This window comes from Marinobacter sp. PE14 (assembly GCF_053566155.1).
Map to the genome: position 1 here is coordinate 56,695 of NZ_JBQXNY010000004.1, position 452,172 is coordinate 508,866.

The 452,172-nt window shown below is 56.2% G+C and carries 421 protein-coding genes, 11 tRNA genes and 1 riboswitch (2 of these 433 cut by a window edge); of the genes, 269 read left to right on the forward strand and 163 right to left on the reverse strand.

Annotated features, from left to right (window positions below):
- The 5 genes in view from ACWJ62_RS13785 to ACWJ62_RS13805 are tightly spaced (at most 60 nt apart) and all read left to right on the forward strand, a layout consistent with a single transcriptional unit that may run on beyond the window.
- A protein-coding gene (locus tag ACWJ62_RS13785) for a DUF2066 domain-containing protein (RefSeq protein WP_449286708.1) crosses the window boundary here: on the forward strand, nucleotides 1-904 show its 3' portion. Its footprint begins 434 nt before the window's first position; 904 of the gene's 1,338 nt are visible here — the last part of the coding sequence; its start codon lies off the left edge, out of view; the stop codon is at nucleotides 902-904.
- A gap of 21 nt (nucleotides 905-925) precedes the next feature.
- Nucleotides 926-1,486, forward strand: a complete 561-nt coding sequence (locus tag ACWJ62_RS13790) for a CDP-alcohol phosphatidyltransferase family protein (protein WP_449286709.1) — start codon at nucleotides 926-928, stop codon at nucleotides 1,484-1,486.
- The gene (hda, locus tag ACWJ62_RS13795; RefSeq protein ID WP_449286710.1) at nucleotides 1,483-2,181 is read left to right on the forward strand and encodes a DnaA regulatory inactivator Hda; all 699 of its coding nucleotides are present in this window, start codon (nucleotides 1,483-1,485) and stop codon (nucleotides 2,179-2,181) included. The genes ACWJ62_RS13790 and hda overlap by 4 nt, the downstream gene beginning before the upstream one ends.
- A 60-nt stretch (nucleotides 2,182-2,241) precedes the next feature.
- Entirely contained in the window at nucleotides 2,242-3,039 is a 798-nt protein-coding gene (locus ACWJ62_RS13800) for a ParA family protein (RefSeq protein WP_008172831.1), read from the forward strand.
- A 12-nt stretch (nucleotides 3,040-3,051) separates the two neighbouring features.
- On the forward strand, nucleotides 3,052-3,387 hold the full coding sequence (locus tag ACWJ62_RS13805) for a YqcC family protein (RefSeq protein WP_449286711.1): 336 nt from the start codon (nucleotides 3,052-3,054) through the stop codon (nucleotides 3,385-3,387).
- On the opposite strand, the gene nadC is transcribed toward ACWJ62_RS13805, so the two are convergent.
- Entirely contained in the window at nucleotides 3,388-4,227 is an 840-nt protein-coding gene (nadC, locus tag ACWJ62_RS13810) for a carboxylating nicotinate-nucleotide diphosphorylase (protein ID WP_449286712.1), read from the reverse strand.
- Between the two features lie 223 nt (nucleotides 4,228-4,450).
- On the opposite strand from nadC, the gene ACWJ62_RS13815 reads away from it, so the two are divergent.
- The 4 genes from ACWJ62_RS13815 (at nucleotide 4,451) to ACWJ62_RS13830 (ending at nucleotide 10,489) form a co-directional block, all read left to right on the forward strand.
- Entirely contained in the window at nucleotides 4,451-6,754 is a 2,304-nt protein-coding gene (locus ACWJ62_RS13815) for a DUF1631 domain-containing protein (protein ID WP_449286713.1), read from the forward strand.
- 69 nt (nucleotides 6,755-6,823) lie between these two features.
- The gene (ampD, locus tag ACWJ62_RS13820) at nucleotides 6,824-7,450 is read left to right on the forward strand and encodes a 1,6-anhydro-N-acetylmuramyl-L-alanine amidase AmpD (protein WP_449286714.1); all 627 of its coding nucleotides are present in this window, start codon (nucleotides 6,824-6,826) and stop codon (nucleotides 7,448-7,450) included.
- Complete coding sequence (locus ACWJ62_RS13825) at nucleotides 7,451-8,338, forward strand: histidine kinase (protein WP_449286715.1); 888 nt, start codon at nucleotides 7,451-7,453, stop codon at nucleotides 8,336-8,338.
- Nucleotides 8,339-8,458: 120 nt separating this feature from the next.
- Entirely contained in the window at nucleotides 8,459-10,489 is a 2,031-nt protein-coding gene (locus ACWJ62_RS13830) for a methyl-accepting chemotaxis protein (RefSeq protein WP_449286716.1), read from the forward strand.
- A 47-nt stretch (nucleotides 10,490-10,536) separates the two neighbouring features.
- On the opposite strand, the gene ACWJ62_RS13835 is transcribed toward ACWJ62_RS13830, so the two are convergent.
- The 5 genes from ACWJ62_RS13835 to ACWJ62_RS13855 all read right to left on the reverse strand — a co-directional run bounded on the left by ACWJ62_RS13835 (nucleotide 10,537) and on the right by ACWJ62_RS13855 (nucleotide 17,162).
- Nucleotides 10,537-11,094, reverse strand: a complete 558-nt coding sequence (locus ACWJ62_RS13835) for a cob(I)yrinic acid a,c-diamide adenosyltransferase (protein ID WP_014576743.1) — start codon at nucleotides 11,092-11,094, stop codon at nucleotides 10,537-10,539.
- A gap of 13 nt (nucleotides 11,095-11,107) precedes the next feature.
- On the reverse strand, nucleotides 11,108-12,001 hold the full coding sequence (locus ACWJ62_RS13840; protein WP_449286717.1) for a ketopantoate reductase family protein: 894 nt from the start codon (nucleotides 11,999-12,001) through the stop codon (nucleotides 11,108-11,110).
- Nucleotides 12,002-12,006: 5 nt separating this feature from the next.
- Nucleotides 12,007-14,859 (reverse strand): valine--tRNA ligase, encoded by a 2,853-nt coding sequence (locus ACWJ62_RS13845; RefSeq protein WP_449286718.1) that lies wholly within the window; start codon nucleotides 14,857-14,859, stop codon nucleotides 12,007-12,009.
- A 307-nt stretch (nucleotides 14,860-15,166) separates the two neighbouring features.
- Nucleotides 15,167-15,682 carry a DNA polymerase III subunit chi gene (locus tag ACWJ62_RS13850; RefSeq protein ID WP_449286719.1) on the reverse strand — a complete coding sequence of 172 codons (516 nt, stop codon included), beginning with the start codon at nucleotides 15,680-15,682 and terminating at the stop codon, nucleotides 15,167-15,169.
- Nucleotides 15,669-17,162, reverse strand: a complete 1,494-nt coding sequence (locus ACWJ62_RS13855) for a leucyl aminopeptidase (RefSeq protein WP_449286720.1) — start codon at nucleotides 17,160-17,162, stop codon at nucleotides 15,669-15,671. Before ACWJ62_RS13855 ends, ACWJ62_RS13850 begins: the two co-directional genes overlap by 14 nt.
- 242 nt (nucleotides 17,163-17,404) lie before the next feature.
- Between ACWJ62_RS13855 and lptF the strand changes: the two genes are divergently transcribed.
- Nucleotides 17,405-18,508, forward strand: coding sequence for an LPS export ABC transporter permease LptF (lptF, locus tag ACWJ62_RS13860; RefSeq protein ID WP_449286721.1), 1,104 nt, complete (start codon nucleotides 17,405-17,407; stop codon nucleotides 18,506-18,508).
- A complete protein-coding gene (gene lptG / locus ACWJ62_RS13865; protein ID WP_449286722.1) occupies nucleotides 18,501-19,562 on the forward strand; it encodes an LPS export ABC transporter permease LptG in 1,062 nt (353 codons plus the stop codon). The genes lptF and lptG overlap by 8 nt, the downstream gene beginning before the upstream one ends.
- Nucleotides 19,563-19,590: 28 nt before the next feature.
- Here the strand turns inward: lptG and ACWJ62_RS13870 are convergent, their stop codons facing one another.
- Complete coding sequence (locus tag ACWJ62_RS13870; RefSeq protein ID WP_449286723.1) at nucleotides 19,591-20,130, reverse strand: RDD family protein; 540 nt, start codon at nucleotides 20,128-20,130, stop codon at nucleotides 19,591-19,593.
- A 141-nt stretch (nucleotides 20,131-20,271) separates the two neighbouring features.
- Here ACWJ62_RS13870 and alaS point away from each other — a divergent pair, with 141 nt between their 5' ends.
- The 7 genes from alaS (at nucleotide 20,272) to ACWJ62_RS13905 (ending at nucleotide 25,617) form a co-directional block, all read left to right on the forward strand.
- On the forward strand, nucleotides 20,272-22,902 hold the full coding sequence (gene alaS, locus ACWJ62_RS13875; protein WP_449286724.1) for an alanine--tRNA ligase: 2,631 nt from the start codon (nucleotides 20,272-20,274) through the stop codon (nucleotides 22,900-22,902).
- 105 nt (nucleotides 22,903-23,007) lie between these two features.
- Nucleotides 23,008-24,246, forward strand: a complete 1,239-nt coding sequence (locus ACWJ62_RS13880) for an aspartate kinase (RefSeq protein ID WP_449286725.1) — start codon at nucleotides 23,008-23,010, stop codon at nucleotides 24,244-24,246.
- Between the two features lie 189 nt (nucleotides 24,247-24,435).
- A complete protein-coding gene (csrA, locus tag ACWJ62_RS13885) occupies nucleotides 24,436-24,633 on the forward strand; it encodes a carbon storage regulator CsrA (RefSeq protein WP_008172808.1) in 198 nt (65 codons plus the stop codon).
- Nucleotides 24,634-24,759: 126 nt separating this feature from the next.
- Nucleotides 24,760-24,849 (forward strand) — tRNA-Ser (locus ACWJ62_RS13890).
- Between the two features lie 62 nt (nucleotides 24,850-24,911).
- Nucleotides 24,912-24,988: transfer RNA gene (locus tag ACWJ62_RS13895), tRNA-Arg, on the forward strand.
- Between the two features lie 25 nt (nucleotides 24,989-25,013).
- A tRNA-Arg gene (locus ACWJ62_RS13900) sits at nucleotides 25,014-25,090 on the forward strand.
- A gap of 335 nt (nucleotides 25,091-25,425) precedes the next feature.
- A complete protein-coding gene (locus ACWJ62_RS13905; RefSeq protein ID WP_449286726.1) occupies nucleotides 25,426-25,617 on the forward strand; it encodes a hypothetical protein in 192 nt (63 codons plus the stop codon).
- A 73-nt stretch (nucleotides 25,618-25,690) separates the two neighbouring features.
- Here the strand turns inward: ACWJ62_RS13905 and ACWJ62_RS13910 are convergent, their stop codons facing one another.
- On the reverse strand, nucleotides 25,691-27,547 hold the full coding sequence (locus tag ACWJ62_RS13910; RefSeq protein ID WP_449286727.1) for a methyl-accepting chemotaxis protein: 1,857 nt from the start codon (nucleotides 27,545-27,547) through the stop codon (nucleotides 25,691-25,693).
- Nucleotides 27,548-27,800: 253 nt separating this feature from the next.
- Nucleotides 27,801-28,337, reverse strand: a complete 537-nt coding sequence (locus tag ACWJ62_RS13915) for a DUF2058 domain-containing protein (protein ID WP_349519153.1) — start codon at nucleotides 28,335-28,337, stop codon at nucleotides 27,801-27,803.
- A 106-nt stretch (nucleotides 28,338-28,443) separates the two neighbouring features.
- Here ACWJ62_RS13915 and dbpA point away from each other — a divergent pair, with 106 nt between their 5' ends.
- The 4 genes from dbpA to ACWJ62_RS13935 all read left to right on the forward strand — a co-directional run bounded on the left by dbpA (nucleotide 28,444) and on the right by ACWJ62_RS13935 (nucleotide 33,470).
- On the forward strand, nucleotides 28,444-29,817 hold the full coding sequence (dbpA, locus tag ACWJ62_RS13920; protein WP_449286728.1) for an ATP-dependent RNA helicase DbpA: 1,374 nt from the start codon (nucleotides 28,444-28,446) through the stop codon (nucleotides 29,815-29,817).
- A gap of 223 nt (nucleotides 29,818-30,040) precedes the next feature.
- Nucleotides 30,041-30,292 (forward strand): OadG family protein, encoded by a 252-nt coding sequence (locus ACWJ62_RS13925; protein WP_008172126.1) that lies wholly within the window; start codon nucleotides 30,041-30,043, stop codon nucleotides 30,290-30,292.
- A gap of 41 nt (nucleotides 30,293-30,333) precedes the next feature.
- Nucleotides 30,334-32,121, forward strand: coding sequence for a sodium-extruding oxaloacetate decarboxylase subunit alpha (gene oadA, locus ACWJ62_RS13930; protein ID WP_449286729.1), 1,788 nt, complete (start codon nucleotides 30,334-30,336; stop codon nucleotides 32,119-32,121).
- Nucleotides 32,122-32,135: 14 nt separating this feature from the next.
- Entirely contained in the window at nucleotides 32,136-33,470 is a 1,335-nt protein-coding gene (locus tag ACWJ62_RS13935; protein WP_148610221.1) for a sodium ion-translocating decarboxylase subunit beta, read from the forward strand.
- Between the two features lie 52 nt (nucleotides 33,471-33,522).
- Here ACWJ62_RS13935 and ACWJ62_RS13940 read toward each other — a convergent pair whose 3' ends face one another.
- The 3 genes from ACWJ62_RS13940 to imuA are packed head-to-tail and all read right to left on the reverse strand — an operon-like array spanning nucleotide 33,523 to nucleotide 38,759.
- Entirely contained in the window at nucleotides 33,523-36,642 is a 3,120-nt protein-coding gene (locus tag ACWJ62_RS13940; protein WP_449286730.1) for an error-prone DNA polymerase, read from the reverse strand.
- Nucleotides 36,642-38,060 carry a Y-family DNA polymerase gene (locus ACWJ62_RS13945; RefSeq protein ID WP_449286731.1) on the reverse strand — a complete coding sequence of 473 codons (1,419 nt, stop codon included), beginning with the start codon at nucleotides 38,058-38,060 and terminating at the stop codon, nucleotides 36,642-36,644. Before ACWJ62_RS13945 ends, ACWJ62_RS13940 begins: the two co-directional genes overlap by 1 nt.
- 9 nt (nucleotides 38,061-38,069) lie before the next feature.
- Nucleotides 38,070-38,759, reverse strand: a complete 690-nt coding sequence (imuA, locus tag ACWJ62_RS13950) for a translesion DNA synthesis-associated protein ImuA (protein ID WP_449286732.1) — start codon at nucleotides 38,757-38,759, stop codon at nucleotides 38,070-38,072.
- 128 nt (nucleotides 38,760-38,887) lie between these two features.
- On the opposite strand from imuA, the gene ACWJ62_RS13955 reads away from it, so the two are divergent.
- Entirely contained in the window at nucleotides 38,888-39,235 is a 348-nt protein-coding gene (locus tag ACWJ62_RS13955; protein ID WP_449286733.1) for a 4a-hydroxytetrahydrobiopterin dehydratase, read from the forward strand.
- 47 nt (nucleotides 39,236-39,282) lie between these two features.
- Here ACWJ62_RS13955 and ACWJ62_RS13960 read toward each other — a convergent pair whose 3' ends face one another.
- The gene (locus ACWJ62_RS13960) at nucleotides 39,283-40,275 is read right to left on the reverse strand and encodes an integron integrase (protein ID WP_449286734.1); all 993 of its coding nucleotides are present in this window, start codon (nucleotides 40,273-40,275) and stop codon (nucleotides 39,283-39,285) included.
- Between the two features lie 370 nt (nucleotides 40,276-40,645).
- Here ACWJ62_RS13960 and ACWJ62_RS13965 point away from each other — a divergent pair, with 370 nt between their 5' ends.
- The 5 genes from ACWJ62_RS13965 (at nucleotide 40,646) to ACWJ62_RS13985 (ending at nucleotide 44,236) form a co-directional block, all read left to right on the forward strand.
- Nucleotides 40,646-40,867 (forward strand): hypothetical protein, encoded by a 222-nt coding sequence (locus ACWJ62_RS13965; protein ID WP_449286735.1) that lies wholly within the window; start codon nucleotides 40,646-40,648, stop codon nucleotides 40,865-40,867.
- Nucleotides 40,868-40,938: 71 nt separating this feature from the next.
- Nucleotides 40,939-41,385: an SMI1/KNR4 family protein gene (locus tag ACWJ62_RS13970; protein WP_449286736.1), complete on the forward strand. Its 447-nt coding sequence runs from the start codon at nucleotides 40,939-40,941 to the stop codon at nucleotides 41,383-41,385.
- Between the two features lie 80 nt (nucleotides 41,386-41,465).
- Nucleotides 41,466-41,864, forward strand: coding sequence for a WapI family immunity protein (locus ACWJ62_RS13975; RefSeq protein WP_449286737.1), 399 nt, complete (start codon nucleotides 41,466-41,468; stop codon nucleotides 41,862-41,864).
- A 927-nt stretch (nucleotides 41,865-42,791) separates the two neighbouring features.
- Nucleotides 42,792-43,343 carry a hypothetical protein gene (locus ACWJ62_RS13980; RefSeq protein WP_449286738.1) on the forward strand — a complete coding sequence of 184 codons (552 nt, stop codon included), beginning with the start codon at nucleotides 42,792-42,794 and terminating at the stop codon, nucleotides 43,341-43,343.
- 131 nt (nucleotides 43,344-43,474) lie between these two features.
- Nucleotides 43,475-44,236, forward strand: a complete 762-nt coding sequence (locus tag ACWJ62_RS13985; RefSeq protein WP_449286739.1) for a hypothetical protein — start codon at nucleotides 43,475-43,477, stop codon at nucleotides 44,234-44,236.
- 745 nt (nucleotides 44,237-44,981) lie between these two features.
- Here the strand turns inward: ACWJ62_RS13985 and ACWJ62_RS13990 are convergent.
- The gene (locus ACWJ62_RS13990) at nucleotides 44,982-46,007 is read right to left on the reverse strand and encodes an IS110 family transposase (protein WP_449286740.1); all 1,026 of its coding nucleotides are present in this window, start codon (nucleotides 46,005-46,007) and stop codon (nucleotides 44,982-44,984) included.
- Between the two features lie 98 nt (nucleotides 46,008-46,105).
- Between ACWJ62_RS13990 and ACWJ62_RS13995 the strand changes: the two genes are divergently transcribed.
- The 15 genes from ACWJ62_RS13995 to ACWJ62_RS14065 all read left to right on the forward strand — a co-directional run bounded on the left by ACWJ62_RS13995 (nucleotide 46,106) and on the right by ACWJ62_RS14065 (nucleotide 54,053).
- Nucleotides 46,106-46,459, forward strand: a complete 354-nt coding sequence (locus ACWJ62_RS13995) for a hypothetical protein (RefSeq protein WP_449286741.1) — start codon at nucleotides 46,106-46,108, stop codon at nucleotides 46,457-46,459.
- Nucleotides 46,460-46,557: 98 nt separating this feature from the next.
- Nucleotides 46,558-47,169, forward strand: a complete 612-nt coding sequence (locus ACWJ62_RS14000) for a BRCT domain-containing protein (RefSeq protein ID WP_449286742.1) — start codon at nucleotides 46,558-46,560, stop codon at nucleotides 47,167-47,169.
- 101 nt (nucleotides 47,170-47,270) lie between these two features.
- Nucleotides 47,271-47,672: a hypothetical protein gene (locus ACWJ62_RS14005; RefSeq protein WP_449286743.1), complete on the forward strand. Its 402-nt coding sequence runs from the start codon at nucleotides 47,271-47,273 to the stop codon at nucleotides 47,670-47,672.
- Nucleotides 47,673-47,781: 109 nt separating this feature from the next.
- Complete coding sequence (locus tag ACWJ62_RS14010) at nucleotides 47,782-48,147, forward strand: hypothetical protein (RefSeq protein WP_449286744.1); 366 nt, start codon at nucleotides 47,782-47,784, stop codon at nucleotides 48,145-48,147.
- A 94-nt stretch (nucleotides 48,148-48,241) separates the two neighbouring features.
- The gene (locus ACWJ62_RS14015; protein WP_449286745.1) at nucleotides 48,242-48,706 is read left to right on the forward strand and encodes a GNAT family N-acetyltransferase; all 465 of its coding nucleotides are present in this window, start codon (nucleotides 48,242-48,244) and stop codon (nucleotides 48,704-48,706) included.
- Nucleotides 48,707-48,742: 36 nt separating this feature from the next.
- Entirely contained in the window at nucleotides 48,743-49,147 is a 405-nt protein-coding gene (locus tag ACWJ62_RS14020) for a VOC family protein (protein WP_449286746.1), read from the forward strand.
- 155 nt (nucleotides 49,148-49,302) lie between these two features.
- Nucleotides 49,303-49,566, forward strand: coding sequence for a hypothetical protein (locus ACWJ62_RS14025; protein WP_449286747.1), 264 nt, complete (start codon nucleotides 49,303-49,305; stop codon nucleotides 49,564-49,566).
- A 133-nt stretch (nucleotides 49,567-49,699) separates the two neighbouring features.
- Nucleotides 49,700-49,978: a type II toxin-antitoxin system RelE/ParE family toxin gene (locus ACWJ62_RS14030; protein WP_449286748.1), complete on the forward strand. Its 279-nt coding sequence runs from the start codon at nucleotides 49,700-49,702 to the stop codon at nucleotides 49,976-49,978.
- Entirely contained in the window at nucleotides 49,978-50,271 is a 294-nt protein-coding gene (locus tag ACWJ62_RS14035; protein WP_023012140.1) for a HigA family addiction module antitoxin, read from the forward strand. Before ACWJ62_RS14030 ends, ACWJ62_RS14035 begins: the two co-directional genes overlap by 1 nt.
- Before the next feature lie 72 nt (nucleotides 50,272-50,343).
- The gene (locus ACWJ62_RS14040) at nucleotides 50,344-50,670 is read left to right on the forward strand and encodes a hypothetical protein (RefSeq protein WP_449286749.1); all 327 of its coding nucleotides are present in this window, start codon (nucleotides 50,344-50,346) and stop codon (nucleotides 50,668-50,670) included.
- 72 nt (nucleotides 50,671-50,742) lie between these two features.
- Nucleotides 50,743-51,075, forward strand: coding sequence for a hypothetical protein (locus tag ACWJ62_RS14045; protein WP_449286750.1), 333 nt, complete (start codon nucleotides 50,743-50,745; stop codon nucleotides 51,073-51,075).
- 36 nt (nucleotides 51,076-51,111) lie between these two features.
- Nucleotides 51,112-51,738, forward strand: coding sequence for a DUF922 domain-containing Zn-dependent protease (locus ACWJ62_RS14050; protein WP_449286751.1), 627 nt, complete (start codon nucleotides 51,112-51,114; stop codon nucleotides 51,736-51,738).
- Nucleotides 51,739-51,889: 151 nt separating this feature from the next.
- Nucleotides 51,890-52,261, forward strand: coding sequence for a hypothetical protein (locus ACWJ62_RS14055; protein WP_248183094.1), 372 nt, complete (start codon nucleotides 51,890-51,892; stop codon nucleotides 52,259-52,261).
- A gap of 105 nt (nucleotides 52,262-52,366) precedes the next feature.
- A complete protein-coding gene (locus ACWJ62_RS14060; RefSeq protein WP_449286752.1) occupies nucleotides 52,367-53,068 on the forward strand; it encodes a VIT1/CCC1 transporter family protein in 702 nt (233 codons plus the stop codon).
- Between the two features lie 181 nt (nucleotides 53,069-53,249).
- Nucleotides 53,250-54,053, forward strand: coding sequence for a bestrophin-like domain (locus tag ACWJ62_RS14065; RefSeq protein WP_449286753.1), 804 nt, complete (start codon nucleotides 53,250-53,252; stop codon nucleotides 54,051-54,053).
- Between the two features lie 65 nt (nucleotides 54,054-54,118).
- Here the strand turns inward: ACWJ62_RS14065 and ACWJ62_RS14070 are convergent, their stop codons facing one another.
- From ACWJ62_RS14070 to ACWJ62_RS14085, 4 genes are all read right to left on the reverse strand, one after another.
- Nucleotides 54,119-55,159, reverse strand: coding sequence for a succinylglutamate desuccinylase (locus ACWJ62_RS14070; protein ID WP_449286754.1), 1,041 nt, complete (start codon nucleotides 55,157-55,159; stop codon nucleotides 54,119-54,121).
- Nucleotides 55,156-56,640 carry a hypothetical protein gene (locus ACWJ62_RS14075; RefSeq protein WP_449286755.1) on the reverse strand — a complete coding sequence of 495 codons (1,485 nt, stop codon included), beginning with the start codon at nucleotides 56,638-56,640 and terminating at the stop codon, nucleotides 55,156-55,158. Before ACWJ62_RS14075 ends, ACWJ62_RS14070 begins: the two co-directional genes overlap by 4 nt.
- Before the next feature lie 69 nt (nucleotides 56,641-56,709).
- Entirely contained in the window at nucleotides 56,710-57,621 is a 912-nt protein-coding gene (locus ACWJ62_RS14080) for an NAD(P)-dependent oxidoreductase (protein WP_449287092.1), read from the reverse strand.
- Nucleotides 57,622-57,660: 39 nt separating this feature from the next.
- Complete coding sequence (locus tag ACWJ62_RS14085) at nucleotides 57,661-59,379, reverse strand: diguanylate cyclase (RefSeq protein ID WP_449286756.1); 1,719 nt, start codon at nucleotides 59,377-59,379, stop codon at nucleotides 57,661-57,663.
- A 350-nt stretch (nucleotides 59,380-59,729) separates the two neighbouring features.
- Between ACWJ62_RS14085 and cysP the strand changes: the two genes are divergently transcribed.
- The 7 genes from cysP (at nucleotide 59,730) to ACWJ62_RS14120 (ending at nucleotide 67,738) form a co-directional block, all read left to right on the forward strand.
- A complete protein-coding gene (cysP, locus tag ACWJ62_RS14090) occupies nucleotides 59,730-60,764 on the forward strand; it encodes a thiosulfate ABC transporter substrate-binding protein CysP (protein WP_449286757.1) in 1,035 nt (344 codons plus the stop codon).
- A gap of 18 nt (nucleotides 60,765-60,782) precedes the next feature.
- On the forward strand, nucleotides 60,783-61,655 hold the full coding sequence (gene cysT / locus ACWJ62_RS14095) for a sulfate/thiosulfate ABC transporter permease CysT (protein ID WP_449286758.1): 873 nt from the start codon (nucleotides 60,783-60,785) through the stop codon (nucleotides 61,653-61,655).
- Nucleotides 61,656-61,658: 3 nt separating this feature from the next.
- The gene (gene cysW, locus ACWJ62_RS14100) at nucleotides 61,659-62,489 is read left to right on the forward strand and encodes a sulfate ABC transporter permease subunit CysW (protein WP_449286759.1); all 831 of its coding nucleotides are present in this window, start codon (nucleotides 61,659-61,661) and stop codon (nucleotides 62,487-62,489) included.
- 9 nt (nucleotides 62,490-62,498) lie between these two features.
- Nucleotides 62,499-63,590 (forward strand): sulfate/molybdate ABC transporter ATP-binding protein, encoded by a 1,092-nt coding sequence (locus tag ACWJ62_RS14105; protein ID WP_449286760.1) that lies wholly within the window; start codon nucleotides 62,499-62,501, stop codon nucleotides 63,588-63,590.
- 130 nt (nucleotides 63,591-63,720) lie between these two features.
- On the forward strand, nucleotides 63,721-66,120 hold the full coding sequence (locus tag ACWJ62_RS14110) for a Lon protease family protein (RefSeq protein ID WP_449286761.1): 2,400 nt from the start codon (nucleotides 63,721-63,723) through the stop codon (nucleotides 66,118-66,120).
- Entirely contained in the window at nucleotides 66,113-66,979 is an 867-nt protein-coding gene (locus ACWJ62_RS14115; RefSeq protein ID WP_449286762.1) for a universal stress protein, read from the forward strand. Before ACWJ62_RS14110 ends, ACWJ62_RS14115 begins: the two co-directional genes overlap by 8 nt.
- Nucleotides 66,980-67,012: 33 nt before the next feature.
- A complete protein-coding gene (locus ACWJ62_RS14120) occupies nucleotides 67,013-67,738 on the forward strand; it encodes a ZIP family metal transporter (RefSeq protein WP_449286763.1) in 726 nt (241 codons plus the stop codon).
- Nucleotides 67,739-67,747: 9 nt separating this feature from the next.
- Here the strand turns inward: ACWJ62_RS14120 and ftsH are convergent, their stop codons facing one another.
- The 3 genes from ftsH to ggt are packed head-to-tail and all read right to left on the reverse strand — an operon-like array spanning nucleotide 67,748 to nucleotide 71,718.
- Nucleotides 67,748-69,667: an ATP-dependent zinc metalloprotease FtsH gene (ftsH, locus tag ACWJ62_RS14125; RefSeq protein ID WP_449286764.1), complete on the reverse strand. Its 1,920-nt coding sequence runs from the start codon at nucleotides 69,665-69,667 to the stop codon at nucleotides 67,748-67,750.
- On the reverse strand, nucleotides 69,664-69,912 hold the full coding sequence (locus tag ACWJ62_RS14130) for a thiamine-binding protein (RefSeq protein WP_014576785.1): 249 nt from the start codon (nucleotides 69,910-69,912) through the stop codon (nucleotides 69,664-69,666). The genes ftsH and ACWJ62_RS14130 overlap by 4 nt, the downstream gene beginning before the upstream one ends.
- A gap of 42 nt (nucleotides 69,913-69,954) precedes the next feature.
- On the reverse strand, nucleotides 69,955-71,718 hold the full coding sequence (gene ggt, locus ACWJ62_RS14135; RefSeq protein ID WP_449286765.1) for a gamma-glutamyltransferase: 1,764 nt from the start codon (nucleotides 71,716-71,718) through the stop codon (nucleotides 69,955-69,957).
- A gap of 143 nt (nucleotides 71,719-71,861) precedes the next feature.
- On the opposite strand from ggt, the gene purU reads away from it, so the two are divergent.
- From purU to pyrF, 12 genes are all read left to right on the forward strand, one after another.
- Nucleotides 71,862-72,716, forward strand: a complete 855-nt coding sequence (gene purU / locus ACWJ62_RS14140; RefSeq protein ID WP_088557519.1) for a formyltetrahydrofolate deformylase — start codon at nucleotides 71,862-71,864, stop codon at nucleotides 72,714-72,716.
- A 125-nt stretch (nucleotides 72,717-72,841) separates the two neighbouring features.
- Entirely contained in the window at nucleotides 72,842-75,457 is a 2,616-nt protein-coding gene (gene gyrA / locus ACWJ62_RS14145) for a DNA gyrase subunit A (protein WP_449286766.1), read from the forward strand.
- A gap of 50 nt (nucleotides 75,458-75,507) precedes the next feature.
- On the forward strand, nucleotides 75,508-76,590 hold the full coding sequence (gene serC / locus ACWJ62_RS14150) for a 3-phosphoserine/phosphohydroxythreonine transaminase (RefSeq protein ID WP_449286767.1): 1,083 nt from the start codon (nucleotides 75,508-75,510) through the stop codon (nucleotides 76,588-76,590).
- A 2-nt stretch (nucleotides 76,591-76,592) separates the two neighbouring features.
- Nucleotides 76,593-77,690: a prephenate dehydratase gene (pheA, locus tag ACWJ62_RS14155; RefSeq protein WP_449286768.1), complete on the forward strand. Its 1,098-nt coding sequence runs from the start codon at nucleotides 76,593-76,595 to the stop codon at nucleotides 77,688-77,690.
- 45 nt (nucleotides 77,691-77,735) lie between these two features.
- Entirely contained in the window at nucleotides 77,736-78,860 is a 1,125-nt protein-coding gene (hisC, locus tag ACWJ62_RS14160) for a histidinol-phosphate transaminase (RefSeq protein WP_449286769.1), read from the forward strand.
- 1 nt (nucleotide 78,861) lies between these two features.
- Nucleotides 78,862-81,090 (forward strand): bifunctional prephenate dehydrogenase/3-phosphoshikimate 1-carboxyvinyltransferase, encoded by a 2,229-nt coding sequence (locus ACWJ62_RS14165; protein ID WP_449286770.1) that lies wholly within the window; start codon nucleotides 78,862-78,864, stop codon nucleotides 81,088-81,090.
- Entirely contained in the window at nucleotides 81,090-81,770 is a 681-nt protein-coding gene (cmk, locus tag ACWJ62_RS14170) for a (d)CMP kinase (RefSeq protein WP_449286771.1), read from the forward strand. Before ACWJ62_RS14165 ends, cmk begins: the two co-directional genes overlap by 1 nt.
- Nucleotides 81,771-81,900: 130 nt before the next feature.
- On the forward strand, nucleotides 81,901-83,595 hold the full coding sequence (gene rpsA / locus ACWJ62_RS14175) for a 30S ribosomal protein S1 (RefSeq protein ID WP_008172063.1): 1,695 nt from the start codon (nucleotides 81,901-81,903) through the stop codon (nucleotides 83,593-83,595).
- A 134-nt stretch (nucleotides 83,596-83,729) separates the two neighbouring features.
- Nucleotides 83,730-84,026, forward strand: a complete 297-nt coding sequence (locus ACWJ62_RS14180) for an integration host factor subunit beta (protein WP_008172061.1) — start codon at nucleotides 83,730-83,732, stop codon at nucleotides 84,024-84,026.
- Between the two features lie 59 nt (nucleotides 84,027-84,085).
- On the forward strand, nucleotides 84,086-84,388 hold the full coding sequence (locus ACWJ62_RS14185; protein ID WP_064230620.1) for a LapA family protein: 303 nt from the start codon (nucleotides 84,086-84,088) through the stop codon (nucleotides 84,386-84,388).
- Complete coding sequence (gene lapB / locus ACWJ62_RS14190) at nucleotides 84,388-85,557, forward strand: lipopolysaccharide assembly protein LapB (RefSeq protein ID WP_449286772.1); 1,170 nt, start codon at nucleotides 84,388-84,390, stop codon at nucleotides 85,555-85,557. The genes ACWJ62_RS14185 and lapB overlap by 1 nt, the downstream gene beginning before the upstream one ends.
- Nucleotides 85,558-85,589: 32 nt before the next feature.
- Nucleotides 85,590-86,300 carry an orotidine-5'-phosphate decarboxylase gene (gene pyrF, locus ACWJ62_RS14195; protein WP_449286773.1) on the forward strand — a complete coding sequence of 237 codons (711 nt, stop codon included), beginning with the start codon at nucleotides 85,590-85,592 and terminating at the stop codon, nucleotides 86,298-86,300.
- 471 nt (nucleotides 86,301-86,771) lie between these two features.
- Here pyrF and ACWJ62_RS14200 read toward each other — a convergent pair.
- Both ACWJ62_RS14200 and ACWJ62_RS14205 read right to left on the reverse strand, forming a co-directional pair.
- Nucleotides 86,772-86,847 (reverse strand) — tRNA-Asn (locus ACWJ62_RS14200).
- A gap of 70 nt (nucleotides 86,848-86,917) precedes the next feature.
- Nucleotides 86,918-88,102 (reverse strand): pyridoxal phosphate-dependent aminotransferase, encoded by a 1,185-nt coding sequence (locus ACWJ62_RS14205; protein WP_449286774.1) that lies wholly within the window; start codon nucleotides 88,100-88,102, stop codon nucleotides 86,918-86,920.
- Between the two features lie 183 nt (nucleotides 88,103-88,285).
- Here ACWJ62_RS14205 and uvrB point away from each other — a divergent pair, with 183 nt between their 5' ends.
- Nucleotides 88,286-90,346 carry an excinuclease ABC subunit UvrB gene (uvrB, locus tag ACWJ62_RS14210; protein WP_449286775.1) on the forward strand — a complete coding sequence of 687 codons (2,061 nt, stop codon included), beginning with the start codon at nucleotides 88,286-88,288 and terminating at the stop codon, nucleotides 90,344-90,346.
- Here the strand turns inward: uvrB and rimI are convergent, their stop codons facing one another.
- Complete coding sequence (gene rimI, locus ACWJ62_RS14215) at nucleotides 90,347-91,465, reverse strand: ribosomal protein S18-alanine N-acetyltransferase (RefSeq protein WP_449286776.1); 1,119 nt, start codon at nucleotides 91,463-91,465, stop codon at nucleotides 90,347-90,349. It abuts the gene before it with no gap.
- Nucleotides 91,466-91,666: 201 nt separating this feature from the next.
- Between rimI and ACWJ62_RS14220 the strand changes: the two genes are divergently transcribed.
- Nucleotides 91,667-93,166, forward strand: a complete 1,500-nt coding sequence (locus ACWJ62_RS14220; RefSeq protein WP_449286777.1) for a RimK family protein — start codon at nucleotides 91,667-91,669, stop codon at nucleotides 93,164-93,166.
- 19 nt (nucleotides 93,167-93,185) lie between these two features.
- Here ACWJ62_RS14220 and ACWJ62_RS14225 read toward each other — a convergent pair whose 3' ends face one another.
- Nucleotides 93,186-94,346 carry a cation diffusion facilitator family transporter gene (locus ACWJ62_RS14225; RefSeq protein ID WP_449286778.1) on the reverse strand — a complete coding sequence of 387 codons (1,161 nt, stop codon included), beginning with the start codon at nucleotides 94,344-94,346 and terminating at the stop codon, nucleotides 93,186-93,188.
- Nucleotides 94,347-94,755: 409 nt separating this feature from the next.
- Here ACWJ62_RS14225 and ACWJ62_RS14230 point away from each other — a divergent pair, with 409 nt between their 5' ends.
- Nucleotides 94,756-95,775 (forward strand): quinone-dependent dihydroorotate dehydrogenase, encoded by a 1,020-nt coding sequence (locus ACWJ62_RS14230; RefSeq protein ID WP_449286779.1) that lies wholly within the window; start codon nucleotides 94,756-94,758, stop codon nucleotides 95,773-95,775.
- Between the two features lie 172 nt (nucleotides 95,776-95,947).
- Here ACWJ62_RS14230 and rmf read toward each other — a convergent pair whose 3' ends face one another.
- On the reverse strand, nucleotides 95,948-96,160 hold the full coding sequence (gene rmf, locus ACWJ62_RS14235; RefSeq protein ID WP_008172042.1) for a ribosome modulation factor: 213 nt from the start codon (nucleotides 96,158-96,160) through the stop codon (nucleotides 95,948-95,950).
- Between the two features lie 319 nt (nucleotides 96,161-96,479).
- On the opposite strand from rmf, the gene rlmKL reads away from it, so the two are divergent.
- Entirely contained in the window at nucleotides 96,480-98,654 is a 2,175-nt protein-coding gene (gene rlmKL, locus ACWJ62_RS14240; protein WP_449286780.1) for a bifunctional 23S rRNA (guanine(2069)-N(7))-methyltransferase RlmK/23S rRNA (guanine(2445)-N(2))-methyltransferase RlmL, read from the forward strand.
- 50 nt (nucleotides 98,655-98,704) lie between these two features.
- Here rlmKL and ACWJ62_RS14245 read toward each other — a convergent pair whose 3' ends face one another.
- Nucleotides 98,705-99,313, reverse strand: a complete 609-nt coding sequence (locus ACWJ62_RS14245) for an outer membrane beta-barrel protein (protein WP_449286781.1) — start codon at nucleotides 99,311-99,313, stop codon at nucleotides 98,705-98,707.
- A 107-nt stretch (nucleotides 99,314-99,420) separates the two neighbouring features.
- Nucleotides 99,421-99,906 carry a hypothetical protein gene (locus ACWJ62_RS14250; protein ID WP_449286782.1) on the reverse strand — a complete coding sequence of 162 codons (486 nt, stop codon included), beginning with the start codon at nucleotides 99,904-99,906 and terminating at the stop codon, nucleotides 99,421-99,423.
- A gap of 121 nt (nucleotides 99,907-100,027) precedes the next feature.
- On the opposite strand from ACWJ62_RS14250, the gene ACWJ62_RS14255 reads away from it, so the two are divergent.
- Entirely contained in the window at nucleotides 100,028-101,317 is a 1,290-nt protein-coding gene (locus ACWJ62_RS14255; RefSeq protein WP_449286783.1) for a M18 family aminopeptidase, read from the forward strand.
- A gap of 56 nt (nucleotides 101,318-101,373) precedes the next feature.
- On the opposite strand, the gene ACWJ62_RS14260 is transcribed toward ACWJ62_RS14255, so the two are convergent.
- Nucleotides 101,374-101,449, reverse strand: a tRNA-Asn gene (locus tag ACWJ62_RS14260).
- A 72-nt stretch (nucleotides 101,450-101,521) separates the two neighbouring features.
- Here ACWJ62_RS14260 and ACWJ62_RS14265 point away from each other — a divergent pair.
- Nucleotides 101,522-102,487 (forward strand): YheT family hydrolase, encoded by a 966-nt coding sequence (locus tag ACWJ62_RS14265; RefSeq protein ID WP_449286784.1) that lies wholly within the window; start codon nucleotides 101,522-101,524, stop codon nucleotides 102,485-102,487.
- 7 nt (nucleotides 102,488-102,494) lie between these two features.
- Here the strand turns inward: ACWJ62_RS14265 and ACWJ62_RS14270 are convergent, their stop codons facing one another.
- Entirely contained in the window at nucleotides 102,495-103,124 is a 630-nt protein-coding gene (locus ACWJ62_RS14270; RefSeq protein ID WP_449286785.1) for an arylesterase, read from the reverse strand.
- Nucleotides 103,125-103,186: 62 nt separating this feature from the next.
- On the opposite strand from ACWJ62_RS14270, the gene ACWJ62_RS14275 reads away from it, so the two are divergent.
- Both ACWJ62_RS14275 and ACWJ62_RS14280 read left to right on the forward strand, forming a co-directional pair.
- Entirely contained in the window at nucleotides 103,187-103,906 is a 720-nt protein-coding gene (locus ACWJ62_RS14275; RefSeq protein WP_449287093.1) for an ABC transporter ATP-binding protein, read from the forward strand.
- Nucleotides 103,906-106,392 carry an ABC transporter permease gene (locus ACWJ62_RS14280; protein ID WP_449286786.1) on the forward strand — a complete coding sequence of 829 codons (2,487 nt, stop codon included), beginning with the start codon at nucleotides 103,906-103,908 and terminating at the stop codon, nucleotides 106,390-106,392. The genes ACWJ62_RS14275 and ACWJ62_RS14280 overlap by 1 nt, the downstream gene beginning before the upstream one ends.
- 12 nt (nucleotides 106,393-106,404) lie before the next feature.
- Here the strand turns inward: ACWJ62_RS14280 and ACWJ62_RS14285 are convergent, their stop codons facing one another.
- From ACWJ62_RS14285 to ACWJ62_RS14300, 4 genes are all read right to left on the reverse strand, one after another.
- Nucleotides 106,405-107,187 (reverse strand): substrate-binding periplasmic protein, encoded by a 783-nt coding sequence (locus tag ACWJ62_RS14285; RefSeq protein WP_449286787.1) that lies wholly within the window; start codon nucleotides 107,185-107,187, stop codon nucleotides 106,405-106,407.
- 168 nt (nucleotides 107,188-107,355) lie between these two features.
- A complete protein-coding gene (locus ACWJ62_RS14290; RefSeq protein WP_014576813.1) occupies nucleotides 107,356-108,543 on the reverse strand; it encodes an iron-containing alcohol dehydrogenase in 1,188 nt (395 codons plus the stop codon).
- Nucleotides 108,543-109,088: a hypothetical protein gene (locus ACWJ62_RS14295; RefSeq protein ID WP_008172020.1), complete on the reverse strand. Its 546-nt coding sequence runs from the start codon at nucleotides 109,086-109,088 to the stop codon at nucleotides 108,543-108,545. Before ACWJ62_RS14295 ends, ACWJ62_RS14290 begins: the two co-directional genes overlap by 1 nt.
- Nucleotides 109,089-109,262: 174 nt before the next feature.
- Nucleotides 109,263-110,540 carry a M48 family metalloprotease gene (locus ACWJ62_RS14300; protein ID WP_449286788.1) on the reverse strand — a complete coding sequence of 426 codons (1,278 nt, stop codon included), beginning with the start codon at nucleotides 110,538-110,540 and terminating at the stop codon, nucleotides 109,263-109,265.
- A 25-nt stretch (nucleotides 110,541-110,565) separates the two neighbouring features.
- Here ACWJ62_RS14300 and ACWJ62_RS14305 point away from each other — a divergent pair, with 25 nt between their 5' ends.
- The 9 genes from ACWJ62_RS14305 (at nucleotide 110,566) to ACWJ62_RS14345 (ending at nucleotide 119,431) form a co-directional block, all read left to right on the forward strand.
- Nucleotides 110,566-110,691: a hypothetical protein gene (locus ACWJ62_RS14305; RefSeq protein ID WP_449286789.1), complete on the forward strand. Its 126-nt coding sequence runs from the start codon at nucleotides 110,566-110,568 to the stop codon at nucleotides 110,689-110,691.
- A gap of 47 nt (nucleotides 110,692-110,738) precedes the next feature.
- Nucleotides 110,739-111,479, forward strand: coding sequence for a DUF599 domain-containing protein (locus ACWJ62_RS14310; protein ID WP_449286790.1), 741 nt, complete (start codon nucleotides 110,739-110,741; stop codon nucleotides 111,477-111,479).
- 18 nt (nucleotides 111,480-111,497) lie between these two features.
- Complete coding sequence (locus tag ACWJ62_RS14315) at nucleotides 111,498-111,968, forward strand: PaaI family thioesterase (RefSeq protein WP_088557496.1); 471 nt, start codon at nucleotides 111,498-111,500, stop codon at nucleotides 111,966-111,968.
- Nucleotides 111,965-112,399, forward strand: coding sequence for a PaaI family thioesterase (locus ACWJ62_RS14320; protein ID WP_008172009.1), 435 nt, complete (start codon nucleotides 111,965-111,967; stop codon nucleotides 112,397-112,399). Before ACWJ62_RS14315 ends, ACWJ62_RS14320 begins: the two co-directional genes overlap by 4 nt.
- Nucleotides 112,400-112,548: 149 nt before the next feature.
- Entirely contained in the window at nucleotides 112,549-114,441 is a 1,893-nt protein-coding gene (gene htpG, locus ACWJ62_RS14325) for a molecular chaperone HtpG (RefSeq protein ID WP_449286791.1), read from the forward strand.
- A 6-nt stretch (nucleotides 114,442-114,447) separates the two neighbouring features.
- A complete protein-coding gene (locus tag ACWJ62_RS14330; protein ID WP_449286792.1) occupies nucleotides 114,448-114,666 on the forward strand; it encodes a DUF2835 domain-containing protein in 219 nt (72 codons plus the stop codon).
- 365 nt (nucleotides 114,667-115,031) lie between these two features.
- Nucleotides 115,032-117,203 carry a catalase/peroxidase HPI gene (katG, locus tag ACWJ62_RS14335; RefSeq protein ID WP_449286793.1) on the forward strand — a complete coding sequence of 724 codons (2,172 nt, stop codon included), beginning with the start codon at nucleotides 115,032-115,034 and terminating at the stop codon, nucleotides 117,201-117,203.
- 137 nt (nucleotides 117,204-117,340) lie between these two features.
- Nucleotides 117,341-118,312: a tRNA dihydrouridine synthase gene (locus ACWJ62_RS14340; protein ID WP_449286794.1), complete on the forward strand. Its 972-nt coding sequence runs from the start codon at nucleotides 117,341-117,343 to the stop codon at nucleotides 118,310-118,312.
- A 126-nt stretch (nucleotides 118,313-118,438) separates the two neighbouring features.
- Nucleotides 118,439-119,431: an MBL fold metallo-hydrolase gene (locus ACWJ62_RS14345; RefSeq protein WP_228743655.1), complete on the forward strand. Its 993-nt coding sequence runs from the start codon at nucleotides 118,439-118,441 to the stop codon at nucleotides 119,429-119,431.
- A 30-nt stretch (nucleotides 119,432-119,461) separates the two neighbouring features.
- On the opposite strand, the gene ACWJ62_RS14350 is transcribed toward ACWJ62_RS14345, so the two are convergent.
- Entirely contained in the window at nucleotides 119,462-120,475 is a 1,014-nt protein-coding gene (locus tag ACWJ62_RS14350; RefSeq protein ID WP_449286795.1) for a class I fructose-bisphosphate aldolase, read from the reverse strand.
- A gap of 162 nt (nucleotides 120,476-120,637) precedes the next feature.
- Between ACWJ62_RS14350 and ACWJ62_RS14355 the strand changes: the two genes are divergently transcribed.
- Nucleotides 120,638-122,716, forward strand: a complete 2,079-nt coding sequence (locus ACWJ62_RS14355) for a dehydrogenase (RefSeq protein WP_449286796.1) — start codon at nucleotides 120,638-120,640, stop codon at nucleotides 122,714-122,716.
- On the opposite strand, the gene ACWJ62_RS14360 is transcribed toward ACWJ62_RS14355, so the two are convergent.
- The 4 genes from ACWJ62_RS14360 to ACWJ62_RS14375 all read right to left on the reverse strand — a co-directional run bounded on the left by ACWJ62_RS14360 (nucleotide 122,686) and on the right by ACWJ62_RS14375 (nucleotide 128,424).
- Nucleotides 122,686-124,245 (reverse strand): glutamate synthase-related protein, encoded by a 1,560-nt coding sequence (locus tag ACWJ62_RS14360; RefSeq protein WP_449286797.1) that lies wholly within the window; start codon nucleotides 124,243-124,245, stop codon nucleotides 122,686-122,688. The genes ACWJ62_RS14355 and ACWJ62_RS14360 overlap by 31 nt on opposite strands.
- A gap of 163 nt (nucleotides 124,246-124,408) precedes the next feature.
- On the reverse strand, nucleotides 124,409-126,601 hold the full coding sequence (locus ACWJ62_RS14365) for an OsmC domain/YcaO domain-containing protein (protein WP_449286798.1): 2,193 nt from the start codon (nucleotides 126,599-126,601) through the stop codon (nucleotides 124,409-124,411).
- A 93-nt stretch (nucleotides 126,602-126,694) separates the two neighbouring features.
- Complete coding sequence (locus ACWJ62_RS14370) at nucleotides 126,695-127,390, reverse strand: aspartate/glutamate racemase family protein (protein WP_449286799.1); 696 nt, start codon at nucleotides 127,388-127,390, stop codon at nucleotides 126,695-126,697.
- Nucleotides 127,391-127,404: 14 nt separating this feature from the next.
- Entirely contained in the window at nucleotides 127,405-128,424 is a 1,020-nt protein-coding gene (locus ACWJ62_RS14375) for a sodium:calcium antiporter (RefSeq protein ID WP_449286800.1), read from the reverse strand.
- 155 nt (nucleotides 128,425-128,579) lie between these two features.
- Between ACWJ62_RS14375 and ACWJ62_RS14380 the strand changes: the two genes are divergently transcribed.
- The 3 genes from ACWJ62_RS14380 to ACWJ62_RS14390 all read left to right on the forward strand — a co-directional run bounded on the left by ACWJ62_RS14380 (nucleotide 128,580) and on the right by ACWJ62_RS14390 (nucleotide 130,744).
- Nucleotides 128,580-129,491 (forward strand): pirin family protein, encoded by a 912-nt coding sequence (locus tag ACWJ62_RS14380; RefSeq protein WP_449286801.1) that lies wholly within the window; start codon nucleotides 128,580-128,582, stop codon nucleotides 129,489-129,491.
- Nucleotides 129,492-129,780: 289 nt separating this feature from the next.
- Nucleotides 129,781-130,332: an outer membrane beta-barrel protein gene (locus tag ACWJ62_RS14385; protein ID WP_449286802.1), complete on the forward strand. Its 552-nt coding sequence runs from the start codon at nucleotides 129,781-129,783 to the stop codon at nucleotides 130,330-130,332.
- Between the two features lie 172 nt (nucleotides 130,333-130,504).
- On the forward strand, nucleotides 130,505-130,744 hold the full coding sequence (locus ACWJ62_RS14390) for a DUF1289 domain-containing protein (protein WP_449286803.1): 240 nt from the start codon (nucleotides 130,505-130,507) through the stop codon (nucleotides 130,742-130,744).
- A gap of 90 nt (nucleotides 130,745-130,834) precedes the next feature.
- On the opposite strand, the gene ACWJ62_RS14395 is transcribed toward ACWJ62_RS14390, so the two are convergent.
- Entirely contained in the window at nucleotides 130,835-131,323 is a 489-nt protein-coding gene (locus ACWJ62_RS14395) for a CBS domain-containing protein (RefSeq protein ID WP_449286804.1), read from the reverse strand.
- A gap of 283 nt (nucleotides 131,324-131,606) precedes the next feature.
- Between ACWJ62_RS14395 and ACWJ62_RS14400 the strand changes: the two genes are divergently transcribed.
- Nucleotides 131,607-132,200, forward strand: coding sequence for a LysE family translocator (locus ACWJ62_RS14400; protein WP_449286805.1), 594 nt, complete (start codon nucleotides 131,607-131,609; stop codon nucleotides 132,198-132,200).
- On the opposite strand, the gene ACWJ62_RS14405 is transcribed toward ACWJ62_RS14400, so the two are convergent.
- The 4 genes from ACWJ62_RS14405 to ACWJ62_RS14420 form a co-directional block, all read right to left on the reverse strand.
- Nucleotides 132,162-133,034: an AraC family transcriptional regulator gene (locus ACWJ62_RS14405; RefSeq protein WP_449286806.1), complete on the reverse strand. Its 873-nt coding sequence runs from the start codon at nucleotides 133,032-133,034 to the stop codon at nucleotides 132,162-132,164. The two genes, ACWJ62_RS14400 and ACWJ62_RS14405, sit on opposite strands and share 39 nt — an antisense overlap.
- Before the next feature lie 93 nt (nucleotides 133,035-133,127).
- Nucleotides 133,128-135,227, reverse strand: coding sequence for a TonB-dependent siderophore receptor (locus ACWJ62_RS14410; RefSeq protein WP_449286807.1), 2,100 nt, complete (start codon nucleotides 135,225-135,227; stop codon nucleotides 133,128-133,130).
- Between the two features lie 88 nt (nucleotides 135,228-135,315).
- Nucleotides 135,316-135,981, reverse strand: coding sequence for a DNA-3-methyladenine glycosylase I (locus ACWJ62_RS14415; protein ID WP_449286808.1), 666 nt, complete (start codon nucleotides 135,979-135,981; stop codon nucleotides 135,316-135,318).
- A 13-nt stretch (nucleotides 135,982-135,994) separates the two neighbouring features.
- On the reverse strand, nucleotides 135,995-137,119 hold the full coding sequence (locus ACWJ62_RS14420; protein ID WP_449286809.1) for a hypothetical protein: 1,125 nt from the start codon (nucleotides 137,117-137,119) through the stop codon (nucleotides 135,995-135,997).
- A gap of 268 nt (nucleotides 137,120-137,387) precedes the next feature.
- Here ACWJ62_RS14420 and ACWJ62_RS14425 point away from each other — a divergent pair, with 268 nt between their 5' ends.
- Entirely contained in the window at nucleotides 137,388-137,930 is a 543-nt protein-coding gene (locus ACWJ62_RS14425; protein WP_449286810.1) for an N-acetyltransferase family protein, read from the forward strand.
- Nucleotides 137,931-137,946: 16 nt separating this feature from the next.
- Nucleotides 137,947-139,053 carry a histone deacetylase family protein gene (locus ACWJ62_RS14430; RefSeq protein WP_449286811.1) on the forward strand — a complete coding sequence of 369 codons (1,107 nt, stop codon included), beginning with the start codon at nucleotides 137,947-137,949 and terminating at the stop codon, nucleotides 139,051-139,053.
- A 12-nt stretch (nucleotides 139,054-139,065) separates the two neighbouring features.
- On the opposite strand, the gene ACWJ62_RS14435 is transcribed toward ACWJ62_RS14430, so the two are convergent.
- The 3 genes from ACWJ62_RS14435 to ACWJ62_RS14445 all read right to left on the reverse strand — a co-directional run bounded on the left by ACWJ62_RS14435 (nucleotide 139,066) and on the right by ACWJ62_RS14445 (nucleotide 144,449).
- Nucleotides 139,066-142,101 carry an EAL domain-containing protein gene (locus ACWJ62_RS14435; protein WP_449286812.1) on the reverse strand — a complete coding sequence of 1,012 codons (3,036 nt, stop codon included), beginning with the start codon at nucleotides 142,099-142,101 and terminating at the stop codon, nucleotides 139,066-139,068.
- A gap of 200 nt (nucleotides 142,102-142,301) precedes the next feature.
- Nucleotides 142,302-143,213: a histone deacetylase family protein gene (locus ACWJ62_RS14440; protein WP_449286813.1), complete on the reverse strand. Its 912-nt coding sequence runs from the start codon at nucleotides 143,211-143,213 to the stop codon at nucleotides 142,302-142,304.
- Between the two features lie 39 nt (nucleotides 143,214-143,252).
- The gene (locus ACWJ62_RS14445; protein ID WP_449286814.1) at nucleotides 143,253-144,449 is read right to left on the reverse strand and encodes a CaiB/BaiF CoA transferase family protein; all 1,197 of its coding nucleotides are present in this window, start codon (nucleotides 144,447-144,449) and stop codon (nucleotides 143,253-143,255) included.
- Nucleotides 144,450-144,614: 165 nt separating this feature from the next.
- On the opposite strand from ACWJ62_RS14445, the gene ACWJ62_RS14450 reads away from it, so the two are divergent.
- From ACWJ62_RS14450 to ACWJ62_RS14475, 6 genes are all read left to right on the forward strand, one after another.
- The gene (locus tag ACWJ62_RS14450; RefSeq protein WP_449287094.1) at nucleotides 144,615-145,268 is read left to right on the forward strand and encodes an ABC transporter ATP-binding protein; all 654 of its coding nucleotides are present in this window, start codon (nucleotides 144,615-144,617) and stop codon (nucleotides 145,266-145,268) included.
- Nucleotides 145,258-147,825: an ABC transporter permease gene (locus tag ACWJ62_RS14455; RefSeq protein ID WP_449286815.1), complete on the forward strand. Its 2,568-nt coding sequence runs from the start codon at nucleotides 145,258-145,260 to the stop codon at nucleotides 147,823-147,825. Before ACWJ62_RS14450 ends, ACWJ62_RS14455 begins: the two co-directional genes overlap by 11 nt.
- 309 nt (nucleotides 147,826-148,134) lie before the next feature.
- Nucleotides 148,135-148,953, forward strand: coding sequence for a transporter substrate-binding domain-containing protein (locus ACWJ62_RS14460; RefSeq protein WP_148610123.1), 819 nt, complete (start codon nucleotides 148,135-148,137; stop codon nucleotides 148,951-148,953).
- A 153-nt stretch (nucleotides 148,954-149,106) separates the two neighbouring features.
- Nucleotides 149,107-149,772: an amino acid ABC transporter permease gene (locus ACWJ62_RS14465; protein ID WP_449286816.1), complete on the forward strand. Its 666-nt coding sequence runs from the start codon at nucleotides 149,107-149,109 to the stop codon at nucleotides 149,770-149,772.
- Nucleotides 149,772-150,425, forward strand: a complete 654-nt coding sequence (locus tag ACWJ62_RS14470; protein ID WP_449286817.1) for an amino acid ABC transporter permease — start codon at nucleotides 149,772-149,774, stop codon at nucleotides 150,423-150,425. Before ACWJ62_RS14465 ends, ACWJ62_RS14470 begins: the two co-directional genes overlap by 1 nt.
- Entirely contained in the window at nucleotides 150,422-151,144 is a 723-nt protein-coding gene (locus ACWJ62_RS14475; RefSeq protein ID WP_449286818.1) for an amino acid ABC transporter ATP-binding protein, read from the forward strand. Before ACWJ62_RS14470 ends, ACWJ62_RS14475 begins: the two co-directional genes overlap by 4 nt.
- 88 nt (nucleotides 151,145-151,232) lie before the next feature.
- Here the strand turns inward: ACWJ62_RS14475 and ACWJ62_RS14480 are convergent, their stop codons facing one another.
- From ACWJ62_RS14480 to ACWJ62_RS14515, 8 genes are all read right to left on the reverse strand, one after another.
- The gene (locus ACWJ62_RS14480; protein ID WP_449286819.1) at nucleotides 151,233-151,625 is read right to left on the reverse strand and encodes a hypothetical protein; all 393 of its coding nucleotides are present in this window, start codon (nucleotides 151,623-151,625) and stop codon (nucleotides 151,233-151,235) included.
- A 19-nt stretch (nucleotides 151,626-151,644) separates the two neighbouring features.
- On the reverse strand, nucleotides 151,645-152,391 hold the full coding sequence (locus ACWJ62_RS14485) for an SDR family oxidoreductase (protein ID WP_449286820.1): 747 nt from the start codon (nucleotides 152,389-152,391) through the stop codon (nucleotides 151,645-151,647).
- 113 nt (nucleotides 152,392-152,504) lie between these two features.
- On the reverse strand, nucleotides 152,505-152,933 hold the full coding sequence (locus ACWJ62_RS14490) for a DUF4399 domain-containing protein (protein ID WP_449286821.1): 429 nt from the start codon (nucleotides 152,931-152,933) through the stop codon (nucleotides 152,505-152,507).
- A 66-nt stretch (nucleotides 152,934-152,999) separates the two neighbouring features.
- A complete protein-coding gene (locus ACWJ62_RS14495; RefSeq protein WP_449286822.1) occupies nucleotides 153,000-153,911 on the reverse strand; it encodes a serine hydrolase domain-containing protein in 912 nt (303 codons plus the stop codon).
- Nucleotides 153,912-154,130: 219 nt separating this feature from the next.
- Nucleotides 154,131-154,463, reverse strand: a complete 333-nt coding sequence (locus ACWJ62_RS14500; protein WP_449286823.1) for a YnfA family protein — start codon at nucleotides 154,461-154,463, stop codon at nucleotides 154,131-154,133.
- Nucleotides 154,456-154,899, reverse strand: a complete 444-nt coding sequence (locus ACWJ62_RS14505; RefSeq protein WP_449286824.1) for a GFA family protein — start codon at nucleotides 154,897-154,899, stop codon at nucleotides 154,456-154,458. The genes ACWJ62_RS14500 and ACWJ62_RS14505 overlap by 8 nt, the downstream gene beginning before the upstream one ends.
- A gap of 3 nt (nucleotides 154,900-154,902) precedes the next feature.
- Nucleotides 154,903-155,445 carry a DinB family protein gene (locus ACWJ62_RS14510; RefSeq protein ID WP_449286825.1) on the reverse strand — a complete coding sequence of 181 codons (543 nt, stop codon included), beginning with the start codon at nucleotides 155,443-155,445 and terminating at the stop codon, nucleotides 154,903-154,905.
- A 95-nt stretch (nucleotides 155,446-155,540) separates the two neighbouring features.
- Complete coding sequence (locus tag ACWJ62_RS14515) at nucleotides 155,541-156,290, reverse strand: NAD(P)H-dependent oxidoreductase (RefSeq protein ID WP_449286826.1); 750 nt, start codon at nucleotides 156,288-156,290, stop codon at nucleotides 155,541-155,543.
- An 89-nt stretch (nucleotides 156,291-156,379) separates the two neighbouring features.
- Between ACWJ62_RS14515 and ACWJ62_RS14520 the strand changes: the two genes are divergently transcribed.
- Nucleotides 156,380-157,264, forward strand: coding sequence for a LysR family transcriptional regulator (locus ACWJ62_RS14520; protein ID WP_449286827.1), 885 nt, complete (start codon nucleotides 156,380-156,382; stop codon nucleotides 157,262-157,264).
- Here the strand turns inward: ACWJ62_RS14520 and ACWJ62_RS14525 are convergent.
- The 8 genes from ACWJ62_RS14525 to ACWJ62_RS14560 all read right to left on the reverse strand — a co-directional run bounded on the left by ACWJ62_RS14525 (nucleotide 157,261) and on the right by ACWJ62_RS14560 (nucleotide 161,438).
- Nucleotides 157,261-157,857 carry a glutathione S-transferase family protein gene (locus ACWJ62_RS14525; protein WP_449286828.1) on the reverse strand — a complete coding sequence of 199 codons (597 nt, stop codon included), beginning with the start codon at nucleotides 157,855-157,857 and terminating at the stop codon, nucleotides 157,261-157,263. The genes ACWJ62_RS14520 and ACWJ62_RS14525 overlap by 4 nt on opposite strands.
- 45 nt (nucleotides 157,858-157,902) lie before the next feature.
- On the reverse strand, nucleotides 157,903-158,355 hold the full coding sequence (locus tag ACWJ62_RS14530; RefSeq protein ID WP_449286829.1) for a GNAT family N-acetyltransferase: 453 nt from the start codon (nucleotides 158,353-158,355) through the stop codon (nucleotides 157,903-157,905).
- A gap of 126 nt (nucleotides 158,356-158,481) precedes the next feature.
- The gene (locus ACWJ62_RS14535) at nucleotides 158,482-158,748 is read right to left on the reverse strand and encodes a DksA/TraR family C4-type zinc finger protein (RefSeq protein WP_449286830.1); all 267 of its coding nucleotides are present in this window, start codon (nucleotides 158,746-158,748) and stop codon (nucleotides 158,482-158,484) included.
- Between the two features lie 104 nt (nucleotides 158,749-158,852).
- Nucleotides 158,853-159,167: a DUF2834 domain-containing protein gene (locus ACWJ62_RS14540; protein ID WP_449286831.1), complete on the reverse strand. Its 315-nt coding sequence runs from the start codon at nucleotides 159,165-159,167 to the stop codon at nucleotides 158,853-158,855.
- A 43-nt stretch (nucleotides 159,168-159,210) separates the two neighbouring features.
- On the reverse strand, nucleotides 159,211-159,609 hold the full coding sequence (locus tag ACWJ62_RS14545; protein ID WP_449286832.1) for a GFA family protein: 399 nt from the start codon (nucleotides 159,607-159,609) through the stop codon (nucleotides 159,211-159,213).
- 90 nt (nucleotides 159,610-159,699) lie between these two features.
- The gene (locus tag ACWJ62_RS14550) at nucleotides 159,700-160,179 is read right to left on the reverse strand and encodes an acyl-CoA thioesterase (RefSeq protein ID WP_449286833.1); all 480 of its coding nucleotides are present in this window, start codon (nucleotides 160,177-160,179) and stop codon (nucleotides 159,700-159,702) included.
- 64 nt (nucleotides 160,180-160,243) lie between these two features.
- Nucleotides 160,244-160,531 carry a DUF1330 domain-containing protein gene (locus ACWJ62_RS14555; protein ID WP_449286834.1) on the reverse strand — a complete coding sequence of 96 codons (288 nt, stop codon included), beginning with the start codon at nucleotides 160,529-160,531 and terminating at the stop codon, nucleotides 160,244-160,246.
- 61 nt (nucleotides 160,532-160,592) lie between these two features.
- Nucleotides 160,593-161,438 carry a LysR family transcriptional regulator gene (locus ACWJ62_RS14560; protein ID WP_449287095.1) on the reverse strand — a complete coding sequence of 282 codons (846 nt, stop codon included), beginning with the start codon at nucleotides 161,436-161,438 and terminating at the stop codon, nucleotides 160,593-160,595.
- A 144-nt stretch (nucleotides 161,439-161,582) separates the two neighbouring features.
- Between ACWJ62_RS14560 and ACWJ62_RS14565 the strand changes: the two genes are divergently transcribed.
- Together ACWJ62_RS14565 and ACWJ62_RS14570 are read left to right on the forward strand one after the other, a co-directional pair.
- The gene (locus ACWJ62_RS14565; RefSeq protein ID WP_449286835.1) at nucleotides 161,583-162,287 is read left to right on the forward strand and encodes an FMN-dependent NADH-azoreductase; all 705 of its coding nucleotides are present in this window, start codon (nucleotides 161,583-161,585) and stop codon (nucleotides 162,285-162,287) included.
- Nucleotides 162,280-162,759, forward strand: a complete 480-nt coding sequence (locus tag ACWJ62_RS14570; protein ID WP_449286836.1) for a nucleoside deaminase — start codon at nucleotides 162,280-162,282, stop codon at nucleotides 162,757-162,759. Before ACWJ62_RS14565 ends, ACWJ62_RS14570 begins: the two co-directional genes overlap by 8 nt.
- 117 nt (nucleotides 162,760-162,876) lie before the next feature.
- On the opposite strand, the gene ACWJ62_RS14575 is transcribed toward ACWJ62_RS14570, so the two are convergent.
- The 4 genes from ACWJ62_RS14575 to ACWJ62_RS14590 form a co-directional block, all read right to left on the reverse strand.
- Complete coding sequence (locus tag ACWJ62_RS14575) at nucleotides 162,877-163,377, reverse strand: AAA family ATPase (protein WP_449286837.1); 501 nt, start codon at nucleotides 163,375-163,377, stop codon at nucleotides 162,877-162,879.
- Between the two features lie 191 nt (nucleotides 163,378-163,568).
- Nucleotides 163,569-164,153 (reverse strand): hypothetical protein, encoded by a 585-nt coding sequence (locus ACWJ62_RS14580; RefSeq protein WP_449286838.1) that lies wholly within the window; start codon nucleotides 164,151-164,153, stop codon nucleotides 163,569-163,571.
- 413 nt (nucleotides 164,154-164,566) lie between these two features.
- The gene (locus ACWJ62_RS14585) at nucleotides 164,567-165,265 is read right to left on the reverse strand and encodes a TSCPD domain-containing protein (RefSeq protein WP_014576864.1); all 699 of its coding nucleotides are present in this window, start codon (nucleotides 165,263-165,265) and stop codon (nucleotides 164,567-164,569) included.
- Nucleotides 165,266-165,292: 27 nt separating this feature from the next.
- Nucleotides 165,293-167,431, reverse strand: a complete 2,139-nt coding sequence (locus ACWJ62_RS14590; protein ID WP_449286839.1) for an adenosylcobalamin-dependent ribonucleoside-diphosphate reductase — start codon at nucleotides 167,429-167,431, stop codon at nucleotides 165,293-165,295.
- A gap of 449 nt (nucleotides 167,432-167,880) precedes the next feature.
- Here ACWJ62_RS14590 and ACWJ62_RS14595 point away from each other — a divergent pair, with 449 nt between their 5' ends.
- Nucleotides 167,881-168,702, forward strand: coding sequence for a DUF6160 family protein (locus ACWJ62_RS14595; RefSeq protein ID WP_449286840.1), 822 nt, complete (start codon nucleotides 167,881-167,883; stop codon nucleotides 168,700-168,702).
- A gap of 45 nt (nucleotides 168,703-168,747) precedes the next feature.
- Here the strand turns inward: ACWJ62_RS14595 and ACWJ62_RS14600 are convergent, their stop codons facing one another.
- The 3 genes from ACWJ62_RS14600 to ACWJ62_RS14610 all read right to left on the reverse strand — a co-directional run bounded on the left by ACWJ62_RS14600 (nucleotide 168,748) and on the right by ACWJ62_RS14610 (nucleotide 171,507).
- Complete coding sequence (locus tag ACWJ62_RS14600) at nucleotides 168,748-169,542, reverse strand: ABC transporter ATP-binding protein (RefSeq protein WP_449286841.1); 795 nt, start codon at nucleotides 169,540-169,542, stop codon at nucleotides 168,748-168,750.
- A gap of 9 nt (nucleotides 169,543-169,551) precedes the next feature.
- Nucleotides 169,552-170,466 carry an ABC transporter permease gene (locus ACWJ62_RS14605; protein ID WP_449286842.1) on the reverse strand — a complete coding sequence of 305 codons (915 nt, stop codon included), beginning with the start codon at nucleotides 170,464-170,466 and terminating at the stop codon, nucleotides 169,552-169,554.
- A gap of 66 nt (nucleotides 170,467-170,532) precedes the next feature.
- Nucleotides 170,533-171,507: an ABC transporter substrate-binding protein gene (locus ACWJ62_RS14610; protein ID WP_449286843.1), complete on the reverse strand. Its 975-nt coding sequence runs from the start codon at nucleotides 171,505-171,507 to the stop codon at nucleotides 170,533-170,535.
- A gap of 241 nt (nucleotides 171,508-171,748) precedes the next feature.
- Here ACWJ62_RS14610 and ACWJ62_RS14615 point away from each other — a divergent pair, with 241 nt between their 5' ends.
- Both ACWJ62_RS14615 and ACWJ62_RS14620 read left to right on the forward strand, forming a co-directional pair.
- Nucleotides 171,749-173,416: an AMP-binding protein gene (locus ACWJ62_RS14615; protein ID WP_449286844.1), complete on the forward strand. Its 1,668-nt coding sequence runs from the start codon at nucleotides 171,749-171,751 to the stop codon at nucleotides 173,414-173,416.
- A 132-nt stretch (nucleotides 173,417-173,548) separates the two neighbouring features.
- Nucleotides 173,549-174,034: a thioesterase domain-containing protein gene (locus ACWJ62_RS14620; RefSeq protein WP_449286845.1), complete on the forward strand. Its 486-nt coding sequence runs from the start codon at nucleotides 173,549-173,551 to the stop codon at nucleotides 174,032-174,034.
- A gap of 5 nt (nucleotides 174,035-174,039) precedes the next feature.
- Here ACWJ62_RS14620 and ACWJ62_RS14625 read toward each other — a convergent pair whose 3' ends face one another.
- Nucleotides 174,040-175,728: an ABC transporter permease gene (locus ACWJ62_RS14625; RefSeq protein ID WP_449286846.1), complete on the reverse strand. Its 1,689-nt coding sequence runs from the start codon at nucleotides 175,726-175,728 to the stop codon at nucleotides 174,040-174,042.
- Between the two features lie 155 nt (nucleotides 175,729-175,883).
- Nucleotides 175,884-176,900: a Fe(3+) ABC transporter substrate-binding protein gene (locus ACWJ62_RS14630; protein WP_449286847.1), complete on the reverse strand. Its 1,017-nt coding sequence runs from the start codon at nucleotides 176,898-176,900 to the stop codon at nucleotides 175,884-175,886.
- A gap of 188 nt (nucleotides 176,901-177,088) precedes the next feature.
- Between ACWJ62_RS14630 and ACWJ62_RS14635 the strand changes: the two genes are divergently transcribed.
- The 3 genes from ACWJ62_RS14635 (at nucleotide 177,089) to ACWJ62_RS14645 (ending at nucleotide 179,517) form a co-directional block, all read left to right on the forward strand.
- Nucleotides 177,089-177,367, forward strand: a complete 279-nt coding sequence (locus ACWJ62_RS14635; protein ID WP_449286848.1) for a PilZ domain-containing protein — start codon at nucleotides 177,089-177,091, stop codon at nucleotides 177,365-177,367.
- Between the two features lie 72 nt (nucleotides 177,368-177,439).
- On the forward strand, nucleotides 177,440-178,033 hold the full coding sequence (locus tag ACWJ62_RS14640) for a hypothetical protein (RefSeq protein WP_449286849.1): 594 nt from the start codon (nucleotides 177,440-177,442) through the stop codon (nucleotides 178,031-178,033).
- A 176-nt stretch (nucleotides 178,034-178,209) separates the two neighbouring features.
- The gene (locus ACWJ62_RS14645; RefSeq protein WP_449286850.1) at nucleotides 178,210-179,517 is read left to right on the forward strand and encodes an HD-GYP domain-containing protein; all 1,308 of its coding nucleotides are present in this window, start codon (nucleotides 178,210-178,212) and stop codon (nucleotides 179,515-179,517) included.
- Here the strand turns inward: ACWJ62_RS14645 and ACWJ62_RS14650 are convergent.
- Nucleotides 179,507-180,622, reverse strand: coding sequence for an organic solvent ABC transporter permease (locus ACWJ62_RS14650; RefSeq protein WP_449286851.1), 1,116 nt, complete (start codon nucleotides 180,620-180,622; stop codon nucleotides 179,507-179,509). The genes ACWJ62_RS14645 and ACWJ62_RS14650 overlap by 11 nt on opposite strands.
- 261 nt (nucleotides 180,623-180,883) lie before the next feature.
- On the opposite strand from ACWJ62_RS14650, the gene ACWJ62_RS14655 reads away from it, so the two are divergent.
- From ACWJ62_RS14655 to queF, 3 genes are read left to right on the forward strand one after another with little or no spacing between them, the layout of a single operon-like run.
- Nucleotides 180,884-181,834 (forward strand): ABC transporter ATP-binding protein, encoded by a 951-nt coding sequence (locus tag ACWJ62_RS14655; RefSeq protein ID WP_449286852.1) that lies wholly within the window; start codon nucleotides 180,884-180,886, stop codon nucleotides 181,832-181,834.
- Nucleotides 181,831-182,604, forward strand: coding sequence for an ABC transporter permease (locus ACWJ62_RS14660; protein WP_449286853.1), 774 nt, complete (start codon nucleotides 181,831-181,833; stop codon nucleotides 182,602-182,604). The genes ACWJ62_RS14655 and ACWJ62_RS14660 overlap by 4 nt, the downstream gene beginning before the upstream one ends.
- Nucleotides 182,605-182,618: 14 nt before the next feature.
- Complete coding sequence (queF, locus tag ACWJ62_RS14665) at nucleotides 182,619-183,437, forward strand: NADPH-dependent 7-cyano-7-deazaguanine reductase QueF (RefSeq protein ID WP_449286854.1); 819 nt, start codon at nucleotides 182,619-182,621, stop codon at nucleotides 183,435-183,437.
- 30 nt (nucleotides 183,438-183,467) lie between these two features.
- Here the strand turns inward: queF and ACWJ62_RS14670 are convergent, their stop codons facing one another.
- Both ACWJ62_RS14670 and ACWJ62_RS14675 read right to left on the reverse strand, forming a co-directional pair.
- On the reverse strand, nucleotides 183,468-184,907 hold the full coding sequence (locus tag ACWJ62_RS14670) for an adenylate/guanylate cyclase domain-containing protein (RefSeq protein ID WP_449286855.1): 1,440 nt from the start codon (nucleotides 184,905-184,907) through the stop codon (nucleotides 183,468-183,470).
- 1 nt (nucleotide 184,908) lies between these two features.
- A complete protein-coding gene (locus ACWJ62_RS14675; protein WP_449286856.1) occupies nucleotides 184,909-185,220 on the reverse strand; it encodes an Mpo1-like protein in 312 nt (103 codons plus the stop codon).
- Between the two features lie 155 nt (nucleotides 185,221-185,375).
- Here ACWJ62_RS14675 and ACWJ62_RS14680 point away from each other — a divergent pair, with 155 nt between their 5' ends.
- The 18 genes from ACWJ62_RS14680 to secF all read left to right on the forward strand — a co-directional run bounded on the left by ACWJ62_RS14680 (nucleotide 185,376) and on the right by secF (nucleotide 203,209).
- The gene (locus ACWJ62_RS14680; RefSeq protein ID WP_449286857.1) at nucleotides 185,376-185,927 is read left to right on the forward strand and encodes a nitroreductase family protein; all 552 of its coding nucleotides are present in this window, start codon (nucleotides 185,376-185,378) and stop codon (nucleotides 185,925-185,927) included.
- A 240-nt stretch (nucleotides 185,928-186,167) separates the two neighbouring features.
- Nucleotides 186,168-186,566: a flagellar basal body rod protein FlgB gene (flgB, locus tag ACWJ62_RS14685; RefSeq protein WP_041645182.1), complete on the forward strand. Its 399-nt coding sequence runs from the start codon at nucleotides 186,168-186,170 to the stop codon at nucleotides 186,564-186,566.
- Between the two features lie 34 nt (nucleotides 186,567-186,600).
- Nucleotides 186,601-187,050 (forward strand): flagellar basal body rod protein FlgC, encoded by a 450-nt coding sequence (flgC, locus tag ACWJ62_RS14690; protein WP_449286858.1) that lies wholly within the window; start codon nucleotides 186,601-186,603, stop codon nucleotides 187,048-187,050.
- A gap of 18 nt (nucleotides 187,051-187,068) precedes the next feature.
- Nucleotides 187,069-187,746, forward strand: coding sequence for a flagellar hook assembly protein FlgD (locus ACWJ62_RS14695; RefSeq protein WP_064226898.1), 678 nt, complete (start codon nucleotides 187,069-187,071; stop codon nucleotides 187,744-187,746).
- 27 nt (nucleotides 187,747-187,773) lie between these two features.
- Nucleotides 187,774-189,669 carry a flagellar hook-basal body complex protein gene (locus ACWJ62_RS14700; protein WP_449286859.1) on the forward strand — a complete coding sequence of 632 codons (1,896 nt, stop codon included), beginning with the start codon at nucleotides 187,774-187,776 and terminating at the stop codon, nucleotides 189,667-189,669.
- A 76-nt stretch (nucleotides 189,670-189,745) separates the two neighbouring features.
- Nucleotides 189,746-190,498, forward strand: a complete 753-nt coding sequence (locus tag ACWJ62_RS14705; protein WP_014576887.1) for a flagellar basal body rod protein FlgF — start codon at nucleotides 189,746-189,748, stop codon at nucleotides 190,496-190,498.
- Between the two features lie 82 nt (nucleotides 190,499-190,580).
- Nucleotides 190,581-191,369, forward strand: a complete 789-nt coding sequence (gene flgG, locus ACWJ62_RS14710) for a flagellar basal-body rod protein FlgG (RefSeq protein ID WP_449286860.1) — start codon at nucleotides 190,581-190,583, stop codon at nucleotides 191,367-191,369.
- Between the two features lie 19 nt (nucleotides 191,370-191,388).
- Nucleotides 191,389-192,090 carry a flagellar basal body L-ring protein FlgH gene (gene flgH, locus ACWJ62_RS14715; protein WP_449286861.1) on the forward strand — a complete coding sequence of 234 codons (702 nt, stop codon included), beginning with the start codon at nucleotides 191,389-191,391 and terminating at the stop codon, nucleotides 192,088-192,090.
- Nucleotides 192,087-193,184: a flagellar basal body P-ring protein FlgI gene (locus tag ACWJ62_RS14720; RefSeq protein WP_449286862.1), complete on the forward strand. Its 1,098-nt coding sequence runs from the start codon at nucleotides 192,087-192,089 to the stop codon at nucleotides 193,182-193,184. The genes flgH and ACWJ62_RS14720 overlap by 4 nt, the downstream gene beginning before the upstream one ends.
- 8 nt (nucleotides 193,185-193,192) lie before the next feature.
- Entirely contained in the window at nucleotides 193,193-194,179 is a 987-nt protein-coding gene (gene flgJ, locus ACWJ62_RS14725) for a flagellar assembly peptidoglycan hydrolase FlgJ (protein WP_449286863.1), read from the forward strand.
- A gap of 5 nt (nucleotides 194,180-194,184) precedes the next feature.
- Nucleotides 194,185-196,215: a flagellar hook-associated protein FlgK gene (gene flgK / locus ACWJ62_RS14730; protein WP_449286864.1), complete on the forward strand. Its 2,031-nt coding sequence runs from the start codon at nucleotides 194,185-194,187 to the stop codon at nucleotides 196,213-196,215.
- A gap of 18 nt (nucleotides 196,216-196,233) precedes the next feature.
- Nucleotides 196,234-197,457: a flagellar hook-associated protein FlgL gene (gene flgL, locus ACWJ62_RS14735; RefSeq protein WP_449286865.1), complete on the forward strand. Its 1,224-nt coding sequence runs from the start codon at nucleotides 196,234-196,236 to the stop codon at nucleotides 197,455-197,457.
- Between the two features lie 82 nt (nucleotides 197,458-197,539).
- Nucleotides 197,540-197,626, forward strand: a tRNA-Leu gene (locus ACWJ62_RS14740).
- Nucleotides 197,627-197,661: 35 nt separating this feature from the next.
- Entirely contained in the window at nucleotides 197,662-198,765 is a 1,104-nt protein-coding gene (gene queA, locus ACWJ62_RS14745; protein WP_449286866.1) for a tRNA preQ1(34) S-adenosylmethionine ribosyltransferase-isomerase QueA, read from the forward strand.
- Nucleotides 198,766-198,779: 14 nt separating this feature from the next.
- Complete coding sequence (tgt, locus tag ACWJ62_RS14750; protein WP_449287096.1) at nucleotides 198,780-199,901, forward strand: tRNA guanosine(34) transglycosylase Tgt; 1,122 nt, start codon at nucleotides 198,780-198,782, stop codon at nucleotides 199,899-199,901.
- 29 nt (nucleotides 199,902-199,930) lie between these two features.
- Nucleotides 199,931-200,293, forward strand: a complete 363-nt coding sequence (yajC, locus tag ACWJ62_RS14755) for a preprotein translocase subunit YajC (RefSeq protein ID WP_449286867.1) — start codon at nucleotides 199,931-199,933, stop codon at nucleotides 200,291-200,293.
- A gap of 95 nt (nucleotides 200,294-200,388) precedes the next feature.
- Complete coding sequence (gene secD / locus ACWJ62_RS14760; RefSeq protein WP_449286868.1) at nucleotides 200,389-202,263, forward strand: protein translocase subunit SecD; 1,875 nt, start codon at nucleotides 200,389-200,391, stop codon at nucleotides 202,261-202,263.
- Nucleotides 202,256-203,209: a protein translocase subunit SecF gene (secF, locus tag ACWJ62_RS14765; RefSeq protein ID WP_449286869.1), complete on the forward strand. Its 954-nt coding sequence runs from the start codon at nucleotides 202,256-202,258 to the stop codon at nucleotides 203,207-203,209. Before secD ends, secF begins: the two co-directional genes overlap by 8 nt.
- An 84-nt stretch (nucleotides 203,210-203,293) precedes the next feature.
- Here the strand turns inward: secF and ACWJ62_RS14770 are convergent, their stop codons facing one another.
- The gene (locus ACWJ62_RS14770; protein ID WP_053115017.1) at nucleotides 203,294-204,094 is read right to left on the reverse strand and encodes an inositol monophosphatase family protein; all 801 of its coding nucleotides are present in this window, start codon (nucleotides 204,092-204,094) and stop codon (nucleotides 203,294-203,296) included.
- A gap of 183 nt (nucleotides 204,095-204,277) precedes the next feature.
- Between ACWJ62_RS14770 and trmJ the strand changes: the two genes are divergently transcribed.
- From trmJ to der, 13 genes are all read left to right on the forward strand, one after another.
- Entirely contained in the window at nucleotides 204,278-205,141 is an 864-nt protein-coding gene (gene trmJ / locus ACWJ62_RS14775; RefSeq protein WP_014576900.1) for a tRNA (cytosine(32)/uridine(32)-2'-O)-methyltransferase TrmJ, read from the forward strand.
- Nucleotides 205,134-205,907 carry a serine O-acetyltransferase gene (gene cysE / locus ACWJ62_RS14780; protein WP_449286870.1) on the forward strand — a complete coding sequence of 258 codons (774 nt, stop codon included), beginning with the start codon at nucleotides 205,134-205,136 and terminating at the stop codon, nucleotides 205,905-205,907. Before trmJ ends, cysE begins: the two co-directional genes overlap by 8 nt.
- A 78-nt stretch (nucleotides 205,908-205,985) precedes the next feature.
- The gene (iscR, locus tag ACWJ62_RS14785) at nucleotides 205,986-206,483 is read left to right on the forward strand and encodes a Fe-S cluster assembly transcriptional regulator IscR (protein WP_449286871.1); all 498 of its coding nucleotides are present in this window, start codon (nucleotides 205,986-205,988) and stop codon (nucleotides 206,481-206,483) included.
- Between the two features lie 22 nt (nucleotides 206,484-206,505).
- Complete coding sequence (locus ACWJ62_RS14790; RefSeq protein WP_449286872.1) at nucleotides 206,506-207,654, forward strand: IscS subfamily cysteine desulfurase; 1,149 nt, start codon at nucleotides 206,506-206,508, stop codon at nucleotides 207,652-207,654.
- A gap of 68 nt (nucleotides 207,655-207,722) precedes the next feature.
- Nucleotides 207,723-208,151: a nucleoside-diphosphate kinase gene (gene ndk, locus ACWJ62_RS14795; RefSeq protein ID WP_069184985.1), complete on the forward strand. Its 429-nt coding sequence runs from the start codon at nucleotides 207,723-207,725 to the stop codon at nucleotides 208,149-208,151.
- 63 nt (nucleotides 208,152-208,214) lie between these two features.
- A complete protein-coding gene (rlmN, locus tag ACWJ62_RS14800; RefSeq protein ID WP_449286873.1) occupies nucleotides 208,215-209,327 on the forward strand; it encodes a 23S rRNA (adenine(2503)-C(2))-methyltransferase RlmN in 1,113 nt (370 codons plus the stop codon).
- Between the two features lie 74 nt (nucleotides 209,328-209,401).
- Entirely contained in the window at nucleotides 209,402-210,175 is a 774-nt protein-coding gene (pilW, locus tag ACWJ62_RS14805) for a type IV pilus biogenesis/stability protein PilW (RefSeq protein ID WP_449286874.1), read from the forward strand.
- Entirely contained in the window at nucleotides 210,165-211,184 is a 1,020-nt protein-coding gene (locus ACWJ62_RS14810) for a RodZ domain-containing protein (RefSeq protein WP_449286875.1), read from the forward strand. Before pilW ends, ACWJ62_RS14810 begins: the two co-directional genes overlap by 11 nt.
- Before the next feature lie 35 nt (nucleotides 211,185-211,219).
- The gene (gene ispG, locus ACWJ62_RS14815; RefSeq protein ID WP_449286876.1) at nucleotides 211,220-212,338 is read left to right on the forward strand and encodes a flavodoxin-dependent (E)-4-hydroxy-3-methylbut-2-enyl-diphosphate synthase; all 1,119 of its coding nucleotides are present in this window, start codon (nucleotides 211,220-211,222) and stop codon (nucleotides 212,336-212,338) included.
- Nucleotides 212,339-212,387: 49 nt separating this feature from the next.
- On the forward strand, nucleotides 212,388-213,668 hold the full coding sequence (gene hisS / locus ACWJ62_RS14820) for a histidine--tRNA ligase (protein ID WP_449286877.1): 1,281 nt from the start codon (nucleotides 212,388-212,390) through the stop codon (nucleotides 213,666-213,668).
- A 52-nt stretch (nucleotides 213,669-213,720) separates the two neighbouring features.
- The gene (locus tag ACWJ62_RS14825; protein ID WP_449286878.1) at nucleotides 213,721-214,377 is read left to right on the forward strand and encodes a YfgM family protein; all 657 of its coding nucleotides are present in this window, start codon (nucleotides 213,721-213,723) and stop codon (nucleotides 214,375-214,377) included.
- Nucleotides 214,377-215,549: an outer membrane protein assembly factor BamB gene (bamB, locus tag ACWJ62_RS14830; protein ID WP_449286879.1), complete on the forward strand. Its 1,173-nt coding sequence runs from the start codon at nucleotides 214,377-214,379 to the stop codon at nucleotides 215,547-215,549. The genes ACWJ62_RS14825 and bamB overlap by 1 nt, the downstream gene beginning before the upstream one ends.
- 9 nt (nucleotides 215,550-215,558) lie before the next feature.
- Complete coding sequence (der, locus tag ACWJ62_RS14835) at nucleotides 215,559-216,980, forward strand: ribosome biogenesis GTPase Der (protein ID WP_449286880.1); 1,422 nt, start codon at nucleotides 215,559-215,561, stop codon at nucleotides 216,978-216,980.
- 21 nt (nucleotides 216,981-217,001) lie between these two features.
- On the opposite strand, the gene pta is transcribed toward der, so the two are convergent.
- Genes pta through ACWJ62_RS14850 form a run of 3 tightly spaced genes read right to left on the reverse strand, consistent with a single transcriptional unit; the run spans nucleotide 217,002 to nucleotide 222,826 of the window.
- A complete protein-coding gene (gene pta, locus ACWJ62_RS14840) occupies nucleotides 217,002-219,164 on the reverse strand; it encodes a phosphate acetyltransferase (protein WP_449286881.1) in 2,163 nt (720 codons plus the stop codon).
- A 27-nt stretch (nucleotides 219,165-219,191) separates the two neighbouring features.
- Complete coding sequence (locus ACWJ62_RS14845; protein ID WP_449286882.1) at nucleotides 219,192-220,388, reverse strand: acetate/propionate family kinase; 1,197 nt, start codon at nucleotides 220,386-220,388, stop codon at nucleotides 219,192-219,194.
- A gap of 26 nt (nucleotides 220,389-220,414) precedes the next feature.
- Nucleotides 220,415-222,826, reverse strand: coding sequence for an EAL domain-containing protein (locus ACWJ62_RS14850; RefSeq protein WP_449286883.1), 2,412 nt, complete (start codon nucleotides 222,824-222,826; stop codon nucleotides 220,415-220,417).
- A gap of 239 nt (nucleotides 222,827-223,065) precedes the next feature.
- On the opposite strand from ACWJ62_RS14850, the gene ccoM reads away from it, so the two are divergent.
- Nucleotides 223,066-223,218: a cytochrome c oxidase subunit CcoM gene (ccoM, locus tag ACWJ62_RS14855; RefSeq protein ID WP_449286884.1), complete on the forward strand. Its 153-nt coding sequence runs from the start codon at nucleotides 223,066-223,068 to the stop codon at nucleotides 223,216-223,218.
- Nucleotides 223,219-223,269: 51 nt separating this feature from the next.
- On the opposite strand, the gene ACWJ62_RS14860 is transcribed toward ccoM, so the two are convergent.
- From ACWJ62_RS14860 to ACWJ62_RS14870, 3 genes are all read right to left on the reverse strand, one after another.
- Nucleotides 223,270-223,345, reverse strand: a tRNA-Glu gene (locus ACWJ62_RS14860).
- Nucleotides 223,346-223,462: 117 nt separating this feature from the next.
- Nucleotides 223,463-224,389, reverse strand: coding sequence for a TIGR01777 family oxidoreductase (locus ACWJ62_RS14865; protein ID WP_449286885.1), 927 nt, complete (start codon nucleotides 224,387-224,389; stop codon nucleotides 223,463-223,465).
- A 53-nt stretch (nucleotides 224,390-224,442) separates the two neighbouring features.
- Nucleotides 224,443-224,817 (reverse strand): sirohydrochlorin chelatase, encoded by a 375-nt coding sequence (locus ACWJ62_RS14870; RefSeq protein WP_449286886.1) that lies wholly within the window; start codon nucleotides 224,815-224,817, stop codon nucleotides 224,443-224,445.
- Between the two features lie 101 nt (nucleotides 224,818-224,918).
- On the opposite strand from ACWJ62_RS14870, the gene ACWJ62_RS14875 reads away from it, so the two are divergent.
- The 6 genes from ACWJ62_RS14875 to ACWJ62_RS14900 all read left to right on the forward strand — a co-directional run bounded on the left by ACWJ62_RS14875 (nucleotide 224,919) and on the right by ACWJ62_RS14900 (nucleotide 230,073).
- Nucleotides 224,919-225,521: a DUF924 family protein gene (locus ACWJ62_RS14875; RefSeq protein ID WP_449286887.1), complete on the forward strand. Its 603-nt coding sequence runs from the start codon at nucleotides 224,919-224,921 to the stop codon at nucleotides 225,519-225,521.
- A gap of 145 nt (nucleotides 225,522-225,666) precedes the next feature.
- Nucleotides 225,667-226,383, forward strand: a complete 717-nt coding sequence (locus ACWJ62_RS14880) for a murein L,D-transpeptidase catalytic domain family protein (protein ID WP_449286888.1) — start codon at nucleotides 225,667-225,669, stop codon at nucleotides 226,381-226,383.
- Nucleotides 226,384-226,441: 58 nt separating this feature from the next.
- Nucleotides 226,442-226,517 (forward strand) — tRNA-Gly (locus ACWJ62_RS14885).
- 135 nt (nucleotides 226,518-226,652) lie between these two features.
- On the forward strand, nucleotides 226,653-227,447 hold the full coding sequence (locus tag ACWJ62_RS14890; RefSeq protein ID WP_449286889.1) for an MOSC domain-containing protein: 795 nt from the start codon (nucleotides 226,653-226,655) through the stop codon (nucleotides 227,445-227,447).
- Between the two features lie 8 nt (nucleotides 227,448-227,455).
- Complete coding sequence (locus ACWJ62_RS14895) at nucleotides 227,456-229,408, forward strand: ATP-binding cassette domain-containing protein (RefSeq protein WP_449286890.1); 1,953 nt, start codon at nucleotides 227,456-227,458, stop codon at nucleotides 229,406-229,408.
- Nucleotides 229,405-230,073, forward strand: a complete 669-nt coding sequence (locus ACWJ62_RS14900) for a DUF6901 family protein (RefSeq protein WP_449286891.1) — start codon at nucleotides 229,405-229,407, stop codon at nucleotides 230,071-230,073. The genes ACWJ62_RS14895 and ACWJ62_RS14900 overlap by 4 nt, the downstream gene beginning before the upstream one ends.
- A 61-nt stretch (nucleotides 230,074-230,134) precedes the next feature.
- Here ACWJ62_RS14900 and ACWJ62_RS14905 read toward each other — a convergent pair whose 3' ends face one another.
- Complete coding sequence (locus ACWJ62_RS14905) at nucleotides 230,135-230,566, reverse strand: universal stress protein (protein WP_449286892.1); 432 nt, start codon at nucleotides 230,564-230,566, stop codon at nucleotides 230,135-230,137.
- 152 nt (nucleotides 230,567-230,718) lie between these two features.
- Entirely contained in the window at nucleotides 230,719-231,537 is an 819-nt protein-coding gene (locus tag ACWJ62_RS14910) for a hypothetical protein (RefSeq protein ID WP_449286893.1), read from the reverse strand.
- A gap of 436 nt (nucleotides 231,538-231,973) precedes the next feature.
- Between ACWJ62_RS14910 and fadB the strand changes: the two genes are divergently transcribed.
- The 3 genes from fadB (at nucleotide 231,974) to topA (ending at nucleotide 238,245) form a co-directional block, all read left to right on the forward strand.
- The gene (gene fadB / locus ACWJ62_RS14915; protein WP_449286894.1) at nucleotides 231,974-234,121 is read left to right on the forward strand and encodes a fatty acid oxidation complex subunit alpha FadB; all 2,148 of its coding nucleotides are present in this window, start codon (nucleotides 231,974-231,976) and stop codon (nucleotides 234,119-234,121) included.
- 33 nt (nucleotides 234,122-234,154) lie between these two features.
- Nucleotides 234,155-235,330 (forward strand): acetyl-CoA C-acyltransferase FadA, encoded by a 1,176-nt coding sequence (gene fadA, locus ACWJ62_RS14920; RefSeq protein ID WP_088828561.1) that lies wholly within the window; start codon nucleotides 234,155-234,157, stop codon nucleotides 235,328-235,330.
- 272 nt (nucleotides 235,331-235,602) lie between these two features.
- Entirely contained in the window at nucleotides 235,603-238,245 is a 2,643-nt protein-coding gene (gene topA, locus ACWJ62_RS14925; protein WP_449286895.1) for a type I DNA topoisomerase, read from the forward strand.
- A 57-nt stretch (nucleotides 238,246-238,302) separates the two neighbouring features.
- On the opposite strand, the gene ACWJ62_RS14930 is transcribed toward topA, so the two are convergent.
- Nucleotides 238,303-239,175, reverse strand: a complete 873-nt coding sequence (locus tag ACWJ62_RS14930; protein WP_449286896.1) for an NAD(P)-dependent oxidoreductase — start codon at nucleotides 239,173-239,175, stop codon at nucleotides 238,303-238,305.
- Nucleotides 239,176-239,291: 116 nt separating this feature from the next.
- Nucleotides 239,292-240,566 carry a citrate synthase gene (gltA, locus tag ACWJ62_RS14935; RefSeq protein WP_449286897.1) on the reverse strand — a complete coding sequence of 425 codons (1,275 nt, stop codon included), beginning with the start codon at nucleotides 240,564-240,566 and terminating at the stop codon, nucleotides 239,292-239,294.
- 642 nt (nucleotides 240,567-241,208) lie between these two features.
- Here gltA and sdhC point away from each other — a divergent pair.
- The 13 genes from sdhC (at nucleotide 241,209) to rluB (ending at nucleotide 256,311) form a co-directional block, all read left to right on the forward strand.
- A complete protein-coding gene (sdhC, locus tag ACWJ62_RS14940; RefSeq protein WP_014576924.1) occupies nucleotides 241,209-241,586 on the forward strand; it encodes a succinate dehydrogenase, cytochrome b556 subunit in 378 nt (125 codons plus the stop codon).
- Nucleotides 241,577-241,924: a succinate dehydrogenase, hydrophobic membrane anchor protein gene (gene sdhD / locus ACWJ62_RS14945; RefSeq protein WP_172408494.1), complete on the forward strand. Its 348-nt coding sequence runs from the start codon at nucleotides 241,577-241,579 to the stop codon at nucleotides 241,922-241,924. The genes sdhC and sdhD overlap by 10 nt, the downstream gene beginning before the upstream one ends.
- A 3-nt stretch (nucleotides 241,925-241,927) precedes the next feature.
- Nucleotides 241,928-243,700, forward strand: coding sequence for a succinate dehydrogenase flavoprotein subunit (gene sdhA / locus ACWJ62_RS14950; RefSeq protein ID WP_349518988.1), 1,773 nt, complete (start codon nucleotides 241,928-241,930; stop codon nucleotides 243,698-243,700).
- 14 nt (nucleotides 243,701-243,714) lie between these two features.
- Nucleotides 243,715-244,419 carry a succinate dehydrogenase iron-sulfur subunit gene (locus ACWJ62_RS14955; protein ID WP_449286898.1) on the forward strand — a complete coding sequence of 235 codons (705 nt, stop codon included), beginning with the start codon at nucleotides 243,715-243,717 and terminating at the stop codon, nucleotides 244,417-244,419.
- Between the two features lie 312 nt (nucleotides 244,420-244,731).
- The gene (locus ACWJ62_RS14960; RefSeq protein ID WP_449286899.1) at nucleotides 244,732-247,569 is read left to right on the forward strand and encodes a 2-oxoglutarate dehydrogenase E1 component; all 2,838 of its coding nucleotides are present in this window, start codon (nucleotides 244,732-244,734) and stop codon (nucleotides 247,567-247,569) included.
- A gap of 25 nt (nucleotides 247,570-247,594) precedes the next feature.
- A complete protein-coding gene (gene odhB / locus ACWJ62_RS14965) occupies nucleotides 247,595-248,824 on the forward strand; it encodes a 2-oxoglutarate dehydrogenase complex dihydrolipoyllysine-residue succinyltransferase (protein WP_449286900.1) in 1,230 nt (409 codons plus the stop codon).
- Between the two features lie 35 nt (nucleotides 248,825-248,859).
- Nucleotides 248,860-250,302, forward strand: a complete 1,443-nt coding sequence (gene lpdA, locus ACWJ62_RS14970) for a dihydrolipoyl dehydrogenase (protein WP_449286901.1) — start codon at nucleotides 248,860-248,862, stop codon at nucleotides 250,300-250,302.
- Between the two features lie 36 nt (nucleotides 250,303-250,338).
- The gene (gene sucC, locus ACWJ62_RS14975; RefSeq protein WP_088828553.1) at nucleotides 250,339-251,505 is read left to right on the forward strand and encodes an ADP-forming succinate--CoA ligase subunit beta; all 1,167 of its coding nucleotides are present in this window, start codon (nucleotides 250,339-250,341) and stop codon (nucleotides 251,503-251,505) included.
- Entirely contained in the window at nucleotides 251,505-252,377 is an 873-nt protein-coding gene (sucD, locus tag ACWJ62_RS14980) for a succinate--CoA ligase subunit alpha (RefSeq protein WP_008174394.1), read from the forward strand. The genes sucC and sucD overlap by 1 nt, the downstream gene beginning before the upstream one ends.
- A 120-nt stretch (nucleotides 252,378-252,497) precedes the next feature.
- Entirely contained in the window at nucleotides 252,498-253,712 is a 1,215-nt protein-coding gene (locus tag ACWJ62_RS14985; protein WP_081449827.1) for a tryptophan--tRNA ligase, read from the forward strand.
- Nucleotides 253,713-253,773: 61 nt separating this feature from the next.
- On the forward strand, nucleotides 253,774-254,607 hold the full coding sequence (locus tag ACWJ62_RS14990; protein ID WP_449286902.1) for a segregation and condensation protein A: 834 nt from the start codon (nucleotides 253,774-253,776) through the stop codon (nucleotides 254,605-254,607).
- 42 nt (nucleotides 254,608-254,649) lie between these two features.
- Nucleotides 254,650-255,288, forward strand: coding sequence for an SMC-Scp complex subunit ScpB (scpB, locus tag ACWJ62_RS14995; RefSeq protein ID WP_449286903.1), 639 nt, complete (start codon nucleotides 254,650-254,652; stop codon nucleotides 255,286-255,288).
- Nucleotides 255,289-255,327: 39 nt separating this feature from the next.
- Nucleotides 255,328-256,311: a 23S rRNA pseudouridine(2605) synthase RluB gene (gene rluB, locus ACWJ62_RS15000; protein WP_449286904.1), complete on the forward strand. Its 984-nt coding sequence runs from the start codon at nucleotides 255,328-255,330 to the stop codon at nucleotides 256,309-256,311.
- Between the two features lie 3 nt (nucleotides 256,312-256,314).
- Here rluB and ACWJ62_RS15005 read toward each other — a convergent pair whose 3' ends face one another.
- On the reverse strand, nucleotides 256,315-257,241 hold the full coding sequence (locus ACWJ62_RS15005; RefSeq protein WP_449286905.1) for a GGDEF domain-containing protein: 927 nt from the start codon (nucleotides 257,239-257,241) through the stop codon (nucleotides 256,315-256,317).
- 284 nt (nucleotides 257,242-257,525) lie between these two features.
- Here ACWJ62_RS15005 and ACWJ62_RS15010 point away from each other — a divergent pair, with 284 nt between their 5' ends.
- From ACWJ62_RS15010 to ACWJ62_RS15030, 5 genes are all read left to right on the forward strand, one after another.
- On the forward strand, nucleotides 257,526-258,209 hold the full coding sequence (locus tag ACWJ62_RS15010; protein ID WP_449286906.1) for a GntR family transcriptional regulator: 684 nt from the start codon (nucleotides 257,526-257,528) through the stop codon (nucleotides 258,207-258,209).
- Between the two features lies 1 nt (nucleotide 258,210).
- The gene (gene smc, locus ACWJ62_RS15015; RefSeq protein ID WP_449286907.1) at nucleotides 258,211-261,705 is read left to right on the forward strand and encodes a chromosome segregation protein SMC; all 3,495 of its coding nucleotides are present in this window, start codon (nucleotides 258,211-258,213) and stop codon (nucleotides 261,703-261,705) included.
- 122 nt (nucleotides 261,706-261,827) lie between these two features.
- Nucleotides 261,828-262,841 (forward strand): cell division protein ZipA, encoded by a 1,014-nt coding sequence (gene zipA, locus ACWJ62_RS15020; protein WP_449286908.1) that lies wholly within the window; start codon nucleotides 261,828-261,830, stop codon nucleotides 262,839-262,841.
- A gap of 73 nt (nucleotides 262,842-262,914) precedes the next feature.
- A complete protein-coding gene (gene ligA, locus ACWJ62_RS15025; RefSeq protein WP_449286909.1) occupies nucleotides 262,915-264,951 on the forward strand; it encodes an NAD-dependent DNA ligase LigA in 2,037 nt (678 codons plus the stop codon).
- A gap of 144 nt (nucleotides 264,952-265,095) precedes the next feature.
- Nucleotides 265,096-267,846 (forward strand): hypothetical protein, encoded by a 2,751-nt coding sequence (locus tag ACWJ62_RS15030; RefSeq protein WP_449286910.1) that lies wholly within the window; start codon nucleotides 265,096-265,098, stop codon nucleotides 267,844-267,846.
- Nucleotides 267,847-267,858: 12 nt separating this feature from the next.
- On the opposite strand, the gene ACWJ62_RS15035 is transcribed toward ACWJ62_RS15030, so the two are convergent.
- From ACWJ62_RS15035 to ACWJ62_RS15045, 3 genes are all read right to left on the reverse strand, one after another.
- Entirely contained in the window at nucleotides 267,859-268,491 is a 633-nt protein-coding gene (locus ACWJ62_RS15035) for a CBS domain-containing protein (protein ID WP_449286911.1), read from the reverse strand.
- A gap of 73 nt (nucleotides 268,492-268,564) precedes the next feature.
- Nucleotides 268,565-270,463: a bifunctional tRNA (5-methylaminomethyl-2-thiouridine)(34)-methyltransferase MnmD/FAD-dependent 5-carboxymethylaminomethyl-2-thiouridine(34) oxidoreductase MnmC gene (mnmC, locus tag ACWJ62_RS15040; protein WP_449286912.1), complete on the reverse strand. Its 1,899-nt coding sequence runs from the start codon at nucleotides 270,461-270,463 to the stop codon at nucleotides 268,565-268,567.
- A gap of 4 nt (nucleotides 270,464-270,467) precedes the next feature.
- Nucleotides 270,468-271,079, reverse strand: a complete 612-nt coding sequence (locus ACWJ62_RS15045) for a peptidylprolyl isomerase (RefSeq protein ID WP_449287097.1) — start codon at nucleotides 271,077-271,079, stop codon at nucleotides 270,468-270,470.
- Between the two features lie 227 nt (nucleotides 271,080-271,306).
- Here ACWJ62_RS15045 and ACWJ62_RS15050 point away from each other — a divergent pair, with 227 nt between their 5' ends.
- Complete coding sequence (locus ACWJ62_RS15050; RefSeq protein ID WP_449286913.1) at nucleotides 271,307-272,056, forward strand: pilus assembly protein PilB; 750 nt, start codon at nucleotides 271,307-271,309, stop codon at nucleotides 272,054-272,056.
- Nucleotides 272,057-272,094: 38 nt separating this feature from the next.
- On the opposite strand, the gene ACWJ62_RS15055 is transcribed toward ACWJ62_RS15050, so the two are convergent.
- The 3 genes from ACWJ62_RS15055 to flgA all read right to left on the reverse strand — a co-directional run bounded on the left by ACWJ62_RS15055 (nucleotide 272,095) and on the right by flgA (nucleotide 273,776).
- On the reverse strand, nucleotides 272,095-272,565 hold the full coding sequence (locus ACWJ62_RS15055; RefSeq protein ID WP_449286914.1) for a flagella synthesis protein FlgN: 471 nt from the start codon (nucleotides 272,563-272,565) through the stop codon (nucleotides 272,095-272,097).
- 7 nt (nucleotides 272,566-272,572) lie between these two features.
- Entirely contained in the window at nucleotides 272,573-272,899 is a 327-nt protein-coding gene (gene flgM, locus ACWJ62_RS15060) for a flagellar biosynthesis anti-sigma factor FlgM (protein ID WP_449286915.1), read from the reverse strand.
- 175 nt (nucleotides 272,900-273,074) lie between these two features.
- Nucleotides 273,075-273,776, reverse strand: coding sequence for a flagellar basal body P-ring formation chaperone FlgA (gene flgA, locus ACWJ62_RS15065; protein ID WP_449286916.1), 702 nt, complete (start codon nucleotides 273,774-273,776; stop codon nucleotides 273,075-273,077).
- Between the two features lie 188 nt (nucleotides 273,777-273,964).
- On the opposite strand from flgA, the gene ACWJ62_RS15070 reads away from it, so the two are divergent.
- From ACWJ62_RS15070 to ACWJ62_RS15095, 6 genes are all read left to right on the forward strand, one after another.
- A complete protein-coding gene (locus ACWJ62_RS15070; RefSeq protein ID WP_449286917.1) occupies nucleotides 273,965-274,894 on the forward strand; it encodes a chemotaxis protein CheV in 930 nt (309 codons plus the stop codon).
- 37 nt (nucleotides 274,895-274,931) lie between these two features.
- Complete coding sequence (locus ACWJ62_RS15075) at nucleotides 274,932-275,759, forward strand: CheR family methyltransferase (protein ID WP_449286918.1); 828 nt, start codon at nucleotides 274,932-274,934, stop codon at nucleotides 275,757-275,759.
- A gap of 3 nt (nucleotides 275,760-275,762) precedes the next feature.
- Nucleotides 275,763-276,959, forward strand: a complete 1,197-nt coding sequence (locus ACWJ62_RS15080) for an MFS transporter (protein WP_449286919.1) — start codon at nucleotides 275,763-275,765, stop codon at nucleotides 276,957-276,959.
- Entirely contained in the window at nucleotides 276,956-277,576 is a 621-nt protein-coding gene (locus tag ACWJ62_RS15085) for a flavin reductase family protein (RefSeq protein WP_449286920.1), read from the forward strand. Before ACWJ62_RS15080 ends, ACWJ62_RS15085 begins: the two co-directional genes overlap by 4 nt.
- A 20-nt stretch (nucleotides 277,577-277,596) precedes the next feature.
- Nucleotides 277,597-278,496: a LysR family transcriptional regulator gene (locus ACWJ62_RS15090; RefSeq protein ID WP_449286921.1), complete on the forward strand. Its 900-nt coding sequence runs from the start codon at nucleotides 277,597-277,599 to the stop codon at nucleotides 278,494-278,496.
- 110 nt (nucleotides 278,497-278,606) lie between these two features.
- Complete coding sequence (locus ACWJ62_RS15095) at nucleotides 278,607-278,972, forward strand: DUF7352 domain-containing protein (protein ID WP_014576948.1); 366 nt, start codon at nucleotides 278,607-278,609, stop codon at nucleotides 278,970-278,972.
- A gap of 28 nt (nucleotides 278,973-279,000) precedes the next feature.
- Here ACWJ62_RS15095 and ACWJ62_RS15100 read toward each other — a convergent pair whose 3' ends face one another.
- Nucleotides 279,001-279,660 carry a cupin domain-containing protein gene (locus tag ACWJ62_RS15100; protein WP_449286922.1) on the reverse strand — a complete coding sequence of 220 codons (660 nt, stop codon included), beginning with the start codon at nucleotides 279,658-279,660 and terminating at the stop codon, nucleotides 279,001-279,003.
- Between the two features lie 66 nt (nucleotides 279,661-279,726).
- Nucleotides 279,727-280,257 (reverse strand): isochorismatase family protein, encoded by a 531-nt coding sequence (locus tag ACWJ62_RS15105; protein WP_008174446.1) that lies wholly within the window; start codon nucleotides 280,255-280,257, stop codon nucleotides 279,727-279,729.
- A gap of 205 nt (nucleotides 280,258-280,462) precedes the next feature.
- On the opposite strand from ACWJ62_RS15105, the gene ACWJ62_RS15110 reads away from it, so the two are divergent.
- A tRNA-Ser gene (locus ACWJ62_RS15110) sits at nucleotides 280,463-280,553 on the forward strand.
- Between the two features lie 176 nt (nucleotides 280,554-280,729).
- Here the strand turns inward: ACWJ62_RS15110 and ACWJ62_RS15115 are convergent.
- Nucleotides 280,730-281,332 carry a DUF938 domain-containing protein gene (locus tag ACWJ62_RS15115; protein WP_449286923.1) on the reverse strand — a complete coding sequence of 201 codons (603 nt, stop codon included), beginning with the start codon at nucleotides 281,330-281,332 and terminating at the stop codon, nucleotides 280,730-280,732.
- Nucleotides 281,333-281,360: 28 nt separating this feature from the next.
- Between ACWJ62_RS15115 and ACWJ62_RS15120 the strand changes: the two genes are divergently transcribed.
- The gene (locus ACWJ62_RS15120) at nucleotides 281,361-281,954 is read left to right on the forward strand and encodes a GNAT family N-acetyltransferase (protein ID WP_449286924.1); all 594 of its coding nucleotides are present in this window, start codon (nucleotides 281,361-281,363) and stop codon (nucleotides 281,952-281,954) included.
- On the opposite strand, the gene ACWJ62_RS15125 is transcribed toward ACWJ62_RS15120, so the two are convergent.
- Nucleotides 281,951-282,226 carry an acylphosphatase gene (locus ACWJ62_RS15125; protein ID WP_449286925.1) on the reverse strand — a complete coding sequence of 92 codons (276 nt, stop codon included), beginning with the start codon at nucleotides 282,224-282,226 and terminating at the stop codon, nucleotides 281,951-281,953. The genes ACWJ62_RS15120 and ACWJ62_RS15125 overlap by 4 nt on opposite strands.
- Nucleotides 282,227-282,311: 85 nt before the next feature.
- Between ACWJ62_RS15125 and ACWJ62_RS15130 the strand changes: the two genes are divergently transcribed.
- The gene (locus ACWJ62_RS15130; protein ID WP_449286926.1) at nucleotides 282,312-283,085 is read left to right on the forward strand and encodes a fructosamine kinase family protein; all 774 of its coding nucleotides are present in this window, start codon (nucleotides 282,312-282,314) and stop codon (nucleotides 283,083-283,085) included.
- Here ACWJ62_RS15130 and ACWJ62_RS15135 read toward each other — a convergent pair.
- From ACWJ62_RS15135 to ACWJ62_RS15145, 3 genes are all read right to left on the reverse strand, one after another.
- Nucleotides 283,082-284,023, reverse strand: coding sequence for an AEC family transporter (locus tag ACWJ62_RS15135; protein WP_449287098.1), 942 nt, complete (start codon nucleotides 284,021-284,023; stop codon nucleotides 283,082-283,084). The two genes, ACWJ62_RS15130 and ACWJ62_RS15135, sit on opposite strands and share 4 nt — an antisense overlap.
- A gap of 154 nt (nucleotides 284,024-284,177) precedes the next feature.
- Complete coding sequence (locus tag ACWJ62_RS15140) at nucleotides 284,178-286,511, reverse strand: molybdopterin cofactor-binding domain-containing protein (protein WP_449286927.1); 2,334 nt, start codon at nucleotides 286,509-286,511, stop codon at nucleotides 284,178-284,180.
- Complete coding sequence (locus ACWJ62_RS15145; RefSeq protein ID WP_449286928.1) at nucleotides 286,508-286,969, reverse strand: (2Fe-2S)-binding protein; 462 nt, start codon at nucleotides 286,967-286,969, stop codon at nucleotides 286,508-286,510. Before ACWJ62_RS15145 ends, ACWJ62_RS15140 begins: the two co-directional genes overlap by 4 nt.
- Nucleotides 286,970-287,130: 161 nt before the next feature.
- On the opposite strand from ACWJ62_RS15145, the gene ACWJ62_RS15150 reads away from it, so the two are divergent.
- Entirely contained in the window at nucleotides 287,131-287,535 is a 405-nt protein-coding gene (locus ACWJ62_RS15150) for a DUF1330 domain-containing protein (RefSeq protein WP_449286929.1), read from the forward strand.
- Nucleotides 287,536-287,546: 11 nt separating this feature from the next.
- Here the strand turns inward: ACWJ62_RS15150 and ACWJ62_RS15155 are convergent, their stop codons facing one another.
- Together ACWJ62_RS15155 and ACWJ62_RS15160 are read right to left on the reverse strand one after the other, a co-directional pair.
- Nucleotides 287,547-287,876 (reverse strand): branched-chain amino acid transporter permease, encoded by a 330-nt coding sequence (locus ACWJ62_RS15155; RefSeq protein WP_449286930.1) that lies wholly within the window; start codon nucleotides 287,874-287,876, stop codon nucleotides 287,547-287,549.
- Nucleotides 287,869-288,573, reverse strand: coding sequence for an AzlC family ABC transporter permease (locus tag ACWJ62_RS15160; RefSeq protein ID WP_449286931.1), 705 nt, complete (start codon nucleotides 288,571-288,573; stop codon nucleotides 287,869-287,871). The genes ACWJ62_RS15155 and ACWJ62_RS15160 overlap by 8 nt, the downstream gene beginning before the upstream one ends.
- Nucleotides 288,574-288,741: 168 nt before the next feature.
- Here ACWJ62_RS15160 and ACWJ62_RS15165 point away from each other — a divergent pair, with 168 nt between their 5' ends.
- The 5 genes from ACWJ62_RS15165 (at nucleotide 288,742) to pgsA (ending at nucleotide 293,891) form a co-directional block, all read left to right on the forward strand.
- Nucleotides 288,742-290,361 carry a methyl-accepting chemotaxis protein gene (locus ACWJ62_RS15165; protein ID WP_449286932.1) on the forward strand — a complete coding sequence of 540 codons (1,620 nt, stop codon included), beginning with the start codon at nucleotides 288,742-288,744 and terminating at the stop codon, nucleotides 290,359-290,361.
- 84 nt (nucleotides 290,362-290,445) lie between these two features.
- Nucleotides 290,446-290,697 carry a hypothetical protein gene (locus tag ACWJ62_RS15170; RefSeq protein ID WP_088557382.1) on the forward strand — a complete coding sequence of 84 codons (252 nt, stop codon included), beginning with the start codon at nucleotides 290,446-290,448 and terminating at the stop codon, nucleotides 290,695-290,697.
- 99 nt (nucleotides 290,698-290,796) lie between these two features.
- Complete coding sequence (uvrY, locus tag ACWJ62_RS15175) at nucleotides 290,797-291,459, forward strand: UvrY/SirA/GacA family response regulator transcription factor (RefSeq protein ID WP_449286933.1); 663 nt, start codon at nucleotides 290,797-290,799, stop codon at nucleotides 291,457-291,459.
- Nucleotides 291,443-293,305, forward strand: a complete 1,863-nt coding sequence (gene uvrC / locus ACWJ62_RS15180; RefSeq protein ID WP_449286934.1) for an excinuclease ABC subunit UvrC — start codon at nucleotides 291,443-291,445, stop codon at nucleotides 293,303-293,305. Before uvrY ends, uvrC begins: the two co-directional genes overlap by 17 nt.
- A 7-nt stretch (nucleotides 293,306-293,312) precedes the next feature.
- Entirely contained in the window at nucleotides 293,313-293,891 is a 579-nt protein-coding gene (gene pgsA, locus ACWJ62_RS15185; protein ID WP_449286935.1) for a CDP-diacylglycerol--glycerol-3-phosphate 3-phosphatidyltransferase, read from the forward strand.
- On the opposite strand, the gene ACWJ62_RS15190 is transcribed toward pgsA, so the two are convergent.
- The 4 genes from ACWJ62_RS15190 to ACWJ62_RS15205 are packed head-to-tail and all read right to left on the reverse strand — an operon-like array spanning nucleotide 293,824 to nucleotide 297,417.
- Nucleotides 293,824-294,477, reverse strand: a complete 654-nt coding sequence (locus tag ACWJ62_RS15190) for an ABC-type transport auxiliary lipoprotein family protein (protein WP_449286936.1) — start codon at nucleotides 294,475-294,477, stop codon at nucleotides 293,824-293,826. The genes pgsA and ACWJ62_RS15190 overlap by 68 nt on opposite strands.
- Entirely contained in the window at nucleotides 294,474-295,412 is a 939-nt protein-coding gene (locus ACWJ62_RS15195; RefSeq protein ID WP_449286937.1) for an MlaD family protein, read from the reverse strand. Before ACWJ62_RS15195 ends, ACWJ62_RS15190 begins: the two co-directional genes overlap by 4 nt.
- Before the next feature lie 2 nt (nucleotides 295,413-295,414).
- On the reverse strand, nucleotides 295,415-296,248 hold the full coding sequence (locus ACWJ62_RS15200; RefSeq protein ID WP_449287099.1) for an ABC transporter ATP-binding protein: 834 nt from the start codon (nucleotides 296,246-296,248) through the stop codon (nucleotides 295,415-295,417).
- 2 nt (nucleotides 296,249-296,250) lie between these two features.
- The gene (locus ACWJ62_RS15205) at nucleotides 296,251-297,417 is read right to left on the reverse strand and encodes an MlaE family ABC transporter permease (protein WP_449286938.1); all 1,167 of its coding nucleotides are present in this window, start codon (nucleotides 297,415-297,417) and stop codon (nucleotides 296,251-296,253) included.
- A 224-nt stretch (nucleotides 297,418-297,641) separates the two neighbouring features.
- On the opposite strand from ACWJ62_RS15205, the gene ACWJ62_RS15210 reads away from it, so the two are divergent.
- Nucleotides 297,642-297,717: transfer RNA gene (locus ACWJ62_RS15210), tRNA-Gly, on the forward strand.
- A 60-nt stretch (nucleotides 297,718-297,777) separates the two neighbouring features.
- Nucleotides 297,778-297,851 (forward strand) — tRNA-Cys (locus ACWJ62_RS15215).
- Nucleotides 297,852-298,047: 196 nt separating this feature from the next.
- Here the strand turns inward: ACWJ62_RS15215 and ACWJ62_RS15220 are convergent.
- Nucleotides 298,048-299,031, reverse strand: a complete 984-nt coding sequence (locus ACWJ62_RS15220; protein WP_449286939.1) for a ribose-phosphate diphosphokinase — start codon at nucleotides 299,029-299,031, stop codon at nucleotides 298,048-298,050.
- A gap of 212 nt (nucleotides 299,032-299,243) precedes the next feature.
- Here ACWJ62_RS15220 and ACWJ62_RS15225 point away from each other — a divergent pair, with 212 nt between their 5' ends.
- The 9 genes from ACWJ62_RS15225 to ACWJ62_RS15265 all read left to right on the forward strand — a co-directional run bounded on the left by ACWJ62_RS15225 (nucleotide 299,244) and on the right by ACWJ62_RS15265 (nucleotide 316,466).
- Nucleotides 299,244-300,959: an NADH-ubiquinone oxidoreductase-F iron-sulfur binding region domain-containing protein gene (locus ACWJ62_RS15225; protein ID WP_449286940.1), complete on the forward strand. Its 1,716-nt coding sequence runs from the start codon at nucleotides 299,244-299,246 to the stop codon at nucleotides 300,957-300,959.
- 11 nt (nucleotides 300,960-300,970) lie between these two features.
- On the forward strand, nucleotides 300,971-303,841 hold the full coding sequence (fdhF, locus tag ACWJ62_RS15230; protein ID WP_449286941.1) for a formate dehydrogenase subunit alpha: 2,871 nt from the start codon (nucleotides 300,971-300,973) through the stop codon (nucleotides 303,839-303,841).
- 115 nt (nucleotides 303,842-303,956) lie between these two features.
- The gene (locus ACWJ62_RS15235; RefSeq protein ID WP_449286942.1) at nucleotides 303,957-305,078 is read left to right on the forward strand and encodes a metallophosphoesterase family protein; all 1,122 of its coding nucleotides are present in this window, start codon (nucleotides 303,957-303,959) and stop codon (nucleotides 305,076-305,078) included.
- Nucleotides 305,075-307,714: an AAA family ATPase gene (locus ACWJ62_RS15240; protein ID WP_449286943.1), complete on the forward strand. Its 2,640-nt coding sequence runs from the start codon at nucleotides 305,075-305,077 to the stop codon at nucleotides 307,712-307,714. Before ACWJ62_RS15235 ends, ACWJ62_RS15240 begins: the two co-directional genes overlap by 4 nt.
- A 108-nt stretch (nucleotides 307,715-307,822) precedes the next feature.
- The gene (locus ACWJ62_RS15245; protein ID WP_449286944.1) at nucleotides 307,823-308,170 is read left to right on the forward strand and encodes a nucleotide pyrophosphohydrolase; all 348 of its coding nucleotides are present in this window, start codon (nucleotides 307,823-307,825) and stop codon (nucleotides 308,168-308,170) included.
- Between the two features lie 9 nt (nucleotides 308,171-308,179).
- Nucleotides 308,180-310,564: a DNA/RNA helicase domain-containing protein gene (locus tag ACWJ62_RS15250; protein WP_449286945.1), complete on the forward strand. Its 2,385-nt coding sequence runs from the start codon at nucleotides 308,180-308,182 to the stop codon at nucleotides 310,562-310,564.
- A 141-nt stretch (nucleotides 310,565-310,705) separates the two neighbouring features.
- Nucleotides 310,706-314,551, forward strand: a complete 3,846-nt coding sequence (locus tag ACWJ62_RS15255) for a DUF3427 domain-containing protein (RefSeq protein ID WP_449286946.1) — start codon at nucleotides 310,706-310,708, stop codon at nucleotides 314,549-314,551.
- A gap of 201 nt (nucleotides 314,552-314,752) precedes the next feature.
- Nucleotides 314,753-315,316: an SOUL family heme-binding protein gene (locus ACWJ62_RS15260; RefSeq protein ID WP_449286947.1), complete on the forward strand. Its 564-nt coding sequence runs from the start codon at nucleotides 314,753-314,755 to the stop codon at nucleotides 315,314-315,316.
- Nucleotides 315,317-315,371: 55 nt separating this feature from the next.
- Nucleotides 315,372-316,466: a flavin monoamine oxidase family protein gene (locus tag ACWJ62_RS15265; RefSeq protein WP_449286948.1), complete on the forward strand. Its 1,095-nt coding sequence runs from the start codon at nucleotides 315,372-315,374 to the stop codon at nucleotides 316,464-316,466.
- Between the two features lie 81 nt (nucleotides 316,467-316,547).
- On the opposite strand, the gene ACWJ62_RS15270 is transcribed toward ACWJ62_RS15265, so the two are convergent.
- Nucleotides 316,548-316,805, reverse strand: a complete 258-nt coding sequence (locus ACWJ62_RS15270; protein ID WP_449286949.1) for a YdcH family protein — start codon at nucleotides 316,803-316,805, stop codon at nucleotides 316,548-316,550.
- A 173-nt stretch (nucleotides 316,806-316,978) separates the two neighbouring features.
- Between ACWJ62_RS15270 and ACWJ62_RS15275 the strand changes: the two genes are divergently transcribed.
- The gene (locus tag ACWJ62_RS15275; protein ID WP_449286950.1) at nucleotides 316,979-318,313 is read left to right on the forward strand and encodes an NADH:flavin oxidoreductase/NADH oxidase family protein; all 1,335 of its coding nucleotides are present in this window, start codon (nucleotides 316,979-316,981) and stop codon (nucleotides 318,311-318,313) included.
- A gap of 6 nt (nucleotides 318,314-318,319) precedes the next feature.
- On the opposite strand, the gene ACWJ62_RS15280 is transcribed toward ACWJ62_RS15275, so the two are convergent.
- Genes ACWJ62_RS15280 through ACWJ62_RS15295 form a run of 4 tightly spaced genes read right to left on the reverse strand, consistent with a single transcriptional unit; the run spans nucleotide 318,320 to nucleotide 321,620 of the window.
- Nucleotides 318,320-319,366 (reverse strand): Gfo/Idh/MocA family protein, encoded by a 1,047-nt coding sequence (locus tag ACWJ62_RS15280; RefSeq protein ID WP_449286951.1) that lies wholly within the window; start codon nucleotides 319,364-319,366, stop codon nucleotides 318,320-318,322.
- Between the two features lie 44 nt (nucleotides 319,367-319,410).
- The gene (locus ACWJ62_RS15285) at nucleotides 319,411-320,229 is read right to left on the reverse strand and encodes an SDR family NAD(P)-dependent oxidoreductase (RefSeq protein WP_449286952.1); all 819 of its coding nucleotides are present in this window, start codon (nucleotides 320,227-320,229) and stop codon (nucleotides 319,411-319,413) included.
- Between the two features lie 4 nt (nucleotides 320,230-320,233).
- On the reverse strand, nucleotides 320,234-321,076 hold the full coding sequence (locus ACWJ62_RS15290) for a hypothetical protein (protein WP_449286953.1): 843 nt from the start codon (nucleotides 321,074-321,076) through the stop codon (nucleotides 320,234-320,236).
- Between the two features lie 16 nt (nucleotides 321,077-321,092).
- Nucleotides 321,093-321,620 carry a CIA30 family protein gene (locus tag ACWJ62_RS15295; protein WP_449286954.1) on the reverse strand — a complete coding sequence of 176 codons (528 nt, stop codon included), beginning with the start codon at nucleotides 321,618-321,620 and terminating at the stop codon, nucleotides 321,093-321,095.
- A 141-nt stretch (nucleotides 321,621-321,761) separates the two neighbouring features.
- Here ACWJ62_RS15295 and ACWJ62_RS15300 point away from each other — a divergent pair, with 141 nt between their 5' ends.
- Genes ACWJ62_RS15300 through ACWJ62_RS15315 form a run of 4 tightly spaced genes read left to right on the forward strand, consistent with a single transcriptional unit; the run spans nucleotide 321,762 to nucleotide 327,515 of the window.
- Nucleotides 321,762-322,544: a hypothetical protein gene (locus ACWJ62_RS15300; protein WP_449286955.1), complete on the forward strand. Its 783-nt coding sequence runs from the start codon at nucleotides 321,762-321,764 to the stop codon at nucleotides 322,542-322,544.
- Entirely contained in the window at nucleotides 322,537-325,476 is a 2,940-nt protein-coding gene (locus tag ACWJ62_RS15305) for a hypothetical protein (RefSeq protein WP_449286956.1), read from the forward strand. Before ACWJ62_RS15300 ends, ACWJ62_RS15305 begins: the two co-directional genes overlap by 8 nt.
- Nucleotides 325,469-326,896, forward strand: coding sequence for a hypothetical protein (locus ACWJ62_RS15310; RefSeq protein ID WP_449286957.1), 1,428 nt, complete (start codon nucleotides 325,469-325,471; stop codon nucleotides 326,894-326,896). Before ACWJ62_RS15305 ends, ACWJ62_RS15310 begins: the two co-directional genes overlap by 8 nt.
- A complete protein-coding gene (locus tag ACWJ62_RS15315) occupies nucleotides 326,889-327,515 on the forward strand; it encodes a condensin complex protein MksE (RefSeq protein ID WP_449286958.1) in 627 nt (208 codons plus the stop codon). The genes ACWJ62_RS15310 and ACWJ62_RS15315 overlap by 8 nt, the downstream gene beginning before the upstream one ends.
- 11 nt (nucleotides 327,516-327,526) lie before the next feature.
- On the opposite strand, the gene ACWJ62_RS15320 is transcribed toward ACWJ62_RS15315, so the two are convergent.
- The 3 genes from ACWJ62_RS15320 to ACWJ62_RS15330 all read right to left on the reverse strand — a co-directional run bounded on the left by ACWJ62_RS15320 (nucleotide 327,527) and on the right by ACWJ62_RS15330 (nucleotide 332,745).
- Nucleotides 327,527-329,233, reverse strand: a complete 1,707-nt coding sequence (locus tag ACWJ62_RS15320; protein ID WP_449286959.1) for a putative bifunctional diguanylate cyclase/phosphodiesterase — start codon at nucleotides 329,231-329,233, stop codon at nucleotides 327,527-327,529.
- Nucleotides 329,234-329,378: 145 nt separating this feature from the next.
- A complete protein-coding gene (locus ACWJ62_RS15325) occupies nucleotides 329,379-330,836 on the reverse strand; it encodes a DUF3336 domain-containing protein (protein WP_449286960.1) in 1,458 nt (485 codons plus the stop codon).
- A gap of 91 nt (nucleotides 330,837-330,927) precedes the next feature.
- Complete coding sequence (locus ACWJ62_RS15330) at nucleotides 330,928-332,745, reverse strand: hypothetical protein (protein WP_449286961.1); 1,818 nt, start codon at nucleotides 332,743-332,745, stop codon at nucleotides 330,928-330,930.
- 574 nt (nucleotides 332,746-333,319) lie between these two features.
- A riboswitch (glycine riboswitch) is annotated at nucleotides 333,320-333,412 on the forward strand.
- 163 nt (nucleotides 333,413-333,575) lie between these two features.
- Here ACWJ62_RS15330 and ACWJ62_RS15335 point away from each other — a divergent pair.
- Nucleotides 333,576-334,796: a D-amino acid dehydrogenase gene (locus ACWJ62_RS15335; RefSeq protein WP_449286962.1), complete on the forward strand. Its 1,221-nt coding sequence runs from the start codon at nucleotides 333,576-333,578 to the stop codon at nucleotides 334,794-334,796.
- Here the strand turns inward: ACWJ62_RS15335 and ACWJ62_RS15340 are convergent.
- From ACWJ62_RS15340 to ACWJ62_RS15360, 5 genes are all read right to left on the reverse strand, one after another.
- Nucleotides 334,777-336,336 carry an FGGY-family carbohydrate kinase gene (locus ACWJ62_RS15340; protein WP_449286963.1) on the reverse strand — a complete coding sequence of 520 codons (1,560 nt, stop codon included), beginning with the start codon at nucleotides 336,334-336,336 and terminating at the stop codon, nucleotides 334,777-334,779. The genes ACWJ62_RS15335 and ACWJ62_RS15340 overlap by 20 nt on opposite strands.
- A complete protein-coding gene (locus tag ACWJ62_RS15345) occupies nucleotides 336,326-337,924 on the reverse strand; it encodes a glycerol-3-phosphate dehydrogenase/oxidase (RefSeq protein ID WP_449286964.1) in 1,599 nt (532 codons plus the stop codon). The genes ACWJ62_RS15340 and ACWJ62_RS15345 overlap by 11 nt, the downstream gene beginning before the upstream one ends.
- A gap of 48 nt (nucleotides 337,925-337,972) precedes the next feature.
- Nucleotides 337,973-339,577 (reverse strand): FAD-binding oxidoreductase, encoded by a 1,605-nt coding sequence (locus tag ACWJ62_RS15350; protein ID WP_449286965.1) that lies wholly within the window; start codon nucleotides 339,575-339,577, stop codon nucleotides 337,973-337,975.
- Nucleotides 339,578-339,700: 123 nt separating this feature from the next.
- A complete protein-coding gene (locus ACWJ62_RS15355; RefSeq protein ID WP_449286966.1) occupies nucleotides 339,701-340,363 on the reverse strand; it encodes a transglutaminase-like cysteine peptidase in 663 nt (220 codons plus the stop codon).
- A gap of 8 nt (nucleotides 340,364-340,371) precedes the next feature.
- Complete coding sequence (locus tag ACWJ62_RS15360; RefSeq protein ID WP_449286967.1) at nucleotides 340,372-341,022, reverse strand: type II secretion system protein N; 651 nt, start codon at nucleotides 341,020-341,022, stop codon at nucleotides 340,372-340,374.
- A gap of 166 nt (nucleotides 341,023-341,188) precedes the next feature.
- On the opposite strand from ACWJ62_RS15360, the gene gspE reads away from it, so the two are divergent.
- The 11 genes from gspE (at nucleotide 341,189) to gorA (ending at nucleotide 351,087) form a co-directional block, all read left to right on the forward strand.
- On the forward strand, nucleotides 341,189-342,697 hold the full coding sequence (gene gspE, locus ACWJ62_RS15365; protein ID WP_449286968.1) for a type II secretion system ATPase GspE: 1,509 nt from the start codon (nucleotides 341,189-341,191) through the stop codon (nucleotides 342,695-342,697).
- Nucleotides 342,698-342,700: 3 nt separating this feature from the next.
- Nucleotides 342,701-343,912, forward strand: coding sequence for a type II secretion system inner membrane protein GspF (gspF, locus tag ACWJ62_RS15370; protein ID WP_092032685.1), 1,212 nt, complete (start codon nucleotides 342,701-342,703; stop codon nucleotides 343,910-343,912).
- Between the two features lie 68 nt (nucleotides 343,913-343,980).
- Entirely contained in the window at nucleotides 343,981-344,433 is a 453-nt protein-coding gene (gene gspG / locus ACWJ62_RS15375) for a type II secretion system major pseudopilin GspG (protein WP_449286969.1), read from the forward strand.
- Between the two features lie 6 nt (nucleotides 344,434-344,439).
- Nucleotides 344,440-344,970, forward strand: a complete 531-nt coding sequence (gene gspH, locus ACWJ62_RS15380; RefSeq protein ID WP_449286970.1) for a type II secretion system minor pseudopilin GspH — start codon at nucleotides 344,440-344,442, stop codon at nucleotides 344,968-344,970.
- Nucleotides 344,967-345,341, forward strand: a complete 375-nt coding sequence (gspI, locus tag ACWJ62_RS15385; RefSeq protein WP_449286971.1) for a type II secretion system minor pseudopilin GspI — start codon at nucleotides 344,967-344,969, stop codon at nucleotides 345,339-345,341. Before gspH ends, gspI begins: the two co-directional genes overlap by 4 nt.
- Nucleotides 345,338-346,117, forward strand: coding sequence for a type II secretion system minor pseudopilin GspJ (gspJ, locus tag ACWJ62_RS15390; RefSeq protein WP_449286972.1), 780 nt, complete (start codon nucleotides 345,338-345,340; stop codon nucleotides 346,115-346,117). The genes gspI and gspJ overlap by 4 nt, the downstream gene beginning before the upstream one ends.
- Nucleotides 346,118-346,123: 6 nt before the next feature.
- The gene (gspK, locus tag ACWJ62_RS15395) at nucleotides 346,124-347,128 is read left to right on the forward strand and encodes a type II secretion system minor pseudopilin GspK (protein WP_449287100.1); all 1,005 of its coding nucleotides are present in this window, start codon (nucleotides 346,124-346,126) and stop codon (nucleotides 347,126-347,128) included.
- A 2-nt stretch (nucleotides 347,129-347,130) separates the two neighbouring features.
- On the forward strand, nucleotides 347,131-348,435 hold the full coding sequence (gspL, locus tag ACWJ62_RS15400; protein WP_449286973.1) for a type II secretion system protein GspL: 1,305 nt from the start codon (nucleotides 347,131-347,133) through the stop codon (nucleotides 348,433-348,435).
- Nucleotides 348,436-348,438: 3 nt separating this feature from the next.
- Nucleotides 348,439-348,969, forward strand: a complete 531-nt coding sequence (gspM, locus tag ACWJ62_RS15405; protein WP_449286974.1) for a type II secretion system protein GspM — start codon at nucleotides 348,439-348,441, stop codon at nucleotides 348,967-348,969.
- A 56-nt stretch (nucleotides 348,970-349,025) separates the two neighbouring features.
- The gene (locus ACWJ62_RS15410) at nucleotides 349,026-349,697 is read left to right on the forward strand and encodes a GNAT family N-acetyltransferase (protein ID WP_449286975.1); all 672 of its coding nucleotides are present in this window, start codon (nucleotides 349,026-349,028) and stop codon (nucleotides 349,695-349,697) included.
- A 28-nt stretch (nucleotides 349,698-349,725) separates the two neighbouring features.
- Entirely contained in the window at nucleotides 349,726-351,087 is a 1,362-nt protein-coding gene (gene gorA, locus ACWJ62_RS15415; protein ID WP_449286976.1) for a glutathione-disulfide reductase, read from the forward strand.
- Nucleotides 351,088-351,124: 37 nt separating this feature from the next.
- Here the strand turns inward: gorA and ACWJ62_RS15420 are convergent, their stop codons facing one another.
- Genes ACWJ62_RS15420 through ACWJ62_RS15430 form a run of 3 tightly spaced genes read right to left on the reverse strand, consistent with a single transcriptional unit; the run spans nucleotide 351,125 to nucleotide 356,221 of the window.
- A complete protein-coding gene (locus ACWJ62_RS15420; RefSeq protein ID WP_449286977.1) occupies nucleotides 351,125-353,068 on the reverse strand; it encodes an ATP-binding protein in 1,944 nt (647 codons plus the stop codon).
- Complete coding sequence (locus ACWJ62_RS15425) at nucleotides 353,061-354,038, reverse strand: ABC transporter substrate-binding protein (RefSeq protein WP_449286978.1); 978 nt, start codon at nucleotides 354,036-354,038, stop codon at nucleotides 353,061-353,063. Before ACWJ62_RS15425 ends, ACWJ62_RS15420 begins: the two co-directional genes overlap by 8 nt.
- Before the next feature lie 32 nt (nucleotides 354,039-354,070).
- On the reverse strand, nucleotides 354,071-356,221 hold the full coding sequence (locus tag ACWJ62_RS15430; protein ID WP_449286979.1) for a TonB-dependent receptor plug domain-containing protein: 2,151 nt from the start codon (nucleotides 356,219-356,221) through the stop codon (nucleotides 354,071-354,073).
- 130 nt (nucleotides 356,222-356,351) lie between these two features.
- On the opposite strand from ACWJ62_RS15430, the gene ACWJ62_RS15435 reads away from it, so the two are divergent.
- Nucleotides 356,352-356,996: a J domain-containing protein gene (locus tag ACWJ62_RS15435; RefSeq protein ID WP_449286980.1), complete on the forward strand. Its 645-nt coding sequence runs from the start codon at nucleotides 356,352-356,354 to the stop codon at nucleotides 356,994-356,996.
- A gap of 14 nt (nucleotides 356,997-357,010) precedes the next feature.
- Here ACWJ62_RS15435 and ACWJ62_RS15440 read toward each other — a convergent pair whose 3' ends face one another.
- The 4 genes from ACWJ62_RS15440 to ACWJ62_RS15455 form a co-directional block, all read right to left on the reverse strand.
- Complete coding sequence (locus ACWJ62_RS15440; protein WP_449286981.1) at nucleotides 357,011-358,006, reverse strand: bile acid:sodium symporter family protein; 996 nt, start codon at nucleotides 358,004-358,006, stop codon at nucleotides 357,011-357,013.
- Nucleotides 358,007-358,009: 3 nt separating this feature from the next.
- On the reverse strand, nucleotides 358,010-358,687 hold the full coding sequence (locus ACWJ62_RS15445; protein WP_449286982.1) for a FadR/GntR family transcriptional regulator: 678 nt from the start codon (nucleotides 358,685-358,687) through the stop codon (nucleotides 358,010-358,012).
- A gap of 81 nt (nucleotides 358,688-358,768) precedes the next feature.
- Entirely contained in the window at nucleotides 358,769-360,265 is a 1,497-nt protein-coding gene (locus ACWJ62_RS15450) for a flavin-containing monooxygenase (protein WP_449286983.1), read from the reverse strand.
- An 84-nt stretch (nucleotides 360,266-360,349) separates the two neighbouring features.
- Nucleotides 360,350-361,261, reverse strand: a complete 912-nt coding sequence (locus ACWJ62_RS15455) for a LysR family transcriptional regulator (RefSeq protein ID WP_449286984.1) — start codon at nucleotides 361,259-361,261, stop codon at nucleotides 360,350-360,352.
- A gap of 100 nt (nucleotides 361,262-361,361) precedes the next feature.
- Between ACWJ62_RS15455 and ACWJ62_RS15460 the strand changes: the two genes are divergently transcribed.
- Nucleotides 361,362-362,981, forward strand: coding sequence for an NADH-quinone oxidoreductase subunit L (locus ACWJ62_RS15460; protein ID WP_449286985.1), 1,620 nt, complete (start codon nucleotides 361,362-361,364; stop codon nucleotides 362,979-362,981).
- Nucleotides 362,978-365,428 (forward strand): YbcC family protein, encoded by a 2,451-nt coding sequence (locus tag ACWJ62_RS15465; protein WP_449286986.1) that lies wholly within the window; start codon nucleotides 362,978-362,980, stop codon nucleotides 365,426-365,428. The genes ACWJ62_RS15460 and ACWJ62_RS15465 overlap by 4 nt, the downstream gene beginning before the upstream one ends.
- 30 nt (nucleotides 365,429-365,458) lie before the next feature.
- On the opposite strand, the gene ACWJ62_RS15470 is transcribed toward ACWJ62_RS15465, so the two are convergent.
- Complete coding sequence (locus ACWJ62_RS15470) at nucleotides 365,459-365,731, reverse strand: YebG family protein (protein ID WP_008171158.1); 273 nt, start codon at nucleotides 365,729-365,731, stop codon at nucleotides 365,459-365,461.
- A 211-nt stretch (nucleotides 365,732-365,942) separates the two neighbouring features.
- On the opposite strand from ACWJ62_RS15470, the gene ACWJ62_RS15475 reads away from it, so the two are divergent.
- A complete protein-coding gene (locus ACWJ62_RS15475) occupies nucleotides 365,943-367,493 on the forward strand; it encodes a CHASE domain-containing protein (RefSeq protein ID WP_449286987.1) in 1,551 nt (516 codons plus the stop codon).
- A gap of 1 nt (nucleotide 367,494) precedes the next feature.
- Here the strand turns inward: ACWJ62_RS15475 and ACWJ62_RS15480 are convergent, their stop codons facing one another.
- The gene (locus ACWJ62_RS15480) at nucleotides 367,495-368,463 is read right to left on the reverse strand and encodes a beta-ketoacyl-ACP synthase III (protein ID WP_449286988.1); all 969 of its coding nucleotides are present in this window, start codon (nucleotides 368,461-368,463) and stop codon (nucleotides 367,495-367,497) included.
- Nucleotides 368,464-368,630: 167 nt separating this feature from the next.
- Between ACWJ62_RS15480 and ACWJ62_RS15485 the strand changes: the two genes are divergently transcribed.
- From ACWJ62_RS15485 to ACWJ62_RS15495, 3 genes are all read left to right on the forward strand, one after another.
- Nucleotides 368,631-368,882: a YdcH family protein gene (locus ACWJ62_RS15485; protein ID WP_449286989.1), complete on the forward strand. Its 252-nt coding sequence runs from the start codon at nucleotides 368,631-368,633 to the stop codon at nucleotides 368,880-368,882.
- A 169-nt stretch (nucleotides 368,883-369,051) separates the two neighbouring features.
- Nucleotides 369,052-369,204, forward strand: coding sequence for a hypothetical protein (locus ACWJ62_RS15490; protein ID WP_008171150.1), 153 nt, complete (start codon nucleotides 369,052-369,054; stop codon nucleotides 369,202-369,204).
- A 234-nt stretch (nucleotides 369,205-369,438) separates the two neighbouring features.
- The gene (locus tag ACWJ62_RS15495; protein ID WP_449286990.1) at nucleotides 369,439-369,690 is read left to right on the forward strand and encodes a hypothetical protein; all 252 of its coding nucleotides are present in this window, start codon (nucleotides 369,439-369,441) and stop codon (nucleotides 369,688-369,690) included.
- A gap of 3 nt (nucleotides 369,691-369,693) precedes the next feature.
- Here ACWJ62_RS15495 and ACWJ62_RS15500 read toward each other — a convergent pair whose 3' ends face one another.
- The 7 genes from ACWJ62_RS15500 to ACWJ62_RS15530 form a co-directional block, all read right to left on the reverse strand.
- On the reverse strand, nucleotides 369,694-370,530 hold the full coding sequence (locus ACWJ62_RS15500) for a peptidoglycan-binding protein (RefSeq protein ID WP_449286991.1): 837 nt from the start codon (nucleotides 370,528-370,530) through the stop codon (nucleotides 369,694-369,696).
- Nucleotides 370,531-370,700: 170 nt separating this feature from the next.
- Nucleotides 370,701-372,650, reverse strand: coding sequence for a methyl-accepting chemotaxis protein (locus tag ACWJ62_RS15505; protein ID WP_449286992.1), 1,950 nt, complete (start codon nucleotides 372,648-372,650; stop codon nucleotides 370,701-370,703).
- A gap of 174 nt (nucleotides 372,651-372,824) precedes the next feature.
- Nucleotides 372,825-373,790 carry an ABC transporter substrate-binding protein gene (locus ACWJ62_RS15510; protein WP_449286993.1) on the reverse strand — a complete coding sequence of 322 codons (966 nt, stop codon included), beginning with the start codon at nucleotides 373,788-373,790 and terminating at the stop codon, nucleotides 372,825-372,827.
- Nucleotides 373,791-374,073: 283 nt separating this feature from the next.
- A complete protein-coding gene (locus ACWJ62_RS15515; RefSeq protein WP_449286994.1) occupies nucleotides 374,074-375,918 on the reverse strand; it encodes a protein kinase domain-containing protein in 1,845 nt (614 codons plus the stop codon).
- Nucleotides 375,919-375,927: 9 nt separating this feature from the next.
- Nucleotides 375,928-377,526 (reverse strand): dihydrolipoyllysine-residue acetyltransferase, encoded by a 1,599-nt coding sequence (locus tag ACWJ62_RS15520; RefSeq protein WP_449286995.1) that lies wholly within the window; start codon nucleotides 377,524-377,526, stop codon nucleotides 375,928-375,930.
- Between the two features lie 26 nt (nucleotides 377,527-377,552).
- Nucleotides 377,553-378,530 (reverse strand): alpha-ketoacid dehydrogenase subunit beta, encoded by a 978-nt coding sequence (locus tag ACWJ62_RS15525; RefSeq protein ID WP_148606931.1) that lies wholly within the window; start codon nucleotides 378,528-378,530, stop codon nucleotides 377,553-377,555.
- 1 nt (nucleotide 378,531) lies between these two features.
- Nucleotides 378,532-379,716 carry a thiamine pyrophosphate-dependent dehydrogenase E1 component subunit alpha gene (locus ACWJ62_RS15530; protein ID WP_449286996.1) on the reverse strand — a complete coding sequence of 395 codons (1,185 nt, stop codon included), beginning with the start codon at nucleotides 379,714-379,716 and terminating at the stop codon, nucleotides 378,532-378,534.
- Between the two features lie 277 nt (nucleotides 379,717-379,993).
- Between ACWJ62_RS15530 and ACWJ62_RS15535 the strand changes: the two genes are divergently transcribed.
- On the forward strand, nucleotides 379,994-381,463 hold the full coding sequence (locus ACWJ62_RS15535; RefSeq protein WP_449286997.1) for a malate:quinone oxidoreductase: 1,470 nt from the start codon (nucleotides 379,994-379,996) through the stop codon (nucleotides 381,461-381,463).
- Nucleotides 381,464-381,492: 29 nt separating this feature from the next.
- Nucleotides 381,493-383,226 carry an isocitrate/isopropylmalate family dehydrogenase gene (locus tag ACWJ62_RS15540; RefSeq protein WP_449286998.1) on the forward strand — a complete coding sequence of 578 codons (1,734 nt, stop codon included), beginning with the start codon at nucleotides 381,493-381,495 and terminating at the stop codon, nucleotides 383,224-383,226.
- Nucleotides 383,227-383,240: 14 nt separating this feature from the next.
- On the opposite strand, the gene ACWJ62_RS15545 is transcribed toward ACWJ62_RS15540, so the two are convergent.
- Together ACWJ62_RS15545 and ACWJ62_RS15550 are read right to left on the reverse strand one after the other, a co-directional pair.
- Nucleotides 383,241-384,572, reverse strand: coding sequence for an ATP-binding protein (locus ACWJ62_RS15545; RefSeq protein ID WP_449286999.1), 1,332 nt, complete (start codon nucleotides 384,570-384,572; stop codon nucleotides 383,241-383,243).
- Complete coding sequence (locus ACWJ62_RS15550; protein WP_449287000.1) at nucleotides 384,562-385,227, reverse strand: response regulator; 666 nt, start codon at nucleotides 385,225-385,227, stop codon at nucleotides 384,562-384,564. Before ACWJ62_RS15550 ends, ACWJ62_RS15545 begins: the two co-directional genes overlap by 11 nt.
- A gap of 200 nt (nucleotides 385,228-385,427) precedes the next feature.
- On the opposite strand from ACWJ62_RS15550, the gene ACWJ62_RS15555 reads away from it, so the two are divergent.
- From ACWJ62_RS15555 to ACWJ62_RS15565, 3 genes are read left to right on the forward strand one after another with little or no spacing between them, the layout of a single operon-like run.
- A complete protein-coding gene (locus tag ACWJ62_RS15555; RefSeq protein ID WP_449287001.1) occupies nucleotides 385,428-385,838 on the forward strand; it encodes a PepSY domain-containing protein in 411 nt (136 codons plus the stop codon).
- A gap of 57 nt (nucleotides 385,839-385,895) precedes the next feature.
- The gene (locus ACWJ62_RS15560; protein WP_449287002.1) at nucleotides 385,896-386,366 is read left to right on the forward strand and encodes a DUF2271 domain-containing protein; all 471 of its coding nucleotides are present in this window, start codon (nucleotides 385,896-385,898) and stop codon (nucleotides 386,364-386,366) included.
- 22 nt (nucleotides 386,367-386,388) lie between these two features.
- Nucleotides 386,389-388,614: a PepSY domain-containing protein gene (locus ACWJ62_RS15565; protein WP_449287003.1), complete on the forward strand. Its 2,226-nt coding sequence runs from the start codon at nucleotides 386,389-386,391 to the stop codon at nucleotides 388,612-388,614.
- 91 nt (nucleotides 388,615-388,705) lie between these two features.
- On the opposite strand, the gene ACWJ62_RS15570 is transcribed toward ACWJ62_RS15565, so the two are convergent.
- The gene (locus ACWJ62_RS15570; protein WP_449287004.1) at nucleotides 388,706-389,080 is read right to left on the reverse strand and encodes a hypothetical protein; all 375 of its coding nucleotides are present in this window, start codon (nucleotides 389,078-389,080) and stop codon (nucleotides 388,706-388,708) included.
- 203 nt (nucleotides 389,081-389,283) lie between these two features.
- Here ACWJ62_RS15570 and ACWJ62_RS15575 point away from each other — a divergent pair, with 203 nt between their 5' ends.
- From ACWJ62_RS15575 to ACWJ62_RS15585, 3 genes are all read left to right on the forward strand, one after another.
- Nucleotides 389,284-389,706, forward strand: a complete 423-nt coding sequence (locus ACWJ62_RS15575; RefSeq protein WP_449287005.1) for a PAS domain S-box protein — start codon at nucleotides 389,284-389,286, stop codon at nucleotides 389,704-389,706.
- Nucleotides 389,707-389,788: 82 nt separating this feature from the next.
- The gene (locus ACWJ62_RS15580) at nucleotides 389,789-390,676 is read left to right on the forward strand and encodes a LysR substrate-binding domain-containing protein (protein ID WP_449287006.1); all 888 of its coding nucleotides are present in this window, start codon (nucleotides 389,789-389,791) and stop codon (nucleotides 390,674-390,676) included.
- Between the two features lie 119 nt (nucleotides 390,677-390,795).
- Nucleotides 390,796-391,206, forward strand: coding sequence for an ACT domain-containing protein (locus ACWJ62_RS15585; protein WP_449287007.1), 411 nt, complete (start codon nucleotides 390,796-390,798; stop codon nucleotides 391,204-391,206).
- An 11-nt stretch (nucleotides 391,207-391,217) separates the two neighbouring features.
- On the opposite strand, the gene ACWJ62_RS15590 is transcribed toward ACWJ62_RS15585, so the two are convergent.
- Both ACWJ62_RS15590 and ACWJ62_RS15595 read right to left on the reverse strand, forming a co-directional pair.
- A complete protein-coding gene (locus ACWJ62_RS15590) occupies nucleotides 391,218-391,352 on the reverse strand; it encodes a hypothetical protein (protein ID WP_449287008.1) in 135 nt (44 codons plus the stop codon).
- A gap of 268 nt (nucleotides 391,353-391,620) precedes the next feature.
- The gene (locus ACWJ62_RS15595; RefSeq protein WP_449287009.1) at nucleotides 391,621-392,214 is read right to left on the reverse strand and encodes a Spy/CpxP family protein refolding chaperone; all 594 of its coding nucleotides are present in this window, start codon (nucleotides 392,212-392,214) and stop codon (nucleotides 391,621-391,623) included.
- Nucleotides 392,215-392,508: 294 nt separating this feature from the next.
- Here ACWJ62_RS15595 and ACWJ62_RS15600 point away from each other — a divergent pair, with 294 nt between their 5' ends.
- The 6 genes from ACWJ62_RS15600 to ACWJ62_RS15625 all read left to right on the forward strand — a co-directional run bounded on the left by ACWJ62_RS15600 (nucleotide 392,509) and on the right by ACWJ62_RS15625 (nucleotide 398,217).
- Nucleotides 392,509-393,708: an MFS transporter gene (locus ACWJ62_RS15600; protein ID WP_449287101.1), complete on the forward strand. Its 1,200-nt coding sequence runs from the start codon at nucleotides 392,509-392,511 to the stop codon at nucleotides 393,706-393,708.
- 61 nt (nucleotides 393,709-393,769) lie between these two features.
- Nucleotides 393,770-394,819, forward strand: coding sequence for a ribosome small subunit-dependent GTPase A (rsgA, locus tag ACWJ62_RS15605; protein WP_449287010.1), 1,050 nt, complete (start codon nucleotides 393,770-393,772; stop codon nucleotides 394,817-394,819).
- 52 nt (nucleotides 394,820-394,871) lie between these two features.
- Nucleotides 394,872-395,456 carry a protein tyrosine phosphatase-like domain-containing protein gene (locus ACWJ62_RS15610; RefSeq protein WP_449287011.1) on the forward strand — a complete coding sequence of 195 codons (585 nt, stop codon included), beginning with the start codon at nucleotides 394,872-394,874 and terminating at the stop codon, nucleotides 395,454-395,456.
- A 111-nt stretch (nucleotides 395,457-395,567) separates the two neighbouring features.
- Nucleotides 395,568-396,569: an AraC family transcriptional regulator ligand-binding domain-containing protein gene (locus tag ACWJ62_RS15615; protein ID WP_449287012.1), complete on the forward strand. Its 1,002-nt coding sequence runs from the start codon at nucleotides 395,568-395,570 to the stop codon at nucleotides 396,567-396,569.
- A gap of 111 nt (nucleotides 396,570-396,680) precedes the next feature.
- Nucleotides 396,681-397,523 carry an NAD(P)H-binding protein gene (locus ACWJ62_RS15620; RefSeq protein ID WP_449287013.1) on the forward strand — a complete coding sequence of 281 codons (843 nt, stop codon included), beginning with the start codon at nucleotides 396,681-396,683 and terminating at the stop codon, nucleotides 397,521-397,523.
- A 124-nt stretch (nucleotides 397,524-397,647) separates the two neighbouring features.
- The gene (locus ACWJ62_RS15625) at nucleotides 397,648-398,217 is read left to right on the forward strand and encodes a pyridoxamine 5'-phosphate oxidase family protein (RefSeq protein WP_449287014.1); all 570 of its coding nucleotides are present in this window, start codon (nucleotides 397,648-397,650) and stop codon (nucleotides 398,215-398,217) included.
- Between the two features lie 7 nt (nucleotides 398,218-398,224).
- Here the strand turns inward: ACWJ62_RS15625 and ACWJ62_RS15630 are convergent, their stop codons facing one another.
- Nucleotides 398,225-398,689 (reverse strand): MarR family winged helix-turn-helix transcriptional regulator, encoded by a 465-nt coding sequence (locus tag ACWJ62_RS15630; RefSeq protein ID WP_449287015.1) that lies wholly within the window; start codon nucleotides 398,687-398,689, stop codon nucleotides 398,225-398,227.
- A 184-nt stretch (nucleotides 398,690-398,873) separates the two neighbouring features.
- On the opposite strand from ACWJ62_RS15630, the gene ACWJ62_RS15635 reads away from it, so the two are divergent.
- Together ACWJ62_RS15635 and ACWJ62_RS15640 are read left to right on the forward strand one after the other, a co-directional pair.
- Entirely contained in the window at nucleotides 398,874-399,854 is a 981-nt protein-coding gene (locus ACWJ62_RS15635) for a LysR family transcriptional regulator (protein WP_449287016.1), read from the forward strand.
- A 76-nt stretch (nucleotides 399,855-399,930) separates the two neighbouring features.
- Nucleotides 399,931-400,101 (forward strand): hypothetical protein, encoded by a 171-nt coding sequence (locus ACWJ62_RS15640; RefSeq protein ID WP_162851844.1) that lies wholly within the window; start codon nucleotides 399,931-399,933, stop codon nucleotides 400,099-400,101.
- Nucleotides 400,102-400,168: 67 nt separating this feature from the next.
- On the opposite strand, the gene ACWJ62_RS15645 is transcribed toward ACWJ62_RS15640, so the two are convergent.
- Nucleotides 400,169-401,038 (reverse strand): AraC family transcriptional regulator, encoded by an 870-nt coding sequence (locus ACWJ62_RS15645; protein WP_148606956.1) that lies wholly within the window; start codon nucleotides 401,036-401,038, stop codon nucleotides 400,169-400,171.
- Nucleotides 401,039-401,147: 109 nt separating this feature from the next.
- On the opposite strand from ACWJ62_RS15645, the gene ACWJ62_RS15650 reads away from it, so the two are divergent.
- The 8 genes from ACWJ62_RS15650 to ccoG all read left to right on the forward strand — a co-directional run bounded on the left by ACWJ62_RS15650 (nucleotide 401,148) and on the right by ccoG (nucleotide 407,600).
- Nucleotides 401,148-401,618: a YHS domain-containing (seleno)protein gene (locus tag ACWJ62_RS15650; protein WP_449287017.1), complete on the forward strand. Its 471-nt coding sequence runs from the start codon at nucleotides 401,148-401,150 to the stop codon at nucleotides 401,616-401,618.
- A gap of 83 nt (nucleotides 401,619-401,701) precedes the next feature.
- Nucleotides 401,702-401,986 (forward strand): BufA1 family periplasmic bufferin-type metallophore, encoded by a 285-nt coding sequence (locus tag ACWJ62_RS15655; RefSeq protein ID WP_148606958.1) that lies wholly within the window; start codon nucleotides 401,702-401,704, stop codon nucleotides 401,984-401,986.
- A 5-nt stretch (nucleotides 401,987-401,991) separates the two neighbouring features.
- Nucleotides 401,992-402,903, forward strand: a complete 912-nt coding sequence (bufB, locus tag ACWJ62_RS15660; RefSeq protein WP_449287018.1) for an MNIO family bufferin maturase — start codon at nucleotides 401,992-401,994, stop codon at nucleotides 402,901-402,903.
- Nucleotides 402,890-403,639, forward strand: a complete 750-nt coding sequence (locus tag ACWJ62_RS15665; RefSeq protein WP_449287019.1) for an HvfC/BufC family peptide modification chaperone — start codon at nucleotides 402,890-402,892, stop codon at nucleotides 403,637-403,639. Before bufB ends, ACWJ62_RS15665 begins: the two co-directional genes overlap by 14 nt.
- 12 nt (nucleotides 403,640-403,651) lie before the next feature.
- On the forward strand, nucleotides 403,652-404,107 hold the full coding sequence (locus ACWJ62_RS15670) for a DoxX family protein (protein ID WP_449287020.1): 456 nt from the start codon (nucleotides 403,652-403,654) through the stop codon (nucleotides 404,105-404,107).
- A 108-nt stretch (nucleotides 404,108-404,215) separates the two neighbouring features.
- Nucleotides 404,216-404,554, forward strand: a complete 339-nt coding sequence (locus tag ACWJ62_RS15675) for a thioredoxin family protein (RefSeq protein ID WP_148606962.1) — start codon at nucleotides 404,216-404,218, stop codon at nucleotides 404,552-404,554.
- Between the two features lie 136 nt (nucleotides 404,555-404,690).
- On the forward strand, nucleotides 404,691-406,091 hold the full coding sequence (locus tag ACWJ62_RS15680; protein WP_449287021.1) for an aminotransferase-like domain-containing protein: 1,401 nt from the start codon (nucleotides 404,691-404,693) through the stop codon (nucleotides 406,089-406,091).
- A 114-nt stretch (nucleotides 406,092-406,205) separates the two neighbouring features.
- A complete protein-coding gene (gene ccoG / locus ACWJ62_RS15685) occupies nucleotides 406,206-407,600 on the forward strand; it encodes a cytochrome c oxidase accessory protein CcoG (protein WP_449287022.1) in 1,395 nt (464 codons plus the stop codon).
- 67 nt (nucleotides 407,601-407,667) lie between these two features.
- On the opposite strand, the gene dsbG is transcribed toward ccoG, so the two are convergent.
- The 4 genes from dsbG to ACWJ62_RS15705 form a co-directional block, all read right to left on the reverse strand.
- Nucleotides 407,668-408,405 carry a thiol:disulfide interchange protein DsbG gene (gene dsbG, locus ACWJ62_RS15690; protein WP_449287023.1) on the reverse strand — a complete coding sequence of 246 codons (738 nt, stop codon included), beginning with the start codon at nucleotides 408,403-408,405 and terminating at the stop codon, nucleotides 407,668-407,670.
- 228 nt (nucleotides 408,406-408,633) lie between these two features.
- Nucleotides 408,634-409,038, reverse strand: a complete 405-nt coding sequence (locus ACWJ62_RS15695; RefSeq protein ID WP_449287024.1) for a VOC family protein — start codon at nucleotides 409,036-409,038, stop codon at nucleotides 408,634-408,636.
- A gap of 26 nt (nucleotides 409,039-409,064) precedes the next feature.
- Nucleotides 409,065-409,535 (reverse strand): nuclear transport factor 2 family protein, encoded by a 471-nt coding sequence (locus ACWJ62_RS15700; RefSeq protein WP_449287025.1) that lies wholly within the window; start codon nucleotides 409,533-409,535, stop codon nucleotides 409,065-409,067.
- A 46-nt stretch (nucleotides 409,536-409,581) separates the two neighbouring features.
- On the reverse strand, nucleotides 409,582-410,178 hold the full coding sequence (locus ACWJ62_RS15705; RefSeq protein WP_449287026.1) for an RNA polymerase sigma factor: 597 nt from the start codon (nucleotides 410,176-410,178) through the stop codon (nucleotides 409,582-409,584).
- Nucleotides 410,179-410,369: 191 nt separating this feature from the next.
- Here ACWJ62_RS15705 and ACWJ62_RS15710 point away from each other — a divergent pair, with 191 nt between their 5' ends.
- A complete protein-coding gene (locus tag ACWJ62_RS15710; protein WP_449287027.1) occupies nucleotides 410,370-410,939 on the forward strand; it encodes a TetR/AcrR family transcriptional regulator in 570 nt (189 codons plus the stop codon).
- Between the two features lie 26 nt (nucleotides 410,940-410,965).
- Here ACWJ62_RS15710 and nrtS read toward each other — a convergent pair whose 3' ends face one another.
- The 3 genes from nrtS to ACWJ62_RS15725 are packed head-to-tail and all read right to left on the reverse strand — an operon-like array spanning nucleotide 410,966 to nucleotide 412,942.
- Nucleotides 410,966-411,211 carry a nitrate/nitrite transporter NrtS gene (gene nrtS, locus ACWJ62_RS15715; RefSeq protein WP_449287028.1) on the reverse strand — a complete coding sequence of 82 codons (246 nt, stop codon included), beginning with the start codon at nucleotides 411,209-411,211 and terminating at the stop codon, nucleotides 410,966-410,968.
- Nucleotides 411,198-412,619 carry a dihydrolipoyl dehydrogenase gene (locus ACWJ62_RS15720; RefSeq protein ID WP_449287029.1) on the reverse strand — a complete coding sequence of 474 codons (1,422 nt, stop codon included), beginning with the start codon at nucleotides 412,617-412,619 and terminating at the stop codon, nucleotides 411,198-411,200. Before ACWJ62_RS15720 ends, nrtS begins: the two co-directional genes overlap by 14 nt.
- Nucleotides 412,620-412,648: 29 nt before the next feature.
- Nucleotides 412,649-412,942, reverse strand: a complete 294-nt coding sequence (locus tag ACWJ62_RS15725; protein ID WP_449287030.1) for a glutaredoxin family protein — start codon at nucleotides 412,940-412,942, stop codon at nucleotides 412,649-412,651.
- Nucleotides 412,943-413,204: 262 nt separating this feature from the next.
- Here ACWJ62_RS15725 and ACWJ62_RS15730 point away from each other — a divergent pair, with 262 nt between their 5' ends.
- The 5 genes from ACWJ62_RS15730 (at nucleotide 413,205) to ACWJ62_RS15750 (ending at nucleotide 419,869) form a co-directional block, all read left to right on the forward strand.
- Nucleotides 413,205-414,035 carry an alpha/beta fold hydrolase gene (locus ACWJ62_RS15730; protein ID WP_449287031.1) on the forward strand — a complete coding sequence of 277 codons (831 nt, stop codon included), beginning with the start codon at nucleotides 413,205-413,207 and terminating at the stop codon, nucleotides 414,033-414,035.
- A 92-nt stretch (nucleotides 414,036-414,127) separates the two neighbouring features.
- A complete protein-coding gene (locus ACWJ62_RS15735; RefSeq protein ID WP_449287032.1) occupies nucleotides 414,128-417,277 on the forward strand; it encodes an outer membrane lipoprotein-sorting protein in 3,150 nt (1,049 codons plus the stop codon).
- A gap of 1 nt (nucleotide 417,278) precedes the next feature.
- Complete coding sequence (locus ACWJ62_RS15740) at nucleotides 417,279-418,541, forward strand: DUF1302 family protein (protein ID WP_449287033.1); 1,263 nt, start codon at nucleotides 417,279-417,281, stop codon at nucleotides 418,539-418,541.
- Between the two features lie 30 nt (nucleotides 418,542-418,571).
- The gene (locus ACWJ62_RS15745; protein ID WP_449287034.1) at nucleotides 418,572-419,021 is read left to right on the forward strand and encodes a hypothetical protein; all 450 of its coding nucleotides are present in this window, start codon (nucleotides 418,572-418,574) and stop codon (nucleotides 419,019-419,021) included.
- On the forward strand, nucleotides 419,018-419,869 hold the full coding sequence (locus ACWJ62_RS15750; RefSeq protein ID WP_449287035.1) for a PhzF family phenazine biosynthesis protein: 852 nt from the start codon (nucleotides 419,018-419,020) through the stop codon (nucleotides 419,867-419,869). Before ACWJ62_RS15745 ends, ACWJ62_RS15750 begins: the two co-directional genes overlap by 4 nt.
- Before the next feature lie 62 nt (nucleotides 419,870-419,931).
- Here ACWJ62_RS15750 and ACWJ62_RS15755 read toward each other — a convergent pair whose 3' ends face one another.
- Nucleotides 419,932-420,183, reverse strand: coding sequence for a hypothetical protein (locus tag ACWJ62_RS15755; protein ID WP_449287036.1), 252 nt, complete (start codon nucleotides 420,181-420,183; stop codon nucleotides 419,932-419,934).
- Between the two features lie 292 nt (nucleotides 420,184-420,475).
- Between ACWJ62_RS15755 and ACWJ62_RS15760 the strand changes: the two genes are divergently transcribed.
- The 4 genes from ACWJ62_RS15760 to ACWJ62_RS15775 all read left to right on the forward strand — a co-directional run bounded on the left by ACWJ62_RS15760 (nucleotide 420,476) and on the right by ACWJ62_RS15775 (nucleotide 423,949).
- Entirely contained in the window at nucleotides 420,476-421,501 is a 1,026-nt protein-coding gene (locus tag ACWJ62_RS15760; RefSeq protein WP_449287037.1) for a lipid A deacylase LpxR family protein, read from the forward strand.
- A 117-nt stretch (nucleotides 421,502-421,618) separates the two neighbouring features.
- Nucleotides 421,619-421,942 (forward strand): thioredoxin, encoded by a 324-nt coding sequence (gene trxA, locus ACWJ62_RS15765; RefSeq protein WP_104270995.1) that lies wholly within the window; start codon nucleotides 421,619-421,621, stop codon nucleotides 421,940-421,942.
- A gap of 103 nt (nucleotides 421,943-422,045) precedes the next feature.
- The gene (locus ACWJ62_RS15770; RefSeq protein WP_148606979.1) at nucleotides 422,046-422,999 is read left to right on the forward strand and encodes a LysR family transcriptional regulator; all 954 of its coding nucleotides are present in this window, start codon (nucleotides 422,046-422,048) and stop codon (nucleotides 422,997-422,999) included.
- A 191-nt stretch (nucleotides 423,000-423,190) separates the two neighbouring features.
- Nucleotides 423,191-423,949, forward strand: a complete 759-nt coding sequence (locus ACWJ62_RS15775; RefSeq protein ID WP_449287038.1) for a hypothetical protein — start codon at nucleotides 423,191-423,193, stop codon at nucleotides 423,947-423,949.
- 113 nt (nucleotides 423,950-424,062) lie between these two features.
- Here the strand turns inward: ACWJ62_RS15775 and ACWJ62_RS15780 are convergent, their stop codons facing one another.
- Entirely contained in the window at nucleotides 424,063-424,206 is a 144-nt protein-coding gene (locus ACWJ62_RS15780; RefSeq protein ID WP_449287039.1) for a hypothetical protein, read from the reverse strand.
- A gap of 108 nt (nucleotides 424,207-424,314) precedes the next feature.
- Nucleotides 424,315-425,211 (reverse strand): PhzF family phenazine biosynthesis protein, encoded by an 897-nt coding sequence (locus ACWJ62_RS15785; protein WP_449287040.1) that lies wholly within the window; start codon nucleotides 425,209-425,211, stop codon nucleotides 424,315-424,317.
- Between the two features lie 296 nt (nucleotides 425,212-425,507).
- Between ACWJ62_RS15785 and ACWJ62_RS15790 the strand changes: the two genes are divergently transcribed.
- Nucleotides 425,508-425,810, forward strand: coding sequence for a hypothetical protein (locus ACWJ62_RS15790; RefSeq protein WP_449287041.1), 303 nt, complete (start codon nucleotides 425,508-425,510; stop codon nucleotides 425,808-425,810).
- A gap of 89 nt (nucleotides 425,811-425,899) precedes the next feature.
- Here the strand turns inward: ACWJ62_RS15790 and ACWJ62_RS15795 are convergent, their stop codons facing one another.
- Entirely contained in the window at nucleotides 425,900-426,448 is a 549-nt protein-coding gene (locus tag ACWJ62_RS15795; RefSeq protein WP_449287042.1) for a carboxymuconolactone decarboxylase family protein, read from the reverse strand.
- Between the two features lie 128 nt (nucleotides 426,449-426,576).
- On the opposite strand from ACWJ62_RS15795, the gene ACWJ62_RS15800 reads away from it, so the two are divergent.
- The gene (locus tag ACWJ62_RS15800; RefSeq protein WP_449287043.1) at nucleotides 426,577-427,485 is read left to right on the forward strand and encodes a LysR family transcriptional regulator; all 909 of its coding nucleotides are present in this window, start codon (nucleotides 426,577-426,579) and stop codon (nucleotides 427,483-427,485) included.
- 41 nt (nucleotides 427,486-427,526) lie between these two features.
- Here the strand turns inward: ACWJ62_RS15800 and ACWJ62_RS15805 are convergent, their stop codons facing one another.
- Nucleotides 427,527-428,543, reverse strand: coding sequence for an AraC family transcriptional regulator ligand-binding domain-containing protein (locus tag ACWJ62_RS15805; protein WP_449287044.1), 1,017 nt, complete (start codon nucleotides 428,541-428,543; stop codon nucleotides 427,527-427,529).
- Between the two features lie 98 nt (nucleotides 428,544-428,641).
- On the opposite strand from ACWJ62_RS15805, the gene ACWJ62_RS15810 reads away from it, so the two are divergent.
- The 4 genes from ACWJ62_RS15810 (at nucleotide 428,642) to ACWJ62_RS15825 (ending at nucleotide 431,474) form a co-directional block, all read left to right on the forward strand.
- Nucleotides 428,642-429,571: an alpha/beta fold hydrolase gene (locus ACWJ62_RS15810; RefSeq protein ID WP_449287045.1), complete on the forward strand. Its 930-nt coding sequence runs from the start codon at nucleotides 428,642-428,644 to the stop codon at nucleotides 429,569-429,571.
- Between the two features lie 36 nt (nucleotides 429,572-429,607).
- Nucleotides 429,608-430,183 carry a YdeI/OmpD-associated family protein gene (locus ACWJ62_RS15815; protein ID WP_449287046.1) on the forward strand — a complete coding sequence of 192 codons (576 nt, stop codon included), beginning with the start codon at nucleotides 429,608-429,610 and terminating at the stop codon, nucleotides 430,181-430,183.
- 323 nt (nucleotides 430,184-430,506) lie between these two features.
- Complete coding sequence (locus ACWJ62_RS15820) at nucleotides 430,507-431,001, forward strand: anthrone oxygenase family protein (protein ID WP_449287047.1); 495 nt, start codon at nucleotides 430,507-430,509, stop codon at nucleotides 430,999-431,001.
- 59 nt (nucleotides 431,002-431,060) lie between these two features.
- Nucleotides 431,061-431,474 carry an ester cyclase gene (locus ACWJ62_RS15825; RefSeq protein WP_449287048.1) on the forward strand — a complete coding sequence of 138 codons (414 nt, stop codon included), beginning with the start codon at nucleotides 431,061-431,063 and terminating at the stop codon, nucleotides 431,472-431,474.
- Between the two features lie 232 nt (nucleotides 431,475-431,706).
- Here the strand turns inward: ACWJ62_RS15825 and ACWJ62_RS15830 are convergent, their stop codons facing one another.
- Nucleotides 431,707-432,597: a LysR family transcriptional regulator gene (locus tag ACWJ62_RS15830; protein ID WP_449287049.1), complete on the reverse strand. Its 891-nt coding sequence runs from the start codon at nucleotides 432,595-432,597 to the stop codon at nucleotides 431,707-431,709.
- A 146-nt stretch (nucleotides 432,598-432,743) separates the two neighbouring features.
- Between ACWJ62_RS15830 and ACWJ62_RS15835 the strand changes: the two genes are divergently transcribed.
- From ACWJ62_RS15835 to ACWJ62_RS15845, 3 genes are all read left to right on the forward strand, one after another.
- The gene (locus tag ACWJ62_RS15835; protein ID WP_449287102.1) at nucleotides 432,744-433,052 is read left to right on the forward strand and encodes a Bor family protein; all 309 of its coding nucleotides are present in this window, start codon (nucleotides 432,744-432,746) and stop codon (nucleotides 433,050-433,052) included.
- Entirely contained in the window at nucleotides 433,049-433,384 is a 336-nt protein-coding gene (locus ACWJ62_RS15840) for a hypothetical protein (protein ID WP_449287050.1), read from the forward strand. The genes ACWJ62_RS15835 and ACWJ62_RS15840 overlap by 4 nt, the downstream gene beginning before the upstream one ends.
- Nucleotides 433,385-433,485: 101 nt before the next feature.
- Complete coding sequence (locus ACWJ62_RS15845; protein ID WP_449287051.1) at nucleotides 433,486-434,139, forward strand: DUF2306 domain-containing protein; 654 nt, start codon at nucleotides 433,486-433,488, stop codon at nucleotides 434,137-434,139.
- Nucleotides 434,140-434,288: 149 nt separating this feature from the next.
- Here ACWJ62_RS15845 and ACWJ62_RS15850 read toward each other — a convergent pair whose 3' ends face one another.
- The 3 genes from ACWJ62_RS15850 to ACWJ62_RS15860 form a co-directional block, all read right to left on the reverse strand.
- Complete coding sequence (locus ACWJ62_RS15850) at nucleotides 434,289-434,525, reverse strand: DUF2798 domain-containing protein (protein WP_449287052.1); 237 nt, start codon at nucleotides 434,523-434,525, stop codon at nucleotides 434,289-434,291.
- A 45-nt stretch (nucleotides 434,526-434,570) separates the two neighbouring features.
- A complete protein-coding gene (locus ACWJ62_RS15855; protein WP_449287053.1) occupies nucleotides 434,571-435,113 on the reverse strand; it encodes an NADPH-dependent FMN reductase in 543 nt (180 codons plus the stop codon).
- 67 nt (nucleotides 435,114-435,180) lie between these two features.
- Nucleotides 435,181-436,053, reverse strand: coding sequence for a pirin family protein (locus tag ACWJ62_RS15860; protein ID WP_449287054.1), 873 nt, complete (start codon nucleotides 436,051-436,053; stop codon nucleotides 435,181-435,183).
- Between the two features lie 105 nt (nucleotides 436,054-436,158).
- Between ACWJ62_RS15860 and ACWJ62_RS15865 the strand changes: the two genes are divergently transcribed.
- Nucleotides 436,159-437,079 carry a LysR substrate-binding domain-containing protein gene (locus tag ACWJ62_RS15865; protein ID WP_449287055.1) on the forward strand — a complete coding sequence of 307 codons (921 nt, stop codon included), beginning with the start codon at nucleotides 436,159-436,161 and terminating at the stop codon, nucleotides 437,077-437,079.
- 96 nt (nucleotides 437,080-437,175) lie between these two features.
- Here the strand turns inward: ACWJ62_RS15865 and ACWJ62_RS15870 are convergent, their stop codons facing one another.
- From ACWJ62_RS15870 to ACWJ62_RS15885, 4 genes are all read right to left on the reverse strand, one after another.
- Nucleotides 437,176-438,105 (reverse strand): META domain-containing protein, encoded by a 930-nt coding sequence (locus ACWJ62_RS15870; RefSeq protein ID WP_449287056.1) that lies wholly within the window; start codon nucleotides 438,103-438,105, stop codon nucleotides 437,176-437,178.
- A 116-nt stretch (nucleotides 438,106-438,221) separates the two neighbouring features.
- Complete coding sequence (locus ACWJ62_RS15875; protein WP_449287057.1) at nucleotides 438,222-439,736, reverse strand: DUF1254 domain-containing protein; 1,515 nt, start codon at nucleotides 439,734-439,736, stop codon at nucleotides 438,222-438,224.
- A 62-nt stretch (nucleotides 439,737-439,798) separates the two neighbouring features.
- Entirely contained in the window at nucleotides 439,799-441,298 is a 1,500-nt protein-coding gene (locus ACWJ62_RS15880; protein ID WP_449287058.1) for a DUF1254 domain-containing protein, read from the reverse strand.
- A 91-nt stretch (nucleotides 441,299-441,389) separates the two neighbouring features.
- Nucleotides 441,390-442,943: a DUF1254 domain-containing protein gene (locus tag ACWJ62_RS15885; RefSeq protein WP_449287059.1), complete on the reverse strand. Its 1,554-nt coding sequence runs from the start codon at nucleotides 442,941-442,943 to the stop codon at nucleotides 441,390-441,392.
- Nucleotides 442,944-443,212: 269 nt separating this feature from the next.
- Here ACWJ62_RS15885 and ACWJ62_RS15890 point away from each other — a divergent pair, with 269 nt between their 5' ends.
- The 11 genes from ACWJ62_RS15890 to ACWJ62_RS15940 all read left to right on the forward strand — a co-directional run.
- Nucleotides 443,213-444,175 carry a helix-turn-helix domain-containing protein gene (locus ACWJ62_RS15890; RefSeq protein WP_449287060.1) on the forward strand — a complete coding sequence of 321 codons (963 nt, stop codon included), beginning with the start codon at nucleotides 443,213-443,215 and terminating at the stop codon, nucleotides 444,173-444,175.
- A 142-nt stretch (nucleotides 444,176-444,317) separates the two neighbouring features.
- Entirely contained in the window at nucleotides 444,318-444,695 is a 378-nt protein-coding gene (locus ACWJ62_RS15895) for a helix-turn-helix domain-containing protein (RefSeq protein ID WP_449287061.1), read from the forward strand.
- 103 nt (nucleotides 444,696-444,798) lie between these two features.
- Entirely contained in the window at nucleotides 444,799-445,575 is a 777-nt protein-coding gene (locus tag ACWJ62_RS15900) for a hypothetical protein (RefSeq protein ID WP_449287062.1), read from the forward strand.
- Nucleotides 445,576-445,722: 147 nt separating this feature from the next.
- Complete coding sequence (locus ACWJ62_RS15905) at nucleotides 445,723-446,265, forward strand: hypothetical protein (RefSeq protein WP_449287063.1); 543 nt, start codon at nucleotides 445,723-445,725, stop codon at nucleotides 446,263-446,265.
- 65 nt (nucleotides 446,266-446,330) lie between these two features.
- Entirely contained in the window at nucleotides 446,331-447,140 is an 810-nt protein-coding gene (locus ACWJ62_RS15910) for a transporter (RefSeq protein ID WP_449287064.1), read from the forward strand.
- Nucleotides 447,141-447,284: 144 nt separating this feature from the next.
- Nucleotides 447,285-449,522 carry a patatin-like phospholipase family protein gene (locus tag ACWJ62_RS15915; RefSeq protein ID WP_449287065.1) on the forward strand — a complete coding sequence of 746 codons (2,238 nt, stop codon included), beginning with the start codon at nucleotides 447,285-447,287 and terminating at the stop codon, nucleotides 449,520-449,522.
- Between the two features lie 100 nt (nucleotides 449,523-449,622).
- Complete coding sequence (locus ACWJ62_RS15920; RefSeq protein ID WP_449287066.1) at nucleotides 449,623-450,096, forward strand: hypothetical protein; 474 nt, start codon at nucleotides 449,623-449,625, stop codon at nucleotides 450,094-450,096.
- Between the two features lie 101 nt (nucleotides 450,097-450,197).
- Entirely contained in the window at nucleotides 450,198-450,674 is a 477-nt protein-coding gene (locus ACWJ62_RS15925; RefSeq protein ID WP_449287067.1) for a hypothetical protein, read from the forward strand.
- A gap of 1 nt (nucleotide 450,675) precedes the next feature.
- Nucleotides 450,676-451,062 (forward strand): hypothetical protein, encoded by a 387-nt coding sequence (locus ACWJ62_RS15930; RefSeq protein ID WP_449287068.1) that lies wholly within the window; start codon nucleotides 450,676-450,678, stop codon nucleotides 451,060-451,062.
- 88 nt (nucleotides 451,063-451,150) lie between these two features.
- The gene (locus ACWJ62_RS15935; protein WP_449287069.1) at nucleotides 451,151-451,753 is read left to right on the forward strand and encodes a hypothetical protein; all 603 of its coding nucleotides are present in this window, start codon (nucleotides 451,151-451,153) and stop codon (nucleotides 451,751-451,753) included.
- 40 nt (nucleotides 451,754-451,793) lie between these two features.
- Nucleotides 451,794-452,172, forward strand: the 5' portion of a protein-coding gene (locus tag ACWJ62_RS15940; protein ID WP_449287070.1) for a hypothetical protein. The gene runs 254 nt beyond the window's last position; the window shows 379 of its 633 coding nt (coding positions 1-379); the start codon lies at nucleotides 451,794-451,796; its stop codon lies beyond the right edge, outside the window.

The following is a 452,172-nucleotide window of genomic DNA, read 5'->3' on the forward strand; positions in this document are numbered from 1 at the left end:
TCGTGGGTCGAGAACACTTGTAACACGGCCCGGTGCCGGTTCTGGTCAGGAAGACGCAGGAACCTGGAGGGCTGCGTTCGATGAGGCTGCCAGAAAGCGCGGCTTGCCCGTGGCGCTGCCCCCGTCAGATTTCCGCTCGGACCGTGAATTGCTCTCGGATATCTGGGGTCAGTTTATTGGTCGGGTGAAGTCTGCGTCCGGGAATCTGGACCATGATGTGCTCGCTTTGGTGCGGGTCAGCCGTGCTGGCGGGCAGTGGCGTGCCGGCTGGGTCTTCGATGGTATGGCGATGAATGCCGGGGAGGAGTCGGTAACCGCCGAGACCCCGGAAGCGCTGGCGGCGGCGACGATAAACCGCTGGGCGGAGCTATACGCCAGCCGATACGCGGTTGCTGCATCGGAAGTGGGCGATTCGCCCCAGGTGGACATTGTGCTGCGCGGCGTTACGTCGCTTGAAGACTATGCCGGAGCCAATAAGGTGCTGGAGGGACTGACCCCCGTGGTTAGCGTTGGCGCCCATCGGGTACGGGACGAACAACTGACCCTGCGAGTGGCTTTTTCCGGTGAGCTGGACCAGCTCCGGGAGTACATCGCCCTGGATCCTCGCTTTGTTCCGATGGAGGCCGACGTTCCGGCAGAACCCCCGGTAACCGCCCGCATATCAGAGAATCAGGTGGCGTCGTCTGGGACGAACGCGCAGGAGGCGCCCGAGAGCGAGGAATTGCAGCCGGCTGGCCCGGATCAGCAAGCCTCTGCGGAGGCGTCTGACGAGACTGCCCTGTTTACCTATCAGCCGGTGCCCGTCGATGAAGAGGATGCCAGGGAGGCGTTCGAATCCCTGTACCAGGTTCTGTATTATCGTTGGCAACCGTCTTCTGTCATCGGGAGCGATGGCGGCGAATAAGGTGTAACCGGAGGGAGTCTTTTGAATTTGCACCGCTGGCGCTGGATTCCCAATGCCCTGACGTTCCTGCGCATTCTTCTGATCGCTCCCTTCGCGGGAGCGTTATTGACCGGAGATTATCGCCGTGCCTTGCTGATATTCTTTTTGGCGGCCGGTACAGACGCGGTTGACGGCTTCCTGGCCCGGCATTTCAATTGGCGCTCCAGGCTTGGCGCAATTGCAGATCCTCTCGCCGACAAGGCCTTGCTGATCACCGCGTACCTGATGCTTACCCTCACCGCTGTTCTGCCAGTATGGCTGTTTCTGCTGGTGTTGGGGCGTGACCTGCTGATTGTGGTCGGCGCTCTGGCCTACCACTACAAGGTTGGCCGATACGATATGGAGCCAAGCATTCCTGGCAAGATCAATACTTTTATCCAGATTCTTGTGGCCCTGGCCATTATTGTGCTTCTCGCGGACCTGCCAATGCAGCCCTGGGTGGTGGATGCCGGCATTCTCCTGGTGGCTGTCTCCACCGTGTTCAGCGGCGGGCATTACCTGTCTGTGTGGGGCTTGCGGGCCTGGAGGGCTACCCGGCCATGACTGCATCCCAGTTGGTGCTCGGGGTCAAGCTGCGTGACGACGCCCGATTCGACAATTTCCACGGCGACCGGAACACGAGCGCAGCCCAGCGTCTTGAAAGCGTTTGTCAGCAACCTGATGATATGCCAGTGGTTGTTCTGTGCGGTGATGCAGATACCGGCAAGAGCCATCTTCTGCAGGCGGTGTGCCACCTGGGCGAAAAGCAGGGCAGGGCAGCCGTGTGTATCAGCATCGCAGAGCTCGAGCCTTTTGGTCCCGATGCCCTGTCGGGGCTTGAGACCCATGAGATCGTCTGTCTGGACGATGTCGACCGCATCGCTGGCCAGCGGGTGTGGGAAGAGGCCATTTTTCATCTCTATAACCGGATTCTCGATCGAGGCGGGCTTCTGCTGGTGAGTCTGGCCGATTTGCCGGCCAGTCTGCCCTTTGAATTGCCGGATCTGGTCTCCAGATTCAGTCACGGGCTGATCATCCAGCTGGGTATCTATCGGGATGAGGATCGCCTGAAGATTCTCAGGGCCCGTGCCGAAAAGCGGGGACTGGTGATGGCGGATGATGTGGCCAGCTATATAATGCGCCGGGCACCTCGCAGGCTCGGTGATTTGCTGGGAATTCTGGATATACTGGATGAAAATTCACTTCAGGCGCAGCGACGGCTTACTATCCCGTTTGTAAAGACAGTCATGGGTTGGTGAGTTGGAATGAGTTCATCGCAGGGCAGAAATCGATAACGGATTCATCAAGGGAGAGGCAAAATGAGACGGGTGGTATTCAACCAGAAAGGCGGTGTCGGCAAGTCCAGTATCACATGCAATCTCGCAGCTATCAGCGCCGCTCGTGGAAAGCGAACCCTGGTCGTGGATCTTGATCCGCAGGGAAACTCCACCCACTACCTGCTGGGCAAGCCTGCCAGCGAGCTCAAGGATACCGTTGCGGATATGCTGGAGCAGACGGTGGCCTTTACGGTGTTCAACCGCCGTCCGGACGAATTTGTCCATGCCTCACCGTTCAAGAACCTGTTTGTGATGCCCTCCAGCCCGGAGCTGGACTTCCTTGAGCGCAAGCTGGAAGCCAAGCACAAGATCTACAAGCTCAGAGAAGCCCTGAAAAAACTGGGTGAATCCTTCGATGCGATCTACATCGATACCGCGCCGGCGCTCAATTTCTATACCCGGTCTGCCCTGATTGCAGCCCAGCGCTGCCTGATACCCTTCGATTGTGACGACTTTTCCCGTCAGGCGCTCTACAACATCCTCAACGAAATTCGTGATCTGCAGGAAGACCACAACGAGGATCTTGTTGTCGAAGGGATTGTTGCCAACCAGTTCCAGCCGCGGGCCAGCCTGCCCAAGCAACTGGTCAGGGAGCTTACCGAGGAGGGCTTGCCGGTTCTGCCTGTGCGCCTCTCGAGTTCGGTGAAGATGAAAGAGTCCCACCAGAGCCGGCAGCCCCTGATTCACATGGCACCCAAGCACCCGCTGACGCGCCAGTACGAGGATCTGTTCCGGGTTCTGCATGGCGAAACCGTGGAGCTTGAGCCGCTCAACGATTGAAGCGAGACTGATATGACCGAATCCGGTAACCCGATCGGGCAGGTTGCGGACTGCCTTCTGAGCATTGAGATGGAGTTGCGGCAGTTGGGGCTCTGGGAGTCAGAGTCACCACCGGACGAGGCGTTCCAGAGTGCCCAGCCATTTTGCATCGATACGCTGGAGTTTACCCAGTGGCTGCAATTTGTCTTCGTGGAAAGAATGAAGATCATCATCGAAAATGACCACCCGTTGCCCTCGGCCTCCGGTATAGCGCCGATGGCCGAGGAGCATTTCCGAGGGCGACCGGAATCCGGCAGCAGGCTGGTTCGGGAGCTGGAGGTGATCGACCGCCTGCTTAGTGGGGAGTGATCAGTCCAGTCTCATTGACAGGTCGACAGCCTTTAAATCCTTGGTCAGCGCACCAATCGAGATGAAGTCCACGCCGGTTTCGGCAATCGGCACCAGGGTGTCGGCATTGATTCCCCCGGATGCCTCGAGCTTTGCCTTGTTGCCTGTGGTTGCGACCGCGGTTCGCATATCTTCGAGCGAGAACTCATCCAGCATGATGATGTCTGCACCTGCTTCAAGGGCTTGTTCCAGCTCCTCAAGGTTTTCGGTTTCCACCTCCACCGGCTTGCCCGGTGCAATCCTGTGGGCGGCTTCAATGGCCTGGGCAATGGAGCCGCAGGCGGCAATGTGATTTTCCTTGATCAGGAAAGCATCCCACAGCCCGATCCGGTGATTGAAGCAGCCGCCACAGGTTACAGCGTATTTCTGGGCCAGGCGCAGACCCGGCAGGGTTTTACGGGTATCCAGCAGTCGAACACCGGTGTGGGCAACCCGGGCGGCATAGCCTGCGCAGGCAGTCGCAACGCCAGACAGGGACTGGAGCCAGTTCAGAGCCGCGCGTTCGGAGCTCAGCAGGCTTCGTGCAGAACCCTGCATGGTAAACAATACTTGGTCCGATGAGACGGTTTCGCCATCGGCGACCTGCCAACTGAGCTCAACGGACGGATCTACCTGTCGGAAAACCTCGTCCACCCACTCTCTGCCCGCGATGGTGGCGGTTTCCCGCGTAATCACCCGCCCTGTTGCCTGTTTGTCGGCGGGTATCAGTCTGGCCGTGATGTCGCCATCGCCGATGTCCTCTCGCAGACTCTGGGCAACATTTTCAATTCTGGCCTGGCGGAGGAGTTCAGGGGGGATCATAGGGCAAAAAGTCCGGTGCAGTGAGTTGTCGGCGTTTCACGCTGCCAATTCTAAAGCGCCGCCGGTAAATCGCCAAACTCTTGAGGCCGGACTGCTAAACTGTGATGCAGGTCAGGTCTACACAAAAGGTGACAAATTCTGACACAACCTGACGTGGGCAGCTCGTATCATGTGAAGTGGAGAAATAGACAGGCAATGGTGTAATACAAGGCGGAGCAGCGAGATGGTGCACGATAACAAGGTTGTCAACTTTTCAGGCCAGAAACCGCCCGCCCGGTTTTCTCTCCCTGCGTCCCTCGTGCGCCTACGTGACGCATCGGGTCAGTCCCTCAAGTCCGTTCTTGCCAGTTTTTTCGACCGTGCCGATGATGCCCTCTTTGAACTCGCGGACAGAGCCGGCTCCAACCTCGATCAGACCGCCTACTTTGACGCCATGCGGGAGCTCAGGCTTCGTCGGAAGGCCATGGTCGTCTCGATCCTCCAGTACGTCAGCCAGGCTTTCAATGAAATCGGCAGGTTCCAGCCACAACAGGGCGCCAGGTCCCTGGACGAAGTTGACGAGGACTCTCTCAGCCTCGTTGACCATTCCCAGCTTGAGCAGCAGGTGGCTGTCGACAACCTCATAAATAAACTCCGAAACCGTTATACCGAACAGATCCGTCTGCTTACTGTCAGGGTTGGGCATCTGGTGCCTGGCATCGAGTTGAAAGACGCGCAAATGCCGCTGAGTCCAGAGATCATCTGTGGCGGCGTTGCCGAAGCCTGTGCAGACCTCGACATTGATATCCGGGCCAAGCTGGTGGTTCTGAAGCTTTTTGATCGTCTGCTGGCGGATACCCTCGGTGATTTTTATAAAGAAGCCAATCGCACCTTGATCAGTGAAGGCGTGATGCCTGATATGAAACGACCGCCCACCGGCAAGGTGCCCTCCCGCTCTGGTCAGCGTGGGCCAGGGGAAAGTTCGGCGCCGACCAGTGCCAGCGGGCAAGCCGGATTCGGCAGCGAGAGCCAGGGTATGCCTCAATCACAGGCGACTTTTTCTGAGCTCAGCGCGCTGCTGCACCGTGGCGAATCTGCCTCTACCAGTGGCGGAGCCCCTGCGGGCGAGAGTTACATTGATACCGATCGGCTCATGGCCCGTTTGACTGAAGCGCAATCCATCAGCCGGCAATGGGGTGACGGTGCCGTTGTACCACTGAACGAGCAGCTTCAACCCATCTTGCGTTCCGGCGATGGGAATAGTCTGAGCGTTGGGCAGGTCGACAGTGACGTGATCAATCTGGTTTCCATGCTGTTTGACTTTATTCTGGAAGATCGCCAGCTGCATCCGGTGATGAAAGCATTGATCGGGCGCTTGCAGATTCCGGTGCTGAAAGTGGCGCTTAGTGACAAGAACTTTTTCAATCGGGGCGGTCATCCGGTCCGAAAGCTGCTCAACGAACTGGCACTCTCGGCTATTGGCTGGACCGAGAAGAAAGCCGGTCAAAGGGATCCGCTTCGGGACAAAATCGAATCGGTGGTAGATCGGGTTCTGAGCGAGTTCACTACCAACGTCTCTCTGTTCGAGGAATTGCTGAAAGATTTCAGTCACTTCATGGATCTTGATCGCCGACGTCGTGAGCTCGTCGAGCAACGTCTTCGGGATGCTGAAGAAGGGCGTGCTCGTCAAGAGCGGGCGTCCCAGGCGGCGGAAGGTCTGGTTCAGGAGCTGACAGAGCAGCGCAACGTACCTGAGCCGGTTGCCGGCCTCCTGAGCGAAGCCTGGACCCGATACCTGCAATGGGTTGTCCTTCGGGAGGGCGAGGACAGCGATCGGTGGCAGCACGCCCGGAACCTGACCGAGCAGCTGGTCTGGAGTGTGGATCCGCGCCCGGTCACTGATACCACCAGAGCAAATCTGCTGAGGGCAATACCCGCCATTGTAGACGACCTTCGCAAGGCGCTGCAGGAGATTTCCTGGGATCCGTTTGCCACCGACGCGGCCATTCGCGACCTTGAGCTCGCCCATGTGGACGTGTTCCAGCGGTTGGTGACGGCGCCGTCCCGACCGGAATCACCTCCGGAGCCAGAAGACCTGCCCGATGCAGAACCTGCTGCTAAACAGCCCATAGAGCCGCCTGTGGCTGTGCCGGCGGCCGAAGACGCTGTTAGAGCAACGCCTGCGCCGGCCGAGCCTGAAGAGCCTGCTGTTGTGGTCAGCGAGACTTCCGCGCAGGGGATCGCCGACACAGAGGCGGCGTCCGTGTCGCCGGAGTGGCTGCAAAAGGCAGAAAGCCTGCGTGTCGGTTCCTGGATTGAACTTGCCCGTGACGAAACCAGGGTGCGCTGCAAGCTCGCCGCCTTTATCAAGGCCACCGGTAAATACATCTTTGTGAATCGAAGTGGTGCGAAGGTCGCCGAGTACCTGCGTCAGGAGCTGGCCGCCGACATGGAAGCCGGTAAAATCAGCATGCTGGATGACGGCCTGATCTTTGATCGTGCACTGGAGTCGATCATCGATAACCTGCGCAACAGCCGCAAGGACTGATTCGTGGCAACCGTGGCAACTTTGTGATTCAATCAGAGGCTGTAATCCTCTGAAACTTTTGGAATTACTTTGCCCGATTCAGACGTTTTTTCCGAGCGCCTTACCGCTTCCGGTACCGATGGAAATTCGCTTCGTGATACCGGGCGGATTCCCTTCGCCCGCTGGACCCCTTCGCCGAATTTCGGGCCTCGTCCGGACGGAGCAGGCATCTCTCTTCTGGTCGTCCACAATATCAGCCTGCCTCCGGGCCGGTTTGGTGGGCCCGAAATAGAAGACTTCTTCTGTAATCAACTCGACCATTCTGCGCACCCCTACTTCCAGACCATCGAGGGCGTTCAGGTGTCTGCACACCTGCTGATCCGCCGTAATGGCGCTCTGGTCCAGTTTGTGAGCCTGCTTGATCGGGCCTGGCATGCGGGCCGATCGTGTTTTGAAGGGCAGGAGGAGTGCAATGATTTTTCCATCGGGATTGAACTGGAAGGAACCGATGACACCCCTTACACCACCGAACAATACCGCATGCTGGCGGAAGTGGCAGACCTGATTATGACGGCCTGGCCGGATATCACGGCTGGCCGGATTACCGGGCACTGCGATATTGCGCCCGGCAGGAAAAGCGATCCGGGGCCGGCCTTTGACTGGCAGTATTTCCGGTCAGCCTTGGAAATAGCCCGTGGATCGGGGAGGGCAGTCTGAATGGTATTTGTTGTGTTTCTTCTGGCCTACATGGTTCGCAGGCGTCTGGATTCCCTGGATATGCTGTCCGGTGACGAGGTCTGGCGCCGATGGTTCCGCAATGGCAGCCGGGTCAGGGCCGGCCATGAATCGGGGATTGCAACCGGGCTGGCTCTGGTTCTATTGCCGGCTCTGTTGCTGGGGCTTGCGGAATATTTGCTGGTGTCTTCTGGCTGGAGAATGGCGGCCTACCCTCTGGAGTTCCTGGTTCTGGTCGTCCTTATGGGCACGCCGGGTTGGCGACAGGTACTACGGGCCTATGCGGAGGCGTGGCATCGGGGAGACATGCAGTCAGCCTGGCATCACGTGAAAGATCTTCTTCCGGCCGAAGAACGGGGAGCCGCCCTGTCTCCCGAGGCCATGCATCTCTCCCTGTCCAAGGCACTGATGGTTTCGGTGTTCCAGCGTTTCTTTCTGGTGGCTTTCTGGTACGTGGTTGGCGGTATCGGTCTTGCGGTTCTGGCGCGTGGGCTGGTTGCGCTCGCCGAGCAATGGCCGCAGGCGCCGGCCAGGCCCAGGTTTGCAAAAATGGCCGACCTTGCCGGCTGGATTCCCGCCAGGCTTTTGTCATTAACGTTCGGAATTGCCGGAGATCTGGCCGGCTGGCTGCGTGAAACCCGCCAGACTCTGACCGGGGTCACCAAAAAAGCGGGAGACGTGCTCATGATTTCGGCCAACGGGTCGTTAACCGGGTATGCACTAGATCCAGCGAGGTTTTCCCGGATTCACCCGGATGAGTGGACAGCGTTTGGGGGGAGGAGTCTGCGAGCGGTAAGGGATCTGCTGAACAGAAGCATGCTGGTATGGATATGTATACTCGCCCTGCTGGTTATTTCCGGGGTCGTCTAGCCCAGATTTTATAAAACATTACAGTTTAACAACAAATAAAGCTTAAGTTTTTAAGACTTTAGGCGACAATATAAGAAAAGAATTAACGTTCAGTTGTTATTTGCCAGCACGAGGGTCCCTGTGAAGCAACTCATTAATCCTGCCATTGCCCTGATGAACCGGCTGCCGATGGTCTACAAGTTCAGTCTCATCAGCATTCTGTTCCTTTTGCCGATCGGTGGACTGTCATGGCTTGCCATTTCGGAGCTGAATCGCTCGGTTCAGACCATGACCCGGGGCGTCGAGGGTCTGGAGCAACTCCAGCAAGTGGACCGGCTGGTGGATGCTGCGATGGATTACCGAGACTATCGCTCACCGGCGATCATCAAGGATGAGAGTGCCATTACCGCAGTTTCCGAGGAAGCGGCCAGTGAGATTGATAGCCTGCTGGCGGCTCTGACCGCAGAAGAGCGCTCGTTCGATACGACGGGCTCCTGGGTTGATCAGGTCGAGAGCCTTCGCAAGGAGTGGGAGGCACTGCGGGCGGATGACAACTATCTGGGCAGCTTCGATCCGCAGTTCAAGTATTATCAGGAGTTCGTCCAAAAGGCACAGGCGCTGCTTTCGGCCACCATTGAAATCTCGGGTTTGGGGCAGGGGGCCTCCAGGGAAAACCAGTTGATTCTGGGCCTGGTCCACGACTCGCTTCCAGCTGCACGCACCGTGATTGGTCGGGCAAAATCCTACGGAATCTTCGCACTGGTTGAGGGGCAGGTAGGCTACGCCCTGAGCGAAACCCTGAACGAAATCTATGACCAGTTGACCAATCGCACCTCCTTGCTTTCACCGGCTTTGGCACTTGCTTCTGAAGCATCGCCGTCCTTGGCCGAGCAGGCAGGCAATGCCATTCAACGGGTTGATGAGAGTTTGATGGTGGTCCGGGACCAGCTGGACCTGAACGTGATAACGCCCATGCGTCTGGAAATGCCCTGGACCGAATACGACGATCTGATGTCCGCGCAGTTGGCCCATTACGATGAGGTCAAGACGGCTGCGTTCAGCGTGGTCGAGTCGAACCTGCGCGCACGGCTCGAGAGTGAAATCAACCAGCGTCGCCTGATCGTGGTTGCCCTGGTTGCCGTGCTGCTTGTGGTTGTCTATCTCTATATAGGCTTCTTCATGTCCGTGCGCACCGCCATCAACCGCTTCAGCGAGGCCGCGCGGAACGTTGCCGCCGGAGACATGACCACGCACATCAGTTTGCGTAACCGCGATGAGCTGGGCGAGTTGACGACGGAATTCAATAACATGACCGACCGGATTGCCGAGCTGATTCGCTCCGTCAGCCGGACCACGTCGGACGTCGACCAGCAGGCAACCCGGGTCAATGACACCGCAGCGGCCAACAGCGAAGCCGTGGCGCGTCAGATGGAAGAAAGCGGCCAGATCAATGAAGCCATGAATCAGATGGTTGAGGCGGTTCACGAAGTTACAGAAAGCGCGCACCGGGTTGCGGACAGCGCGAGCAATGCCGAGCAGGATACTGAAACCGGCCGGGGCGTGGTGGCCGGAACGGTTGAAACCATCAACAAGCTGGCGGGCGAAATCTCCGGTGCGGTGGAAGTGATCAACCGGGTCAGCAAGGACAGTGACAACATCAGTCAGGTGCTGGTCGAAATCAAGGCCATCGCCGAGCAGACCAACCTGTTGGCGCTGAACGCCGCGATCGAGGCGGCCCGAGCCGGGGAGCAGGGGCGTGGATTCGCGGTGGTTGCCGATGAGGTTCGCTCGCTGTCACAGCGCACGCACAAATCGACGGAAGAAATCGAAGGCATGATTTCCCGGCTCCAGAGCGGCGTCAAAGACGCGGTGTCGGCCATGACCAACAGCAGGGACGTGACTGAGGCAACGGTGCAGAAGTCTGGAGAGGTGACTGAGGCTCTGGACAGAATCGCCAAGGGCATCTCGGTGATCGTGGATATGAGCCACCAGATCGCCCAGGCCGCCGAAGAACAGTCTGCCGTCGCGAAAAACGTGAACTCTAACGTTGAACAGATCGGCGAGCTTGGCCAGAAAACCGCCGCCAATGCCGAACAAACGCTGGGTTCGTCCAGAGAAATGTCGCAACTGACAGCGTCGCTTCAGCGTCTGGTGGAGGCCTTCAAGGTCTGATCGGCGCGACCTTCACGCGCGATCAAACGCAATGAAAAATCCGGCCCTCAGAGGCCGGATTTTTTTTGTTCCCAGAGAATTTCTTCGCCACCCTCGCGCCGTGCCAGTACGCGGGCGATGACAAATAACAGATCGGAGAGACGGTTCAGATAGTGCCGGGAAGCGGTGTTGATGGAGTCTTCGTGGCCGAGGGCGACGACAACCCGCTCAGCACGACGGCATACTGCCCGGGCAAGGTGACATTGGGCGGCACCTGGGCTGCCGCCGGGCAGGACAAAATTCTTAAGCGGTGGCAGACCTTCGTTGTGCCGGTCCAGGGTGCCTTCCAGCCATTCGATGTGTTCGTCACCGATGACACGGCTGCCGGGGATGGCAAATTCGCCCCCAAGGTCAAACAGGTGGTGCTGAATACGGCGCAGGCTCTCCACCAGTTCGTCGTCGCTGTCCAGGGTTTCGATTAGCAACCCGATATGGCAATTGAGTTCATCGGCGGTGCCCATGGCTTCAACTCGCTGGGCATTCTTGGCAATACGGTTGCCATCGGCCAGACCCGTGGAGCCATCATCTCCGGTGCGGGTGTAAATCTTGGAAAGGCGGTTGCCCATCAGTCTGCTCCTGTTAATGTGACGACAGTTGTTGTACCCGTTCGGTCAGCATTTGGTTCACCGGCGTGTCGATACCGAGTTCTTTTCCGAGTTTTGCCAGATATCCGTTGATAAAGTCTATCTCGGTTTGGCGTTTCCGGAGAACATCGGCACGCATGGACGATGTGTTGCCGGCGGTGTTTTGGGCGACCTGTTCAATGCGTTGGCGCAGGGAATCCGGTGTTTCCCTGATCTGGACGGCGGCGCTCATCAGCTCCGACAGTTCCTGGCAAAGCTCGTCGATGGTGTTCTGATATAGCCCTGCAGACAGAATTTCGCCATTGGGGCAGTTCAGGATGGCGGTGTAGGGATTGATGCCCGCATTGATTATCAGTTTTTGCCAGAGTCGCTGGAGGATGGCCGGCTCCGGATGAATGGCCAGGCCGGAGTTTTCCAGCATGGCGACCGCGCTGTCGACGGAGACCCTGGCAGGCTCCGTCAGCGGACCCACCCAGGTATCGCCGGTACCGGCATGGACGAGAAGCCCTGGTTCCGGTCGATTGGCGCCCTCGGTGGTACTTGCGGCCAGGATTGGGCGCGCCGGCCACCGCTCGGCGACGGCTTGCTGGCTGCCCAGTCCGTTCTGGAAAAGCAGGATGGGGGTGTCAACGGGTAAATGGTCGATCACGCCTGCCACGGCGCTCAGGGTATCACCGGCCTTGGTTGTCACCAGCATCAGATCCGGCGTGTCGCCTGTCCTGAGGAAGGGAATCTGTATGGGGGATTCCGGCCCCTCAAAGGGCCGGAAACGGTAATCGACGCTTGAGTCGGTGGGCTCGCCCGGTCTGGCCACGAAGGCAACGCAACCGTTGGGTAGCATTGCGCCCCAGAGCCTGCCCAGAGAGCCTGCACCGAGAATACCGATCATGCCGGTTACATGGCCTCGATATCTGCCCTTTGCTGGCTCAGGCGGGCCTGGCTGCTTTGGGCGTCCCGGAGTTTTTCCTGTTCCTTCTCGACCACCTCGGCCGGAGCCTTGGCCGTGAACTTCTCGTTACCCAGTTTACCCTCCAGGCGACCGATCTCTTTCTGTAGGCGTTCCAGCTCCTTGTCCAGACGCTTGAGTTCGGCATCCTTGTCAATCAGGCCGGCCATGGGAACCAGTACTTCCATGTCTCCCACCAGTTGGGTGGCAGACATGGGGGCTTTGTCACCCTCAAACCAGTCCAGGCTCTCCAGCTTGGCCAGGGAACTCAGGAACTGGCGATTGTCATTCATGCGACGCGGATCCTCTGCGTCTTTGCCGCGCAGCAATACCGGAATCTTCTTTGCCGGCGATATGTTCATTTCGCCCCGGATGTTCCGCACGGCAACGATCACGCCCTTGAGCCATTCAATATCAGCGGTAACCGCTGAATCCTGCTTGGTGGCATCCGGTTGCGGGTAGGCCTGCAGCATGATGCTGTCGCCAGTCTTGCCGGCCAGGGGCGCGATCCGCTGCCAGATTTCCTCGGTGATAAACGGCATCATCGGGTGCGCCAGGCGCAGAACGGATTCCAGTACGCGCACCAGGGTGCGACGGGTGCCACGTTTGGCTTCGGCACTGGCGTCTTCATCACTGAGTACCGGCTTGGACAGCTCCAGATACCAGTCGCAGTATTCGTTCCAGATGAACTCATAGAGCGCGTAGGCCGCCAGATCGAAGCGGTACTGGTCCAGGTGGCGGATCACGTCCTGCTCGCAGCTCTGCAGCTCGCTGATGATCCAGCGGTCTGCCAGAGACAGTTCCACGGGCTCGTCATTCACACCACAGTCTTCGCCTTCGGTGTTCATTAACACATAGCGGGCGGCGTTCCAGAGCTTGTTACAGAAGTTGCGGTAGCCTTCCAGGCGCTTCATATCCCAGTTGATGTCGCGGCCGGTCGTTGCCATGGCGGCAAGGGTGAAGCGCAGGGCATCGGTGCCGTGGGCGGTGATGCCCTCCGGGAATTCCTTTTTGGTGCGCTTGCCGATTTTCTCGGCCAGCTTGGGCTGCATCAGGTTGCCGGTTCGTTTCTCCAGCAGGTCATCCAGGCTGATGCCGTCGATCATGTCCAGCGGGTCGATCACGTTACCCTTGGACTTGGACATCTTGTCGCCGTGCTCGTCCCGGATAAGGCCGGTGACATACACAGTATGGAAGGGCACTTGGGGTGTGCCGTCTTCGTTCTTCATGAAGTGCATGGTCATCATAATCATCCGGGCAACCCAGAAGAAGATGATGTCGAAACCGGTCACCAGCACATCGGTTGGATGGAAGTTTTTCAGCCGTTCGGTGATCTCCGGCCAGCCCAGGGTGCCGAAGGTCCACAGGGCAGAGCTGAACCAGGTATCGAGAACGTCCTCGTCCTGTTCCAGGGCGACGTTGGCGTCCAGGCTGTGCTTCTGGCGAACTTCGTCTTCGCTGCGGCCAACGTAGATGTTGCCGTCGGCGTCGTACCAGGCCGGAATGCGGTGGCCCCACCAGAGCTGGCGCGAGATACACCAGTCCTGGATGTCGCGCATCCAGGCAAAGTACATGTTTTCGTACTGTTTCGGCACGAACTGAATGCGACCGTCTTCGACCGCTTCGATAGCTGGCTTGGCCAGGGTCTTGGCATCGGCAAACCACTGGTCGGTGAGCATCGGCTCGATAATCAGGCCGGAGCGGTCACCACGGGGGACGCTGAGGACGTGATCCTCGATATTCTCGACCAGTCCCTCGGTTTCCATGTCGGCGACGATCTGTTTGCGGGCCGCTTCGCGGGTCAACCCGGAGTAGGCGCCCGGCATGGTGCCGTCGAGTTCGGTGTTTTCGGTGCCGTCGGCATTGAATACTTCGGCCACGTCCCGGATGTTGGCATCCTGAGTCATGACATTGATCATCGGCAGGTCGTTACGCTTGCCCACGGCATAGTCGTTGAAGTCATGGGCCGGGGTGATCTTCACGCAGCCGGAGCCTTTTTCCGGATCGGCATGATGATCGGCCACGATGGGGATCCGCCGGTTCACCAGCGGCAGCATCACGTGCTTGCCAATCAGGTGCTGATAGCGCTCGTCTTCGGGATGCACGGCCACGGCCGTGTCGCCGAGCATGGTTTCAGGCCGGGTAGTGGCAACTACCAGATAATCCTTGCCATCCAGGGTTTGCGCACCGTCAGCCAGCGGGTAACGCAGGTGCCAGAAAAAGCCTTTTTCTTCTTTGTTTTCCACTTCCAGATCGGAAATGGCGGTGTGCAGTTTCGGGTCCCAGTTCACCAGCCGCTTGCCGCGGTATACCAGGCCTTCGTCGTACAGGCGGACAAACACTTCCTGCACGGCCTTGTAGAACCCGTCGTCCATGGTGAAGCGTTCGTTGTCCCAGTCGACGGAGTTGCCGAGGCGCCGGATCTGACGGGTAATGGTACCGCCCGAATGCTCTTTCCAGTCCCAGATGCGCTTGATGAACTCTTCCCGGCCCAGGTCATGGCGGGTTTTGTCTTCTTCAGCGGCCAGTTTGCGTTCAACCACCATCTGAGTGGCGATGCCGGCGTGGTCGGTGCCGACGGTCCACAGTGCGTTACGGCCCTGCATGCGCTTGAAGCGGGTGAGGGTGTCCATGATGGTGTGCTGGAAGGCGTGGCCCATGTGCAGGCTGCCGGTAACGTTGGGCGGCGGGATGGCAATGCTGTAGGAATCGCCTTCACCGCTGGGGCGGAAGTACCCTTTGGATTCCCAGTTTTCGTACCACTGGCGCTCGATGTTTTCTGGCTGGTAGGTTTTTTCCATGGGGTTCTGCAGTGACCGTTGGTTGATTCACAAGGGAAAATTGAGACGCACGATTATACATGGTCGCCCTGTTTGCGGCGAACCTTGGTGGTGGGTTCTTGATTCAGGACTGAGGCGTTGGCGCAGGTGGGTTTGGGAGAGGCTTTCCAAAACACGCTACGAGCACATCCATGTGCGCTTGTTTCGGGCCGTCCCTGGCCCTCAACAGTTTTGGAAAGCCTCTCCCAAACCCACTTTTCGAGTTATGTGCAATTCGCTTGCAAGTCAGAACCGTAGGTCGGGTTAGCAAAGCGTAGCCCGACAAAAACTACCCCCGTTTCCTGAGGTCATGCACCCGAGGCTCAATCCCCAACGTCCGCAATTGCTTGAAATGCGACCGAGCCTGATTGAGAACATTCGGGTCGTTATGGGCCACCAGCGCCAGCCGCTTAAAACGGTTCGCATCCGCCGGCAAGGTTGCCGAAAGAATGATCACGGTATCCCAATTCTCCGGAGTGGGCGGGCAGAGCAGGATGCCGACGGGATCGGAACAGCTGGTCGCCGAGTCGGGAACGATGCTGTGAGGGATGAACGCGTCGGGGCTGAAGTTCCAGAGCAGGTCGTCCAGTTCTTCTGCCTGTTGCATGGTATCGCAAACGATGCACACGCGGTCTCCCTGCTGCCAGGCTTTGTCCACGAGTTTGGCAGCGTGGAGATTGCGGGCGGCGGAGGTGTTCTGGGCGAGGATATGGAACCAGTAACGCTGGTTCCGATCCTCCTGCCCGGAAGATCCGGCAGCAGCGCTGCCGGGTTCCGGAGAAGGCACCGGGTTATTTCCCGGCATGGGACATCAGGTAGTCGACCAGCATGGGGACCGGCCGGCCAGAGGAGCCTTTGGCTTTGCCGGAGTGCCAGGCTGTGCCGGCGATGTCGAGGTGGGCCCAGCGGTAGTCCTTGGCGAACCGGGACAGAAAGCAGGCCGCGGTAATGGTGCCGGCCGGGCGGCCGCCAATGTTGGCCATATCGGCGAAGTTGCTGTCCAGCTGGCTCTGGTATTCGTCCCAGAGCGGCAGGCGCCAGGCACGGTCACCGGCACGTTCGCCGGCAGCCAGCAGTTCGTTGGCCAGGTCATCGTTATTGGCCAGCAGGCCGGTGGCGTGGTTGCCAAGGGCAATGATGCAGGCACCGGTCAGCGTCGCCAGATCAATGACGGCGGCCGGGTCAAATTTCTTCACGTAGGTGAGGGCGTCGCACAGTACCAGACGGCCTTCGGCGTCCGTGTTGAGGATTTCAACAGTCATGCCTGAGAGGGTGGTCACGATATCGCCAGGGCGGGAAGCGCCGCCATCCGGCATATTTTCTGCCGCGGCAATGACCGCAACAACGTTGATCTTGGGTTGGGTTTCGGCCAGGACTTTCATAGCGCCGAAGACACTGGCGGAGCCGCCCATGTCGTACTTCATCTCATCCATTCCCTCGCCAGGCTTCAGGCTGATGCCGCCGGTGTCGAAGGTGATGCCTTTACCGACAAGTACATGGGGCTTGTCCTTGGCCTTGCCGCCACGGTATTCCATCACGATCAGGCGCGGGGGTTGGGTGCTGCCTTTGCCCACGGCCAGAATGGTGTTCATGCCCATCTTTTCCATCTGCTTTTCGTCAAGCACTTCGGTCTTGATGCAGTCGTAATCCTTGGCCAGCTTCTTGGCTTGCTGAGCCAACCATTCCGGGTGACAGATGTTGGGCGGGGTGTTGCCCAGATCCCGGGTGAGATTCATGCCGCGGCCGGTGGCCAGGCCGAGGTTGAAGGCATCCTTGAGCGCTTTGCCCGCGCTTGAGGCGACCACAGCGACTTTGTTGAGCTTGCGGTCAGCAGGCTTTTCGCTCTTGAAGTCGTTGAAGGTGTAAAGCTGGTCTTCAAGGGTGCGGCCGATCAGGCTCAGCCGTGCGGCTTCGGAACTTACGGCCTCTTCGCCGGTGACCTCTGTGTCCGCCAGGGCGATGGCAACAGTTTTGGATGGGCCATCCTTGAGCGAGGTCATCATCGCGATCAGCGCCTTACGGTAGTTGGCGGGGCTGCGATCGGCATCCTTACCGGTGCCAATCACGAGCAGGCGGGTCCAGGGCTGATCGGTCAGGGGAATGGTCAGCGTCGTGGCATTCTTGCCGGACAGGTCGCCGGCCTTATGGAGTGTCTTGATCAGCCCGCCCAGCGCCTCATCGGCCTGATTTGTCGAATCGGGCCAAGTACCTTTCTCAGGCAAGCCAACTACGAGACAGTCTGCTTTGGTGCTGGCGATGGCTTTACTGCTCAGGCTGAAATTCATGGCAACTCCTGTTGATTGTTCACGAGGCTCCCGCCGGCGGCGGGAATCGTTCTTGATTGTGATCTATTCTAGCATTGGGGCTTGCCGGGGAATTATCAAGCGATTGGCGTGGCTTCCGCGCCTGTCTGTGCCTTCATACCGGTGTAATACCGCTACTCTGTCATTCGGCACCAAGGTTACATAGAATACGCGCAGTTCCCAGCGACCTCCACGTTTCAGCGGATACGGCCAGAGAGACCGATTTGAGCATTATTTTCCGTTACCTCATACGCCAGATCATGATCAGCATGGTTGCCGTTTCGGGCATCCTGCTGCTGGTGTTCATGAGCGGCCGTTTCCTGAAGTATCTCGACAGTGCGGCCCAGGGCAGCATTTCGGCCGGTGTACTGCTGGAGATCATGGCCTTCCGGTTTCCGGGTTTTCTTGAACTGATACTGCCCCTCGGACTGTTCATCGGCATCCTGCTCGCCTATGGGCGCATGTACCTCGAAAGCGAAATGACTGTCCTGTCCGCCTGTGGGGTGAGTGACAAGGCGCTATTGGGAAAAACCCTTCTGGGCAGTCTGCCAGTGATGGTCATTGTCGGTGCCATGAGTCTTTACGTGTCGCCCTGGGGAATGAACCAGGTTCAGGAAATCCTGAATGAACAACGGAAGGCAACCGAGTTTGAAATGCTTGCGCCCGGGCGCTTCCAGGATTTTTCCTCTGGTGGGCGGGTGACCTATACCGAGGCTTTGAGTGAAGACAAACGCCAGTTGCAGGGGGTTTTTATTGCGGAGTATGCGCCGGACGGGCGTGGTCTGACGATCATAACCGCAGACTCCGGCTCCCAGTTGATAGATCCGGAGACCGGCAGCCGTTTTCTCATACTGGAAAACGGCGGTCGCTTTGAGGGCGCTGCGGGCCAACTGAATTACAATGTGATCGATTTCGAAGCCTATGGTTTGAAAATTGAGGGCGGTGAGGCTGGCACCAAGCAGAGGGAAGAGGGCGCCAGCACCTGGAGCCTGATCCAGTCAGACCGCCTGGAAGATCGTGCGTTGCTGCACTGGCGGTTTTCGCTGCCACTCATTGTGCCAATCGTAACGTTGCTGGCAGTGAGCCTGAGCCGCGTGAATCCACGCCAGGGCCGGTTCTTTCATCTGTTGCCGGCAATGCTTGTCTACATTACTTATCTTGGCCTGCTCATCGTAGCCCGGGACTGGCTGGCGGCCGGTAAGGTCCCGGAATGGCTGGGCATGCTGTGGGTCCATGCGCTGTTCCTCGGCTTTGGGTTATGGCTTCAGTTCGGCCCAGCCTGGTTACACCGGCGGCGCCTGATTCGGGATGGGGGTGCTCGTGCGTAAGATTGACGGGTATGTAATGCGCACGGTCGGCGGTGCGATGTTCCTCGTGATGATGGTGGTGTTGTCCCTTGACCTCATTTTTGCGTTCATCGCCGAACTGGATGACATCCGCAACAACTACCAGATCCTGGACGCACTCTGGTATGTCTTTCTGACCCTGCCAAGACGAATCTACGACTACTTGCCGCTGGGCGCCTTCATGGGTTGCCTGGTGGGCCTGGGTTCTATGGCCAGTTCCTCGGAGTTGACGGTTGTGCGCGCTGCGGGCGTATCGCTCAAGCGTATCGTCTGGTCTGCGATGAAGCCGGCGCTGGTTATCGTGGTTCTGGGTGTATTGATTGGCGAGTATCTGGCCCCGCCTGCTGAGCGGGTGGCTCAGAGTTACAAGGCCGTGGCATTGGGCGCCGGTAGCAACGTGGCGTCGGCCTCAGGGGTCTGGCACAAGGAAGGGGATTCATACATCCATCTGAATGCCGTTCAACCGAATGGCGTCCTGCATGGCGTGTCGCGTTTCCAGTTTGATGATGATCGGCAGTTGCTGGCCGCAAGTTTTGCGGAGCGAGCGATTTATCAGGGCGACAACTGGTTGCTGGAGAATGTTCGCACCACTCGTTTCGAGAATGATCGAACCGTCCGGGTTGACGACCGGACCCTGCGCTGGGAAACCGGCCTCTCGCCCGGCGTTCTCAGCGTGTTGATTGTAAAGCCGGAAAATCTTTCGATGACCGGGCTTTACACATATGCCACCTATCTTGGCGAGCAAAGCCTGAATGCCTCCAGCTATTGGCTGGCGTTCTGGAAGAAGGCGCTGATGCCTCTGGGAACGGCGGTCATGGTGCTGGTAGCAATATCCTTCATCTTTGGGCCATTGCGCTCGGTCACCATGGGTTTCCGGGTTTTCACCGGGCTGTTGGTGGGGCTTCTCTTCAAATATATGCAGGATTTTCTTGGGCCAATGAGCCTCGTATACGGGTTCAATCCGATGCTCGCGGTGCTGGTACCCATTGCGGTTAGCGCCATTGCTGGCGCCATCCTCATGCGACGGGCTGGTTGACCAGCCTCGGACTCCCGCCGGTTGGCCCTTACTTTTTAGACGCTTCTTTAGGTACCGATACGACCACGCTGCCAGAGAGGCGGTCGGTAATTGACAGACCATTGATCGGATAGAACAGCGCAACAATAGCCGGAATGCCCAGAAACAGCGTCGCAGCTCCGAGGTAGTAGCTGCCCAGAAGTGTCAGGAAGATCACAGCAGCCGCCGTCACGTAACGCCTGAGCGCCTTGCTCCAGCTCACCGAAGTGCCATCAATGTTTTCAATGCGAATCCGCCAAACCTGCATTCCCAGGGTCTGGCCAATGCGCGTCCAGAAATAGGCGAAGAACAGGTAGAGGATCAGGAATAGCGTGAATGTCAGCCCCGGGTCCCCGGAAAGCTGGCCTGCTTCGGCCATCTGCTCGTACCTGTCCCAGCCGGTGGTCCAGCCGGCCACCATGGTGTATCCCCAGGTAGCGACAAGCAGCACGGCAATGCTGATCAAACCGTCGTAAATAATGGCAAGGGCACGTTTTAGGGCGGTGGCTGGTGGGAATAGTTCCTCGGCGTCATGGAAGCGTCGGGGCATGGAATCTCCTGTGATGTTTCACGTTTTTCCTGTTCTCGGCGTGTGCTAGAGTAGCGGATTTGCACAAGCATGTAAGTATTCGTATTCAATCGCGGACCGGGCGGCATTTCCGCCGGGTTTCTGGAAAGGTATCAAAGGGCTATGAAAACCGCAGAGTTGCGACAGGCATTCCTCGATTATTTCAAGCAGCAAGGTCACACCATTGTTTCAAGTAGTTCGCTGGTACCTGCGGACGACCCCACATTGTTGTTTACGAATGCGGGAATGAACCAGTTCAAGGACCTGTTCCTGGGTCGTGAAGAGCGCGACTACACACGGGCAACCTCCTCCCAGAAATGTGTCCGTGCTGGCGGCAAGCATAACGACCTCGAAAACGTCGGCTACACCGCCCGTCACCACACCTTTTTCGAGATGCTGGGCAACTTCAGTTTCGGTGATTACTTCAAGCGGGAAGCGATCAACTACGCGTGGACATTCCTGACCGGCGAAAACTGGCTGAACCTGCCCCAGGAAAAACTCTGGGTGACTGTTTACGCGGAAGACGACGAAGCCTTCGATATCTGGAACAAGGAAATCGGCGTGCCGGCAGACCGTATCGTCCGTATCGGCGATAACAAAGGTGGCCGTTACGCATCTGACAACTTCTGGCAGATGGGGGACACCGGTCCTTGCGGCCCATGCACCGAAATTTTCTATGATCACGGCCCGGATGTCGCTGGTGGTCCCCCCGGATCACCGGAGGAGGACGGCGACCGTTATATCGAAATCTGGAATGTGGTGTTCATGCAGTACAACCGCACCGCCGACGGTGAGATGCTGAAGCTGCCCAAGCCGTCTGTTGATACCGGCATGGGGCTGGAGCGAATCACGGCGGTTCTGCAGGGTGTGCATAGCAACTATGAGATTGATCTGTTCCAGGATTTGCTGGCAGCCGCCTCGCAGATTCTGGGCGGTGCCGCAACGACGGAAGCGTCTTTGCGCGTGGTCGCGGACCACATCCGCTCCTGCGCGTTCCTGATCTCGGACGGTGTCATGCCCTCCAACGAGGGGCGCGGTTTTGTGCTGCGCCGCATCATTCGTCGTGCCGCGCGCCACGGTAACAAGCTGGGTGCCACTGGGCCTTTCTTCTACAAGCTTACCGGCGCCCTGTGCGAGCTGATGGGCGATGCATTCCCGCAACTGGTCAGCAGCCGCAAACAGATTGAAAAGGTGTTGCTCCAGGAAGAGGAGCAGTTTGCCAAGACCCTGGACAAGGGCCTGCGCCTGCTTGAGCAGGACATTGCCGAGCTCAAGGGTACCGAGATTCCGGGAGAGACAATCTTCACCCTCTACGACACCTATGGATTTCCGGTCGACCTGACCAACGACATCGCCCGCGAGCGAGGCCTGACGCTGGATTACGAAGGTTATGAGAAGTCGATGGAAGCTCAGCGCGAGCGGGCCCGGGCAGCGAGCAAATTCGGAATCGACTACAACGCCGCGGGCCTGCAGCTTGAGGGCAAGACTGAGTTCACCGGTTACGAGCATATTGACGGTCACGAGAAAATCCGTGCAGTCATCGTCAACGGCGAGGAAAAGACCGCCGAAGCCGGTGATGAGGCCGTTGTGGTGCTTGAGCGCACGCCGTTTTATGGCGAGTCTGGGGGCCAGGTGGGCGATACCGGTCTGCTGACCTGGAGCGGTGGCCGATTCAAAGTAACGGATACTCGCAAGGAAGGGGATAACCACCTGCATCTTGGTACTCTGATCGAAGGCGAGCTGTTTCCGGGCCTGGAAGTTGATGCCCGGATTGATCACGTCCGCCGCGAGCGCACCAAACGTAACCACTCCGCCACTCACTTGCTGCACGCCGCCCTGCGCAAGGTATTGGGTGAGCATGTGAGCCAGAAGGGTTCACTGGTGGATCCGGATAAACTGCGTTTCGATTTCTCCCATTTCGAGGCCGTTACCCCGGAGCAGCTTCGCGAGATCGAGCACCAGGTGAACGAGCAGATTCTGGAGAACAGCCCGGTCCAGACCGAAATTACCGACATGGAGAAGGCCCAGGAAAAGGGTGCCATGGCGCTGTTCGGGGAAAAGTACGGAGATGTGGTGCGCGTACTCAGCATGGGTACCGATAACTACTCCGTTGAACTCTGCGGTGGTACACACGTTGCCCGCACCGGTGACATTGGTCTTTTCCGTATTACCTCTGAGAGTGGTATCTCGTCCGGCGTGCGTCGTATCGAAGCCGTTACCGGCATGGGCGCGCTGGACTGGATCGACGGCACCGAGCGTACCCTTCGCGAGGCAGCCCGCCTGGTGAAAGGCTCCCGCGAGTCCGTGATTGAAAAGGTCCAGCAGACCATCGACCGCAACCGTCAGCTCGAGAAGGAAGTGGATGCCCTGAAGGCAAAACTTGCCTCTTCTGCCGGCACCGATCTGGCCAGCACCGCTGTCGACGTCGGTGGGCTCAAGGTAGTGGCATCCGAAATGGAGGGCGCTGACCGCAAGGCCCTGATGGAAACGGCCGATCAGTTGAAAAACAAGCTAGGCGAGGGTGTTGTGGTGCTCGCCAGTGTGGAAGACGGCAAGGTGACCCTGGTTGCCGGTGTCACAAAATCGGCCACTGGCCGGATCAAGGCCGGGGACTTGATGAAGCATCTGGCCGCTCAAGTTGACGGCAAGGGCGGAGGGCGACCCGATATGGCTCAGGGCGGTGGTAACGATCCGTCCAAGCTGGAGGATGCCCTGGCGGGTGTTGCCGGCTGGGTCGAGAAAAATATCGCTTAAGCAACTGTTTTTGTAGGCGGGCTGGGGTTTATAATCCTGCCCGTTTCTTCTAAGTGGCGGAGCATCACTCCGCTGTGAGTCCCCGTTTCGGATATTGGGAAAACAATGGCTCTGTTGGTTCAGAAATTTGGTGGCACATCGGTTGGAACAACCGAGCGTATTGAAGCGGTAGCCGACAAGGTGTGCCGTTTCCGTAAGGAAGGTCATGATGTTGTTGTCGTGGTTTCCGCCATGAGCGGTGAAACCAACCGGTTGATCGGCCTGGCGAACAACATCATGGAGGAGCCGACACCGCGTGAGATGGATGTGCTGGTATCCACCGGTGAGCAGGTAACTATTGCGCTGCTGTCCATGGCCCTGCAGAAGCGTGGCTGTGAAGCACGATCCTATACCGGCTCGCAGGTGCGCATACTGACCGACAGCAGCCATACCAAGGCGCGGATCAAACAGATCGATGAGCAGCGCATGCGCGAAGATCTGGATGCTGGTCGAGTGGTTGTGGTTGCCGGATTCCAGGGCATAGACGAGAGTGGAAACATCACCACGCTCGGACGCGGCGGCTCCGATACCACAGCGGTGGCTCTGGCGGCAGCGCTCAGAGCAGACGAATGCCAGATCTACACTGACGTTGACGGTGTATACACAACCGATCCAAGGGTTGTCGACACCGCGCGCAGGCTTGAACGGATTACGTTCGAGGAAATGCTTGAAATGGCGAGCCTGGGTTCGAAAGTGCTCCAGATCCGCTCGGTAGAATTTGCAGGTAAATACAACGTTCCATTAAGGGTTCTTTCCAGCTTCCAGGAAGGCGAAGGCACCCTGATTACTCTTGAGGATGAAAACGCCATGGAACAACCGGTTGTTTCCGGCATCGCTTTTAACCGTGATGAAGCCAAACTGACCATTGCCGGCGTACCGGACACCCCGGGCAGCGCGCTGCGCATTCTGAAGCCGGTGAGTGACGCCAATATCGAAGTGGATATGATCGTGCAGAACGTGGGTGAGGATAACCGCACTGCCTTCACGTTTACCGTCCATCGCAATGATTTCAAGCGTGCGAAAGAGGTGCTTCAGCGTGTTGCTGACGAACTGGGCGCTCGTGAAGTAGCCGGCGACAGCAAGATTGCCAAGGTCAGCATCGTGGGTGTCGGTATGCGTTCCCACGCAGGTGTGGCAACCCAGATGTTCGAGGCGCTGTCCAACGAGGGTATAAACATCCAGATGATCTCCACATCAGAAATCAAGATTTCCGTGGTGATCGACGAGAAATACCTTGAGCTTGCGGTTCGCGCGCTTCACAGTGCATTTGAACTGGACAAGCCCGCGGTATCGGAAGAGGCCTGAAAAGCGCAGATAAAAGGTCGGTCTGCGGGGCCTCCGAAAAAAGGGCATCATATACTGAGCCTATGACAAACGTGCACCGTATAAGGGAATGTGCGTCTACAGATCAGTAAGTGATCCCACTATAAAAGCAATAAATAGATCAAAAAACCATTTATCGGAACAGGTAGCTCTGGATAGGGAGTAAGGGATATGTTGATTTTGACTCGCCGCGTGGGCGAAACTCTGATGGTCGGCGACGATATCACCGTCACCGTCCTGGGAGTGAAAGGCAATCAGGTGCGCATTGGCGTGAATGCCCCGAAAGAAGTTGCGGTACACCGTGAAGAAATCTACCAGCGGATTCAGTCGGAAAAAGGCTCTGAAGAGCCCGAGCCCGGCAACAGCTGAGAGACAGAAAGCCGTTCAAGGGAAACCTGAACGGCTTTTTTGATGGTGTGGGGAAACGGGCCCGAAAAATCTCGTGTCAACCCTATGAAAACAGAAAAATTATGGTAGTATACGCCCCGTTCTCAAGGAGAGGTGGGTGAGTGGCTGAAACCAGTTCCCTGCTAAGGAACCGTACGAGCAATCGTACCGAGGGTTCGAATCCCTCCCTCTCCGCCATTTCCCTTTCGGGAAGGCGAGACAGGTTGAAGTAGCATTCAACCACAGCAATTGATCAATGTGCGGCTGTAGCTCAGCTGGATAGAGTACCTGGCTACGAACCAGGCGGTCGGAGGTTCGAATCCTCCCAGCCGCGCCATCGATCAACCTGCCACAAGTTTTAAGCGGCTGTAGCTCAGCTGGATAGAGTACCTGGCTACGAACCAGGCGGTCGGAGGTTCGAATCCTCCCAGCCGCGCCATATAAAGACCAAAGCGCCTCAGTTTGTGCACGCCACAGGCTGGGGCGTTTTGCTTTGTATAGCTGGGAGGATTTGAACCGATAAGAGGTTCGACCGAAACCCGCACAGTGGGTTGAGGAACGCCGGAGCAAAGCGACGGCGACCCCGGAGGGGTGAGGGCCAAAGGCCCGAATAATCCTCCCAGCCGCGCCATATCAAATAAAGAGCCCCGCCTTGTGCGGGGTTTTTTATTTGTCCCCGATCAATTTCGGATTGATCATTATTTGCCCAAATGCCTTCCTTGAACCTAACCTTAAGGGTGTAGGGAAATCCGTTTTCAGGAAGGAGATCTAATCATGAACAAAACAGTGAACGGTAGCTATAGAGACCACGATCAGGCGAAGAACGCCTGGGATGACCTTATTGCAACCGGTATCCCTCGCGACAACATTTTCATCGACGAGGAGGCCATGGTGGTGAAGGTCAGCGTGCCTGCTGAGACCGAAAGGGAAATCCTGGAGATATTCGAGCGGCACCAGCTCCACTGAGCTAGACCGACGCCAGGAAAAAGAGCGAGCAGGCAACCAGGAAGAGTTGCCTGCCTCTTTTGCTTTGGAAGGCCTAAAGCCGGAATCGCGCTACCAGGTTCTGCAAATCGCTGCCCAGTCTGGCCAGTTCGCTGCTGGAGCTGGCGGTCTGGTTCGATGAGGCGGCGGACTGATCGGTAACATCCCGAATGCTGGTAATGTTCTGGTTGATTTCCTCGGCCACCGAGGTCTGTTGTTCGGAGGCTGTGGCAATCTGACTGTTGTACTGTTTGATCTCCTCTACAGCACGGGCAATGCGCTCAATGGTCGTTCCGGTTGCCGTGGCACGTTCAAGGGTGTTCGAGGCCATGGTGGTGCTGGACTCCATGGCGGACACCGAGTCACCGGCGCTGTTCTGAAGTGATGTTACCAGCGTCTCGATTTCCCGGGCCGATGATTGTGTTCGCTGTGCGAGCGAGCGCACCTCGTCGGCCACCACGGCAAAACCGCGACCCTGCTCGCCAGCCCGTGCTGCTTCAATGGCGGCGTTCAGTGCCAGGAGGTTGGTCTGTTCGGCGACAGATTTGATCACATCCAGAACGGTGCCGATGTTGGCGGTTTCTTTCTGCAATCCCTGGATGGTTTCCATGCTCTGGCTGACTTCCCGTGCCAGGTTGTTGACCTGATCCACTGTCGCGCGGACTTCCCGCTCACCATCGCTTGCCTGGCTGGCCGCATCGGTGGCCACCGAAAAGGCCTGTTCGGCGCTGCGGGCGATCTCGCCAACGGTTGCGGTCATTTCGTTCATGGCCGTGGCAACCTGATCGGTTTCCTGCTTCTGGCGATTGATGCCATCGCTGGTCTGGCTGGTAACGGTTGAGAGTTCCTCTGCCGAGGCGGCAATATTGGACGCCCCTGACTCGATACTTCTTACCAATTCCCGGAGGCTGGTCACCATGGTCGCCAGGGCAGCCATCAGCCGGCCGATCTCGTTGGTGCCGCTCGCCTTGATATCCACGGTCAGGTTACCAGAGGCTACCTCGGAGGCGATGTTCACTGCCTGGTTAACGGGGGAGACAATGGCGCGGGTAATGAGGAAGGCCATCAGGATGCCGAGCACCAGAGCGATGCCGGTGGCGCCGAAAATCAGCCAGGATGCCTGCTGGCGGTCGGCTTCCATCTTCTTCGCCTGAAGTGCCCGGAGGTTGTTCGCCGATTCAATGGCACTCCTCGCCGTGCTGACCATATCATCCGACAGCTGCTCTCCCGCGTTTGTCAGATCCACAACCGCTCGGAATTCGCTGACATAGGTGTCGAGCGCCGCATTGATCTGTTCTTTTTCCTCGGCAGTGATCGCTGCTGATTTGAGTGGGCCCTGAACCCTTTTTGCATCATCCAGATATGCCTTAACGCTTGCATCGTCCTGTTCGATGAGGAACTTGCGTTCAGACCGGCGCATATCCTCGAAAATCGCCGAGGCAAAGAACAGTGAGCTGTGGGCCTTCAACGAGGATCCGAAGATGCGTGCGCTGGTCTCAAGGCGTTCAAGCGCTTCTTCGCGCTCACCGATGTTTGTCTCAACCTGCCCCATCAGCTGCTGGTAGTTTTTTACATCAGCCTGAATCTGGCTCAGCGTTTTGATGTCTTCCGGGGCTGCAAGCAATGGTCCGATATCATTGGTCAGCTCGAGGACCCGGTCGCCCTGGGCCTGGGTTCTGGTAACAGCCTGCGCTTCACCGGTCAGCAGGAAGTTTTTCTCTTCAACCCGGGCTTCGGTCAGGTTGGTGTTTACCTGCCCGAGCATGGCAACGATATTCGATCGTTGGCCGTAGCTTTCCAGGGCGCGGTCGCCCACCAGACCAACCAGGATGGTCAGAAGCAGCAGGATGGCAAACCCTCCGGCCAGCCGGGTCCGGATAGTCATGTTGCTGAAGAGGTCTGAAAAACGCATTGTTGCTTTGTCCCTGAACGATGTGAGATTGGCCGGCCCAACTTCGATAGCGCCTCTCTCCGGCCACGAGCCGGGGGAAGGGATTCTGATACGCAAGGAAGGATAAAGGTGCCTTTCATTTGACTTATATTAAGGCGGTTTACGGCAGGGTATTCCAGAACTTTACAGTAACAGATGATTACCGGCTGTTTTTTAACGTGATACGCAATGGCGGCGCGCCAGTTCCGATTGCTATCAGAACCAGCGCGGATGGCTACCACATAAGATCGTCAGGAATCTCGTAGCCTGCGTAAGGATCATCCTCACCCGCATCGTCCTGTTTGCGATCATGAAGTACTACCACGGCGCTCTCATCCCGCTCCATGATTTTCCGGGCAACGCCTTCAGCCACAATCTCGTAATTGTCGTTCACGAAAACAATCGCGAGGCGGCCGCGAGATAGCTGATCGACCATGGTGTCGTCCACGAAGAGCTTCTTGATCTTCTTGTCATGAACAAACTGGTAGGAGGTTTCGCCCCGGCTGCGATCCAGTCGATTGGTCTCCACCAACTGACGGATCTGGGCGTGGATGGCTTTTTTCTCGGCAGCGCGCTGGCGCTCCAGGTTGAGCTGCCGATCCCGTTCGGCTTTTTCTTCCCGAGCCTCGCGCGCCCGGATCTCGGCCTCGTTAACCTCGACAGCGCCCTTGGGTTGCTGCTTTCTTTTCTTCCGTTTTTCGCTGCGAATGGCTTTGGCCTTCTTCTCGTCGGCAAGGCCGGCCTTCAGCAATTGATCCTGCAGGGATGCCATCAGTAACTCCGTTCTTTCGTTGCAGATTCTGGTATCATTTCGGCCTAGTATACGCCCTCATTATTGCCTTCATAACCAGCTTCCGCTGATTCCGGGATTTTCTTCTATGTCTTCTTTTACTGACTTTGGCCTGTCCACTGCCATGTGCGCGAACCTCGACCAGCTGGGGTTTGCCGAACCCACAGAGATTCAGGCGAAGGCCCTTGCCCCGGGGCTGGCGGGAAAAGACATCATTGCCATGGCCAAAACCGGTAGCGGCAAAACGGCGGCGTTTGGCATCAGCCTGGTTGAACGGCTCAATCCCCGGCTGTTTGCGGTTCAGGCGCTCGTGCTTTGCCCGACCCGTGAGCTGGCAGACCAGGTGGCCAAGGCCATCCGGGAGCTGGCGCGGGCTCGGGACAATATCAAGGTGCTGACTCTGTGTGGTGGTGTTGCCATCGGTCCCCAGATCGGGTCCCTGAGCCATGGCGCCCATATTGTTGTGGGTACCCCGGGCAGGATTCAGGACCACCTGCGCAAGCAGACCCTCTCGCTGGCGCGGCTTAAAACCGTGGTGCTTGATGAGGCGGACCGAATGCTGGATATGGGTTTTCAGGAGGCGATGGAAGACATCCTGTCCCAGACGCCGCCATCACGCCAGACCATGATGTTTTCGGCGACCTGGCCGGCGCCCATCCGTGAATTGAGCAAGCAGTACCAGAAAACCCCGGTGGACGTTCGGGCCGAGGACACCGGCGACAACCCCGATATTGAAGAGTTGTTCTACGAAGTGTCGCCACAGTCCAAATCGGACGCCATCGTGGCGCTGCTTTCCGAGCGTCAGCCCGAGTCCTGTATCGTTTTCTGCACCACAAAACAGCAGTGCGACGACATGGCGGCGGAGCTCGGTGAGCGGGGTTTCTCCGCGCTGCCTTTGCATGGAGATCTGGAGCAAAGGGATCGAGACAGCGTGCTGGTGCGCTTTGGTAATCAGAGCTGCTCTATCCTGGTTGCCACCGATGTGGCTGCCCGTGGCCTGGACATAAAGTCTCTGCCTCTGGTTATCAACGCCGAACCTGCGCGGGACCCTGAAGTTCATACCCATCGCATCGGGCGCACCGGCCGGGCGGGGGAGCAGGGTCATGCCGTTACCTTCTGCACGCCGTCCCAAGGCCACAAGATTACCCGTATCGAGTCCGAAAGAGGCCGCAGCGTGACATGGGGAGACACGGAGAAACTTCTGGCGACGCCGCTGAAACCGGTCGTGCCCGCCATGAAGACCCTTTGCATTGCCGGTGGTCGCAAAGACAAGGTTCGTCCGGGCGATGTCCTGGGTGCCCTGACCGGGGAAGCAGGCCTGCCCGGCAAGGCTGTCGGCAAGATCGATCTTTTTGACCATCAGTGTTTCGTGGCAGTTGAGAAGTCGCTTGCAGGTAAGGCATTGGCCAGGCTCGAAAGTGGCAAGGTCAAGGGTCGGAAAATACGCGTTCGATATGCCTGAATGAGAATTGCTTCGTCTGTATAAATGCGTGTCTTTTCGGGCCGCGACGCTCGGAAACCCCGTATAGATTTTTGCATTCAGGTTGCCCGGGCACCCTGAAAACGGTAAATTACGCAGGATTTTGCCCCCCGAATTGTCGCGGAAGCGTGTTAGACCTTAGTCTAACTGGTCAGTCCGGGCAAAGATCGGGAGAAATATAAATCAATACAGGTAGCTGTTCGATATGAATGACCTGATGTCACAAGCCGTCGATCTGATGATTGCCGGAATGGGGTTTGTATTCGTGTTCCTCATTATTCTGGTGTTCGCGACACTCCTCATGTCCAAGCTCATAGGACGGTTTGCGCCGCCAGAGCCGGCAACCCCGGCCAAAACGCCACGTGCCAAGCCGAAGGCGCCCGCGTCGGTTGACCCTGACACCGCCGAGGCCATCAAGAAGGCGATTGCACAATTCCGGTCGCGCCACAAGAAGTGAACCGGTGAAAGACTAGAACCTTTAAACAGAAGGCTGACACGATGACTGACACAAAGAAACCGCTGGGGATTACGGACGTTATTCTGCGTGACGCCCACCAGTCCCTGCTTGCCACCCGTATGCGGCTGGATGACATGCTGCCTATTGCCGAGAAACTCGACAAGGTCGGTTTCTGGTCCCTCGAATCCTGGGGCGGCGCTACCTTTGATTCCTGCATCCGCTACCTGGGCGAAGACCCCTGGGAGCGCATCCGCGAGCTGAAAAAAGTCATGCCCAACACCCAGCAGCAGATGCTTCTGCGTGGCCAGAACCTGTTGGGTTATCGTCATTATGCGGATGATGTGGTTGACCGTTTCTGTGAGCGTGCCGCCGAGAATGGTGTCGACGTATTCCGTATTTTCGATGCGATGAACGATCCCCGTAACCTGGATCGCGCCATCAAGGCCGTTCGCAAGACCGGTAAGCACGCCCAGGGCACCATTGCTTACACAACCAGCCCGGTTCACACCATTGAGATGTGGGTTGAGCTGGCGAAAGAAGTCGCCGACATGGGCGCAGATTCTATCGCGATCAAGGACATGGCGGGTATTCTCAAGCCGTACGTGGCCTATGACCTGGTCAGCCGTCTGAAGAAAGAGCTGGACATCCCGATTCACATGCAGTGCCACGCCACCACCGGCATGTCGACCGCCACCGCTATCAAGGCTGCGGAAGCCGGTATCGATAACGTGGATACGGCCATCTCCTCCATGAGCATGACCTACGGTCACTCGCCCACGGAAGCCGTGGTTGCGATTCTGGAGGGCACTGACCGTGACACCGGCCTGGACCTCAACCTGCTTGAAGAAATCGCCAGCTACTTCCGCCAGGTGCGCAAGAAGTATGCGAAATTCGAAGGCAGCCTGCGTGGAACCGATTCCCGCATCCTGATTGCCCAGGTACCGGGTGGCATGCTCACCAACATGGAAAACCAGCTGCGTGAGCAGAACGCCAGCGACAAGTTCGACCAGGTTCTGGACGAGATTCCCAAGGTTCGCGAAGACCTGGGCTTCATCCCGCTGGTAACCCCGACTTCCCAGATCGTCGGTACCCAGGCGGTACTGAATGTTCTGACCGGCGAGCGTTACAAGTCTATCTCCAAAGAAACCTCCGCAATCCTGAAAGGCGAGTACGGTGCTGCACCGGCGCCGATGAATAAGGAGCTGCAGGAGCGTGTTCTGGATGGCAAAGAACCTGTGACCTGTCGTCCGGCCGATCTGCTTGAGCCGGAAATGGACAAGCTGACTGACGAGCTCAAGAAGCTTGCCGACGAGAAGGGCATCAAGCTGTCCGACAACGTCGAAGACGACGTTCTGACCTACGCGCTGTTCCCGCAGATTGGTCTGAAGTTCCTGGAAAACCGTGACAACCCGGATGCGTTCGAGCCGGTTCCGACCGCCGAAAGCGCGGCTCCGGCCAAGAAGTCTGAAGGCCCCGAGACCTACACCGTTGAAGTGAACGGCAAGAAGTTTGTGGTTGCCGTTTCCGAAGGTGGCGAGATCAGCCAGATCCAGGGCGAGGGCGGTGCTGCCTCCGCACCGGCTGCGTCCTCGGCTCCGGCACCTGCTGCAGGTGAAGGCGAGCCTGTGGTTGCTCCGCTGGGCGGCAACATCTTCAAAGTCCTGGTTTCACCGGGTGACACCGTGGAAGAGGGCGATGTGATGATTATCCTCGAGGCCATGAAAATGGAAACCGAGGTTCGCGCGCCGAAAGCCGGCACAATCGGTGAAGTCTTCATCAAGGTCGGTGATGCCGTATCCCCTGATGACGAAATGCTGACAATCGCATAAAGGGCCAGCATTCCATGGAAAAATTAATGACTCTCTGGACAGGTAGTGGCCTGTTCAACATCGAGATCGGCCAGGTGATCATGATCGCCATCGGCCTCTTGCTCCTCTATCTTGCGATCAACAAGAAATTTGAGCCGTTGCTTCTGGTACCCATCGGGTTTGGCGGCATTCTGGCGAATATTCCGGAGGCAGGCCTGGCCCTGACTGCGGCGGAAAATGCTATCCATTTCGCTCTGAAGAATGAGGCAACTCAGATTCTGGCCGCATTGGCTGCGCCCCTGGATGTGGCCTACCAGGCCGGTCAGGCGGTAACGCCCGAACTGAAGGAAGCCTTCAAGCAAGCCGTGAAAGAGGCCAGCTACTCCGAGATGGCGATGGCCAACTCCCTTGCCCAGGACTTCGGGTATGGCAATGGCATGCTGTATAACTTCTATTCCGTCATTATCGGCAGTACGGTTGGTCCGCTGTTGATCTTTATGGGTGTAGGGGCGATGACAGACTTCGGGCCGCTGCTTGCCAACCCGAAGACCCTGTTGCTGGGTGCTGCCGCACAGTTCGGTATCTTCGGTACGGTCATTGGTGCTGCGCTGCTGGATTGGACCGGGGTTCTGGATTTCACGATCCTGGAAGCGGCGGCTATCGGTATCATTGGTGGTGCAGATGGCCCGACGTCCATCTACGTGTCCAGTGTTCTGGCTCCCCATCTGTTGGGTGCGATTGCGGTCTCTGCTTACGCCTACATGGCGCTGGTACCGATGATTCAGCCGCCCATTATGAAGGCGTTGACCTCGGCCGAAGAGCGCAAGATCAAGATGAGCCAGCTGCGTCCGGTCAGCAAGCAGGAAAAAATCATTTTCCCGCTGGTTGTGTTGATTGCAGTCGTTTTGTTCCTGCCGGATGCGGCGCCGCTGCTGGGTATGTTCACTTTCGGCAACCTGATGCGTGAGTGTGGCGTGGTCGAGCGTCTGAGCGACACGGCCCAGAATGCTCTGATCAACATTGTGACTATCTTCCTGGGGCTGTCTGTGGGCTCCAAGCTGATGGCAGACAAGTTCCTGGATGGCCAGACTCTTGGCATCCTGGGCCTGGGCATTGTGGCATTTGGTGTTGGCACAGCGACCGGTGTTCTGATGGCGAAGCTGATGAACAAGGTGAGCAAGGAACAGATCAACCCGTTGATCGGTTCTGCCGGTGTATCTGCGGTGCCGATGGCGGCGCGGGTATCCAACAAGGTTGGTCTGGAAGCCAACCCGCAGAACTTCCTGCTGATGCACGCCATGGGCCCGAACGTGGCCGGTGTTATCGGCTCTGCGGTTGCTGCCGGTGTGATGATCAAGCTCCTGAGCTGATCCTCTTGCCGCAGTACCGAAAACCCCGCCTTCGTGCGGGGTTTTTTTGTGCCTAATGGAAATTCCTGGCGTGAACCGGCAGCGATTGAATCAGATGGCTAAGGTCCGAAAGCCGACCGGCCATCACATGCACAATGTCCCCCTGTCGCTCCAGCACTCCCTTCACATGCAGCAATCGGGCAGTCAGTAACGGCTTGCGCTGTCGCCGTGCCGTTTCCAGCCACACCACCACGTTTACGTTGCCGGTTTCGTCTTCCAGGGTGACGAAGGTAACGCCGGAGGCGGAGCCGGGGCGTTGGCGGCCGGTGACGAGGCCGGCAACCTGCACCGGGATGCCGGCTTTGGTGGTTTTCAGTTGTTCGGCACTGAGGCAGAAGTTCAGGTGTCCCTGTTCCCGGAGTAGCGCCAGAGGGTGGCGCTGCAGGGTGAGGCCCTGGCTGGCGTAGTCGGCAAGGACGTTCTGGCCTTCCGAGGGTTCTGGTAATTGCTGGCAGTATTCCGGCAGGTAGTCGATAGCCGTTTCCTGAGCGAACAGTTCGGTGGGTTGCTCGTGGTCGAGCAGTTGCCAGTAGGCCTGGTGGCGGTTGGCGGTGAATGCCGGCATGGCGTTGGCGCCGGCCAGCAGTTCCATATCCCGCTGATTCAGCGCGGCCAGGCGGCGGAGTTCGCTGGCGGAACGGTAGCCGGTGGCGGGCCGGTTCTGGTGGATGCGTTCGGCGCCACTAACGGACAGGCCCTGGATAATCCTCAGGCCCAGGCGCAGGAGGCGTTCTTCGCCTTCCAGAGTATGGTCCCACTGGCTGGCATTCACATCGGGCGGGAGCACGATAACGTTGTGGCGCCGGGCATCCTGCACCAGTTGTGACGGGGAATAGAACCCCATGGGCTGGCTGTTCAGCAGGGCGCAGTAAAAAGCCGCTGGATAATGCCGCTTGATCCAGGCGGAGACGTAGACCAGCAAGGCAAAGCTGGCGGCGTGGGATTCGGGGAAGCCATAACCGCCAAAGCCGCAAATCTGCTGGTATAACCGCTCGGCGAAATCGGCATCGTGGCCGCGCTCCAGCATGCCGGTGACCAGCTTTTCCCGGAACGGAGTCAGGTCGCCATGGGATTTCCAGGCCGCCATGGCCCGGCGCAACTGATCGGCTTCGCCAGCTGAAAAGCCGGCGGCCACCATAGCCAGTTTGATCACCTGTTCCTGAAAGATAGGCACACCGAGCGTGCGTTCCAGCACCTTGCGTACGGCATCGTTCGGATAGTCCACTGGCTCCAGTCCGTGCTTGCGGCGCAGGTACGGATGCACCATGTCACCCTGGATGGGGCCGGGCCGCACGATGGCCACTTCGATCACCAGATCGTAGTAAGTTTCCGGTTTCAGGCGGGGCAGCATGTTGATCTGGGCCCGGGATTCCACCTGAAAAACGCCGATGCTGTCGCCTGTCTGAAGCATGGCGTAGGTGTCACGATCTTCCTGGGGAATATCCTGTATCCGGAAAGGCTCACCTTTTTCATCGCTGATCAGTTCCAGGGCTTTTCGAATGGCGGAGAGCATGCCAAGGGCCAGCACATCCACCTTCATCAACCCCAGGCTCTCAAGGTCATCCTTGTCCCACTGGATTACGGTGCGGTCGGCCATGGCGGCGTTTTCCACCGGCACCAGTTCTGCCAGTGGCCCGGCGCTGATCACAAAACCGCCCACGTGTTGGGACAGATGCCGGGGGAAGCCCAGCAGGGTATTAACCAGGGTGAAGAACTGGTCCGCCACCTGTGGGTTGCGGGTAATTTTCTTGTCGAGAATCTGCTGGCGCCAGTTGGTGGCCTTGTCCCGCCAGTCGATGCCTTCCAGCAGCTGTTCCACCAGGGCCGGATCAAACCCCAGGGCCTTGCCGACATCGCGAATTGCGCTCTTGGGCCGGTAACGGATCACGGTGGCCGCCAGGGCGGCTCGCTCACGGGAGTAACGCTGGTAGATATACTGGATAACCTCTTCGCGCCGTTCGTGCTCGAAATCCACGTCAATGTCGGGCGGCTCGTTCCGGTCCTTGGAAATAAATCGCTCGAACAGCAGTTCCACCCGGGCAGGGTTCACCTCGGTAATGCCCAGGCAATAACAGACCGCAGAGTTAGCGGCGGAACCCCGGCCCTGGCAGAGAATACCCCGGCTGCGGGCAAAGGCCACGATGTCGTGGATCGTGAGGAAGTAATGCTCGTACTTCATCTCCGAAATCAGGCCAAGCTCTTTGCGGATCAGGCTCTGAACCTGCAGCGGCGTGCCTTCCGGATAACGCCGGCGCTCGCCTTCGCGGGTCAGCCGTTTCAGATAGCCGGCTGGAGTTTCGCCCTCCGGCACCAGATCTGGCGGGTACTCATAGCGCAGGCTGCCGGGCTCGAAGGTGCACTGGCTGGCAATGGCCAGGGTTTCATGCAGCCAGGCTTCCGGAAACAGCCGTTGCAGAACGGGCAGGGGGCGCAGATATCGCTCGCCATTCTGGAACAGGCAGTGGCCGGCATTCTCCAGATTGGTGTGATTGCGCAGGGCTGTGAGTACATCCTGCAGGGGTTGGCGTTCCCGGCCGTGCATGTGTACCTCGCCCACGGCAGCCACGGGAATGCGCAGTTGGTCAGCCAACCAGTGTATCCGCGCCAGCCGTTGCTCCTCGCCGGATTCCAGGGTGCGGGCCGCGGCAATCCAGATCCGGGGGTCAAACAGGCGGGCCAGCCACTCGCCGCAGGCCAGAGCCTGATCGGAATCCGCATCGGTAGGCGATGGGGGCAGCCACAGGCACAGGCAGTCATCCAGGGTGTGGGTTTCAATGTCCCGGTAAAACAGCCGGTACTGGCCTTTCTCTGCCCGGCGACGGCCGGTAGTGATCAGCTGGCAGAGCTGGCCATAGCCTTTGCGCGTGCGAGCCAGGAGAATAAAGCGGGGTGGGGTTGCCCCGACCGGTGCGTCTGAAAGCTCAAACCAGCTGCCGGTAATGAGTTTGACCGAGCTGTCTGCCAGCGCCGCCCAGGCCCGGGGGATGCCGGCAACGGAGCAGGCATCAGTGATGGCCAGGGCGGTGTAACCCAGCTCATGCGCCCGCTCAGCCAGTTCGTGGGGATGAGAGGCCCCGGTGAGGAAGGTGAAATTGCTGAAGCAGAACAGCTCCGCATACTGCTGCCCGGACATCAGCCAAACCACCCGTGCACAAACCAGCCTTCCCGGGCATCCCGGAAGACCCAGGCCAACTGGCCGCTGTTCAACTGGGCAATGTAATAATCCCGGTGCACGCGCTGGCCATCCCACCAGCCACCGCTGATGCGCTCAGGCCCGGAAAACCAGGTAACGGGCGCCTCGGTCAGCGGTTGCGGGCCTTTCAACAACCAGAGCGGCCGCCTGGGCAGTTCTGCCGCCGGTACTAGCGGCCTTCCGGTTTTACGCAGAACTTCCGAGGCCGACCAGGCTCGTTCGGGACGATGATCCGCCTGGGGGGAGAGCTGTCTGAGTGCCTGATCGCCAAGACGCGCCTGCAGCCGGCTGATCAGGGTATGCCAGGCTTCATTCAGATCCTGGGTTTCACCCAGAAGATCCTGCCCGGAGGGTGCTTCCCGTGACAGGAAACGCTTTACCAATAGGACCATGGAGATAACCGGCGCGCTCAGGGAATGCTGCTCCAGCCTCAGGCGAATCAGATTGAGGAAATGATCAGCCCGGTGCTCCGGCCCGGACGTGCGGATCTGCAGCCGGGTTGGCTCTGAATGCCGGTGCCTCAGAACCAGCCGCAGGCTGTCGGTATCCTGCTGGCGCCAACAAAGATCTTCTTCCAGTTCAGCGAGCATGCGTTGGAGCGGAAACAGCAGGCCCTGGGTATGCTCGATCTCCTGCACAAAATCCGCCTGTTGCCGGAACGAGTGAGGCGGCTGCCAGGGGGTGCGAGGGTCCGGTCGGGTGCCCTGGATTTTCTGTATATAAGCCAGAAGTTCTGGAGACAGACGCCGTGCCAGTTCGCCGGGCGGTAAATCAAACACCTCTCCCAGGGTGTTCAGCCCCAGGCGCTGTAGCCGGGTACAGGCTTTCTCGTTGAATTCCGCTGCCAGCAAAGGCATCTGGCTCAAATTTCGCTGAATGTGGCCCTTATCTGCCGTACATTCCCCCTTGCCGGCGCGGGCAATCAGCCGGGCAGCGAGAGGGGTATAGCCAATACCAATCCAGGCATTCAGCTGGCGTTCATTCAGCCCCTGTTCCACGGTTTGCCAGACAGCGGGCAGCCCGCCATAGAGCTTCTGCAGGCTGCCAACTTCGGCCAGCAGGCCATCCGGCGGCACCAGTACAATATGGGCGGCATAGCGGTACAGCCAGCGGGCCTGATCTTCCAGAATCCTGGCTTCCTGGGTTTCATCGGCCCGCACCATGCCCAGATCCGGCGCCAGGCTGATGGCGGTTTTCAGACGCATGCCGCTACGAATACCCTGGCTCCTGGCGTCGGGGCAGGCCTGGATTACCTTCTGGCCAGAGCCTTCAACCACCACCAGGGCGCCCTGATCTTCACGGGTGCGCCGAATATGATCCAGCATCAGGTGCGGGAAATGCAGATACAGCCAGAGCATGGAGCGTTATTACCCGGTTGAACCCGACCATGGGCCCCGGACAACCCGGGTGGTTTCACGGAATGAGAGATCGGCCCTCTGGGCCATGGCCAATGAACAGCGCTGCCCGGGCCAGCTACCCCGGCGCTTGAGCACATTCACCTTGAGATCCTGCTGCTCCCCCGGTTCCAGCTCCAGCCGCAGGGCAGCCGGAGAATTCTGCTCGGCGTAACGGCGTTCCCGGAACAACACGCACACATTGCTCCCGGCTTCAGCCGCCAGTTGCAGGCGCCGAACCTCCCGGGAGGCCAGTTTGCCTGGCCAGGCCATCACCAGGCCTGTTACTGGTGAACGCAGACAGTTCTCCAGTGTCCACAGAAAGTCGCCCTCATCTTCGGTATGGATCAGTACTACCTGGTCCAGATCGACGCCTTCCCGGGCCAGGGCAGGGGCATAGGGCGTATGCGGCGGGTTCAGCCAGAACACGCTTTTGCCCTCTTCGCACACCCGTTGCATAAGCGGCAGAAGCAAATGCAGCTCACCAATACCCGGTGCTTCCAGCAGGCACTCGCTCAGGGCACCCCGGGGCCAGCCCAGGCCACCGAGCTGGTTATCCAGCACCTGGTAACCGGTTGATTGCGCAGGCTGTGTGGTCTGGGTGTGGCGGTGCCCCTGCCAGACACGGGCATCCTGCATCAGCGTGTTCAGAAGCTCGCTCATGATGAAAACTCTCGAAATACTGTTTAAATATACAGTATTCGGAAAGCCGCCGGATTTCAAGAGAAGGGTTGATAAAGCGAAGGGCACGACCCACGCTTGTAATACAGCCATCAACCATGGAGGTTGAAATGAGTGATCTGAAAACACACAGCTGTGAAGCCTGCAGCCCGAACGCAGCCAAAGCGACCGAGGAAGAAAAGCAGCAGTTGCATAAAGAGGTTCCAGACTGGGAAATTCTGGACATCGACGGGGAAGAACAGCTTCACAAGGTCTACAAACTTAAAAACTTTGTGAAGGCCCTGGAGCTCACCAACAAGATTGGCGAACTTGCCGAAGAAGAGGACCATCACCCCGTGGTTGTTCTGGAGTACGGCAAAGTTGCAGTAAGCTGGTGGAGCCACGAAATCGGCGGCCTGCACAAGAACGACTTTATCCTGGCAGCGAGAACCGACGCTGCTTTCAACGACATGCAATAATCCCAATCGCGGCGGAACCCGGTTTCCGCCGCTGTCCTTCCCTGAGGCTAGAAGCCTTCATCAACCGGACTGCGCACACCAAAACCGCCCTTACGAACAACGTGGGTGTAGATTTCTGTAGTGCGAACGTCGGCATGGCCCAACAACTTCTGAATGGTGCGAATATCGTATCCCGCTTCAAGTAGACGAGTCGCAAAGCTATGGCGCAGGGCGTGGCTATTTGCCTGTTTATAAATTCCCGCTTTTCGAATGGCGAAACCTATGGCCCGCTGGACGCTGCGATCCATGAGATGGTGTCGGCGCAGAACGCCGCTACGAGGGTCTACTGATAATTTTGAGGCCGGAAACAAGTATTGCCATGTCGGTTCCCGGCCTGCGCTGGGATATTTCCGGTTCAGAGCAGCGGGCATGTAGACCTCCCCATGGCCTTGAGCAAGATCTTGCATGTGCTGCGCCAGGCAGATTTTCATTTGCAGAGTGAGTGGTTCGATAAGGGAGTCCGGGAGCAGTGTTGTTCTGTCTTTGTTGCCTTTGCCGCCGCGTACGATGATTTGTTGCATCCCGAAATCTATATCCTTTACCCGAAGCCTCAAAGCTTCGTTGATTCGAAGGCCCGAACCGTACATTAAACGCGCCACCAATTGAGATTCGCCCTGCAAGTGGTCAATTACAGCCCGGGCTTCGTCATGGGTGAAAACCGTGGGTAAGCGCTGGGGCTTTCTTGCAAGTTCAAATGATAGTTCTTCCAGTGGCTGCTCCAGAAACTCTCGAAACAGAAAAACAATGGCATTCAGAGCTGTTCGCTGGGTGCTGACACTGCTATTACGTTGAACCGCCAGATGTGACAGGAACTGCTCCACTTCCTTTGCCGAGCAGGCAGAAGGGTGTTGCATGCCATGAAAACGAATGAAGCGTTTGATCCAGTGACAGTAAGTTTGTTCAGTTTTGTAGGCCATGTTCCGGCTACGGATCAACGCACGAAGCCGATCCATGAAGCGGGTAGGGTTATCCGGCAGTTTGGGTGGGATGTCCAGGATCATTCGCTCAGCCTCCATGCTGTTTATTTATACAGTACTGTAGGGCTGGCTTTGCGTAAATTCACGCAGAAAACCGGAGATATACGACAACTGTCGCAAAATTCCATCATTTTCTCTTTAAGTGGCTTACAACCCCATGAAAATTATGGAATAGTCAATAAGGATTGGCGGAAAATAGGCGGCCGGATGCTTTTGGAGAAATTCAATAATTGACGCCTATCTTGCGGGCAACTACTTTTTAGAGCTCAGTAGTTTACTGATAAAAAAAGAAAATTTGATGGTGGCATGAAAAGCGTTGGGAGATAGACGCATTTTGGATAGATGTCATTTGTCGTTGAATTAGCTGTTAAAAACTAAAAAAGGAGACTCACAAATGGAATTGAACACCATGATTGGATTTTTTGCAGTCGCATTTGGCCTATATACCTTGGTTGCTCGGCAGCTAGCTCCTCACCAGTTCGCAAAGTTGGGACCGATGAAAGAGAAGTTTGGTGACAAGGGCGGGTTTGTCATCCATTTTTTAGGCTATACCCTCATTCCGCTCATCGTCGGCGGCGTTCTGCTTTATCAGGCGTTTGCCCTGGGGAATTTTTAACAAGCTGCGTCACTCGGACGGCCTTGTCAGGCCGCCGGTGCGCTCAGCGTTAAGCCTCAAGGGGTCAACCAATGGAATTCGTAGATTTTTACAGCCCCTTAAGTCCGGATGACCTGGCAGAGGTTGAAGCAAAAATCGGTCGTCCACTCCCGGAAGAATATAAATCATTTCTCCTAAAACATAACGGTGGCCGGCCTGTCTTAGATGGTGTTCGCCACAACGGCGAACATTTTGATTTTATAGGCCATTTCTATGCAATTCGTGGGGAAATGTACTACAACGATTTGGTTCGCCAGATTGGTGAACATGAAGGAATGATTCCGAAAGGATATTTGCCAATCGGTGAAAGTCCGGGTGGTGATGTTTTCTGTCTTTCCCTGAAGGAACCTACAGAGGGCGCGGTGTTTCATTGGGATCACGAGGAAGCAAACTACGATGGTGAACCTTGGGAATTCAATATGACAAACCTATCGCCATCGCTTGCGGCGTTCCTGGAAGGACTCTGCGTTGGCGAGTGACGGGCTTAACAAGGTGGTCAACGGGACGCCAACTACGCTGCGCTCCGTTGGCGCCCATTACCACTGGCGTTAGTGAGGAAATGATGCAGTTTTCTGGCCACGGCCTTGAGTGTGAAATTGGCTTTTCCATGCCCGATGTTGAAGGCTGGATGCACACTACAGTTTCCCTAAAAGCGCCTTCGTTTGAGGGAGCCTTTTCCTGCACGATCGAGGTTGAGGAGTGGAAAAGTTTGGTCCGGGTTTTGAGGAAGCTCGATAGCGCTGGTGGAGAGAGGGCAGACGCTGTGTGGGCAAACATGGAAGAGAACATCGAGTTTTCGTTCTTGGCTCACCCTCGCGGAGCAATGGAAATAAGCTATCGATTTAGCCCTGATTGTTTCAGCCTTGGCCCAACCCTTTCTGGGACCTTTGAGGCGGATCAAACATTTTTAACACGTTGGATTACGGAGGCGGAGGCAGTCCTCAGCCATGATCACTAACAATACGCGTCACTCGGATGCCCTTGGCTCCGCCAAGGTCACCGGTGCGCTCTGCGTTAAGGCACTATGAAAGTAGTACATTATGAGTCTGATGCTCCTTGGGTAGGAAAGATGAGATGCCCTAATCCCAAGTGCGGAAAGGAAACGCCTGCGTGGCAATCTAGTGGCATGAGCGACAGCTGCCCGCATTTCTTTTGCGATACTTGCTCAAACGTCATCCATAGAGAGCAAGACCACGCGTTGCTATACGAAAATGAACCCAGTGATGAGCTATTGCAGAAAATCGCGGTGACACTTCCAAGTTGCCCTTGTGGTGGAAAGTTTGTTCCTGGTGCTAACCCCAAGTGCCCAAGCTGCAAAACAGAATACGCTCACCAGTGGGATGCGGTAAAACGGCTCACTGTTCCATTTATGCCAATCCTGGATGGCTCCTGCTTAATCAGGGATCGTCTGTATTCGTATGAAGTATGCATTGGGTCAAAATCAAAATACTGGTGGCGTTTATTCGTAAATGCCTTAACAAGTGCAGGCAAGGGACGCTCCTAGCGTCGCGCCCCTGCTGCAAGCGTTAAAGGGCAAATAAGGGAGAAGCTGATTGTTCGAGTCAGAGGAATTGAAGGCCATCCTTGATGCAGAGCTCAGCTTTGGAAATGAGATCGCTGAGCAATCTGCATGGCCTCCCAAATGCCAATCACTGGTTATTTTGAAGAAGCGCTTTCACCAACCGTATGAGAGGGCTGCTTTGAACTATCGGTTGATCGATGACAGGCACTACTGGTACGCGGAATATGCCACTGAAACCTACAAAGAAGTCCTGGCATGTGGGTTTTAGCCTTTAACAAGGCCATTAAGTCTGTTCCGGGCCGATGGCCCTCCACCGGACGGCTTTCAGCCGCCGCTTATGGCAAGCGTTAGAAGGATTCGTGCATGGATCAAAAACACTGTCGGCATTGCTACGAATCAATTCCCGTGCAGGCGAATAAATGTAGCCATTGCCTTGAGTTTCAGGCGTCAAAAAATGAAGTTTCGGACAAAAACATCGAAATTATAAAAGAAGTAATTGCCTTATTAGGTAAAGCATTTTTTCCTATCGTAATTCTTGTTTTGGTCTTTAGTTTTAAGCCAAACCTAGAATCGTTGCTGTCAAGAGCAAACGAAGCAGAATTCTGGGGAGGTAAATTTAAGTTTTCCTCAAGCTCTAGCTTTTCGGGCGACCTATCTGCTTACGAGCTCTTCTATTTAATAGATTCAGCTGATCATGGTCCGGGTTATGGAGGTGGTCTTAACTATGACTATTATAAAGAACACGAACCCGAAAAAATTGAGGCAATTGAATCGTTAGCAGAAAAAGGATTGATAACGAGGACGGTTGCAAAGTACGAGGGTGATAACACTGAATATTTTGGAGAGAGTACTCTTAAAACCTTCGCTACGGAAAAGGGCAAAGCATTATTGAAGGAAATGGGAATAACCTTCTAACAAATAGTTGCAGTACGTTCCGGCCCTGACGGGCCTCCACCGGACCGGTTTTTCGGCGCGGTGCGCCTCCAAACCGGCCGCTGAACATTGGCGTTAAGCGGATAAAAGTAAACGACATCGTAGGATGCTGAATGTCTGAAAGAATGGAACGAATGATGAGAAAGCTCGAAGGAGATGGCCCTGTTGAAAAACAGATCATCCTTTTGAAGTTGACCGAATCGCTAGAACAGGCGCCCGAGTTTGGTGAAAGGGCGATAATGAATCCCTCTTCACCACAGAGGCAGTGGCTTTCTAAGGTAGGGGCCCTACTTTCGAGGCTAGGCCTCGATAAGCAAGTGCAGTACAGGGCGACCTACCAAACACTTACCCAATATTGGAAGCCCGCAATCATTCAGATTCAGGGACAGGTTCTCGATGCTATCGAAGAGCTAAAACTGGAGCTGGAATTAGACGGACGCAGTGAAATAGGAAACGCTTACGAGCCAGGAGATGTCTACAGGTTCTTTGCCGACTTAAAATCGATTATCGGCGGCTCTGAAAGCGAACTATTAATAATTGATCCATATTTTAATGGCGAAGCATTCGATGCCTATCTGTCAGAGGCTGATCCGTCTATTGAAGTTCGCATTCTGGCGGACCGATACTCCAAAGATCTGAAAGCTTATATCGAAAAGCACATGGCTCAGTATGGAAGCTCAATTGAGGTAAGAAGAAGCAAAGAGCTACATGACCGAATTATTTTCATAGATGGCACGGTATCTTGGATTATGGGCGGCTCAATCAAAGATGCGGGAAAGAAAGCCACATACTTAATTCCGTTAGCTACTCCCATCACGGAGGCTAAGTATTCTATTTATAGCGATATTTGGGAGAGAGCTGCGGTTGTCGAGTGAGCGCTTAACAAGGCCAGTCACGGCGACGCCTACTACATTGCGGCTTCGTCTCCATTCCGTAGCCGCGCATGCTGGCTGGCGTTATGAGTATTGAGGGATTATGGCTAGGGACGTGCACGAAACATTTCTCAGTGCCCAAAGTGTAGCAGTCACGTGGATTGGAGCTGCGATTGGACCATTGTTCTTTCGCATAGGACTGGACCCTGAATATCGAGTCCACCTGATAATTGGGATAGTCAGTCTGCTCTTGGTGGCTGCATCAATTTTTGATGGCATTAAAGCTTCGAGAGCGAACTCAATTTCTGGGTTTATAGCATTTACAGTCGTTCCTGTGGTGTTGCTGGTGTTAGGCGGCGCACTTGCAATGGTACCGGAGGAGTAGCGGTAAACTGTCCGGCCCCTCATAACAAGTCGCTTAAGTTTGTTCCCGGCCTATCGGCCGTCCACCGGACGCCACTGTCGTGGCGCCGCTTAGCTCAGCTACATGGACTCCCCCTGCGGTCAAGCAACGCCATTTGAATCCGAAGCGGTTTGAGACTGCAGCTCTACATTCGGCCTCTTTGTGGGCGCATTTGCCCGGGCCAAGATGATGATGCGTGTGAGTGAGGGCCTCATTCGTTAGCCGGCTTCTCTGAGCCGCGAAGCTAAACAGGCTCTATCACTCTCGGTCTGACCGTTCCGTCATCGCTTGCCGTTGCAAGACTCGGCTGGCAGGCGTGTTCTGCCTGTCGTTGTTGCTCGGTTATCAGCCCTCCACAGGCTGCGTTTTAAATTCTGTCTGATTCATAAGTAGTGCCCATATAATCCGGGCATTCTTGGCTGCCATTGCCACGGCGGCCCGTTTGTATCCCCGGCGCTCTTTGAGTTCTTTGGCCCAGGCGCTCAGTCGATCTTCTTTCACATCGATCTTTGCAATCACCGCCCGGGTGCCATGGATTAACAGCGTTCGCAGGTATTTGTCTCCGCGCTTGGTGATTCTGCCCAGTCGGGGCTTACCTCCGGTCGAGTATTGTCGGGGCACCAACCCGAGCCAGGCGGCAAAGTGGCGGCCGCTTTTGAATTGCCTGGGATCGGGTGCGCTGGCAATAATGGCCGTGGCAGTTTGCGGCCCGATACCTGGTATGGCCATGAGGCGCTGAGCCTGTTCGTCACGACGGGCCATGGCTTCGATCTCCCGATCGTAAGCCAGTATCTCCTCATCAAGCTGAAGTATGCGCTGGTTGATGTTGTTGAGTAGGCGACGAGCCAGCATGGGCAAGCCGTTCTCAGCGCCCTCCAGGATTTCCGGAACTCGCCGCCGTGCGGCGTAACGCCCCTGAGGAATGATCAGTCCGAACTCGGCCAGCAGACCACGAATCTGGTTAATCTGCGCGGTGCGTTCTTTGGTCAGGCCCCGGCGAATGCGATGCAGACACAATGTTGCTTGTTGGTCTTCGGTTTTGATCGGAACGAAGCGCATGCTGGGTCGGCCGACCGCCTCACAAATGGCCTCGGCATCGTTGTCGTCGTTCTTGCTGCTCTTGCGATAAGGAGCCACGAACCGGGGAGCGATGATTCGGGCATCGTGGCCGAGCTTACTTAGCTCCCGTGCCCAGTAGTGCGCACCAGAGCAGGCTTCCATGCCAATCAGGCAAGGAGGCAGTTGTGCGAAGAACGCCAACAGCTTGGGGCGATTCAGCCGTTTGCGAACTACGACCTTGCCGTGTTGATCGGTGCCATGAATACTGAACACAGTTTTCGCCAGATCAATGCCAATGGTTGTAACATTCATGATGACTCCTCCTGCTTTCGATTGAAGATGTCGACACCTTCAATGTGGCACATCGATGCCTTGGGAGCAGGGGGAGTCCATATCATTCGTTAACTCCCATGAGCATCCTGCAAAAAACTGTTAGGTATCTGTTATACATCGTACTTTTTCTTGCTCTGCTGTGGGGTAGCTTTTTCCTATACGCAGGTTTTCTTTTCTACGGGGTTTATAGCACCTGCGAAGATGTCGCTATTGGCATGCCAGTGAATGACGCCAAGGCGGTAGCAACTGAAGCTGGCTTTGAGGTCCAGGAATCTGAGGTGGACTATCGCTATGATGTGTCCAAGCCGTTTCCGGAATCTGAAAGGACCTTTGAGTTCGCGCTGCGTTTTGATTCAGATGCTTCCGATTTTGTCTGTCGTATCCAGCACAATGGGGACGAGATAGTCTGGTCCAAAATGTATACCTTTTGAGTTAACAATCGGCTGCACGGCGACCGATTTTCCGCCGCTTCGCGGCTCCAAACCGGCGCGTGAGCCGGGCGTTAAGCATCAAGGAGGAAACTTATACCATGGACGTTTTTGCGAAATTCAACAGAAAGAACATCCAAGACCGTCAAATCGACACGCTCATAGGTTTGAGCAAAGGGGTTTTGGCTGACGGAACTGTAAATCAAGCCGAAGCCGAGTTTCTGATGAGCTGGCTGATTCAAAATCGTCAATCCAGTGATAATCCGGTAATTATCAATCTACTCGAGAAAGTCTCCGCTATGCTCGAGGACGGTGTGCTCGATAAAGAAGAGTCAGAGGAGCTATTGGGAATACTTCGCAAAATTTCTGGTGATTCGGCTGAGATCGGTGAATTAGCAAAAACCTCTTCACTTCCGATTAATGAGCCCCTTCCCGAAATAGGATTTGAGGGAGCATCTTTTTTGTTTACCGGAACCTGCGCATTCGGGACTCGTAAGCAATGTCATGAAGCAACTGAGGCTCTCGGAGGAGCTATCTCGAAAAGCGTTAACAAGAATCTCAACTATCTTGTTCTCGGAACTTATGTGACGGACAGTTGGGCCCACGAGACATTCGGTCGAAAAATTGAGAAGGCGGTTGAGTACAGAGATAGCGGTGTGCCTATCGTTATATTGACTGAGGAGCATTGGGCCCAATCAGGCAAGCTGACCTAAGTGCGGCTTAACCAGTCAATCAAGTTCGTGGCCGACCTGACGGCCGTCCACCGGACGGCTTTCAGCCGCCGCTTATTTCAGCGTTAACAGTCAGGTAGAGAATGCTGACTCCCAAGTTTGAATTCAGGTTGTCGAAGGAACGCGTGGAGGCGCGCGATTGTAAAAGTGGCGCCAAAGTCTCGTTTTCCCTGGATATTACCTTGGATGCTAAAAATATGGTGACAGACGTCGGTGGGGCTCAGCCTGAAGGCAGGGTGCGGGGAACAACGTACATGCCCTTCACCACAGTGCCTACGTCAGAAAAGCAGATAAGAATGGCCAATTTAGTGTTGGCACACACAATTAGGGAGCTTGATACAGTCCGGAACGGTCGTTTCTTAGGTATGTCATTTTCACCAGAGATCGAGTTCAAGCTGAGTCGCGACATGGCTCATTTGGTGGACTATCTCAAGCAAAACAAGGCTGGTTATGGTGCGCGTAAAATTTCGATTACTACCGAGTGACTGATAACCAGTCATTCAAGTTCGTTCCCGGCCTGACGGCCGTCCACCGGACGCCCTAGTCGGGCGCCGCTTAATATTGGCGTTAGAGAGCAAGGAGGCTATTCAGTTTATGCTCCAAAAAATTGGCATTGCAGTCGCAATAGTTATTGCAATCGGTCTGTTTGTTGGGACTGGCAGCGCCGTTCCACCAGACAATACAGTGGTGTATGTTGACCCGAAGCTTGAGTATTTCTATCCACCGACGCGCACGCCGGAAGGGCAAGGATACAAAGCTACAGCATACGCATTGGCTAAGGCCATGGGCGCGAAACCTGATAATCCCAGTGGCTTTAATGTAGAAGGGCCGCCACTCCTCATTGATCTCATGTTGTCTGCGGGTTTCATGAAATCGTGGCCCCGCTACTGGTATGGGACGGACGAAGCGCTCGAATTTTATAGTGAGGAAGCTGTTGAGCAGGCGCGGAATGCTCTCTAACCAATCATTCAAGTTCGCTCCCGGCCTGGCGGCCGTCCACCGGACGTCCCTGACGGGCTGCCGCTTAATTCAGCGTTAGGGCTCTTGGGTGAATATGGAAGTTTCGATTCAGACTGCAAATAGTGAACACCTTAACGGGATACACGGATTAGTCCTGGAATGGGGCTATCCAACAAGCGAGTCCGAAACTCTTGAGTGGCTCAAAGCATTGGTGAATTCCTCAAATCATCAAGTATTCGTGGCCGTTTCTGATGATTCGGTTCTTGGGTGGACCGCTGTAGAAAAACGCATATTGCTCGGCGAGGGAGTTATATCCGAAATTACTGGCCTGGTCGTGCGCTCAAACTGTAGACGGTCAGGGATAGGGCAGTTGTTGGTAAATGCTGTTGAAAAGTGGTCTCGAAATCTGGGTATCTCACGAGTTCTTGTTCGCTCAAATGTCTGTCGTTTGGAGTCTCATGAGTTTTACCCTTCTATGGGTTTTGAGCTCATGAAAACGACAAAGGTTTACGCGAAAGAGCTAAACAGCCCTGACAAGTCACGGAAGGCGGACACGTGAGACGCTCCGCTTCGTTTTCGCGTTAGGAAGGGAATCATGAAACCAAAAATCAGCATTATTACGCTTGGTGTGGAGGATCTGAAGAGGGCCACTCGCTTCTATGGCGAAGGTCTCGGTCTTCCAAAGCACGACTTTGAAGGCGGCAACATATCCTTTTTCAGCCTGGAAGGAACTTGGTTAGCGCTCTACCCGCGGGAGGAGTTGGCTAAGGACATCGGGTTAGCCGCTCCCACTCAGGTTGGTTTCTCCGGTATTACATTGGCCCACAATGTTGCAAGCAAGTCAGAGGTTGATGCTGTTCTTAGTCAGGCAGTATCCGCAGGCGCGCAACTGATTAAACCGGCGCAAGAGGTTTTCTGGGGCGGGTACTCCGGTTACTTTCAAGATCCGGAAGGTCATTACTGGGAAGTAGCCTACAACCCTTATCAGGACCTGACGTAATGGCGGAGCTGTCGGCAGTTCCTAACAATCACAGGCACGGCGACGTCTACTACATTGCCGCTTCGCTTTCATTCCGTGGGCGCGCGTGCTGTTGGCGTTAGGTGGATGGCTAAGGTGCTGGGGTGTTTCAGTCCGTTAGATGAAATGAGATATCAATGATTCAAGTAGGTTCTTTAGGAAAGCTCTCTTACGCGTGCTCATTCACGCTAGCAGTCTTGTTTCAAGGTTGCTCTACGCAGTCCCACGACATGACTGCCCACCAAGTCAAAGTTAATCAGGATTTGGCTAATTCTTGGCGTCGTCACGGCGACGAAAAAGTTGCCAGCTCCTTTGAAGATCGAAATAGAAAGATAGTTGAAGATGACGTAGACAATTATGGTTTGGCAGACTTTCTGATTGATGTTGTCTTGGGTGACTAGTATTGAGCCGAAACTCACCGAACCAGCGGCATCACGGCGACCGCTTTTCCGCCGCTTCGCGGCTCCAAACCGGCGCATGTGCCGGGCGTTAAGCTCTATTGTTGCGTGATGCGCAACATGCTATTGTTCCCCCATGATTAAATCATTCCGCCACAAAGGACTGAAGCGGTTCTACTCGACCGGCCACACGTCTGGCATACAGCCCGACCATGCCAAAAAGCTGCGTATGCAGCTGGCTGCTCTGGATACGGCGATTTCAGTGGAAGACATGGATATCCCTGGTTTTCGACTTCATCCATTGAAGGGCAAAGACAAAGGCCGGTGGTCGATTAGGGTTAACGGAAATTGGCGCATGACGTTCGAATTCCAGGACGGCAACGCCTACATTCTTGATTATGAGGATTATCACTAATGACTATGCATAATCCGCCGCATCCTGGTGAATTCATTCGCGAGGTGTACCTGGAGCCTTTCGGTATCAGCTCTCGTCAGCTTGCTTCCAGTCTCGGCGTTTCACCTTCTACTTTGTCTCGGCTGCTCAAAGGGGATAGTGGCATTAGCCCTGAAATGTCTTTGCGGCTGTCCAAGGTTCTCGGGCGTACTCCTGAGAGCTGGTTGGCGATGCAAGATATGTATGACCTATGGGTGGCTCGCGGCACAGTCAATCTGGATGGTATTCATCGCCTGGACTTCGAAGCAGCTTAACCAGTGGCTGTTGTCGGACGCGCCCGCGCTGGCGCACCGTCACGCCGCAAAGCCAAGGCGTTAAACACCACTATGGAATCGAGTAAGCTAATAGATCTGGAGTACAGCAAGCAGGGTCTTGTTACCTTGCTGGCATACAGCTCGAAGCCTGACGAGTCACCGTACACTCACCAGCAAATAGCTGAGTGGGTGGAGAGATTTTGGAATAGGTACAGTGACGTGGAGGCTCCCGAAGAAATCGAGAGCATCATGCCGATACTGGCCGATATCGAAACCCAGTGGGACTTGCACTTAGCCAACACATATTCAATCGAAGAGATTCGCCAAGGCGACTTCGAGGCGGTACGGTTGCCTATACAGTGGTTTGAAGCTTGGGCTAATGAGGTCGAGAGTGTTTAACAATACACAGCACCGGACGCCCCTGTCGGGGCGCCGCTAAACAAAAGCGTTATAAGCATTAAGGAAATCTGAATGGTGACCAAGGCAGGTTTAATTCTTCTATTTTTGCTATCAGGATCTGCCTACGCGGCGGAAAATCCCCCAGAGCTTTGGTCCTGGTTTAAAGATCTGAACAAATCCAAAGAGGCGTGTGAAATACAAAGCTCATATGCCCTGCAAGTCATAGGATTAGAAAACCAGATTGAGAACGAATACGGAATATACGGCAATATAAAGTCAAATCGTGTTGTCGTTAAATGCATAGAAATATCGCCTACGCAAAGCAAGCTCATGGTTGCAGTGGCTGGCCACAACAGAGATTCGGTAGAGCTTGTGAGAAATAAGATTGTTGAATCAATTCAGTAAGATAAAGCTTATAAAAAGCGCATCAGTACGCGGCCGATGGCCGCCGGACGCCACTGTCGTGGCGCCGCTGTGCTTCAGCGTTATGCTTTGGAGAATTTAGTGCGTATATTGATTTTAGTGTTAGCTATCTTGCCCTTACAGGCATATTCGTATCCCAAAGTCGATACAATTGAAAATAGCTATACTGTTGAAGCCAATGACAAAGGCTCATTGTTTTCTGCAATCAACAATGCATCGCCAATTCGAGAGGGCGGTGAAGTTTTTCATGCTCACACTGATACGTATGTAAATTGGAACTATTGGTGGGATAAACGAAATAACTACTGTAAGTTAAATCGTGTAGAAACTACTGTGACAATAACATACACTCTTCCACGCTTATCCTCAAAAACACAGGACGCTGAAGTAAAAAGAATATGGAATAAATATTACCCAGCACTTATTGAACATGAAGAGGGTCATGGCCAAATAGCAATTGACGCAGCACAGGTAATAGAAAGAGGCCTTAGAAATATGTCATCGTACCCTAGCTGCGATCTTCTAAGCAAAAAGGCGAATGCTAAGGTTCAACGAATACTTGATAAATCCTCACAAAAGCATCTTGATTATGACAATAAAACTAATCACGGAAAAACACAGGGCGCATATCTTAATCTCTATTAATAAAATGCATAGCAAGGTCGAGTAATATCATTCGCTGCGCTCTCTGGACAGCCTTTTCGTCGCATTGTTTGCGCGAGCTGCGCCTTTATCGAAAAAATGCAACAAAAGTCTGCCGTGGTTGGCCGCGTTAGCATCAATGGAGGAGTCAAGTTTGAGATCGGGAATCTTCATCGTATTTATTGCTTTGCTGGTTGGATGTGCAAGCTATGAACAACACATTCCTACAGCAACAAGTACAGGCGAAATCGTCGAGCCTACCTTTGAGCAGAAGGCCGTTGGAGAGGCCTCGATCATGACGAATCAGGCCTTGAAGTCGTACCGGGAGGAATATGTCCATGCAACCGCACACAAGGCTTTTGCTCAATCTGATGTAGGTGCCTGGTCTTGGAAGTCTAATAGAACCTCAATAAAGCACGCGATAGAGAACTCTTTGATAGATTGTCAAAGAAATAACAAAAGACACGAAGCTGAACATCCGTGCAAGATTATTAATGTTGACGGGAAATGGGCCGGGGAGCGCTAGATGCTAACAAGGCCAGTCATGGCGACGCCTACTGCATTGCGTCTTCGCCTCCATTCCATAGCCGCGCATGCTGGCTGGCGTTAGTAACTTCCTCTTCCTTTTTAATTGGAATTCCGTATGAGGCATGCTGAAAGGCACAGGACAGAACGGATTGGCTGGCTCCGTGCTGCGGTTCTGGGCGCCAATGACGGCATTGTATCTACCGCTAGTCTGGTTCTGGGGGTGGCGGCGGCAGGGGCGGACTCCAAGGCTGTCTTGGTTGCTGGTGTTGCCGGTCTTGTTGCAGGCGCTATGTCGATGGCAGCGGGTGAGTATGTGTCAGTCAGCTCTCAATCTGATACGGAGCGGGCGGATCTTGCCAGAGAGAGTGGAGAGCTCGTTAGCGAGCCCGAACAAGAACAAGCGGAATTGGCTGAGATCTACGTAAGGCGAGGGTTGGATCCAGAACTTGCAAGCACAGTAGCAATTCAACTCATGAAGCACGATGCGCTTGGGGCGCATGCACGCGATGAACTTGGTATTTCAGAGGTATCGACGGCTCGCCCGATTCAGGCCGCGTTTGCGTCGGCAGGTACATTCTCGGTTGGCGCGGCACTCCCTCTGCTCATCGTCTTGTTGTTGCCGAGTCACTTACTTATGTGGGCTGTTCCAAGCAGCTCTCTCTTGTTCCTTGCCTTGCTGGGCTCACTAGCAGCGAGAACGGGGGGCGCTCCCGTTCTTGTGGCTGCCTCTCGGGTAACTTTTTGGGGCGCCCTGGCAATGGCCCTGACTGCGGGGATCGGTGCCCTTTTTGGGGTGGCCATTTGATTTGCCGACCCTGCATTGTCTCGCTTAACAAGGCGCTGCTGCCGGACATATTTTCCGCTGTGCTCCAAATTTGCCGCAGAGCGCGGCGTTGGGCGGCATGACACAAGGACTATTCTATGCCCAATATAACGGCTATTCGCGACATCTCGAGAACCTGGCCACTACCGAAGCGTGAGGGACTATGAGTTTCCAGCAGATACTTGATTCACTGCCGATCGGTGGCGTCTTCGTAGTGTTCGCCATCTTCGCGCTGACCGTTATCGAGGTTGGTTACCGCTACGGATATTGGTGGCAGGAGCGCACGCAAGACGAGAAGGAGGGCCCCACGGGCATGATCGTGGGCTCGCTCCTGGCCCTTATGGCGTTCCTGCTCGCGGTCGCGATGGGGATGGCATCCGATCGTTTCGACACGCGCCGCGGGCTCGTGCTGGCCGAGGCGAATTCCATAGGTACCACTTACCTCAGGGCCGGCTACCTGCCAGAGCCGGCCTCGAGCGAGATCCGGGATCTGCTCCGCGAGTACGTTCCCTTGCGCATCGCGACCGACGATCTGGCAGAAGTCCGAGTGAAAATAGCTCGATCGGTCGAGCTCCAAGAGAAGCTCTGGTCAGTCGCCGAGGAGTTGGCCCGCGCCACACCCGAATCTGACGTCCTGGCCCTGTTCATTGACTCACTGAACGAGACGATCGACCTTAACGAGACGCGGGTAACGGCGGGCATCTACGCACGCGTACCGGAAACGATCCTCCTCCTCCTCTTCTGCGGCTCAATGCTGACGCTGGGGATGGTGGGCTACAACGCAGGCTTGATCCAGCGGCGCAGCCCCCTCACTACCATCGTGCTGATCGTCCTCCTTGGTGCGGTTATCACCCTCGTGGTCGATCTCGATCGACCGCGCGACGGATCCCTCGAGGTGAGCCAGCAGCCGCTCATCGATCTACAGGAGCAGGTCGGAGCACTTCCGCCAGCGAATCCACCTAAGTAGCTGGCGTGCCACCCAACAAAGCGCTCCAGCCGACGGACAACCCGCTTCGCGGCTGGGCTAAAACGTTAAAAAATAGGCTCCCCCGTCGCCTTGACCGCATAAAACAGGCAGTCACTCTTCGCAATAACCGGGTTGGTGGTAATCATAAAGGTCCTGAGGGCCTGGGCGGGGTAGATCTGCCCATCCCTGACCTGAAGCACCTGTTCCATGTTCTCTTTTCGGTTGTGGCCGATCGCGGTGAGTATGCCAAGGCCTTTTTTGCCAACCCACCCCAGGGGCTCATCCGGGGACACGATTCCGAAATTACGATGTTCGATGTCGGGGGGGAAGGTCAGGTCGGCGTGGCCGGTGGGCTCGAGGCGGTATTCTATGGTTGCTTCAGGCGCCAGTTCCACCCGGATCGGATTGCGCAGCACGGTGACGTCCCAGTCCGCTTTTTCCAGTGACAACACATCTGGCTTTGAGCAATACCGGACGAGTCCCTCATAGGCCAGTTCATGTGCCTGCTCGTCCTGGGAACCACCACACTCGATGGTTACTGTGGGCACCTCCTGCTCGGAATATTCCATCAGCGCCCCCAGGCGTAGATCCGTCATGATGAGGCGGTCGGTAAAGAGCGATGTCAGTGCCTGATGCGCCGCGTCATTGGTGATCGATACGGCGAACGCAGGGCCTGAACCTGAGGTGTTGTGAACATCCAGCAAGCATTCGGGCTTCGCGTTATGGAGTTCTGCCAGCATGGCCCTGGCAATCGCCCCTTCTTCTCCCTCGAACGGTTCCTTGAAACATCGGTTGAGGTCACGTCCGTCTGGAAGCTGTCGCATTGAGAGTGTGGGAGGAATCTTCGCAGGGTAGATGCCGCCCAGAAGAAACAGCATGTTAACTGCCGGGGTGTGCTGTTCGAGCAGCCATCGATGAAGCGCAAGCAGGCCAGAAGGCTCATTGCCGTGAAGCAGCGTTGCCATGGCTCGGGTCCGGGAGCGATCACGACCGGCAACACGAATAATCGTGGGCTTTTGTAGCTGGGCTAACCACTCAAGGGCGGAGCGGCCCAGGGTCCGGGGCGAGGGATCATTCAAACAATCGAGAACGTTCGAGTTACTCACGGTGACAATGTCCATTCATGCAGCGGCGTATTTTTCTTCTGGTTGGCCATGTACAGAGAAAGCATGGTCTGGAAGGCCTCATCGGGGCTCAGGGATTTGAACAGGGATTCGGTGATGTGGCGTTGCCACCGGGCGCCCGACATGGCGGTTTCAATGCGGCCTTCGATAATTCCCAGCAAGCGGTGAATTTCTGACTCGTCCACGGCTGTTTGTGCCAGTGCGTCCCGGGCGCGGGGTAGCAGATCCCGGGCCACGGTTAACAGGGGCGTATCCTGCAACTGAACCTGATTCTTGTGTGGCCATATGATTTCTGCGCCAACGCCATATTTCGCGGCGCGGTAGAAGTTGTGTTCCGTGTAATGGAAGGGAAGTATCGACGTCAGATGATGAATATCATCAAGTACTGCCAGCGCAGCGCCAATTAAGAACAGCCCGTTCGCACACATATCAACAGCCGTAGGACCTGCAGGCATTGAGCGAATCTCAATGCGCAGGTGGCCGCCTTCGGTATGGTCATAGATGGCCCGGTTCCAGGGCCAGGTGGTTCCCTGGTGCAGTCGCAGTTCGGCCAGTTTTGGCACTTCACCGCGATCAATCACTGCCATCGGGTCCTCCTCTGACATCAGTGGAATGATGGGCGGATAGAGCGATGCCGAGGCGGCAAAGAGTTCCCAGGCGCTGCGTATCCAGCCGTTGCCGTAGTACACCCTTGGCGGATGGCGCCAGGTTTTATGGTTGGGCGATCGGCTGTCAATGGATTGCTTGAACAGGGCAATGCGGGTTTCGTCCCACAGGTGGTGGCCAAACAGGCTGGGTGAATTGCTGGCCAGAGCGAGGACAATCGGCGTGACCAGTTGGACTGCATTAAAGTAATCGGCAAAACGGTGTGCGGGCACCCGCCAGTGGAGCTGGAAGGAGGTATTGGCTCCTTCCATGTAGACGTCGTCAGCTTCCAGATTGATAACGTCGTTGCCACCAATATGAATGCTGAATGGCTCGCCCCGTTGCTTGATCAGCGCCTTGGATAACGCATGATAGCGGGGCTCGTCTGTCATGGCTTTCGCGCCCATATCGGACTGGCGAAGTGTGGGCAGAATGCCGATCGGCACAAGCTCCCCGTCCAGTGGCGCGGCGTGCTGGTTGATCCGTTGGATCGCAGAGAGCAATTCCTGCTCTGTTCTGTCGAAGGGAGAGCCTTTAAAAGCCTGGGGGCTGAGGTTGTATTCGAGATTGAAGCGGTTAAGTTCAACCGTCAGTTGAGGGTCCTGAACGCGGGCGGCGATTTCGGTGTTGATGGGTTGAACGCGCAGGTCCGAGTTTACGATGTAGAACTCTACCTCGGCTCCGATGGAGCTTGCGCCTTCGCCAAAGCCGGGCCGGTTCAGAAGACGAGTGAGTGCTTTGAGATCCGTCCTGACCTTGGCGGCAAAACGTTCAAAGTCTTCCGGCGCAAACTCTGTTGTCTTGATCGACAGTCCCACGTCAACGTCATCCTCGCACCCACTTATCTTGATAGTAGTGGAAGATGTGCACCAACGTTAATTGCCGGCTCAGTCCCGGTTGAGAAACTCAAATACCGACGCAAAATCCTTTCGCCCCCAGCCACTGCTGCTGGCACTGCCATAGACTTCTTTGGCCAGGTTGGCCAGATACAGCGGCTGGCCCACTTCGTAGGCCGTTTGCTCCAACAGATGCAGGTCTTTGTGCATCAGCTCCAGAGGGAATTGGGCGTCAAAGTCCCCATTACGGATCAGCTCGGCCTTACCCCCGATAAAGGGCGGAGTCACAGGTAGGTTTGGCAGGGTGTCCATCAGGAAATCTCTCGAGAACCCCAGTTTCTCTCCCAGCAGAGTGGTCTCGGCAAAGGCGAGCATGGACTGCGCCAGCATGGCGTTCACCAGCATTTTGAAGGCGGTGCCGCGACCAACTTGGCCCACGTGCACAATTTTCTTGCCCATGGTCTGAAGGAGCGGCTCAATCGATTGATAGTCCCCGTCGCTGCCGCCAACGAGGAAGGTCAGTTCGCCGCTTGCAGCCGGCTCACGGGTACCGGCAACCGGGGCATCCATGAACCGAATGCCCTGAGCTTTGGCGGATTCTGCGGCGTGCTCGGTGAACGATGGGTTCACGGTGGAACAATCCACCCAGAGGGCATTTTCCGCCATGGCGCTGACAAATCCATCCTCGCCGAGGGCCAGATCCTCGACAACGGGAGGAGAGGCGAGCATTGAGAAGACCACATCCGCCTGCCGGACGGCGTTGGCCGGCGAATCGGCGACTTTCGCGCCTTTGTCTTTCAGCAATTTTGCGGCTTCAGTCGAGCGGTTGTAGACGATCAGGTTGACGTCGCCCTTGTCCAGAAGGTTTGCTGCCATGCGCGAACCCATGATGCCAAGTCCGATAAAAGCTACTGTTTGCGTCATCTGTGTCTGCTCCGGTCGATGCGTCTTAACAGGATCTATCCAATGATCTGTGGACGTGACTCTTCAGTTCAAGGTCGGTCACGCTCCGGTTTCCGGCGGCACATCTTCAACGTTAACCTCCGAATAGCGAACCACCCGGTTTCGGCCGCCGGCCTTCGCGGCGTAGAGGGCTTTGTCTGCGAACACCAGCAGCGTGTCCAGCTCGTCGCCGCCTTCCGGAGTGATGCAAGCCACACCGGCGCTGACGCTCAGCGTGATACTGCCTCTTTCAAGCGCCAGGGCCTTGCCGTTGATGCTTCGGCGCAGTCGCTCGGCGACTTCCGCGGCCGCTTCCTCATCAGTGCCTTCCAGCAATACGGCAAATTCCTCGCCGCCAAGGCGGGCGAGGATGTCAATGTCGCGCAGAGCATCCTGTGCCATCAGGCTCAGATGAATCAGTGCCTTATCGCCTACAGCATGGCCATAGGTATCGTTTACTTTCTTGAACAGGTCGGCGTCGAACATGATGGCAGACAGCGGTTTGCCGGCACGTATGGCTTTTTTCAGGGCGGTTCTACCCAGTTCAAAGAAGTAGCGGCGGTTGTTCAAGCCGGTCAGGGCATCCGTGCGAACGGTTTCCTCCAGGAGCTTGTTGGCTTCTTCCAGCTCCCGGGTCCGTTCGGTCACGCGGTGCTCAAGGCTGGCATTCAACTCGTTCATCTGGCGAGTCTTCTTCGTCAATCGTTGAACAAGGTCCTGCAATACAGAGGAAAGAACCCGGACTTCCTCGTAGTCATCACGTAGCTTTATCGGAGATGATGGATTGCCCGGATCCAGCCGGTTCGCTTCCCGCGCCATTTGCAGCAGTGGGCGGGTGATACGCCGGGCGGCGTAAACAGCAAACACAATGAGCAGCACGGCCAGCAGCGCACCGCAGAAAATCAACGTGTTGCGAAGCGATTGCGCAGGCTGGAAAGCTTCACTTGCGGGCTTGCGAACCAGCACCAGCCAGTTGAAGGTGGTGTATTCAGCCCGGTCCTGAAGGCGGCTGTAGCCCACCAGGTAATCCCGGGCCCCGGCACCTGCTTCCTGCGCCATGGGCAACGTCATGTATCCCGGGTGATCAGATTGGGCCGCTTGAACGAGCGGTTCATTCAGCATGCTACCTACGCTACCTTCCGGGCCGATGATTACCTCTCCGGTTTTGTCTGCCAATATCAATTCCACCTGGAGTCGTTCCTGTAGAGGAGCGAGCAGGGATTCGCCCAGGCTGGCTACCCAGTCAAGGTAGAGGTGGGCACCGAGGACGCCATTGAAGTTTCCTTCAGGGTCCTGGAGTGGTACGGCCACATCGACAAACCGCAGGGGAGCGTTGGTGTTGTTGTTAAGCTTTTCTGCCAGCAGAAGGGCTTCGTGGGCGTCGCCGAGGTAGGGCTTGTCTTTGGCTTCCTGGAACCAGGGACGGTGCGACACGTTCATGCCTTTGAGCATGTCGCCGGTGCTGGCCACAACAGTGCCATCTGCGGAGGTAAGCCCTATCCAGGCATAGCTTGAAAAATTTCGGGCCAGGGCGTCCAGCAGGGCAGACACATCGCCGGTCTGTTGCTTCGAAAGTTGCTGGCTGGACAACGCCGCTGCCACGGCCAGATCGCTATAGCGCTCGTGAAGATCCAGCTCGATTTTGTCCCGCAGCTGGACGGCCACTTCTTCGAGGTTTTGCCCGGTGGATTTGCGCAGTGCGCTGACAGCGAGGTCGCTTGCCAGCCAGGTTCCGATGGTGGTGGCCGCCAGAATGAGGAGGCCAAAGGACAGGACCAATCGGATTTTAAGGGTATTGAGCGGTCTGATATTCGATATCCAATGTCGAATGAATGCAGCGGTCCCTCGGCGCCAGATGTTGTTCAGCCTGTCCCTGGCCTGTGGTTGCAAGTATAGATGCCAAAGGCGGGTTATTCCCGTGACGCGTTTGTCATTGTGCCTTTGTACGCCCTGGTGCTTGGCCATCGCTCGCTCGCGTTATAACCAAACGCTTCTAAACCAGTCGGAAATTATCTAGTCAGGGCATTGTTGTTCACAATCTCCTACCTTATCTTTGCGTTCTAAGAAAGCGCCGTCCTATTCCTCTGGCGTATATTAAGATTCCGAGTTAACTGGGAGCTCTGCCTACTATGCCGAATTCGATTTTTTCTGGTTCCAAAGCCCGTAAGGGCCTGTGGTTCAGTGCGCTGGCGCTGGCGTTCTCGCTGACTGGCCCAGCTTCCGCTCAGGAGCGGGAGATTTTGAACTCCTCCTACGATATTGCCCGCGAGCTGTTTGCCGAATACAACGTTCTGTTCCAGGACTACTGGAAAGAAAAAACTGGCGAAACCGTTGATATCCAGCAATCACACGCTGGCTCTTCCAAGCAGGCGCGCGCCATCCTGCAGGGGCTGGGTGCGGATGTGGTCACCTACAACCAGGTGACCGACGTTAATATTCTGGCCGAGCGCGGCAACCTGATTCCCGAGGACTGGGCATCGCGCCTGCCCAACAACAGCTCTCCGTACTATTCCACCATGGCGTTCCTGGTGCGTGACGGTAACCCCAAGAACATCCAGAACTGGGATGATCTGATCCGCGAAGACGTTGAACTGATCATGCCGAACCCGAAAACCTCCGGTAACGGCCGCTACACCTACCTGGCGGCGCTGGGTTTTGCCCAGGACAAGTTCGGTGACGACCAGGAGAAGATTGATGCCTTCCTCAGCGACCTGCTGGGCCAGGTGAAGGTATTCGACTCCGGCGGTCGTGGCGCCACCACCACGTTTGTGGAGCGGGGCCTGGGTGATGTGCTGCTGACCTTCGAATCTGAAGTGAACAACATCCCGGCCCTGAACCCGGACAAGAACTTCCAGGTTGTGGTCCCGAAAGTGAGTTTCCTGGCCGAGTTCCCGGTGACCTGGATCGACAAGAACATCGAGAAGAAGGGCACCGAAGAACTGGCCCAGGCGTACTTGAAGCATCTGTACTCCGAAGAAGCCCAGCGCATGCTGGCCGGCTTCAACTACCGGGTGCACAACGAAACCGTGAAAGCGGAAGTGGCTGACAAGTTCCCGGAACTGAAGCTGATGCCGATTCAGGACATCGCCGGCAGCTGGGAAAATGCCATGGAGACCCACTTTGCCAGCGGCGGCAAACTGGACCAGTTGCAGCGTCGCCGCTAAGGGATGCGCATTTGATCCATGGCCACCACTGACCTTTCGGAGCGCCCGGCAAAACGGCTGAGCGCTCCCGCCACCAAACGCGTCTTGCCGGGGTTCGGACTGAGCCTCGGCATTTCGCTTTTCTTTATCAGCCTGGTGCTGCTTCTGCCCATCAGCGGCCTGTTTATCCGTGCCGCCGGCATGGGGTGGGAGCAGTTCTGGTTTGTGATCACCGATCCGCGGGTGGTTGCGTCCTATAAAGTTACCGCGCTGGCGGCCCTGGCTGCTTCCCTGTTCAATTGCGTGTTTGGCCTGCTGATGGCCTGGGTGCTGGTGCGTTATGAATTCCCCGGCAAGCGGCTGCTGGATGCGATCATGGATCTGCCGTTTGCGCTGCCGACCGCCGTGGCCGGCATCACTCTCGCGACCCTGTTTGCCGAGAACGGCTGGTATGGGCAGTATCTCGCCGATCTGGGTATTGAAGTGGCATTCACACCGCTGGGTATTGTGGTGGCGATGGCCTTTACCAGTGTGCCGTTTGTGGTGCGCACGGTTCAGCCGGTATTGGAGGAAATGGCGCCGGAGGATGAAGAAGCGGCCATGAGCCTCGGTGCCTCGGACATAACGGTCTTTCGGAAGATCCTGTTCCCGACGCTCTGGCCGGCTGTAGTGACCGGTGGCGCACTTTCGTTTGCCCGCAGCCTCGGGGAATACGGCGCGGTTATCTTCATTGCCGGCAACTCGCCTTACATCAGCGAAGTGATCAGTCTGATGATCTTTGTGCGTTTGGAGGAATACGATTTTCCGGCTGCCAGTGCCATTGCCGCAGTGGTGATGTCGGTATCGCTGTTGCTGCTCCTGGCGATCAACGTCTGGCAGGGGCGCTATCTCAAGCGCCTGCACGGAGGTTAGGGTATGGCTGCGCGTAAACATCGCCGCGTTGGCGACAGCCCGCTGGTTCGTCGCACTCTGATAGGAATTGCCGTCGGCCTGACGGTGCTTCTGCTGTTCATGCCGCTGGTGCTGATCTTCGTGCAAGCGTTCGCCGAAGGCTGGGCCGGTTACGTCAGCAATATTCTCAATGAGTACACGCTTCATGCCATCGGCCTGACGCTCGTGGTGGCTCTGCTCACGGTCCCGCTAAACATGGTGTTCGGCGTGTTCCTGGCCTGGCTGGTGACCCGCTTCCGGTTCCCCGGGCGCAAGCTTTTGACCACATTGATTGATATCCCGTTCGCCGTATCTCCTGTGGTTGCCGGCCTGCTTTTCCTGCTGCTCTACGGGAGCAATGGCTGGGTCGGGCAGTGGCTCGGAGAATACGACATTCAGCTGATGTTCTCCTGGCCTGGCATCGTGATGGTTACTGTGTTTGTGACCTGTCCGTTTGTGGCCAGAGAACTGATCCCGCTGATGCAGCAACAGGGGCGGGAAGAAGAGGAAGCCGGTGTGGTACTGGGCGCGTCTGGCTGGCAGCTGTTCCGACGCGTAACCCTGCCGAATATCCGCTGGGCACTTCTCTATGGCGTTATCCTCACAAACGCCCGGGCGGTGGGCGAGTTCGGTGCCGTATCGGTTGTCTCCGGCAACATCCGGGGCCAGACCAATACTCTGCCGTTGCAGGTTGAGCTGCTTTACCAGGATTACAACACCGTGGGCGCGTTTGCAGCTTCTTCGCTACTTGCAGGTATTGCGCTGATCACGCTTATCGTAAAGGCCATCGTTGAATGGCGTCAGAGTCGTAACTAAGGGTTTCCAATGAGCATCGAGATACAGGGTATCAACAAGTTTTTCGACAAGTTTCAGGCCCTGCATGACATCAATCTGACCATTCCGGACGGCCAGCTTACGGCGTTGCTGGGACCTTCCGGTTCGGGCAAGACCACGCTGCTGCGGATTATCGCCGGCCTGGAAACCCCGGAAGAGGGCAAAATCCGGTTCAGCGGCAGGGATGTGACCGATCTGCACGTTCGGGACCGGCGCGTTGGCTTTGTTTTCCAACACTATGCCTTGTTCCGCCATATGACGGTGGCCGAGAACGTGGCCTTTGGTCTCAATGTGCTGCCGCGCAAGGAGCGTCCCGGCAAGTCTGAAATCCGCAAGCGGGTAAAAGACCTGCTGGAAATGGTGCAGCTTGAACACCTGGCCGACCGTTACCCGGCGCAGCTTTCCGGTGGCCAGAAGCAACGCATCGCCCTGGCACGGGCAATGGCCATGCGGCCGGAGATTCTTCTGCTGGATGAGCCCTTCGGCGCGCTTGATGCCAAGGTGCGAAAAGACCTGCGCCGCTGGCTGCGCAGCCTCCATGACGAGCTGCATTTCACCAGTGTGTTCGTGACCCACGATCAGGAGGAGGCCCTGGAGCTTTCGGATCAGGTGGTTGTGATGAGCAATGGCCGGATCGAGCAGGTTGATACGCCGCTCGAACTCTATGGTCGCCCGGACAGCCGGTTTGTATTCGAATTTCTGGGGCAGGTGAATGTGTTGTCCGGCAAGATCCGCGATGGCGTCATGCGCCAGGGTGACGCCTGGATTCGCCTGCCTGAAGGTTGTGAGAACGATGACGCGCAGCTCTATCTGAGACCCCACGAGGTGCGCCTGACCCAGTCCGCCAGCGATGAGGCCCATCTGCCGTTCCGGATTGAGGCCATCAACCTGATCGGTGCGGAAGTACGCATCGAACTCAAGCCCGATGGCTGGGAGAGCGAGGAGCTGTGGGAAGTTGGTATCAGCCACACCGAGTTCAACGCCCGCCAACCCCAGCGCGGTGACCGCTGCTTTGCGGTGCCGGATGTCGGGCATCTGTTCTGTGAACACGCGGTTGAGCCAAAGACCCTCGAGTGGCGCTAGCCTACCTAATGTTAGAGCGGGTCGCCCGCCATCATCTATAGTTTCCTGATGAGGGGGCTTTGTCCCCGGATTACTCGTTCGATGTAATCGGCGTACTCCACCTTCGGGTGGAAACCATCAGGAGGATGTAATGCCACTGCCCGCCCCATTAACCGAAAACCAGGTCTATCACGGTTGCCCAGAAGACAAACTGGATTTCATCACTACCGAAGACCTGCAAGACCTCGAGCGTCCTTATGGTCAGGATAGGGTGTTGAGGGCGCTGGAATTTGGCGCCGGTATTCAGGCAGGGGGTTTCAATCTCTTTGTCCTCGGGCCCTCCGGGGCGGGTAAGCACGAGCTGGTCGAGCGCTTTCTTTCCCTGCACGCGGCAAGCCAGCCGGTCCCGCCGGATTGGTGCCATGTCTATAACTTCCAGTTTTCGGAGCGGCCGCGCGCCATTCGACTGCCCGCCGGTGAAGGGCGGCAGTTCAAGAAAGACTTGAATGAACTGGCGGAAGAGCTTCGAACGGCCATACCTGCTGCCTTCGAAAGCGAGGAATACCAGGCCAGGTTGCAGGAGCTTCAGGAGGAAATGGCCAAGCGTCAGCATCAGGGCCTGTTTGATGTCCAGGAAGAGGCGAACCGCAACAATATCGCCATGATCACGACGCCGGCTGGTTTTACCTTTGCCCCGATGCGTAAGGGCGAGGTGATCGACCCAGAGGAATACAAGAACTTCTCGGATGAGGAGAAAGAACTGGTCGAATCCAAGGTTGAGGAGCTTCAGAAAAAGCTCCAGCAAACCATCCAGCAGATACCCAGGATGCGGAAGGAGGTCCGGGAAAGAGTCCATGCCCTTAATGAAGAAATGGTGCAGCTGACCCTGGGTGGCCCGATTGGGGAGTTGAGGGAAAAATGGTCCCACCTGGAGGATATCGTTGAGTACCTGGATGCCGTTCGCGAGGATGTGGTTGAGCACGCCGAGGCTTTTCAGGATACCGATAATGGGCCTCCCGCGGGCCTGCTGGCCAGGTACAAGGTCAATTTGCTGGTCGATAATGCCGAGACGGCCGGCGCGCCCGTTATCTACGAGGACCTGCCCAACCATCAGCATCTGGCGGGGCAGATTGAGCATCGTGCCCGCCAGGGTAATTTATATACCGATTTCAGCCTGATTCGCGGTGGCTCCATGCATCGTGCCAACGGCGGCTATCTGATCATTGATGCCCGTCGGGTGCTGACCCAGCCGATGGCCTGGGAGAGCCTCAAGCGGATCCTGTCCTCCGGCGAAATCCGGATAGAGTCACTGGAGCGGCTTTATGGGTTGGTGAGTACCGTCAGCCTGCAGCCGGAGCCTATTCCGGTGTCGGTCAAGGTGGTCCTGCTCGGGGACCGGATGCTCTACTACCTGTTGTCCCATTACGATCCGGATTTTCTGGACCTGTTCAAGGTAGAGGCGGATTTCGAGGACGACCTGGACCGCAACGACGATTGCTATGAACTCTACGCCCGAATGATCGCCACAATGGCCCGGGGCCTGAAAATGCGACCGCTGGAGCGGTGCGCCGTTGCCAGATTGATCGAGCATGCGAGCCGTTTGGCAGCAGACCAGCGCAAACTGACCGCCCACGACCGGGTGCTCCGGGATATTCTGAGCGAGGCAGATCACTGGGCGGGGCAGGCCGGGGCCGATACGGTTGAAGCCAGCCATCTCCAGCAGGCTATTGATGAACGGGGATACCGGGCCAGCCGGGTCCGGGAACGAAGTCGTGAGCAAATCAGCCGGGGTGTGGTGATGATAGCCACTAATGGCGAGGAAGTGGCTCAGGTAAATGGCCTTTCGGTACTCAGGCTTGGCGCGTCGATGTTTGGCCAGCCTACCCGGATTACCGCCACGGCCCGTCCAGGCAAGGGGCAGGTGGTGGATATCGAGCGGGAGGCGAAACTGGGCGGCCCCATTCACAGCAAGGCCGTGATGATTCTTTCCCGGTTTCTGGCGAGCCGGTACGCCGGCGACGGCGAACTTTCCCTGTCCGCGAGCCTGGCCTTTGAGCAATCCTACGGTGGTGTTGAAGGAGATTCGGCTTCGGTGGCAGAAACCTGTGTACTGCTTTCAGCCATTTCCCGGGTACCACTGAAGCAGTCCTTCGCCGTGACAGGATCCATGAACCAGCATGGTGAAGTTCAGGCCGTGGGTGGCGTGAACGAGAAGATCGAGGGCTTTTTCGACGTTTGCAAAGAAGCCGGCGACGTTCGCGGGCAGGGCGTTCTGCTGCCGGCAAGCAATGTTGAGCACCTCATGCTGAGAGCCGATGTGAGGCAGGCGATCGCTGAGGACCGGTTCCGAATTTATCCGATCTCCAACATCAATGAGGCAATTGAGCTGTTAACCGGTCTTGAGGCCGGAGAACCGGACAGTAATGGCGAGTTTCCGGAGAGCAGCTTCAACAGGCGGGTTGCCGAGCGCCTGGCGAAATTCGCGGAGGCCAGCAAGAAGCGGGATAGCAATGGAGACGCAAACAACGGCGGAGGCAGGGACAGTGACTGACGCACCTGAAAATCGGGCTGGGTACAGTAACGAGGCCGGCCGTGTGCTGGTACTGCTGGATGGTTCGAGAACGAGCTATGCCGCTTTGGAGGCGGCGGCGGAAATTGCTGCGTTCACCGGTGCCGATGTGCTGGGCGTTTTTGTTGAAGAGCTGAATCTGCTGCGAAGTGCCGGCTATGGTTTTGCCCGCGAAGTGGGAGCGTCATCGGGCATCAGCCGACCCTTTGATTCTGTCGATCTTGAGCAACGTATGCACAGCTTGGCTAACCAGGCTCGTCGAGCCCTTGCCGGCGCTGTGGCGCCATATGGCGGAAGGCACGCACTGAGCATTGCCCGGGGCCATGTGATTGATGAGGTGCTGGCTCTAGCCGGACCCCGGGATCTTCTCGTGCTTGGCCGCGTTGGTTGGTCCTCTGCGCCGGGGGCGCGGTTGGGCTCCACGGCAAAAGGTCTTGTTCGCCGGTCGCCGGGCAGGATTTTGCTCTGGTGCGAAAATCGGACTCTGCCGCACGGCAGGGTTGTGGTATTTCTGAATGATCACACAGAGGCTAACAGCCGTGCTGTCCAGGCAGCCGCTGAGGTGGTTCATCACTCCCATCGGCCCGTAACGCTGTTGCTGGGAGCAGATACGGATCTGGCGCCTGAGGAACGAAAAGGCATGCTTCAGGATCTGGGTATTCAGGAGTCAGGCCTTCGTATAAGGTCTCTGCCCTCGACGGATCCGGTTACCGTAGCCGGGATTTTACGCCAGGAGAAGGCGGTCCAATTGGTGCTTAGCCGGGGCTGCACCTTGCTTCAGGAGCCTGGTGCAGAGCATTTGCTGGAAGCACTGAATCTTCCCGTTACGGTCACGCCTTAAATGCCATCGGTTGTTCCATAGGTCTGATTTCTGATGTTCACGGATGTTCTCTACATTGTTGGCCTGACCGTCCTTGCCGGCGCCTGCATTCCTCTGGGCGGCCTGGTCGCCAGCTTCGAACGGATCCGCCCCAATTGGCTGGACCAGGAGTTCCGGCATTTTCTGATCGCGTTAGGTGGGGGGATTCTGCTTGGTGCGGTTTCAGTGGTCCTGATTCCGGAAGGGCAGTCAAGCATGGGCGACTCTCTCTGGGCGATTCCTGCCATTATTGCCGGTGGGCTTCTTTTCTTTGGTATTGAGCGCATTCTTGGCTTGAAGCGGCGCGAGTCTCCGCAGCTGATGGGCGTGATGCTCGACTTTATTCCTGAAGCAACGGCTTTGGGCGGACTGGCAGTCGTGAGCCCGGAAACGGCTATGCTCATGGCTGTGTTAATCGCGATGCAGAACTTGCCTGAAGGCTTCAATGCCTATCGGGAGTTGGCCAGATTGCCCGGTTACACCTCCGGGAAAACCCTGGTGTTCATGGCCTGCCTTGTGATTACCGGGCCGCTGGCCGGCTTGCTCGGATATTTTTTCCTGTCCGAGCGCCCTGTAGTATTGGGCGCAATCATGCTGGTCGCTTCAGGCGGTATTCTCTACCTGATTTTTCAGGATATTGCGCCACAATCCAGGCTTGAGAATCACTGGGCGCCGCCGCTGGGTGCAGTGGTGGGGTTCTGCCTGGCGTTGTTCAGCCATGACTTATTGGGCCAGGTCTGATCTGGCCGTTCAGGCAATCTCGCGGGCGTCTTCCTTGCTCAGGATTTTCTCGACATCTTCGGCAGATAGGGTTTCGTTCTTCAATACGGCTTTTGCCAGTGCTTCCAGCTGGTTACGGTGCCCCGTCAGGAAGTCCAGGGTCGCTTTTTCCAGGGCCAGCAGCTGGGACTGGATTTCCCCATCGATCATCTCCGCCATCTTTTCGCTGAATTCTCTTGGCATGCCCATTTCCCGGCCCAGGAAGACATGTTCCTCGCCGATGTTCAGGCCCAGCGGGCCAATCTTTTCGCTCATGCCCCATTGGCCGATCATCTTGCGTATCAGCGCGGTGGCTTCCTTGAGGTCGTTCTGGGCGCCGGTGCTGACCTCGCCATAGATAAGCTTTTCCGAACAGCGACCGCCAAGCATCACCTTGATGCGATCCTTAAGATAGCTCTCGGTGTAGGTGTAGTGATCTTCCTTGGGTGTCTGTTCAGTCACTCCCATAGCCATGCCATGAGGGATGATGGTCAATTTAGTGAGAGGGTCTGCGTTGGGCATGTAGTAGGCCATGATGGCATGACCGCATTCGTGGTACGCAACCGCCTCGCGCTCCTGCGGGTTGAGCTTGGTGTCCCGCTCCTCGCCGAGAATAATTCTGTCCCGGGCCAGCTCAAAGCAATGGGCACTCACTTCGTGCAGGCTTTCGCGGGCTGCGGTTAGGGCTGCCTCATTCACAAGGTTCTTGAGATCCGCCCCGGAAAAGCCGATGGTGCGAGCGGCCAGCTGATCCAGGTCGACATCATTCGCCAGTGGTACTTTTCGCACATGAACCGCCAGGATCGCCGCGCGGGCCTCCTTATGTGGGCGATCCAGAGTGATCTTGCGGTCGAAGCGACCTGGGCGGAGTAGGGCGCTGTCCAGAACGTCTGGCCGGTTGGTGGCAGCCAGTACCAGAACATTCTCGTGGGCCTCGAAACCGTCCATTTCAGTGAGAATCTGGTTCAGGGTCTGCTCCCGCTCATCGTGGCCGCCACCCAGGCCTGCGCCCCGTGACCGACCGATTGCGTCCAGTTCGTCGATGAAAATCAACGCTGGCGCTTCTTTCCGGGCTTCCTTGAACATATCTCGAACGCGGGAGGCCCCGACGCCAACGAACATTTCGATAAATTCCGAGGCGCTGATGCTGAAGAAGGGCACTTCGGCCTCTCCAGCGATGGCCCGGGCCAGCAGGGTCTTGCCGGTCCCCGGCGGGCCGACCAGAAGCACGCCCTTGGGCATGACGGCACCCAGTGCCCGGTACTTCTCCGGGGATTTCAGGAAGTCGATGATCTCGGCAATTTCCCGCTTTGCGGATTCAATGCCGGCCACATCGTCCAGGGTAGCTGTGGATGTTTCCCTGCGGGACCTCCGGGCCTTGGATCGGCCGAAATCAAACGGCCCGCCACCCTGGGTCATGCGTTTCTGGGCGGCACCCCAGAACCAGAACATCAGCGCCAGCAGCAGGATCCAGGGCAGGAAGCCGCGGATCATCTCCTGCCACCAGGGCAATCCCGATGGTGTGGCCCGGATGGTGACACTGTGCTCTTCCAGCAGGTTGAGCAGCGACGGATCTTCCATGGGCGGGCGGATGGTCTGGAATCCCGGGGTGCTGGTTCGTGCTGGACTGTCCGAGCTGAAGTCTGCCGCACCACTGTCGGTAAACAGACCAGTAATGGCTTCTTCTTTCAAAGTAACTTCCGCCACCTGCTGATTCATGACGGCGGTTTTAAATTCGGAGTAGGCCAGATCCTGAAGCCGGGGTTGTCCGCCGTCCTGAAGCCAAAGCACCATCAGAAAGATGGCCGCGCTGAGCCAAAGGAACGCGAACTGGTTCGGGATTGCCGGCTGTTGGTTCTGCTCCGGCTTCTGTTTTTGGTTCTGGTTGTCTGGCCCGCTCGGTGCTGTCATTTCGGTCTCCGGTCGCCCTCCATGATCTTCGCCACGAAGACGGATTTGCCGTAGGTCTCGAATGACCATTTCATGGTATCCGAGAGCACGCCCATAACCTCATCATAGTCGCCGAAAATCTCGGTGCTCATTCGCCCCGGGTAGACTTCCAGCCCGGTTTGCTCCAGACGCGCGATAAGGTCTTTGATTGGCTGCTTATATTCCTCTTTCAGGGGATAGCAGCTCAGTTGTACAGAAAGATACATAAAGTCTCCTTTCAGGTCAGTGACCCTGGTCAATTGCCTGTGTTAATGGCCCATGGCTGACGAGGTGCTCCGCCTCGGATCTGCGCCACCATGGAGCATGCCGTCTTCATCAACCAGGATGCTCTGGATGGCGCCCATGGCTGATCCACCAACCACGGTGTGCCCCCGTTCCTGCAGAAGCCGGATCGTGTCGGGGCTGATGCCCTGTTCGATCCGGATTTCATCCGGCAGCCACTGGTGGTGCATACGGGGTGCGCTCACGGCGGTCTGGATGTTTATTCCATGATCAATCACATTGAGGATCACCTGCAAGGTGGTGGTAATGATCCGGGAGCCCCCTGGGCTGCCGGTAACCAGAACGTTCTTGCCATCCTTTTTCACGATGGTGGGCGACATGGAGCTCAGCATGCGTTTGCCTGGCCCGACCTTGTTGGCTTCACCGCCGATCAGGCCATAGGCGTTGGGCACACCGGGCTTGGCGCTGAAATCGTCCATTTCGTTGTTAAGCAGGAAACCGGCGCCTTCCACTGTGATGCCGGACCCGTAACTGAAATTGATGGTGTAGGTGTTAGACACCGCATTGCCCCATTTGTCCACCACGGAGAAATGGGTGGTCTCGGGGCTTTCCCAGGCAGCCGGCTGACCAGGATTGATGTCGGTGGCCGGTCGTGCCTTGTCTGGATCAATGCCTTTGCGGAGCTCTTCTGCGTAATCTTTGCTTGTCAGCCCTGCCAGTGGCACATCCACATAATCCGTGTCGCCAAGGTATTTTGAACGGTCGGCGTAGGCCAGTTTCATGGCCTCTGCCATATGATGGATAGCATCAGCCGAGTTGTGGCCGAAGTCGGCCATTGGAAAGCCTTCCAGAATATTCAGGATCTGGACAATGTGGGTGCCACCGGAAGAGGGCGGTGACATGGAGAAAATGTCGTAACCCCGGTAGGTGCCGTGCACCGGTATGCGCACCTCGGGGCGATAGTTCTTCAGATCGTCCAGTGTGATCAGCCCATCGTGTCGGTCCATCTCGCTGGCGATCAGTTCGGCAGTTCTGCCCTCGTAAAAGCCCTTCACGCCGTCATCGGCTATGCGCTGGAGCGTTGCCGCCAGTTCCGGCTGGCGAAAGCGCTCGCCGGCCTGCCAGGCACTGCCATCTTCCTTATAAAAGGTGTCGCGCGTGGCGGGCCAGCGCTCAAGCCTGTCCCGGGCCTGTTCCAGGCCCTCGGTAAAACGCTGAGGCACGATGAATCCTTCCCGGGCGAGTTTGATAGCCGGCGCCAGCGCCTGTTTCAGAGTAATCGTGCCGTGTCGCTCCAGCGCCATAGCGAGGCCTGCAACGGTTCCCGGTACACCAGCGGCCAGGTGGGTGAAGCGGCTGCGGTTTTTAACCACATTGCCGGATTCGTCCTGGAACATGGTTTCCGTCGCGGCGGCGGGCGCTTTTTCACGATAATCAATTGCTTCCGGAGCAGCGCCATCCCCTTTGGAGATCAGCATGAAGCCGCCGCCGCCAATGTTGCCGGAGCGAGGTTGGGTGACTGCCAGAGCAAAACCGGCTGTTACCGCCGCATCTATTGCATTGCCGCCGTTCTTCAGTACGTCGAGGGCAACCTCGGTGGCAAGCGTATGGCTGGTGGCAACCATGCCCTGGGTCGAGGTAACCGGGTGAAACCGCTCACCTTCGAGAATGGCCTGTCCGAAGGCTGGCGCGGTGGTGATGAAAAAGGCCAGGGCGGCCGCAATCGAAAGGCGGCCTGAGCGCCCCGTGGCGAGGTTTTTGATTGTGCGTTGGTAGAGGCCTCTGTCCATATCTCCATTCCTCGTTTCTGGCGTTCAGATAGGCTATGATAGCCGGTCATTTTCATAGGTGCGTACCGTTAACCTGCCGTTAATGTCGGCGGTGATTCCCCGACGCACCTGCTTTCCCGGATTTCAGTTAAGGAAAGGCTTTCATGGAGCATACCTATCGTCTTGTGATTTCCTGCCCCGACCGGGTGGGAATTGTCGCCAAGGTGAGTAATTTTCTGTCCACATACAATGGCTGGATTACCGAAGCGAGTCACCATTCGGATACCCATACCGGCTGGTTTTTCATGCGGCACGAAATCAAGGCCAACTCGATTCCGTTTGGCCTGGACCAGTTCCGGGCTGCGTTCGAGCCCATTGCCCGTGAATTCAACATGAACTGGCACATTGCCGATTCGGCCCAGCCGAAGAAGGTGATCCTGATGTGCAGCAAGGAATCCCACTGTGTGGCAGATCTGCTGTACCGCTGGCACAGCAAGGAGATCAATGCCGAGATAGTGGCGGTCATCTCCAACCACGACGACCTGCGCCGGATGGTGGAGTGGCACGAGATTCCTTATCACCATGTGCCGGTCAGCAAGGAAAACAAGGCGGAAGCCTTCGCCCACATCGATGAGCTGTTCCAGAAATACGAAGCCGATGTGGTGGTGCTGGCGCGCTACATGCAGATCCTTCCCGGCGAGCTCTGCGAGAAATACTCCGGTAAGGTAATCAATATCCATCACAGCTTCCTGCCGTCCTTTGCCGGTGCGCGCCCCTATCACCAGGCCTACAGTCGCGGCGTGAAGCTGATTGGTGCCACCTGCCACTACGTGACCCAGGACCTCGACGAGGGCCCGATCATCGAGCAGGACGTTATCCGGATCACCCATAGCGACTCCATCGAGGATATGGTTCGCCTGGGTAAGGATGTGGAAAAGAACGTGTTGGCCCGGGGCCTGCGTTCGCACATCGAAGATCGGGTGATTACCTACGAAAACAAGACAGTGGTGTTTGATTAAGGCTGCCTCACAGTTGCCCCGGAAAGGGCGCGACTGTGGTAGACTTGGCGGCTTGTTGAAGAATAACTATGGGGCCCGGAAACGGCCCTGATACGACTTCCAGTAACGCAAAGGAACCTTTCTCGATGGGTGAGTTAGCCAAAGAGATCCTGCCGGTCAATATTGAAGACGAGTTAAAACAGTCCTACCTCGACTACGCCATGAGTGTAATCGTCGGGCGGGCGCTTCCGGATGTGAGGGATGGCCTCAAACCGGTTCACCGCCGTGTTCTGTTCGCCATGTCCGAACTGAACAACGACTGGAACAAAGCCTACAAGAAGTCCGCCCGTGTGGTGGGTGACGTCATCGGTAAATACCACCCACACGGTGACTCTGCGGTCTACGACACCATCGTACGTATGGCTCAGCCGTTCTCCCTTCGCTATCCGCTGGTCGACGGTCAGGGTAACTTCGGTTCCATTGACGGCGATAACGCGGCTGCCATGCGTTACACCGAGATCCGCATGGAGAAGATCGCCCACTCCCTGTTGGCGGATCTGGACAAGGAAACCGTCGATTTTGTCGATAACTACGACGGCACCGAGCGTATTCCCGAGGTGCTTCCTACCCGGGTTCCGAACCTGCTGGTGAACGGTTCCTCCGGTATCGCCGTGGGCATGGCCACCAATATTCCGCCCCACAACCTGACGGAAGTGGTCAATGGCTGTCTGGCGCTGATTGATAATCCGGATCTCACTGTTGATGAGCTGATGGAATTCATCCCGGGCCCGGATTTCCCGACCGAGGGCATCATCAATGGCCGTGCCGGCATTGTCGAAGCTTACCGTACCGGCCGGGGCCGTATTTATGTCCGTGCCCGCCACGAGATTGAACACGACAAAAAAACCAATCGTGACGCTGTCATCATCACTGAGCTGCCGTATCAGCTCAACAAGGCCCGCCTGATCGAAAAGATCGCCGAGCTGGTGAAAGAAAAGCGCCTCGAAGGCATCACCGAACTGCGGGACGAATCCAACAAGGAAGGTATCCGGGTGGTGATCGAGCTGCGTCGGGGTGAAAACCCGGATGTTGTGGTCAATAACCTGTTTGCCCATACCCAGTTGCAGACGGTGTTTGGCATCAACATGGTTGCGCTGATCAATGGCGAGCCGAAGACGCTGAACCTCAAGCAGATGTTGGATGCCTTTGTTCGTCACCGTCGTGAGGTGGTTACCCGCCGCACCATCTATGAGCTGCGCAAAGCGCGTGAGCGGGGCCACATTCTGGAAGGCCTCACGGTTGCTCTGGCCAATATTGATGAGATGATCGAGCTGATCAAAGCTTCTCCGAGTTCGGTAGAAGCAAAAGAAAAGCTGATGGCCAAGGGCTGGGCTCCGGGTGATGTTCTGGCAATGCTGGAGCGTGCCGGTGAGGACGCCTGTCGTCCAGACGATCTGCCGGAAATCTATGGCCTGCGTGATGGCCTTTATTATCTGTCTCCCGAGCAGACCCAGGCAATTCTGGATATGCGTCTGCACCGCCTGACCGGTCTTGAAACCGAGAAGCTGCAGAATGAGTACAAGGACATCCTTGAAAAGATCGCCGGCCTCCTCGAGATCCTGGCCGATCCTGACCGCCTGATGCAGGTTATCCGTGAAGAACTGGAAGCCGTTGTTTCCGAGTTCGGCGATGAGCGTCGCACCGAGATCACCAGCTCCCAGCGCGATCTGACCATTGCGGATCTGATAGATGAGGAGGACCTCGTAGTCACCATCTCTCACGGTGGTTACGCCAAGACCCAGGCAGTTGAAGACTACCAGGCCCAGCGCCGGGGCGGTCGCGGCAAGGCGGCAACCTCCATGAAGGATGAAGACTTCGTTGAGAAGCTGCTGGTTGCCAACTCCCACGACACGATTCTGTGTTTCTCCAACCGTGGCAAGGTCTACTGGCTGCGGGTATTTGAGATTCCGCGTGCCAGCCGGGCGTCCCGCGGTCGGCCCATGGTGAATATACTGCCGCTGGACGAGGGCGAGCGTATTACCACCTTCCTGCCGGTTCGTGACTATCCGGAGGACCAGTTCGTGCTGATGGCCACCTCCGCCGGTGTGGTCAAGAAGACACCGCTGCCGAACTTCTCGCGTCCGCGCAGCAGCGGCCTGATTGCGCTGTCCCTGGATGAAGGCGATACCCTGATCGGTGCAGCAATTACCAAAGGCGATGCCGAGGTAATGCTTTTCTCAACCGCTGGCAAGGCGGTGCGCTTCAACGAGGAAGCCGTTCGTCCGATGAGCCGGACAGCCCGTGGTGTTCGCGGTATCAAGATGCCGGAAGGTCACCATGTGGTGTCCCTGATCATCCCGCAGGAGGATGGGGTTCTTCTGACCGCCTCCGAGAATGGTTACGGCAAGCGGACGGCCATCGATGAGTTCCCGACCTACAGCCGGGGCAGTCAGGGCGTTATTGCCATGCAGTGCTCTGAGCGGAACGGCAACCTGGTCACAGCCCTGCAGCTGTTCGACGGCGATGAAATGATGCTGATCTCTGACAAGGGCACGCTGGTGCGTACCCGTACAGACGAAGTATCCGTTCTGAGCCGGAATACCCAGGGTGTGCGCCTGATCAAGCTGAGTCAGGAAGACGAGCGGCTGGTCGGTGTTGAGCGGATTGCGGAAACCGACGCTGAAGAAATCGACGGTGAAGTCGATGCCGCAGACAGCAGTGCGGAAGAAGGCGAAAAAGGTGAAGGTGCCGGCGACGAGTAAGCCGGCACTGCGACAGATAGATTCAGTAAGACTTGAGAGAAAGCAGCAACATGAGCAGGGCGTATAACTTTTGTGCAGGTCCGGCCACTTTGCCGGAGAGCGTGCTTCGTCAGGCGCGGGATGAAATGCTCGACTGGCGCGGTACCGGCATGTCGGTGATGGAAATGAGCCATCGCAGCGACGAGTTTGTCCAGATTGCCGAAACTGCAGAAAAGGATCTGCGTGAACTGGCCGGCGTGTCAGACGACTACGCGGTTCTTTTCATGCAGGGTGGAGCGTCCAGCCAGTTTGCCACCATTCCTCTGAATCTGCTGGGCGAAAAAGGCTCTGCGGACTACGTGAACACCGGCATCTGGTCCAAGAAGGCCATTGCCGAGGCCAGTCGTTATGGCAAGGTGAACGTGGTGGCGAGTTCGGAAGATAGTGGCTTTACTACGATTCCGGACCAATCTTCCTGGCAGACCAGTGCCGATGCGGCGTACCTGCACTACACGCCCAACGAGACCATTGGTGGTCTGGAATTCGATTTTATTCCGGATAGCCCGGGCGCACCGCTGATTGCCGACATGTCCTCGTCAATGCTGTCGAGGCCGGTGGACGTCTCCAGGTTCGGCGTGATCTACGCCGGTGCCCAGAAAAACATTGGTCCCTCAGGATTGGTGGTGGTCATTATTCGCAAGGATCTCCTCGGCAAGGCTCGAAAGGAGACCCCGACCATGATGAACTATCAGGTGATTGCGGATAATGGCTCCATGTACAACACCCCGGCCACCTACTCCTGGTATCTGGCCGGCCTGGTGTTCAAGTGGCTGAAAGAGCAGGGCGGCGTGAAGGCAATGGGGGAGACCAACCTGCGCAAAGCCCGCAAGCTTTACGACTTCATCGATACCAACGAGTTTTACGCCAACCCGATTGACCCACGATTCCGTTCCTGGATGAACGTGCCTTTCACGCTGGCGGATGACGCCGTGAACGGTGAATTCCTGAAGGGTGCCAATGCCCGTGGCCTGCTGAATCTGGCCGGCCACCGTTCGGTGGGCGGGATGCGTGCGAGCATCTACAACGCGATGCCCGAAGCCGGCGTCGATGCGCTGATTGACTACATGACCGAATTTGCGAAGGAGCGTGGCTGATCATGAGTGACGAGCAGGTTCGGCTCGGAGAGCTGCGGGACGAGATCGATCAGCTTGATCAGAAGATCATGGAGCTGATCAGTGCCAGGGCCGCCTGTGCCCAGGAAGTGGCCCACGTCAAGATGGCCGCCAATCCGGGGCAGGACGTCTTCTTCTACCGCCCGGAGCGGGAAGCGCAGGTGCTTCGGCGCATCAAGGAACAGAATCCCGGCCCCCTGTCCGGTGAGGAAATGGCCCGTCTGTTCCGGGAGATCATGTCCGCCTGCCTGGCACTGGAAAAGCCCATGCACATTGCCTTCCTGGGGCCAATTGGCACCTTCACCCAGGCAGCAGCGCTCAAGCATTTCGGTCACTCCGTCGTCAGTGTTCCACTGCCGGCTATCGACGCGGTGTTCCGGGAGGTGGAGTCCGGCGCAGCCCATTACGGCGTGGTGCCGGTCGAAAACTCTACTGAGGGTATGATCAACCACACCCTGGATATGTTCATGTCCTCGCCGCTGAAGATCTGCGGGGAGGTTCAGCTGCGGATTCACCATCACCTGCTGGTGTCTCCGAAGCATGGCGACCAGGAGATCACCCGGATTTATTCCCACCAGCAGTCCTTTGCCCAGTGCCGCCAGTGGCTGGATACCCATCGCTACGGCATTGAGCGGGTCACCGTCTCCAGTAATGCGGAAGCCGCCCGGCGCGCCGCCGAAGAGCCGGGTACTGCAGCCATTGCCGGTGATATGGCGGCCGAGCTCTACGGCCTGGAGAAGCTGGCGAACAGCATTGAGGATCGCCCGGACAATACCACCCGGTTCCTGATCATCGGCCGGGAGGAAGTGCCGGCCAGCGGTCACGACAAGTCATCTATCCTGGTGTCCATGCGCAACAAACCGGGGGCACTGTATCAGCTCCTCGAGCCGTTCCATCGTCATGGTCTCAGTCTGACCAGAATTGAAACGCGGCCCTCGCCGAGCGGTACCTGGGCTTATGTGTTCTACATCGATTTCGAGGGGCACATGGAAGACGAACAGGTTCGTAAAGTGCTGGCAGAAGTGGACGACGAAGCGGTTGAACTCAAGCGTCTGGGATCCTACCCGATTGGCGTTCTGTAAGTATCTGCACCTGCGTTTTTGAGCAACGAGTGTCTAGGACGATTTATGGCTATTGATTACCAGAGCCTGGCGGTTCGCGGCGTACAGGCGCTCTCACCCTACCAGCCGGGCAAGCCGATTGAAGAGCTGGCCCGTGAGCTTGGCCTCAATCCGGCAGACATTATCAAGCTGGCGAGCAACGAAAACCCGCTGGGGCCCAGCGAAAAAGCGCTGTCGGCTGCGCGGCAGGCGCTCTCTGAGCTTTGCCTGTACCCCGATGGTAACGGATTCAACCTGAAACAGGCGCTGTCGAAGCGTCTGAACGTTGGAATGGATCAGATTACCCTTGGTAACGGCTCCAACGATGTACTGGAAGTGATTACCCGTTGTTTCGCCGATGCAGATTCCGAAGTGGTTTTCTCCCAGTACGCGTTTGCCGTTTATCCCCTGGTGACCCAGGCCATCGGCGCCAGGGGTGTATCTGTGCCTGCCCGGGAGTGGGGGCACGATCTTGACGCCATGGCCGCGGCGGTTACCGATCGCACTCGTCTGGTGTTTGTCGCCAATCCGAACAATCCCACGGGTACGGTTCACACGGCGGACGCCATTGAGGCGTTCCTGAAAAAAATCCCCGAGAACGTGCTTGTGGTTCTGGATGAAGCTTACTGTGAATACCTGACCGGTAATCAATACCCGGATGGTGTCGAGCTGCTGGCCCGCTTCCCGAATCTCATCGTTTGCCGCACTTTTTCCAAAGCCTGGGGGTTGGCGGCTCTACGGGTGGGTTACAGCATCTCCTCGCCGGCCATTGCAGACATTCTTAACCGGGTGCGTCAGCCGTTCAACGTGGATACCGTTGCCCTGTCTGCGGCCACTGCCGTTCTGGACGATGAGGATTACCTTCAGCGTTCACGGGATGTGAACAAGTCGGGCCTGCGTCAGTTGCAGGAGGCATTCGACCGGATGGGGCTCAGCTATATTCCGTCGGCCGGGAACTTCGTCGCCGTGGAAGTGGGGGAGCAGGCTATGGGCGTGTACCAGTCCCTCCTGGCTCACGGTGTGATTGTCCGGCCCATCGCGGGCTATGGCATGCCCCGACATCTTCGGGTGACTGTCGGCCTTCCGGAAGAAAACGAGCGCTTTATCGAGGCTCTGGCCCAGGCCCTGACCGCATCGGGGCTCAGCGACTGATATGGTGTCTTCCGAGCCTCTGTTCAAACGGGTAGCGGTGATTGGCCTGGGGCTGATTGGCGGCTCCCTGGCCTGTGCCATCCGTCGCAACGGACTGGCGGGCACGGTTGTCGGCGCCGATCAGCGCGACGAGGAGTTGCAGCTCGGCAAAGAGCTGGGTGTGATCGATCAGTCGGCATCAACAGTGTCTGATGCTGTTCGGGGTGCGGATCTGGTTGTGCTGGCTGTGCCGGTAAGGGCAACCCGAGCGGTTCTTGAGCAGATTCGTCCGACATTGGAGGCGGACGCGATCCTCACCGACGTCGGTAGCACCAAGTCCAGTTTCGTGAAGGATGTGGAGGCAGTGTTCGGTAGCCTGTCGCCCCGGATCATTCCCGGCCATCCTATTGCCGGGTCCGAGAAGAGCGGCATTCGGGCGGCGAATCCCGAGCTGTTCGCAAACCACAAGGTCATTCTTACGCCGCCTGATGACGTTAGCCAGTCCCACCTTGCCCGGCTTAAGGCGTTGTGGGAGGGATGTGGTGCCACGGTGCTGACCATGTCCGTGGCGTACCACGATGAGGTGCTGGCAGCTACCAGCCACTTGCCGCACCTCATTGCATTCTCCCTGGTGGATACCCTCGCGGGTGAAGATGAGAACATGGATATCTTCCGTTATGCCGCTGGCGGTTTCCGGGATTTTACCCGGATTGCCGCCAGCGATCCGGTGATGTGGCACGATATCTTTCTTTCGAACCGCGATGCGGTTCTGCGTGTGATTGACCACTTTACCCATGATCTGGAACAACTGCGCACTGCCATCGCCAATCAGGACAGTGCCACATTGTTGCGGGTTTTCAGTCGCGCCAAAGCGGCGCGTGAACATTTTTCGAAGATGCTTTCAGGACAGGCTTACGTGACAAACAACAGTGAAAAGCAGGTGACGTTCCGTCTTCAGCCCGGTGGCGCGATTACCGGTGATATCCGGGTGCCCGGCGACAAGTCGATGTCGCACCGTTCCATTATGCTGGGTGCGCTGGCTGACGGCGTGACTGAGGTTAAAGGGTTTCTGGAGGGTGAGGACAGTCTGGCCACGCTACAGGCGTTCCGGGATATGGGTGTCACCATCGAAGGGCCGGACGACGGCTTTGTGCGCATCCACGGCGTTGGGATGAACGGGCTGCAGGCGCCAAGAGGTCCTTTGTATCTGGGTAACTCCGGAACGGCCATGCGGTTGTTTGCGGGATTGCTGGCGGCCCAGCCCTTTGATTCCGAGCTGACCGGCGATGCGAGCCTGTCCGGTCGCCCGATGGGGCGGGTTGCCGACCCATTGAGAGCTATGGGTGCTGTGATTGACACCGCAGAAGGTGGTCGTCCGCCACTGAAAATCCGGGGCGGCCAGAAGTTGTCGGGTATTCATTACGAAATGCCGGTTGCCAGTGCCCAGGTGAAGTCTTGCCTCCTGCTGGCTGGCCTTTACGCCGAGGGCAGTACATCGGTGACCGAGCCGGCTCCCACCCGCGATCATACCGAGCGGATGCTGGCGGGCTTTGGCTACCACGTTCACCGGGACGGCGCGACCGCCAGTGTCAGCGGTGGCGGCAAATTGACGGCGACCAACATTGATGTGCCCGCTGATATCTCGTCATCCGCCTTTTTTCTGGTAGCCGCGAGTATTGCTCCCGGATCTGATCTGGTCCTGCGGCATGTGGGGATGAACCCGACACGGGTCGGTGTTATCAATATCCTGAACCAGATGGGTGCCAGCATCGAGATTCTGGACGAGCGCGAAATCGGTGGCGAGCCGGTTGCTGACCTGCGGGTCCGCTCGGCGGAGCTGCAGGGTATCGATATACCTGAAGATCAGGTGCCCTTAGCCATTGATGAATTTCCGGTGCTGTTCATTGCCGCGGTCTGCGCCAAGGGTCGCACGGTTTTGCGGGGCGCAGAGGAGCTTCGGGTCAAGGAAAGCGACCGGATCCAGGTGATGGCAGATGGCCTTGCCGCACTGGGCGTGGAAACTACCGTAACCCCGGACGGCATTATTATTGATGGCGGCCAGACCATCGGTGGCGGTACCGTGAACAGTCACGGCGACCATCGCATCGCGATGTCCTTTGCGGTCGCTTCCCTGCGCGCTGCGGGCGAAATTACCGTGACCGACTGCGCCAACGTGGCAACGTCTTTCCCTGGGTTTGTGGAACTTGCGCAAGGAACGGGGATCAATATAACAGCCGAGGGGGCTGAATAATGGTTGATGGCAGTGCACCGGTGATCACCGTGGATGGTCCCGGGGGTTCCGGCAAAGGCACGATTACCCAGATGCTGGCCCGAAAACTGGGTTGGCATCTTCTGGACAGTGGTGCCCTTTATCGGCTGACGGCGCTGGCCGCGGTTCGCCAGGGCGTGTCTCTGGATGACGAGAGCGGTCTGGTGAAAGTCGCCGCCGGATTGGATGTGGCGTTTGAGCCCACGCCGGCGGGCGAGCCTGTAAAAGTTATTCTGGCCGGGCAGGACGTGACCGCAGATATACGTACAGAATCGGCGGGCGACAATGCTTCAAAGGTGGCTGTGATGCAGCCGGTCCGTGACGCCCTTTTGCAGCGCCAGCGCGATTTCCGACAGGCGCCCGGCCTGGTGGCCGATGGGCGCGATATGGGGACCGTGGTGTTTCCGGACGCGCCGGTAAAAATCTTCCTGACGGCAAGCGCCGAGGAGAGGGCTCAGCGGCGCTATAGCCAGTTGAAGGACGCGGGTGTCGATGTTAATATTGACGCCCTTTTAGAGGAGATACGGGTTCGTGATGAACGGGATATGAACCGTTCCGCAGCCCCTCTCAAACCCGCAGATGATGCGCAAGTCATTGATTCTACGGGATTGAGTATAGAAGAGGTGTTGGGCAGGTGTATGGCCGCAGCAGGTCAGGCCTGACTACACCTTTTTGTCGTTGAAATGCCGGATGTAGCGCTATCTGCCAGCCACAGGCTTAATCCGGAACTTGTTAACAGACCGTGTTGCTGGTGGCACGGAGTACACTTGCGTTGATCATATAGGACTCATAATGAGCGAGAGCTTTGCGGATCTTTTTGAAGAAAGCCTAAAAGAAATTGACATGCAACCGGGTTCCATCGTCCAGGGAACCGTTGTAGACGTCGATAACGACTGGGTCACCGTTAACGCCGGACTGAAGTCCGAAGGCGTTATCCCCGCCTCCCAGTTCCTTAACGAAAAAGGCGAGTTGGAAATTGCTATCGGCGACGTTGTCGATGTTGCTCTCGACGCTGTTGAAGACGGCTTCGGTGAGACCCGTCTGTCCCGTGAAAAGGCTAAGCGTGCAGAAGCCTGGAAGGTTCTCGAGAAGTCCTTCGAAGCTGAGGAAGTGGTTAAAGGTATCATCAACGGTAAGGTCAAGGGTGGTTTCACCGTCGATCTGGCCGGTATCCGTGCCTTCCTGCCTGGCTCGCTGGTAGACGTTCGTCCGGTTCGCGACACCGCGCACCTGGAGAACAAAGAACTCGAATTCAAGGTTATCAAGCTCGACCAGAAGCGTAACAACGTGGTTGTTTCCCGCCGCGCCGTTCTGGAAGCTGAGAACAGCGCCGAGCGTGAAGCTCTGCTGGAAACCCTGACCGAGGGTATGGAAATCAAGGGTATCGTCAAGAACCTGACCGACTACGGCGCATTCGTAGATCTGGGCGGTGTTGACGGCCTGTTGCACATTACCGATATGGCCTGGAAGCGCATCAAGCATCCGAGCGAAATCGTTAATGTTGGTGACGAAATCAGCGTTAAGGTCCTGAAGTTCGACCGTGAGCGCAACCGTGTTTCTCTCGGCCTGAAGCAGCTGGGCGAAGATCCCTGGGTTGATATCAAGGGTCGTTACCCGGAAGGCAGCAAGGTGACTGCACGTGTCACTAACCTGACTGACTACGGCTGCTTTGCTGAGCTGGAAGAAGGTGTTGAAGGCCTGGTTCACGTTTCCGAAATGGATTGGACCAACAAGAACATCCACCCGTCTAAAGTTGTTCAGGTGGGCGACGAAGTTGGCGTGATGATTCTGGATATCGACGAAGAGCGTCGTCGTATTTCCCTGGGTATCAAGCAGTGTGTATCCAACCCCTGGGAAGATTTCTCCAGCAACTTCAACAAGGGCGACCGCATCTCCGGTAAGATCAAGTCAATCACTGACTTCGGTATCTTCATCGGTCTGGATGGCGGCATCGACGGTCTGGTTCACCTGTCTGACATCAGCTGGAACGAGACTGGCGAAGAGGCGGTTCGTGAATACAAGAAGGGTGACGAAGTTGAAACCGTTATCCTGTCTGTTGATCCGGAGCGCGAGCGCATCTCCCTGGGTATTAAGCAGCTCGAAAGCGATCCGTTCGCCGAGTTTGTACAGCTGAACGACAAGGGCTCCATCGTTAAGGGTACCGTGTCTGCAGTTGATGCCAAGGCGGCTACCATCGCCCTGAACGACGAAGTTGAAGCGGTACTGAAAGCCTCTGAAATCAGCCGTGACCGTGTTGAAGATGCACGTAACGCGCTGAAAGAAGGCGAAGAAGTTGAAGCGAAGATCATCAGCATCGACCGCAAGAACCGCATTATCAACCTGTCTGTGAAGTCCAAAGATGTTGAGGACGACAAGCAGGCACTGGAAAATGTGCGGACCAAGACTGCAGAAACCTCTTCTGGTGCGACCACCATCGGTGATCTCATCAAGGAGCAGATGCAGCAGCAAAACGCCAACAAGGACTAAAATTCCGGTTGGTACGAAAAAAACGGGCTCTAAGAGCCCGTTTTTTTTGTGTTTTTTTCTGGTTTGGCTAAACTAGGTAGTCATGAGAATCCGGTAACCGACGGCCGAATAAAAATGAAAGAGGGAAACGCCTCATGACGAAGTCCGAACTGGTCGAGCTGATTGCTTCCAAGCAAACTCAGCTCTCCGTTAAAGATGTCGAACTGGCTGTAAAAACCATCATTGAGCACATGTCCCAGTCGCTCGCCGATGGTCAGAGAATAGAAATCCGGGGATTTGGCAGTTTTTCCCTTCATCACCGTGCCGCGCGTACCGGGCGCAATCCGAAAACCGGTGAGGCTGTCCAGCTGCCAGCCAAGTATGTGCCGCACTTCAAGCCCGGCAAAGAATTGAGAGAGCAGGTTAACGACAGCTTGAAGAAAGGCTTTTAACAGCTGCTCAGGGAACGCGTATAATTCGGGAATCAAAGCCCTTTGGGAGCGCTATTGCTATGGCAGGATTGCAGAAGATCCTTATTATTCTGTTGGTTTTGGTCCTGGTTCTGCTGGCACTGGTATTCTCGCTCAACAATCAAATGGCAGTTTCCCTCAACTTCCTGCTGTTTGAAACCCAACCCCATGGTGTTGCCGTCTGGATTATCATGGCATTCGTTGTCGGCGCCCTCGTTGGCGTGCTGATGACCATGCTGGCCACCGTCCGCACCTCGGTGTCCCGGCGAACCCTTCAGAAACGACTTGATCGCGCCGAGCAGGCATTGGAGAAATCCAGGGCCCAGAACGACCGGACTCTTTAATGGATATGGTACTTCAGTGGCTGCTGCTGACAGTTGCAGTCGCCGTTGGCTGGCTTGTAGGCCGGCTGGGAAGCGGTGACAGTCGATCCGGAAAAACGATTTCCGACGAGGAATCGGTGAAGGATCGTCTCCAGTTCCTGTTCACCAACTACTCCGACCAGGCAGTTGAGAATTTCGTCCAGTCCCTTGCGGTCAATAAGGACACCGTTAGCCTGCACCTTTCCATTGGCAGCCATTTCCGCAACAAGGGCGAAACAGACCGTGCCATATTGATTCACCAGAATCTGCTGGCCAGGCCAGAGTTGCCTCCACGTTTCTCGCCACAGGTCACCCTTGAGCTTGCCAGGGATTACCTCAATGCCGGTCTGCTCGACCGCGCCGAGGCGCTTTTGCACCAGCTCATGGGCGACAAGGAATACGGGCGGCATTCCTCCCAGCAGCTGATTGACCTTTACCAGCAAGAGAAGGAGTGGGCGAAAGCTGCAGAGGTCGCACGGACCCTGACCCGAGGCGATGCCGACCCTGCGATGTTCAAGGTTCTGGCCTATCTGACCTGCGAGTTGTCAGAGGTGTCCCTGAAACAGGATGACCGCTGGGCCGCCCAGAAACTGGCCAAGGAAGCACTCGAATATGATCGCTCCTGCGTGCGGGCCAACCTGATTTTGATGAAGCTACTGGTTCGTCAGGGCAGTTTTCGCGAGGCCGGCAACCAATGCCTGAAAGTGTTTGACCAGAACGCCGAGTTCGGGCCGGAAGCGATTGATCGCTTGATGAAGCTAGAGCACGAACATGGCGATATTGGCCGGCTGGCGAAGAAGCTGCGCAAGCTTTACGAAAGCTATCCGAGTACCAGCCTGCTGCTGGCCCTCGTGGAATCCGTAGAGCGCGCCTCAGGGCGACCGGCAGCCATCGACTTGCTCAGAAAGGAGCTGGAAACACGCCCGAGCGTCCGTGGTTTGCTGAGGTTGGTGGAAATGGCCGGCTACGAAAAAGGCATGACCACCGATGAGGGCAGGCTGGTGAGCCGCATTGGCCATCTGATACTGGCCAACCGTCCGGTCTATCGCTGTGTTAGTTGTGGCTTCTCTGGTCGTCAGCTGCACTGGCTGTGCCCGAGCTGCAAACAATGGGAAACCGTTCGCCCGATCCAGGGTGTTGAAGCCGAATAAACCTTTACCGAATTTCCGCAGGACAAGTGAACGTGCAAACCGCTAACGATCCCAAGATTATCGTCGCCCTCGATTTTCCCTCCCAGAATCCGGCCCTTGAGCTGGTAGAAAAGCTGGATCCGGCCAAATGCCGCTTGAAAGTTGGCAAAGAACTGTTCACCCGTTCCGGCCCGCAACTGGTCGAGGGGTTGCAGAAGCGTGGATTCGATGTATTCCTGGATCTGAAATTCCATGACATCCCGAACACCACATCGGCGGCGGTTGCAGCCGCCGCCGACCTCGGTGTCTGGATGGTCAATGTGCATGCCTCTGGCGGCGAGAAAATGATGACCGCCTGCCGGGAACGCCTAGAAACCTTTGGCGCGGATCGCCCGCTGTTGATTGCCGTCACGGTCCTTACCAGCATGAACGCCGGCGATCTGGCCGGTATCGGCATCACCGATTCCCCGGAAGCCCAGGTATCCCGACTGGCAACCCTCACCAAAAACTGCGGCCTGGACGGCGTCGTCTGTTCCGCGCAGGAAGCACCGAAGCTCAAAGCCGAGCAGGGTGCCGACTTCAAGCTGATCACACCGGGTATCCGTCCGTTGACTGCCGATAAAGGCGATCAGCAGCGCATCATGACGCCCACAGATGCCCTCAAAGCCGGTTCCGACTACCTCGTGATCGGCCGCCCGATTACTCAGGCGTCTGACCCGCTGGCTGCCTTGGAGGCTATTCACTCTGAGGTTATTGGCGCCTAGTTTCTAGGTTCTTGTCTGATTTGGGCTCCTAGCCTGCATGGTTTGGAGTCTGGTGGTGTGGGGCCTCCCTCCCAAAAACCGCTACGAGCACCCCTCCGGGGTCCAGCCTGCAATCACAGATTGCAGTCGTTCGGCTGTCGCATGAAGCTTCGCTTCATAAACGCTCGACCTCACCCATGTGCGCTTGGCTGTGGCCATCCTTGGCCACAGACATTTTTGGGAGGGAGGCCCCACACCACCTCTTCGAACTTCTCAGATATATCTTGCATCAGAGTTCGGTGGGCTACTGCAACCTACTGACTATCTGCTTTCTGTGAGAGTTTTGTCTGTTTTGCGGATACGTACACAGCCGCACCAGTCCCGCCAACGAGCAGGCTAGGGCAGGAGTAAACCTGAAAAACAAAAGATAGAATCAAAAGCGGGTCAATAAAAAACCCGCTAACTCAAAGAGTTAGCGGGCTTTCAGAATAGTGGCTCCCCGAGCTGGGCTCGAACCAGCGACAAACGGATTAACAGTCCGTTGCTCTACCAACTGAGCTATCGGGGAACGTCGTCGTGTGACGAGGCGCGTATATTAAGTTGGCAATACCGCCCCGTCAACCCCTGGCCAGAACTTTTTAGCCAAGCGCTTTCTGCAGACGTTCGATAGCCTTTTCCAGGTTTTCCATGCTGGTCGCAAAGCTCAGGCGCATGTGGCCGGGGCACCCGAAGGCGGAGCCTGGGACCAGTGCCACGCCGGCGTCGGTCAGCAGTTTCTCGGCGAATTCAACGTCGGTGCTGACGCTGGAATCCGCATCGATGGCGCCCTGGAAGCTGGGGAACACATAGAAGGTACCGTCGCCGTTCAGGCATTCAACGCCTGGCAGCTTGTTCAGTGCTTCTACCAGCCAGTCGTGGCGTTCCTTGAAGGCCTTGACCATCTCGCCCACGCAGCCCTGATCGCCATCCAGCGCAGCCTGTGCCGCTGCCTGGGAGATTGAGGCCGGGTTGGAGGTGCTCTGGGACTGGATCTTCTTCATGGCACCGATGATTTTCGCCGGGCCAGCAGCGTAACCGATACGCCAGCCAGTCATGGAGTACGCTTTGGACACGCCGTTCAGTACGAAGGTGCGGTCATACAGCTCAGGCGTCGCGTTCAGGATGTTGCAGAACGGCTTGCCGGTCCAGAGGATGGGCTCGTACATGTCATCAGTGGCGATCATGATGTTCGGGTGCTTCTTCAACACCTCGCCGATGGCCTGCAGCTCTTCCAGGGTATAGGCCATGCCGCTCGGGTTCGAGGGGCTGTTGATCACGAACAGGCGGGTGCGCTCGGTAATCGAATTTTCCAGCTGTTCCGGAGTGATCTTGAAGCGGGTTTCAGCACCGGTTTCGATAATGACCGGTTTGCCCTCGGCCACCAGCACCATATCCGGGTAGGACACCCAGTAGGGGGCCGGGATGATGGCTTCGTCACCCGGGTTCAGTGTGGCAAGTGCGAGGTTGAAAAAGCTCTGTTTGCCACCACTGCTTACCAGTATCTGGTTGGCTTCGTAATCCAGGCCGTTGTCCCGTTTGAACTTCGCAATAATCGCTTTTTTCAGGGCTGGCGTACCATCCACGGCAGTGTATTTTGTCTGGCCGTTATTGATGGCTTCAATGGCTGCCTGTTTGATGTGATCAGGTGTGTCGAAGTCCGGCTCGCCGGCACCCAGGCCGATAATGTCCTGGCCTGCTGCGCGGAGTTCCGCGGCCTTGTTGGTGACTGCGAGGGTGGGAGAGGGCTTGATAGCCTGTACTCGGCTGGAAAGTTGAAGGTCCAAACTTGCGCTCCTTAAAGCTGCGTCTGATAGGGCTGCGACCGCCGGGTGCCAGAGCTGCTGGCTGATTTACGCCCAGCCGTCGATCGCACTGATGGTATCATGAAGCCAGTGTATCGCTAAATTTCTCGAATGGTAGGGGCCGTTTTGCCCTTGCGTCGGTTTTACCGGAGGTTTCCGCCAGTTATGGCCAGTAATCAGGCAAACGTTTCCGCCAGAGAGGGTGTGTTCCAGGTTGATTCACCGTTCCAGCCAGCAGGCGATCAGCCCAGGGCGATCGAGGGGCTGGTGGATGGTATCCACTCCGGTCTGGCACACCAGACGTTGCTGGGGGTAACCGGATCCGGCAAAACCTTCACCATCGCGAATGTTATCCAGCAGATCCAGCGGCCTACCATCATCATGGCCCACAACAAAACCCTGGCCGCCCAGCTCTATGGTGAGTTCAAGGAGTTCTTTCCCGACAATGCGGTGGAGTATTTCGTTTCCTACTACGACTACTACCAGCCAGAAGCTTACGTGCCCTCGTCGGACACGTTTATCGAGAAAGACGCCTCTATCAACGAGCACATTGAGCAGATGCGTCTGTCTGCTACCAAGGCATTGTTGGAAAGACCGGATGCCATCATTGTGGCGACGGTGTCGTCTATCTACGGCCTCGGTGACCCCCAGTCCTACCTGAAGATGATGCTGCATCTGGACCGGGGCGATCAGATCGATCAGCGATACATCCTTCGGCGCCTGGCCGAACTTCAGTACACCAGGAACGATATCGAGTTCCACCGGGCCAATTATCGGGTTCGGGGCGATGTGATCGATGTATTCCCGGCGGAATCCGAGAAGGAAGCTATCCGCATCGAGCTCTTCGATGACGAGGTTGAGAATCTCAGCTATTTCGACCCGTTGACCGGTGAGGTCCTGCGCCGAGTGCCACGGGTAACCATCTACCCGAAATCGCATTATGTGACGCCCCGGCAGACGGTGCTGGATGCGGTTGAGCATATCAAGGTTGAGCTGGATGAGCGGCTACAGCAGCTGAGAGACAACAACCGCCTGGTTGAGGCCCAGCGCCTGGAAGAGCGAACCCGATACGACATCGAGATGATGCTGGAGCTGGGCTATTGCAACGGCATCGAGAACTACTCGCGTTATCTCTCCGGTCGCCGACCCGGCGAAGCACCGCCGACGCTGTTTGACTACCTGCCGCCCAATGCCTTGTTGGTGGTTGATGAATCCCATGTGACCATTCCCCAGATCGGCGCCATGTACAAGGGCGACCGGTCCCGGAAGGAAACCCTTGTTGAGTACGGTTTCCGCCTACCATCGGCGCTGGATAACCGACCCATGAAGTTTGAAGAATGGGAGCGAATTGCGCCGCAGATGATCTTCGTGTCCGCAACCCCGTCCACTTACGAGGCCGAGCATGCGGGTCAGGTGGTGGAACAAGTGGTTCGCCCCACCGGCCTGCTGGACCCGGAAATCGAAGTGCGTCCCGCGTCTACCCAGGTGGACGATCTGCTCTCGGAAATCCATACGCGGGTGAAGGTGAAGGAACGGGTTCTGGTGACCACGCTGACCAAGCGTATGGCCGAGGATCTCACCGACTTCCTGATGGAACACGACATCAAGGTTCGCTATCTGCACTCGGACATCGACACTGTGGAGCGGGTCGAGATCATCCGGGACCTCCGGCGAGGGGAATTCGATGTGCTGGTGGGCATCAACCTGCTGCGGGAAGGTCTGGACATGCCAGAGGTCTCGCTGGTGGCCATCCTGGATGCCGACAAGGAAGGCTTCCTCCGCTCCGAGCGGTCATTGATCCAGACCATGGGTCGTGCGGCGCGAAACGTTCACGGGAAGGCCATTCTCTACGGTGACCGGATTACAGGTTCCATGCAGCGGGCGATTGATGAGACAGAGCGCCGCCGGGCCAAGCAGGACGCTCACAACCTGGAGCAGGGCATTACCCCGCAGGGCCTGAACAAGAAGATTGCCGACATCATGGAAGGTGCCGGAGGTGGCGGTCGTGGCCGTCGCAAGGCCGAGCGCCCGGGGCAGAAAGCAGCCGAAGAGGCGGAACAGTATCGGGCCAAGGCTGGCAATCGGTCGCCCGAGGAAGTCCTTAAGGAAGTGTCCCGGCTCGAGGATGAAATGTACAAGGCCGCTTCCGAGCTGGATTTCGAGACGGCCGCGCGTCTGCGTGACGATATCGCGGAGCTGAAAGAGGCGGCACTGCGGACCGGCTGATCAGGCCGGCCGCTTGGGTCCTACGATGATCGCAGCCTGCAATGGCTGGTTTCTGCCGTACCGGGAGATCTGGCTGAATACCCGGCGGTCGACTGGCAGGTATTGCTTGTCGGCCACGGTTTCGCCGACTTCAGCATCGATTTCCGGGTCGTGCAGGTACACGAACTGGTCGTCAATCGCGCAGACGGTGACCCAATGGGGAACGCGGCTGCGATTCAGCTGCCAGGTGCTGATCAGGATGACCGGAATTCGTCCCTCATGAAGAGCTTCTTCCATCGCTTCGAGGGTCAGCGGGTCATGATGCAACTGGATTCCGGTCTTGCCGATGTCGTGTAAAAAACCCTCGTGTACCAGTTCCAGTACCCGCTTCTTGTCCTCGCTTCTGACGGTGTCCTTGAAAAGTGCTCCTTCCATGCTGATCCATGCGCTGGCTTCAAAGCCCCGATTCCACGCTGCGAGCGCCAGTCCATGTGGGCCGCAGCCGCCGTGGCCGGCGAGCATGAATATGGTGGTCGCTTCTCGCCAAAGTCTGAGTTCTTCCAGGGTTGTGAGTGGTTGCTGCTCATCCAGAGCCGCCATAGCCATGATCAGCGCCGCCGGTCCGCAGGAAAAGTCCGTGGTCTGCGGGTAGTAGGGAACGGCCGGGAATTCTCTTGAAGGCTCATAGAACAGGATCCGTCGCTCGAAGCGAAGCGCGTCTCCGTGGTCTTCGTAATAGTCCCGATAGGTGCCGAACTGGCGATAGCCGAGGCGCTTGTAGAGGTTGATGGCGCCTTTATTATCTTCGCGGACTTCCAGGCGCATGATGATACGGCCGGCGTCCACCGCCTCGGATTCTGCTTCCCGTACCAGTTTCTCGCCCACACCCTGGCCACGCACAGCCGGTGACACCGCAATAGAGTAGATCCGGGCGAGCCGGGTGGCAGCGCTCATCAGAACCAGACAGTAGCCCACCAGTTCGCCATCGGCCTCGGCCACAATCAACCGGTCCCTGGGCATTTCCAGAAAACGGCGAAAGCTTCGCCGGGAAAGGCGATCCTCGGTGAAACACCGGTTTTCAAGCAAAACCAGAGCGTCGAGATCCTTGCTGGTGGCTTGTCGGAGCTGAAAGTCAGGCATTCAGTTGCGGCCTTGAGAAGTACTTGGAGGGCATGCTGGTGGGCTTCCCGTATTCCGCTATTATGTGTGAGAGTCAGGGTAACGCAAAGACCGCAAGGATGCGTAAAAGCACGCATTATTCGCCGATTGTGCAGCGATTGTGACCGGCGTATTGTGGCCTCAATTACAACAGGCAAGACCTTTCAGGGAGGAATGCCTTTCATGTCCCGATTGCTTATCGTAGTGGACCGCGCCAAAGACTGGGCGCCTTATTATCCCAGTGAGGATGTGCTGACGTTTGATCAGTACCTCCAGTTCTCAGCTCCGCCCGCCAGCCGGGTAAGGGTTATCAACCTGTGCCAGAGCGCGCGTTACCTGAGCAAGGGCTATTACTGCTCACTCCTGGCAGAAGCCCGTGGCCACCACGTGGTGCCCTCGGTAATGACCCTTAACGACCTTGGCCGAAAAGGGCTGTTTTCCCTTGAGCTGGAAGAGCTTGATGAGAGCGTAATCAACTGGCTGGAAGCAGCGGGCTCGGCGATTGATCCCGCCAGTGACGAGCGTGAGGCCACCCATGAAGTCCGGATCCGAACCTACTTTGGTCAGGCTGAACATCCGGATCTCAAACCGGTCGCCCGGGCACTGTTCGAGCGTTTTCCGTGCCCGATTCTTGAGATTGTCTTCAAGCGCCGCAAGCAGTGGCAGATCGAGTCCATGAAACCGGCCGCTCCGGCAGATCTCGGCGAGCATGAGCAGGACGTGTTTGCAGCTGCCCTGGATCGTTTCAGCAGTATGGTGTGGCGTAAGCCCAGAACCCGTCGCCGTTACCGCTTTGATCTGGCGGTGTTGGTCAATCCGGATGAGGAAATGCCGCCGAGTGACAAAGTTGCTTTGAAGCGGTTCGAGAAGGCGGGTCGCAAGCTGGGTATAAATGTCGAGCAGATTACCCGGCGGGACTATATGCGCCTGCCGGAATACGATGGCCTGTTCATCCGGGAAACCACCGCCATTGACCACCATACCTACCGCTTTGCCCGTAAGGCGGCCGCTGAGGGCATGGTCGTTATTGATGATCCGGTATCGATCCTGAAATGCACTAACAAGGTCTTCCTTGCTGATCTTTTGAAGAACAACAAGGTTCCCACTCCCAAAACCCTGATCCTGTCAAAAGATCAGAAAAATGCTGTCGAGCAGGTCATCAGTGAGCTGGGCTTCCCGGTGGTCATCAAGATTCCGGATGGTGCGTTTTCCCGCGGCGTAACCAAGGCCGAAGACGAGAAGACCCTTCGTGCCGGCCTGAGAGACCTGTTCAAGCAGTCCGCCCTGGTGCTGGCTCAGGAATACCTGTATACCGATTACGACTGGCGCATCGGTGTGCTTGGTGGACGGGCCATCTACGCCTGCAAGTACATGATGGTTAAAGGCCATTGGCAGATCTATCAGCACAGCGAATCGGAGAGTGAGAGCGGTGGCTTTGAGACCATGCCCACGTATGAGGTGCCAAGGAATGTCATTCAGGCGGCCCTCAATGCCACCAGACTGATCGGCAACGGGCTGTACGGTGTGGATATCAAACAGTCGGGCAACCGGGTTGCCGTCATCGAAGTCAACGACAACCCGAGTATTGATGCCGGCGTGGAAGACCGCTTCCTCGGGGGCGAGCTCTATACCCTGATCATGCAGGAATTTCTTTCAAGGATGGAAGAGAACAGGCGTCGCTAGGTCCTATGGCCGGCTGTTTTCAGGGGCCGGCCACCCAAACCCGGACACTCCCAAACCACGGGTAATCACCGAGCTCTTCCCTGATGTTTGAGGATGAGAAGACGGTCTCACCTTCGGGGCCGTCCAGGAACAGCTCCAGGTGCACCTTGTTTTTCAGATAGTGCAGTCGAAGCCGACTGTGTTGCGGCAACTCTCCCAGGTGTCGGGCCAGGATGGCCCGGATGTCTTCACGGGAGGGCAGGCGCTCGGAGGTGAGCGGCTGATCTTCGTCGTTTTCGGCGTCGATATGGAAGTTGATGTCCCGGATGTTGTCCAGGGCATCCCGCATTCCCGAGACAACCTGCATGCCGATCTGATGTCCTTCCGATACGCTGATTTCCGGGCGAACCACCAGGTGTATATCCAGCAGAATGTCGTGACCCATACGACGGCTGCGAAGTTCGTGCACGTTGCGCACTCCGTCTGTGTCCCGGGCGATACTCTTGAGCATCTCCGTGTCTTCCTGGGAGAGGCCGGTATCCACAAGCTCCTTGACGCTGTCCCAGGTAAACTTCCAGCCAATGTGGATAATGATGCCTGCGATCACCACCGCCGCGAACACATCAAGCCAGACCATGCCGAGCATGGCGCCGGCCGTGGACACCAGCACCACGACTGAGGAGAACGCATCAGTTCGGCTGTGCCAGGCGTTGGCGATAATCAGGTCCGAGCGGATCTTCAGACCGACATGGCGTGTGTATCGGAAAATCCATTCTTTGCCCGCAACAGACGCAGCAGCTGCCACCAGAACCGGCCAGCCAGGCACGGTATCCACGCCGCCCTCTATTAGACGAAGGGTGTTTTCCCAAGCCAGGGCGGCGCCAACGGCAATCAGGATGCTGCCCAGAACCAGAGTGCCGAAGGTTTCTATTCGCTGGTGGCCGTAGGGATGGTCGTCATCCGGCTCCTGGCGCGATACCCTCATTACGCCAAGAACAACCAGATCAGAGGCGACATCCGTAAAGGAGTGAATGCCATCCACCAGCAGGGCCTGGGAATGAAAAAGAGCACCACCAATGACTTTTATGATCCCGAGTACGGCATCGAGAATCATTCCGATAATGGTCACGCGCGAGGCGGCCTTCATTTCGCCCGCGAGGTTTTCCCGGTGCTGTTGGGCGGGGGAAATCGGCTCTTGCATTGAAGCACTCCAGATCAGAAGACAGGTGTCAGTATAACGTTATTCTCACGGGCTTTGGCAGGGGCGGCCCAAAGGGAGGATTTCAAGTGATTTATGCACATCATTGCAGAACGGTGACCGGGTAACATTTTGTTTAGTATTTGTCGACAGCCAAGGGAAAAATATATAAACCATTGAAAATAAACATAAAAATAACTGGTTAAAAAATGATCAATTTGTAGATTGGCGCAGTTATCAAGGGATGACAACCGTTGCCCCGCGATTTTCAACAGGTTTATCCACAGATTCCGTGGAAAAGGTCATGAGAGTGCCATGATACAGTCATTTACAGCTGATTTGGTTCTATCCCGGGATGCTGTGGAAAACTTCCGGTATACTCCGCCCACTTGGATCAGGGGAGTTTTTTCAGATGTACGGCGTTATCCGCAATCTGCTTTTCCGCCTTCCAGCGGAGCAGGCTCACAATGTTGCGTTGAATGGTCTCGATCTTGCGCACCGATTGGGCGTTTTGAACGCTTTTGCACCAAAGATAGATTCATTGCCAGTGAATGTTATGGGACTGGATTTTCCGAATCCCGTCGGGCTTGCTGCGGGTCTGGATAAGAACGCCGATCACCTCGATGCGCTTGGCGCCCTGGGCTTCGGGTTTATTGAAGTCGGTACCGTGACGCCTCTGGCTCAGCCGGGCAACCCCAAGCCACGGATGTTCCGGCTGCCGGAGCATCAGGCCATCATTAACCGGATGGGTTTCAACAACGAGGGGCTGAACCACTTGCTGGCCCGTGTGGATCAGCGCCGATACAAGGGCGTGCTTGGAATCAATGTTGGCAAAAACAAGGACACGCCCAACGACCAGTCCGAGTCCGATTACCGGAAGGGGATATCGGCAGTATACAGTCGGGCCGATTACATAACGGTGAATGTGTCCTCGCCCAACACGCCCGGCCTTCGGGATTTGCAGTTTGGTGACTCCCTGAAGGGCCTCCTGGAGGCCATCAAGGACGAACAGCTCCAGTGCGAGAAGGAGTATGGCCGGTACGTGCCTGTGGCGGTGAAGATCGCCCCGGACATGGATGATGATGGTATCCGCTTCGTGGCATCCGCCCTGCGTGAGACGGGGCTTGATGGCGTGATTGCCACAAATACAACGATCAGTCGGGATGCCGTGGCAGGCCATACCCATGCCAATGAAGCTGGTGGCCTCAGCGGTGCACCGGTGAGGGAGGCTTCGCTCAGGGTCATCCGAGGGCTTTATGCGGAGCTGGGGGACTCACTACCGATTATTGGTGTCGGCGGCATTATGGACGGTGAAAGTGCGGCCGAGAAAGTCCGCGCCGGTGCCAGGCTGGTCCAGATCTACACCGGCTTCATTTATCGGGGGCCTGAACTGATTAAAGAGGCTGTTGAGGCAATCCGGCAGGTCAAGTAATTTATGGCGCCCCATAACGAAGGTGGGCCCGCTTAGCGGGCCCGAGCGGGGAATGAACCCCGTGGCGCTTCATCGCATGGTACGGGGCGGGAGGCCCCGTTTGGGTTGCTCTGAGTACTGCGTCAAATTGTGTGTAAAAAGATCAGATTAAGAATCGGGGTTAGTTAAGGCGTCACGCTGTCGTAACGTTAGCCAGTTTATGGATGCCGGATACGCCGGTCATGCCCTCCCATTGATCTGTGCGGCCTTCTCGCCACCCGTTCAGCCATTCCTGGCGAACTTCCGCCTGTTCAATCGGGCAGCTGTCTTTGGATTTTCCGGACACGCCAGCGAGATAACCCCGCTTGAATGCACGAGCGTACATGTCTCTTTTCTGTCTTTTCATGCCGTTCCTCACTGATGGATTAACAGAACAAGCGTGTACACATCTGCAGTGGCTGCGACCAGTGTTATCCGCTCCGGGATAACCCACTATTGTCAGCTCAAGCCAGAGCAGTCAGGATCCTGTTAACGGAAGGTTTACACCCTTCCGGAACGACGCGTCACCTACAAGGTAAGTCGAACCTTTAGCGGATGTACACTAATTATTTAATCTATGTGACGCTTTTTTTATAGTTATGTGAACTAAGAATTTTGCTGCGATTTTCGGAATAGCCCTTATTTCGGAAACTTACCTCAAGCTGTCCAGGAACCAGGAGTTGAACTTGTCCAAATCTGTATTTTTCGTAACCTGCCCGAAGGGGGTGGAATACCTACTGGCGGACGAGCTCAGCACCTTTGGTCTGGATACCGTGCGCAATGCCCCAGCCGGGGTCTGGGTTGAAGGTTCCCTGGAGGGCGGTTATCGCGCCTGTCTATGGTCGCGTCTGGCCAACCGGGTGATCCTTCACATTGACGAAGTGGATGCCAACAGCGGCGATCAGCTCTATGACGGCGTTGTCCACATGGACTGGCAACAGCACATTCCTGTGCACGGCAGTTTCCGCGTTACGTTCCTTGGTCAGAACGAGGCCATCCGCAACACGCAATATGGCGCTCAAAGGGTCAAGGACGGCATTGTGGACCGGTTTCAGGCCAATGGCGGACCGCGGCCTTCAGTGGATGCCAAAAACCCGGATGTCATTGTCTCCGCCCGACTCAATCGTGGCCGTTTGTCCCTGGGCATTGATCTGAGCGGGCACAGCCTGCACATGCGCGGCTATCGCACGGATCAAGGCATGGCACCCCTGAAGGAAAACCTGGCTGCGGCATTGCTGATGCGCGCGGGCTGGCCGGAGATTGTCGCGGCCGGCGGCGACTTCGTGGACCCGATGTGTGGTTCAGGCACCCTGGTGGTTGAAGCTGCCATGATGGCCCTGGACATGGCGCCCGGGCGCAAGCAGGAACGGTTCGGCTTCGAGAAATGGCCGGGCCATCAGCCGGAGCTCTGGTTATCGCTGCGCCAGGAGGCGGAGCGTCGAGCCCACGAGGGCAAACAGGGGCGGATCCCGAGAATGGCTGGCTTTGACCAGGACAGCCGGGTCATCGGGACCGCCTGGAAAAACATTCAGAGGGCAGGCCTGGAGAATGTTTTGCACGTTGAGGTCCGCGCGGTCGATGCCCTGGAACTGGAGGGCGAGTGGTCTGATCAGGGACTGGTGCTGACCAATCCCCCGTATGGCGAGCGGTTGAGTGAGCGCAGGGAGCTGGGTGCCCTGTATCAGGCCCTGGGCGATGCGGTGAAACGCACGGTCCCGGGCTGGCGCCTCGGCGTGTTTACCGGGGCTCCGGAATTCGGTAAGTCCATCGGTTTGAGAAGCTACAAGCAATACCGGCTTTTCAACGGCAAGCTGCCCGCTCAGTTGTTGCTGTTCGAGATCAATGAAGTGAGCGCCATGACACCGAGGGCCCCGGATATTCCCGGTGAGGTCACCCCTCGGATTGCCAATGAGGAGCGTGCGGCCATGTTGCGCAATCGCCTCAAGAAGAACGTGAAGAGCATTGGACAGTGGGCAAGAAAGCAGGGCATTGGTTGCTACCGCCTTTACGATGCCGACATGCCGGAGTTTGCGCTGGCGATCGATATCTATGAAGGGCGGGTACACGTGCAGGAGTATGCGGCCCCGAAATCGGTGGATGAGCGCTCTGCTCGAGAACGTCTGGCGGAGGCCCTTGCAGTCATTCCCGAGGCACTGGGAGTCGAGCGTGAGGACATGGTGTGCAAGCAACGCCAGCGGCAGACCGGCACCAATCAGTATGAGAAGCAGGCAGCCAGTGGCGAGTTTTTCAGGGTTCACGAACACGGCTGCGTGTTGAAGGTGAACCTCAAGGATTATCTGGACACTGGTCTGTTTCTGGATCATCGACCGGTGCGGCACTGGATTCAGCAGCACTCGGCAAACCAGCGATTCCTGAACCTGTTCTGCTATACCGGCGCGGCCACTGTGCACGCCGTGGTTGGAGGCGCCAGCCGTTCACTCAGTCTGGATATGTCAAAGACCTACGTCGGTTGGGCCGAGGAAAACCTTGCGCTGAACGGAGCCGATCCCAAGAAGCATCGGGTGGAGCAGGCAGACTGCCTGACCTGGCTGGCAGACCGGAAAACGGCGGACCAACGGTTTGACCTGATCTTCATGGATCCGCCGACCTTCTCGAATTCCGCTCGCATGGCCGGTGTTCTGGATATTCAGAAGGATCATCCGACGATGGTCAGGCAGGCCATGGCGCGGTTGAGCTCCGACGGACTGTTGATCTTTTCCAACAACTTCCGCCGGTTCAAGCTGGACGAGACGCTGGAAAGTGAATTTGAAGTTGCCGAGGTCACCCGGGATACCCTAGACAAGGATTTTCAGCGCAACGCAAGGATCCACCGGTGCTGGCACATTCGCCACAAGGCGTAACGGGTATCGAATAGTAGGTTGGATTAGCGAAGCGTAATCCGACCTACATCCTAGAACTCGTAGCGCACGCCGCCGGAAAACTGGAAGGTGTTCACATCCGTTCCCGTGTCTTCGAAAAGCTTTCCGCCTTCGAAGACCAGAAACGTATCGTCCATCACTTCGAAATCAATCCCTGCAATCCAGCTGATGGAGAAGCCGCTGTCCGGAAACTCGCCTTCTAGATCCAGGTAGGGGGTGTTGCGATCATTTGCGGGATCGCTGATCTCGCCCTCGCCGTGGATATAAGAAAAGCCGAACTGGCCGTAGAGGTTTGCATAGTCGGTGATCGGGTAGTGCAGGCCCATGTACCAGCTGGCGTAGTAGTCAACGCTCAGCGTCAGGTCACTGTCTGGTACCTCGGCGTCTTTGAAGCCACCACCGGCCCGCAGCTCGGCGTGAAACAGATCGGTTATGTGGCCACCCACCACCAGTGTTCCGCCTGTGCCCCAGGCGGTTTCGTTGGTGTTTTCACCGATGGTGCGGTGGTTATAGGTGGTTGCCAGCAGCCCGATATAGTGTTTGTCGGCCCTTGGCGTTTCCTGCGCCAGGGCGGCCTGGGATGCGAGGAGCAGGGCAGGGACAAGCGGACAGAGGAGGGGCGTTCGCACAACCTTGTTCATTGTTATAGGGCTTCCTGACGTGGGCGAATACGGGCTGATTCTGCCTCGTGTAACCGTTTGTTACGTCGACCCGTGTCACACTTCCCCCTGTCAATTCCTGCGGTTTCTCAATCCTCGTCGAACAGGCCTTCTTCCCGCGCCATCAGCAGCAGTGCGTAGACGCCATTTTCAGGCAACTGGGGTTCCAGGCTTTCCTCGAACAGGAGCCGGCGGCGGCGGTCTTCCAGGGTCTCGCTGTCCAGGCCGGTTATCAGCTCACTGATGGGTGCGATTTCGAATGGGGCCTCCTGTGCCACGGCCGTGAAGATGAGGTCTACCAGAATCTCGTCCGGATCGAGGCCGTCCACGAAAACGGTCTGGTCTGGCAGGTCCTGGTGCAGTTCGCGGGCCAGCTCGATCAGGGGCACGCCCTGTTCTTCAAGGTAGAGGAGGTCGACATCACCCAGATCGCCGTCTTCCGGGAGCCAGTCGTCGGAAGGGGCGATCACCACAGTTTTCATTCGGCCGTCTTCCAGCGACCAGGCCATGGCGGTGGGAAAAAGCGCATCGTCTGTCTGGCAGTATTCAATGTCGAGAAATCTCGGTGCAGGCACGTTGGGCTCCCGGTGATGGTTGATTTGTGACCCGGTTATAGGGAATGTCCGTTGACCCAGTATGAGGCTTTACGGCTTCATGCCATACTGTTGGCGCAATTATCTTTTAATCAGGGACATCATGGAACACGCTGAATTTAACAAAGATTTATTGAAGTTTCTGAACACTTCCCCTACACCCTGGCATGCGGTCGACACCATGAAACAACGGCTGAGTGCGGCCGGGTTTCAGGAGCTGGATGAGCGGGAAGACTGGTCGCTGGTAAGCAACCAGGGCTATTACGTTGTCCGCAACGGCTCCTCAATCGTCGCCTTCCGAACCGGCAGCAAAGATGTCACCACCTCGGGAATCCGAATGGTGGGTGCTCATACCGACAGCCCCTGCCTGAAGGTCAAGCCGAACCCGGAGCTTCGCCGCAAGGGCTTTTTCCAATTGGGTGTCGAGGTGTACGGCGGTGTGCTGCTGAATCCCTGGTTTGACCGGGATCTTTCCCTCGCGGGTCGGGTGACGGTGCTGGACGAAGACGGCAAGGTACGGGACACCCTGGTGGATTTCCGTAAGCCTGTCGCATTCATTCCGAGCCTGGCAATCCATCTTGATCGAGAAGCCAACAGCAATCGCACGGTTAACCCACAGACCGATCTGCCACCGGTTCTGATGCAGGTTCCTGAGAGCGATACCACCAGCTTCGTGGATCTTCTGTCCCAGCAAGTCAAGGCAGAGACCGGGCTCACTGTCCGCAAGGTCCTGGCTTACGAGCTCAGTTTCTACGATGCCCGTGAAGCCTCCTTTGTCGGATTGCGTGATGATTTCATCGCCTCGGCTCGCCTGGACAACCTGCTGAGTTGTTACATTGGCCTCCAGTCGCTGTTGAAAACCTCCGGCGACGAAGCCGCGTTGCTGGTCTGCAACGATCACGAGGAAGTTGGCAGTATGTCTGCCGAAGGTGCACAAGGGCCGTTCCTGACAGCGGTTCTGGACCGCTGGGTCGGCGCTGGCAAGGCTCGTGCTATTGCCAACTCGATGATGGTTTCGGCGGACAATGCCCATGGCATTCACCCGAATTACATGGATAAACATGATGAGAATCATGGCCCGATCCTCAATCAGGGGCCGGTAATCAAGGTCAACCACAACCAGCGGTACGCCACCAACAGTCGCTCGGCAGCAGTTTATCGGCACATCAGTGATGAGCTGGGGTTGCCCCACCAGACCTTTGTGGTTCGCAGCGATATGGGCTGTGGCAGCACCATCGGGCCCCTGACGGCGGGGAACCTGGGTGTAACCACGCTGGATATTGGCGTGCCCCAGTTCGGGATGCACTCCATTCGAGAGCTGATTGGCACCGAGGATGGTTTCACGTTGTTCCGTGTGCTGACCGAATTCATGCAGCGCGAACAAATTTTCTGAGGTCGGAAACGAAAAATGCCGCTGTTTCATAAGAAACAGCGGCATTTCGGAATAAGTGGCTCCCCGAGCTGGGCTCGAACCAGCGACAAACGGATTAACAGTCCGTTGCTCTACCAACTGAGCTATCGGGGAACAGCATCAAGTGGCGCGCATATTAAGCGCTTTGGTTTACGGGGTCAACCCCCTGATATGAAAGGCTAAAAATTGTACGAAAGCAGGACTCTTCACTACCGGCCGCCGCCGTGGTTGCGCAACGGCCACGTTCAGTCTGTCTGGCCCACGCTGTTTCGCAAAGTCCCGATGGTAGAACCCGAGCCGGAAGTGATCGCCACACCGGATGATGACGAACTGCACCTGGACTGGTACCGGCAGGGCAGTGGCCGCCTGGCCATCGTGTCTCACGGTCTGGAAGGTCATAGCAGGCGTCCCTACGTGCTCGGTTTAACTCGCGCCCTGCTTCGGGAAGGCTGGGATGTTCTGGCCTGGAACTTCCGCTCTTGCGGCGGGGTTATGAATCGGCAACCCAGGTTCTATCACAGCGGCGCCACCGAGGATCTCGGCCTGGTCGTCAATCACGGTTTGTCAGGTGCCTATGACACCCTGTTTCTTTCCGGGTTCAGCATGGGGGGCAATCTGACGCTGCTCTATCTGGGCGAGCAGGGCGAGCGGGTCGATAGCCGGATCTGCGGAGCCGTTGCCTATTCGGTTCCCTGCGACCTGGCTGGCAGCGCCGATATGCTGGCGTTGCCCAGCAGGAAGATCTACATGCAGCGCTTTCTCCGGGATCTGAAGGTGAAAATGGAGGAAAAGGCGGAAAAGTTTCCGGATCTGATTGATATTTCAGGGTTTGATGCCATTCGCAGCTTTCACGAGTTTGATGACCGCTACACCGCGCCTCTGCACGGTTTCCGCAGTGCCCAGGATTACTGGGCCCAGTGTTCAGCATTGGGGCGGATGCGAGATATCCGCGTGCCGGCGCTGATGGTGAATGCCGCCGACGATCCGTTTCTTTCGGCTCGCTGTTTCCCGGAATCCCGGCGGGAGCTGGGCGCTCATGTGCGCCTCGAAGCTCCTCGTTGGGGCGGCCACGTCGGGTTTGTCGAGCATTCGAAAGATGGCTTTTACTGGTCAGAGCGCCGTGCGCTGGCATTCCTCCAGGGATTGACCTGAACTCTCTTTATTGCAGGATCGGTTTGAGCACTGGCCAGACGTTTTCCAGCAGTTTGCCCTGGGCTTCCTCGGTAGGGTGAATTCCGTCGTCCTGCATCAGCCCGGCCTGGTTGTAGATGCCATTCAGGAAAAAGGGAACCAACGCGGTGTCGTATCGGTCAGACAGCTTCGGATAGATTTCGGCAAACATCTCCGTGTAGCGCTGTCCGTAGTTTGGAGGTATCTGCATGCCCACCAGTACGGCGCGAGCACCCGAGGTCTGGACCTTTTCGATCATGGAGGCGAGATTGGATTCGATAACGTTGGGGGGAAAGCCGCGAAGGCCATCGTTGCCACCCAATTCAATGACCACCACGTCGGGCTCGTTCTCCTCAAGGAGATCCGGCAGCCGGCGGGCACCGCCATCCGTGGTTTCTCCGCTGATGCTGGCATTGACCACTTTCCAGTCGTTTAACCCTTTGCTCTCAAGCCGGTTTCTCAGCAGCTGCACCCAGGCAGTTTCGGAGGGCACTCCATAGGCCGCGCTGAGGCTGTCTCCGACGATGAGCAACGTATTCTGACTGGCCACTGCCGGCAGGGCCAGCACGGCAACCACAAGAAAAAGAATTGATCTGACGTACACCAATGCCGTATGCATAGACAACCAATACACCTTTAAGCCGTTTTCGAGACCCAGGATCGGGAGATTCCGTGAATCAGATGACCAATGTTAACCCGGATAGCCAGAGCCCAATGTTACGGGTAAATAACCTGACCCACCGCGTCAGTGTTGAAACCGATACGCTCACGATCTTGCAAGGGGTCACTCTCGAAATCAATCGGGGAGAATCCGTAGCCATTGTCGGGCGGTCCGGTTCTGGTAAAACCACCCTGTTGGGTTTGCTGGCGGGTCTTGATACGCCCAGTGAGGGTACGGTGGAGCTGGACGGCTCGGTGATCAGCAAGCTCAGCGAGGACGAGCGGGCAAAACTTCGCGCACATCGGGTTGGCTTTGTATTCCAGTCTTTTCAGCTTTTGCCGGCGCTGACCGCGCTCGAGAACGTTATGTTGCCCCTGGAACTTGCCGGCATGGCTTCGCCGGAAAAGCGGGCCCGTGAGCTACTGGAACGGGTAGGGCTTGGTGAACGGCTGACCCACACACCCAGACAGCTCTCCGGTGGCGAGCAGCAGCGGGTTGCCATCGCGCGGGCATTTGCGTCTGAGCCGCTGATCCTGTTCGCCGACGAGCCAACGGGTAACCTGGATAACCGCACCGGTCAGGCAGTGTCCGATCTTTTAATGGCGCTGAACCGGGAGCAGGGCACAACGCTGGTGATGGTTACCCACGACGAACACCTGGCGGCTCGCTGCAATCGGCAGTTCCATATTGAAGCCGGCGTTCTGACCGAACCGGAAGCAGCGCAGGAGATGGCGCACTGATGGCTGCTGCAAAAAAGCTCATGTCGGTTCGCCGGGACTGGCGGGAACGGGATGTTCGCGTCGTTCTGGCCGCTCTCATCATCGCCGTTGCCACGGTCGCCACTATTGCCCTGTTTGCCAGTCAGCTTCAACGCACCCTGGTTTCTTCAGCCAGCTCGTTCCTGGCAGCAGATCGCCAGCTTGAGGCAGAAAATGGCCGACCGATTCCGGACGCCTGGCTTCAGGAAGCCTCCGATCAGGGCCTGAAAACCGGTCGGATGGTGGAATTCTCCACCATGGTGTTCGGGGACGATAATTTCCAGTTGGTGTCAGTCAAGGCCGTGAGCAATGAATATCCCCTGCGCGGCGATATCGAAATCCAGCGGGACCCGACAGGTACGCGGGAGCTGGTAAATCAGGGGCCCGGTCCGGGAGAGGTCTGGATCAACCCGCGTTTGCTCAGGCTGCTGGACCTCGAAGTCGGCGAATCGCTGGAAGTCGGTAATCTGAATCTCACCGTGTCCGGCCTGCTCATCCGCGAGCCGGACGGCGGCTTCCGGCTTTCGGCACTGGCCCCCCGCGTGATGATGCATGTGGATGATGTGGCCGCCACCGGGGTCATCCAGGAGGGCAGCCGGGTTGAATACGTCTACTTGTTTGCCGGTGATGAAGCTGCGCTGGAATCTTACTACCAATGGCTGGAACCCAGACTCGAACCCAGTCATGAATGGGCGGGTGTCCGAGATGGCGAGACCTTCTCGCGCTCACTCGAGCGAGCCGAGCGATTCCTGCTGCTGGGCGGCAGTCTCGCGGTCCTGCTTGCAGCCGTGGCCGTGGCTGTGGCGAGTCGGCAGTATGCCCTTTCCCAGCGCGATACCGTGGCGCTTTTGAAAACGCTGGGGCTCAGCGGTGCAGGTATTGGCGGTTTGTACCTCAAGCGCCTCGCGCTCTGGGGTGTAACCGGGATCGTGGGCGGACTGCTGGTCGCCATGCCGCTTTACTGGTTGCTTATTCACATGCTGAGCCAGGTGCTTGAGCGCCCGGTGGAATTTCAGCTCGATCCGTCCGCATTGGTGCCCGCCCTGCTGACGGCACTGGTCTCTTTGTTTGCCTTTGCCTATCCTCCCGTTCGCAGGCTTCGCAATGTTCCGGCGATGCGCGTCCTGCGCAGCCAGCCCGGTGAAACCGGGCGAGAGGCCCTACCGGATATGATCATTGCCATTGTGGCAGTGTTCGGGCTGGTGTGGATGTATGCGGGCGAACTTGCCCTGGTGGTTTCCCTTCTGGGCGGTCTTGCGTTTCTGCTCGGGGCACTCGGCCTGGTGGGTTGGTTGCTGGTGGCAACACTGCGCAAGGTCCGTGGCGGTGGTAACGCCTGGCGTTTGGCCCTGGTGGGGCTGTACCGGCATCGCCGGGCCAGTCTTTCCCAGATCGCCGTATTTGCGATGACGTTGATGCTGGCGGCCACGCTGATATTGGTACGGACTTCTTTGATGGCAGACTGGCAGGCCCAGTTGCCGGATGACGCACCCAATCATTTCCTGATCAATATTGCACCGGAAGCGGTCGAGGACGTGGATGCGTTCTGGCAGGAGCGTGGCCAGCCATTGGACAAGCTTTATCCGATGGTTCGAGGACGTTTGACCGAACTCAATGGTCAGCCGGTCAAGGAGACGGTCAGCAAGGATGAGAATGTTAACGCCCTCAACCGTGAACTGAACCTGACCTGGATGTCGACTTTGCCGGACGACAACGAGATAGTTGAAGGCGCCTGGTTTGGCGAAAACCAGACGGAAGGCGTCTCGGTGGAAGCGGAACTGGCCGGGAAGCTCGGGCTGTCACTGGGTGATGAACTGACATTCACCATTGGCTCGGAAAAGGTGACAGAAGCCGTCACCAGTATTCGGACGGTTCAGTGGGACAGCATGAAGCCCAATTTCTACATGGCGTTCCCGCCGGAGGGCGGTCTCACCGAGATGCCCGCGACCTGGATTACCAGTTTTTACCTGCCTAAGGACAAGAAAGATGCCCTGAACGAATTCTCCCGGCAGTTCCCGACGGTTTCCGTTCTGGAAATTGATCATGTGATCGAGCGAATCCAGGAGATCGTCCGGCAGGTAACCCAGGCGATTGAAGCCATTCTGGCGCTGATCCTTGCCGCCGGGCTTGTGGTGATGGCTGCAGTCGTCAGTGCGACGCTTCAGGATCGACAGCGGGAAGGCGCGCTGCTGCGAACACTTGGCGGGCGACAGAGGCTGTTGGTCCGCAGCACCATGCTCGAATTTGCGTTGCTGGGCGGTTTCGCGGGTGTCCTTGGCGTGGTCGCCGCCGAGGCGGCAGTCTGGGCGCTTCAGTTCAGGATGTTCGAGGGCACGTTCCAGTGGCACTGGCACGTGGTGCTGCCGATTCCAATCGTCAGCGCCGTTATTCTCGCCCTGTTCGGTCGCTGGCAGCTACGGCCGGTGTTGAGTGTATCGCCGATGCTTTTGTTGCGACGCCTCGAGTAGCGCCGGGCGGCTTCAGCGGTAGTTGGCGAGAATGGCATCCAGCTCGCCATTCGCCCTCATCTTCTCCAGTTCTTCGTTGAACTGGTTGGCAAAGGACTGCCAGTCTTTTCGCAGCATCAGCCGGAACCCGTAATTGCTGATGCTTTCGTTGCTGATTTCGAAATGCTGCCGCAGCCCTTCGTTTCTTAGAATCCACTTTCCGACGAGCCGGTCGGCGACCGCGGCGTCGAAACGGTCACCGTGCAGTACGAAGGTGAACATGTCCTTGTCTCTGGAAACATCAAAGCGGCGAATCTGACCTTCCTCGAAGTAGGGCTCAAGCATCGGATATCGGTAGCCGAGGTGGGTGACAATGGTTTTGGCGATCAGATCGTCCGGGCTCTCGTAGTAAAAGCTGGATCGTGCTGGTACAAAAAACACTTCCTCGATGTCGACTACCGCATCGGTAAACAGGAATTTCTCCGGGTCGTCCGCCCACTCCCGGGCCCTTGGCGTGGCATCGATGTACCCATCAAGCAGCATCTGATCTACACGTTTACGGGGGATTTGCTCAGCGATGACCCGGTATCCCAGCCTCTGGGCTACCTCGGATACCACATCCCACATGATTCCTGATGGTTGGCTCTGGTCACCGATGAGATAGGGTGGGTAACCATTGGGCGAAATATTGAAACGGAAAACCTTTTGTTCGCCAGAGACATTCTGTGAGGCAAAAACTGGCGAGGAAAGTGCAGTCAGTACAAGAAGAAGGACGCCGAGAGTGGCATTAACAGGGCGGGGATATCGGTTTTGCATGTGGTGGGGCTCTCTACGGAACAGTACTGTAGGTGGATAATGAACCCGGCTATCATCCCTGCCAGAACTGCTTGATTCTCCTCTCTTGCTTCATCAATTTCAATGATGTGAATTCTATCTTCAAACAGCGAAAACGCCGGGGGCCAGGCAAGGCCCCCGGCGAAACAGTCACGCCCAGGCGCGGCGCAGAACCGAGCGGGCATCCTCCAGCGTTACCTCCTTCGGATTAAACATGATGGAACCATCATCCAACGCCATTTCAGCGATATGGTCCAGCTGTGCCTCGGTCACCTTACCGGTTTCCTTGAGTGTCCGGGGCAGCTGGCAGCGCTTGTACAGAGCATCCCGCAACTTGCGGATCGCGGAAATACTGGCCTCTGCCCGGCGGCTTGCCGGTGTTGCTGCAAAGACTTCGGGGCCCTCGAGATACAGCAACAGTTCACCCAGGGGTTCCCGGATGGTTTCAAGGTTGTACTCAAGCGCATACGGCAGGTAAAGGCTCATGCAAAGGCCGTGGGGCAGGTGACAGACGGCGCCAGTGGCGTGCCCCAGGGCGTGCACCAGACCCACCATGGAGTTTGAGAACGCGATGCCCGCCATAGTCGACGCCTGCGCCAGTTCCAATCGTCCGTCGCTGTCTTTCGGGTTGTCCATGACTTGCAGGAGCGACTGGCTGATTTTTTTGATGGCCGCTGTCGCGTACGCATCACTCAATGGGTTTTTGGCCATGCAGGTGAACGCTTCAGTCGCATGGGTCATGGCGTCCATCGCCGTCGCGGCGGTTATGTGCGGCGGCAGGGTTAGGGTCATGCGAGGGTCAATAATAGCCGCGTTCGGCAGCAGAAACGAAGACGTGAAGGGCAGCTTGACGCCCTTGGCTTCGTCGGTAATGACCGCAACCGACGTAACTTCCGAACCGGTGCCGGCTGTTGTTGGCACTACGAAGAACGGCTTGAGCGGGTGCTTGAGCACGCCGGCACCGCTGTACTTGGCGATATCGTCACCACCCTCGGAAACCAGAATGTTGACGGCCTTGCCGGTATCGATCGCCGAACCGCCGCCTACTGCGATGATGGAGTCGCACTTTTCCTGGCGATAGATGCCGGCAATATCGCGTACCACCGTGGTGGAGGAGTCGGGCGGAACGTCGTCGTAGATGGTGGTTATTTCCAGGCCGCTTTCCTCGCAAGCCGCGATCACGGGCTCCAGAAGGCCTGCGGCCCGCACGCCCTTGTCGGTGACGATCATTGGCCGCTTGGCAGCCATTCCGGTCAGCTCGTATGGAATGTGTTCAAGGGCGGCCTTGCCGGCAATGACTTTTACCGGGCAGAAGAACTCATAGTATTTATTGGTCATCACGCTCTCACTGTCTCGACGAAATTGGTGGCAACTTTCAGGTAAATTCGCGCGGCGCTGATCAGCTTTTCCGGCAGGTGGAGGTCGGCCGGGTATTCCTTCACGGCCCGCTCGGCAACCATTTTCGGCAGGATGAAGGACTCAAGCCGGTTCAGTACCCGCGTCATCCGCACGGCATAGCTGATGTCGCCATCCACCAGCATGCGGTCATTGGCGAAAGCCACTGATGTTTTTTCCTGGAAAGACAGCACCAGGAAAGCGTGGGCGATGTGCTTGAACTGAATCGACAGGTCGATGGGCCGTGGGGCTTTGTCACCGTGGTAACGGAAACGCCCCTGGCCGGTATGCTCGACGATCAGCTTTGAGCCATCCGGCATCACCATCATCTCAAACAGGAAACCGTCAGGCAGTGCCCGGGCTTCGTTCTGAACCTTCTCGTCCACCTCGCTCACAGCCTGCAGGGCTCGCCCCATCACCTGGAACATCAGTTCCACGTAAAGTCGGCGCGCCTGGAAGACCATGGGCTGGATACGTTTCGCTAGCATGTCCGTCATCCAATCGTTGTTGATGTCATCTGATTTTTAGAGTTATTGCTCTAAAAGTCAATGGAGGCGATGACAGAAGATGCGCGTCAGCCCGGCAACTTGCGATCCGGACTACGAAAAAGGCCGGAATCCTGCAAGACTCCGGCCTTCGCAACGCTATGATCCGGTTGGGCTTTACTGAGAAAGGGCCGCCAGTTTCCGTCTGGCTTCCTCGGCAACATCACCACCAGCCTCGGCGGCCTTGCTGTAATAGGTTATGGCCTCATTCCGGTTATTCTGTTTTACCGCAACATCGCCCAGTCGCAGGAAGGCAATGGAAGTGGGGACAGTTTCATTGGCTTTGGTCAGATTCTCCCTGGCCTTGTCCAGATTGTTGAGCCTCAGAGCATTCAGGCCATTGTACAGGCGATATTTGAACATCTCGGGGTAGAGCTCCACCGCCTTTTCAAAGTCGGCCGCGGCCTTCTCTGTTTCCTTCTGGTCCTGATAAATGCGGCCGCGAAGGGCATAGAACATGGCTTCCCGTGGCAGCAGACGGATGGCTTCGTTGATCTTGTCCAGCGCAGGCTTCATCTCGCCTTTGGAGGCCAGCTCCATGGCCTTGTCATGGGCATCGTAAGCCGGTTGCAGCGAACGGAGTTTGGCCATCTTGCGTTCATAGACGTCCTCACCGCGGTAGCCGCCCGCGCCAACCTTCTGCACCAGTTCGCGGTTTTCCTGCACGCGTTTCGCTGAGGGAGGATGGGTCGCGAACAGGCCATCAATGAAACTGGACTGACGCCCTTCGGATAGTTTCAGGAACAGCTCCTGAAGCTCCACCGCTGCCTGTGGGTCATAGCCAGCTTCTTTCATGTAGAGAATGCCGTAGTGGTCGGATTCGAGTTCATCGCCCTGGCTGTATTGCGCCAGCGCAAGTTGCGCTCCAAGGGCAGCACCACCCATGATCAGACCGGCCCACTCGTTGTCCGACAGGGCAAAACCAAGTCCGGCAACGCCGGCGCTGATCAGCATTCCCTGCTGCATGCGCTGAACACTATGCCGGGCCGCCGCATGAACAATCTCGTGACCCAGAACCGAGGCAAGCTGAGCCTCGTCGTCAAGCTCTGTCAGCAGGCCACGGTTAATGGCGATCTTGCCTCCGGGAAGGGCCCAGGCATTGGGTACACTGCTGTTCAGAACCACGAATTCGTATGGCAGGTCCGGTCTGTCGCTGACCCTGGCCATTTTTTGGCCAACCTCGCTCACGTAGAGAGTCAGCTCCGGGTCCACATAAAACCGACCGCCCTGGGTTTGCTGGGTGGGCACGTACTGCTCGGCGCCCATGGCGAGCTCCTGGCTTTCACCGATCAGCGAAAGCTGATTTTCCCCGGTAACCGGATTGACCGAACAGCCGCTGAGCGTCAGAGCCAGCGCAACGGCTACCAGGCTTGTTTTGATGGCGGACAGGTTCACAGTGAGCTCCCTTTTGGATGATGCGATGTCGGGTACGTTTAAAACGTTTGCCCGCTTCCTGAATGGGCAGTTTATAGCACATGATCGGCCATCAGTGGATTACCGCACCGTGCCCGGCGGTGGTGACGAGCAGGCCCTTGGCGTATCATAAGCGCCTGTTCCCGCTCTGTTTCGCCAATTTCGAACCCAAGGCAACCCATGAGTAATTTACTCGAACTGATCGCTTTGCTCTGGTTCCTCGTTTGCTGGCTCGGTTATACCGAATACTCCAAACGCCGTGCCGCGGATCGTCCCTGCCTGTCTAATACTCTCGACCTGTACCGGGAGGACTGGATGCGCGTCATGTTACGGCGGGAAAACCGGATTGCCGATGCTTCTGTGGTCGGAAATCTGGAGCGGAACGGCGCGTTTTTCGCCTCCAGCTGCCTGCTGATTCTCGCGGGTATTATTACCGCCCTGGGCTACACCCAGGAAGTGATGGAAGTATTCAGTACCATGCCCTTCGGCACATTGCCCACCCGGGAAATCTGGGAGCTGCGCATGGTGGTGCTGTTGGTGGTCTTTATCTACGCCTTCTTCAAGTTCACCTGGTCCATGCGGATGTATAACTTTGTGTCGGTGATGGTGGGCAGTGCCCCGCCGCCAGACGACACCAAAACCAGCCCCGCTGGTAGGGAAGCGTTTGCACGAAGTGCCGGCAACATCTGCAATCTTGCCGGCGATGCCTTTAACCTGGGGCTGCGGTCCTACTATTACGCACTTGCCGTGGTAGGCTGGTTTATTCACCCGGTTGTCTTCATGGCGGCGTCCACGCTGGTTGTTGTCGTTCTCTATCGACGCGAGTTCTGTTCTACGGCCCTGGAGGCATTGAGGGCAGGGAAGGTGTTCGAGGAGCCGCTGCCCGGCAAGGCGGAAAACAGCCCAAAACCCAAAAGCTGATCCACAGGTTGAATCCGAATGAACGATGATATCCGACGGAAACGGGTTAGCCGTTTTATAGCCACCCTCAACCAGGCCAAAGAGCTTGGCCTGTCGGTTACCGAGGCCACAAAAGGCAGCCTGACACTTTGCCTGCCCTACAGTGATCGCATTATCGGTAACCCGGATACCGGTGTGATTCATGGCGGGGCCATCACCACCCTGATGGATACCACGTCAGGGTGCGTGATCCTCTGTGCCCTGGAAGATTTTGAACTCTGCCCGACGCTGGACCTGCGCGTGGATTACATGCGCCCGGCCCAGCCCCGCAAGCCGGTTTATGCCCGGGCGGAAACCTACCGGGTAACCCGCAATATAATTTTTACCCGCTGCGAGGCCTATCAGGAGGGCGGTGAAACCATCGCCAACTGCGTCGCCACCTTCATGCGGATCGGGAAGGATGCCAGCCCGAAACATTACCGGGACCTGATTACCGGAGGTGAAGAATGACCGATCCTGAAATCCTGCGCTACACCCAGGAGACCGGTGACTTCAGCCGCATGCTGAGCAGCATTCCCTACGCTACCTGGATTGGTCTGCAGTGTGAGCAGTTCGGAGACGACCTGATTTTCCGTCTGCCCTGCAAGGACTCCAACCTGGGTAATCCAATACTGCCGGCCATCCACGGTGGCGTGATCGGTGGCTTCATGGAGATGTCCGCCAATATCTACCTGATCATGTCCCAGGAAAGTCTGCGCATGCCCCGTATCGTCGACTTTTCCCTGGATTACCTCAGGGCCGGCCTCAATCGCGAAACCTACGCCGAATGCCGCCTGACACGCCAGGGCAACCGCGTTGCCAACGTGATGGTCAGCGCCTGGCAGAAATCCCGCTCCCAGCCCATAGCGACTGCCCGGGCTCATTTCCTGTTAGAGGACTGAGGTTCAGGCTTTTCGGGGCTTGAAATGCCCTCCCTAGTCCCCATTTCCTGTTCAACACAAACTCGATAACCGGGTGGTGTGGTTGGGCAGGTTCGCTTTGCCCAACCACGCCGCTACTCCGAATTTAAAAAGCAGGAGACATAAACGCCATGACGGTTGAAGCCAATAAAGAAACGCTTGGATTCCAGACCGAAGTGAAGCAGCTGCTTCACCTGATGATTCACTCGTTGTATTCCAACAAGGAAATCTTCCTTCGTGAGCTGATTTCCAACGCTTCAGATGCCGAAGACAAGCTGCGTTTCGCGGCCCTGAAAGATGACAGCCTTTATGAAAGCGATCCTGAGCTCAAGATTCGCCTGGATTTTGATGAAGAAGCGAATACCGTCACGCTGACCGATAATGGTATTGGCATGACACGTGACGATGTCATCCAGAACCTTGGCACCATTGCCCGTTCCGGTACGGCCGAATTCCTCCAGCAGTTGTCTGGCGACGAGAAAAAGGACAGCAAGCTGATTGGTCAGTTTGGCGTGGGCTTTTACTCGGCGTTTATTATTGCCGACAAGGTTGATGTGTTCACCCGTCGCGCCGGTGCGCCTGCGGAAGAGGGCGTGCATTGGGAATCCCAGGGCGATGGAGAATTCTCCATCGAGCAGGTGAGCCTGGAACATCGTGGCACCCAGATCGTGTTGCACCTGAAATCCGACGCCAAGGAATTTGCCAACGGCTGGAAGCTGCGCAGCCTGGTGAAAAAGTATTCGGATCATATTTCGTTCCCGGTCGTCATGAAGGCGGAGTCCGACGAAGGCGAGAAGAAGGACGAGTACGAGACCGTCAACGATGCGACCGCGCTCTGGACACTTCCGCGTACCGAGATCAAGGACGAGGAGTACAAGGAGTTCTACAAGCACATCGCCCACGATTTTGAAGACCCACTCACCTGGTCCCACAATAAGGTGGAAGGCAAGCTGGACTACACCAGCCTGCTGTATATCCCGGCCCGTGCACCGTTTGATCTGTACAACCGGGAAGCGCCTCGAGGCCTGAAACTGTACGTGCAGCGCGTGTTCATTATGGACGACGCCGAGCAGTTCCTGCCGCTGTACCTTCGCTTTGCCAAGGGCGTGATCGATTCAAACGATCTGTCCCTGAACGTATCCCGTGAGATCCTGCAAAACGACAGCACCGTGGAAAGCATCCGTACCGCGCTTACCAAGCGGGTCCTGGATATGCTGTCCAAGCTGGCCAAGAAGGATTCCGAGCAGTACCAGAAGTTCTGGGGCGAGTTCGGCACGGTATTGAAAGAAGGCCCGGCCGAAGATTTCAGCAACCGCGAGAAAATTGCCGGTCTGCTGCGCTTCGCCTCTACCCATACCGGCGAGAGCGCACAGAATGTGTCGCTGGATGACTACATCAGCCGGATGAAGGAAGGGCAGAAGAAGCTTTACTACATCACCGCCGACAACTTCACGGCGGCCAAGAGCAGCCCCCACCTGGAAGTGTTCCGCAAGAAGGGCATCGAGGTGCTGATCCTCACAGATCGTATCGATGAGTGGATGATGGGTTACCTCAGCGAGTACGACGGCAAGCAGTTTGAGGACGTTGCTCGTGGCGACCTGGACCTTGGCGAAATCGAGACCGAGGAAGACAAGAAACACAAGGAAGAAGCCGCCGAAGAGCACAAGGATCTGCTGGAGCGCATCAAGAATGCACTGAGCGACCGTGTGCAGGAAGTGCGGGTGACCAATCGCCTGACCGATTCCCCGGCCTGTCTGGTGGTTGGCGATTTCGACATGGGCGCCCAGATGAAGAAGATCATGGAAGCCGCCGGCCAGAAAGTTCCGGACAGCAAGCCGATCTTCGAGATCAACGTTGATCATCCGCTGGTCCAGCGGCTGGAAAGCGAGAAGGGTGAAGAGCGGTTCAATGAGCTCTCGGCAGTGATTCTCGACCAGGCCACCCTGGCCAGCGGTGAGCAGCTCCCGGACCCCGGTGCCTACGTTACCCGCCTGAACCGTCTGCTGCTTGAACTGGCGAACTGATCGCCAATGCAGCAGATTATTGTGGATATCAGCATCAGCCCTGATGAGTGGATCAAGCTCTATCAGGGCGTTGCCACGGATGTTCACACCACGGCCCGGGACGGACGCTCTGTCCGATTCCCGGCCCGTATCCTCTCCCGTTTTTACCTTCGCGATGGCATTCGCGGCAGTTTCCGCATCGTCTTTGACGACGCCGGCAAGTTTTCATCCATCGATCGGCTCTGACCGACCAGAGCTCCATCCATAAATAAAAACTCTCACAAATTTATTTTTAATTAATTGTATTGTGTGATCGGTCCCGCGCTACGGTGGAGCTGTTCTCGTTAGGCAGGAGCAGATCCATGTCCGATTTAATGTCACTCAGTCGTTCAATCGCCTGGCCGGATTTTTTAGACATCCTGGCGAGATATTCAAGTGATTACGCTTGTGCCCAGTAAAGAAAAGAACCCGCAAACATTGCGGGAAACTCTATAGGCGCACGCTATCCGGGACATAAGAAATACTCAGAGCAGATTATTGGGTGTGTCCTATAGTTAGAGGTGCCTGAATCAAAGCAGTGTCGTTTTGCCAACCCCAATGAGGAGAGAAAAATGACAGACAACAACAGTGCGGGCGGAAAGTGTCCCGTAATGCACGGCTCAAACACTCAGGAAAAAGCCGATGTAGCCGGCTGGTGGCCTGAGAACCTCAATCTTGACATCCTTCATCAGCACGACCGCAAAACCAATCCTCTCGGTGAAGACTTCGACTACCGGGAAGAAGTCAAAAAGCTCGATCACGAAGCCCTCGAAAAAGACATGCACGAGCTGATGACCAACAGTCAGGAATGGTGGCCTGCTGACTGGGGGCATTACGGCGGTCTTATGATTCGTCTCGCGTGGCACGCCGCGGGTACCTATCGACTGGCCGACGGCCGTGGTGGTGCCGGCACCGGCAACCAGCGATTCGCTCCGCTGAACTCCTGGCCGGACAACGGCAACCTGGATAAGGCCCGCCGTCTGTTGTGGCCGCTCAAGAAAAAATACGGCAACAAGGTGAGCTGGGCTGATCTGTATATCCTGGCCGGTAATGTTGCCTACGAGTCGTTTGGCCTGAAGACTTTCGGTTTCTCCTACGGCCGGGAGGATATCTGGCACCCGGAAAAAGATATTTACTGGGGTGCAGAAAAAGAGTGGCTGGCACCGTCTGACAGCCGGTATGAAGACGTGGAGAAGCCGGACACCATGGAAAATCCGCTTGCTGCGGTCCAGATGGGTCTGATCTATGTGAACCCGGAAGGCGTGAACGGCCAGCCGGATCCGCAGAAGACCGCGGAGCAGGTGCGCACCACCTTTGCCCGTATGGCGATGAACGACGAAGAGACTGCAGCGCTTACCGCGGGTGGCCACACTGTGGGTAAAGCCCATGGTAATGGTGATGCTGATGCCCTTGGGGCAGAGCCGGAAGGTGCCGATGTGGAAACCCAGGGTCTCGGTTGGATGAACCCCAACTTGCAGGGCAAGGCGACCAACGCCGTGACTTCTGGCATCGAGGGCGCCTGGACGACCAACCCGACCAAGTTCGATATGGGTTACTTCGATCTTCTGTTTGGCTATGAGTGGCAGTTGACCAAGAGCCCGGCTGGTGCAAACCAGTGGGAGCCGGTGGATATCAAAGAAGAGCACATGCCGGTTGATACCAGCGATCCATCTGTTCGCCGCATGCCGATGATGACCGATGCGGACATGGCCATGAAGGTGGACCCGAAGTACCGCGCGATCTGTGAGAAATTCATGGCAGATCCAGACTACTTCAAGGACTGCTTCGCCCGCGCCTGGTTCAAGCTTACGCACCGGGATATGGGGCCGAAAGCCCGTTATATCGGTCCGGGCGTTCCGGCTGAAGACCTGATCTGGCAGGATCCGTGTCCTCAGGGCGAGACCAACTACACGGAAGAAGTGGTCAAAGAGAAAATTGCGGCAGCCGGTCTGAGCCTGAACGAGCTGATTACGACCGCCTGGGACAGCGCCCGTACGTTCCGCGGCTCTGACATGCGCGGTGGCGCCAACGGTGCCCGCATTCGCCTGGCTCCCCAGAAAGACTGGCAGGGTAACGAGCCAGATCGGCTGGATAAGGTGCTTAAGGTGTATGAGCAGATTTCTGCCGACACCGGTGCCAGCGTTGCTGACGTGATCGTGCTGGGTGGTAACCTGGGTATCGAGATGGCGGCGAAAGCTGCGGGCCATGAGGTTCACGTTCCCTTCCTGAAGGGCCGTGGCGATGCCACCGACGAGATGACGGATGCCGAATCTTTCGATCCGATGGAGCCGCTGGCTGATGGCTTCCGCAACTGGCAGAAGAAGGACTACGTGGTCAAGCCGGAAGAAATGCTTCTGGATCGTGCCCAACTGATGGGACTGACTGCGCCTGAAATGACCGTCCTGCTGGGTGGCATGCGGGTGCTCGGTACCAACTACGGCGGTACCAAGCACGGCGTATTCACAGATCGCGTTGGCCAGTTGACCAATGATTTCTTCGTGAATCTGACCGATATGTCGAACCGTTGGGAGCCTACTGGCAAGAACTCGTACAACATCGTGGATCGCACCAGTGGAAATACCAAGTTCACCGCGACCCGTGTTGATCTCGTGTTCGGTTCCAACTCAATCCTGCGTGCCTACGCAGAAGTGTATGCCCAGGACGACAACGAAGAGAAGTTCGTGAAAGACTTCGTTGCAGCCTGGACCAAGGTCATGAACGCCGACCGGTTCGACGTCGAATAAGACCTGTAAGCAAGCGATTGGACACCCCGGTTTCGGGGTGTCCGTCTATCAACTTCCCGCCAAATTCCTTACAATCCGCTCCGTCTGATTTTTGATCAGTCTCACCCCGAACAGACCCTGTAATTGCTGGAGCACTCATGCGCATCATTCTCGCCCCGATGGAAGGGCTGGTTGACGCACCCATCCGTGAAACCCTGACCGGGGTAGGCGGCATCGACCGTTGCGTAACGGAATTCGTTCGTGTCACCCACGGCATGCTTCCACCGAGAGTGTTCTACAAATACGCCCCCGAATTATACAACCGGTCGCTCACTCAAGTGGGCACCCCCGTTGCCGTTCAGTTGCTGGGTTCAGACCCTCACCAGATGGCGCGCCACGGCGTGCGTGCGGCAGAACTCGGTGCCACCCAGGTGGATATCAACTTTGGTTGCCCGGCCAAAACGGTAAACAAGCACAAGGGTGGCTGTGTGTTGATGCGCGAGCCGGAGCTCATGCATGAGATCGTGGCCGCTGTGCGTCAGGCTGTGCCAGCGCATGTGCCGGTCACAGCCAAGATGCGACTGGGGTATGACGACCGATCCATGGGTGTGGCTTGTGCCCAGGCGCTGGAAGCGGCAGGCGCGGCGGAGATTGTCATTCATGCCCGCAGCAAAGTGGACGGGTATAAGCCGCCGGCCTATTGGGAGGAAATCGCCCGGGCCCGGGAAGCGGTCAAAACCCACATTATTGCCAATGGCGAAATCTGGAGTGTCGCGGACTACTGGCGTTGCCGTGAGGTGTCCGGCTGCGATGACGTGATGATTGGCCGTGGGCTGATCGCCCGGCCAGACCTCGCCCGGCAGATCAAGGCCAGCCAGCAGGGCGAAACGGTGCCGGATATGACCTGGCCGGAAGCTGTTGCCCTGGTTCGTGAGTACGCTACGGTTCTGCAGGGCTGGCTTGAGGACCGCTATGTGACCGGTCGTATCAAACAATGGCTTAACTTTCTCCGCCAGGGTTTCGCCGAGGCAGAGGCGCTCTGGCCCGAGGCCCGGAAAATCCGTCAGGTGGCGCCCATGATGGCATGCCTGGAACAGCGGGTTACCCTGACGGACTCCCGCGCTGCCTGATCCTCATTCAAGCGCACTGGCTCAATCTCCACGCGTTGACCTTCCCGTCGCCTAAACTGGTATCAACGGGATTGTCGTTCGTATCAATACCGGTACCAACAAAAAACGAGTGGGAGGACGAACAACATGTTCAGAGCAGGTTTGCGCAACACGATGGCCTTTGCCGGAGTGTCTGTCTGTATGCTATTCGGCGCCGCTATGCCGGCTGCCGCCGACGACCACGTGGTAAAAGTCACACCCCTGGGTAGCCACGATGGTGAGTTCTGTGGCCGGGACCGGGCGCTGGTCTTTGAAGATCCCAATGGCACCCGAATTCTCTATGACGCCGGCAGAACGGTCGCCGGTCCGGATGATCCCCGACTGGGCAAAATTGATGTTGTTCTGGTTTCCCACATGCATGGGGACCATGTGGGTGATCAGCGTATCAGCAAGACCAATCAGGGCACTTGCGGGTCTCCGGACACCGGCGTTTCAACATTGCCACAATCCAATACCGTCGATATTGCGGTGAAACACGGTGCAAAAATTGTTACGGGTAGCGAAATGCCCGCCTTCTTTGCTGCCAAGCTGAAAGATGCCGGCGGTGATCCTGCAAACTCGCTGTTGGTTCGGTTCGGTGGCGAGCGTGAGGTTGGCGGAGTGGCAATTACGACCGTGCCGGCTGTGCACAGCAATGGCGTATCGCCTTCGTTCCTCACCGGGCCACTGGCAGAGTATCTGGCTGCCGCGGGTGTTGGCGCCAGTGTCGGACCACCCACGGGCTATGTGCTCAGGTTCTCCAACGGCCTGGTGGTCTACCTGTCCGGTGACACTGGCATTACTGCCGAGCAAAGACTGGTCGTGAAGGATCACTACGGTGCGGGGCTTGTGGTGATGAACATCGGTGATACGTTCACCACCGGACCGAAACAGGCCGCCTACGTAATCAATGACCTCGTGCAACCGAAGGCGGTTATCGCCTCCCACGCCAACGAACCTGCGACCTCCGGTGGCATGGTGCAGGAAGGAACGCGCACGGCTCTGTTCCGCGATTCAGTGACCGTGCCGGTTCATGTGCCCCTCAGTGGCCGCACCATGGCGTTCAATGGCATGGCGAGCTGCGTCTCCGGCTGCAACTGAGAGAACACAGGCACGCAGGGCTGTTGCCGATCAGGCTTCCATCTCCGGTCGGTAATGGCCCGAGCGCGCGGCGCCATTCAGGCGGGCGCGCTTGAGCATTGCAGCCTGCGCCTCCGGACCATTATCCAGATTGCCGGCCCAGGCCTTCTGTGCCGGTTCCTGCAAAGCCCGTCCGTAAGAGAAGCTCAACTCCCAGGGCTGCGCGCCCATGCTGTTCATGGCGTTCAGGTTGAGAGTGGCTTCTTCCGGCGTCTGGCCGCCCGAGAGGAAGAAAATGCCGGGTACCGCAGCCGGTACCGCCCTGCGAAAAACATCGAGAGTCGCTGTCGCCACGTCTTCCGGGGATGCCTTCGGGCTTTCCTTGCCCGGCGTCACCATGCTGGGTTTGAGGATCATGTATTCCAGTGCCACCTTGTGTCGGTACAAGGCGTGGAACACCTCCCGAATCACCGCCTCGCTGACCGCCGCGCAGCGCTCGATGGAATGGTTGCCATCAATCAGCACTTCCGGTTCAACGATCGGCACGATACCCAGGGACTGGCAGATCGCCGCGTAGCGGGCGAGAATTTCGGCATTCGCTTCAACGGCCTGCCGTGAGGGCAGGGTGTCCGAGATATGGAACACATCCCGCCATTTGGCAAACCGCGCCCCCTGGTTTTTGTAGATTTCCAGGCGGTCTTCCAGACCATCCAGGCCAAAGGTGATCTCATCACCGGGCGCATTCACAAGAGGGCCTTTGCCCTTGTCGACCTTGATGCCCGGCACAATGCCCTTGCTGGCCAGAAGCTTCGGCATGGATACATTATCCAGGCTCTGCTGGCCGAGTGTCTCTTCAAACAGAATGACCCCGCTGATGAATTCTCCGAGCCCGGAAGCCGAGAAAATAAGACTCCGGTACTCCCGGCGCATGTCCTCGCTCGACTCCACCCCAACGGCCTTGAAGCGCTTGGCAATGGTCGGGTGGCTTTCATCCGCCGCGAGAATTCCCTTGCCGGGCTGAACCAGTTCCCGGACGGTAGAGTTGAGTTCTTCCTGAATGGTCATGGTGAGCTCCTGGTTGATCCTTGAAGGTCTGTTGGTCGTTCGGCCCGCCACTCTATTGTAGACGTTGAATAGCGGTCTGGAATTTGATCTGCGCTAAGGCAGAAACCGATCTCCTGAATTAGGCTGTAAATGATAACAACAGGAAAACGGGAAGACCTGAATATGAAAACCGTTGTCAGCGTCAGCCAGGGATCTGGTGAATACGATTACGATATAGAGACGTCGTTTCTTGGGCAGCCTTTCCGGATTATCCGGATCGGCACGGACGGCGATCTTTCCCGGGCCGAGGCGGTTCTGGAGTCCGTGCATCCGCAGGCGGACGCCATCGGTCTGAGCATGGTACACGATCATTACGAGGTGGGCCGGGAGCAGCTTGAACATCCGGATACTGCCCGCCTTGAGGCCTGTGTGCCGGATAAGCCCGTCACCACCGGTGCAGGGTTGCGGGCTATCCTGCAGGAATGGGCTGTGCGTCATACCCAGTCTGAGCTCGGGCATTTCTTCGACAATGCCCGTGTGCTCTTTTTGAATGGGCAGGCCGGTTACCGGATTGCCAGGGCCCTTTCCGAACATACCGAGAACCTCTTCTTTGCCGATCCCTACACGGATTTCGGAGTGCCCAGGCTGCTGACTTCCCTGAAACAGCTGGAAACCTATACCTCGCTTACTTCACCCATCATGTTCAGGCCTGCGGCGGTGAAAGCGGTCGAAACCATTCTCCGAACACCGCTGTATCGGTTGGGTGAAAATCTGGTTAAAGGTTCGCTTCATCACGCGGTGTCCGAGGCCCATGTCATCGTGGCCTCAATTGGCGACCTGGAGAACTTCACGGCGAAAGAGCTGGATGGAAAAACCGTGATTACCTCACGGGTAACGGATGCCGCCATGGACTGGATGCGCTCGCGCAAGGTCGCCATGGTAGTGGATTACAGTCCCTGGCTGGAGGGCCGGCCCGTTGGCGTGAATGTGATGGAGGCGATGATCAGTGCGGCGCTTTCCAGGACACCGGACCAGTTGGGCCCCGATGACTATCTGGATGTTATTCAGAGCCTGGAGATTGAACCGCGAATCCTTTACCCGAACGGTTATCGCCGGGTTAACCGGTTTGCGTTTGTCATTCATCCCCTGTCGCAGCAATACCTCACCAAGACACCGCCCCTGGACTGGGTTGCCAACGTGTCGCCGCCTGTGGTGATGAATCTGGTGGAAAAGGCCATCGCGTATTCACCGCCGTTCATCTACTCCAAGGTATCCGGAATCCGGTCACCCAATGGCGATGAGGTCGAGGGCTGGCTCATTACCGTTGGTGGCACCCCTCGGGAAATCATGGCCCATGGGCCGGAATTTACCTACGCCCGTTTGCTGCAGGCGGCAAAACTGGCGAAGAAGCTCGGGGCCCAGATCATGGGTCTGGGTGCGTTTACCAAGGTCGTGGGTGATGCGGGTATAACGGTGGCCAAGCGAGCACCGTTGCCGATCACAACCGGCAACAGCTACAGCGCATCCGGTGCCCTGTGGGCGGCCCACGACGCCATGAAGAAAATAGGGCGGGTGAGCATTGGCCCCAGTGGCAAGGCGGCCGGAAAGGCCATGGTGGTGGGCGCTACGGGTGCTATCGGGTCTGTCTGCGCCAGATTGCTGGCCAAGGCAGTGGACGAGATTTATCTGGCGGCACCGGAGCCGGCCAAACTGCTGGCGCTCAAAGAAAGCATCGAACAGGAAACGCCGGGGGCCATCGTACATGTTGCCGGCTCTGCCGAACGCGATCTGGCCGACATGGACATGATCGTGACCGCCACCTCCGGGGCCGGCAAACGTATCCTGGATATCATGAAAGTGAAGCCGGGCTGCGTCATAACCGACGTCGCCCGCCCACTGGATATTCCGGCGGAGGATGTCGCCAAGCGGCCGGATGTGCTGGTGATCGAATCCGGTGAGATCCAGCTACCGGGTGAAGTGCATATGAAAGACATCGGGCTTCCGAAAGGCATTGCCTATGCCTGCCTGGCGGAAACCATTGTGCTTGCTCTGGAAGCGCGTTTTGAGAACTTTACTCTCGGGCGGAATATCGAGTGGGAGAAAGTGAGGGAGATCTACAAGCTGGGACTGAAGCATGGCATGAAGCTGGCCGCCATTTCCGGGGTGAACGGTGTGTTCACCGAGGAGGACTTCGAACGGGTTCGAGTCCTGGCGGCCAGCGAAGAAGAACCTCAGGCAGAAGGATCAAGCACACCGGCGTAGCGAACGCCGCTGAGCAGGGCCATCTCCCGATGCCAGGTGGACAGGTCATCTATGTTCAGTTTGCTCAGGCTGTCGTGGCCACAGGCCCGTGCCATCACCTGCATCAGTGAGACAGAGGCCTCAAGGAAGTTCTGCAGCTGTTTGGCAGACTGGTCGACGTTCAACCGCTGGCGCAGGTCCTTGTTCTGGGTCGCGATGCCTGCCGGGCAGTTGTTGGTGTTGCAGATACGCGCCGCAACACAGCCGATGGACTGCATGGCACTGTTGGCAACGGCAATACCGTCAGCGCCCAGCGCCATGGCCTTCACAAAATCGATAGGCACCCGCAGGCCACCGGTAACGATCAATGTGACCCGTCCGCTTGCACCGCGGTTATCCAGATAGCGCCGCGCACGCGCCAGGGCAGGAATGGTGGGCACACTGATGTGATCACGGAAGATCTCGGGTGCAGCACCGGTGCCGCCGCCACGTCCGTCGAGGATGATGTAGTCGGCGCCCGCATCCAATGCAAATTGTACGTCCCGCTCGATGTGATTGGCGCTCAGCTTGAAGCCAACAGGAATTCCGCCGGTGATTTCCCGAACATGGCTGGCGAAGCGCTGGAAATCCTCAACTGAGCGCAGATCCTCGAATGTGGGCGGGGAAATGGCCGATTCGCCCTCGGGAATGTTGCGAACCTGGGAGATCTTGCCGGTGTTCTTGTTGCCGGGCAGGTGCCCGCCGGTTCCGGTCTTGGCGCCCTGGCCACCCTTGAAGTGGAATGCCTGGACTTTCTTCAATAGCTCTTCTTTGTAGCCAAACTTGGCGCTGGCCAGTTCATAGAAGTAACGGGAGTTTTCCTGTTGCTCCTCCGGCAGCATGCCGCCCTCGCCGGAGCAGATGCCAGTGCCCGCAAGCTCGGCGCCACGAGCGAGGGCAATCTTCGCCTCCTCCGACAGGGCCCCGAAGCTCATGTCGGAAACGAATAGCGGCATGCTCAGTGTCAATGGCTTGCGGGCTTCAGGCCCGATCACCAGTTCGGTCGAGACGTCGGCGTCATCTGCCAGCGGTTTACTGGCCATCTGCGCCACCATCAGTTGGAGGTCGTCCCAGTGGGGCAGGGTGTGGCGGGGCACGCCCATGGCAGTTGTCGGGCCATGGTGGCCCATACTGCTTAGCCCCTCACGGGCCAACTGATGAATGAATTCAACCGTGGGTTCTTCTTTGGTAGATTTGGCTTTTGGCGCTTTACCGGACTTGTCGTCGCCATCATCGTCGGACTCCGGCGCCTCCTTGCCAACTTGGTCATCGCTGAACTGCTGGTGAGTGCCGTCACAATACGGCGCGCTGCCGGTCTGTTTACACTGGCAAAGAACGGCCTCCTCGTCTTTCTCGGCCTTGAAGACCTTGGGTTTGAACCCCGTATCCCCGTGGGAACCGTCGCAGAAGGGCTGGTTGTTGGAACGGCCACAGACGCAGAAGGCGTATTCCTCGCCTTTTTTCAGGCTGACTTTCTTGGGCTTGTTATCAGCGATCACCGGATTGCTCATTGCAAGGCTCCTCGATTGGCGTATGCCGGAAATGTACAAGGGTGTACGGGCATTAAACGCAAATAGGCTACTTGTAATGATCCAGTGTGGATCAGGACTGTCCGCGCCGCCAATGCGGCGCGGTTGGCTCAACTCCCGTTAACGGGGGCTTCATGACCCATGGTCAGATAGTCATGCCGGCCTTGGATGCGCGCGCCGCGTGCAGCTTTTGGTAGCTCTCGATCAACCGCTGGTGCTTTTCCAGCCCTTCCAGCTGCATGTTGGTAGGTTCAAGACCATGGAAACGAACGGAACCATTTACCGAGCCGACCACCGCTTCCATGGTGTTCTCTCCGAACATGCGCGTGAAGTTGGTGATGTAGTCGGACAGCTCCATCTCGTCATCGAGGGTGACTTCCAGTACTGCGTACATGGCGCGGTAGAACAGGCCACGCTCAACGGTGTTGTCGTTGAACTGCAGGAACATGTCGACGAACTCGAGGGCTTCTTCGTGCCACTGCAGGGCAAGACAGATCAGGATCTTGAGCTCCAGGATCGTTAGCTGTCCCCAGATGGTGTTCTCATCGAATTCCACACCGATCAGGGTGATGATCGTCATGTAGTTGTCCAGCTGGCTGGCTTCCAGACGTTCCACGAGATCGGCCAGTTGCTCATCGTCCAGACGGTGCAGGTTGAGGATGTCTTCGCGGTAGTCCAGAGCCATATTGGTGTTATCCATGATCAGGTCTTCAACCGGATACACCTCAGAATAGCCTGGAACGAGGATCCGGCAGACCGGTGCGCCCAGTTCCTCATAAACTGCCACATACACTTCCTTGCCCAACTCCTCGAGGATGCCAAACAGGCGCTCGGCTTCCTCCGCGTTGGTGCCGGAGAAATCCCATTCGACAAAATCGAAATCGGATTTAGCGCTAAAGAAGCGCCAGGACACCACACCAGTGGAGTCGATGAAGTGCTCCACGAAGTTGTTCGGCTCTGTGACTGCCAGACTGTTGAATGTGGGCGCTGGCACATCATTGAGGCCTTCGAAGCTGCGGCCCTGCAACAACTCGGTCAGGCTCCGCTCAAGCGCCACCTCGAAGCTTGGGTGAGCGCCGAAGGAAGCAAACACGCCGCCGGTTCGCGGGTTCATCAGGGTAACGCACATCACCGGGAACTGGCCGCCAAGGGAGGCATCTTTCACCAGGGTCGGGAAGCCCTGGGCCTCCAGGGCATCAATGCCTTCCAGTATGTGCGGGTATTTTTCCAGAACCTTCCGAGGCACGTCCGGTAGGGCAATTTCCTCTTCGATAATTTGTTTCTTCACCGCCCGCTCGAAAATCTCCGACAGGCACTGAACCTGTGCTTCGTTCAGCGTATTGCCGGCACTCATGCCGTTGCTGAGAAACAGGTTCTCAATCAGATTGGAGGGGAAATACACCACCTCGCCATCAGATTTTCGCACGTAGGGCAGGGAGACAATGCCCCGGTCGGCTCTGCCGGAGTTGGTGTCAATCAGATTGGAGCCGCCCAGCTCGCCGTCCGGGTTGTAGATGGCCAGGCAGTGGTCATCCAGTATGCCCTCCGGCAGCTCGTCGTTGGGGCCCGGCTTGAACCACTTTTCGTTCGGGTAGTGGACGAAGTCGCTGTTGGCGATATCCTCACCGAAAAACTGATCGTTGTAGAAAAAGTTGCAGCTGAGCCGCTCGATGAATTCGCCCAGGGCAGAGCACAGGGCGCTTTCCTTGGTGGCACCCTTGCCATTGGTGAAGCACATGGGTGAGGCGGCATCGCGAATATGCAGGGACCACACGTGAGGCACGATGTTACGCCAGGACGCAATCTCGATCTTCATGCCCAGCGCTTCAAGGATGCCGGTCATGTTGGCGATGGTCTGCTCCAGGGGCAGGTCCTTGCCTTCGATAAAGGTCTGGGTGCCGCCTTCCGGCTGGGTCATCAGCAGTGCCTGGGCGTCTGCATCCAGATTCTCGACGGTTTCAATCTCGAAGGTGGGGCCGGTTTGGACCACTTTTTTCACGGTGCAGCGGTCGATGGAGCGCAGGATGCCCTGGCGGTCTTTCTCGGAGATATCCTCGGGCAGTTCCACGGAAATCTTGAAGATCTGGTTGTAGCGGTTTTCCGGGTCCACGATGTTGTTCTGGGACAGGCGGATATTTTCGGTGGGAATGTCCCGCGCCAGGCAGTAGACCCGGACAAAGTAGGCTGCACACAGTGCAGAGGACGCCAGGAAGTAATCGAACGGGCTGGGCGCCGAGCCGTCGCCCTTGTAGCGAATCGGCTGGTCCGTTACGACGGTGAAATCGTCAAACTTGGCTTCAAGTCTGAGGTTCTCGAGGAAGTTGACGTTGATTTCCATTGCAAAGAGTCCTGGATCGGAGAATTTGGCGCGCCATGGCTTTTACTGGCGGCCATTATCCAGTTTTTGCAGGTGTTCGTCTTGGTCGGTCTTCTACGGATAATGTAACGCCAGCTCGACGGCTCGGGCGGCGTGAATCTCCGTGGTGTCGTAAAGTGGAACCTCGGTGTCGGCCTGGCTGATCAGCAAACCGATCTCGGTGCAGCCGAGAATGACCGCCTGCGCGCCGCGCCCGGAAAGCGACGAAACGGTATCCAGGTAGGCATGGCGCGAATCAGACTTGATCTCGCCCTGGCACAGCTCTTCGTAGATAACACGGTGCACCTCATCCCGCTGGCTTTCATCCGGGGTGAGAACGTCGATACCGGCGGCCTCCAGTCGGTCCCGGTAGAACGCCTGCTCCATCGTAAACCGTGTGCCCAGAAGGCCTACTCGGGTCACACCATCTTCCTTCAGCACCTGCGCGGTTGCATCCGCAATGTGCAGCAAAGGAATCCCGATCGCCTGCTCGATCTCCGGAGCAACCTTGTGCATGGTGTTGGTGCCGATCATCAGGAAATCCGCGCCTGCCTTCTGCACTGACAGAGCGGCCGCGGCAAGGATGTCGGCAGTGGCCGGCCAGTCGCCTTTGTGTTGCAGCGCTTCAATCTCCGCGAAATCCACGCTGAAGAGCACCATTTTGGCTGAATGCAGCCCGCCCAGCCGGCCTTTGACGCCCTCGTTGATCAATCGGTAATAGGTCTGCGTGGATTCCCAGCTCATGCCGCCGAGAAGGCCAATGGTTTTCATGGTTAAACTCCGTATTATCCGCTTGCCATCACGATTGATAGCGCCACCGCGTAGACCGTGAGCATCAACGCGCTTTCAAATCCTATCTTGCCGATTCCGTAGCGTTGGCGTCGGACCATGCCCATCAGGAGAGTGGCCGTCATCAGAATACTCACCAGGCCCCAGGTCATCTGTATCGGGGTAATGTCGTGATAGATGGAGCCGCCAGGGTAGCCGACATCGGCCGACGCAATCACCAGCATGTTAAAACAGTTGGTACCGAAAATATTGCTTACCGCCAGTGTAAGCGCGTTTCTGCGGATGGCCGCAATGGTTGTAACCAGCTCGGGCGAGGAGGTGGCGAGCGCGGTAAACAGCCCCCCGATCAGTGTATCCGACAGGCCTGTTTCGTCGCTGATCACCTTGGCGCCTTCCATCAGTACCCAGCCAGCGACACCCGTAATGGCAGCCATTACAGCGAAGTTGATCCATGCCTGGGCAAGGCCTCCATGAAGATAATGGCCGGGTTTGTCGGGGACGGTCTGGCGGGTCAGGCGGGGAAACCACATGGGCTTGCTGTCGGTGGTGCGAACCAGATGTAGTCCAAACAAATAGGCTGCGGTAATAACCGGCGTGATTGGGTGAATGCCCCAGAACGAAACTGGCGGACTGGCAATTGCCAGAAGTGGCAGAGCCAGCAAGACGATCAACAAAGCGGCCAGCATCAGGTTGGTCGAGGATGCCGCGGCGTGTTCCAGGTTGGCCTTCCGGTACATGATGTCCGCAATGCCCAGAAACACCAGGTTTGCGGCCATGCTGCCCATGACATTGCTCATGGCCAGATCCGGCCTTGAATCCAGCGCCGCGCTGAGGGTGGCGGCGAAGTCGGGCAGTGACGTTACTCCGGCCAGCAGGAAGATGCCGAACAAGGCTTCGCCCAGGCCGGTTCGATCGGCCAGTTCATCGGCTACCCGTGCCAACCGGCTGCCGGCAGTCACGATGACGAAAGTGGCGATGACGAAAGCGATGATGCCTGTAGTCAGTGATGAAAACATCAGGGCTCCGGGCCAATGGTATTGCTTAAATTTCTTGACGCTCACTATAGCGGGCCAGATTCGGTTAAGCCTAATATCGGTGACCAAGTAGGGGGCGCCTCTATAATGGCTCTACAATTACTCGGTAGGGGTATTATGCCCCTCGGGAGAGAAGCGTGAGTAATCTGATGAGATTGGCGGAGCAGGGCTGTGATGCCACTGACGCACCGTGCAGTGCTATTGAAACCATACTGAGCTCCCGGGTTGCGGATCTGGGCGGCTTTTCTGTCCGCCGCCTGTTGCCAACGGCAAAACGGAAAATGGTCGGCCCGTGGATTTTCTTTGATGAAATGGGACCGGCGGATTTTACGGCGGGCGAGGGCATCAACGTATTGCCGCACCCCCATATAGGCATTGCTACCGTAACCTACCTGTTTGAGGGCGAGATACTGCACCGGGATTCCGTTGGCAGCTACCAGCCAATCCGGCCCGGAGATATCAATCTTATGGTGGCCGGCAGCGGTATCGCCCATTCCGAGCGGGAGCGCCCTGAGATCACCGCAACGGATCACCGCTTGCATGGGCTCCAGCTCTGGCTGGCTCTGCCGCAAGAGCACGAAGAAACGGCGCCAGCGTTCCACCACTATCCAGAGGATGACATCCCCGCAGTTGAGATCGACGGCGTGCCGGTTCGAGTCATGATCGGCAGTGCCTACGGAGTAACCTCGCCCGTGCGCCAGTTCAGCGAAACCCTGTACCTTGAGGCCACCCTTAAAACCGGTCAGACCCTGGCGTTACCCCAGGCGCCTGAGCGCGCCGTCTACGTTGCCAGTGGAGCCCTGCGAGCCCATGGCTCTAAGCTGCCTACCCACAGCATGACGATCTTTTCCCTTGAGTCCGGTGTTGCCATTACCGCCACAGAAGATACCCGTATTGTCGTGATTGGCGGTGAGCCGCTTGGCAAGCGTTTTATCGAGTGGAACTTCGTGTCTTCTAGCAAGGCCCGTATAGATACAGCCAGAGAAGACTGGCGGGCAGGGCGGTTCGAGAAAGTCGTGGGTGATGAGGAAGCGTATATACCGTACTAGCCTGTCGTCTCGGTTGTCCACGAGCCCCGCGCCTTGTGTCCGGGGGCTAACCAGGCTCTGCTGGAGCCCTGGACTGACTGTGAGCCCGAAGCCGACTGTGAAAGGGTCGCAGCCATCTTAGAAGACCGGCGAACATCGAAAACGAATTAACCGTAGTGAAAAGCTGCATAAAAGACTGAAAAAACGGCCTTTACGAGGAATCAGAGGGTTTTGGCGCAATTAATTCGACAAATGTCAGAAGGTCGCCTAATTTTTAACCGATGCTCTCTTAGCAGAGGACTCTAAGATCATGAAACCTGTAATTCCTCTCACTCTTGCAGTCTCCCTTTTTGCAGTATCGGGTACTTCCCTCGCAGGCAGCGACAGCGGTCTGTATCTCGGCGCCTCGGTAGGCCAGGCTCAGCTTGATTTCGACGATGAGCTCCCGGACATCGGTGATGTCGATTTTGACGACGACGATACCGGCTACAAGATCTTTGGTGGCTACAACCTGGGCCTGATTCCCCTGGTGGATCTGGCGGTTGAAGGCGCCTATGTCGATTTTGGCAAGTTTAGCGGCAGCCTTGGCTCGCTCAGTAACGCGGATTTTGAAGTCGATGGCTGGACCGGTGCCGGGCTGGCCGGCTTCAAACTGGGCCCAGTTGGCCTGTTTGCCAAAGCCGGCTTCATCAGCTGGGACGGTGATTTCGATGGCGGTAGCGACGATGGTACCGACCCGTTTTACGGGGTGGGCGCCCGGTTCACTCTGTTCTCATTCCAGCTGCGAGCCGAATACGAGCGCTACGATCTCGATAACGTCGATATCGACTACTTCTCCGTAGGCGCCGCCTACACCTTCTGACCCCACAACACCGGGCAGGGCGGTTCGAGAAAGTCGTGGATGATGACGAAGCGTATATACCGTACTCGCCTGTCGTCTCGGTTTTCCACGGGCCCTGCGCCTTGTATCCGGGGGCTGCAGCCCTCAGCCTTGGACTAAGCCACTTCTTTAGCAAGAGGGTAAGCCAGAGTCCATGGAGCCCATCACCAAGAAACCCTGCATTGACGTCTGCGAGTTCGACAAGAAAACCATCTGCAAAGCCTGTGGCCGAACCAGGCAAGAAAAAAAGGAGTGGAAGCAGCTCTCTCCTGACCATAAGCAGGCGATCTGGACACGTATCCTGGAGTCTCACGGCTCGGGTAAAGGGAAGAATCCTAAAGCATTGCGCGAGTTGTACGAGAAGGCGAAAAAGAAGCAGCGGAAGAAGAGCTGACAACGCTCTGACGAGTGAGTGTGATTAGATAGCTCGCAAATCTGCAGCCGCCGCTTCCGCAAGCGGACGACTGCATTGAGCTAAGTGCTCTTACAAGGCGGCTGGAGCCTTATGGCTGAGGTGGTGAGCACTTACGTGCCGTAGGAAATCCATGGTTTCCGTTGAGGAAATCTTCTTGTCGCTGGCTTTCTTCGGGGTTTCAGTGCCGGTGAACGAAACGATATCTCCCATGCTCACCATGCCGCAAAGCTGGTTGTATTGATCGACCACCGGAAGACGCCGCACCTGATGTTTTTCCATGAGCTGTAGAACTTTTTTAATGCTGTCGCCCGGTGAACAGCAATACAGTTCACGATTACTGTAGATGTCCTCGGCACGAATATCCCACAACGGCCTGTGTTGCAGAGCCGCGCCCATGGCGATATCCCGGTCAGTGATTATGCCCAGTGGGTGTTCCATATCATCCACCAACGGAATGGCGCCGCAGTCGTTGTTCCACATCATCATGGCAACGTCCTGTAAAGACATCCGTGGGGAGCAGCTCGCCACGTCGGTAACCATCACTTCATTGACTTTCATTAGGATGTCCTCCTTCCTGAGGTTTGGCTGTCCAATGAATGCCGTCAGCAATTCGCCCCTGCGACATCGGATCCTGCATACTTCCTTGGGCCGTTCATCCTGAAGGCAGCGCTCTGGATTTTTATCCGGCGCCATCATCAATGTATTCTCGCCCAGGTCTGATGTCCATGATCCAGATTTCGACAACCTCGAATCCCTCTATCTCCACTAACCTCAATTTTATTCAATAAACTCTCCGGACTTCAGGCCAGACTCATCCCAGACACGAACGGAGAATAAAACAATGAGTCTTTCCCTGATCCTGCCAATGTCCGCGTTTGCTCTGGCCGCCTCTATATCTCCGGGGCCGGTCAACCTTGTCTGCCTCAGTAGTGGTACCCGCTATCCGGTTTCTCGCGGTCTTGTTTTCGTGACCGGAGCTACGCTGGGTTTCATTGCCCTGTTCATTGCTGTGGGTCTCGGCCTGTATTCGCTATTAACCATGCTGCCCATTTTCGAGGAGGTGCTCCGCTGGGCGGGCGTCGTTTTCCTGCTGTACCTGAGCGTGAAGTTGGCCACGGACAATGGCCGCTTGCCAGAGGGAGAGACCCGGAAGGCCCCCGGTTTCGCGACGGGGGCACTGATGCAGTGGCTCAACCCCAAGGCGTGGCTGGCCTCGGCTTCCGGTATTGGTGCCTATACCAGCGCCAACGATCTGGATCAGATTCTGATGTTTGCATCCGTCTACTTGCCGATTTGCTGGCTGTCGCTGGGCTGTTGGGTATACGCCGGTGCTTTCTTGCGCAGGTACGTTCAGCGGCCGGAGGTGCTGGTAACGGTGAACCGCATTCTGGCTCTATTACTCGCGGCCAGTTGTCTGTATCTGGTGATTGGGTGAGAGTCGACGGTACTGATTTGGCGTTGCGGCCATCAGCCGTTTGAAAGCACGCTGGAAATGCGGCTGATCGGCAAACCCTGCGTTCAGGGCTGCTTCGGCGATAGGAATGCCATTTTTCAAATCCACCCGTCCGAGTTGGACGCGGCGGTTTACCAGATAGGCGTGAGGTGTCAGGCCAAAATACTGCTTGAACGCCCGAATAAGATGCCCTGGACTGAAGCCGGAAAGCTCGCAGAGTGTGTCCAGCGAGACATCTTCTGCGGCATGGTGGTCCAGGTAACGTGCGAGGGCTGAGAGGGTGTCTGGTGCCCGGGATTCTGCAGTAACGGGTTGCTCGGCCAGTTTTTGCATCAGGTCCGACAGGAACTCAACCACTTCTGTTTGTTTTTCCAGCAAATCGCGCTGAGGATCGAGAAGACACTTCGCCATGCGACAATAGCGGTCATACCAGATGGCTTCAGATATGGTTGCGGTGGAAATGTCCTGCCAGCGAGGTTCTGGGAGAAGACCGGCGCGGAACCGAAGATCTGTCAGCCAGTCGGTGTCCACGTACAGCATCAGGTAGGCCCAGGGTTGATTGTCGATGGGATTGCAGGCATGAACCCACTCAGGATTCATGAGTACCAGATCGCCAGCGCGTACCCTGTAATAATCACTTCGGTACTGAAACGTGCTCTCGCCGTCGGTGATGGCACCAATCGACCATTGGGTGTGGGTGTGAGGGGAATAGCAAACTTTGCGCCCATCGCCCACTTTTCGCAATTCCACATTAGGAATTCGGGGATCTCGCCAGAACAGGGGCCTGCTTTCCGTGGGGCTGGCAATGGTTGGCATGGTTTCCTCGATCTTAGTCCCTGCAGATACTGTAATGCTAGCACGCCATCCGCAGCCTATGGTGGCTGGGGATGGCGTGAGAGGAAAGCGTGTTTAGAAACGATACTTCGCGTTGGCATTCACAGTGCGGCGCTCGCCGTAACCGCAGTCTGCGCCTTCGGAGCGGCACCAAGTGATGTACTCTTCATCGGCCAGGTTCTTGGCATCGACGGTGAAGTCCCAGTTCTGCCAAGTGTAGCCAATCATCGCGTCGTAGAGGGTAACGGAAGGAACGACGGGCCCGCCGCCTGAGCCAACGTTGTCACCCACGTAGCGCACCCCGGCACCGAACCGCCAGTTGTTGGCGATGTAGAGCTGGTTCCACCAGGAGGCCTGACGCTCGGCCACATAGGGCAGGCGATTGCCAGAGGCATCGTCTGTGGCGTTGAGGTCGGTATAGGCCAGCTGGGTTTCGAAACGCTGCCACCGCTTGTTCACCTGCAGCTCCCAGCCATCGATCACCGCGCCGGTCTGCTCGACACCACCGGGGGTGCTGCCGTCGCTGATCCGGTTCTCCTGGTTAATGTCAAAGTAAGCGGCGGTAATGCCCAGGGACTGGTCTGGGGAAACGTACTTAACGCCCGCCTCCTGCTGGTCGCCGGTGGTGGGTTCCAACGTGTTGGCCGCTGCGGTGCCATCGGTACCGAGGTTCATGCTGAAAGCTTCAGCGTAGCTGATGTACGGGGAGATCCCGTTTTCAAACCGGTACATTAAACCGGCTCGGCCGGTGGTGGCCTCTTCGTCGCTGACGGTGTCTGATCCCGAGACGGCCAGCTTGCGGTTCTCGGCCCAGTCGTGGCGAAGGCCCGCGGAAACGACAACAGGACCGATCTCAATGTGGTCGGCAATGTAGAGGCCAACCTGCTCAATCTTGTTGTCTGGCCGGTCGGATGGGTTGATGATGCTGTCATTCAGGTTGCCGTACTGTGGGTCGTAAACATCGAACGTTCCGCCCAGGCCATAGCCATAGAAGTAGTTGTCCTGTTTCCAGAGGGCATCCTGGCGGTCGGCTCCGATAATGAGGCGGTGGCGAGTCATGCCCAGATCAACATCGCCCTCGAGACGAGCGTCCATGTTGAAGAGACGGGTTTCAGCGTCTGCCGTGTAAATGGTTCGTGATACCTCACCGTTGGCGTCAGGAACGCTTGGAATAGTGATCCAATGCTCACGAGTTTCAGCGCTGGAATCGGTATAACGGGCCGTCGCGGAAAGCGCCCAATTCGGGCTTAGCTGATGATCGACAAACAGCGTTGCCTCCGTTTTTTCCCGGTCATAGCGATCCCAATCGGGTTCGCCGACGAACCGCTCGGAACCAATGATGCCCCGGGAGCCCGGCTCAAGCGTGCCGGCTTGGGGCAGGAACTGGGCGGATACCTGGCCTTTGTTCTCCTGGCGGTTCAGGAGCAGGGTAACGCTTGTTTGATCTGTGGCGCGCCAGGTCAGGGAAGGAGCAAGCACGTAGCCATCGTCTTCCACATAATCCACCTGGGTGTCACTGTCGCGTCCCAGTGCGATTAGCCGGTACAGCAAATCACCGCTCTCGTTGACGGGGCCGGTTACATCCACGGCCAGTTGCTTACGATTAAAGGTGCCGTACTGGGCCCAGATCTCGCCGCCCTGTTCCTCTTCCGGGAGCTTGGATACCCCATTGATGATTCCGCCCAGATCGCTCTGGCCATAAAGCATGGAGGAGGGGCCCTTGAGCACTTCGATGCTCTCGAGGGCGTACACATTGGTGCGAACAGTGTTGTAGGAACCGTAGATCTGACGCAAGCCATCCAGGTAGCGGCCGGCGTCTACTCCACGCACTTTTGCGGAATCGATTCGGGTGTCAAAACCGAAGTTGCCCGCGTTAACCCCGGGGGTGTAGAGCAGGGCGTCCTGGATGTTCTTGGCGCCGGAATCTTCGATGAAGCTGCGATCGACGATTGAGACCGAATAGGGTTGCTCTTCAACCGGAACGTTCAGTTTTCCAACGGCCGGCGTTTTTTCCAGAGGCATATAGTCCGGAGCGGTGATCGCATCAGAAACCACATCGAGAGCTTCGAGTGTGGTCGCGTCGTCGGTTTGCGATTGCGCCATGGCCAGAGAGCTTGCGCCGAGGAGTGAAACCAGTGCTGCAGAGCTGCAGCGTCGGGAGCGGATGACTTTCATACAAAAATGCGCCTTCGTTGTTAATGCGGAGGCGAATGATAACAATTATCATTAAATAAACAAGAGGCAATGAAATCGCGTGACAAGATCAGTCGATAGTAAACGAGAGGATTCTCGAGAGGTGGCTGTAGGGCAAGCCACTCTCCTCATGCCAGAGGTTAAACGCTTCCTGCGCCTGCATCAGCCCTTTCTTGCTGGTGGGAGAGGCATCCAAAACCTCTTCCCTATGCAGCGCGGCAATAACATCCCGTGAAAGGATAAAGCCGTCCCAACCCACTCGCCGCAAAAAGTACTGGGCGCTGTTGCCACCGAGTCTCGCTCCGTTGCGTTTAAGCCACATCAGCAGGCCGGCCTGGTCATTGCTGGGCCAATCGGCGAGGAACTTGCCAAAGCTGCCGTGTTCACGGGAGGCATCGACAATCATCCGCGCATTTTCGGGAACGGTCTGAATTTTCTGCGCGTTCCTGACGATGCGTTCGTCGCCCGCCAAACGCTCAAGCACTTCGGGAGGAACCTGCTGCCAGTAGAGCGGTACAAAACCTTCGAAGGCCTCTTCAAACTTCGGCCATTTGTTTTCGATCACCCGCCAGACGAAACCGGCCTTGAAGATGCACCGGGTGATTTCCGAAAGGTATCGATCGTCACCAAGAGCCCCAAGCTCGCCGGGTGCCGCCACTCTCGGCAGCCGTGCGCGAACCTCACTTTCGCCGCCTTTCTGGAGGACGGCCTGTTCGTAGATGCGGGAAAAGGACATAGCGGTCTCTGAATCAGTCCAGTCTGTTAAGTGATTTTCTGCTGCCAAGGTGTGCCAGGCCATTGATCAGGGTTCCGAGCAAGACGAGTGCCGGACGTAAAATGAATCGGAATACCCAGCTGCCGATGTACAACACGGGCAGCAATATCAGCATCCATCCGAGAAACTGCACCAGCTTTACCGGGTAGCCCAGGATTTCGGACACCTCGGCCAGAAAGTCGTTGATGATACCCGGGTGCGTGACCACCAGGTACCCTACGCCGATCACGGCGGGCCATTTTGCGTATCGGGCGGTAGTCAGCAGCATGCGCCCGCTGTTGGCCAGGCGAGCGCCAAGCGCCGCAGACCGGGTACCCGCCGCGGCGCTTCGCGATGAAACCGCAACCGCGCGTCCGGCCCGAAGCACTTTCAGTGCGCTGGCAAAAACCAGAACATCCACTGATGCCCAGCCAACGTCAGCGGCGGACACATCCTCCCCCGTGCGGTGCTGAATCTCAAGGTTGCGGATGCCACTGGCGAAAAACTGGTTAATGTTCTCCAGAACCCGTTCCGTTCGAACCCAGATAATGTCGCCCTGGTCGTTTATAACAAACTGGCCCAGGAAATCATGCCCTTCTTCCTGAATAAAGCGCACGGCGTACCACCCACGCTCTTCCCGAGTCAGCTTCTCCTTTCTGGGCGTGCTTTGCTGGGGGGCTGCATCGGTGTCTGTCTTTCCGCTCCCGGTGAAGAACTCCACAGCCGCCTGGTATTGAGTGGCAAGATCGTTCATCAGCTCGATCGAGCCAATGGGGTTGCTCAGGAAATAGTGGATCGGCGGAAGAATGATTTCGCCATAGAGCCGAAGAATTTCCCGGAATTCCGGTTCAGGTCCGTAAACCGGAAAGATCTCACGGGTAATCGTTGGGTATCGCAAATAGGCCGCGCGGGCCTTCAGGAGAAGAAGCTCGTCGTCCGACATATCGAGCAATGCGGCCTGAAGTTCCAGGGGCTCCGATTCGATGCGAGGGAACTCCCGGAGAGTATCCTCTGCCTGAATCCGGATCAGCCGCTCTTCAATCAGCATAGGCCGCGAGCCGACAGAGGCTACCAGCGCGATCATCGTCGCGAGGCCAAGAATCAGGAAAAGTTTCCTCATCGTCTCTCGCCCTGGATGCTCACTTGACCGATGTGGTTCCGGTACGCATGCCTCATAGAAATCCCGGTGCAATTCAAATCAGGTTTGTTGTTGAAACTAACCTGCAGCCGAAATTATTCCAAGAACAGTTTCAAGGACTTTGCTTTTGTAGCGGGATCAACCAGCGACTAAGCTTTGAAGGTTAGCTCATATGTATACGACCCGAAAATGCAGATCACTCCTGGTTTTACCCGGTTTGCTCTACACGGCGGTCTAGCGGGAGTTGCACGTGGCTGGAAAGCAAGCTAAGCGTGGATTTGTGATCAGAGAGGCCTGCGAAGAGGATCTGCCCGAGATGGTGGGTTTCCTCGCCAAACTGGCCCTGCATGTCTCGAGTGCGCCTCCCCATGACTTGAAGGAAAGTGAGTACAAACGGCTTTTGCGAACTCTGCACTCCTCCCTGGACGATCCCAACAGACGACTCGTTGTGGCCGATAGCAAAAGCACGGGGCTTGTTGGCATGGGTTATGTGTACATCCTGCGAAGCCAGGGGATCTGGGAGCAGTCGGAAGCAACAGAATTCAAGTCTGGCGTTATTGATGATATCTGGGTAGAGCCGGAATTCCGGGGGCTTGGCATTCTGAAAGCATTGTTGCGGGACCTCGTGACCTTCGCGGAGGAGCATCACGCCTCGGAGCTGATCCTGGAATATTCTGCTTCAAACAAGGAGGCCAAGGCCGCCTGGACCAAGCTGGGTTTCAAACCGACCGGGGTTCGAGCGGCAGCATTTACCTCAGTAGTGAAGCAGGCGCTGTCGGGACCACAAACATGAGAAAAGGAAACTGGTAATGATCGGCGATCGCAGTGTGAATGTGTTTTACGATGAGATCATGCTCGGGCACAACCCCGAGGTGGATCTCCCTTTCATGCCCAGTCGGGTGGAAAAACGCGTTCGTTCCATTCTTCAGGGCCTGGATTTCAAATGGAGCTATCCAGAGCACCCTGGGCGTATCAGCGCCATCAAGGAGTATCTGGATGAAAACCCGGTGGCGGGTATTCAGTTCAAATCCGGCGCTGCTGCAGCAACCTACGATCAGCTGGCCCGGGTCCATACCACCTCCTACCTTGATCACGTTTTTTCACTGGATGGCAAGCGGGCCTGGCTTGATAAAGACACGACAGCGGTTTCCCCGGACAGCATCAAAGCCGCTACTGCTGCGGCCGGCAACGCCATCGCCGCTGTTGAAAGCGTTGTTAAAGGGGAATGCGAAAGCGCATTCGCCCTGATTCGACCACCCGGCCATCACGCCGAACCGGTTCGCGCGCGGGGGTTCTGCCTGCTGAATAACGTGGCGGTCGCTGCGGCCCACGCCCAGGCCAAACTGGGTTGCGAAAAAATCCTGATCATTGACTGGGATGCCCATCATGGCAATGGTACCCAGGACATCTTCTGGGCAGATCCCGATGTCCTGTTCTTCGATACCCACTGCGCGGCGCCATTCTATCCCGGGTCCGGTCACCTGGAGGAGGTCGGTGATGGGCTCGGGGAGGGCTACACCATCAACGTGCCACTGCCGGAAACGGCAGGCGACGTTGCCTTTGAGAAAGTGTTCCGGGAGATCCTGATGCCGGCGGCGGATTACTTCAAGCCGGATCTGGTGCTTGTCTCTGCCGGCTTTGATCCGCACAGAAACGATATGGCCATGAACCTCAGCTATGATGGCTTCAAAGTGATTACAGGTATTGTTCAGGCTATTGCCGACAAACACTGTGAGGGGCGCTTGGCGCTGGTTCTGGAGGGCGGGTACAGCCTGACTTCGTTGTCCAAGGGGGTGCACGCCGTGCTTGAAGTGCTGGCAGGAGGGGAGGTGCCAGAGGTTCATGAAGTAGGTGTCCAGGACGCCGAGGAGGCGGCGGAGTTCCATCGGTCTGCTTTCAGTGATGATCAAGAGTAATCTAAACTCGGTCTAGCGCCGCACCTTTCCAATTGCTTCCTCGAATGGCAGCGGCCGGGAAAATAGATAGCCCTGAGCCTGATCACATTTGCGCTCGCGCAACATAGCGAGCTGCTCCTCAGTCTCCACGCCTTCGGCAATAACTTTGAGCTTCAGACTGTGAGCCATGGCAATAATGGTGTTGACGATCACCTCGCTTCCGGGGTCAGTGGTCAATTCAGTAATGAATGATTTGTCGATCTTTAGCGTGTCGATAGGGAAGCGCTTCAGGTAGCTCAGACTGGAGTAGCCGGTACCGAAGTCGTCGAGGGAAATGTCTACGCCCAGCTTCATCAATTGCGACATAGTGGCAATGGCTGATTCAACCTCGTAAATCAGAGCACTTTCCGTTATCTCAAGTTCCAGGTTGGCCGGCGGCATGCCGGTTTTCTTGAGGACTTCCTGAATGACAGCAACCAGGTTTTCCTGATGGAACTGGCGAGCCGACAGATTTACCGCCAGTTTAAGACCTGGCACCTCCACGGCCTGACGGCAGGCTTCCTCCAGGACCCATTTGCCAATCGGAATGATCAGACCAGTCTTCTCGGCGAGAGGAATGAAGTGGTCCGGTGCGATCATGCCTTCCGTGGGGTGATTCCAGCGCAACAATGCTTCGAGGCCGACAACTTGCCGGGAAGCGATGTCGATCTGGGGCTGATAGTACAACTGGAACTGGTCCCGCTCCATTGCATGCCGCAATGAGGTTTCCAGTGCAAGCCGGTCATCAACGGCACCGTTGGACTGCGGGACAAAAAGCCGATAGTCGTTGCCGCCATGTTCTTTGATAGCGGTCATCGCACTCCTGGCGCTGCTGATCATGACGTCCAGATTGACTCCGTTGCGCGGGTATTCTGCTATGCCCATGCTGCAAGACACGAATAGTTCCCGCCCGTCCTCCAGCACAATTACCGAGTGCAGTTCTCCATTTATGCAGTTGGCGATCTCTGAAACTTTGGCGGCGCTCTGGCCCGGAAGGAGCACAACGAATTCGTCGCCTCCCCAACGCGCCACCGTATCAGCCTCTCCCACGCATGATCGGATGCAATGGGCAACTTTCCGGAGCACATCGTCGCCGCCTGTATGACCGAGGCTATCATTGACCTGCTTGAAGCGGTCGATGTCTACGTAAAGTATGCTGAATATACCGTGATGCCTGTCGGCCTGGAGTATGGCCTGTTCGAGGCGGTCGGTCAGCAAGAGTCGATTTGGCAGGCCTGTAACACTGTCGAAGTGAGTCAGATACTCAAGTTGCTGGCTCTTTGACAGATTAGCGATTGCAAAGGATATATCGCCAGCGACCTCATGCAAAAGCTTCATTTCCGCCGGGTCGAAGGAAAACGCCTCGCGACGATAGAGCACCAGAGCTGCCTCAAATGAATGACCCTGGGGTGTCAGCGGGAACACTACTAATGCCTGGACACCAAGATCTATCAGATCCCGAAAGTCACTAACGTTGTGGCGTTCAGCCAGCTCGTTTCGAATCACCACATGATGTCCCTGCAGACACTCCTGGACAATGCTCTTCTCGGCGACGGATAAAGGTCTTTGTCGTAGCTGATGATCGGAAGCGTTGTGTTTCAACAAAGAGCATTGGCCCGACGCCCGGTTGTATTGCACGACCATCGCTGCTGGTATTTCCCCCGCTTCAACCGCAATGCGCGTTGCCTCTTCGAACAAGGCCTCCTGCGTTTGGACTCGCACTATCAGGGTATTAATACCACTCAAAACCCTGTGAATGCGGTTGAGTCTGAGGATCTTCTTTTCGGCTTCGACTCGTTCTGTAATGTCCACAATCGAGGCCATGACATGACGCCCTTCGACAGTCCTAACAGGATTGAGAGCAATTTCGGCCGGGAACTCGGAACCGTCCTGGCGGAGAGCAAATAGCTCCCGCCCCTTGCCCATCATGCGTTGTTCGGGCGAGTTCATGTAACCATTGACGAATCCACTGTGCCCTTTGCGGAACCGATTGGGCATCAGGTACTCGACCGACTTTCCGACCAGCTGTCCCCTGGGGTAAAGAAAGAGCGAGTGTGCGAGCCGGTTAGCCATCTGGATTGTGCCGCTCGTATCGATCATCACCGTGGCGACGGGAGAGGAGTCGATTGTCGAGCGGAAGCGGTCTTCTTCTCGGTTAAGAGCATCGGCGCCCAGCCAGCCAACGAAAGTCAGCACCAGAATGCTCGCAACGGCGCTCATGGCAAACCCGAAAGCGTCTCCATAGTAGCCGGCTTCAATGCCCTTGAGGCTTAACCAGCACACCAGGATAGGTGTAACCACGATGAACGGTAATAAACTCCGCAAGGATCGCCCACCGATAAAGGTACTCGTGGCAGAGCTCATTACGCCTTCACGGGGCCTGATCAGAAGCATGGCAGCACCGCAGAGCACGAACAGCAGGGATGTGTGCAGTGCCATCGTGGAAAAAATGGTGAGTTCGAACTGCTGAACACCGAACAGGTAACCAATCAGCGCTGATCCGCTGATCGTGAATAGAGCCAGAGCAAGGATTTGTAATGCGACTGTGGCCTGGCGCATAGGTGTTAACGTGGCAACCCATGCAATACCGATAATGCTGAAACACAGTGCGGTGCTGATGGACATTCGCCCCGGGTATGAATCGGGCGGCGTTCCGCTATCCATGACCACGAGATTATCGATGCCAAGCTGCCAACCAGTACCGTACTCGAGAAGTGTCAGTGCAGAAACGACGATAAGGAACACCGCCGCCACCGCGGTAACGGGGTCGTGTCCGTGAGGGATCGGTCGCAGCGATTTGTGTTTGAGGATAAAGCCAGAGATGAGAAAGCACAGGGCTGTATTGAATTTCATTGATTGGAAGCCCGGTAAAACACGTTTACCAGCTTCAATATCAAGAAACCAGGACAGCAAAACCAGGCTGGCTACGGCGATAATCACCCAGCCGATCCGGTTAACGATGCTCTGATAGATTCCCGGTGAACCTATCGCAACGTCACGATGCAGCTGAATGGCCTCCTGGCTCGGCATTCCTGGCGTCCCTCCTTAAGCGGAAACTGCTTATTGGTGTGAAGTTTGCCGCTTCTTACTCAAATCCACTCATTTCTCGGATGGCGTTGTTTTACCTGGACCAATGCGGTCACCGTAACACTCAGCCCAACGAGATGTAATCTTGCTCACTAGTGCGTTTTATTCTCAAATTGTAGTTCAAACGGGCGGCAGTACTTGGGTCAGAAAGAGACAAACAGCCGGCACGCTTCCTCGACGACAATCCCGTGGCGCCTTGCCAATTGAGCCCGGTCATCATCGTATCCTCCACCAATAACCGTCGCTACCGGAATACCCCGTCGTTTCAGTTCGCTGAGCACCTGAAAGTCTCGTTGATGAATTCCTGCCTCGGAGATGTTCAGCCGGCCGAGTGGGTCATCCCTGAAAACGTCTACCCCAGCGTCGTAGAGCACGATATCCGGGCGCGATAGCGCAAGTGCTTTCTGCAGCGTCTCGCTGACAACCTCCAGATAGGCTTCGTCTTCGAGGCTATCCGGTAAGGCCACATCGAGATCGCTTGCCTTTTTCTCGAACGGGTAGTTGCGTTCACAGTGAATGGAGCAGGTAAAGGCATTCGGCTCATTCGTCAACAAGGCAGCGGTACCGTCACCCTGATGCACATCCACATCGAAGATAAGCACACGTTCAATGCCCTCCTGTTGCAACAGCACGTTAGCGGCGATCGCCAGGTCGTTGAGGATGCAGAAGCCGGCAGCGTAATCGTAATGGGCATGATGAGTGCCACCGGCCAGATGACAGGCAATGCCATGCTGAAGGGCCAACTGCGCCGTCAGAACCGTGCCGGAAGGGGCCAGGAAAGTGCGTCGGACGAGGCCCTTGCTCCAGGGCAGATTCATCTGACGTTTCTCCCGCGCCGAGAGTTGATCGCCGGCGAAACGGGCAAGGTAATCCGTGCAGTGGGTACGGGTCAGCCACGCCTGCCGGCATGGGGCAGGGCGAAAGCTATTGGCTTGAGTGAGAAGCCCTTTTGAGCGGGCGTAATCGGCAAGGAGCCCGAATTTTTCCATGGGAAATCGGTGCTTTGCCGGGAATGGGAAGCTGTAGTCTGGATGGTGAACCACGGGTACGGGCATTGGATCGTCCGGGAGCGGTGTATTTGCTGCGTCAGAACGTTATTCGGCGGGTACCGCTGCGATGCCTGAATCGCACATTGCCTGGATCTCCTCGCCGGAATACCCGCATTCTGCCAGCAGTTCGGTGGTTTGCTCGCCCAGCCGTGGTGCCCCTCGCCACTGCTGCTCGGGTGTCGCCGAGAAGCGTGAAGGCGCCCGGGCCTGACGGAGCCGCCCAGCCTGTGGGTGATCATAGTTTGAGAGCAGGCCGTTCGCCTCGACCTGAGGATGGTCCAGCACTTGGGTTCGGGTTAACACCGGGGCGCAGGGCACTTGCTCGGCTTCCAGTTTTGCCAGCCAGTGTTCGGCCGTGTCGGTTTTGATAACCGACTGGATAAGTTCCAGCCTGGCGTCGATGTTCTCCTGTCGCAACTTCGCGGTCAGGAAGCGCGGATCCTCAGCCCACCCCGGACGATTCAAGGCACGAATAAGGGCCTGCCACTCACGATCGCTCTGAACCGCAATGGTGATGTAACCGGTTGTGGTCTCATAGATGAGATCCTGAAGGCTTGCAGCCTCCTGCTGTGGCACTTCACTGTGAACAAAGGTCTGGCTGCCCATGTCGGAGCTCCAGAGAAACGCGATGATTGCGTCCAGCATGGACAGCCGGACATGCTGGCTTTCCCCGGTGCGTTCCCGGGCAAACAGAGCTGCGGTAATCGCCTGGGCTGCGGTTACACCGGTGAGTTTGTCGGGCAGGATGGTCCTCACCAGTTGCGGACGCAGTTCATCGGCGCCGGCCTGCACGGTGGCCAATCCGGAGAGGCCCTGAATCAGCGGGTCGTATACCGGTCGCTGGGAATAGGGGCCGGTGTCACCGAAACCACTGATTGATACCATCACGAGATTCGGGGCCACCTTGCGCAGCTGTTCTTCGCCGAGCCCCATCCTCTCAATGACGCCCGGCCGGAAGTTCTGCACAAAGACATCGGCCGACGCTACCAGTCGAAGCAGCGCGTCGCGTCCTGCCTTTTCTTTCAGGTTCAGTGCCACTGATTTCTTGTTGCGGTTGTTGTTGAGGTACAGCGCCGACATATCGCCCTGCCGATTGGCCGCGGAGCGAGTAAAGTCGCCACCCGCCGGATTCTCGATCTTGATAACTTCGGCACCCTGATCCGCCAGTATCATGGTCGCGAGAGGCCCGGAAATCACGGCTGTCAGATCGATAATGCGAATGCCATCGAGCGGTCCGGTCATGGTCAGGACTCCTGTTTTTCCGTGAAGGCGCCAAAAAACGTGAGTGCGCCACTCTTAAAAAGGGTTCGTACTCTAAACTTTATGCGGATGCCGATCATTTACTAATACGCAACAGAGCAGGAAATTCATCAAACCAGAGGAGCGCCAGTGTCCACCAGTGTTGAAATGACCGACATTTTTCTCGAGTACCCCACCGAGTCCGGCAAGGTCGCCGTACTCAAAAATGCCTCCCTCATGGTGCCCCCGGGAGAAACACTGGCAATCACCGGCCCCTCTGGCAGCGGGAAAACGTCCCTGCTCTTGTTGCTGTCTGGCCTGCAGCGACCGACCAGTGGTGAAATTCTGGTCGGCGATCAACGCCTGGGCAGCATGGACCCGAATGCTCTGGCGGACTGGCGAAGTGAGCACCTTGGCATTATTTTCCAGTCCTTTCACCTGCTGCCTGGCCTCACGGCCCTGGGAAACGTCAGTCTGCCGCTTGAGATTGCCGGCGAGGCCAGGCCGCGGGAACGAGCTCTCGCCATGTTGGAGGCAGTAGGTCTCAGCCATCGGCTGCAGCACTACCCGGGGCAGCTCTCTGGCGGCGAGCAGCAACGGGTAGCGATCGCTCGGGCTCTGGTTCACCAGCCAAGCCTGTTGTTGGGGGATGAGCCCACAGGCAATCTGGACCACGAAACCGGTGAGAAAGTGCTCTCCCTGCTGTTCGACTTGCACAAGGACAGCAAATCGACGCTGGTACTGGTGACCCACGACGAGCGCGTTGCCGAGCGTTGTCAGCACAGAGTCCGGATGGACGGTGGGCGTCTCTATGCCTCCTGAACGCTCCGCAAACCCGCTCTGGATGCTCCGATTCGCGATCACCGATCTGCGTTCACGTATTTCTGCATTGAAGATTTTCCTGGCCTGCCTGATCCTCGGCGTTACCCTTGTGGCTGCGACAGCCAGCCTCTACCGGGTGATCGAGCAAAGCTTGCTGGCGGATACCCGCGCGCTGCTCGGTGGCGATGTGGAGCTGGATACCAGCGAGCCGCTGCCCGATGATGCGCTCGAATGGATTCGTGCTACCGGCAAAATTTCACTGGTTCGGGAATTCGATACCATCGTCAGCGGAAGCGGCGGCGACGGCTTCTTCCGGGCCGAGATACTGGTTCCGGATGCCCTCTACCCCCTCTACGGCGAGCTGGAGCTGACACCGGATGAACCCCTGGGTGTTCTTACAGCCCAGAAAGAAGGGCATTGGGGCGCCATTATTGATCCGTTGCTGGCAGAACGCCTGGGCCAGTCGGTTGGCGACCAGATTGAGATTGGCGCAGCCACCTTTCGAATCAGCGGCCTTATTCAGAAGCAGCCGGATCGGAGCTTGAACGCCAATTGGCGCGGCCTGCCGATCATGATTTCTGAACAGGCGGTCGAGGCAACCGGATTGATTCGCCCGGGTAGCCGCGTGGATTACGAATACCGGGTACAAACCGAACAGAATCTCGACACCTGGCTTGAGGAATTTGAGCAGGCATTCCCGGATGCGCGATGGGAAATCACTACTTTTGCCGAGCGCAGCGAACGGATTTCCGAGCGGCTGGACCAGATTGCCACAGCACTCATCCTTATCGCTTTCACTACATTGTTCATCGGGGGTCTTGGCGTTGCCAACAGCATCCACGCCTACCTCGATGAAAAGCTGGGCACGATTGCCACCCTGCAAACACTGGGCCTGCGCGGCAAACCGCTTGTCGGCATATACCTGCTGCAGATTGGCATACTGGGTAGCCTTGCGGGGCTGATTGGTGGCGGTATCGGGCTAGCTCTTTCCGCCCTGGCGATCAGCCTGGCGGGCGATGCCTTTGCATTGGCAGGCCCCGAGGGGGCCGGGGGCTGGCTGTCCTTGTGGCTGGTTCCCTTGCTGCTGAGCTGGCTGTTTGCTGTTCTTACTGCTTACGTGTTTGCACTGCCGGCACTGGCTCGAGCCCTGGCTGCTGCGCCGGCCGGACTCTTCCGGGGACAGGTCGAGGCGGCTCCAAACGAGCCTCGCAGCTGGCGGATTGCCAGCTATTTACTGCTGGCCGTCTACATCGGCGCTACTCTGTTCTGGCTTCCATCGCCTCATCTGGGCTTTCTGTTCCTGCTGGCGGTTGCGTTGCTCTGGGGCCTCCTGGAAGGGCTGATCAACGGTTTGCGCCGTGGTGCCAAGGCTCTGGAAAACGGCGGTTTTGCCGACCGCAGGTTCGCCCGGCGGTTGGCCCTGGCCAATCTGCACCGGCCAGATTCGCCGCTCCGGGCAACCCTGCTGTCACTGGGCACCGCACTGACGCTTGTGGTGGCCTGCACGTTGATGGTTACCACGCTCCTGAGGGCGCTGGAAACCACCATCCCGGAACAATCGCCGGCCCTGATTCTCTATGAAGTGTTCCCGGACCAGATGGAACCGCTGCAAAACGGCCTGGAAGCGTTGGATGCTTCCAGTCGCGTTGAGCTGCTTCCGATGGTCCGTTCCCGCCTGGATACCATCAATCAGCAGCCAATTGCCAGGGTTCTCGCCGATGATGCCGAAGCTCGGCGCGAAGCCATGGGGGATGAATACAAACTGAGTTATCTCTCGGGAAATCCCGAAGCACTGGAACTGGTAGAAGGCAACTGGTGGGAATCGCCGGCCCCCGAGGGAGAGCCCGCGTACATGGCCATGGAAGACCGGGAGGCCTACCAGCTTGGACTGGGTGTGGGCGACCAGCTGACCTTCACTGCACAGGATAAGAGCATCGATGTCGAAATCCGTGCAATTTACCGGCAAAAAGGGCTGCAGACCCGATTCTGGTTCGAGGGCATATTGCAGCAAGGCGCACTGGACGACTTGATCAGCCTTTACGTCGGTGCGGTCTACCAAAGCGATGAGGCGGCCAGGAAATCCCAGCAATGGCTGGTACAGAACATTCCCAATGTAATCACGCTGCGCACCGCTGACTGGCTGGAAACCGCCGGCGATCTGCTGAACAAGGCAGCCGCGGGCCTGGCTGCTGTAGCATCGGTCAGTCTTCTCGCCAGCCTGCTCGTGCTCTCCAGCGTGGTCAGTGTCAGCCGCAGGCGCCAGCTTTACGAGGCCAACCTGTTGCACTGCCTTGGCGCCCGTCACGGAGCTATCCGCCAATCCATGCTGCTGGAAACCGGTTTGCTGACCTTCCTGGCAACGGTTTTCGCGACGGCGCTTGGTGCGCTAATTGCTTTACCTGTTGCTGACCTCGCCTTGAAGCTGCCGGCAGCCGATTTATGGTGGGTTGGGGCGCTGGTTGCCGGAAGTGTCAGCTCGCTGGCGCTGCTGGGTGGACTCCTGCCCACACTCAGGGCAATGCGGTTAAATCCCGCGGTGTTGCTCAGAGACAGTTAAAAAGGCCTGCTATAGTAATAAATTCGTCTTTTTCATTAAGGAGGTGTAAAAATCATTTAAATCATAGACCTAAGAACATGAAAAATGACCGTTTGTTCGTTTTTTGGCCGTCATCACGAGTTGCAGGCTCACAAAATCCGGTTATATTGAGGAAATTAAGGAAAATTGCCTACCAAATGGCGAATTTCAAAAATTTTCACTAAATAATCTACGGTAGTATTTTTACGTATGCTTTTTGCACATAACTCGTGTTGTGTAGGCATAACGGACACACACTTTTCGCCCACGAAAGAAAAAGAGAGAATAACTATGATTCGCAAACTAGCACCGCTTGTATTCGCTTGTGCTGCGGTAACCTCCGTAAGCGCGACAGCCGATCAGCTGGACACCGTGATTCAACGTGGCACTCTGAACTGTGGCGTGGTTCTGGATTTCCCACCAATGGGATATTTTGACGAGAATAACGAGGCGGCCGGCTTCGACGTCGATTACTGTAACGACCTGGGCGAAGCGCTCGGCGTAGACGTCAACGTTCTCAACCTGACCTGGGGCGAGCGGATCCCCTCCCTGGTCTCTGGCAAGACCGACGTGGTTATCGGTTCTACCTCCGATACACTTGAGCGAGCCAAGACCGTTGGCTTCACCTATCCGTACTTTGTGTTCAAATTCCAGGTAATCGCCAACGAGGACAAGAACATTGAATCCTTCGATGACCTGAAGGATCTGAAAGTCGGTGCGGCACTCGGCACCACTTACGAAACCGAATACCTCGCCTATGCCGAGCAGCAGGGCTGGGGCAAGGACAACTACACCTCCTTCAAATCCGAGAACGATGCGTACCTGGGTCTTTACCAGGGCAAGGTTGACGCAATCATCTCAACCAACACGAACATCGCGACCAAACTGCGTAGCGAAGAGTTCGAAGATTTTGAGGCCGGTCCCTACGTTCCCAACTACGACGACGTTGTGGGCATCATCGCCAAGCGTGATGAGGTTGCCTGGATCAACTATTTGAACCTGTTCCTCGTACGCCAGATTCGCGACGGCAACATGAACGAAGCCTACAACAAGCACTTCGGCACCGATGCGCCGGCCGATCTGATTCAGTCCCTCCGGGACAACAAGTAAGCGCCGAACCGACGGCCGCCAAACAGGCGGCCGTCATTGCATTGGTTCCCGGGTCGGGCACCCACCATCGGGTGTCCTGACCTAAAATTCTGATCAAGGCCCTTCTTACCGGGCTCTGGTCGAGCTTCCTACCATTCATAAAATGGCCAAGGTATGGACTACGAATTTCACTGGAACGTTGTGTTCCAGAATATGCCCCAGCTGCTGAACGGTGCCTTCGTTACCCTGCACGTATCCGTTCTGGCGATGCTTCTGGGCGTTGTGATCGCAATACTGTTGGCGATCGCCAAAATGAATAACACGAGGTTCTTCAGCCAGGTGGCTACGGTCTGGGTCGAGATCGCCCGGAATACGCCGGCCCTGTTCCAGATCTACATGGCCTATTTCGGCCTTGGAGCATTTGGTATCCACCTGAGCCCCTATGTGGCGGTACTGAGCGCACTGGTCTTCATCAACGCGGGCTACCTGACGGAGACGTTCCGGGGAGGGTTTCAGTCGATTCCGAGCACCCAGTACAGCGCCTCCAAATCCCTCGGCATGACCAGCATCCAGACGTATCGACACATCATCCTTCCGCAGATGCTGAGACGCATCTACCACCCGATGACCAACCAGTTTGTCTGGTCCATCCTGATGAGCTCTTTGGGCATTCTTGTGGGCATGAGTGAGCTTTCCGGCACCACTCAGAGGTTGCAATCACTGTCGTTCAGAACGCTGGAGTTCTTCATCGTGGCGGCTGTTATGTACTTTATCATCACCAAACTGGTGCTGTTCTGTTCATCACTCCTTGCCCGCAGACTCTTCAAGGGGGAAATCTGATGAATTCTCTATTCACACCCCTGTCCTGGAGCGATAGCGGTCTGATCCTGACTGGCGTCTGGAATACCGTCATCATCTCCGTTGTCGCCATCGTGGTGGGCACTGTTCTGGGATTGATCGTCGGTTTTCTGCGTGCCGAGAGCAACCGGGCCGTCAACGTCCTTTTTGGTAGCGTGCTGGACGTCCTGAGAAGTGTTCCACTGATCATTCAGCTTATCCTGTTTTCCACCTTTGTCGGTGCGATGGGGAATCCATTGGCACCGTTTGTTGCGGGCTCCATTGTGCTTTCCCTGTACACCATGGCCTTCATGAGCGAGGTATTCCGCAGCGGCTTTGAGAGCGTCAGCCCCTCAATGCAGACAGCAGCGCGCTCACTGGGTATGACCAAATGGCAAACCATCTATCACATTCGGTTACCGATTGGTTTGCGTGCTGTGTTCCCCTCGTGGCTGGGTGTTGCACTCAGTGTCATCAAGGACTCGGCCCTGGTCTCGGTCATCGGTTATATGGAATTGCTACGCACGTCGGAGCAACTGATTTCAAGAACCCAGCAACCGCTCGAGATCCTGATCGGTGTTGGTATCTTTTACTTCATTATTTCGTACCCGCTGTCTCACTACGGCCGGTATGTTGAGAGGAAAATGGCAATATGATCAGCGTACAGAATGTCCATAAATCCTTTGGCGATCTTGAAGTACTGAAAGGCGTCAGCCTGGATGTAAAGAAAGGCGAGGTCGTGAGCGTTATCGGGGGCTCTGGCAGCGGGAAGTCGACGCTCCTGTATTGCATCAATGCCATTGAGAGTATCAATAAGGGCAAAATTCTCGTGGATGATGTGGATGTCCATGCCAAGGAAACCAATAAGGACAAGTTGCGTCAGAAACTGGGCATGGTCTTCCAGCAGTGGAATTCCTTTCCCCACATGACGGTGCTGGAGAACGCGGCGCTTGCCCCCAGAATCGTCAAGAAAATGAGCAAGGAAGAGGCAATTGAAATTGCCAAGAAAGAGTTGGAGCACGTCGGCCTGGGTGACAAGTTCGACGTCTATCCCACGAAAATGTCCGGCGGCCAGCAGCAGCGCCTGGCAATTGCCCGTGCTCTGGCCATGAAGCCTGACTACATGCTGCTTGACGAGGTGACCTCCGCGCTCGACCCGGAGCTGGTCGGTGAGGTTCTGGACACCCTGCGCCTGTTGGCAGAAGAGGGGATGACCATGATCTGTGTGACCCATGAAATGGGATTCGCACGGGATGTCTCTGATCGGGTGGCTTACTTCCACGAGGGTGTGATTGCAGAGATCGGTGAAGCACGCCAGGTGATTACCGATCCGCAGAACCCACTCACCCAGAAGTTCCTTTCAAAAGTGCGCTAGGAAGTCGCCACGAGCGTGGCGCTGGCTGGGGGAGTTCTTGGACCCGCTTCCCCAGCCATTTTTCCAGCCCGCCCAGAATCCGGCGGCTTCAGTTCCGGTTCTTGAGCACCTCATAAATCTGCGTGACCGCCTCATTCTGCATTGGTTTCTCAACCATGTCTTCCAGCAGCTCCAGTACCCGTTTCTCGTCGTTGCTCCGAAGACCCGGCCAGTACACGTAGGGCACCAGATCCGGATTGCTGATGAAGAACAAAGCGGTTTGTTCCGGATCGTTGGCGATGTCCCCGCGCAGGCCCACGGTGAACTGACGGCCTTCGCCACCCCTTAGCGTTACCAGAAGCGATTGGTCCTGCTCGATGAATCGGGTTTCCTCCACGGCAATGGGCTCTGCCAGATCCGGCACGGAGGTGATGTAGTATTGAAAACCAAGGAACCCCAGCAGCACAGCAATCAACGCTGCCAGGGCAAAGGATTTGATCATGCTGAAGATTCCAAGCTGCTTACATTGCTCTGGCAAATAACCCAAAGGGGAGGGATTTGATCACATAACTCAGTGGCGTCCATGGCCACCAGGGCACATAGGCCCGGCGTTTCTCGGATTCAATGGCTTTAACCAGGGCTTTCACGCCGGTTTCCAGATCTACCCGAAAGGGCGCGTTCTTGGTGTCCCGATTGATATCCGTGAGGATGTAGCCGGGCATGATATTGCTGACGTTAATCGGCTTGCCCTTGGTATCCAGTTGCAGCCCTTCCGCCAAGGAGGCCACGGCAGCCTTGGTGGCGGCATATACGTTCAGAGGACCACGGAAACCGCGAACGCCACTGACTGATGACATCAACACCAGGTGGCCGCTGTTCTGTTCGCGGAAAATCTCCATGGCCGCCTCGCTCTGGGCAATGGCGGCGATGAAGTTGGTTTCGGCGGTGTGTCGGTTGGAGGCGAAATGGCCACGGCCGATGGGCTGCGAGCTGCCAATACCCGCGTTAACCACCACCCGATCAAGACTGCCGAGCTCATCCCGGAAACCGCGAAATACTTCGAACACCTGCTCGTAATCGCAGACATCAAGGCCTCGGACCAGTACCCGGATATCCGGATGGGCCTGCTGCAATTCCCGCTGAAGAGCTTCCAGCTTGTCTGCCCGGCGCGCGCAGAGCGCCAGATTACAGCCTTTGGCCGCCCATTCGCGAGCCATGCCTTCCCCGAGACCGGTGCTGGCACCGGTAATCAGAATGTTCTTTCGCATCAGTTATCCCCTGGGTCCGCTTGAGTTATTTGCGCTCACAGTACCATGATCGGACGTCCATGGGATTGACTGAGATGAAGCTCTGCACTGGCCATTCCTTTCAGGTTAGAACGTTATTCCACCATCACTGTGATCTTCTTGGAAACCACGGGCGGGTTATGCGGCACATGCATGTGATCACCTACCAAAAGCTGCAGCGTGTGTTTACCCGGTGATAGCGTGATCTCGGTTTCGGTTTGCCCGCCACCAAAGTGCTTGATCTGATCCGTTGCCGGAAGAGATTGGCTTAAATCAGAAGGCACATCGGTATCGATCAGCAGGTGGTGATGCCCGGTGCCTGATTTCTCAACGCCAGCGGGCGCCACGCCCATATTTCGGAGGCCAAAGACGACTTTAAAGGTTTGCTCGACGGTTGCACCATCGGTTGGCTGGACGAAATACACGCCGGCGTTGGCCGGAGCTTCGGAACTCATGCTCTCTGCGAACGCAGCAACTGGCGCAGTCAACAGAGCTAAAGATAGGGTAATAGCGATCCTGTTCATTTCATTTCCTCCCTGGTGTTTGCCAAAGATGAGTATAGTTGAGGAACTGAAGTTTTGGCGGCAATGTCAGCTCTCAAGGGCGGGAATTATGTGGTCCTCAATTAACTGGAACTGGCGGCGCAAAAAGGCTGAACCCGGCGAGGGTGGGGTAGGGTCGGAGGTCATCACCACGGTCAGTTTACGGGCGGGCATCACATAAAGTACCTGGCCTCCGTACCCCCGCCCGTAATATCCCATTTCGCCGGCGAGCGGCTGCTGGAACCAGCCGTAGCCATAGGGATCATCTGTGTAGGCGGACCTTCCGCGTTCAGTCCAGGATGCGCGCACCCAGTTTTCCGGAAACAAGCGCCGATCACCAAGGCGGCCTTCATTGCGATAAAGCTCGCCGATTTTTGCCAGGTCCCTTGGCGAAAGAGCCATATTATTGCCACCGAAATATATCCCCTGGGGGTCCCGGCCCCAGGCGGGAATGGTTATATTCAGCGGCTCGCCCAACCATTCCCGCGCCAGGGCGAGGGTGCTGCGTCCGGCGCTTTCGGTGAGCGCGGCGGAGAGCAGGTGGCTGCTGCCGGTGGAGTAGAGCATGCGACCGCCCGGCTCATCCACGAACGGCCGGGTAAGCACATGGTGCACCCAGTTATCGCTGTTCACCCAGGGGCCATAGTAACGGCCAGATGTTCGCTGCAGCCCGGCCTGCAACGACAGCAGGTGACCCAGAGTTATCCGGTCCACGCCCTCGGTAGCGGAGGCCGGTACGCGGTCACCGAGCGTTTCAATAACCGGTTGACTGGTTCCCTCAAACACGCCTTTTTCGATGCCGATACCCACCAGCGCAGCGAGCACTGTCTTGGAGAGAGATTTGATATTGGTTGGCGTGTCCAGCCCGGCACTCTTCAAATCCAGTGCCAGCACTTCCTCACCCTCATGAATAACAATCAGGGTGTGAAGGCGCTCAAGATTCGCAGCCTCTCTGGACACCTCTGTTTGCCAGTCGGCCGTCTCTGAGTGGCTTGGCGGGGTCACCAGGAGCAGCAGTGCGAAAAGCCAATATGAAAAGCGTTGCATAGTGTAAGGAGGCGCTAGCGTCTTCGTTTTGGTAAGTGGAACGTCGATCATATGACTACTGTACGTCAGCGCGCCCAGAGGAGGTCACGGCTTAATCAGATCTGTGGTGATTATCGGGTACGCGATGCAAATTTATGCGCTTCGTGGCGCAAACATGATGATCGCCATGCCGAGCAATGCTACGCCGGAACCCACCAGATCCCAGACGGTTGGCCGGATACCATCAATAGCCCAGAGCCAGAGAATGGCCATGAAGATATACACACCGCCGTAGGCCGCATAAACCCGCCCGGCGGCGGTGGGATGCAGGGAAAGTAACCAGGCAAATGCCGCAAGGCTCAGGGCTCCGGGCACCAGAAGCCAGATGCTCTTTCCTTCGCGAAGCCAGAGATAGGGTAGGTAGCAGCCAACGATTTCAGCCAGCGCGGTGATGAGAAACAGACCGATGGTTTTCAGTTCAGGCACAGGGGTTTTCCTGTAAAGCTTCTTGCAAAGATTCAAGGCTCTCGGGCCCTGCCTCCAGGCGGACGCACTCCCCGGAGTCACGCTCCCAGGAGGCAGCTGAGCCCATGTGAAGATGCACGTTTACGGTCATGGCCCCTTCAAATGACTCCTCCAGGAGTCCTGCAGGAACCCAAACCAACTCCATGCCCCTCAGTTGGTTTGGTACTGGACTACCGCATACCGAGCAGAAATCACTGCGATAGCCTGTTGGCTTCTGGAAAGAAGAGATTTTGTCCTGACCAGACAGCCAGCGAAAATCCTTCTGCTTCACAAAAGTTGCCGCATTCGCCGACGATCCCGTTACCTTCCGGCAGAGGGAACAGTGGCATTGGTAGAGGTTGGGAAGATAGCCCTTGATTTCAAACTTCACCTCGCCACACAGGCATTCGCCGTTCATTTTTCATTCCTTAGATTGGTCTGGAATCAGCGCCAGAAGATCTGTCACCCCAATATCCACCCCGGCTTGTGAGAGCAGCGTAGAAACCTGCCCGCGATGATGGGTCTGGTGATTGAAAAAGTGTTGAAGAAGACTGGAGAACCGACGGTTCGCTGGAACCCCCTTCGTGTTTTGATAACGGAGAACCACGTTCAGGTCGTCATCCGACAACGTGCCAACCCAACCGATAATATGGTTGTCGAGCCAGGCCCTCCGCTCCGACAGTGCGGCGAAGTCCTCGAACAGGATATCGTTCAGTTTGTTGGGTGAGGGCAGATCTGCGACTTCCTTCAGTGCAATGCTAAACGTTGGGTGCATGGCGAACCGCTTTAGCCAAATGGTGTCGCCAACAACAATGTGGTTCAGTGTTCCGAGAATGGAGCCGAAGAACGCACCACGTTCCCTGGACAGCTCTGTTTCATCAAGAATACCAGCAGCTTCGTAGATCTTGGTGTTCATCCACTGATTGTAGGCGGCCATTAACTCGAAGTGTTCTTTCAGGCTCATTTTCTTCGTCCTATCCGAACTCTTTATGCGGGGGTTGCGGGTCTTAAGAAACAACAGAATGTATTAACAATATAGAGCGACAACCGCTCTACTTTCTATAGACGCCAGCGCATTGGGTGCGTTTGTTTCAGGACGCCGCTCTCGTCCCAGTCTTCCCAACCAGTAAAAGGAATAGGGGGCTCGTCAAAAAGTCCCGGCAGCCGCTCCGCCAACATTGTTTTCTTCTGTTCCAGCTGTTCCCTGAACGTGGACTCATCCTCGTAACGAATTCCCCCTCCCTGAATGCCATAGCTAACCTGGGGCGGCAGAACATCAAACCCCACGTAGTAAAGCGAGGAATGCATCGGCCATAGCCATTCCACCATATTGCCAGCGCGGCCGAAGGGCATGAAAGCCTGCTCCGGAGACCCGGTGGTAACAGACAACATGGCTTTTTTGCCCCGGAAGTGCCCCCGGTTGTAACGTCGGCTCCCGGAGTAGAGCCCTCCGTATACCAGAACCCGATCGAACCAACCCTTGAGGATTGCCGGTTGCGAGTGCCACCAGAGGGGAAACTGGAAGATCACGAGGTCGGCCCACTCCAGGTGGCTGATTTCCCTCTGAACCTCAGGAGCCAGCGCGCCTCGTTCATAATGAGCCCGCTGCTCGGTCAACGGGGCGAAATAGGTGTCATCAACACGCTCGCGGTAGTGGTCGGCACGTTCGATCGGATCAAATTCTTGCCGGTAAAGGTCATTGAGTTCCACCGTGTGTCCAACAGCCTGAAGGGACTCTATCGCTACATCAACCAGCCCGCCATTGAACGATTTGCGCTCGGGGTGAGCGAAGACAATCAACACGTTCATAGCCCATCACTCCTTTTGCATTCATCTGGCGATAGCCTAAGCTGTTCCTCAATACACATAAATTCTCAATATGCGCGAATCTAATTTGCATGAATGAACAGCAAATTCGGTGGGATGATCTGCAGATTGTGTCGGCTATTGCCGACACGGGAACGCTATCAGGAGCTGGCAGGCAGCTGGGAATCAGCCATGCGACAGTCTTCCGCCGGCTCACCAATCTGGAAGATCAGCTGGGTGTGGTTCTGTTTGAACGGTCGCGTACGGGATACACGCCAAGCGCCGCCGGAGAGGACATCTTCACCGTCGCGAAAAGGGTGCAAGAGGATATCACTGGCGTTGAGCGCCGGCTTGCAGGAAAAGACCTGAAGCTTTCAGGAACCATCCGGGTCACCACAACCGACACTCTATTTGCGGGTTTGCTGGCCAAATCGTTCGAAAAGTTTCGTGAGGACTTCTCCGATATCAAGCTGGAAGTTGTCATCTCGAACCAGGTGCACAGTTTGAGCAAACGCGAAGCAGACGTCGCGATTCGCCCCACCGGGAATCCGCCAGAAACCCTGGTTGGGCGGAAGGTTGGAGTAATCCGGCAGAGCGTCTATGGGCAACGGCATCATTGGCAAAACCGGCGGGCCCCTCTGGACACCTTAACCGGGCACCAGTGGATTGGCCCGGATACGCACATGGGCAACCGGGCCCTGGAAACCTGGATGGCCCGAAACGGGTTGAGTGAATGCTGCAGTTACCGCGTTGACTCAATGCTGGGCATGCAAATCGCCACTCGATCAGGCAGGGCAGTGGCCGTGCTACCAGACTACCTGGGGGATGCCGATCCAGAGCTTTGCCGCCTGACGGATCCCATTGCAGAGCTGGATATCCCTCTCTGGATTCTCACGCATCCTGACCTGAAACGGGTCAAAAGAATCCGGGAGTTTACCCGAGTCATCGGTGAGGGATTGAGGCAAGCGCTGGATTAAACCATAGGCCTGAAATTCGGCAATGCCGCAACGCGATCCAGCCATGTCCGAATCGCAGGGTAGGCTTCCAGCTCAAAACCACCTTCATCTGCGACGTGGGTGTATGCATAGAGTGAGATATCTGCGGTAGTGACATTCTCGCCCGTCAGAAATCGCGTTTGTGCCAGCTGCTGCTCCATCACCTGTAAGGCCTTGTGCCCGCCGGTTTGTTTGGCGGCGTACTCATCGGCTTTCTCCGCCGGGAGTCCCAGGTACTTGTTGATAAAGCGCGCGACGGCGATAAACGGCTCATGGCTGTATTGCTCGAAGAATTGCCATTGCAGAACGCGGGCCTGGGCGAGGCCGCCATTCGGGTACAGATCAGAGCCGGATGCGAGGTAGTTGATGATGGCGTTGGACTCTGACAGCGCCTCGCCACTATCCAGCTCCAGCAGAGGAATTTTACCATTCGGGTTCTTTTTCAAAAAATCATCGGATTTTGTGTCGCCGGCCAGAATGTCGACATCAATCCACTGATGGTCGATGTTCAGCAGTTGGCAAACGAGCTGAACCTTGTAGCAGTTGCCGGATTTGGTATCGCCGTAGATTTTCATGCAGTTTCCTTTGCTGGGAGTGCGACGTATTTCAGGCCGGGGCGTTCAGGGTTTCGATCCGGGTTGCTTGAGGTCTTTGGTATAGACATGCGTCGTTTTGGATTGCGTATAGCCGACCGCTGGATAAAAGCCATGAGACTCCAGGCGCGTTACATTAGAGCGCACCACCACCCGCGGGAGCCCCATAGAACTGGACCAGTCTTCAGCAGACTGGACCAATAACTGGCCGATGCCAGCTCTCCGTGCGCGGGAGCCTACAACCAGGCCTGTAATTTCCGCGACATACAGCTCGCTGAGGAACAGGCGCTTTTCCACTGCTATCCATCCAACGACCGAAGCCCCGGAAATGGCGACGAAAATCTGATGGTCCGGAGAGTCAGCGATTGCCTCGAGCCATTCTTTCGTCCGGAGCCTGCTGGCTGTATAACCCCATTCGAGGACCAGAGCGTGAATGCCATCAAGATGATCAACCCGCCCCGGTTCGATTGAAACGTCCATGTTCAAATGCTACTCCGGGAGGGAACACCATGGCGATTCATTCTCGGGATTTGCCTTTGACCCACCTGTCGCCCTCATTGTGATATTCCTCTTTAACCCCCGCCCGGGCTACTTTGTGGGCCGCCTCTATCGCAGCTGGCTGTCCTTGCTACCCCTGCGATTGATGCCGCCAGACTGGTTGTGCTCCTTTTCATGGGCCGACTGGCAGTCAATGCAAAAACGAACACCGGGAATGGCCTTGCGCCGGGCCTCTGGAATTGTTGCTCCGCACTCATCGCATTCCTCGGCACTCTCGCCTTTGGCCAACTGGCTGCGTGCGCGCTGGATTTCATCCTCAACGCTTGCGTCGATCTGTTCCTGAACCGCACCATCACGAGACCATCCGCCTGCCATGGGGCCCTCCGAAGTCTGACTGACTGAAACTACTCAACGTTAGCATTGTAGCTCGGGTGCTCAAAGATGGCCGACGCTGATTTGGCCCACCTGAATGGTCAAAGCTAACCGGCTTCAGTCTCGCGCCCACCTCGAAGTGCCAGATACAGCAAGGGCCCGGCCGAGACAAACACTGCTGTCAGCACGAAAAACGGAATGAGGTAACCCAATCCTTTGCCTCGACATTTGGCGTCGTGGTACATCCAGATGCAAGCCAGCGCAGCGAGAATGTAGAGATCGATAACAACCTGTGCGGTATCGGGGCTCGACATCAACTGGGCGCCGAATGCCAGGAGCGATTGCTCAGCTCCGGCCATTACCCAGAAAGTGAAGCCCATGAACAGGCAGAGAACGATGAGGGGGAGGGGGGATACTTTCATAATCTTCCTTGATTTAAAGAATTGAAGGTTGTTGGTTCTCGACTCAGGGATTTTCTGTGTATTGGGGCAGGTCGTCCGTAATCTCAAACCAGGGCGCCTTGTTACCGACGTAAACGTGCCGCTCCGGCTTCACGCCCGGATCAGTATCCAGAGTGCCCATCGGGAACCCAAGCACATCCGGCTGGGCATCAAATCTCGTGTAGAGGCTGGAGCCGCAGTTGGAACAGAAGGCCTTGTGCTCACCGGGGGACGACTCGTAGAACTTGATGAGCTCCTCGCCTTGCACCGTGCGCCAGTCAGCTGACTTTACCTTGGCGCGGGTCCGAAATGCTGCCGCGTGCAGCTTTCGGCACATGGTGCAGTGGCAGTTCAGAACATCTGTGAGGGGGCCATGGATTTCGTACTTGATGCCGCCGCACAGGCAGCTTCCGGTTTGGTGCATAGGGTCATCTCCTGTTGATCCCTTCGTCTTCAATACTGGCATCGATCCGTTCCAGAACCATACCATCGCGTGACGTTTAGAGCACCGGACTCATTTTTTATGCAGTTCCCTGTAGCGTTCCTCCAGTTCGGTACGAATGGCCCTGCGCTCCTTACCGTTGGCAAATCGCCGTATCTGATCATCGGTGCTCGGGACCAGCTGCGGCACGGCGACGGCTTTGCCGTTGTCATCAACCGCCACCATGGTAAAGAAGCAGCTGTTGCTGTGGCGAACCAACTTGTCGCGGATGTTCTCGGTAACCACCTTGATGCCGATCTCCATGGAGGTACGGCCGGTATAGTTCACGCTGGCCAGAAAGGTGACCAGCTCGCCAATCTGGATGGGCTGTAGGAACATCACCTGGTCGACGGACAGGGTAACAACATAGGTCCCCGCGTAGCGGCTGGCGCAGGCATAGGCAACCTCATCCAGGTACTTCAGCAGGGTGCCGCCGTGCACGTTGCCTGAGAAATTGGCTTTGTCCGGCGTCATCAGAACGGTCATGCTCAGGCTTGTTGAATTGTTTTCCATGGCGCTTCTCTGTTGGTTTTGCTGTCCAGTATAGGCGCCAGGGTGCTGGCGGTGGCAGTAGTTATTAATCGGCCTCGAACGTCACCAGATCCACATCTGCTGCCTGGGTGCGTAACGGCACCAATGCCTGATAGGCAGGAGAGTCGTGCCAATCGGCGACGGAATCCGCATTGGGAAAGCGGATAACCACCGTATCGGTGTGCAGGTATTGCCCGCTCAGCACCTTTGCCTGTGTACCCCGAAGTACCAGTTCCGCACCCCAGGGAACCAGCGTTTCCGGAACAAGGCTGCGGTATTCTGCCCATTTGTCGGGGTCTTTTACGGTGATGTTGCCGATCACGTAGGCGGTCATCTGCGTTCTCCGGTCTTCAATTGGGCTGGATGGTCACGAAAAATGCCAGTGACCGCAGGAATTACTGGTTCAAAACACCTTCGATCCAATTCAGGAATCTGGCCGCACTTCTCGTTTCGAAGCTATCCCTACTTGGAACGTAATAGCACAAATCCGATGTTACCGATTGAGTGTCGAAGTGCTGCAGAACGTTGGCCTTCACCAGCCTGTCGACGAGCGTTGAAGAGCAGAACACCAGCCCGTTGCCTGCCATAGCCTGTTGGATCCCGAAAAGCTCCTGATCAAACGTTTTGAGTTGAAACTTGGCTCCCTCCAGTCCATTTTTTTCCAACCAGGCGGCCAGGGGAGGGGGCGGTAACGCTTTGTTTTTCCACTCCGTGCTGAAAAGCGTAATGGGTTCATTCTCCCAGGAAGGAGGCGTCATTCCATAAGCACCAAATACATTGAATGACTCAAATCGAATGACATCAGAATGCTCAGCAACTGAGACATCCCCGAACCGAATGGGAATGATATAGGATTGGCTGTCGACCGACTCGCCGGTCGATATTTCCACAGAAATCTCGGGGTTGGCTTGTTCGAAATCGTGCTGAGAAGGGATCAGCACCATCGCTGCCAACGATGATGTCGTCGTCACCCTGACCGTATTGCCTGCCTTCACCACCTCTTCCAAAGCGCTGTCGATTTTGCGAAACCCTTCGGAGGTCGCTTTGGCTAATCGGATACCCGTTCCCGTCAATGATATCCGTCTTCCCTGCCGATGAAACAGGCTCACATTTAATCGGCTTTCCAGGTTGCCAATGTGGTGTGAGATGGCTGTCGGCGTTAGCGAAAGTTCTTCTGCCGCCAACTTGAAACTACCCCGGCGGGCAGCCGACTCAAAGGCTTTCAGCGCCTGTAATGACACCTGCAATGTGAATCTCCAGGTCAATCACGAGTTCATGAACGTTTGGATGAGTTTAATTCATCTGCAAGTGTAATTTTTCCGTTTGTGCAAGTCCATCCAGCGCCACAAACTAGCTCCTGTAATCAATCAGCCAAGGAAATGAACATGAGCACACTATTACACATTGATTCAAGCGTCAGAGCGGCGACAAACCCGAACCCGGATCACGATTCCATATCGAAAAATGTCGCCCGTCGATTCATTGATACCTGGAAACAGAACCGTCCTGAAGATGAATATATCTATCGTGACGTTGGGGTGAATCCACCTGCTTTCATTACCCAGGATTGGATTGGCGCGGTGTTTACCCCGGAGCAAGATAGGACCCCGGCGCAGCAGGAGACACTGGCACTCTCCGATACACTTATCGCGGAGGTCTCAGCAGCCGACGTTATTGTGATCTCCTCACCCATGTACAACTACGGTATGCCGGCTCAGCTAAAAGCCTGGTTCGATCAGATCGCTCGCATTGGCAAGACGTTTGATTTCGATCTCGAACGAGGAGACTTCCCGCTGCAGCCTCTGCTCTCAGGTAAGACATTGATCATCGTGACCTCCAGCGGAGAGTTTGGCTTTGAAAAAGGCGGAATAAGAGAAGAGTCTGGCCACCTGGTGCCGCACCTCAGAACGTTGAGCAAATACCTCGGGGTGGACACCATTTATGAGGTCGCCGCTGAATATCAGGAATTTGGCGACGAGCGGCACCGAGTGTCAGTAGCTAACGCCAAAGCTCGAGCCGAAAGCCTTGCTTCAGAGCTGAGCCTTTCAGCCCCGGCGCTATCGCCAAGAAATGAGGTCACCGATGCGTGACCGAATTGATGAAGAGCGTCTGGCAACCTGTGGCGAAAGCGCCATCGATCTGGCTATTAGCAATGTAAAAGCCGGTGGTTTGCCGTTTTCCGCTGTGATCGTCAATCAAAATGGAGACGTTGTCGGCAAGGGGGTAAATCAGGTTGCCAAGCATCTGGATTGTACCGCACACGCAGAAATACAGGCGATAAGGGACGCTTCACGGAATGAAAATAGCGTCTCTTTAAAAGGGGCGACGTTGATTGCTTCAGGAGAGCCTTGCGCTCTCTGTTACATGGCGATCCGTATGGCTGGCATTGCGAATGTCCGTATATTGTTGGATCGATATGAGGCGGCAGAAAACGGGTTCGATTATCGGTGGACTTACAGGTATTTGACCCCCAGCCTCATTAATGAGCTCGATGTTGTGACTTTGGTTAACGACAGGAAGTTACTCCCATTCCAGATGGCCAGGATGGGTCTGAGTGGTTGAGAGTAGTGGTGTGCTAATGGCGTGGCGGCTTAAACCTGAGCCGCCACGCTGGCATTTCCAAGTTTGTCTGGCTAGAAACTGAGTGCCAACGTAGATGCGCCCGGCAGCAGTAGCGCGTTATCCGGACTTTCCTTCAACAATCTGGAGGTTGAACGCCTCCGACTCTTCGGGCGGCTCAAAGTAACCCGTAACCACTCTAAAGACCTCCTCGGTGTCGAACTGAGCTCGTTCAGGCTGTTCTTTCTGTCGCTGTTTCAGCTGTTTTAAACAAACTTCATCATCTACCGACAAAAAGTACAGCTCATGAGGAATGCCATGTTTTGAGTATATATCCTTGAACCAGGCTCTCTGCTTACGGGTGTTGCCGGGAAAATCCAGGACCACAGACGTACCAGCCAAGAGCACTTGCTCAACGTGTGATCTCAGCACTGGCTTAAGGCGGGATGAGTAAGCAATGTAATCATTGAAATTTTGGATCTCGCCCGGGAATAGGGCGGCCAGCCATTCATCCTCAGAAATAAGCACGGCTCCCCGCTCGCGAGCGATCTTGCCAGACAAAGTGCTTTTGCCAGCTCCCATCTTCCCACAGAAGAATATCAACGTTCCGTACGAACTCATTGCTTAATCCTCAGGCATAACGCATGGCTCACGCGCCGATTTGTAGCCGTGAAGCGGCGGAATATTGGTCGCAGTGCAGTCGATTGTTATGCCTGCCTCCATACATATAACTTTTAACAATAAATATTTTTATTTCTATAGTGGATTTCTGTGGATATCTCAATTTTCGCTCTTGTTTTCGTTAGAAATCACTAATCTAATCCAAATCTTTTCCGTAAACGCTTGGCCCATGATGGTATTTGTTTTTTGTAGCTATATATACTTTCAGGAACAATGATATTCGGGTTAACTAATACAAGTGCGTCAAAAAAAGCTCGCCGATCAAAACCACGATAATTTCCATACATTATTTTTTTCTGCTCACCGTTTTTAAGCACGATTAAGTTAGAAAAAAATTCCTGTCTTGTATCTGTTACTTGCTTAAGCTCTGTAATGTCGGAAATGTTTACTTGCCAGCTTACATCACCGAATGTTGGGTCAAAATAGGACAAAGTGGTTGGTGTGACACAAACCCTAATTTGCTTATTTTCAAACCAAAACCACATTGCTAATCCAATCAAAATAGCTTCAATAAACCAAATTGCGATATCGAGAATGTCGAAAATTTGTGTTATCGCATTTTTATCGCTCGTTAAATCAGGAAGATATTTATTTGCCGCCAAGTACATGAGTAGTGCCACGCCAGCATTAAAAATTAGTAACAATGCTGAAGAACGTTGTTTCCTGATAAAAATGAAGTGAGCTATCATATTTTTCCCATCATGTGATTCTATCACTTGCGCACCAACACGCTTTTACCTCCAAATACCTAGCCTTGATTATGTACCACGTTATCTTTTAGATCTTGATACATTTCTATTATACATTAATGACTTTCAGTGGCGGATTTCTAGGACGTTTCCTGGATGTCTTTTCGTCTTTATACATAACATTTGTATAGTGGTCGTGATGATCATAATCCCCGACAAAATATCCTCTTTGACCGCTCCTAAATCTAACCAAAAGTGCTTTAGATTCAATGTCCTGAATTCCAAGCCTTTCCCAGAGCTTCGATAAAAACGATCATCACGACCGCTTTTCCTAATATCACCGACTTTTTGATCAAGCCGATCACTTTTTCTGCCCACCAAACAAAAAGGCCCGAAGTTTTCACTTCAGGCCTTCTCGTCACTCAGTGCAATCAATCACCTCAACCGCACTTGCTATCGCCGCAGGAGAGGCAAGTCGCACATCCGTCCATTACGATCACCGCCTTGGTGCTGCACTTGCCACACATGGTGGCGTTCGGCGGGAAGTCGCTGGCCTTTTCATCGTTCGTGGCCGTGCTGTGGCTGGCTTCGAACTCGGCGCGCTTTTCGGCGAGGATGCGCTTGGTGGTTTCGCTCATTTCCTCGCTTTCCAGCAGGCCGATGGCCTTCAGGTGCTTCTCGATCACGGCGCCGATTTCAGCCACCAGGGAAGGCATGAACACGCCGCCTTTCTTGAAGTAGCCGCCGTTGGGGTCATACACGCTGCGCAGCTCTTCCACCAGGAAGGTTACGTCGCCACCCTTGCGGAATACCGCAGAGATAACGCGGGTGAGGGCGATGACCCACTGGAAGTGTTCCATCGACTTGGAGTTGATGAACACTTCATACGGCTGCCGGCTTTCGTGGTCGGTGCCTTCGTTGAGCAGGATGTCGTTGATGGTGATGTACATCGCGTGCTCGGCCACCGGCGGCTTGATCTTGTAGGTGGTGCCCAGCAGAAAGTCCGGCCGTTCGATGTATTCGTTCATCTGAACGGGTTTGGTTTCCGCATGCACCGGTGCCTGGTGTTCGGCGGCTGCTTCAGGGTCGGCCTTCTTTACGCGGTAGCCGACGATTTTGTTGCTGATTTTAACTGTCATGTTCGTTGTCCTGTGTCGGTTCCCGGATCAGTACTTGCCGTAGGTGCCTTCTTTAAGCGCGTCAAACAGGTTGGCGGCGTTGTGGATTTCGCCGTCGTACTCTACCTGCTCGTTGCCCTTGAGGGTGACCTTGCTGCCATCGTCCAGGGTGAACTCGTACATTGTGTTCTCGAGGTCTTTTTCCTTAACCAGTACGCCCTGGAAGGCTTCCGGGTTGAAGCGGAAGGTGGTGCAACCCTTCAGGCCCATATCGTAGGCGTACAGGTAAATGTCCTTGAAGTCCTGATAGGCGAAGTCTGTTGGAACGTTCGCGGTTTTGGAAATCGAGGAATCTACCCACTTCTGGGCGGCGGCCTGGATGTCCACGTGCTGCGACGGCGTTACGTCGTCTGAGGTGGTGAAGTAGGCCGGCAGCTTTTTGTCTTCCTCTTCAGAGAAAGGCATGGCGCCCGGGTTCACCATGTGACGGTATGCCAGCAGCTCGAAGGAGAATACGTCGACTTTCTCTTTCGTCTTCCGGCCTTCGCGGATGATGTTACGCGCGTAGTGGTGCGAGAAGCTCGGCTCGATGCCGTTACTGGCGTTGTTGGCCAGTGACAGGCTGATGGTGCCGGTCGGCGCGATGGACGTGTGGTGGGTAAAGCGACCACCTTTCTCGGCCAGTTCTTCCACCAGCTTCGGCTCTACCTTGGCAATCTCCTGCATGTACTTGCTGTACTTGGCGTGCAGGATGCGGCCTTTCACCTTGTCGCCCAGTTTGTAGCCGTCTTCAGACAGCTGCGGACACTTGGTGAGCATTTTCGGGGTAATCTCGAACTCGTCGTCCATGATCGGCGCAACGCCTTTTTCCTCGGCCAGGGCGAGGGACTGGCGCCAGCCTTCCACGGCCATTTCACGTACGACTTCTTCGGTGAACTGTACGGATTCTGCAGAACCGTAAGGCATGCGCAGCATGGCCAGGGTGGAACCCAGGCCCAGGATGCCCATACCGTGGCGGCGCTTGTAGGTGATTTCGTGGCGCTGCTCAGCCAGCGGCAGGCCGTTAATCTCAACCACGTTGTCCAGCATACGGGTGAAGATGGCCACAACCTTGCGGTACTTCTCGTAGTTAAAGCTGGCCTTGTCGGTGAACGGGTAGTCCACGAACATGGTCAGGTTTACAGAGCCCAGCAGGCAGCTGCCGTAAGGGGGCAGGGGCTGCTCACCGCAGGGGTTGGTTGCACGGATGTCTTCGCAGAACCAGTTGTTGTTCATCTGGTTGACCTTGTCGATCAGGATAAATCCTGGCTCGGCATAGTCGTAGGTGCTGGTCATGATGGTGTCCCAGATGAACTGGGCTTTCAGGGTGCGGTAGATGCGGCAGGCGACTTTGCCCTCACCGTTTACCACGTAGCCTTTCTGTTCCGGGAAATCACGGTAGACAAACTGGCTTTCGTCGCTCAGGTCCAGCTCCTCATCTTCCACTTCCTTCTGGGTAACAGGGAAGGAGAGGTGCCAGTCGTCGTCGTTACGCACGGCTTCGATGAAATCTTCGGTGATCAGCAATGAGAGGTTGAACTGGCGCAGGCGGCCATCTTCACGCTTGGCCTGAATGAAGTCGATCACATCCGGGTGGTGCACATCGAACGTGGCCATCTGGGCGCCGCGGCGGCCACCGGCAGAGGACACGGTGAAGCACATGCGATCAAAGATATCCATGAACGACAGCGGGCCGGAGGTGGTGGCGCCGGCGCCGGCTACGTACGCGCCTTTCGGGCGCAGGGTGGAGAATTCATAACCGATACCACAACCTGCCTTGAGGGTAAGCCCGGCTTCGTGGTTCTTTTCCAGAATGTCGTTCATGGAATCCTGAACGGTGCCTGAAACGGTGCAGTTGATGGTGGAGGTTGCCGGCTTGTGCGCTTCGGCACCGGCGTTAGAGGTAATCCGGCCGGCGGGAATAGCGCCGTTCTGCAGGGCCCATATGAAATTCTTCATGTGCTGGGTGCGTACGGATTTGTTTTCCACCTCGGCAAGGGCTTTGGCAACGCGTTCGTAGGTTGCGTTGATGTCCTTGTCTACGGGATCGCCGGTCTTGGTCTTCAGCTGGTATTTGCTGTGCCAGATGTCGATCGAGGCTTCCTGCATCGGAATTGTTGTTACCACTGCCTGTGCCTTAGCGTTCATTTCCACCCTCTGTCTTCCGGTATGTCTTCTTTTCGTGGCACCAGTCCTTATACCGGCGGCGCCACTCCCCTTGAGAATCGTGTCTTTGGCCTTGGGCCTGTTTTCTTTTTAACCACTATATATGGGCTGAATCTGAAAGGAGTATAACAGGATATAGTGTTCTGTGAATAAGAACGCAACTATTGATAGACGCTTCGGGGCAAAGAAAATCAATCAAAACCGGCTTGAATCCGGGAAATTTTTTCTAAAACAGCGGTTTGGGGCTAAAGGTTCAAAACCACTACATGTTGTGGTCTAAAAATTGATCAGGCCCTAGGCCGATCCGTGAGTCACATGAATTGTGACCCCTGCACGTACCCGGTTTGAACGTGTCGCTAAAGTATGGACGTGGTGTCGAAAACTGCAGTGGCCCACAGGATGTGAAAGAGACTAAAAACAAGGAAATAATAATGAAAGGCCTGAAACCTACCTTGCTAGCGCTCTGCGTTGCGGGTGTTCCACCTGCAGCCGTAGCCGAGATCCAGATGCTGGATGACTCGGCGATGGGCATGATCACCGGCCAGGCCGGTGTGACCATCGAGCTGGAAACCAAACTGAACATTGATCGTTTCATCTATACCGATGAGGGGTCCATGGAGATCAACGATATCTTCGTGGGTGGTACCAACCGGAGTGATTTGTTCCCGGAGTTGGGGGTAAATCTTATGGGTGGCGCCGCTCAGGAAACGGACCTTCTGGATAATGTCCGGATTGAGATTGATATCCTCAGCGATGGCGATGCCATCATCAACGTTTTGCCTCAGACGTTCGGCGCGGTAGACCTGCGAGTCTCCACCGGCGCATGGAACCTTACAGGGACTGGCGGCACCACCACCATTCTGGATAACTTTAATGCCGATATCCTGATGGGCGGTGCCAACATCGAGATTGATGCCGATACCGATGTCATGAATTTGAGAACAGACATCGCCATCGATGACATGGATTTCGACATGCCTTTCCTGGCGTTGGGGGTCCGCGACTTCAGGCTGACAGGCAACACTTATGATCCGGTTCGCAACAAAAACATTCCGGACCTGTTTGCCAAGGTTGATCTGGATATCTACAAGCGGGCCAATAGCCTTGGTGTAGACAGTCTTGCGATTGATCTGAACTCGTTCAATGCTGACATCACCATGGGGGGAGTTCTCGTTGGGGGAACATCCATCGGCAGCGTGTTTGTGGATGACCTGGCGATCACCAATACCCAGCTGCTGGTCTACGGCCACTGATATTGGGTGTAAAACCAAAACGGGGGCCAGATCGGCCCCCGTTTTTTATCCCAGCAACAGACTATCGTCGTCCACTTCCAACCCGCGCTGTTTTTCAAACAAGCCAAGCAGATCCTTAACTTCCAGACCTTCGCGGTCTTTGCCTGCGATATCGAACACCACCTGGCCCTGGTGCAGCATTACTGTGCGGCTGCCGACTTCAAGCGCCTGTTTCATGCTGTGGGTCACCATCAGTGCGGTGAGCTTCTGCTCCTCAATGATTTTGGTGGTGAGTTCCAGCACGAATGCAGCGGTTTTGGGATCCAGCGCGGCCGTGTGTTCGTCCAGCAGCAGGATGCTGGAGGGCGTGAGGCTTGCCATGAGCAGGCTCACGGCCTGGCGTTGGCCGCCGGATAGAAGACCCATCTTGTCGCCGAGGCGCTTTTCGAGGCCCAGATTCAGGGACGCAAGGCTGTCCTTGAACTTCTCCATGTACTGCTTCTTCACGGCGCTTGTGAGGCCCCGGCGTTGGCCACGTTTGATGGCCAGGGCGAGGTTTTCCTCGATGCTGAGGCCCTCGCAGGTCCCGGCCAGTGGGTCCTGGAATACCCGGGCAACACGGCCGGCCCGTTTGTGGGTCGGCAGTTTGGTGACGTCCAGGTTGTCGACGATGATCTGGCCGCTGTCTACCAGTACTTCGCCGGCCAGGGCATTCAGGAAGGTGGATTTGCCGGCGCCGTTACTGCCAATAACCGTAACGAATTCGCCCTGGTTAACAGTCAGGCTCATACCCCGGAGGGCGGGGTTTTCCAGCGGTGTGCCTTTGCCGAAGGTAAGCCGGAGATCGGTTGCACTGATCATGTCGCCTCCTCAGGCCTTGTTGCGTGGAGAGTTGCGGGAAAGTTTGGCGGCAATCGATGAGCGCACGCCGGGCAGCACGATGGCCAGGGTGACCAGAACCGCGGTAATCAGGTTCAGATCCTGGGCCTGCAGTCCCAGGAAATCCGCATTCAGAGCGAAGGCAATGGCCAGCCGGTACATGATTGCGCCCACCACGCACGCGATGAGCGCGCGTACCACGTTGGAGGGCGTCACCACGGCTTCACCGCCGATCAGGGAGGCAAGGCCAATGACGATCACGCCTACGCCCATGGTGACATCAGCAGCACCCTGGCTCTGGGCAAAGAGCGCGCCGGCAAGCCCAACCAGGCCGTTGGAGACGGCAACGCCAAGAACGATCATGGCGCCGGTGGCGATGCCCTGTGCTCGGGCCATTCTGGCGTTGGCACCAGTGGCTCGCATGGCCAGGCCGGTTTCGGATTTCATAAACCGCCACAGAAGTATCAGGGCGACAAAGACCACAATGACGAAGAGCAGCACCGGCACCTGGTGGTAGGCCAGATCCAGGTCGTACCAGGGGGTCAGCACGGTTTCTTCAGTCAGCAGGGCGACGTTCGGACGGCCCATAATGCGCAAGTTGACAGAGTAGAGCGCGATCATGGTCAGAATCGAAGCCAGCAGGTTCAGAATGTTGAGTTTCACATTCAGCAGGGCAGTCACTGCGCCTGCGGCCATGCCGGCCAATACTGCACAGCCGGTAGCCAGCCAGGGGTTCCAGCCTTCAATGATCAGTACAGCGGCGACAGCAGCACCGAGCGGAAAGCTGCCATCGACAGTGAGATCCGGGAAATCGAGCACTCGGAAGGAGAGGTAGATGCCGAAGGCGACCAGGCCATATATCAGTCCGGTCTCAATGGCACCATAAAGAGCGATGTTACTCAGCATGGTCGGGTATCACCAATGATAAAACGGGCAGCCCCTCGTGAGGGCCGCCCGTTGGGTTCAGGGGGATTACTTGGCGCTGTCGATAACTTTCTTTGCGTCTGAAATTACATCATCTGACAGGGTGATTCCCATGCGCTCTGCAGCGGCCGGGTTCACGAAAAGGTCCAGCTTATCCATGGTTTCAACCGCCATCTCGCCAGGTTTTTCGCCATTCAGTACCCGGGCAACCATCACGCCGGTCTGGCGGCCATGGTCGTAGTAATCAAACCCGAGTGCTGCAACGGCGCCGCGCTCAACGGTAGCGGTGTCTGCCGCGAATACCGGAATGCCGGCGCGCTCTCCAACAGAGATAACCGCTTCGGCAGCACTGATCACGGTATTGTCTGTGGTCAGATAGATGGCGTCTGCTTTACCAACCAGGGAGCGGGCGGCACCAAGAACCTCGGAAGTTTTGGTGGCAGCACCTTTTACCAGTTCAAGACCACGGGCGGCGAGGCGCTCTTCGAGCAGTTCCACCAGGGAGACCGCATTGGCTTCGCCCGGGTTGTATACCGTGCCAATGCGTTTTGCATCGGGCATTACGCGCTGCAGCATGTCGAGGTGTTTGTCGATCGGTAGCATATCGCTCACGCCGGTAATGTTGGCGCCAGGCGCCTCCAGATTACTTACCAGCTTGGCACCAAGCGGGTCGGTAACAGCGGAGAAAATCACCGGTGTATTGCGGGCCGCAGCGGCAACGGTTTGCGCGGAAGGCGTTGCAATCGCCACGATTACGTCGGGGCTTTCACCAACGAATTTGCGGGCAATCTGGGAGGCGATGGCCGAATTGCCCTGGGCACTTTCGTGCATCACTTTGAGGTTTTCGCCCTCTTTGAAACCGCGCTCGGCGAGTTCATCTTTTATGCCCTGGTAGACGGCGTCCAGTGCCGGGTGCTCCACAATCTGTGTGATGGCTACCACGCGGGGTTCCTGTGCCTGAACAAGTGTTGCCAACGCCAGCAGGGTGGCACCGAACAGGGTGCGCAGGGTTGTCTTGGCCATATGCCCATCTCCGGGTAGGTTAACTTATATGTTGCGAATCTGAAGGGGCGAAAGTTTACCACAGGCAAGGGGTTCGAGGGGTAGGGGGTGTTGACGATGGCGGTGTTTTGGTTGCAATAGATGCAGTTGGAAATTATTTTGCTTGTGTCACGTTTTGACCGCTCATACTATGTTGAAATACCCTACGAAAGTCTAATAATAAGTCATCTATAACTCGAATAACGAACTGCAAGGAAGGTCCATGGACACAACAAACAAACTTCCCCTGGATATGGTTTATCACTGGGAGAAGACCAAGGCGAACTCCGTTTACATGACCCAGCCGATCGGGGACGGCAAGACGGTCGAATATACCTGGGGTCGGGCGGTGGATGAGGCGCGACGCATGGCGTCTTACCTCAAATCCCTGAACCTCCCTGAAAAGAGCCGCATCGGCCTGATCTCCAAGAACTGCGCCCACTGGATCATGACCGACTGGGCCATCTGGATGGCCGGTCACATTTCCGTTCCGCTATATCCCACCCTGAACGCCGATACCGTCACTTACATCCTTAACCACGCCGAGTGCGAGGTGGTGTTTGTGGGCAAGCTGGATGACTGGGACATGATGAAACCGGGCGTGCCGGAATCCGTGCGTTGCATCTCCTTTCCGCTGAGCCCTCCCAATGATTTCGAAACCTGGGACGATATTGTCGCCAAGTATCCGCCTCTGGAAGAAAACGTTCAGCGTGATGCCGACGAGCTGGCCACCATCGTTTACACCTCCGGTAGCACCGGTAAACCCAAGGGCGTCATGCTCAGCTTTTACAACATGGCCTATGCGGCAGAGGGGGGCATGGAGGTGCTCGGTGTGGGCTCCGAGGAGCGCATGCTGTCGTACCTGCCCCTGGCTCACGTATTCGAGCGTACCTTTGTTGAGCTGGCGTCGCTCTATGCCGGCTTCCACCTGTTCTTTGCGGAGTCTCTGGATACTTTCGTGGAAGATTTGCGGCGTGCCCAGCCAACGCTGTTCCTCTCGGTACCGCGCCTTTGGGTGAAATTCCAGCACGGTGTGCTCCAGAAGCTGCCGAAGAAGAAGCTGGATCGGCTGCTGAAGATTCCGGTGGTCAACAAGCTGATCAAAAAGAAGATCCTCAAGGGCCTTGGGCTCGACAAGGTCAAACTGGCCGGCAGTGGCTCGGCACCCCTGGCGAGCGACGTTCTGGACTGGTACCGCAACCTTGGCCTCGAGTTGCTGGAAGGTTACGGCATGTCCGAGAACTTTGCCTATTCCCACATGAGCAAGCCGGGTCGTTCAAGAACAGGTTACGTCGGTGAGTCCGCGCCGGGGGTTGAAACCCGTATCAGCCCGGAGGGTGAGATTCAGATCAAGAGCCCGGCCACTATGATGGGCTACTACAAGGACGAAGAGAAAACCCGGGAAACCTTTACCGAAGACGGCTTTTTGAAAACTGGTGACAAGGGTGAGATTGATGAGATGGGCCGACTCAAGATCACTGGCCGCATCAAGGAAATCTTTAAGACCAGCAAGGGCAAGTACATTGCCCCTGCACCCATCGAGAACCGCCTGATGTCCCATGACGCCATCGAAATGGTGTGTGTCTCCGGTGCCAATCAGACTCAGCCCTTTGCCCTCATAATGCTGGGCGAAGAGGCCCGGCCGAAAATGGCGGATGAGGCGTTTCGGAAGGAGATTGAAGAGAGCTTCAAAAAGCTGATAGCTGATGTTAACAAGACTGTGGATCCACACGAGCAGTTGGCGTTCATCACGGTGGTGAGCGACGAGTGGTCGATCGAGAACAGCTTCCTTACGCCGACGATGAAGCTCAAGCGTAATGTGGTTGAAGACGCCTACCAGGAGAAAGTCGACAAGTGGTACGCGCAGCGTCAGCCGGTTATCTGGCAGTAGAGCTTTCGATTACAGGTGAAGATGTTTTGGCCCGGCTCTGCCGGGCCTTTTTTGTAGTGGAAAAAACCGACATAAGTCGCATAGGGAAAAGGGGGAAGCGGGCCTAAACTGGAAGGATATCAGGAGGATGTTATGAGCCAGTTGTCCCTTTTCCAGAAGCGTATCCAGGACGAAATTCCCCTTTCCCGGGCGTTGGGGATTCAATTGCATTCCTGGGATGGCCATTCTCTGCTGCTCAGCGCACCGCTGGAGCCCAACAGCAACCACCAGGGTACGGGGTTCGGAGGCAGCGTGTACTCTGCGGCGGTTACTGCAGCCTGGGGCCTGACTGAATTGGCGCTATGGGATCTTGGGTTAAAGGGCAATGTGGTGGTGCAGAGCGGGAATATCGACTACCTCGAGCCCGTGTCCTCGGATTTCTATGTGGTCTGCCGCCTGCCCGGTGACGAGATACCGGAACGTTTTCGAAAAAGTCTGGCCCGGCATGGCAAGGGACGGCTCGATCTGACGGCTGAGGTTTTTTGCGGCGAACCAACCGCAATGCCGGAGGGCGATCCTGTGGCGGTTTTTCAGGGGCGGTTCGTGGTTCAGGATGTGAAATCCCGGGTAACCTTCTGAGCTTGTCAGGCGATTGACCGGCTGTTGGAGATTGAGCGGCTCATCAGAATAATCGGAATGATGCCGGCCAGAACAATAATCAGGGCGGGCAGGGCGCTGTGGTACAGGCGCTCGTCAGAGGCGAACTGGTACACGTAGGTCGCCAGTGTCTCGAAGTTGAATGGCCTCAGTATCAGCGTAGCCGGCAATTCCTTCATGCAATCCACGAACACCACCAGGGCTGCTGTCACCAGTGTGCCTCTCAGCATGGGCAGGTGGACACGCACCAGGGTGTTGCCCGGGCTGTGTCCGAGTGACCGCGATGCCATGTCCATGCTTGGCGTAATTTTCTGCAACGCACTTTCCACACTACCGGCCGAAACGGCAAGGAATCGCACGGTGTAGGCAAAGACCAGGGCGAAGGCCGACCCACTGAGTAACAGGCCCGTGCTGATTCCGAATACATCCCGCATCAGGCTATCCAGCCAGTTGTCAAAACCCGCCAGGGGTACAATCACGCCAACGGCGAGCACTGCCCCGGGCATGGCATATCCCAGGCTGGAAAGACGCATCAGTACCTGCATTTTGCGAGTGTTGTGCAGGCGGCGGCTGTAGGCGAGCGTGACACCGATCAGCAGAGTGGTGAGGGCTGCCGTGCCAGAGAGGAACAGGCTGTTGAAGGTGTTGCGGACAAAATCCGGGTTCCAGCTTTCACCGAAGTATTCCCACGCGTAGAGCCCAAGGGTCGCCCCGGGAATCACAAAACCGAACAGCACCGGCAAAGCGCAAACAGCTACGCAAATCATCTGGCGCGGGAAAGACATGGTGAAGCGCTGGATCGGCTCACGGTTGTCCCGCGCTGCGAACTGTTGCTGGCGTCTTCGGGAATAGCGTTCCAGGGTAACCAGGATCACCACGAAGATCAGCATTGTGGTGGCTATTTGAGCCGCCCCGCCGAGGTTGCCCAGGTTCATCCAGGTATCAAACAGGCCGGCGGTGAGGGTCTGAACGGCAAAGAAGTCCACGGTGCCAAAATCGTTCAGGGTTTCCATCAGCACCAGAGAAAGGCCTACGGCTACCGCCGGCCGGGCGATGGGCAGAACCACCCTGAAGAACGTGCTTAGCGCGGAGTGGCCGAGACTGCGGCTGACCGCAAACAGAGACGGGGACTGTTCCAGGAAGGCGGCACGGGCCAGCAGATAAACGTAGGGATACAAGACCAGCCCGATCATCAGCGTGGCGCCTTCGAGGCTGCGAATTTCCGGAAACCAGTAGTCTGCAGCACTGCTCCAGCCAAACAGGTCTCTTAAGGCACCCTGAACAGGGCCTGCGTAGTCCAACAGGCTGGTGTAAACATAAGCAATAACGTAGGCGGGCACCGCAAACGGTAGCAGCATCGCCCACTCAAAGAATTTGCGGCCCGGAAACTCGCACATGGTGACCGCCCAGGCCGAAGCCAGGCCTATAACCAGGGTAAGCGCGCCCACCCCAATCATCAGTTTGAGTGTGGTTGTCAGGTACCGGGGAAGTGTGGTTTCGATCAGGTGTGGCCAGATGTTTTCTTCGGGAAAAAAGGCCAGGAAAATAACCGAGAGAACCGGAAGGGCAACGATGGCGGTGGTCAGCACTGCGCTGATCATCCATTTCGGAGAGGTGCGCTTAGCCAGCAGGGGCTGGGATAGCCCTGGATTAACGCTGGTTGCGGCCTCGCTCATAGTGTCCCTGTGTCTGGATGTGGGGTCTGTCCGTTTGAAGGTTGCAGATTGTAGTCACCTGACCTGATGCCTGCAACGACTGGCGTCATACCGGAACGGGGAAGCGCCTGCCGAGGGGCAGGTGAGGGTGGCGAAACCACCCCCACCGCTGACCATTACTCGCCGTCGTAATCGACGCGGTCAACCAGTTTGACTGCGGCATTGCGGTTATCTGCGATCTCCTGCAGTGACAGGTTGTCGGGATTGATCTCACCCCACTCGGCAACCAGTCCTGAAGGCTGAACTTCCGGGTTTGCCGGGTATTCCGTGTTTGCCTCGGCGTAGATGCGCTGGGCTTCCGGCGAGGACAGGAATTCCATCAGTTTGATGGCGTTCTCGCGGTTCGGTGCGCTCTTGGTCAGGGAAATACCACTGATATTTACGTGAGTGCCCCGGCCTTCGGCGTTCGGAAATACAAGACGAACCTGCTCGGCGATCGGACGCTGGTTTTCGTCCTGCAGCATGTTTCCGTAGTAGTAGCTGTTACCGATGGAGATGTCGCATACGCCCTCGGCAATGGCCTTGATCTGGTCACGGTCGCCACCCTGGGGTTTGCGGGCCAGGTTATCTTTCAGGCCTTCCAGCCACTTCTCGGTTTCGGCTTCACCATGGTGGGCGATCATGGAGGAGAACAGGGCGATGTTGTAGGGGTGCTTGCCGCTGCGAGTGCAGATACGATTGTTCCACTTGTCGTCTGCCAGTTGTTCGTAGGTGGTGATCTCACCTTCCTCAACGCGGTCCTTGGAAACGAAAATCAGGCGCCCGCGGGTGGTCAGGGCAAACCACTTGCCGTCGGGATGGCGCAGGTTTTCCGGAATGTTCTCTTCCAGAGTGTCGTTGTCCACGTTCTGAACCAGATCACGTTCTACCAGCTCGTTGAGGCGGGAGATATCCACTGTCATCACCACATCTGCCGGGCTGTTGCGGCCTTCGCGCTCCAATCGCTCTGCCAGACCCTGTTTGGCAAAGACCACGTTGCTCTTGATGCCGGTTTCCTGTTCAAAAGCGTTCAGCAGGGGTTCGAGTAAATATGCCTGACGGTAGGAGTAGATGTTGACTTCGCCATCTGCGGAGGCGGCCATGGGCATGGCAGAGAGGGCGATTGCTGCAGTGGCAGCCAGTTTCATTCGCATAATCCCTTCCTTTTCTGATGATTCCGACAATAATTTGCCCGCACTGAGATCTACAGGCGTTTAAAAACGCCAACCATTCTCATTTCTATTACTTGTATAGTCAATATCTCCTTTGGCATATTTTTCTGAAAATGGTGTTATGCTTCGGAAGACTATAAAAACTATGCAAAAAGTAGTGGAACCCTCAGATGGTTGGGAACGATCGAAGAGAGCACATACGCACTGCCATGAGTGCGAAAGTAAAGGTGGTTCACGAGGAGCTGGGAGAATTCATATTCTCGACCCGCGATATCTCCGATGGCGGTGTTTTTATCGTTGTCGACACTGAGCCATTTGCGCCAAACCTTGGCGATCAAGTTACCGTGCAGGTGCAGGGGCTGCCTGTTCCCGCACCGATACTTGAAATGGTGGTAGTGCGCAAAACCAATGACGGGTACGGCCTCCAGTTTGATCAAAATGGTGACTGATAGGCGGATTGATGGCGCCTGCCGTGGATAATGGCAGGGTTAAACCAACGCTGTCAGGGATGCACCAGCAAGATGATCTTTTCAGTCTTTTCCAGAGCTTACAAGCCAATTATTGCAAGCCTCGTACTGGTGTCCGTGTCGGGCTGTGCCAGTTATTACTCACATTTTGCGATGTTTCCGGCTGAGAATTCATCCGGCGAGCCAAGACAGGTGCGGCTGTCCTGGCAGAGCGCGGATTATCCGGGCTGGTGGTTTGCCGACGACAAAGCCACGTCCGTGAAACTGGGAACCCAGTGCAGCGACCGTGTCTGGCGCCTCCGCGATGACGAAGAGGCGAGTGGCTGCGGCGAGGGTATTCGTGCCTGTGGCGAAGCGGGTCGGGATCTGTTGGCGCAGACGGGGCAGCCGGCAAGCGGCTCAACCCGCTGCATGTCCATCAATCCGGCGGACCCGGAGGCCCGTATTGCAGACATAGAAGGCAAGCTGGAGTTGTTGGTGTCCTGTACTCCTGCCGTTCTGGCCGAGGGTGAGGGTGATGATTCCCTGAACCTTGACTATCTGCGAGCCTCGTCAGTTCCCTATACCGTTCATGTCCGCAAGGCGCCGCGGGGTTCCATGCGTTCTCGATTGCCTGAATTTGATGAATCGGTATGTGACGCAGAGTGACACTTTCTGACGTTGATATGTGACTCCCATCACGTTGCTACATTTTGTTTCCTGTTGAACATTAGCGTTACGTTTTGTCGCGTTTGGGTTACCTGACGATACGATATTGTAATTGTGTCTTCCGGCGGTTCGGTCAGAATGGTCACTATCGATAAGTTTGGTGTGTGAGGTGGCCCGTGGGTGTCCAACAGAAAAAAGTCGCAGTTCATGATCTGGAAGTGGGCATGTTCGTGTCTGATCTGGACAGGCCATGGCACCAGACCCCCTTTCCGATTCAGGGTTTCCATATCCGGTCCCAGGATGACATTCGTGCACTGGTATCCCACTGCAAATGGGTCCTCGTTGATGTGGCGGAGGCAAGGGAATCCAAAGAAGTAAAAGGCGGAAGCAAGCCCGCTTTCGGAACACTGCAAGGCAAGCGCAGAGGCGGCCGGGAGCAGCTCCAGTTGCCGCCTTTGAGTATTCGCGAGCCGGTGACGTATGAAACCGTCACCAGTCTCAAAAAGGAAATGAAAACCTCAAAGCGCCTGCTTGACGATATGGAAGGCGCGCTGGACCAGCTTTTCGAGACACTTCGTGCCGATGGAGTGCCGGATCTCCGGCCGATTGCTGCGATTACCAGCAAAATGGTGAGTAGCGTTGTTCGCCAGCCTGACGCTTTATTGTGGCTCAGTCGCACTCGGGCTCACGACAGTTACCTGTACCGGCACGCACTGAATACGTCGGTCTGGGCCCTGGTGTGTGGCCGCCATCTCGGGTTGAACGAAGGGCTTCTGAACCATCTTGGCCTGGGTTGTCTGCTGTCTCAGGTGGGCAAAACCACGCTGCCGGCCGAGTTGCTGGCTCGGGAAGGCCAGTTGAACTCAGAGGAATATCTGACCTACCGGGGTTACGTTAGCCGCGGAGTCAGGATGCTTGAAAACAGTGGGCTCTCCCGTGCCGTGCTCAGTGTGGTTCAGGGGCACCGGGAACGTCATAACGGTTCGGGCTTCCCGGAAGGCGTCCGCGGCGATCGAATCCCATTGCTGGCCAAGGTTGCTGGCATAGCGGAATTTTTCGAATCGTTGATTGCGCCCCGGTCTCATGCCGAGCCGATGACGCCGGCGAAAGCGGTCACACTGCTCTATGAAATGCGCAACATCGAGTTCCAGGAGGACCTGGTCGAGAACTTCATCCAGGCAATCGGTATCTATCCCACCGGGAGTCTTGTCGAGCTGACCGATGGTCAGCGCGGTATTGTGGTTTCCCATTCCCCTGAGCGCCGTTTGTGGCCGCGGGTAATGGTAATGACCGATGCTGCTTCAAGGCCGTTGAAAACAGCCAAAATTATTGATCTGGCCAGATACAACGAAGGCAAGGAAGCGGCAGAAACCGTGAGGGTTCGCGATTGTCTGCCGCACGGTACGGAAGGCCTGGATCCTTCGTATTACGACGTGACCGGTGTGGAGTCACGCTGGAGCCTTTCCCGCCTGATCAGCGGATAATCACACGCAGCTGTTTGCGAACCCACCGATAGGTATCCTCCGGACGGAAGCTGAGCAGTAGCTCGGACTCACCGCCGGAGGGGCCGGCGACAAAATACTCCACCTCTCCGCTCTGCCAGTCGGCTGAATTTATCTGGATGTCCTGCGGGCGTGTGCTGATGGCTTCCAGTTCAGCCAGGGAGAGCCCGCCCCCGATTTTTCGAACCGCAACCTGCTTCAGGGTTGTATCTGTGGCCGGATGGCTGGCGACGTCCTCATCCAGGAAATATCGGTTCGCGACGGTGGTACTGATCGCCTTGAGCTCCCGCGTGAGATAGGTCTGGGCATCTTCCGAATCGATGTCTTCCATGGTTCGCACGGCATTTTCGATCCGGTCCTTTTTGGCCTGCAGGTCTTCACTGTATTCAATGTCAGGATCGCGGTCCTCATCATTTTCCGGTCGTGGAGGCGCGTTGTCTATTTGCTCCTGAGTCGGCGGCTCCTCACACAGTTCGTCGTCCTCCGGGTAAAAGCAGATGGCGGCCAGGAGTTGGTTGGCCGGGGATATGGGATTCGTCGAAGTGAACTCCGATTCGCTAGCACTGAAATCAATTGGTGCTGTCAGGTCAGGGAGGGCCGCGTTCAACTGCGTAATAACCCGGTCGCGGATATCGATACCATCTCCCTCGGCGACATTCTGGCTCCAGTTCAGGAGCATCAGGAACCGGGACAGGTTCATCAGCGTTGTGTTTTCCAGAACCTTTTGCTCAGTCAGCGTGTGGGTGCTCAGACCCTCATCATCCACCATCGGCGTTTGCAGCTCTGTGCGGGGGGGCTCGAAAAATTCGAGCAGGGTTACGTATTGCCTGGTCGGCACACCGCTAACCAGCGGCAGGTCTCCAACCCTGAACGTGATTGTTTCGCCGGGGTAGTAGCGGAATTCTCCCGCTGAGTTGGTGGTGCCCGCCTGACTGGCGGTCTGATAGGAAAGACCGTTAAAACCATTGAAATTAATTCGGCCGGTGCTGGTGTCGTCGCCCGAGCCTCCGCCGTCATCCAGGCAGCCAGAGAGGGCGAAGGCGCCCAGCAGTGTAAACGTGAGTTGGATGCGGTGAACGGATCTCATGGTTAGTCGTACATTCCCTTCAATTCAGCGCGCCCGCACCCAGGGTGCGGCAGCCCCTTTTGTAAATTGTTGTAACCGCATTATAGGGGCCGGGTTTGCCTCATATCGGGATTCCTGTCGCAGTTTCCGTTATTGGCTCGGAGGCACCTCCGGCCGATAAGGGCCTTGAAATCAGCGGCTTTGTCACAATAAATAGCATTCTAAATTCTGGCTGGCGGCTGGGGCCGTTCATTGCCATTTTTCACCGAATCGGGATGATTTATGACCAATGCACTGGAAATTGAGAGCCTCACCAAAACCTACGGTGACGGGTTTCGGGCTCTCAAGGGGATTGATCTTCACGTCGCCGAGGGGGATTTCTTTGCCTTGCTGGGACCCAACGGGGCCGGTAAATCGACCACCCTGGGTATCGTTTGCTCGCTGGTGAACAAGACAGCAGGGAAAGTGCGGGTGTTTGGATACGATATCGATACCCATCTCTCAGATGCGAAGCTTAACCTCGGCGTGGTGCCCCAGGAGTTCAACTTCAACCAGTTCGAGAAAGTCTTTGATATCGTAACCACCCAGGCCGGTTATTATGGCATTCCGTTGAAGCAGGCCTCGGCGTCGGCCGAAAAATATCTTAAAAAGCTCGGTCTCTGGGAAAAGCGCGACACTCCGGCCCGGATGTTGTCCGGCGGCATGAAGCGGCGTTTGATGATCGCCCGCGCCCTGGTCCACGAGCCAAAACTGCTGATTCTGGACGAGCCGACCGCGGGTGTGGATATCGAGCTTCGTCGCTCCATGTGGACCTTCCTGGAGGAGATGAATCGCCAGGGCACCACCATCATCCTGACGACTCATTACCTTGAGGAAGCGGAAGCCCTTTGCCGCAACATTGCCATTATCGACCATGGCAAGATCCTGAAGCACACCAGCAAGAAAGCCTTGCTGCAGCAGCTGAGCCTGGAGACTTTTGTGCTGGATACCGAGAAAGCCCTCGATACTGCGCCCGAGTTGAATGGGTTCCCGACCCGCCTGGATGGGGAAGGCGCCCTGGAGGTGGAAGTCCAGAAAGGCCAGGCACTTAACCAGGTGTTTGTGGAGCTTGAGCGGCTGGGCATCAAGGTGGTCAGCATGAGAACCAAGGCCAACCGGCTGGAAGAGCTGTTCATTCGCATGGTTGAAGAGAACGCCTCGGAATCCGCCAAGGCCGTGGAGGGTGCAGCATGACACCACAGGCCCTGTTTACAGCCTTCAGTACCATCGTTGTTCGGGAGATACGCCGATTTACCCGTATCTGGGCGCAGACCCTGCTCCCGCCGGCGGTCACCATGACCCTGTATTTCATTATTTTCGGCAACCTCATCGGCTCCCGCATCGGGGAAATGGGCGGCTTCGACTATATGTCGTTTATTGTGCCCGGGCTAATCATGATGGCGGTAATCACCAGTTCCTACGCCAACGTGGTGTCTTCGTTTTTCTCCATGAAGTTCCAGCGCAGCATCGAGGAGCTTCTGGTGTCGCCGGTGCCGAACTGGGTGATCCTGGCCGGTTACGTGACCGGTGGAATGGCGCGTGGCCTCGGCATCGGCCTGATTGTAACGCTCTTGTCACTGGCGTTTACCCGCCTGTCGATCCACAACCTGCCGATGATGGTTCTGACGGTATTTCTGACCTCTGCACTGTTTGCCCTGGGTGGCTTTATCAACGCCATGTTGGCGACCAAGTTTGATGACATCTCCATTGTGCCCACGTTCGTATTGACGCCTCTGACGTATCTGGGTGGCGTGTTCTACAGCATCGATTTACTGCCGGGGTTCTGGCAGGGCGTATCCATGGTCAACCCCATCCTCTACATGGTCAATGGCTTCCGGTACGGCATTCTGGGCGTGTCAGACGTTAATCCGTTTGTTTCTCTTGGTATGATTCTGGTTTTCATCTCCGTACTGGCATTCATTGCTCTCAGAATGCTGGAGCGTGGTAAAGGCATTCGCCACTGATTTCAGGAACCACTATGGCACTTAACGACGCCCCGCTTGGCAAGACAAGCGACTACCCGGACAGCTACGATCCAGGGCTGCTGTTCCCGGTGGCGAGAGAGGAAAACCGCCGCCGCCTTGGTCTGGAGGATGGCCGGTGGCCCTGGTTTGGCGAAGATCTTTGGCAGGCCTGGGAAATCTCCTGGTTGCGGCCAAATGGTGTGCCGGAGGTGGCCTGGGCGGAGATTGTCTTTCCGGCGGCTTCGCCTTCGATCATCGAGTCCAAATCGCTAAAGCTGTACCTCAACTCGCTGAACCAGGCGGTTTACTCCTCCCGGGAGCAGGTTGTGGAGGTGATTACCCAGGATCTGTCGAGTGCTTGCGGCGGTGCGGTACAGGTCAACCTGTTAAGCGTGGACGAATCCGGGGAGGCGATAGGCCGTCCTGAGGGGTTCGAATTGATTGATGATGAACCGGTAAGCGATGTGGTGTATGAGTACTCCCCCGACTTTCTCAATGTCGGCGGTGAGGTGGTGACTGAGCAGTTATGTTCCCATTTGCTCAAGAGCAACTGCCCGGTGACGGGCCAACCGGACTGGGCCACCCTGTTGGTAAGCTACACTGGCCCGAAAATCGACCGGGCTGGCTTGCTGCGTTACGTGGTCAGTTTCCGGCAGAAACAGGACTTCCACGAGCATTGTGTGGAAACGGTGTTTACCGATCTGATGGGCCGATGCAGCCCTGAGTCGCTAACGGTGGTTGCCCGATACACACGGCGGGGCGGGCTGGATATCAACCCCTGGCGAAGCACAGAAACCGGTAAGGATGCCGGGCCGCGACTGATACGTCAGTAATAGGGATCGACGTCAGCGCAGGGACGCGCCTCAGGAAACATCCTCTTCCCGCCGCAGGCGGTCTGCGGCGTCTTCCAGAGCGGTCAGGATGGCCTGCCGCTCTTTCTCAGTGATCTTGTCTGAATCGAGATACATGGCGAAGCCGCTATGTTCGTGTTCCAGGAAGCTTCGGTTGGGCCCCATATCGCGCCGGAAGTCGACCACTTCGTAAATGGGCACCGGCTTGCCAAAGCCCTTCACGGTAATCTCGCCCTTGTCTCTGCACATAATCTTGTCCTTGATCAGCGCGAAGGTCTCATAGGAAACGAGGATTTCGCCCGGCTCCGCCAGGGACTCAAGCCGGCTGGCCAGATTCACTTCCTTACCGATAATCGTGTAATCCATCCGGTTCTCGGCGCCAAAGTTGCCGACCGTGGTATAGCCGGTGCTTATTCCCATTCGGATTTCCAGCGGGGTCTTGATGCCCTGGCTGCGCCATTTCTGCCGCATGATTTTCATATGCTTGCGCATCTCGATGGCCATGGAGACACAGGCAAATGCGTCCTCCCGCTGGCCACGGCTGGTTGGGTCGCCAAAGAACACCATGATGGAATCACCAACGAACTTGTCGATGGTGCCGCCATACTTGAGAGCGACTTCCGACATCTCATTGAAGTAGTGATTCAGCAGCTCGGTCAGTGCTTCGGGTTCCATTTCCTCAGACAACTCGGTGAAGCCCTTGATGTCAGAGAAAAACACCGCCAGTTTCTTGCGCTGGGTTTCCAGTCTCACGTCCCGCTCACCGGTAAAGATTGACTGCCAGACCTGAGGCGAGAGGTATTTGGACAGTTTGTGTGAAAGCGCGATGGACTGCTCCCGCTGGTTCTGGATCTGGGTCTTTGCCAGCATCAACGCCCGTGCCTGCTGGTGGGAGTAGTAAGCCGTGACGCAAATATAAAGCCCGGTAGATAAAATCGACACAATACTGGTCAGCAGCGGCGAGTGTGGTCCGTCTGCCGGGCCGACGATTGCAACCGCACCCGCAATGGAAGCCGCCATAAAGCCGGTGCCCAGGACCCACTGACGGGTACCACCAACAATCAGGCAGCTGAACATGAGCATCAGGGCAACCGCCAGGGAGGGGATGACGATCAGCCCGATGCAGCCAATGAAAGCGCCACCAACAACGCAATCGAATATCAGCATCTTCTGTCGGATGCGTGGCGAATTCCTCAGGAAGGTACGGCGGGTCAGGGCGTGGGCGATATGAGGCCAGGTGAGAGCCCCGGCAACCAGCCAGAGAAGCCATTGCGGAAAGGCGCCCTGGAGAGCGCCGGTTACGATAATGGCTGCCGTTGAGGTGTATGCCAGTACCCGGCCATTGTAATCGGGCATTGGAGGAATGGCGATCGGGTTGCCCGCCGCCTCGGACGAGAGGGCTCTGCCAGCTGAGCTGCTGGCATTACGCAGGTCTGCCGGGGCACTCATCATTTCAGAAACGGATCCTGCCAATGAGGATGTCGCGGAACATGACCCAGTCACCCATAAGGCTGTACAGTGGGTGTTTGAAGGTGGCGGGGCGATTTTTTTCAAACTTGAAATGACCAACCCACGCAAAGCCATAGCCTATGACCGGCAAGGCCAGAAGCCATAACAGCTTGCCTGAAGTCAGAGCCCATACGGCGACTATCAGCACCAGAAGACTTCCAGCGAAATGCAAACGGCGACAGGTGACGTCGCTGTGCTCTTCGAGGTAGTACGGATAGAATTCTGAAAAGTTATTGAAGGTTTGCTGGTTGCTCATTGTGCTGCCACTCACCGTTGTACGACCGCGTCATTTATAATTGTTGGTAGACCCGACTACGACTAAAGGTTAACAGCATTACGTAGAACCCACAATTCACAGCCATGAATTGTGTTCGTACCCACATTTCAACAGTCTTCAAACAGCGAGCAGATATGACCGCAGTTACCGATTTCCTCCTGAACCGCTCCTCTGAACCGAGGCTGGAGTCGCCCGCGCCGGATTCGAAAACCCTCGAAAGGGCCTTTTCCTGCGCGGCGCGTGCACCGGACCATGCGCTGCTCAGGCCCTGGCGCTATCTGGTGATCGAGGGTAAGGGTCTGGAGGCCCTGGGAGAGCTGTTTGCGTCCACCTGCGCCAATAACAGCGACGAGAAAGAAATTGAGAAGCTCCGGCGTGCCCCCCTTCGCGCGCCCATGGTCATTGTTGGTATCGCGTCGCCCAGGACGCATCCCAAAGTACCGGAACTCGAGCAGGTTATGTCGGCCGCCGCCGGCATGAGTTTTGTTGAGCTTGCCCTTCAGGACGCCGGTTTCGGCGCAATGTGGAGAACGGGCGGTGTTGCCTACCATTCCTCGGTTCACCAGGGGCTGGGGCTGGAAGAGCATGAGCAGATCGTTGGCTTTCTCTATACCGGAACGGTTTCGGCATCCAAGCCGTCTGTGCCCAGACCGGCGGTGGACGAGTTTGTGCGTCATTGGCCCTGAGATCTCGTACGTATCCCCCCCGGCTTCTGCCGGGGGAAGCAGCTTGCCGCTTTTTCTTGTCTCGTTCCTTACTCCTTTCCCGTGACCACACCTTGGTATCTTTGCAGAGGCTGCCAACACTGGGTTTTCTGACAAATTTACACCTGGCCAGAATTCTGGCATCCAGCTTGCTTTAGTCCTGTCAAAGAGCACAGCCGGCAAAAACAGCTCGGCATATCAGTGCAGTTTTCGGGAGGCAACATGGCAATTACGTTTGATTCGGCTCTGGGCATTCACCAACACGCGGTTGAAGCGCGGGTTAAACGCGCCGAAGTTCTGGCAAACAACCTGGCGAACGCTGACACCCCGGGTTTCAAGGCGCGAGACCTGGACTTCCAGGCAATGATGCAGAAGGCCCAGGAGCAGGTCAGCGGATTCCAGATGGCCAAAACCCATGACGCGCACATGGATACCTCGCCATCGGCCTCGGAGAGCGATTTGATGTATCGGGTGCCCCACCAGCCGTCGGTTGACGGCAATACGGTAGACGCCCAGCAGGAGCAGACCCGTTTCATGCGTAACGCCATGGATTTCCAGGCCAGCTTCCAGTTTTTGAACAGCAAGTTCAGCGGTTTGACCAAAGCCCTCAAGGGCGAATAAGCCGCAGTCACAGGATTAGCGAAGGAGAATTTTCATGTCACTGGGCAGCATTTTTGACATCGCCGGTTCCGGCATGACCGCGCAATCACTGCGGCTGAATACAACCGCGTCCAATATTGCCAATGCGGAGACGGCGAGTTCTAGCACGGGGGAAACCTATCGCGCCAGGAAGCCGGTTTTCTCGGCGATTCAGCAATCTCTGATGAATCCGGGGCAGGGTGGCTTGCCCATGGCCGCTGATGAGGGCCCGGGTGCCGGCGTGAAGGTTGAAGGTATCGTCGAGAGTGATGCGGAGCTGCAGATGCGTTACGAGCCCCACCACCCGGCGGCCAACGAAGACGGTTACGTCTTCTATCCCAATGTGAATGTGGTCGAAGAGATGGCGGACATGATGTCGTCGTCCAGAAGTTTCCAGATGAATGTGGATGTCATGAACACAGCCAAGTCCATGATGCAGCGCATTCTGACTCTTGGTCAGCAGTAACAGGGTGAGGAGCACAACATGACTGCAGTAAATGCAACAGACGCGTCGGATGTTCTGAGCCAGTACCAGCTGAAGCAACAGAATGGCGGCCAGGGCACCAGTGAACTGGGCCGGAATGAATTCATGGAACTGATGCTGGCGCAGTTAAAAAATCAGAATCCGCTGGAGCCGCAGGACAACGGCGAGTTTATCTCCCAGCTGGCGCAGTTCAGCTCGCTGGAGGAGATGCAGAATCTCTCCGGAACGGTTGAGGATGTGGTCGGGCAGTTCCGATCCACCCAGGCACTCCAGGCCTCGGCCATGGTGGGTAAAACTGTACTTGCCCCCTCACAGATCGGGATCCTGGGTGCCGAAGGTGAAATTACCGGAACCATTGAAGTGCCTGCCTCTACAGGAGGCCTGCGCCTGTCTATCGAAGGACAGAATGGTGAGCGGGTGCGGCAGATTGATATGGGCAGCAGCCAGGCAGGTGTTGTGTCCTTCCGCTGGGACGGCCAGGACGGTAACGGCAATCCTTTGCCGCCGGGACCCTACCGCATTGTGGCCGAGGCTTCCTATCCGGATGGGCCCCAGCAGCTGGGCACGATGGTGAGCGCCAATGTGGACAGCGTATCCCTGGGCCAGGGCGGCTCAATAACCCTGAATCTTGCGGGCATGGGCTCCATTGCCCTGTCTGACGTGAAACAAATTAACTGAGACCGGTGAAACACCAAGGGGTGAACCATGGCATTTAATACAGGTTTGAGCGGCCTTCGTGCGGCATCGGTGGATCTGGACGTCACCGGTAACAACATTGCGAACGCCAGTACTGTTGGCTTCAAGGGCAGCAAGGCCCAGTTTGGCGACCTCTACGCCAGCGGCTTCCTGAGCGCAGGCACCAACCCGATCGGTGACGGTGTCCGGGTTCAGGATGTGAAGCAGTCCTTTGGCCAGGGCAACATCAGTTTTACGGACAATGGCCTGGATATGGCCATTGCAGGTGATGGTTTCTTTATACTCAATAATGGTGGAGAGATCCGCTATTCCCGTGCAGGGCAGTTTGGTATCGACAAGGAAGGCTACGTTACCAACAACCAGAACATGCGTGTTCAGGGCTATACCGCCGACGAGGATGGAAATCTTTCCGGGATCCGTGGAGATTTGCAGATTGCAACGGATAACCTTTCTCCCCGGAGGACGACTAATCTCGATACCGACCTCAATCTGGATTCCAGGGAGTCGGTGCTCGAAACCAGGGTGAGAGACATCGGTCCCCTGGCTGTCACCAGTCTGCAGGGTGATAGTTTCTCTGTTCAGTATTCTGATGGTTCACCAGACGCCAATGTTGCTATTGATCCTGCGGCTACCGCACGTCAGGCCGCAGCTACCATCAACGATGTTCCCGGGCTGAGCGCGTCAGCCACCACAACGGCTACCGCGAGCGGAATCACGGACACCTCTATCGCCAATGCCAACACCACTGGCAGTTTCACGTTCAGCCTGGACATTAACGGCGCGCCATTAGCGCTGGACACCAACAACATCAATTCATTGCAGGATCTTGTTGATTCGATCAACAATTCCAGCGAAGCGGCAATATCAGCCTCTGTGGTTGACGATGGGACAGGTACAAATGTTCTCCGTGTGATCCATAATCAGGGTGAAACTCTTGATTACTCGTTCGGCGATGGCACAACGACAACAGATCCCGCGCCGGTGCTTGGCGACGTCAATGTCACTGCGGACAGGATCGTCGCGTCTGTCAGCGACCCCTCGGATGGAACCTTTGAGACAGCGTTTAACGCCTCGCCGATTCGAATTACCAACGAGTTCAATCCGCTGGATCAACGTACCTATAACCATGCTACATCCACTACCATCTATGACAGTCTGGGTAACTCTCACGAGCTGACGCAGTTCTTTGTCAAGAATCCCTCTCCGGGCAATGGCGTCGGGGTTAGCGAGTGGTCAGTATACGCCCAGATTGATGGTGAGTTCGTGGGCGGCTCGGATGTGACACCTTACACTGCCCGGTTTGATCAGGACGGTGCCCTTCAGTCCATAAACGGCGACCCCAGTGGCGAAATCGTCATTGATGACTGGATACCGAAAGACAGCGCCGGGCAACCTAACGGGGCTGATGGCCCTCCAGCTGCCGGCGAGACGGTGGTGACGCCGATTCCCGAGCCGCCAACAACCTCGGCTTTTGTAATAAATCTGAATGGTACAACCCAGTATGGCGCGGCATTCGGGGTTAATGACCAGCAGCAAAATGGTTATACCACCGGTCGCCTTTCTGGACTCGACGTATCGGATCAGGGGGTATTATTCGCCCGTTACACCAATGGCCAATCCCAGGCATTGGGTCAGGTGGCGCTGGCATCGTTCAACAATACCAACGGATTGTCCCCTGTTGGTGACACCTCCTGGGTGGAAACCTTCGAATCCGGCCAACCAATCATCGGTGCTCCTGATACTGGAACCCTTGGATCGATCAAGGCCAGCTCGGTAGAGGAATCCAACGTCGACCTATCGGCGGAACTGGTCAACCTGATCATCGCCCAGCGGAACTATCAGGCCAACGCCAAGACCATTGAAACCTCCGATGCGGTCACCCAGACCATCATCAACCTCCGTTAATACCGCAATTTAGCGAAAATGGCATGACTCCTGCAGGAAGACTGGTAACAGTCAAAATTCCGGCAGGAGTTTTCCCATGGACAAAGCCCTCTACATCGGTATGTCTGGAGCCAAGCAGAACATGCTGGCCCAGCAGGCCCATGCCAACAACCTGGCGAACGTCAGTACCACTGGCTTCAAGAAAGATTTCGCCCAGGCCCGCAGTATGCCTGTTTACGGGGAGCACCACCCGACTCGTGCCTATGCCATGACCGAGAGGCCCGGCACGGACCTTTCCGCCGGTGCATTGATGGAAACCGGGCGCAAACTCGACGTGGCTGTGGAAGGTGAGGGATGGCTTGCCATCCAGAACGATCAGGGCGAAGAGGTCTTCACCCGGAGTGGCAGTCTCCAGGTGGATGTCAACGGCCTGGTACGCCTGGCCAACGGCGAACTGGTGCTTGGCAACGGTGGTCCGGTCGCGCTTCCTCCTTTTGACAACGTCGAGATTGGCGCCGATGGCACCGTCTCAATTGTTCCTGTTGGTGGGCCACCGGACCAGCTGGTTGAAGTAGATCGGCTGAAACTGGTCAGCCCGCCGCCCGAAGCCCTGGAGAAAGGTCTTGACGGACACATGCGTCGAAAGCCGGATCAGGCTCTGGATGGGCCCGAGCCGCCGGATGCAAACCAGCGGGTTGCCTCAGGATTCCTTGAAAGCTCCAACGTGAACGCGGTGGAAGAGATGATCTCCAACCTCCAGCTGTCCCGGCAATACGAGATGCAGGTGAAGGTTATGACCACCGCGAACGAGAATTCCGAAGCAACGGCACGGCTGTTGCAGAACCTTTAAGTAACGACTGAACACATTGGCCTGGCGGGCCTGAAGCGGCAAAGAATGGCCGCCTGACAGCCCCCGGCAAGGAGTAAGCAGCATGCATCCAGCACTATGGGTCAGCAAGACAGGGTTGAGCGCTCAGGACACCAACATGTCCACCATTTCCAACAACCTGGCGAACGTCAACACCACTGGCTTCAAGCGGGACAGAGCCGTGTTTCAGGACCTTCTGTACCAGATCAACCGGCAGCCTGGTGGTCTGACAACCCAGAACTCGGAATTGCCTTCCGGCCTGCAGCTGGGTACCGGTGTGCGGGTTGTGGGTACGGCCAAGCAATTTTCCCAGGGCAACCTGCAGATTACCGAGCAGCCCCTGGATATGGCTATCAATGGCCGTGGCTTCCTGCAGGTGCAGTTGCCGGATGGCCAGGTCGCCTATACGCGGGACGGTCAGTTTCAGCTCAATGCTGATGGCGATGTGGTCAACCCGGATGGCTACCCACTCGAGCCTGCTATCAACGTGCCGGAGAACGCCACCAATATCACCATTGGTAAAGATGGCACCGTAACGGCAGTAACGGACGATCAGGCAGCACCGGTAAACCTGGGCCAGATTACGCTGGTGGATTTCATCAACCCTCAGGGCCTGCAGGCTATCGGTAACAACCTGTTCAAGGCGACCAACGCCAGTGGCGATCCGGCGGAAGGTGAGCCCGGGCTGGCCGGACTTGGCAGTATTGAGCAGGGCAGTGTGGAGGCTTCCAACGTTGAGGTGGTGGAAGAGCTGGTGAACATGATCACCACCCAACGGGCCTACGAGATGAACTCGAAAGTGGTCTCCACCACTGACCAGATGCTCCAGTTCATCACTCAAAACATTGGCTAATGCGGCCAGAGGTGAGGTCATGAAACTGATGACATCCAACCGGACAACTCAAGGTGCCAGCACGCTGGTGACCGTTGTGGTTCTGATCCTGTTGCAGGGTTGTACGGCCATGAGCCGGCCCCGGGCAATTCCGGATGATCCCGAGTTTGCACCGGTGCGCCCTCAGGCCATGATGCAGCGTGACAGTGCCTCGGGGTCGATTTATCAGGTCTCCCGTAACTACAACTTCTACGGCGATACCGTGGCGTTGAACGTGGGTGATGTTCTGACCGTAAACCTTGAGGAATCGACGCGGGCCAGCAAGAACGCAGAAACCAGCATCACCAAAGACAACGAGATTTCGTTGCCGGAACCAACTGTCCTTGGCAAGAACAACTTCGGCATTGCCACGTCCCTGAACCAGGAGCGAGACTTCGAAGGCTCGGCGGAAGCGGATCAGAGCAATAGCCTGGCCGGCAGTATCACCGTAACGGTTACTGAAGTTTTGCCGAACGGCGTCCTGAAGATCCGTGGCGAGAAGTGGCTGTCGCTCACCAATGGAGATGAGTATATCCGCCTGACCGGGCTGGTACGCCCTCAGGATATTCAGCCGGATAACACCGTGGCATCCAACCGCATTGCCAATGCACGCTTCGCTTACGGTGGCACGGGTGATTTTGATCAGGCAAACCAGATGGGCTGGTTGGCACGCTTCTTTAACAGCGAGTGGTGGCCACTATGAGTATGCGTCGGTCTCTTGTCTGGGTTCTGGCCCTGGCCATTATTGCGGCGCCGGTAATGGCGGACCGCCTGAAAGACCTGTCACGGATCAAAGGTGTCCGTAACAACCAGCTGGTCGGTTATGGCCTTGTTGTTGGCCTCGATGGCACGGGCGATAGCGCTCCCTTCACCAATCAGACTTTCCGGAACATGATGAACCAGTTCGGTGTAACCCTGCCGGAAGGGGTCAACCCGAGTCTTGCGAATGTTGCGGCCGTTACGGTGAGTGCGACATTGCCGCCCTTTGCGAAAGCGGGGCAGGAAATCGACATCACTGTGTCGTCCATCGGCAACGCCGACAGCCTGCGCGGCGGCACCTTGCTGATGGCACCGCTGAAAGGTGCTGATGGGCAGGTTTATGCAATGGCCCAAGGCAGTCTGGTGGTGGGTGGTTTTGGTGCCCAGGGACAGGATGGGTCCCGAATCACCGTGAACGTTCCCAGCGTTGGCCGGATTCCCAATGGCGCCACTATCGAGCGGGAGGTGGCTTCGCCGTTCAGTCAAGGCGACACCATTACCTTCCATCTGCTGCGCCCGGATTTCACAACGGCTCGCCGTGTCGTCGAGGCTGTTAATGATCGTCTCGGGCCGGATATGGCTTATGCCCACGATGCCACCTCGGTTTCCGTTCGCGCGCCGCGTGACCCGTCCCAACGGGTCAGCTTTCTGTCGATTCTTGAAAATATTGAGGTGGATCCGGCCGAGGATGCCGCGAAAGTGGTCATCAACAGCCGCACCGGAACCATTGTGGTTGGCCAGAATGTCCAGGTCAGCGCCGCTGCAGTCACTCATGGCAATCTGACGGTCACCATTCAGGAAAATCCGAATGTGGAGCAACCGAATCCGTTTGCTGGCGGTGACACTGCCATTGAGCAGGATTCCCAGATTGCCATTACCGAGGAGCCGGCGCGGATGTTCAAGTTCGGCCCCGCCGTCACCCTGAACGAGATCGTTCAGGCCGTGAACCAGGTGGGCGCGGCGCCGGGTGATGTCATGGCGGTGCTTGAAGCCCTGAAACAGGCCGGCGCATTGCGTGCCGAGCTGATTGTTATCTAGGTGGAGTGATGCAGGACTACAAGGTTCAACAGGCCCAGGTTTATACCGACTTCAACGGTCTCAATGCGTTGAAGGCTCAGGCTCGCACTGATAAAGAGTCCGCTCTTCGAGAGGTGGCGCGCCAGTTCGAGAGTCTATTCCTGTCTGAAATGTTGAAGTCCATGCGCAAGGCCGGTGATGTTTTCGCCGAGGGCAACTACCTGAAGAGCAATCAGTCTGAGCTGTACCGGGATATGTTCGACAGCCAGATGAGTCTGACCATGGCCGGAGGCAAGGGTAGTGGCCTTGCGGAGGCACTGGTTCGACAGTTGAGCAAACAGATCCCTGGCATGAACGATGAAGGTGGCATGCTTGCGGGCCACAAGGCGAGTCTTGCGGATTACGACCGAAGCCTGCCCGCCCTCAATGCCGAGTTGCCCGAGCGGGTTCGGGAGGTAACGTCTGTTGCACAGAAAGCGCCCTCGGCAGTGACTTCGACTCCGTCGGACTTGCCGCATCAATTTGAATCTCCGGAGCATTTTGTTACAGAGCTGCTGCCGGTGGCCGAGCGGATTGCCCGGGACTCCGGAATAGACCCGAAACTGATGGTAGCCCAGGCGGCACTGGAAACTGGCTGGGGCCGGCACATGATCCGTGGGGAGCAGGGCGAGCCCAGTTTTAACCTCTTCGGCATCAAGGCGGACAGCCGCTGGCAGGGTGATGCGGTCTCCATTACCACCACGGAATACCGGGAAGGGCTGCCCATGAAAGAGCAGGCCAACTTCCGGGCCTACAGGGATTACGAATCCAGCTTCCGGGATTATGTCTCTTTCCTGGAATCCAATCCCCGTTACCGGGACGTCTTGTCGGTAGCAGACCAGCCTGAGGTTTTCGCAGAGAAGCTGCAGGAAGCCGGCTATGCAACCGACCCCAACTACGGCAACAAGATCCGCCAGATCATGAACCGTGACTCATTGATGACGCTGTCCATGGGCAGTGACGGGATGAAGGAGTAAAGCTTATGGCAGGGCTCATAGGTATTGGTCTGACCGGCATCCTCAGTCATCAGGCCGCCCTGAACACCACTGGCAACAATATAACCAACGCCAACACGCCGGGTTACAGTCGCCAGGAAGTGCTGTTTGAAACCCAGGAAGGCCAGCGCACTGGTGCCGGCACCATAGGCAGCGGCGTGAACGTGGCGGACATTCGCCGCCTGGCCAATGAATACCTGGTTCAACAGGTGCGGGAAGACAGCACCCTTTATGGAGAGCAGGAGGCCCTGAATTCGGAGCTGACCAGGCTTGATAACCTGCTCGGGGGTCAATCTACCGGCCTCAGCAATGCACTGAACAATTTTTTTGCAAGCCTTCAGAATGCCGCCGAAGATCCGACTTCCTTGCCGCAGCGCCAGTTGGTCCTCAGTGAGGCACAACAGGTTGTAAACCGTTTCCAGGCCCTGAACCAGGAATTCATCCAGCAGCGGGAGTCCATCAAGACCCAGATGCAGCAGGGTGTGAAAGATGCGAATACGCTGTTGAAGAGCATTGCGGAGCTGAACCTGGCGATTTCTGAATCACCTGGCATTGCCCAGGGGCAAATGCCCAACGAATTGTTGGATAAGCGAGATGAGAAACTGCGTCAGCTTTCCGAACTGATCAGCATCAGGGTGACACCGACCGACGGCAGCCAGGTCAACGTGTCTCTGTCGAACGGTCTTTCCCTGGTGGTTGGTAGCAATGCATCCACCCTCGGCACCCGGGAAAACGCCGAGGATCCGACCCGCCTGGAATTCACGCTGAACAATGGTGGGCGCACCCTTAATATTGATGAGCAGATTACCGGCGGCAAGCTCGGCGGACTTCTGCGTTTCGATACCGAAGGTCTGAAACCGGCATTCGATGAACTTGGCAGGATTGCCATTGCCCTCTCCGACACCATGAACCACCAGCATGAAATCGGGATGGATCTGGAGGGCGAACTCGGTGGTCTGTTCTTCACCAATATTAATTCGCTGGAGGCGCAACGCAGCCGGGTGGTCCCCAATGGCAACAACGCTCCGTCCACGACAGGGCAGTTGGCCGTCGAAATCACCGACAGCTCGCGGCTTCCCGCAGGGCGCTGGACTCTGCAGTTCAGTGGTGACGGGCGGAGCTACGAGTTGATTGACCAGGACACGGGCAAAACCGTGAACCAGGGACGTCTCCCGGACCCGGTCCAGTCGGAAATCAGCATGCCGGGCTTCAACATCAGGGTTGAAGGCGGCACGTTCAACGCTGGCGACAAATTCCTCATTCAGCCGAGCCGAAATGCCGCTGAAAGCATCGGCCTGGTAGTAAACCGGGAGGAAGATCTGGCCTTCGCCAGCCCGGTCCGCGCGACGACCGGAGATGACAATATCGGAACCGGCAAGATCGATCAGGGCACCATGCTGAACGTGCGGAATCCGTTCACCAATTCCCTGTTGCCCGCTTTTCAGTCGTCCGGTCAGTTGGCGAACGGGCCGATAACCGTAGAATTTGACGATCCTGGCACCGGCCTGGTGTTCACCGTTACGGACGGCAGTGGTAACCCGATAGGTCCGGCAAATCGGCCTTACAATCCCGGCGTTGCTAATGAATTGTTCAGCGGCAATCCGGCTGATGGTGCCGAGTATCAGGGTTTTCAGTTCAAGATAACGGGCCAGCCGGCTGACGGTGACACCTTCGAGATCAATTACAACTCAAACGGTGTTTCCGACAACAGGAATGCGGAATTGCTGGCGGCTCTTGGTACGGCGAACACGCTGAATGGTGGTAGCCAGAACTTTTCCGAAGGCTATGCCGGGCTTGTTGAAGATATCGGTGTCAAAACACGCCAGAGTCAATTGGATGTGGATGCCGGCAAAACTCTTCTGGAACAGTCGACCAATCAGCGGGAATCTATATCCGGCGTCAACCTGGATGAGGAAGCCGGCCGCCTGATCCAGTATCAGGCCGCCTACAATGCCTCCGCCCAGGTAATGTCGGTGGCTCAGGACCTGTTCAATACACTGTTGCAGAGTTTCCGGTAACGGTTGAGGTGATGTGACATGATCAGAATTTCATCACAGCAGATTTTTTCAGGCGGCATTAATCGGCTCCAGGAGCTGAATACCAGCTTGAATAACACCCAGCAACAGATCTCGACTGGCCAGAGGGTAAACAAACCTTCCGACGATCCGGTCGCTGCGGCGCGGATTCTGAAGCTGGATCAGGAGCTTTCGCGGGTTGAAACCTATCAGCGCAACGTCGACCTGGCGGACAACCGTCTGAAACAGGAAGAGAGTGCGCTGGAAAGCTCAATCGATGTGATTCAGCGAATCCGGGAATTGACGGTTCAGGCCGGTAACGGATCGTTGTCGGCCAACGATCGGCGCTCAATTTCCTCCGAGCTGGAGGAGCGCATTGGGCAGTTGGCGAATATTGCCAATACCCGGGATGCCTCAGGAGAGTATATTTTTAGTGGATTCCAGGGCTCGGTAAAGGCCTTTGAGCAGGACCCTTCAGGTAGCTGGACTTATCAGGGCGACGAAGGCCAACGAGTCCTGGAGATTGATGATGGCGTTACCGTTCCCATCAGCGATAACGGCAAGGACATTTTTGTCCGGGTTCCCGCTGCAATAACCGGCGAACACAGCACTGTGAATACGCCGGGTGCCTCCATTTCCGGGGTCAGTCTGGTTAACGAAGCAGATCTTGCTGCCGCCTATCCCAACTCATTTCCGGATGACATCACGGTTGAAGTTGATGCCGGGGGCAATATTATCGCTACGGACAGCCAGGGTGATGTATTGACGGTGGATCCAGCAACCTATCAGAGCGGTGAACCCTTTGAGGTTGCCGGCGTTGAAGTGACTCTGACAGACGCGGTTGCCGGTGCGGGTGATGTGTTTACGCTGAAGATCAACGAAAAACAGTCGGTTTTCGGCACCATTGAAAACCTGATTTCCGGTTTGAACAACATCGACAAGAGTAGTCCGGGTGGGCAGGCCCAATACGACGACCTCATTGCCAATTCGCTGATCAACCTCGATAACGCCCAGGAAAGCATTATCCTGAAGCAAACGGAGTTGGGAGGCCGGATGAACGCAGTGGAATCGACCAAGTCCTTCCTGGAGGATTCGTCCGTTTACAGCAATGAAATACGTTCCCAGCTGCAGGATGTGGACTACGCAGAGGCCATCAGCACCCTGAGTTTCCAGAGCTTCGTACTGCAGGCGGCCCAGCAGTCTTTTGCCCAGGTTTCGCAACTGTCGCTGTTCGATCGATTGTAAAACTCTGAGCCGGCGGGCAGTTGTGTCCGCTGGCTTATTGCTTTCGCGATTTAGCTCAGTATAATCCCCAACACTCTCCGATGGCGGCGTGGTGAAATTGGTAGACACGACGGATTCAAAATCCGTTGGGGTAAAACCCGTGGCGGTTCGAGTCCGCCCGCCGCTACCATCTTCTTTCCTTCGGCGTCGTTAACAGTCCATTCCATGAATGTCTCCGATTTTCACTTTGACCTGCCGGACGAATTGATCGCCCGCTATCCACTCAAGGATCGCAGCGCGTCCAGGCTGCTTTGTCTCGACGGCCTCTCTGGCAAGCTTGACCACCTAATATTCAGTGAACTTCCTGACCTGCTTCAGCCCGGCGACTTGCTGGTGTTTAACAACACTCGGGTGATTCCTGCGCGCCTTTTTGGCAAGAAGGAGACCGGTGGGCAGGTTGAAGTTCTGGTTGAGCGGGTAACCGGGGAACATGAAATCATCGCCCATGTCCGTGCCTCGAAGGCATTGAAACAGGGTCAGAAGGTTATCCTCGAGGATGGTACTTCTTTGAGAATGTCGGGCCGGGACGAAGCGCTGTTTCATCTCGTCTGTGAGTCTGACGAACCAGTACTCGAGGTGCTTGAGCGGATTGGCCACATGCCACTTCCGCCTTATGTGGACCGGCCGGACGAATCCAGCGATCGGGAACGTTACCAGACCGTTTACGCCCGGGAAGCAGGTGCCGTCGCAGCGCCCACGGCGGGTCTGCATTTCGATGAGAGCCTGCTGGAGAAACTGGCTGCCTGCGGCATTGAAAGTGCCTTTGTGACCCTGCATGTCGGTGCCGGCACATTCCAGCCGGTACGGGTCGATAAAATCGAGGATCACACCATGCACAGTGAGGTGGTGAACGTTCCCCAGGATGCCGTCGACGCAATCGAACGAACCCGAGCAAGGGGAGGGCGTGTGGTTGCCGTGGGTACCACGTCAGTTCGCTCCCTTGAGTCTGCCAGCCGTGGTGGTCGCCTGAGGGCGTTCACGGGTGAGACTGACATCTTTATTTACCCGGGTTACCGGTTCCAGACCGTGGATGCCCTGATCACCAACTTCCATTTGCCGGAATCGACCCTGATCATGCTGGTCAGCGCGTTTGCCGGCTATGACAACGTAATGTCGGCTTACCGGGAAGCGGTAAAGGAACGCTACCGCTTTTTCAGTTACGGTGACGCCATGTTTATAAGCGGTCAGGAACCCAGCCGGGGCATGTTGCTTGGGGCGGCCGTGGAACCCAATGAAGCCGGTAACGATAATGCCGGGGAGGCTTTGTGACACAAACCTGTTTCATGTCGTTCGAAAAACTGAGCGAAGATGGGCGCGCTCGCCGTGGCCGTCTGACCTTTCCCCGGGGAACCGTTGAGACTCCCGCATTCATGCCTGTCGGCACCTACGGCACCGTCAAGGGTATGCTGCCTCGGGATATCCATGAAATCGGCGCAGAAATCATTCTGGGTAACACCTTTCATCTGATGCTTCGGCCTGGTACCGAGGTGATCAAGGCCCATGGTGACCTCCACGATTTCACTCAGTGGCATGGGCCTATCCTGACCGATTCTGGCGGTTTTCAGGTGTTCAGCCTTGGCGAGATGCGCAAGATCACCGAGGAGGGGGTTACCTTCCGTTCACCGGTAGACGGTTCGCCGGTGGAGCTGTCCCCGGAGATTGCCATCCAGGTGCAGCGGGATCTCGGATCGGATATCGTCATGATCTTTGACGAGTGCACGCCTTACCCGGCCACCGAGCGCCAGGCAAAAGACTCCATGGAGTTGTCGTTGCGCTGGGCGCAACGGAGCAAGGATGCCCACGAGGGGAATCCTGCGGCGTTGTTCGGCATCGTTCAGGGTGGTATGTACGAGAGCCTGCGGGACCGCTCCCTGGAAGGGCTCACAGATATCGGCTTCGATGGCTACGCCATTGGTGGTCTGTCGGTCGGCGAGCCGAAAGAAGACATGATCCGGATTCTGGATCACTTGCCGCCGAAAATGCCGGAAGACAAGCCCCGGTACCTGATGGGCGTGGGGCGGCCGGAAGATCTCGTCGAGGCGGTACGTCGCGGTGTCGACATGTTCGACTGTGTAATGCCGACCCGCAACGCCAGGAATGGCTATCTGTTTACGTCAACCGGGATTGTAAAAATCCGCAATGCGCGGCACCGTCACGACACCGCGCCGCTGGACGAGCGCTGCGACTGTTACACCTGTGAGAACTTTTCGAGAAGTTATCTCCATCATCTGGATAAATGTGGAGAAATGCTGGGCTCGCAACTGAATACCATCCATAACCTTCGGTTCTATCAGAACCTGATGGCTGGATTGCGTGGGGCCATTGAAGCAGGTACATTGTCGGACTTTGTAACCGACTTCTATGCTCTGCGCGGAGAGACCGTTCCGCCCTTGGGCAATGTTTGATCTATTCGCTAAACCAACGGAGATACTCAATGAAATCTATTAAAATGCTCGTTGCCGGCCTTTTGGCTCTGATGCCCGCTCTTGCCATGGCACAGGACCCGGCTGCTCAGGGAATGGGTGTTATGGGCCAGGTAATCTTTTTCGCAGGCTTCATCCTGATTTTCTACTTCCTGATCTGGCGTCCGCAGTCCAAGCGCGCGAAAGAGCACAAAGCACTGATGTCCGGCCTGAATAAAGGTGATGAAATTGTGACCTCCGGTGGTGTTGCCGGCAAGATCACCAAGGTAACCGACGATTTTATCGTTGTGGAAATTGCCGACAATGTTGAGATCAAAGTCCAGAAAGTAGCCGTTGCTGCGGCGCTGCCAAAAGGCACGCTCAAGGACATCTGAGCGGGGGCCATTTAGCCGGCCATCCCTGGTGGCCGGTCTGAATCTTCCTGGCTGAAACACCAAGTCTGGCCGCTAGGCCGGCTACAAGGGATCCCATGCTGAACAAGTATCCGCTTTGGAAAAACCTGGTTATCCTGGTCGCGCTCGTGATCGGGTTTATCTACGCTTTGCCCAACCTCTTCCCCGACGACTACGCCATCCAGATTACTGGCGCCCGCAGTAGCACCGAGGTAAATGCCGGTGTGCTCGACAGGGCCGTTGATGTGCTGGAAAGCCGTGGCATCGAGGTGAAAAGCAGTACTCTTCAGGATCGGGATGCTCTGATCCGTCTCACCACCTCAGAGGATCAATTGCAGGCTCGTCCGCTGGTACAGGCGGCTCTTGGTAATGAATACCTGGTTGCACTGAACATGGCTGCTTCAACACCGGGCTGGCTCAAGAGTCTTGGCGCCGGCCCGATGAAGTTGGGTCTGGATCTTCGCGGTGGTGTCCATTTCCTGTTGGAAGTCGACATGGAAACTGCGGTTAGCCAGCGCCTGGAAGCCATGTCTGGCCAGATCAAGCGTGAGCTCCGTGAAGAGCGAATCCGTTATCGTGGCGGAGATGTGCAGGACAACCGCGAGATCGTTCTCAGCTTCCGTGATGAGGCCTCCCGCACCGAAGCCTTCAACATGGTGCGAGACCAGTACAACGAATTCCTTCTTGATGAGCAGACGGAGGGCGATGAATTCCTCCTCGTGCTGACGCTCTCCGAGGCCGAGGTCACTGCGATTCAGGACTATGCCCTGGAGCAGAACCTTACAACGATCCGCAACCGGGTGAACGAGCTTGGCGTCGCTGAACCTCTGGTTCAACAGCAGGGTTCTGACCGGATTATTGTTGAGTTGCCTGGCGTGCAGGACACTGCACAGGCCAAACGCGTACTTGGTGCCACCGCGAACCTTGAGTTCCGCATGGAGGCTCGTCAGGACGCCCCCAGCAGCGAGACCGAGGAGTTCGGTTTCCGGGATCAGCCCCAGCGTACCGCACGCCTCGAGCAGGAAGTGATCGCTACCGGTAACAACGTGGCCAATGCACAGCAGGCTTTTGACGAAAACGGCCAACCCCAGGTCAATATCACCATGGATTCCGTCGGTGGCGATCTGATGAACCGGGCCACCCGCAATGCCATTGGTCGCAGGATGGCAGTGCTGTTCATCGAGTATCGCACGGAAACCGAAACCAGAATGGTTGACGGCGAGCCTCAGGAAGTGGAGAACCGCGTCGTTGAAAAAGGCATTATCAGCCTGGCCACAGTGCAATCCGCCCTGGGTAGCAGTTTCCGGATCACCGGGCTTGATTCCATTCCGGAAGCCGCAGAACTTGCGCTGCTCTTGCGCGCCGGTGCACTTGCCGCCCCGATGTACTTCGTTCAGGAAAGGACGATTGGTCCTAGCCTTGGTCAGAAAAATATAGACGCCGGCATGATGTCCGTTGCGCTTGGTTTCGGGCTGGTGCTGCTCTACATGCTTGTCTACTACCGCGGATTTGGCGTGGTAGCGAACATTGCGCTGACACTTAACCTGATGCTGCTCGTTGCATGCATGTCGATCCTCTCGGCGACACTGACCTTGCCGGGCATCGCCGGTATCGTTCTGACCGTTGGTATGGCGGTGGATGCCAACGTGCTTATCTTTGAGCGAATAAAGGAAGAGCTGAAATCCGGTGTGCCGCCCCAGACGGCGATCAACTCCGGCTATTCCCGGGCTTTCGTGTCCATTTTTGACGCAAACATCACCACTTTGCTGGTTGCCGTGATTCTCTTTGCCATGGGCTCCGGTCCGGTGAAAGGCTTTGCGGTAACGCTGTGCATCGGGATCCTGACGTCGATGTTCTCTGGCCTGATGGTCAGCCGCAGCATCGTTAACATTGTTTACGGCGGCCGCAGGGTCGAGAAGCTGTCGATCGGAGGAAAGCTCGCCAATGTCTGAAGATCAAAAGCAACCGTTTGATTTCATGGGGTTGCGGAAGATTGCTTCCGTAATCTCCATTTCACTGATCGTTGTGTCCATTGCCCTGTTGGCTACCCGTGGCTTGAACCTGGGTATGGACTTCACCGGCGGGACCTCTGTTGAATTTGAATACGCCGAGGCTCCGCAACTTGATGAACTCCGCTCCAGGCTGACGGCTGCCGGGTACGAGCAGTTTTCCGTCCAGAACTTTGGGGCAGACACTACCGTGTTGGTACGGATGGCCGAGGCTGACAATGATCAACTGGCGCCGGAAGTGACCCGAACTCTCGAGGAAGGTGGCGCGGAGCTTGAACTGGTAAGTTCCGAGTTTGTGGGTTCCCAGGTTGGTGAAGAGCTCAAGGAAGATAGCGGCCTTGGCTTGCTGATCGCCCTTGCCGTAGTTCTGATCTACGTGGGCATGCGCTTCCAGTTCAAGTTCGGTATTGCCTCGGTGGTACCGCTTGCTCACGATGTAATAATTGTTCTGGGTGTCTTTGCGTTGTTCCAGTGGACCTTCGATCTTACCGTTCTGGCAGCTCTGCTTGCGGTTATCGGCTACTCGCTGAACGATACTATCGTTGTTGCTGACCGCATCCGGGAAAACTTCCGCAAGATGCGCGTGGGCGAGTCCTGGGACATTATCAACGAATCGATTCACCAGACTATCGCGCGGACAATCAATACCTCCGGTACAACTCTTGTGGTGCTGTTCGCCCTGTATTTTCTGGGTGGTGAGGCGATCAACAATTTCGCCCTGGCTTTGATTATTGGTGTGATTGTTGGTACCTACTCATCTATCTACGTGTCCGCAAACCTTCTGATGGTTATGGGCGTGTCCCGTGACGATCTGATCGTGCCGGCGAAAGAAGGCGCGGAAAACGCCGATGAGCAAGAAGAGCCGCCGGAGTGGCTGAACAGGATGTAACCGCATCTGTTTCGCCAGTTTCGGACATAAAAAAACCGCCACAGAATGTTGGCGGTTTTTTTATGTCCGTCAAAGCCGGAAGCCTCAGCGAGGCAGGCGGCCCCGGAACGGATGCAGGACCTTAAGGACTTCGCGGAACAGCTTCGGGTTTGCAACCACCAGCTGGCGGGCGTTCCCCGTAGACGGATTGCCCGAGAAATCACCGGTCAGGGCGCCGGACTCCATGGCCAGTGTGACGCCAAGGTCCAGCTCCGCGGCTTCCGGACGGAAGATGATGGCTGCGTCCATCAGTCCGGCGGACACACGGGCGATATCCAGCACCACGCAGCCGGAGGTGCGGAACATTCCGGAATCCCTGGCCAGTACAGCGGCCATTTCGCCCCAGAGCATCGGATCCTCGCTCTTTCGAGCCTGGTCCAGCAGATTGGTTGCGATGGCGGCTTTCTCCGGCAGCTTGATTTCCGAAGCGCGAACGCGGCGGCTGTTCAGCGCCGCGCCATGGCCGCGGCTGGCGGAGTATTCTTCGCCGGTAACGGGGTTAACCAGCAGCAGGTTTTCAGTTCGGTTATTTTTTTTCTGGGACAGGGCCAGAGCGAACTCCGGAATACCCCGAAGGAAATTTTCACGGCCCAGGACAGGGAAAATATGCCAGCTCTTTTCGCTGGTTCCGGCATCCGCTTCGTTCAAGGGCGCGATGCTGTGGTCCTTATAGGCTTTTTCGAGCTGTTCGGCAAAATTGTCATAGATAGATTGCTCAACCCGTTCCAGCTGACGACGGCGTTCTGAGTCGTCCTTGCCGGTAGGTTCCTGGCGCTCGAAATGGGCTTTCAGATAATCAGACCCCTGACGCGCGACGCGCAGGGCCATTTTAATAGCTGGTTGCATCTGAGTGTTCATTATCCGGGTGTGTGAAGGCCGGGTATCATAGCAAAAGATCACCCCGCTTGTATGTTTTTTGACTCAGCAATAGCACGGATAACCAGAGGTTACGGGTACTCCGGAGGGGCAGGGTGCCGGTGCTTTCTGCTATCATTGCCGCCCTGATCAATAACCTTGGGCCTGCTAACAATGCATAAAAGCGCACTTCCACAGGAAGGGACGGAAACATTCCAGGATCAGATCCGGATCGTTCTGGTTGAGACATCCCATTCAGGCAATATCGGCGCCGTCGCTCGTGCCATGAAAAATATGGGGCTCGGCAATCTGTGGCTGGTAAACCCGTCTTCGTTTCCGGATGAGGCTTCTTACGCCCGCGCGGCGGGCGCTTCGGATGTGCTTGATAGCGCCCACGTGGTGTCTTCGCTCGATGAGGCGCTCGCCGACTGTGTTCTGGTCATGGGTACCAGTGCCCGGGGCAGAAAAGTCCCCTGGCCGGTGTGCGCGCCGCCGGAGGCTGCGGCCGCGGCCGCAGAACACGCAGGAAGTGGCCCGGTGGCCATGGTATTCGGCAGGGAGAATCATGGTCTCAGCAACGATGAGCTGCAGCGTTGTCATTATCATATCCATATTCCCTCCAATCCGGATTACAGCTCTCTCAACCTGGCCATGGCGGTGCAGGTCATGTGCTATGAATTGCGGATGTATTACCTTCGAAGCCTTGAAGGCGGTGAGGGAAGCCCATACTTAAAGTCGATGACCAGGCCCGGGGACGAAGGATGGGATGTGCCACCCGCGAAAGTCCACGATGTCGAGGGCTTCTTTGGACATCTCGAGCAGGTCCTGATTGATGTTGATTTCCATCGGCGGGAAAACCCCAGGCAGCTTATGACGCGCTTGCGGCGGCTGTTCCAGCGAGCCAGACTTGATCAGATGGAGATCAATATCCTCCGTGGCATTCTCACCGCTGTGCAGAAAGCGGCAGGCACACGGAACAACAGCAAATCAACCGAGGCCGATACTGCGGCGACGGAACAGGATAATGGCCATGTTTGAGCGTTTGCGGGAAGACATTAACAGCGTGTTCCATCGGGATCCCGCCGCCAGGAATACCTTTGAAGTGCTCACCAACTACCCGGGTTTGCACGCACTGCTTTTTCATCGGTTTTCCCATTGGTTGTGGAGTTTGGGGCTGAAATGGCTTGCGCGGACCATTTCGACGATCGCCCGTTGGCTTACCGGCATTGAGATTCACCCGGGTGCGACCATCGGTCGCCGCTTTTTCATCGATCATGGCATGGGTGTCGTTATTGGTGAGACTACGGTGATTGGCGACGACGTAACCCTGTATCAGGGCGTCACGCTGGGCGGTACCAGCTGGAACAAAGGTAAGCGCCATCCCACGATCGGTAACAGTGTAGTGGTTGGTGCCGGAGCAAAGATTCTGGGGCCCTTTGAAGTAGGCGAGGGTGCCAAGATCGGTTCAAACTCGGTGGTTACCAAGGAAGTGCCTGCGGGTGCAACGGTGGTTGGTATTCCGGGACGTGTCATCATCAAGCGCAAAGGCGAAGATGATGCGCGTCGCAAGGAGATGGAAGAACGCATGGGCTTCGATGCCTATGGTGTCACAGAGGAAATGCCAGACCCGGTTGCCCGGGCCATGCGCTCGTTGCTGGATCACATGCACGCGGTGGATGACCGCATCGAGAACATGTGCAAGGCGTTGCGCAAGGTAAATAGTGAATACCAGAATGGCGAGTTGCCACCGCTACAGGAAGAAGACTTCGATTGCGTGCGCGACGACGATGAGGTTCGCCGGTGAATACTTGACTGAAATGGTTGGTCAATTCATACTCTGTTCTGCATTTTTGAGATTCAATCCCGCCATGGGGCTGACGCTATGAAGTTGACCACCAAAGGCCGCTATGCCGTTACGGCAATGCTGGATCTGGCTCTGCATGGAGACCAGGGGCCGGTGAGTCTGGCCGATATATCGGCACGTCAGGAAATCTCACTGTCCTACCTGGAACAGCTTTTCTCCCGTCTTCGCCGCCAGAAACTGGTTGTCAGTATCCGCGGTCCCGGTGGTGGATACAGGCTCAGTCGTCCTGCGGCTGAGCTTTACATTGCCGAAGTTGTTGATGCCGTCAGCGAATCGCTTGATACGACGCGGTGCGGTAACAAAGGCGATTGCCAGAATGGCGAAAAATGTCTGACCCACCATCTCTGGTCTGATCTCAGTGATCAGATTCATCAGTTTCTCAGTGAGATCAGTCTCGGAGATCTGATGAGGAAACATGAAATTCGCCAGGTTGCGGACCGGCAGAATCGCCGTCAGTCCGACAGTGGCTCTGAAACCATCAATACCGAACGCCTGTCCGATCAGGCGCCGGCCTGACACCAACAAGTTTCCGGAATCCATGAAAAAGCCCGTTTATATGGACTACGCGGCCACCACGCCCGTTGATCCAGCCGTTGCCGATGAAATGATGAAATACCTTACGCTGGATGGTGTATTCGGCAATCCCGCATCCCGCACCCACGCCTATGGTTGGCAGGCAGAAGCTGCAGTGGAATCTGCTCGCAAAAAGGTTGCCAGCCTCGTTCACGCTGATCCACGGGAAATTGTCTGGACCTCGGGGGCAACGGAGTCAGACAACCTTGCCATCAAAGGCGCGGTTGCCGGCCGACAGGGCGTTCATATCGTTACTTCCAGGATCGAGCACAAGGCGGTCGTTGATACCTGCAAGTGGCTGGAGCATCAGGGTACGGAAGTCACCTGGCTGGAGCCGGCAGCCGATGGAGTCATCGGTTTTGATCAGGTGCTGGATGCGTTGAAGGAAAATACCGTACTTGTCAGCCTGATGTTGGTGAACAACGAGCTGGGAACCATCAATGATATTGCCGCCATTGGCACCGAATTGCGCCAAAGAGGCATTCTCTTCCATGTGGACGCCGCCCAGGCTGCCGGCAAAATGACAATCGATGTCAGCTCCATGCCGGTGGATCTGTTGGCGCTTTCCGGGCACAAGGTTTATGGCCCGAAGGGCGTAGGTGCCCTGTACGTCAGGCGGTCGCCGGATGTTCGTATCGAGGCACAGATTCATGGTGGTGGCCATGAGCGAGGAATGCGTTCCGGAACGCTCCCCACCCACCAGATTGTCGGAATGGGGAAGGCGTTCGAAATCGCCCAGTCCGCACTTGAGCAGGAAATGGAGAAGCTGGAAGCCCTGCGCGAGGCGTTTCTTTCGGGGCTCCGGCCTCTCGAGGGTGTCACTCTTAATGGCAGTGAATCCCGGCGCGTTCCAGGCATCCTGAACCTTTCCTTTGGGGGCGTAGATGCGGAGTCCCTGATGCTGGGCCTGCGGGATCTGGCGGTATCCTCCGGTTCGGCCTGCGCTTCAGCCACGGTAGAGCCCTCATACGTCCTCCGTGGCATAGGGTTGAGTGATGAACAGGCCCATCGGGCGCTGCGTTTCTCCATCGGACGGTATACCACGGAAGAGGAAGTGGTCTTTGCCAGCTCGCAAATAGTTGATGTTGTTAGCCGGCTCCGCGCAGTGCGGTAGGAAGTTTGCCCCGGACTGCGTATAATCGCAGGCCAGAATTTTAACCATCCACAAACTGGAGAAATACCATGGCAACTGAGCGCACGCTCTCGATTATCAAGCCCGACGCGGTCGCAAAGAACGTGATCGGTGAAATCTACAGCCGCTTCGAGAAAGCCGGGCTGAACATCGTTGCTGCCAAAATGATGCACCTCACCCAGGAGCAGGCAGAAGGCTTTTACGCAGAGCATAAAGAGCGTCCGTTCTTTAACGACCTGGTTGCATTCATGACCTCCGGTCCGGTGGTTGTGCAGGTTCTGGAAGGTGAAGGCGCGATCCTGAAAAACCGTGATCTGATGGGCGCGACCAACCCGAAGGAAGCCGATGCCGGCACCATCCGTGCGGATTTCGCATCGTCCATCGACGCGAACGCCGTTCACGGCTCTGATTCCGCGGCTTCTGCCGAGCGCGAAATCGCTTACTTCTTCAATGACAACGAGATCTGCCCGAGGGGTTGATTGCGTTGATCGGAGGCGATCATCCGGTCGCCTCCGAATTGATTATCTGATCGAGGTTATGAAATGACAGCGGCCGCTGAAAAAACCAATCTCCTGGGAATGCCAAAAGCAAAGCTCGAGGCCTTCTTTGAGTCCCTGGGAGAGAAGCGTTTTCGTGCCACTCAGGTTTTGCAGTGGATCCATCAGCGTGGCGCTGATGACTTCGATCAAATGACCAATATGAGCAAGGCACTGCGGGAAAAGCTCAAGAAGGTGGCCGAGATCCGTGGCCCCGAGGTGGTTTACGACGAAACGTCCAAGGACGGCACCCGCAAATGGGTGATGCGCATGGACAACGGAAACAGCGTCGAAACCGTGCTGATTCCCGATGGCGAGCGCGGCACGCTCTGCGTGTCCTCCCAGATCGGTTGCAGTCTGGACTGCACCTTCTGCTCGACCGGTAAGCGTGGTTTCAACCGCAACCTCACCGCGGCCGAAGTCATTGGCCAGGTATGGGTTGCCCGCAAGGCTTTCATGCCTTTTGAGCCGGGTCCGGATCGGCCGATTACCAATGTGGTGATGATGGGGATGGGCGAGCCCCTGCTCAATTTCGACAATGTCGTAGATGCCATGAACCTCATGATGGAGGATCTGGCCTATGGGATCTCCAAGCGCCGGGTCACCCTGAGCACGTCTGGTGTTGTACCGGCTTTGGACCGTCTGTCGGAAGTTACCGATGTTTCACTGGCCATTTCTCTGCATGCCCCGAATGATGAACTCCGTAACAAGCTGGTTCCGTTGAATAAAAAGTACCCGATCGCGGAATTGCTGGCTGCCACCAAGCGCTACTTTGCCCGGTTGCCGGACAAGCGCAAGGCGACGATCGAGTACACCGTCATTGAGGGGATGAACGATCAGCCGGAGCATGCCCGTGAGCTCGCGGTGCTTTTGCGGGATCTGCCGTGCAAGATCAATCTGATCCCATTCAATCCGTTCCCGGAGAGCGATTTCCGGAGGCCGAGTATGAATGCGACACGACGGTTTCAGACGGTTCTGAACGAGGCTGGCTACATTGCGACCATCAGAACCACCCGGGGCGACGATATCGATGCCGCTTGTGGTCAGCTGGTAGGTCGGGTTGAAGACAGAACCCGTCGTAGCCAGAGGTACATTCAGGTTCAGCAGGTGAACCCCTGAACCAGGAACGTCTTGCAGCCCAATCTAGGAAGGGGACACCCGTGATAACAGCACCAGCAAACCGCCGTTTTTTTATGTTAGCCGCTATGCTGCTGACTGTGCTGGTTACAGGTTGCGTTACCACTACTGACAGTCGTTTTTCACGGGAAGCGGATCGCCAGGAGGCCCTCGATAACTATGTGAAACTGGCCACCGCTTATATCGGCCAGGGCAATCTTGAGCGGGCCCGTCATCATCTGGACAGAGCGCTCAAGCTCGATTCAGATGATCCTGGCGCCAGGGCAGCCATGGGCCTGGTTTATAACGCCGAGGGTGAGCCGGAGCTGGCCGAGCGTAACTTCAAAAAGGCGATTTCCGAGGATCCGGGCTATACCAGGGCGCGGGTTTATTACGGTGCTTTTCTGTTTGGGCAGGATCGCATGGGTGATGCTCGCGACCAGTTCCGCGCTGCCGCCCGGGACACCGGTTATCAGGATCGCGGTTCCGTATTCTTTAACCTGGGCATGACTCAGGAACGGCTCGGCGAGCTGGAGGCTGCAGCCACATCCTATCGCCGGGCAGTAGAGCTGACACGAGGCGATGCACGTTCCCTGCTGGCGCTTTCCCGGGTGTCCGTAGAGACTGGCGACTACGACGAAGCGGCCCGCTACTACTCGCGCCTGATTTCACTGATGCAACGAAATCAGCGTCTGGTCCACTCGCCGGAGAGCCTCCTTACCGGAATCCGCATTGCCCGCTTCTACAGTGATGAAAACCAGGAGGCGAGTCTTGCGCTTCAACTCAGAAATAAATTTCCGGAGTCAGTCGAATACCAACAATATAAGGTGCTGATTTCTAATGGCAACTGAAGAGAACTCACAGCCAGCTATGAAGGAGCCCGTAGGGCGGCAGCTTCAAAAGGCAAGGGAGAAAGCCGGTCTGAGTGCCGGTGATGTCGCAGCAGCGCAGCATTTGCGCCCTTCGGTGATCCAGGCGATAGAGTCGGGAGATTACAGCCAGATTGACAGTGAACTCTTTCTGAAAGGGTACGTCAGGGCTTATGCAAAACAGGTTGGGCTGGATGCAGACGCAGTGATTGCCGACCTCGACCAGGAACTGGAACCCATTCGGCAACAGCAGGAACAGGAGCAGGAAGCCAATCCGCTGGTTGATATCGAACGTCGCAGACGTCGTAAACGTCAGTTGGCCAAGGCTCTGTTTTTCCTGGTGGTGCTGGGCATTGCCGGATACCTTGCTTTCACCTTTCTCGCTCCTGAACAGGGTCCGGCGCCTTCCGAGCCGGAATCAGTGCCGGAAGGGCCTGCTCCTGCTGAAGCCGAGGAATCGGCTGCGTTGACCGAGCCAGAACGCTCCGAACCAGTGCTTGTTGCCAGTGCTGAGGAGTCGGAATCGGCAGTCATGGAGGTTGAGGCGCCGGCCGTGCAACAGCCGGAAACTGAGGCTGAAGCGCCTGAAACCGACATTGTTGAAAATCAGGTGCCTGAAAACACAATAGCTACTGACGATAGCGCGTCTGATGCAGCTGAGCCTGTTACCGACCAGATTCCCGCGGTCGTCCAGACCCCCGAGCCGGTTCTGGAAGACCCGAATGGGCTGTCGGACGTGTCGGACACCGGTCGGCTCCTGATTCGCTTCAGTGACGATTGTTGGGTGCAGATCAGTGACGCAGCCGGTAACCGCCTGGTGAATTCGCTCCAGCGTAACGGGGATCTGATTGATATCGAGGGGCCAACGCCCTTAAGGGTTGTGATTGGCGCAGTCGATGCGGTTGAATCCATACGTTTCCAAGGCGAGCCAGTGGATATCGGTGGCTACCGGGTTGTCAACAACCGGTCAGAATTCACCCTGACAATCTGAAATTTGATCAAATTTTCCATATCGGTCAGTAAGACATGAAACAGGATTCCCCGATTACCAGACGCAAATCCCGCCAGATCATGGTGGGCAATGTTCCTGTGGGTGGTGACGCTCCGATTGCGGTGCAGAGCATGACCAACACCGAAACCTGCGATGTAGAGGCCACGGTTGGCCAGATTACGGCATTGCAGGAAGCGGGTGCGGACATCGTGCGTGTTTCCGTTCCGTCGATGGACGCCGCTGAGGCGTTCGGGAAGATTCGGGAGCAGGTTTCCCTGCCGTTGGTTGCCGACATCCACTTCGATTACAAGATCGCTCTTCGGGTAGCAGAACTGGGTGTGGACTGTCTCCGGATCAATCCGGGCAATATCGGCCGTGATGATCGCGTCAGTGCCGTCATCAGTGCAGCCCGCGACGGCAACATTCCCATTCGCATCGGTGTGAACGCCGGTTCGCTGGAGAAGTCTCTCCAGCGCAAATATGGCGAACCCACGGCAGACGCGTTGGTGGAGTCCGCCATGCGCCACATCGATATCCTGGATCGTCACGACTTTCAGGATTTCAAAGTGAGCCTGAAAGCGTCGGAAGTGTTTATGACGGTAGAGGCCTACCGTAAGATTGCCCAGCAGATTGAGCAGCCCCTGCACCTTGGCATCACCGAGGCCGGTGGGCTGCGATCCGGAACCGTGAAGTCTTCCATTGGCCTAGGCATGTTGTTGATGGATGGCATCGGTGACACCATCCGGGTATCGCTTGCAGCGGACCCCGTGCAGGAAATCAAGGTGGGCTTCGATATCCTCAAGAGCCTGCGGCTGCGCAGTCGCGGTATCAATTTTATCGCCTGTCCCAGCTGTTCCCGTCAGAATTTCGATGTCATCCAGACCATGAATGATCTGGAAGCTCGTCTGGAGGATGTCAACGATTCTCTGGATGTGGCGATCATCGGGTGCATCGTAAACGGCCCGGGTGAGGCGAAAGTGGCGGACCTGGGACTTACCGGCGGGAGCCCCAAGAACCTCTTTTACATGGCGGGCAAGCCGAACCAGAAGCTGGACAACGCGACATTGACGGATGATCTGGAGCGCCTGATTCGCGAGGAAGTGGCACGGCGCAAGGAACAGGAAGATTCGATTATTGCCCGGTCAGACAACTGATTGTTTCCAGTTCCCGGCACAACTATCCAGACAGAGTTAAGGGTTAACATTGGCAAAGATTCAGGCAATTCGCGGGATGAACGATATCCTGCCGGAGCAGACGCCGGTTTGGCAGTTTGTGGAATCCACGGTTCGCAGGGTACTGGCCCAGTATGGCTACCAGGAAATCCGCATGCCGATTGTGGAACAGACCGATCTGTTCAAGCGTTCGATTGGTGAAGTGACCGACATCGTCGAAAAGGAAATGTATACCTTTGAAGACCGCAACGGTGACAGTCTGACCCTTCGCCCGGAGGGCACCGCCGGTTGTGTTCGGGCAGCTGAAGAGCACGGTCTTCTGTTCAATCAGACCCGTCGTCTCTGGTACACCGGCCCCATGTTCCGGCATGAACGTCCGCAAAAAGGCCGCTACCGCCAGTTCCATCAGATTGGCGTGGAATGTTTTGGCATGAGCGGTCCGGACATTGATGCCGAACTGCTCATCTTGACTGCCAGGCTCTGGAAAGAGCTCGGGCTTGCCGAACACACCCGGCTGGAGATCAATTCCATCGGAACGTCGGAGTCCCGTCGGGTTTACCGGTCCGCCCTCGTGGATTACCTTGGTCAGTTCAAGTCAGACCTGGATGCCGATAGCCAGCGTCGCCTCGAATCAAACCCCCTGCGCATTCTGGACAGCAAGGATCCTTCGACGCGGAAAATCCTGGAAAACGCGCCCAGCCTTGACGACTATCTTGACGAAGAATCCCGCGAGCACTTCGAGCGTCTGAAGGCGCTTCTTGAGGCCGCAGGGGTGAATTATTCAGTGAATCCAGCGCTGGTGCGGGGCCTTGATTACTACGGCAAGACGGTTTTCGAATGGATAACCGACAGCCTCGGCTCCCAAGGCACGGTTTGTGCCGGTGGTCGATACGATGGCCTGGTGGAACAGCTGGGTGGCAAACCGACGTTCGCAGTAGGCTTTGCAATGGGCCTTGAGCGCCTTATTCTACTGCTGGAAACGCTGGAGCTGGTTCCTGAGCACGTGAACAGCAATGCCGATATTTACGTAACGGCGATGGGCGAGGGCGCATTGGCGCCTGCACTCGTTTTGGCGGAAAAGCTCCGGGCAGCCTTGCCAGGGCGTGTGATTGTTTCCCATTGTGGCGGCGGTAGTTTCAAAAGCCAGATGAAAAAGGCAGATCGCAGTGGTGCCAGGTATGCGGTGATTCTGGGCGAGAACGAAGTGGCCAATGGCACCGCCGGGCTTAAACCCTTGCGTGCTGACGAGCCGCAGGCCGAGATCGCCCAGGACAAGCTTGCGGACACTCTGGCAGCGGCACTGGCCGGCTGAATCTGAACAAATTTACTGATATAAAAGCAAAAATTCGACTACAGGAGTCCTCATGGCAGAGTTGCGCACCGAAGAAGAACAGGTCCAGGCGATCAAGGACTGGTGGAAAAAGAACGGCAGCTCACTGCTCATCGGTATTGGTGCGGCGCTGGCCATTGTGTTTGGCTGGCAGGCTTGGCAGAACCATCAGGCCCAGCAGCGTACCGAAGCGGCCAATCAGTTTGCCAACTTGCTGAATGCCTTCAGCGATCAGGCCGATGAAACCAGTGGCGAGACTGTCGCTTTTGTGGCGCAGACTCTCCGGGAAGACTACACCGATAGCGCCTATGCGGTTTACGGCAACCTGATCCTGGCCCGTCAGCAACTGATGCAGGAGGGCAGCGCGGAGGCCGCCATTGATTCCCTGAAGTGGGCCCTGGAAAACACCGGTGAACACGAGGCACTGGCACTTGTCGTGCGCAATCGTCTGGCGCGCGCCCAGTTTACCGCAGGCCAGTATGAAGATGCTCTGGCCACCATCGACGGAGCCGGTAATGCCGGTGCGTTTGACGCCATGTATTCCGAGCTTCGTGGCGATATCCTGCTTGCCCAGGGCGACCGTGAGGGTGCGCGTGAGGCCTACCTGGCTGCCCGTGAGCAGAGTCAGCAGGGCCGTAGCGGTATTCTGGAACTGAAACTGGCAGACCTTGGCGTCGGGGAGGATGCCTGATGCCGGTTCTCCGCGACAGGATCTCGAGACGCGGATTTTTCCTGGGGCTGGCGCTTCTGGCTGCGCTTTCCGGTTGCAGCAGCACGGATACCTTTGAGCAACCTGTACCGGTTCCCGAGATTGAGGCTTCCGCCGAATTTGAACGCGTCTGGAGCATGTCCGTCGGCGATGGCCATGATGGTGATTTTCTCTACCTCGCGCCACTGGTTACCGGCGATCTGATCTACGCTGCCTCTGCAGACGGTGAGCTGTACGCGGTAGCGACGGATTCCGGAGAGGTTGTCTGGGAATCCGAATTCGGAGATCGCATCTTCTCAGGGCTTGGTGGTGATGGACAGAACCTGTACCTCACCACCGAGAATGCCGATCTGGTGGCTCTTTCCCGAGAGGATGGCTCTGAGGTTTGGCGTCAGTCTTTGCCGACGGAAGTGTTGTCTTCGCCACAATCCAACGGTTCGCTGGTCGTGGCCCAGACGACCGACGGAAAGGTACTTGGCTTCAGTGCCACCGATGGCGAGAAGCTCTGGCAGTATGATGGCACCGTTCCGGTTCTGTCCATGCGGGCTGCTGCTGCTCCACTGGTTGGCGGTGATGTTGTGATTGCGTCTTTTGCCAGTGGCAAGCTGATCGCGCTGACGGCAGCGTCGGGCCAGCCCATGTGGCAATACGAGGTGGGTCAGGCCCAGGGGCGCACTGAGCTCGAAAGACTGGTGGATGTAACCGGCCAGCCGCTTGTCATTGAGACTGCTGTGATGGTGGTTGGTTACCAGGGCAAGCTCGCCCTCGTTGATATTCGTACCGGGCAGGAGATCTGGAGCCGGAAGGCCTCCAGCCTCTACTCTCCGATGATTGGTGGCGGTCAGATCTATCTTGCCGCTGCCAATGGCGAGATCGTTGCCCTCAGAGGCTCGGACCGTCGGGAGGTATGGACCCAGGATCGTCTTGCCTGGCGCCAACTGACCCAGCCAATGGTTTACGAAGACTATCTGGTGGTGGGCGATTTCGAGGGCTACCTCCATGCGTTGGATCGCGAGGACGGCAGCCTGGTTGGGCAGCGCGAATTCGACGATGAGGGTATCCGCGTACCGGCACAACGCCTCGCCAATGGTAACCTGCTGGTTTTTGGCAACAGCGGAAAGATGGCCGTATTCCAGGTTAAGCCGCAGGATTGATCCCCAATTATGACCCCAGTTATTGCCCTTGTCGGACGCCCTAACGTCGGCAAATCGACATTGTTTAATCAGATGACCCGTTCCAGGGATGCCCTGGTTGCGGACTTTCCGGGGCTTACCCGAGACCGCAAATACGGTGAGGGTAGCTACGAGGGCCAGCGTTTCATCGTAATAGACACCGGTGGCCTTACCGGTGACGAGCAGGGTCTTGACCTGGAAATGGCCCGACAGTCGATGCAGGCGGTAGAAGAAGCCGACATCGTGCTGTTCCTGGTGGACGGTAGGGCCGGCCTTACTGCAGGTGATGAGCTCATTGCAGACAATCTCCGCCGCTCGGGCAAGCAGGCGCATCTGGTCGTGAACAAGACCGATGGACAGGATCCGGACATTGCCGCGTCGGACTTCTACAGCCTTGGCTTTGAATCCACGTTCCTGATCGCAGCCTCCCACAACCGCGGAATCCGCTCCATGCTTGAAATCCTGCTGCCCTCTGAAGAGGAGCGGGAGGAAGAGGACCGTGCAGATCGCTACCCCGGCATCCGGATTGGCGTGGTAGGCAGGCCGAACGTGGGCAAGTCCACACTGGTCAACCGTATGCTCGGTGAAGACCGTGTGGTGGTTTACGACATGCCGGGCACCACCCGGGACAGCGTTTATATACCCTACGAGCGCCAGGGCAGCGAATACACGTTGATTGATACCGCCGGTGTCCGTCGAAGGAAGAATGTCAGCGAAGTGGTGGAGAAGTTTTCCATTATCAAAACGCTGCAGGCGATCGATGACGCCCATGTGGTTATTCTGGTTATTGATGCCCGGGAAGGCCTGGTTGATCAGGATCTTCACCTGATCGGGTTTGTGTTGGATGCCGGTCGCTCGCTTGTCATCGCCGTTAACAAGTGGGACGGCATGGACCCGGAAGACCGCGCCCGGGTGAAAGAGCAGGTTCAGCGTCGCCTCGATTTTCTGGATTACGCTGATAAGCACTATATCTCCGCGCTTCACGGCTCCGGCGTGGGCGTGATGTATGAGTCGGTGCAAGCCTGCTACGAGTCTGCCATGGCGAAATGGCCAACCAACCGCCTGACTGCGATTCTGCAGGATGCTATAGCCCAGCATCAGCCACCCATGGTGCACGGTCGCCGGATCAAGCTGCGCTACGCGCACCAGGGCGGTTCCAACCCGCCCGTGATCGTGGTTCACGGTAACCAGGTGGATTCGCTGCCGGGCGCATACAAACGGTATCTTGAGAATACCTTTCGTAAGGTCCTGAAAGTAACGGGTTCACCAATCCGCTTCGAGTTCAAATCGGGTGAAAATCCGTTTGCCGGTAAAGTGGATCGGCTGACTCCGCGTCAGAAGGTCAAGAAAGACAACGACGAGAAGAAGGGCCGTCGTCCGAAAAAACAGCGCCAGAAGAGTCTCAAGCGCTGAGCGAATGGCCGGGCTCAGGTCTCATTCCTGGTCCGGCCTCGCACTTTCCACCTGTTTGGCCTGCACTGCGGTCAAAGCAACCGTAAACACGATATCCTCCACCAGAGCCCCGCGTGAAAGGTCGTTCACCGGCTTGCGCAAGCCCTGCAGCATTGGCCCGACACTGACCACATTGGCACTTCGCTGAACCGCCTTGTAGGTGGTATTGCCGGTGTTCAGATCCGGGAATACGAAGACCGTCGCCTTGCCTGCAACTTTACTGTTCGGCGCCTTGCTTCTTGCGACGCTTTCGATGGCCGCTGCATCGTATTGAAGTGGTCCGTCTATAAGCAGATCCGGCCTGCGCTCGCGAGCTATCCTCGTCGCCTCTCTTACTTTCTCGACATCCTGACCGCTGCCTGACTCTCCGGTGCTGTAACTGATCATGGCCACCAGAGGCTCAATACCAAAGGCTTCCGCCGACTCCGCGCTCTGGATTGCGATGTCGGCCAGTTCCTCGGCATTAGGGTCTGGGTTGATTGCGCAGTCCCCGTAGACCACCACCTGTTGCGGCAACAACATGAAAAACACGGAAGACACTACCTTTGCATGCTCATGGGTCTTGATCAGTTGCAGGGCAGGGCGCACCGTATTCGCCGTTGTGTGAATGGCACCGGATACCAGTCCATCAGCTTCGTCCAGAGCCACCATCATGGTACCGAGAACAACGTTGTCTTCGAGCATGGCTTCCGCCATATCCGATGTCAGCCCTTTATGCTTGCGAAGCTCTACCATCGGAGCGACGTAGCGTTGTCGCACCTCCCCCGGATCAATGATCTCGATATCCGCAGGCAGTTCCAGATCCTGGGAATCCGCTACCCGTTTTATCTCTGCAGCATTCCCGATCAAGGCACACCGTGCCAGCCTGCGTTGATGGCAGATGATGGCGGCCTGCACGGTTCTTGGTTCGCTGCCCTCTGGTAACACAATGCGCTTGTTCGCTGCCCGGGCTCGCTCAGACAGCTGGTATCGGAAGGCGGGAGGGGAAAGCCTGTCCTGACGAGCAACCTTGAGATGCTGTTGCAACCAGTTGGTGTCGATACGGGTTGCCACCGCTTCCATCGCTTTTTCAATCCGGTTGGGGTCATCAATCGGGATGGCCGCCGACAGGTTGGCCAGCATGTGGGCTGTTTCGTAGGTATTGGCGTCTGAACCCAGAACCGGCAGGCCTGTTTCAAGGGCCCTGTGGCACAGGGTAATTACTCGCTGGTCAGGCATCAGGCCACCGGTCAGCATCAGGCCGGCCAGTGGAACCCCGTTGAGGGCCGCAACAGCGGTGGCCACCACGATGTCTTCGCGATCTCCGGGCGTTACCAGAAGAGTGCCTGGCCTGAGGGTTTCGGTCATATTCCGAATGCTGCGGGCGCAAACCGATACCTTCTGAACCCGTCTGGCGTGCATCTGGCCCTCATTGAGGACCGGCAACCCGAGTTCCCGGGCGATGTCGGACACCCTGGGGGCCAGCAACTCCGCTTGCCACGGAATTTCGGCTATGAGGTGAAAACGGCCTTCGCTGAATACCGTGCACTCCGTCTGGTAGTCGACAGTCACGGGGGCAGGGTGGTTGCTGTTGGAACGAGGCTCAAGGCCCGACTGGTCGGGCTCCCCAACTTTGTTCAGGATGACGCCAATAACATCCGGGTCACTGGGGTTGGCAAACAGGCGTGATGAGAAGTCCAGTTCGTCATCCAGTTGTCTGGCGTCCAGGTTTTTGGGCGTGCTCACCAGGATTACCTCGGAACCCAGGTTACGGGCAACTTCCACGTTCAGCCTGGCGATATAGGCTTCGCTGCGGTCCGGAACCAGGCCTTCGATGATCACCACATCCACATCCCGGGCAACCTTCTGGTATTCACCCACGACTGTTTCGAGGAGGTAGTCGGCTTTGCCTCTGTTGAGCAGTTGTTGCGCTTCCTTGAGGGCAATCGGGTCTGGCGGATTCAGATGGCTGCTGGCCCTCACAAACGCCACCGACGAGTCCTGGCCAGCGTTGTGCATGGATTCTGCGTGGTGAACAGCCTGGCAGAAGGGTTTGTAGAAGCCAACGCTGACGCCCACCCGTTCAAGGGCGCGTAACAGCCCCAGGCAAACGGAGGTCAGGCCTGAGTCCATGGAAGTCGGTGCAAAAAAGAGACTCTTTGCCATAGTGGTATTCCTGATGATGCGTTTGGGTCAGACCTGAATGTCAGAGCCTGCAAGCCGGGCTGCTTCCCGGGCAATGACCAGCTCCTCGTTGGTGGGTATCACCAAAACCGGGAATCTCGAGTCGGGGCTTTCAATATGTCCGTCGCTAAATTGGCCATGATGGATATTGAGGTCCTGGCTGAGCTCGAATCCCGCCAGTTTGAGATGGCGAATGGTTTCTTCTCTGATCCGCGGGCTGTTTTCCCCGATGCCACCGGTGAAAACCAGAGCATCCAGCTGGCTCAGAGACGCCATCATTGCGCCAACGTAACGGGCCAGGCGGAAGCAGAACACATCAATAGCGGTTTGTGATGGTTCATGTCCATGGTCCGCTAGTTCACAGAGTGAGCGCATGTCGTTGGTCTGGCCTGACAGGCCAAGGAGGCCACTCTCCTGATTCAGAACCCGATGAACCTCCTCCGCGGCGATGCCCTTGCTGCGAAGAAAGTCGAACAGGCCGGGATCGACATCCCCACTACGGGTCCCCATCACCAGACCCTCAAGTGGCGTCAGGCCCATGCTGGTATCCACACTGATTCCGTCACGGATGGCGGTAATGCTGCACCCGTTGCCCAGATGGGCCGATATGACAGAGGTGGTTGCCGGCGTTTTGCCCAACAAACGGGCGGCTTCTGACGCCATAAAGGCGTGACTGGTACCGTGGAATCCGTATCGCCGAATCCCCCATTCGCGGTACCAGGCCTCTGGAAGCGCATAGAGGAAGGCCCGCCTGGGCAGGGTCTGATGAAACGCGGTGTCGAAAACGGCAGTCTGCGGTGCATCGGGAAACTGTGCCAGGGTTGCCCGAATTCCGGACAGGTTGACCGGGTTGTGAAGAGGGGCAAGGCCGGCACAGCTTTCAATGGCTTCGAGCACTTCGCCATCAATGAGTACGGCCTCATGGAAGGTCTCACCACCATGAACGACCCTGTGACCTATGGCCGAGGGAGCTGTTGTCATCAGTCCCAGGTCCCGGAAACCCTTGACCAGTGTATCGAGCGCCTGATCATGGCTGGCGCCAGCGTCCAGAGGGATCGTTCCTTCCTGACCTTCAATGTGGGCAAATGCATCGCTCTGGCCCAGCCGTTCGGCCAGAGCGGACGCCAGTTTCCTGTGTTGGTCGTTGAATAGTGCGAGTTTGAGGGATGAGCTGCCGCAGTTAACGACAAGTACGGTGTCTTCCATGGGAATGGGTGTCCAACGGTTTTAAGCTATACGCGATGATTGCTGGCCAGCCAGGCATCAAAATCCGCCGCCGGCAGCGGGCGACTGTAGAAATACCCCTGGGAGAAGTCACAGCCTTCCTTCTTCAGGAAGTGGGTCTGAGCCTCTTCCTCAACCCCTTCGGCGATAACACGCAGGCCCAGGCTATGAGCCATGTTGATGATGGCTCTTACCAGTGAGGCGTCCTCAGGCTCCTTCATGACGTCCTGAACAAAAGACTTGTCAATTTTCAGGGTATCAAACGGATAGCTCTTGAGGTAACTGAGTGCTGAATAGCCAGTACCAAAATCGTCTACGGACAACCGAATGCCGGCTTTGTCCAGTTGGCGCAGGATTTCTGCGGTTTCGATAGAGTTGTCCAGAATCAGCCGTTCGGTAATTTCGAGTTCCAGCTGTTCCGGCGCCAGGCCGCTGGTTGTCAGGGCGTGCATGACAGCCTCGGTAAAACCCGGATCGCGGAACTGACGGGGCGACACGTTGACGGAAATGCCAATGTTTTTCCCGGTGGCTTCCTTCCATCCCATGGCGGCCCGACAGGCCTCCAGGAGAACCCACTCACCGATCGGTGTAATCAGGCCGGTTTCCTCAGCCAGGGGAATGAATCGATCGGGCATTACCATGCCCATGGCCGGATTGTTCCACCGCAGCAGCGCCTCAACCGAGCAAAGCGTGCCGGAGTCGGTATTAACAATCGGCTGGAAATACAACTCGAACTCCTTCAGCTCCAGAGCCCTGCGCATGCTGGACTCCATCTTCAGGCGTTCATGGGAGACTTCGGTCATTTCCGGCGCGAAATGGGCAAACGAGCTCTTGCCCTTGTGTTTGGCCTGATACATGGCTGCATCGGCGTGCTGCAGGAGCGTGCCGCTGTTGTCAGAGTCCGTCGGGAAAATGGCGATGCCGATACTCGTGGTTACGAACACCTCCTGTCCATTCAGTATATAGGGTGGCGAGAAGGTCTTAAGGATACGCTCCGCGACCTGCGAGGAAGCCTCGGGGCCAGTCAGGCCCGGCAGGATCACCAGGAACTCATCGCCACCCAGTCTGGCAACGGTGCTGGTACCGCGAAGGCAGCTGGAAATTCGGCGGGCCGCCTCGATCAGCAGGTTGTCGCCGGCATCGTGGCCAAGGGTGTCGTTAATGTGCTTGAAGTTGTCTAGATCCAGGAACATGACGCCCACAAGCGTACTTTCCCTGCGTGCCTGGGCCAGAGCCAGCTTCAGTCGGTCCAGGGCAAGCATCCGGTTGGGCAGCCCGGTAAGGATGTCGTAGTTGGCCTGGCGCAGCAGTTGCTGTTCATAGCGTTTCCGGATGCTGATGTCCTCACCGAGGATCAGGTACCCGGTGGTGCCGCCGGCCTCGTCTTTGATCGGGGTGACAATCAGTTGCTCCCAGAAGCGTTCTCCGTTTCGGCGCACACTGTTCACTTCACCCTGCCAGACTCCGACTCGTTGCACCTGCAAGCGGATGGATTGCCACAGGTGTCGGCTTTCACGGTTCTCTATGTCGTTGTCACCCAGTGCGCCAGGGTGTTTGCCGATGATGGAGGCAGCCTCATAACCGGTTAACTGGGTGAATTTCTGGTTGGCAAACTCGATACGCCATTGACGGTCGCAGATCAGAACCGAGGACGGACTCTGCTCAATGGCCTTGGAAAACTTGCGGATTTCTGCCGCATCCTTTTGTTGCCGTTCCATGTCCGCGTTCAGACGTTCACGCATCTGGTTAATGGCGTCCGTGACACGGCCGAGCTCATCGTTCCGGTTAGACGGCGTGTTGGGCCTTTCCAGGGTAAGTGGCTTAGACGGTGTTGTCAGTGAGAAGTCGCGGGCATAGTTCGCCATGGTGGTCAGATGGCGCGCAACGAAATGCTGGAATATCCAGATGATCAGTATCGAAACAAAGAACGTCTTCAGGAACTGGGTCAGCAGAATGACACCCACCTTACGCTTCAGTTCGTCGTAGACGCGATCAAGGTCGGCGGTCACCGTCAGTTCGCCCAGCTTGAACATTTCATCGCCCTGATGGACGAGGCTGAAGCGGTGAGACGTGGTTTTCGCGTCCCTCGGTATCTCACCCATAACCAGTTCGGAATCCGGTTCGATTCGCAAGCGAAGGTGCACCACATCGGGCAGGCTGAGTATGCCTTCCATCTGGGTTTGCAGGAGCTTCTGGTCCAGGGCCCACAAACTTCGGGCAAGGCTGGAGGCGTAGCCCGACTCTACGACCTGCATGCGGTTGTCGATTTGCGAGAGATCTTTTCGGTAATCGGAGTAGATCTGGAGCGCGGATGCCACCAGTGTAAAGGCCGAGCTGAATAGCAGAATCCAAGCCAACAGCCTGAAAGACAGGGGCGAGCCTGTGCGAAAACGTTGAAGACGCGTCGACAGTTTTGGCATGTCTTGAACTTCAGCCACCCAGACCGGTTAGGAGATCGGACACTTCCTTTGTTTCCGACTATAGCAGCAGTTTCTTTCGAATGCCTTGCAAATGCAGGAAAAATCGAGGGAAATGTGTTGTGGTTCAGTATTTATGCGTACATCTGGTCTGACAAATACGTTGACCTGGATCAATACCTTGCGGGCGGCCCGGGCGTAACCTGAGTTTAATCAAGTTAATTGCCGGAAGGAGAAACAAAATGTATATGGACGCCGTTGTGATCGCAGGTATTGCCACTGTACTGCTGATGCTTGGCTTTTTTGTAGGTGTTGGCATCTTCGTGATGAAAGATCAGAAGGCCCACGGACACCAGGATAAAAAAGAAGGGAAGCACGGCCATAAGCCGGTCTGAAGATGAAATCGGGAAACTTCGGTTTCCCTGACACATCAGGGCAGAAAAAATTGGCGTCCCCTAGGGGGTTCGAACCCCTGTTGCCGCCGTGAAAGGGCGGAGTCCTAGGCCACTAGACGAAGGGGACGCAACGTTTTCAACACCTTGCCTCGTCGAGGTGGCGCGTATATTAAGAAAGCTTCGAAACGCTGTCAACGTCTTTTGTGAAAAAAACTGGGGTGCTGGATCGGGCACCCCTTGGGGTTCATCCTTTTTGTCCGGCTGACCCTGGAGCAACGGATTGGGACAGTGCCTGATCCAGGTCCGGATACCGGAACTGGAATTGCTGGCTGACCAGCTTCTCCGGAATAGCCCTCTGGCCCGTCAGAAGAAGCCTCGCCATTTCCCCCAGAGCCACCTTGAGCACCGGAGCAGGTGCCGGAAAGAGGGTGGGACGGCGTAAAACCCTGCCCAGGCTCCGGGTGAATTCTGCGTTCGTTGCCGGGTTCGGGCTTACGACATTGTATGGGCCTGATGCGTCCGGGTTTTCCATCATCCAGATAAGCGCGCTGACCACATCGTCCCTGTGGACCCACGGCATGTACTGGGTACCGCTGCCCAGGCGTCCGCCCAGTCCCAATTTGAAGGGCAGGAGCATCCGCTCGAGGAAGCCACCATCCGGGCCTGCCACAACGCCTGTCCGGGAGAAGCACACGCGAACGCCATCGTCGGCAAGTGGTTTGGCCGCGTTTTCCCAGTCACGGCACAGCCGATGCGTAAATTCGTCATTCGGGCTGGTGCTCTCGGTGACCGTGGCTGATCCCTGGTCCCCGTAAAAGCCAACGGCCGATCCCGAAACGACTACATTCGGAGCTTGATCCCAACTTCGGATGACTTCAACCAGGGTTTCGGTAACGCCGATGCGGCTGTCCCGGAGCTCCTGCTTTCGGGACTCTGACCAGCGTTTATCCGCGATACCTTCTCCGGCCAGATTGATGACCGCATCGTATCCGGGGTGGGAGCGAAGCTGCTGCAGATCACGGATTGCCTCGACCCGCCCGCAGCTCGACTTGACCGTTTCGGCCGGTTGCCGGCTGAAAACCGTGAGTTCGTAATCCCGTGCCAATAATTCACGGCAGAGAACGTGGCCAATAAACCCGGTTCCTCCGGTAATCAGAATCCTTTTCGACATAATCGATACTCCTGTCGCGCACTGGCCGCTAGCCCTGTCTCAGAACGCCCGGTTCAGGCGGTTGTCTCTTCCAGTTGAAGCATAACAACATCGCGAATTGCCTGTCCCAGGAGAGGGTTTTCCCCAATCGGAGGTGCAAGCTGAATGGATACGCCGTGGGTTTTTTCGAGTTCTTCGATCATTGCCGGAACATCCTTGCGCAAGTGGCGGCCGGCCGCCAGGAACAGTGGAACGATCGTAAACTCGGTGATGCCTTCAGCCACACCTTCCCTGATGACCGTATCAATGGATGGTTCCGCCAGTTCCATATAGGCGACTCTCGCGTTGTCGACAGACGCAAGAGTCGGCGCCGCAAGCTTTTCGAAGGTTTCACACCAGCGCTTGTCACTGCTTCCATGTGCCAACAGAATAATGCGGGGGCTGCTCATTGCCGCTCCTGAAGTAGTCAATTTGTTAGGGCCTGTCGTAAGTCGGGAAAGCCGGCCTCATGAGAGGGCCGGCACCATCTAAAGTAACAGGGTGACGTTGAATGTTCGATTGGAAAGAGATTCTGGATTTCTGGTTTGGCGAACTTGACGAACATGGGTTGCCAGACAGCGACCACAGGAACAAGTGGTTCCGATCGGACCGCAGGTTTGACCAGGAGATACGCCGGCGTTTCCTTTCAATGGTGTTGTTTGCTTCAGAACAGGGGTTGGACCACTGGCGGAGTGAGGCCGGCGGGGTACTTGCCGAGATCATTCTGCTTGACCAGTTTTCCCGAAATATCTTCCGCGGCGGTGCCATGGCGTTTGACCAGGATCGCCAGGCCCGCAAGCTCTGCCGGCAAGCGATGCAGAAAGGGCAGGATACGATGCTGGCGTCCGTGCACAGAGCGTTTCTCTATATGCCGCTCCAGCATTCCGAACTCAAGGACGACCAGAACCTGTCTGTGGAATGCTACGATCAACTTGCGCGGTCAACTGAAGGAATCCTTTCCGATTTCATGGGTAGCTTTCTGCAGTCCGCGAAGGATCACCGGGCGATCATACAGAAATTTGGACGATTCCCTCACCGCAACAAGGCGCTCGGCAGAACCTCAACGGCGGAAGAGCGGGATTATCTCAAAGGTGGGCGCCGGTTCGGTCAGTAGGGTAATCGCTGTTTCTTTAAAGTTTTGTATAAAAAACGTACATTCTGACGGGGTTAGCAATTTTCCCTGATAAAATGCGCAACACTGACTTCTGACAGGCTGGCGATTCGGCTGTAGGCCTGCAATCATTTTATCGGGGAATGTAATGCAAAAAACGCGGCGTTTTACGCCCGCTGGCCTGCTTTTGGCTGCGTGTGCTTCGCTACCTTTTTCAACGTCCGGCGCCTCTCTGGATGATCAGCTTCTAGGTCGCCTCAGCGCAGCCGCACCGAAACTTGATACGGCGGTTCTCAAAACAGCGATCAACGCTTCTCGCTGCGCTGTCTCGAATGGCGTGGAAATGCCCGAGCGGCTCGCGGTTATCGATTTCTCGTTGCCGTCCAGTCAGGAGCGGCTCTGGATTTTTGACCTTGACAAGGGTGAGTTGGTGCTGCGCGACCTGGTCGCCCATGGTAAGAATTCAGGGAATTTCGAATCGACTGCCTTTTCCAACGTCGAGGGCAGTCACCAGTCCAGTATCGGGCTTTTTCAGGCCCGGGAATCCTATTACGGTAAGCACGGGTATTCGCTCAGGCTGGATGGTCTCGAACCGGGAATCAATGATCTTGCCAGGCAGCGCGCCATCGTTATTCATGGCGCCGATTACGTCAATGATGACTGGGTCAGTAAATACGGCCGTATTGGTCGCAGCCACGGGTGCCCAGCCGTGGATAGCCAGATCATCAAACGCGTGGTAGATAATCTGAAAGGGGGGCAACTGGTGTTCAAGTACTACCCTGACCAGGAATGGCTGCACAGTTCCGGTTTCCTGAAATGTGACAACAAGACACTGGCTGGAAAAAACCTGCAAAAAAGTGGTTGACGGCTTCGTCGGGATCCGTAGAATACGCCTCCGTTGTCGGTAACAGCCGATCAGCATTGCGGGAATAGCTCAGTTGGTAGAGCACAACCTTGCCAAGGTTGGGGTCGCGAGTTCGAATCTCGTTTCCCGCTCCAGATTTCGAAAACCCGGTCCTGAAAAGGGCCGGGTTTTTTCGTTTTCGGGCACCTGCAACCTCGGCGCCGAGGTGTGCGGTCAGGTATACTCATCAGCCTGTTTCGAGTCCCGATTCTCTGTGGGAGGTTGCCTCCATGAAAGTCCATTCGCTGTTCATATACCCCGTCAAATCCCTTTCCGGTATTGAGGTGACCAGTTTTCATACCGACGAATTCGGTCCAGCCGGAGACAGGCGATGGATGATCGTTGATGATGAGCGGCGTTTTGTTACCCAGAGAGAGCATCCCGAACTTGCCCGGGTTGAAACGCGGTTGGATGGTGATCAGGTCGTTATCTCCATTCCCGATGAAGGTGAGTTTGGCCTGACGCCCTCCAATGATGAGCTTCGGGTACTCGTGTGGCGGGACTGGGTGAAGGCTTTGGCAGGCTTGCAGGAAGCCAGTGATGCTCTGAGTCGGTTTTGTCGCAAGTCCGTTCGCCTGGTATTCATGCCGGATAACTCCTTCCGCCGCGTTGATGCGGGCAGGGTTGACGAGTACCGGCGAGTGGGCTTTGCCGATGGTTTTCCTTTCCTCGTTACCAATACCGCCTCGTTAGCAGAGCTCAACACCCGGCTGGAGGTGCCCGTGGAGATGCGGAGGTTTCGGCCCAACATCGTCATTGAGGGCGCGAATGCCTGGGATGAGGACCACTGGCAGAGCTTGAGCATTGGCAATAACCGTCTGAGTATCGTAAAACCCTGTTCACGCTGCGTAATGACAACCGTCGACCCTTCGACCGGCCTGAAGGATGCTGCCGTACAGCCGCTCAGAACCCTGTCCCGCTATCGCAGGACCGGGGAGGGCGTGATCTTCGGCCAGAACGCGATTCATGAATCACCAGGACTTATCCGGGTCGGTGAACCCGTTACTGTCAATCAATCGGAGTAAAACCAAACGTGCCACTGTTAACGCTGGACTCAGTTTCCCTGGCTTATGGAATGCACCCTCTGCTGGATCAGGCCTCATTGGTTATCGATGCCGGAGAGCGTGTGTGTTTGCTGGGACGGAACGGCGAGGGAAAATCGACCCTGCTGAAAATTGTCAGCGGCGAGGTGACACCCGATGGTGGCGTGGTGCGTCTCGATGATGGCGCGGTTCTGGCGGTGCTGCCACAGAACCTGCCGTCCGAGGACACCCGCACGGCCTATGAAGTCGTCGCCGGGGCCTTTCCGGAAACCGGCAAGCTGCTGGCAGAATTCCATCAGCTGTCCCAGCAGGCCGACGAGGCGAGCCTGGATCGGTTGATGAAAGTCCAGGAGCGTCTTGAAGCCCTGGACGGCTGGCGACTGGATCAGAAGGTAACCACCATTCTTGGCCAGTATGGCGTTGATCCGGATCAGACCCTCGATACCCTCTCGGGAGGCTGGCAGCGCCGTGTTCTCCTGGCAAAAGCACTGGTTGCCGATCCGGACATACTATTGCTGGATGAGCCGACAAACCACCTGGACGTCCCCGCGATCGCCTGGCTGGAAGAGGCCCTGGGCCAGTTTCGCGGCGCCATGTTGTTTGTCAGCCATGATCGTGCGTTTATCCGGCGGATGGCGACCCGGATTGTAGAGCTGGACCGGGGGAAGCTCGTGAGCTTCGCTGCCACCTACGACCGTTACCTGGACCTCAAGGAAAAAGCGCTGGAGGAAGAAGAGAGGCAGAACGCGCTGTTTGATAAGCGCCTCAAGCAGGAAGAGGCCTGGATTCGCCAGGGCATCAAGGCTCGCAGAACTCGTAATATGGGACGTGTTCGTGCCCTGAAGGCCATGCGTGAGGAGCACAGGCAGCGTCGTGTGCGGGGCGGGACCGCGACCTTTGCGGTGGAAGACGCGGCGCGCTCAGGAAAGCTTGTGGTTGAAACCAGGGACGCGGGCTTTGCCTATCCGGATGGCACCCCGGTAATAAGAGATATGAATCTCACCATTCTGCGAGGGGACAAGATCGGGCTTGTTGGGGAAAACGGCACAGGCAAGACCACGCTTGTTCGACTCCTGTTGGGGGATCTGGAACCAACTGAGGGGTCCATTCGTCTTGGTACCAATCTGCAGGTTGCCTATTTCGATCAGTTGCGCGGAGAGCTCGATCTGACGCGGAACGCATTGGACAACCTTTCGGAGGGGCGGGAGTTCATCGACATCAATGGCCAGAGCAAACACGTGCTCGGCTATTTGCAGGAGTTTCTGTTTACCCCGGAGCGAGCCAGATCTCCGGTCAGCGTCTTTTCTGGTGGCGAGCGGGCCCGATTGCTTCTGGCCAAGCTGTTCAGCAAGCCAGCGAATATCCTCGTGCTGGACGAACCAACCAATGATCTGGATGTTGAAACACTGGAGTTGCTGGAAGAGCAGCTGGCGGAATTTGCCGGCACCGTGATTGTGATCAGTCACGACCGTGAGTTTCTCGATAATGTGATCACCGAAACGGTTTTCCTGGACGGTTCGGGCAAAGTGCGTGAATACGTTGGCGGCTACAGCGACTGGCGTCGGCAGGGCGGTTGCTTCCCCTCAGAAGCCACGGGTAACCGTCCGGACAAGCAGGATAAAACCAGCAAGACATCCGGTAGCACCGAAAAGGCCGTATCAAAGAAACCGGCAGAGAACGTAAAACCGCGGGCAGAGCCTGAAAAGGGCAAACCCGTGAAACTGAGTTACAAGCTCAAGCTCGAGCTGGAGCAATTGCCAGGGAAAATCGAGGGGCTTGAGCAGGAAGTCGCAGGCCTGCAGGAAAAAATTTCCCGGGCTGATTTTTATTCAGGCCCACCGGATGAAGTCTCGGCCACTCTGGAAGCATTGACGGAAAAGGAAAACCGTCTGGAGCAGGTCATTGAGCGGTGGATGGAGCTGGAAGAACAGGCAAATCAATGAATGTACATTACGATTTCAGATTTCAGGACGGTCGTACGGTTGAGTTCAAGGTAACGGACAAGCCGTCCCGGCCTTCCGGAAAACTTCCCTCGTGGACAAAGCTGGAACACTGCCAGTGTAGCAACTGTCCTTTGAAGGCTTCCGAATCCCCCCACTGTCCCGCGGCAACCGAGATACTGCCGGTGGTGGAGGCCTTTCGGGATGAGGATGCCTACCAGAAGGTGGAAGTAAAGGTAACCGACGATCGCCGAAGCTATGAGAAGCAGACGGCGCTTGAGGAGGCACTTCGATCGTTGCTCGGGCTGAAAATGGCGACCAGCGGGTGCCCGGTTCTGTCAGAGCTCAAGCCAATGGCGGTTCATCACCTGCCGTTCGCAAACACCGATGAATTCATCATGCGGAGCGTTTCCCACTACCTGTTGCAGCAATACTTTGCGAAACGGAATCATCAGACGCCAGACTGGGAGTTGAAGGGGCTGGTGGAGAGGAATCAGAGGCTGCAGCTGGTCAACCAGGCCCTGTGGCAGAGAATTCACTCAGTCTGCAAAGGTGACAGCAACCTGAAGGCACTACTGAACTTCTTTTCGATGGCCTCGAGTGTCAGTTTCTCGCTGGAAAGTCAGCTTCGCAAACTTGAGGCGAAAATGGGCGGGGAAGCGAGCTGATCGCGGCTTTCGCTCTCAGCAGGCCCGGGTCCAGGCCCCGGACCTTTTTGTTGGCCAAACCTTAATGAATGCGAACGGCCAGAACATCGCATTCGGTTCCATGCAGAACGCCGTTTGCGGTGGAGCCCAGCAACAGCTGGAAACCCTTCCGGCCATGACTGCCTACGATCACCAGGTCCACTTCCTGTTCCTTCGCAAGCCTGTGGATTTCGGATTCGGGGCGCCCGACGGTCACCACCTGATTGTTTTTGGCCACACCGTATTTATCGCCGTAGGTTCCCAACTGCTCACGAGCTGCTTTGTCGAGTTGGTCCTGTAGCTCGGTAAGATCCATCGGAATATCGCCGCCATAGGCATACCCGACAGGCTCAACTACATGAACCAGCATCAGCTCGGCACCATGGGCTTCGCTTAGTGCTTTTGCCTTATCCAGTACCTGTGGGGCTTCTTCTGTCAGGTCAATTGCAACAAGCATCTTCTTGTAGGCAGACATCGTATCGCTCCTTCGCACACGGGGTATTATTCTGAGGATAGTACCTTAAATCGGGTCGGGAAAGTGTAGCGAGAAACTGACGGGTATCAAAAACAGAGGCGGAAAAGTGCTTTTCTGGCAGGCAATTAGGCCTGCCAGAAAGAGCGGGGGGCTCAGGCGTTACCCTTGAGCAGCTCAATGGTTGTAGCAAGTCCCTTCAGGATACCCTTGGAATAGCGATCGATTACAAAACCTACATTGTTTTCGTTGTAGTTAATGTAGGAGCCACGGATAAACTGCCATTTGGCGGAGATGTCGTTCAGCGCGTCCTTGAGCTCCGGTGTTCCCTGGCCCTGGATAACGGATGCCAGCAATTGATCCAGCTCCCGAGCCTGTTCGTCCAGCGGGGTTTCGGTTGAGGAGCCCTGGAACGTCTGGGCGACAGAGGAATTTGTCCTCACCGAGTACTTCGCCATCATCTGAGCCATTTTTACGGCAGCCGAACGGGCCGCTTCAACCCTGGGGTTGGTCTCGGTCTGCGAGCTCTCCTGGGCTATCTTGTAAAGTTCGGTGGCTTTCTCGTTCATGGTTAGTGCCTGGTTGGCCATGTCTGAGACCAGTCGCAAATCCGGATAACCCTGGTTGCGCACATCGTTGATGTTGTCGCGCATCAGGTTCTTGAACTTGTCGAATTCCTGGTTCAGTCCCTCAACCTCCTCGGCTGACAGCACGCCGGAATCGCTGCCCGCAATGGAATTCATGGAATCGTTGGCAGAGTTGATGCCCTGCACAATCTCGTTCAGGGTGCCGGTATCACCGGTTCCGCTGAAACGGTAGTAGGCGTCCAGCGCCATGTAATTGCTGACCCGGAAATTGTGGAGATCGGAGAGAAATCCGTCGGCACTGTCCTGAGCGCGGGCACCCATGGACGTAAGTGCAAGGAGAATAAGTGCGGCTACGAGGGAGCGTACCCGCAGGTTGGCGTCTTTCATCGGATGGGTCTCCGTAATGCGGTTTTATTATTGTGGACCAAAGTCGTAGATCGAAGGTAAAGTAACTCTGTCAGCCAATCAAGCAGTTTTGGCGGCGTTGTTGCCCGTAAATGTAAATAACTTTGAAATTTGCGTGACGAAGTTCCGGTTTTTTCTGAGCAGTGGCTTCCAGTCCACTGAAACATAACAATTCCGCTCCAATTTTCTTCGGTTGCCCCCGGTGTTTCGGGGACTTTTGCAGCCCTCCCGAAAGAAACAAATTGACAAATGCGCCGTTTTTTTTCATCGTGTGCCCTCACGATTCAAACGACTGTATGAATTTTTGGATCGGATGATCGGGCAGTGACCGAAATCTCGCTGCACAAACAGCCGCGCCGGTAAACCAAAAGTACCGCCCGGTTGGAAGCAGTTCCAAACACAGACTGGAGATCAGTTGATGATTTACGAAGGTAAAGCCATCACGGTTAAAGAGATCGAAGGCGGGATCGCTCAGTTGAACTTCGACTTGCAGGGCGAGTCAGTAAACAAGTTCAACCGTCTTACTATTGAAGAGCTCCGCGCCGCGACTGACGCACTGAAAGCGCAGAAGAACCTGAAGGGCCTGGTAGTCACCAGTTCCAAAGACAGCTTCATTGTTGGTGCCGACATTACCGAATTCACCGAGCTTTTTGCAGGCTCGGAAGAGGATCTGGTAGCCAACAACCTCAAGGCCAACGAAGTCTTCAACGCTGTTGAAGATCTGCCGTTCCCCACCGTTACCGCGATCAACGGTATGGCGCTGGGTGGCGGTTTCGAGATGTGTCTGGCAACCGACTACCGCGTGATGGACAAAAAGGCCAAGGTTGGCCTTCCGGAAGTGAAACTTGGCATCTTCCCGGGCTTCGGCGGTACCGTGCGTCTATCCCGTCTGGTGGGTGTGGACAATGCCGTTGAGTGGATCAGCGGTGGTACCGAGAACCGTGCGGATGTAGCTCTGAAGGTCGGCGCTGTCGATGCCGTGCTCGAGTCCGACAAGCTGGTCGACGCTGCTGTTGCCATTATCAACCAGTGCAACGAAGGCAAGCTGGACCACGAAGCCCGTCGCGAAGAAAAGAAGGGCAAGATCAAGCTCAATGCCATGGAAAGCATGATGGCATTCGAGATTTCCAAGGCATTCGTTGCTGGCAAGGCTGGCAAGAACTACCCCGCTCCTGTCGAGGCCATCAAGGTCATGCAGAAGCATGCCGGCATGACTCGCGATAAGGCAATCGAAGTGGAAGCCAAAGGCTTCGCCAAGATGGCCAAGACCAATGTGGCGGCCTGCCTGGTTGGCCTGTTCCTGAACGACCAGGAATTGAAGAAGAAGGCCAAGGCCTGGGAAAAAGAAGCCAATGACGTGAACCTGGCTGCCGTTCTGGGTGCCGGTATCATGGGCGGCGGTGTTGCATTCCAGTCTGCCCTGAAGGGCACGCCGATCATCATGAAGGACATCAACCAGGACGGTATTGCCCTGGGCCTGAAGGAAGCCAAGAAGCTTCTGTCCAAGCGTGTTGAAAAAGGAAAGATGAAGCCGGATCAGATGGCCGACGTGCTCAACAGCATCACGCCGACCCTGAACTATGGTGATTTCAAGAACGTCGACCTTGTGGTCGAAGCGGTTGTTGAAAACCCGAAGGTGAAAGATGCGGTTCTGCGTGAAACCGAAGACGCGGTTCGCGAAGACGCCATCCTGACCTCCAATACTTCCACCATTTCCATCGACCTTCTGGCCAAGAACCTGAAGCGTCCGGAAAACTTCTGCGGTATGCACTTCTTTAACCCCGTGCACATGATGCCGCTGGTTGAGGTTATCCGTGGCGAGAAGACCAGTGATCGCGCGATCGCGACCACCGTGGCTTACGCCAAGGCCATGGGCAAGACCCCGATCGTTGTTAACGATTGCCCGGGCTTTTTGGTCAACCGCGTTTTGTTCCCTTACTTTGGCGGCTTTATCGGCCTGGTGCGTGACGGTGCTGATTTCCAGCACGTTGACAAGGTCATGGAGAAATTCGGCTGGCCGATGGGTCCTGCCTATCTGCTGGACGTTGTCGGCATGGATACCGGCAAGCACGCCGGTGAAGTGATGGCAGACGGCTTCCCGGACCGCATGAAGCACGAGGGCACAACGGCCATTGACGTGATGTTCGATAACAACCGTTACGGACAGAAGAACGACAAGGGCTTCTACAAGTATGAACCGGACCGCAAAGGCAAGCAGAAGAAGGTTGTCGATGAAGAGACCTACAAGCTGCTCGAGCCGGTTGTTCAGGGTAAGAACGATTTCAGTGACGAAGACATCATCGCCCGTATGATGCTGCCTCTGTGCCTGGAAACCGTTCGCTGCCTGGAAGACGGCATTGTCGAAGATCCGGCAGATGCTGATATGGGCCTGATTTTCGGTATCGGCTTCCCGCCGTTCCGCGGTGGTGCCCTGCGCTATATCGACGATATGGGTGTGGACAAGTTCGTCGAACTGGCAGACAAGTTTGCAGACCTTGGTCCTCTTTATCACCCGACCGAGAAGCTGCGTGAAATGGCCAAGACTGGCGAAAAGTTCTTTGGCTAACCCTGAACGAGATTTCCGAACGGAGAAAGATCTATGAGCCTTAATCCGAGAGACGTTGTCGTCGTCGATTGCGTGCGGACTCCGATGGGTCGTGCCAAAAACGGTTGTTTCCGGAACGTGCGTGCAGAGACCCTGTCCGCCAATCTGATCGAAGCACTGTTTGAGCGCAACCCGAAGCTCGACCCGAAAGAAGTTGAAGATGTGATCTGGGGCTGTGTGAACCAGACCAAGGAGCAGGGCTTCAACGTCGCGCGTCAGATTTCCCTGCTGACCCGCATTCCCCACGAGTCTGCAGCCCAGACCGTGAACCGCCTGTGTGGCTCTGCCATGAGCGCGATTCACACTGCAGCTCAGGCCATTATGACCGGCAACGGTGATGTGTTCTTCGTGGGTGGTGTCGAGCACATGGGACACGTGCCCATGACCGAAGGCTTCGACCACAACCCGGCGGCATCCAAGTACACTGCCAAGGCCTCCAACATGATGGGCCTGACTGCGGAAATGCTGGCCAAGATGCACGGTATTACCCGCGAGCAGCAGGACGAGTTCGGTGCCCGCTCCCATCGCCTGGCCCATGAAGCGACCGTAGAAGGCCGTTTCAAGAACGAGATCGTGCCGATTCAAGGCCATGATGAGAATGGCTTTGTGAAGCTGATCGAAGAGGACGAGACCATTCGTCCGGAGACCACGGCGGAATCCCTGGGCCAGCTCAAGCCGGCGTTTGATCCGAAGAATGGTACCGTGACTGCCGGGACCTCCTCCCAGCTGACCGACGGTGCGGCTGCAATGGTGCTGATGTCCGCAGAGCGTGCAGAAGCACTTGGTCTCAAGCCGATTGCCAAGATTCGCAGCATGGCCGTTGCCGGCTGTGATCCCGCGATCATGGGTTACGGCCCGGTGCCTGCTACCAAGAAAGCACTCAAGCGTGCAGGCCTGAAAGTCGAAGATATCGATTTCTGGGAACTGAACGAAGCTTTCGCAGGCCAGTCTCTGCCGGTCCTCAAGGACCTGAAGCTGCTGGGTGTTATGGAAGAAAAAGTGAACCTGAACGGCGGCGCGATTGCCCTGGGGCATCCGCTTGGCTGCTCTGGTGCACGTATCTCCACAACCCTGCTGAACGTAATGCAGGCCAAAGGCGGTAAGCTTGGTGTTTCCACCATGTGTATCGGTCTGGGCCAGGGCATTGCAACGGTCTGGGAGCGTCTGTAATCCGTTAACCGGATTGCATTTCGCGGTTTCAGAGGGCCCGGCAAATGCCGGGCCTTTCTGTTTCAGCAGGCGGGTGCAACAGGGATCCCGGATGTGAAAAAAAGCAGGATTGAAACCAAAGAATGGGTTGTCTTGCTATTCTTGACCCTGTAAAACAGTGAGCCTATACAAAATGGCGGCGTATTTGTGTTTTCTAGCCGACTGATTTTACAGCGAGTTTACGGTTTGCTGATTTATTGACCGATTTATCGCCAAGGATACAGAACTCCGATATGGGTAAAAGTCTCGTAATTGTCGAGTCACCAGCGAAAGCGAAGACCATCAACAAGTACCTGGGCTCTGACTTCATCGTCAAATCGAGCGTCGGGCACATTCGTGATCTTCCCGTCAGTGGCAGCGGATCCCAGTCCGATCCCAAGGAGCGTGCAAAGCAGGCTGCTATCACCCGGAAGATGAGTCCTGAAGAAAAGGCTGTGCATAAAAAGCGCAAGTCCCGTGAACAGCTGGTCGCCCGGATGGGTGTAGACCCGGACCAGGACTGGAGTGCCCGTTACGAGATCCTTCCCGGCAAAGAGAAGGTGGTCAGCGAACTCAAGCGTCTGGCCAAATCAGCAGACCATATCTATCTGGCAACGGATTTGGACCGTGAAGGGGAGGCCATCGCCTGGCACCTTCAGCAGACCATTGGTGGCGAACCCGAGAAGTACCGACGCGTGGTCTTCAACGAGATCACCAAGCGTGCCATTCAGGAAGCCTTCAAGGATCCTGGCAATCTGGACAATAACCGTGTGAATGCCCAGCAGGCCCGGCGTTTCCTGGATCGGGTCGTAGGCTACATGGTGTCGCCACTGCTTTGGGCCAAGATTGCCCGCGGCCTGTCTGCCGGTCGCGTCCAGTCAGTCGCTGTGCGGCTGATTGTGGAGCGGGAGCGGGAAATCCGGAAGTTTGTTCCCGAGGAGTTCTGGCAGTTACACGCCGACCTCGCATCTGCCAAGGCCGATCAACCGGTCCGCTTCGAGGTGACGCGGCACGATGACAAGCCGTATCGCCCGGTCAATGAGCAGCAGAGCAGTGAACATGTCAGCCGGCTGAAGGCTGGTACGTTCAAGGTTGCCAAGCGGGAAGACAAGCCGACCCGTTCGCGCCCGTCTGCGCCGTTTATTACGTCCACGTTGCAGCAGGCTGCCAGTAACCGGATGGGGTTCAGCGTCAAGAAGACCATGATGCTGGCCCAGCGTCTTTATGAGGCCGGTTTCATTACTTACATGCGTACTGATTCGACCAACCTGAGTCAGGATGCGATCAACGGCTGTCGGGATTACATTGAAAAGCAGTTCGGCGACAAATACCGGCCCGAGAAGCCCCGGGTCTACGGCAGCAAAGAGGGCGCCCAGGAGGCACACGAGGCCATTCGCCCGACCGAAGTCAGCCGTCGTCCGGCGGATATCAGTGGCCTTGAGAAGGATGCCGAGAAGCTCTACGACCTCATATGGCGTCAGTTTATTGCCTGTCAGATGTCCGACGCCGAATTCCTGAGTACGTCCATCGTGGTGGCCAACGGCGACTATGAACTGCGTACCCGGGGCCGGATCATCAAGTTCGACGGCTTCCTGAAGGCAGCGCCTCAGGCCGCCAAGAAAGACGAAGACATTGCTCTGCCTGATATTCAGGTAGAAGAAGTGCTGGATCTCAGGAAACTGGATCCCACCCAGCACTTTACCAAGCCGGCGCCCAGGTACACCGAGGCGAGCCTGGTCAAAGAGCTCGAGAAGCAGGGCATTGGCCGTCCGTCGACCTACGCGTCGATTATTTCTACGATTCAGGATCGCGGCTACGTGAGGCTACAGAACCGTCGGTTCTACGCCGAGAAGATGGGCGAGATCGTTACCGAGCGCCTGTCGGAATCTTTTCCGAATCTGATGGATTTCGATTTCACCGCAAGGATGGAGGATGAGCTCGACGAGATTGCCGAGGGCGATGTCGAGTGGAAGAAGGTCCTGAATGACTTTTACGGTCGGTTCCGGCAGCAGCTGGAAAAAGCCGAGAGTGGTGAAGACGGCGGCATGCGCGCCAACACGCCGACTGAAACGGAGATTCCATGCCCGAGCTGTGGCCGGAACATGCAGATCCGGGTGGCCAGTACCGGTGTTTTCCTGGGTTGCTCTGGCTATTCCTTACCGCCGAAGGAGCGTTGCAAGACGACCATTAACCTCGTTTCGGGTGATGATGTTGTCAGCGCCGACGATGACGTCGAGGGTGAGGGCGAAACCCGCCTGCTGCGCAAGAAGCGTCGCTGCCCCAAGTGTGGCACCGCCATGGACAGCTACCTGGTGGACGAAACCCGCAAGCTGCATGTCTGCGGTAACAATCCGGATTGCTCTGGCTACGAGGTTGAAAAGGGCACGTTCCGCATCAAAGGCTACGATGGGCCGACTCTCGAGTGCGACAAGTGTGGCTCCGAGATGCAGCTTAAAACGGGGCGTTTTGGCAAGTATTTCGGATGCACCAATGCCGAGTGCAAAAATACCCGTAAGTTGCTGAAAAATGGTGAGCCCGCTCCGCCCAAAATGGACCCGGTGCCAATGCCCGAGCTCCAGTGCCAGAAAGTTGATGATACTTACGTTCTGAGGGATGGTGCGTCCGGATTATTCCTGGCTGCAAGCAAATTCCCGAAAAACCGGGAAACGCGGCCGCCGCTGGTGATGGAAATCAAACCGCACCGCAAGGAGATTGACCCGAAGCACGATTACCTGATGGATGCGCCCGAGCGCGACCCCGAGGGTAATCCGACCGTGATTCGCTACAGCCGCAAGAGCAAGGAGCAGTACGTCATGTCTGAAAAAGACGGCAAGGCGACAGGCTGGTCGGCGTGGTATGTGAACGGTAAGTGGCAACCACAGGACAAGAAAAAGTAACGTCTGCTGGTTTCCGGGGTCGGTTGATTGCCATCAAACGACCCCGGATTCGTTAACTTAGCGGAATTTCCTCAGTCTCTGGATGAGAGATGAGGTATCCCATCGTTTACCGCCCATCGACTGAACATCCGCATAGAATTGATCGACCAGTGCGGTCACCGGCAGAGATGCGTTCACTTTTCTCGCCTCCTCAAGGCAAATCCCCAGGTCCTTGCGCATCCAGTCAACGGCGAAGCCGTGTTCGAACTCTCCCGCAATCATGGTCCCCGACCGATTTTCCATCTGCCAGGACTGGGCTGCGCCTTTTGAAATCACGTCCACCACTTTCGCCACATCCAGTTCAGCCTGTTCGGCGAAGTGCAGGGCCTCTGAAAGCCCCTGGACGAGACCGGCAATAGCAATCTGGTTCACCATCTTGGTTTTCTGGCCGCTGCCTGCGGGGCCCATTCGATTGAGTGCCCGCGCATAGTGTTCCATGACCGGCTCGGCTTTCGCATAGGCCTGTTCCGAGCCGCCGCACATGATGGTCAGTTTGCCGTTTTCAGCGCCTTGCTGGCCACCGGATACAGGCGCGTCCACAAATCCCATGTTGTTCTTCCCGGCAGCATCCGCGAGATACTCGGCAATGCCGGCAGAAGCCGTAGTGTGATCGACCAGCACGGCGCCCTCAGAGGCATTGGCGAGAATGCCCTCGTCGCCCTCGTAGACCGCTTTCAGGTCGGTATCGGCGCCGACACAGGTCAAAACAATATCTGCGCCCTTTACGGCCTCAGCAATGGTGGAGCAGCTGGTTCCCGAGTATTCGCTTGCCCACTGCTCGGCTTTGTCACTCGTCCGGTTCCAGACCCTGACGTCGAGCCCCGCCTTCGCCAGGTGGCCGGCCATCGGGTAGCCCATGACGCCAAGGCCGATAAATGCTGCTGTAGTCATCGCTTTCTCCTCTTATGTTTTTGTCGGGTTAACTTAGCACAGAAGGGCAGGGCAGCACGCAATAAAAAAGGCCGCTGAATCAGCGGCCTTTGCGTGCTTTATCCGGAAAGTCAGACTTATTTGGTCGGATAATCCCGGGAATCCGGGCCAGTGTAGAGCTGGCGCGGACGGCCAATACGATAGTCGCCGCTTACCATTTCGTTCCAGTGCGAGAACCAGCCAATGGTGCGCGACAGGGCGAAGATAACGGTGAACATCGACGTCGGGATTCCGATTGCCTTGAGGATCAGGCCGGAATAGAAATCCACGTTGGGGTAGAGCTTGCGCTTGACGAAGTATTCGTCTTCCAGAGCGATCTTCTCGAGACGCTGGGCGATCTTCAGCAGCGGGTCGTTCTCCAGGCCCAGCTCAGTCAACACTTCGTGGGCAGTTTCTGCCATTACTTTGGCGCGCGGGTCGAAGTTCTTGTACACCCGGTGGCCGAAGCCCATCAGACGGAACGGATCGTCTTTATCCTTTGCCTTGGCGATGAATTTCTCGATGTTGGACTCGTCGCCGATCTCGGCCAGCATGTCCAGAACCGCTTCGTTGGCGCCGCCGTGAGCGGGGCCCCAAAGAGCAGCAATGCCGGAGGCAATACAGGCGTAGGGGTTGGCGCCAGTGGAGCCGGCCAGACGCACGGTAGAGGTTGAGGCGTTCTGTTCATGATCCGCGTGCAGGATGAAAATCTTGTCCATGGCCTTGGCCAGGATCGGGTTCGGCTTGTACTCCTCACAGGGAACGCCAAACATCATCTGCAGGAAGTTCTCGGAGTACGAGAGGTCATTGCGCGGATAAATGAAAGGTTGGCCGATGGCATACTTGTAGCACCAGGCGGCAATGGTCGGCATTTTCGCAATCAGGCGATGAGCGGTAATTTCCCGCTGTTCCTGGCTGGCAACGTCCATTTCACCATGATAGAAGGCAGACAAAGCGCCTACCACGCCGCACATGATGGCCATCGGGTGTGCGTCACGACGGAAACCCTGGAAGAAGTTCCGCATCTGGTCGTGCAGCATCGTGTGATTTTTGATGGTGTCGTGGAACTTCTGGTTCTCCTCGGCGCTCGGGAGCTCGCCGTGAAGGAGGAGATAACAGACTTCAAGGTAGTCGGAGTGTTCGGCCAGCTGTTCAATCGGGTAGCCGCGGTGCAGGAGAACGCCGTTCGCACCGTCGATGTAGGTGATGGCCGATTCGCAGGCTGCCGTGGATACGAATCCGGGATCGTATGTGAAAACGCCTTCCTGGACTAGGCCTCGTACGTCGATAACGTCAGGGCCGACGGTGCCTGAATAAACCGGTAGCTCAATGGACTTGTCCCCCACCGAGAGCGTGGCTTTCCTGTCGGTCATGGTGCTCTCCTATTTATCAGCTTTGACAGCTTTATCTACAGTTATAGATGCGCTTGGAGTCTGCGCGGTAGAAAGTCGCACCGCTGCGACCGCCTCGCTTTGGTCCCTTTCAAGCGCTCATTTTCGTTACATAGAACCACTATGCGCCTCAAATGACCGTCAAAATGGCCTCAAAGCGAGACGATCTCGCCTGGTGCGATTTCTGCCGCGCAGACTCCTGGAAGGCGCGTATTATCGCAAAACTGGCGGCAAAATATAGGGCGTTGGCTTTTTTTGTCAATGGAAGAGTCGGGAAAACCCATAATTTGACATTGGCTGTAAATGAGGGATATCCCGAATGACAACGGATTCGTGGAGGAAAACGATTTGTCAATCATCCTTATAGCTGGCTTAACCCCCTGAAATACGCGGCCTGAGCGACGTTGCAGGTTTGTAATTGGTTAGGGTACTCCTTATAATCCCTAGCCCGGAATCGGGGATAAACCTTTTGTGGCAGCTTGTAGACAGCCGGTTGTGGAAAAGGTTTCTTCTCTTCCAAGCCAATCGTATGCCGGTTTCGTAGCGGCATGCCGATCCTTACATACCAACCATCCGCACCCGGTTTTCCGGTCCCGCGGAACTAAGAGAGAGTGTGAGAGCGCTGTGAATAGCAAACGACCAGTAAATCTCGATCTCGGCAAGTTTCATTTTCCGCTGCCAGCCATTACGTCCATATTGCACCGCATCAGCGGCATCATTCTGTTTGTTGCTGTTGCGTTCATGCTCTACGGGCTCCAGCTTTCCCTGTCCGGGGAAGAGGGCTTCAGTCGCGTAAGTGAATTGCTGGACAGCTTCCTTGCCAAGCTGATTACCTGGGGCATCTTGTCTGCTCTGTTGTACCACCTGGTTGCGGGTATCAAGCACCTGTTCATGGACATGGGCATTGGTGAAGAGCTGGAAAGCGGCCGCCTGGCATCAAAGATCACGGTTGCGGTTTCCGTCATTCTCATCCTTTTGGCAGGAGTTTGGGTATGGGCATGAACAGTGTCACGAATATCGGTCGTAACGGAATTCAGGATTGGATCATCCAGCGCGTTTCGGCCTACGTATTAGCCCTGTACACACTGTTTTTACTTGGCTTTTTCATCTCCACCGATGTCGACTACCAAACCTGGTCAGCTCTGTTTGATCAGGCATGGATGAAGATATTCACGCTTCTGGCTTTGTTGTCGATTGCGGGGCATGCATGGGTCGGGTTGTGGACAGTTACAACGGATTACATGAAATCCGCTGGACAACGGTTGCTGGCCCAGGCAGTGGTTATCCTCGGTGTTTTTGTGTACGTCGTCTGGGGTATTCAAATTATTTGGGGGCTTTAATCGATGGCTAATATCAAGACCATGTCCTTTGACGCAATTGTTATCGGCGGCGGCGGCTCCGGCATGCGTGCCGCGCTTCAGCTGACCGAATCCGGCGTCAATACCGCGTGTATCACCAAGGTTTTCCCAACGCGGTCTCATACGGTCTCTGCGCAGGGCGGTATCACCTGTGCTATTGCCAGTGCTGATCCGAACGACGACTGGCGCTGGCATATGTATGACACGGTAAAAGGGTCGGACTACATTGCCGACCAGGATGCCGTCGAGTACATGTGTTCCGTTGGTCCTCAGGCGGTGTTCGAGCTTGAGCACATGGGTCTTCCTTTCTCTCGCACCGAGCAGGGTCGCATCTATCAGCGTCCTTTCGGTGGCCAGTCCAAGGGACCGGATAACCCGACTCAGGCAGCGCGTACCTGTGCCGCTGCCGACCGTACCGGTCACGCACTTCTGCATACCCTGTATCAGGCCAACATCAAGGGCGGCACCACGTTCCTGAACGAGTGGTACGCGGTCGATCTCGTCAAGAACAGCAAGGACGAAGTCGTTGGCGTGGTCGCCATCGAAGTCGAGACCGGCGAAGTTGCCTACATCAAGTCCAAGGCAACCGTTCTGGCTACCGGCGGCGCGGGCCGTATCTACGCCTCCACAACAAACGCCCTGATCAACACGGGCGATGGTATCGGCATGGCGCTGCGCGCCGGTTTCCCGATGCAGGATATGGAAATGTGGCAGTTCCATCCGACCGGCATCTACGGTGCCGGCACGCTGGTAACAGAAGGTTGCCGCGGTGAAGGTGGCTATCTGATCAACGCCGAAGGCGAGCGTTTCATGGAGCGCTATGCGCCGAACGCGAAAGACCTGGCAGGCCGGGACGTTGTTGCTCGCGCCATGGTCATCGAGATCCTGGAAGGTCGCGGCTGCGGTCCCGACAAGGATCACGTACTGCTGAAGCTTGATCATCTGGGCGAAGAAACCCTGAACCTCCGCCTGCCAGGCATCTGTGAGCTGTCCCGCACCTTTGCGCACGTTGATCCGGTTAAAGAGCCGATCCCGGTTGTTCCGACTTGCCACTACATGATGGGCGGTATTCCGACCAACGTTGGTGGCCAGGCGCTTACCCAGGACGAGAATGGCAAGGACAAGCCAATCCCCGGGCTGTTTGCCTGTGGCGAGGCCGCCTGTGTATCTGTACACGGTGCCAACCGTCTGGGTGGCAACTCTCTGCTGGATCTGGTGGTCTTTGGTCGCGCAGCGGGTCTGCACATTGAAGAGCAGCTTCGTGGCGGCTTTGAAGTGGACGGTGCCAGTGAGGATGACATCAAGCGCGCCATGGCGCGGCTTGACCGCCTGAACAATGCGTCCGAGGGCGAAAGTGTTGCAGAGGTTCGGAAGGATCTTCAGAACTGCATGCAGCTTTACTTCGGTGTGTTCCGTGACGGCAAGAGCATGGAAGAGGGCCTCAAAAAGCTGGAAGCGATTGGTGAGCGTGTTCGCAACACCAAACTCGCGGATACCAGCAACGCCTTCAACACTGCTCGTATTGAAGCGCTCGAGCTGGATAACCTTTTCGAGGTTGCCTTGTCTACCGCCATTTCCGCGTTCGAGCGTAAGGAAAGCCGCGGTGCCCATGCCAGGAACGATTTCACCGAGCGTGACGACGAAAACTGGCTCAAGCACTCCATCTACTTCCCGCTGGAAAAGCGTGTTGGTAAACGTGACGTGAATTTCGCGCCGAAGACTGTGGACACGTTTCAGCCGAAGGTCCGGACTTACTAAGGGGGACTCCGAAAATGTTAGTAAGCCTTTATCGTTATAACCCGGAGACTGACAGCGCGCCTTATATGCAGGACGTGGATGTCGAGATTCCGGAAGGCAAGGATCTCATGGTTCTTGACGTGCTGAACCTGGTCAAGGAACGGGATCCGTCAATGGCCTACCGTCGTTCCTGTCGCGAGGGCGTTTGTGGCTCTGATGGCATGAATATGAACGGCAAGAACGGCCTGGCCTGTATCACGCCGGTTTCCCAGGTGGTGAAGGGCGACAAGCTGGTTCTTCGCCCACTGCCGGGCCTGCCGGTTATTCGTGATCTGGTTGTTGATATGAGTCTTTTCTACAAGCAGTACGAAAAGGTCATGCCGTACCTGATTAACGACAAGCCTGCTCCCGCGATCGAGCGTCTGCAGTCTCCGGAAGATCGCCAGAAACTGGACGGCCTGTACGAGTGTATTCTCTGTGCCTGCTGCTCCACGTCCTGCCCGTCATTCTGGTGGAATCCGGACAAGTTTATCGGCCCTGCCGGCCTGCTTCAGGCTTACCGTTTCCTGGCAGACAGCCGGGATACAGCCCAGGAAGAGCGACTTGCCAACCTTGATGACCCGTTTAGCGTGTTCCGCTGCCGGGGCATCATGAACTGTGTCAGTGTCTGCCCGAAAGGTCTGAACCCCACAAGGGCTATCGGCCACATTCGGAATCTTCTGCTGCAAAGGGCTACTTAAGCAGCAGGATTTGCGACAGACGCTATACTGTTCTGATCAGGTTAGTACCCGGAAGGCCTCGCAAGATTGCGGGGCCTTCAACCAAAGGCTTATAGTCAAAGGTCTTACGCGGGTGCACACTACGCAGGCCGTGGCGGGAACTTATAAAGTTTTCTCCCTGTCTTGCTGAGTATAAAAACCACCGGGGAATGGAAAACATCCATGTCGGGTGTGGTGGCCAAAGTCGATCCCGTAAAAACCCGTATTGACTGAGAAATACCCCTGGCCGACCATATCGGGCTCCCCGCACCAGCCCAAGGTGAGCTATTCAAGATGCACGAAAGCATAATGGAGCAGTTATGGCAGACTTCCCACCTTCAGGGTGGAAATCTTGCCTATGTTGAACAGCTTTTTGAAACCTACCTGACAGACCCCAATGCCGTTCCCGAAGAGTGGCGAAGCTATTTCGACAAGCTTCCCAGTGTTGACGGCTACAAGGGCCGTGACGTTGTCCACTCTTCCATCCGCGAACAGTTTGAACACATATCCCGTAACCAGCGTTTTCTTGCCAGCGGCGGCGTTCCCGCCAGTGCAACGTCTGATGCGGACAAGAAACAGATCCGTGTTCTGCAGCTGATTAACGCCTACCGCTTCCGCGGTCATCAGGAAGCGAAGCTGGACCCGCTCGGCGTATGGCAGCGTCCCAAGGTTGAAGACCTCGATCCCGAATTTCATGAGTTATCGGACTCTGACCGTGACCTGGAATTTCAGACAGGCTCCCTGAATCTTGGTTCCGAGACCATGAAGCTCGGAGACATCGTCGATGGCTTGCGCCAAACCTATTGCGAAAGCATCGGCGCTGAATACATGCATGTGGTCGATACCCGCATCAAGCGTTGGTTCCAGCAACGCATGGAGCCGGTTCGTTCACGTCCTGCCTACGAAAATAGCACCCGTAAGCACATCCTTGAGCGTCTGACGGCTGCCGAGGGTCTTGAAAAGTACCTGGGATCCCGCTATCCGGGCGTGAAACGGTTTGGTCTTGAGGGTGGCGAGACCCTGATCCCCTGCCTGGACGAGCTGATTCAGCGTGCCGGTTCCTACGGTGCCAAGGAAATTGTTCTGGGCATGGCTCACCGTGGTCGCCTGAACGTTCTGGTCAACACCCTGGGCAAGAATCCGCGGGAGCTCTTTGACGAATTCGAAGGTAAGAAACTCGCCGATTCCGGCTCCGGTGACGTGAAATACCACCAGGGCTTCTCATCCAACGTGATGACTCCGGGCGGCGAAGTTCACTTGGCGATGGCGTTTAACCCGTCGCACCTGGAAATCGTTTCACCGGTTGTCGAGGGCTCCGTTCGCGCCCGCCAGACCCGCCGCAATGACGATGAAGGCACCAAGGTTGTTCCGATTATCATGCATGGCGACGCCGCGTTTGCCGGCCAGGGCGTGGTAATGGAAACCTTCCAGATGTCGCAGACCCGCGGTTTCGGCGTTGGTGGCACCATCCATATTGTCATCAACAACCAGGTTGGTTTCACCACCAGCAAGCAGGAAGATGCGCGGTCCACGGAATACTGCACCGACGTGGCCAAGATGATCCAGGCGCCGATTCTGCATGTGAATGCGGACGACCCGGAAGCGGTCATGTTCGTGACGCAGATGGCCATGGATTACCGCAACGAATTCAAGAACGACGTTGTGATCGATCTGGTCTGCTATCGTCGCCGCGGCCACAACGAGGCGGACGAGCCGGCAGCAACCCAGCCGGTCATGTACGAGAAGATCCGCAAGCTCAAGACCACTCGCAACCTGTACGTGGATCAATTGGTGGAAGCCGGTGTTATTACCGAGGAAGAAGCCAAGCAGATGGAGAATGACTACCGCGACGCCCTGGACAATGGCGAGCACGTGGTCAAATCCCTGGTCAAGGAGCCCAACAAAGAGCTCTACGTAGACTGGACCCCGTATCTCGGTCACGAGTGGACTGCCAAGTGCAAGTCCAGCGTTGCTCTGAAGACCATCCAGAAGCTGGGCAAGAAGCTGACGTCAGTTCCCGAAGGGTTCAGCATACAGCGTCAGGTCTCCAAAATTGTTACGGACCGCGAGAAAATGACGGCCGGTGCCTTGCCTATCAACTGGGGCTACGGCGAAGTCATGGCCTATGCGACTCTGTTGAATGAAGGCCACCCCATCCGCCTGACGGGGCAGGATATTGGTCGAGGCACGTTCTCTCACCGTCATGCAGTGCTTCACAATCAGAAAGACGGCTCGACCCATATCGCTCTGGCTGAATTGGCCGAGGACCAGCCCAAGTTCGAAATCTACGACTCGTTGCTGTCTGAAGAAGCGGTCATGGCGTTTGAGTACGGCTATTCCACTACCGCGCCTGATGGTCTTGTGGTCTGGGAAGCGCAGTTTGGCGACTTTGCCAACGGTGCTCAGGTCGTGATTGATCAGTTCCTGACCAGTGGTGAGCACAAGTGGGGACGCCTGTGCGGCTTGACCCTGCTGTTGCCCCATGGATACGAAGGGCAGGGCCCGGAGCACAGCTCCGCTCGCCTTGAGCGTTTCCTGCAGTTGAGTGCCGAGCACAATATCCAGGTATGCGTGCCTACCACGCCGTCCCAGGTATTCCATATGCTTCGTCGCCAGGTGAAGCGCCCGCTGCGTAAGCCGTTGGTAGCGATCACGCCCAAGAGCTTGCTGCGGCACAAGGAAGCGACGTCTGATCTTGATGACCTGACCTCAGGTACCTTCAAGACTGTTCTGCCCGAGAAAGAACCGTCCGATCCGAAGAAAGTCACCCGCCTGATTCTGTGCTCTGGCAAGGTGTATTTCGATCTGTTGGAGAAAAAGAAATCTGACGAGCGTGATGACGTCGCCATCGTTCGGATCGAGCAGCTGTATCCTTTCCCCGGAGACGATCTTGACGAACTCCTGAGCGAATACTCCAAGCTCAAGCATGTTGTCTGGTGTCAGGAAGAACCGATGAACCAGGGTGCCTGGTATTGCAGTCAGCATCATATGCGTAATGCGCTGCATCGCAAGAACCCCAAGCTGTACCTTCAGTATGCCGGTCGTGACGCTTCGGCTGCTCCTGCCTGTGGCCATATGTCTGTCCACATCGAAGAGCAGAAGAAACTGGTTAACGACGCGTTTGAAATTTGACGAGCTACCGAACTAAGGATCTGTAATGTCAACTGAGATTAAAGCCCCCGTTTTCCCGGAGTCGGTCGCAGAGGGTACCGTCGCGACCTGGCACAAGCAGCCGGGTGAAGCCTGTTCACGCGATGAGCTGATTGTCGATATCGAAACCGATAAGGTTGTTCTTGAGGTTGTTGCGCCGGCTGATGGTGTGATCGAGGAAATCCTCAAGAATGAAGGCGATACCGTTGAGAGCGGCGAGGTAGTCGGCAAGTTCAAGGAAGGCGCCAAAGGCGAAACCAAGCCTGCCGAGGGCAAGAAAGAAGAGAGCAAGGAAGAGGCTCCGAAGGAAGAAGCCAAGAGCGAAGCGTCTTCTGGCGAAGCGATCCTGAGCCCGGCGGCCCGCAAGCTGGCTGAGGAAAATAACGTTGATCCGAACAGCATCAAGGGTACCGGCAAAGATGGCCGCGTAACCAAAGAAGACGTTCAGAGCCACGTGGAAAGTGCCAAATCCTCCGGCGGCGCTTCTGCGCCTCAGCCTGCGGCGGGTATGCCGGAAGTTAACGTCAGCCAGGGCGAGCGTCCAGAGAAGCGCGTGCCGATGACCCGCCTGCGTGCGAGCATTGCCAAGCGACTGGTGAATGCGCAGCAAAGCGCAGCCATGCTGACCACCTTTAACGAGGTGAACATGGGGCCGATCATGGAAATGCGCAAGCAGTACCAGGACAGCTTTGTGAAGCGTCACGGTATCAAGCTTGGCTTCATGTCCTTCTTTACCAAGGCGGCCACCGAAGCCCTGAAGCGTTTCCCGGCGGTGAACGCGTCCATCGACGGTAACGACATGGTTTACCACGGCTATCAGGATATCGGCGTGGCGGTTTCGACCGATCGCGGCCTGGTTGTTCCGGTCCTGCGTGATTCCGATGCCATGGGCCTGGCAGACATCGAGAAGAAGATCGTCGAGTATGGCACCAAGGCGAAAGAGGGCAAGCTGGCCATTGAAGATATGACCGGCGGTACCTTCACGATTACCAACGGCGGTATCTTCGGTTCGCTGATTTCTACTCCGATCCTGAACCCGCCGCAGACTGCGATCCTGGGCATGCACAAGATCCAGGAGCGTCCGATGGCCGTGAACGGCAAGGTGGAAATTCAGCCGATGATGTACCTGGCGCTTTCTTACGACCACCGAATGATTGATGGCAAGGAAGCGGTGCAGTTCCTTGTTGCCATCAAGGAAATGCTTGAAGACCCGGCACGTATTCTGCTGGACGTCTGAGCCGACATTTAACGAATCGGAAACAGGGTAAAAGTATGTCTGATAAGTACGACGTCATTGTCATTGGTGCAGGCCCCGGGGGCTACGTAGCGGCCATCAAAGCGGCACAGCTGGGTCTCAAGACCGCGTGTGTCGAATCCTGGACTTCAGAAGACGGCAAGGCACAGGTGCTTGGCGGTACGTGCCTCAACGTTGGCTGCATCCCCTCCAAGGCGTTGCTGGAGATTTCCCACAAGTTCGAGGAATCCAGCCACGATTTCGAGATGCAGGGCATCATCGCCAAGGATGTCAAAATGGACATCGGCAAGATGATGGAGCGCAAAAGCGGCATCGTTAAGCAGCTGACCGGCGGCATTGCAGGTCTGTTCAAGTCCAATGGCGTTACCTCCATCCACGGCCACGGCAAACTGCTGGCCAGCCGTAAGGTGGAAGTGACCGATAAGGACGGCAAGTCGACGACTTACGAAGCCGACAATATCATTCTGGCCACCGGCTCCAAACCGATCCAGATTCCGCCCGCGCCGTTCGATGGCGAATACATCGTCGATTCCGAGGGTGCTCTGGAATTTACCGAAGTGCCCAAGCGTCTTGGCGTTATTGGCGCCGGTGTTATTGGCCTTGAGCTCGGCAGTGTCTGGGCTCGTCTTGGCGCTGAAGTTACTGTTCTGGAAGCCCAGGACACGTTCCTGCCGGCCGTTGACCAGCAGGTGGCCAAGGATGCCCTGAAGCAATTCCAGAAGCAGGGTCTGAATATTGTCATGGGTGCACGTATGACCGGCGCGGAAGTGAAGCGCAAGCTGGTTAACGTGAACTATGAAGATTCCAAGGGCAAGCACGAAGCCAAGTTTGACAAGCTGATTGTCGCTGTTGGTCGTCGGCCCTACACCGACAACCTGCTGTCGGAAGACTCCGGCGTCCAGATGGATGAGCGCGGCTTCATCTTTGTCGATGACAACTGTAAAACCGAAGCCCCGGGTGTCTGGGCGATCGGTGACGTAGTTCGTGGACCCATGCTGGCCCACAAGGCGTCTGAAGAAGGCATCATGGTTGCGGAGCGTATCGCCGGGCACAAGCCCCAGGTGAACTACGACTGCATCCCGAACGTTGTGTACACCTTCCCCGAAGTTGCCTGGGTTGGCAAAACCGAAGAGCAGATGAAGGCAGAAGGTGAAGAATACAACGTAGGTACCTTCCCGTTTGCGGCCAACGGTCGTGCAATGGCTGCAAACTCGGCGACCGGTCTGGTCAAGATCATTGCTGACGCAAAAACTGACCGCATTGTCGGTTTCCATGTAGTTGGTCCCCAGGCCTCTGAAATCGTTGCCCAGGGCGTAATCGCCATGGAATTCGGTTCCAGCGCCGAAGATCTGGCCCTGACCTGCTTTGCACATCCGACTCTGTCAGAGTCCGTGCACGAAGCAGCTCTGGCCGTCGGTGGTGGCGCGATCCATATCGCCAACCGCCGCAAGAAGAAGTAACGCAAACCAGGAATTTTTTAATTCGGGACATTAACTATGAATTTGCATGAATATCAGGGCAAACAGCTTTTCGCTGAATATGGCCTGCCAGTATCCAAAGGCATTGCCTGTGATACTCCGAAGGAAGCTGTAGACGCAGCTGGTGAAATCGGCGGTGATGCATGGGTTGTAAAAGCCCAGGTTCACGCAGGTGGCCGTGGTAAGGCCGGCGGTGTAAAGCTGGTCAAGAGCAAAGACGAGATCCGTGAGTTTGCCGAGAAGTGGCTGGGCCAGAACCTGGTAACCTACCAGACGGATGAAAACGGCCAGCCGGTCAGCAAGATCCTGGTTGAATCCCTGACCGATATCGATCAGGAGCTGTACCTGGGTGCGGTAGTTGATCGCGGCACCCGCCGTATCGTTTTCATGGCCTCCACCGAAGGCGGTGTTGAGATCGAAAAGGTTGCCGAAGAAACGCCCGAGAAGATCCTGAAAGCCGAAATCGACCCGCTGGTTGGCGCTCAGCCGTACCAGGGCCGTGAGCTCGCGTTCAAGCTGGGCCTGGAAGGCAAGCAGATCGGTCAGTTCACCAAGATCTTCGTTGGTCTGGCCAAGCTGTTCGAAGAGTGCGATCTGGCACTGGTCGAGATCAACCCGCTGGTTATTACTCCGGCCGGTGATCTGCACTGCCTGGACGCCAAAGTCGGCGTTGACGGTAACGCACTGTACCGTCAGAAGAAGATCCACGAGATGCACGATCCCTCCCAGGAAGATTCCCGGGAAGCGGAAGCGGCCAAGTGGGAACTGAACTACGTGGCTCTGGAAGGCAACATCGGTTGCATGGTCAACGGTGCCGGCCTGGCCATGGGTACCATGGACATCATCAAGCTGTCCGGCGGCCAGCCTGCCAACTTCCTGGACGTTGGCGGCGGTGCAACCAAGGAGCGTGTTTCCGAAGCGTTCAAAATCATCCTGTCTGACTCCAACGTCAAGGCGGTTCTGGTCAACATCTTCGGTGGTATCGTTCGCTGCGACATGATTGCAGAGGGCATTATCGGTGCCGTGAAGGAAGTCGGCGTCAAGGTTCCTGTTGTGGTTCGCCTTGAAGGCAACAACGCGGAGAAGGGTACTCAGGTACTCGCCGAGAGCGGCCTGAACATCATTGCCGCTACCAGTCTGTCGAATGCGGCAGAGCAAGTTGTGAAAGCCGCAGGGGGTAAATAATGAGCATCCTGATTAACAAAGACACCAAGGTTATCTGTCAGGGCTTTACCGGCGCACAGGGCACCTTCCACTCAGAGCAGGCGATTGCCTACGGCACCAAGATGGTTGGCGGCGTTAGCCCCGGCAAGGGCGGCACCGAGCATCTGGGCTTGCCGGTGTTCAACACCGTGCGTGACGCCGTTGAAGCAACTGGCGCAGAAGCGACCGTTATCTACGTACCGGCACCGTTCTGTAAGGACGCCATCATCGAAGCGGCGGATGCCGGCATTCAGCTGATCGTATGTATCACTGAAGGTATCCCGACTATCGATATGCTGTATGCCAAGGAGTACGTGGATCGCAAAGGCGTCCGCATGATTGGTCCAAACTGCCCGGGTGTTATCACTCCGGACGAGTGCAAGATCGGCATCATGCCTGGCCACATCCACAAGAAGGGCAAGGTTGGCATCGTGTCTCGTTCAGGCACCCTGACTTACGAAGCGGTCAAGCAGACCACTGACTTCGGCTACGGTCAGTCCACCTGTATCGGTATCGGTGGTGACCCGATCCCGGGCTCCAACTTCATCGACATTCTGGCCCTGCTCGAGAAAGATCCTGAGACAGAAGCCATTGTGATGATTGGCGAGATCGGCGGTACCGCCGAGGAAGAAGCTGCGGCCTACATCAAGCAGAACGTTTCCAAGCCGGTGGTTTCTTACATCGCTGGTGTTACTGCGCCTCCGGGCAAGCGTATGGGCCACGCTGGCGCCATCATTTCTGGTGGCAAGGGTACAGCAGACGATAAGTTTGCCGCTCTTGAAGACGCTGGTGTTCGCACTGTGCGCAGTCTGGCCGAGATCGGTCAGGCCCTGAAGGAAGTCACTGGCTGGTAAGCTGGCCTTCTTTCAGTAAAAACCCCCGTTTCTGCCCTGCAGAGCGGGGGTTTTTTATTTATAATGCCGGGTCGCCTGAACTATGATGGCGGTTCCAATACCAAATAAGGAGTTCGTGCTTTGAGTTCTGTAGATTCCCAGCAAAGGGTTTTGTCCGGCATGCGTCCGACCGGCAAGCTTCACCTTGGCCACTACCACGGTGTGCTGAAAAACTGGGTTAAACTCCAGCATGAATTCGAATGCTTTTTCTTTGTGGCGGACTGGCACGCGCTCACCACCAACTACGACGACCCCTCCGGCATTGAGCAGAGCGTCTGGGATATGGTCATCGATTGGCTCGCGGCCGGCGTGAACCCGGGCTCGTCCACGATGTTCATTCAGTCACAGGTGCCTGAGCATGCCGAACTGCACCTGCTGTTGTCGATGATTACGCCCCTCGGTTGGCTGGAACGTGTGCCTACGTTCAAGGATCAGCAGGAAAAGCTTCGGGAGAAGGATCTGGCGACCTACGGGTTCCTGGGTTACCCGCTGCTTCAGAGTGCAGACATTCTGGTTTACCGGGCGGGAAAGGTTCCTGTTGGTGCGGATCAGGTTTCCCATGTCGAAATCACCCGGGAGATCGCCCGTCGCTTCAACCATATCTATGGTCGCGAGCCAGGGTTTGAGGAGCAGGCGGAAGGCGCCATCGTCAAGATGGGCAAGAAAAACGCCAAGCTCTATCGCAATCTCAAGAGGCGTTACCAGGAGGAGGGCGACATGGATGCCCTGGAAACGGCCCGTGCTCTGCTGAAAGAGCAACAGAATATCTCCCTGGGCGATCGTGAGCGTCTGTACGGCTACATTGAGGGCGGCGGCAAGGTGATTTTGCCGGAGCCGCAGCCGCTGCTGACGCCGGAGTCCAAGTTGCCAGGGTTGGATGGTCAGAAGATGTCCAAGTCCTACAACAACTATATCGGCCTGCGGGAGGAACCGGACAGCGTTGCCCAGAAAGTCCGCACCATGCAGACCGATCCCCAGCGGGTCCGTCGCACCGATGCCGGTGAGCCGGAAAAATGCCCGGTGTGGGGTATGCACAAGATCTATTCTGACGCCGACACCCAGGAATGGGTGCAAAACGGTTGTCGAAGCGCCGGCATTGGTTGCCTGGACTGCAAGAAGCCGTTGATTGACGCGATTGTCGAGGAGCAGCGTCCGCTCCACGAACGCGCCCGGGAATATGAAGGCAATCCGGATCTGGTTCACTCCATTCTCCAGGAAGGCCGTGAACACGCGCGCGATGCCGCTCGCGATACCCTTGAGGAAGTCCGGGCAGCCATGGGGCTTCATTACCGCTGAATCCGCAGGAACCGGCGCCCGGCCCTGACAGGCTCCCGGCGCCGCTCCGGAGTGAAAGGTTATGACCGAAGAATCCACCGATCAGGCCACGCCCGAAGCTCAGGACGCTGCCCCGGAGCAATCGCCCCTGGCGCGGGTATCCGGCAAGCCGGTGGTGGATCTTCCCAAAGACCTGTACATACCGCCGGATGCACTTGCCGTCTTCCTTGAAGCGTTCGAAGGGCCGCTGGATCTTCTGCTGTATCTCATTCGCCGTCAGAACATGAACATTCTGGACATCGACGTCAGCGAGATTACCCGGCAATACATGGATTACATTGGTGCCGTGGAGGCCATGCGTTTCGAGCTGGCCGCTGAGTACCTGGTGATGGCGGCCACATTGGCGGAAATCAAATCGAGGATGCTGTTGCCTCGACAGGAAAGTGACGATGAGGAAGAGGTTGATCCCCGCGCCGAACTGATTCGCCGGCTTCAGCAGTACGAACGGTTCAAGCAGGCTGCCGAGGATATTGATGAATTACCGCGCCTGGAGCGGGATACCTTTGCCGCCTCCGCGGCTCTGCCGAAGATGCCCTCCAGTCATCCCCACCCGGACGTAGACTTGCGGGAAATGCTGCTGGCCCTGCAGGGCGTTCTTCAGCGGGCAGACCTGTTTACCAGTCACCATGTTGAACGGGAAAGGCTTTCGACCCGGGAGCGCATGTCTGCAATCCTGTCGGTGCTTCAGGATGATCATTTCGTGACATTCGAAAGCTTGTTTACGATTGAAGAGGGCCGGCTCGGGGTCGTGGTGACCTTCCTGGCCACGCTTGAGCTGGTCAAAGAGCAGCTGATCGAGGTTGTTCAGGCCGAGGTTCTGGGCCCGATTCATGTCAGAGCCAGGGCAGCCAGCTAGGCCCTCCCAACGTTCAAAGCACGGAAATACGGATCAGACACCATGAACGAAGAACACCTGCTGAGAATTCAGGCGATTGCCGAAGCGGCCCTGCTGGCTGCAGGTAAACCCTTGTCTCTCGACCAGCTTCGGGAACTGTTCAGTGAAGAGGAGCGTCCCGCGCGCCAGGTGATGGAGCATGTCATGGTGCTTCTGGAAGCGGCCTGCGAAGGGCGTGGCTTTGAATTGAAAAAGGTCGCCAGTGGCTACCGTATTCAGGTTCGCGAAGAATTCGCGCCCTGGGTAGGGCGTTTGTTCGAGGAAAAGCCACAGCGCTATTCCCGGGCTTTGCTTGAAACCCTGGCACTGATCGCCTACCGGCAGCCCATCACCCGGGGTGAAATCGAGGATATTCGGGGTGTTACGGTAAGCAGCAATATCATTCGTACACTGCTTGAGCGAGAGTGGGTACGCGTCGTTGGGCATCGGGATGTTCCCGGCCGTCCGGCCATGTATGCAACCACGAAACAGTTTCTGGACTACTTTAACCTCAGGGGCCTGGATCAGATGCCGCCCCTGAATGAAGTCCGCGATCTTGAAGAGATCGGCCGGGAAATTGAAAAGAACATGCAGGCGGAGATCGAGTTCGAATCAACGACTGCCGAGAACGACGACGAATCTTCTAGCCAGACACTTCACTGACGCCATTCGGGTGTCAGTCAGATACTAAGGATTGATTTCATGGCGGCAGAACGCCCCAAAAAACCAGCCAGACCAGCCAGGGACGACGTGAGCCAGGGTGGGCCAGAGCGTATTCAGAAATTGCTCGCCCGCGCGGGCATCGGATCGCGCCGGGAAATTGAAGGCTGGATGGAAGCCGGCCGCCTGTTGGTCAACGGGCAACCGGTGGCGCCCGGGCAAAAAGCGACCGTTGAGGATCGCTTCGAACTCGACGGCAAGCGACTGGAAGTGTCCGGGGCGGCGGAAGTGATGCGCCGGGTACTGATTTATAACAAGCCGGAGGGCGAGGTTACCACTCGAAAAGACCCCGAGGGTCGGCCGACGGTGTTTGATCGTTTGCCACGTCTCAAAGAGCACCGGTGGATTTCCATCGGACGGCTGGATATCAACACCACGGGGCTGGTGCTCTTTACCACAGACGGCGAGTTGGCGAATCGCCTGATGCATCCGTCCAACCAGATTGATCGGGAATACGCGGTGCGGATTTTCGGGGAAGTGGACGACGCGATGATCGAGCGCCTGCTTCAGGGCGTCCTCCTGGAAGATGGTATGGCCAAGTTCACCGATATCTCCCCGGCCGGCGGTAGCGGTATGAATCGCTGGTTCCACGTTACCCTGCTGGAGGGGCGGAATAGGGAAGTGCGGCGCCTGTGGGAGTCCCAGGGTGTTCGAGTGAGTCGGCTGAAACGCGTGCGCTATGGGCCGATCTTCCTGCCGAGCAGGCTGACTGTTGGCAAGTGGGAAGAGCTGGATCAGAGGACGGTAGATACCCTGAGCCGAACGGTTGGTCTGGAGGCGGTTGAGATTCCCCAGAAGACGCCGGATGAGAAAGCGGCCCACGATCGCCAAAGGCGCAAAAGTCCTGGCCGCTCTGGCAAGAAAACCCCCGGGAAAAAATGGGCCGTCAGCGACACCAAACCTGCCAAGCCGGCCGGGCGTGCTCCGAGGCCAGAAAGAGCACGAAGCAAGCCGCCCCGAGGCTGATCGTTACGAAATAGTGGCAAACACCCGGGTGCAGTTCCGGCCCTGGTGTTTGGCGCGGTAGAGCGCTTCGTCTGCCCTCGCCAACCACGCCTGGGGTGATTCCTTGGGCAAGAAGGTAGCTACGCCGCAGCTGGTTGTAACCTTGAGTTCCTTTTCCCCGCCATCTACCCGGATGGCCGCGATAGCCTCTCGAACCCTTTCTGCTACGTCTCTGGCATCCTGCTCCGAAGTGTGCGGGAGCAGGATAGCAAACTCCTCGCCACCAAAGCGGTAGACTGAATCCGATGTGCGGATCGACTTTTCGATCTCGGACGCTGCCAACTGCAGGAGATGGTCGCCAACCACATGGCCGTGCGTGTCGTTGACCGCCTTGAAGTGATCCAGATCGCAGAGTACGAGCGAGTAGGGCTCACCATGGCGCTCCGACAACAGGCTGGAGCGCTGCAGAGCGTCGTCCAGGGCCCGTTTGTTGGGTATGCCGGTCAGGGAATCTGTCAGGGATGCCTGCTCAATGGCCACGTACTGGCAGGCGTTGCGAATCGGGCAGATCGCCGCGCTCAGAACCATCTCGACGCCTTCCAGCTCCTGTTCCGAGAACCTCTGCCGGCGTTGCAGTACCAGGGTCCCATAATTGACACCTTCAAGGCTCAGCCGATACTCGCAACGGTGTGGGCCTCCCATGCCTGTGGCATAGACGAAATCCTGTTTACCGATCCGGTGCCGGTAGTTGAGCGCACTGAAAGGAACAATGGCGACCAGTTCTTCGGCCAGGATCGCCAGCTGTTGTTCCAGCGACAGGGTGGTGGACAGCCGGCGCGTCAGCCTGGTGAGTACATCCGGCGTGTTGTTCCAGTCCTGATGTGCCTGACGCAGCGCAGCCAGTTTCTGGGGCTGGGAAGGAGACTGATGGATCGACGGTATGTTTTTCACTACGGTTCACTCTGTCGCAGAAGTTTACAGTGCTTTGCGTGTGCTTAGCAGAAACCGTGCCCACTCAATAAAACCCAATAAAAACATAAAGTAATAAGGCTAGCGTCACTTGGTTTCTGATTCTCCGGCGGCCGTTTACAATTTGCCGTCAAAAAACCGGCAGTGATTTGCCGCGACGTTCCTGGGCTGTGCAAAATGTCAGACAAGGGGTGGGGCTATAGATTCCCTGTGGTAAACTTCTGCGTTTGAAATCGTGCCGTCTTCAGGAATGAGTGACCAACTTTATGAGGTTTCAGGCCCCGGAAAGTCTGTCTGAACAAATTGCCCAGCATCTGGGGCAACGAATCATCACGCGAGATCTCAAGCCCGGCGAACGCATTCAGGAATTGAAGGTGTCGGGAGAACTGAATGTCAGCCGCGGCTCCGTTCGGGAAGCACTGCTTATTCTGGAGCGCCGCCATCTGATCGAGATTTTCCCCCGGCGGGGTGCGGTCGTCTCCAGCCTGACGCCCGAAAGCGTCAACAGCCTCTACGATATCTATATCGATCTTCTCTGCATGCTGGGGCGCAAGGTGCTTGAGCGCTGGTCCGGCAGGGAGCTTGGCGGGGTCATGGGCCAGGTTCGTGAATTGCAGGCAGTGATTGATGCCCTGAACGCTACCAGCGCCGACGCCGCCGAGCAGGTCATTGATGCGGGTTTTGGGGTGATGCGTTACGCCTACGGCCTCGTCGAGAACCCGTTTCTGGAAGAGACCCTCGAGAATTTCCGACCGGCCATCAGCCGCACCTATTTTGTGGCGCTGGAACACTTCCGGGAAGAAATTGGTGAAACTGCTACCTTCTTTCGGCAGCTGGCGGATGCTGCCGTCAACGACGACACTGAGCGGCTGCAAGCCGTCATCCAGGCCTTTGGGGAGCACCAGCGCGAGCAGGTGTTGACGATCCTTCGGCAGGAAGCGAGCGCCTGATATGCGGCTGAAGTCCATCAAACTGTCCGGCTTCAAATCGTTCGTAGATCCCACCACGGTTCCGTTCCCCTCCAACATGACGGCCGTGGTCGGCCCCAATGGGTGCGGCAAGTCCAACATCATCGATGCGGTGCGTTGGGTAATGGGGGAGAGCTCGGCCAAGTACCTGCGCGGCGAATCCATGACAGACGTTATCTTCAACGGTTCCAGCGCAAGAAAGCCCGTGGGGCAGGCCTCCATCGAACTGGTGTTTGATAACAGCGATGGTTCCGCGCCCGGTGAATTCGTGAAATTCAACGAAATCTCGGTTCGCCGCCGCGTTTCCCGGGAAGGGCAGTCCGAGTATTTTCTGAATGGCTCCAAGTGCCGGCGTCGCGACATTACTGACCTGTTCCTGGGCACCGGTCTCGGCCCGCGGAGCTATGCCATCATCGAACAGGGCATGATCTCCCGGCTGATTGAGGCTAAACCGGAAGAGCTTCGAATCTATATTGAAGAAGCGGCCGGCATTTCAAAATACAAGGAGCGCCGCCGGGAAACGGAGAACCGTATCCGCCGGACCCAGGAAAACCTTGAGCGGCTGACCGATTTGAGGGAGGAGCTGGGCCGCCAACTGCAACACCTGGAGCGTCAGGCAGCCGCAGCCGAAAAGTACAAAGCGTACAAGCAGGAAGAGCGCCAGAAAAAAGCCGAACTGACGGTGCTTCGCTGGCAATCCCTCGACAATGACCTGCAAGCCTGGCGAGGCAAGATCCGGGATACCGAACTCGAGCTTGAGAAATACCTCACCGAGCGAGTCAGCCTGGAGACCTCACTGGAATCCCTGCGCGACAATCACCAGGAGCGGACCGAGCATTTCAACCGGGCACAGGCACGCTATTACGAAGCCGGGGCCGATATCGCACGTATTGAGCAGAGCCTCGAGCACCAGCGTGACCGCAGCCGGCAAATGGCGGCGGAACTGGACCAGGCCATGGCGAACCAGCGAGAGCTGGCCCGGGAGCTGGAGCAGGATGAGGACAAGCTTGCGGGCATCCAGGAAGAACTCGACATGATGGAGCCCGAGCAGGAAGCGCTGGCAATACGCTCCGAGGAATCGGGTGAGAAGCTGCAGCAGGCCGAAGACGCGATGAGCGACTGGCAGCACCAGTGGGAAGATTTTAGTGCCCGTTCCTCGGACGCGCGACGTCAGGCAGAGCTGGCCCAATCCAGAATCCGCTCACTTGAGGATGCCATTGAGCAACTGCTGGCCCGCCAACGCAAGCTTCAGGACGAACAGGAGTTGCTGGAAGGTCAGATGGATCGGGCCGAGCTTGAAGAGTTGCTGGAACAGCAGGAAACCCTGGAACTGAAGCGCGAAGAGGCGGCCGAACGGATTGCTTCCGTTCAGGACGAGCTCTACGAAGCCCGGCAGCAACAGCGTGATGCCGAGCAGGTCCTCTCTGAAGAACGTCAACGGGTGCAGAGCCTTCGTGCGTCGCTGGAATCCCAGCAGTCCCTTCTGGATGAGCAGATGGGGGCCGGTGATAATGTTCTGCAATCCTGGCTTTCACAGAACGCGCTCAGCGATATGCCCCGGGTGGCCAGTCAGCTTCAGATCACCGATGGCTGGGAGTTTGCTGTCGAACAGGTTATCGGGCGGTTTACCCAGGGCCTCTGCCTTCCAGATATTGGCCAGCTCTCATCCGCAATGAGAGAAGCCCCAAAGGGATTGGCCCTGGTGGAGGCTGAAGCCACAGACGGCAATGAGCGTTCCGGGTTGGCGGCCAAGGTATCTGGAGTGCCGGGGATTGCCTCGCTGCTTCGCGGCATCGACACCGTCGAAACCGTCTCTGACGCCATGGGTATGCGAGCGGGGCTCAAGGACGGTCAAAGCCTGATGACACCCGAGGGCGTCTGGGTGTCCCGAGGGTGGGTCCTGATGCCGGACTCTGACGCTGGCCAGGTCGGGGTGATTGAACGGCAGAAGAAGGTGACCGAACTGACCTCGCAACTGGCCGAGGCGGAGGAGGCGCTGGAGGCGGCTACCGAGCGGCTGGAAGAGCTTCAGGAACGGGCAGAACGCTCGGAAGCAGCCCGGGATGAGGCCCAGACCCGTCTGAGCGAGGCAGACCGTGAACTGAGCACCCTGTCGTCCAGGGTCAGCGGCCTGCGCGCACGTGCCGAGCAGATTGATGCCCGTCTGCAGCGAATCCGGGATGATATCCAGGACGTGTCCGAAAACCTCGAGGGCCAGAAAGAAAGCCTTCAGGATGCCCGGGAAGACTGGCAATTGGCGCTGGCTTCCACCGAAGACAGCGATGAAGAGAAAGAGCGGTTGCTGGAGCAGCGGGACACCCTGCGCGAAAACCTCGACCGGCTTCGCCAGGAGGCCCGGCACGACCGCGACCACGCGCATCAGCTGCAGCTCCAGCTGCAGACCCTGCACAGTCAACGTGACGGTCTCAGGCAGACCATTGATCGGATGCAGCTGCAGAAGGAGCGGATTGATGAGCGCCTGGAGATTTTGAGGGAATCACGAGAAAGCGCCGAAGAGCCCATCGAAGACCTGCAGATGCAGCTCGAAGGGCTGCTGGACCGTCGATTGGCGGAAGAGGAAAAGCTGGGTGCCGCCCGTGACGCGCTAGAAGAGATCGATCGGGAAGTGCGGGAAAAGGAGCAGGGCAGAAGCGGAACCGATCATCGAATTCAGGACGTCCGGTCTCGGCTCGAAAAACTGAAAATGGAATCCCAGGCTCTGGAAATCCGTTCCGGGAACCATATCGATCAGCTCAAGGAGCTCGACGTAAAACTGCAGGATATCCTCTCCCAGTTGCCTGAGGGCGCAAACGAAAAAGACTGGGCAGACGAATTGGAGCGAATCGGCAACCGAATTCAGCGCCTGGGCGCGATTAACCTGGCGGCTATCGAGGAATACCAGGTTCAGAGTGAGCGCAAGACCTACCTGGATTCCCAGCATGAAGACCTGATGGAGGCCCTGGAAACGCTGGACAACGCCATACGGAAAATAGACCGGGAAACCCGGCAGCGTTTCAAGGAAACCTTTGACCAGGTGAACGGTGGTCTTCAAGCTCTGTTTCCCAAAGTGTTCGGGGGCGGGAACGCCTACCTGGAGCTGACTGGTGAAGATCTTCTGGAAACCGGCGTTGCGATCATGGCGCGGCCGCCCGGCAAGAAGAACAGCACCATTCACCTGCTGTCAGGGGGCGAAAAGGCCCTCACGGCGATCGCACTGGTGTTTTCGATTTTCCAGCTGAACCCGGCACCCTTCTGTATGCTGGACGAGGTGGATGCGCCGCTGGATGATGCCAACGTGGGCCGCTATGCGAACATGGTCAAGGAGATGTCCAAGCAGGTTCAGTTCATCTACATTACCCACAACAAGATTGCCATGGAGATGGGGGATCAGTTAATGGGCGTAACCATGCATGAACCTGGGTGTTCGCGCCTGGTGTCGGTCGATGTCGACGAGGCGGCGGCTCTCGCAGAGGCTTGAGGCTGCTCAGAATTCAGGCGACCATGACAATAACGCCATCTGGCCCGGGTGTGCGTTGTATTCATTACGGGCTTTTCTTAGAGTAGCAACGTTACGGGATCTGCAAACAGGACAGCAGCACTATGTCACTTAGGGAATGGTTAATTGCCATCGGTACCCTGGTTATTATCGGCATTGTCATTGATGGCGTGCGCCGCATGCGGCGTGCCCGGAAGGAATCCATGGCCATCTCATCGGGTATGGGCGCCGATGAGCTCGAGGATTCGCCACTCGATGACGAGTACAACCCGGAGCTGCCGAACGGTGGCGCACGAACCATCTCCCGCGACACTCTCGAAGAGAGGGGCTATGTAAAGCGTGAAAAGCCCAGCCGATTTGGTTTTCCGAAACCCAAACCGACCCGCCCGGTAACAGCCGCTGCCAAGGAAGAACATCGAGAGTCGCCAGAACCGGATCTGCATACGGAACCGGAAAGCGAACCGGTTGCCGAGTATCACGATGAGCCTGTTGAGTCGGATCCCGATTTCGGGTTGTCCAGCCATGAGCCTGAAGAAACCGAGCTCGAATCAGGTTGGGGGGCCATCGAAGATGAAGTGGAAGCAGTCCCGCCTACGGTTACAACCGAAGTAGAGGAAGATACAGCCCGGCGTGAACCTTCCCGAGCGGTCAGTGGTCAGCCTCTGGCAGGTGCGAATCGCCCTGAGGCCCGTGAAGTGATTGTGATCAACGTCCTGGCCAAGAGCGGTGAAGACTTCAAGGGGCTGGCCCTGAAGAAGTTGTTCGAAGCCTGTGGTCTGGAGCATGGTGATATGGACATTTATCACCGACACGAGGAGTCTGATACCACCAGCCCGGTCCAGTTCAGTGTTGCCAATGCCGTGGAACCCGGCACGTTCAAACCGGGCGATATGCCGGCCCTGGCCACGCCCGGTATCAGTTTCTTCATGAGTATGCCCGGGCCCACCAATGCGCTGCAGGCGTTTGACTTCATGCTTGAGACCGCCCAGGCCGTGGTTCGTAACCTTGGCGGCGAGCTGAAGGATGAGCGCCGGAGCGTGATGACCCCTCAAACAATCGAGCACTGCCGCCAGAGGATTCGGGAGTTCGAGCGCAAGCAACGATCCCAGCGAGTCTGAAACCAGGCGGTAAAAGACGGCCAGATGCCCGGTTTGTTCCGGGCATTTTTTTGAGAGACGAGAGTGCCAGTCCATGAGCAAAGCCACGCCCGACATCATTCAGCGTGTTGAAGAACTCCGTTCGGCGATTGATGACCATAACTACCGCTATTACGTGTTGGATGATCCGCGTGTTCCCGATGCGGAATACGACAGGTTGTTCCGGGAATTACAGGCCCTGGAAACCGATTATCCGGAGCTGGCTTCGGACACGTCGCCCACCCGGCGTGTTGGCAGCGCCGCGGAAACCAGCTTTGAAGAGGTAGTTCACAGGCTGCCCATGCTGTCGCTGGACAATGCTTTCAGCGAGGACGAACTCCGTGACTTTGACCGGCGGGTAAAAGATCGGCTCGGTATCAGTGAGGACGTGGAGTATGTCTGTGAACCCAAGCTGGACGGGCTTGCGGTGAGCCTGCATTACGAAAATGGTGCCCTGACCACCGCCGCCACCCGGGGTGATGGCTACTCCGGGGAAGACATAACCGCCAATATCCGGACCATTCCCTCGGTGCCGCTTAAGCTCCGTGGCGATGACGTGCCCGATCTGGTGGAGGTCCGCGGCGAAGTCTACATGCCGAAGGACGGTTTCGAGCAGCTTAATCGCCGCCTGTCGGAGCGTGGCGAGAAGACCTTCGTAAATCCCCGTAATGCGGCGGCCGGCAGCCTCCGTCAGAAAAAGTCGACGGTAACGGCCAGGCGTCCGCTGGAAATGTGCGCTTACAGCGTTGCGGTAACCGACGAACGCCTCTTGCCGGATACCCAGTGGGAGGGGCTCAAGAGGGTCCAGAGCTGGGGTTTTCGCATTAATCCCGAGATGCGCAAGGCCAGGGGGGCGGAGGAGTGCCTTGAAGCCTACAGCGAGCTGATGGAAAAACGGGACGGCCTCCCTTACGAAATCGACGGTATCGTCTTCAAGGTGGACCGTCTTGATCATCAAAAGGCCCTGGGTTTTGTATCCCGGGCCCCCCGTTGGGCGATTGCCCACAAGTTCCCGGCTCAGGAAGAACTCACGGTTATCGAAGACGTGGAATTCCAGGTCGGTCGTACTGGCGCTGTTACCCCGGTTGCCAGGCTAAAGCCCGTGTTCGTGGGCGGTGTGACCGTGAGCAACGCCACCCTCCATAACATGGACGAAATTCGCCGCCTGGATGTCCATATCGGCGATACCGTTTTCATTCGCCGCGCCGGTGATGTGATACCACAGGTCGTCAAAGTGGTGGCCGAAAAACGCCCGTCAGGCGCCCGGGAAGTGGAATTTCCCCTACAGTGCCCGGTGTGTGATTCGGATGTTATCCAGATCGAAGGCGAAGCCGTTGCCCGCTGCTCCGGCGGCCTGTTCTGCCCCGCGCAGCGAAAGGAAGCCATTCGCCACTACGCCTCCCGGAAAGCCCTCGATATTGAAGGCCTGGGAGACAAATGGATAGATACCATGGTGGACCAGGGCATGGTGGAAACCGTTGCCGATCTGTATCGCCTGACCACCGACGACCTGGTGAAACTAGAGCGAATGGGAGAAAAGTCAGCGGCCAATCTGGTGGCTGCCATTGATCGGGCCAGAAACCCCGTGCTCTGGCGGTTCCTGTATGCCCTTGGCATCCGGGAGGTGGGGGAGGCCACCGCCAAGGCCCTGGCAGGCCACTTCGGCACTCTGGAGGCCATTGCCGCAGCGGATGAGGATAGCCTGCAGACGGTTCCGGACGTCGGGCCGATCGTTGCGGGTCATATCCGTAGCTTTTTCGAGCAGACCCACAATCGCGAAACTCTGGATGCGCTGCGTGAAGCCGGTGTGAAATGGCAGGAAGAGGAAGTTCAGGAGGGAGAGAAGCCTCTGAAAGGCCAGACCTGGGTGCTGACCGGCACGCTTTCCGGAATGACACGGGACGAAGCCAAAGAGAAGCTGGAAGCCCTCGGCGCCAAGGTGGCCGGCAGCGTTTCCAAGAAGACGGCCTGCGTGGTCGCTGGTGAAGCCGCCGGTTCCAAATTGGCCAAGGCTGAACAGTTAGAGGTGCCTGTTCTCGATGAAGCCGGGCTCGCCGCATTGTTGGAAGAGCACGGCCTGGGCGCGGGCTAACTGAATCTGAGAACTCGCGCAGATCCCCTGCGTATCAAATTGGCTACCATGGCGTTGTTCTGTAACGGTGTGTAAACCGCCCGGTGTTCATGTTTCATCCGTGCGGTCGCTGCCACAACAACAACGATTGAAACGGATTTTTTCATGGGCGCCGATTGTTACTCCCGCATTCATCCTGTTCGCCAACTTGCCGTTCTGGTCCTGCTTTCACTCGGGCTTTCTGCCTGCAAGACGGAAAAGGATCCCGATCAGCCCACCATCCTTGGCGTACCCCCGGTGTTTGCCTATCTCGGTGTTGAATACTCCTACAACTTCGGGGCTTACGGTGGCGAAGATATCCTTGACTATTCCCTGACCAACGCGCCGTCCTGGCTGGCGCTTGAGGACACCAGCAACAAGGCCCGCCAGGGCATCATCATGCGTGGGGTTCCCGGCCTCACGGGCGGTAGCAGGGGAGAAGCGGATCTCGGCAAGACCGAGGGTATCAATCTGGTGACTACGGACGGCCGCATGGCCGGCGCCCAGCCGTTCGATATTGATGTGAAGTACAACGTCATGTCTCTGGATGCGGAGCCGTTTACGGAAGGTGAAAGCCCGGAAATCCCTGCCAGTAACCGTGAACAGTGCGCCTTGCCCGACCTGGAAACCGAGGGTGAGCACAGCTTTACCATCAATCTCTACAACGATGACGGCTCCGTATCCGGTACCAGGGATCTGACACTTCCGACGCGCCGCGTCTTCGTCAAGGTTACGCTGGATCAACCGTCGGTAACCCGGGTTGCCGTTGCCTTTGAGCTTTTGTCTGACTATGACGCATCCAGCTGCGACGTCGGATTCTCGCCTCCACACCAGAATTGCGATCACAGTGCCTCCAACGCGGGTGATGCCATCCTCGGCAATGACATTGTCGGGTTGGGCAGCAACAGTTCAATGCCTCGCGATGAGACGGGGGAAAGCGAGCTGGACTATATCGATTATGAGCTTGATGAACAGGGTTTCTATACGCGCGGCGTGATCACACTCGAGCCGGGTATTACCGAGTGCTATCTGCCATTGGAGGTGGTCGAGGACAGTTTTGCTGAGCCCGTGGAGTCCCTTCGCCTGGCACTGACCGAGGTACGATCCGGTCTCGCCGGTCTTGGAAGCGGTAACGGCGGTGTCGTTACCAATTTGTCCATTCAGGACAACGAGCCGGTTCTGTCGCTGGAAACTGTAAACGGTGGCGGCAGGGACACCCTGAACGTTGGTGCTGTGCGCGAATACGTCGCCAGACTCTCCGGCGACCGTGACCGGGATGTTTTTGCCAAGCTCAGCCACACCGAAGACTCCACGGCACGCCTCAATTCCGAGTTCGTTATTGAGCGCCTGGAAGGCGGAAACTGGGTCGAGAATGACGAACTGGTTTTTCCAGAGGGGACCGATGAAGTGCCTTTCCGGATACGGGTACCGGAGGCCGGCTATGCCAATCCGGCCTTCAGCGATCGGTTTATCCTGCTGGGCATCAACGAGAACTTCCAGGCCGGTCGCGAGGATTATGCCCGGGCGGAGACTGAAAACCTGATCCGGATCAGCCTCAACGAGCTGATCTCGCCGCTCGCTCTGAACTCCGGTGGCGGTTTTGTTGCCACCGACATCTCTATGGGCCATGACGGCAGGCTGTTCGTTGCCGGCTACGACACCCAGGATAACGACAGGGTGCTGGTGCGGATTTTTGACCAGCGAGGCACCCAGTTGCAGCAGGTTGACATATCTCCCGCCAGCGACAGCCTGAGCGCTCCGGATCCGGTTATTAACGTGGTGCAGCGGAAGGTGACCCAGGGTGGGACCAAGGTAGACCGGTTCGAATTTGTCGTTGCCTATAGCACCGATCAGTCGGTGGCGGGAACGTCCGGTCTTGGCGGTCTGGATTCAGTGACATCGCTTTACTGGTTTGATTCCGCCACCAACGGTGGCGAATACGTTCCCACCTGGACCATCCGGACCGGAACGGATGCTGATGATCAGGTTCGCTGGGCCGGAATCAACCGTGACACCGGGTATATCATCCTGGCCGGGGAAACGGAAGGTGTGTTTGATCAGCAGCAGGGATCGGGCGGCAGGGACAGCTTCCTGCAGCGAATTGATACCGAACTGGACGGCAACACGCAGCAGCCTGCGGTTGCCTGGACCCGCCAGGCCGGCTCAGCAGCCGATGACAGTGTCGCCGGTGGTAGCACCGAATCCATCAACCCCGGGTTGTTTGGTTCGGCCGCGGGATCTGTGGAAGGGGCTTCGGTCATCGGCGGCATTGATGCCTTCTTCTTTAACGCCTCCAGTGCGACCAGCGAGCTTGATGTCAAACAGGTTGGCACCACCGGCGATGAACCGGTTTCCAACGGACTGTATACCGGAAGCACGCTCTGGCTGATTGGTGCCAGTGATGGATCCTACTCTGTGCTGGAGCAGGACGAGGAAGACCCTGTTCTGGAAAGGGAGGCGCTTTCCAGTGTTGCCGGTTTCCTGCTGGGATACTCCGCCGCTGGGAATGTCAGTCGGGCCTTCACCCTGAATGACGAAGACGACCAGTCCAGTGAGGCATTTCTGGGGTTGGCTGCTTTCGATGGCGACATGGTTGTGGCTGGTACCACGAACGGGGACTTTGCCAGCGGGGGTGTGGTGTCCGGAATGGAGCAGGGCATCGCTGCCCGGGTCTCGCTGGTTCCGGAACCGCAGACGGAAGATGAAGAGCCGGAATTTAGAAACAACTGGCGCTACCAGCTTGCAGCCGATGATTCTGAAATACTGGATCTCGAAAATTACCGCGATGACGAGATACCGGCATTAACCCGCATAGGCAGCAACTGGTATGTGCTTCTCTTCAGTCCTGAGGGAGCACTGTTGACGCCTCTGAATTAGGCAATGTGGGAACTACACCGTTCCCTGGTGGCGGCCGGCGCTGGCGTAGAGTCGCAGGTAGTCCGTGCTGGTCACAATTCCGGAGGCGGTGCCCTTCGCGTCTACCACCAGGGCTGCGTTGAGCTGGTGGGCCAGCATCAGCCGGGCGAGCTGGTGGGCATCGGTTTCGGGTGAAGCGGTCAGGAAGGCGGGCAACTCAATGTGAACCAGGCTCTGGCTCATGGCATCGGTTTCATTCTCGTGAAGCCAGCCTAAAAGCCAACGCAAACCAACAAGGCCGGCAACGTTGTTTTCCGCCATGATCACAAGGTGATGCACCTGGTGCTCGTCCATGACGGATAAGGCCTCAGAAATGGTCGCAGACGCCGAAATTGAATACAGGGTTTGCGACGAGATGCTGGATACCGGCAGATACGGGCGGTCTTCCCGGCGCTCGCCGGCGGCCGCCGCGCCGTATTCTTCCAGCGCTTTGTACCGACCGGCATTGGCGGCCTGTTGGAACTCGGCGTCCGTTGCCTCACTTCGGCCAGGATTGATCCTCTGGGTTTCTGCCAGCTCTGTGACGTCGCCCACGGGCCTTGCCCGGAATGTTTCCGGTAGCCGGGTTCCGACCGGCCGGCCGGGTTCGCTGACATAAATGGACATGGGTTCTCTCCGTGACTATGCCACCATTTCAATGGTTATCGGCAGTCTGACCGGAAACTTCAGCTGGAGTTTATTACGAAACCACCACATCCGTCTGGTAGAGGCGTCGGGTTTCAAGGCGTTTGGCCAGGTTCGCGGGAAGGCAGGGAGGTTGTCCCGTAAGCAGGTCGGCCAGGTACTCGGCCAGGAGCGGCGCGTAGGTCAGTCCTTTGCTGCCAAGGCCAGTGAGCAGGTAAAGGTTATCGAGATCGTCGCTCTCGCCGTCGAAAACAGGTCCGGCCACCGGCTGATAGTCATGGGTGGTGCATCGGAAGGCGACCCGGCCACTCAGTTCCTCGCCGCGAAGCGCATCGCTGTCATTAGAAAACACCGTAGGCAGCATCGAACCGAGTTCCTCGATGTTCTCGTTATGACTTTCCACGGTGGGCGATGGGTTGTTATCGCGTAGGTCAAAGGTTGCGCCGGTGACCGCAAACTCGCCCAGTGCAGGGTTGAGATACCGGTTCCCACAGATAACCGCCGTTGGCGCTCTGAGAGCTTTTGCTGGCAGGTGGCTAACCTGTCCACGAATGGCTTTCAGCCGGAAGCGACCCTTTGTCGGGATAAGCTCCGGGCTGAGATGGCCCGCGCTGATGACCACCCGGTCGGCCGTGATCGATCTGTTGTCGACCGTCGAAATGTTCCATTTTCCGCCGCAAGGCCGAAGGTTGTTGACCTCACTATGGAACTGCGGGGATATCAGCGGGTGGTCCGCCAGTTCCTTGCAAAGGTTTGCGGGTTCGAGCCAGCCACTGCCGGGAAACCAGAGCCCGCCGGATTCCGTGGGCACGCCTGTCAGGGCGCTGGCCTGCTCCCGGGTCACCGGATAAAAGATACTCCTGGGATAGTCGTTGCGTTGGATAAATCTCCGCTGCCGGTCCGCTTCCTGAGGGTTGTGGGCCAGTTGTAGCAGGCCGGTTGGATGCCAGTGCTGATCCCGCCAGTTGGAATAGAAACGCTGGGCGAACGTGAGCGATGTGAGCGCCAGCTCGGTCTGGTCGTTGAACTCTACGCCCAGTTTCACATACAGGGCGCCCTGGGCGTTGCCAGAGGCTGCTGCTCCCGGACCATGGGCGTCGATCAGTGTTACCGGATAGCCCCGGTCTGCCAGGTTTCTCGCCAGTGCGCAGCCGGCAATGCCTGCGCCGATGATTGCGATAGATTCCTGCTTTTCGGTTGGAGCCGTTTCGGTTGGTACCGGGTTCTCCGAGACGAGAACGCCTTTCAGCATATCCCGTTTGCGACCGTATCCGGCGGTTTTTTCCATCCGGAATCCCGCCTCCGTCAGAGCCCGACGAATCCGGCCAACGGAGGTAAAGGTCGCCAGAGTTGTGCCCGGTCGGCTCTGCGCACGGATCTTGTTGATGATGTTTTCCAGCCACATATCCGGGTTGCGGGACGGGGCGAAGCCGTCCAGAAACCAGGCGTCGGCGTGAAAATCGAGTGATTGCCAGGCGTCGGTGACGTCGCCGAAAAACAGCGTCAGTCGAACCCGCCCCCCGGCCAGGACCAGCCTGTGCACCCCGCGCACCGGAGGTGGGTAATGCAGAAGCAGTTCGTCGGCCAGTGCGGTCAGCTCGGGCCACTGTGCCAGGGCCCGGGCCAGGTCCTCCTGGGTCAGGGGGAAACGTTCAACGGAAACGAAGTGCAGTGTCGCCACATGGGCCGGAGCGTGGCGCCGCCAGGCTTGCCAGGCAGCGAGAAAGTTCAGGCCGGTTCCAAAGCCGTTTTCGGCAATAACGAAATTGCCGCCCTCGGGAAGCTGTGCGAAACGTTCGGGCAACTGGTTGTGTTGCAGGAAAACGTAGCGTGTTTCCTCGAGACCATTGTCACGGCTGAAGTAGACATCGCCGAACCGGACGGACTCCGGAACGCCGTCGTGCCACGCCAGTTCAGCGGGCTCGATTCCGGGCGGCAGGGGGGCACCGTTCACAGTGTCAGCCTTCGGGATCGACCACGGTGACAGTTTCGATGATCACAGGTTCAACCGGCACGTCGGCCATGCCCTGTTTGCGGGTGGTCTGTTTACGGGCAATCGCATCTACAACGCCCATGCCCTGGGTCACCTTGCCAAAAACCGCGTAACCGGGGCCGCGAACTCCGGCGTTCAGGAATCCGTTGTCCGAAAGATTGATAAAGAACTGGGACGTGGCGGAATCCGGCGCACTGGTGCGAGCCATCGCAACGGTTCCACGAAGGTTGGGCAGTGTTTCTTTCGCTTCGTTGCGAATAGGGGCACGAGTAGACTTGCGGGAGAGATCCCGGGTGAAACCGCCGCCCTGGATCATGAATCCGGGGATAACCCGATGGAAGATGGTGCCGTCGAAAAAACCGTCTTTGGCGTACTGCAGGAAATTTTTTACCGTCTCGGGCGCAACATCCGGGCGAAGCTGAAGCTCGATAGCGCCTTCACTGGTCACCATGCGCACCTTTGGCAGCGGGTCACTGGCCGGCTGCTCATTGGCTTGCGCCTGCACCCCGGCAGTCGGCATGAGCAGGGTGAGTGCCATAAGCAATACGGGTGTCACAGTTTTCAGGGGTTTTACCATGTTTGTCATTTGCAGCCGTTCTCCGTGTTATTAGCAGGTGTATTTCCTGCGACAATTCGGCGAATTCTGTTATCAGGTGCCAGATCTTACCAGATGGTGATGGTAAAACGGGTACTGCATCCACGCACATTGTGGTGTGATCGGCTAACCTTGCCGATATCGGAAGTCATGGATCAAATTGGCCGGGCCGGGTTGTACGGTTTTCACTGTTTAAAAGGAGACACTGGGTGAGAATCCGTCAGGGATTTGAAGAAAAATCACGCCTCGGGCGACTGCTGATCAATCGTGGGTATCTGTCGGAAGGGCAGGTTGACGAAGGCCTGAGGCTTCAGCGTGAAACCGGACAGCGACTGGGTGAGGTATTCATCCAGGCGGGCTGGATCAGCGAAAAGGAGCTGCATCGTGTCCTGAAGCATCAGTCCCGCTATCGCAACGCTGCCGCCCTGGTAGCAGCGGTGACGCTCCCGTTCCAGCCCCTGGTAACCTTTGCTGCGACCAATTCGGCCGAGGCGTCACAGGCAACGCTGGAAGCCGGAGAACTGTATGAGAGAGGCAATCTTGCCCCCATGAGCGAAGCCGAGCTGGCGGCGGTTTCCGGTCAGGGCGATCCGACCCTGCTGCAGCGTATCGGTATTGTCAGCAGCATGGCGGAGAACCCCGCAGGCAACGGGGAGCAGGGGACCGAGGGATCCGCGGATGTAATTGAAGGTCTCAAGCTTTCCGTCAATATCTTCGTGCCGGTTCTGAACTTCCTGGATTCAGATCTCAGCATTTCCGGTGTGCACTATCGTGAAGGGGAGCCACGTTATCGGGTAAGAGAAGACGGGGCCCTGATGCTGGCGTTCCCTGAGCGCATCGAGGAAATCCGGATGGACAATATCCGGGTTACGGGAAGCCAGGGAGCTTCAATGGGCAACGTGAGCATTCACGACATCCGGTTTCATCCAGACTCCCAGATGACCATCTACACCCGATAAAGCGGAAAGCATGGCTCGACAGAGCCATGTATCCAGGCTCAGGCGCTGGCGAGCACCGTGCTGCTTGATACCGTGGTCTGCTGACCCTGGGCGCCGTACAGCTTTTGCTGGCCGGTGGCGCCCCGGAAAATATCGGTGAGTCTCGACAAACGCTTTTGCAAGTGGCTGATAACACGACCATTGGTCTGGTTCAGCGTTTGACAGGCTCGAAGCTTCTGGTCCGCTTCCTGCCAGAGCTCGAAGAGATCCGAGAATCCGGCGCTGCGGATAAAGCGGGAAGGCTCGCCACTTTCGGGGCGATACCCCATCTGTACAAGTGTCCGGATTTTCTGTTTGGCGCGTTCGCGAACGGCACCGAGGAGATCGTTCTTCTCTCTGGTCAGGGCGTCCAGCTGGCGGAGGTCGGAATTCGCAAGGCAGGTCTTTTCTTTGCCGAGAACGTCAGCCAGTGTTTCAAGCTGGCTGATATCCTGGGAAAGAAGAGTCTTCAAATCATCAATTGCGGCCATGGTCTACTCACCCGAAAATGCTTTCATCCATCTCAAGCATTTTCTGGGCCAGCTTCTCGGCGTCAATCTTGTACGTGCCATTTTCGAGGGCGGAACGGATCTGCTCGATGCGGTCGTCATCCATTTCCGGATAATCGCCCAGCTTTTGTTCGAGCTGCTTCAGATTCTTGGCCTGATTGCTCAGGCTGACGTTCTCACCACGGGCCCCCTGGGCCTGTGTCTTTGCCTGTTCGTTGGATGCCGGCTGGGTATTCTGTGTGCCGGAGCTTTTGTCGGCCGTAGTTCTCTGGGTGTTGACCTGGCCGGGGCCAATTCCATTTAAGTCAACTGACATATCTGTACCTGCTTGCCTGTCGCGCCACGAGAGTGTGGCGCTTACTCGAGTTTATGTCTTCTTAACGGCGGCGCCGCGAAAACCTTTAGTAGTTTTAGCACTTTTTTTCATCTGCTTTTACGACCGGTTTTGCGGCATCCACTTGCCGCTCCGGCAAGCCTCTGCCGCACTCGGCTCACATCGGAATTTCCACGTGGCCCGGTGCGACAACGTTGGCTCTGATCGTGCGGGATGAGCGCAGATTCTCAACCAGAACCTGTTCGCCAACGCTGGCGCTAGCCAGGGCCTTGCCCCGGGAACGTACTGAAAATCCGCCGGTTTTGGCCGTGATGATAACATGATCGCCGCGTTCGACCGCATTCGGGGCCGAAAGCATGTCTGGTGTAACGAGCGAGCCCGCGTTCACTGCGCGCCGCACTTCCATGCCAATCGCCTGTTTCGAATCCGTAATCACGCCACGCCTGGATGAATTGATTTCAACGGACTGCTTTGAGAGTAGCCCTTCGGTTATTCGCTCTCCACGCGTGAGTGGCCTGGCTGCCACCAGGGCTGGCCCATGGATAGAGACTGAAGCGGTGACAAACATTCGCCATGGGCGGGCTCCTTCGCAGGATACGAGCATCGACGGGCTGGTGCTTTTCCATGGGTCACCGCTGAACTCTACACTCAAAGGCTTTTCGCACTCGGCGAGGGCAAGGCGGCTGTCGATGGAACCGGGTTCGAAGGAAACGGTATAGCCATGTTCGGCCTGTTCAGTCGCGAAGCTGTCCAGAAACGCCAGGGTCGCTCTCTGAATCTGTTCGGCCGTCGTTCCCGCGAGGAGCGGCGTGCTCAGGCCAGACATTAGCAGTAGTAGGGCGAAATTGGTGATGCGCATACGTATCAGTTTGTCCTATGCTGTCAACAACAGGGCAGAAAAGCCCGAATCAGGCTAAGGATTCGGTAAAAGTGGCCGTTAAATGGGCTGACCCGCCCCTGATATGACGGGTTTCCGTCGATCAGGCTATTATTCAGTGAACAGCAAGATATATGCCGTTGTAATTCCGGCAAGCCAGGAGAATCAAAATGGCAGGGGTTTTGGACAGTGTTAACCAGCGCACTCAGATGGTCGGAAAGAACCGCCTTGAGCTGCTTCTTTTCCGTCTCAGAGGGCGTCAGATCTACGGGATCAACGTGTTCAAGGTGAAAGAGGTTCTGCAATGTCCGAAGCTGTTCTCCTTGCCGAACAGCCGGCCGGTCGTTCGAGGCGTCGCTCATAGCCGGGGTGAGACCATCCCCATTATTGATCTGAGCATGGCGATTGGTCTGCCCGGTATCCCCCAGGAAGAGCTCTCCACCAGTTTCGTTATCATCACTGAATACAATCGCAAAACGCAGGGTTTCCTGGTGAGCGGCGTTGAACGGATCATGAACATGAACTGGGAAGAAATCCTGCCCCCACCCAAAGGCGCCGGCAAGGATGTCTATCTTACCGCTGTCACGAAAATAGATGATAAGCTTATTGAAATCATTGACGTAGAGAAGATTCTTTCTGAAGTTTCTCCACTTGGGGAGGACGTGACCGAAGCCGTTCTGAGCAAGAGCGCGGAGCGGGTGCCCGGGCATCTGCCCGTGTTGGTGGTGGATGATTCGTCCGTGGCCCGGCGCCAGATACAGCGGTGTCTCACCGCAATTGGCATGGAAGTGGTGCTGAAAAACGACGGCAAGCAGGCAATTGAATATTTGAAGGAAATCACTGGGGACGGTTCCCGGGCCAAAGATCATTTCTCTCTGATCATCTCAGACGTGGAGATGCCTGAAATGGATGGCTACACCCTCGTTACCAAGGTGAAAGAGGACCCTGCGCTTTCGGATATGTTTGTTATGCTTCACACCTCACTCAGCGGTGTGTTCAACCAGGCCATGGTGAAGAAGGTCGGGGCCGACGACTTTATGGCAAAGTTCAGTCCGGACGAACTGGCAGAGCGCGTGATGGAAATCATCGACCAGGGTTGATGGAGCCGCTCAAAGATTCAATCAGAACAGAGACCCAATGAAAGCGGAAATAACGCCACAGGAATATGAAGCCTTCAAATCGTTCCTGCAGAATGCCTGTGGGATTTTACTGGGCGATAATAAACAGTACCTGGTAAAAAGCCGGTTGCGCAGGATTCTCGAAGAGAACAGCCTGAATACCCTGGGTGAACTGCTCGAGCGCCTCAAACGCCCCGGGCGGGGCGGTCTCAAAGAGACTGTCATCGACGCGATGACAACCAATGAAACCCTGTGGTTCCGTGACAATCACCCTTTCCGGATTCTCCAGGAGAAACTGCTTCCCGAATTCGCGGAGCGCAAATCGGCTCAGCCTTTGCGTATCTGGTCTGCGGCCTGCTCAACCGGCCAGGAGCCTTACTCGATTGCCATGATCATCGAGGAGTTTCGGCGGGCGAGGCCCGGAAAGCTCCGGGATGTAAAGATCACCGCTACGGATATTTCCAAAAGCGTTCTTGATGTGGCTCGCAAGGGCGAGTACGAAATGCTTGCCATTGGTCGGGGGCTCTCGCCAGAGCGCCAGAAGCAGTTTTTCACGCCGTCCCTGAACGGTGGCTGGCAGATCAAACCCCAGATCAAGAGCATGGTGGAGTTCAAGGAGTTGAACCTGCTTGAGCGTTATATGCTGGGCAAGTTCGATATTGTGATGTGCCGGAACGTCCTGATCTATTTTTCGGCGGACCTGAAAAAAGACATTCTTACCCGGATGAACGCCACCCTGAACCCGGGTGGCTACCTGGTTCTGGGTGCCTCGGAGTCGCTCAACGGCTTGCCCCATCTCTACGAGATGGTGCAGTGCCATCCCGGAATTATCTACAGGAAAAAATAATCCATGCCCCTCAATGTCTGGGTCCTGGTTGCCGCTCAGGCGCTGGCCATGTGCACAGCGCCTTTTATCGTTTTTATAGGCAGCATTCAGGGCAGAATGCTTGCCCCGGCGCCCGAGTACGCAACACTTCCCGTCGGGCTGGTGGTCGTAGGCACCGTTCTGGCTATCAAACCGGCAACCTGGTTAATGGAGCGCATCGGGCGCAAGCGCGTGATGCTGCTGGGTGCCATCATGGGCATTGTGGCCGGTCTTATCGGAGGCCTGGCGTCCTGGACGGGGCTGTTTTCCCTGCTCTGTCTTGCGGCCGTGGTCGGTGGTACCGGGCTTGCGGTGGTTCACCAATATCGGTTTGCGGCCATGGAATCCGTGGCACCCGGTATGGCTGGCTCTGCTGCCGCTCGCGTGTTGCTGGGTGGTCTGGTGGCAGCCTGGCTCGGGCCGGAAGTTGCGGGTCTGGGCAGCGGCGCGGCCGAGCAGTATCCGTTTCTGGTCAGTTGGATCGCGCTGGCGGCCGTCCAGGGCACGGCTTTGCTGATCCTTGCTATCGGTTACCGGGCAGGGGCTGAGCGCGTTCAGGAATCCCGGCCGGGAGGAGGCCGCCCCCTACGGGAAATTATGGCGAACCCTTCAATCTGGGCTGCCATGAGTGCTGCGGCCATTGGCTATGCAGTGATGAGTTTCATAATGACGGCGACGCCGCTGAGCATGACCGAAATGGCCGGCCATGACCTCGACGATGCCAAGCGAGTGATCCAGCTCCACATAATGGCCATGTATCTTCCGTCGCTGATCAGCGGATGGCTGACACGTGTGGTGGGGATTCCGCTGATGATGGTGGCGGGCCTGCTGGCCTATCTGGGCTGTATTGCCCTTGCCGCCAGCGGTGTCAGCTTCCACCACTATCTGTCAGCACTGTTGTTGCTCGGCGTTGGCTGGAATTTCCTGTTCGTTGGTGGCACAACGCTGTTGCCCCGAGGGTATCGGGATGCCGAACGCTTCCGCGTTCAGGGCCTGAACGACATTATGGTTTTTGGCTCCCAGGCGACCGCGGCGCTGTCTGCCGGCGCAATTCTGAGCTGGCTGGGCTGGGGCGGTCTGGTCATGGTTGCCGTGCCCTTCCTGATACTTCACGGGTTATTGATGACTTTGTGGCTGTTGCGCGAACGAACGCCCGAAGCTGCAGTTAACGGGAGAGAATGATGCTTATAGATTTCGAGGGTATGGATCCGAAGGATGCTTACCACATCCTGACTCAGACAGTGATTCCGAGGCCGGTCGCCTGGGTGCTGAGTGAAAATCCGGATGGGGACTACAATCTTGCGCCATTCTCGTTTTTTACACCGATCACCAGCAATCCCCCTTTGCTGATGATTTCCGTTGGCAAAAAACCGGCGGAGGGCGTTTCGAAAGACACCCGGGTTAACATTGAAGCGAGAAAGAATTTCGTCGTTCATATCGCTCATCGGGATCTCGCCGCGGCGGTCACAGAATCCTCGCGAACCTTGCCCCATGGCGAATCCGAATTGAAAAATCTTGATCTGGAGTTGGTGGATTTCGAAGGATCGAGTCTGCCTCGGCTCAAGGACTGCCGCGTGGCTTTTGCCTGCGAGCTCTACGACATCAAGGAAATCGGTGCCGGCCCCCAGTCACTGGTATTCGGAAAAGTCACCCGGGTATGGGTATCTGATGACGCAGCCCGTTACGATGACAAGAATCGCCTGACCTTCAATGGCGCTGCGATTGATCCGATCGGCCGTCTCGGGGGAAGCGAGTACGTCACCTTCGGTGAAATTCTCAAAATTCCGCGGCCATCCTGAATCGGGGGCAGGGCAAAGGAATGGAACAGCTTAACCTCCGCCATCTCTACTATTTCTGGGTGATCAGCCGGGAAGGTTCCATCGCCCGAGCCAGTGAAGTCCTGGAGCTGGCGCCGCAGACCCTCAGTGGCCAGCTTGCCACGTTTGAAGCCTCGGTGGGTGGCCGCCTGTTCTCCCGGGAACGGCGCAAGCTGATCCTGACGGACTTCGGCCGGCTGATCCTCGGCTACGCCGACGACATATTCGCCCTGACCGGGGAGCTTGCCGAAACCCTGCGGCTTGATCCTTCCGAGCGCCCGCTGACCCTGCGAGCCGGCGTCTCCGCGTCCATTCACAAACTGATTGCCTACAACCTGCTGCAGCCGGCGATGGCGGGCGAGCGGTCCATCCAGCTTGAATGTCAGACCGGGCGCACCGAAGATCTCGTGCTGAGCCTGAAACGCAAGGAGCTGGATCTGGTTCTGACCGACCGGGTGCCAAGGTTGCAGGAGGAAGGCAATCTCACGGTACATTCTCTGGCGGGATCCAGCATGAGTCTGTTCGCCGCACCAGAGTTGGCAAGAAAGCTCAAAAAGGGGTTTCCCGAATCGCTGAATGGCCAACCGTTGCTGGCCAACGCCACGGATGCACCCTATTTCGAGCGGCTGATGAACTGGTTTTCCCTGAATGGGGTGCGAATGAAACTTGTCGCCCGGGTAGATGACAGCGCCCTGATCAAGGTATTCGGCAGCCAGGGGTATGGCGTGTTTGCCGCTCCAACCTCTATTCGCGAGGAGGTCTGCCGCCAGTATGAGGTAGAGCAGATTGCCTCAATTGAAGACGTTATGGATGAATTGTTCGCCATCACCCGCGGCCGGAAAACCGCCCATGAAGGCGTCCGTGCCATTGTCGATGCCCACGCGGGTGATCGGGACGCCTGAGTGCATCGAAAATATCGATTATAAAAGCTCACAAAAGCTTATTTTATCGAACTCTGTTCCTGTCCATTATGGTGTTGTGAAAGGCAGCAACCCGAAGAGGAGCAGTAGCTATGAAGACCATCCACAAATTCCGTCTGGAACCGGGCAAAGAGCCGACCACGCTCACGCTCAAAGAGGGTTACAGGGTGGTGCGCAGCGAATACATCGTGCCCCACAAGGCCGTCTACCTCTGGGTGGAGCAGCCCCTGAATGTAACCACACCAACCCTTGAGCGGCAGTTCCGAGTCGCTTATTCGGGCGAACCGGTGCCTGACAGCTTCGAATACCTCGATACCGCACTGGATCCATTTGGCCCTGAGGCGTACCACGTGTTTGCAATACCTGCTGGTGAAGAAGAGCTCTTCAATACGGCATCTGACGGTGCAAGCAACGACGCGTTCAGCAGGCAGAACTGGCAACACACAGCGATCTCTTGACCACCTCAGGGCCCTTTGGGGCCCTTTTTTATGGCGTCTCGATCGGCAGGTGGCCGGTTTTTACCCAGATGATTGTTTCCTTGTCCACGAACGGGTGATGCTGGCTCAGGTGGGGGCTCCGAATCCACGTGCCCGCCGGGTAGCGACCATGTTCATCGCAAAACTCTCCGGACAGCACGAATATCTCCTCGCCGCCGAAGTGCCGATGGGGCTGGAAAACCTCGTTGGCCGGCCACTTCACCAGGGCCACATGCTCGTGCTCGAATTCGTGCAACGGCATCACCTCAAGCCCACCTATACCGGGCAACCACGGCGTATTGCGCGTATCTATGCGCACAGTTGATCGATCGCGTTCGTCGAACTGATGTAGCTTGACCAGCAGCGTGCAGCCTTCCTTACTGAAAGGGGCGTGCCCACTGCCTGGCGGGTTCCGCAGATAAGTGCCGGCCGGGTAGTCGCCGGTCTCGTCGGAAAATACCCCGTCCAGAACCAGGATTTCTTCACCCAGGGGGTGCTCATGCCGGTTGAAGGAGGCGCCAGGTTCGTACCGGACCACACTGGTGGCATGACCACGCTCCGCTTCCTCGCGGGCAAGAGGTTTCCTCAAAACCCCGCCGGCAGGGCTGGAAACCCATTCCTGCTCTTCGGTACGGATGATGACTTTCTTGGAAAAGTCCATGTTGAGCATTGCAAACCTCAAGACCACCTGAAATTGAAGTGACTAATTACGCGGGCGCCAGCCTTCCGGATGCCTCTATTTGATCAGGGCCTGAATGTTCCGGAACTGCGGGTGTTTGCAATGGCGCATCCATTCAAACGCCACCATCTCAAGCGTTACGATCCTGGCACCGCTCTCGTTCAGGCGGTCCAGGGCTACGTCCCGGTCAAACTCGTTGCGTGAGCCGGTAGCATCGGCCACCACCCACACCTTGTAACCAGCATCAAGCAGGCTCAGGGCGGTCTGCATCATACACACATGGGTCTCGCAACCACCTATTACAATGTGCTGCCGACCCTCCGGCAACTGGTCAACGAGCCCATCGGGGCAGGCATCAAAATGGTGCTTGGCCAGGGTCTGGTTACAGAGTTCCCGGACCGCTTCAACATTATGCCCCAGCTTGTCCGGCAACTGCTCGGTACCCAGCACCGGAACCTCCATGAGCCCGGCAATGGTGGCGAGAACGATGCAACGGTCCACCACCTCGTCGCCATGGCTAATGGCGGGCATCAGCTTTTCCTGGACATCAATGAGCAACAGCGTCGATTGCTCGGCTTTCATAAGCATGGATAGTCTCTCCCCACAAACTCAATGATTATACTCGGCGTTGTACTAACGATAGCCCTGAATCTGCTCATCCGTGAAAGAGAAAACCGGTCTCGCCCGAATTTTTTTGACGATTTTCCCCGAGGGAGTTGCCAAGCGCCCGCAAAACCATTAAAGTTTGCGCCCTCAAATGAGCGACGACGTTGCTGATTTGAAACAGTTTATTGGAGAGGTGGCCGAGTGGCTGAAGGCGCACGCCTGGAAAGTGTGTAAACGTTAATAGCGTTTCGAGGGTTCGAATCCCTCCCTCTCCGCCAATACAAAACCCCAGCAACGCTGGGGTTTTTTATTGGCCGAAGGGTAGGGTAGAAAGAACCCTCGCGGGTTCGACCGAAGCCTGCAAAGCAGGCTGAGGAACGTCGGAGCAAAGCGACGACGGCCCCGAAGGGGTGAGGGCCAAAGGCCCGAATAATCCCTCCCTCGCGGGTTCGACCTAGGATTTCCTCCAAACCAACAGCCGATTATTAGCCGGCATCCCGAAATCCTTTTCAAGCGCCAGCCCGGTTTCCTCACCCAGCGCCTTGAGATCCTCCATATCCCGAATTCCCATATGCGGCGCCTGCGTTCTGAGCGAAAGGTCAAACCGTACATTGCTTTCACTGGTGTGCCGGCCGCCATAGCTGAAAGGCCCATACAGGCAGAAGATTGCACCCTTGGGTAGGGCTTCCGCCAAACCGCGAAACATCGCCTGCACCTCCTCCCAGGCCATGATATGTGCCGTATTGGCGGAAAATGCACCGTCGATGGCCGGCAGTCGGGACCAGTCTCCGTTCAATACCTCCAGGGCAACGGGCGTGTTGATATTCGCAAGGTGTGAGTCGTCGATCCATGCCCGGGAGAGCTGGGCGTTCTGGGGATGGTCGGTGGGCTGCCAAACCAGGTGAGGTAAGTGGCTGGCAAAGTGAACGGCGTGCTGGCCGGTGCCAGTGCCGATTTCCAGAATGGTGCCCGGCTGTTTGAAAAGCTCTACAAGTTTTTCCAGAATCGGCGCTTTGTTATTCTCGCAGGCTTGGGAAAACGGCTTGTCTTTTTGCATGCTCCGACCTTTCGACAGGGGGTAGTTTATGGCGGTTTCAATACGCCGGCTCAGCGGTGACCAGATTAAACCATACCTGGATGACCTCGCGCGCCTGAGGATTGAGGTGTTTCGCCACTTTCCCTACCTGTACGACGGTGATATGGACTACGAGCGCAAGTACCTCGATACCTATGCCCGTTCGCCAGAAAGCCTCTTTGTACTGGCCCTGGATGGCGAATCGGTTGTTGGCGCCGCCACGGGCATCCCGATGGACCATGAAACGGACGAGTTCAAAGGGCCGTTCATCGAGCAGGGTTATGAGCCCAACAAGATCTTCTATTTCGGTGAGTCTGTACTACTACCAAGTTACCGGGGGCAGGGCATCGGCGTGGCCTTCTTCGACCACCGGGAGGGCCATGCCCGGGAACAGGGCTGTTTCATGCACTGCTGTTTCTGCGCGGTAGAGCGGCCTCAAGATCATCCCCTCAGACCCGCCGATTACCAGCCGCTGGACTCATTCTGGCACAACCGCGGCTACCGCAAGGTACCGGAGCTGACCACCACCTATGCATGGAAAGATGTGGATCAGGCGGCGGAAACCGCCAAGCCCATGACGTTCTGGCTGAGGCGTATTGCCTAACGAACGCTGAAGTTGCCGAATTCCCCGGTTGGCGATTCCGGCGCAATATCCACCGCATCCACACGCGCATCCGGTGGGCCCTCGGCGCACCAGGTTCTGAGTTCGTTCAGGCGTTCCTCCGGGCCTTCGGCCACAATTTCAACTCGTCCATCGGGCAGATTGCGAGCGAAACCTGTCAAGCCCAGGGAAGAGGCCTTCTGTTCCGTGGAGGCGCGATAGTAGACCCCCTGTACCCGGCCGGATATCAGAAGTTGCCAGCGTTTGGTATCCATGGTTTGCTCCCGCTCGTTCTGTCGTGTCAGGCTTTATTTCAATCTACCGGTTCGGGCACGACAACTTCAAGGAGAGAGAAAGCCGATGGCCTCCACCCACCTGAAACACAATGCGACTGGCTATGCCGATGCCCTGGTCTGCGAGGCGGAGGGATTGGAACGCCTTGCCAGCGCGCTTGATGAGGCTGGGGTGACCGACGTCGGTGTGCCGCACGTTTATCGGGTGAACGAAACCGAACTCGAAATCACTGCCATCCGGTCTTCAGGTGGCTCAGATCGGGCGCGCGAGGTGCTTGGTGACGGGCTGGCCAGGATGCACGCTCTGCGTCAGGGGGCGCACGGCTGGGGCAGGGACAATTACATTGGCCTGGCACCGCAACCCAATCGCTGGTGCGACAACTGGGGTGAGTTTTTTGTCCACGACCGCCTTGGCTACCAGGTCTCACGTATTCGTGACGCCAGCCGGAGGACTCGCTTCGAACAGGTATTGGACCAGCACGGGGGCTTGCTGATGGACTGGCTGAACGCCCACTGTGAGCACCCGAGCCTGCTCCATGGTGATCTCTGGAATGGTAACGTGCTTTATGGCTCTGACCGCCCCTGGCTGATTGATCCTGCCGTCTATTGCGGTGATCGTGAAGCGGATATCGCCATGACACAGATGTTTGGTGGTTTCGGCGAAGCATTCTACCGGGCCTACGACGCGTGTTACCCAAGAACATCGGTTTATGGCATCAAGCGTGAGGTCTACAACCTCTACCATTACCTGAACCACTACAACCTGTTTGGAGGTGGTTACCTGGAAGGCTGCCAGGTTGGTTTTGCCGCGATTGAAGCAATAGGCCGGGGCAAAGCCTAGATCAGGCCGGCGCTGCGAAGCACAAAGACTCCCAGAGTGACAGTAATGCTTGCCAGAAGGGTCGTCAGGGCGATGATATTGGCCGCCAACCGGTCATTACCGCCCAGCGCCTTCACCATCACGAAACTGGCGGCCGCCGTCGGGCTGGCGAAGAACAGGAACATAAGGCCCAGCTCGGAACCCCGAAAACCGGCCAGCCACGCTGCGGCGGTGCAAAGCGCCGGCAGTATCACCATCTTGAACAGGCTGGAGCCCAACGCCGTTTTGCTGTCGCTGCGGATGGCGCTCAGGGATACGGTGGCGCCGATGCAAAGCAGCGCCAGGGGCAGGGTGAGTGAGGCAAAGTAATCGCCGCTGGTCATGACCCAGCCCGGCAGTGTGATATCCAGGGCGGCGAAGGGAATCGCCACGAAGACCGCCAGGATGAGCGGGTTCCGGACGATATCGTGAAATATCTTCGTCCAGTCCGTGGTCTGCCCCGGTTGGTAGGCTACCAGCACGATCACCGAAAGAATGTTGTAGGATATAATCACCAGGCCAAGCAGGATACCGCCCGCTGAGAGGCCAAAGTCCCCGTAAAGATTGGCGGCGAGCGCCAGGCCGACGATACCGCAGTTACCCCGAAAGGCGCCCTGGACATAGACGCCACGATCCTCCCGAACAACACGCCAACGGGCCCAGACCCAGGTGATGGCAAAACTTCCCAGAGTCGCGCCCAGGTAAAACACAAGAAGCCCGGGATTGAACGCGGTCCCCAGATCTGCCCGGATAATGCTCAGGAATACCAGGGTCGGCAGGGTCGCCTTGAAGACCAGGGCTGAGGCGGTGTTTACAAATGCATTGTCAATCCAGCCGATCTTTCGAAGCCCGAGGCCAATAAACACCATGGCAAACACGGGCAGCGTGGTTTCCATGGTTTGCAGGAACAGATCGATCATGGTCATCAAAGGCGGCCGTTGGGTCTGGGAGCGTGACGGGATTTATTCGAATTATAAGCGGCGGGAAAGCTAGGATGCTATGGGAATACCACGAAGGTATGGGGCGAAAGGATGGAATGGCGAAAAAAAGGGCCCCGGAGGGCCCTCGTCAGTTTCAGGCTTTCAGTTGGTCGCCAACGGGCAGCCGCCGGATGCGTTTGCCGGTTGCGGCGTAGATTGCGTTGCATAGCGCCGGCGCTACCGGTGGCAGGCCTGGTTCACCGACACCGCCCATGGCTTCGTTTGGGTTGTCGACCAGATGAACTCGGAGCGTTTTGGGCGCATCCGGCATGCGGGGAATCAGGAACTTGTCGAAGTTGCCCTGTTGCGCCACGCCGTCCTCAAAGGTCACCTCGCTTTGCAGCGCGATGCCAATGCCCATCACGATAGCGCCCTCCAACTGGGAGCGAATCCGCTCCGGGTTGGCCTGCGGGCCGCAGTCGAAGGCGATGTCTGCCCGGTGGATGGTGAGCTCACCCTGATCATCCACTTCCACATCAAAGACAATCGCGGTATACGACACGAAGCTGTGGTGGAAGGCGAGGCCCAAACCCCGATTCTTGCCGGTGGATTTGCCCCAGTCTGCCTCTTTAGTAACACGCTCAATCACATTGCGCATGCGCCCGATGTCGATAGGGTAGAGATCCGGGTCTTCGCCATAATTCCAGCCATCGCCCACCGTGAGATTGTGGATTTCCCGGTCCGGGCCGAGCAGGTCCAGCACGTAATCGCGATGGTCCTTGCCGGCGGCGACAGCCATCTCATGGGCAAAGCTCTGGATCGCCCAGGCATGGGGCAGGTTGTAGACCGACCGGAACCAGCCGATCCGCACATGGGCGGGGGCTGGCGGGTTTTCCAGCCTCAGGGCCGGCACCGAGAACGGCATGGTGTTAAAGCCCATGCCCAGTTCAAACTCACCCTTGTGTTTCGGATCGGGGGCAAACAGCGAGCCGATACTGGGTGACAGGGTCCGGTGTAGCCAGCCGGTGGCTTGGCCACTATCGTCCAGCCCGGCCTCCAGATAATCAACAGACACGGCATGGAAATAAGCGTGGTGAATGTCGTCTTCCCGCGACCACTGCAACCTGATTGGCCGGCCCTTGAAAGCCTCGGCAATACTGGCTGCCTCAATGGCAAAATCCGGTTTGGACTTGCGACCAAAGCCACCGCCAAGCAGGGTAACGTGAACGGTCACGTTCTCCGCATCCAGACCCAATCGCCCGGCCACGGTATCGCGGGTCGCCTGTGGATTCTGCACCGGCGCCCACACTTCGGCCTTACCGTCCTTGATGCGCACGGTCGCCACCGGAGGCTCCATGGGTGCCTGGGCCATGTGGGGCATGTAGTAGGTGGCAGAGACGCGTTTGTCGGCGCTCTCCAGAGCTGTGTCCAGATCGCCATGCTGACGGACGACCTTGCCGGGTTGCTGCGCCGCTTTCTCCAGGGATTCCCGGTAGGCAGACGAGGTATAGCCGGCGTTGTCTCCGGCAGCCTCCAGATCCCAGTCAATTTTCAGCGCTTTACGTCCTTCCATGGCGGCCCAGGTATTGGAGGCCACCACAGCAATCCCACCGAGTGGGCTGAAGCCCGCCGGTTGCCCCGTGCCCTCAACCTTGAGGACTTTCTCTACACCGGGCACCTTGAGGGCTTCGGTGTCGTCGAAATCGCCAACAGTAGCCCCGTAAACCGGTGGACGGGCGATGACCGCATAAAGCAGGTCCTCGAACGGAACATCAGCGCCATATACCGCCTTACCGGTAACAATATCTTCACCATCGATGGCTTTCGGGTAAGCGGACTTCAGCTCACCGTTAATGAGGCCGGTTTCCTTGCCGACAAATCGCAGTTCGTCATCGCGCTTGAGTACCAGTGCATTGCGCCCGGGAACGTCGAGCTCCCGTGCCTTGGCTGCGAGTTCCCCAAAGCCGAGTTCCTTGCCGGAAGGCTTGTGAATGATGGTGTGTACGCCAGCCTGCACCTCACTAACCGGCACGCCCCACTCATTGGCGGCCGCCTGCTCCAGCATCTGCCTGGCCGCCGCTGCGGCTCGGCGCATGGGCTGGTACCAGTGGCGCATACTGCGGGAACCGTCGGTGTTCTGGTTGCCGTATTTGCTGTGATCGCCCTCGGCCTGATCGACTCTCACTTGCTCCCAGTCAGCGCCGAGCTCGTCGGCACCGACCATCACCAGGCTGGTCCGGATGCCCTGACCCATTTCGGAGCGGTTGTTCACAATGGTTACCAGGCCATCAGCATCGATATGGATGAACACGTTCGGGTCGTCCACCCAGCCGCCGGGCATTGCTCCGGCGCCAAATTGAGCCTTTTCATTGCCGCCCAGGGCCACATCCCAACGGGCCGCGAGTACCAGGGCAGAGCCACCCGCCAGGCCCATCAGGAATCGCCGACGGCTAACGTTGGCAATCATCAAGTTGTCATCGGCGCTCATGCTTCACCCTCCTTGCCGGAAGCCCGTTCGATCGCCGCCAGAATGCGGTTGTAGGTGCCACAGCGACAGAGATTCCCTGCCATGGCATCCACAATCTCCCCGGTGTCGGGATTCGGTGATTTTTTCAGCAGCGCTGTGGCGTTCATGATCTGGCCACCCTGGCAGTAACCGCACTGGGCCACCCCGAGATCGAGCCAGGCCTGCTGCACCTTGCTGCCAACCGGATCGTCGGCCATGGCTTCAATGGTGGTGATCTCGCCACTGGCCGCAGAGACCGGTGTGACGCAGGAGCGGATTGCCGTTCCGTTAAGGTGAACCGTGCAGGCGCCGCACTGGGACATCCCGCATCCGAACTTGGTTCCTTTAAGGCCGACAACGTCGCGGATTACCCAGAGCAGGGGCATGTTGTCGGGGACGTCGAGCTCGTAGCGCTCGCCGTTGATCGTGAGGGTAGCCATAACGTCCTCTCGTTTATGAGTTTCGCGTTTCCTTCACTGTAGCCCTACGAACTGCCAGAGTAAAAAGAGCAATCTGGATGAAAGGTAATAAAATCGCTTGCACGCTCGCCTCGGGCCTGGGCTATAGTAGGCCCCGGAAACAAGAGAAGAAGAGGATAAGGATGGACGCCGTTAATCCCACCCCCGAACAGCTGCAAAAAGTCCTGGCGGATACCCCGAAAGACCAGCCCGTTGTCATGCTGAATCTGCTGCGCTTCCGTGATAGGGCCAATTACAAGGAAGAGGCGCCGGAGCGAAGCGGCCGCGAAGCTTACACGCTTTACATGGAGGAGGCTGCCGCCTGCGTAAAATCGGTGGGCGCGGAAGTCATCTGGTCTGGCCGCAGTGTTGGATCGCTGATCGCACCCCCGGATGAATCCTGGGATCAGGTGTTGCTCGTGCGGTATCCCTCAATCGATGCGTTCATGGCCATGATTGAAAGCCCGGATTACAAAGGCGTGGTCAAGCATCGCACCGCTGCCGTTCAGGATTCACGGCTGGTCGCCAATCTTGAAACACGGATGTAATTAGAGCCGGATCAAAGCCCGGCTTGCTGGATGGCCATGTAGCTGATGGTGCCTGCGGCGATAGAGAGCAGGGCATTGCGGCGCCAAAGGTGAATGAACACCACGAGGACACCGGGAAGCAGGGCATCGAATCCCATCCAGGAGCCGGACCAGTCTGCCGAGCGCTGCAGGAATACCGTAGCCAGCAATGCCATAACCGCCGCAGGAAGGTAGCGTCCCAGATGGCGCACCAGCGGATGCTCCGTGTGCCTCTCGAAAAACAGGAAGGGAATCACCCGCGTCGCAAAGGTCGCGACTGCCGCCACCGCAATGAATGCCGCGAGATAGCCGGACTCACCCATGGCTGCTCTCCTTGCGCAATGTCTGCCCGCGATGCTTCCGATATTCGAACAGCAGGACGGCAGTGACCAGGGCAATGGCACCGATCAACTGGTGTGCCGGTGGCAAAATCAGCATGGCGACGCCCGCGGCTGCTGCTCCGAGCCAGATCGGGAAACCTTCTCCCAGGGCTTTGAATTGCTCCAGAGTCAGAACAATGAACAGAGCCACCAGCGCGAACTCAATGCCTGTGCTGTCGAAGGCGACATTGTCGCCAAGCAATGCACCGATTGCGCACCCTGCCACCCAGTAACACTGGTTGAAGCCGGTAATTCGGAAATCGACTTCCTGTTCGTGGACCCGGTCAGTTCCCCGTGGTCGACTGGTGAGCAGGGAATAGGTTTCATCGGTCAAACCGAAAATAAGGTAGAGCTTTCGCCAGCCCGCCCCCTTGAACTGGCCGAGCAGTGAAAGCCCGTAGAACAGATGGCGGGCGTTCAGAACAAACATCGCGATGAATACTTCCAGCAGGCCCGCGTTAACGGCCAGAAGGCTCACGGCAAGTATCTGGCCGGCTCCGGCGTAAATCACGATTCCCATCAACGGCGCTGCCCACCAGGCGTAGTCAAGCTGCGTCGTGAACAGCACACCGAAAGCCATGCCCAGCGGTAGATAGCCGAACAAGATGGGTAAAGTAAGTTTGAAAACGGATTGGTTCATTAGCATCCAAACGGTCAGAAAGCGGCGATCATAGAGAATCGGTGAAATTTTTTGAAGTGGTTAACACCATAAAGAATGGCAAGCGTTAAAAAGCTGACGCTGAAGGTGCAATAAAAATGTCACAAAATCGGCATACCATCCGCGGCATAGCCCGTTGTTGGAGTTGTCATGTTCGGCACAGTAAGAACCCGCATTCTTTTTTTCGCCTTTCTCTCGGTCTTTGCCGTCGCAGGACTTTCCGCTCTGTCCTGGAGCATAATCCTGAAAGCGGAAGACGCCTCCAAGACCCTGATCCAGACCAACCTCAACGAAGCCTGGCTGCTGGCGGACTTGGAGCAGGATCACCGGCACCTTCAGGATCTTGCGTACAAGATCAAGGCCCAGCTTCTGCTGTGGGATGAGATCGAGACCGAGTTCAGCCGTTTGGAGACCGATTTGCCCGCGCATTGGCAGAATCTGGAAATGGATCCGGGACTGAGCGAATGGGCCGAGACCCACCGCAAGGATTTCGAGCGGGTATTGGCGCTTATCGTCCGAATGAAAGAGGGTATTGCAGAGAAAAGCTATTACCGTGTCGGACAGGTGGTGGACTTCGACCTTTTCCCGGCCATGGAGCCGATGCTAGAAGCCATTGCCGAGCGCCAGTTTCAAAGCCGGACGTCTGTATCCGATGGCGCCGACGAGTTGCTGTCGTTTCTGGCTGGCCAGCAAGACTTTCTGATTGTCGGTTCCATGTCTTTTCTGCTTATCGTTATCGCCATGACCTGGTGGCTAAGGCGGTCGGTGATTCTGCGTTTGCAGGGTATAGAAAACGATCTGGTCGCCATGGAGAAAAACGCCGACCTCACGCGGGTGCCTGTCCTGAAGGGGCAGGACGAGGTTGCCGGAGTCGCAAAGGCGCTGGGCGGTCTGGTCTCCCGATTCGAGCATTTTATTGCAGACATCCGATCGGCTGCCGGTGGTCTGGATGAGCGTTCCGGCACCCTGGATAAGGGTGCCGAATCCCTCCAGGCAGCATCGGAGAAAACCCGGAAGCAGATTCATGATGTCAGCCAGTCCATGGTCGCCATTGCCGACCAGGCCTCGGCCATTGAGCGAGCCACAGATGAGTCTGCCAACACCGTGAAATCGGCGGTGGCGGCCAACGAAGAAGTCCAGCATCGACTCACCACAAGCGAGGGCGCAGCAGAACATACGGTGGATGTCATTTCCCGCGTTTCAGGTTCCATTCACTCCCTTAACGAGTCCACGGGCAAGATTGAGCAGGTTATCGGAGTGATTGCCGATATTGCCGAGCAGACCAACTTGCTGGCTCTGAATGCTGCGATCGAAGCGGCTCGAGCAGGGGAACACGGTCGTGGCTTTGCGGTGGTAGCCGATGAGGTTCGGACTCTTTCCCGTCGCACCTCCGACTCTACCCAAAATATATCCCAGTGGGTGCAGGACCTTGTATCCGGCGTAAGCAGCGTCGATGTACTGTTGGGGGAGATGCGTGATGCCGGCAGCAGCAACCGAGAGCATTTGGCTGCACTCAAGGGGCACCTTCAATCCCTGCAGGGTCAGTTCGTGGATCTTGAGAGCCATAGTGCAGAGATCAGCTCGGCCGTTGCGTTTCAACGGGACGAGATCGGGCGGGTAGGCCGCCGTTCAAGCGCACTGGACGAAAGCGCCGACTTCCTCATTGAAACCGTCGAGCAAACCCGGACCATCAGCGAGGCGCTCAGGCAGGAATCGGTTTCCATGCGACAATTGATCGCACGCTTCCGGACCACCGCAGAACCTGCCTGATCACGAATTGTTTGCCCAGAACCTCTCTCCGGGCTTCTACCTCAGCGCTATAACTCTTACCATGGAGTTTCCGCAGGAGGTAGCATGACTGACAGCGCCGAAAACCAGGCAGAGCAAGACCCCAGACAGGAAAAATTCGTCGTCGACACCGAGTTGCTGACGGAAGATCAGCTTCAGGGCCTGGTGGAGGAGTACTGCACCCGCTACCACGGACTGAACGACACCGAAAACCCCATGGGTGAGCAGAGCCGGGTAATGTCTGCGGTTCGTCGGGGCGATCTGGTGGTCTGGTTCGATCCCGTGGAAAACACCGCCGGGCTGGGTGTGCCGGCTTAGGCGTCAGGTGTGTCACGGTATTTGTGTTTGCACCTACCCGGGGCCAGAACTAAACGTTACAATCGCGCTGTTTTCCGAAAGCCGTGTGCGAGGTGAATTTTGATCAGGGTACTGGTTGTAGATGACCATGAGCTGGTGAGGTCCGGTATTACCCGGATGCTGGCTGACAACCCGGACATTGAAGTCCTCGGGCAGGCACCATCCGGAGAGGATGCCATCGATTTCGTCCGCCAGCAGCGGCCGGACATCGTGCTCATGGATATTCGCATGCCAGGCATCGGGGGCCTCGAGGCGACCCGTCGTATACTCCGCGTTGATGATTCCATTCGCGTGATCGTGGTAACGGCCTGCGCAGACGACCCCTATCCAGCCCGCGTCATGCAAAGCGGTGCCACCGCCTACATCACCAAAGGCGCGGATATCAAAGAGATGGTCCGCGCCATTCGTATGGCCCACACCGGCCAGCGCTATATCAGCCCGGAAATCGCTCAGAAGATGGCGCTGAAACAGCTCGGCGGCGGCGATCGGGACGAGGACGGCGAGCTTTCGCTGTTCGACAGGCTTTCCGAACGGGAAATGCAGATCGCGATGATGGTGGTGGATTGCCAGAAGGTGCAGGATATTTCGGACAAGCTGTGCCTGAGTCCGAAGACCGTGAACAGCTACCGTTACCGGATTTTCGAGAAACTGGAAATTTCCAGTGATGTCGAATTGGCCCTGATGGCAGTGCGGCTCGGGTTGCTTGATGCCGACAAGGTCTGACCCTGAGAGCACCCACATCGGGGAGTTTGACAGCAAGAGCTTCCTGAAACAGTTGACCGAGCGGCCCGGCGTCTACCGAATGTACGACGAAGGTGGCTCGGTTCTATACGTGGGCAAGGCCCGCAACCTGAAAAAACGGGTTGGCAGCTATTTCCGTAAGACCGGCCTGGCGCCCAAAACGGAAGCCCTGGTTGGCAAAATTGCCTTTATCGAGGTGACGATTACCGGCAGTGAGACCGAGGCGCTGCTGCTCGAACAGAATCTGATTAAATCGTTACGGCCGCCGTACAACATCCTGCTCCGTGACGATAAGTCCTATCCCTATATCTATCTGTCTTCCCACAGCGATTACCCTTCGCTGACGTTTCGTCGTGGGCGCACCAAAAAGGGTGGCGGCACCTGGTTCGGGCCGTTTCCGAGCTCGGGCGCGGTCAAGGAAAGTCTTAATGTACTACAGAAGATTTTCCGCATAAGGAATTGTAGTGAAAGCTTTTTCAGGAATCGTACAAGGCCTTGCCTGCAGTACCAGATCAACCGGTGCACGGCACCCTGTGTTGAATACATTACGCCCGAGGAGTATCAGCAGGACATCCGCCACGCGAGCATGTTTCTGGAGGGCAAAAACCCTGCGATCCTTCACGATCTGATGAATGCCATGGAGGCCGCCTCGAAGAACCTGGAATTCGAGAAGGCGGCGGCCTATCGGGACCAGATTAACCACCTGCGCCATGTTCAGGAGCAGCAGTCGGTAGACGGCGAGGGCGGTGATGCGGATGTCATCGCCATTGCCCAGGATGCGGGTATCGTCTGCATCGTGGTGATCATCGTGCGGGGTGGTCGTGTGCTCGGTACCAAGGACTATTTCCCCCGCTACTCCATTGAGCAGACCGAGGGCGAACTGCTCAGCGCGTTCCTCGGGCAGTACTATTTCGGCGGCAACACACGACGGGAGATTCCGCGGGATATCCTGGTGCCGGTTGAGGTGGAAGGTCAGGAACTGTTGGCCCAGGCCCTCAGCGAGTCCGCAAACCGGGAAACCCGGATCCGGGGCAATGTTCGTGGTGAACGCCGCCGGTGGCTGGAACTGGCCATGACCAACGCCCGCCAGACCCTGCTCACTCACCTGGCGAGCAAGGAGACCGTATACCGGCGCCTGCTGGCCCTGAGGGACCTTTTGGAACTGGCGGAGACGCCGTCACGCATGGAGTGTTTCGATATCAGCCACAGCCACGGGGAAAATACCGTCGCATCCTGTGTGGTTTTCGATGAGAATGGCCCCCTGAAGAGTGATTACCGCCTGTACAATATCGAGGGCGTGACTGCCGGCGATGATTACGCCGCCATGCGCCAGGTGCTTTCCCGCCGCTACAAACGGATGGTGGCCGGTGAGGGCAAGCGCCCGGATCTGGTGTTCATTGACGGTGGTAAAGGGCAGTTGAATATTGCCCGGGAAGTGTTTGACGAGCTTGAGATTTCGGACATTCCGCTGATTGGTGTCGCCAAGGGTGTGACCCGGCGTGCAGGCATGGAGCAGCTGATAGACGCCATGACCGGCGATGTGTTCCGGGTGCCGGCCGATTCGCCCGCGTTGCACCTGATCCAGCACATCCGGGACGAGTCCCACCGGTTTGCGATAACCGGGCACCGGGCGCGCCGTGATAAAAAGCGCCGGCAGTCTACACTGGAGGGCATTGAGGGCGTGGGGCCGAAAAAGCGTCGCGACCTGATTCGATACTTTGGCGGGATACAGGAACTCCGCAAGGCCGGGATTGATGAGATGACCAAGGTGCAGGGCATCAGCAAATCACTGGCCGAAACCATATACGCAGCATTGCACGACGAGTAAGGACAGCATGAATTTACCAAACATCCTCACCCTTTCCCGCATCATCATGATTCCGGTGTTCGTGGTGATTTTTTACCTTCCGGTGGGGTGGAGCTACCTCGTGAGCGCGGCCATTTTCGGATTGGCGGCGGCCACGGACTGGCTGGATGGTTACCTGGCGCGAAAACTTGACCAGAGCACCCCGTTCGGCGCCTTCCTTGACCCGGTTGCGGACAAGCTCATGGTGGCCGTTGCGCTGGCGGTGTTGATCGAGGAACATTCTGCGATTCTACTGACGATTCCGGCCACCGTTATCATCGGTCGTGAAATTGTCATTTCCGCTTTGCGGGAGTGGATGGCGGAAATTGGCAGCCGCAACAGCGTGGCGGTTTCCTTCATCGGCAAGATCAAGACCACAGCTCAGATGTGTGCGATTGTGGGCCTTCTGGCGTTTCCTCCCGGCGTGCTCTGGGCCAATGTCGCTCTGGGTCTGCTCTATATCGCCGCGATTCTCACGCTCTGGTCCATGGGGCTGTACCTCAAGGCTGCCTGGGCTGATCTGTTCCCTGAGAAGGCATCAGGCCAGGCGGATAATCACACGTCGTAGCCCATTCAATTACCCTGGCGGCCAGATTGCTGCCAGCGGCTCCGAAGGCTTCAACAACCTGATCAACTGAGGTGCCGGCGGCGGGTTCAGCGACCCTGATGGTGCGGGCACACAGGCTGGCCCTGGATCGGTTGTGAATCATCTGCAGGTGCAGCTCGACGACCACTTCGGTTCCGGCTTCCAGGGTTTCCGAGTGAAAGGCCGAGAGCTCGGTTACCAGAGTCAATTCGGCCTGCGCCGGGTTGGTATCGGTAATAACGGAGGTGAAGGCACCGCTCTTGCGAAGACTGCTCACCAGAGTGTCTCGAACCACCACGGGCGCAGTGTCCCGCCAGCGGGTCCCTTCGTAGACCCGGAACTCCCTTGCTGTGGGTTTTGCCAGGATCAGCGAGCCGTTAAATGGCTCTGAGGCGTAGGGTGTATCAACCCGAAGCGATGCCGAAACCGCTTGTTCTGCCGTCGGGACTTTCCCAATCACAGTCAGGTCCATAACCCTGGGCGGCTCCGGGTTCGGAAATACTGTGCAGCCAGCAGCAAAGGCAAAGCCAAGGAGAAATGCAGTGTTTCTGATTGACCTCAATGTCACTGTGCCATCTCCTTTATGCTTTCATTGCCGAACAGGGTGCCAGTGGGGTCCTGTTCCAGGCGGCGGCTAAACTGATTCAGGCTGCGGAGAGTCGACCTCAGCTCTCTCAAAGCCGGTGCCAGCTCTCCCATACCCTGCAGTCCGGCATCCATTGCCCCCTGGTTGTTTCGGGTCAGGTCATCAATCCTTGCCATGGTGGTGGTGATAACCGCGAGGGCTTTGTCCATGGATTGCAAAACGCGCTGGCCATCGTTTTGCAGCAGCTCGTTGGCGTTTTCCGAAACGTTGGACACTTTGATCGCAGCTTCTTCGGCGCGAACGGCGGCGGCATCGAATTGTTCGAGCAGGGCGATCAGCTGATCCCGGCGGTCGAGCAGGGCGTCTGTCGCTTCGCGTGTGTTTTGCAGGATGGCCGATGCGTTGTCGATGTTGTCAGCAGATAACAGCTCCGTCGCGCTGGTAAGCAGCTGGTCGGCTTTGGCCAGAAGTTGCTCGCCGTTGGAAAGCAGGCTGGTGAACGCCGAGGGCTCAGCAATGATTACCGGCGGGTTGTCCTCGTGACCTTTCAACGCGGGCTTGTCCGGGCTTCCACCACTGAACTGGACGCTCATGCTGCCGGTGATGTTGGCGAGCACCAGGCCGGCTTTCGTGTTCTCCCGAATGGGAACCGACTGATCCACCCGAACCAGAACCCGCACATGGCCTGGATTGTCCGGGTCCAGCTTCAGCTCCACCACATCGCCAATCTGAACGCCGCTGTAGAGCACAGGGTTACCTTCGGACAGGCCACCAACGGCATGGTCGAACAGAATCTCGTAGTAGCCCCATTCCCGATCGGCGGAGGATTTCGCCAGCCACAGAGAAAATATCAAGGCGGCGGCAAAAGCCAGGATCGTAAACAGCCCAATGATCAGGTGGTGGGCCCTTGGCTCCATGGTTACTGCTCCTGCTTCCGTTGTTCCAAATGATCCCTGAATGCGTAACTCGCTGCCCGGCCACGGGGCCCGTTAAAGTAGTCCTGAACCCAATCGTCCTCCGTGGCTGCAACCTTTTCCAGAGTATCAGCTACCAGCACCCTGCGCTGTGACAGTACCGCAACCCTGTCACAGGTTGAGTAGAGGGTGTCCAGGTCATGGGTGACCAGAAACACGGTCAGCCCCAGCGCGTCCCGCAGCGTTACGATCAGCCTGTCGAAGGCGGCAGCGCCAATCGGGTCCAGCCCCGCAGTAGGCTCATCCAAAAACAGTATCTCAGGATCGAGGGCCAGGGCCCGTGCCAGGCTTGCGCGTTTCACCATACCGCCGGAAAGCTCGGACGGATACCGAACCGCTGCCTCAGGTGGTAAGCCGGTCAGCGCCAGTTTCATGCGCGCCAGCTGTTCTGCTTCGGGCCTTTTCAGGCCCGCGTGTTCGATCAGCGGAACGGCGATATTCTCCTGCAGGTTCAGGGAGGTAAACAGGGCGCCGCCCTGGAACAGCACACCGAAGCGTTGCTCTATGCGCGAACGCGCCCGTGCCGAAAGCTGGACAAGATCCTCGCCAAACACCCGGATGTGGCCAGAGGCTGGCGTGTTCAAGCCAACGATGCTGCGCAAAAGAACCGTCTTGCCAGTACCGGAACCGCCGACCACGCCCAGAATTTCACCCCGCAGCAGATCCAGATCGAGGTCCTCGTGCACAATGTGATCGCCAAAGCGGTTGCACAGGTCCCGCACCTCGATGACCGGCTCATTTCTTGTTTGAGCATTCGGAGACGCCGCCATATCCGCCATGATCACCAGCCCATTTCCATAAAGAATAGTGCAGCGATGGAATCCAGCAGAATCACCATGAAAATCGACTGAACCACGCTGGAAGTGGTGTGCTCACCCACCGATTGGGCACTGCCAGCCACCTTGAACCCTTCCAGGCAACCAATCACGGCTATGAGGAAGGCAAAGATCGGCGCCTTTACAATGCCCACAACGAAATGCTGCAGGGCGATGTCCCGCTCCACAATGGCCATGAACTGCGTCGGCGAGATATCCAGCACCAGCGCGCAGACCATGGCGCCACCAACCATACCGGAGATCATGCCCACAAAGGTCAGAATGGGCAGGCTTAACATCATGGCCATTACCCGGGGTAGCACCAGCAGTTCAATGGGGTTCAAGCCCAGGGTGCGGATGGCATCCAGCTCCTCGTTAACCTTCATCGCGCCAATGTGGGCGGTAAACGCGCTGGCGGTTCGACCGGCCAGCAGGATCGCGGCCAGCAGCACCCCGAATTCCCGCAGGAAGGCAAACGCCACCAGGTTGACCGTGTAAATGGTCGCGCCGAAATCGTCCAGAACGGTCGCCCCCAGGAACGCCACCACAGCGCCCACCAGAAACGTCAGCAGTGCCACGATAGGCAGGGCATTCAGGCCGGTGTCATGAACGGCCGCGACAAAGGGTGTCATGCGCCAGCGCCAGGGGCGGGGAAGGTTCCAGGCCAGGGTGCCGAGCGTCTGGCCAATAAAGCCCACAAGGATCCACAAAAGCCGCAAGATGCTTTCCACCTTCTGGCCCGTACCGGTAACAAAGCTCCAGACCAGGGAGGGTGCGTGCCCATCAGGCCCGGGTTGGTCTTTCATGGCTTCGCAGACGGCGGCAATCAGGGCCGACTTTTCTCGAGGCAACTCGCCGGCAGCCTTGGTGGCTTGGAGCAATCGCTCGGGTCCGATCAGGGAGGCCAGTTGTGAGGCACCGGCGGTATCAATCCGCTTCAGCCCCGAGAGGTCGATCGACAGTTTATTCATATCCCTGGAGGACATGGATGAAGCCACGGACGCCAGAGACCGATAATGGCTCAACAGCCAGTCTCCGTTCACACTCAGAGTGCCGGCTTCAACGGTGACGGATCCGGGGCTGGACGTCGGTTGTTGTGGATCGGTCTGCTCGGATGAATCAGGACTGGGCACGTTCTGTCGAATCCCTGAGTGATGTTGCCTGCCAATCCCTAGCTTAAAGAGTGCAGGGGATCTCTGCCAGTGACGAAGTTGCATGTTTGCATGCTGCCGCGCAATTGACCAAACTTTGCCCACAATCTCCAGTAAAACAAAAACTTGATAAAAAACTATTGACGCCCGATCGGTAATCCGTAGAATACGCAGCCGTTGACGAGGCAATGCCCCGGAAACAAAGAGCGGGAATAGCTCAGTTGGTAGAGCACAACCTTGCCAAGGTTGGGGTCGCGAGTTCGAATCTCGTTTCCCGCTCCAATTTCAAGTCTCTCATTGCCCACCTGAGAGCATAAAGATCCGATCCCTTCGATCTTTTCCGGCGCGGTGGCAGAGTGGTTATGCAGCGGACTGCAACTCCGTGTACGCCGGTTCGATTCCGACCCGCGCCTCCATTATTTTCCCAGCCCGATACCAGGCCTCCCTTTTCATTGTCTACCCGTGTCACATACTCTGCCAGGGTCTGTGAAAGCCGTGGGGAAAATAATGAACCAGCCGTCGCATTTACCCGAAATCGAGGGAAAAGTAGCTTTCGTCTGGCTGGTGGTAAGGTACTGGCGGCTAAAGCGATGGCGTCAAAGAAATCCGGATTCAGGGTTCCAGATCTGTCACATCCCTTCCTTGATGCAAGGCAGTGATGGTATCGGCTATGCCTGCAGTAATATCCACTAGCTCAACCTTGGTCTTCAGTGATTTGGACGGCAGTGACGGAGTGACCGTATTGCCGAGAATCACCCGGGACAATGCCGGCGAAGCCAATTTTTCCCAGGTATCCTGAGTGAACACGGCGTGCGTGGCGATGGCCATCACGTCCTCCGCGCCCTGGTCTCTGAACGCTTTCGCCGCTCGCTGCATGGTGCCTCCTCCTGCGATCAGGTCGTCCAGGATCAGCACGGTGCGGTTGCGGATATCGCCAACAACGGCAGAACCGCTCATTTCGCCCTGGCTGCGATGCTTCTCCATAAATGCGCTGCCGACGGGGCGCTCCAGCCGATTCGCCAATGACTCGCGGAACAGTTCCGCACGCTTTACGCCCCCTATATCCGGGGACGCTACGGTGATTTCCCTGTCCCCGAGTTCCGGCAGGAGGTAGTCGATGAACGCTTCCCTGGCGCTCAAATGCACTGTCGGGCAGCGAAAGGCATTCTCGAAAGCGCCGCGGTTGTGAACGTCCACGGTCACCATGGTGTCGATCGCCACAGCCTCGAAGAGCTGGGCGACATAGCGGGTGGTGACAGGATCATGGGGTTTGGTTCTCCTGTCCTTACGGGAGTAACAAAGGTAGGGCGCCACAACATTGATTCGGGCAGCGCCAGCGTCCCGGAGACTGGCCAGTAAAAACAGCAGGCGCAGGAGCTTGTCGTTGGTGCTGAGGCCATCGCTGCTGTTGAGGGACTGGACCACGAATACATCCCGGTTGCGAACCGTCTCCAGCGTGCGGATCTTGTGCTCGCCGTCTTCGAAATCCCGTTCCTCATGTTTGCCCAGGGGTACGCCCAGGTGGGCGGCCACTTGCGAGGCAAAGTCGCTGCCGCAATCAAGACTGAAGAGTGTTATTCGGTCGTCGGGTTTCATGGGGCAAGTCCGTTCGCTTTGGCTGATTGTATCAATTGCTCTTTTAACTCTAGTCAAAGTGCGGATAAAGGTATACGAGGTCGAGTTTTCGATCTCTTCATCCCGCTTTCCATCGTCTGGCGTAATCGCAGCCTGATATGCTTCAATGATCGGTAACTCGTCAAGTCAGCCGGCAAGGCTGGTTTTGATACCTTGGCGCCTGGTCAACAACGATGAGCACAGACGATAAGATGGTTAAACGCCGGCGCTCTGCTCTACGTGGCCGACAACTGGAACCCGCTGTTCTGTCGGATCTGCGGGAGCTGATCGGTGACGAACGCCTTGATTCGTCATTACGCCACCGCGATCGACTGATCGAGCACCTGCATTTGCTCCAGGATGCCGACGGCTACCTCTCTATGCCCCGTCTCCGGGCCCTGGCGTCGTTCATGAATCTGCCCATGGCCGCCGTTTATGAAACGGCCACGTTCTACGCCCATTTCGACATTGTTCACGACGAACAAACGCCGCCACCGGCAATAACCCTGAGGGTCTGCGATTCGCTTTCCTGCCAACTGGCGGGCGCTGGAGCACTGCATAAGGCACTGGCGGATGGAGCTGACGAGAGCCAGGTGCGTGTGGTCCATGCGCCCTGCATGGGGCGCTGCGATACGGCGCCCGTGGTCGCTGTGGGGCACCATCATTTAGGCAACGCCACTGTCCGAACGGTTGGCGCCGCAATAAAAGAAAAGCAGGTTCAACCCGATGACATCCATTGGCAAAAGCTGGCGGATTATCGCTCGGCCGGTGGTTATCAGTTGCTGAAGGATTGCCGCGAGGGCCCGGTTACCGTCGAGTCCCTTGCGGAAGAACTTGAGCAGGCCGGCTTGCGGGGCCTTGGCGGCGCGGGGTTCCCTACCTATCGCAAATGGCAGGCCGTGCGAGCGGAACCCGGGCCCCGCTACGCGGTGATCAACGCCGACGAGGGTGAACCGGGTACCTTCAAAGATCGCTATTACCTGGAACGAGAACCCCACGTCTTCCTGGAAGGCGCGCTGGTTAGCGCCTGGGCGGTTGAGGCTCAGGCTCTCTATATCTACCTGCGGGACGAGTATCCCGGCCTACTTCTTGTGCTCAAAGACGCCGTTGCCGAACTGGAAGCTGCCGGCATCATAGAACCCGGTTTCGTGATCCTGCGCCGGGGCGCAGGCGCGTACATCTGCGGCGAAGAATCCGCCCTGATCGAGTCTCTCGAGGGCAAGCCCGGCAAGCCACGCCATCGCCCGCCATTTGTTGCCCAGAAAGGACTATTTAACCAGCCCACCCTGGTTAACAACGTCGAGACCGTTTACTGGATTCCGCGCATCCATGCCCAGGGCGCCGACTGGTTCGCCAGTCAGGGCCGTCATGGTCGCAAGGGGCTTCGCAGCTTTTCGGTGTCCGGCCGGGTCGCGCGGCCCGGTGTACACGTTGCACCCGCTGGCATCACCCTCAATGAATTGATCGAGGAATACTGCGGCGGCATGGCGGAAGGGCACCGACTCCTGGCCTATCTGCCCGGTGGGGCATCTGGCGGCATACTGCCGGCCAGCAAAGCTGGTATTCCGTTGGATTTCGACACCCTGCAGGAACACGGCTGCTTCATCGGCTCTGCCGCCGTGATCGTTCTGTCTGATCAGGACGATTTGGCCGCCGCGGCCGCCAACCTCTTGGGCTTCTTCGCGGATGAATCCTGCGGCCAATGTACGCCCTGTCGTGTGGGCACTGAGAAAATGCTCACCTTGCTGGAGCGGGATACATGGGATGAACAGACGCTCCAGCAGCTGGCCGGAGTGATGGCGGATGCGTCCATCTGCGGTCTCGGGCAGGCCGCACCCAATCCGGTACTGAGCCTGCTGCGGGACTTCCGCAGCGAACTCGCCAACAGCAACCTGATAGCGAAAGGTTAGGGGAGGCAGCCATGAGCCATTCCAGCACAAGCTTTACCCTGACACTGGACGACGTGGAAGTTCAGGCCTTCCCCGGTGAAACCCTGTGGCAGGTGGCCAAGCGCGCCGGCGAGACCATCCCGCACCTGTGCTTCAAAGACGCCCCGGGTTACCGTGCGGATGGCAATTGCCGCGCCTGCATGGTGGAAGTGGAGGGTGAGCGGGTGCTCGCCGCAAGCTGTATCCGCGAGGCAGCGCCCGGCATGGTGGTGCGAAGTGCTGGCTCTTCACGGGTTCAGACGGCCCGTAAAGGCGTTCTGGAATTACTGCTGGCCGACCAGCCTGAGCGAGAGAGCAGCCCCGATCGTTCAAGCCATCTGTGGGAAACGGTGGATCAACTGGCCATTGATGCCGGCGCGGTGCGCCAACGCCTACCGGCTCGTTCAGAGCGGGACGAACCAACGGTTCACCATGTCGCACAGCGATCGGATTCGCTGGCCCACGCCCGGGGCCATGACGCCACCCATTCTGCCATGAACGTGAACCTGGACGCCTGCATCACCTGCGGTTTGTGCGAGCGCGCCTGCCGCGAAGTGCAGGGCAATGATGTGATCGGCCTGGCGCATCGCGGTGCCGCGTCCAAAGTGGTGTTCGATTTCGATGATCCGATGGGTGACAGCACCTGCGTTGCCTGTGGCGAATGCGTGCAGGCCTGCCCGACGGGTGCACTCATGCCCGCCACCCTGATCGATGCCCAGGGCCGCGGAGACTCGGCCACGGCTGACCGCACCGTCGACTCCGTCTGCCCCTATTGTGGCGTGGGCTGCCAACTGACCTATCACGTGAAAGACGAACCCGGTCTTGCCGAATCAGAAACAGGCGAGCAGCGAGGACGCATCCTGTTTGTTGAAGGCAAAGACGGCCCCTCCAACCAGGGCCGGCTCTGCGTGAAAGGTCGTTTTGGCTTTGATTACCCCTCACACCCGGCGCGGCTCACCCGGCCGCTGATTCGCCGGGAGGGCGTCCCCAAGGGGCTCGACCCGGACTTTGATCCGGCCAATCCGTTAACGCACTTTCGAGAGGCCAGCTGGGCAGAGGCCCTGGATCTGGCGGCAGGCGGGTTAACCCAACTTAAAACACAGCACGGACCGGATGCGCTCGCCGGCTTCGGCAGCGCCAAGTGCTCCAACGAAGAAGCGTGGCTGTTCCAGAAGCTGGTGCGCACGGGTTTCGGCTCGAATCATGTGGATCACTGCACGCGGCTTTGCCACGCCAGCTCCGTGGCCGCATTGATGGAGTGCCTCGGGTCGGGCGCCGTAACCGCCTCCTTCATGCAGTCGCTGGAGGCGGATGTGGTGATCCTCACCGGCTGCAACCCGGCGGTCAATCACCCGGTGGCCGCTACCTACTTCAAGCAGGCGGCACGAAACGGCACCAAGCTGATCATCATTGATCCCCGGGGCCAGGCGCTGGATGCCTATGCCTGGCGCAGCCTGCGTTTCTCGCCGGGTGGCGACGTGTCACTGTTCAACGCCATGCTCAATGTGATCATCAGCGAAGGACTCTTTGACCAGGCCTACATTGATGCCCACACCGAAGGCTTCGAAGCATTGGCAGCCAGCGTTGAGGGCATGACCCCAGAGGTGATGAGCCCGGTTTGCGGCGTGGCGCCCGACACCATTCGCGAAGTGGCCCGAGCCTACGCCGAGGCTGATAAAGCGATGATCTTCTGGGGCATGGGCATTTCCCAGCATGTGCACGGCACCGACAACGCCCGCTGCCTGATTTCCCTGGCGCTCGCATGCGGCCACACCGGCCGGCCCGGTACCGGCCTGCACCCATTGCGGGGGCAGAACAACGTGCAGGGTGCCTCCGATGCCGGTTTGATCCCCATGGTGCTGCCGGATTACCAACCGGTCGGGGATGCCCAGTTGCGCGCCGCTTTTGAAGAGCTCTGGAACACTGAACTGGACCCGGAGCCGGGGCTCACCGTGGTGGAGATTATGGACGCCATCAAGGCGGGCACCATCAAGGGCATGTACATCCTCGGCGAAAACCCCGCGATGTCCGACCCGGACCTGACCCACGCCCGGGCCGCGCTCGCTGCCCTGGAGCACCTGGTGGTGCAGGACCTGTTCGTTACCGAGACCGCCCAGTTTGCCGACGTTATCCTGCCTGCCGCCGCCTGGTCGGAAAAATCCGGCACCGTCACCAATACCAACCGCCAGGTGCAAATGGGTCGGGCTGCTTTGACGCCGCCAGGAGAGGCAAGGGCCGATTGGTGGATTATTCAGGAAATGGCCCGGCGTTTCGGGCTGGCCTGGAACTACGCCGGCCCCGAGCAAGTGTTTGAAGAAATGAAGCAGGGCATGCATTCACTGGATCATATCTCTTGGTCCCGCCTGGAATGCGAAGGATCGGTAACCTATCCGTGTTCCGCCGACAACGCGCCAGGCCAGGACGTTGTCTTCTCTGACGCCTTTCCACGGGCCGGAGGCCGGGCCAGGTTCTCGCCAACTCGGCCGATGCCACCGGATGAGCCAGTGGATGAGGCTTATCCCATCGTGTTGACCACCGGGCGATTGCTTGAGCACTGGCACACCGGCGCCATGACTCGTCGCAGCCGGGTGCTGGACGAGCGGGAGCCGGAAGCGGCAGCCTACCTGGCTCCAGCGGAGCTGGACCGTATGAGCGTAACCTCGGGTAATGACATTCAAATTGCCACCCGGCGCGGCACTATCACCCTGACGGCGCGGGCCGATCAGACCATGCCCGAGGGCATGGTGTTCGTCCCCTTCGCCTTTGTGGAGGCGGCAGCGAACGTACTCACCAATCCGGCACTGGACCCGGACGGGAAGATTCCGGAGTTCAAGTACGCAGCCTGCAGGTTGAGCCCTGCGTAGATTCTGAAGCGAACAAACTCCTCCCGAACGACGTTCATTGTCGAACCGCGTCTGTAAAACAGGCGCGGGTAGTCTAGAATAACGCCAAAATTCCGAGATCTTTCAGGTAGATAAAATGCCAAAGTTTTTGCATACGGCAGACTGGCAGATGGGCCGGGCCTTTACCCGTTTCGAGACCGAAGACGGTGCAGCCCTGGTCGAGGCCCGGTTCGAGGCCATTGAAACCCTTGCTCAACTGGCCAACGAACATCAGTGCGATGCGGTCCTGGTGGCCGGCGACGTCTTTGATGCTCAAACGGTCTCCGACCGAACCATTCGCAGAGTCTTCAACGCCACGAAGGGCTTTGCCGGCCCCTGGGTCATGCTTCCGGGTAACCACGACGCCGCCCTGGCAGAGAGCGTGTGGACGCGAGCTCAGCGCCTGGGTGCTGTACCGGAGAACGTACATCTCGCGCTTCAGCCCGGCGTGATTGATCTGGAACCACAGGGCCTCAGCATCCTCTGCGCACCACTGACTCAGCGCCACACTTATGGGGATCTGACCGAGCCATTCAGCGGCTACGAGTCGCCGGAAGGTTTTCTCAGAGTTGGCCTGGCCCACGGCAGCGTCCAGGGCCTGTTGCCGGACGAGATCGATTCCACCAACCCCATCGCGCCAGACCGTGCGAAAGCCAGCAGGCTCGATTACCTCGCTTTGGGCGACTGGCACGGCACCAAACAGATCGATGAACGCACCTGGTACAGCGGAACGCCCGAGCCGGAACGGTTCCGGAACAACGAAGCGGGGAATGCCCTCATCGTTGAAGTGTCCGAACCCGGGGCAACCCCGAAAGTAACCTCACTCCCAACAGGGCGGTATCATTGGCACCAGTGGCGGGAAACCCTGGCAGTCCACTCCGATCTTGAGCAGCTGCTGGAACGCCTGAGCGCCTTGCCCGAATCCGCCGTTGTCGATCTGCGCCTTGAAGGCTCGGTGACCCTGGCGGGCGAGGAAACCCTGTTGAAAGCCTTGTCGGTTGCCGAAGCACGATTCCGCAGCCTTCGCTGTGAGCGGAGCGGTCTTCAGCTTGCCCCAACCGATGAAGACATCGCGGCCCTGAAAGCGGATGGCTACGTGGGCGAGGTGGTTGAAAGCCTGCGGGAGCGGCAAGAAGGGGCCCAGGATGATGTCGCCCGGGATGCCCTGGCCATTTTGGCGGGTCTGCTCAGGGAACGGGAACAGGAGGTGGGGCAATGAAGCTGCAGCGAATGCGCATTGAACAGCTGCGCCAGTTCCGCAAACCCTTCGTTCTGGACAACCTGCAAACCGGCCTCAATCTGATTCACGGCCCCAACGAGTCCGGCAAAAGCACCCTGGTACGTGCCATCCGTGCCGCGTTTTTCGAACGCTACCGTTCAACGGCTGTTGACGACCTGCGCCCGTGGGGTGACTCCGCCGCGGCGCCTACTATCGAGCTGGATTTTGAGCACGACAACCGTGTTTGGCGCCTCACCAAAAGCTTTCTCCAGCGCAAACGGTGCGACCTGGTTGTCGGCACCGAGACCTACAGTGAAGACGACGCCGAAGAAAAACTGGCTGAATTACTGGGCTACCAGTACCCGAAACGGGGCGCCAGCAAAGCCGAACACTGGGGCATACCCGGACTGCTGTGGGTGGAGCAGGGTACCGGGCAGGATATCGAACAGGCCATAGAGCATGCCGGCGATCATCTGAAATCCGCCCTGAATTCCATGGTTGGAGAGGTGGCCAGCTCCGGCGGCGACGACCTGATCGAGACCGTTCGCAGCCAACGGGACACCCTGCTGACCGGAACCGGCAAGCCCAGGGGCGATTACCTGAAACTGGAAAAAGACCGCGCTCAATATGAACTTGAAATTGAAGAGCTGAAGGAGCGGGTGCATAAATACCAGGAGCAGGTCGACCGGCTTGGCAAACTGACCCAGGACTATGATCAGGCCGAGGCCGAGCGCCCCTGGGAAGAGGCCCAGCGACAGCTGGAGGAGGCCCGGGTGCGTTATCAGCAGGTTGAGCGCCTGGAGCAACAACAGAGCCAGGAGAAAGCTACGTTCAGCCAGCTACTGCAAAACCACCGCCTGTTGCAGCAGAACAAGGAACACCTGGAAGGGCTCAGTCGCCAGCTTGAGGGTCGAAAAGCCGAACTGGACCGAGCGGAGCGAGACCTCTCCACCGCAGAAGCCCAAACTCCGATGATTGCAGGCCGTTTGCAAGAAGCCAGAACTGCCTATGAGCAAGCGGAAAAGCAACGCAAACTAGCGGGCTTGCTGCAAACCCGGGAGCGGCTGGAGCAGGATGTCCGCCGGCTTGAACAGCAAAAACAGGTGCTGACCCAGAACCTTGCCAAAGCAAAGGAATACCACCAGCAGTTGGAGCAAGCCAGGCAGCAGGCCCGGGAAAACCGCATTGATGCAGAGTTGGTCAAGAAACTGCGAGCAACCGGGAACCAGCTGAACGAAGAGACCATTCGCTCACGGACCATCGCTACCCGATTAAGTTGGCAGCTGGATGCTGGCGCTTCGCTGACGTTGAACGATGAGTCGCTTACCGGACAAGGCGAGCAGCAGCTTCTGGAAGAGTCGACCCTGGTGATTCCGGGCGTGGGTACCCTGGGCATAACACCGGGCGGGGAAGAGCTGGCCAGCACCCGGAGGAGGCTAAAAACCCTTGAAGAAAACCTGGAAGAACAGCTAAAGACCCTTGGTGTGGAATCCATAGCGCAGGCGGAGGATCGTCTTTCTGCTTTTGAAAGTGCTGGACGAGCCGTCAAGCATGCCGACGAGCTGTTCAAATCTCTGGCACCGGCAGGCCTTGAACAACTTGTCTCCGACCAGAAAGAGGCGGAAGTCGAGCTGGAGAAAGCCAAAACACAACTGGAAGCCACGCCCAAACCGGATCCGCAAGAGCATGTGCCGGCCCTGGAAGAAGCAGAGGCGGCATTCGCCCGGGCTGGCACCGCATTGGACAAGGCCGAATCCGATGAGCGCGCGCACCAGTCCAGTCTGTCGGCGCTGAAACAGGCCCGGGATAACGCCAAAACCGAATGGCAGCGGCTGGCGGATGAAGAAAAGAGCCCGGAACGGCAGCAGCAACTTAGCCAGATAACCACCGACCTGGCGAACCTCGAAAAGCAACAGGCCGAACTGCAAGCCAGCCTCGAACGCCGCGACCGGGAAATCCGCGAGGCTCGCCCGGACTTTCTCAAGCAGGACATCGAACGCTACCAGAATGCGGTCAATCAGCTGCGCCAGACCCAGGAGAACCGGGGCCGCGAACTCCGCGATATCAAAGTCAGGCTGGAAGCCTGGGGCGCGGAAGGGCTGGAAGAACAGCTCAACGAGAAAGAGGCGGAGTACGACCAGTGCAACCGCCGCTATCAGGAATTGCACCGCCGCGCCCAGGCGCTGGATCTGCTGCTGAACCTGCTCACGGAAAAGCGCCAGGCCCTGACGCGTCGACTGCAGGCACCGCTGCAAAAGCACCTCAACCATTACCTGTCGGTGCTTTTCCCCGAAGCCTCCCTCGAAGTCGATGAACAGCTACGGCCCGGCACCTTCAGCCGGGGCAACGAACTGGGGCAGATCACCGAACTGAGTTTTGGTGCCAGGGAACAGATGGGACTGATCAGCCGCCTGGCCTACGCCGATCTGCTGCGGGAAGCAGGACGGCCGACCATGGTGATACTGGATGACACCCTGGTGCACAGTGACAGTGACCGCCTGGAAGACATGAAACGCATCCTGTTCGATGCGGCCAGCCGGCATCAGATACTGCTGTTTACCTGCCATCCGGAGAAGTGGCAGGACTTGGGGGTGCCGCCCGTGGATATTCAGGCATCGAAGGAGCTGAACGCTTAGCTGGTATGTTCAGTATGGATAATGTGGACCGGTGCACTCGAGTTTGGTTAATGTGCAAATAGATCGAAATCAAATGGTTTTGTTACGAGAAAGGGGAGTTTTGCCAAAATGGATTCGCTGGAAGAGTTGCGTCTGAAATTGAAGCAATTTGCTAAAGAACGTGATTGGCGCCAGTTCCACTCACCGAAAAACCTGACCATGGCCCTCTGTGGTGAGGTGGGTGAGTTGTCGGAGCAATTCCAGTGGCTTAGCGAAGACGACTCGAAAAACCTCAGTGAAAAACGTTTGGCAGCAGTCAAAGACGAGATTGCGGACATTCAGCTTTATCTTGTTCTCCTGGCAGATTCTTTGGGCGTCGATATTGCTGAAGAATCCGCCCGAAAAATAGAGGAAAACGCTCTTAAATACCCTGTTGCCAAAGCTAAAGGTAGGTCGAATAAATATAACGAGTTGTAGGAGGTATTTGTGATCGTTTATTCGGCTTCCAAGGCGGAATTTGTTGAACACGTGAGGTTCAATCAGATCGAGAAGGTTATCGAGGAAGAGGTCTGGAGAAAGCTCAAACGAAAGACTCCAAAATCTGAAATTGCCTCCTGGAAGAATTCGCTCCAGTGCATGTTCAACGCATTGTTGGATCAGGGGATACCACCGTCTGCCGGTGTTGCGATTGAGTATACGATTCCACTGACCAATCGCCGAGTGGATTTTATCCTTACGGGCAAAGATGCAGCACGCAATGACACTGCAATAATCGTTGAACTGAAACAGTGGTCCGAAGCAGAGGTTACGGACAAAGACGCAATTGTCAGAACGTTCCTGAACGGGTCCATCCGCGAAGTAAACCATCCTTCCTACCAGGCCTGGTCATATTCAGCCCTGATCGAGGACTATAACGAAACGGTCCGGGAAGAACGCATCGGCCTTCAGCCGTGCGCCTATCTGCACAATATGGATAGTGGTCTGGCCATTAACGATGCTCGCTATTCTGAGCACACCGAAAGAGCGCCGGTTTATATTTCAAGCGATGCGAAAAAGTTGTCGGATTTTCTCAGGCGAAATATCCGGTATGGCGACAGCGACAACATCATGTATCGAATTGAACATGGTGTAATCAAACCGTCAAAAGGGCTTGCCGACGCCCTTGCCTCAATGCTTCGTGGGAATAGGGAATTCATTCTGCTGGATGAGCAGAAACTTGTTTACGAGACCGCGCTGGAGCTGGCGGAAAGAGGGCGCGAAAATCCAAAACAGACGTTCATTGTGAAGGGTGGACCGGGTACGGGTAAATCGGTTGTTGCAATTAACCTTATCGTTGAAGCAACCAATAGGGAGATGCTGACCCAGTTTGTTAGCAAGAACGCCGCACCCCGGGAAGTTTTCAAGGCACGCCTGACAGGTACTATGCGCAAAACCCACATCGATAACCTGTTTCGCGGTTCTGGGGGCTATACAGACACCGAGAATAACTTCTTTGATTTGCTGGTCGTTGATGAGGCCCACAGGTTAAACGAAAAATCTGGCCTTTACGGGAACCTGGGGGAGAACCAGATAAAAGAGCTGATAACCAGCGCCCGAACCTCGATCTTCTTTATTGATGAAGATCAGCGCGTCACGCTCTCGGATATCGGCACAGTGGAAGAGATTCAGTATTTTGCGAAGCAATTGGGTTCAGAGATAACTGTCCTCGAATTGAGTTCCCAATTCCGTTGCAATGGTTCTGACGGTTATCTGGCGTGGGTTGATCATGTTCTTCAGGTCAGGGAAACCGCAAATACAACGCTGGATGGCATCGACTATGATTTTCGGGTTTTTGACGATCCGAATGAGCTGCGAAACGTTATTGAGCAGAGAAATCGCCGCGCCAACAAGGCACGACTGGTAGCCGGATATTGCTGGGACTGGAAGAGCAAGAAGGATCCAGGCAGTTTTGATATTGAACTCCCTGAGCATGATTTCAGGGCAAGATGGAATCTGGACAAGCACGGCGCCAAATGGCTCATCGCTCAGGATTCGATAAGTGAGATTGGCTGTATCCATACCTGCCAGGGGCTGGAGCTCGATTACGTAGGCGTGATTATTGGAGATGATTTTGTAATCCGGGATGGCGTTGCGGTTACAAACGCTGGCGCGCGCTCAAAATCGGATCGGTCTGTTCGTGGATACAAAAAAAGGCTGAAAGAGGATCGGGAGAGCGCCCTGGCGGATGCTGACATGATCATCAAGAACACCTATCGCACCCTGATGACCCGGGGTATGAAAGGATGTTACGTCTACTCTGCAGATGCAGAAACCAGAGAGCATTTTCGTAGCTTTGCCGAAACCCAGATCTTTGAACAGACGGATGAAGTTTCTGCCCAGCCAGTTCCGTATGAGGTGGTTGATTATGAATCAGCAACCCCTTATGACGGTTTTGTGCCTCTATACGACCTGCAGGCAGCAGCTGGCGAATTTAGTGAATTCCAGTTGCCCGCCGAAGAGGTTCAGTGGGTAAATCTGCCTGAACATTTTGCCACCAGGCCGGGTCAGTTTGTTGCGCAGGTTGTTGGCGAATCTATGAATAAGCGCATACCCAATGGCGCTTGGTGCCTCTTTAACGCGAACCCAGGAGGAACGCGAAATGGCAAGATAGTCTTGGTGCAACATCGGGCTATTGAAGACCCTGATAACGGCAGTTGCCTCACCGTTAAACTGTATCGCAGTGAAAAAACGATGTCCGGCGATGAACTCGTTAACGAAAAAGTCATCCTGATGCCGGTCACTAGCGCGCATGGTTATCAAGATATCGTGATTGAAGACGATGATCTTCACGACTTGAGAGTCGTTGGAGAGTTTGTTGCGGTGTTGGCCTGAGACCAGTGATTCAAAAAAACACTCCTGCATCTTGAAGGGAAGTTCTAGAGTAGATCTCCCGAGTTTGTTGGCGACGACCTGTCCGCCTGGTAGCCTGGTCTAGATCGACTTCAGGCTAATTAGTCGCAAGGGAACTATTTAATGCAGGATACGCTGAGTTATTACGACAGCAATGCCGATGACTTTGTGGAGTCTACGTTTGAGGTCAGCATGGAAGACCTTTACCGAGAGTTCTTGCCACAAGTTCCTGAAGGTGGACACATTCTCGATGCCGGCTGTGGTTCTGGTCGAGATGCTTTGTTTTTCAAAAAGAATGGCTACCGCGTTTCTGCGTTCGATGGCTCAAAAGCCATTACCTCTCTTGCCCGCCAAAAGACCGGGTTGCCAATTCAGCACAGGTCCTTTTCAGACGTTCAAGAATCCATTACGTATGACGGCATCTGGGCCTGTGCCAGCCTTTTACATTTGCCTCTCGTTGAAGTGCCCAGAGCTATTGAACGGTTATGGAATGCCCTGAAACCGGATGGCGTTTTCTACATGAGTTTCAAGATTGGCCAGGGGGAACGTGACCACAATGGCCGGCACTTTACTGATGCTGACGAGTCGATTGCCGAGCAGTGGATTCAGGACCTGACAGACTTTGAAGCTTGCCAGATTTGGCGCACTGAGGATCAGCGTCCTGATAGGGATGAGCAGTGGTTGAACATTCTTCTGACCAAGGCCCCGGCTTCCCACAAAAAGCTGACGACCGGCGGGAAAGAACATCATTTCCTACCCAAGCTTTGCCAGGCAATTAAAGCTGCTGATCAGATAGATATGGCGGTAGCTTTTGTTAAAACCACCGGTTTAAATCTCTTGTTCCCGGATTTGGTTAGCGCGCTGCAGCGAACTCCTGATCCGACTCGCATCCGCATTCTCACCAGTGATTATTTGGACATTACCGACACAGAGGCTCTTCGAAAGCTCGTTCTGTTGCATGACCATGGCGCTCAGGTGCGTGTCTATCAGAGCAAAGGGAGTAGCTTTCATTTGAAAGCTTACCTGTTCGCTGGCCATGTTGAGAATCAGCAAATGTGGGGCAGGGCGTTCATCGGCTCTAGCAATATCAGCCGACAAGCGCTGCAGGACGGGTTGGAATGGAACTATCAAGTGGATTTCCCGCCCGACTCTGGGTACCTCGAGGCTGCCAGCAGATTCGATGAACTGCTCAAGCACCCAAATGTGGTCGATCTCACCGACGACTGGATTGATGAGTACGAAAAACGGAGAAAGCCACCAGAACAGTCACTGGAACCTGGCAGTGATGAGAAACAGGAAGTTCCAACACCTAATGAAGTGCAACAAGAAGCGCTAGAGGCACTCGATCAAACCCGAGCGGAAGACTATCGCAGAGGTTTGGTCGTGTTAGCAACGGGCTTAGGTAAAACCTGGCTATCTGCGTTTGATGCCGTTCAAATGGGTGCCCGTCGGATTCTTTTTGTTGCCCACCGCGAAGAAATTCTTTATCAGGCGGCTGAAACCTATTTGCGGATCAAGCCGAATAGCCGCGTTGGCTTTTACATGGGTAAGCAGCGCGATCGGACGGTGGATATCCTTTGTGCTTCGGTACAGACACTCGGCAAAGAAACCCATCTGGAACGATTCGACCCACGCCATTTCGATTACATTGTTGTCGATGAATTCCACCATGCCGCCGCGCCTGTCTATCATCGGCTTCTGAACTATTTCGCACCCCAGTTTCTACTGGGATTAACGGCGACGCCAGATCGCACGGACCGCTCCGATATCTTGTCGTTATGCGATGACAACCTGGTATTCGAGTATCCGTTGTTCGAGGGCGTTAAGGGACAATTCCTGGTGCCGTTTCACTACTACGGCATCTACGACGAGACTGTCGATTACACCGAGATCCCCTGGCGTAACGGAAAGTTCGATCCCAATCTGCTCGCGAATAAACTGGCTACATACGGACGTGCCAAACACGTGCACAGGGTATGGGGCGAGCAGAAGCAAAGCCGGACTTTGGCGTTTTGTGTTTCGCGGGTTCATGCCGATTTCATGGCAGATCAATTTTCTAGAAAGGGCGTAAGGTCTGCAGCCGTCCACGGTGAATCAGAGATGTCCCGTGGCGAGGCCTTGGAGAAGTTGGAGAACGGTCAGCTCGATGTGATTTTTTCCGTTGACCTGTTCAACGAGGGTGTCGATCTGCCCGCTATTGATACGGTGCTGCTCTTGCGCCCAACGGAATCCAAGATCCTTTTCCTCCAGCAGATCGGTCGGGGCCTACGGAAAAGCGCAGCCACTGGCAAAGACAAGCTTGTGATTTTGGATTTTGTTGGTAACCACCAGAGTTTCCTGCACAAACCTCAGGCGCTTATTGGCCAGGCGATGAATCACCGACAGTTAGCGGCGTTTGCTAGGAAAGCTGAAAAGAACCAGCTGGACCTGCCAGACGGATGCTTTATCAATTACGATCTGCAGATAATCGACTTCCTGAAAGGTCTTGATCACCAGGGCGCTGAAAAAGACTACCAAGTATTGAAAGATACATTGGGTCGTCGTCCAACACTCACCGAGTACTATCATTTCGGTGCCAGTATCGCTAAAACTCGCAAGTTGCACGGAAGCTGGTTTGGATTGGTTCGGGACATGGAAGATCTCACCGAGATTGAGGCAGAACTATTGTCCCGCTACGAAACGTTTCTGCTGGAAGTTGAAACGACGGCCATGAGCAAATCATTCAAAATGATATTGCTGGACGCGTTTCAGCAGTTAGGCGGATGGCGTAGTCCACCAAAGCTCTCAAAGCTGGCCCAAAGATCCTGGGAGACGCTGAAACGCCGTCCCAGGCTTTATCAGGAAATTGCTACTTCAGTGAAGGACGCGGATGGTTCCTCGGCTCAATGGCAGCAATACTGGAAGAAGAACCCAGTCGATCATTGGACCAATAAGTCGCCAGCTGTTTTTGAAATCGAGAACGATCAATTTAAGCCTGTTATTGGGCTGGAAGGTGAGCAGATACCGCCTTTCGAGGAGATGGTGCAAGAGTTAATTGATTATCGCCTGGCTTCCTACGAAGCACGGGAGTCTTCTAAGCTAGTGCAGTCTTCGGCTGAAAATGTAGTCCCGATCACTCCTTCTGGGACGGAACTGCCTTACTTCCCATCCTTGAAGATCGCTTGTGGCCACTTTAGAAGCAGTAACGCCGAAGAACCGGATTACAGGTCCATCGGATTGGGACACGGGCGAATAGAGCCAAATCGTCATTTCATTGCCAGAGCGTCAGGTAACTCAATGAATGGCGGGAAACAGCCGATTCATGATGGTGATTATCTGTTGCTTGAGCAGATAACCCCAGACCAAGCCGGATCAATCACTGGGAAAACGCTCGCGATTGAACGACTGGATGAGGCGGGCGACACGCAATATCTCCTTCGGACGGTTCGCAAATCCCCTGTAGGCGAATATCGGCTCGAAGCTGCGAACCCAGAGTATGAAGACATTATTGTTACTCCAGAGCTTCTCGAGCAGTTTCGAACGTTCGCACGCTTTTGCGAGATTATCGATCCACTGGAAATGGCTGTCGGACAGGAAATCCCGAGAGAGGAGATTCCGGAGTTATTCGGCGCGACTTTTAATCCTGGAAATTGGCAAAGCGGTCACGTCTTTCTGAAAGATGCCAATGCGCATGTTTTGCTTGTGACGTTAAACAAACAGGGCAAAGGCGTCCAACACCGTTATGTCGATCATTGGATTGATGAGCAAACATTTCATTGGCAGAGCCAGAACTCAGCTACGCCTCAAAGCAAGCGCGGTCGGGAACTGATCGAACACAAAAAGCTTGGACTCTCAGTGCACTTATTTGTCCGCGAAAATAAGCTGCGTAATGGTAAAGCTGCGCCTTTCACTTATTTCGGCCCGGTTGAGTATCAGAACCATGAGGGGAGTAGGCCAATGAGCGTGACATTCAGGCTTAGAAGCCCTTGACCGAATTGGCTAGGTCTTTTTTCGATGCGATGGTCCAAATAGGGCAGCGTCAGGGCAATGTTTCTGATGCTAGAGTTGGCGTTTGGACAACCGCGAGGGTAGACCTCGGGCTTGAAGGCCTATATTAGAGGAAACATCTTGCTTAAATGGCAGACAGCTCTCGTTATCTCCCTTTGCTCAATGTTCCTATCGGCAACCACCATGGCGACAGAAGAAGCGGAATACACAGTCCTCTTGAAGGAGGAGAACCTGGAAGTACGTCTTTACGAGCCGCATATCGTTGCAGAGACAGTCGTCGATACGGAATTCGAAGACGCGGGCAGTGAAGCGTTTGGCCGCTTGTTTAAATACATTTCCGGCAATAACCAATCCCAGCAGGAAATCGCCATGACCGCGCCCGTTGGTCAGGTGGCCGAGGGTCAGGAAATCGACATGACGGCACCGGTAGGCCAGACGCAGGTCGACGGGAAATGGGCGGTCAGTTTTATGATGCCGGGATCATTTACGATGCAGACCACTCCGAAACCGAGGGACGAGAGGATCACCATACGCCAGGTGCCAGAGCGGACGATGGCAGCCATCGGGTACTCCGGGTTTTGGAGCAAATCAGGCTATGAAAAGAATAAGGCGAGGTTGGAAGAATGGATCAACAAAAAGGGCTTCACTATTCAGAGCAAGCCAGTCTGGGCGCGTTATAACGCACCGTTCATGCCCTGGTTTTTGAGGCGAAATGAAGTGTTGATCCCAATAGACCATTTGCAGTGATAGAGCGTATCAAGCTACTCACCGAAGCATCAGGATCATCCTAGGAAGTTTATTCATGCAAAACGTGCGCGTCGCCATTGTTGGCGCCGGCCTGGCGGGTTTATACGCCGCTTATGTCCTAGAGAAAAAAGGCATCAAAGACTATGTCGTTCTTGAGGCGAGGGACGTACTGGGTGGGCGTATTGCATCTACAATCCACGCTGAGGGTAAATCTGATGTGTCGGGTGAGGGCTTCGATCTGGGGCCCGCCTGGTTCTGGCCTGCATTCCAGACCGATATGGCGCGGCTGGTGGATGAGCTCGGGTTAGAGACCTTTGAGCAACTTGAAACTGGCGATATGCTTCTGGAACGTTCATCCAATCAGCCCCCTGAGCGAACGACCGGGTACGTCAACTCTCCACCTTCAATGCGAATCGCCGGTGGCATGTATTCGCTCATTGATGCGTTGTATCAGCGGCTTGATCCAGCGCGTGTTGTGACAGGCCAAACGGTTCGCAGCCTGCGTATTTCAGAGCCCTCTATCGAGCTACTGAGCGAAGATGCGCAAAGGCAAACCGTGAGCTACAGCGCTGACCATGTGTTGCTGGCAATGCCACCCCGATTGGTTGAGTCTCAGCTAACGTTTTCGCCTGCCTTACCAGATGAACTTGCCAGGCAATGGCAGGCGACAGATACCTGGATGGCCCCCCATGCAAAATATATTGCCGTGTTCGAACGGCCTTTCTGGCGAGAGCAAGGGTTATCCGGGGAGGCTCGAAGTGCCGTTGGGCCAATGGTTGAGAGCCATGATGCTTCTAGTCCGGGCGGGCAGGCGGCATTGTTTGGTTTCCTGGGTGTGCCTGCTGACGTGCGCAGTCGTGTTTCTGAGGAAGAGCTTATTACTGCTTGCCGCACACAGTTCGTGCGACTGTTTGGTTCGCAAGCGGAGAATCCCGAGGCAGAATTTATCAAGGACTGGGCTAAAGAGATTTACACGGCTACCAGTACAGATGAAAGATCCTCTGGCAATCACCCTATGCCTGCCTTGTCGCCGAGCTCAGGGGCATGGGCTAACCGATTAACCGGAATTGGCAGTGAGTGGTCACGCGAGTTTACGGGATATCTGGCCGGCGCTATTGATGCGGTAGATCGCGGTTTAGAATCTTTTTAGGAATATTCGCGGAAAGGGGTGGAGCCCCGGTGCGAGCTTAGAGAGCCCGCCCGTGCCCGGGGAACAGTTGCCGGGTTACTTCTATTCCTCAGCTGAGGATTCGTACTCTCGAATCATGCCAGAAAGCTGGTCTTTCAGATTGAGGCGTTGTTTCTTGAGATCCTCCAGATGCTCGTCAGAGGTGTTCTCTGCACCACCCTCGAAATGGTGAACTGCATGATCTACCTCATGGTACTCTTCAAACAGTTTCGCGAAATGATTGTTGCTGGTTTTCAGGTGATGAATGGCTTCTTTTGATTCGGGGAATTCATGAATCAGATCGTGTTTTTCAAGTGACATAAAGACAATCCCTTTGATTGCGCCGTGTGTTTGAATCTGCACTGTCAACGCCAAACAATACGGCAAGGTGAGGACCGGGGACAACCGGTGCCAGCGTGGGCATTTATGCTTATGATTGGCTTTGGTTTTTTAACCTGGAAAAGCCAACAATTCACAACCATCAGGATGATTTCATGCCTCAATCGCCCCTCGCCCAACCCCTGAAGCTCCCCTGCGGAGCAGTCCTGCCCAACCGACTTGCCAAGGCTGCCATGACCGAGGGGCTGGCAGACGACCAGCTCCAAGCTACTCACCGCCATGAAACCCTTTACGGTCGTTGGTCCGATGGTGGGGCGGGGCTGCTGATTACCGGCAACGTGATGATAGATCACCGGGTGCTTGAGCGGCCGGGTAACGTGGCGATTGATCCGGCGCCGGCTGAAGGCGAGCCGGAGGGTGTGGCGCAGTTGCGTTCCTGGGCCGAGGCGGGCACCCGCAACGGCAACCACTTGTGGATGCAGATTTCCCATGCCGGTCGGCAGTCGCCGCGATACGTGACCACACGCCCAATGGGGCCTTCGGCGGTGCAGCTATCGCTGATGGGCAACTACGCCCGCCCGCGGGCACTCACAGAGCCGGAGATCCTCGACTTTATCCAGCGCTTTGCCAACGTGGCCCGGATTGCCAAAGAAGCGGGCTTCACCGGCGTTCAGGTGCACGGCGCCCATGGGTATCTGCTGTCGTCTTTTCTGTCGCCGGTTACCAACCAGCGCACCGATCGCTGGGGTGGGTCGCTGGAAAATCGCGCCCGTTTCCTGCTCGAGGTGGTTCGGGCGACTCGCGCGGCTGTGGGGCCGGAGTTTCCGGTGGCGGTTAAGCTGAATTCTGATGATTTCCGCAAGGGCGGGTTTACGCTCGATGAGTCTGTGAACGTGGTTCGCTGGCTCAATGAGGAGGGCATTGATCTGCTGGAGGTATCTGGCGGCACTTATGAGCAGCCGCGGCTGCTGGGGTACAGCGGCGATGCCGACACGGCCAGCGATGGGCCGGCCATGCGGGAAAGCACTCGCAAGCGGGAGGCTTACTTCCTGGATTACGCCCAGACGATTCGCGAGGTGTGCGATTGCCCGCTTATGGTCACCGGTGGATTCCGGACGCGCGCGTTTATGGAAGAGGCGGTTGCCAATGGCGAAACCGACGTGATTGGCCTTGGCCGGCCGCTCTGCACGGATCCCGATACGCCCAGGGATCTGCTTGAAGGGCGCATTGATAAGACGGTTTGCCATGAAGACCACATCAAGCTTGCCCAACGAGGGTTTTTCTCGCCCGCGAGTCCGCTGATGCCGCTTAAAGTCATTAACGTGCTGGGCGGCCAGGCGTGGTACTACCAGCAGATTTTCCGGCTGGCGGATGATGGCAAGGCTGATCCGGACCTGGGCATTTTCAAGGCCATCGGGGCTTACTTGAAGGATGAAATGGGCCAGGCCCGGCGGGTGAAAAAGGCCCGCCGCCAGCACGGCGGGGCCTGAGAACGTTTACAAGGAGACAACGGCGCCGTTTGATTCCGCTGATTCGAACAGCGCCGACATCACCCGATGACAGGCCAGGCTGCGCTTGGGCCATTGCTCGTCTATCTCGCCAGTCAGAATGATGTTCGAGAACTTCTCAACCAGCTTCACGACGTGGTCACAGGGCTCTACCTCTTGCTCTGTGTCTTTGCCATCGATATCCCCCAGTATGTAGCTTGAGCTGCCGGTGTAGCGCTCACCGTAGGCCGCGAAATTCCCGCTTCTACCCTGGCCACCCACCAGATCCTCGATTCGTATAAGGCCGGCGTCGCCAACCGTTTCTACCTGGGATCGGTGAGCGAGTTCGCAGCCTGCATCAAAGGTTGCCATTCGGCCATCCGAGAACCATAGGGTGCCGCCACAGGCGACGATGGTGTCGATGGAGTTCTTGGAGACGAACGTCATCTGGACGCGTTCAGGCAGTTCGTAACCGAAGCTCCATAGGGTGGCGCTGATCGGATACCAGCCCTGATCACCAAAGCAGCCCATGGGTTCGCGAGACTTGTCGGTTCGGCCATTGCCGCCTTCGTACCATTCCTTGTTGGGGGCCTTGAAGGTGAAGGCACTGGTTACCCGGCGCACATCGCCGATATCGCCGTTGGCAATGCGCTGCTCGATGTCTTGCGTGCGGTTGCTGTGCAGCCACATGGTTCCATCCATGAACTGCACGCCGTTTTCTTTGCAGACGTCGATGGCCTCTTCAATGCCGTCGGCCAACGGTTTCTCGGCGTACACGTGCTTGCCGGCGCTGGCGGCCTTCTTGATCCATTCGTTGCGAAGGGCAGTGGGGACCGGGATGTAAACCGCGTCGATACTATCATCTGCCAGAAGTTCATCGTAGGAGCCAAAAGCCTGCGGCACATCGTACTCGTCTGCCCAGGCCTGGGCCCGATCGAGGGAGCGGCTTGCCACCGCAACCACGTCGGCATTTTCCGCATCGTGCATTCCGGCCACGACCTTGGTGGCAATTTCGGCGGTGCCTATGATGCCCCACCGAACTTTGCGATTTTCCATGTTGGGTCTCCTTAAACAGGTTTGGCTTTGAGAATGTGGTAACCCTAGCTGAAGAGCATGCGCTGGATCGACCGGGGAATAAACCGGGTGATGAATTCGGCAGCGTAGGTCTGGGGTGTGACCAGATATCGAGGCTTGGGCCGTTTCGCTTCTGCAGCTCTGTAGATCTTTTGGGCAACATCCGACGCACTGGCTGTGAACGGCTTGATCCTGGCGCCGGGCGCGAGCGCTGCTTCCATGGCTTGGTATTTTTCCCGGTGCACTGCGCTGGCTCGCCCAAGCACGGGCTGTAACGCGGTCAGGGCATGTTCCCTGAACCGGGTCTTCACGGGCCCGGGGAGCACCAGCGAGACGCTTTCCAGGCTTTTGCTGCCCTGTTCATCAAACCAGAAGCTCTCATGGGCCGTGTTCATCGCGGATTTGGCGGCACAGTAGGCGCCTTTCATTTTCTGGGGCACGATGGAGAGTACGGAGCTTACCGCGATGACCCGCAAGGGTACCCCGTGTTGTTCGCACAGCCTCAGGCAGACAGCAGCCAGCTTGATGGGGCCGAATACGTGGGTGCTGAATTGCTTTTGCCACATGGGTTCGGAGAGATCGCGAAGCGTGCCGAATTGACCGTAACCGGAGTTGTTGACCAGAACAACCCGCTCGGCTGCTGCAATCTCCGTGTCCAGAGCGCCGGCTAGACCTTCGATCTGTTCAAAGGCCTCCAGATCCAGCGCCAGCTTCAGATCGGCAGACTCAACGCCGGTTGGCTGTCGGGACAGGGCGATCACCCGGTAGCCTTCCCGGGCAAAGAGGGCACAGGTCTCATGGCCAATGCCGGCGCTGGCACCGGTTACCAGGGCGAGTTTGGTCATTGCATCAATCCCCAATCCAGTTTGCTTTATCGACAATCCGCTTCAGCTTGTAGCCGAGAAACCGATACTTGCCCCAGTGTTGAAAAGCGCTTTGGGCGTACTTCGGGTCAAACCCTTGTTGGCGTAGATAGGCGCTGACTTCGGAGTCGACCGGCAGCGTCTCAAAATTTCTCATGAGCATCATGGTGTGTGCGGCGGCATAGGGGCCGATGCCCTTCAGAGAGATCAGGTAGTCGTAATCAATGCTGTCATCACGGGCGGAACCATCGGTTTGGATGGCTTGATCCTGCAGCAATTGATCGGTCACCGTATCGACGGTTCTGGCTCTGAAGCCCAGTTTGCACTCTTCGGCCAATCGCCTGGGACCAATCGTCTGGAGTTCGCCGGGCTCAGGGAACAGGCCGTCGCCCAGAGCGACCAGAGAGGCGACCATGGATTTGGTCTGTTTCCAGGTTGTATTGATGGTGCACACCGTTTTAATGAAATCCTCGAAAAAGGTGTCGCCGCGCAGGAATCGACCGCCACCGGAGCGGATGAAGCGGGCAATGTCTGGATCGTTCCTTTCGCAAAGGGCAAGATACTCCGAGGGATCCCAGTCGAGCTGCAGCCATCGGGCGACGCTTTCGGAAACCGCGTCGGTGCTTGATGATGATGTTTCGATAACAAGCTGATCTTCAGAGGGCTGGTGGACCCGGGCCCATTCCGCGTTCTCGCCAATCCTAACCGTTCGCTCAAGACGCTCACCGTCCCAGTGCCAGGGCGCAAGCTGACACCAGCCGTGGCTTTCCACCGTCATGCGCAGGTTGAATGGCTGTTGCAGGTCCAGGGCAAAGGTTTGTGTAGTCATGGCCGGTTGAGCTCCATCAGTACAGAACCCAGTCCTGCATCTTCAGTTGAAATTTACCAACCTGTCGCCCGGAAACGAAAAGGCTCACTGAAGCCAGGTACGAAAGATTCAGGGCTGCCTCATCGGTCAATGTTTTGCCGCGCCAGGTCGGTATGAACCCACTGAAGGGAAGACGGATGCGACTCCATTCTTCCGTATCCGGTGTGAATGCATGCTGGTAGACAATGCTTCGCCGGTTGGTGCTATTTCGAAGGCCGATCTTGTAGGTTTTTCCGTCGCCCTTTGCGAGCAATTCAATGCCTATCCACTGGGTGGCATCGACGGGTTCCGGCAAGTCTGCTTTGACAGAGGCAAAGCCGCCGCCGTTATCCAGTCGCACGGTGCCGTGAAAGAGGCCGACACCTTCCTCAGAGTGAACCAGCGCTCCGTCCGATTGTCCGCCCATTACCTGGTCACCCAGGGAGTTCCATTCCAATCGCTCGCCCTTGGTATCGAACGTAACCAGGGTAGGTCTGCCGCGGCGGTTACTCTGCGTGTCTTTCATTGGTTTTCCTTTACCCGCTTTTCAGAGATTCCGGGTAATAGTCTGAGTGAAAAGCCCCCGATACAGTAGGCGTCTGATAGCGTTACACTAATCTTAAAATCTACGCCCATAAACTGTGTTCAGAGTAACTGTGGTGAGCTGTTGAACGACTATCTCGACAAAATCCTCCGTGGCCAGCCCGTTAACTATGAAGCTTTCCTGAAAAAACTTCCGGATTCGTTTCGGCGCCGGCATAGGGAATTGTTTGCGGCGGAAAAGGTAAAAACCAACCGTTGGCTTGTCACGATTCTGGATGAGAACGCTTTCGCTGAGCTGCAAGATGTGACGCAAACGCCGGTAAGCCGGCTTGACGCCGCGAAAAAGGGCAACTCTCACCGCCATGGCACCGAGGTAAGTTTTCTTCTGGTTTACCATCATGGTTTGGCGTTCAGCCGGCCGGACGTAGTCGTTATTGGAACGGAATCCGTGGATATGGGTTTCCGCCGGGCCCGGTCGGTGCTGGTGGTGGAGAACGAGCGGAATTTCTACCAGTATTCGCAGATGCTCGATTTTGCCAGTGAAACACTGGGCAAGCGCTTGGTATTTTCGGAGTGCGACGTGCTGTTGGGTGGTGGCAACCGGGTTACCCGGGGCGCGATTCTTGACTGGTTCAACGGCTATGAAGAAGTATTCTGCGCATTCGATTATGATGCGGGTGGTTTGCAAATGTTCTCGACGATCGCGGCCTCTCTTGGTGACAAAGCCACCTTCGTTCAGCCCTACGACTGGCAACCATGGCTGGCCCGGTTCCGCAAACTACCGGACACCACTGAACGGTTCACGAGGGCGATATCTTTGGCGGAGGGGCATGGCTTTGTGGCCCTCGCAGAGGCCTTCCGGGCAACCGGCAAATTCATGGAACAGGAGATGATTCTGGATGAGTGACTCCCAGGGGAGCCCAGGCAATTTCAATTTTGGTATTCGCCGTCTGGTGTTGGTGGATTCCGCCGGCTTCTGTTACGTGGAAATCCCGGTGGATAACCATGGCCTCATTCTCGGCCCGGGGAATCTTGGCAAATCCAGCCTGTTGAATTCGCTCCGTCTGTTTCTGTTGCCGGAGAACAACTTCAAGAACAGCCGCAAGAAATTCGCCTTCCGAAATGCCAGCGCTGGCAGCTTTTACACCAACGAGGAAAGCTACCAGCATTACTTCCCCAGCCAGTTCAGCTTCCTGATCATGGAGGCCGAGAACCCGGCCGGGGTGCATTGCCAGATCCTTTATCGGGACAGCGCCAGCCAGCTCAGCTATGGCCGAGCTTTTGTACCGGTGGGCTACGATCAGCTGCGGCCGCTGTTCTGGGATGGGGATGATGAGGACGGCATCGGCCAGGCGGTGCCGGAGTTGTCGTTCAGCCGTTTGTCCGAGGCCTTGAAGAAGCTTTCCAAAGAAACCCGGCTGGTGAATGACCCGGCGAAATTGAAGCAGATGCTGTACAGCAGCGAACTGATGAACGCGGATGCGGTGCGCTATTCTGTGCTGCCCCTCGGTGAGTCTGATGAGCGTCGGGTGCAGTCTCTGCGCACGCTGATCCTGCTGCTGTTTGAAATGAAGGCAGACGATCAGGCCATGTCCAATGCGGTGGCCAGCATTATCGAGGCAGACAAGAAGTTCGCCGACGATGCCTTCGATTTCAACATCGATGAGTTTCTCAACCGGCACGATCAGTTGAAGCAACAGCAAATCCAGCTGAACCAGATTGAAAAAGAGCGTTCACGGTTCGAGAAGCTGCAAAGGGATCACCAGGCCTACCAGACCCTGCTTCGCAGTCAGCACGATTTTGCCGCTTTCCGGGATGGCGTCAGCAATGCCTTGCAGGATATTGGCACCAGGCGAAAAGTGGCGGTAGAGGGGTTCAATGAACAGAACGAGACGCTTCGCCATGTGCTCCAGGCTCTGAAAAAACTGGAGCAGGACGCCAGCGGCCTCAAGGGCGAGATCCGTTCCGCAGACCGTCGCATCAAGCAGGCGGAGCAGAACCAGAAAGACGGCGATCTATTGGTTTCCCAATACGGCGAGATGACTCTGCAGGAAATCGAGGAGATCCAGAAAGAGGAACTCGATAGCAAGAAAGGGCATCTGGCCGCCCTGAAAAGTGCCGCCCAGGCGGAGATCCGTCTGGAGCAGATCCAGAAAAAGAAGCAGGAGCTTGAGCGCAAGCTGGAATCCCTCAAGGATCGTGAAAGCAAGCAACATTGGCAGCTGCAGAACCAGTTGAATGAAGCCACCGCTGCTCCGCTGCGGGCCGTGGACCCCCGATTGGTGATGGCCAGCCCTGGCCATGATCTGGACGCCGAAAGCAAGGCGGCCATCGAAGCGTTTGCCCGACTATTTGTGCCCAATGACAAAGGCTTTGACTGGTTCGACGCCGAATACTCGGCCCAGCCAGCCCGGCAGACTGACTTCGCAGAGCAGCGCCGGCATTCGGAAGGAGAGCTTCATGGCCTGGAAAAGGAGCGGGCGGAGCTGGCAGACACTGCCAACCAGGAGCATGACCGGCCACGGTTGATCGAGCGCACGGAAAAAGAGATCCGTGCCATCGAGAAAGACCTGGAGACGCTGCAGCGTTACCCGGCCGCTGCGACCACTCTTCGGGACGCTACCGACGAAAAGCAGGCGGCGGAGGAGCAGCTGGCCAAACTGGAAGAGCAGGCCCGGCTGGAGCAGGAAAAGCAGGATGCGGTGCAACAGAAGGCCGCCAAAGCCAGGGCCGAAAAAGAGCGGATCGAGGAACGGGAACGGGAGCTGGCAGGTCTCAGCCGAAGCGTTGGTACGGTAGAGCATCGCTTCCCGCATCTGAAAGCCGTGGAAGCGGAACAGCCGTTGGACATAGAACAGGTGTCTGTTGCGGCGTTTGACGATCTGCAAACCCAGCTGGACGACCTGGAAGAGCGACGTCGCAGTATCCTCGACCACCTTCGCCAGTTCGTGTATCTCGGCATCCATGAAGACACCGAAGGCGAATTGCAGAAAGACAGCCCGGCGTCATCCGTTATCCGGGAAACGTTTAAAAGCCTCTCAGATCTGTTTGCCGGCATGGCAGAGCGCTGGAATGTGCTGGAACAGCAGGTGGGCATCCACAATGAAACCGTGGCCAGCTACCGGCAGGCCCTGAAATCCAACCACGAGCACATTGCCCGTTTCGAGGCGCAACTGAACCGTGAGCTGGAAGGCGTGCGCATCAACGATCTGGTGGAAATCCGCGTGGATATTCACACCGATCCGAAATTCCGCAATCTGGTGGAAGAAGCCAACAACATCGACCCTTATGGCAACCAGCTGCAGTCGGACGCGTTCTACGACCGTTTGCGGGTGTTCGTGGCGGACTTTTTCGGTGAGGGCGGCAGCAAGCGTCTGACCATGGACAAGGTGATCACCGGCATTTCCTACAGAACCCGGAAGGAAAACGCCACAAGCCTCGACAAGAAGGGCCAGTCCACCTCCACCACGGCCCTGATCAATCTGGAACTGGTGTACCGGCTGCTGAAGCGGGTGCTGTACCCGGGCGTTCAGTTGTCGTTTCCCATGGTGCTGGACGAGCTGGCCAGCGTGGACATCAGCCAGATGCCGTCGCTACTGGAGCGTCTCCGCAAGCAGGGCTTCAACCTTTTCTCTGCGGCCACCCATAGTGCCAGCGCTGAAGTGATTTACCTGATCGGCCGGCATCTGGAAGTAGGGCAGATGCGTACCGCGCGCCCCTATAGCCCGCAACGCACTTTGGTGTTCTGGGGCGGCGCTGAGGGTTTCACCAACGGCGAACCCGTAAGCCAATGGGCCGACCAGACCCAGAACAGCCTGCTGGAGCCGGTGGATGAGTAAACGCTTCAGCACCCTGGATACCACCCGGCTGCTGTTCGAGCACCCGAAGATTCTGTTCCGGATGATTGAACGGATGGATCGGAATGAAGCCCGGTATATCCGCGAGAGCGATCTGGTAGCCGAGGTGATGGACTACACCCGTACCCTTGGCAACGCTGACCGGGACAGGGTGCGTTTTGCGCTGAATACCGACAATCTGTTCCGCAGTGGCCTGGTGATCGACATCATCAAGGCCGAGGGTGAGCGTCGCCTGGTGTTCCAGGATGCCCTGATCAACCTGATGCGGGCCTGCAACGCGTCGTTGTACCAGGAACTGACAGATGCCCGCCTTCGCGGCCATCTGGTGACGTTGCGCGATGTGCGCAATCGGCTGGAAACCAGCAGTTTCAGCGACGCGGATCCGGACTATACCGAACTGCGGGACGACCTGAACGAGCGGGTCAGCCAGCTCATTGGGCTGCTGCGACAGAACGTCCTGCGCATGCAGACCATCAGCGCGCAGCTTGCGGACCTGTCCGGCGACGCCAGCCGGGCGCCCGAGAAATTCCTGGAGTTCCGCCAGAACCTGTTTGAGCAGATCGTTACCCTGTACGAGCGCCACATCAAGCCGACCCTGGTGTTCCTGAACCCGGATACACGGCTGCCGGATGGCAGCAACCTGTTCGAGACCCTGGAAGCCATGGTCCGGTTGCTGGAAAATCACGGTGACCACAGCCTGGCGGACCAGTTGTTCCGTTCGGCCATCAGCCTGAACGCCTTGTATAAACCTATTCAGGCGGTGGCCCAGGAGGTGGAGCACTTCCTGCGCAAGACGCGGCAGGGCATGGTCCAGTACAACGCCATGGAGCATTTCTACGGCAAACTTCAGGAACTCAAGAGCGAAACCGAGACCCTAAGCCTCAAGCGTAAGTGGCTGGAAGGTGGCGACTTTGCCCGCAGCACGGGCTTCCTGATCGGCCTTCGGGCCCAGCAACGCCCGAAACATTACGCCTTCGGCGAATCGTCCAGCTACTACCAGCTGTTGTTCAGCGAACTGGACCTGCGCCTGAACGACCTCCGCCGCAAGGCTGAAGTACCGGTTCTGCAGCAAGTGGATGGCAGTGGCAAGCACACCCGGATTGATGTCCAGCGCATCAACCAGCTCTATCAATGGCTGGAAACTCTGGAACTGCGGCCAACAACCGACCTTGTGCGGGAGCTGCATGGGCGTCTGGACGGTTTTATCCCCGGCTACCGTTTTCCGGATTTGCTGGCAGCGCTGAACCGGCTGGTCAACTCGCCGCCGGAGGGTCTGCAGGTGGTTACCACCAACCGCTTCCGAATCCTCGATCAGTCATCTGACAGCGAGCAGTTTGTCTACCGCAAGCGCCGTCTTGAAACCGATACCGCGACCAATCAAGAAGAGCAACACCATGCCTGAATTCTCTGACGCGATGGAAACCACGGAATCCGTGGACCATTCACAAGGTTCGTCCAGCTTCGAGCAGATCCTGCCGGCTCACAGTGCCGCGATTTACCGGGAATTCCAGGCCGGCCGGGTAATCGTGCGTGACGTCTGGGACAGCAACCGTTCCGAGCTGCGCGCCAATCCGCTCTACAATCTCCTGTACAACCATCTGTCCCACTTCCGGACGTTCTACGAGCACCTGGGTAGCGAGTTGGTGTTCAACGAGACTGGTGCGTTTTTCTTTCTCAAGGAAAGCAGTGACGACGAGAATGAAGAGCATGATGAGAACGCCTTCCGGGTGCAGGTGGTCCTGCTGCTGATCGGGCGTTATTTCGCGCGCAGCGGTCGGGACCTGGAATACCTTGGCCGGCCCGATGCCGGATTGAACGAACAGGATCTCGAAGCCCTGGGGGGCGATGAGGAATATCAGGAGATTCTCAGGGCGGCCCGGTTTGAAAAAGGGTTGCCGGAAGCCCTGGATTATCTGGACAAACGCAATTTGCTATTTCGCGCCGGAGCCGGGCGCTGCTTCTTGAGTTCCGCTGGTCTGTATTTTCTGCAGGAGCTGGTTCGGGAGTTTGAACAGGGGTAGTGATTTCCTGGTCAGAAGCTGGCCAGGAAATCTTCAACTTTATTCGCCGGCATGGGCTTGGCAAAGAGGAAACCCTGGGCGAAATCACAACCAAGGTCCGTTACCAATTGGGCCTGTTCATCCGTTTCAACACCCTCGACCAGCACGCTTAAACCCAGACTGTGGCCGACGGTAACCATTGCCTCCATAATGGCCATATCGGCGCTATTCTGCATCGCATGTTGGAGAAAACTCCTATCGATTTTTATTCCGCAAACCGGGAGCTTTCTGAGATAGACAAGAGAGGAGTGTCCGGTACCGAAGTCATCGATCGAAATGTGCACGCCGGCCTGTTTCAGCTTTTCCAACTGTTTTGTCTGGCTTTCATCGCTGCCGAAAACCTCGTTCTCAGTCAGCTCAACCCCAAGCTGGTGAGGCTGAAGGTTGTAACGTTCCACCGTTTCGAGAATATGGCTCGCCAGGTGCGGATTCGTGAGCTGTCGTCCCGAGAGGTTGATATCAACCCGCAGGTTTTTCAGAGGGGTTGCCTGCCATGCGTCGAGTTGTTTGCAGGCTGCTTCGATTACCCATTCACCAATCCGATTGATGAGACCGGACTTTTCCGCCACCGGAATGAAAACGGCTGGCGACACTGCCCGGGATTGACCGTGAAAACAACGGAGAAGAGCCTCGCAGGAGTCGCTTTTCCGATCAGCAAGGCTGATCTGGGGCTGGAAAAACAATTCCAGTCCATCGTTATTCAAGGCGTCCCTGAGCAGGTTGGTGATTTCCTGATAATGGACCAACCTGTCATTGATGTCTGGGGTATAGAAGCACACGCCGTTCTTGCCGGTTTCTTTGGCCTGATACATAGCCGCGTCTGCATTGCCCATAAGCTCAGCCACGGTGGTGCCATTATGCGGGAAAAGGCTCACACCGAAGCTGGCGGTAACCTGGTAACAGTCGCCTTCCAGCTGAACTCTGTGCTCCAGAGCGTCTATCAACCGACAAACAAGTTCATGTATCCCTTCAGGGCCTGCGAAATCGAAGATCAGCAAGACAAACTCGTCTCCGCCAAAACGACTCAACAGGTCTCCGCCTCGAAGTTCGGCCCTCAAGGTCTCGGCCACCGCTTTCAGGAGGCTGTCACCATGATGATGGCCAAGTGTATCGTTGATGATTTTGAAATTGTCGAGGTCGATAAAAACGACCGCCACTTCCTGATGCAGACGATCAGCTTCATCCAGTCGAGTCGACAACTCGGCTTCCATAAAATGCCGGTTGGGTAATCCGGTCAGGTCGTCAAAACTCGCTCGCCGATACAGCTCATCTCTGGCTCGTTTCTGCTCTTCCAGACTGATGTCGATACAGAACATCTCACAGGCGCCGCTGTCCTGTTTGATCATCACATGGCTGGAGTAAACGGGAACGAGGTGTCCTTCTTTGTGCTTCAGTTCAAGTTCGTCGGAGGGAATACTGATATTTTGCTCAAGCCAATTACGATGCGCTTCGATCACACCATTACGCATGTGATCGGGAATGATCAGGTCCTCCAATAACTTTCCAAGCGCTTCCTCGCGGGAATAGCCGTAAATGCGCGCGCTTGCTTCATTCCAATAAATGACCCGGCGGTGTCTGTCGTAACCCTGCACAGCCACCATAGGCAGACTCTCTATCAGCTCGTAAAACCTGTTTTCACTGTCTTCTGTAGCCGATCGAATTCCTTGTCTATTTTTCATTGCAGGTCAGCATCCTCTTGGTTAGCGATTAACGCACCGCAAAGCGATGATGCAATAGGATTGAGAATAGTTCGGGACCCCTGGGTTATCTAGTTGATTTGCCGATCGGTAATACAATGGCTTTTCTGCAGGGAGGCGGGCTCCGCTAAGCAGGCTCCTCGTCCAGATCTTGTTCCAGCCTGGCGATACAGCGATCGAACGCCCTGCTGATCCTGGTCTGGTCCTTGATCATCGCAAGCCTGGGCCATGTGGCCTGTTCACCGAGATTGATATACATCTCGAGATCTTCAGGGCTCGGGTTGGAGAGGACCTTTCGGTAGAGTGAGGCCCTGGGCGGGAAGTGGATGTTGATGTCCCCGAGGTATTGCTGGCTGGTCATGGCGTAGGCCTGTTCGATAAGGGGCCGTATGATGCCGGGGTGGGGGCTTTGCTTGGTCAGTTTAAGCGCTGTGGCGATCTGGCCATGGGCCAGGGAAACTGCCGCGCGTTTGGCCCAGGCCGTTACGCCGCTCTGGTCGTGATGGCTGATGAACGGCACCACGTGGGGGTTGGCCTGGCTTACAATGGTTTTGTTCACGTTGTGCAGGCGTGCCATTCGCATCAGTGGCAGGTCGCCATGCACACTGCCGTCAATCCAGCTTTCGGTGGGCATGTAGGGCACGCTGGTATCCCGATTACCATTCGATTCCCGGGCCTGAAGAACCACCGGCGGGAATATGCCCGGCACTGCGCACGAGGCCATCACTGCCGAATCCACCAGCACAGCCGGTGAGGACAGCCAGTTCAGCAGCCGTGGTTTCTGCTGGGTGCGGGTGGGGGAGACGGAGATATTCAGCGTTCGGCCACTGTGCTCATACGCTTCTTTGAAACTGACGCTGCCCAGATTATGCTGGAGATGCTCCTGAAGTTGGCGCGGATCCATGGCATGGCCGGCCCTCAAGCCTTCCGCGACCCCGAGCCAGCGGAAGGCGTTCAGGTGAATGCGTTCCGGATGGTTAAAGAACTCTGCCAGTTCCTTGTCGTCCCGTGTGCAGATGGCACCCGCCACGATGGCACCCATGCTGGAGCCGGCCATGACATCCGGCAGCAGATCCTGCCGCCAGAGCGCCCGGGTAACACCGATATGGTAAATACCGAAGGCCGCGCCACCGCTGAGCATAAGGGCTGGCCGACCATAGACCCGCTCGGCGTCCCGGAACATTTTCAATTTTCGGGCGGTTGTCACTTCCGGAATAGGGTGGTCGCAAATGAATTCCATGGACGTCTCGACGGCATCCAGGAATTCACCCACCAAGCGGTTGGTGCCGCTGCGAGCCACCGTGTATAGGTCGGGATTGGATAATTCGCCCAGGTGACGGTAGAGGCTTTCCTGAAGTATCCGTATTAATCGACGTGTGTCGCCATTTTGCCGGCAATGGTCCATGAGGCCCATGTGCTTGCGCATCAGGCTTTCATGCAGCATCCCGGTTTCTTCCTGCTCGCGCCAGTCCAGCAGGCCGTCCAGATCGTCGAGCGCGGTAGCGGCCTCGCACCACTGCTCGTAGTCTTGGGCCTGTTCCAGTTTATGCTGGAGCTGTTTGCGGGTCTTCGAGGCGTGTTTCATGCCTTTTACCTTAACTCATCCTGGCGGGCAAAAAGAAACCCCCGCCGGAGCAGGGGTCGCTTTCTGAAACAGGTTTCAGCCTGGTGGGTTGTCAGATCGCCACGGGATCCTGGATAACCGTATGGATAAACTGAATCACGCTGCGAGTATCCTCCGCCTGTTTGACGAAAGCCTCGATATTGCTGCCGGTGTAGCTATCGCTGCCAAGCACACGAATCCAGAGGTCATCTGTTTTGTCTGTGTAGGCGCAGCTGAGGTTGTCTGGCTGGCGTTCCACGTAACTTACGTTGACTCCCGAGTAGATCGATTCGGTTGAATGGTTGAAGTTGCTGTAGTCAACATAGCCGTTGACAAGACGCTTGGCTCCGCATTCTGAGGCATTGCCCTGGCATGCTTGGGTACCGTGCTTGAGAAACAGCAGGCCTTCATCGGCCAGTACCTGATCCGGCAACTCAATGGCGATTTGTTTGGTAACCCAGTTGCCTTCGTCCATGACTTCGATAGTGCCTTCCAGCTTGCCCCAGCGCATCAGCGCCCAGTACATCGCCAGGCCGGCCAGAGGGGAGTCGACAGTCTGATAGTGACTGAGATTACCGGTACCGTCGTCGACGCCGTAGGCTAGCCGACCAGAAAGGTCCAGCTTGAGGCCAACGGAGGCATTGATGGAGTTCATCACGTCGTTGAGGGTTCGATCCAGTACCCGTGGATTGCTGAGGGCAACCCGGGCCACGTTCAGGCGTCCCAGTTCCAACTCGATGACGTCATCCTCAAATCCGGCCACTATGATGCATTCTCCGGTTTCGTCCAGTTCCATGGGAACAAAGCCCCCGTTCACCGAGATCGGCTGTGGGCAATTGTTTTCGTCAAGGACGGGTACGCCATTTTCATCCCGCTCCAGCTGCCAGAGATCGCCGAATACCTCGCCTTTGTAGGTGAATTCAACGCCCTCGTTCAGTCCAAGCACTGTGTTCAGGAAAACCAGGCCATCTACGGTCAGTGGCACGCCCTTGTTGGATGCGCCGCCGAGGAATGCCGCCGCAGCATGCATCAGGTCAAAGCTGTTGGGAGGGAGGGTTTCCAGCGGGGTTTCAGGCATGTCCTGAATGACATCATGGGTAAAGACGATGGTCCGTCTGGCATCGTCGGCATGCGTTGTGAAGCCGGCAATGTTTTCACCGTAGTAGTCTTCCATGTCGAATATACGGCTCCACGCATTGGCAACTCGATCTTCGTACAGGCAGCTCGAGCCTGAATCGATGTACTGAACATAGGAAACAAACTGGGTGACGTAATCGGTCATCCGGTTATGCGTCATGTTCGAAAGATCTGCGTACCCTTCGTGCAGGCTCACACCAGCCGTACGGCCGGGGGTTCCGTCGCGCAGATAGGAAAGGTCGCCCAGTTCGAGGTCATCGCGGATTTCCTTCCATTCCGGCGGAACCACCTGGCCGCCTTCGCGGCCCTCGGGGCCATAACCCGCGATGCGTCCTTCCTTGAGGAGTGCGTGATAGAGCGCAAGATTTTCCCGGGGTGAGTCTATGGTCTTCTCAACCAGTTCTCCATCAACTTCCGTGATCATTACCAGTCTCCCGGCGGGGTCGGTTTTGATCGCAGTTGAGGCGTTGATGTTGTCGATCGCCTCGGCCAGTGCCCTGGCAAAAACCTTTGGATTCTGGGTAACGGTCCTGATCATGTTCAGGCGCCCGATTTCCAGCTCAATGGTATAGGCTTCATAGCCTTCTACTACCGTACAGGCAAAGTCCAGCTCGGAGTCATCGAACTCTTCAACGACCATCGGTACGGTGTCGTGTTCAGTGCCATCGGGCCAGGTTACGGTTTCGGATGCGATCGGTTGGACGCAGCCATTGCCGTCCAATACCGGCACACCGTATTCGTCACGTACCACCATCCAGAGATCGCCGTACAGGTTTTTCGGATCTGTCGGAACGTCGTTGAGTCCCAGTGCGGAGTTTACAAATACGACGGAATCAATCGTTAAAGGTACTTCTTTACCAGTTGCCGCGCCCAGGAAAGAGGCCGCACTGTCGAGTACTTTTTCAGAAATTTCCGGTTCCTCCGTCGAGGGGGTTGTACCTGGACTGGTGCTTGAACTTGAATTTGAGCTTGATCCATTGAGATCGCACCCACTCATGAAGGCCATTGAGGCCACTAGTGCTGGTGTTACCAGGTTCTTTAATTGTTTTTTAGGAAACATAAACAAACTCCTGAAAGCATGCGCCGGAGACGGCAACGGAAAATCCGGACAGAACGTGATCGCCGGATAACAGCCTGGTGGAGCGCCCATGTCGCTGCGGCTACCTCAGACGATCTGGTTCTGTACATATAAGCGTAGTATATGTCTGGTGCTGGATTGTCTGACATTGATCAACTTTTCGTCACATTTCCGAGAAAGCAGCAGTAGTTTCATGCCCCCCGGTTATTTGCTATGTTTGCTAATGCTGATTGGCGATTATTACCAATCAGACATGTCTGCGGGAGAGACTGAATCCCCTGCGATCAGCGCCGAAGGAGCAACTGCCCCGGAAACTCTCAGGCAAAAGGACCGCTGACATGAATACTTTCCGAAGAGTTGTCGACAATCGCGTCAGTCGGCACACCGAAGGAGCAAGCGGCCGGTTTCGCTGAAACGGCCCGTGAATCTCTCAGGTCCCGTGACGGAAGGGGTGCTTTCTGCCATTTCGAGCAGAGAGGAAACCCTGGGCGCTCACGGAGTTTGGAATGAAGCGAATCGCAGTAATTGGCGGTGGTATCACCGGTATTACCACGGCCTATACTCTCGCCAAGCGCGGGCTAGATGTTACGGTTTACGAAAAGCACCGCTATGCGGCGATGGAAACGTCGTTTGCCAATGGTGGACAGCTCTCCGCCTCTAACGCCGAAGTCTGGAACAACTGGCAGACTGTTGTGAAAGGCATCAAGTGGATGTCCCGCCGGGACGCGCCACTGTTGGTCAACCCGAAGCCTTCCTGGCACAAGCTGAGCTGGTTTGCCGAGTTCATGGCCGCCATTCCCCAGTACGAGAAAAACACCACGGAAACCGCGCGTTTGGCCATTGCTGCCCGCGATCACCTGTTTGCCTGGGCGCAGGAAGAGGGCATCGATTTCGATTTGAAGAAGCAGGGCATCCTGCACATCTACCGGGACAAAGCCGGGTTTGACCACGCTGAAAAGGTATCGCGCCTGCTGGCCGCTGGCGGCCTTGAACGCCGTTCGGTGACTCCGGAAGAAATGAAGGCCATCGAACCGACGCTGGCAGGCAACTATTACGGCGGCTTTTTCACCGAGAGCGATTCCACTGGTGATATTCACAAGTTCACTAACGGCCTGGCCGATGCCATTCAGAGGCTTGGTGTTAAAACCTGCTACGGCCAAACGGTTACTGAACTGAGCGCAGACGAGCGCAATGCCTGGGTCACCGCGCACGATGGCGAAGAACAAACCCGCGATACCTTTGATGGCGTGGTGATTTGTGCGGGTGTTGGCAGTCGCGGGTTGGCTAAAAAGCTGGGTGACCGGGTGAATATCTACCCGGTGAAGGGCTACTCCATTACCGTGGAGCTGGACGACGAGGCCTCACAGAAAGCCGCTCCAACGGTCAGCCTGCTGGATGATGCCACCAAGATCGTAACCAGTCGCCTTGGCGATGGCCGTTTCCGGGTTGCCGGTACCGCCGAGTTCAGCGGCTACAACCGCGATATCAAGGATGACCGGATTCGCCCGCTAACCCGTTGGGTTGAGCAGTGCTTCCCCGGTGTCTGCACTCGCAAGGTCGTTCCTTGGGCAGGATTGCGCCCGATGCTTCCGAACATGATGCCAAGGGTTGGGCCCGGTCGCCTGCCGACCGTATTCTACAACACCGGTCACGGTCACTTGGGCTGGACGCTTTCTGCGATTACCGCTGAGTTGGTCGCGGAGAGTGTTACCGGGGATAGCCGGTAATCTCCCGGATTTTCCGGTACAGGGGTTGCAGCTGGGGGTACATCTTCAGATAAACCTCGGAATACAGCCGTTGGTAAAGAGCCCGGGTTTCATCGTTGGGATGAAAGACGTCGCCAACCCGGGTCATCTTCGCCACGGCTGTGTCGAAATCCGGATGCAGCCCTAGCCCTACAGCCGCATCGATGGCGGCGCCTAGCCCGGAGGTCTCATAGGTGTGAGGCCTCTCGGCCGGTAATCCGAACACATCCGCGGTTAGCTGCATGGCGGCATCACTCTGGGAGCCGCCGCCCGCTACTCGCAATTTCCTGATCTTCACGCCGCTTCGCTTTTCGATTTTTTCCTTTCCTTCCCGGAGCGCGTAGGCAAGACCCTCCAGAATCGCACGATAAATATGGGAACGGGTGTGAACGTCTCCGAACCCGATGATCGAACCCTTGGCTTCCGGCCCCGGTTGGCGTACGCCGGGTGACCAGTAGGGCTGCAGCATCAGGCCCATTGATCCGGGTGGCACCGCCTGAACCAGTTCATCGAACAGCGCTTCCGGCTCGATACCTCGTTCCTCGGCAAGTTTCTGTTCCCTTAGCCCGAACTCCCGCTTGAACCAGCTCACCATCCAGAAACCCCGGTAGATCATCACCTCCGTCGAGTAGTGACCGGGTAATGCAGACGGATAGGGCGGCATCAGCCGGATCGGCTCTACGTAACGCTGGCTGGTGGTGTTGATGGTGGCGGTGGTGCCATAGCTCATGCAGCCGACCTCTGGCGTCAGCCCGCCGGAGCCGAGAATCTCGCAGGCCTTGTCCGATGCAGCGGCGATAACTGGCAGGCGTTTCTCCAGGCCGAGGTGCACGCGGGCTTCCTCGGTCAGATGGCCCAAATTTTCGCCGGGTGCCACAAGCTCAGGAAGCATGGATGGCTCAATCGGCATGGTTTGCCATTTAAAATCCCGCCGGCCGGCCCAGCGGTGTTTCTTGTAATCGAAGGGCAGGTATCCTACCTGGCTTCCGGTTGAGTCCCGGAACTCCCCGGTGAGTCGGTAGTTGAGATAGCCGGACAGCAACAGGAAATACCGGGTTTTGGCCCAGATCTCGGGTTCATTCTGGGCGATCCAGTTGGCCTGGGTTTTTTCCCGGAACCGGTTGATGGTGTCTTCCAGACGGGCAACTTTGAACAGCCATCCCCAGGGCCCTTTGACGGGGCCTTCGACCCTTGCATGGCGCTGGTCGAGCCAGATGATTGCCGGGCGTAGAGGCTGTCCATCTTCATCCAGGTTGATGACGGTGCCGCGCTGGGTGGTCACGGTAACGCCGGCAACCTGATCCGGTGTCGCGTCTGTGGAGCTCCAGAGCAATTGGCAGGCTTCCCCGAGCTGCTCCCAGAAATAGTCCGGGTGCTGCTCGGCCCAGCCTGGTTCTCTCGAGAAGTAGGGCTCGATTTCCTGCTTGCCTTTGCCGACCAGGTTGCCCCGGGTATCGAACAGCAAGGCTCTCACGCTCTGGGTGCCGTTATCGATGGCCAGGATTAAAGGCTCAACCGGCATCGGAGGCCTCCCCGGGTGGCAGTGAATAGGCGCCATGGTACATAGCCAGGTAACGGGCCTGTTCCTCCTCCCACCGTTGATCAGCCCAGCCAAGCAGGGGCTGGCAGTGGTTGCGAATCTCCGGGAGAAGGGCTTGGCCGGCATTCGGCAGCACCAGGCCCAATCGTGTTCGGCGCAGAAGCAAATCGTCCAGATGCTGCACATCTTCTCTCTGGCACGCCCAGCAGAGCTCCGCCCAGAGCAGGTCGGAAGCCTGATTCGGAGTGACAGGCTCCAGTGGGCCCGAAGCAAGCAGTTGATCAAGCTCGGGCCCATAGAACCCCTGCAGTCGCTGCCAGCACTGGTGGCTAATGGCGGCTGGCCTTGAGGGGTGTTCTGTGCCCTGAAACACCGGTTTGGATGCGGGCCGCAGAACCTTGCTGGCGTCATCGCCAAGCCCCCGGGTGAGGGCCTCGCGGGCGATGACCCGGAATGTGGTGAGCTTGCCGCCGGCAATGCTGACCAGCCCCCGATCCACCCGAAGTGCGTGTTCCCGGTTTTCCCTGGACGGCGCCTTACCCGTGCCATCGGTTACCACCGGCCTCACGCCGGCCCAGGTTGAAAGGATGTCGCTTCGGGTAATGGGGCTGCCCGGAAACAAGCGTGAGGCGATCTCAAGCAGGTAGGCTGTCTCGGGTTCAGAAATCACCGGCTCCTGATCCAGGTTGCCCTCATGGTCGATGTCGGTGGTGCCGAGAACGGTGGTGCCCAGCCATGGGAAGGCAAACACCGGGCGGCCATCTTCCGGATGAAACAGGGAAACCGAACAGGACACCGGCAGGCTGGACCAGGGCAGCACGAGATGGCTGCCACGCAGGGGCCGGATGTGCATGGCGCCTTCAGAGGTCTCGCTGGACTGCAGCCTATCTGCCCAGGCACCGGTGGCATTGATGACCAGGGGCGCGAAGATCTCAATGGGCGTATCGTTTTCCTCTGCCTGAATCAGCAAGCCGGATACATCGCCGTTGCTGCGCTTTATTTCATCGGCTCGAGTGTAATTCAGGCACATGGCTCCGTCCCGCCGGGCTTCGGCAATCAGGCGCAGGACCAGGCGCGAGTCGTCGGTGACTGCATCGGTAAAACCGCTGGCGCCGGCGAGTTTTTCGCCCGTCAGGCCCGGCACCCAGAGCATGGATTCGGCCGGGGTCAGAAAGTGGCGGCTCCGGTTGCGGGCAATAAAGTCGTAAACCCGAAGCAGTGTTTGGAACAGGCGCGGTCCGGGGAACTGGCCTTTGAAGTGCGGCATGATGAAGCGCAGGGGCTCAAGTAACCCCGGCGCTTCCGCCATTAACCGTTCCCGCTCGCGCACGGCGTCCCGGGTAAGACTGTAATGCCCGCTGCCCAGGTACCGGAGGCCACCATGCACCATCTTCGAGGACCGGCTGGAGGTACCCCAGGAAAAGTCCTTCTGTTCTACCAGAAGCGTGCGCAGCCCGCTGCCTGCTGCTTCCCGGGCCACGCCGGCGCCGGTAATTCCGCCGCCGACCACCACCACATCAAATTCGTTGGTCCCTGAACGCAGCGCATTGAGGATTTCAGTCCGGGTCATCGTGGGTCTCCCATTTGGCGTTGCGCTCATTTAGCACTCATTTCGCTCTCATTTAACGAGGGTTTCCGGGTTCAGGATCGCGTCCGGGTCAAAGGTGCTGCACAGGGAGCGTATAGCCAACATGCCCAGTTCGCCTTTTTCCACCGGCAGATAAGGGGCGTGATCCTTACCGACACCGTGTTGATGGCTGATGGTGCCGCGGTTGTTCACGATCAGTTCGGAGGTGCTGGTTTTGAGCGTTTGCCAGCGCGCGAGTGTTTCCTCGTAGCTGTCGCCCACCCGGAACACGTAGGTGGTGTAAATGCTGCAGCCCTGGCTGTAGAAGTGGGAGAGGTGGGTGAACACATGGGTGTTCTCGTGCTGGTCTTTCAGCCCGTCACGCAGGTTGGTCTCGATCAGACCCAGCAGATTGTCGACGTTGTCCCAGTCAGTGGCCGTTTCCAGAGTGTCGACCGCATAGCCCATCTGCCAGAGGGCCTCTCTCAGATAGGGCATGGTAAAACGCTTGGCTGCCCATTTGTCGCCGAGCCGCGTGCCGGTATAGACGCCGTTTTGGGCCTTGCAGATGCTTCGAGTTTCTTTCAGGGCGTTCCTCGTCTGTCGCCGGGTGCCGGTAACGCCAAAGGTCATCATGCATTTGCCATCGCTCGCGCCGCGAAGAGACAGGAAGCGCTCAAGCATACCGATCAGCCGGGGATGGCCGGCCAGAGCCAGCTGGGTCTCGGTCTCTACCGCATTGCTGAGCCTGAGCATGGATAATTGGGTTCGGTTCTGCACCAGCAGCCGGCTGGCAGTGCGGGCACTCTCCCAATCCGGGAAAAAGACCACATGAAAACTCTCGTGGTCGGGCAGCGGAGTAATCCGCACCTTCACCTCGGTAATCAGCCCGATACGGCCTTCCGAGCCCAGAATCATCTCCCGGATATCCGGACCTGCGCTAGAGGCCGGTATGGTGGGCAGGTTAAGGGTGCCTTGCAGGGTTTCGACCCGGCCACCGGCAAAGAGTTGTTCAATACGGCCATAGCGCAGGGATTGCTGGCCACTGGATCGGGAGGCCACCCAGCCGCCGACGGTGGAAAGCTCGAAAGACTGGGGAAAATGCCCGAGTGTGTAGCCATGGGCCCGGAGTTGGGACTCTACCAGTGGCCCGGGCGTTCCCGCACCAAACGTCGCGATCTGGCTGTCCGTGTCCAGGTCCATCAGGCGATTCATCCGGCTCATGTCCACGGTCAGTACTGGCTGGCCTTTATCCACCGGATTTATGTGCCCGGCCACACTGGTGCCACCACCGTAGGGAATCAGGTGAATGTGCTGCTCCGCGGCCCAGGAGAGCAGGGTTTGAACTTCTTCGCTGGTGGTGGGGTAGGCAACGCCATCCGGAAACACACCAAACTCGCCGCTGCGCATGGCCAGCCAGTCCGCAAGACTCTGGCCACGGGCATGCCGCACTCGTGCTTCCGGGCCTGTATCAATCAGTGATTCAAACTCTGCCGGCCGGATAAGGCGGGTTTCCGGCACTTTTGCGCAAACAGATTCCAGGGTCGCGTCCGCCAGAGACCGGCCACTGCCGATGCGTGATGCCAGAAAGTCCTGGCCCTGTTCCGGCATTGCCAGATTGAATCCCTCGTCGCCCCAGCCGTTCCAGCGTCGCATGTGTCTTATTCTCCAGATTAAAAACGAATGTGGCGCATTCTATAGGCTCTGCGTCGTTCGCCGCTGTCGCTTGGCGCCATGGTTCCTGTCATTTGCCGCCAGTGGCTGGCTTTGGCAACCCGCTCAGGGTCGGAGCGATTCCGTCAGCCGGCTGTTGAGGTCCTGCCACCGTGAGAGTTTGCCCGCTTCGCCGATCCGGGTGCGCGCTCCACCGGACTGGTTCAGCCAGAGGCCTTCACCGTTGAAGCTGTAAACGGGTTCAAGATCAGTGCGTTGAGATGCAGGTTTAATGTCATTTATCAGGTTGTCCAGAATCAACGGATCGGCGTCTGGCTCCGGGTACCACGCCAGCACCATGTGGGCCTGGTTCAGTTCCAGCGCTTTGACATACACGATCCGGAGCTGGTCATCGGGCACGCCCATGGACTTGAGGGTCAGGTATTTGGCAATGGAGAAATCCTCACAGTCGCCGCCGTTGGTGGTCAGCAGTTCTACCGGAGTTGACCAGTAGTCTTCCTCGCCCCAGTGGCGGATATCGCTGACAAACGTGACTCTATTGAAGAAGGAGTTCACCAGGCGGAGCTGCCGGTCGATGGGGGCATTCGCGGCCAGAGCATGCAGGCGCTGCCAGTTTTCCAGGCGCTGGTGGGCCTCGGTTCCGAATTCTTCCTGAACATAGTTCATCAGACGCGAGCCCAGCTCAAAGGCACTCACAACAGAGACCACGAGCAATAACGCAGGCAGAAGTGTGGAACGGCGGCGTATCTGAATGGCGGCCGTTTCCATAGCGCGCCTCAGTTATTGTTCCGTAGGCGTTCCCTGAGCTGCTCAAGGCGCCGGCGGATTTCCTCCCGGCGCTGCTCATCGCTATTGGCGGAAGCGGGCGCTCTCGAGGGCGAGGGGGATGCAGCCTGCTGGACGGCAGGCGCGGGCTCTTCCTGTTGGTCGGCCGTGAAGGACATGCCGCTGCGGTCTTCGGATTCCGGGAAGTAGAGGTTCTCGAGTTTGCCGGAGCGCTCAATGATCACCCGGTTGGGGTGTACCGAGCGCAGTGTGGCATTACCGGGCAGTTCGTCACCGACGAGGTAGGCTTCGGTTTTACTCTTGTCATCTTCGATCAGCGCGCTGCCGGGGAAATCGCCATCGGCGGCCAGTACGCCCCGAAGGAACAGTCGAAGGTTGGTTTCCGGCAGATTCTCGGTATCTATTTCTGCTGGCCCGCTTTCGCCGGTTGCGGCTCCGAACAGGTCCAGGGAGGACAGGTTCACGCTGGGTGGCTCGCGACCGGCCGCCGGGTCGGAGACCAGTGGCTGCACGTTAGTGTGCTGTCCCTGCTGGCCTTCCATTTGCCAGAAACGGTACCCCTGCCAGGCTGTCAGGGCGACCATGGCGGCCCCTGCCACGAGCGCGAGAATCAGGGGAAACCGTTCATTGTTTAGGAGCATTGATCATCCTGAATGCAAATTTGTGGGCCGGGAAAAAGCTCACAGGTTATCAGACTGCAACGTTTTATTGGGAGTATAGTGTATAGAGTTATTCAGCGGGTCCATATCCTGTGGTAGCCTTTCTGAATTAGTTGAATCGAAAAGGGTTTCACGAACGAGGACGACCTTGAACACAGATACTGAACTTCAGCCGCAGGATGCTCCGCTGGGCCGTCTTCCGTTTACTTTTGCCAAGCGCAACGGAGTAATCCTGACCCGTTCGGATGCCGGAGAGCCGGTTATTCTGGTTCGTCCCGGAGCGTCCCATTCTGCACTGGCGGAAGCGAACCGTATCAGTGGCGGTCGTGCCCGTTTTGCCACCATTGACCCGGACCGGTTCGATCAGGCCCTGAATTCCGCCTATCAGAACGATTCTGCAGAAGCGATGCAGATGGTGGAAGGCATCGGTGATGACATGGACCTGGCCTCCCTGGCTGACTCGGTTCCGGAAACCGAAGATCTGCTGGAGCAGGAAGACGATGCCCCGATCATTCGTCTGATCAATGCCATTCTCACTGAAGCGGTGAAAACCAGCGCCTCGGACGTTCACATTGAAACCTATGAAAAGCGCCTTGTTGTTCGCTTCCGGGTGGATGGCGTGTTGCGGGAAGTTGTGGAGCCCAAGCGCGCACTGGCTCCGCTTCTGGTGTCCCGGATCAAGGTTATGGCGAAGCTGGATATTGCCGAGAAGCGAGTGCCCCAGGATGGCCGGATTGCGCTGAGGGTAGCCGGTCGGGAGGTGGATATTCGTGTGTCGACCATGCCGTCTTCCAGCGGTGAACGCGTGGTTCTGCGTTTGCTCGACAAACAGGCAGGTGCCATACGTCTGGAATCCCTGGGCATGGCGGGGCGAGACCTGAAGGTACTGCGCAAGCTGATTTACCGGCCCTACGGTATTCTGCTGGTCACCGGCCCGACCGGTTCCGGTAAGTCCACCACACTCTATGCCTCGCTGCAGGAAATTAACGATCGCAGCCGCAACATCCTGACCGTTGAAGATCCCATCGAGTATAACCTGCCCGGCATCGGCCAGACCCAGGTCAACACCAAGGTGGACATGACCTTTGCCCGGGGCCTGCGAGCCATTCTGCGTCAGGATCCGGATGTGGTCATGATCGGTGAGATCCGGGATCTGGAGACCGCAGAAATTGCCGTACAGGCGAGTTTGACGGGCCACCTGGTTCTTTCCACGTTGCACACCAACACCGCCGTTGGCGCGATTACCCGGCTTATGGATATGGGCATTGAGCCCTTCCTGATTTCATCAAGCCTGGTGGGCATTGTTGCCCAGCGGCTGGTTCGGGTTCTGTGCAAGGAATGCCGGGAGTCCTACACGCCCACAGAAGAACACTGCGAATTTTTGCAGCAGGATCCCGCCAATCCGCCCACCATTTACCGGGCAACCGGCTGTAGCCATTGCAACCAGCTAGGTTACCGTGGGCGAATTGGTATCTATGAGGTGGTGGAGATCTCCGAGGAACTCAGTTCTCTGATTCACAAACGCGCCGGCGAACTGGATCTGGAAAAGGTGGCTCGCCAGCATGGCCCGAGTATTCACGCAGACGGCGTGCAGAAAATCCTGGATGGTGTGACCACGGTGGAAGAAGTACTCCGCGTTACGCACCGGGGTCAGTAAACCATGCCAGCATACGAATACAAGGCGCTCGATTCCCGGGGCAAGCAAAAACAAGGTGTCGTGGAGGCCGATGCGCCGAGAGCCGTTCGTCAGCAACTCCGGGAGCGTGGCCTGACACCACTTGCCGTTGAGCCGGCCGCCGAGAAACAGGCCAGAAGCAATCCTCTGAGCAGCCGGGGTTCCCTGGCGGCTGCCGACCTGGCACTGGTTACCCGCCAGTTGGCAACGCTGATTCAGTCAGGCATTCCCATTGAACAAGCGCTCTCTGCAGCCGCCCAGCAATCGCCGAAACCCAGAATACGCAGCATGCTTATCGCCATACGCGCGAAAGTCATGGAAGGCTACACCCTGGCGGACAGCCTGGGTGAGTTCCCCCGGGCATTCCCGAGGCTGTACCGGTCTACCGTTGCTGCTGGTGAGCACGCCGGTCATCTCGATCTGGTTCTGAACCGGCTGGCGGATTACACCGAAAACCGCCAGGAGGCTCGTCAGAAAATTCAGCTGGCGGCGATCTACCCCATCATTCTCAGTATTGTTGCCATTGCCATCGTGGTCTTCCTGCTTACTTACGTGGTGCCGGATATCATCGATGTGTTTCTGAAGCAGGGGCAGGAGCTGCCAACGCTGACCATGGCCATGCTTGCGGTGTCGGAATTTCTGGCGGATTACGGTGTCTATCTATTTATACTGCTGGTCGCTGCATTGATGGTGTTCCGCTTTTTCCTGACCAAGCCGGGGTTTAGACTGCGGTTTCACAAACGTCTGTTACATCTACCCTTGTTTTCAGGGATGGTTCGTGGCGTCAACACTGCCCGATATGCCAGCACCCTCAGCATATTGACGACCAGTGGCGTGCCGCTGGTAGAGGCAATGCGCATTGCCGGTGAAGTGCTATCCAACGATTTTCTGCGGCAGGAATTGCGGGATGCGGCCAGAAAAGTCAGTGAGGGCGGCTCGCTCCATCGCTCCCTTGATCAGACCGGGTATTTCCCGCCGATGATGCTGCACATGATCGCCAGCGGGGAGGCCAGTGGTGAGCTGGACAGCATGCTGGAGCGGACCGCGCGCATGCAGGAAAACACCCTTCAATCAAAGATCGCTGCGATTGTGGGACTGTTCGAGCCGATGATGCTACTGGTGATGGGCGTGGTGGTGCTGATCATCGTGCTGGCCATCATGTTGCCGATACTGAATATGAGTAATCTCGTGGGATGAAACCCGCGCCGGATTGTCAGTAGACGAATCCGGACCGAAAGCAATCCATGCCAATAACGAGTGAGACAATGACGATCAAGAACCTCAATTCACAAAACCGTAACCGCGGCTTTACCCTGATTGAAATCATGGTGGTGATGGTGATCCTCGGCCTGCTGGTGGCCATCGTGGCTCCAAACATCATGGGTCGGAGTGACCAGGCAAAGGTCACCGTGGCGGAAACCCAGTTGAGCAACATTGCCAATGCGCTGGACCTTTATCGCCTGGATAACAGCCATTATCCCTCGACCCAGCAGGGTCTCGAGGCGCTGGTCTCAAGGCCAAGTGGCAGTCCGGAGCCCAAGAACTGGAATTCGGACGGTTACCTGAAGAGCGTGCCGGAAGACCCCTGGGGTTCTGAATACCAGTACGTAAGCCCGGGTACCGAAGGCCCCTACGATCTGTATTCCTACGGCTCCGATGGCCAGGAAGGCGGCGACGGCGACGCTGCCGATATCAGCGTCTGGAATACCGAGGGCTAAAATACCGTGCAGGTCAGATCCCGACAGACCGGTTTCACCCTGATTGAAATACTGGTGGTCCTGGTGGTTGTGGGTCTGCTGGCTTCTCTTGCCGTGTTCACCATGGGAGGAAGCTCCCAGCAGCGCGAACTGGAAAATGAGGTCCGGGAGCTGTATCTGCTTATGCAGACAGCCTCGGAGCAGGCGGTTCTCAATAACCTGGAGCTGGGCCTGAAGCTGGAGGAAGACGGCTACCAGTTCGTGGCTTATCAGGATCAGACCGGCGACTGGAAGGCCTCGGGTGAGCGTATGTTCCGGGCTCGGAGCCTGCCGGAGTGGCTGACGGTAACCGAGTTCATCGAAAGCGACGCGCCCAGGCTGGCGTCATCCGAAGATACCCTGTTGCCGGACGTCGTTTTTTTCTCCAGTGGCGAGACAACGCCGTTCGAGCTTGAATTCACCATCGGAAACGGGTCAGACACGATGCACGTACTGGCCTCTGATGGGGTGTCGCCCATGGAGTGGCGCAAACCGGGCGATGAGGTGAGCAGCGGGTGAGGGCACAAAAAGGGTTTACCCTGATCGAAGTACTCATCGCTCTGCTTGTGTTCGGCCTGATTGCAACGGCTGCGGCCGAAGTTGGGAGCCAGTACATTTCCAGTTACGAACGGGTTCGTGACAAAACCCTGGCGAGCTGGTTGGCGGATAACCGGATCAATGAAATCCGTCTGCAAGAAAACATTCCGGGCATCTCCGAGAACTCCAAGGATACTGACTTCGGGCCGTATCGCTGGCGAGTGACCACCGCGATTCTGGCAACCGCCGAGGCCAAGATGCGCCGGGTGGAGGTTACGGTTGCCCGTTATCGCGAGGAAGGCGCAGCGCCGGATCCGATTCATACCCTGTCGGCGTTCGTGGGGGCACAATGACGTTCGTGTCGGTGCATAGCTGCCAACCGCAGCAACGTGGTTTCACCCTGCTGGAGGTATTGATCGCGGTCACCATTACCGCCGTCATCGGGCTTGGCGTTTGGCAGGTTATCAACGGGGTGGTCAATTCCCGTGATCGGGTGAACGAACTGGCCGAACAGTTCGACGGTTTGCAGCGGTCCATGCTCCTTTTGGAGCGGGATATCATGCAGGTGGTTAACCGTCCAGCCAGGGACATTTACGGGGATTTCCAGCCAGCGCTCTCCAGCCGTGAGGACGACTTTTCCCTGTTGCTGACCCGGCAGGGCTGGCGGAACCCCCTGGGCATTCGCCGCAGTGGCTTGCAGCGTGTCGGCTGGGAATATACTGGCAGTGAGCTGCGGCGCCGTTACTGGCCCATGGTGGATCAGGGCCAGGAAGATGACAGCCGCGACGTGCTGCTGCTGGAAGGCGTAAAGCGCCTGGAAGTGCGGTTTCTGGATGCCAACCGGAGCTGGCAGCCCGAATGGCCAACCGATGAGGTGATGGCTGGATTGACCCCGGGTAGCCGCCCGGATATTCCATTGCCGCTGGGCATGGAAGTGACTCTGGAGCATGAACGTTTTGGAACGCTGGTAAGGACCTTTGCCCTGCCGGATTTTGATCCGGCCGTTGCCCAGGGTGCCGTGAACCAGGCCAACCAGGCTGCCAGTGAAGCGGAAGAAGAAAGCACTGAAGAAGAGGGCACCGGAGAACAACCCGGAGAGAATACCGGCGCAACGGGGCAGGGAGGCTAGGCAGTGATGGGCCAGATCCCGAGGTTACCGAACCGTCAGCGCGGGGTCGCTTTGATCATGGTGCTGCTGGCCATGGCTCTGGTGGTCATGCTTGCTTCGGGGATGACCCAGCAGCAGAGCTTGCGAGTGTTCAAGGCGGGGCATTATCTGGCTCAACAGCAGGGCCAGAGTATTGCACTTGGCGCCGAGGCGTTTGCCCGCCAGATCCTGCGCAGGGATTATGATGAGGACAAGGAAGAGAACCTCATGGTCGATAGCCTTGACGAGTTCTGGGCTGCCAATGCGGCCGTTCTGCCACTGGATGATAATGGCGTGGCAGAGGTTCAGATTGACGACCTAGGAGGTCGGCTTAATCTGAACGACCTGGTTGGCGCCAATGGCCAGGTGGACCCCATCGTCAGGAATCGTTTCGTTCAGTTGTTTGCTGCACTGGGGATTACGGCCGTTTCTGTAGACTCGCTAGTGGACTGGATCGACCCCAACGACCAGACGGTTACCGCCTATGGCGCCGAGGATGGCCAGTATCTGATGGCTGAGCAGGGTTATCGGGCTGCCAACCAGCCGTTCACTACGGTGACCGAATTGCGCCTGCTCGAGGGCATGACCGAAGAGATTTATCGGGCTTTGCAGCCACACGTGGCGGCGCTTCCTGTAAATGGTGCGGGGATTAATGTGAACACCGCTACTGCCATGGTGATCCGCTCTCTCCATGAAGAGCTGACGGACGCCCAGGCTGCGTCTATTCTTGAGAAGCGGGAAGAGGAACGGTTCGAGAATCTTCAGGACTTTCTGGCGTTACCGGAGTTCGCCGGGCTCGGGCTCAAGTCGGTTGGACTGGGGTTGCAGACACGGTTTTTTGAAGTTGCCTCGCGGATTACCTACGATAACCGTGTCGTGAATATGGTCAGTACCGTGTTCCGGACTCCGGAAGGCGAACTCCAGACGGTTAACAGGGATATCGGGCAGAAAAACCGAATCACCAAAGAGCCTTTCACCATTTCAGAAGGATAATCATGTCTTATCGCCTTTACGTCCGCCCAATACCGCCGTTTGCGGACGCTGACCAGGACCCCGGTGCCCAGATGTTCAACTGGGTCCTGCACGATGCCAGTGGCGATGCGCAGGCTCGCGGCGCAGGCGACAATCGCGAGACCATCGAGCATACCCTTGGCCAGAATGCACTGGACAATGTTTTGTTGATCGGCCTTATTCCCGGCGAAGAGGCGATTTATTGTCTGGCTGATATTCCCGCAAAGCAAAGCCGTTTTATCAATCAGGCGTTGCCCTACGCTGTCGAGGAGCAGATTGCCCAGGACATTGATTCTGTTCATCTGGCGCTGGGCACCCATACCGATCACGGCTACCGCGTAGCAGCCATTGATCGCGAACGCATGGGGCAGTGGGTGCAGCTGTTTAGCGGCTGGGAGCATGTTCGTCTGGATGCCATTTTTCCGGATGCCTCCTTGTTGCCGCGCACGGAGGGCGGCTGGTCGGTCTGTCTGGATGGCGAAACGGCAATGATGGTGAGCGAACGGGGCGAGTGGCTGAGTATGCAGTCTGCGAACCTGGGTATGTTTACTCACACGCTCGCTGCCCCGTCTGCGGAGGAAGTGGTGGCTGAAATTCCGGTCACGCTTTACGGCACCGCTGATGAATTTGATCTCCAGCAATCGGCCATCTCGGAGTTGAACGGTTCTGGCCGGCTTGCGGTTCGCAAGGAAGTTCTGGAGCTCATGCCATTGGAACTGCTGGCCTACGCCCATCACCATCATCTGTGCGAACCGGTAAACCTGTGCCAGGGCATGTTCTCGTCAAAATCGGGCAAGGCGAGTCCGCTCAAACCATGGAAGCCACTCATTGCGGTTGCGGCCGTCTGGTTCGTGGTTCAGGTGGCGTTGAATGCCGGAATGGGATTCTACTACCAGAATCAGGCTGAAAAATTGCGAAATGAGGCCATGGCGATCTATCGCGATGCGTTTCCGAATGACCGGCGTACCCATGCCGGCAACGTCCGGCGCGTGATCGAAGGGCAGCTGCGGGTTGCCGGCTCCAGTGGGCCGGAAGTGGACTTTATCACCCTGATGAAATATACCGGACAACAATACTCCCGTTTGCCGGGCAGCCAGGAAGTTAATTTCAATTCAGTGAATTACAGCCGCTCACGGGGTGAGCTGATCGTAGACGTAAGAGCCGATAGCTATGACCGGTTGAGCGCTCTGCGCAACGGCCTCGCGAACCAGGGGCTGGAGGCGCAGATCGGTTCGGTTGTGAATGAAGCGAGCGGCGCCCGCGGCCGCCTGACGGTCTCAGGAGGTTAAGGTATGCTTTCCCGAATCAAGGATCAGCCGGCGGTCGGCAAACTCATTGCACAGTATGATCACTTGCCCCGCCGAGACCAGCAGGCTCTGGTGGTGTTGGCCATCGCCGTTTTTCTTGGCCTTCTGTATTTTGCCGTCTGGCGACCGGCTGCCGGGTTCTACGACCAATCGGAAGCGGCCAGAGACAATGCCGGCGAGTTGCTGGCGTGGATGCAGGCGAACCAACGGACGATTCAGCGCCTTGGCAATACAGGCGGTGCCAGCACCACGACGTCGGCAGACAAGCCCGCGGACGGCCGTGCCCTGATGGCTCTGGTGACCCGTTCCGCGGGGGAGGCGGGTCTGTCGCTTCAGCGCTTTGAGCCCAGCGGTGAAGACGCCATCCGGGTCTGGCTTGAGAATGCACCTTTTGCAGAGGTTGCCGCGTGGTTAGAGCAATTGAATGGCGATCATGGTGTCATCATTGACCAGGCGGCCATGGACAGGGCCAGTGAGCCGGGGCGGGTGTCCGTTCGTCTCACGCTGGCCATCTGATTCTGAAAACCAGATTCCGGGCCTTTTGTCCGGAACTGACGCAAGAGAGGGAAGCGATGAGTAACGGCAGCGACAACAAGAACAAATCCGAGCCAGCCATTGTTCGCCTGGACGAAACGGCGCGGAATGAAGCCAGATCCATTCTGTTTCATGCCTATCGTAACGAGCCAACGTTCCAGTATCTGTTCGATCACCGGCGCCCCGGCTACGATCAGAGGGTGCGGGCGACCATAAGGGAGTTGATAGACCTTTATTTTGAGCTTGATCAGGATTCGATCGGGGTGATGGTTGACGACACACTGGTGGCCGTGGCGTTCATCGGGGATCCCGAATTAAGGATGAACCTGGCTGATCAGATCAGCTGGCGGATTCGTATGGTGCTGACTACGGGTTTTGCCTCTACACGCCGGTATCTGGACTACCACGAGAAAATTCGCGACATGCTGCCACAACCACTGGCACACCAGTTGCCCATGATGGGGGTCAATCCCAAGTACCAGAATCGCGGCTATGGCCGGTTGTTGTTGAAAACCGTTGAAAAGCTCTGTGCAGAGAATCCCCGCGGCAGTGGCCTGGTGCTTGATACGGGCAACAGTCGCTATTTGCCCTTCTACGAATCCGAGGGATTCCGTAGCCTTGGCAAGATACAGCTCGGCGATTTTGAGGATCACGTGCTGTTCAGGGAAGTGCATCCGGAAAGTAAAACGGCCGCGCCCGGCCAAACCTGACCTTATTTAATGTTTAACGGGAGAAGCTGTGTCTGACCAGCAGGATTTTGATCTGATCGTTATCGGAGCCGGCTCCGGCGGTGTTCGTCTCGCCCGAATGTCCGCCCAGCGGGGCGCAAAGGTGGCCGTGGTTGAATCCAGGTATCTTGGCGGAACCTGCGTAAACGTTGGCTGCGTGCCCAAGAAACTGTTTGTGTACGGGGCTCACGTTCACGATGAGCTGGAAGACGCAGCCGGCTACGGTTGGCAGGTTCCACTCGACGATGTCAGTTTCGATTGGCCGAAGCTGGTAGCCAACAAGAATGCCGAGATCGAGCGTCTGAATGGCATTTACGGCCGGTTGCTGGAAAACGCCGGTGTGACCATCATCGAAGGAACGGCGTCATTGTCAGACGCCAATACCGTGGTCGTCGGAGATACCTCCTATCGGGCCAAACACATCACGATTGCCACCGGCAGCTGGCCGGTTATTCCAGATGTGCCCGGCAAGGAATGCATTCTTACTTCCAACGAGATGTTCTACCTGCCGCAGCTGCCGAAGCAGGCCGTGGTCTGGGGTGGTGGCTATATCGCTGTGGAGTTTGCCGGCATCCTGGCCGGGTTGGGTGTTGACACAACCTTGCTGTATCGCGGTGATCTGTTCCTGCGCGGGTTTGATGGCGACATCCGACGGTTTACCGAACAGGAAATGCGGAAAAAAGGCGTAAACCTGCAGTTCGGTGTGACCATTGAATCGGTTGAAGCCGAGAATGCCCACTACCGGGTTCAACTGAACAATGGCGAAACCCTGGAGACTGGCCTGGTGATGGCGGCAACCGGTCGTCGAGCCCTGGTTGACGGTCTCGGTCTGACTGATCTTGGTGTTCAGCTCAGCGCCTCGGGTCATGTTGTCGTGGATGATCACTTCCAGACTGCCGTGCCCTCAATTACTGCGTTGGGTGATGTGATTGGAACTCCGCAGCTCACGCCGGTTGCCCTGGCACAGGGCATGGTGCTATCCAGACGTTTGTTCGGCGATGGCAAAGGCGAAATGGACTATTCGGCGATTCCAACGGCCGTGTTCTGCCAGCCAAACATCGGAACGGTTGGGCTGACCGAGGAGGAGGCCCGGGAAGCGGGGCATAGACTTCGGATTTACCGCTCGGAATTCCGCCCGATGAAATACACCCTCAGTGGTCGTGACGAACGGAGCTTGATGAAGCTGGTGGTAGACGACGAGACTGATCGCGTATTGGGTGCCCACATGGTGGGTCCGGACGCCGGTGAAATTACCCAGGGGCTGGCGGTTGCCATCAAGGCTGGTGCGACCAAGGCTCAGTTTGATTCCACCCTGGGCATTCACCCGACATCTGCCGAGGAGTTTGTCACCATGCGCGAGCCGGTGGCGTGATTTAGTGCCGGCGCCCGGTCAGGGCGCCGGAACCTTCCTAGAGTTTGATCCAGCGGCTGAGCACTTCGCGCAGCATTTCCTTGCGAACAGGCTTGGCCAGATAATCGTTCATGCCGCAGTCGAGACAACTCTTTTCTGTCCCGGGCAGAACGTCCGCCGTTAACGCAATGATCGGTGTCCCTATCTGGCCGTTGCTCTGTTCCCATTCCCGGATATAGCGGGTGGCTTCGTATCCGTCCATCACGGGCATCTGACAGTCCATCAGTATGATGTCGTAGCCCGTGTGATTAGTGGTCACCCTCTCCAGCGCTTCCTTGCCGTTGTTGGCGGAATCGGTATGGAAACCCAATCGCTTGAGCATAGCCGTGGCCACGCGCTGGTTCACCGGGTTATCTTCCACCACCAGGGCATGGCTAGTGCCATTAACAGTCTCCCTTGGCGGTGTACCGGAGGGCTCGGGCTGGCTGGTCCGATTCGCCAGCTCGAAGGGCAGCTCAAACCGGAATGAGGAACCCTTACCCAGATCCGTTTCCACCTGAATGTGTCCGCCCATGAGTTCAACCAGTCGCTGGACCAGGGACAGGCCAAGTCCGGTGCCCCCGTACAGCCGGCTGTTTCCGCCGTCGATCTGTTCAAACGAGTTGAAAATGTCCTGAAGGCGCTCACTCGGAATGCCGGAACCCGAGTCGCTGACGGAACAGTTGAGAATGATGCAGTTGTCTTCCAGAGCAAAAAAGCCCGCCTGGATATTGATAAAGCCATCGCCTGTAAACTTGATGGCGTTGTCAGCCAGCCCCGCCAGAATTTGCCGCAGACGCGCCGGGTCGCCGATAACAACGGGGCTGTCCGGCCAGTCGCCGAAGAACTTGAGATTGAGGGCAAGGCCCTGTTGCTCGGCGAGGTGTCGGTAGGTGGCGGTACAGTTGGAAATCAGCTCCCGAAGGTCGAACTCCTGGTTCTCGAGCTTCAGGGTGCCGCTGTCCATCTTTGAGTAATCGAGGATATCCGCGATCACGGTCAACAGATCCTCGGTGGACTGGCGGGCAGTGTTGAGATATTCCCGCTGGCGTTGGGTAAGGGGTTCTTCCTGGATCAGATCGACCATCCCAAGTACCCCGTTCAAGGGCGTACGCAGCTCATGGCTCATGGTGGCCAGAAATTCGGATTTTGCCTGGTTTGCCATTTCCGCTTTTTCGCGGGCCCCTTCGGAGGCGGCGAGGGTCTGGTCCCGCGCTGTTTTCAGACTGGCCAGGTGACGAGCCAACTGGTTCAGTTGCTCTTCAATGGCAACGATCTCCAGTGAACTCTGGTGAGTATTCAGAGAACGTTCCTGATAGTCACCATCGGTGAGCTTACCAATTCGCCCAGCGAGGTCCCGTATCGGTGCCAGAATCGCTCCGAGGAAATGATTGATGAGCAGAATGGTGAACAGCAGCAAGGCCACGCCAACGGCGATCGACGTCCACAGAATATCCTGTCGCCGTTCGGCAAGAACATCCTGGCTCACGCCAACCTGAACAGTGCCAACGCGCAGAGAACCGGAACCGAAGCCATAGTCCGGTTCAAACCACTCGGCAGTCCGTTCCGCACCAAATTCCAGGGGCTGCTGGAGAATTTCGGCTTCATAGATCTGGTCGCGCTCTGCGATTTCACCGGTGTTGACTGGTTCGTGGGAAACGAAGCCGATCTGCTCGCCCATTACGTCTGAGACGCGAATCCAGTCGGCCTTGCTGCGACGCAGCGACTGGGAAAGGATCTGGTCGAGTGCCAGGGTGTTGCCGGAAACAACGGCATACTCCAGGGCAGGGGCCAGGCTGTCTGCAAGGAGCTGGCTGCTGTCAGACAGATCCCTGCGGGCATCCTCAAGGCGTGCAGACGTGAAGAACACCATCAGCACGATGAACATGACGATGGCTGGCAGAGCTCCGAGGAGCAGCAGCTTTCGGGACAAGGGGCGCTGGTGTCTGTGGCTTTTATTCATCAGACGCCTCCCCATTGATCGTTAATTGTCGATCCACCCGTGTGGCGATATCCTCACGGCTGGGCAAGGGAATGTTCAGAGAGCGCGCAACCTGGGCGTTGACCTCTACCCGGAACTCTTCCGGATACGAGGGCTCCGGATATGCATCGGTTTCGAAAAACGTCGATAAAAAGTTGCCTGCCATCTCAACCATTTCAGGGAACGGGGCATAACTGGAGGCCAGGGAGCCTGCTTTAACGTAAGCCTGAGTGGGGCCGATGACGATCTGATTACGGCGGTAGGCAGTGAGCAGAATATGTTTGATGGTTCGGGGGTTGTAGATGGCGCTGTCGGGTGCTGCAAGCAAGAAATCGCCGTAACCGAGGGCCCGGACAAGCGTCGGGATCAGCTCATCGTTGCTGTCGACCAGAAAGATCTTCGCCGACATGCCGTAGGCCGGCAGTTCATCAATCAGGGGCTCGTACAGTTCGACGGAATCTGCGGTTGCCAGCAGAGCAATCTTGTTGGCCTGGGGCAAAATGGCCTTTCCCGTCAGAGCCTGGCGGATCAGCGGCACGTCGTACAAGACCGCCGAGATCTGGCCCGGCGACCGCTCGGCAAAGGCGGAGATAAAGGATCGGTCGACCAGCATGGCCAGGATCGCTGCGGAGCGGTTGGCTTGACGTGCCCGGGAGAAAGCGGCCGGTCCGATCGTAATTATCGGGCCGTTCTCCAGAGTGGCCAACTGGTCGTCGGAGACCTCGGTCAAGGACGTCGCTGGTCCCAGTTGCCGTTTCAGGAGCTGAATCAGGTGTTGATCTAAAGGGGCGTTGCCTGAGCCGACAAAATAAACAACCCTTGCCGGTGCTTCCTGGGCATTGGCAACCGTGGCGCAAACGGCGAAAAGCAGAATGCACAGGGCCTTGAGTAAAAGGCCCGGGTTTCCGCATCTACGCCGGTTTCGGTGAATCGTGCCTGTCCTTCGCTCCATACCGTCCAGGGCTCGCGCTTTCCTTGTTAAATTCAGAAACGAATACCAGCCTCAACAAAAAACTGGTTGTGATCCTCAATCCGGTTATCCGGGCTTATCCATGGCTTCGGGTTCAGATAATGCTGCATCGTAAGTGCCAGCATATAGCTGTAATCGGCTTTGTCCACCCGGCGGGCCAGACGGAAATCGGCTCGCTCAAATCGGGTTTCCCGTACTTCGTTGGTCCAGTACATGGCAGCGGAGGTCATGAAGCCCATTGGCAGATCCTGAATCCAGGCGAAACTGCCAGAGTCTCGGGCTGAGAGCCGCGCCAGCAGGTCCACAGCACGTTCCTGTTTGTCCACAGGCAGCGCCGCTGGATCGCCGGTGTAACGACCTTCCTGCTCAAGATAGGCGTAAGTGGCCCGGAGCTTGGTGCCGGAAAACTCCAGTGAGGTTTCCAGCTCAACGCCTTCCTGCTCCAGATCCACGTTGTTGGCGATGTACCATTCTTCTTCATTGATAACGCCACTGATCATGTCGTGGAAATCATCGTTGAAATAGCGAACTTCCACCGACAGCAGGGCGCTCTCGAGATGGAACTGACCGAAGTAGCTGATTTCCCGTGAGGTGATCCATTCCTCTTGCAGTTTCTGGCCGTAGGTGGAGGTCGTCGGGTCCAGAATGTCCGCAACTTCAATTCTCTGACCGTCCAGCGCTTCAAACGGTGCCTGCACATTTCTTGGTGTGTAGGACCAGTCAGGATTCTGTTCGAAGGCATCCGGCGTTCGGACGGCCCTCGAGAAAACGAAACGTACGGCGTGGTTGTTGTTCAGGATGAAGTTTGCGGCGGCCCTGGGCGAGAAATAATCTTCATCGGTGGTGGTGGTTCGCTCCCAGTTGCCGCCGGCGTTAAATGTCAGCCAACGGAAGGGCGAATACTCGGCATTGGCGAATACCCGGGACTGATAGTTGTCCCCTTTACCATTAAAGAAGGTTTCTGAATTAAATGAGTCCTTTCGATAGCCCACTCCGGAGACCAACTTGAATTCATCGCTGAAAATGATGGTGTCCTGAAGTTCGATTTCCTGCCGGGTTTCCTCGAGGTCTTCGTTCAAATCAGCAATGAACGGACCCTGGTTTTCGGGGAAGGGAGGGAACCCTGATGGCAGAAGCGCGTTGATTTCCGCTGCCGGGGCGGAAACTGTCCAACGCTGGCGTTGCCGTTGGTTCTGATAGCTTGCCTGAATATGATAGAAGTGATCAGGTGAAAAGGCTCCGTCGAACCGGACATGGAGATAGTAGTCGTCCATGATGATGTCCGGGTTGGAGATCGCACCCAGCTTACCGGACTTCTCGAGGTCCTCTTCATTTACGCCATCCAGCACGCCGGCGCGAACGTCGATGGAATGCTGACGATCAATCCGGAACACGCTGTCGAAATTGAAGTTGTTGATGTCGTGGCCATCGTGGAAGGGGATTTCCTCGCCGCCATCAATCTGGTTATCGAAGCCATTGGATTTGCGCTTTTCGTATGACAACCGCCAACTCTTGTCGGCATCGGTATCGCCCACTGACGTGAAGGTTCGCAAATGTCCCCGCGAGCCGACCGAGGTGTAGGCCTCCACGCCGGCGGTATCCTGAGGCGATCGGGTGATGATATTGATGCTGCCGAGGAAGGCGTTGATGCCGTAGGCCGCGGAGTTGGGGCCTCGACTCACTTCTATCCGTTCGATGTTTTCCAGAGCCACCGGCATGCCCAGCCAGTCCACGTCTGCAAGGCTGATCCGGTAGGCGGTTCGTCCGTCAATCTGAACCTGCAGCCGGCGCTGTTCGTACTGAGAGGTACCGTGGTAGGTTGCCACCGGATTGGTGCTGCCCCAATGACCAACAACCATGCCCGGGACCAGCCTGAGCGCCTCCACCAGGTTCATGACACCGAGATCACGGATCATGTCGCCGGTAATGATGGTGGTTGTGCCGGGAACCCGAAGCTTGGACTGACGCAGTCGTGTTGTGGTGAGCACTTCGGGAATTTCGCTGTGTTCGCCTTCCAGGGCAAGCAATCCGGGCATGAAATCGGGGGTTTCAGTCTGTGAACGCGCGGTGGCCGGTAGCAGCACCGTGAGAGCAAGGCTGACGCTGAGGCAGGTTACGAGAGGAAAACGGTTACTCGCTCCTGCCATTTTTGTCGATTGATGCATGGTTGACGTTCTATAATCTGCCGAGAAAAAGGATAAAGCGGTTTTATTATGATTGGGTCCTATCGTAAGGGACTACAGACGGTTTGTCTCTCTGAAATGTAATGAATCTCGGCCCGGGAGTTGCAGCTTTATGAATTGTTGGGAAATCCTTGGAATTGACCCGACCGGCGATCGTCGGAAGATCCAGGATGCGTATGAGCAACAGCTCAAATTCGCTTCGGAAGACGAGGCCAAAAGCCTGGAAGCGGCTTTCCGCGAGGCAGTAGGGGACGATCCAGGCCCGGTAAAACGGGCTTCTGAAACGGCTCAGACTGAATCGCATCGCGAGGTGCAGGACCAGGAACCTGATCGTCCGCTGGATGCCAACGAAGGCCAGGTGGTTCGTGAGGTGGTCATTCAGATCAAGGCCTTGCTCAATGACTCTTCAAGAAGTAAGGACCCGGGTATCTGGAAAGCCATTCTGGACGAGCCGCCCGCCGATGAGCCGCTGTTGCGACGCGAGATTGGTCGCCAGTTGGAGCCCCAGATACGGCCCATGGCGGAAAACGGCAGCTTTCCGGCACCGGTGGCTCAGTTTCTGGGGGAGTGGTTCGGTTGGTTCACTATAGAACAAGCCCCTGAGGCGGCCGACGATCGAAATTACCCGGAACCCGACATGGCTGAAGAGCAGGACGAACAGCCACCGCAAATGGTCAATTTCTGGCCGGCGGTAATTGGCTGGATTGTCGGGCTGGCGATTCTCGCCACACTCTTTGGCGGAATGGGCGGCGGTTAAGCCCGCCGCCCGGATCAGCCCGGTTTATCTGCATTCGCCCTTTCAATTTTTTCCCGGTACTTCTGGGCCAGGAAGGCTCCGACGATAACCTGTATCTGGTTGTAGCACATGATCGGCAACACGATCATGCCGAAGCCGGGGTGCCCCGAGAACAGGACCTTGGCCATGGGCAGGCCAGACGCCAGGCTCTTTTTGGAGCCGCAGAACACCACCGCGGCTTCATCCTCCAGGCTGAACCCGAATCGCCGCACCAGAAATTTAGCGAACACCATAAATAGCAGCAGTAGGCCCAGGCACAGTGCAATGGCGAAAAGGATGGCCTGCAGCGGCAGATTTTCCCAGAGTCCGCTTTCTACCGAGTGTGAAAAAGCGGAGTAGACGATCAGCCAGATCACGCACTGATCGTAGCGGGCCATCAGTGTTTCGTTTCTGCCAAGAAACCCGCCGAGCCATGGTCTGAGCGCATGCCCAACCGCAAAGGGCAGCAGCAACTGCAGAATGATGTCTTTCAGGGCTTCCGCCACGGAGAAATCTCCACCCCCGGATGTGCTTACCAACAGCAACAGCAGGAATGGCGTCAGCATCATGCCAAAGACATTGGAGGCCGCTGCGCTGCAGATTGCCGCCGGAACATTGCCCCGCGCCATGGCGGTGTAGGCGATGGAGGAGGACACCGCCGACGGCAGGACGCCCAGGTAAAGAAATCCCAGGCCAAGATCTTTCGGCATCCACGATGGGGCGATATTGCTGAGGCCGTTAATCGGCAGCACCGCCAGTGGAAAAAATACGAAGGTGAGCGATGTGATCAGAATGTGCAGCCGCCAGTGGGTGGCACCGGCAATAATCTGCTCGCGGGACAGCGCTGCGCCATGGAAAAAGAAGAGCAGGGCGACTGCGACCGTTCCGGCCGTCGCCAGTGCCTCGCCTGCCTCGCCAGTTGCAGGCAGGAAGGTGGCCAATACGATGGCGCCAAGGAGCAGCAGGGTAAAGGTGTCGATCCGGAACTTCATGAATCAGGACTCCCGGCGCTTCAAGGCCTGAAGGCTGGGTTTCAAAAGCGCCCGGGCCAGAGACTCCGCCTTGCCTTCATCCTGACGCCGGACCGCCGCGAGCAAGAGTTCATGGTCTTCCTGGGAGGGCTCAGGCAGGTCTGCATCGGTTTCGGTCTGCTCGATGGTCTGGCTGACGGCATGGGAAAAGTAATCGTAGAGTTCGATCAACGCTGAGTTATGAGACGCCGCAACCAGGGCGTGGTGGAAGGCTTCATCGTGCCGGATGCGAGCCTGCAGGTTATCTCCCGCTTTGGCGCGAGCATCCAGGGCTGAGGTCATGTGCCGGAGATCCTGTTCTGTACGCCTGTGCGCTGCCAGCTTGGCGGCCTCCGTTTCCAGCATGATCCTGACCTCCAGCTGCTCCGCCAGCTGGGTGCGCGCAATTCTGCGCAGTGTTTCACCGGCATCCCGTGTCGCCCGCACATAGGTGCCATCTCCCTGGCGGGTTTCCAGCATTCCCACGTGTACCAGCACCCGAACGGCCTCGCGAACGGTGTTGCGGCTAACTCCGAGGGATTCGGAAAGTTCCGATTCCACGGGCAGGCGGTCGCCAACCGACCAGTCACCTTTCTCGATGGCGTTTCTGAGGCTCTCGATGGCGGTCTCGACCAGCGAACCTTTACGAATACGTTCCAGCATGGTGTTTATCATCCTTCAAACCGATAACCCAATCATCCTATGAATATGACCGAGGTTCAAGGGCGAAAGGCTTTTACCCGATTAACTCGCGGTTTGGCCGGGATAAAGAAACTGGTAATCAGCGGTGTCTACCCGGCGGGTGGCGAATCGGTAGGTGAAGGTGAATCCCGGCCAGTTAATGGTATTCCGGCCATGTTCATCCAGGTACCAGGAGGTGCAGCCGGAGCTCCAGACCGTGTCTTCCAGGCCCTGTTGAACCACATGGGTGAAGCGGTCCTGTCGGTCTTGCCGCACATCCATGGCGGAGTGAGGGTACTTTTCCAGCGCCTCCAGACATTCCAGAACGTAGCGAAACTGGGACTCGAGCATGTACAGGATCGAATTGTGGGCCAGGTTGGTGTTGGGCCCATAGAGCATGAACATGTTGGGGAAGCCGCTGACAGTGATGCCTTTGAAAGCGCCGGCGCCGTTCTGCCAGGCCTCGTTCAGGGTCTTTCCGCCCCGGCCTGTTATCCGGATGGGTGACAGGAACTCCGAGGCCCGAAAACCGGTGCCGCAGATAATGGCGTCCACCTCATGGTGGTGTCCCTCCCGCGTAATAACGCCGGATTCGTCAATGTGGTCAATAGGGTCAGTAATAAGGTTCACGTTCGGACGGTTGATGGCCGGATACCAGTCGTTGGAAATCAGGATCCGTTTACAGCCGATCTTGTAGTCCGGAATGATGTTCTTGAGCTTGGCGGGATCTGTGACCTGTTTTCTGGCCTCCCGTTTTGCCGTGTTCGCGTAATACTCGAGAAGGCCGCTGAATTTGGTGAAAGCGAGGGCGCGACTCTCGTTTTTCCAGTAAATGAGGTAGCGATAGAGGCGATCCCAGGCAGGCACTTTCTGGAACAGCGTCTGCTCCCAACGCTTGAAGGGCCGATCCGGCTTGGGCAGGACCCAGGCCGCCGAGCGCTGGAACAGATCGAGCTGTTCTACCTTCGGCGCAATCTCCGGAACAAACTGGATGGCACTGGCGCCAGTACCGATGACCGCTACCCGTTTATCGGACAGGTCGTAATCATGATCCCAGCGGGCTGAATGGAACATCTTGCCCTTGAAACGGTCCAGGCCCTTGAGGTTTGGCCAGGCAGGTTGATTGAGCTGTCCGGTCGCGGTGATGAGTACGTTGGCGGTCAGTTGCTCACCGTTTGCGAGGGTCACCGTCCATTGATTTGATTGGTCGTCAAACGCGGCTTCCTGCACCTCGGAGTTAAACCGGATGTGACTGCCCAGGCGATATTTCTCAACGCAGTGCTCCATGTAACCGAGTATTTCGCGCTGCAACCCGAATTTCCGGGACCAGTCGTGCTTGGGTTCGAAGGAATACGAATAAAAGTGGGACTGCACATCGCAGGCGGCACCGGGGTAGGTGTTATCACGCCAGGTGCCGCCGACCCGGTCGGCTTTTTCCAGCAGGGTCAGGTTGTTGAAACCCGCCAGTTTCAGTTTGATGGCCATGCCCAGACCACCAAAACCGCTACCGATAATCAGAATGGACGGGTGTTCTCGCAGGCTGGCTTGGCTCATGATCATATATCCGGCGTTATTATTGTCGTCTTTCCGCTTCAGTATACGGATGTAAGTCAGCCTTATGGATGACATTTTTCGCCACTCGAGCTAGTCAGAATGACCAATCGGCGTGCGGGTCAGGAAATTGTCCTGAGTCTGGGATAGCAGTTCCCTGAGTGCCGGCGTCTCGAACTGGCGCCGGATACTGATGGCATAGAACTCCTCGAAGACGCCCGGCAAGGCGCCGTAGTCTGCAAGGGTTCCGCTCTTCATTTCGTCCCGCACGACCACCGGAGGCATGATGGCGAAATGACCGGTATCCCGTGTAAGAAGTCGCATCATCGCCATGTCATCCACCTCGGCGGCGATGTTGGGACGCAGCCTGTGATACTCGCACAACTGGTCGAAGGCCTGGCGTATGTTGTTGTCCTGGCCCGGCACAATCAGGCTTCGGCCACGCAGCACGTCGACGAAATCGCCCTGAACGTCTATTCCCCGGGGCCCGATGATGCTGACCGGCTGTTTGGCAATCAGCCGCGACCGCCAGGGATTCTGTTCATCTCCCTGTACCGCCTGGTTTGCGAGGATCAAGTCCAGTCGATGCGCCGAGAGGCGTCTTAGCAGCTCATCCATGTGGCTACTTTGCAGGCTCAGTTCCAGGTCTTCCCGGTTCAGCAGCGGTTGCAGGAAGCCTTCCTGGAAGTTACGGGAGAGGGTGGCCACCGCCCCGATCCGGAGTATCTCGCGGTTTGGTTGAGCGCCGGAGGCAAATAATGCCGTCAGTTCCTCACCCTGGCGGAAGATCTCCTCGGCGTAGGAGAATGCCATTCTCCCGGCTTCAGAAAGTTTGAGACGCCGCCCCTCGCGAATGAAGAGGTCGTGCCCCAGGCTGTCTTCCAGCTTGCGTATCTGACCCGATAGCGCCGACTGCGAAATATGCAGCGAATCAGCAGCCCGCGTCAGGTGGCCGGTTCGGGCGACCTTCCAGAAGTAGTAAAGGTGGTGGTAATTCAGCTTCATGCTATTTCGTTCTCTAAAAACGAATGATCTGATAATTATAAACCATTTTTTATATGTGACGAAGATCGGCAAAGTACTTGCAATCAGGAGGTTTGCAAGTATGAATCCAATCGCCGAATTTTCATTGGTCGCTATCCTCGCAATCTGGCTGCTGCTGCCGGTCGGTCTCTTCCTGCTTGCCGGGTTGACTGGCTGGCTGAAGAATCCACTGAAACTGAACCACTGTTGGCGACTTGCCGGATGGGCGCTGTTGGCCTCCATGGTCGTTTCGGTCGTGATGGGAATCCTGCTCTTGATTCAGCCCCATATAGGAGGCGACAGCAATCGTTTGGCGACCCTGGGTGGGCGATTCGGCCTCTATCCAGACGGGATAGCGGTCTGGATGGCCACGATGGTGGCTTTTATAGGCTGGGTTATTCTTCGGTTTGCAGACAACTACCTCAGCCAGGACCCAGGCCGTGACCGTTTCCTTCCCTGGTTTCTGGTGACGGTTTCCTCTGTTCTGGTGCTGGTGTTTACCAACCATCTGCTGATTCTGGCTGGCGCCTGGATTGGTGTCAGCCTGGCCCTGCATCATTTGCTTACCCTTTATCAGGACCGGCCCCAGGCGCGAATGGCGGCGGTGCAGAAGTTCATAGTCAGCCGGGTAGGCGATGCGCTGGTGGTCTCTGGGGTGGTGGCGCTCTACCTGCATTACGGTACGTTTTACCTGCCAGAAATGATTCAGAATGAGGGCGCCCGTGCCGGTGGCTCAACAGCGCTGACAGTTGCCTCGGTCGCTCTGGCTCTGGCGGCGGTTCTCAAGTGCGCCCAGATTCCCTTTCACGGCTGGCTCATCCGCGTTATGGAAGCTCCCACGCCCGTGTCCGCGCTGCTCCATGCCGGGGTCATCAATCTTGGCGGTTTCCTCTGGCTGCGTTTATTCCCGGTGTTTGACGGCTTTACGGCCGGCCACATGATTCTGCTCGTGATCGGCGGCATGACTGCGGTCGTTGCGGTTCTCACCATGATGACCCAGTACTCGGTCAAACATGCCCTTGCCTGGTCAACCTGTGCGCAGATGGGCTTTATGCTGTTCGAAATCGGCATGGGGGCCTACACACTGGCACTGCTGCATCTGTTGGCCCATTCGCTGTACAAGGCGCACTCGTTCCTGGCTTCCGGTCGCACGGTGGCCGTATCGGCAGCAACCCGTTTTCCCGAGTCTCCCTCTGCCAGCAGGCTCTCCTGGGCCGGGCTTACCGGCCTGTTGGCGGCGGCGATCCTGGTTCAGTTCCCATGGATTGTAGAAAACAATCCGGTTTTCGGAGCATTGCTGGTGCTGGCGGTATCAGCGGCTTCCATGGGCATCCCGGCCGGAGCGACAAGAGCGGTGAAGCTGAGGCTTGCAGGTCTGGCAGTGCTCCTGGTTCCGCTGTACTCATTGTTGCATCTTCTCATCGGCCCGGCGGTTCCGGAGCAGGAAGGGTTTGTTATCCCCGGGATTGCTCTGGGTACGGCCGCCACCCTGGTTACGCTGCTCGCCGTGTGCTCTTTGATGATCGTATTCGGCGCCCGTTTCCCGGCAACCCGTGCTCTAAGTGTTCATTTTCGTCAGGGTCTTTACCTGGAGCTGCCCTTTGATCGGCTGACCCGCTTGCTGGCGGCGGAGGCTTTGAAGGTGCCAGCCATGTTCCGCAGGGTTCCCCATCATCCGTTCAGACTTGAGGAGAGATCATGAGCGACGTGAGCGCGCCGTTACCGGAACTGCAGTTGCTGAGCGATGACTGGCGGAAGCCGATTAAACGGGCCTGCGACCTGATTGCTCCTGTTTGGCCTCTCGATCAGTGGATAGCGGTGAATCCGTTCTGGGGGCTAAGACACTTTCCGGCCCCGCGGGTTGATCAGGTGCTCAACGAACGCGCCGGGTTCAGTTTGCTGATGCCGACCGAGTTTTACCGGGAAGCCTGGGAAGGTGGCCGGATTCGGGAAGACGATCTGGGGGCAAGTATTGCGGAGCGCGGCGATGAGCGGAATACCGCCTGGTACCTTGAGTGGCTGGGTCGAAAGGGGGCCATAACGGCGCCACTGCGCGGTTCCATTCTGGATACCTTTGCGAATGCCCGCGAGGAGGCCGGCGTTCTGACAGAAACCGTTTGCGACCAGGTTTCTCGCGTTTGCGGCGCCTTTTTCGATCAGCGCCAGAGCCGATGGTCGGTTGCGGGCAGCCAGGTCAGTGAGGGCCTGTTCGGCTTTTGGCTTGAATCAGTCAGGCAGGATCTGGCGCTTGATTTTACGACCGGGTTGAAAGGGGCCCGCGCGCTCTTCAAGACGGTTCCGGACGACAGGGATCAGGCAGTACAGGATGCCCTGAGTCGGATCGGCGCTCGTGGAGATGAGTTGGAAGCGCTGTGCCATAGCCTGTTGTTGAGAGTGAACGGCTGGGCCTCCTGGTGCCGCGGAGAAGACTGGCGGGCAGGCCTTGAGGGGCGTTCATCCGATCGTTGTGAGGATATTCTGGCGATCATGTTGGTCTGGGAGTCCGCAGGGGTAGCCTTCGCCTCGACGGCACAGAAAGCAGAGTGGCAGAGGCAGAGAGCCCGCGCGAGTCGCAGGGGCGACTACGATGATCGCAGCAGGCTGTGGGTGTGGCAGCGTGCCTTCGAGATTGGGTACCAGCGCACCTTGTGGCAGGCACTTGATTTTGCGCCGGTAAAGCAGGCGTTGCCAGATTCCGTGCGGGGGATACCGGCAGCGCAGGCCGTTTTTTGTATCGATGTTCGCTCTGAAGTGATGCGACGCCACCTTGAAGAAGCGTATCCCGACGTGCAGACGCTCGGATTCGCCGGCTTTTTCGGAATGCCAATCGATCATCAGCAACACGGACCGCTTGCCCCGGCCCGCCGACTGCCGGGCCTTTTGCCCGCGTCTTTCCGGTTGATTGATACCAAAGGCAGCCTGCGGGAGGATCTGGCAGTGAATCGCTCTCTCGATCAGAGAGAGATCGCTCGTGAATCGGTCAGAAAGGCGAAATACACCAGCTTGTCGACGTTCACACTGGTCGAGACGACCGGTTTGGCCTGGGCCTGGAAACTGGTGAAAGATACTTTGAAAAAGGGCCACAAAACCTGCCCTGACCAAGTTGTAGAGGGGCGCCTGGTACACAGCCACGGAGGCGATCCGCTCTCTGATGCCGAGAGGGTTGCGCTCGCGGCCAATATGCTCCGGGGAATGTCTCTGACCAGTGGTTTCGCGCCTTTGCTGGTACTTGTTGGCCATGGCAGTCATACCGATAACAACCCGAACCAGGCTGGTCTCGACTGTGGTGCGTGTGGTGGCCAGAGCGGCGGCGTGAACGCCCGGCTTGCAGCAAGCCTGGTCAATGATTCACAGGTCAGGGCGGGGCTTGCCGACGAAGGTATCAGAATTCCGGACTTCACCTGGGCGGTCGCTGCCGAGCACTGCACAGCAACGGACAAGGTAACGATTGCTGATCGTCATCTGATCCCGGACTCGCACATGCAGCACCTGGCAGATCTGGAAGCCGGATTTGAAGCAGCCGGTATCCGGGCGCGAAAAGAGCGGGCAACGCCGCTGAAATTGAACGGACTGGACGACCATAACCTCAAGCAGGCCATGGAAACCCGGACCCGGGACTGGTCCGAGGTTCGTCCGGAGTGGGGGCTGGCCAATAACGCGGCAATCATCTTCGCCAGGCGCAGCAAGACCCGGGGCTGCAACCTGTCCGGCCGCGTATTCCTGCACGATTACGATCCGACTCTGGACGAAGATGGCGGTCTTCTGGAGGCTTTGTTGGCGGCACCGATGATCGTCGCCAACTGGATCAACCTTCAGTACTTTGCTTCGGTAACGGTTCCCGACGTTTATGGCTCGGGCAACAAGCTCCTGCACTCCGTGGTTGGCGGGAATGTCGGCGTTGTCGAAGGTAATAACGCACGGTTGAGAATTGGCCTGCCGCTGCAGTCCGTCCACGATGGCACTCATTGGCGCCATGAACCAGTTCGTCTAACTGTTCTGATTGATGCGCCGGAAGATCGGATTGAGTCCGTGTTACGTCGCCAGCCAGATGTGGCGGCTCTGGTGGAGAACCAGTGGGTCAGTTTGCATCGGATGTCTGGCCAGGGCGTAGAGCGTTATGACAATGGCAGCTGGGTAGCCGTGGCTTGAGAGGAGGGCGGCCGCGCCGCCCCTGTCCTGCTATTCCTGTTCTGCGTTCAGCAGCTCGGGCTTCTTGAGAGCTTTCTGGAACAGGTCTTTGTCCTCCGCTATGGCCATGGCGCAGCGTTCGGCCAGATCGTCGCCCAGGCCTTCAACCTTGCGCCCAAGGAATACCTGAATTTCCTCCGCCAGTTCGAGCACTTTGTCCCGGGCGTCGGCTTCGGCTTTTGAAGTGAACAGCATCGTCTCAGGATTTTTCAGTGCCATATCCAGGCCGTCCCTATCAGAAAAGTAGACTGCTTGTACTGCCATGGTTATTCCTCGCAGTGGAGTGCAAATTACTGTACAAAAAAACAGTATAACTGAGCAGGCATTTTGGTGCCAACGCAATTCCATGCAAAGTCGGAGGCTGGTTTTACATACGCGCACATCTCAGGATAGCCGAGGTACGTAGAATATATGTCGGCACCAATCCTTTCGGGGAATTGAGGTGTTAACTGATCGACTCAAGAGGTGTTTCACGTTGTCCGCAGCAGGTTTCCCGAAACGGCGAATAGTCCTTCCAGCCGTGGCTGCTCTCATTGTTGGCGTCGCTATCAGTCTTGCGCTGGGGCGGCTGTTTTATATTGAGGAATCCAGAGCGGTCAAACTGGAGTTCAAGGCAGACATCGAACAACTCTCGGGCAGCATCGAACGGGAAGTTCTTCTCAACCTTGAGATTCTCTACGCTCTCAAGGCTGCGGTAGGGATCATGCCCGAGATGACGCCGGCACGGTTCGGAACCCTCACCAGAAACGTGCTGGATCGTTCTCCTGCCATCCAGGCGTTCGCCTGGGCACCTCTGATAGAACAGGATGAGCTGACGGATTTCACCCGCAATCAGCGTGAGGCTTTCCAGGACTTCACTGTTACTCAGTCAGGTCCGGACAGTCTGGTTTCCGTTCAGCCCAGGGATCTGTATGTGCCAGTCCAGTACATTGAGCCGCTTGCCGATAATCGCGCAGCCCTTGGATTCGACCTTGCTAGCGAAGAATCCCGTTTTGAAGCCCTCTCTCAAGCCGGGGTGTCCGGAGAGATGGTGGCTACGGCAGGCATCAGGCTGGTTCAGGAACCTGAAGACCAGAAAGGGTTTCTCGTCTTTGCCCCCTTGTACGAAATCCAGCCGGGCCCTGCAGGGCCAACGGCGGAAGCCTATCACTATGGGTTTATCAACGGCGTCTTCCGTGTTGGTGAGCTGGTCAAACAGGCCGTCGGCAATGAGCTGAGGACAGATCTCCTGTTGGAGGTAATTGATCGAACGGGTGGCAACGAGACTCTGCTCTACAGGTCTGGAAAGCCGGACGCACAGAAATGGCAGCAGGACGACCGATACCGGGCAGGGGAGTTTGAAATCGCGGGCCGTCAGTGGACGGTCGAAGCCGTTCCTTCCGCGGCGTTAATACGTGAGAAACGCGGCGTATTGCCGATCTTTGTCAGCTCCGCAGGCATCATCCTTGTCTGTGTTGTGGTCGGTTACTTTCTTGCCGGTGCCAGAAGAAACCTGCAGTTGAGCGACGCGAAGGCCGAGCTGGAGCGGATTTCACTTACCGATTCGCTTACCGGGTTGGCGAACCGCAGGCACTTCGACGCCGTGCTTGAGCAGGAAGTTCGGCGTGCCAGCCGTGAACAAACCAGTCTGTCACTGGTCATGATTGATATCGATTTCTTCAAGGGATACAACGACGAGTATGGTCATCCTGCGGGCGATCGTTGCTTGCGACACGTAGCGGACATTCTCCGGGATATGGCCAAAAGGCCCGGAGACCTGGTGGCGCGCTATGGTGGCGAGGAGTTCGCGATCATCCTGCCTGACACCGACAATCCCTGCCTTATGGCCGAGTCTTGTCGAAAAGCAATCTACGACAGGGCAATCCCGCACACCCTGTCATCGGTTGCGGAAAGGGTGACCATCAGCCTCGGCGTGACCACGACAGCCGTGGCAAACGAGGTAACCCCGGCAGAGCTGGTCGACAAAGCCGATGCAGCGCTTTATGAAGCCAAAGAGGCCGGGCGTAACCGGGTGTGCCGGGGCTGAATCAGTACCTCAGCAAAGCCGAACCCCAGGTGAACCCGCCGCCAAAGGCCTCCAGAAGAAGCACTTCGTTGCGCTTGATTCGCCCATCGCGCACGGCCACATCAAGGGCGAGGGGGATAGATGCAGCGGACGTGTTGCCATGCTCATTGACCGTCACCACGACCTGGTCCATGGACATGTTCAGCTTTCTTGCCGTCGCCGATATGATGCGGAGATTGGCCTGGTGCGGAACCAGCCAGTCGATCTCCGATTTCTGCATCTGGTTGGCTTCGAGGGTTTCGTCAACGATCTTGCCCAAGGTGTTCACGGCCACCTTGAACACCTCGTTGCCTTTCATTTCTACAAACGCACGCCCGGCTTTCACCTGGTCGTAGCCATCGGCAATGCCGCAGGGTACGTGTAGCAGGTCGGCATACTGGCCATCCGCATGTATATGGGTAGAGAGGATGCCGGTTTCTTCATCGGCTTCCAGGATCACAGCGCCAGCACCGTCTCCGAACAGCACACAGGTACCACGGTCTTCCCAGTTGATAATGCGGGAGAACACCTCGGCGCCGATGACCAGGGCCTTTTTGCTGCTTCCGGTCTTGATGAACTTTTCCGCCGTTGCCAGTGCGTAGACGAAGCCGCTGCAGACAGCCTGAATATCGAAGGCAGGGCAGCCGTGGATGCCAAGGCGCGCCTGGAGAATACACGCAGAGCTGGGGAAAATCTTGTCCGGCGTGGAGGTGGCGAACACGATCAGATCGATGTCTTCCGCCTTGATGCCTGCTGCGTCAATGGCGTTTTTGGCCGCCTGCTCCGCCAGATCCACCGTAGTCTGGCCTTCAACGGCAATATGACGTCTTTCGATTCCCGTGCGCTCGCGAATCCATTGGTCGGTGGTGTCGACCATTTTTTCGAGGTCTTTGTTGGTAACAATGTTTTCAGGCAGGTAGGAACCGGTGCCGGTAATTCGTGCAAAGGTCATTCGCAAGTGTCCCGAGGCGTAACTGGATAACGTACTTCCATGCTATACCCATGCAACGTCGTGCGTAATTAGCGATTTGTCAAAGACGCCCAGAAACTGGCACGCTCGTCTATGCTGAAGGTGATCAGCCTTGATCAACACTCTGCAAAGAAGAGGAGAGTAATACGATGGGCATTTCCAGCCATGAGCTTCACGTAGAATTCCCGCAGTACCGAGACCTTATTCAGGAACTCAAGAACAATGATCTCAAGTTCAACGAAAAGCTTCAGGAGTACACGCATCTCGATCACGAAATTGAAGGGCTGGAAAAGAGAGACTCTCCCATCGGTGACGACAAACTTCACCGTATGAAACAGAAGCGGGCACAGCTCAAAGACGATCTTTACCAAGTGTTACTTTCAAACGCCAAGGCGTCATAAGACTGCAATCAAAATCATACAATTCTGACACCCTATAATGCTTGGAGCCCCTGTTTATAGGGGTTTCCAAGTATTCAGAAAGCTCCTCGTCAAGACTAGAATAGGACCCTAATTAAACAAGGTCCCGGTTTCTAGAGACCATATTCTGGGTTGACTAAGGAGTAATGAAATGAAAAGAGCTGCTTCGCTTTACAAAGGCTGGCGGATGAAGCGCAACTTTATCCACCTGGTGATGACTATGGATCGTCGGTTGCTGAACGATGTGGGATTCTCTCCTGAACTGGTTGAACAGAAACTGAGCACTCCGTTCTGGAAATTCTGATCCTCGTGATTGATCGACTCTGCTTTCGGTAACCTTCTGAACTGGTTGAAAAATAATCAGGCCAGAAGGTTACAGACTGTCACAAGAATGAAATATCCTATTGTTCTTAAAGCCCTTTTATCTCGAAAAAATCTAAGAAAATTGATCTGAATCTGTATTCTCTCCTAGCGGATCGTCCTATAGTTACGCTACCTCCAGAACCAGACCGGTTCACCCTGAAAGGAGAGCTTGACGATGATCCAGGAATTCCTTCAAAGCAAATTGCCACTAGACTCCTCCGTAAGCCTCAAGCGTTCAGATACCGAGCCTGATAAAAAAATTGCCAACGCCCGCAGCGAAGCCTTTGAGATCGTCTCAGACTCCGGTGAAACCGTAGGCTTTGTGAAGGCCTGGGAAGATGACCCGAGTTTCCGCGGATACGTCCACTTCGATTCCGACGGCAACGTGATTGACTGGAAGGTCTTCAAAGATCGGTTGCAGAGTTGACTCTCACACCAGCCAGCCAAAAAAGAAATCAAACAGGGCGCTGAAAAATCCTCCGCCAGAGCTTCGCGGTCTGTCGGCCACTGTCTGGTTTTCCGGCGCAGGGGTGTCGATCTGTTCAGTCGTTGATGGTTCGGTTTTCGTTGTCTCCGGCTCTGATTGTCCTGCACCGGTGGGCTCGGTCGGAATCCGGGCCAGAACCGGGTCCTTGTCTGCGTGGGTTGCGGTTGGCGCCTTATCGACGATTTCAGGCTCCGGTTCGGGGCTCGTTTCGGGGGATGCGTCGAGGTTTGGTTGAGGCGACTCTGCAACCGTAATCTTGGCCGTTTCTGAAATAACCACTTCAGCTTCGTTGGGACCTTTCTCTTCAATTGGTTTTGAAGTTTCCTTTGTAACTACTTGAACAACCGATTCTTCCGTTTCCGGTTTCTTCGTTGATTGGACCTTTGCCGGGGATGTCTGAACGGTTTGCTGAGTGGGTTCCTGAACAGGTTCTGGCTCGGCAGTTGCAACTTTCGGGGTGACCGGCTTTGGCTTGGGTATGGATAGTCCAAGCCCTTTCATCGATTCCGTGCGACTACCAACAGAATTGGCGGTGATCGTTGCCCCCGATGGAACGTTTATGCCGAGCGCTTTGAGCGTGTCAGCATCCAGGTTGCCGTTTGTCTTCAGCCCGGCTTCACGTTGATAGGTGCGGATAGCTGCACGGAGTTGGTTGTCGATCCAGCCATCGGCGCGCCCGATGTCATGACCGGCACCGTAAAGTGCGTTTTCGGCGGCGAAAATGACTTTTTCTGGTTGGGAGGCGTGAGCACCGCCAATGAAAGTGGCCGCTGTCAGCAAAGCAATGACAGAACCACGAATGCCTGGATTTCTCTGTGAATGAAAGCGCGTCATGGCGGGATACCTCCGGGCAGTCCGTTTCCGGTTACATTGTGTAACTTGAAACCCCAAGGTATCAGTTAATCATCTGCGCTCTCGTGAATTGGTTAACATCTGCAACCATTGTGTGTTCAGGATTCACTGGCCCTGAAGCGTCGCACGAGAGTATTCAGTTCATCAGCCATGTTCGCCAGGGAGCGGCTTGACTGATTCACCTGGGAAATGTCTCCAGCCAGTTCCTCAATGGCACTACTGCTGATTTCCACATTCTGAGTCATCTCCGACGCCGTCGCTCTCTGTTGTTCGGTTGCGCTGGCAATTTGAGTTGTCATTTCAACGATGCTGTTAACCGCTGCGAGAATGTCCGTCAAAGCCTCTCCCGATTTGCTTGCTTCTTCGCTGGCTTCCTCTGCCATCTGTTTGGCCTTGCTCATATCCACGACGGCGCCAGCAGCGCCACTCTGAAGCTGGGAAACAATTCGTTCGATATCGACGGTCGATTCCTGAACGCGCTTGGCCAGTCCTCGAACTTCATCAGCAACCACGGCAAAACCCCGTCCGGCGTCACCGGCACGGGCCGCCTCAATGGCGGCATTGAGCGCCAGGAGATTCGTTTGCTCAGCAATGCTCTGGATGACAGCCAGCACATTGCCGATTTCGGCCGATTCGTTTTCCAGCTGTTGGATCCGGGTAGACCCCTTCTCAACCTGATTGGCCAGGTTCGTAACGGCCCGAATGGCAGAGCCAACGGTTTCCTGTCCGGAATCCGCAAGCGATGCGGCCTTACGGGCCGATTCGTCAGTTTCGCTCGTGTTTGAGGCAATCTCTTCGGAGGTGGACACCATTTCCTGCATTGCGGCAGACACTTGCGTGATCTGGTCGCGCTGTTGCTCTGAATTGGCTGTGGTCCGCTCTGTAATCCCGGAAAGAGATTCGGACTCGCCGGTCAGTTGGCGAGACGCCGTAACAATCCGGGAAATCGTTTCCTCGAGCGTTTGCAGGAAGGTGTTGACCGCGTCGATGAAGTCACCGATCTCATCGGGACGACCCGGAGTTAGTCGGGTGGATAGGTTGCCGTTGTTGTTGGCGATGTCATCCAGGTAACTGAGAATTTCAGTCTTGGCGCGTTTCACGCTGTTGCCCATCAAACGGCTCATCACAATGGCAACAATCAACCCGAGTACAGCGGAGACCAGGAAAGCCGCGAGGGTAAATTTCAAAGCCAGATCCGTTGCTGCGGTTGCCTCATCGGCCTCTTGGTCCAGAGAGGCGAATATACTAGCTTCAAGTTCCCGGGCCATGGTCGCAATTTCCGGTCCCCGAACGTCCAGCTTCCGGGATTTAACGCCGACGAGAATGCTCTGCTGCTCAAGCATTTTCTGAACAGCAGCCCGATAGGCTTCCAGTTCTTCAACGACAGTGTTCAGGTACACCTGAACAAATTCGGGACCATTTTCGGCATCAATCAGCTCGAGGGCATCAGACAGGTCCTCAATGGCCCAGCCGAGGGCCTTTTGCGAATCCTCATCGCCGGTTGCCAAATACCGCTCGGCAGTCATCCGCATGATCAATGCATCGTTAAGCAGTTGCTCCAGACCGGCTCTCAGTTCGCTGTCTGGCTCACGGTTGGCGACGCCATTCAGCGCGAGCCTGAGGGCCTTTGTGGCGTTTGGTCCGTGTACATCCAGCTTTTCAGAAATAATGCTGAGTACCTGACGCTTTGCCGGAACCAATTCGTTTCTGAAGGCATCAATGTACTGATTGGTTGTCCCTTCAATCCGATCAACCAGGCTGGCTCGCTCGGGCTCTTGAATGTCGTCCTGGGCTTTGGCCATTACGGCTCTGAAATCCGCTTCCATCTCATCAAACCGTTCCAGGGTTTCCTCGTTGCCCGTGGAGAAGTAATCGAACACCCGGAGGCGCATTCGATAAACGCTGATCACCGACTCAGTGCCAATGGCGGTTTCTGGTGCCAGGTCTCGGGCAACAGTGTTCATCCGCTCGTCCAGCTGCTGGAATTCGTAGACACTGAAAAGGGTAACGGAGGCGAAGAGAAGAAGAACAAAAACAGGCGCAATCAATAGTTTGCCGGGAACACCTAATTTTCGTTCTACGGATTCGAGGAAAGAGGAAGCCAAAGCGTAGCCCTTCTATTAATTTGTTTTATTGGGTATCGGCTGCGCTGATCAAACCTGAAGTCTTACATCAGATTTTGGAAATCAGCGCAGCGGTAATGAGAGGATTATTGGTGGTGCCTATTCCACGAAGTTTGCCTGACTCGCGATCAGGGGCGATAGCTGCAGATTCCAGTGCGCCAGTCCGCTTTCACTGTATACATAATGGCCGCTGAGGGACTTCAGTTGGGGTATGCGATCTGGCTTGACGCCATTGAGAATCAGCGACGCCAGCCTGGCCGCGGTCAGACCTTCTTGCCGAGCAGAGATGGTAAAGCCACCAATGCTCTGTTCCTCACCCACAAAAATATCCCAGAAAGAGAACAGTGGGAGCTGGGCGCGATAGAAGGCTTCTTTCAAAAGATTATGAGGTATGACGTATTCGCCATTGGTGTCGCGAATCGTGTGATGGGTGCCCAGAACAACAGCATCATATCGCTCATGGGCGTTGACAATGGTCTCCAGCCAGGTGTCCCGATCATTCGTCAGGACAATGTCCAGTTCAGACCCGTAGATCGCGTCCTGACGCTTGTCTCCAAAGTACTCGTTAACGGCGTTGCGCATGGTAGGTGAGTCATCCATCAGAACCAGGAAGCGCTCTTTTTGCCGGAGTATTTTTCTCAGGTGTCGTATGCTTTCTGCGAAGAAAGGACGCTCGAGTATGCCGGTGACCAGAGGGTGTTCGAGGGTAGGGTGCTGAACAGGGCCGCCATTCACGCCGAGGAATACCACTGGAATCTGCTGCCCGACGAGGTAATCGGCCATCAACGTAAAGGCATTGTCATCACCGAGGATGGCAACATCGGGCTTGATGTCCGCTATATCGTTCTGGATTTGAGCTGCCTTCTGTGGCCACTCCGGTTTTGAAAGCCGCTTGGTGTCGAGTTCGAAGACGTGAATATCGTGATCCTCCCCGAGAACAGACCGGACCGCATCGATGTAGTCCGCGTCCCATTTGTATTCGAGGTGATAGCTTTGAACGATAACGACGGTTTTACCGAAACACAGCGGACTGACCAGCAAAAGAGCCAGGAAGAGTAAACGCATAGTTGTTCCTTATTATTATCCGAACCAGGTTGAAAAACAGAATGTTTAACGAATTGTTCTTCAGGCATTTTTTTATAGTTGTGGCCGGATTCAATACAGGAACCGTGCCACAAGGCTAGAGAGCTGTTTTTTCAGGGATTTATTGATTTTCGGAACTGTAGATTTGGCTTTCTTGCAGAAATCGTCCGATTGTCAGGACAATAAATGGTAATCGGGCTTGGATTTGTTGGTTTTGCCGGACAGATACGTCCGAAAAGTCGGACACAGAGAGGGCTTCCAGGTCTCAGATCGAAACGTCCTCTGTGCGTGGATTACGCGGGTAGTAGCGCTCCGGCAGGCGCTCGATGTGGGGAAAGAACCGGGTGTCTTTGTAAGGCATTTTCATGAACCCTGACACCCCGAGTCCGGTTATCTGTTCGACTGCCGAGAGAATTTCATCCAGCAGCCGGCTGAATTCTGGTTCTTGCTCAGGATCCAGTAGCCGATAGTGGCTGTGGATTTTTAGGTGGCGGGGCAGGGCCTCGAAAATAATCATGCCCGTGTGGTGGATCTCGTTCAGTGCCTCCAGTGATCGGATGATGGTCTCTGGTAGCACAAGAAATTCTTCCGGGTCCGGGCCGTCTTCGAAGTAGGAGTGCACGCGGCTTTCATCCTCCACCTCCGGTGCGGCACTGACCTCGTAATGCAGTTTCATGTCTGGCGACACCAGAAATGGTTGATCAGGTTCGTCTCGATCAACATGCAGGGTGTTGCGGGCGTTGAACAGACAGCTCTTGAAGATCCCCTGCCGGTAAATCGCCTGGGCCAGATAGACCATGTTGTTGACCGCCTGAACGAAGGCGGACTTCAGGGCCGGGTCATGGAGATTCAGTGAGGTATCAATGTAGATGCCATCGGTTTCCCAGCGCACGGCCAGCCCGCCTTCCACCGGGTAACGCCCAAGCCGGCTGACGGCGGCCAGGAATGCCTTCTCGGTTTCGCCCATGCCCTGCATGAAGTTCTTGTAGTAGCGGTCCAGCTGCACGTCATTGACGTCGTTGAGGGTTTCCGGTGCGCCTTCCTCCCTGAGGAACGATTTTCGGGAGCTGTAAACCACCGTGTCAATTTCCTGGTCTGAGGCTCGCACCCACACCGGTACCTGCGCCGTGACCGCTCTTTCCGGAAGATCAATCATCACCGTCCGGGCCATCCGCGGCATTTCCCTGAGATAGTAATCACCGGCTTGGCGTCGCGTATCCGGATCCGGCGAGAGCATGCCATCGAGCATGCGGGCAAACTCCATGGGCAGCCCCAGGGAAGTGGCCGGAATGGCCCGATGACCAAAACGGCAGGATTGGGCGGATGCCAGGGCATAGAGCGTCCCTGCGGCCCCCTGTTCGTCAAAACGGGGTGAAGAAAGCCCGCCGTTGAGCTGTTCATCGCCGATAAAATAGACATCCCCGAGCCGTGCGTTGGTTTGCTGAAGGTTATCGGACATCAGCTCCATGACGTTGGCGGTAATGAACTGCTGGTTGGCGTCCAACTGGGCAAACACGGAAGAGCCCCAGTCGATCAGGGCAATGTTTTCCGTGCTGGCGTCAAAGACCAGATTGGAGGGCTTGATATCGCCATGCACAATCGGCCTGCCAGCAGGGCCGTTTTCACGGCGCAAGTTACGTAGGATGTCGGCAAGCTGGTCTGCAATGCGAATAACGAGCCGCGGTTTCAGGCGACCATCTCGCAGGGAAACCTCTTCCAGGTTTAACCCGGCGGCGCGCTCCATCACCAGAATTGGCTGGTTATTGGCCCGCTGGTAGGAAATCAGCCTGGGTACCCTGGGGTGCCGGACCTGCTCGAGAATATAGGCTTCATCTTCAAGTCGGTCCTGGAGGTGTCTGGGCAGATTGATGCGGGTGAACTTGAAGACGTGTTCCGGGCCCCCGGTTGCGGTGCCTGGCAGGCGGCCTGAGAATACAAAGCCGTAAGCACCCTTGCCAATCAGCTCTATGTCCTGGTAACCGAGTTGGCGGAGCTGGGCAGCGCAGAGCGCCACCCAGTCCTTGAGCTTTTTGGCATCATCATGGCTGAGCAGATAGATCGACTGCTCTTCGGGTATATAGAACTGCTGCAGTTGAGTCTTCTGCGCCATGATGAAACGTCAGCCCATATGCAGGAGCATGGTTTGGGGCGATTCCAGATAACCTTTCCAGCGGTTGCAGAATCGGGCGATGGTGCCGCCGTCGATAATGCGATGATCGCCGGCCCAGCTCACGGTCATGATGGCGCGTTCCACCACCTGGCCATTGGCGTCAAACCGGGGCAGTTTCTGGGTCCGCCCGAGAGCAACAATCGCTACTTCCGGCGCGTTGATAATGGGCGCAGCGTAGGTGCCGCCCAGCGCTCCAATGTTGGAGATGGTTATGGTGCCGCCCTTGAGGTCTTCCTGGCTGACACGACCCGAGCGGGCCGCTTCTGTCAGGCGAGCGACTTCATCGGCAATTCCCAGCAACGACAGGCTCTCGACGCCCTTGATATTGGGCACCATCAGACCTGCCTTACCATCCACTGCCATCCCGATGTTGCACTGGGGCAGGTAGTGAATCTCCGTCACATCGTCGTTGAGCTGGCTGTTGAGTACCGGGAATTCCTGCATGGCCAGCGCAATGGCCTTCATGATGAAGGGCATGAGCGTCAGTCGGGAGCCCCGTGATTCAGCCTCCGGTTTCAGTTGTTCTCGCAGCCGGAGCAGATCGGTGACATCGATGTCCTCGCTGTAAATAAAGTGAGGGATTGTGGTAGCCGACTTCACCATGCTCTTGGCCATGGCAGCTTTCATGCCACGGATCGGTTCTACCCGAACTTCCTGCTCGCGCTCGGGCTGCCTGCGGGCGGTGTCGGTGCTGGAAGCTGGTGCTTTGCCAGCTGGCTCCTGGGTCTCTGCCGGTTTTGAGCCGCCCTCAAGATGATCCAGCACATCGGCTTTCAGCACACGGCCATCCTTACCGGAGCCGGTGATATCGCCGAGGTTGAGCTCGTGCTCCCGAACCAGACGACGAACGGCCGGGCTGGCAGGAATTCGCTGTCGGCTGGCCGTAGCCACAGGTGAGGCCGTTGCGGTTGAGAGTTGAGCAGCGGGCTCCGCTTTGGCTTTGGGCTCGTCCGGTGCTTCCCGATCCCGGGGAATGAACGCGAACAGCGGGGCATGAACCTTGGCCATGGCCTGCTGTTGATGATAGAGCTTGGTGACACGCCCGGCTTTGGGGGCGGTAATCTCAACCATGGCCTTGTCGGTCATAACGTCCACAACGGGCTGATCTTCCTCGATCTCGTCACCTTCGGCCACACGCCATTCCACCACTTCGCACTCAACAATGCCCTCGCCAATATCCGGAAGGATAAAGTCTTCGGTGGCATTATCGCCGGAGTCCCCACCTGATGCAGGCTGCGCGTTGGTCTCGGGCGCAGGTTCTGCTTTGGCGGGCTCGGGAGAACTGCTGGCGGGTTCCTGCTCAGCATCTTCGCTCTCATCCACCAGCTCAAACAGCGGGGCGTGGACCTTGGCGATATCGCCTTCCTTGTAGTAAAGGCGGGTCACCCGACCCTTGTAGGGCGCAGGAATCTCCACCAGAGCCTTGTCGGTCATCACTTCGGCCACCGGCTGATCTTCTTCAATCACATCGCCTTCGCTGACCAGCCATTTGACCAGTTCACATTCCACGATACCTTCGCCGATATCGGGCAGTATAAAATCACTCATAGTCGCTCTCCTGTCCTGATATCAGCCTAGAATTCAACGCTCGCCCTGATGGCCTCGTAGACCTTCAGGTGGTTGGGCAGGTGCTCTTTTTCCAGCACCAGCGGGAAGGGGGTGTCCATCCCGGTTACCCGAGCGATCGGAGACTCCAGATACAGGAAACAGCGCTCCTGAATCGTGGCGGCGATTTCACCGGCGAATCCGCCGGTCAGGGGAGCTTCGTGGGTGACCACCAGCCTTCCGGTCTTGAACACCGAGTTGGCCACGGTTTCCACGTCCCAGGGCAGAATGGTCCTGAGGTCGATGACCTCACAGGAAATGCCATCTTTTTCAGCCCGTTCGACGGCCTGGTCAATCACTTCCATCTGGGCGCCCCAGCCCAGAATCGTGACGTCCGTGCCTTCCTTCGTGACTTCGGCCTCGCCCAAAGGCAGGCGATAGTCTTCATCCGGCACTTCACCCACTGAGGCCCGGTACAGGCGCTTGGGCTCAAAGAACAGGGTCGGGTTGGGATCGTGGATAGCAGCAAGCAGCAGACCCTTGGCCTGATGCGGGTTGCGTGGCACTACGATTTTCAAGCCCGGAGTATGGGCAAAGTAGGCCTCCGGCGACTGGGAGTGATACAGACCGCCGGCAATACCGCCGCCGTAAGGCGCGCGAATGGTCAGCCCGCCTACGTCGAACAGGTTGCCTGAACGATAGCGAAACTTGGCGGATTCGTTCACGATCTGGTCGAACGCCGGGAAGATGTAGTCGGCAAACTGGATCTCGGCCACCGGCACCGAACCCTGGGCGGCTAGGCCGTTAGCAAACCCGATGATGCCTTGCTCTACCAGCGGCGTGTTGAAGCAACGGGCCTTGCCGTATTTCTGTTGCAGGTTACTGGTGGCACGGAAAACGCCGCCAAAGACGCCGACATCCTCACCGAAACACAGAACACGCTCGTTTTCCGCCATGGCGGTATCGAGGGCATTGTTGATGGCCTGGAGCATATTCATCTTGGACATCTCAGGCTCCTCCCTTGGCGTGTTCGGCACTCTTCGGGTATTCATCCGGGTACCGGCGAATATGCGCCTTCAGTTTGTCGAATTGCTCAGCCAGAGCAGGTGGCACCTCGTCGTAGACGTCGCTTACCAGGGATTCGAGCGGTGGCGGTGGACGCTTCTGGGCCCGTTTCATGGTTTCCAGTACTTCACGGCGCATGTTTTCCTGGAGCTGCTTTTCGTCGTCCTCGCTCCACCATTTCTTGCTTTCCAGCCAGAGGCGCATGCGCAGGATCGGATCTTTCTCGCGCCAGACCGCCTCTTCATCCTTGCTGCGATAGCCGGAGGGGTCATCTGAGGAAGAGTGGGCAGCCAGGCGATAGCTCATGGCCTCAATCAGCACTGGGCGGTTGTGTTCCACAGCCAGCTTTCGGGCTTCCTGAGTGGCCTGGTACATCGCAAGAATGTCGTTACCATCCACCCGAATCACATCCATCTTGTAGCCGTAAGCCCGGGGTGCAACGCCGTCGGCAGCAAACTGTTCGGCGGCCGGCGTGGAGATGGCGTAACCGTTATTGCGGCACAGAAAAATCACCGGCACGCGGTGAACCGCTGCCATATTCAGGGCAGCATGAAAGTCGCCTTCCGAGGCGGCGCCTTCACCAAAATAGGTAATGGTGCAGAGACCTTCGCCCCGGAGTTTCTGACCATAGGCATAGCCCGCGGCCTGGGGAATCTGGGTGGCCAGCGGCGAGGAAATGGTCATGTAGTTCAGCTTCTTCGAGCCATAATGCACCGGCATCTGGCGGCCTTTGCCGTAGTCCATCTCGTTGCCGAACAATTGGTTCATGAATTCGTCGATGGTAAAGCCGCGGTAGGCGAGGGCACCTTGCTCCCGATACTGCGCCATGATCATGTCACCATCGTCGAGTGCCGCGGCACTGCCGATCACGGCGGCTTCTTCACCGGTGCACTGCATGTAAAAGCTCAAACGGCCCTGCCGTTGGGCGGCTAGCATGCGCTCGTCGAGTATTCGGGTGGTGACCATGGCCCGATAGATACGAAGGGCCTTGTCTTTGTCGAGATCAGGAGCCTTGGCGCTCTTGTAGAGCTTGCCGTCCTGTTTCAGGAGCTTGAACGTGGGAATCCGGAATTCCGCACCGTCGGTAAACACTGGGGAATACACAACTTTAGACTTTGTTGTTGTCATAATCCTCTTCCTGGGGTGGTGGCCTGAGGAACAAACACTCCTTGTGGGAGTGTAGTTAATGTCATTGTAGACAGCCTGGCGAAATCTGGTGTGATTCCCGCCAGTTCGTGTTTACCTTAACGTAAACTGCGAAACAGGGGTAGACCCTCCTGTTCAGAATTTTCCCTTGTTAAAGAGCGCTCGGGATGCGTTTTCCGTGTTTGCCGAAGCGTGCTACCGTCAATACACACGCTTTTCCAACCTTGTTCAGACATTCGACTCACGCGGGTAGGTTTTAATGAACGTAATCATCATTGGCGCAGGGATAATGGGCACCACTTTCGCGACCCTCGCGAAAGAACTGGCACCGGAACTGGATATCACCATTCTCGAACGGCTGGACGGCCCCGGGGCTGGCAATTCCTGGGTGTTCAATAACGCCGGCACAGGGCACGAAGCAAATTGTGAGCTGAACTACACGCCGGTGGACGAAGAGGTTATTTCGGTCGAAAAGGCTGAGAAGATTCACGCTCAATTCAATGTGGCCAAGCAGTTCTGGGCGTATCTGATCCAGAAGGGGGCCATCAAGGACCCCAAGTCGTTTATCAACCAGACCAAGCACTGCACCATCGTCTCTGAACCATCAATTCCTGAGCTGAAACTGCGTTTCAACGAGATGTCCGCCCACCATTTCTTCGAACAGATGCGCTACTCGGAAGATTTCGATGAGATCAAGAGCTGGATTCCTTACACCATGGAAGAGCGCCCTCGCCATGAAAAAATGGCGGCAACCGTTATTGAAACGGGTACGGACGTCAACTTCGGTGCGTTGACCGAGCAAATGGCTAAACATGCGGTGAATGACCTGGGCGTAAAGATTGAATACGGCACCCACGTTAAACGCGTGCATCGAAGCCCCGCTGGCAGTTGGCTTGTTGAAACGCAGGGCAGAGGGGGGGATCGTCAATACAAGGCGGACGTCCTGTTTGTCGGTGCCGGAGGCGGTGCATTCCCGATCCTGAAGAAGAGCCACCTGCCTTTCGCCCGTCGGTTCACCGGCTTTCCGGTCGGAGGTCGCTTCCTGCAGGCGCCGATCACTGCCGAGCAGGCTGAGCACTATCGGGCCAAGACCTATGGCAAGGCCAAGGTGGGCGCGCCTCCGATGTCCGTACCGCACCTGGACCTGCGAGTTGCAGATGGCCAGTACTACTTACTGTTCGGCCCCTTTGCCTCGTTCAAACCGGTGCTTGAGAGAGGCCGTGGCTTCCTGGATTACCTGCGCGCCATGCGCCTGCACGATATTCCGGGCCTGCTCAATGTGGCTCTTGAGCATTTTCCCCTGGTTAAGTACCTGGTGTCTGAAACCTTCAAGGGTGAAAAGAGCATGTTCGAGGAGCTGGACAGCTTCGCCCCGGGCATGAGTAAAAAGTTCAACTGGAAAGCCGTCGAGGCGGGCCAGCGCGTACAGATCATCCGGGACGGGGATCTGCAAATGGGTACAGAGATACTCGTCTCAAAAGACAAGACCTACGGAACGCTGCTGGGTGCATCGCCCGGGGCGTCGGTGTCGCCGGAAGTCATGTTGCGTTGCCTGGAAGAGCTTTTGCCGTCTATTTTTAACAGTGAGGAAGCCGGCAAGAAGAAAAAAGAAATATTCCCCGAGGACAATCTGGAGACCCTGGCCAAGAATCCGGAGCGTTACCGGGAAATCCGGGATACCGTCAACGAGCGGTTAGGCATCAAGCAGTCGGCATCGCAGCAGGACTGAAACGGCCAACAAACAGCAGGGAGACATCCATGGACAGCAGAATCAGTGTGACCTCGCCTCTCGTGATCCTTCACGGCGACGAAATGGCCCAGGTTGCGTTCGAGCATATTCTCAAGAAATTCGTGAGCTCTCGGCTTGATATTCAGCTTGAAGAAATTGATCTGTCTGCGGAGAACCGCCTGTTGACCAATGGCCAGGTGGTTATTGATGCCATCGATTCGCTCCAACGCCACGGAGTGGGGGTAAAGAACGCCGGCATGACGGTAAACCGCCAGCAGTTGGAGGACCTGCTTACGAAACACCCGGATGTGGATGGCAACAACCTGCACCCTCTGGCGACCAAGTCCCCCAATGGAGCTATCCGCAAGGGCATCAGTGGCAACATAACACGGGAAGATATCCAGTTCCGCAACCTCAATATCCGCCGCCCCGAATGGGTCGGGCGCGACATTGAGGTGGATACCATGGAATTCGGCGGTATCAAGGAAAGTTTCAATCAGCTTTCTCTGGCAACCGGCGTTGTCAAACTGATGTTTGTGGGCAGCAGTGGCGACCCGGTAGAGCTGCATCGGCGAGAGATTCGCAAGGGCGATCCGTGGTTGCTGGCAACTAATGATATCGAGGATGTGAAAGCCTGGGCGCATCGCTTTTTCCAGCGTGCCATCGCAGAGAAGCGGGACGTCTACCTGGGCCTTAAGGATACGGTGATCCCCGGTTACGATGGTGCCATGCGCTCGGTGATCGAGGATATCTATCACAGTGACTATCAGAAGCAGATTGAAGACCTGGGGCTGAATTACTACTACGAACTGATCGATGCCCAGGCGGCCCGCATTGTTTCCAACCCGCCGGAGCATGCGCTCTGGGGTGTGCCGGATAACACCACCGGGCGAAAACTCCTCAAGCTGGTAAATCAACTCAAGGAATTCGGCATTCCGGGCCGCGGAGCCCATGTGTCCATCTCACGGATGAGTGCTGGCGGCGGCGACCAGTATGGTAGCTTCAACATGGCGGCGAAGGAGGATGGCATTCTCAAGGTTATCGTCGACGGTGACGAGAAGCATGCCCGCCGGGTCCGGAAAGGCGATCCAATGTTGCTTATGTCCAATGACCGCGAAGCGATAAAGGACTGGGTTCTGCAAGTCTTCCGCGACGCCTCCCGCAAGGACAAAGAGGTCTATTTTGGTCTCAAACGGGAGTACATGGAGTATGACGAAGTATACAGCGACGTGATTACCGAAGTTCGTCGGGAGCTGGCGAGCGAGCATACGCCGCCGCCGTCGTTCATGATCATGCGGCCTTCGAGTCAGCTCAAGAAGATGATCACGGATCCACCGAGAAATGCGCTTTATCCCTCCCAGAACCTCGACGGGGATATCTTCTCCGACATTTCCGCCGCTCTCGGAGGAAGCCTGGCGACGGCCAGTTCCATCATCGAGAGCAAGGACGGAACCATGCTGTTCGAGGCGCCCCATGGCACCGCCCATGATCTGTATCTGAAGTATCTGGAGAGCGATGGGAAAGTGGCCCATTTCAATCCGTCGGCGTTAATCTTCGCGCTGGCCAACGCCCTGGAAACCCTCGGTGAGAGAGAGGGTAACGAGCCCCTGAGCCAATACGCCGTTCAATTGAAGGCCGCGTTAACCGATACGGTCGACCGTGGCATTGTCACTGCAGATCTCAAGGGTAAGACCGTCGACCCGGATTCGGAGCAGGTGGTCGATATGATTAACTTTCTTGAGGCCGTGGAAAACGCGCTTTAATAGCTTGAGTCGTTTCACCGGGCGCTTGTTACATTGAGCGTCGCTTCAAAACCGTCCTGCCGTCCCTTTGCCGGAGATCGCAGGTGCAATGTCATACCTGCACCAGTGGCAATTGCGTCGGCAATCGCCAGGCCCAGGCCAGATCCGGTCGCATCGGTTTTTGCGCGCGCAAATCGGTTCCGTAGCAGGGCGAGCTGTTCCGGCGGCACAATCTCCCCGCCATTGCAGACTTCCAGCGTACCATCGTCGACGATGCTAACCTCAACAGGCTGTGTTTGGGAGCCATGTTTGAGTGCATTTTCAATGAGATTGCGCACCAGGATGGCGAAGGCATCGGGATCGAGGAACGAGTTCACTTCCTGTTCGGGCAGGGTCAGTTTAACTCGCCCCGGTGCCTGATTCTCGAAATCATCAACGATCATCGCCAGTATTGGCACAAGATTGTGCGCATCCTGTGATATCGCACCTCCACCTTCGGCTTTCGCCAGCTCAAGCAGCTTCCCAGACAGCAGAGACAGATCGCGCAGCGCTTCCTCAATCTCAGTAACATTGTTCTTGAGTTGGTCGTTCTGGATCTGGGTCTTCAGCCGTTGCACTTTGGCAAGCGCTGTTGCTAAAGGTGTCCGCAATTCATGGGCGCTGTTGGCGGTAAAACTCCGCTCTGTCTCGAGAGCACGGTGCAAGCGTTCCAGCAATCGGTTAACAGCAACGGCGATGGGTTCAAATTCTGTTGGCAACCGATCCCCGTCAACGGGGGAGAGGTCACCGGCGCCCCGGGATTCTATCGCCTGCTGGAATTCGACCACCTTTCGCAGGGAAAGCCGCACGATCCACCAGACGCCCAAAAGGCTGATCGGGATCAGTACAATCAGAGGCATCAACAATGCGAGGCCCGCCTCCAGGGCGGCTTGGCGACGGTGAGCCAGGGGTTCGGCCACCTCAATGTAGATTGTGTCGCTGACGGCAGACGCGCCGTATATCCGGTGCGTCGATGTATTGGAAAAACCTTCTTCGGGCCGCAGTTCCCCAAAAACACCTGGATCAGCATCGTGGGATTGAAGAAGAAGGTTCCCGTCCCTGTCCCTGACCAGATAGGTGAGGTATTCGTCATGGTCTTTAAGGGCAGGGGCTGTTTGATTCCCGGTACCATTTTCCCGGTTAAGGATGTCGGTAACGGCCAGGGGCAGAATGCGTTGAGCGGTTTCTTCCAGGGCGCTGTCGAAAACCTCATTCATTTCGTGCTGTGCCACGAGACCGGAAGCGGTCACGCCCAGCAGCCAGAGAACGGTGACGCCGAGCGTGAGGCCGATACTCAGGTTTTTCTGCAGGCTCGTTTTATTGGTCATGTGTTTCCAGGCGATAGCCCATCCCCCTGACGGTTATGATGGTGTCGCGCCCGAGTTTTTTACGCAAACGGCTGACATAAACCTCAATGGTGTTGCTTTCGATTTCTGCACCGAAGGCGTAAAGGCGATCCTCCAGCTGGGATCGCGATAATAGCATTCCTGGTCGTTGGATAAAGCCTTCGAACAGGGCCCATTCCCGGGCAGTCAGTTCTACCGGCTGGCCGTCGCGACTGATGCGGTGATCACCAAGATCCACTTCCAGATGACCCAGGTGTATAAGCGGGCTCGGATTGCCGCGGTAACGTCGGGCCACCGCAGCCACACGGGCTGACAGCTCGGAAAGATCAAAGGGCTTTACCAGATAGTCGTCGGCGCCAGCGTTAAGCCCTTCAATTCGGTCAGACACCTGATCCCGAGCGGTAAGTATGATCACGGGTGTCGTGTTTCCGGCTGTCCTCAGCTTCCTCAAAAAGCCTAAGCCATGGCCGTCAGGCAGCATCAGGTCGAGCAGAATAAGGTCGTAGGCTGTGGTCTGAACGCTGCCGTCGGCAAAACCCAGAGTTTGGACCCAGTCGACCGCGTGGCCGTCATCGGTGATCTGATCCCGCACTGCCTCGCCCAGTCCCGCAGTATCCTCAACCAAAAGTACCCGCATAGTTCACCTCTGATCCAGTTCTGAGAGAAAGATACTACAGCCGCAAACTGACAGCAGCCTGAATGACCATGAATGGGGATCAGGTGAGATCTATCGCACCCACAAATGGGCGGGCAATCAAACGGGGGTGAGGGCGCGTTCAGGTCACTGTCAGGTAAAGCTCATAAAGTATTCATCGTGGATTCAACAGGAGAAAGTTCATGAAGACCAATCCCGTGATTTTAAGCCTCGCTTTATTGTTGGTGGGCACTCCGCTGCTGGCTGACGACGATTGTGATGATCCGGTGGCCAATTGGCAGCCCCGGGAAAACCTCCGCCAGAAACTGGAAGGCGAGGGCTGGACGGTATACCGCATCAAGGTGGATGACGGTTGCTATGAGGTAAAAGGACTGGCGCCGGCGGGTTTTCGCGCAGAGGCGTCTTTTGCTCCGGCATCCCTGCAGTTGATGGAACTGGAACGTGAAGACGATGACGATGACGACTATGAGCACGATGACGACGATCGCGGCTACGGCAACCAAATGCGGGAAGGTGCTCAGGGCAGTAATGGCCAGGCGCCGGCTCCAAGCAATGGCATTGTCAAGGGTCGCCCGAGCGTAACGGTTGAATAACCCGTTAGTGCTTTCTGTTTATTTTTCACGCAGCTCACGTTTTACCGGAGACACGGTATGAAAAAAATCCTTTTTGCTCTGGGCCTGGCGATCGCAGTTTCTGTGCCCGCCCTTGCCCAGGCGCGTGAAGTGACGTTCACGACCGAATTACTTAACTATGGTGGCGATGGCGCCTACCTGGCGCTTTACCTCACAGATGCTTCCGGGAAATATCACGGGACCCTCTGGGTCGCGGGGAAGAAATCCAAGTACTACAAGCACCTGAGTGGCTGGGCACGTGGCAGCAGGCTGAATCCCGCAGAGTACGACGGCCTGACCGGAGCCAGTGTGACCAGCGGACGAACCCTGAAAATCACCCTGAATCTGGATGATGCCCTGATCGACAACGGCTACGAAATCCTTGTCGACACTGCCGTTGAAGATATGCGGGATAATCGGGCGGATGTCGCCGTTCCATTGACCACCGACGGATCCGGTAAACCGGTCACCGGGCGTGGTTATGTTCGCTCATTCCGCTACGACTTTTAACGGACTGGCAGGAGCTTAGGCGATGTTACGTAAATTGCACGGTTTACCAGGTCTGCTCGCAGCCTTGTTCTTGATGACGCTTGCTGTCACCGGGGCGGTTCTGGCCCTGATGCCCGCAATGGATAGGGCAGCTGCGGTAATCCCGGCTGCCGGCGAAGTGAGCGTAGCGGAGCTGGCAGGACGGGTGGTGGAACACTACCCGGGAACCGAACAGATTGTGCGCGGGCTTTCCGGGGAAGTGATCGTTTATTACAGCCGCGACGGTCAGCCCGGTGCGGATCTGGTCAATCCTTTAACTGGCGAAGGCGTTGCACCCTACGAGCCTTCGGCTTTTTTCATCTGGATCAAGGACCTTCATCGCTCGTTTCTGCTGGATAACACCGGGCGGGCGCTGGCCGGAGTGATGGCCGCAGTGATGGTACTGCTATGTATTTCCGGAATTCTGCTGCTGGTCCGCCGCACCGGTGGCTGGAAGGCACTGTTCCGGCCGTTGGTTGGTACCGGCGGTAAACGAATCCACGCCGAGCTGGCACGGTTTGCCGTTCTCGGGTTGTTGTTGTCGGCATTGACCGGAAGCTATATGTCGGCGCAGCGCTTTGGTTTGCTGCCCGAAAGGTCCGAAATCGGGCCAGCCTTTCCTGCTGAAGTCGCTGGTGGACAACCGGCTTCCGTGGACACCCTGAGCGCACTTTCTCAGGTTGATCTCACTGAACTGCGCGAACTGGTGTTTCCTTATCCTGATGACCCGCAGGATGTCTATTCCCTGACAACCAGCGGTGGCTCCGGATTTGTGGATCAGGCTACCGGTGAGCTGCTTAAGTATCAGCCTCGCTCTGCAGGTAGCGTATTCCAGCAATTGATCGTCAGTTTGCACACCGGCGAGGGCCTGTGGTGGCTCGGCCTCATTCTTGGAGTCGCTTCTCTGACGGTACCGGTGCTCTCGGTGACGGGGATAACAATCTGGTGGCAGCGTCGCCGGGCATCAGGGCAGGTTGCCGACAATGCCGATATCTCTCAGGCGGATACTATTATCCTCGTTGGCTCCGAAGGCAATAGCACCTGGGGGTTTGCCCAGGCACTCCACGTCAGTCTGAACAAGGCGGGGTTTCGGGTGCATTGTAGCGAGATGAACGCGTTGCCTGACCAATATCCGCAAGCCTCCATGGTTTTCGTGCTGACCTCGACGTACGGTGACGGAGATGCACCGGCGTCAGCCAATCGGTTTATGACGAAGCTTCGTGATTTTCGGGGCGACAAGAGCCTTAAATACGTTGTGCTGGGCTTTGGTGACCGACAGTTCCCGAACTTCTGTCAGTTTGCATTGGACGTGGATGCGGCGCTCGCCAGCAAAGGATTGAGCCGTCTGCACACCACAGAGCTCGTTGATCGGTGTTCCGCTTCGCACTTCAGGGAGTGGGGAGACAAGGTCGGTGAGCTTATCGGGACTCCTCTTGAGCTGACCTACGATCCGTTGCCGCCTTCCACGGTAGAGCTTGAGCTGGTAGAGCGAGCAGATTACGGGGTCGCAGTGCAGGCACCTACCAGTATCCTGCGTTTCAAGGCGGCGGAGCAGGAACGGCGCTGTTGGCCGAAGTTTCTTCCCCGAGTCGGCAAGAGTCTTCCACCATTCGAGGCGGGTGATTTGCTGGGCGTCATGCCTCCTGAAGGGCAAGCACCGCGGTTCTACTCTCTGGCATCCTCTGCCACAGAAGGGGTTTTGGAGATATGCGTCCGCAAGCAGCCGAATGGTCTTTGCTCCGGATATTTGCACGACCTAAGATCAGGGGACCGTATTGATGGCTTTATTCGCCACAATCCAGGGTTTCGGCCCGCAACTGGTAATACCCCCATAATCCTGATCGGAGCCGGTGCCGGAATTGGTCCATTGACCGGTTTTATCCGGAAAAATACCGAGCTCAACCCCATGTACCTTTATTGGGGAGGGCGCAGTTCGCAATCTGATTTTCTGTATCAACCCGAGCTGGGGCGATACCTTGAAGACCACCGGCTGACCGGGTTGAATACGGCGTTCTCTCGGTCTGATGAACGCGCTTATGTTCAGGATAAGCTCAGGCAGGATGAAACGGCTGTGCGCCAGATGGTCAAGGCGGGGGCTCAGATCCTCGTCTGCGGTGGCAGGGATATGGCGGCTGGGGTAACACAGGTTATTGAAGAGATTCTCAAGCCCTTGGCAATCGATGTGCAGACGCTCAGAGACGAGGGGCGGTATCTGGAGGATGTTTACTGATGGATACCCACCAACACGGAATATGACCCAGCAGACAGTTCTGTAGCGCTCCGCTGACCTTTGGAATCAGTGGAGCGCCGACTCTTTAATCTTACTTGACGGTATTGCCCTGAATCAGCATCCCGTTGCCCTTGATGACGCCATCCTGGCGCAGCACCATGGATGGTCCATCAATACTGACCGCGTAGCAAGTGGGCTCCTGACCATAGGCAAAGCACATTTCGCCCTTTTGAGTTGTCCACTCACCTTTGTAATCCACGCCATGAATCGCTCCGTCCGGAGCATAGTATTCGTTGAAGGCGGAATTGGCGGTACTCATGCTGCCCTGGTATGAGTGATCGCTGACCGCTTGAGAGATCTCTTCTGCGCTGAGCGGCTCTGAGGCTCTCACCGCACTGGTTCCCAGCAGGGTTGCTGCCGCGAATACGAGGGGTACCGTAATGACATTTCTTGCGTTGCGATTCATAGTGCTGTCCTTCCATTTAGGTTCGGAATGAGAAATGCGCGTTAAAGCGTACGCGCCGTTTGCGAGTGAGGATCTGTTTCAGGCTGGAGCCCTGGTCAGTCTGATCCGGTCGAGGGCGGCAACGTAAGGATTAGGGGGCGCGCAAGGGGGTAATTTGCGCCTCTACGACGACAGACAGAACTTTTAGACAGGAGCCCGCCTTAATGGCATTTTACAACCGGACAAAACTGCAATTGCAGGAAGCGCTTGCACAGCTCGATGCTGCAGAAAGCCGGATTCGGGAGTTGGAGTCGGATTTTCACGCCGTTGAGCAAGCCGTCGCGGTTATTGTTATGACGCAGGACGGCATTATCGAGCGGGTGAACAAAAGGTTTCTCGACTTGCTCGGATATAAGTCCGAGGATCTTGTCGGCCAGCATCATCGGGTTTTCTGTGCCAGCGAATATGCCAGAAGCGAGGACTACATCAGATTCTGGCGGGAGCTTGTCACCGGTAATGCAAAGCAGGGCAGCTACCCGGCAGTTCATGCTGATGGACACAATGTCTGGTTGGATGCCCGCTATTCGCCGGTAATGAGTGAGCAGGGTGTGTCCAGGAGAGTTATTGCGATAATTGATAACAGCTAAATGCTGTCTCCGACAAATTGGAACAAGCGGGTAAAATTGGTCTACGCTTAATAAAAAGTTAACCGTAGACAGAGCAAACCCAATGCAGAGACTGCCTCCGCTAAGGGCATTACAGGCATTTCGATACGCCGCCCGAGAATTGAGCTTCAAGGCCGCAGCGGAGGCCCTGAATATTTCCCAGGCAGCGGTCAGCACCCATATCCGTGGCCTCGAAGATTTTCTGGGTTTGAAGCTCTTTGTACGGCTAACCCGTGAAGTGAAATTGACGCACGAAGGCAGGGCGCTTTCAGGGTATATAGAGACGGGATTTCAAGAGCTGGAAAGGGGCATAGCGCTGTTTGCGCCGAACTCTGATCCCGGGCGTTTAACCGTGGCAACAGTGCCATCCTTTGCCAGTCGGTGGCTTGTGCCCAGAATTGATTCGTTTCTGAAAGCTCACCCGGAGATCCAGCTAAGCTTACAACCCAATCTCCCGTTGGTGGGCTTTCAGGGTGATGGCGTCGATCTCGCGATCCGTTTCGGGGGCGGTGATTACCCCGGGCTCGAATCCAGACCATTGCTCGAAGAGAAACTGCTCCCGGTGTGTCACAGTATGCTCGTTGCTAATGAGCCGGTAACGCCCGAGAGCCTGGCGGCACTTCCCTGGCTAATCGATGAATCAATCGACATGGAAAGCTCTTGGATAGCGTTTCAGGAAAAGCTTGGCATCGAAATACCTGACACCTCCATAACGCTTCGCGTTACAGAGGCAACGACTCTTGTAGAGGCATTGCTGGCGGGTAGAGGCATTGCGTTGATGCGATACAGTCTTGTAGCCGATCTTCTCAAAACTGGCTTGCTTCAGTGCCCGATCGACATTTCGGTGCCGGCGGAATACCAGTATTACCTGGTTGCACCAGAAGCAAAATTTCGCACGGATAAGGTACGTGCATTTGTCTCGTGGATTACCGGGCAAGTGCGTTCCGAGTAACGTAATACGGCGGCCTGCGCCAGCAACCGTGCTCGGAAAATGATATTTTGCTCTCGACGACGACAGAAAGTGCTAAATTTTTGTTATGACCATGACATTCGGCTGAAGGGTAGTTAAAAATGATGCGAACACAGTTCCTGCAGGATTTAATCAAGCAGCTCTCGCCAACATTGGATGAGACGACTTACGTCTACTGCACTGTGCCCAAGGCAAAGTACGGCGAATTAGAACACCTCAAGCCCATTGTCAGCATTGCCGAACTGGAAGGTCTTACCCTGGTCATTCCTCTGGATGAGGCCAAAGCCGAGGGCCTGGACTACTACAGAGTATTTCGTCGCATCACCCTGGAGGGCCACTCCAGCCTGGAAGCTCTGGGGCTAACATCTGTGGTCACGAGCCTTCTGGCCGAGCGAGGCATTACCACCAATGTGATTGCCGGGTTCTACCACGACCACATGTTTGTGCCCAGCGATCGCATTGATGAGGCTATGAGAGCGCTTAAGGAGTTAGCAAGCAATCCAGGTGGCTAACTACCTGGGTTTCAGGCGCCGTTGAGGTGCTTTTCGTTCTGCTTCTCAAGCATCTGAGTTTTGCCGGCGGCGTATCTGAGTGTTACGGCCAGAGTGAAAAATGCCGCCAAGCCACCAAAAAGAGTAATCACAGGGATAACGTTCATAGGTTTGAAAACCTCCAATGGTTTTATCGTTGGATCCTGCTTCCTTTTCGCAGAAGCTTCTCCAATCGATCAGTTACAGCGAGGACAAGTCGTCTGCCGCTGCATTGTGTTCAAGCTAATCATTAGTGTACTTGGAAGAGGCTTTCGTGGACGTATGCAGAAACCATTACTGCACGTATGCAAATACCCGTAGACGGCGCCAGAAACTGCTAAACCCGCGGCGCTGCCCCGGGCTGATCACCAAAGTGTTCTGCGTGAAAAAGTGAGATCAATTCAACATGAGCCAGCCACCGGAACGCTGAAGCTGAGTTCTCTGCTCGGAGGTCAACAGGTCGCGAATGTCCTGTTGGGCTTCAACCTGTAATTCCGTTATTTCCTTGATGACGTCGAAAACCTTTTGCTGTTGATCATTAATATCGCCCGCATCGAGCTCATCTTCGGCGTAAAGCTCCTGTAACTTGAGCGATTCCTCGTACCTTTCGACCTTCAGCTCTCGAAGCTCTGATCGCAGCTCTTTTTGGATCCCGGCAATCTCTTGAAGCTGTTCGTCGTTCAGATCAAGCTCCATCATCGGCCTTTGTGGCATACCCTCATAACCGTTCATACCATGATGCATCCCGCCTTGACCGCCCATGCCATGATGACTGGAGTGTCCGTTTGCACCATGGTGTCCTTTATAACCGTCTCCATGAGGGTAGTGGTGCTGCATTCCAGCCGCTTTGCCTCCATCGGGTTGGCTAGCCTCAGCGTCTGATGCAGACGGTTCCGAGCCTTCGTGTGCGTGCGCCGTAAAAGCGGTGGCAGAAAGACCCAGGCAGAAAGCCAAAGATAGCCAGATGCGCGAATTCGCCTGCAGTTTCATTGTTTGTCCTCGCTATGTAGTGGGGGATAGAAGGTCACATTGCCTATCCTGAGTCTAGTTCATACGTTCTTATTTCAGGAATGGCTGAGGCGCTATACGCTGTATGACTCTTCCCTTTCCACGATAGGGACACTTCCTCGGAGTTACCGCGCTGGCGCAACGATTGCAGGCCAGTGGGTATCGACACGGCCATCCGGGCGATACAAAAGCCAAACAACACACCCCAAGTGCTTGCTGTCTAAGGTAAACCAGCCCTGTTAAACCAAGGGGAAGGAGGTGTGTATCTGGTCTCTTATGCGCCCAATTGGTGCAATTCTTGGTAGCGTCGCTCTATTGCAGCTCGGTAGTGGCCTGCTCAATACGCTTCTGGCCGTCACGGCCAACGAGCAGGGTTTCTCCACTGCAGTTATCGGCATGATCATGTCCGGTTTCTTCGTCGGATTCGCCTGCGGCATCTTTATCAGCGGCCGGCTGATTCGCCGCATGGGGCACATTCGCACGTTTGCCTTCTGCGCGGCGGTTTGTGCGTCCATCGCCCTGTTGCATTCGCTTTGGGTCAATCCGTGGGCGTGGATGCTGCTGCGATTCTTCTACGGGCTGGCATTGGTCACTCTGATGACAGTGACGGAGAGCTGGCTCAATACCCGGGCTGAAAAGCACGAACGGGGGCGCGTATTTGCGCTGTACATGGTGGTCAATCTCGGGGGTATTGCCCTGGCGCAGCAGCTGCTGCATCTGAGCCCCGGTGAGTTGTTCCTTCTGTTCTCAATCTCGGCAATCCTCAGCTGCTGGGCCCTGTTGCCCATTACCATCACCAGTCGCAGCCAGCCCCATATCCCCGAACGAGCAAAAAGCAGCCTTAAAAAAATTATCGGGTTTGCGCCGCTGGCCGTTGCTACCTCAATGCTCTCCGGTCTGGCCATGGGCGCGTTCTGGGGAATGGCACCGCTTTACGTGAGCAGGCTGGGGTTTGGGTTGTCTGAAGTGGGCCTGCTGATGAGCCTGACCATTGTAGGAGGTGCGCTGCTGCAGATCCCGATTGGCCGTTTTTCGGATACTCAGGATCGGCGCAAAGTGCTGATCGTTGTGGCAGCGATGGCCGCCGTTCTGTGTTTGATTATGCCATTTGCCTGGAGCAAGGGGTCGCTGATAACCATGTTCTTTCTATGGGGCGGCCTGTCCTTTTCGCTGTACCCTTTGGGCGTGGCGCAGTTGTTGGATCAGTTGCACCCGGACGAAGTGGTGTCAGGCTCTACCGACATGCTGGTGTTGCACGGTGCTGGCGCTGCCCTGGCACCCCTGCTGGTGGGTGCGATCATGAATCTGGTGGGTATTCAGGCAATGCCGCTGTACATGGCGGTTGTTCTGGGTTTGCTCGCTGCCTATGCCATCTATCAGGTGCGCCATGTATCCCTGCTCACCACCGGGGAGCACGCGCATTTTGAGCCGATGGCGCAGTCGTCTCACGAGATTGTTGAAATGATTGAGCGATAGATGACTTGGTACCTGTGCCGCTACAATTTAAGGGAATCCTCCCACCTACAGGGTCACCAGAATGAGCGACGTGTTAGAGAGATTGGGACTCGTTCCTTTCTTTATCCAACAACTGACCGACGTCAGTCTGCTAGATAATCGCCTTGGGCGTGTGACTTCAGTCCAGCGTTCCAATTGCACGGTTTTTTCCGAGCCTGGTGAGAGGGTGGTGGAGCTTTCTGCCGCCTTACGACAGTCAACGGCCATTGATCGACCAACGGTGGGCGACTGGGTCGTGCTGGATGAGTCGCTTTCGCGGATTGAACAAGTCCTTGAGCGCAAAACTTTGTTCAAGCGCGTGGGTGCAGGGACCAATCATGAAATTCAGCCCATCGCTGCCAACATTGATATTCTTTTTATCGTTAGCTCCTGCAACGAAGAGTTTAAAGAATCCCGTCTGGAACGGTATCTCACCTTGTGTGCTGAAGCTGGGGCAATGCCCGTTGTCGTGCTTACCAAGGCCGACCTCGTTGACGATGTAGACAATTACGTCCGTCGAGCCCGCAACACGCAATCCGGAATAGCGGTTGAAACGGCGAATGCGCTTGATACCTCGACTCTAGATGGCGTTCGTTCCTGGATTGATAAGCAGTCTACTGTGGCTCTCGTTGGCTCGTCCGGCGTTGGTAAGTCGACCCTTTTGAATACACTGGCAGGGCGAACGCTCACTGCCACGAATGACATTCGCGAGGATGATAAAAAAGGGCGCCATACGACGACTCATCGCGAATTGCACATTCTGCCGTCCGGAGGGCTTCTCGTTGATGTTCCAGGAATGCGAGAGCTTCGGATTGCGGATGTTGATCAGTCAATCGGAGCCGTTTTCGACGATATTGAACGATTGGCCGAGGACTGCCGGTTCGCTGACTGCCAGCACGATACGGAACCCGGTTGTGCCGTACGTCGAGCGATAGAGGAAACCAGAATCGACAGTCGTCGCTTAGCTAACTATAAAAAACTATTGCGCGAGAATGCTCTGGCGACGGCAACCTTGGCAGAGAAACGTGCTCAAGGTCGGGCGTTCGCGAAAGTGGTGAAAGACGGCAAAGATATAAAACGAAAAAGATTATGAGTACCTACTCAGTACTGGTGGGCGACGACAGGAAGCACCTCCCGAGGCCGTCATGCGACCAAGCCAATTGAACCGCTACAACCTTGTTCAACTGTGTTTGCAGGGCTTGATCTCGCTGGTTTTGATTTTATCAGTCACCGGTACGGTTAACCTTACCGCTCTGGTGATTGCGATCGCCCTTTCGCAAGTGTTGGCTTTGATTGAGGTGTGGTCGGCCGCCAGAGGCAACACCGGCTCAACGTTTGTCGCAAGCCTCATCCAGGTCGGTGCGCGGATCGCAGTATCTGTTCTCTTATTCTTCTTTCTGCCTCTCGGGCCACAGTGGATGATTGCAGTTTTGGGCGTGGCTTGGGCCGGCGCGGATACCTTGAGATATCTGTACTACCTCCAGAAAGCGAACCGTGTGTTGGCCTGGGCCCGCTACAGCGGCTTCATCGTGCTTTATCCAATTGGTATGGCGCTGGAAAACATGATCGTCTGGCGCTTGATGCAGCACTATCTCAACGAGCCTTTGTGGTTCTTCCTGCCGTTCTTATCCATCTACCTCGTCTTTGCCGTACAGATGTATCTCTACATGCTGCGCCAGAGGCGCCGCTTTCTGTCACGTGAGGGGCGGTCGGATCCCTCATCGGCATAATCTGAGCGTTCCGGCTCTTCAGCATTGGGCTCTGATTCCCCGCATTTTTTGGCAACCTTGACTGACTCAAGAAGTTGCACAATCGGTCGAACATAGATTATCTATGTCCTCATGGCTCAAATAACGTCACTGTATGTCTATAAGGTCCTCAGTCAGGCAAGCCCAGGCGTCGAAACGCGGGACTTGATACGCGGACTCGGCCTTGCCGTGGACGGCCCAATCGATCCAGCTCAGATGGTGTCTTCATCTGAGTATTATGATTTCTTTGCTGCTTTGGTTGATCGAGATCCGAATGGCCTCTCATTACCACTGAAAATCGGTGCCTCAATGCGAAGCGACGAGTACGGCGCTTTCGGCCTGGCCTGGAAATCCGCGCCGACCTTGCGTGGCTCATTCACAAGGGCAGAGCGGTACGGGCATGTTCTGGGCAGTGCAGAAACGTATTCGCTTGAGGAAACGACACAGGGGTTCCTATTCAACCTTGAAAAAGCGGGGGATGGTTGTCCAGGCATGCTGCTATCTAATGAAGCCAGCATGTCGGCGGTATATACCATCAGCAAAGAGGCCAGCTCCTCAAACTTCGTTCCTTTGGCCATTCATTTCAAACATGCGCCAAGAGGCGATGCCAGAGTGTACGAGACCCATTTCGGTTGCCCGGTCCATTTCGAGACAGGACGAGATGCGGTGCTTGTAAGTAAAGAAAGCATTGACACCCCCAACAAGCTCGGCGATGAATCCATCGCTCTGTTTTTGGACCAACATCTTGAACAGCAACTGAATTCGCTTAAGGGCGACATCGACCTGCAACAACAAGTTCGGCGTGCTGTCGCCAACGTGCTTAGCGAAGGGGTACCGAAGCTGTCACGGATTGCGTCCGAACTGAATATGGGCGCGCGGACATTGCAAAGAAGATTGTCGGAGCAGGGGTATTCGTTTCAAAACGTTGTCGACATGGCGCAGAAGGATCTCGCACAGAGACTTCTGCGCGAGACAGATTACAGTCTTGCCGAAGTCGCCTTCCTGACCGGGTTTGCTGAGCAAAGTGGGTTCACACGTGCTTTCAAGCGCTGGGCGGGACAGACTCCACGATCCTATCGACTTCGAACTCGCTGAAGCTGAGTTCGAAGTTGTCGCCAACCGCACAAATTCTGGCACGCTGGGGCAATAACAAACAACTCTGTTCCACGAAAATTGACTTGCACTTACGAGAAAAGGAGCAAGTCAATGAAACCATCCAATCAAGCACATCAAACAATTCTTGTCGTAGGCGGTACCGGGAAAACCGGCAAACGCGTCGTTGAACAGCTCAAAAGCATTGGTCATGAGGTTCGAGTCGGGTCCCGCTCAGCGATCCCGTCTTTTGATTGGGGCAACGGAAAAAGCTGGGACCCGTGCCTCAACGGTGTTACTTCAGTCTACATTACTTACTCGCCAGACCTGGCTATGCCGGGCGCAACGGACGCTATCCAGGCGTTTGTTGGCCTGGCCAAACGACGCGGAGTGAAGCGACTCGTCCTGTTGTCCGGGCGTGGCGAAGCCGAGGCACAAGCCTGCGAAGACATTGTTCGGGAATCCGGCCTCGAATGGACAATCGTCCGCGCAAGCTGGTTCAACCAGAATTTTTCTGAAGGCGCATTCATCGACATGGTGTTGAATGGTGCTATCACTCTGCCAGCAGGCGACCAGGTCGAGCCTTTCGTGGATGTCGATGACATTGCAGACGTGGCTGTTGCTGCGCTGACTCAGGACCACCACAACGGCCATATCTATGAAGTGACGGGACCAAGATTGATGACCTTCGCGGACGTGGCCAACGATCTTTCCCGCGCGACCGGTCGCGAGATTTTATTCATCGACGTGCCTCACAAGAGCTTTATTACTGAGATGGAGAACTCCGGGGCGCCCGAGGATGTGGTCTGGATGCTGGATTATCTCTTCGCAACGGTTCTTGATGGCCGCAACGCCCATTTGACCGATGGTGTTCAGCAGGCACTTGGTCGTCCACCGAAAGACTTTGCCGCGTTCGCAGAAGAAGTAGCGAAGACAGGTATCTGGGAAAAACACTAAATTCGGCTACAGAATCTGTATTTGCATCTGTTAAAAATAATGGCGATGCGATGTAACACTTGAGCCGGCCGGGTTACTGATAACTAACAGGAACACAGAGCTAAGAGAACCTCAGGAGCCCATCATGGCGCACAAGTTTGCGGAAATCGCTTTTACCCGGACCGTTAAGCGGGTTCAGGAGGAGATGGGCAGCCGGTCGGGTTACTCATCCATTGAGACCGGCCCAGACCGAAACCATCTGCTCAGGGAACGGGAGCGCGCCTTCATTGAAGCTCGTGACAGCTTTTACATTGCCAGCGTTAGTGAGACAGGCTGGCCTTACATCCAGCATCGGGGTGGGCCAGCCGGCTTTTTGAAGGTAATAAACGAGTCGACCATCGGGTTCGCTGATTACTCAGGTAATCGTCAGTACGTCACGACGGGTAACGTGTTGAACAATGATCGCGTGGCGTTGTTCCTGATGGACTATCCGAACCGTAGAAGACTGAAACTCCTTGGACGGATGTCGCTTGTGGGTCCCGACCAGTCATCGATTCTCGACGACCTGCAGGACGATAGTTATGAAGCAAAGGTGGAGAAGGGCATGGTCATTCGGGTCGAAGCCTTTGACTGGAATTGTCCGCAACACATAACCCCTCGATACACTCAGGCCGAGGTCGAAGCCCTGCTTGAGTCTATGCGCGGCGGGGGCTGAATCGACATCAAAGGGTAGACTGAAGTTTATTGCTGTAGCGCCGGAGTTTGCCTACGGTTTCTGACCAGTCATCTGTCCCTACCATATCGGTGAACTCACCGTGAGCGTCTTTCCATCGTGCCAATGCCTGCTGGTATATGTCTTCGCCTTCTGGCGTCAGAGCCAGGCCTAGTGAACGCTTATGGCCTGTTGGCTGGGATTGCAGCAAGCCCTTGGCAATCAGTTTTTCAACCGTTCGCTGAAGTGATGTCCGCTCCATGCCGAGAAGCTCAGCTAGCTCGTTGATGGAGTTTGGGGGCGACAGTTTGATGGCATTCAGAATCGAGAACTGGGTAATCCTGAGTCCGGTGTCGGAAAGGTGATGGTTGTAGTGACGGGTTACCAGCCTGGAAAAAACACGGGAATAGAGCGCGGCGCAGGTTCTGGCAACCTCAAGAGGCGTTGTTTCCTGATCGAATGACTGCTCAGACATGATGGGCTCCTGCTCGCTGAAGTGTATATGCATGATCCTAGGTTGAAGCCCGGGCAATGTCCAGTCAGGCAAGCTAATGGATTTGATGCGAATCTTGCGTAGTTTCAGTAACAGATAGGCCTCCAGGACGTCTGTGCAGTAAGGATCCCAATCTAACGTCCTTATCAAACACGAGGGAGGCACCATGAAAAACCAGGAACTCAACCTGTTGCATGTGTTCAGCGCCATCATGACGGAAGGCTCAATCACTCGAGCGGCAGACCGTCTGGGTATGACTCAACCTGCAGTTTCGAACGTTGTTTCCCGAATGCGGACAGCCTGGAAGGATCCTTTGTTTGTGAAGCGGGGACGGCAGGTGGAGCCCACATCTTATGCGCAAAGCCTTTGGGACCAGATTCGAAACCCCTTATACGAGCTTTCCAATGCCGTGAATTCCACGCGATTCACGCCGAGCGAATCCCGCAGGACATTCAGGGTTGCCGTCACGGATTTGATACTAGAGATGGTCTGGCAACCGCTCGTTTCAGAGTTGCAGCGCAGTGCTCCGGGTATTGACCTGCATGCTGTGCCTTTCTCACCTGCCACGGCGGCAAACCATCTGCGTGAAGCGAGTGTCGACTTTGTAATTGGTTTTTTCGAGCAGCATGATCACAGCCTGAGGAGTCTGTGGCTGTTCGATACCGGTTATGTGTTGGCCATGAGAAGCGGTCACGATCTGAGTGGTCAGCCAGTTGACCTTGATTCATTCCTCAATGCTCAACACCTCCTGGCAACCATGTCTGGTGAGGCTCACGGCGTTGTCGACGATACCCTTCACAGAAGGGGTCTGGAGCGACGTGTAGCGGTCACGGTAAACCATTTCTCTGCGGTTCCCAATTTGCTCAGGAACTCCGATCTGGTTGCAACGATTCCGGAAGTCATCACCGGCGACTGCGAATTCTGCGCTGGTATTTCGATTACCAGTCTGCCAATTGAGGTGGAGCCAACCAGCCTATACCTCGCATGGCATACCCGCCACGACCGGGATCCCGGCATTATCTGGATCCGGAGCGTGATCGAACGGGTTGCAAAGGAGTGTTGGGCAAAAGCGATGGCTGCCAGAGCGCTTGATTGCGGCCCGCTGACAATGATCGATTCTCGTTTAGACAATCGGCCCATTAACTAGAACGCCTGTCCATTTGTACGCCCGCTCCAGTGGTTACTATTTCTCTCGTAGACATCAACCACTGGAGAAACCCATCATGAAAAACGTAACTGCCAAAGCACTGCTTCTTGTTTCTATCGCCCTGATCTCTGCCTCAGCCAGCGCTTCGCTGGCAGACCGAAAATCAGACATCGACGATCACGGTGAGGCTGTGAGCAGTCCCTATTCTGGCCAGAAAGTGATCCGCGGGCAGGTGGTTCTTAAATAAAAGGCCGCCATGAAAAAAAGGGGCAAGGATTTTTACCCTTGCCCCTTTTTTATGTGCTGTAGAGTATTTAAGCGACCTGGATTGTTTCTGCAACTGCAGCATTTTCTGCTTCCGCTGCTGTTGCGTTCAGCTTCTTCCATTCCCTTGGCGTCATGCCGGTATTCTTTTTGAATGCCCGAGAAAAACCCGATGCGTCCTCATATCCCACCTCGAAGCAGATAATCGACATCGGCTTGTCTCTCAGGATAAGTTTCTTGGCTGCAGATATCCGGGCATTCTGAACGTATTCCCCGGGTGCCAGTCCAAGCACGTTTTTAAAGTGTTGAATGAATGTTGATCTAGACATCATGGCAATCTCAGCCAACCTTTCTACGGAAAGATCCCCATTCAGATTTCGGTCAATCCAGCTAAGTACCTTGCTCAGTTGTTTGTCTGCCAGGGCCGACAAGACACCTTTCGATGTATCTCCTTCCGAAACAATGTGCCGAAGGACATTCACAAAGATGACTTCCACCAGCCGATTCATAACAGCGTCTCGTCCCTCTTGCGCCTCTTCCGCTTCAGTGAACAGAACGTCCACAAAGGAGCCTAGACCCTGAACCGACGAGAGTGGAAGCACTACAGAGGATGGAAGTGCCTCTACGACGGGGTTTCGGGACCCGGTCTGAAACTTGATTGAAGCGCAGATCATTTCTGCACCTTCGCGGTTACCACCGAAAAGCTGGTGTGGCTCAGAGCGCACCGAAAAGATCATGGTCGGTTCCTTTAGCGTTATCTTCTCCCTGTTAGCTGTAGTGATGTCGAGCTCTCCAGAACGGAGGACGTGGATGTAGCCGGTTCCCTCCTCTTCAAAGGAGGCCAGCCCGCAAAGCTGGCCCCGGAAGAACACGCCGGCGTTCACATTAAGTTGGTCGAGAATGTAAGAAAGCCTGTCCATAAGCACTCCAGATAATTGGCATAGAAGTTTGAACGATCGTACGCATTCAGTACCGCTCGAAGCCTTATTGTTTCAAACGTAGTCATCATTCATTCAAAGGAGATACCCAATGACTCGTTCCAAGAAACTTCGTGCCTTCGTTGCTGTTGCCTCTATGAGCGCCGCTTTCGGTGCTTTTGCCGCTGATATCGATATGAACGCCAATGCCAATGATGTCGCCATCAGCGGTTACGATCCGGTGGCTTACTTTTCTGATTCAGAAGCCACCATGGGTTCTGCGGAATACACCGCCACCTACAAGAACGCAATCTACCACTTCTCCAGCGCAGAGAATCGTGATCTGTTCCGTGCTGACCCCAGTGCCTATGCACCCCAGTACGGTGGTTACTGCGCGTTTGGCGTAACCATGGAGAAAAAGTTCGACGTTGATCCCGAAGCCTGGCGAATCGTCGATAACAAGCTTTATCTCAACCTGAACAAAGATGTTCAGAAGCGCTGGCTCACTGACGTACCTGGCTTCATCGCCAATGCCAACGACATCTGGCCCGAGATCAAAACTGTGGAAGCAGCCGAGCTCTAATCCTCTGCCAGTGATATGAGCACGTCACAGGGTCCTTGCCGTTTTCGGTCAAGGACCCTGAACAAACTTTGAAGGTGATCGATATGAACCAGAAGCTTCTTTTGAGCGCGGCATTGGCCGCCGCATTGGCCGGCGCCATGTCTGCACCCCTGGCACATGCTGGGGGCAAGGAAAAGTGTTACGGCATCTCACCGGTTGGCGGTAACGATTGCGCCAACCTTGCGGGAACGCACTCGTGCGCAGGGCAGTCGAAAGTCGCCAACGACCCGGGTGAGTACAAGATAGTCGAGAAGGGCACCTGTGAAGACCTGGGTGGCTTTGACAAGGAAACGGCCCTGAAAATCATTGCTGAGAAAAGCAAAGGTTAAGTGGCATGGGTAATCGTCAGGACATAGTTCCAGCCAAGCCGGAACTCGGGAACAGCACTGTTGGGGTAGGGTTGCGACCGGACCACTATCAAGACGTTCTCGAGCACGCCCCTTCGGTAGATTTTCTTGAGGTGCACTCGGAGAATTTCTTCGCGGAGGCAGGAATCGCTGTCGATCTGTTGAAGGAGGTATCGGCAAGCACGCCAATCAGCCTTCATGGCACCTCGGCAGGCCTCGGGTCCGTTGAGGCTATTCCTGACGATTACCTCAAGCAACTCAAACGTCTTGTGGACCGGGTGAACCCGATATTGGTGTCAGACCACCTGTGTTTTACCTGGGCAAGGATTGGTGGACGCCTCTTTCATGGTGGTGATCTTCTGCCCATTCCCTACACCGAAGACAGTCTCCGGCATGCGGTTAACAACATTGACCGAATGCAACAGGCATTGGGCCGCCAGATCGCTATTGAGAACGTCTGTGCGTACATCGAGTTTGACCACAATGACTTTGACGAGGCCGCTTTTCTCAGTGAAATCGTTGCCCGCACGGGCTGCGGCTTAATCCTTGATATCAATAACGTGATGGTGAACGCCCGTAATGCGCAAGTCGCCGAACCGGCTGATTTTGTTGACCGTTTCGTTGAGTCCCTCGACCACGCCGCCATTGCGGAAATTCATCTTGCAGGTTCTACGCCCGTGGACAGGGAAGAGCTACTGATCGATGACCATGCCTGCCCGGTATCCGAGGCCGGGTGGCACGCCTATGAGCGAGTGGTTCGAGAGATTGGCCCAAGGCCCACGTTGATTGAATGGGACAACAACCTCCCGTCGTGGCGCAAACTTCTTGGGGAAGCCACCAAAGCCAGAAAAGCACAACGCCGGGTATTGAGCAGGGAGTGCAGCCATGAATCTGTCTGATTACCAGAGTCAATTTCTGGCGTTCCTGTTTGGCGGTACCAACGAACCGGCGCTGCCCAATTCGGAGGTGTATCGATTTGGGGTGGAGGCCAAGGCGGTTCGAGCCCTTGAGCTCAGTTATCCGACGGTGAAGGCACTGGTAGGACCGGCGGCCTTTGAGGAACTGGCCCTGGATTATTTCAGAATGATCCGGAAGCAGAGCGGCGACTGGAGTGATTTCGGCTGGGGATTTCCTAGCTGGATGATCTCGCACCGGATTTCAGATCGGGTTCCCTACCTCTCCGATGTGGCGCGACTCGACAATTACGTGGGGCGGGTCGAGCGTTGCCAGTATCAAGAAGTGGACTTCGAGAGCTTTTCTGCGATTGGCGAGGATCTCTCTTCTTGTCAGCTCATTCTCAATAGCGGGCTTCAGTTTTTCAGGTCCGTTTATCCAATCGTCAGCATATGGGAAGCACACAAAAGCCATACCCCTCAAGACACGCTCAGTTTTGCTCAAGCAAAAAGAATGATCGCCAAAGGCCGAGGCCAGAACGCCCTGATTTATCGAGCGGGTTGGCGAGGGATGGCGGAAGCCATTTCTGAAAAGGAAATTGCGCTGCTCAATCGTCTCAGGAAACAGCCAAGTATTGCCGAAGCGTTCGGTGACGATGTTCTGAATGAAACGAATTTTACCGGTTGGCTGCAAGACATGATCTCAAAAAGGGTCATCGTTGGCGCCAGAACCATTCATTGAGAGGAGATTGATATGAAAACCTTAGCTTACAGTTTTTACGGATTAAATGATTCGGTTCAGCGAATCGTCCGAGGCCTGCTACCTGTTGCACTGCTTCTTGGGCGCCTCTACGTGGCATGGGTGTTCTTCAAAGCCGGCCTCACCAAGATTGATGACTGGGGGACGACGCTGTTTTTGTTTGAAGAAGAATACAGCGTGCCGCTGTTAAGCCCGGAGTTGGCTGCCTTCCTGGCCACGTTCGGGGAACTGGTGTTTCCCGTCCTGCTCGCCCTTGGCCTGCTTTCTCTGGTGTCTTCCCTGGGGCTGTTTGTGATCAACATAGTTGCGGTTATCAGCCTGGAAATGATCGCGCCGGCAGCCGAGCTGACCCACGTGGTCTGGGGCCTGATCCTGATGGCACTGGCCATGTGTGGGCCCGGTCTGTTCTCGCTGGATAAGCTGATTGGCGACAGGTTGAGAAGAGCCTGATCCAGAATTGTTCACCCCTTGGCGTATTCGGCATTCTCCCTCGCATCGATAGTGTTCGCCGGGTACGCCCTTTTCTTAATTGAAGTTATTGTCCGGAGGATATCCGCTGTGCCGATCGTAAACCTGAATACATTTGACGAACTGGGAGATCTTGCCAACAGGCACGAGTGGCTCCTGCTGGATTTTTGGGCTCCCTGGTGTGCGCCGTGCAAGGTTATGAACCCGGTTCTGGAGCAGTTCAGTCAATTGAACCCTGAAACTGCAGTGGTAAAAGTGGACGTGGACCAGAAGCATGATCTTGCTGCCAAGTTCGGCGTTAGAGCCATTCCGACCCTGGTTCTGCTGAGACGAGACCAGTTCATGGGCCAGGAGGCAGGCTCCAAGTCCCTGAAGGACCTGACTAACTGGATAGATGGTTTGAAAGAGAAGGTATCGCAGTTAGCGTGAGTTGTTGGCGGTGTTCAGAGTAAACTCAGTTTGCCGGGCTCAAGCCCGGCTTTTTTATGCGGGAATAGCGAGTGTTTTGTACTCTGTTCGCAACTGAGATGAATCGTTTGAACGTGCCTTGGAGAAGAATTAGACAATGACGGTCGAATTGCCGAGATACCAGAAACTTGAGAATACTCTGCGACAGAGTATTGAAAGTGGCCGCTGGCAAGCTGGCGAACGACTCCCTTCAATAAGGACACTTTGTCACCAGCACGGCGTTTCCAAGATTACGGTTCAGCATGCACTGCAGCGACTTGAAGCTCAGGGATTGATCGAGGCTCGGGAGCGCAGCGGCTTTTTCGTTGCGCCCGGTCATCGAGAGTTCGAGCCCCCCAGACAAGCCTCGACACTCGCCGCACCCAAACCTGTTTCGGTGAGCCAGGTGTTTCAGGACATCATGACCCGAAGCGCTGCCTTTGATTTGCTCCCTGATCACCGCCGCGAAGTAGCGCCGCCAGGCATTGTTCAACTTAACCGGTCGATCGGGCGGGCACTGAGGCGTCAATCGGCAAGCTTTCAATACTATGACGAGCCGGCTGGTGACCCGGAGCTGAGATCCCAGCTTGCCCTGCGATCAGCCCGAAGAGGATGGCCCGCTGAAGCAGATCAGTTCTGCATTACATCTGGCTGCCAACAGTCCCTGTTCCTTGCCTTGATGGCCGTTTGCCAGAGCGGTGATGTGGTTGCAGTGGAAGCACCCGGGTTCTATGGCGTGCTTCAGTTACTTGAACAACTTCAGCTCAAGGTAGTTGAGATACCGGCATCGCCAAACAGTGGTATGGATATACAGGCGCTTGAGGAGACTCTGCAGACCTGGGACGTAAAAGCTTGCGTGGTTTCACCGGCCTTTGCTACACCCACCGGCGCTGTGATGCCTCATGAAGCCCGCGTGCGGCTCCTCGCGCTAGCCGACCAACATCAGCTTGCCATTATCGAGGATGACATTTATGGCGAATCGGGTTGGTTAAACGTACCCGACACTCTGAAAGCGATTGATGAATCTGACCGGGTCATCCATTGCAGCTCTTTTTCCAAGGTGCTTTCGAGAGATCTCCGTTTGGGGTGGGTGTCAGGAGGAAGATGGCACCAGCAAATCATGCAACTCAAACTGACGTCCCAGTTGGCGAGTAGTCGGTTTTTACAACAAGGAGTGGCGGATTTTATTGCAGAGGGTGGCTACTCATCCTTCCTCCGGCGCTATCGTCAAAGTTTGCGCCAGCAGCGAGATCATTTGCTGACTCTTCTGGGAGACTGGCCGGTGCCTTTGCGTGCAACGGCGCCGCTTGGGGGCTTGGCTCTGTGGGTAGAGTTGCCTCCAGAGGTCGACACCTTGAGTCTTTACGCCGAAACGCTGAAAGAGGGCATTGTCATCACCCCTGGCAGCCTCTTCTCGGTGTCAGGAAAGTTTTCAAACTGCCTTAGAATCAGTTTTGCCCATCCCTGGAATGGCCCCAGGGTTGCCGCTTTGCACCGGTTATCTGAACTGGTGTCCTGAAGATTCCTTAACTGTCCCTATTGTTTATTAAAAAAGTGGTCCTGCCCCTATTTAAAGCGAGCGATTATCCTCCTGCCATCCGTTTCTGATCGAATGTGGCAAGGTGCGCAGCGAATGAGTCGCCTGATCTCTGTTAAGCAAATTGAATCGTCATCAACAACTCATGGACCTGAACAGAAAATTCAGCCGCGAAGTTTTTCCGGGCTTTACCGCCGTTTGAGGATAACCGGCGGGTTTGTACTCTTCGCCCTGTATTTTGGCGTAGCCTGGCTGAACTGGGGTGGCCGGCAGGCCGTACTCTGGGATCTTTCCGAAAAGAAATTCCACATATTTTCAGCCACGTTCTGGCCAGAAGACCTCGTGTTGCTTTCTGGAATCCTCTTGATTTGCGCCTTCGGCCTGTTTTTCCTGACCGTATTGGCCGGGCGGGTATGGTGTGGCTATGCCTGTCCCCAGAGCGCCTGGACTTGGGTATTCCTTTGGGCTGAGCGAATGACAGAGGGGGACCGCTCAAGAAGAATCAAGCTTGATGCCGCGCCTCTGAGTCTGGACAAGATCGCTCGCCGGGGTTCCAAACATGGGCTCTGGCTGGTTATCAGTCTGCTAACGGCAATAACGTTTGTAGGCTATTTCACGCCGATCCGGGATCTTGTCGGTGATCTTTTTGCGATGGAAGCATCCGGTTGGGCCGTGTTCTGGGTCCTGTTCTTTACCACGGCTACCTACTTGAATGCCGGTTGGTTACGCGAAAAAGTCTGTTTTCACATGTGCCCCTATGGCCGGTTTCAGTCGTCCATGGTGGATGCGGACTCCCTGGTTATCTCCTACGACGCCGCCCGAGGTGAACCGAGAGGTTCGCGGAAAAAGGATGCTGCGCTTTCCGAAGGCGGGCTCGGTGATTGTATTGACTGCCAGATGTGCGTTCAGGTGTGCCCGACCGGTATCGATATTCGGGACGGTTTGCAGATGGAGTGCATCGGATGCGCGGCGTGCATCGACGCGTGCGACTCGATTATGGACAAGATGGGGTATGACCGTGGCCTGGTGCGTTACGCCAGCGAGCGCGAACTAAAAGGCGGAAAAACAAATCTGTTGCGGCCACGACTGGTGGGGTATTTCGCGTTCCTCGCTTTGATGATTGCGCTATTTTCCTGGGGCGTGGCGTCCAGACCACTGGTAACCCTCGATGTGGAAAGGGACCGCGGTATGTATCGCTATACAAGCGAGGGCAACATTGAAAATAGTTATTTGCTCAAGCTTACCAATAAAGACAGCAGCCCGAGATACCTGGTGATCGAGGTTGGCGGTGTTGAAGAATTCTCAACCACAGGTCCCGGAGGTGTCGTGGTTGGAGCAGGTGAGAGGGTTGAGGTGCCATTTTCTGTCGCTGTTCCGTCCGACTCCATTGATTCCGGGGCTAACGACATTGTATTTGAGGTCAGCACGTTGAATCACGAAGGGGCAGCGACAACCGGCACCACCACCTTTCTTGGCCCCCCAAAACACTGATGGGATCGGTCTTTCGGGATGACCAAGGGGACGGTCGCGAATCTCGTCGAGCCGTCCCCTTGGCGTCCTAGGGATTCATGATGAGATTAAGCTCACTCTCCGGAGGCAGACCAAGCCGCATCCTCACATTGCCGTTGCCATCTTTGTAATAGATTCCAGGAGTGGCACTGACGCCCAGGTCGGACATCAATCGATTATTCGCTTCCACCTGTGCTTTGCCTCGCTCGGAAGCTTCGTGGACCGGCACAATGCCGCCACTCCGGAAGGTCTCGAAATTCTTGATATAGGCTCCGTGAGGCTTTTTCGAACCCAGAATTGTTGAAGCTTTCGCTACGCTGTCGTTGGCCAGCACTCCGACTACGATATGCCTGATTTGAACTTTGCCCTCGTTAATCCATGGCAAGGCGGCTGTCCGGAACCTGTGACAATATGGGCAGTTTGGGTCTACGAAGGCGTAAACCACGGTTTCTGCGTTCGGGTCACCGTCCTGAATCCAATGGCTGTTTTCAAGCTCTGCCCAGGCCTGTTGATTTTTTGAATCATGGAAAAGCTCTTGAACTCTGGGCGCAGAGAGATTTGAACCTTTCTTATCGATCAGCGTTCCAACAAATCCATGCTCTCCATCTCGGGTAACGTACAGAGTGACCGGAGAACCGTTCGAATCGAGTATGTAGCCGGTCATACCGTCAACGGCCTTGAAGGAAGAGACAACCTTCAGCCCGCGATCCGTTACCTGTTTGATAATTGGAGCATGACCTTCGGAGCCATGAGCTGTTGCCGAGAAAAGAAAGGCCGCACTGATCACTGCAGCCAGCCCCGAGACCGTTTTGTCCATGATGTTTACCCTTTTCAGAGGTGGATCGAGTAGTTGAGGGCTCTAATCTAGTGCTGTTTAAAGCCGGGCAGGCGGCGAATCGTGCTGAAAACTCGGCAGGATGTCTGGAGGAGTTGGTTTGGAGAAAATTTTGGTCAGCTTTGCCAGGAAATGGGCGGTCCGGAGCGTTCCAAAGGATGACCGTTCCGCCCTAATACGCTATTGCTGAGAGTCCTTGCAGAAAAATTCGATGCGAATTCCGCTTGGCTCGTAGCACATCATGTGCTTCGCGGGCCCATCGCCGACCTCCTCTGGAGGAAACTCGATTCGAAGGCCTGAATCAGAAACTCTCTGGTGGATCTGCTGAAGCGTTTCCTCATTTGCCACCTCCAGAGCCAAATGATGAAGACCGACATTAGATCTACGGTCGAACTCCACGCGATGATTGGATTTAACCTGCCATAAGGTCAGCATGATGGAGCCATCGCTGACGAAAATGGCAGGGTATGAGGGCTTACGGAACACTTCCTTCCAACCCAGAAGCTGAGTAAAAAAGACAGCACTTTCTTCGAGTTTGGATACGGTCAGGCCGATGTGGTGCGTGCCTTGGGTGAGAGCAGACATGTGTTATCTCCTGAATCAGTTAGCGATCAGAGACCCAGGTCACTGAGGCCGGGGTGATTATCCGGTCGGCGCCCGAGGGGCCAACGGAAAAGACGGTCTGTTTCTTTGATAGGGCTGTCATTAATGCACGCGAAGCGTCGCTGCATAAGGCCGTCGGCATCGAATTCCCAGTTTTCATTACCGTAGGATCGGAACCAGTTTCCGCTGTCGTCGTGCCATTCGTAGGCATAGCGCACGGCGATGCGGTTGTCGGTGTAGGCCCAGAGTTCCTTGATAAGACGGTAATCCAGTTCGCGATTCCATTTGCGGGTGAGGAATTCTTCGACCTGTTTGCGGCCATTGGCGAACTCCGCCCGGTTGCGCCAGCGGGTGTCCGCTGTGTAGGCGAGGGCAACCTTCGCCGGGTCCCGACTGTTCCAGCCATCTTCGGCAAGGCGGACCTTTTCAATGGCACTTTCCCGGGTAAACGGAGGTAGTGGTGGACGTTGGGTACTCATAAGCGTTCTCCAGTTTTAGCAAAACACAGTGAACAGGCCGCCTGGATTAGAGCAGGGCGGCCAGTTCATTTCGTGCACGGTGCAGGATGACTCGCAGGTTTCCGTGGGAAATCTCGAGCACATCAGAAACCTGCGAGCCGGTGAGTGGGCTCATGCCCTTGAGCAGAATCGCGTTGGCGTGATCCCGGTTCATATTCTTCATTTCAACGCGAATGCGTTCCTGAACCTTTGCAGTCTGGGTAGCCAGCTCCGGTTCGCTGAGATGCCCGGCGGCGCCATTAAATTGGTTGTCCGGTGAGTTGTCTGATAACAGGGCAAGGCTTGGCGTGGCCGGAAATTCCTTACGGTTTTCCCGATACGTGTTGAAGGCTTTATTGGTGACAATCCGGCATAGCCAGGTCTTGAGCGAGGAACGGCCCTCGAAAGAACCAATGGCTCCAATCGCCGCCATCCAGGCTTCCTGGGCGATATCTTCGGCAACGGCTGCAGAAGTGTACTTCGCCGCAACCCTCAGCATCACTGGATGATATCTCCGGTAAGCTTCCGCAAAGGCTTGTGGGTGCCCGGTCTGCAAGCCATCTATCAAATCAGCTTCATGCCCAAACACGGGCGCCTTTCGGGTGGTTTTGATTTGAATGTCCATCGTGCTCTTCTCCGTGTCTCGTTCACTGGTGGTTCGCAAGTCAAACCGACAAAAACACCAGTCAAAAAACACCCTGTTTCACTGCGCTGAGTGGCATTTCTTGAAGTAGACAAGTCGGTCTATTTTTAATTCTAGACAGATCTGTCTAATTTGGTCAAGATATATTCAACGAACAATTTGGAGTTTTGGCGATGGGACGAAGGCAGGATTTGGTCGACACGGCACTGCGGCTGTTCTATGAGCATGGTATTCATGCCATCGGCATCAACCAGGTGCTTCAGGAAGCAGGCGTCGCAAAGCAGACGCTCTACAACCACTTTGAGAGCAAGGACAGCCTGGTAGAGGCAGCAGTTGAGCACCGGGACAATCTGTTTTTCGACTGGCTAGAGACGCGAATGAACAGTCGGCCAGCGGGAAGAGAGGCACTCATGGAAATGTTCGATGCGGTTCACGATTGGTTTAATAATCGCGTACCAACACTGCATCGTTTCTATGGTTGCTTCTTTATCAATACCTGCGGTGAGTACAGTGATCCCGAGCACCCGGTACACAAACGATGCGCGGCCCACAAAGCACGGGTTTTCGAGCTCCTGAAGGTTCACGCCCGGGATGTCTGCAGTTCAGAATCTGAGGCAGAAGAACTGGCTAACGCACTGTTTTTATTGAAAGAAGGAGCCATTGTGAAGGCACACGTTGAAGGCGATCTGGATGCGGCTCTTAAGGCAAAGGCAATTGCCTCAAGAATGATTTCGCCGCACTGAGATATGGCGCGGCGAAATCCAGATGGTTAACGGTACCTTGAAACAGGCACATTGAGTCCGGAGGATTCCTGGCAATCCCGCTCGCTGGACAGCTTACCGAGCATGAAAACGCAGAACGGAACGCAGTAGGTCAGGACTGCCGGCAGCCATTGAATTTTCTGATATCCGAACAGCGCATCATGCTGGTTGATCAGCAATAGAATCGAACCTACTACAAGGGCAACCTTTGCCGCCTGGGTGTGGTAGCGCCTGAACAATTCAAGCAACTGCATGGGGCGGCTCCCTACGTTCTGTCTCTTTCAGCTTCTCTGCAGCATCCCGGAAGGCGGTGCGAACACCTTCTTCAATAACCGGGTGATAGAAAGGCATCCCGAGGATTTCGTTTACTGTCAGAGACTGCTGCACGGCCCAGGCCAGGAGGTGACCTATATGCTCCGCTGCCGGCCCAAACATTTCTGCGCCCAGTAGAATGCCGCTGTGCTTGTCTGCGTAGATTTTCAGCATGCCCTGGTTTTTGGCCATCACCCGGCTTCTTCCCTGATTGTGAAAGCTGACCTTCCCGGTGATGAAGGTGTGTGGCACCAGTTCGTGCGCCCGTTTGCCTACACTGGCAATTTGCGGGTCGGAAAAGACGACGCCCAGCCCGGCACGTCGATGGCCGGCTTCAACAGTGGGAAAGGTTCCTGCGTTGCTTCCCGCGATACGACCCTCATCTGAGGCCTCATGCAACAGGGGCAGCTCATTGTTGGCGTCACCTGCTATAAAGATGTGCGGTGCACTGGTTTGCATTGTGTGCCGGTCGTAGGTCGGAACGCCGCGGGCGTCCAGGACAATGCCGGTACTCTCGAGGCCAAGCTTGTCAGTGTTCGGAGTGCGACCGGTTGCCGCCAGAATATAGTCAACCACTACCGTGTGAACGATGCCTCCGGATGTGCGGTAGGTTACCTGCACGCCGCTCAGGGTTTCCTTTGCTGCGAGAACTTCCGCGTGAAGGACCAGATCAAATTCGGACTGGAAAGTATCCGCCGCAATTTTCCGGATTTCGGAGTCGGCAATTCCACCGATCGATTCGTTACGCGACAGCATCGTAACGTTGACGTTGAGTCGGCTCAGAGCCTGTCCCAATTCCAGACCGATAACACCGGCCCCGACAACAAGCACGGATGTCGGAAGGTGCTCCAGTTCGAATACATCGTCGTTAACGAGCAGGCGGTTACCCGCGCCCTCCAGTACTTCAGGAATAAACGGTCTGGAACCTGTGGCAATAACAATCCGGTCGGCAGTGATTTCAAGACCGTTATCAATCTGCAAACGATGGGTATCCACGAACCGTGCGTAACCACGCACCTTATGACTATCTTCAAACTCGTCGACATCTTCGACAACAAACGCGACGAAACGGTCACGCTCTCTTTTTACCCGATCCAAGACCGCCGCACCGTCAGTCTCAACCGTCGGGACATTGAGTCCGAAAACCCCCGCATGCTTTGCGCCGTGGGCGGCTTCAGCAGCGGCAATCAAAAGCTTACTGGGCATGCAGCCAACACGCGCACAAGTGGTGCCATAGTGGCTCCCCTCAATCAGCGCGATGCTGTCGGTATGTTTGCGAGCTTCGCGATAGGCACCCATACCGGCTGTGCCCGTGCCAATGATGGCAACATCAACTTTTCGTTTGAGCATTTCGCTCTCCTGTATGTTGTGAGGATTGTTCACAAGGTTTGTTCGTGATCAGCCGCCTGGGCTGCATGGCGCTGCAGGTGGTGGACGATATCCTGGGATTCGTACAGCCAGCGGACTTTTCCGTTTGATTCGATTCTCAGGCAGGGAACCTGCGCTCGACCTCCACCTTTGATCAACTCCGCTCGGTAGGCAGGGTTTCTGGCGATATCCCGTTCTTCCACTTCGATGTCGATGTGCTTCATCGCAGAACGGGTGTATGCGCAGAAAGGGCATGAGCGAAAGTGGTACAGAGAGAACGATGTGGTTTGCGAACTGACGGACATGGTCTGTCTCCTTCGTAATGAATGTGCCTGCAATTCTCTGTTCTTTGGCCAGAGTGGAGGTGGCAGGACGGTTGGAATAGTTGTCCATCTGTTTGAGGAGTCCGTTGGTCATGCGCATGTGTGCAAAAAATAGACAGCAAGCACTTGCATTTTCCCTTGAGATGTATATACACTTTAATTCATTCGATTCGATTCGATTCGATTCCGGAACAGGTGTTCCTGTGTTGATGATTCAGTGTTTAACAAGTTGAGGAAAACAGGCATGAGTCTTTCTCTTAATATGTTTCAGGCAACTTTCGGGGTCTATAGCCGACTATTACCATCCAGAGCGGCCTTGAAAGCCGTCGAACTCATGACGAGTCCCCGAATAAAGCCAGAACGACGGGCTTCATCCCGAGAGTTATTTGAGAAAGTCGTGCCGTTACGTAATGACGGTTGGCTCTCCATCATCGGAAACGGCCCGAAGAAAATCTTGTTCTTGCATGGCTGGTCAGGTTGGGTGGGGCAATTCAAAGATCTGATCCGTGAGATTGATCCCGCTGAATACACCGTTTATGCCGTCCATCCAGCGGGGCATGGAGAGTCCGAGGCGACCGAATCTCATCCAGGGCGCTTCATCGAGGCAGTCTTCGAAGCGCATGAATACGTTGGTGGGTCTTTTGATATTGGAGTCGGTCACTCACTGGGTGCAGCTGCGCTCGTTTATGCCCAATTCACGAGAAGTTGTTTCGAGCGTCTGGTTCTGGTTTCTGGTCCGGCAACCATTGAAGGAGTGCTGAGCCGATTTGCCCGGTTTGTGAACCTTGGCGCGCGAAGCAAACGTCTTTTCGTCCGCGATATGGAAGAAACGGTGGGGCTGAGTGTTGATCGCTTAAATCTGATTACGCTGGCGCCCTCAATCAATACACCCGTGTTATTGATTCATGATGAGCTGGATTCAGAAGTTCCTTTCGCCGAGTCCAGAGCGTTGCATGAGGTTTTTCCACGAAGCCGTTTAACCTGCACAAAGGGAGACGGACATAGCCGGCTTTTACAAAATCCTGAAGTGGTTCGCGAAATCGTCGAATTTGCCCATACACCATTTAGGCCGTAGTCCGAACACCTGTGTGAATACTGGGAAACGAACGGACGCCGAAGCGTCTTTTTAATTAACTCGCAAAGTGTAGATACACTAAAGAGGGCGTGATGGCTGAACATAAAGAGCATCGCTCAACTGGGTTCGACTTCTTTAAGGAGCTGATTCGTTATCGCTGGATCTCGCTGATTTTGGCATTGCTGGTTATTGGCGGGCTTGCGAGTCAGCTGGGCGAGCTGAGGAAGAACACACAGGCCGACGCTTTCATCGATGCTAACGAACCGGCGCTGGTGTACAGGCGCGCTGTTGAGGATATCTTTAATCTCAAAGACCCACTGGTTATAGCGATACAGAATCAAGGGCCCCACGGGATTTACAATCCGAAAAGCCTCGAACTGGTGAACTGGCTCAGCGACCACCTGGTTTCTGTGCCGAACATAGATCCACAGGGCATAACCAGCCTGGCCACTGAGTCGAATATTCAGGGAGACACCTATGGAATGGAGGTCCGGGAATTCCTGGATGGGCCCCTGGATGAAGGTCATATCGAGTGGATTAAAGCGAGCATTGAGAGTTTTCCCCTCTACGAAGGAAGTCTCGTAGCTGGCGACAGTTCAATGACGTTAATCGTCGCTGAACTGTTGGACCAGGAAAAGGCGGAAACGACCTATCGGGCTGTTATGCAGCTAGTCGAGGAAGCACCGGCAGGAGAGAATGAAATTCATGTTGCAGGCGAGGGAGCCATCGCAGGTTACCTGTCTGAATACATAGACAGCGACGCCAGACGGTTGAATCCATTAGCTGGTCTGATCATTAGCATTGTACTGATCGCTGCCTTCTTCACCGCCCGGGCAGCCATTATTCCCAATCTGATTGTCGCTGGAACCGTGGTGGGGACAATTGGGGCCATGGCAGTCGCCGGCGCTGAATTTTATGTCATTACCAATGGCCTGATCGTATGCATGATTGGAATTGCAGTTGCAGATTCCATTCATATCTTTTCCGAATATTACGAGGCCCAAGCTGCCGACCCAACGCTATCCCAAGCGGATGCCATTGCCCTGGCAATGGCTCGCATGTGGCGCCCGGTCTTGCTGACAACGTTGACAACAGCCGCGGGATTCCTGGCGCTATACCCCACCAATGATATGCCGCCGCTTCAGTACTTCGGCATCTTCGGTGCCTTTGCGGTTCTGATTGCTGGCCTTCTTACACTGTTCGTAACCCCCACACTTCTGTCTTTTTACCGCGCCCGGCCCAGCCGTCTTTTCAAACGGCATCGCAGGGTTTCGTCAAAACGAATCCTGGCAAGGGCACTTGGCTCCTTACCGTTAAATCATCCGGTGAAGGTTCTTCTGTCCGGGGCTCTGATTGCGGTGCTGGCTGTCATCGGAGCGGTGAATGTGGTGGTCAATGAAGAACGAATTGAGAACTTTCAGCCGCATGAACCCATATACGTTGCTGACAAGAGAATCAATGCCTTGATGGATGGCACCTATTACCTTGATGTCGTGATAGAGACTCCTGATTCGGAGGGCATCTATGATCCTTCCGTTCTGAGAGCTATCAGCGAATTGCAGGGCTTTTTAGAGCAGCAGCCGGAGATTCATGGAACCACCTCTATCGCTGATTACATCAAACAGATGTACAAGGCCGTCAATGAAGACGATCCGGAATTCTACCGTTTGCCTGACGATAGAAATCTGATTGCCCAGCTCTTTCTCCTTTATACAGCGTCTGGCGACCCGACAGATTTCGAGGAGCGCGTGGATTCCCGTCGGAAAACGGCCCTGGTGAGGGCCAACTTGAAAACAGGCTCATACCAGGTTAGCCGGTCTCTGATCCCAAGGTTGGAGAGTCACCTTGCTTCCAAGTTCGATGGCGAAGTGAGTGCGCAAATAAGCGGCCGGATCAATGTGGACTACCACTGGATTGATGGCATTTCTGAAACGCACCTGAACAGCGTCATCGTATCCTTCCTGGCGGTGTTCCTGATGGCCGCACTGCTTTTCCGGTCAATTATCGGTGGCCTGATGGCGGCGATTCCGGTGGGCTTTTCCATTCTGGTGATCTACGCCGTGATGGGCGTAAAGGGCATTTGGCTCGGCGTGGGAACGTCCATGTTTGCGGCTATCGCGATTGGGCTGAGCGTCGATTTTGCCATTCACACAATTGATCGGCTCCGCCAAGCGATGTCCAGACCCGGAGATCTGAGTACCGCAGAACGCATCACCAGTGTTTTTGAATCTACCGGGCGGGCACTCTGGTTCAATCTCTTGGCGGTTGCACTCGGTTTTGGTGTTCTGATGACAAGCCAGGTTCCCCCATTGGTGAACTTTGGCATGTTGGTGGCTTTGTCTGTATCGGTCGCGTTTGTCGCCAGCCTGCTTTTGCTGCCCGCCTTTACTCTGGTTTTTCGACCAGGATTCATGGTGGGCGAGGGCGGCAGTTTCTGGAAAACAGGAGTGATTCTACTAGCCGTTTTGGCAGCGGGTGCGATGACAAGCAAAGCGTTCGCTGACGAGAATCCTCCCACAGCGGATGAGATCGTCCAAAAGATGAACAACCGCCCTGAGGGTGTTGCGGTTCAGCGAGATATGGTCATTACCATGACTGATCGCCGAGATAACATCCGTGAGGAGCATACGCGAGCATTCCGGCGCTATTTCGGAGAAACCAAGAAGACGGTCATCTTCTACACCCAACCGGGCACCGTTGCAGGTACCGCATTCCTGACCTGGGACTACGCCGACCAGGAAAGAGACGATGACCAGTGGCTTTATCTTCCCGCCTTGAGGAAGGTGCGCAGAATCTCGGCATCAGACCGCGGGGATTACTTTCTAGGCACGGACTTCACTTATGAGGAAATCAAGAAAGAGAGCAAAATTGCCGCAGAAGACTACCAGTTTTCGCTGCTGGGAGAGGAGGATGTAGATGGCCACCACACATGGATAGTTCAGGCAACACCTGTTGATGCGAAAGTCATCAGGGCGCTCGGATATGGACGAGTGCTGCTGCGGATTGACTCCACACTGTGGATTCCACGGCTGACGGAATACTGGGATGTAAACGAAAACTTCCTCAAAACGGTGCGCGCCCGAAGCATAGAAAACATTGACGGAATCTGGGCGATCACCGACATCGAGGCAACCAACCGAAAAACCGGCCACAGTACCCGAATTCAGTTCGAGAACACCGATTACGAGGCCTCCGTTCCGCCCCGATTGTTCGAACAGAATGCGTTGAAACGGGGTTACTGAAATGAAATCTGCTCAAACGACAGGTCTAGCGATAGCCCTGTCGATGATTGCCCCGTCCGTCGCGGCGATAGATGTTCAGCACTCCTCTGTTGTTGACGTTGAGGCGGCCTATGCTTACGAGACCGGGTCCTGGCAGAAACAGGAAATTGTGTGGCGACCAGAATGGGTGATGCGTTTTGTTTCAGGTGCGCGACTGACGTTCATTGGAGAAGGGCGCTTTGATGCACTGGATAAACTGGACCCGGGCCGGCCGGACCAACCCTTTCGTGCCCGGAACACCAGGAAAGGCTTTCCCAATGATCATATTGATATGGAGCTACGAGAGTTCTTTTGGGACCACTATGCAGGGGATACCTTTGCACGTTTGGGCAAACAGCAAATTGTGTGGGGGCAGGCCGACGGCTTGCGAGTACTTGATGTTATCAACCCGCTGAGCTATCGGGAGTTCATTCTACCCGATATCGAACACCGTCGGATTCCGCTCTGGTCCGCACTCTTCGAGTTTCCGCTGGATACCTGGACGGCCCAGTTGGTGTGGGTGCCGGATGCCACGGTGACGGAAAGTACCTTGCCGGGAGCCACTTATTCATTGATTCCGGACCTTTATGGAGACGGTCGCCTGCAAGTAAATCGCCCTGAGTCACTGGAAGACAGCGATTTCGGGGCGAAGCTCTCGAGTTTCCAGAATGGCTGGGATCTATCGCTGAATTACCTGTATCACACGATTGATGATCCACTGATTCGGATCGATACCTCTGAACAACGGGTCGTGGCGGACTACAACCGCTCGCACCTGATTGGCGGCACCGCGTCAAAACCGTTCGGGGATGTCACCTTTCGAAGCGAAGTCGGGGTGGAGAGCAAGAAGCGCTTTCAGGATTCCGTGACCGGCCAAACAACAGATACAGAGATCGGCTCTTACGTTATCGGCCTGGATTACAGTGGTTTGGCTGACTGGTTCATCAGCTCACAGTTTTTCCAGACCTATCGTTTTACCAGCACCGGCGAAGACTCCCGTTCAAATGAGCAGATCACTTTGTTGGTCAGGCACGAGGCAATGAATAACGCGCTCAGGTTGGAGGCCTTGAGCATATACGACCTGGATAAGGAAGATTCACTGGTTCAACTGGAGGCCGAGTACACCGCATCCAGCAACGTGGTCCTGAGAGTGGGTGCCGACCTGTTTTTCGGGGATCGGTTTGGCACCTTTGGCCAGTTCCGCGAGGAGAGCCGCCTGGTTACCGGGTTTACTCTGAGCTTTTAAACATACAAATGTTTCGAGATGAGATGAGAAATGCTGGATAAAATACTGTTAACTGTAGGTATTGTACTTTACGCGGTTGTTGTTCCCTACCTTGAGATCAACGACAGCCACGTGTTCAACCCTGCCTGGGTGGCTCATGCGCGATTACACGAGGTGTGGCAACTGTTCACCAATTCATCGCTCGGTGCCCTGGCTTTATGGCTTACATGGTTCACGTCGGATGGCAGAGCTAAAGCAAGTCTGATCGCGTTTTTGATCACCGGAGGCTTTCTTGCTGCCTATGCTATACAGGACGTCTATGGCGGATCGATGGTACACCCGGACGGGAGCGAGAAAACGGCCTTCGGCATCAACGTGGGTGTTCTTGGATTCGGCTGGGTATTCGTGAGTTCCCTATTTACGTTCGCAAGATCAGGGCGTCGCAATTTCAGAGCGAGCAAGACTCTCTGTGATCCCAATCCCCGAGGTATCCGATCATGAAATGCCGATTAGTAGACGTATTTGCCAGCCAGAAATTCCGAGGAAACGGGCTCACGATTTTTTACGACTTCGAATCGCTGAATGACGAGAAAATGCTCGTGCTTACTCAGGAAATGCGACAGTTCGAATCGATATTTCTGAGTGGAGGGCCCGGAAATTGGTCCGCCCGGATCTTCACAATGGAAGAGGAGCTTGAATTTGCGGGTCACCCTTTGCTGGGGCTTGCGTATCACCTACATCAATTGCATGGCTCAGCGACGGAGTCCCGAGAATGGCAGGTTGCTTTGAATGGGAGGGAGGTGGCGCTTTCAAGTCGCTGGGAGGAAGGCGGAGCCTTTAGAGCCTCCATGTCCCAGGGCAAACCCGAGCATCTCAAGACACTGTCGCATGATGAGGCCGCGGGGTTCTATAAGGCCTTGAGTTTATCGCCAGAGGCTGGCATGCCGTATCCGGCAGAAGTAATCACTACCGGTCTTCCATACCTGATTCTACCGGTTAACGGACATCTGGATGCTATCAAGTTCAACGTCCCGGACCTGAGTTCTCTGCTGGCTTCATACGGAGCTAAGTTCATTTATGTGCTGGATACGGGAACCGCAGAAGGACGAACCTGGGATAATGCTGGCAAGGTAGAAGATATCGCTACCGGAAGCGCCGCAGGGCCGGCGGCAGTTTATTTATTTTGGCAAGGTCTGATGCAGGTGAATCCAATCACGATCTTTCAGGGGCGTTTCTGCGGGAGGCCAAGTGAGATTGAAGTGCTGCTGGAGTTTGATGGGCCAACGATTTCAAACGTTGATGTTTCCGGGAACGTTGTGGATGTAGCGGACATTCGATTCAGCAGTTGATTTGGAAACATGGTTAAAACGCACCGTCCCTGGTGCCAAGACGCAAAAGAAACATCTGAAACTCAACCGTGGCTTTCGGGCTGTACCTGGCCACGGATAACAATCTGACCGCTATACGGGGCCGGATTTGCAGTATCGTTTTTGGCGTCGCGATCCTGAATCTCACCACGAATCACAATTTGGCCGCTGTAGGGAGCGGGCTGAGCCTGTTCGGAGCGGGGCTCATCAGATTTACGGTCTGCGAGGGTCGCATGAGCGGGCAGGGCAGCCGCAGTAATAAGGGAAGCCAGGGTAAACATTGCAAATTTACGCATTTTCAATTCTCCACAGTTTGAGTTGGTTCAGCTGACTCCGATGCCGGAATCGGTCGGATATCAGATGAGCAAATTGTGGGACTGAACAATGTCGAGGAATAATTCTGAAACGGTATGGTAAACATCATTATCAGTGATGGGGATTGATGATGAATGCACAAAAACCGCACGTATTACTACTTATCTATAAACCGAGGTGATGTTTTAAATATCAACGCTTGATTAGTTCTGAGGGCCCGGTACTCGAAAAATAGCAGCCAACTTTTCTACCGACACAATTTCGGAGTTGGCTATGATTTTTCGATTTTTGACCGTTTCTCTTGTAGCGGCTGTTCTGGCGTCATCTGCTCAGGCCGAGTCTGCAGACTCGGTGCTTGCGATCTCCACGGACAACGACCTGTTCGCTCCCACGCAAACGGATCGGGATTACACCGCCGGTGTAGCGATTACCTATTCCTCAAATTCCGAGGATTTCATGGGTAATCCGGTGTCCAGGGTGAGTCAGGGGCTGGACAGGTTCGTGCTGCCCTATTTGGGCCACGAGGTTGGGAGTCCGCAAAGCGCGGCGCTTGAACTGGGGGTTTACGGCTTCACGCCTGAGGAAATCAAGGAATCCGCGATTGATCGTAGCGATCGGCCCTACAGCAGTCTGGTCTACCTGTCCTCAAGCCAGAGTTACCAGGCGCTCGGGGTCGATTCGGGCTGGACCACATCCATGACCGTGGGTGTTCTGGGACTTGATGTATTCAAATCCGGCCAGAACGCGGTTCACAAGGTGGTAGGCAGCGACCGCGCGAACGGTTGGGACCATCAGATCTCGAATGGTGGTGAGCCAACTTTCCGGTACTCGGCGGCGTATCACCAGTACCTGGATGCCAGCGAATCGGATCAAAAGTATAAAGTGACGTATTTCGGATCGGTCGGATACCTGACCGAGTTTGGAGCAGCATTGGTATTCCGGGATGGCCTTATTTCCTCTCCGGACAACCGATTTAACCCCGAGCTGATGGCCTACGGTGAGCGAGCGCCCGGAGTTTCCGCACCTGGCGGACGGGAGAATTATTTCTGGGGCGGGGTGTCGGTGAAAGCCCGGGCTTACAACGCTTTTCTTCAGGGCCAGTTTCGTGATTCGGACCACGAACTGGATGCCAATGATCTGAACATCTTGCTGGCTGAAGTATGGGCTGGTTATACCCACAGTTTCCTGGCGGGCACCGAGCTCAGTTATGTGTTGCGTGTTCAGAGTTCCGAAATCAAATCCGGAACGGGAAATCGCACGCTGGCCTGGGGCGGGCTGGTATTCAGCAAACGGCTTTGAAGTCCGGACAGACACTCATCATTACGGGAAATAGAACTTATACCGTTCAGTAATTGGTTTTGCCTAGCATATGGCTTCAGTGTGTGAACCAATCGATTTGTTAAGGGAGTTGAACTCATGAGCAACATGATCGAAGTAACCGATGTAAATTTTGAGCAGGCCGTTGTACAGAGTGATCGCCCTGTGCTGGTCGATTTCTGGGCACCTTGGTGTGGTCCCTGTAAAACAGTGGCTCCCATGCTGGAGGCAATCGCTGATGAATTTGGCGATGAGTTGACCATCGCCAAAGTGAACGTCGACGATAGTCCCGATGTAACTGCGAAAATGCGGATCAGGGGTATCCCAACCCTGGCACTGTTTCAGGATGGCGGCGTGATTGCCCAGAAAACCGGTGCCGGCAGTCTGAGTGAATTGAGAACGTTCGTGAAAGGGAATTTGTAGACCTTTCCAGCGGCCTCCCAATCGGGAGGCTTCTTCATACTGCAATTGCGGTTCGGGTTCTTCCGGGCCAGACTTGTCGGGGTCCATCCTTCAGGAACGTTGAATGAAAACGCAAGAACTTCAGCTGTTGTACATCTTTGATGCGATCATGACCGAACGCTCCGTGACCCGAGCGGCTGATCGACTTTCCATGACCCAGCCTGCAGTATCCAATGCGATTTCCCGAATGCGCCAGATCTGGAACGACCCATTGTTTGTGCGAAAGGGTCGTAATATCGAACCAACATCCTACGCGCTCAGCCTGTGGGATCAGGTGGGTGATCACATGTACGCATTGACGAATGCGGTCAGTGCCACGCAATTTGATCCGGCCACCTCCAAGCGTAAATTCCGCATAGCAGTAACGGATGTGACTGTTGAAATGATCTGGCGGCAGCTGATTGAACTTCTTGAGGACCAGGCGCCGGGCGTTGATATCCATGCCGTCCCCTACACGCCAGAGGGCACGTACGAAGATTTGCGCGAGGCGCATGTTGATCTCGCGGTCGGGATGCTTACCCAACACGATCACAGTTTGCGAAGTACGTGGTTGTTTGAAGGTGGGTATGTCCTGGCGATGCGCGCAGACCACCCGCTGGCTGGCCGCCAGATCACCATGGATGAATTCCTCCAGGCCCGGCACCTGCTTGTGACGATGTCGGGGGATGCACACGGATTCGTGGACAGCTACCTTGATCAGAAGGGCCAGAGCAGACGCATTGCAGCGACGGTCAACCATTTTTCGATCGTTCCCCAGGTTCTCAGGGATTCGAACCTCATTGCAGCGGTACCCGAACTGATCAGCCAAGACTGTGGCTTCGTGGATGGGCTATGGATGGGGCAGTTGCCTTTCGAAGTAGATCCAACCAGCCTGTATCTCATCTGGCACACACGCCATGACCGTGATCCCGGAATCGTCTGGTTGCGAAACCACGTGGAACGGCTCCTTCGCGAGCGCTGGCATGACATTATGACCAACTCGCCCTGTGGCCATTCAGCGGTAAAAGCCATCGCCTGAAACGAGTAAAAGTTCAGTCATCACTTTCTGTGATGACAAAGATACCGCAACGGAATTATTCAGCCTCCCGAAAACTTCCAATAATCCTCTGCAGATGTCGCGAGTTGCGGCATCGGCAAGGGCTTGGTTAAACCAGGATTGATCCGGCCAGCTTGCCCAATAATCTGCATATCTTGGAGTTGGGAGGGGGAATGAACGGCCAAACGAACTGCCCGTCGATGAGGTCCAGCTGGCAGCCTGCTGCAATCACCGACGCCACTGACCAGAAATGGTACAAACCAATCATCTCTGTAAACGCCGACAACAGCGGCAACAGGCACGTCTACAAGGCATTCCGATTCTCCCGGGGCCTGCTCGGGAATTACTTCCGGTTTCTCGCGTCCCACGAATTCAGGATGCTGAGCAAAGTCGAGCACCTGGATTTCACGCCTGATCAAGTCAGCCGGCCATCAGACGCGTCGCCCACCATCCATTATCGTCTGATCGAGGGAAGGCCGGTAAAGGAGATCGCGGCAGGCAAGGGTGTACCGGACAACTTTTTTTCACGACTTTTCAGTGACGTGAAAACCCTGCACCAGCATGGGGTTGCCCACATGGACCTTGGCAATTCCGGAAACATACTGGTGTCGGGGCGCGGCGACCCTGCAATCATCGATTTTGGCTCAGCTATCCCCTTGAGTTGGCTGCCATCATCTGTCCAGAGCTGGGCCTGCCGCAAGGATATTCTTGGTGTTCTGAAGCTCTGGCATCGCTTCGATAGTGAATCCATGCCACTGTTTCTTCAACATTATTATCAGAGCAATTACCGCAAAAACATCTACACGCCCAAGCGTTTTCTAAGGGCGTTAAGGCGTTGGGTAACAGGCGGCGCTGGCGCTGAAGACCTGTCCGGAGTGGCGACCGTGATCAGTGTGTTTTTGGGGCTACTGGTACTGGTGTCTTTCACCTGAAGAGCGGCGTTCTGCCGCTCAATTTAATGCTTTCCGATGGGCGAAAATTGTTGGACTGGTCAGGCATAAAAAAGGGGCGGTCATGATGACCGCCCCTTTTCGTTGTGATCAGCTTAGTTGCTGATACCAAGATCGACTGTTTCGATCGCTGGATTGTTTCCACGCTCGATATCTTCCTGGCTCACGCCTTCGGCCTGTGCGACAGCAGAGAAAGCGATTACAGAGAAAACGAGAAAGAACTTGTTGATTGCGTTCATGTGATATTCCACCTTTTAAGAGAATTAAGTTAGACAACATCGCCGTATTGGCTTGATGGTTATTCTCTTGGTTTCCCGTCCTCAGAAAAAATTGCTTTGCGGTATACATCACATCAGGTCAGGTGATGGGTTAACGTCAACTTCAATAACTTTTCTGATTGCGCCCCGACCACCCGCGAACAGGTTCTTGATCCTGTTATCGGTTCCAATGGTCAGCCGCACGTTTATGACGCTAGGTGAGGGCGCGGCCATCCAGCGACCCTGTTCGATGGTGAACTCCTGCTTCTGGATAGCCAATTGCTCACGCAGATAGCAGGCCAGCGGGCCAGCAGCCATTCCTGTCGCAGACTCCTCCAGGATGCCATATCGGGGTGCGAACATGCGGGCTCCTGCGTCTCTCCCATCGCCAACGCCGTCGAAGGAGAATACGTAGAATCCTATAAGATCCAGAGATTCGCTGAGCTTCTCGATGAGGCCGAAATCTGGCTGAAGACCCTTGACTGTCTGGCCGTCTCGAATGCCAATCACCACAAAGCTGTTGCCGGTATTGACCAACATCGGCTCGGCACCCTCGATCAGATCGCCGGTGGTTATTCCAAGGGACAGCAGGACGGCCTCTAGATCATTCTCGTCCAGCGCCTCAAAGCGAGGAGCCCTTTGTTCCATATAGGCGGCTTCGTCCTCCATGTTGACCGATCTCAGGCCATCAATGGTTTCCTTTGATGACCGATCATGGGCTAACAGACCTTTTTGCTTTAGAAAACTGAATGTCGCGATCGTTGCATGGCCACAGTGAGCGATCTGCTGGGTTGGCGTAAAGAATTCTAGTTTTATCTCGGCCAATTCCGACGCAGATACAAAAGCCGTTTCCGACAAGCCGACAGCCGCCGCGATCTTCTGTTTTTGCTCGGAGCTGAATAGGTCGGCGTTCAACACAACACCTGCAGGGTTGCCGCCGGAATCGCCGTCAACAAAGGCACTGATGATTGGGACTTCAATTTTCATGATGAGTATTCCTACCGTTGATTTAGTCACCCAATGTTTTCAGTGAACGGTGCCCGGAACAAACGGGTAAACCTGGTCTACGCTTAATTAAAAATTAACCGTAAGCAGAATGGCGCCAATGCAGAAATTACCTCCGCGCGATCGAAATTTCGGTCACGGCAGAATACCAATACTACCTTCTTAATCACTCAAATTCATTTTGGCTAGCAAGGTCATTCAGGAGGCTTTTCTGTAACAACATGGCTGCTCTGATCGTCAAAGGAATGACTATCGTTGATTAGGTTCGGGAGGGCGCCATGAACGGTTTAACTCAGCTATCGAAGGGAAATTATAGACCGACAGAGGGAATGAAGGGGCTTTTGCGGCGGTGGTTTTATCTGAAGTTCGTTCAGAAAAAGAGCACCGTTGAATTGATGGCCACAGCCTCTGATCTTCGAAATAAAAGCGCGTTGAGCATTGTGGCGCTGCTGGACGTTGACGAGCAAATGATATCTCAAGTGGTAGGTAAGAAAAGGCTCATTTTTGTTCAGAACTGCCACGCGTATCTAAAGGGCGCAGTAAATCCTGCTGGCTTGGATTCCGGCTTTTTAAACGACTGATATCTCAAGCTGCCTTGAGTTTTTTACAGCCTGGTACCTATGAAATAGAGATCACGGTGGTGCCTCTTCACCACCGTGATCTCTATTTTTTACTCCGACAGCGGCTTAACCGACGGAAAATCAATATCAGTCGCTAAAACCCGGTTGATATAGTTTGTCAGAACGTTGAGGGCTACGTTGCCAATGATTTCGACCAGCTCGGCGTCGCTGTATCCGGCTGAGCGAACCTTCTGAACGTCGTCACTTGAAACGTTTCCTCGCTCCTTTGTGATCTTTACCGCGAACTCGACGGCAACGGCCGCTTTCTCCTCGTCTGAGCTTCCGCGTCTGGCAGCTTCAATTTCCTCAGAGCTGAGTTTTGCAACGTTTCTGCCCAGATAATCGTGAGCCGCCAAGCAGTAGTCGCAGTCGTTTATCTCCGCGACCGCCAACGCAATGCGCTCGCGTGTCTGGGCTGACAAAGAACCAGCGCTGAGGGCGCCGTTCAGGCCGAGATATCCTTCAAGGGTTTTGGGGCTATTCGAAGTAATGCGGAATAAATTGGGAACAGTACCCAAAAGGCTATTTACAGCTTCGAGCAATGCCCGCGAGGCTTCGGGAGCTTCTGAAATTGAGGCTGGTGTTGGAATGCGTGACATATCTTTTCTCCTGTTGATTTCGTTAAGGAGCATTGATAATAAAATTTCGACAATCATAAATAATTGGTGCACAGAGCAATTTACTATTGCGTTATATGAAAGGATAAATTCGGTAGGATTTCTGTTTTATGGATAAGATTGCATTGATGCGCATCTTCGTGGAGGCGGCCGAACGCGAGAGCTTCGTAGGGGCTAGCCAAAGGCTAGACATGTCGGCACCCGCTGTTACCCGCGCAATTGCCCGGTTGGAGGACTCGTTAAGCGTTCGTTTATTTAATCGAACAACCAGGCGTGTCCGTTTGACCGAGTCCGGAGCTCGATACTACGGAGATGCCAAAAGGATTCTGGAGGAAATCGAGGAGGTGGAGTCGGCGCTGGTGGGTGTTTACAGGGAGCCTAAGGGCGTTTTGTCTGTGACTGCGCCCGTCCTGTTCGGAAGAAAATACATTGTTCCCATCCTTATTGAGTTCCTCGACAGACACCCGGAAATCCAGGTGAAGGCAGTTTTCTACGATCGAGTGAGTAATATTCTCGATGAGGGCTTGGATGTGGCAATCCGTATCGGCAACCTGAAAGACTCCAGCCAGTTCGCTGTCAGGGTTGGGAATGTCCAAAAGGTAGTGTGTGGCTCTCCGGACTATTTAAGCAAACATGGAGCCCCAAACCATCCAGTTGACCTCGCTGATCACCAGATCATCCAGTCTTCTGCAGTGGAACCGTCGACGACCTGGTGGTTTGAGTCGTTGAGCGGAAGAGTTTCTGTGCGTGTGTCACCCCGCCTCCAGTTTAATCAAAATGATTCTGCAATCTCTGCGGCAAAAAATGGCTATGGAATTACCCGTCTGATGTCTTATCAGGTGGGAGAGGAATTTCAAAGCGGATCATTAATGCGCATTCTTCAGGAGTACGAAGCAGAACCGATACCGATAAATATCGTTCACCTTGAGGGATTGAGGGCTAGTGCCAAAGTACGTTCATTCGTAGATCTGGTAAAAGAACGACTTAAGAATAATCCGCTGATCAACCACCAAATGTGACCGTGAATAACGATGTGCCGAAAAGAGTTTAGATGCGGGGGCTAGCTGATCTCCGCAACGTAAGTCTTGGGAGTCATACCAAACCACCGCTTAAAGGCCTTGTAAAAACTGCTCGTATCTTTGTACCCCAGGCTTAGACTTATCGCACTTGAATCAATGCCTGCTTTAATAAGCACCAATGCCTCACGCTTCCTCACAGCCTCCACAAGAGATTGAAAGTCAGTTTCCTGCTGCTTTAGCTGCCGATACAGAGTTTGACGGCTCATGGCCAGGTCGGAACAGACCGTGCTTATCGTTACCGATTTGCCTGAAGCAAACCTTTCCCGGATGTGTGTTTGAACTTTCTGTTCAATGGGTGTGCTTTTCTGCAAGGCTTGCAGGCTTTGCCTGGCTTGCTTTTCTATCAGGATCTTCAGTAATTCGCTGCTGCTGACGATAGGCAAGTTCAGAAGTGCCGAGTCAAAACGAACGTAATTTTCGTCAGCATTGAACACAAGCTTTTCGCAAAATATCGATTTGAACGGCTCGGAATACTCTGGCTCGGGGAATATGAAGCCGGCTTCCCGGATCGGGAACTTGTGATTGCTCAGCGCACGAGCCCAGGCTGTCATGGCGCTCATGCTTCGCTCGATCGCAATATCGGGATAGCCTTTATTTTGATCCAGGCTAAACGTCAATGTGCAGCTACCTCCGCGCTCGGTGAGTGTCCAGCTCTCTGAGGAGTTCATCAGTTCGATGTTTTTGATGAAGATCCCGAGAGCTTCACGCAGGTTTCTTGCCTGACTGACCCAACTGGCCAACAAACCCTTTGCGGCCGGGTTGATCATCTGCCCTAATTCCAGGCCAATACCGGGTCTTTTGCCCGCCTTTTCCAGTACCTGCCAGAGTGCGACCAGTGAAGACTCTGGGATACGAACATTTGGATCTACGCTCTCGAAATCATTTAGGCCTAAAGCAGTCAGTTGCCGCTGAGATATCAATCCCAGGCTTCGGCAGGTGGTCACTAAATCCCGGGAAGCGGCGCGAGAAACTGTGTCCCAGTGTGTGTTTTGGTGCATGCCTGTTACCAACGGACAATCGAATGATACCAACGGACCTAGGTCCGAATGAGGGCGCTGCATAACATTACCACTTTATGGCTGCGGCAAGGATTGAAATGGGGATGATGAAAGGGGTTTGGGTATCTGCATTGGCTCTAGTAACAAGCCTGTTTTTAACAGCGTGTGCTGAACCGATGGAACAATCCTGGCTAGAGCAAAAATACAGTAGTCCGACGTCACGTTTCATGCCCATCGATGGCAACCGGGTGCATTACCGGGATGAAGGAGTAGGGGAGCCATTGGTGCTAATCCACGGCACAGCCTCTTCGCTGCATACATGGGACAAGTGGGTTCAAGGGCTAGAACCCAACTATCGCGTTATCCGAATGGATCTGCCCGGGTTCGGTTTGACCGGACCAGACCGGGCTGATCGATACGAAATCGAGGATGATGTCAGGTTGCTTACGGCCTTTTTGGCCCGGCTCGGGGTTGAGAAAGTACATCTGGCTGGCAGTTCGCTGGGTGGTCGTATCGCGTGGCAGTTAGCACTGGAATATCCAGAAAACGTTGAATCTCTGACTTTGCTGAATGCGCTGGGCTATCCCCAGGAACGTTGGCCATTGCCCATCGAAATGGCGCAATGGCCCATCATGGATGAAGTCATGGCAAGCTTTTCACCACGCTTCATGTATGCGTCAGGCTTAAAGGATGTTTACTTCGATGAGTCGCTGGTAAACGATAGATTGGTAGACCGGTACTTCGAGCTGTCCCGCTATCCCGGTAATCTTGCTGCGTTTCCAAAACGCGTTCAGGCGCGGCTCGATACGAATGCCTTGCTGATACCTGGAATTCGCGTACCTACACTGATTCTGTGGGGGGAAGAAGACAAGTATTTTCCAGTCGGAAACGCCCATCGGTTTGGGGCCGACATTGCCAACTCAAGGGTGCATGTTTACCAAGATGTCGGTCATTTGCCGATGGAAGAGGTGCCGGAGCTTTCCCTGGCACACTTTATCGCGTTTATTCGCGAAAACGGTGCTAGATAGGTTGGCACTATTTCTGACCCAGATGAGTGACACATCATGCCAGGGCCCGACCCGGAAAAAATTAGAGCTTTCGAAACGCCGGAATCTCTTGGTTTTTGGCTCAGGGAAAATCACGCCACTGAACGGGAGCTATGGGTAAAAATATACAAGAAACAGGCGGGTATTTTATCTGTTACATGGGATGAGGTAGTTGTTGAGTCGCTTTGCTGGGGGTGGATTGATGGAGTGAAGCAGTCAATTGACAACCGGGCCTACCTTCAGCGGATTACACCAAGAACAGCCCGAAGCATTTGGTCGAAAAGAAATACAGAGCATGTCGAACGTCTGATCACCGAAGGCCGAATGCGAGAACCAGGGCTTTCGCAGGTTCGTGCGGCCAAATTCGATGGTAGGTGGAACGCGGCATACAAGGTCAGTGAAATGAAGGTGCCCTCGGACTTTGTCAAAGCCCTGGACGCAAGAGCGGATGCAAAGACCTTCTTCGATTCGCTCCCAAAATCTGGTCGCTCCGTGATTGCAGTCGGTTTAGCGAATGCGAAGAGGGCTGAGACCAGAGAAAGGCGATTTGATCAGTTCATTGACATGCTTGTACACCAGCAAAGACCAAAATGAGAATAAGAATCCCAATACGCACCCATTACCTTTGAGGATCGGCGCTGCCATGCGGAGCGACGAGTACGGCACTTTCGGCCTGGCCTGAAAATCCGCGCCGACCTTGCGCGGGACAGACTCCCGATCCTATCGACTTTCGACCCGCTGACGCTGAGTGTGAAAATGTCGCCCTCTGCACAATCTCTGGCATGCTGAGGCAATAACAAACGAAACAGTTCAACGAAACTTGGCTTGCACTTACAGCAAAGGGAGCAAGTCAATGAAACCATTCAATCAGGCACATCTTCATAAATTTCATAGCGCGCATAGCAGGAGAAAATATCATGACTTTGCTTGAGCTCGCACTGATCGTGGCTACATTGCTATCTGCCTTGACGGCCGGGTTTGTCTTTTCCTTTGCATCGGTCGTCATGCCGGGAATTGGGAACTTAACGGATAAGGAATTCATCCGCGCATTTCAAGCTATCGATGGCGTGATCCAAGCCGGTCAACCTTTTTTTGGTCTTGTATGGATAGGATCCGTCATAGCTTTAGTGGCGGCGGCGATTCTGGCAGTTCTGCAACTCGAGGGCATAGTGCCAACCTTGGTTGTGGCCAGTACGATCGCCTATGCCCTGGGGGTACAACTAACAACGTTTCGAATAAATGTTCCGCTGAACAACGCCCTGCAAATGTTGAATGTGGACGACATGGGTGAACTTGCGCTTGATTCAGCAAGGCGATCTTTCGAACATCGCTGGGTCAGATGGAACCTGATAAGGACTGTAGTCGCTTCCGTGGTTAGCGTCTCATTGATGCTAGTTCTGCTGTGGCTTTGACAAAACCCGCCGGCAAGGAACAGACAACCCTGAAATTTCAAAACATGAGAAAGTGACCCATGCCCGAAGCCAACGAAATAGTGATGCGCCGATTCGTCGAAGAGGTAATAAACGAGGGGCACTATTCCGCGTTGCCCGATTTGGTGCACCCGAACTATGTATACCGCAGTCCCGAGCAGGAATTGCGTGGTGCTGATGCTCTCAAAGACCTCTTCACCGCATACCGCACCGGCCTCCCGGATCTAAACACCTCCATCGACGATCTTGTTGTTTCCGATGACAAAGTCGTCATCTCCGTTACCTTAACTGGCACACACGAAGGCGAATTGATGGGGATTCCGTCAACGGGAAAACAACTGAAGATTCACGGAATGGTGCTCAGCCGCTTTGAGGATGGGAAGATCATTGAGGAATGGGAAATCCTCGACATGCTGAGCATGCTCCAACAGCTTGGGGTCATAGAAACATGGTGAGAAATTCTTGGTGCAAATGAAGCTCTCAGCGGAGCAAAGAAACGCGTGCTTGGCCGGTTTTGCTCATCGGAGAAACTTTTGGTAGACGACCAACCTAACCACTTAATTCCTGAAATCCAAAATCAATGAGTTAAGAACCTCCTTCAGCAGAAATGTGTTTTCTGCGAAAATCTTTCTATTAATCCATTGAGTAGCGGGTAATCTCCATGGCGAGGTTTCAAAATGTACGGGCCTATCTTCGATAGTGTTCTGATAAGGCCGCAGCCAGATAATCGTAAACCAAGCGAACACGTCTACTGGTTCTGAGCTCACGGTGGGCAACAAGCCAAACTTCGGTTCTTGGTAGCTTAACGTCCGGAAGCACGGGTTGGACGAGGGGGTCCAGGTCGCCAACATCCTCGGTAACAACGCCGATTCCAGCTCCCTGCCTTACCAATTGCCAATGCGCCAGATGCTGGTTGGCGGATATCTTGAAGTTGTCCAGGGAAATTTTTATTCCCTGTTCTTTCAGAATACGCACCAGCTTGAACGCGCCATCTGCCCCGACAAAGCGTAGGCTGGAATAATCCTCCCAGTTGTCGACATTCTCTGCATAGCTCTTTGCCGCGTAGAGTTTGTAATGGTCCTCTCCGACCTTTCTTGCGATCAATCCCTGTTGGGTCGGCCTAAACGATCTGACTGCAATATCCGCCTCTCGTCTGAGGATGTCGCTTGTCTCATTGGATGCGACGAGTTCGATATTCAGAGCAGGTTGCTCGAAGCTCAGCTTCGTCAGGATTGGCGAGAGAGTGAAGTTGGCCATTAACTCGTTGGCCGATATGCATACTCTTCCCTCAAGAGAGTCAGATTGAAGTGTTGCCGCCAGAGAAAACTCCCCGGCGCCTTCGCCCATTAACCTCACATACTCAAGTAGTCTTGCGCCATTAGGCGTCAGCACGAGCCCGGTGGATCCGCGCTCAAACAGTGCAACACCCAACTCCTCTTCCAACGCTGATATTTGGCGACTGATCGTAGACTGAGTGCAGCCAATCGCTTTTGCTGCTGCCGACAAAGAGCGTTCCTCAGCCGATATCAAAAAGGCGCGCGCTCGGTTCCAGTCGAAAGCGATTCTAGACCAATCCATTCAAACAGTACCCCATCAAAATTTGCATAACCCTTATGTAGCTTTTGCCGAATGCAAGGGCAGATTTCCTAGGCACTATAGCCCTCGTTATGGTCGAAGCCCTAATCCCGGGGCGATAGCTATGGAGTTAGTCTATGCGTGTTTCGATGCTCATATTTGCAGTTGTTGGGTTAGTAGGCGGGTGCGGTCATGTAACCATCCAGCCTGAGTCACAGCGTCCCGACGGAACTGCAAAGGCGTTTGCCAAAGTTGATGCCAACCCCAGCTATACCGGTAGAAGGAATTACTACGGGCTTGGTTTGATAGGGGAACACCGCGTGAACGTGAAAGAAATATGTGCTTCGCAAAAGGTACTTCAAATGCAATCCTTGCGGTCGTTTACGGACGCATCGTATGCACTTCTTACCCTTGGAATTTATACCCCGGTCACGGTCAAGGTTTGGTGCAAATCATGATTAGAGTAGCCAAAAGGTTGTTAACGATCTCTGTCATCACATTGCTAGTGGGTGGGTGTACCGTTATCCATTTTGACAATGGCGAGCGCCCGGCGGAAAACGCTAAAAAATTTACGCAATGGCACCACAGCTTTGTTTTCGAAACCATTGAAGGCAGCAACTTCATTGACCCGGCGGAGAGTTGCAAAAGTAGCGAATGGCGCAGTGTTAAGATCGAGCATGCATACTCAAGTGTTATTGCCACATCGTTGTTGTGGGAGTCGGCGGGAGCATCGGCACTGGTTTCAGGACTATGGATGCCGCGAGCCATAAACATCTACTGCATTGATTAATCGCAATAAATCGCTGCCATTCCAGCCTAATGAATCCCTTATTGGCCTGCCTCACACAGTTGTGCGGATATCTGTCACCGCTGCATGGAGAAAAACCACTAATGCTTATTGCAAAACCAGGGTTATTGAAAAGAGGGGAGTGGTCACTCTTGGGTTTTCTTTTCATTTTCAACTTTATCCCGGTATTTGGAGGCCTGCTCCGCATTATCGAAATAACCAGGGGACTTCAAATCATGCCATCCAATCCCCGGGTTATAGAGGCTCCAATGCCTGCGGCAATGCATGTGATCAGCTCTTTCGTTTTCTGTATGCTTGGCGCACTCCAGTTCCTGCCTTCGCTTCGCAATAGCTTCTCGAACTTCCACAAAGCAAATGGTTTATTAGTTGCCGCCTTTGGAATGCTTGTGGCAGCAACCGGACTTTGGATGACTGAGTTCTATAGTTTCCCGAATGAATTGCAAGGGAATCTTCTATACTGGGTGCGCGTGCTCGTAAGTCTTACGATGGCCGGGTTTATAGTGTTAGGCATCATCAGCATCAAAAGAGGCCATCTCAAAAGCCACTACTCTTGCATGATCAGCGCTTACGCCATTGGGTTGGGAGCCTCAACCCAGACGGTCCTGGGGCTGGCCTGGATGGTGATACTCGGCCATGAAGCTTTGGGCTTGGAGCGAGACCTCTTGATGGCAAGTGCATGGGTAATCAATTTGACTGTTGCCCGATGGATTATAGCCAACCTGGAATTCAGCGAATGAAAAATATTGAGTAGCGCCCAGATTATTCAGGATCCAATCTGGTTGAAACATCATCTCCACCAGCTAACGGACCAACATGAGTCGCAAATGAAAAGTCACCCAACATCTTGAGGCGATTGTCGGGTGTGATCTCGTCACACTCCAAAAAGTCAGTGACTCCTGACCAAGCGTTGCACAATGAAATTAACCCCACGCTTTGTCACTGGCACAACCACCAGGCTAAATGGCAGGGCCACCAGAAATGAGGTGACCCATGCCATCGGCCAGGTCTCTACCGCTTCTGTTAGCCCAACCGTCATCAGGGCCATTGCCAGCGACATGCCGCCGGACATAATCAACGACATGATGGTGGAGAAAAGGAGAAACGTTCCGGTCTCTTTACTCATGGTGCACTCACTCCTCTGCATTCACTTCTCTGAAAGTGCGGCGCGCTAGGCTGCTTGAGTTTCAGCTGCGAGGCCACTCAGGACGTGGTCAAGCTCTTTATCCAGGTCTCTATTCGTCAGCTCACCTCGCTCAGTATCAAAGTGATCAAAGAAGCTAGGGATGCTCAGGCTGCCAGCCACTCTGCCATCAAAAAAAGGCGCGGCACTTTCTGCCAACTTCAATACCGTTGCCGCACCGCCTGGCCCCGGAGAAGTCGCGAGCATCACAACCGGTTTGCCGCGATAGACGCTTCGGTCGATCCGGCTCATCCAATCGAAGAGGTTTTTAAACGCTACGGTGAAATTGCCATTGTGCTCGGCAAAGGAAACAAGAATCGCGTCAGCTTGTTCAATCCTGGTCTGGAAGGCGTGGGCGTACTTTGGAATGCCGTACTGCTCTTCCAGATCGATACTGTAGATCGGCAAGTCAAAATCATTAATCTCAACATAATCGATCTCCGCATTCGCCAGTTTGCTCGCGGCATATTTCACGAGCTGTCTGTTGATGGATTTGCGACTGTTGGTTGCTGCAAACGTTAAAACTTTCATGTTCAGTCCCTCGACAGGGTTAATGATTGATGGAATAGCTGTGCCGCTGGGGAAGGGGATTTCTCCCTCACTCAAGGTGCCCCAACTCACCCGCGTTATAGCGAGCAACCACTTCATCGATTTCTTGTTGGGTGCTCATTGCAAACGGCCCGTGTTGAACGAAATGTTCATTGATGGTCTCACCGGAAAGCACCGCGAAATGGCTTCTTGCAGGAGACTTTCCTCGCACTGTGACTGCCTCGCCCTCAGCATCATTAATCGCGCTGGACTCTCCCTGGTGGAGAGTGAACCATTCGCCGCGCACCTGATATTCGATGTCGCCTTCAACGGAATAGATCCAGGCGTTAAAGCCCGTTTGAATGCGGTGTTCGAATACAGAGGTTTTGAGTACAAAACCATCAAGAATGGTGACGGGCCATACCGACGCTGCGTCCGTCTCGACCCCATTGCTTTGGCCAAGAACCAGCCGCACACGGTAGCCTTGTCCCTTCAAGGTCGGCATGTCTTCTCGCTTCACATGCAGGGAGCTCGGCGCATGGTGCTTCATGCGTGCGGGCAAATTAACGAAAATCTGCAATCCATGAATCGTGGCGCCTTTTCGCGGTGCTTCGTCGTGAATGGCACCGCTGCCCGCATTCAGCCAGTAGAGGTCGCCAGGGTTAATGTCGAAGTCATTACCCAGCGAATCGCGGTTGTTGAATTTGCCTTCCGTATCTTCAAACAAAACGGTGACCGCCGAGAGGCCAGCGTGAGGGTGGGCACCAAAGGTTGGAACCGTCATGGTGTAGTGATCCACCATGATGAAGGGATCCATCGCCCCATAGAACTGCCCGTGACGAAACCCCACACCCGTGAACCCTGAGCCCACACTCAGTGGGCTTCCCTTTACCGGGGCGAAAGCTGTCATCGAGTCATGTTGTTGAGCAACTTGATAGGTCATTGTCTTTCTCCGTTCCATATCTGGTCTGAATAAAAGTTATCAGCTTGGTATTTGAATAAAAATGGCTAAAATCTGAACTATTCGTTCCATATTTAGGACGCAAAAATGAACATTGACCTGAACGACTACTTCTATTTCGTGCATGTCGTTGAAAAGAAGGGATACACCGCCGCGGCAAAGGTATTGGACATGCCCAAGTCGCGATTGAGCCGTCATGTTGCTCAGTTGGAAGAACGCCTTGGTGTGAGACTGCTTCAGAGAAGTTCCCGCAATGTCGCAGTTACCGAAGAAGGGAAGAGCTTCTACCTGCACGCTCGAAAGCTCGTTGACCACTTCGAAATGGCTGAAGCAGCAATGGACAATAGGGGTGGAAATCTTTCAGGAAAGGTTGTGATCAGCTGCTCGCTGGGTGTGGCGCAATTTGTTCTGTTCGATATCGTGACTGATTTCGCCAGGCAGCACCCGAAAGTGCTTATCGAACAACGCGTCACCAACTCCATGGTCGACTTGATTACTGAAGGAATAGACATCGCTATTCGCGGGCACAGTGGCGAACTGCCTGATTCGAGCTTGATACAGCGGTTTATCGCAACTGTGGAATGGCAGTTTTATTGCTCGCCGGGCTATCTGGAGCAACTAGAACAACTCGAAACACCCTATGATCTAGCCAGTTGTCGTTTTTTAAAGGTGGGCAGAGCCGGCGCGAAAGAGGCGATTCCCTTGCAGCACAAAGACGGTCTTCGAACCCACCAGACTACCCATATTGCGCTTTGCTCAGAGGATATGTCGACAATCAGGCAAGCCGCAATCGATGGCCTGGGCGTTACTGCATTGCCTGATTATGTCTGCAGAGCACCCGTTGAAGCCGGCCAGCTCGTCCGGGTATTGCCAGGGTGGGTATCCCAATCCGCGAGCCTCAGCCTTTTGATGCCTTCTCGAGTGGGGGTACCACCGCATACAAAAGCCGTTGCGGAGTTCATTCGTGAGAGACTGCCAGTAGCTTTAGCGCCAGCAATCCAAGAATAACCCGAGCAACATTGTTGGCGGATGGATGAACACGCATAGTACTTAATTAAGCGTCCGGATTGCGGGAATCGAAGCCGTCGCTATCTGTACAACGCGTTATCGGAATACGGCAATTCCGCCATCGAGCTTGAGATCAAAGATTAATTCGCCACGCGAGGTGAAATGATAGCGCTGAATATTATTAAGAAGCGCGAGAAATTCGGTCTCCTGTGACCCTTCACAAAACATCCTTGTCGCGGCAATTTTCCCGAACGAAATGGATTTGCCAACAGCGACATAACCACCACTGATTTGATTACAGTCGGTCGTCGCCGAAAAGCGGCCGTCTTCAGTAAAAGAGAGGGTGAATAGGTCAGGTTGGCTGGGTTCGATCTGACGCCCGTCGCTGTATAGCGCAGAAATCCAGGTCCAATCCTTCATAGTGAGGGACATGCGAGCCGGATCGGCCTCGCCCTCAAAGTCTTGCTCCACCACTCCAAAGCTTAAAGAGTCGGGATCAAGCTTAAGCAAAACATTCTTAGCTATTGACGGCTGCGCTGACATTGGCTCACCCGGAGCGCGGTCAGCATAGCTCACGACGATGACATTCTTGTGGCTTGGATCCTGACTGAGTTCTGTCGTCTGTGGCGCGATGCGATCGCCAAGCAGATAGCCCTGTGAGCCAAGGTATCCATCAGCAGTATTTAGCGCTGCCACGACGTAGAAGAACGTGCCTGAGCCGCCTGATTCCTGGGTCAGCAGAAAAACAACATCAGCACGGCCATCACCATCCAGATCAGTCGTGACTTCATTGCCGAAGTGTCGAGTAGTGGTCTTCGATGCGGATTCAGAAGCTGATGCGTTCTCAGCAAAGCCATCATGCAGCGTTACACGCCGCCCGTCGATGACATACTCGGCATCCTTGTAATGGACCGAAGGTGTGGCCTGCCTTTCGTTGTGTACGCTGGCAGCGCAACCAACGAGGCCTGTAATCATTACTGCTGGAATTCCGAGTGCAATGATAAAAAATTTCATAATGATTGGCATATATAGGTCAGTGGCGAAAGTGAGTGATTGTGCTCTCTAGCACCCTATCTGAACGACGGCGGGGTCGATCATGACCCCGCCGAGCTGCCCTTCAATAATCCTGGCAATCCTGCTATCTACATTTTTTCTACCAGCTCAATATCGCCGGGTCTCCAGGTTTGGTTGATCCATGGCTCCATGGGTCCGTACATCCGCAAAATGGCAAACCAGCTTTTTCCCGGAACCGTTTGCAGCCAATTGCCTTCATTTCCCTCAGGTGCTTGCGGCGCGAAATAGAGGTCGTAGGATCCATCTGCATTCTGCTTGATACCCTCGCTCTGACTGCCAACCGTCGGGAACAGCTGGCCTGTCTGCAGCTGGGTACGCGTCTGGGTGTCATAGAGTGTGACTGCCCAGAAGTTGTTCACCGGCACATTGGGCGGCAAATGCAGCCGGTAGGTCTTGTCTCCATAGAACGGGTTATCATCACTGTCCAGCATCGCAAGCGCGTAGTCGGAGCCCACGCCAGCCCGGGTCGCCGCCATCGCTGGCGTTACGCCGCCCGCGTTGTAGTAGAACAGGATCCGCGCATCAAGATTCATCACGCCGTCTGCCTGAAAAGACGTATTCTTGTTGGCATATGCCATGACCCAGTTACTGTCCGTTCCTGGGTAGATGTACACGCCATCAATCCGCGGATCGTAGGTAATGGATCGCCCTGCGGCGTTGCCAAGTGTGGCTGCCTCGCTCAGAAGCCCTTTCATTCGGTCGTCGGGATTGAACGGCTTGCCTTTGACGATGCCAATGGCGGCCATGTTACCGCGTATCTCGGGCCCGACTGCGTCGATCGGCTCTTCCTGGACGATGGTGTGCAATATTTCAAAGTACTCCAGGGTACTTGGATAGATGGTGCTGAACGACTTTCCGGACATGTTGATGAACTGGGTGGGCTCCGGATTGCTCTTATCCTTTAAGGGATAGATGCGTAGCCCCGCCTTGAAGTTGTCAGCGGCGACCTTGAGGCCATCCTTGATCGAACCACGAAGGAACAGGAAATTCTTGTTGGTTGACGGTTTGAGCAGGTAGTAGCCGTCCGGTATCTCGCCTTCATAGCCCGGAGGCAACACAAGGTACTTGCCACCCTTGCCTTTGTCGGGCCCGGTAGCGCCAATATCGCCGACATAGCGCTGCCAGGCATCATTGAGAAAGCCAAGCATGCCGGGTGGCACTTCAATGACGGTCGGCCCATCGTTCGCCAGGTCTGTGGGCGCATAGGCATACATGGTCGATGTATTTGACGTGATGACCGGCGTGCGCGAGTCCATCAACTGTTCCCAGAGGGCGATTTTGTTGGGAGCGTCCGCCCCTTGCTGTGCCATCCCGAGCAGAACTGCGTAGATCGAGACAGCACCGATGTTATCCAGATAGACACCAAGAGCCCGCGCGCGGTCCAGATAATCGTATACCTGGTCATTGGTGTCTCCGATCGGCACACCATCGAAAAACTCCAGTTCACCGGCAACCGTTTGCACCTTGTCCGGTATCGACGCTGCCTTGGTTTTCGCGGCCTCCCTCGCACTGTCTGCCTGTGCAGGGCCAGTGGCGAGTGCCATTGAAGTGGCTAATGCCATCGCAGTTAATTTAAATTTCATTGTTCTTCCTCATTTCCCTATAAGTATCAGCCGCCCAACGGGCGGCGGTCGAAACTGCCGGTCTAGTTCACCAACTCAATCTCGCCGGGCCTCCAGGTCTTGTTGATCCAGGGCTCGAGCGGGCCATACATGCGCAGGATTGTGAACCAGCTTTTTCCCGGCACGGTCTGAAGCCAGTTCTGTTCCTTGCCTTCCGGCGGTTTGGGTCCGAAATAAAGGTCATAGGATCCATCGGCGTTTTTCTGGAAGCCGTCGCTCTGGCTACCCACGGTCGGGAACTTCTGACCGGTCTGCAGCAACGAACGGGTCTGGGTATCGTAGAGCGTTACCGCCCAGAAGTTGTTAACCGGAACATTCGGAGGAAGGCGCAGCTTGTAGGTTTTGGAGCCATCCAGTGGCTTTTTGTCAGCATCCAGATAGGCAAGGGCATAATCCGACCCCTGGCCCACGGTGGTGGCTGCCATGGCCTGTGTCACCCCGGTCGCGTTGAAGTAGAACAGTACTCTCGCATCAAGACCCATTGCCCCGTTTTTCTCAAAGGTGGTGTTCTTCTCCGCATATGCCATCGTCCATGCACTTTCAGAATCCGGATAGATGAACACACCATCGATACGCGGCTGATAGGTAATCGCCCGTGCAGTGGCGTTGCCGAGGGTCGCAGCTTCACCTAACAGCTTCCTCATGCGCGCATCCGGCGTGAAGGGCTGACCCTTGACGATACCAATGGATGCCAGAAGACCTCTGGCCTCGGGTCCAATTGCATCGATAGGTTCTTCCTGAACCACCTGATTCAGCCCCTCGAAATAGCTGAAGTCATTTGGCGCAACCGTGTTGTAGCTCTTTGCCGAAATGTTGATGAATTCGGTGGCGGGCGGGTTGTCTGCCTGAGCCAGCGGATAGACCTTGAGGTTGGATTTGATGTTCTGTACCGCGGGCTCAAGGCCTTTCGCTATAGAGCCTCGCAGGAATAACAGGTTGTGGAAGGTGCCTGTTCTGATGATGAAATATCCCTCAGGAACTGTCCCGGTATAATCAGGAGGCAGCATCAGGTATTTGCCGCCTTTGCCCTTGTCCGGGCCAATCGCGCCAAGATTCTCGACAAATCGAAACCAGGCGTCATCGACAAAGCCGAGCATGCCTGGCGGCAGTTCAATGACCAGTGCGCCATCCTTTTTCAGATTCATGTAGCCAAGTGCGTAGAGCGTCGATGTGTTCCCGGTCAAATAGAGGGATTCCGGCTGAAGCAACTGCTCGGTTATCGTGATCTTGTTGGACGCATCGGCACCGATGCTTGCATTGCCCATCCGCATGGCGTGCAGAGAGGCTGCGCCCTGATTGTCCAGGAAGACCGCAAGCCCACGCATCCGATCGAGATTGTCATAGACCTTATCGACGGTATCGCCGACCGGCACGCCATCGAAAAACTCCAGGGTGCCAATGGGAGTCTCGACCCTGTCGGGAATAGAGATGGATTCAAGCTCGGCCTTGCTGACTTCGGCTAATGCCGGAGATCCGGCGACACACATCAGCACCGTTGTTGAAAGAAGTAGCCGTTTGATCATGTCAATGCCTCCAGGGCATAGTCGGGTGTAGTCGTGAATAGTCGGGCAGGTCGGGGGCGCCGGGCGGCAACCCCCGTGGTTTGTTCTGCGCTCATTTCACCCGAACGACCTTCGGCATGTTGTAAGTACCATTCGTCAGCGGGGCATAGGGCCCGTAGTACCGCGATGTGAACCTGAACCCTTCCTTCGGTGCCGGCAGCCAGTTCCTGGCCTGATCCGGATCCGTCGGTTTCTCGTTCTGTACGTAAATGACCAGCTTACCGTCCTTAGGCACCAGCTCACCAGATTCCAGCATGAAGCTGTTCACGGTGTAACGGTTGATCTCGTTGGCGACGAAATAACCATTGGCGTCATAGATCGGAATTGACCAGAACTGGGTCACTGGTGGCAAATCGTTCATGTCGAAGGTCATCGTATACTTGTTGGCACCAGACAGCGGCTTGCCTTCGGAGTCGGTGAACAGGAATGCGCCACCATGCGAAATGTTCTTGTCCGGGGCAGCCCAGGCTGCATCGGCGATGATCGCGCGGTCCATCCAGCGGGTTTCAAAGCCGCCGGCATTGCGCACGACGCCCCAGCCATTCATGTTGAGCATGTTGGACTTCATCGTCTTGCGCACGTTTTCAAACCCGGCCTTGAACCCTCTCTGCAGTGCCGTTTGCTGGTCGGCTGTCAGCTTGGCCCAGTCAAAGGTCAGGCCCTTGCCGATGTTGAACGCCTCAAGCTGTTTGAGCATGTCGACCTCCTTGACCGAATCCGTCAACGTGGGCATGGTCGGATCGTTCAGGATGACACTGAGCAGGGTGAAATATTGCTCGGCGGTCTGTTTGTCGACCTGACCGAACTGATATTCGGGCAAACCATCGGGGATGAGGAAATCGCCCTTCACGATTTTTCTGTCGGCTTGGGCAATGCCCTTTTTGCCATTGGCCAGCCAGTCGGCCAGCGGCGTGATGGTTACTTGGTCCTGATAGCCGTTGATGATCTTGATCTCGGCATCGGTCCCGGTTTTGTTGGCCATGCGCACAACGCCGTAAGCGGTGAGGGCCGGCCATTGCACGATTTCAGTGGTCGGGAACTCGGCGGGGACATTGCCGGTGAAACCCGGCGGCACCAGAATGTATTTGCGCGCCTTGGTTCCATTGAAGGGCGAGCCGACGATCATCCGGAAAATGCCGTACTGATCCATGATCTGAACACTGAAGTAACGGTCGGTGATCTCCGGCACTTCGATGACGACCGGACCTGCGCGCAGGTCAAGAAAGCCTGCGCCATACAGCGTGGTCGCGTTTGGCGTGACCACCGGGTAATCCGGGGTGATCTGCTTGCGCACCCAGGAAAACTGGTTCAGGCCTGCATAGACAATGTTTTCCTCGGCGTCATTCTGGGTATAAACCCAGCGCTGGCCATAAAAGATAGCCTGCTGGAGTCCGTAAAGGTATGCCCGCTCGGCGATTGCTTCGGGTTTCTGCTCGGTCTCCTGCGCGGCCTGTGCACAAACCATGAAACCGGTTAAGGCAATGAACACCAATAGCCTGGAGGCAAGTTTGCCCATCCAGTTAGCTGTCGCTCGCGAGTGATACATCAAATATTTAGTGAGTGTCGCCGGAACGGTGGCGCCAAAAAGACTCTCCCTGCGTTTCATAGCCTTCTATCCTTTTTTATGGGCAAAATGTCAGTCGTCAGATTTCTCGGGTAAGTTGCTGATTCGGCTCTTTCAAGGTTTTGAGCCTCTTCGTTAGCATCCCCCGGTGCATATCTGCAGCGCTATCAATAATGCGCAAGGCGTAAGGGCGTTAAAGCAATATCCCGTGCTGTGCAACGCACCGGGCTTCTGAGGCAGTATTTCTGGCAGAGCGGTACCGATTGGCTTATGCTTAAGATCGTCTATCAAAAAATCGCAGGGAGCGAACCATGGACGGACAGACGGCCAATGCTGGAAATGAATACCAGCCTGGAGCCCGGTTTCATGACCTGGATGAGTTGAACCATGCAGTCAGCGGCTCCAACCTCGAATTTGTCCAACTGAAATCCGGCAATATCGACATCGCGCTTGATCAGGTTTCATTGGGCGATCTCTCGATCGACCTCGGCAAGGTCAACGTGCCTCTTCGTGTGAAGGGGGATCTGGACCCCAGACGTTTTGGCATTGGCATTTTCCCAGATAGTGCTCACGCCACCTGGAACGGCAATCCAGTCGATGCGTCGGAATTGTTGGTGTTCCCTCCCGGCAATGAGCTCAACGGCTATCTATCGGCAGGCTATGGATGGACTTCTCTGGTCATCCCCCCCGAGTGGATCAATGCCACCGAAGAAACTACGTCGCGTACAAACCTGGTTCAGGCCCGCTCCTGTACAACGATAAATATCAATCCCGAAAAACTGGCGAACCTGCGACAAGCCATCGCAAGTATTGTTCAACCCGCTGACATTCCGCTGGATACTCTGGCGGCCGACTGGCTGGTGACCGATGTTCGCAATGCGCTCGGCGCCGCCCTGAGCTCGATTGACGCACCTCGAACCAAAGTGATGTCTCAGGTCAACGGGCATTTTATTGTGGCGAAGCGAGCCGAATCCTATATGCGAGAGAGGATCGTTGAACCCATCAGCGTCGACGACCTGTGCGTGGCCATGAACGTCAGCCGTCGATACCTGGAATACGCTTTCGCCACTGCCTACGGGACCAGCCCTTCCCGCTATTTACGTTTGTTGCGCCTGCACCAGGTGCGTAGGCAGCTAAAGGCGTCAGGCGGACAAACGACCGTCACCAACGAGGCGTTCAGAATGGGGTTCAACCACATGAGTCTGTTTACGACCCAGTACAAAAATGCCTTCGGCGAGTGCCCAAGCGCTACGCTTGCGCGGGCGATCACCTAGCCCCTGCCTCTTTTTCCCGCCCCAATCGCTTTGCCGCCGATCCTGATTCGTGCGGATTCACGATAGCGAACCGATTTCCTTCCGCCATAGAATCAATGCTCACGCAATCCAGCGTCGAACGGTGTCCTGAATTATCAAGACCATGCCGAATAAGCGATCGACCTATCACAACAGACTGAATGAAGCGCTTGCCTACATCGCACGCCACATGAAAGAAAGAATCCAGCTCGGTCATCTTTCTGAAGCGTCTGGTGTAAGCAAGCGAACGCTCGGTTATCTTTTTCTGCACACCTACGGCATCACACCGATGGCCTTCTTGAAACGGGAGCGACTGAGGAAAGCCAGGATGCTACTTCAGCATGCCGACCCGTCCACGGCCACTGTTGGGAGTATCGCCCGAGAGTGCGGCTTCGCACACATGGGCCAGTTTTCGGTCGACTACAAGCGGCTGTTCGGAAAATCACCTTCCGACACTTTGCACCAGAGCCGGACAGGTGAGGGGAGCCCAGAGCGTTCATAATCGACTGACGACGCGGCCACTCCGGTAACGCTATGCGTTTTCTTGATAGCGACCGGACAGCTTTAGGGGAATAGTGAGGCTATGAACGTGGAGGAGGGATCACATGCGCGTCATTTCGTTTTTTATATTTCTGATTATCACGAGCACGGCGATCGCTGAAGAAGACCCGAGATTTAGTATTAGTCTCGGTGCTTTTTTTACAGATCGCGAAAGCCAAACGAGAGTGGACGGAGAATCTGGCCGAGGAACGGACGTCGACCTGGAGGATGACCTCGGACTCAAGAAATCGGACACGGTTTTTCGCGTAGACGGCTATTGGAGATTCGCAGAGAAACATCGATTCGACTTCAGCGTATTCGATCTTTCCCGCGCATCCTCGAAACAGATTGAAAGGGAAATAGTCTGGGAGGATACAACGTATCCCATTAGCAGCACTGTAGAAACCGATCTTGACCTCGCGATCTATAAAGCTGCATACACCTGGATGTTTCTCAAACGCGATCGCAGTTTTCTCGGTGCAACTGTCGGTCTATATGTCGCCGACATGAAGGCGACTTTATCAGCATCCTCGGTCGGCAGTGTCGAATCGAATGACCTTACAGCACCCTTACCCGTTATCGGTTTGCGCGGGGAATATCGTTTCGCTGACCGATGGGCCATCCGCGGCAGTGGGGAAATTTTTGCCGTTGACTACGGAGACTATGAAGGATCTCTGTACGACGTCTTCGTCGGTCTTGATTTCAGCGTGACTAAAGTCATCGCGATTGGCGTTGGACTTAATGCTGTAGAACTCGACGTTGGTGTTTCAAAAAGAAGTTTTCAGGGAGACTTGAACTGGCAGTACGAGGGTGCATTGGCCTATCTCAAATTTGATTTTTAAGTGCTCATCAAACCAGCAACACTCTAATAGAGAAAGGACTTATACCCCCTTTAACGAGTTTCCACAGGAGTAATTGCTCATGCACGTGTGCAGACAGTACTCGATTCTCGTCATAGGCTCGATCGCCTGGTCGCTGGACTGCCTACGATGAGTTTTGGGCAAAAGCTGATGCACGAGATCCGGGAAGTGGCAGTGACAACGCTGTACTTTGCTGTCTGGATTGGCGTGCTGATGGTCCTCAAAGTTCTGATTCTGGCGGAATACCAGATCGAGTTTAAAGGCCTGTCGTTGGTGTTACTTGGCGCAATGATCCTCGCGAAGGTCGTGCTGGTGCTGGAGCATGTTCCGTTGGGCAGTTTGACGCGTAGACAACCAGCCTGGGTCGATGTCCTGCTGCGAACGGCCCTCTACAGTCTGGGTGTGTTCGTTGTGCTGGTGCTTGAGAAGGCCTATGAAGGCAGGCACGAGCATGGCGGCTTTGGTCCGTCGTTGACGTCGTTGTTCCAGCGAGCCGATGTGGCCCATGTCTGGGCAAATGCGATTGCTCTCTGTGGTGCGCTGCTGGTGTACAACTGCTTTTATGTCGTGAAAAGACGCCTTGGGGCAGGGGAGATCGCCAGGCTTTTCTTATTGCCCGTTCCGGAAGAACCCCGTGCAGCTGGGCTCAGCGCCAAACCGCGAGCGGATTAACATTAACAAAGGATAAGCGGGGGGCCAGATCCTGGTTTTTGCTAACAAACTTTTGGAAGATCTAAATGAAGAAAACAAATCTGTACGTACTTCTAGGTTTGCTTAGTGCAACAACTTTCATTTGTCGCACTGCCATGGCTCAGGACCAAAGTGACGTTGCGAAAAAACTCTCGAATCCGGTAGCAGCGCTAATTAGTGTGCCGATTCAGGCAAACTATGACGATAATATTGGCTCGGATGATGGTTCCGTATGGCGAATCAACATTCAACCCGTTATTCCCTTTTCCATCGGTCAGGACTGGAATTTAATTTCACGCACTATCCTTCCTGTTATCGATCAAACAGATATTCCACAGAATGGTTCTGGAGAATCTGGTTTTGGGGATGTCGTCCAGAGCTTCTTTTTTTCACCCAAACAACCTACTTCAAACGGACTTATCTGGGGCGTAGGGCCGGCCCTGCTGTTGGACACTGCTACAGATGAAGCGCTGGGGAGCGAGAAGTGGGGAATCGGGCCGACCGGTGTTGCTCTCAAGCAAGAAGGCCCATGGACATACGGACTACTTGCAAACCACATCGAATCGTATGCTGGTAATTCCAGTCGTACTGATGTCAGCGCGACTTTTGTTCAGCCTTTTATGAGTTATATAACTGAAACGAAAACCACCCTCGGACTGAACACGGAATCTACGTATGACTGGGAAGCTGAACAATGGTCTGTTCCTGTCAACTTTACAGTGAACCAACTGCTAAAAGTTGGCGATCAACTTTTACAGGTTGGAGGCGGTGTTCGTTATTGGGCAGATGCACCTGAAACCGGACCAGATGGCTGGGGGCTTCGTTTGCAAATAACATTTCTGTATCCAAGTCCATAGTAAGGAATCCCAGGGTTTTATGGGCTTATTCACGGCCAGCAAGCGACCCATACCTGGGATTGGGCATACGGTTCTGAACATACCCAATATCAAAAATACACAATAGTTGAGAGTCTTGTCGGTCAGCGGGGAGCGATTCGATCCATGCAAATCCTGAGTCGCGCCAGTCACGGATTAACGCTTGGCCTTTGCATAATCCTGCTAGGGGGCGGGCTTTATTCGCAATTGGTGCAAGCGGAAGCCGAGCCCGGCGAACGCGCCAAGATCGGCCTTGTGCTGAGCGGGGGCGGTGCGCGCGGCGCGGCGCACGTCGGCGTTCTCAAAGTACTCGAACAAATGCGCATTCCCATCGACTATATCGCCGGGACCAGCATGGGATCGATTATCGGCGGGCTATACGCGTCGGGCATGACGCCTGATGAGATCCAGTCTGCGCTAGAGACGATAGATTGGGAGCATATCTTTAATGACGACCCGCCACGCAAGGAGCGCTCGTTCCGCCGCAAGCGCGACGATGACCTGTATTTGGTGAAGGCCAAGCCGGGGGTCACGGATGAAGGCGAACTGAAATTCCCCACCGGAGCCATTCAGGGGCAGAAATTCGATCTGGCATTACGGGAGCTCACGTTGCCGATCTCCACCACGACCGATTTCGATAAGCTTTACATTCCCTTCCGCGCGGTCGCCTCAGACATTGGGTCTGGCACCAGAGTGGTGCTCAGCTCAGGGGATATCGCTACATCAATGCGAGCGAGCATGTCCGTGCCCGGTGCCTTCGCGGCCACCGAGATCGACGGACGGCTGCTGGTCGATGGCGGCATAACTGACAATATGCCTATCGACGTGGTGCGAGACATGGGCGCCGACATTGTCATCGCCGTCGATATCAGCACACCCTATTTGCCGGCAGACGATGTGAACAATCTGTTCCAGATCACTCTGCAGCTGACGTCGATCATGACCCGAGTCAATGCCGACCGGCAGATTGCTACGCTCTCCGATCGTGACATTCTTATTGTTCCGGATCTTGACGACATTACCAGCAGTGATTTTTTGCGTGCCAATGAGGCGATATCGAAAGGTCTGGAGGCTGCGAACACAAAGCGAGAGGAGCTGGCGGGTCTGTCTCTATCAGCGAGTGGATATCAGGACCATCTGGCAATGCGTAGCTCTCGTCCCCCCGGAGACGCGCCGATCGTGCATTTCATACGTATCGGAAATAACTCTACCGTTGCCGATAGTATGATCCGGGATCGCCTGCATCAAGGTATTGGAAAGCCGCTGGATCGGGTCCAAATGCAACAAGACATCAGCAACATCTATGGACTGGAGCTATTCCAGACCGTGCAATACGATATTGTCGAGGAGGAAGGCAAAACTGGGGTATTAGTCGATGCAAAAGCCCGCAGTTGGGGGCCGAACTATCTGCAGTTTGGTCTCAGGTTGTCCAGTGATGATGAGGACCAGAATAATTACAATCTGGGTATCGCCTATCTGCGAACCGGTATCAACGAACTGAATGGCGAGATTCGACTGGGCCTGCAATTGGGTGCTGAGCCGCTCATTGCAGGCGATTGGTATCAACCGCTCGACACACTCTCGCGCTATTTCATCAATACCGGTCTCAAATACGGGGCGCGGAATTTTGATCTTTATAGTGCCGACCAAGACCGCTTGGCCGAGTATCGGGTCTATGACGCCCAACTCGATCTGGCCGTGGGCCGCGAAATCAGTCGCTATAGTGAGGTTAGACTAGGGTATCGCTACGACAGCGGTCAGGTCAGGTTGCAGACTGGTCCACCCGAGTTGACGGAATTCAACTTTGATACTGCGAAGATCTACGGTCGGCTCTACTTCGACCGGCTCGATAACTTCAATTTTCCTAATGATGGCTGGCTAAGTGTCCTGGAGTATGCGGCTTCCCGCGAGGACCTCGGTAGTGGGTCGGATTTTGACCAGCTTATTGTCCACGCAAGCAAGTTTGCAACGTTTGGCGAAGACCATGTGTTCGGCATTGGAGGGCTTTTAAAGACGACCCTGGACGGCACTGTTGAAGTTCAGGATCGTTACCGCCTTGGGGGGTTTCTCAATCTGTCTGGTTTCGCTGACCAATCACTGAGCGGTCAGCAGGCGGCGGTTGCTTCAGCGCTCTATTATCGGCGCTTCGCACTGATGGCCATGCTGAACTGGTACATCGGGGGGTCGTTAGAGTACGGCGGAGTCTGGGAGGATAAGAATGATATCGGCAAGGACGGCATTGTTGCGGGTAGTATCTTCCTTGGAGCCGATACGCCGCTAGGGCCGATTTATATTGGTGTGGGTGGGGCCGAAGAGGGAAATAACGCAATCTTCTTTTACCTGGGGCGCCCACTGTTCTACTGAGTGATCGATACGGTCTTGCCTGGTGCGTCGTTCCACGCGGCTGGCAGAAGCATCAAGAGCATAGGCGGGTGACTTGGACCATGTACTGGCAACTAGATTCATGACAACACCAACTGATTCCAGCGACTTGACCACCGGGCCCGAGAGGAATACCGGGGGCCGCTGGCTGTACCTGCTCCTTTTGGCTTTTCAAACCAGTGGTGTAATCGTCATGTACTGGGAAAGACTGCCGGTGTTACGGCAACTCATACAAGACGGCCTTGTTTTTGCGACCCCCGAAACGCCCCTATGGTCGCTCGTGGCCGTAGCGCTGATTCAAGTGGGATATTGGATAGGCTATCGGCTACGTCCGGCGCAGCCCACTTACGTGAGTCCGCTGCTCGGGCATTTTGTGTTGTTTGTGGCGCGACTTGTGTTTTTACTCGGATCTGCGGCGTTCTCGCTCTTGTTCATCGTAAACACGCCACCGGACTCCATACCCGTGTTTCGGTACTTGCTTTTGCTCGCAATGTTGTTCTCGTTATTTTGTTACACGCTGGAACTGGAGCGATTAGGCAAGACCTTACTGGCGTGAATAAGACCTGAAAAAAACTATATGTTGCGCAGAACTGATAGCGGAACTATCACAACTGGTCAAAGATCAAGCATATAAGAGCCGAAAACCCGGATAAACAAATGAAACTCAATCCGATTTTTATTGTGTTCGTTGCCAGTATCGCAACATCAACCTTTATCGGCTGCGCCAGCAAATCGAAAGACTCGAATCCGGATGAGCTGGAAAAGCAGAGCGCGGAAACTCGTGCCGATTTCCAGAATTTGATTACGGACGAAATCGATGACCCGGCGAGGGCTAAAAAGTTTGCGGCTTTATCAGCTGAAAGGGAACAGTTAATCAGCCAACACGCAACTGCAGTGCAGCACTACTCGAAAAGACTGAAGACTTTGAGCCGGGATTATTCAACCGAACGCGAAAACCTGGAAAACCTCATTCAAGAGTACAACACGGAACGCCGCGCCGCTCAAGCCGAGTTCCTGGCTTTGATGGGCAAGATGAAGGCAACTGTTACGGCAAAAGAGTGGGAAAAGCTGGCGAAGTTTGAGTTGAAGGAACTTAACCCAAGAACCATGAGTTATCAGGCGGGAGGCCAGTAAGATGCTGGTGGCAATAATCATTGCTTTTTTTCTTGGTGGTCCCAACGCATCAGGCGCGATCCTGACCCAAAACATGCTCAAGAGCTTCGAAAGGCTCGCACAGCAGGAAATCACCGATACGGTCAGGGCCGAAGCGGTCATGCAGGAGGTGGCGGCACTCCGGGATGAGTTGAAGCAATTTGACAAAACGTTTGCTAAATCCGGCAAGGCTTTGACCGAATTATATCAAGATCACGACGCTGGTCCTGCCAGCCTGCAGGTGCAACTTGACCTGCTGAACGACGAGTGGGAAACAGCTCAATCTCTTGCACTCGACCACCGATTCGCCATCCGCGATCAAATGACAAAAGATGAGTGGGCCACTGCGGTTGCGAAAATGACCGAATAAAAGGGGAGAGGAGAATCGCCACACCCACGGGTTAAGTATATTGCGTTGAAGGGATCATTTACTGTTAACCGAAAACAAGGAAAGCACAATGCACCGTTTGTTGCTCATCAAGGTTTTGGCTTTATCTGTAGTATCGTTGCCCGTTTTGGCTCAGAACGCCCCTCAGGAGCAGTCGACCATCGAAAGTCGGGCTGGCAGCGCAACCCGAACCACCACCGTCTCGGCTTCGGCAGTCGTTAAAGGTATCGAAAAAGAAACTCGAACCCTGATGCTTGAACTTCCAGGCGGCGACGTGGTTGAAGTCGTTGCCGATCAGCGCGTTCGCAATTTCGATCAGATCGGTTTGAACGATGAGGTTGTTGTTGAGTACACGCAATCGCTGTCGTTGACCTTACAGAAAGTCCGCTCCGAGGACACTGATATCTCAATTGGTGCCGCTGCGGCGGGGGCAGAGCCCGGTATGAAGCCTGCTGGCGGGGCAGGGCAAATCATTCAAGCCTTCGCCGATGTTGTGGCTGTTTCTCCTGGCAAAAGCACGATTACTCTTAAAGGCCCGCAGGGGCGAATATTCGAGCTGCTCGTGAATAATCCTGACCACTTCAAGGTAGTCAATGCCGGAGATCAGGTGTTGGTCACTTATACCGAGGCGGTGGCAGTTTCAGTCGAGCCTGCAAACCAGCCGGGCTCATGAGACTGCCTTGGCGTTCCTGTCAAAACCAGAGACCAAACACATGGGAAAACTCATGAACCGAGGCATTTGTTTGTGGCTTGTTGCGTTGCTTGTTGGCTGCTCCTCAGCATCTACAAAAATTGATCGAATTGAAGAAACGAAAGTAGATAAAGCTTACCGAACGGTTCTGGTCTTTGCGGTCTCAAGCAAGAATCAGATTCGCAATTCAGTTGAGACTTCTCTGGTGGACCAGCTCAACAAGGATGGGTTTGACGCCGAGGCATTCGATTCATCCGCAGACAGCTTCCCCTGGAACGACCCCGACGCAATCCAGTCGCTGGTATCCAGCTCTGCAAAAGCCGGAAATTTTGACGGTGTACTGGTTACTGCGCTGGTTAAAAAAGAACGGGACGTCAATTACGTTCCGGAGCAAATCGTTT

Excerpts from the sequence above, each read along its gene's own strand:
- pta (WP_449286881.1), bottom strand. The coding sequence starts at position 219,164 with ATGGCAAAGAGTCTCTTTTTTGCACCGACTTCCATGGACTCAGGCCTG.
- ACWJ62_RS15890 (WP_449287060.1), top strand. The coding sequence starts at position 443,213 with ATGGACGGACAGACGGCCAATGCTGGAAATGAATACCAGCCTGGAGCC.
- ACWJ62_RS15545 (WP_449286999.1), bottom strand. The coding sequence starts at position 384,572 with ATGACCAATAAAACGAGCCTGCAGAAAAACCTGAGTATCGGCCTCACG.
- ACWJ62_RS14565 (WP_449286835.1), top strand. The coding sequence starts at position 161,583 with ATGAGCACACTATTACACATTGATTCAAGCGTCAGAGCGGCGACAAAC.
- ACWJ62_RS14540 (WP_449286831.1), bottom strand. The coding sequence starts at position 159,167 with ATGAAAGTATCCCCCCTCCCCCTCATCGTTCTCTGCCTGTTCATGGGC.
- queF (WP_449286854.1), top strand. The coding sequence starts at position 182,619 with ATGGCACTTAACGACGCCCCGCTTGGCAAGACAAGCGACTACCCGGAC.
- topA (WP_449286895.1), top strand. The coding sequence starts at position 235,603 with ATGGGTAAAAGTCTCGTAATTGTCGAGTCACCAGCGAAAGCGAAGACC.
- ACWJ62_RS15515 (WP_449286994.1), bottom strand. The coding sequence starts at position 375,918 with ATGGCGCAGAAGACTCAACTGCAGCAGTTCTATATACCCGAAGAGCAG.
- ACWJ62_RS14680 (WP_449286857.1), top strand. The coding sequence starts at position 185,376 with ATGACCGCAGTTACCGATTTCCTCCTGAACCGCTCCTCTGAACCGAGG.
- ACWJ62_RS15220 (WP_449286939.1), bottom strand. The coding sequence starts at position 299,031 with ATGAAACCCGACGACCGAATAACACTCTTCAGTCTTGATTGCGGCAGC.
- ACWJ62_RS14845 (WP_449286882.1), bottom strand. The coding sequence starts at position 220,388 with ATGGAAGACACCGTACTTGTCGTTAACTGCGGCAGCTCATCCCTCAAA.
- uvrB (WP_449286775.1), top strand. The coding sequence starts at position 88,286 with ATGGCCAGTAATCAGGCAAACGTTTCCGCCAGAGAGGGTGTGTTCCAG.
- ACWJ62_RS14395 (WP_449286804.1), bottom strand. The coding sequence starts at position 131,323 with ATGAAAGTCAATGAAGTGATGGTTACCGACGTGGCGAGCTGCTCCCCA.
- oadA (WP_449286729.1), top strand. The coding sequence starts at position 30,334 with ATGACTGACACAAAGAAACCGCTGGGGATTACGGACGTTATTCTGCGT.
- flgK (WP_449286864.1), top strand. The coding sequence starts at position 194,185 with ATGGCAGGGCTCATAGGTATTGGTCTGACCGGCATCCTCAGTCATCAG.
- ACWJ62_RS15565 (WP_449287003.1), top strand. The coding sequence starts at position 386,389 with ATGTTACGTAAATTGCACGGTTTACCAGGTCTGCTCGCAGCCTTGTTC.
- ACWJ62_RS14865 (WP_449286885.1), bottom strand. The coding sequence starts at position 224,389 with ATGTCGAAAAGGATTCTGATTACCGGAGGAACCGGGTTTATTGGCCAC.
- ACWJ62_RS14450 (WP_449287094.1), top strand. The coding sequence starts at position 144,615 with ATGACCGACATTTTTCTCGAGTACCCCACCGAGTCCGGCAAGGTCGCC.
- bufB (WP_449287018.1), top strand. The coding sequence starts at position 401,992 with ATGGGTAATCGTCAGGACATAGTTCCAGCCAAGCCGGAACTCGGGAAC.
- ACWJ62_RS15555 (WP_449287001.1), top strand. The coding sequence starts at position 385,428 with ATGAAGACCAATCCCGTGATTTTAAGCCTCGCTTTATTGTTGGTGGGC.
- ACWJ62_RS13815 (WP_449286713.1), top strand. The coding sequence starts at position 4,451 with ATGGTGCACGATAACAAGGTTGTCAACTTTTCAGGCCAGAAACCGCCC.
- ACWJ62_RS15830 (WP_449287049.1), bottom strand. The coding sequence starts at position 432,597 with ATGGATTGGTCTAGAATCGCTTTCGACTGGAACCGAGCGCGCGCCTTT.
- ACWJ62_RS15325 (WP_449286960.1), bottom strand. The coding sequence starts at position 330,836 with ATGAAACACGCCTCGAAGACCCGCAAACAGCTCCAGCATAAACTGGAA.
- ACWJ62_RS15815 (WP_449287046.1), top strand. The coding sequence starts at position 429,608 with ATGCCAGGGCCCGACCCGGAAAAAATTAGAGCTTTCGAAACGCCGGAA.
- ACWJ62_RS14660 (WP_449286853.1), top strand. The coding sequence starts at position 181,831 with ATGACACCACAGGCCCTGTTTACAGCCTTCAGTACCATCGTTGTTCGG.
- ACWJ62_RS15305 (WP_449286956.1), top strand. The coding sequence starts at position 322,537 with ATGAGTGACTCCCAGGGGAGCCCAGGCAATTTCAATTTTGGTATTCGC.
- ACWJ62_RS14330 (WP_449286792.1), top strand. The coding sequence starts at position 114,448 with ATGCAGCAGATTATTGTGGATATCAGCATCAGCCCTGATGAGTGGATC.
- ACWJ62_RS15255 (WP_449286946.1), top strand. The coding sequence starts at position 310,706 with ATGCAGGATACGCTGAGTTATTACGACAGCAATGCCGATGACTTTGTG.
- ACWJ62_RS15165 (WP_449286932.1), top strand. The coding sequence starts at position 288,742 with ATGTTCGGCACAGTAAGAACCCGCATTCTTTTTTTCGCCTTTCTCTCG.
- ACWJ62_RS15470 (WP_008171158.1), bottom strand. The coding sequence starts at position 365,731 with ATGGCAGTACAAGCAGTCTACTTTTCTGATAGGGACGGCCTGGATATG.
- ACWJ62_RS14720 (WP_449286862.1), top strand. The coding sequence starts at position 192,087 with ATGAGTATGCGTCGGTCTCTTGTCTGGGTTCTGGCCCTGGCCATTATT.
- ACWJ62_RS15745 (WP_449287034.1), top strand. The coding sequence starts at position 418,572 with ATGCTGGATAAAATACTGTTAACTGTAGGTATTGTACTTTACGCGGTT.
- cysT (WP_449286758.1), top strand. The coding sequence starts at position 60,783 with ATGGCCACCACTGACCTTTCGGAGCGCCCGGCAAAACGGCTGAGCGCT.
- trmJ (WP_014576900.1), top strand. The coding sequence starts at position 204,278 with ATGCATAAAAGCGCACTTCCACAGGAAGGGACGGAAACATTCCAGGAT.
- ACWJ62_RS14050 (WP_449286751.1), top strand. The coding sequence starts at position 51,112 with ATGGCCGCCGGACGCCACTGTCGTGGCGCCGCTGTGCTTCAGCGTTAT.
- ACWJ62_RS14005 (WP_449286743.1), top strand. The coding sequence starts at position 47,271 with ATGCTGACTCCCAAGTTTGAATTCAGGTTGTCGAAGGAACGCGTGGAG.
- ACWJ62_RS15760 (WP_449287037.1), top strand. The coding sequence starts at position 420,476 with ATGATTTTTCGATTTTTGACCGTTTCTCTTGTAGCGGCTGTTCTGGCG.
- rpsA (WP_008172063.1), top strand. The coding sequence starts at position 81,901 with ATGAGCGAGAGCTTTGCGGATCTTTTTGAAGAAAGCCTAAAAGAAATT.
- ACWJ62_RS14415 (WP_449286808.1), bottom strand. The coding sequence starts at position 135,981 with ATGTCCTTTTCCCGCATCTACGAACAGGCCGTCCTCCAGAAAGGCGGC.
- ACWJ62_RS14610 (WP_449286843.1), bottom strand. The coding sequence starts at position 171,507 with ATGGCCAAGACAACCCTGCGCACCCTGTTCGGTGCCACCCTGCTGGCG.
- fdhF (WP_449286941.1), top strand. The coding sequence starts at position 300,971 with ATGAGCCATTCCAGCACAAGCTTTACCCTGACACTGGACGACGTGGAA.
- ACWJ62_RS14400 (WP_449286805.1), top strand. The coding sequence starts at position 131,607 with ATGAGTCTTTCCCTGATCCTGCCAATGTCCGCGTTTGCTCTGGCCGCC.
- ACWJ62_RS14675 (WP_449286856.1), bottom strand. The coding sequence starts at position 185,220 with ATGAGCAACCAGCAAACCTTCAATAACTTTTCAGAATTCTATCCGTAC.
- ACWJ62_RS15245 (WP_449286944.1), top strand. The coding sequence starts at position 307,823 with ATGGATTCGCTGGAAGAGTTGCGTCTGAAATTGAAGCAATTTGCTAAA.
- ACWJ62_RS14790 (WP_449286872.1), top strand. The coding sequence starts at position 206,506 with ATGAAAAAGCCCGTTTATATGGACTACGCGGCCACCACGCCCGTTGAT.
- ACWJ62_RS13970 (WP_449286736.1), top strand. The coding sequence starts at position 40,939 with ATGGAATTCGTAGATTTTTACAGCCCCTTAAGTCCGGATGACCTGGCA.
- ndk (WP_069184985.1), top strand. The coding sequence starts at position 207,723 with ATGGCAACTGAGCGCACGCTCTCGATTATCAAGCCCGACGCGGTCGCA.
- ACWJ62_RS13940 (WP_449286730.1), bottom strand. The coding sequence starts at position 36,642 with ATGTCCGGGCAGCAGTATGCGGAGCTGTTCTGCTTCAGCAATTTCACC.
- ACWJ62_RS14270 (WP_449286785.1), bottom strand. The coding sequence starts at position 103,124 with ATGCATACGGCATTGGTGTACGTCAGATCAATTCTTTTTCTTGTGGTT.
- ACWJ62_RS14880 (WP_449286888.1), top strand. The coding sequence starts at position 225,667 with ATGCAAAAAACGCGGCGTTTTACGCCCGCTGGCCTGCTTTTGGCTGCG.
- ftsH (WP_449286764.1), bottom strand. The coding sequence starts at position 69,667 with ATGACAGCACCGAGCGGGCCAGACAACCAGAACCAAAAACAGAAGCCG.
- ACWJ62_RS15750 (WP_449287035.1), top strand. The coding sequence starts at position 419,018 with ATGAAATGCCGATTAGTAGACGTATTTGCCAGCCAGAAATTCCGAGGA.
- gspF (WP_092032685.1), top strand. The coding sequence starts at position 342,701 with ATGCCAGCATACGAATACAAGGCGCTCGATTCCCGGGGCAAGCAAAAA.
- ACWJ62_RS15695 (WP_449287024.1), bottom strand. The coding sequence starts at position 409,038 with ATGTCTGCTCTCACCCAAGGCACGCACCACATCGGCCTGACCGTATCC.
- ACWJ62_RS15860 (WP_449287054.1), bottom strand. The coding sequence starts at position 436,053 with ATGACCTATCAAGTTGCTCAACAACATGACTCGATGACAGCTTTCGCC.
- ACWJ62_RS14230 (WP_449286779.1), top strand. The coding sequence starts at position 94,756 with ATGTACGGCGTTATCCGCAATCTGCTTTTCCGCCTTCCAGCGGAGCAG.
- ACWJ62_RS15010 (WP_449286906.1), top strand. The coding sequence starts at position 257,526 with ATGAGGTTTCAGGCCCCGGAAAGTCTGTCTGAACAAATTGCCCAGCAT.
- ACWJ62_RS14440 (WP_449286813.1), bottom strand. The coding sequence starts at position 143,213 with ATGCCCGTACCCGTGGTTCACCATCCAGACTACAGCTTCCCATTCCCG.
- ACWJ62_RS14420 (WP_449286809.1), bottom strand. The coding sequence starts at position 137,119 with ATGAGGAAACTTTTCCTGATTCTTGGCCTCGCGACGATGATCGCGCTG.
- ACWJ62_RS15610 (WP_449287011.1), top strand. The coding sequence starts at position 394,872 with ATGCGACCAAGCCAATTGAACCGCTACAACCTTGTTCAACTGTGTTTG.
- ACWJ62_RS15560 (WP_449287002.1), top strand. The coding sequence starts at position 385,896 with ATGAAAAAAATCCTTTTTGCTCTGGGCCTGGCGATCGCAGTTTCTGTG.
- ACWJ62_RS15530 (WP_449286996.1), bottom strand. The coding sequence starts at position 379,716 with ATGACAACAACAAAGTCTAAAGTTGTGTATTCCCCAGTGTTTACCGAC.
- sucD (WP_008174394.1), top strand. The coding sequence starts at position 251,505 with ATGAGCATCCTGATTAACAAAGACACCAAGGTTATCTGTCAGGGCTTT.
- ACWJ62_RS15575 (WP_449287005.1), top strand. The coding sequence starts at position 389,284 with ATGGCATTTTACAACCGGACAAAACTGCAATTGCAGGAAGCGCTTGCA.
- ACWJ62_RS14470 (WP_449286817.1), top strand. The coding sequence starts at position 149,772 with ATGAATTCTCTATTCACACCCCTGTCCTGGAGCGATAGCGGTCTGATC.
- ACWJ62_RS14930 (WP_449286896.1), bottom strand. The coding sequence starts at position 239,175 with ATGACTACAGCAGCATTTATCGGCCTTGGCGTCATGGGCTACCCGATG.
- fadA (WP_088828561.1), top strand. The coding sequence starts at position 234,155 with ATGAGCCTTAATCCGAGAGACGTTGTCGTCGTCGATTGCGTGCGGACT.
- ACWJ62_RS13855 (WP_449286720.1), bottom strand. The coding sequence starts at position 17,162 with ATGAATTTCAGCCTGAGCAGTAAAGCCATCGCCAGCACCAAAGCAGAC.
- ACWJ62_RS14705 (WP_014576887.1), top strand. The coding sequence starts at position 189,746 with ATGGACAAAGCCCTCTACATCGGTATGTCTGGAGCCAAGCAGAACATG.
- ACWJ62_RS15460 (WP_449286985.1), top strand. The coding sequence starts at position 361,362 with ATGAATCCAATCGCCGAATTTTCATTGGTCGCTATCCTCGCAATCTGG.
- ACWJ62_RS15740 (WP_449287033.1), top strand. The coding sequence starts at position 417,279 with ATGAAATCTGCTCAAACGACAGGTCTAGCGATAGCCCTGTCGATGATT.
- ACWJ62_RS14355 (WP_449286796.1), top strand. The coding sequence starts at position 120,638 with ATGAAAACCGTTGTCAGCGTCAGCCAGGGATCTGGTGAATACGATTAC.
- ACWJ62_RS15280 (WP_449286951.1), bottom strand. The coding sequence starts at position 319,366 with ATGGAAAATCGCAAAGTTCGGTGGGGCATCATAGGCACCGCCGAAATT.
- ACWJ62_RS14030 (WP_449286748.1), top strand. The coding sequence starts at position 49,700 with ATGATTAAATCATTCCGCCACAAAGGACTGAAGCGGTTCTACTCGACC.
- ACWJ62_RS15150 (WP_449286929.1), top strand. The coding sequence starts at position 287,131 with ATGGACGCCGTTAATCCCACCCCCGAACAGCTGCAAAAAGTCCTGGCG.
- lapB (WP_449286772.1), top strand. The coding sequence starts at position 84,388 with ATGGATATGGTACTTCAGTGGCTGCTGCTGACAGTTGCAGTCGCCGTT.
- ACWJ62_RS15455 (WP_449286984.1), bottom strand. The coding sequence starts at position 361,261 with ATGAAGCTGAATTACCACCACCTTTACTACTTCTGGAAGGTCGCCCGA.
- ACWJ62_RS15870 (WP_449287056.1), bottom strand. The coding sequence starts at position 438,105 with ATGCCAATCATTATGAAATTTTTTATCATTGCACTCGGAATTCCAGCA.
- ACWJ62_RS15600 (WP_449287101.1), top strand. The coding sequence starts at position 392,509 with ATGCGCCCAATTGGTGCAATTCTTGGTAGCGTCGCTCTATTGCAGCTC.
- ACWJ62_RS13990 (WP_449286740.1), bottom strand. The coding sequence starts at position 46,007 with ATGAATGTTACAACCATTGGCATTGATCTGGCGAAAACTGTGTTCAGT.
- ACWJ62_RS15080 (WP_449286919.1), top strand. The coding sequence starts at position 275,763 with ATGCCCCTCAATGTCTGGGTCCTGGTTGCCGCTCAGGCGCTGGCCATG.
- ACWJ62_RS14275 (WP_449287093.1), top strand. The coding sequence starts at position 103,187 with ATGACCAATGTTAACCCGGATAGCCAGAGCCCAATGTTACGGGTAAAT.
- flgG (WP_449286860.1), top strand. The coding sequence starts at position 190,581 with ATGCATCCAGCACTATGGGTCAGCAAGACAGGGTTGAGCGCTCAGGAC.
- ACWJ62_RS15895 (WP_449287061.1), top strand. The coding sequence starts at position 444,318 with ATGCCGAATAAGCGATCGACCTATCACAACAGACTGAATGAAGCGCTT.
- ACWJ62_RS15755 (WP_449287036.1), bottom strand. The coding sequence starts at position 420,183 with ATGCGTAAATTTGCAATGTTTACCCTGGCTTCCCTTATTACTGCGGCT.
- gspK (WP_449287100.1), top strand. The coding sequence starts at position 346,124 with ATGGGCCAGATCCCGAGGTTACCGAACCGTCAGCGCGGGGTCGCTTTG.
- ACWJ62_RS14870 (WP_449286886.1), bottom strand. The coding sequence starts at position 224,817 with ATGAGCAGCCCCCGCATTATTCTGTTGGCACATGGAAGCAGTGACAAG.
- ACWJ62_RS15450 (WP_449286983.1), bottom strand. The coding sequence starts at position 360,265 with ATGATCATGAGCCAAGCCAGCCTGCGAGAACACCCGTCCATTCTGATT.
- katG (WP_449286793.1), top strand. The coding sequence starts at position 115,032 with ATGACAGACAACAACAGTGCGGGCGGAAAGTGTCCCGTAATGCACGGC.
- ACWJ62_RS15915 (WP_449287065.1), top strand. The coding sequence starts at position 447,285 with ATGCAAATCCTGAGTCGCGCCAGTCACGGATTAACGCTTGGCCTTTGC.
- ACWJ62_RS14065 (WP_449286753.1), top strand. The coding sequence starts at position 53,250 with ATGAGTTTCCAGCAGATACTTGATTCACTGCCGATCGGTGGCGTCTTC.
- ACWJ62_RS15835 (WP_449287102.1), top strand. The coding sequence starts at position 432,744 with ATGCTCATATTTGCAGTTGTTGGGTTAGTAGGCGGGTGCGGTCATGTA.
- ACWJ62_RS14960 (WP_449286899.1), top strand. The coding sequence starts at position 244,732 with ATGCACGAAAGCATAATGGAGCAGTTATGGCAGACTTCCCACCTTCAG.
- ACWJ62_RS15070 (WP_449286917.1), top strand. The coding sequence starts at position 273,965 with ATGGCAGGGGTTTTGGACAGTGTTAACCAGCGCACTCAGATGGTCGGA.
- ACWJ62_RS15540 (WP_449286998.1), top strand. The coding sequence starts at position 381,493 with ATGGACAGCAGAATCAGTGTGACCTCGCCTCTCGTGATCCTTCACGGC.
- cysP (WP_449286757.1), top strand. The coding sequence starts at position 59,730 with ATGCCGAATTCGATTTTTTCTGGTTCCAAAGCCCGTAAGGGCCTGTGG.
- ACWJ62_RS15200 (WP_449287099.1), bottom strand. The coding sequence starts at position 296,248 with ATGGCGGATATGGCGGCGTCTCCGAATGCTCAAACAAGAAATGAGCCG.
- ACWJ62_RS14360 (WP_449286797.1), bottom strand. The coding sequence starts at position 124,245 with ATGAGCAATCCGGTGATCGCTGATAACAAGCCCAAGAAAGTCAGCCTG.
- ACWJ62_RS15435 (WP_449286980.1), top strand. The coding sequence starts at position 356,352 with ATGAATTGTTGGGAAATCCTTGGAATTGACCCGACCGGCGATCGTCGG.
- ACWJ62_RS15550 (WP_449287000.1), bottom strand. The coding sequence starts at position 385,227 with ATGCGGGTACTTTTGGTTGAGGATACTGCGGGACTGGGCGAGGCAGTG.
- ACWJ62_RS13840 (WP_449286717.1), bottom strand. The coding sequence starts at position 12,001 with ATGATCGGTATTCTCGGTGCAGGCTCTCTGGGCAGGCTCTGGGGCGCA.
- ACWJ62_RS14850 (WP_449286883.1), bottom strand. The coding sequence starts at position 222,826 with ATGCCAAAACTGTCGACGCGTCTTCAACGTTTTCGCACAGGCTCGCCC.
- ACWJ62_RS15795 (WP_449287042.1), bottom strand. The coding sequence starts at position 426,448 with ATGTCACGCATTCCAACACCAGCCTCAATTTCAGAAGCTCCCGAAGCC.
- ACWJ62_RS14585 (WP_014576864.1), bottom strand. The coding sequence starts at position 165,265 with ATGACAGTTAAAATCAGCAACAAAATCGTCGGCTACCGCGTAAAGAAG.
- ACWJ62_RS15880 (WP_449287058.1), bottom strand. The coding sequence starts at position 441,298 with ATGATCAAACGGCTACTTCTTTCAACAACGGTGCTGATGTGTGTCGCC.
- ACWJ62_RS15720 (WP_449287029.1), bottom strand. The coding sequence starts at position 412,619 with ATGCTCAAACGAAAAGTTGATGTTGCCATCATTGGCACGGGCACAGCC.
- ACWJ62_RS15800 (WP_449287043.1), top strand. The coding sequence starts at position 426,577 with ATGGATAAGATTGCATTGATGCGCATCTTCGTGGAGGCGGCCGAACGC.
- secF (WP_449286869.1), top strand. The coding sequence starts at position 202,256 with ATGTCTGAAGATCAAAAGCAACCGTTTGATTTCATGGGGTTGCGGAAG.
- pheA (WP_449286768.1), top strand. The coding sequence starts at position 76,593 with ATGAGTGACGAGCAGGTTCGGCTCGGAGAGCTGCGGGACGAGATCGAT.
- ACWJ62_RS15680 (WP_449287021.1), top strand. The coding sequence starts at position 404,691 with ATGACGGTCGAATTGCCGAGATACCAGAAACTTGAGAATACTCTGCGA.
- ACWJ62_RS14770 (WP_053115017.1), bottom strand. The coding sequence starts at position 204,094 with ATGCAACCAGCTATTAAAATGGCCCTGCGCGTCGCGCGTCAGGGGTCT.
- odhB (WP_449286900.1), top strand. The coding sequence starts at position 247,595 with ATGTCAACTGAGATTAAAGCCCCCGTTTTCCCGGAGTCGGTCGCAGAG.
- ACWJ62_RS15775 (WP_449287038.1), top strand. The coding sequence starts at position 423,191 with ATGAACGGCCAAACGAACTGCCCGTCGATGAGGTCCAGCTGGCAGCCT.
- ACWJ62_RS14010 (WP_449286744.1), top strand. The coding sequence starts at position 47,782 with ATGCTCCAAAAAATTGGCATTGCAGTCGCAATAGTTATTGCAATCGGT.
- ACWJ62_RS15930 (WP_449287068.1), top strand. The coding sequence starts at position 450,676 with ATGCTGGTGGCAATAATCATTGCTTTTTTTCTTGGTGGTCCCAACGCA.
- rluB (WP_449286904.1), top strand. The coding sequence starts at position 255,328 with ATGGCGGCAGAACGCCCCAAAAAACCAGCCAGACCAGCCAGGGACGAC.
- cysW (WP_449286759.1), top strand. The coding sequence starts at position 61,659 with ATGGCTGCGCGTAAACATCGCCGCGTTGGCGACAGCCCGCTGGTTCGT.
- ACWJ62_RS15645 (WP_148606956.1), bottom strand. The coding sequence starts at position 401,038 with ATGGACAGGCTTTCTTACATTCTCGACCAACTTAATGTGAACGCCGGC.
- ACWJ62_RS14105 (WP_449286760.1), top strand. The coding sequence starts at position 62,499 with ATGAGCATCGAGATACAGGGTATCAACAAGTTTTTCGACAAGTTTCAG.
- ACWJ62_RS14510 (WP_449286825.1), bottom strand. The coding sequence starts at position 155,445 with ATGAGCCTGAAAGAACACTTCGAGTTAATGGCCGCCTACAATCAGTGG.
- ACWJ62_RS15790 (WP_449287041.1), top strand. The coding sequence starts at position 425,508 with ATGAACGGTTTAACTCAGCTATCGAAGGGAAATTATAGACCGACAGAG.
- gspJ (WP_449286972.1), top strand. The coding sequence starts at position 345,338 with ATGACGTTCGTGTCGGTGCATAGCTGCCAACCGCAGCAACGTGGTTTC.
- dbpA (WP_449286728.1), top strand. The coding sequence starts at position 28,444 with ATGTCTTCTTTTACTGACTTTGGCCTGTCCACTGCCATGTGCGCGAAC.
- ACWJ62_RS15700 (WP_449287025.1), bottom strand. The coding sequence starts at position 409,535 with ATGAGTACCCAACGTCCACCACTACCTCCGTTTACCCGGGAAAGTGCC.
- htpG (WP_449286791.1), top strand. The coding sequence starts at position 112,549 with ATGACGGTTGAAGCCAATAAAGAAACGCTTGGATTCCAGACCGAAGTG.
- ACWJ62_RS14910 (WP_449286893.1), bottom strand. The coding sequence starts at position 231,537 with ATGAAAGACGCCAACCTGCGGGTACGCTCCCTCGTAGCCGCACTTATT.
- ACWJ62_RS14165 (WP_449286770.1), top strand. The coding sequence starts at position 78,862 with ATGGTGTCTTCCGAGCCTCTGTTCAAACGGGTAGCGGTGATTGGCCTG.
- ACWJ62_RS15045 (WP_449287097.1), bottom strand. The coding sequence starts at position 271,079 with ATGGTAAAACCCCTGAAAACTGTGACACCCGTATTGCTTATGGCACTC.
- ACWJ62_RS15145 (WP_449286928.1), bottom strand. The coding sequence starts at position 286,969 with ATGGCTACCCTCACGATCAACGGCGAGCGCTACGAGCTCGACGTCCCC.
- ACWJ62_RS14130 (WP_014576785.1), bottom strand. The coding sequence starts at position 69,912 with ATGTATCTTTCTGTACAACTGAGCTGCTATCCCCTGAAAGAGGAATAT.
- ACWJ62_RS15265 (WP_449286948.1), top strand. The coding sequence starts at position 315,372 with ATGCAAAACGTGCGCGTCGCCATTGTTGGCGCCGGCCTGGCGGGTTTA.
- ACWJ62_RS15195 (WP_449286937.1), bottom strand. The coding sequence starts at position 295,412 with ATGGAGCCAAGGGCCCACCACCTGATCATTGGGCTGTTTACGATCCTG.
- ACWJ62_RS14020 (WP_449286746.1), top strand. The coding sequence starts at position 48,743 with ATGAAACCAAAAATCAGCATTATTACGCTTGGTGTGGAGGATCTGAAG.
- ACWJ62_RS15585 (WP_449287007.1), top strand. The coding sequence starts at position 390,796 with ATGATGCGAACACAGTTCCTGCAGGATTTAATCAAGCAGCTCTCGCCA.
- queA (WP_449286866.1), top strand. The coding sequence starts at position 197,662 with ATGAATGTCTCCGATTTTCACTTTGACCTGCCGGACGAATTGATCGCC.
- ACWJ62_RS14555 (WP_449286834.1), bottom strand. The coding sequence starts at position 160,531 with ATGACCGCCTACGTGATCGGCAACATCACCGTAAAAGACCCCGACAAA.
- ispG (WP_449286876.1), top strand. The coding sequence starts at position 211,220 with ATGAAACAGGATTCCCCGATTACCAGACGCAAATCCCGCCAGATCATG.
- ACWJ62_RS13910 (WP_449286727.1), bottom strand. The coding sequence starts at position 27,547 with ATGCGTTTTTCAGACCTCTTCAGCAACATGACTATCCGGACCCGGCTG.
- ACWJ62_RS14605 (WP_449286842.1), bottom strand. The coding sequence starts at position 170,466 with ATGCTGAGTAACATCGCTCTTTATGGTGCCATTGAGACCGGACTGATA.
- nadC (WP_449286712.1), bottom strand. The coding sequence starts at position 4,227 with ATGATCCCCCCTGAACTCCTCCGCCAGGCCAGAATTGAAAATGTTGCC.
- ACWJ62_RS15285 (WP_449286952.1), bottom strand. The coding sequence starts at position 320,229 with ATGACCAAACTCGCCCTGGTAACCGGTGCCAGCGCCGGCATTGGCCAT.
- ACWJ62_RS14035 (WP_023012140.1), top strand. The coding sequence starts at position 49,978 with ATGACTATGCATAATCCGCCGCATCCTGGTGAATTCATTCGCGAGGTG.
- ACWJ62_RS14520 (WP_449286827.1), top strand. The coding sequence starts at position 156,380 with ATGAATGAACAGCAAATTCGGTGGGATGATCTGCAGATTGTGTCGGCT.
- ACWJ62_RS15840 (WP_449287050.1), top strand. The coding sequence starts at position 433,049 with ATGATTAGAGTAGCCAAAAGGTTGTTAACGATCTCTGTCATCACATTG.
- ACWJ62_RS15825 (WP_449287048.1), top strand. The coding sequence starts at position 431,061 with ATGCCCGAAGCCAACGAAATAGTGATGCGCCGATTCGTCGAAGAGGTA.
- ACWJ62_RS15850 (WP_449287052.1), bottom strand. The coding sequence starts at position 434,525 with ATGAGTAAAGAGACCGGAACGTTTCTCCTTTTCTCCACCATCATGTCG.
- smc (WP_449286907.1), top strand. The coding sequence starts at position 258,211 with ATGCGGCTGAAGTCCATCAAACTGTCCGGCTTCAAATCGTTCGTAGAT.
- ACWJ62_RS15810 (WP_449287045.1), top strand. The coding sequence starts at position 428,642 with ATGGGGATGATGAAAGGGGTTTGGGTATCTGCATTGGCTCTAGTAACA.
- ACWJ62_RS15480 (WP_449286988.1), bottom strand. The coding sequence starts at position 368,463 with ATGACCTTTGCACGAATTACCGGCACCGGTTCCTACCTGCCTGAAAAC.
- ACWJ62_RS15640 (WP_162851844.1), top strand. The coding sequence starts at position 399,931 with ATGAAAAACGTAACTGCCAAAGCACTGCTTCTTGTTTCTATCGCCCTG.
- ACWJ62_RS15845 (WP_449287051.1), top strand. The coding sequence starts at position 433,486 with ATGCTTATTGCAAAACCAGGGTTATTGAAAAGAGGGGAGTGGTCACTC.
- pgsA (WP_449286935.1), top strand. The coding sequence starts at position 293,313 with ATGAATTTACCAAACATCCTCACCCTTTCCCGCATCATCATGATTCCG.
- ACWJ62_RS15785 (WP_449287040.1), bottom strand. The coding sequence starts at position 425,211 with ATGAAAATTGAAGTCCCAATCATCAGTGCCTTTGTTGACGGCGATTCC.
- pilW (WP_449286874.1), top strand. The coding sequence starts at position 209,402 with ATGTTAGCCGCTATGCTGCTGACTGTGCTGGTTACAGGTTGCGTTACC.
- hisC (WP_449286769.1), top strand. The coding sequence starts at position 77,736 with ATGGCTATTGATTACCAGAGCCTGGCGGTTCGCGGCGTACAGGCGCTC.
- ACWJ62_RS14575 (WP_449286837.1), bottom strand. The coding sequence starts at position 163,377 with ATGAGTTCGTACGGAACGTTGATATTCTTCTGTGGGAAGATGGGAGCT.
- ACWJ62_RS15855 (WP_449287053.1), bottom strand. The coding sequence starts at position 435,113 with ATGAAAGTTTTAACGTTTGCAGCAACCAACAGTCGCAAATCCATCAAC.
- ACWJ62_RS14410 (WP_449286807.1), bottom strand. The coding sequence starts at position 135,227 with ATGAAAGTCATCCGCTCCCGACGCTGCAGCTCTGCAGCACTGGTTTCA.
- ACWJ62_RS14245 (WP_449286781.1), bottom strand. The coding sequence starts at position 99,313 with ATGAACAAGGTTGTGCGAACGCCCCTCCTCTGTCCGCTTGTCCCTGCC.
- ACWJ62_RS15905 (WP_449287063.1), top strand. The coding sequence starts at position 445,723 with ATGAGTTTTGGGCAAAAGCTGATGCACGAGATCCGGGAAGTGGCAGTG.
- ACWJ62_RS15535 (WP_449286997.1), top strand. The coding sequence starts at position 379,994 with ATGAACGTAATCATCATTGGCGCAGGGATAATGGGCACCACTTTCGCG.
- ACWJ62_RS13980 (WP_449286738.1), top strand. The coding sequence starts at position 42,792 with ATGGATCAAAAACACTGTCGGCATTGCTACGAATCAATTCCCGTGCAG.
- ACWJ62_RS14955 (WP_449286898.1), top strand. The coding sequence starts at position 243,715 with ATGTTAGTAAGCCTTTATCGTTATAACCCGGAGACTGACAGCGCGCCT.
- ACWJ62_RS14480 (WP_449286819.1), bottom strand. The coding sequence starts at position 151,625 with ATGATCAAATCCTTTGCCCTGGCAGCGTTGATTGCTGTGCTGCTGGGG.
- ACWJ62_RS14625 (WP_449286846.1), bottom strand. The coding sequence starts at position 175,728 with ATGAGCGAGGCCGCAACCAGCGTTAATCCAGGGCTATCCCAGCCCCTG.
- ACWJ62_RS15430 (WP_449286979.1), bottom strand. The coding sequence starts at position 356,221 with ATGCATCAATCGACAAAAATGGCAGGAGCGAGTAACCGTTTTCCTCTC.
- ACWJ62_RS15095 (WP_014576948.1), top strand. The coding sequence starts at position 278,607 with ATGAAGACCATCCACAAATTCCGTCTGGAACCGGGCAAAGAGCCGACC.
- ACWJ62_RS13835 (WP_014576743.1), bottom strand. The coding sequence starts at position 11,094 with ATGGGCAACCGCCTTTCCAAGATTTACACCCGCACCGGAGATGATGGC.
- ACWJ62_RS14650 (WP_449286851.1), bottom strand. The coding sequence starts at position 180,622 with ATGAGATCCGTTCACCGCATCCAACTCACGTTTACACTGCTGGGCGCC.
- der (WP_449286880.1), top strand. The coding sequence starts at position 215,559 with ATGACCCCAGTTATTGCCCTTGTCGGACGCCCTAACGTCGGCAAATCG.
- ACWJ62_RS15425 (WP_449286978.1), bottom strand. The coding sequence starts at position 354,038 with ATGGAGCGAAGGACAGGCACGATTCACCGAAACCGGCGTAGATGCGGA.
- ACWJ62_RS15770 (WP_148606979.1), top strand. The coding sequence starts at position 422,046 with ATGAAAACGCAAGAACTTCAGCTGTTGTACATCTTTGATGCGATCATG.
- ACWJ62_RS15805 (WP_449287044.1), bottom strand. The coding sequence starts at position 428,543 with ATGCACCAAAACACACACTGGGACACAGTTTCTCGCGCCGCTTCCCGG.
- secD (WP_449286868.1), top strand. The coding sequence starts at position 200,389 with ATGCTGAACAAGTATCCGCTTTGGAAAAACCTGGTTATCCTGGTCGCG.
- ACWJ62_RS15330 (WP_449286961.1), bottom strand. The coding sequence starts at position 332,745 with ATGGTGGTACGTGACGAATACGGTGTGCCGGTATTGGACGGCAATGGC.
- ACWJ62_RS14620 (WP_449286845.1), top strand. The coding sequence starts at position 173,549 with ATGAGCCAGTTGTCCCTTTTCCAGAAGCGTATCCAGGACGAAATTCCC.
- sdhD (WP_172408494.1), top strand. The coding sequence starts at position 241,577 with ATGGGCATGAACAGTGTCACGAATATCGGTCGTAACGGAATTCAGGAT.
- ACWJ62_RS15290 (WP_449286953.1), bottom strand. The coding sequence starts at position 321,076 with ATGACTACACAAACCTTTGCCCTGGACCTGCAACAGCCATTCAACCTG.
- ACWJ62_RS14350 (WP_449286795.1), bottom strand. The coding sequence starts at position 120,475 with ATGACCATTCAGGAAGAACTCAACTCTACCGTCCGGGAACTGGTTCAG.
- sucC (WP_088828553.1), top strand. The coding sequence starts at position 250,339 with ATGAATTTGCATGAATATCAGGGCAAACAGCTTTTCGCTGAATATGGC.
- ACWJ62_RS13800 (WP_008172831.1), top strand. The coding sequence starts at position 2,242 with ATGAGACGGGTGGTATTCAACCAGAAAGGCGGTGTCGGCAAGTCCAGT.
- ACWJ62_RS15410 (WP_449286975.1), top strand. The coding sequence starts at position 349,026 with ATGAGTAACGGCAGCGACAACAAGAACAAATCCGAGCCAGCCATTGTT.
- ACWJ62_RS14875 (WP_449286887.1), top strand. The coding sequence starts at position 224,919 with ATGTTCGATTGGAAAGAGATTCTGGATTTCTGGTTTGGCGAACTTGAC.
- ACWJ62_RS15335 (WP_449286962.1), top strand. The coding sequence starts at position 333,576 with ATGAAGCGAATCGCAGTAATTGGCGGTGGTATCACCGGTATTACCACG.
- ACWJ62_RS15295 (WP_449286954.1), bottom strand. The coding sequence starts at position 321,620 with ATGAAAGACACGCAGAGTAACCGCCGCGGCAGACCTACCCTGGTTACG.
- ACWJ62_RS15115 (WP_449286923.1), bottom strand. The coding sequence starts at position 281,332 with ATGCAAAAAGACAAGCCGTTTTCCCAAGCCTGCGAGAATAACAAAGCG.
- ACWJ62_RS14295 (WP_008172020.1), bottom strand. The coding sequence starts at position 109,088 with ATGCTAGCGAAACGTATCCAGCCCATGGTCTTCCAGGCGCGCCGACTT.
- rsgA (WP_449287010.1), top strand. The coding sequence starts at position 393,770 with ATGAGCGACGTGTTAGAGAGATTGGGACTCGTTCCTTTCTTTATCCAA.
- ACWJ62_RS14630 (WP_449286847.1), bottom strand. The coding sequence starts at position 176,900 with ATGCGAATGAAACTGGCTGCCACTGCAGCAATCGCCCTCTCTGCCATG.
- ACWJ62_RS14695 (WP_064226898.1), top strand. The coding sequence starts at position 187,069 with ATGACTGCAGTAAATGCAACAGACGCGTCGGATGTTCTGAGCCAGTAC.
- ACWJ62_RS15875 (WP_449287057.1), bottom strand. The coding sequence starts at position 439,736 with ATGAAATTTAAATTAACTGCGATGGCATTAGCCACTTCAATGGCACTC.
- ACWJ62_RS14225 (WP_449286778.1), bottom strand. The coding sequence starts at position 94,346 with ATGCAAGAGCCGATTTCCCCCGCCCAACAGCACCGGGAAAACCTCGCG.
- ACWJ62_RS15525 (WP_148606931.1), bottom strand. The coding sequence starts at position 378,530 with ATGTCCAAGATGAATATGCTCCAGGCCATCAACAATGCCCTCGATACC.
- ACWJ62_RS14045 (WP_449286750.1), top strand. The coding sequence starts at position 50,743 with ATGGTGACCAAGGCAGGTTTAATTCTTCTATTTTTGCTATCAGGATCT.
- ACWJ62_RS14700 (WP_449286859.1), top strand. The coding sequence starts at position 187,774 with ATGGCATTTAATACAGGTTTGAGCGGCCTTCGTGCGGCATCGGTGGAT.
- imuA (WP_449286732.1), bottom strand. The coding sequence starts at position 38,759 with ATGAGCGAGCTTCTGAACACGCTGATGCAGGATGCCCGTGTCTGGCAG.
- flgL (WP_449286865.1), top strand. The coding sequence starts at position 196,234 with ATGATCAGAATTTCATCACAGCAGATTTTTTCAGGCGGCATTAATCGG.
- ACWJ62_RS15650 (WP_449287017.1), top strand. The coding sequence starts at position 401,148 with ATGACTCGTTCCAAGAAACTTCGTGCCTTCGTTGCTGTTGCCTCTATG.
- nrtS (WP_449287028.1), bottom strand. The coding sequence starts at position 411,211 with ATGCAGTTGCTTGAATTGTTCAGGCGCTACCACACCCAGGCGGCAAAG.
- zipA (WP_449286908.1), top strand. The coding sequence starts at position 261,828 with ATGTCACTTAGGGAATGGTTAATTGCCATCGGTACCCTGGTTATTATC.
- ACWJ62_RS13955 (WP_449286733.1), top strand. The coding sequence starts at position 38,888 with ATGAGTGATCTGAAAACACACAGCTGTGAAGCCTGCAGCCCGAACGCA.
- ACWJ62_RS13975 (WP_449286737.1), top strand. The coding sequence starts at position 41,466 with ATGATGCAGTTTTCTGGCCACGGCCTTGAGTGTGAAATTGGCTTTTCC.
- ACWJ62_RS14435 (WP_449286812.1), bottom strand. The coding sequence starts at position 142,101 with ATGCCGAGCCAGGAGGCCATTCAGCTGCATCGTGACGTTGCGATAGGT.
- ACWJ62_RS14315 (WP_088557496.1), top strand. The coding sequence starts at position 111,498 with ATGAACGATGATATCCGACGGAAACGGGTTAGCCGTTTTATAGCCACC.
- ACWJ62_RS14900 (WP_449286891.1), top strand. The coding sequence starts at position 229,405 with ATGAATGTACATTACGATTTCAGATTTCAGGACGGTCGTACGGTTGAG.
- gyrA (WP_449286766.1), top strand. The coding sequence starts at position 72,842 with ATGGGTGAGTTAGCCAAAGAGATCCTGCCGGTCAATATTGAAGACGAG.
- ACWJ62_RS14595 (WP_449286840.1), top strand. The coding sequence starts at position 167,881 with ATGAAAGGCCTGAAACCTACCTTGCTAGCGCTCTGCGTTGCGGGTGTT.
- ACWJ62_RS15350 (WP_449286965.1), bottom strand. The coding sequence starts at position 339,577 with ATGCGACGCTGGAACGGCTGGGGCGACGAGGGATTCAATCTGGCAATG.
- csrA (WP_008172808.1), top strand. The coding sequence starts at position 24,436 with ATGTTGATTTTGACTCGCCGCGTGGGCGAAACTCTGATGGTCGGCGAC.
- serC (WP_449286767.1), top strand. The coding sequence starts at position 75,508 with ATGAGCAGGGCGTATAACTTTTGTGCAGGTCCGGCCACTTTGCCGGAG.
- ACWJ62_RS14890 (WP_449286889.1), top strand. The coding sequence starts at position 226,653 with ATGAAAGTCCATTCGCTGTTCATATACCCCGTCAAATCCCTTTCCGGT.
- ACWJ62_RS15570 (WP_449287004.1), bottom strand. The coding sequence starts at position 389,080 with ATGAATCGCAACGCAAGAAATGTCATTACGGTACCCCTCGTATTCGCG.
- ACWJ62_RS14365 (WP_449286798.1), bottom strand. The coding sequence starts at position 126,601 with ATGGAAATCAACGTCAACTTCCTCGAGAACCTCAGACTTGAAGCCAAG.
- ACWJ62_RS13805 (WP_449286711.1), top strand. The coding sequence starts at position 3,052 with ATGACCGAATCCGGTAACCCGATCGGGCAGGTTGCGGACTGCCTTCTG.
- ACWJ62_RS15495 (WP_449286990.1), top strand. The coding sequence starts at position 369,439 with ATGATCCAGGAATTCCTTCAAAGCAAATTGCCACTAGACTCCTCCGTA.
- ACWJ62_RS14040 (WP_449286749.1), top strand. The coding sequence starts at position 50,344 with ATGGAATCGAGTAAGCTAATAGATCTGGAGTACAGCAAGCAGGGTCTT.
- uvrC (WP_449286934.1), top strand. The coding sequence starts at position 291,443 with ATGCCGACAAGGTCTGACCCTGAGAGCACCCACATCGGGGAGTTTGAC.
- ACWJ62_RS15225 (WP_449286940.1), top strand. The coding sequence starts at position 299,244 with ATGAGCACAGACGATAAGATGGTTAAACGCCGGCGCTCTGCTCTACGT.
- purU (WP_088557519.1), top strand. The coding sequence starts at position 71,862 with ATGGAGCATACCTATCGTCTTGTGATTTCCTGCCCCGACCGGGTGGGA.
- ACWJ62_RS15885 (WP_449287059.1), bottom strand. The coding sequence starts at position 442,943 with ATGAAACGCAGGGAGAGTCTTTTTGGCGCCACCGTTCCGGCGACACTC.
- ACWJ62_RS14305 (WP_449286789.1), top strand. The coding sequence starts at position 110,566 with ATGTCGGGTACGTTTAAAACGTTTGCCCGCTTCCTGAATGGGCAGTTT.
- ACWJ62_RS15670 (WP_449287020.1), top strand. The coding sequence starts at position 403,652 with ATGAAAACCTTAGCTTACAGTTTTTACGGATTAAATGATTCGGTTCAG.
- gspG (WP_449286969.1), top strand. The coding sequence starts at position 343,981 with ATGACGATCAAGAACCTCAATTCACAAAACCGTAACCGCGGCTTTACC.
- ACWJ62_RS14615 (WP_449286844.1), top strand. The coding sequence starts at position 171,749 with ATGGACACAACAAACAAACTTCCCCTGGATATGGTTTATCACTGGGAG.
- rlmN (WP_449286873.1), top strand. The coding sequence starts at position 208,215 with ATGACAGCGGCCGCTGAAAAAACCAATCTCCTGGGAATGCCAAAAGCA.
- ACWJ62_RS15055 (WP_449286914.1), bottom strand. The coding sequence starts at position 272,565 with ATGGCCGCAATTGATGATTTGAAGACTCTTCTTTCCCAGGATATCAGC.
- ACWJ62_RS15595 (WP_449287009.1), bottom strand. The coding sequence starts at position 392,214 with ATGAAACTGCAGGCGAATTCGCGCATCTGGCTATCTTTGGCTTTCTGC.
- ACWJ62_RS13945 (WP_449286731.1), bottom strand. The coding sequence starts at position 38,060 with ATGCTCTGGCTGTATCTGCATTTCCCGCACCTGATGCTGGATCATATT.
- ACWJ62_RS15655 (WP_148606958.1), top strand. The coding sequence starts at position 401,702 with ATGAACCAGAAGCTTCTTTTGAGCGCGGCATTGGCCGCCGCATTGGCC.
- ACWJ62_RS15590 (WP_449287008.1), bottom strand. The coding sequence starts at position 391,352 with ATGAACGTTATCCCTGTGATTACTCTTTTTGGTGGCTTGGCGGCATTT.
- flgC (WP_449286858.1), top strand. The coding sequence starts at position 186,601 with ATGTCACTGGGCAGCATTTTTGACATCGCCGGTTCCGGCATGACCGCG.
- ACWJ62_RS13845 (WP_449286718.1), bottom strand. The coding sequence starts at position 14,859 with ATGGAAAAAACCTACCAGCCAGAAAACATCGAGCGCCAGTGGTACGAA.
- ACWJ62_RS15105 (WP_008174446.1), bottom strand. The coding sequence starts at position 280,257 with ATGCTTATGAAAGCCGAGCAATCGACGCTGTTGCTCATTGATGTCCAG.
- ACWJ62_RS15345 (WP_449286964.1), bottom strand. The coding sequence starts at position 337,924 with ATGACCCGGACTGAAATCCTCAATGCGCTGCGTTCAGGGACCAACGAA.
- ligA (WP_449286909.1), top strand. The coding sequence starts at position 262,915 with ATGAGCAAAGCCACGCCCGACATCATTCAGCGTGTTGAAGAACTCCGT.
- ACWJ62_RS15935 (WP_449287069.1), top strand. The coding sequence starts at position 451,151 with ATGCACCGTTTGTTGCTCATCAAGGTTTTGGCTTTATCTGTAGTATCG.
- ACWJ62_RS14025 (WP_449286747.1), top strand. The coding sequence starts at position 49,303 with ATGATTCAAGTAGGTTCTTTAGGAAAGCTCTCTTACGCGTGCTCATTC.
- ACWJ62_RS14445 (WP_449286814.1), bottom strand. The coding sequence starts at position 144,449 with ATGACCGGACCGCTCGATGGCATTCGCATTATCGATCTGACAGCCGTG.
- ACWJ62_RS15260 (WP_449286947.1), top strand. The coding sequence starts at position 314,753 with ATGGCGACAGAAGAAGCGGAATACACAGTCCTCTTGAAGGAGGAGAAC.
- ACWJ62_RS15360 (WP_449286967.1), bottom strand. The coding sequence starts at position 341,022 with ATGCTCCTAAACAATGAACGGTTTCCCCTGATTCTCGCGCTCGTGGCA.
- ACWJ62_RS14525 (WP_449286828.1), bottom strand. The coding sequence starts at position 157,857 with ATGAAAATCTACGGCGATACCAAATCCGGCAACTGCTACAAGGTTCAG.
- ACWJ62_RS15340 (WP_449286963.1), bottom strand. The coding sequence starts at position 336,336 with ATGCCGGTTGAGCCTTTAATCCTGGCCATCGATAACGGCACCCAGAGC.
- ACWJ62_RS15900 (WP_449287062.1), top strand. The coding sequence starts at position 444,799 with ATGCGCGTCATTTCGTTTTTTATATTTCTGATTATCACGAGCACGGCG.
- ACWJ62_RS15615 (WP_449287012.1), top strand. The coding sequence starts at position 395,568 with ATGGCTCAAATAACGTCACTGTATGTCTATAAGGTCCTCAGTCAGGCA.
- ccoG (WP_449287022.1), top strand. The coding sequence starts at position 406,206 with ATGAGTCGCCTGATCTCTGTTAAGCAAATTGAATCGTCATCAACAACT.
- cysE (WP_449286870.1), top strand. The coding sequence starts at position 205,134 with ATGTTTGAGCGTTTGCGGGAAGACATTAACAGCGTGTTCCATCGGGAT.
- ACWJ62_RS15510 (WP_449286993.1), bottom strand. The coding sequence starts at position 373,790 with ATGCGTTTACTCTTCCTGGCTCTTTTGCTGGTCAGTCCGCTGTGTTTC.
- tgt (WP_449287096.1), top strand. The coding sequence starts at position 198,780 with ATGTCGTTCGAAAAACTGAGCGAAGATGGGCGCGCTCGCCGTGGCCGT.
- ACWJ62_RS13915 (WP_349519153.1), bottom strand. The coding sequence starts at position 28,337 with ATGGCATCCCTGCAGGATCAATTGCTGAAGGCCGGCCTTGCCGACGAG.
- ACWJ62_RS15100 (WP_449286922.1), bottom strand. The coding sequence starts at position 279,660 with ATGCTCAACATGGACTTTTCCAAGAAAGTCATCATCCGTACCGAAGAG.
- ACWJ62_RS13985 (WP_449286739.1), top strand. The coding sequence starts at position 43,475 with ATGTCTGAAAGAATGGAACGAATGATGAGAAAGCTCGAAGGAGATGGC.
- ACWJ62_RS15625 (WP_449287014.1), top strand. The coding sequence starts at position 397,648 with ATGGCGCACAAGTTTGCGGAAATCGCTTTTACCCGGACCGTTAAGCGG.
- ACWJ62_RS14310 (WP_449286790.1), top strand. The coding sequence starts at position 110,739 with ATGAGTAATTTACTCGAACTGATCGCTTTGCTCTGGTTCCTCGTTTGC.
- flgM (WP_449286915.1), bottom strand. The coding sequence starts at position 272,899 with ATGTCAGTTGACTTAAATGGAATTGGCCCCGGCCAGGTCAACACCCAG.
- ACWJ62_RS14280 (WP_449286786.1), top strand. The coding sequence starts at position 103,906 with ATGGCTGCTGCAAAAAAGCTCATGTCGGTTCGCCGGGACTGGCGGGAA.
- ACWJ62_RS15320 (WP_449286959.1), bottom strand. The coding sequence starts at position 329,233 with ATGAAAAATAGACAAGGAATTCGATCGGCTACAGAAGACAGTGAAAAC.
- ACWJ62_RS15820 (WP_449287047.1), top strand. The coding sequence starts at position 430,507 with ATGACTTTGCTTGAGCTCGCACTGATCGTGGCTACATTGCTATCTGCC.
- ACWJ62_RS14465 (WP_449286816.1), top strand. The coding sequence starts at position 149,107 with ATGGACTACGAATTTCACTGGAACGTTGTGTTCCAGAATATGCCCCAG.
- ACWJ62_RS14550 (WP_449286833.1), bottom strand. The coding sequence starts at position 160,179 with ATGGAAAACAATTCAACAAGCCTGAGCATGACCGTTCTGATGACGCCG.
- ACWJ62_RS14110 (WP_449286761.1), top strand. The coding sequence starts at position 63,721 with ATGCCACTGCCCGCCCCATTAACCGAAAACCAGGTCTATCACGGTTGC.
- ACWJ62_RS13965 (WP_449286735.1), top strand. The coding sequence starts at position 40,646 with ATGGAATTGAACACCATGATTGGATTTTTTGCAGTCGCATTTGGCCTA.
- ACWJ62_RS15485 (WP_449286989.1), top strand. The coding sequence starts at position 368,631 with ATGGGCATTTCCAGCCATGAGCTTCACGTAGAATTCCCGCAGTACCGA.
- ACWJ62_RS15310 (WP_449286957.1), top strand. The coding sequence starts at position 325,469 with ATGAGTAAACGCTTCAGCACCCTGGATACCACCCGGCTGCTGTTCGAG.
- ACWJ62_RS14455 (WP_449286815.1), top strand. The coding sequence starts at position 145,258 with ATGCCTCCTGAACGCTCCGCAAACCCGCTCTGGATGCTCCGATTCGCG.
- ACWJ62_RS13850 (WP_449286719.1), bottom strand. The coding sequence starts at position 15,682 with ATGCCGGGAAATAACCCGGTGCCTTCTCCGGAACCCGGCAGCGCTGCT.
- ACWJ62_RS14530 (WP_449286829.1), bottom strand. The coding sequence starts at position 158,355 with ATGGACGTTTCAATCGAACCGGGGCGGGTTGATCATCTTGATGGCATT.
- ACWJ62_RS14670 (WP_449286855.1), bottom strand. The coding sequence starts at position 184,907 with ATGATGAGTGCCCCGGCAGACCTGCGTAATGCCAGCAGCTCAGCTGGC.
- hda (WP_449286710.1), top strand. The coding sequence starts at position 1,483 with ATGACTGCATCCCAGTTGGTGCTCGGGGTCAAGCTGCGTGACGACGCC.
- ACWJ62_RS13925 (WP_008172126.1), top strand. The coding sequence starts at position 30,041 with ATGAATGACCTGATGTCACAAGCCGTCGATCTGATGATTGCCGGAATG.
- ACWJ62_RS15580 (WP_449287006.1), top strand. The coding sequence starts at position 389,789 with ATGCAGAGACTGCCTCCGCTAAGGGCATTACAGGCATTTCGATACGCC.
- ACWJ62_RS15440 (WP_449286981.1), bottom strand. The coding sequence starts at position 358,006 with ATGAAGTTCCGGATCGACACCTTTACCCTGCTGCTCCTTGGCGCCATC.
- ACWJ62_RS15705 (WP_449287026.1), bottom strand. The coding sequence starts at position 410,178 with ATGGACATTCAAATCAAAACCACCCGAAAGGCGCCCGTGTTTGGGCAT.
- ACWJ62_RS15160 (WP_449286931.1), bottom strand. The coding sequence starts at position 288,573 with ATGAACCAATCCGTTTTCAAACTTACTTTACCCATCTTGTTCGGCTAT.
- ACWJ62_RS14390 (WP_449286803.1), top strand. The coding sequence starts at position 130,505 with ATGGAGCCCATCACCAAGAAACCCTGCATTGACGTCTGCGAGTTCGAC.
- ACWJ62_RS15235 (WP_449286942.1), top strand. The coding sequence starts at position 303,957 with ATGCCAAAGTTTTTGCATACGGCAGACTGGCAGATGGGCCGGGCCTTT.
- ACWJ62_RS14990 (WP_449286902.1), top strand. The coding sequence starts at position 253,774 with ATGACCGAAGAATCCACCGATCAGGCCACGCCCGAAGCTCAGGACGCT.
- ACWJ62_RS15270 (WP_449286949.1), bottom strand. The coding sequence starts at position 316,805 with ATGTCACTTGAAAAACACGATCTGATTCATGAATTCCCCGAATCAAAA.
- ACWJ62_RS15035 (WP_449286911.1), bottom strand. The coding sequence starts at position 268,491 with ATGTCCATTTATGTCAGCGAACCCGGCCGGCCGGTCGGAACCCGGCTA.
- ACWJ62_RS15465 (WP_449286986.1), top strand. The coding sequence starts at position 362,978 with ATGAGCGACGTGAGCGCGCCGTTACCGGAACTGCAGTTGCTGAGCGAT.
- ACWJ62_RS14120 (WP_449286763.1), top strand. The coding sequence starts at position 67,013 with ATGTTCACGGATGTTCTCTACATTGTTGGCCTGACCGTCCTTGCCGGC.
- ACWJ62_RS15075 (WP_449286918.1), top strand. The coding sequence starts at position 274,932 with ATGAAAGCGGAAATAACGCCACAGGAATATGAAGCCTTCAAATCGTTC.
- ACWJ62_RS14000 (WP_449286742.1), top strand. The coding sequence starts at position 46,558 with ATGGACGTTTTTGCGAAATTCAACAGAAAGAACATCCAAGACCGTCAA.
- ACWJ62_RS14600 (WP_449286841.1), bottom strand. The coding sequence starts at position 169,542 with ATGATCAGTGCAACCGATCTCCGGCTTACCTTCGGCAAAGGCACACCG.
- ACWJ62_RS15520 (WP_449286995.1), bottom strand. The coding sequence starts at position 377,526 with ATGAGTGATTTTATACTGCCCGATATCGGCGAAGGTATCGTGGAATGT.
- ACWJ62_RS13825 (WP_449286715.1), top strand. The coding sequence starts at position 7,451 with ATGGTATTTGTTGTGTTTCTTCTGGCCTACATGGTTCGCAGGCGTCTG.
- ACWJ62_RS14515 (WP_449286826.1), bottom strand. The coding sequence starts at position 156,290 with ATGAACGTGTTGATTGTCTTCGCTCACCCCGAGCGCAAATCGTTCAAT.
- ACWJ62_RS14655 (WP_449286852.1), top strand. The coding sequence starts at position 180,884 with ATGACCAATGCACTGGAAATTGAGAGCCTCACCAAAACCTACGGTGAC.
- ACWJ62_RS15710 (WP_449287027.1), top strand. The coding sequence starts at position 410,370 with ATGGGACGAAGGCAGGATTTGGTCGACACGGCACTGCGGCTGTTCTAT.
- flgA (WP_449286916.1), bottom strand. The coding sequence starts at position 273,776 with ATGCGCATCACCAATTTCGCCCTACTACTGCTAATGTCTGGCCTGAGC.
- ACWJ62_RS14570 (WP_449286836.1), top strand. The coding sequence starts at position 162,280 with ATGCGTGACCGAATTGATGAAGAGCGTCTGGCAACCTGTGGCGAAAGC.
- ACWJ62_RS14370 (WP_449286799.1), bottom strand. The coding sequence starts at position 127,390 with ATGAAAACCATTGGCCTTCTCGGCGGCATGAGCTGGGAATCCACGCAG.
- ACWJ62_RS15275 (WP_449286950.1), top strand. The coding sequence starts at position 316,979 with ATGCCTCAATCGCCCCTCGCCCAACCCCTGAAGCTCCCCTGCGGAGCA.
- ACWJ62_RS15125 (WP_449286925.1), bottom strand. The coding sequence starts at position 282,226 with ATGGATACCAAACGCTGGCAACTTCTGATATCCGGCCGGGTACAGGGG.
- ACWJ62_RS15085 (WP_449286920.1), top strand. The coding sequence starts at position 276,956 with ATGATGCTTATAGATTTCGAGGGTATGGATCCGAAGGATGCTTACCAC.
- ACWJ62_RS15130 (WP_449286926.1), top strand. The coding sequence starts at position 282,312 with ATGGCCTCCACCCACCTGAAACACAATGCGACTGGCTATGCCGATGCC.
- ACWJ62_RS15315 (WP_449286958.1), top strand. The coding sequence starts at position 326,889 with ATGCCTGAATTCTCTGACGCGATGGAAACCACGGAATCCGTGGACCAT.
- ACWJ62_RS14810 (WP_449286875.1), top strand. The coding sequence starts at position 210,165 with ATGGCAACTGAAGAGAACTCACAGCCAGCTATGAAGGAGCCCGTAGGG.
- ACWJ62_RS14490 (WP_449286821.1), bottom strand. The coding sequence starts at position 152,933 with ATGAACAGGATCGCTATTACCCTATCTTTAGCTCTGTTGACTGCGCCA.
- ccoM (WP_449286884.1), top strand. The coding sequence starts at position 223,066 with ATGTATATGGACGCCGTTGTGATCGCAGGTATTGCCACTGTACTGCTG.
- ACWJ62_RS14590 (WP_449286839.1), bottom strand. The coding sequence starts at position 167,431 with ATGAACGCTAAGGCACAGGCAGTGGTAACAACAATTCCGATGCAGGAA.
- gspL (WP_449286973.1), top strand. The coding sequence starts at position 347,131 with ATGTCTTATCGCCTTTACGTCCGCCCAATACCGCCGTTTGCGGACGCT.
- ACWJ62_RS14385 (WP_449286802.1), top strand. The coding sequence starts at position 129,781 with ATGAAACCTGTAATTCCTCTCACTCTTGCAGTCTCCCTTTTTGCAGTA.
- flgB (WP_041645182.1), top strand. The coding sequence starts at position 186,168 with ATGGCAATTACGTTTGATTCGGCTCTGGGCATTCACCAACACGCGGTT.
- ACWJ62_RS15635 (WP_449287016.1), top strand. The coding sequence starts at position 398,874 with ATGAAAAACCAGGAACTCAACCTGTTGCATGTGTTCAGCGCCATCATG.
- bamB (WP_449286879.1), top strand. The coding sequence starts at position 214,377 with ATGCCGGTTCTCCGCGACAGGATCTCGAGACGCGGATTTTTCCTGGGG.
- ACWJ62_RS15630 (WP_449287015.1), bottom strand. The coding sequence starts at position 398,689 with ATGTCTGAGCAGTCATTCGATCAGGAAACAACGCCTCTTGAGGTTGCC.
- ACWJ62_RS15420 (WP_449286977.1), bottom strand. The coding sequence starts at position 353,068 with ATGAATAAAAGCCACAGACACCAGCGCCCCTTGTCCCGAAAGCTGCTG.
- ACWJ62_RS14340 (WP_449286794.1), top strand. The coding sequence starts at position 117,341 with ATGCGCATCATTCTCGCCCCGATGGAAGGGCTGGTTGACGCACCCATC.
- ACWJ62_RS14905 (WP_449286892.1), bottom strand. The coding sequence starts at position 230,566 with ATGTCTGCCTACAAGAAGATGCTTGTTGCAATTGACCTGACAGAAGAA.
- ACWJ62_RS14545 (WP_449286832.1), bottom strand. The coding sequence starts at position 159,609 with ATGCACCAAACCGGAAGCTGCCTGTGCGGCGGCATCAAGTACGAAATC.
- ACWJ62_RS14430 (WP_449286811.1), top strand. The coding sequence starts at position 137,947 with ATGATCGGCGATCGCAGTGTGAATGTGTTTTACGATGAGATCATGCTC.
- ACWJ62_RS15725 (WP_449287030.1), bottom strand. The coding sequence starts at position 412,942 with ATGTCCGTCAGTTCGCAAACCACATCGTTCTCTCTGTACCACTTTCGC.
- ACWJ62_RS15155 (WP_449286930.1), bottom strand. The coding sequence starts at position 287,876 with ATGGGTGAGTCCGGCTATCTCGCGGCATTCATTGCGGTGGCGGCAGTC.
- ACWJ62_RS15140 (WP_449286927.1), bottom strand. The coding sequence starts at position 286,511 with ATGAGCGCCGATGACAACTTGATGATTGCCAACGTTAGCCGTCGGCGA.
- ACWJ62_RS14375 (WP_449286800.1), bottom strand. The coding sequence starts at position 128,424 with ATGTTTTCATCACTGACTACAGGCATCATCGCTTTCGTCATCGCCACT.
- ACWJ62_RS15665 (WP_449287019.1), top strand. The coding sequence starts at position 402,890 with ATGAATCTGTCTGATTACCAGAGTCAATTTCTGGCGTTCCTGTTTGGC.
- flgJ (WP_449286863.1), top strand. The coding sequence starts at position 193,193 with ATGCAGGACTACAAGGTTCAACAGGCCCAGGTTTATACCGACTTCAAC.
- ACWJ62_RS13960 (WP_449286734.1), bottom strand. The coding sequence starts at position 40,275 with ATGATCCTGGACATCCCACCCAAACTGCCGGATAACCCTACCCGCTTC.
- ACWJ62_RS14640 (WP_449286849.1), top strand. The coding sequence starts at position 177,440 with ATGATCTTTTCAGTCTTTTCCAGAGCTTACAAGCCAATTATTGCAAGC.
- ACWJ62_RS14320 (WP_008172009.1), top strand. The coding sequence starts at position 111,965 with ATGACCGATCCTGAAATCCTGCGCTACACCCAGGAGACCGGTGACTTC.
- ACWJ62_RS14180 (WP_008172061.1), top strand. The coding sequence starts at position 83,730 with ATGACGAAGTCCGAACTGGTCGAGCTGATTGCTTCCAAGCAAACTCAG.
- ACWJ62_RS14635 (WP_449286848.1), top strand. The coding sequence starts at position 177,089 with ATGGTTGGGAACGATCGAAGAGAGCACATACGCACTGCCATGAGTGCG.
- ACWJ62_RS14460 (WP_148610123.1), top strand. The coding sequence starts at position 148,135 with ATGATTCGCAAACTAGCACCGCTTGTATTCGCTTGTGCTGCGGTAACC.
- ACWJ62_RS14825 (WP_449286878.1), top strand. The coding sequence starts at position 213,721 with ATGGCAGAGTTGCGCACCGAAGAAGAACAGGTCCAGGCGATCAAGGAC.
- alaS (WP_449286724.1), top strand. The coding sequence starts at position 20,272 with ATGAAAACCGCAGAGTTGCGACAGGCATTCCTCGATTATTTCAAGCAG.
- ACWJ62_RS14220 (WP_449286777.1), top strand. The coding sequence starts at position 91,667 with ATGTCCCGATTGCTTATCGTAGTGGACCGCGCCAAAGACTGGGCGCCT.
- ACWJ62_RS13905 (WP_449286726.1), top strand. The coding sequence starts at position 25,426 with ATGAACAAAACAGTGAACGGTAGCTATAGAGACCACGATCAGGCGAAG.
- rimI (WP_449286776.1), bottom strand. The coding sequence starts at position 91,465 with ATGCCTGACTTTCAGCTCCGACAAGCCACCAGCAAGGATCTCGACGCT.
- lpdA (WP_449286901.1), top strand. The coding sequence starts at position 248,860 with ATGTCTGATAAGTACGACGTCATTGTCATTGGTGCAGGCCCCGGGGGC.
- ACWJ62_RS15910 (WP_449287064.1), top strand. The coding sequence starts at position 446,331 with ATGAAGAAAACAAATCTGTACGTACTTCTAGGTTTGCTTAGTGCAACA.
- ACWJ62_RS14485 (WP_449286820.1), bottom strand. The coding sequence starts at position 152,391 with ATGCGAAAGAACATTCTGATTACCGGTGCCAGCACCGGTCTCGGGGAA.
- sdhA (WP_349518988.1), top strand. The coding sequence starts at position 241,928 with ATGGCTAATATCAAGACCATGTCCTTTGACGCAATTGTTATCGGCGGC.
- ACWJ62_RS14505 (WP_449286824.1), bottom strand. The coding sequence starts at position 154,899 with ATGAACGGCGAATGCCTGTGTGGCGAGGTGAAGTTTGAAATCAAGGGC.
- ACWJ62_RS14185 (WP_064230620.1), top strand. The coding sequence starts at position 84,086 with ATGGCAGGATTGCAGAAGATCCTTATTATTCTGTTGGTTTTGGTCCTG.
- iscR (WP_449286871.1), top strand. The coding sequence starts at position 205,986 with ATGAAGTTGACCACCAAAGGCCGCTATGCCGTTACGGCAATGCTGGAT.
- yajC (WP_449286867.1), top strand. The coding sequence starts at position 199,931 with ATGAAATCTATTAAAATGCTCGTTGCCGGCCTTTTGGCTCTGATGCCC.
- ACWJ62_RS15865 (WP_449287055.1), top strand. The coding sequence starts at position 436,159 with ATGAACATTGACCTGAACGACTACTTCTATTTCGTGCATGTCGTTGAA.
- cmk (WP_449286771.1), top strand. The coding sequence starts at position 81,090 with ATGGTTGATGGCAGTGCACCGGTGATCACCGTGGATGGTCCCGGGGGT.
- ACWJ62_RS15780 (WP_449287039.1), bottom strand. The coding sequence starts at position 424,206 with ATGAACGCAATCAACAAGTTCTTTCTCGTTTTCTCTGTAATCGCTTTC.
- ACWJ62_RS15920 (WP_449287066.1), top strand. The coding sequence starts at position 449,623 with ATGACAACACCAACTGATTCCAGCGACTTGACCACCGGGCCCGAGAGG.
- ACWJ62_RS14285 (WP_449286787.1), bottom strand. The coding sequence starts at position 107,187 with ATGCAAAACCGATATCCCCGCCCTGTTAATGCCACTCTCGGCGTCCTT.
- rmf (WP_008172042.1), bottom strand. The coding sequence starts at position 96,160 with ATGAAAAGACAGAAAAGAGACATGTACGCTCGTGCATTCAAGCGGGGT.
- ACWJ62_RS14255 (WP_449286783.1), top strand. The coding sequence starts at position 100,028 with ATGGAACACGCTGAATTTAACAAAGATTTATTGAAGTTTCTGAACACT.
- ACWJ62_RS15030 (WP_449286910.1), top strand. The coding sequence starts at position 265,096 with ATGGGCGCCGATTGTTACTCCCGCATTCATCCTGTTCGCCAACTTGCC.
- ACWJ62_RS15135 (WP_449287098.1), bottom strand. The coding sequence starts at position 284,023 with ATGATCGATCTGTTCCTGCAAACCATGGAAACCACGCTGCCCGTGTTT.
- ACWJ62_RS15925 (WP_449287067.1), top strand. The coding sequence starts at position 450,198 with ATGAAACTCAATCCGATTTTTATTGTGTTCGTTGCCAGTATCGCAACA.
- ACWJ62_RS15090 (WP_449286921.1), top strand. The coding sequence starts at position 277,597 with ATGGAACAGCTTAACCTCCGCCATCTCTACTATTTCTGGGTGATCAGC.
- trxA (WP_104270995.1), top strand. The coding sequence starts at position 421,619 with ATGAGCAACATGATCGAAGTAACCGATGTAAATTTTGAGCAGGCCGTT.
- ACWJ62_RS13870 (WP_449286723.1), bottom strand. The coding sequence starts at position 20,130 with ATGCCCCGACGCTTCCATGACGCCGAGGAACTATTCCCACCAGCCACC.
- ACWJ62_RS15730 (WP_449287031.1), top strand. The coding sequence starts at position 413,205 with ATGAGTCTTTCTCTTAATATGTTTCAGGCAACTTTCGGGGTCTATAGC.
- ACWJ62_RS14475 (WP_449286818.1), top strand. The coding sequence starts at position 150,422 with ATGATCAGCGTACAGAATGTCCATAAATCCTTTGGCGATCTTGAAGTA.
- ACWJ62_RS15735 (WP_449287032.1), top strand. The coding sequence starts at position 414,128 with ATGGCTGAACATAAAGAGCATCGCTCAACTGGGTTCGACTTCTTTAAG.
- ACWJ62_RS14345 (WP_228743655.1), top strand. The coding sequence starts at position 118,439 with ATGTTCAGAGCAGGTTTGCGCAACACGATGGCCTTTGCCGGAGTGTCT.
- ACWJ62_RS15490 (WP_008171150.1), top strand. The coding sequence starts at position 369,052 with ATGAAAAGAGCTGCTTCGCTTTACAAAGGCTGGCGGATGAAGCGCAAC.
- ACWJ62_RS13935 (WP_148610221.1), top strand. The coding sequence starts at position 32,136 with ATGGAAAAATTAATGACTCTCTGGACAGGTAGTGGCCTGTTCAACATC.
- scpB (WP_449286903.1), top strand. The coding sequence starts at position 254,650 with ATGAACGAAGAACACCTGCTGAGAATTCAGGCGATTGCCGAAGCGGCC.
- ACWJ62_RS15355 (WP_449286966.1), bottom strand. The coding sequence starts at position 340,363 with ATGGAAACGGCCGCCATTCAGATACGCCGCCGTTCCACACTTCTGCCT.
- gspM (WP_449286974.1), top strand. The coding sequence starts at position 348,439 with ATGCTTTCCCGAATCAAGGATCAGCCGGCGGTCGGCAAACTCATTGCA.
- ACWJ62_RS14015 (WP_449286745.1), top strand. The coding sequence starts at position 48,242 with ATGGAAGTTTCGATTCAGACTGCAAATAGTGAACACCTTAACGGGATA.
- ACWJ62_RS14290 (WP_014576813.1), bottom strand. The coding sequence starts at position 108,543 with ATGACCAATAAATACTATGAGTTCTTCTGCCCGGTAAAAGTCATTGCC.
- ACWJ62_RS15240 (WP_449286943.1), top strand. The coding sequence starts at position 305,075 with ATGAAGCTGCAGCGAATGCGCATTGAACAGCTGCGCCAGTTCCGCAAA.
- ACWJ62_RS13880 (WP_449286725.1), top strand. The coding sequence starts at position 23,008 with ATGGCTCTGTTGGTTCAGAAATTTGGTGGCACATCGGTTGGAACAACC.
- ACWJ62_RS13995 (WP_449286741.1), top strand. The coding sequence starts at position 46,106 with ATGAGCATCCTGCAAAAAACTGTTAGGTATCTGTTATACATCGTACTT.
- ACWJ62_RS14405 (WP_449286806.1), bottom strand. The coding sequence starts at position 133,034 with ATGCCAACCATTGCCAGCCCCACGGAAAGCAGGCCCCTGTTCTGGCGA.
- ACWJ62_RS14535 (WP_449286830.1), bottom strand. The coding sequence starts at position 158,748 with ATGGCAGGCGGATGGTCTCGTGATGGTGCGGTTCAGGAACAGATCGAC.
- ACWJ62_RS15120 (WP_449286924.1), top strand. The coding sequence starts at position 281,361 with ATGGCGGTTTCAATACGCCGGCTCAGCGGTGACCAGATTAAACCATAC.
- ACWJ62_RS15445 (WP_449286982.1), bottom strand. The coding sequence starts at position 358,687 with ATGCTGGAACGTATTCGTAAAGGTTCGCTGGTCGAGACCGCCATCGAG.
- gltA (WP_449286897.1), bottom strand. The coding sequence starts at position 240,566 with ATGACCGACAGGAAAGCCACGCTCTCGGTGGGGGACAAGTCCATTGAG.
- ggt (WP_449286765.1), bottom strand. The coding sequence starts at position 71,718 with ATGGACAGAGGCCTCTACCAACGCACAATCAAAAACCTCGCCACGGGG.
- fadB (WP_449286894.1), top strand. The coding sequence starts at position 231,974 with ATGATTTACGAAGGTAAAGCCATCACGGTTAAAGAGATCGAAGGCGGG.
- flgH (WP_449286861.1), top strand. The coding sequence starts at position 191,389 with ATGAAACTGATGACATCCAACCGGACAACTCAAGGTGCCAGCACGCTG.
- ACWJ62_RS15620 (WP_449287013.1), top strand. The coding sequence starts at position 396,681 with ATGAAACCATCCAATCAAGCACATCAAACAATTCTTGTCGTAGGCGGT.
- ACWJ62_RS15170 (WP_088557382.1), top strand. The coding sequence starts at position 290,446 with ATGACTGACAGCGCCGAAAACCAGGCAGAGCAAGACCCCAGACAGGAA.